The sequence below is a fragment of the Streptomyces filamentosus genome, from assembly GCF_014654895.1.
GTDB lineage: Bacteria > Actinomycetota > Actinomycetes > Streptomycetales > Streptomycetaceae > Streptomyces > Streptomyces filamentosus.
The window spans coordinates 721,261-1,171,430 of record NZ_BNBE01000003.1; the positions used below are offsets into that span (position 1 = coordinate 721,261).

Annotated in this window: 406 protein-coding genes, 9 tRNA genes, 3 rRNA genes, 4 pseudogenes and 3 riboswitches (1 of these 425 running past the window's edge); of the genes and pseudogenes, 275 read left to right on the forward strand and 147 right to left on the reverse strand. The window is 73.8% G+C overall.

What is annotated here, in order from left to right:
- Positions 1-10 precede the first annotated feature (10 nt).
- Positions 11-760, forward strand: a complete 750-nt coding sequence (locus IE326_RS30690) for a LysM peptidoglycan-binding domain-containing protein (protein WP_373310319.1) — start codon at positions 11-13, stop codon at positions 758-760.
- A 624-nt stretch (positions 761-1,384) separates the two neighbouring features.
- Positions 1,385-2,668: a glycosyltransferase gene (locus IE326_RS30695; protein WP_190043884.1), complete on the forward strand. Its 1,284-nt coding sequence runs from the start codon at positions 1,385-1,387 to the stop codon at positions 2,666-2,668.
- A 22-nt stretch (positions 2,669-2,690) separates the two neighbouring features.
- Here the strand turns inward: IE326_RS30695 and IE326_RS30700 are convergent, their stop codons facing one another.
- Positions 2,691-4,028, reverse strand: coding sequence for a cytochrome c oxidase subunit I (locus IE326_RS30700; protein ID WP_190043885.1), 1,338 nt, complete (start codon positions 4,026-4,028; stop codon positions 2,691-2,693).
- 293 nt (positions 4,029-4,321) lie between these two features.
- Between IE326_RS30700 and IE326_RS30705 the strand changes: the two genes are divergently transcribed.
- A complete protein-coding gene (locus IE326_RS30705) occupies positions 4,322-4,537 on the forward strand; it encodes an I78 family peptidase inhibitor (protein ID WP_150227469.1) in 216 nt (71 codons plus the stop codon).
- A gap of 67 nt (positions 4,538-4,604) precedes the next feature.
- Here IE326_RS30705 and IE326_RS30710 read toward each other — a convergent pair whose 3' ends face one another.
- Positions 4,605-5,504 carry a phosphatase PAP2 family protein gene (locus tag IE326_RS30710; RefSeq protein ID WP_150227468.1) on the reverse strand — a complete coding sequence of 300 codons (900 nt, stop codon included), beginning with the start codon at positions 5,502-5,504 and terminating at the stop codon, positions 4,605-4,607.
- A gap of 409 nt (positions 5,505-5,913) precedes the next feature.
- Between IE326_RS30710 and IE326_RS30715 the strand changes: the two genes are divergently transcribed.
- Positions 5,914-7,674 carry an MFS transporter gene (locus IE326_RS30715; RefSeq protein ID WP_190043886.1) on the forward strand — a complete coding sequence of 587 codons (1,761 nt, stop codon included), beginning with the start codon at positions 5,914-5,916 and terminating at the stop codon, positions 7,672-7,674.
- A gap of 215 nt (positions 7,675-7,889) precedes the next feature.
- Here IE326_RS30715 and IE326_RS30720 read toward each other — a convergent pair whose 3' ends face one another.
- Positions 7,890-8,324: a cell division protein SepF gene (locus tag IE326_RS30720; RefSeq protein ID WP_150227466.1), complete on the reverse strand. Its 435-nt coding sequence runs from the start codon at positions 8,322-8,324 to the stop codon at positions 7,890-7,892.
- Between the two features lie 359 nt (positions 8,325-8,683).
- Between IE326_RS30720 and IE326_RS30725 the strand changes: the two genes are divergently transcribed.
- Positions 8,684-9,964: a DUF5685 family protein gene (locus IE326_RS30725; protein ID WP_190043887.1), complete on the forward strand. Its 1,281-nt coding sequence runs from the start codon at positions 8,684-8,686 to the stop codon at positions 9,962-9,964.
- 67 nt (positions 9,965-10,031) lie between these two features.
- On the opposite strand, the gene IE326_RS30730 is transcribed toward IE326_RS30725, so the two are convergent.
- Both IE326_RS30730 and IE326_RS30735 read right to left on the reverse strand, forming a co-directional pair.
- Entirely contained in the window at positions 10,032-10,985 is a 954-nt protein-coding gene (locus tag IE326_RS30730; protein ID WP_150227465.1) for an ABC transporter substrate-binding protein, read from the reverse strand.
- Entirely contained in the window at positions 10,982-11,479 is a 498-nt protein-coding gene (locus IE326_RS30735) for a GNAT family N-acetyltransferase (RefSeq protein WP_190043888.1), read from the reverse strand. Before IE326_RS30735 ends, IE326_RS30730 begins: the two co-directional genes overlap by 4 nt.
- Before the next feature lie 494 nt (positions 11,480-11,973).
- Here IE326_RS30735 and IE326_RS30740 point away from each other — a divergent pair, with 494 nt between their 5' ends.
- From IE326_RS30740 to adhE, 10 genes and pseudogenes are all read left to right on the forward strand, one after another.
- On the forward strand, positions 11,974-12,852 hold the full coding sequence (locus IE326_RS30740) for an amino acid ABC transporter permease (RefSeq protein WP_150227463.1): 879 nt from the start codon (positions 11,974-11,976) through the stop codon (positions 12,850-12,852).
- A pseudogene (locus tag IE326_RS30745) lies at positions 12,849-14,682 on the forward strand (FAD/NAD(P)-binding protein). The gene IE326_RS30740 and the pseudogene IE326_RS30745 overlap by 4 nt, the downstream one beginning before the upstream one ends.
- 44 nt (positions 14,683-14,726) lie before the next feature.
- The gene (locus IE326_RS30750) at positions 14,727-15,623 is read left to right on the forward strand and encodes an amino acid ABC transporter permease (protein WP_150227461.1); all 897 of its coding nucleotides are present in this window, start codon (positions 14,727-14,729) and stop codon (positions 15,621-15,623) included.
- On the forward strand, positions 15,620-16,417 hold the full coding sequence (locus tag IE326_RS30755; protein WP_150227460.1) for an amino acid ABC transporter ATP-binding protein: 798 nt from the start codon (positions 15,620-15,622) through the stop codon (positions 16,415-16,417). Before IE326_RS30750 ends, IE326_RS30755 begins: the two co-directional genes overlap by 4 nt.
- Before the next feature lie 46 nt (positions 16,418-16,463).
- Positions 16,464-17,435 (forward strand): ABC transporter substrate-binding protein, encoded by a 972-nt coding sequence (locus IE326_RS30760; protein WP_150227459.1) that lies wholly within the window; start codon positions 16,464-16,466, stop codon positions 17,433-17,435.
- A 106-nt stretch (positions 17,436-17,541) separates the two neighbouring features.
- Positions 17,542-18,567: an LLM class flavin-dependent oxidoreductase gene (locus IE326_RS30765; protein ID WP_190043889.1), complete on the forward strand. Its 1,026-nt coding sequence runs from the start codon at positions 17,542-17,544 to the stop codon at positions 18,565-18,567.
- Positions 18,564-19,883, forward strand: coding sequence for an NtaA/DmoA family FMN-dependent monooxygenase (locus IE326_RS30770; protein WP_190043890.1), 1,320 nt, complete (start codon positions 18,564-18,566; stop codon positions 19,881-19,883). The genes IE326_RS30765 and IE326_RS30770 overlap by 4 nt, the downstream gene beginning before the upstream one ends.
- Positions 19,880-20,707 carry a DUF1684 domain-containing protein gene (locus IE326_RS30775; RefSeq protein ID WP_150227456.1) on the forward strand — a complete coding sequence of 276 codons (828 nt, stop codon included), beginning with the start codon at positions 19,880-19,882 and terminating at the stop codon, positions 20,705-20,707. Before IE326_RS30770 ends, IE326_RS30775 begins: the two co-directional genes overlap by 4 nt.
- 206 nt (positions 20,708-20,913) lie before the next feature.
- On the forward strand, positions 20,914-21,768 hold the full coding sequence (locus IE326_RS30780; RefSeq protein WP_150227455.1) for a S1 family peptidase: 855 nt from the start codon (positions 20,914-20,916) through the stop codon (positions 21,766-21,768).
- A 197-nt stretch (positions 21,769-21,965) separates the two neighbouring features.
- The gene (gene adhE, locus IE326_RS30785; RefSeq protein ID WP_190043891.1) at positions 21,966-24,560 is read left to right on the forward strand and encodes a bifunctional acetaldehyde-CoA/alcohol dehydrogenase; all 2,595 of its coding nucleotides are present in this window, start codon (positions 21,966-21,968) and stop codon (positions 24,558-24,560) included.
- 59 nt (positions 24,561-24,619) lie between these two features.
- On the opposite strand, the gene IE326_RS30790 is transcribed toward adhE, so the two are convergent.
- Positions 24,620-25,657 carry an ABC transporter permease gene (locus IE326_RS30790; RefSeq protein ID WP_150227453.1) on the reverse strand — a complete coding sequence of 346 codons (1,038 nt, stop codon included), beginning with the start codon at positions 25,655-25,657 and terminating at the stop codon, positions 24,620-24,622.
- Between the two features lie 256 nt (positions 25,658-25,913).
- Here IE326_RS30790 and IE326_RS30795 point away from each other — a divergent pair, with 256 nt between their 5' ends.
- Positions 25,914-26,771: an esterase/lipase family protein gene (locus IE326_RS30795; RefSeq protein ID WP_150227452.1), complete on the forward strand. Its 858-nt coding sequence runs from the start codon at positions 25,914-25,916 to the stop codon at positions 26,769-26,771.
- Positions 26,772-26,803: 32 nt separating this feature from the next.
- On the opposite strand, the gene IE326_RS30800 is transcribed toward IE326_RS30795, so the two are convergent.
- Together IE326_RS30800 and IE326_RS30805 are read right to left on the reverse strand one after the other, a co-directional pair.
- Complete coding sequence (locus tag IE326_RS30800) at positions 26,804-27,835, reverse strand: lytic polysaccharide monooxygenase auxiliary activity family 9 protein (protein ID WP_190043892.1); 1,032 nt, start codon at positions 27,833-27,835, stop codon at positions 26,804-26,806.
- Positions 27,836-28,006: 171 nt separating this feature from the next.
- Complete coding sequence (locus IE326_RS30805) at positions 28,007-28,675, reverse strand: response regulator (RefSeq protein ID WP_150227450.1); 669 nt, start codon at positions 28,673-28,675, stop codon at positions 28,007-28,009.
- Positions 28,676-28,847: 172 nt separating this feature from the next.
- On the opposite strand from IE326_RS30805, the gene IE326_RS30810 reads away from it, so the two are divergent.
- The 4 genes from IE326_RS30810 to IE326_RS30825 all read left to right on the forward strand — a co-directional run bounded on the left by IE326_RS30810 (position 28,848) and on the right by IE326_RS30825 (position 32,413).
- Positions 28,848-29,831: a Bug family tripartite tricarboxylate transporter substrate binding protein gene (locus IE326_RS30810; protein ID WP_150227449.1), complete on the forward strand. Its 984-nt coding sequence runs from the start codon at positions 28,848-28,850 to the stop codon at positions 29,829-29,831.
- A complete protein-coding gene (locus tag IE326_RS30815) occupies positions 29,828-30,334 on the forward strand; it encodes a tripartite tricarboxylate transporter TctB family protein (RefSeq protein ID WP_150227448.1) in 507 nt (168 codons plus the stop codon). The genes IE326_RS30810 and IE326_RS30815 overlap by 4 nt, the downstream gene beginning before the upstream one ends.
- A gap of 3 nt (positions 30,335-30,337) precedes the next feature.
- Positions 30,338-31,831: a tripartite tricarboxylate transporter permease gene (locus IE326_RS30820; RefSeq protein WP_190043893.1), complete on the forward strand. Its 1,494-nt coding sequence runs from the start codon at positions 30,338-30,340 to the stop codon at positions 31,829-31,831.
- 132 nt (positions 31,832-31,963) lie between these two features.
- Positions 31,964-32,413 carry a DUF6299 family protein gene (locus IE326_RS30825; RefSeq protein ID WP_190043894.1) on the forward strand — a complete coding sequence of 150 codons (450 nt, stop codon included), beginning with the start codon at positions 31,964-31,966 and terminating at the stop codon, positions 32,411-32,413.
- A gap of 91 nt (positions 32,414-32,504) precedes the next feature.
- Here IE326_RS30825 and IE326_RS30830 read toward each other — a convergent pair whose 3' ends face one another.
- Positions 32,505-32,987 (reverse strand): ribonuclease FAU-1 family protein, encoded by a 483-nt coding sequence (locus IE326_RS30830; RefSeq protein ID WP_190043895.1) that lies wholly within the window; start codon positions 32,985-32,987, stop codon positions 32,505-32,507.
- On the reverse strand, positions 32,968-33,891 hold the full coding sequence (locus IE326_RS30835) for a GNAT family N-acetyltransferase (protein WP_190043896.1): 924 nt from the start codon (positions 33,889-33,891) through the stop codon (positions 32,968-32,970). The genes IE326_RS30830 and IE326_RS30835 overlap by 20 nt, the downstream gene beginning before the upstream one ends.
- Before the next feature lie 73 nt (positions 33,892-33,964).
- Here IE326_RS30835 and IE326_RS30840 point away from each other — a divergent pair, with 73 nt between their 5' ends.
- Complete coding sequence (locus IE326_RS30840) at positions 33,965-34,342, forward strand: GntR family transcriptional regulator (RefSeq protein WP_030751409.1); 378 nt, start codon at positions 33,965-33,967, stop codon at positions 34,340-34,342.
- A 75-nt stretch (positions 34,343-34,417) separates the two neighbouring features.
- Here the strand turns inward: IE326_RS30840 and IE326_RS30845 are convergent, their stop codons facing one another.
- The 4 genes and pseudogenes from IE326_RS30845 to IE326_RS30860 form a co-directional block, all read right to left on the reverse strand.
- Positions 34,418-35,527 (reverse strand): DUF5925 domain-containing protein, encoded by a 1,110-nt coding sequence (locus tag IE326_RS30845; RefSeq protein WP_190043897.1) that lies wholly within the window; start codon positions 35,525-35,527, stop codon positions 34,418-34,420.
- Between the two features lie 72 nt (positions 35,528-35,599).
- Complete coding sequence (locus IE326_RS30850) at positions 35,600-36,364, reverse strand: polysaccharide deacetylase family protein (protein ID WP_190044258.1); 765 nt, start codon at positions 36,362-36,364, stop codon at positions 35,600-35,602.
- A gap of 281 nt (positions 36,365-36,645) precedes the next feature.
- Positions 36,646-37,650, reverse strand: a pseudogene (locus IE326_RS30855) (glycosyltransferase family 2 protein); the annotation flags it as partial.
- A complete protein-coding gene (locus IE326_RS30860; protein ID WP_373310322.1) occupies positions 37,647-38,507 on the reverse strand; it encodes a glycosyltransferase family 2 protein in 861 nt (286 codons plus the stop codon). The gene IE326_RS30860 and the pseudogene IE326_RS30855, both read right to left, overlap by 4 nt.
- Before the next feature lie 736 nt (positions 38,508-39,243).
- On the opposite strand from IE326_RS30860, the gene IE326_RS30865 reads away from it, so the two are divergent.
- A complete protein-coding gene (locus IE326_RS30865) occupies positions 39,244-40,050 on the forward strand; it encodes an SGNH/GDSL hydrolase family protein (RefSeq protein WP_150227441.1) in 807 nt (268 codons plus the stop codon).
- Here IE326_RS30865 and IE326_RS30870 read toward each other — a convergent pair.
- Complete coding sequence (locus IE326_RS30870; RefSeq protein WP_190043899.1) at positions 40,034-41,074, reverse strand: protein kinase domain-containing protein; 1,041 nt, start codon at positions 41,072-41,074, stop codon at positions 40,034-40,036. The genes IE326_RS30865 and IE326_RS30870 overlap by 17 nt on opposite strands.
- Positions 41,075-41,370: 296 nt before the next feature.
- On the opposite strand from IE326_RS30870, the gene IE326_RS30875 reads away from it, so the two are divergent.
- Positions 41,371-41,643, forward strand: a complete 273-nt coding sequence (locus tag IE326_RS30875) for a hypothetical protein (protein WP_030751428.1) — start codon at positions 41,371-41,373, stop codon at positions 41,641-41,643.
- A 142-nt stretch (positions 41,644-41,785) separates the two neighbouring features.
- Here the strand turns inward: IE326_RS30875 and IE326_RS30880 are convergent, their stop codons facing one another.
- The 3 genes from IE326_RS30880 to IE326_RS30890 all read right to left on the reverse strand — a co-directional run bounded on the left by IE326_RS30880 (position 41,786) and on the right by IE326_RS30890 (position 44,768).
- Positions 41,786-42,982, reverse strand: a complete 1,197-nt coding sequence (locus tag IE326_RS30880; protein WP_190043900.1) for a CaiB/BaiF CoA transferase family protein — start codon at positions 42,980-42,982, stop codon at positions 41,786-41,788.
- A 74-nt stretch (positions 42,983-43,056) separates the two neighbouring features.
- Positions 43,057-43,833 (reverse strand): ABC transporter permease, encoded by a 777-nt coding sequence (locus IE326_RS30885; RefSeq protein ID WP_150227438.1) that lies wholly within the window; start codon positions 43,831-43,833, stop codon positions 43,057-43,059.
- Positions 43,830-44,768: an ATP-binding cassette domain-containing protein gene (locus IE326_RS30890; protein ID WP_190043901.1), complete on the reverse strand. Its 939-nt coding sequence runs from the start codon at positions 44,766-44,768 to the stop codon at positions 43,830-43,832. Before IE326_RS30890 ends, IE326_RS30885 begins: the two co-directional genes overlap by 4 nt.
- 61 nt (positions 44,769-44,829) lie before the next feature.
- On the opposite strand from IE326_RS30890, the gene IE326_RS30895 reads away from it, so the two are divergent.
- Positions 44,830-45,609, forward strand: a complete 780-nt coding sequence (locus tag IE326_RS30895; RefSeq protein WP_190043902.1) for a TetR/AcrR family transcriptional regulator — start codon at positions 44,830-44,832, stop codon at positions 45,607-45,609.
- Here IE326_RS30895 and IE326_RS30900 read toward each other — a convergent pair.
- The 4 genes from IE326_RS30900 to hmgA form a co-directional block, all read right to left on the reverse strand.
- Entirely contained in the window at positions 45,596-46,825 is a 1,230-nt protein-coding gene (locus tag IE326_RS30900; RefSeq protein ID WP_190043903.1) for a type ISP restriction/modification enzyme, read from the reverse strand. The two genes, IE326_RS30895 and IE326_RS30900, sit on opposite strands and share 14 nt — an antisense overlap.
- Positions 46,826-46,890: 65 nt before the next feature.
- On the reverse strand, positions 46,891-47,493 hold the full coding sequence (locus IE326_RS30905) for a hypothetical protein (protein WP_190043904.1): 603 nt from the start codon (positions 47,491-47,493) through the stop codon (positions 46,891-46,893).
- A 494-nt stretch (positions 47,494-47,987) separates the two neighbouring features.
- The gene (locus IE326_RS30910; protein WP_190043905.1) at positions 47,988-48,737 is read right to left on the reverse strand and encodes a GntR family transcriptional regulator; all 750 of its coding nucleotides are present in this window, start codon (positions 48,735-48,737) and stop codon (positions 47,988-47,990) included.
- Positions 48,738-48,792: 55 nt separating this feature from the next.
- Entirely contained in the window at positions 48,793-50,106 is a 1,314-nt protein-coding gene (gene hmgA / locus IE326_RS30915) for a homogentisate 1,2-dioxygenase (RefSeq protein WP_150227433.1), read from the reverse strand.
- Between the two features lie 166 nt (positions 50,107-50,272).
- Here hmgA and IE326_RS30920 point away from each other — a divergent pair, with 166 nt between their 5' ends.
- The 10 genes from IE326_RS30920 (at position 50,273) to IE326_RS30965 (ending at position 63,507) form a co-directional block, all read left to right on the forward strand.
- Positions 50,273-52,330 (forward strand): right-handed parallel beta-helix repeat-containing protein, encoded by a 2,058-nt coding sequence (locus tag IE326_RS30920; RefSeq protein WP_190043906.1) that lies wholly within the window; start codon positions 50,273-50,275, stop codon positions 52,328-52,330.
- 128 nt (positions 52,331-52,458) lie between these two features.
- Positions 52,459-53,304, forward strand: coding sequence for a cupredoxin domain-containing protein (locus IE326_RS30925; RefSeq protein WP_190043907.1), 846 nt, complete (start codon positions 52,459-52,461; stop codon positions 53,302-53,304).
- Entirely contained in the window at positions 53,301-54,584 is a 1,284-nt protein-coding gene (locus IE326_RS30930) for a hypothetical protein (protein ID WP_190043908.1), read from the forward strand. The genes IE326_RS30925 and IE326_RS30930 overlap by 4 nt, the downstream gene beginning before the upstream one ends.
- Positions 54,585-54,604: 20 nt before the next feature.
- Positions 54,605-55,249: a TetR/AcrR family transcriptional regulator gene (locus IE326_RS30935; protein ID WP_190043909.1), complete on the forward strand. Its 645-nt coding sequence runs from the start codon at positions 54,605-54,607 to the stop codon at positions 55,247-55,249.
- Positions 55,250-55,348: 99 nt separating this feature from the next.
- Positions 55,349-57,580, forward strand: a complete 2,232-nt coding sequence (locus IE326_RS30940; protein ID WP_190043910.1) for a molybdopterin oxidoreductase family protein — start codon at positions 55,349-55,351, stop codon at positions 57,578-57,580.
- Positions 57,581-57,698: 118 nt separating this feature from the next.
- Positions 57,699-59,132 carry a CitMHS family transporter gene (locus IE326_RS30945; RefSeq protein WP_190043911.1) on the forward strand — a complete coding sequence of 478 codons (1,434 nt, stop codon included), beginning with the start codon at positions 57,699-57,701 and terminating at the stop codon, positions 59,130-59,132.
- Between the two features lie 205 nt (positions 59,133-59,337).
- Positions 59,338-59,958 carry a hypothetical protein gene (locus IE326_RS30950; RefSeq protein WP_150227427.1) on the forward strand — a complete coding sequence of 207 codons (621 nt, stop codon included), beginning with the start codon at positions 59,338-59,340 and terminating at the stop codon, positions 59,956-59,958.
- A complete protein-coding gene (locus tag IE326_RS30955) occupies positions 59,945-60,757 on the forward strand; it encodes a class F sortase (protein ID WP_190043912.1) in 813 nt (270 codons plus the stop codon). The genes IE326_RS30950 and IE326_RS30955 overlap by 14 nt, the downstream gene beginning before the upstream one ends.
- Before the next feature lie 247 nt (positions 60,758-61,004).
- Positions 61,005-62,396, forward strand: a complete 1,392-nt coding sequence (locus IE326_RS30960) for an aldehyde dehydrogenase family protein (protein WP_150232550.1) — start codon at positions 61,005-61,007, stop codon at positions 62,394-62,396.
- A 31-nt stretch (positions 62,397-62,427) separates the two neighbouring features.
- Positions 62,428-63,507 (forward strand): zinc-binding dehydrogenase, encoded by a 1,080-nt coding sequence (locus IE326_RS30965; RefSeq protein ID WP_190043913.1) that lies wholly within the window; start codon positions 62,428-62,430, stop codon positions 63,505-63,507.
- Positions 63,508-63,529: 22 nt separating this feature from the next.
- On the opposite strand, the gene IE326_RS30970 is transcribed toward IE326_RS30965, so the two are convergent.
- Entirely contained in the window at positions 63,530-64,249 is a 720-nt protein-coding gene (locus tag IE326_RS30970; RefSeq protein WP_190043914.1) for a DsbA family oxidoreductase, read from the reverse strand.
- 85 nt (positions 64,250-64,334) lie between these two features.
- Positions 64,335-65,273 carry a DMT family transporter gene (locus IE326_RS30975; protein WP_150227423.1) on the reverse strand — a complete coding sequence of 313 codons (939 nt, stop codon included), beginning with the start codon at positions 65,271-65,273 and terminating at the stop codon, positions 64,335-64,337.
- A 429-nt stretch (positions 65,274-65,702) separates the two neighbouring features.
- Here IE326_RS30975 and IE326_RS30980 point away from each other — a divergent pair, with 429 nt between their 5' ends.
- Positions 65,703-66,302: a TetR/AcrR family transcriptional regulator gene (locus IE326_RS30980; protein WP_150232548.1), complete on the forward strand. Its 600-nt coding sequence runs from the start codon at positions 65,703-65,705 to the stop codon at positions 66,300-66,302.
- Here the strand turns inward: IE326_RS30980 and IE326_RS30985 are convergent.
- From IE326_RS30985 to IE326_RS30995, 3 genes are all read right to left on the reverse strand, one after another.
- Entirely contained in the window at positions 66,252-67,265 is a 1,014-nt protein-coding gene (locus IE326_RS30985) for a DMT family transporter (RefSeq protein WP_190043915.1), read from the reverse strand. The two genes, IE326_RS30980 and IE326_RS30985, sit on opposite strands and share 51 nt — an antisense overlap.
- A gap of 211 nt (positions 67,266-67,476) precedes the next feature.
- Complete coding sequence (locus IE326_RS30990; RefSeq protein WP_268983047.1) at positions 67,477-68,172, reverse strand: ArsR/SmtB family transcription factor; 696 nt, start codon at positions 68,170-68,172, stop codon at positions 67,477-67,479.
- Positions 68,173-68,298: 126 nt separating this feature from the next.
- Positions 68,299-68,961, reverse strand: coding sequence for a TetR/AcrR family transcriptional regulator (locus tag IE326_RS30995; RefSeq protein WP_190043917.1), 663 nt, complete (start codon positions 68,959-68,961; stop codon positions 68,299-68,301).
- A 74-nt stretch (positions 68,962-69,035) separates the two neighbouring features.
- Between IE326_RS30995 and IE326_RS31000 the strand changes: the two genes are divergently transcribed.
- The 3 genes from IE326_RS31000 to IE326_RS31010 all read left to right on the forward strand — a co-directional run bounded on the left by IE326_RS31000 (position 69,036) and on the right by IE326_RS31010 (position 71,415).
- Positions 69,036-70,187 carry an acyl-CoA dehydrogenase family protein gene (locus IE326_RS31000; protein ID WP_150227419.1) on the forward strand — a complete coding sequence of 384 codons (1,152 nt, stop codon included), beginning with the start codon at positions 69,036-69,038 and terminating at the stop codon, positions 70,185-70,187.
- A 91-nt stretch (positions 70,188-70,278) separates the two neighbouring features.
- Positions 70,279-70,569, forward strand: a complete 291-nt coding sequence (locus tag IE326_RS31005) for a YiaA/YiaB family inner membrane protein (protein ID WP_043223876.1) — start codon at positions 70,279-70,281, stop codon at positions 70,567-70,569.
- Between the two features lie 213 nt (positions 70,570-70,782).
- A complete protein-coding gene (locus IE326_RS31010; protein WP_190043918.1) occupies positions 70,783-71,415 on the forward strand; it encodes a TetR/AcrR family transcriptional regulator in 633 nt (210 codons plus the stop codon).
- Here the strand turns inward: IE326_RS31010 and IE326_RS31015 are convergent.
- Positions 71,406-71,867: a MaoC family dehydratase gene (locus IE326_RS31015; protein WP_030758644.1), complete on the reverse strand. Its 462-nt coding sequence runs from the start codon at positions 71,865-71,867 to the stop codon at positions 71,406-71,408. The genes IE326_RS31010 and IE326_RS31015 overlap by 10 nt on opposite strands.
- Before the next feature lie 106 nt (positions 71,868-71,973).
- Here IE326_RS31015 and soxR point away from each other — a divergent pair, with 106 nt between their 5' ends.
- Positions 71,974-72,453 carry a redox-sensitive transcriptional activator SoxR gene (soxR, locus tag IE326_RS31020; RefSeq protein ID WP_150227417.1) on the forward strand — a complete coding sequence of 160 codons (480 nt, stop codon included), beginning with the start codon at positions 71,974-71,976 and terminating at the stop codon, positions 72,451-72,453.
- Positions 72,454-72,787: 334 nt separating this feature from the next.
- Here soxR and IE326_RS31025 read toward each other — a convergent pair whose 3' ends face one another.
- The 3 genes from IE326_RS31025 to IE326_RS31035 all read right to left on the reverse strand — a co-directional run bounded on the left by IE326_RS31025 (position 72,788) and on the right by IE326_RS31035 (position 76,253).
- Positions 72,788-73,399, reverse strand: coding sequence for a hypothetical protein (locus tag IE326_RS31025; RefSeq protein WP_150227416.1), 612 nt, complete (start codon positions 73,397-73,399; stop codon positions 72,788-72,790).
- Positions 73,400-73,650: 251 nt separating this feature from the next.
- On the reverse strand, positions 73,651-74,877 hold the full coding sequence (locus IE326_RS31030) for an alpha/beta hydrolase family protein (RefSeq protein ID WP_190044259.1): 1,227 nt from the start codon (positions 74,875-74,877) through the stop codon (positions 73,651-73,653).
- Positions 74,878-74,996: 119 nt separating this feature from the next.
- Positions 74,997-76,253 carry an exo-beta-N-acetylmuramidase NamZ family protein gene (locus tag IE326_RS31035; protein ID WP_190043919.1) on the reverse strand — a complete coding sequence of 419 codons (1,257 nt, stop codon included), beginning with the start codon at positions 76,251-76,253 and terminating at the stop codon, positions 74,997-74,999.
- Positions 76,254-76,434: 181 nt separating this feature from the next.
- Between IE326_RS31035 and IE326_RS31040 the strand changes: the two genes are divergently transcribed.
- Together IE326_RS31040 and IE326_RS31045 are read left to right on the forward strand one after the other, a co-directional pair.
- Positions 76,435-77,211: an SDR family oxidoreductase gene (locus tag IE326_RS31040; protein WP_150227414.1), complete on the forward strand. Its 777-nt coding sequence runs from the start codon at positions 76,435-76,437 to the stop codon at positions 77,209-77,211.
- An 84-nt stretch (positions 77,212-77,295) separates the two neighbouring features.
- Positions 77,296-77,889: a TetR/AcrR family transcriptional regulator gene (locus tag IE326_RS31045; protein WP_150227413.1), complete on the forward strand. Its 594-nt coding sequence runs from the start codon at positions 77,296-77,298 to the stop codon at positions 77,887-77,889.
- A 6-nt stretch (positions 77,890-77,895) separates the two neighbouring features.
- On the opposite strand, the gene IE326_RS31050 is transcribed toward IE326_RS31045, so the two are convergent.
- The 3 genes from IE326_RS31050 to IE326_RS31060 form a co-directional block, all read right to left on the reverse strand.
- Positions 77,896-79,110, reverse strand: a complete 1,215-nt coding sequence (locus IE326_RS31050) for an acyl-CoA dehydrogenase family protein (protein WP_190043920.1) — start codon at positions 79,108-79,110, stop codon at positions 77,896-77,898.
- A gap of 6 nt (positions 79,111-79,116) precedes the next feature.
- Positions 79,117-80,142, reverse strand: coding sequence for a phosphotransferase family protein (locus IE326_RS31055; protein ID WP_150227411.1), 1,026 nt, complete (start codon positions 80,140-80,142; stop codon positions 79,117-79,119).
- A gap of 224 nt (positions 80,143-80,366) precedes the next feature.
- Entirely contained in the window at positions 80,367-81,278 is a 912-nt protein-coding gene (locus IE326_RS31060) for an MBL fold metallo-hydrolase (RefSeq protein ID WP_190043921.1), read from the reverse strand.
- A 238-nt stretch (positions 81,279-81,516) separates the two neighbouring features.
- Between IE326_RS31060 and IE326_RS31065 the strand changes: the two genes are divergently transcribed.
- Positions 81,517-82,446, forward strand: coding sequence for an NADP-dependent oxidoreductase (locus IE326_RS31065; protein WP_150227409.1), 930 nt, complete (start codon positions 81,517-81,519; stop codon positions 82,444-82,446).
- Between the two features lie 79 nt (positions 82,447-82,525).
- Here the strand turns inward: IE326_RS31065 and IE326_RS31070 are convergent, their stop codons facing one another.
- The 5 genes from IE326_RS31070 to IE326_RS31090 all read right to left on the reverse strand — a co-directional run bounded on the left by IE326_RS31070 (position 82,526) and on the right by IE326_RS31090 (position 85,520).
- The gene (locus tag IE326_RS31070) at positions 82,526-82,855 is read right to left on the reverse strand and encodes a DUF202 domain-containing protein (RefSeq protein WP_150227408.1); all 330 of its coding nucleotides are present in this window, start codon (positions 82,853-82,855) and stop codon (positions 82,526-82,528) included.
- Between the two features lie 161 nt (positions 82,856-83,016).
- A complete protein-coding gene (locus tag IE326_RS31075) occupies positions 83,017-83,409 on the reverse strand; it encodes a YidH family protein (RefSeq protein ID WP_150227407.1) in 393 nt (130 codons plus the stop codon).
- 9 nt (positions 83,410-83,418) lie between these two features.
- Complete coding sequence (locus IE326_RS31080; RefSeq protein WP_190043922.1) at positions 83,419-83,961, reverse strand: NUDIX hydrolase; 543 nt, start codon at positions 83,959-83,961, stop codon at positions 83,419-83,421.
- A gap of 135 nt (positions 83,962-84,096) precedes the next feature.
- Positions 84,097-84,861: a glucose 1-dehydrogenase gene (locus IE326_RS31085; RefSeq protein WP_150227405.1), complete on the reverse strand. Its 765-nt coding sequence runs from the start codon at positions 84,859-84,861 to the stop codon at positions 84,097-84,099.
- Positions 84,862-84,890: 29 nt separating this feature from the next.
- A complete protein-coding gene (locus IE326_RS31090; protein ID WP_150227404.1) occupies positions 84,891-85,520 on the reverse strand; it encodes a TetR/AcrR family transcriptional regulator in 630 nt (209 codons plus the stop codon).
- 93 nt (positions 85,521-85,613) lie between these two features.
- Here IE326_RS31090 and IE326_RS31095 point away from each other — a divergent pair, with 93 nt between their 5' ends.
- On the forward strand, positions 85,614-87,269 hold the full coding sequence (locus IE326_RS31095) for an FAD-binding dehydrogenase (RefSeq protein ID WP_190043923.1): 1,656 nt from the start codon (positions 85,614-85,616) through the stop codon (positions 87,267-87,269).
- Positions 87,270-87,417: 148 nt separating this feature from the next.
- Here the strand turns inward: IE326_RS31095 and IE326_RS31100 are convergent, their stop codons facing one another.
- Positions 87,418-88,815, reverse strand: a complete 1,398-nt coding sequence (locus tag IE326_RS31100; protein ID WP_150227402.1) for a GntT/GntP/DsdX family permease — start codon at positions 88,813-88,815, stop codon at positions 87,418-87,420.
- 49 nt (positions 88,816-88,864) lie between these two features.
- Entirely contained in the window at positions 88,865-89,392 is a 528-nt protein-coding gene (locus IE326_RS31105) for a gluconokinase (RefSeq protein ID WP_190043924.1), read from the reverse strand.
- Positions 89,393-89,594: 202 nt separating this feature from the next.
- Between IE326_RS31105 and IE326_RS31110 the strand changes: the two genes are divergently transcribed.
- The 4 genes from IE326_RS31110 to IE326_RS31125 all read left to right on the forward strand — a co-directional run bounded on the left by IE326_RS31110 (position 89,595) and on the right by IE326_RS31125 (position 93,797).
- The gene (locus IE326_RS31110) at positions 89,595-90,296 is read left to right on the forward strand and encodes a FadR/GntR family transcriptional regulator (protein WP_150227400.1); all 702 of its coding nucleotides are present in this window, start codon (positions 89,595-89,597) and stop codon (positions 90,294-90,296) included.
- A gap of 191 nt (positions 90,297-90,487) precedes the next feature.
- Entirely contained in the window at positions 90,488-91,945 is a 1,458-nt protein-coding gene (locus tag IE326_RS31115) for an amino acid permease (RefSeq protein ID WP_190043925.1), read from the forward strand.
- A gap of 137 nt (positions 91,946-92,082) precedes the next feature.
- Positions 92,083-93,168: an S-(hydroxymethyl)mycothiol dehydrogenase gene (locus IE326_RS31120; RefSeq protein WP_150227398.1), complete on the forward strand. Its 1,086-nt coding sequence runs from the start codon at positions 92,083-92,085 to the stop codon at positions 93,166-93,168.
- Positions 93,168-93,797, forward strand: coding sequence for an MBL fold metallo-hydrolase (locus tag IE326_RS31125; RefSeq protein ID WP_150227397.1), 630 nt, complete (start codon positions 93,168-93,170; stop codon positions 93,795-93,797). Before IE326_RS31120 ends, IE326_RS31125 begins: the two co-directional genes overlap by 1 nt.
- Here the strand turns inward: IE326_RS31125 and IE326_RS31130 are convergent.
- Together IE326_RS31130 and IE326_RS31135 are read right to left on the reverse strand one after the other, a co-directional pair.
- The gene (locus tag IE326_RS31130) at positions 93,781-94,710 is read right to left on the reverse strand and encodes a pseudouridine synthase (protein ID WP_190043926.1); all 930 of its coding nucleotides are present in this window, start codon (positions 94,708-94,710) and stop codon (positions 93,781-93,783) included. The genes IE326_RS31125 and IE326_RS31130 overlap by 17 nt on opposite strands.
- Positions 94,711-94,776: 66 nt before the next feature.
- Positions 94,777-94,864: transfer RNA gene (locus IE326_RS31135), tRNA-Leu, on the reverse strand.
- 242 nt (positions 94,865-95,106) lie between these two features.
- Between IE326_RS31135 and IE326_RS31140 the strand changes: the two genes are divergently transcribed.
- From IE326_RS31140 to IE326_RS31150, 3 genes are all read left to right on the forward strand, one after another.
- Positions 95,107-96,432 (forward strand): M20/M25/M40 family metallo-hydrolase, encoded by a 1,326-nt coding sequence (locus IE326_RS31140; RefSeq protein WP_190043927.1) that lies wholly within the window; start codon positions 95,107-95,109, stop codon positions 96,430-96,432.
- Between the two features lie 184 nt (positions 96,433-96,616).
- The gene (chpH, locus tag IE326_RS31145) at positions 96,617-96,850 is read left to right on the forward strand and encodes a chaplin ChpH (protein WP_015032475.1); all 234 of its coding nucleotides are present in this window, start codon (positions 96,617-96,619) and stop codon (positions 96,848-96,850) included.
- 154 nt (positions 96,851-97,004) lie between these two features.
- Positions 97,005-97,895, forward strand: a complete 891-nt coding sequence (locus IE326_RS31150) for a chaplin (RefSeq protein ID WP_150227394.1) — start codon at positions 97,005-97,007, stop codon at positions 97,893-97,895.
- Between the two features lie 57 nt (positions 97,896-97,952).
- Here the strand turns inward: IE326_RS31150 and IE326_RS31155 are convergent, their stop codons facing one another.
- Positions 97,953-98,141: a DUF5703 family protein gene (locus IE326_RS31155; RefSeq protein WP_030761193.1), complete on the reverse strand. Its 189-nt coding sequence runs from the start codon at positions 98,139-98,141 to the stop codon at positions 97,953-97,955.
- Between the two features lie 47 nt (positions 98,142-98,188).
- Here IE326_RS31155 and IE326_RS31160 point away from each other — a divergent pair, with 47 nt between their 5' ends.
- Positions 98,189-98,830: a hypothetical protein gene (locus tag IE326_RS31160; RefSeq protein WP_150227393.1), complete on the forward strand. Its 642-nt coding sequence runs from the start codon at positions 98,189-98,191 to the stop codon at positions 98,828-98,830.
- 71 nt (positions 98,831-98,901) lie between these two features.
- Here IE326_RS31160 and IE326_RS31165 read toward each other — a convergent pair whose 3' ends face one another.
- Together IE326_RS31165 and IE326_RS31170 are read right to left on the reverse strand one after the other, a co-directional pair.
- Positions 98,902-101,121: a helix-hairpin-helix domain-containing protein gene (locus IE326_RS31165; RefSeq protein ID WP_190043928.1), complete on the reverse strand. Its 2,220-nt coding sequence runs from the start codon at positions 101,119-101,121 to the stop codon at positions 98,902-98,904.
- Complete coding sequence (locus IE326_RS31170; RefSeq protein WP_190043929.1) at positions 101,118-102,095, reverse strand: aldo/keto reductase; 978 nt, start codon at positions 102,093-102,095, stop codon at positions 101,118-101,120. The genes IE326_RS31165 and IE326_RS31170 overlap by 4 nt, the downstream gene beginning before the upstream one ends.
- A gap of 152 nt (positions 102,096-102,247) precedes the next feature.
- On the opposite strand from IE326_RS31170, the gene IE326_RS31175 reads away from it, so the two are divergent.
- Together IE326_RS31175 and IE326_RS31180 are read left to right on the forward strand one after the other, a co-directional pair.
- Positions 102,248-103,297, forward strand: a complete 1,050-nt coding sequence (locus IE326_RS31175) for an LLM class F420-dependent oxidoreductase (protein ID WP_190043930.1) — start codon at positions 102,248-102,250, stop codon at positions 103,295-103,297.
- A gap of 213 nt (positions 103,298-103,510) precedes the next feature.
- A complete protein-coding gene (locus tag IE326_RS31180) occupies positions 103,511-104,296 on the forward strand; it encodes a ferritin-like domain-containing protein (protein WP_150227390.1) in 786 nt (261 codons plus the stop codon).
- A 28-nt stretch (positions 104,297-104,324) separates the two neighbouring features.
- Here IE326_RS31180 and corA read toward each other — a convergent pair whose 3' ends face one another.
- On the reverse strand, positions 104,325-105,317 hold the full coding sequence (gene corA / locus IE326_RS31185) for a magnesium/cobalt transporter CorA (protein WP_150232541.1): 993 nt from the start codon (positions 105,315-105,317) through the stop codon (positions 104,325-104,327).
- Between the two features lie 120 nt (positions 105,318-105,437).
- Between corA and IE326_RS31190 the strand changes: the two genes are divergently transcribed.
- The 4 genes from IE326_RS31190 (at position 105,438) to mshC (ending at position 108,996) form a co-directional block, all read left to right on the forward strand.
- Positions 105,438-106,127, forward strand: coding sequence for a histidine phosphatase family protein (locus IE326_RS31190; protein ID WP_190043931.1), 690 nt, complete (start codon positions 105,438-105,440; stop codon positions 106,125-106,127).
- Between the two features lie 67 nt (positions 106,128-106,194).
- On the forward strand, positions 106,195-106,785 hold the full coding sequence (locus tag IE326_RS31195; RefSeq protein WP_150227388.1) for a DUF3090 domain-containing protein: 591 nt from the start codon (positions 106,195-106,197) through the stop codon (positions 106,783-106,785).
- A complete protein-coding gene (locus IE326_RS31200) occupies positions 106,782-107,588 on the forward strand; it encodes an SCO1664 family protein (protein WP_190043932.1) in 807 nt (268 codons plus the stop codon). The genes IE326_RS31195 and IE326_RS31200 overlap by 4 nt, the downstream gene beginning before the upstream one ends.
- 178 nt (positions 107,589-107,766) lie before the next feature.
- Entirely contained in the window at positions 107,767-108,996 is a 1,230-nt protein-coding gene (mshC, locus tag IE326_RS31205) for a cysteine--1-D-myo-inosityl 2-amino-2-deoxy-alpha-D-glucopyranoside ligase (protein ID WP_150227386.1), read from the forward strand.
- A gap of 114 nt (positions 108,997-109,110) precedes the next feature.
- Here the strand turns inward: mshC and IE326_RS31210 are convergent, their stop codons facing one another.
- From IE326_RS31210 to IE326_RS31235, 6 genes are all read right to left on the reverse strand, one after another.
- On the reverse strand, positions 109,111-110,169 hold the full coding sequence (locus IE326_RS31210; RefSeq protein WP_190043933.1) for a PAC2 family protein: 1,059 nt from the start codon (positions 110,167-110,169) through the stop codon (positions 109,111-109,113).
- Positions 110,170-110,312: 143 nt separating this feature from the next.
- On the reverse strand, positions 110,313-111,374 hold the full coding sequence (locus IE326_RS31215; protein WP_150227384.1) for an LLM class flavin-dependent oxidoreductase: 1,062 nt from the start codon (positions 111,372-111,374) through the stop codon (positions 110,313-110,315).
- A gap of 169 nt (positions 111,375-111,543) precedes the next feature.
- Entirely contained in the window at positions 111,544-113,151 is a 1,608-nt protein-coding gene (locus IE326_RS31220) for a glycerol-3-phosphate dehydrogenase/oxidase (protein ID WP_150227383.1), read from the reverse strand.
- Between the two features lie 16 nt (positions 113,152-113,167).
- The gene (gene glpK / locus IE326_RS31225) at positions 113,168-114,694 is read right to left on the reverse strand and encodes a glycerol kinase GlpK (protein ID WP_150227382.1); all 1,527 of its coding nucleotides are present in this window, start codon (positions 114,692-114,694) and stop codon (positions 113,168-113,170) included.
- Between the two features lie 71 nt (positions 114,695-114,765).
- Positions 114,766-115,524 (reverse strand): MIP/aquaporin family protein, encoded by a 759-nt coding sequence (locus IE326_RS31230; RefSeq protein WP_190043934.1) that lies wholly within the window; start codon positions 115,522-115,524, stop codon positions 114,766-114,768.
- Positions 115,525-116,069: 545 nt separating this feature from the next.
- On the reverse strand, positions 116,070-116,834 hold the full coding sequence (locus tag IE326_RS31235; protein WP_190043935.1) for an IclR family transcriptional regulator: 765 nt from the start codon (positions 116,832-116,834) through the stop codon (positions 116,070-116,072).
- Positions 116,835-117,079: 245 nt separating this feature from the next.
- On the opposite strand from IE326_RS31235, the gene metH reads away from it, so the two are divergent.
- The 4 genes from metH (at position 117,080) to IE326_RS31255 (ending at position 125,276) form a co-directional block, all read left to right on the forward strand.
- The gene (gene metH / locus IE326_RS31240; protein ID WP_190043936.1) at positions 117,080-120,589 is read left to right on the forward strand and encodes a methionine synthase; all 3,510 of its coding nucleotides are present in this window, start codon (positions 117,080-117,082) and stop codon (positions 120,587-120,589) included.
- 139 nt (positions 120,590-120,728) lie between these two features.
- Entirely contained in the window at positions 120,729-121,427 is a 699-nt protein-coding gene (locus IE326_RS31245) for an HAD family hydrolase (RefSeq protein ID WP_150227378.1), read from the forward strand.
- A gap of 617 nt (positions 121,428-122,044) precedes the next feature.
- Positions 122,045-123,634, forward strand: a complete 1,590-nt coding sequence (locus tag IE326_RS31250; protein ID WP_150227377.1) for an ABC transporter substrate-binding protein — start codon at positions 122,045-122,047, stop codon at positions 123,632-123,634.
- A gap of 67 nt (positions 123,635-123,701) precedes the next feature.
- The gene (locus IE326_RS31255; RefSeq protein ID WP_150227376.1) at positions 123,702-125,276 is read left to right on the forward strand and encodes an ABC transporter substrate-binding protein; all 1,575 of its coding nucleotides are present in this window, start codon (positions 123,702-123,704) and stop codon (positions 125,274-125,276) included.
- 67 nt (positions 125,277-125,343) lie between these two features.
- Here IE326_RS31255 and IE326_RS31260 read toward each other — a convergent pair whose 3' ends face one another.
- On the reverse strand, positions 125,344-126,021 hold the full coding sequence (locus IE326_RS31260) for a response regulator (protein ID WP_150227375.1): 678 nt from the start codon (positions 126,019-126,021) through the stop codon (positions 125,344-125,346).
- Between the two features lie 10 nt (positions 126,022-126,031).
- Positions 126,032-126,934 carry a RecB family exonuclease gene (locus IE326_RS31265; protein WP_229915742.1) on the reverse strand — a complete coding sequence of 301 codons (903 nt, stop codon included), beginning with the start codon at positions 126,932-126,934 and terminating at the stop codon, positions 126,032-126,034.
- Between the two features lie 177 nt (positions 126,935-127,111).
- Between IE326_RS31265 and IE326_RS31270 the strand changes: the two genes are divergently transcribed.
- From IE326_RS31270 to IE326_RS31280, 3 genes are all read left to right on the forward strand, one after another.
- Complete coding sequence (locus IE326_RS31270; protein ID WP_308440353.1) at positions 127,112-128,245, forward strand: site-2 protease family protein; 1,134 nt, start codon at positions 127,112-127,114, stop codon at positions 128,243-128,245.
- A gap of 19 nt (positions 128,246-128,264) precedes the next feature.
- Positions 128,265-129,152, forward strand: coding sequence for a tRNA (adenine-N1)-methyltransferase (locus tag IE326_RS31275; RefSeq protein WP_030759602.1), 888 nt, complete (start codon positions 128,265-128,267; stop codon positions 129,150-129,152).
- A gap of 177 nt (positions 129,153-129,329) precedes the next feature.
- Complete coding sequence (locus tag IE326_RS31280; protein ID WP_190043938.1) at positions 129,330-129,923, forward strand: hypothetical protein; 594 nt, start codon at positions 129,330-129,332, stop codon at positions 129,921-129,923.
- A gap of 4 nt (positions 129,924-129,927) precedes the next feature.
- On the opposite strand, the gene IE326_RS31285 is transcribed toward IE326_RS31280, so the two are convergent.
- The gene (locus IE326_RS31285; protein ID WP_150227371.1) at positions 129,928-130,239 is read right to left on the reverse strand and encodes a ferredoxin; all 312 of its coding nucleotides are present in this window, start codon (positions 130,237-130,239) and stop codon (positions 129,928-129,930) included.
- A 240-nt stretch (positions 130,240-130,479) separates the two neighbouring features.
- Between IE326_RS31285 and arc the strand changes: the two genes are divergently transcribed.
- The 5 genes from arc to prcA all read left to right on the forward strand — a co-directional run bounded on the left by arc (position 130,480) and on the right by prcA (position 136,120).
- Entirely contained in the window at positions 130,480-132,246 is a 1,767-nt protein-coding gene (gene arc, locus IE326_RS31290; protein ID WP_030759611.1) for a proteasome ATPase, read from the forward strand.
- A 182-nt stretch (positions 132,247-132,428) separates the two neighbouring features.
- Positions 132,429-133,940 (forward strand): depupylase/deamidase Dop, encoded by a 1,512-nt coding sequence (gene dop, locus IE326_RS31295; protein WP_190043939.1) that lies wholly within the window; start codon positions 132,429-132,431, stop codon positions 133,938-133,940.
- 167 nt (positions 133,941-134,107) lie between these two features.
- On the forward strand, positions 134,108-134,320 hold the full coding sequence (locus IE326_RS31300) for a ubiquitin-like protein Pup (protein WP_015032443.1): 213 nt from the start codon (positions 134,108-134,110) through the stop codon (positions 134,318-134,320).
- Between the two features lie 161 nt (positions 134,321-134,481).
- Positions 134,482-135,321 carry a proteasome subunit beta gene (gene prcB / locus IE326_RS31305; RefSeq protein WP_150227369.1) on the forward strand — a complete coding sequence of 280 codons (840 nt, stop codon included), beginning with the start codon at positions 134,482-134,484 and terminating at the stop codon, positions 135,319-135,321.
- 46 nt (positions 135,322-135,367) lie between these two features.
- A complete protein-coding gene (gene prcA, locus IE326_RS31310; protein WP_030759625.1) occupies positions 135,368-136,120 on the forward strand; it encodes a proteasome subunit alpha in 753 nt (250 codons plus the stop codon).
- 66 nt (positions 136,121-136,186) lie between these two features.
- Here the strand turns inward: prcA and IE326_RS31315 are convergent, their stop codons facing one another.
- The gene (locus tag IE326_RS31315; protein ID WP_190043940.1) at positions 136,187-137,206 is read right to left on the reverse strand and encodes a LacI family DNA-binding transcriptional regulator; all 1,020 of its coding nucleotides are present in this window, start codon (positions 137,204-137,206) and stop codon (positions 136,187-136,189) included.
- Positions 137,207-137,337: 131 nt separating this feature from the next.
- On the opposite strand from IE326_RS31315, the gene IE326_RS31320 reads away from it, so the two are divergent.
- From IE326_RS31320 to IE326_RS31375, 12 genes are all read left to right on the forward strand, one after another.
- Positions 137,338-138,609 carry an MFS transporter gene (locus tag IE326_RS31320; RefSeq protein ID WP_150227367.1) on the forward strand — a complete coding sequence of 424 codons (1,272 nt, stop codon included), beginning with the start codon at positions 137,338-137,340 and terminating at the stop codon, positions 138,607-138,609.
- 69 nt (positions 138,610-138,678) lie between these two features.
- Complete coding sequence (gene pafA / locus IE326_RS31325) at positions 138,679-140,040, forward strand: Pup--protein ligase (RefSeq protein WP_030759634.1); 1,362 nt, start codon at positions 138,679-138,681, stop codon at positions 140,038-140,040.
- Between the two features lie 118 nt (positions 140,041-140,158).
- Positions 140,159-141,097, forward strand: coding sequence for an FKBP-type peptidyl-prolyl cis-trans isomerase (locus IE326_RS31330; protein ID WP_150227366.1), 939 nt, complete (start codon positions 140,159-140,161; stop codon positions 141,095-141,097).
- A 96-nt stretch (positions 141,098-141,193) separates the two neighbouring features.
- A complete protein-coding gene (locus IE326_RS31335; RefSeq protein WP_030759640.1) occupies positions 141,194-141,574 on the forward strand; it encodes an FKBP-type peptidyl-prolyl cis-trans isomerase in 381 nt (126 codons plus the stop codon).
- A gap of 127 nt (positions 141,575-141,701) precedes the next feature.
- Positions 141,702-142,658 (forward strand): helix-turn-helix transcriptional regulator, encoded by a 957-nt coding sequence (locus tag IE326_RS31340; protein WP_150227365.1) that lies wholly within the window; start codon positions 141,702-141,704, stop codon positions 142,656-142,658.
- Positions 142,659-142,675: 17 nt separating this feature from the next.
- Positions 142,676-143,629 (forward strand): helix-turn-helix transcriptional regulator, encoded by a 954-nt coding sequence (locus tag IE326_RS31345; RefSeq protein WP_190043941.1) that lies wholly within the window; start codon positions 142,676-142,678, stop codon positions 143,627-143,629.
- A 96-nt stretch (positions 143,630-143,725) separates the two neighbouring features.
- Positions 143,726-143,980: a hypothetical protein gene (locus IE326_RS31350; protein ID WP_190043942.1), complete on the forward strand. Its 255-nt coding sequence runs from the start codon at positions 143,726-143,728 to the stop codon at positions 143,978-143,980.
- A gap of 35 nt (positions 143,981-144,015) precedes the next feature.
- Positions 144,016-144,213, forward strand: a complete 198-nt coding sequence (locus tag IE326_RS31355; protein ID WP_150227362.1) for a hypothetical protein — start codon at positions 144,016-144,018, stop codon at positions 144,211-144,213.
- Between the two features lie 187 nt (positions 144,214-144,400).
- Entirely contained in the window at positions 144,401-144,688 is a 288-nt protein-coding gene (gene tatA, locus IE326_RS31360) for a Sec-independent protein translocase subunit TatA (protein WP_150227361.1), read from the forward strand.
- A gap of 62 nt (positions 144,689-144,750) precedes the next feature.
- Entirely contained in the window at positions 144,751-145,698 is a 948-nt protein-coding gene (gene tatC / locus IE326_RS31365) for a twin-arginine translocase subunit TatC (protein WP_150227360.1), read from the forward strand.
- A 227-nt stretch (positions 145,699-145,925) separates the two neighbouring features.
- Positions 145,926-148,754, forward strand: coding sequence for a DEAD/DEAH box helicase (locus tag IE326_RS31370; RefSeq protein ID WP_190043943.1), 2,829 nt, complete (start codon positions 145,926-145,928; stop codon positions 148,752-148,754).
- Positions 148,755-149,133: 379 nt separating this feature from the next.
- Positions 149,134-150,498 (forward strand): cytochrome P450, encoded by a 1,365-nt coding sequence (locus IE326_RS31375; RefSeq protein ID WP_229915787.1) that lies wholly within the window; start codon positions 149,134-149,136, stop codon positions 150,496-150,498.
- A gap of 99 nt (positions 150,499-150,597) precedes the next feature.
- Here the strand turns inward: IE326_RS31375 and IE326_RS31380 are convergent, their stop codons facing one another.
- Both IE326_RS31380 and IE326_RS31385 read right to left on the reverse strand, forming a co-directional pair.
- Positions 150,598-151,524, reverse strand: a complete 927-nt coding sequence (locus IE326_RS31380) for an ADP-ribosylglycohydrolase family protein (RefSeq protein WP_190043945.1) — start codon at positions 151,522-151,524, stop codon at positions 150,598-150,600.
- A gap of 97 nt (positions 151,525-151,621) precedes the next feature.
- On the reverse strand, positions 151,622-152,512 hold the full coding sequence (locus tag IE326_RS31385) for a hypothetical protein (protein WP_190044261.1): 891 nt from the start codon (positions 152,510-152,512) through the stop codon (positions 151,622-151,624).
- Between the two features lie 228 nt (positions 152,513-152,740).
- Between IE326_RS31385 and IE326_RS31390 the strand changes: the two genes are divergently transcribed.
- Positions 152,741-153,445 (forward strand): MerR family transcriptional regulator, encoded by a 705-nt coding sequence (locus tag IE326_RS31390; RefSeq protein WP_190043946.1) that lies wholly within the window; start codon positions 152,741-152,743, stop codon positions 153,443-153,445.
- Between the two features lie 60 nt (positions 153,446-153,505).
- Here IE326_RS31390 and IE326_RS31395 read toward each other — a convergent pair whose 3' ends face one another.
- Complete coding sequence (locus IE326_RS31395) at positions 153,506-154,354, reverse strand: siderophore-interacting protein (RefSeq protein WP_190043947.1); 849 nt, start codon at positions 154,352-154,354, stop codon at positions 153,506-153,508.
- Between the two features lie 166 nt (positions 154,355-154,520).
- Positions 154,521-155,441 carry a 5'-3' exonuclease gene (locus IE326_RS31400; protein ID WP_190044262.1) on the reverse strand — a complete coding sequence of 307 codons (921 nt, stop codon included), beginning with the start codon at positions 155,439-155,441 and terminating at the stop codon, positions 154,521-154,523.
- 394 nt (positions 155,442-155,835) lie between these two features.
- On the opposite strand from IE326_RS31400, the gene IE326_RS31405 reads away from it, so the two are divergent.
- From IE326_RS31405 to IE326_RS31420, 4 genes are all read left to right on the forward strand, one after another.
- Complete coding sequence (locus tag IE326_RS31405; RefSeq protein WP_229915743.1) at positions 155,836-156,885, forward strand: quaternary amine ABC transporter ATP-binding protein; 1,050 nt, start codon at positions 155,836-155,838, stop codon at positions 156,883-156,885.
- Positions 156,878-158,686, forward strand: a complete 1,809-nt coding sequence (locus IE326_RS31410; protein WP_190043949.1) for an ABC transporter permease/substrate binding protein — start codon at positions 156,878-156,880, stop codon at positions 158,684-158,686. The genes IE326_RS31405 and IE326_RS31410 overlap by 8 nt, the downstream gene beginning before the upstream one ends.
- Before the next feature lie 263 nt (positions 158,687-158,949).
- The gene (locus IE326_RS31415; RefSeq protein ID WP_190043950.1) at positions 158,950-159,501 is read left to right on the forward strand and encodes a helix-turn-helix domain-containing protein; all 552 of its coding nucleotides are present in this window, start codon (positions 158,950-158,952) and stop codon (positions 159,499-159,501) included.
- The gene (locus IE326_RS31420) at positions 159,498-160,244 is read left to right on the forward strand and encodes a helical backbone metal receptor (RefSeq protein ID WP_190043951.1); all 747 of its coding nucleotides are present in this window, start codon (positions 159,498-159,500) and stop codon (positions 160,242-160,244) included. The genes IE326_RS31415 and IE326_RS31420 overlap by 4 nt, the downstream gene beginning before the upstream one ends.
- Here the strand turns inward: IE326_RS31420 and IE326_RS31425 are convergent.
- Positions 160,171-161,331, reverse strand: coding sequence for a TDT family transporter (locus IE326_RS31425; protein ID WP_150227349.1), 1,161 nt, complete (start codon positions 161,329-161,331; stop codon positions 160,171-160,173). The genes IE326_RS31420 and IE326_RS31425 overlap by 74 nt on opposite strands.
- Before the next feature lie 70 nt (positions 161,332-161,401).
- On the opposite strand from IE326_RS31425, the gene IE326_RS31430 reads away from it, so the two are divergent.
- A complete protein-coding gene (locus IE326_RS31430; RefSeq protein ID WP_229915744.1) occupies positions 161,402-162,508 on the forward strand; it encodes a LysR family transcriptional regulator in 1,107 nt (368 codons plus the stop codon).
- 23 nt (positions 162,509-162,531) lie between these two features.
- On the opposite strand, the gene IE326_RS31435 is transcribed toward IE326_RS31430, so the two are convergent.
- Positions 162,532-164,163, reverse strand: a complete 1,632-nt coding sequence (locus tag IE326_RS31435; protein WP_150227348.1) for an amidohydrolase — start codon at positions 164,161-164,163, stop codon at positions 162,532-162,534.
- A 266-nt stretch (positions 164,164-164,429) separates the two neighbouring features.
- Positions 164,430-165,197: a TetR/AcrR family transcriptional regulator gene (locus IE326_RS31440; RefSeq protein ID WP_150227347.1), complete on the reverse strand. Its 768-nt coding sequence runs from the start codon at positions 165,195-165,197 to the stop codon at positions 164,430-164,432.
- Positions 165,198-165,264: 67 nt separating this feature from the next.
- Between IE326_RS31440 and IE326_RS31445 the strand changes: the two genes are divergently transcribed.
- Positions 165,265-166,713, forward strand: a complete 1,449-nt coding sequence (locus IE326_RS31445; protein ID WP_190043952.1) for a purine-cytosine permease family protein — start codon at positions 165,265-165,267, stop codon at positions 166,711-166,713.
- Between the two features lie 71 nt (positions 166,714-166,784).
- Here the strand turns inward: IE326_RS31445 and IE326_RS31450 are convergent, their stop codons facing one another.
- Positions 166,785-167,468, reverse strand: coding sequence for a gamma-glutamyl-gamma-aminobutyrate hydrolase family protein (locus IE326_RS31450; protein WP_150227345.1), 684 nt, complete (start codon positions 167,466-167,468; stop codon positions 166,785-166,787).
- Positions 167,469-167,547: 79 nt separating this feature from the next.
- Positions 167,548-168,285 (reverse strand): FadR/GntR family transcriptional regulator, encoded by a 738-nt coding sequence (locus tag IE326_RS31455; RefSeq protein ID WP_373310329.1) that lies wholly within the window; start codon positions 168,283-168,285, stop codon positions 167,548-167,550.
- Between the two features lie 91 nt (positions 168,286-168,376).
- Here IE326_RS31455 and IE326_RS31460 point away from each other — a divergent pair, with 91 nt between their 5' ends.
- From IE326_RS31460 to IE326_RS31470, 3 genes are all read left to right on the forward strand, one after another.
- A complete protein-coding gene (locus IE326_RS31460) occupies positions 168,377-169,741 on the forward strand; it encodes a glutamine synthetase family protein (RefSeq protein WP_150227344.1) in 1,365 nt (454 codons plus the stop codon).
- 136 nt (positions 169,742-169,877) lie between these two features.
- Positions 169,878-171,242, forward strand: coding sequence for an aldehyde dehydrogenase family protein (locus tag IE326_RS31465; RefSeq protein ID WP_150227343.1), 1,365 nt, complete (start codon positions 169,878-169,880; stop codon positions 171,240-171,242).
- Positions 171,243-171,246: 4 nt separating this feature from the next.
- A complete protein-coding gene (locus IE326_RS31470; protein ID WP_190043953.1) occupies positions 171,247-172,041 on the forward strand; it encodes a 3-oxoacyl-ACP reductase in 795 nt (264 codons plus the stop codon).
- Between the two features lie 15 nt (positions 172,042-172,056).
- Here IE326_RS31470 and IE326_RS31475 read toward each other — a convergent pair whose 3' ends face one another.
- A complete protein-coding gene (locus IE326_RS31475) occupies positions 172,057-173,259 on the reverse strand; it encodes an alanine racemase (protein WP_150227341.1) in 1,203 nt (400 codons plus the stop codon).
- 703 nt (positions 173,260-173,962) lie between these two features.
- Between IE326_RS31475 and IE326_RS31480 the strand changes: the two genes are divergently transcribed.
- Genes IE326_RS31480 through IE326_RS31490 form a run of 3 tightly spaced genes read left to right on the forward strand, consistent with a single transcriptional unit; the run spans position 173,963 to position 176,842 of the window.
- Positions 173,963-174,820 carry a hypothetical protein gene (locus IE326_RS31480; protein WP_229915745.1) on the forward strand — a complete coding sequence of 286 codons (858 nt, stop codon included), beginning with the start codon at positions 173,963-173,965 and terminating at the stop codon, positions 174,818-174,820.
- The gene (gene mycP, locus IE326_RS31485; protein WP_190043954.1) at positions 174,817-176,061 is read left to right on the forward strand and encodes a type VII secretion-associated serine protease mycosin; all 1,245 of its coding nucleotides are present in this window, start codon (positions 174,817-174,819) and stop codon (positions 176,059-176,061) included. The genes IE326_RS31480 and mycP overlap by 4 nt, the downstream gene beginning before the upstream one ends.
- Before the next feature lie 46 nt (positions 176,062-176,107).
- On the forward strand, positions 176,108-176,842 hold the full coding sequence (locus tag IE326_RS31490) for an SseB family protein (RefSeq protein WP_190043955.1): 735 nt from the start codon (positions 176,108-176,110) through the stop codon (positions 176,840-176,842).
- A gap of 211 nt (positions 176,843-177,053) precedes the next feature.
- On the opposite strand, the gene IE326_RS31495 is transcribed toward IE326_RS31490, so the two are convergent.
- Complete coding sequence (locus IE326_RS31495; RefSeq protein ID WP_150227338.1) at positions 177,054-177,431, reverse strand: DUF1844 domain-containing protein; 378 nt, start codon at positions 177,429-177,431, stop codon at positions 177,054-177,056.
- Between the two features lie 302 nt (positions 177,432-177,733).
- On the opposite strand from IE326_RS31495, the gene infC reads away from it, so the two are divergent.
- The 10 genes from infC (at position 177,734) to IE326_RS31545 (ending at position 188,885) form a co-directional block, all read left to right on the forward strand.
- Positions 177,734-178,435 carry a translation initiation factor IF-3 gene (infC, locus tag IE326_RS31500; RefSeq protein WP_150227337.1) on the forward strand — a complete coding sequence of 234 codons (702 nt, stop codon included), beginning with the start codon at positions 177,734-177,736 and terminating at the stop codon, positions 178,433-178,435.
- Positions 178,436-178,560: 125 nt separating this feature from the next.
- On the forward strand, positions 178,561-178,755 hold the full coding sequence (rpmI, locus tag IE326_RS31505) for a 50S ribosomal protein L35 (protein WP_015032399.1): 195 nt from the start codon (positions 178,561-178,563) through the stop codon (positions 178,753-178,755).
- Positions 178,756-178,861: 106 nt separating this feature from the next.
- Positions 178,862-179,248, forward strand: a complete 387-nt coding sequence (gene rplT / locus IE326_RS31510) for a 50S ribosomal protein L20 (RefSeq protein ID WP_030493496.1) — start codon at positions 178,862-178,864, stop codon at positions 179,246-179,248.
- A gap of 108 nt (positions 179,249-179,356) precedes the next feature.
- Positions 179,357-180,196, forward strand: coding sequence for a TrmH family RNA methyltransferase (locus tag IE326_RS31515; RefSeq protein WP_190043956.1), 840 nt, complete (start codon positions 179,357-179,359; stop codon positions 180,194-180,196).
- A 138-nt stretch (positions 180,197-180,334) separates the two neighbouring features.
- The gene (locus IE326_RS31520; RefSeq protein ID WP_190043957.1) at positions 180,335-181,468 is read left to right on the forward strand and encodes a sensor histidine kinase; all 1,134 of its coding nucleotides are present in this window, start codon (positions 180,335-180,337) and stop codon (positions 181,466-181,468) included.
- 160 nt (positions 181,469-181,628) lie between these two features.
- Positions 181,629-182,756 (forward strand): phenylalanine--tRNA ligase subunit alpha, encoded by a 1,128-nt coding sequence (pheS, locus tag IE326_RS31525; RefSeq protein ID WP_150227334.1) that lies wholly within the window; start codon positions 181,629-181,631, stop codon positions 182,754-182,756.
- Complete coding sequence (pheT, locus tag IE326_RS31530) at positions 182,756-185,284, forward strand: phenylalanine--tRNA ligase subunit beta (protein WP_190043958.1); 2,529 nt, start codon at positions 182,756-182,758, stop codon at positions 185,282-185,284. The genes pheS and pheT overlap by 1 nt, the downstream gene beginning before the upstream one ends.
- A 288-nt stretch (positions 185,285-185,572) precedes the next feature.
- Positions 185,573-186,667, forward strand: a complete 1,095-nt coding sequence (locus IE326_RS31535) for a PP2C family protein-serine/threonine phosphatase (RefSeq protein ID WP_190043959.1) — start codon at positions 185,573-185,575, stop codon at positions 186,665-186,667.
- Positions 186,668-186,951: 284 nt separating this feature from the next.
- Positions 186,952-188,292, forward strand: coding sequence for an NsdA family TPR-like regulatory protein (locus IE326_RS31540; protein WP_150227331.1), 1,341 nt, complete (start codon positions 186,952-186,954; stop codon positions 188,290-188,292).
- Between the two features lie 62 nt (positions 188,293-188,354).
- A complete protein-coding gene (locus IE326_RS31545) occupies positions 188,355-188,885 on the forward strand; it encodes an NUDIX hydrolase (RefSeq protein WP_190043960.1) in 531 nt (176 codons plus the stop codon).
- 141 nt (positions 188,886-189,026) lie between these two features.
- Here the strand turns inward: IE326_RS31545 and IE326_RS31550 are convergent, their stop codons facing one another.
- Positions 189,027-189,887 carry a 3-hydroxybutyryl-CoA dehydrogenase gene (locus IE326_RS31550; protein WP_190043961.1) on the reverse strand — a complete coding sequence of 287 codons (861 nt, stop codon included), beginning with the start codon at positions 189,885-189,887 and terminating at the stop codon, positions 189,027-189,029.
- 171 nt (positions 189,888-190,058) lie between these two features.
- On the opposite strand from IE326_RS31550, the gene IE326_RS31555 reads away from it, so the two are divergent.
- Positions 190,059-191,393 carry a glycoside hydrolase family 10-like protein gene (locus tag IE326_RS31555; protein ID WP_444545379.1) on the forward strand — a complete coding sequence of 445 codons (1,335 nt, stop codon included), beginning with the start codon at positions 190,059-190,061 and terminating at the stop codon, positions 191,391-191,393.
- Between the two features lie 94 nt (positions 191,394-191,487).
- Here IE326_RS31555 and IE326_RS31560 read toward each other — a convergent pair whose 3' ends face one another.
- Both IE326_RS31560 and IE326_RS31565 read right to left on the reverse strand, forming a co-directional pair.
- Positions 191,488-191,685, reverse strand: a complete 198-nt coding sequence (locus tag IE326_RS31560) for a DUF1918 domain-containing protein (RefSeq protein ID WP_190043962.1) — start codon at positions 191,683-191,685, stop codon at positions 191,488-191,490.
- Between the two features lie 66 nt (positions 191,686-191,751).
- A complete protein-coding gene (locus IE326_RS31565) occupies positions 191,752-192,720 on the reverse strand; it encodes a DMT family transporter (RefSeq protein WP_190043963.1) in 969 nt (322 codons plus the stop codon).
- On the opposite strand from IE326_RS31565, the gene IE326_RS31570 reads away from it, so the two are divergent.
- The 4 genes from IE326_RS31570 to IE326_RS31585 all read left to right on the forward strand — a co-directional run bounded on the left by IE326_RS31570 (position 192,719) and on the right by IE326_RS31585 (position 196,637).
- Complete coding sequence (locus IE326_RS31570; RefSeq protein WP_190043964.1) at positions 192,719-194,149, forward strand: aminotransferase-like domain-containing protein; 1,431 nt, start codon at positions 192,719-192,721, stop codon at positions 194,147-194,149. The two genes, IE326_RS31565 and IE326_RS31570, sit on opposite strands and share 2 nt — an antisense overlap.
- A gap of 90 nt (positions 194,150-194,239) precedes the next feature.
- Positions 194,240-194,716: a GNAT family N-acetyltransferase gene (locus IE326_RS31575; RefSeq protein WP_150227325.1), complete on the forward strand. Its 477-nt coding sequence runs from the start codon at positions 194,240-194,242 to the stop codon at positions 194,714-194,716.
- Positions 194,717-194,784: 68 nt separating this feature from the next.
- Complete coding sequence (locus IE326_RS31580; RefSeq protein WP_190043965.1) at positions 194,785-195,396, forward strand: histidine phosphatase family protein; 612 nt, start codon at positions 194,785-194,787, stop codon at positions 195,394-195,396.
- A gap of 80 nt (positions 195,397-195,476) precedes the next feature.
- Positions 195,477-196,637 carry a methyltransferase gene (locus IE326_RS31585; protein ID WP_190043966.1) on the forward strand — a complete coding sequence of 387 codons (1,161 nt, stop codon included), beginning with the start codon at positions 195,477-195,479 and terminating at the stop codon, positions 196,635-196,637.
- Between the two features lie 210 nt (positions 196,638-196,847).
- On the opposite strand, the gene IE326_RS31590 is transcribed toward IE326_RS31585, so the two are convergent.
- From IE326_RS31590 to IE326_RS31605, 4 genes are all read right to left on the reverse strand, one after another.
- Positions 196,848-197,810, reverse strand: a complete 963-nt coding sequence (locus tag IE326_RS31590; protein WP_190043967.1) for a sigma factor-like helix-turn-helix DNA-binding protein — start codon at positions 197,808-197,810, stop codon at positions 196,848-196,850.
- 85 nt (positions 197,811-197,895) lie between these two features.
- Complete coding sequence (locus tag IE326_RS31595; protein ID WP_190043968.1) at positions 197,896-199,203, reverse strand: M48 family metalloprotease; 1,308 nt, start codon at positions 199,201-199,203, stop codon at positions 197,896-197,898.
- Positions 199,204-199,410: 207 nt separating this feature from the next.
- Entirely contained in the window at positions 199,411-199,911 is a 501-nt protein-coding gene (locus IE326_RS31600) for a winged helix DNA-binding protein (protein ID WP_190043969.1), read from the reverse strand.
- Positions 199,908-200,426 (reverse strand): MarR family winged helix-turn-helix transcriptional regulator, encoded by a 519-nt coding sequence (locus tag IE326_RS31605; RefSeq protein WP_190043970.1) that lies wholly within the window; start codon positions 200,424-200,426, stop codon positions 199,908-199,910. Before IE326_RS31605 ends, IE326_RS31600 begins: the two co-directional genes overlap by 4 nt.
- A 224-nt stretch (positions 200,427-200,650) precedes the next feature.
- On the opposite strand from IE326_RS31605, the gene argC reads away from it, so the two are divergent.
- The 5 genes from argC to IE326_RS31630 are packed head-to-tail and all read left to right on the forward strand — an operon-like array spanning position 200,651 to position 205,490.
- Positions 200,651-201,679 carry an N-acetyl-gamma-glutamyl-phosphate reductase gene (gene argC, locus IE326_RS31610; protein ID WP_190043971.1) on the forward strand — a complete coding sequence of 343 codons (1,029 nt, stop codon included), beginning with the start codon at positions 200,651-200,653 and terminating at the stop codon, positions 201,677-201,679.
- The gene (gene argJ / locus IE326_RS31615) at positions 201,676-202,842 is read left to right on the forward strand and encodes a bifunctional glutamate N-acetyltransferase/amino-acid acetyltransferase ArgJ (protein ID WP_190043972.1); all 1,167 of its coding nucleotides are present in this window, start codon (positions 201,676-201,678) and stop codon (positions 202,840-202,842) included. The genes argC and argJ overlap by 4 nt, the downstream gene beginning before the upstream one ends.
- Positions 202,839-203,744, forward strand: coding sequence for an acetylglutamate kinase (gene argB / locus IE326_RS31620; RefSeq protein WP_150227316.1), 906 nt, complete (start codon positions 202,839-202,841; stop codon positions 203,742-203,744). Before argJ ends, argB begins: the two co-directional genes overlap by 4 nt.
- A complete protein-coding gene (locus IE326_RS31625; protein WP_190043973.1) occupies positions 203,741-204,946 on the forward strand; it encodes an acetylornithine transaminase in 1,206 nt (401 codons plus the stop codon). Before argB ends, IE326_RS31625 begins: the two co-directional genes overlap by 4 nt.
- A gap of 7 nt (positions 204,947-204,953) precedes the next feature.
- Positions 204,954-205,490, forward strand: coding sequence for an arginine repressor (locus IE326_RS31630; RefSeq protein ID WP_030756161.1), 537 nt, complete (start codon positions 204,954-204,956; stop codon positions 205,488-205,490).
- Between the two features lie 7 nt (positions 205,491-205,497).
- Here IE326_RS31630 and IE326_RS31635 read toward each other — a convergent pair whose 3' ends face one another.
- Genes IE326_RS31635 through IE326_RS31645 form a run of 3 tightly spaced genes read right to left on the reverse strand, consistent with a single transcriptional unit; the run spans position 205,498 to position 208,015 of the window.
- Positions 205,498-206,199: a L,D-transpeptidase family protein gene (locus IE326_RS31635; protein WP_150227314.1), complete on the reverse strand. Its 702-nt coding sequence runs from the start codon at positions 206,197-206,199 to the stop codon at positions 205,498-205,500.
- A 46-nt stretch (positions 206,200-206,245) separates the two neighbouring features.
- Positions 206,246-206,845 carry a pyridoxamine 5'-phosphate oxidase family protein gene (locus IE326_RS31640; RefSeq protein ID WP_190043974.1) on the reverse strand — a complete coding sequence of 200 codons (600 nt, stop codon included), beginning with the start codon at positions 206,843-206,845 and terminating at the stop codon, positions 206,246-206,248.
- Between the two features lie 30 nt (positions 206,846-206,875).
- A complete protein-coding gene (locus tag IE326_RS31645) occupies positions 206,876-208,015 on the reverse strand; it encodes a hypothetical protein (RefSeq protein WP_190043975.1) in 1,140 nt (379 codons plus the stop codon).
- Between the two features lie 265 nt (positions 208,016-208,280).
- Here IE326_RS31645 and argH point away from each other — a divergent pair, with 265 nt between their 5' ends.
- The 3 genes from argH (at position 208,281) to IE326_RS31660 (ending at position 212,011) form a co-directional block, all read left to right on the forward strand.
- A complete protein-coding gene (gene argH / locus IE326_RS31650) occupies positions 208,281-209,711 on the forward strand; it encodes an argininosuccinate lyase (protein WP_190043976.1) in 1,431 nt (476 codons plus the stop codon).
- 192 nt (positions 209,712-209,903) lie between these two features.
- Positions 209,904-210,455, forward strand: a complete 552-nt coding sequence (locus IE326_RS31655) for a TetR/AcrR family transcriptional regulator (RefSeq protein WP_150227311.1) — start codon at positions 209,904-209,906, stop codon at positions 210,453-210,455.
- Positions 210,452-212,011 (forward strand): MFS transporter, encoded by a 1,560-nt coding sequence (locus tag IE326_RS31660; RefSeq protein ID WP_373310330.1) that lies wholly within the window; start codon positions 210,452-210,454, stop codon positions 212,009-212,011. Before IE326_RS31655 ends, IE326_RS31660 begins: the two co-directional genes overlap by 4 nt.
- A gap of 117 nt (positions 212,012-212,128) precedes the next feature.
- Here IE326_RS31660 and IE326_RS31665 read toward each other — a convergent pair whose 3' ends face one another.
- Complete coding sequence (locus IE326_RS31665; protein WP_373310355.1) at positions 212,129-212,752, reverse strand: lysophospholipid acyltransferase family protein; 624 nt, start codon at positions 212,750-212,752, stop codon at positions 212,129-212,131.
- Between the two features lie 274 nt (positions 212,753-213,026).
- On the opposite strand from IE326_RS31665, the gene IE326_RS31670 reads away from it, so the two are divergent.
- The 3 genes from IE326_RS31670 (at position 213,027) to IE326_RS31680 (ending at position 215,368) form a co-directional block, all read left to right on the forward strand.
- Positions 213,027-214,211, forward strand: coding sequence for a glycerophosphodiester phosphodiesterase (locus IE326_RS31670; RefSeq protein WP_150227309.1), 1,185 nt, complete (start codon positions 213,027-213,029; stop codon positions 214,209-214,211).
- Positions 214,212-214,317: 106 nt separating this feature from the next.
- A complete protein-coding gene (locus tag IE326_RS31675; RefSeq protein WP_150227308.1) occupies positions 214,318-214,863 on the forward strand; it encodes a sigma-70 RNA polymerase sigma factor region 4 domain-containing protein in 546 nt (181 codons plus the stop codon).
- A 25-nt stretch (positions 214,864-214,888) separates the two neighbouring features.
- Positions 214,889-215,368 (forward strand): GNAT family N-acetyltransferase, encoded by a 480-nt coding sequence (locus IE326_RS31680; protein ID WP_030756191.1) that lies wholly within the window; start codon positions 214,889-214,891, stop codon positions 215,366-215,368.
- A gap of 6 nt (positions 215,369-215,374) precedes the next feature.
- On the opposite strand, the gene IE326_RS31685 is transcribed toward IE326_RS31680, so the two are convergent.
- Entirely contained in the window at positions 215,375-215,809 is a 435-nt protein-coding gene (locus IE326_RS31685) for a hypothetical protein (RefSeq protein WP_190043977.1), read from the reverse strand.
- Between the two features lie 2 nt (positions 215,810-215,811).
- Positions 215,812-216,174 carry a hypothetical protein gene (locus IE326_RS31690; protein ID WP_150227306.1) on the reverse strand — a complete coding sequence of 121 codons (363 nt, stop codon included), beginning with the start codon at positions 216,172-216,174 and terminating at the stop codon, positions 215,812-215,814.
- Positions 216,175-216,875: 701 nt separating this feature from the next.
- On the opposite strand from IE326_RS31690, the gene IE326_RS31695 reads away from it, so the two are divergent.
- The 8 genes from IE326_RS31695 to IE326_RS31730 all read left to right on the forward strand — a co-directional run bounded on the left by IE326_RS31695 (position 216,876) and on the right by IE326_RS31730 (position 228,082).
- Entirely contained in the window at positions 216,876-217,946 is a 1,071-nt protein-coding gene (locus tag IE326_RS31695; RefSeq protein ID WP_190043978.1) for a methionine ABC transporter ATP-binding protein, read from the forward strand.
- A complete protein-coding gene (locus IE326_RS31700; RefSeq protein WP_190043979.1) occupies positions 217,943-218,611 on the forward strand; it encodes a methionine ABC transporter permease in 669 nt (222 codons plus the stop codon). Before IE326_RS31695 ends, IE326_RS31700 begins: the two co-directional genes overlap by 4 nt.
- A 78-nt stretch (positions 218,612-218,689) precedes the next feature.
- Positions 218,690-219,541 carry a MetQ/NlpA family ABC transporter substrate-binding protein gene (locus IE326_RS31705; protein WP_150227303.1) on the forward strand — a complete coding sequence of 284 codons (852 nt, stop codon included), beginning with the start codon at positions 218,690-218,692 and terminating at the stop codon, positions 219,539-219,541.
- A gap of 166 nt (positions 219,542-219,707) precedes the next feature.
- Positions 219,708-220,343, forward strand: coding sequence for a GNAT family N-acetyltransferase (locus IE326_RS31710; protein ID WP_190043980.1), 636 nt, complete (start codon positions 219,708-219,710; stop codon positions 220,341-220,343).
- 73 nt (positions 220,344-220,416) lie between these two features.
- Positions 220,417-221,640 carry a precorrin-6y C5,15-methyltransferase (decarboxylating) subunit CbiE gene (gene cbiE / locus IE326_RS31715; RefSeq protein WP_190043981.1) on the forward strand — a complete coding sequence of 408 codons (1,224 nt, stop codon included), beginning with the start codon at positions 220,417-220,419 and terminating at the stop codon, positions 221,638-221,640.
- Positions 221,641-221,953: 313 nt separating this feature from the next.
- Positions 221,954-225,565: a nicotinate-nucleotide--dimethylbenzimidazole phosphoribosyltransferase gene (gene cobT / locus IE326_RS31720; RefSeq protein ID WP_190043982.1), complete on the forward strand. Its 3,612-nt coding sequence runs from the start codon at positions 221,954-221,956 to the stop codon at positions 225,563-225,565.
- 365 nt (positions 225,566-225,930) lie between these two features.
- Entirely contained in the window at positions 225,931-227,172 is a 1,242-nt protein-coding gene (cobA, locus tag IE326_RS31725; RefSeq protein WP_190043983.1) for a uroporphyrinogen-III C-methyltransferase, read from the forward strand.
- 91 nt (positions 227,173-227,263) lie between these two features.
- Positions 227,264-228,082 (forward strand): TrmH family RNA methyltransferase, encoded by an 819-nt coding sequence (locus IE326_RS31730; protein ID WP_150227298.1) that lies wholly within the window; start codon positions 227,264-227,266, stop codon positions 228,080-228,082.
- Positions 228,083-228,145: 63 nt separating this feature from the next.
- On the opposite strand, the gene IE326_RS31735 is transcribed toward IE326_RS31730, so the two are convergent.
- On the reverse strand, positions 228,146-229,318 hold the full coding sequence (locus IE326_RS31735; RefSeq protein WP_150227297.1) for a serine/threonine-protein kinase: 1,173 nt from the start codon (positions 229,316-229,318) through the stop codon (positions 228,146-228,148).
- Positions 229,319-229,929: 611 nt separating this feature from the next.
- On the opposite strand from IE326_RS31735, the gene IE326_RS31740 reads away from it, so the two are divergent.
- The 3 genes from IE326_RS31740 to IE326_RS31750 all read left to right on the forward strand — a co-directional run bounded on the left by IE326_RS31740 (position 229,930) and on the right by IE326_RS31750 (position 231,566).
- A complete protein-coding gene (locus tag IE326_RS31740; protein WP_170313791.1) occupies positions 229,930-230,097 on the forward strand; it encodes a hypothetical protein in 168 nt (55 codons plus the stop codon).
- A gap of 181 nt (positions 230,098-230,278) precedes the next feature.
- On the forward strand, positions 230,279-231,247 hold the full coding sequence (locus IE326_RS31745; RefSeq protein ID WP_190043984.1) for a phosphotransferase family protein: 969 nt from the start codon (positions 230,279-230,281) through the stop codon (positions 231,245-231,247).
- A 46-nt stretch (positions 231,248-231,293) separates the two neighbouring features.
- Positions 231,294-231,566, forward strand: a complete 273-nt coding sequence (locus IE326_RS31750) for a TFIIB-type zinc ribbon-containing protein (RefSeq protein ID WP_030745356.1) — start codon at positions 231,294-231,296, stop codon at positions 231,564-231,566.
- Positions 231,567-231,725: 159 nt separating this feature from the next.
- Here the strand turns inward: IE326_RS31750 and IE326_RS31755 are convergent.
- From IE326_RS31755 to IE326_RS31780, 6 genes are all read right to left on the reverse strand, one after another.
- A tRNA-Val gene (locus IE326_RS31755) sits at positions 231,726-231,797 on the reverse strand.
- Positions 231,798-231,824: 27 nt separating this feature from the next.
- Positions 231,825-231,899: transfer RNA gene (locus tag IE326_RS31760), tRNA-Val, on the reverse strand.
- A 27-nt stretch (positions 231,900-231,926) separates the two neighbouring features.
- Positions 231,927-232,001, reverse strand: a tRNA-Val gene (locus tag IE326_RS31765).
- Between the two features lie 34 nt (positions 232,002-232,035).
- Positions 232,036-232,107: transfer RNA gene (locus IE326_RS31770), tRNA-Val, on the reverse strand.
- 1 nt (position 232,108) lies between these two features.
- A tRNA-Cys gene (locus IE326_RS31775) sits at positions 232,109-232,182 on the reverse strand.
- A gap of 39 nt (positions 232,183-232,221) precedes the next feature.
- Positions 232,222-232,294, reverse strand: a tRNA-Gly gene (locus IE326_RS31780).
- A 254-nt stretch (positions 232,295-232,548) separates the two neighbouring features.
- Here IE326_RS31780 and IE326_RS31785 point away from each other — a divergent pair.
- The 3 genes from IE326_RS31785 to IE326_RS31795 are packed head-to-tail and all read left to right on the forward strand — an operon-like array spanning position 232,549 to position 235,340.
- A complete protein-coding gene (locus tag IE326_RS31785; RefSeq protein ID WP_190043985.1) occupies positions 232,549-233,631 on the forward strand; it encodes a chorismate-binding protein in 1,083 nt (360 codons plus the stop codon).
- The gene (locus IE326_RS31790; protein ID WP_150227294.1) at positions 233,628-234,458 is read left to right on the forward strand and encodes an aminotransferase class IV; all 831 of its coding nucleotides are present in this window, start codon (positions 233,628-233,630) and stop codon (positions 234,456-234,458) included. Before IE326_RS31785 ends, IE326_RS31790 begins: the two co-directional genes overlap by 4 nt.
- Before the next feature lie 42 nt (positions 234,459-234,500).
- A complete protein-coding gene (locus IE326_RS31795; protein WP_190043986.1) occupies positions 234,501-235,340 on the forward strand; it encodes a GNAT family N-acetyltransferase in 840 nt (279 codons plus the stop codon).
- A 25-nt stretch (positions 235,341-235,365) separates the two neighbouring features.
- Here the strand turns inward: IE326_RS31795 and IE326_RS31800 are convergent, their stop codons facing one another.
- Positions 235,366-235,878, reverse strand: a complete 513-nt coding sequence (locus IE326_RS31800) for a DsbA family protein (protein WP_150227292.1) — start codon at positions 235,876-235,878, stop codon at positions 235,366-235,368.
- Between the two features lie 209 nt (positions 235,879-236,087).
- Here IE326_RS31800 and IE326_RS31805 point away from each other — a divergent pair, with 209 nt between their 5' ends.
- The gene (locus tag IE326_RS31805) at positions 236,088-236,549 is read left to right on the forward strand and encodes a hypothetical protein (protein WP_373310331.1); all 462 of its coding nucleotides are present in this window, start codon (positions 236,088-236,090) and stop codon (positions 236,547-236,549) included.
- Positions 236,550-236,681: 132 nt separating this feature from the next.
- Positions 236,682-236,864: a hypothetical protein gene (locus IE326_RS31810; protein WP_150227291.1), complete on the forward strand. Its 183-nt coding sequence runs from the start codon at positions 236,682-236,684 to the stop codon at positions 236,862-236,864.
- Between the two features lie 9 nt (positions 236,865-236,873).
- On the opposite strand, the gene IE326_RS31815 is transcribed toward IE326_RS31810, so the two are convergent.
- Both IE326_RS31815 and IE326_RS31820 read right to left on the reverse strand, forming a co-directional pair.
- Positions 236,874-237,431, reverse strand: a complete 558-nt coding sequence (locus IE326_RS31815) for a CGNR zinc finger domain-containing protein (protein WP_030745377.1) — start codon at positions 237,429-237,431, stop codon at positions 236,874-236,876.
- Between the two features lie 187 nt (positions 237,432-237,618).
- A complete protein-coding gene (locus IE326_RS31820) occupies positions 237,619-238,032 on the reverse strand; it encodes an SsgA family sporulation/cell division regulator (protein ID WP_030493555.1) in 414 nt (137 codons plus the stop codon).
- 189 nt (positions 238,033-238,221) lie between these two features.
- Between IE326_RS31820 and IE326_RS31825 the strand changes: the two genes are divergently transcribed.
- Positions 238,222-238,644, forward strand: a complete 423-nt coding sequence (locus tag IE326_RS31825) for a TIGR02611 family protein (protein ID WP_150227290.1) — start codon at positions 238,222-238,224, stop codon at positions 238,642-238,644.
- 54 nt (positions 238,645-238,698) lie between these two features.
- Positions 238,699-238,773 (forward strand) — tRNA-Val (locus tag IE326_RS31830).
- A 64-nt stretch (positions 238,774-238,837) separates the two neighbouring features.
- On the opposite strand, the gene IE326_RS31835 is transcribed toward IE326_RS31830, so the two are convergent.
- Positions 238,838-241,267 (reverse strand): SCO7613 C-terminal domain-containing membrane protein, encoded by a 2,430-nt coding sequence (locus IE326_RS31835; protein WP_190043987.1) that lies wholly within the window; start codon positions 241,265-241,267, stop codon positions 238,838-238,840.
- A gap of 80 nt (positions 241,268-241,347) precedes the next feature.
- Here IE326_RS31835 and IE326_RS31840 point away from each other — a divergent pair, with 80 nt between their 5' ends.
- Positions 241,348-241,794: an SRPBCC family protein gene (locus tag IE326_RS31840; protein WP_190043988.1), complete on the forward strand. Its 447-nt coding sequence runs from the start codon at positions 241,348-241,350 to the stop codon at positions 241,792-241,794.
- A 39-nt stretch (positions 241,795-241,833) separates the two neighbouring features.
- Positions 241,834-241,905, forward strand: a tRNA-Val gene (locus IE326_RS31845).
- 57 nt (positions 241,906-241,962) lie between these two features.
- On the opposite strand, the gene IE326_RS31850 is transcribed toward IE326_RS31845, so the two are convergent.
- A complete protein-coding gene (locus IE326_RS31850) occupies positions 241,963-242,691 on the reverse strand; it encodes a 3'-5' exonuclease (protein WP_150227287.1) in 729 nt (242 codons plus the stop codon).
- A 121-nt stretch (positions 242,692-242,812) separates the two neighbouring features.
- Between IE326_RS31850 and IE326_RS31855 the strand changes: the two genes are divergently transcribed.
- From IE326_RS31855 to thrS, 3 genes are all read left to right on the forward strand, one after another.
- Positions 242,813-243,379, forward strand: coding sequence for a DUF4365 domain-containing protein (locus IE326_RS31855; RefSeq protein ID WP_150227286.1), 567 nt, complete (start codon positions 242,813-242,815; stop codon positions 243,377-243,379).
- Positions 243,379-244,665, forward strand: coding sequence for a hypothetical protein (locus tag IE326_RS31860; RefSeq protein WP_190043989.1), 1,287 nt, complete (start codon positions 243,379-243,381; stop codon positions 244,663-244,665). The genes IE326_RS31855 and IE326_RS31860 overlap by 1 nt, the downstream gene beginning before the upstream one ends.
- A gap of 117 nt (positions 244,666-244,782) precedes the next feature.
- On the forward strand, positions 244,783-246,759 hold the full coding sequence (gene thrS / locus IE326_RS31865) for a threonine--tRNA ligase (RefSeq protein WP_150227284.1): 1,977 nt from the start codon (positions 244,783-244,785) through the stop codon (positions 246,757-246,759).
- A gap of 14 nt (positions 246,760-246,773) precedes the next feature.
- Here the strand turns inward: thrS and IE326_RS31870 are convergent, their stop codons facing one another.
- Positions 246,774-247,490 (reverse strand): potassium channel family protein, encoded by a 717-nt coding sequence (locus tag IE326_RS31870; protein WP_190043990.1) that lies wholly within the window; start codon positions 247,488-247,490, stop codon positions 246,774-246,776.
- 65 nt (positions 247,491-247,555) lie between these two features.
- Here IE326_RS31870 and IE326_RS31875 point away from each other — a divergent pair, with 65 nt between their 5' ends.
- Positions 247,556-248,119 (forward strand): HIT family protein, encoded by a 564-nt coding sequence (locus tag IE326_RS31875; protein WP_150227282.1) that lies wholly within the window; start codon positions 247,556-247,558, stop codon positions 248,117-248,119.
- A gap of 73 nt (positions 248,120-248,192) precedes the next feature.
- Here the strand turns inward: IE326_RS31875 and IE326_RS31880 are convergent, their stop codons facing one another.
- Entirely contained in the window at positions 248,193-249,851 is a 1,659-nt protein-coding gene (locus IE326_RS31880) for an AbeC-like domain-containing protein (RefSeq protein ID WP_190043991.1), read from the reverse strand.
- A gap of 198 nt (positions 249,852-250,049) precedes the next feature.
- Positions 250,050-252,257 (reverse strand): elongation factor G-like protein EF-G2, encoded by a 2,208-nt coding sequence (locus tag IE326_RS31885; RefSeq protein WP_190043992.1) that lies wholly within the window; start codon positions 252,255-252,257, stop codon positions 250,050-250,052.
- Between the two features lie 283 nt (positions 252,258-252,540).
- Between IE326_RS31885 and pgsA the strand changes: the two genes are divergently transcribed.
- The 15 genes from pgsA to IE326_RS31960 all read left to right on the forward strand — a co-directional run bounded on the left by pgsA (position 252,541) and on the right by IE326_RS31960 (position 267,907).
- Entirely contained in the window at positions 252,541-253,203 is a 663-nt protein-coding gene (pgsA, locus tag IE326_RS31890) for a phosphatidylinositol phosphate synthase (RefSeq protein ID WP_150227279.1), read from the forward strand.
- 31 nt (positions 253,204-253,234) lie between these two features.
- Complete coding sequence (locus IE326_RS31895) at positions 253,235-254,131, forward strand: phosphatidylinositol mannoside acyltransferase (protein WP_373310356.1); 897 nt, start codon at positions 253,235-253,237, stop codon at positions 254,129-254,131.
- Positions 254,128-255,282 (forward strand): glycosyltransferase family 4 protein, encoded by a 1,155-nt coding sequence (locus IE326_RS31900; protein ID WP_150227277.1) that lies wholly within the window; start codon positions 254,128-254,130, stop codon positions 255,280-255,282. The genes IE326_RS31895 and IE326_RS31900 overlap by 4 nt, the downstream gene beginning before the upstream one ends.
- 349 nt (positions 255,283-255,631) lie before the next feature.
- Positions 255,632-256,174, forward strand: coding sequence for a hypothetical protein (locus IE326_RS31905; RefSeq protein ID WP_030745424.1), 543 nt, complete (start codon positions 255,632-255,634; stop codon positions 256,172-256,174).
- A gap of 134 nt (positions 256,175-256,308) precedes the next feature.
- Positions 256,309-257,217 (forward strand): pyridoxal 5'-phosphate synthase lyase subunit PdxS, encoded by a 909-nt coding sequence (gene pdxS / locus IE326_RS31910; protein WP_030745427.1) that lies wholly within the window; start codon positions 256,309-256,311, stop codon positions 257,215-257,217.
- Positions 257,218-257,223: 6 nt separating this feature from the next.
- Entirely contained in the window at positions 257,224-257,814 is a 591-nt protein-coding gene (gene pdxT / locus IE326_RS31915) for a pyridoxal 5'-phosphate synthase glutaminase subunit PdxT (RefSeq protein WP_030745430.1), read from the forward strand.
- Between the two features lie 63 nt (positions 257,815-257,877).
- On the forward strand, positions 257,878-258,630 hold the full coding sequence (locus IE326_RS31920; protein WP_030745432.1) for a YebC/PmpR family DNA-binding transcriptional regulator: 753 nt from the start codon (positions 257,878-257,880) through the stop codon (positions 258,628-258,630).
- Between the two features lie 109 nt (positions 258,631-258,739).
- The gene (gene ruvC / locus IE326_RS31925) at positions 258,740-259,270 is read left to right on the forward strand and encodes a crossover junction endodeoxyribonuclease RuvC (protein ID WP_190043993.1); all 531 of its coding nucleotides are present in this window, start codon (positions 258,740-258,742) and stop codon (positions 259,268-259,270) included.
- Complete coding sequence (ruvA, locus tag IE326_RS31930; protein WP_030745438.1) at positions 259,267-259,899, forward strand: Holliday junction branch migration protein RuvA; 633 nt, start codon at positions 259,267-259,269, stop codon at positions 259,897-259,899. Before ruvC ends, ruvA begins: the two co-directional genes overlap by 4 nt.
- Before the next feature lie 38 nt (positions 259,900-259,937).
- Positions 259,938-261,029, forward strand: a complete 1,092-nt coding sequence (ruvB, locus tag IE326_RS31935; RefSeq protein ID WP_150227275.1) for a Holliday junction branch migration DNA helicase RuvB — start codon at positions 259,938-259,940, stop codon at positions 261,027-261,029.
- A 202-nt stretch (positions 261,030-261,231) separates the two neighbouring features.
- Positions 261,232-261,666 carry a preprotein translocase subunit YajC gene (yajC, locus tag IE326_RS31940; protein ID WP_150232525.1) on the forward strand — a complete coding sequence of 145 codons (435 nt, stop codon included), beginning with the start codon at positions 261,232-261,234 and terminating at the stop codon, positions 261,664-261,666.
- A 145-nt stretch (positions 261,667-261,811) separates the two neighbouring features.
- Positions 261,812-263,587: a protein translocase subunit SecD gene (gene secD, locus IE326_RS31945; RefSeq protein WP_190043994.1), complete on the forward strand. Its 1,776-nt coding sequence runs from the start codon at positions 261,812-261,814 to the stop codon at positions 263,585-263,587.
- A 1-nt stretch (position 263,588) separates the two neighbouring features.
- On the forward strand, positions 263,589-264,653 hold the full coding sequence (secF, locus tag IE326_RS31950; protein ID WP_150227273.1) for a protein translocase subunit SecF: 1,065 nt from the start codon (positions 263,589-263,591) through the stop codon (positions 264,651-264,653).
- The gene (locus IE326_RS31955; protein WP_190043995.1) at positions 264,650-265,201 is read left to right on the forward strand and encodes an adenine phosphoribosyltransferase; all 552 of its coding nucleotides are present in this window, start codon (positions 264,650-264,652) and stop codon (positions 265,199-265,201) included. Before secF ends, IE326_RS31955 begins: the two co-directional genes overlap by 4 nt.
- Positions 265,202-265,456: 255 nt before the next feature.
- Positions 265,457-267,907 carry a RelA/SpoT family protein gene (locus IE326_RS31960; RefSeq protein WP_150227271.1) on the forward strand — a complete coding sequence of 817 codons (2,451 nt, stop codon included), beginning with the start codon at positions 265,457-265,459 and terminating at the stop codon, positions 267,905-267,907.
- A gap of 72 nt (positions 267,908-267,979) precedes the next feature.
- On the opposite strand, the gene IE326_RS31965 is transcribed toward IE326_RS31960, so the two are convergent.
- Together IE326_RS31965 and IE326_RS31970 are read right to left on the reverse strand one after the other, a co-directional pair.
- The gene (locus IE326_RS31965) at positions 267,980-269,209 is read right to left on the reverse strand and encodes a DUF349 domain-containing protein (protein ID WP_190043996.1); all 1,230 of its coding nucleotides are present in this window, start codon (positions 269,207-269,209) and stop codon (positions 267,980-267,982) included.
- 226 nt (positions 269,210-269,435) lie between these two features.
- Entirely contained in the window at positions 269,436-270,185 is a 750-nt protein-coding gene (locus tag IE326_RS31970; RefSeq protein ID WP_150227269.1) for a peptidylprolyl isomerase, read from the reverse strand.
- Between the two features lie 153 nt (positions 270,186-270,338).
- Between IE326_RS31970 and IE326_RS31975 the strand changes: the two genes are divergently transcribed.
- The 5 genes from IE326_RS31975 to rpsD all read left to right on the forward strand — a co-directional run bounded on the left by IE326_RS31975 (position 270,339) and on the right by rpsD (position 275,506).
- Positions 270,339-271,046, forward strand: a complete 708-nt coding sequence (locus tag IE326_RS31975; protein WP_190043997.1) for an MBL fold metallo-hydrolase — start codon at positions 270,339-270,341, stop codon at positions 271,044-271,046.
- 11 nt (positions 271,047-271,057) lie between these two features.
- Positions 271,058-272,320, forward strand: a complete 1,263-nt coding sequence (gene hisS, locus IE326_RS31980) for a histidine--tRNA ligase (RefSeq protein ID WP_150227267.1) — start codon at positions 271,058-271,060, stop codon at positions 272,318-272,320.
- Between the two features lie 192 nt (positions 272,321-272,512).
- The gene (locus IE326_RS31985; protein WP_190043998.1) at positions 272,513-273,127 is read left to right on the forward strand and encodes a vitamin K epoxide reductase family protein; all 615 of its coding nucleotides are present in this window, start codon (positions 272,513-272,515) and stop codon (positions 273,125-273,127) included.
- 46 nt (positions 273,128-273,173) lie between these two features.
- Complete coding sequence (locus tag IE326_RS31990; RefSeq protein ID WP_150232523.1) at positions 273,174-274,523, forward strand: replication-associated recombination protein A; 1,350 nt, start codon at positions 273,174-273,176, stop codon at positions 274,521-274,523.
- Positions 274,524-274,891: 368 nt separating this feature from the next.
- Positions 274,892-275,506 (forward strand): 30S ribosomal protein S4, encoded by a 615-nt coding sequence (rpsD, locus tag IE326_RS31995; RefSeq protein ID WP_030745475.1) that lies wholly within the window; start codon positions 274,892-274,894, stop codon positions 275,504-275,506.
- A 34-nt stretch (positions 275,507-275,540) separates the two neighbouring features.
- On the opposite strand, the gene IE326_RS32000 is transcribed toward rpsD, so the two are convergent.
- Positions 275,541-277,676 carry an ATP-binding protein gene (locus IE326_RS32000; protein ID WP_190043999.1) on the reverse strand — a complete coding sequence of 712 codons (2,136 nt, stop codon included), beginning with the start codon at positions 277,674-277,676 and terminating at the stop codon, positions 275,541-275,543.
- Positions 277,677-277,845: 169 nt separating this feature from the next.
- On the opposite strand from IE326_RS32000, the gene IE326_RS32005 reads away from it, so the two are divergent.
- The 15 genes from IE326_RS32005 (at position 277,846) to nusB (ending at position 291,958) form a co-directional block, all read left to right on the forward strand.
- Positions 277,846-278,286: a DUF948 domain-containing protein gene (locus IE326_RS32005; protein ID WP_150227264.1), complete on the forward strand. Its 441-nt coding sequence runs from the start codon at positions 277,846-277,848 to the stop codon at positions 278,284-278,286.
- Between the two features lie 5 nt (positions 278,287-278,291).
- Positions 278,292-278,642, forward strand: coding sequence for a DUF6167 family protein (locus IE326_RS32010; protein WP_030745481.1), 351 nt, complete (start codon positions 278,292-278,294; stop codon positions 278,640-278,642).
- Entirely contained in the window at positions 278,642-281,311 is a 2,670-nt protein-coding gene (gene alaS, locus IE326_RS32015; protein WP_150227263.1) for an alanine--tRNA ligase, read from the forward strand. Before IE326_RS32010 ends, alaS begins: the two co-directional genes overlap by 1 nt.
- 2 nt (positions 281,312-281,313) lie before the next feature.
- Positions 281,314-281,778, forward strand: a complete 465-nt coding sequence (gene ruvX, locus IE326_RS32020) for a Holliday junction resolvase RuvX (protein ID WP_030745485.1) — start codon at positions 281,314-281,316, stop codon at positions 281,776-281,778.
- A gap of 101 nt (positions 281,779-281,879) precedes the next feature.
- Positions 281,880-283,718, forward strand: coding sequence for an endolytic transglycosylase MltG (gene mltG / locus IE326_RS32025; RefSeq protein ID WP_190044000.1), 1,839 nt, complete (start codon positions 281,880-281,882; stop codon positions 283,716-283,718).
- Positions 283,699-284,541, forward strand: a complete 843-nt coding sequence (locus tag IE326_RS32030; RefSeq protein WP_190044001.1) for a shikimate dehydrogenase — start codon at positions 283,699-283,701, stop codon at positions 284,539-284,541. Before mltG ends, IE326_RS32030 begins: the two co-directional genes overlap by 20 nt.
- A gap of 143 nt (positions 284,542-284,684) precedes the next feature.
- Entirely contained in the window at positions 284,685-285,128 is a 444-nt protein-coding gene (locus tag IE326_RS32035) for a serine/threonine protein kinase (protein ID WP_229915746.1), read from the forward strand.
- 181 nt (positions 285,129-285,309) lie between these two features.
- Complete coding sequence (gene aroC / locus IE326_RS32040; protein ID WP_150227259.1) at positions 285,310-286,494, forward strand: chorismate synthase; 1,185 nt, start codon at positions 285,310-285,312, stop codon at positions 286,492-286,494.
- Positions 286,491-287,009, forward strand: coding sequence for a shikimate kinase (locus tag IE326_RS32045; protein WP_150227258.1), 519 nt, complete (start codon positions 286,491-286,493; stop codon positions 287,007-287,009). Before aroC ends, IE326_RS32045 begins: the two co-directional genes overlap by 4 nt.
- Positions 287,006-288,103 (forward strand): 3-dehydroquinate synthase, encoded by a 1,098-nt coding sequence (gene aroB, locus IE326_RS32050; RefSeq protein ID WP_190044003.1) that lies wholly within the window; start codon positions 287,006-287,008, stop codon positions 288,101-288,103. The genes IE326_RS32045 and aroB overlap by 4 nt, the downstream gene beginning before the upstream one ends.
- On the forward strand, positions 288,100-288,567 hold the full coding sequence (gene aroQ, locus IE326_RS32055) for a type II 3-dehydroquinate dehydratase (protein ID WP_190044004.1): 468 nt from the start codon (positions 288,100-288,102) through the stop codon (positions 288,565-288,567). The genes aroB and aroQ overlap by 4 nt, the downstream gene beginning before the upstream one ends.
- A 268-nt stretch (positions 288,568-288,835) precedes the next feature.
- Positions 288,836-289,720 (forward strand): AAA family ATPase, encoded by an 885-nt coding sequence (locus tag IE326_RS32060; RefSeq protein ID WP_150227255.1) that lies wholly within the window; start codon positions 288,836-288,838, stop codon positions 289,718-289,720.
- Between the two features lie 69 nt (positions 289,721-289,789).
- The gene (locus IE326_RS32065) at positions 289,790-290,902 is read left to right on the forward strand and encodes a M24 family metallopeptidase (RefSeq protein ID WP_190044005.1); all 1,113 of its coding nucleotides are present in this window, start codon (positions 289,790-289,792) and stop codon (positions 290,900-290,902) included.
- Between the two features lie 49 nt (positions 290,903-290,951).
- Positions 290,952-291,518, forward strand: a complete 567-nt coding sequence (gene efp / locus IE326_RS32070) for an elongation factor P (RefSeq protein WP_030745513.1) — start codon at positions 290,952-290,954, stop codon at positions 291,516-291,518.
- Positions 291,519-291,520: 2 nt separating this feature from the next.
- Positions 291,521-291,958: a transcription antitermination factor NusB gene (nusB, locus tag IE326_RS32075; protein WP_150227253.1), complete on the forward strand. Its 438-nt coding sequence runs from the start codon at positions 291,521-291,523 to the stop codon at positions 291,956-291,958.
- Between the two features lie 190 nt (positions 291,959-292,148).
- Here nusB and bldD read toward each other — a convergent pair whose 3' ends face one another.
- On the reverse strand, positions 292,149-292,649 hold the full coding sequence (bldD, locus tag IE326_RS32080) for a transcriptional regulator BldD (RefSeq protein WP_015032294.1): 501 nt from the start codon (positions 292,647-292,649) through the stop codon (positions 292,149-292,151).
- Positions 292,650-292,906: 257 nt separating this feature from the next.
- Between bldD and pyrR the strand changes: the two genes are divergently transcribed.
- The 14 genes from pyrR (at position 292,907) to IE326_RS32150 (ending at position 309,439) form a co-directional block, all read left to right on the forward strand.
- Positions 292,907-293,470, forward strand: a complete 564-nt coding sequence (gene pyrR / locus IE326_RS32085) for a bifunctional pyr operon transcriptional regulator/uracil phosphoribosyltransferase PyrR (RefSeq protein ID WP_150227252.1) — start codon at positions 292,907-292,909, stop codon at positions 293,468-293,470.
- Between the two features lie 84 nt (positions 293,471-293,554).
- A complete protein-coding gene (locus IE326_RS32090; protein WP_190044006.1) occupies positions 293,555-294,541 on the forward strand; it encodes an aspartate carbamoyltransferase catalytic subunit in 987 nt (328 codons plus the stop codon).
- 2 nt (positions 294,542-294,543) lie between these two features.
- A complete protein-coding gene (locus IE326_RS32095; RefSeq protein ID WP_190044007.1) occupies positions 294,544-295,830 on the forward strand; it encodes a dihydroorotase in 1,287 nt (428 codons plus the stop codon).
- Positions 295,827-296,399 carry a PH-like domain-containing protein gene (locus IE326_RS32100; RefSeq protein ID WP_190044008.1) on the forward strand — a complete coding sequence of 191 codons (573 nt, stop codon included), beginning with the start codon at positions 295,827-295,829 and terminating at the stop codon, positions 296,397-296,399. The genes IE326_RS32095 and IE326_RS32100 overlap by 4 nt, the downstream gene beginning before the upstream one ends.
- Positions 296,396-297,535: a glutamine-hydrolyzing carbamoyl-phosphate synthase small subunit gene (gene carA / locus IE326_RS32105; protein WP_150227249.1), complete on the forward strand. Its 1,140-nt coding sequence runs from the start codon at positions 296,396-296,398 to the stop codon at positions 297,533-297,535. Before IE326_RS32100 ends, carA begins: the two co-directional genes overlap by 4 nt.
- A complete protein-coding gene (gene carB, locus IE326_RS32110; protein ID WP_190044009.1) occupies positions 297,528-300,836 on the forward strand; it encodes a carbamoyl-phosphate synthase large subunit in 3,309 nt (1,102 codons plus the stop codon). The genes carA and carB overlap by 8 nt, the downstream gene beginning before the upstream one ends.
- Before the next feature lie 55 nt (positions 300,837-300,891).
- Positions 300,892-302,004, forward strand: a complete 1,113-nt coding sequence (locus tag IE326_RS32115) for a quinone-dependent dihydroorotate dehydrogenase (protein WP_190044010.1) — start codon at positions 300,892-300,894, stop codon at positions 302,002-302,004.
- Positions 302,001-302,837 carry an orotidine-5'-phosphate decarboxylase gene (gene pyrF, locus IE326_RS32120; protein WP_190044011.1) on the forward strand — a complete coding sequence of 279 codons (837 nt, stop codon included), beginning with the start codon at positions 302,001-302,003 and terminating at the stop codon, positions 302,835-302,837. Before IE326_RS32115 ends, pyrF begins: the two co-directional genes overlap by 4 nt.
- A gap of 318 nt (positions 302,838-303,155) precedes the next feature.
- Positions 303,156-303,479: an integration host factor gene (locus IE326_RS32125; protein WP_014157387.1), complete on the forward strand. Its 324-nt coding sequence runs from the start codon at positions 303,156-303,158 to the stop codon at positions 303,477-303,479.
- Positions 303,480-303,551: 72 nt separating this feature from the next.
- Positions 303,552-304,115: a guanylate kinase gene (gmk, locus tag IE326_RS32130; protein WP_150227245.1), complete on the forward strand. Its 564-nt coding sequence runs from the start codon at positions 303,552-303,554 to the stop codon at positions 304,113-304,115.
- Positions 304,116-304,143: 28 nt separating this feature from the next.
- Positions 304,144-304,416, forward strand: coding sequence for a DNA-directed RNA polymerase subunit omega (rpoZ, locus tag IE326_RS32135; RefSeq protein WP_030493615.1), 273 nt, complete (start codon positions 304,144-304,146; stop codon positions 304,414-304,416).
- A gap of 58 nt (positions 304,417-304,474) precedes the next feature.
- Positions 304,475-305,740 carry a bifunctional phosphopantothenoylcysteine decarboxylase/phosphopantothenate--cysteine ligase CoaBC gene (gene coaBC / locus IE326_RS32140; protein ID WP_190044012.1) on the forward strand — a complete coding sequence of 422 codons (1,266 nt, stop codon included), beginning with the start codon at positions 304,475-304,477 and terminating at the stop codon, positions 305,738-305,740.
- 255 nt (positions 305,741-305,995) lie between these two features.
- Positions 305,996-307,204 carry a methionine adenosyltransferase gene (gene metK, locus IE326_RS32145; protein WP_150227243.1) on the forward strand — a complete coding sequence of 403 codons (1,209 nt, stop codon included), beginning with the start codon at positions 305,996-305,998 and terminating at the stop codon, positions 307,202-307,204.
- A 96-nt stretch (positions 307,205-307,300) separates the two neighbouring features.
- The gene (locus IE326_RS32150) at positions 307,301-309,439 is read left to right on the forward strand and encodes a primosomal protein N' (protein WP_190044013.1); all 2,139 of its coding nucleotides are present in this window, start codon (positions 307,301-307,303) and stop codon (positions 309,437-309,439) included.
- A 135-nt stretch (positions 309,440-309,574) separates the two neighbouring features.
- On the opposite strand, the gene IE326_RS32155 is transcribed toward IE326_RS32150, so the two are convergent.
- The gene (locus tag IE326_RS32155; RefSeq protein WP_150227241.1) at positions 309,575-310,093 is read right to left on the reverse strand and encodes a hypothetical protein; all 519 of its coding nucleotides are present in this window, start codon (positions 310,091-310,093) and stop codon (positions 309,575-309,577) included.
- 225 nt (positions 310,094-310,318) lie between these two features.
- Here IE326_RS32155 and fmt point away from each other — a divergent pair, with 225 nt between their 5' ends.
- The 7 genes from fmt to IE326_RS32190 all read left to right on the forward strand — a co-directional run bounded on the left by fmt (position 310,319) and on the right by IE326_RS32190 (position 317,110).
- Complete coding sequence (fmt, locus tag IE326_RS32160) at positions 310,319-311,251, forward strand: methionyl-tRNA formyltransferase (protein ID WP_150227240.1); 933 nt, start codon at positions 310,319-310,321, stop codon at positions 311,249-311,251.
- 83 nt (positions 311,252-311,334) lie between these two features.
- A complete protein-coding gene (locus IE326_RS32165) occupies positions 311,335-312,747 on the forward strand; it encodes an RsmB/NOP family class I SAM-dependent RNA methyltransferase (RefSeq protein WP_150227239.1) in 1,413 nt (470 codons plus the stop codon).
- A gap of 96 nt (positions 312,748-312,843) precedes the next feature.
- Positions 312,844-313,527, forward strand: coding sequence for a ribulose-phosphate 3-epimerase (rpe, locus tag IE326_RS32170; protein WP_150227238.1), 684 nt, complete (start codon positions 312,844-312,846; stop codon positions 313,525-313,527).
- Between the two features lie 121 nt (positions 313,528-313,648).
- Positions 313,649-314,707, forward strand: a complete 1,059-nt coding sequence (locus IE326_RS32175; RefSeq protein ID WP_150227237.1) for a sugar-binding transcriptional regulator — start codon at positions 313,649-313,651, stop codon at positions 314,705-314,707.
- 105 nt (positions 314,708-314,812) lie between these two features.
- On the forward strand, positions 314,813-315,247 hold the full coding sequence (locus tag IE326_RS32180; protein ID WP_150227236.1) for a guanyl-specific ribonuclease: 435 nt from the start codon (positions 314,813-314,815) through the stop codon (positions 315,245-315,247).
- Entirely contained in the window at positions 315,234-315,602 is a 369-nt protein-coding gene (locus IE326_RS32185) for a barstar family protein (RefSeq protein ID WP_150227235.1), read from the forward strand. The genes IE326_RS32180 and IE326_RS32185 overlap by 14 nt, the downstream gene beginning before the upstream one ends.
- 65 nt (positions 315,603-315,667) lie before the next feature.
- Positions 315,668-317,110: a GuaB1 family IMP dehydrogenase-related protein gene (locus IE326_RS32190; RefSeq protein WP_190044014.1), complete on the forward strand. Its 1,443-nt coding sequence runs from the start codon at positions 315,668-315,670 to the stop codon at positions 317,108-317,110.
- 52 nt (positions 317,111-317,162) lie between these two features.
- Here the strand turns inward: IE326_RS32190 and IE326_RS32195 are convergent, their stop codons facing one another.
- Positions 317,163-318,161 (reverse strand): GDSL-type esterase/lipase family protein, encoded by a 999-nt coding sequence (locus tag IE326_RS32195; protein WP_229915747.1) that lies wholly within the window; start codon positions 318,159-318,161, stop codon positions 317,163-317,165.
- Between the two features lie 334 nt (positions 318,162-318,495).
- Here IE326_RS32195 and IE326_RS32200 point away from each other — a divergent pair, with 334 nt between their 5' ends.
- The gene (locus tag IE326_RS32200; RefSeq protein WP_150227232.1) at positions 318,496-319,959 is read left to right on the forward strand and encodes an amino acid permease; all 1,464 of its coding nucleotides are present in this window, start codon (positions 318,496-318,498) and stop codon (positions 319,957-319,959) included.
- Positions 319,960-319,969: 10 nt separating this feature from the next.
- A complete protein-coding gene (locus tag IE326_RS32205) occupies positions 319,970-320,425 on the forward strand; it encodes an Lrp/AsnC family transcriptional regulator (protein WP_030745576.1) in 456 nt (151 codons plus the stop codon).
- 4 nt (positions 320,426-320,429) lie between these two features.
- On the opposite strand, the gene IE326_RS32210 is transcribed toward IE326_RS32205, so the two are convergent.
- Entirely contained in the window at positions 320,430-320,990 is a 561-nt protein-coding gene (locus IE326_RS32210) for a Repetin (RefSeq protein ID WP_190044016.1), read from the reverse strand.
- Between the two features lie 285 nt (positions 320,991-321,275).
- Between IE326_RS32210 and IE326_RS32215 the strand changes: the two genes are divergently transcribed.
- The 3 genes from IE326_RS32215 to IE326_RS32225 all read left to right on the forward strand — a co-directional run bounded on the left by IE326_RS32215 (position 321,276) and on the right by IE326_RS32225 (position 324,349).
- The gene (locus IE326_RS32215) at positions 321,276-322,082 is read left to right on the forward strand and encodes a carbon-nitrogen hydrolase family protein (protein ID WP_150227230.1); all 807 of its coding nucleotides are present in this window, start codon (positions 321,276-321,278) and stop codon (positions 322,080-322,082) included.
- A gap of 57 nt (positions 322,083-322,139) precedes the next feature.
- Positions 322,140-323,840 (forward strand): flavin monoamine oxidase family protein, encoded by a 1,701-nt coding sequence (locus IE326_RS32220; RefSeq protein ID WP_150227229.1) that lies wholly within the window; start codon positions 322,140-322,142, stop codon positions 323,838-323,840.
- A 227-nt stretch (positions 323,841-324,067) separates the two neighbouring features.
- Positions 324,068-324,349 (forward strand): alpha/beta fold hydrolase, encoded by a 282-nt coding sequence (locus IE326_RS32225; RefSeq protein ID WP_150227228.1) that lies wholly within the window; start codon positions 324,068-324,070, stop codon positions 324,347-324,349.
- A 17-nt stretch (positions 324,350-324,366) separates the two neighbouring features.
- Here IE326_RS32225 and IE326_RS32230 read toward each other — a convergent pair whose 3' ends face one another.
- The 3 genes from IE326_RS32230 to IE326_RS32240 form a co-directional block, all read right to left on the reverse strand.
- The gene (locus IE326_RS32230; RefSeq protein ID WP_190044017.1) at positions 324,367-325,074 is read right to left on the reverse strand and encodes a DUF5995 family protein; all 708 of its coding nucleotides are present in this window, start codon (positions 325,072-325,074) and stop codon (positions 324,367-324,369) included.
- 140 nt (positions 325,075-325,214) lie between these two features.
- The gene (locus IE326_RS32235; RefSeq protein ID WP_150227226.1) at positions 325,215-326,600 is read right to left on the reverse strand and encodes a uracil-xanthine permease family protein; all 1,386 of its coding nucleotides are present in this window, start codon (positions 326,598-326,600) and stop codon (positions 325,215-325,217) included.
- A 116-nt stretch (positions 326,601-326,716) separates the two neighbouring features.
- Positions 326,717-327,934 (reverse strand): MFS transporter, encoded by a 1,218-nt coding sequence (locus IE326_RS32240; protein ID WP_150227225.1) that lies wholly within the window; start codon positions 327,932-327,934, stop codon positions 326,717-326,719.
- 128 nt (positions 327,935-328,062) lie between these two features.
- Here IE326_RS32240 and IE326_RS32245 point away from each other — a divergent pair, with 128 nt between their 5' ends.
- Positions 328,063-329,187, forward strand: coding sequence for an ROK family protein (locus IE326_RS32245; RefSeq protein ID WP_190044018.1), 1,125 nt, complete (start codon positions 328,063-328,065; stop codon positions 329,185-329,187).
- A gap of 214 nt (positions 329,188-329,401) precedes the next feature.
- Here the strand turns inward: IE326_RS32245 and IE326_RS32250 are convergent, their stop codons facing one another.
- A complete protein-coding gene (locus tag IE326_RS32250; RefSeq protein ID WP_190044019.1) occupies positions 329,402-331,771 on the reverse strand; it encodes a chitinase C-terminal domain-containing protein in 2,370 nt (789 codons plus the stop codon).
- A 244-nt stretch (positions 331,772-332,015) separates the two neighbouring features.
- Positions 332,016-332,146, forward strand: a riboswitch (FMN riboswitch).
- Between the two features lie 174 nt (positions 332,147-332,320).
- Here IE326_RS32250 and IE326_RS32255 point away from each other — a divergent pair.
- From IE326_RS32255 to IE326_RS32300, 10 genes are all read left to right on the forward strand, one after another.
- Positions 332,321-332,593 carry a hypothetical protein gene (locus IE326_RS32255; RefSeq protein WP_190044020.1) on the forward strand — a complete coding sequence of 91 codons (273 nt, stop codon included), beginning with the start codon at positions 332,321-332,323 and terminating at the stop codon, positions 332,591-332,593.
- A gap of 2 nt (positions 332,594-332,595) precedes the next feature.
- Positions 332,596-333,204, forward strand: a complete 609-nt coding sequence (locus IE326_RS32260) for a riboflavin synthase (RefSeq protein WP_150227221.1) — start codon at positions 332,596-332,598, stop codon at positions 333,202-333,204.
- Positions 333,205-333,248: 44 nt separating this feature from the next.
- Positions 333,249-333,836 carry a nicotinamide mononucleotide transporter family protein gene (locus tag IE326_RS32265; protein ID WP_190044265.1) on the forward strand — a complete coding sequence of 196 codons (588 nt, stop codon included), beginning with the start codon at positions 333,249-333,251 and terminating at the stop codon, positions 333,834-333,836.
- Positions 333,833-335,113, forward strand: a complete 1,281-nt coding sequence (locus IE326_RS32270) for a bifunctional 3,4-dihydroxy-2-butanone-4-phosphate synthase/GTP cyclohydrolase II (RefSeq protein ID WP_190044021.1) — start codon at positions 333,833-333,835, stop codon at positions 335,111-335,113. Before IE326_RS32265 ends, IE326_RS32270 begins: the two co-directional genes overlap by 4 nt.
- Positions 335,114-335,144: 31 nt before the next feature.
- Complete coding sequence (gene ribH, locus IE326_RS32275) at positions 335,145-335,630, forward strand: 6,7-dimethyl-8-ribityllumazine synthase (protein ID WP_189512609.1); 486 nt, start codon at positions 335,145-335,147, stop codon at positions 335,628-335,630.
- 35 nt (positions 335,631-335,665) lie between these two features.
- Positions 335,666-335,947, forward strand: a complete 282-nt coding sequence (locus IE326_RS32280) for a phosphoribosyl-ATP diphosphatase (RefSeq protein WP_030745612.1) — start codon at positions 335,666-335,668, stop codon at positions 335,945-335,947.
- Positions 335,948-335,997: 50 nt separating this feature from the next.
- Positions 335,998-336,846 (forward strand): ATP phosphoribosyltransferase, encoded by an 849-nt coding sequence (gene hisG / locus IE326_RS32285; RefSeq protein WP_150227218.1) that lies wholly within the window; start codon positions 335,998-336,000, stop codon positions 336,844-336,846.
- A 37-nt stretch (positions 336,847-336,883) separates the two neighbouring features.
- Positions 336,884-337,336: a PH domain-containing protein gene (locus IE326_RS32290; RefSeq protein WP_190044022.1), complete on the forward strand. Its 453-nt coding sequence runs from the start codon at positions 336,884-336,886 to the stop codon at positions 337,334-337,336.
- A 244-nt stretch (positions 337,337-337,580) separates the two neighbouring features.
- Complete coding sequence (locus IE326_RS32295; RefSeq protein WP_190044023.1) at positions 337,581-338,921, forward strand: hemolysin family protein; 1,341 nt, start codon at positions 337,581-337,583, stop codon at positions 338,919-338,921.
- The gene (locus IE326_RS32300) at positions 338,918-339,973 is read left to right on the forward strand and encodes a hemolysin family protein (protein WP_150227215.1); all 1,056 of its coding nucleotides are present in this window, start codon (positions 338,918-338,920) and stop codon (positions 339,971-339,973) included. Before IE326_RS32295 ends, IE326_RS32300 begins: the two co-directional genes overlap by 4 nt.
- A 4-nt stretch (positions 339,974-339,977) precedes the next feature.
- Here IE326_RS32300 and IE326_RS32305 read toward each other — a convergent pair whose 3' ends face one another.
- Both IE326_RS32305 and IE326_RS32310 read right to left on the reverse strand, forming a co-directional pair.
- On the reverse strand, positions 339,978-341,900 hold the full coding sequence (locus IE326_RS32305; protein ID WP_190044024.1) for an AAA family ATPase: 1,923 nt from the start codon (positions 341,898-341,900) through the stop codon (positions 339,978-339,980).
- 299 nt (positions 341,901-342,199) lie between these two features.
- Positions 342,200-342,838: a uridine kinase family protein gene (locus IE326_RS32310; protein WP_150227213.1), complete on the reverse strand. Its 639-nt coding sequence runs from the start codon at positions 342,836-342,838 to the stop codon at positions 342,200-342,202.
- 255 nt (positions 342,839-343,093) lie between these two features.
- On the opposite strand from IE326_RS32310, the gene IE326_RS32315 reads away from it, so the two are divergent.
- Complete coding sequence (locus IE326_RS32315; protein ID WP_190044025.1) at positions 343,094-344,467, forward strand: C39 family peptidase; 1,374 nt, start codon at positions 343,094-343,096, stop codon at positions 344,465-344,467.
- A 74-nt stretch (positions 344,468-344,541) separates the two neighbouring features.
- Positions 344,542-344,697, forward strand: a complete 156-nt coding sequence (locus IE326_RS32320) for an SCO1431 family membrane protein (RefSeq protein WP_190044026.1) — start codon at positions 344,542-344,544, stop codon at positions 344,695-344,697.
- Between the two features lie 15 nt (positions 344,698-344,712).
- On the opposite strand, the gene IE326_RS41100 is transcribed toward IE326_RS32320, so the two are convergent.
- Positions 344,713-345,195: a hypothetical protein gene (locus IE326_RS41100; RefSeq protein WP_229915748.1), complete on the reverse strand. Its 483-nt coding sequence runs from the start codon at positions 345,193-345,195 to the stop codon at positions 344,713-344,715.
- A gap of 204 nt (positions 345,196-345,399) precedes the next feature.
- Here IE326_RS41100 and IE326_RS32330 point away from each other — a divergent pair, with 204 nt between their 5' ends.
- Both IE326_RS32330 and IE326_RS32335 read left to right on the forward strand, forming a co-directional pair.
- Entirely contained in the window at positions 345,400-346,521 is a 1,122-nt protein-coding gene (locus tag IE326_RS32330) for an Rv3169 family protein (RefSeq protein ID WP_190044027.1), read from the forward strand.
- Between the two features lie 54 nt (positions 346,522-346,575).
- On the forward strand, positions 346,576-347,679 hold the full coding sequence (locus tag IE326_RS32335) for a phosphotransferase family protein (protein WP_190044028.1): 1,104 nt from the start codon (positions 346,576-346,578) through the stop codon (positions 347,677-347,679).
- Between the two features lie 6 nt (positions 347,680-347,685).
- On the opposite strand, the gene IE326_RS32340 is transcribed toward IE326_RS32335, so the two are convergent.
- Entirely contained in the window at positions 347,686-348,054 is a 369-nt protein-coding gene (locus tag IE326_RS32340) for a hypothetical protein (protein WP_150227208.1), read from the reverse strand.
- Positions 348,055-348,278: 224 nt separating this feature from the next.
- Here IE326_RS32340 and IE326_RS32345 point away from each other — a divergent pair, with 224 nt between their 5' ends.
- From IE326_RS32345 to fxsA, 4 genes are all read left to right on the forward strand, one after another.
- A complete protein-coding gene (locus IE326_RS32345) occupies positions 348,279-348,719 on the forward strand; it encodes an Lrp/AsnC family transcriptional regulator (protein WP_150227207.1) in 441 nt (146 codons plus the stop codon).
- Positions 348,720-348,729: 10 nt separating this feature from the next.
- Entirely contained in the window at positions 348,730-350,355 is a 1,626-nt protein-coding gene (locus IE326_RS32350; RefSeq protein WP_190044029.1) for an amidohydrolase, read from the forward strand.
- A gap of 443 nt (positions 350,356-350,798) precedes the next feature.
- Complete coding sequence (locus tag IE326_RS32355; protein ID WP_150227205.1) at positions 350,799-351,575, forward strand: polyprenol monophosphomannose synthase; 777 nt, start codon at positions 350,799-350,801, stop codon at positions 351,573-351,575.
- A 94-nt stretch (positions 351,576-351,669) separates the two neighbouring features.
- Positions 351,670-352,266, forward strand: a complete 597-nt coding sequence (gene fxsA / locus IE326_RS32360; protein WP_190044030.1) for an FxsA family membrane protein — start codon at positions 351,670-351,672, stop codon at positions 352,264-352,266.
- Between the two features lie 104 nt (positions 352,267-352,370).
- On the opposite strand, the gene IE326_RS32365 is transcribed toward fxsA, so the two are convergent.
- The 4 genes and pseudogenes from IE326_RS32365 to yczE all read right to left on the reverse strand — a co-directional run.
- Entirely contained in the window at positions 352,371-352,745 is a 375-nt protein-coding gene (locus IE326_RS32365) for an RNA polymerase-binding protein RbpA (protein ID WP_026278069.1), read from the reverse strand.
- Positions 352,746-353,000: 255 nt separating this feature from the next.
- Positions 353,001-354,374: an MFS transporter gene (locus tag IE326_RS32370; protein WP_229915749.1), complete on the reverse strand. Its 1,374-nt coding sequence runs from the start codon at positions 354,372-354,374 to the stop codon at positions 353,001-353,003.
- Between the two features lie 50 nt (positions 354,375-354,424).
- Positions 354,425-355,189: a glycerophosphodiester phosphodiesterase family protein gene (locus tag IE326_RS32375; protein ID WP_150227202.1), complete on the reverse strand. Its 765-nt coding sequence runs from the start codon at positions 355,187-355,189 to the stop codon at positions 354,425-354,427.
- Between the two features lie 167 nt (positions 355,190-355,356).
- Positions 355,357-356,064 (reverse strand): annotated as a pseudogene (gene yczE / locus IE326_RS32380) (membrane protein YczE); the annotation flags it as partial.
- Between the two features lie 133 nt (positions 356,065-356,197).
- On the opposite strand from yczE, the gene IE326_RS32385 reads away from it, so the two are divergent.
- Complete coding sequence (locus IE326_RS32385) at positions 356,198-357,697, forward strand: SCO1417 family PLP biosynthesis transcription factor (RefSeq protein ID WP_150227201.1); 1,500 nt, start codon at positions 356,198-356,200, stop codon at positions 357,695-357,697.
- Between the two features lie 159 nt (positions 357,698-357,856).
- Here IE326_RS32385 and IE326_RS32390 read toward each other — a convergent pair whose 3' ends face one another.
- Complete coding sequence (locus tag IE326_RS32390) at positions 357,857-359,458, reverse strand: hypothetical protein (protein WP_150227200.1); 1,602 nt, start codon at positions 359,456-359,458, stop codon at positions 357,857-357,859.
- A 37-nt stretch (positions 359,459-359,495) separates the two neighbouring features.
- Entirely contained in the window at positions 359,496-359,690 is a 195-nt protein-coding gene (locus tag IE326_RS32395) for a hypothetical protein (RefSeq protein ID WP_030493667.1), read from the reverse strand.
- 355 nt (positions 359,691-360,045) lie between these two features.
- On the opposite strand from IE326_RS32395, the gene IE326_RS32400 reads away from it, so the two are divergent.
- From IE326_RS32400 to IE326_RS32425, 6 genes are all read left to right on the forward strand, one after another.
- Positions 360,046-360,438 carry an ankyrin repeat domain-containing protein gene (locus IE326_RS32400; protein WP_190044031.1) on the forward strand — a complete coding sequence of 131 codons (393 nt, stop codon included), beginning with the start codon at positions 360,046-360,048 and terminating at the stop codon, positions 360,436-360,438.
- Positions 360,439-360,715: 277 nt separating this feature from the next.
- Positions 360,716-362,206 (forward strand): HEAT repeat domain-containing protein, encoded by a 1,491-nt coding sequence (locus tag IE326_RS32405; RefSeq protein WP_190044032.1) that lies wholly within the window; start codon positions 360,716-360,718, stop codon positions 362,204-362,206.
- Between the two features lie 367 nt (positions 362,207-362,573).
- Complete coding sequence (locus tag IE326_RS32410) at positions 362,574-363,695, forward strand: glycosyltransferase family 4 protein (protein ID WP_190044033.1); 1,122 nt, start codon at positions 362,574-362,576, stop codon at positions 363,693-363,695.
- Between the two features lie 83 nt (positions 363,696-363,778).
- Positions 363,779-364,942: a glycosyltransferase gene (locus IE326_RS32415; RefSeq protein ID WP_229915788.1), complete on the forward strand. Its 1,164-nt coding sequence runs from the start codon at positions 363,779-363,781 to the stop codon at positions 364,940-364,942.
- Positions 364,939-365,853, forward strand: coding sequence for an SGNH/GDSL hydrolase family protein (locus IE326_RS32420; protein ID WP_190044035.1), 915 nt, complete (start codon positions 364,939-364,941; stop codon positions 365,851-365,853). Before IE326_RS32415 ends, IE326_RS32420 begins: the two co-directional genes overlap by 4 nt.
- A complete protein-coding gene (locus tag IE326_RS32425) occupies positions 365,850-369,461 on the forward strand; it encodes a hydantoinase B/oxoprolinase family protein (protein ID WP_190044036.1) in 3,612 nt (1,203 codons plus the stop codon). Before IE326_RS32420 ends, IE326_RS32425 begins: the two co-directional genes overlap by 4 nt.
- On the opposite strand, the gene IE326_RS32430 is transcribed toward IE326_RS32425, so the two are convergent.
- From IE326_RS32430 to IE326_RS32445, 4 genes are all read right to left on the reverse strand, one after another.
- Positions 369,448-370,311 (reverse strand): 5-oxoprolinase subunit C family protein, encoded by an 864-nt coding sequence (locus tag IE326_RS32430; protein ID WP_190044037.1) that lies wholly within the window; start codon positions 370,309-370,311, stop codon positions 369,448-369,450. The two genes, IE326_RS32425 and IE326_RS32430, sit on opposite strands and share 14 nt — an antisense overlap.
- Entirely contained in the window at positions 370,308-370,949 is a 642-nt protein-coding gene (locus IE326_RS32435) for a 5-oxoprolinase subunit B family protein (protein WP_190044038.1), read from the reverse strand. The genes IE326_RS32430 and IE326_RS32435 overlap by 4 nt, the downstream gene beginning before the upstream one ends.
- Positions 370,946-371,710 (reverse strand): LamB/YcsF family protein, encoded by a 765-nt coding sequence (locus IE326_RS32440; protein ID WP_150227191.1) that lies wholly within the window; start codon positions 371,708-371,710, stop codon positions 370,946-370,948. The genes IE326_RS32435 and IE326_RS32440 overlap by 4 nt, the downstream gene beginning before the upstream one ends.
- Positions 371,711-371,892: 182 nt before the next feature.
- Positions 371,893-373,173: an MFS transporter gene (locus tag IE326_RS32445; RefSeq protein WP_190044039.1), complete on the reverse strand. Its 1,281-nt coding sequence runs from the start codon at positions 373,171-373,173 to the stop codon at positions 371,893-371,895.
- Between the two features lie 257 nt (positions 373,174-373,430).
- On the opposite strand from IE326_RS32445, the gene IE326_RS32450 reads away from it, so the two are divergent.
- From IE326_RS32450 to IE326_RS32470, 5 genes are all read left to right on the forward strand, one after another.
- Complete coding sequence (locus IE326_RS32450) at positions 373,431-374,171, forward strand: GntR family transcriptional regulator (RefSeq protein ID WP_190044267.1); 741 nt, start codon at positions 373,431-373,433, stop codon at positions 374,169-374,171.
- 116 nt (positions 374,172-374,287) lie between these two features.
- The gene (locus IE326_RS32455; protein WP_150227189.1) at positions 374,288-375,817 is read left to right on the forward strand and encodes a hypothetical protein; all 1,530 of its coding nucleotides are present in this window, start codon (positions 374,288-374,290) and stop codon (positions 375,815-375,817) included.
- Positions 375,814-376,623: a hypothetical protein gene (locus tag IE326_RS32460; RefSeq protein ID WP_190044040.1), complete on the forward strand. Its 810-nt coding sequence runs from the start codon at positions 375,814-375,816 to the stop codon at positions 376,621-376,623. The genes IE326_RS32455 and IE326_RS32460 overlap by 4 nt, the downstream gene beginning before the upstream one ends.
- Positions 376,620-377,540, forward strand: coding sequence for a hypothetical protein (locus IE326_RS32465; protein WP_150227187.1), 921 nt, complete (start codon positions 376,620-376,622; stop codon positions 377,538-377,540). The genes IE326_RS32460 and IE326_RS32465 overlap by 4 nt, the downstream gene beginning before the upstream one ends.
- 82 nt (positions 377,541-377,622) lie before the next feature.
- The gene (locus IE326_RS32470) at positions 377,623-382,293 is read left to right on the forward strand and encodes a hypothetical protein (RefSeq protein ID WP_190044041.1); all 4,671 of its coding nucleotides are present in this window, start codon (positions 377,623-377,625) and stop codon (positions 382,291-382,293) included.
- Between the two features lie 108 nt (positions 382,294-382,401).
- Here the strand turns inward: IE326_RS32470 and IE326_RS32475 are convergent, their stop codons facing one another.
- Entirely contained in the window at positions 382,402-382,746 is a 345-nt protein-coding gene (locus IE326_RS32475; protein ID WP_190044042.1) for a hypothetical protein, read from the reverse strand.
- A 477-nt stretch (positions 382,747-383,223) separates the two neighbouring features.
- Between IE326_RS32475 and IE326_RS32480 the strand changes: the two genes are divergently transcribed.
- Genes IE326_RS32480 through IE326_RS32495 form a run of 4 tightly spaced genes read left to right on the forward strand, consistent with a single transcriptional unit; the run spans position 383,224 to position 387,589 of the window.
- Entirely contained in the window at positions 383,224-386,118 is a 2,895-nt protein-coding gene (locus IE326_RS32480; RefSeq protein ID WP_190044043.1) for a nitrate- and nitrite sensing domain-containing protein, read from the forward strand.
- Positions 386,115-386,558 carry a roadblock/LC7 domain-containing protein gene (locus tag IE326_RS32485; protein WP_150227184.1) on the forward strand — a complete coding sequence of 148 codons (444 nt, stop codon included), beginning with the start codon at positions 386,115-386,117 and terminating at the stop codon, positions 386,556-386,558. The genes IE326_RS32480 and IE326_RS32485 overlap by 4 nt, the downstream gene beginning before the upstream one ends.
- 10 nt (positions 386,559-386,568) lie before the next feature.
- Positions 386,569-387,003: a DUF742 domain-containing protein gene (locus IE326_RS32490; RefSeq protein ID WP_030762873.1), complete on the forward strand. Its 435-nt coding sequence runs from the start codon at positions 386,569-386,571 to the stop codon at positions 387,001-387,003.
- Positions 386,984-387,589, forward strand: coding sequence for a GTP-binding protein (locus tag IE326_RS32495; protein WP_150227183.1), 606 nt, complete (start codon positions 386,984-386,986; stop codon positions 387,587-387,589). The genes IE326_RS32490 and IE326_RS32495 overlap by 20 nt, the downstream gene beginning before the upstream one ends.
- A gap of 22 nt (positions 387,590-387,611) precedes the next feature.
- On the opposite strand, the gene IE326_RS32500 is transcribed toward IE326_RS32495, so the two are convergent.
- From IE326_RS32500 to IE326_RS32510, 3 genes are all read right to left on the reverse strand, one after another.
- A complete protein-coding gene (locus tag IE326_RS32500) occupies positions 387,612-388,799 on the reverse strand; it encodes a lipid-transfer protein (RefSeq protein WP_190044044.1) in 1,188 nt (395 codons plus the stop codon).
- Positions 388,796-389,260, reverse strand: coding sequence for a Zn-ribbon domain-containing OB-fold protein (locus IE326_RS32505; RefSeq protein ID WP_190044045.1), 465 nt, complete (start codon positions 389,258-389,260; stop codon positions 388,796-388,798). The genes IE326_RS32500 and IE326_RS32505 overlap by 4 nt, the downstream gene beginning before the upstream one ends.
- An 88-nt stretch (positions 389,261-389,348) precedes the next feature.
- Positions 389,349-390,149 carry a M15 family metallopeptidase gene (locus IE326_RS32510; RefSeq protein WP_150227180.1) on the reverse strand — a complete coding sequence of 267 codons (801 nt, stop codon included), beginning with the start codon at positions 390,147-390,149 and terminating at the stop codon, positions 389,349-389,351.
- Between the two features lie 60 nt (positions 390,150-390,209).
- Between IE326_RS32510 and IE326_RS32515 the strand changes: the two genes are divergently transcribed.
- The gene (locus tag IE326_RS32515) at positions 390,210-390,722 is read left to right on the forward strand and encodes an NUDIX domain-containing protein (protein WP_229915750.1); all 513 of its coding nucleotides are present in this window, start codon (positions 390,210-390,212) and stop codon (positions 390,720-390,722) included.
- A 3-nt stretch (positions 390,723-390,725) separates the two neighbouring features.
- On the opposite strand, the gene IE326_RS32520 is transcribed toward IE326_RS32515, so the two are convergent.
- Positions 390,726-391,532: a DUF4253 domain-containing protein gene (locus tag IE326_RS32520; protein ID WP_190044046.1), complete on the reverse strand. Its 807-nt coding sequence runs from the start codon at positions 391,530-391,532 to the stop codon at positions 390,726-390,728.
- Between the two features lie 51 nt (positions 391,533-391,583).
- Positions 391,584-393,929 (reverse strand): glycoside hydrolase family 31 protein, encoded by a 2,346-nt coding sequence (locus IE326_RS32525; RefSeq protein ID WP_150227178.1) that lies wholly within the window; start codon positions 393,927-393,929, stop codon positions 391,584-391,586.
- Between the two features lie 213 nt (positions 393,930-394,142).
- Between IE326_RS32525 and IE326_RS32530 the strand changes: the two genes are divergently transcribed.
- Positions 394,143-396,122, forward strand: a complete 1,980-nt coding sequence (locus IE326_RS32530) for an acetoacetate--CoA ligase (RefSeq protein ID WP_190044047.1) — start codon at positions 394,143-394,145, stop codon at positions 396,120-396,122.
- Positions 396,123-396,200: 78 nt separating this feature from the next.
- Here IE326_RS32530 and IE326_RS32535 read toward each other — a convergent pair whose 3' ends face one another.
- The 3 genes from IE326_RS32535 to IE326_RS32545 form a co-directional block, all read right to left on the reverse strand.
- Positions 396,201-397,226 (reverse strand): CU044_5270 family protein, encoded by a 1,026-nt coding sequence (locus IE326_RS32535; RefSeq protein WP_190044048.1) that lies wholly within the window; start codon positions 397,224-397,226, stop codon positions 396,201-396,203.
- On the reverse strand, positions 397,223-398,023 hold the full coding sequence (locus tag IE326_RS32540; protein ID WP_229915751.1) for an RNA polymerase sigma factor: 801 nt from the start codon (positions 398,021-398,023) through the stop codon (positions 397,223-397,225). Before IE326_RS32540 ends, IE326_RS32535 begins: the two co-directional genes overlap by 4 nt.
- Before the next feature lie 76 nt (positions 398,024-398,099).
- Positions 398,100-399,419 (reverse strand): GntR family transcriptional regulator, encoded by a 1,320-nt coding sequence (locus IE326_RS32545; protein ID WP_190044049.1) that lies wholly within the window; start codon positions 399,417-399,419, stop codon positions 398,100-398,102.
- A 45-nt stretch (positions 399,420-399,464) separates the two neighbouring features.
- On the opposite strand from IE326_RS32545, the gene IE326_RS32550 reads away from it, so the two are divergent.
- Complete coding sequence (locus tag IE326_RS32550) at positions 399,465-400,748, forward strand: MFS transporter (protein ID WP_308440349.1); 1,284 nt, start codon at positions 399,465-399,467, stop codon at positions 400,746-400,748.
- Between the two features lie 37 nt (positions 400,749-400,785).
- On the forward strand, positions 400,786-401,682 hold the full coding sequence (locus IE326_RS32555) for a DUF8829 domain-containing protein (protein ID WP_190044050.1): 897 nt from the start codon (positions 400,786-400,788) through the stop codon (positions 401,680-401,682).
- A 76-nt stretch (positions 401,683-401,758) separates the two neighbouring features.
- Here the strand turns inward: IE326_RS32555 and ptsP are convergent, their stop codons facing one another.
- Positions 401,759-403,429: a phosphoenolpyruvate--protein phosphotransferase gene (gene ptsP, locus IE326_RS32560; protein ID WP_150227173.1), complete on the reverse strand. Its 1,671-nt coding sequence runs from the start codon at positions 403,427-403,429 to the stop codon at positions 401,759-401,761.
- 81 nt (positions 403,430-403,510) lie between these two features.
- Positions 403,511-403,960, reverse strand: a complete 450-nt coding sequence (locus tag IE326_RS32565; RefSeq protein WP_150227172.1) for a PTS sugar transporter subunit IIA — start codon at positions 403,958-403,960, stop codon at positions 403,511-403,513.
- 668 nt (positions 403,961-404,628) lie between these two features.
- Here IE326_RS32565 and IE326_RS32570 point away from each other — a divergent pair.
- The 13 genes from IE326_RS32570 to IE326_RS32630 all read left to right on the forward strand — a co-directional run bounded on the left by IE326_RS32570 (position 404,629) and on the right by IE326_RS32630 (position 420,336).
- Positions 404,629-406,153: ribosomal RNA gene (locus IE326_RS32570) — 16S ribosomal RNA — on the forward strand.
- 283 nt (positions 406,154-406,436) lie between these two features.
- Positions 406,437-409,558: ribosomal RNA gene (locus IE326_RS32575) — 23S ribosomal RNA — on the forward strand.
- Between the two features lie 77 nt (positions 409,559-409,635).
- A 5S ribosomal RNA gene (gene rrf / locus IE326_RS32580) occupies positions 409,636-409,752 on the forward strand.
- The 16S, 23S and 5S rRNA genes sit together here, the layout of an rRNA operon.
- 170 nt (positions 409,753-409,922) lie before the next feature.
- Positions 409,923-410,531 (forward strand): cardiolipin synthase ClsA, encoded by a 609-nt coding sequence (gene clsA / locus IE326_RS32585; RefSeq protein ID WP_150227171.1) that lies wholly within the window; start codon positions 409,923-409,925, stop codon positions 410,529-410,531.
- 115 nt (positions 410,532-410,646) lie between these two features.
- Positions 410,647-413,142: a mannose-1-phosphate guanyltransferase gene (locus tag IE326_RS32590; protein WP_190044051.1), complete on the forward strand. Its 2,496-nt coding sequence runs from the start codon at positions 410,647-410,649 to the stop codon at positions 413,140-413,142.
- A gap of 101 nt (positions 413,143-413,243) precedes the next feature.
- A complete protein-coding gene (locus IE326_RS32595) occupies positions 413,244-414,173 on the forward strand; it encodes a DUF881 domain-containing protein (protein WP_190044052.1) in 930 nt (309 codons plus the stop codon).
- The gene (locus IE326_RS32600; protein WP_030492461.1) at positions 414,170-414,502 is read left to right on the forward strand and encodes a small basic family protein; all 333 of its coding nucleotides are present in this window, start codon (positions 414,170-414,172) and stop codon (positions 414,500-414,502) included. Before IE326_RS32595 ends, IE326_RS32600 begins: the two co-directional genes overlap by 4 nt.
- Positions 414,503-414,507: 5 nt before the next feature.
- A complete protein-coding gene (locus IE326_RS32605) occupies positions 414,508-415,455 on the forward strand; it encodes a DUF881 domain-containing protein (protein WP_190044053.1) in 948 nt (315 codons plus the stop codon).
- Positions 415,456-415,534: 79 nt separating this feature from the next.
- The gene (locus IE326_RS32610) at positions 415,535-416,476 is read left to right on the forward strand and encodes a double zinc ribbon and FHA domain-containing protein (RefSeq protein ID WP_190044270.1); all 942 of its coding nucleotides are present in this window, start codon (positions 415,535-415,537) and stop codon (positions 416,474-416,476) included.
- Between the two features lie 32 nt (positions 416,477-416,508).
- Complete coding sequence (gene ftsR / locus IE326_RS32615; RefSeq protein WP_190044054.1) at positions 416,509-417,267, forward strand: transcriptional regulator FtsR; 759 nt, start codon at positions 416,509-416,511, stop codon at positions 417,265-417,267.
- A gap of 90 nt (positions 417,268-417,357) precedes the next feature.
- Positions 417,358-417,825 carry a bifunctional nuclease family protein gene (locus tag IE326_RS32620; protein WP_030492457.1) on the forward strand — a complete coding sequence of 156 codons (468 nt, stop codon included), beginning with the start codon at positions 417,358-417,360 and terminating at the stop codon, positions 417,823-417,825.
- Positions 417,826-418,037: 212 nt separating this feature from the next.
- Entirely contained in the window at positions 418,038-418,655 is a 618-nt protein-coding gene (locus tag IE326_RS32625; protein WP_150227165.1) for a MerR family transcriptional regulator, read from the forward strand.
- 115 nt (positions 418,656-418,770) lie between these two features.
- The gene (locus IE326_RS32630; protein WP_190044055.1) at positions 418,771-420,336 is read left to right on the forward strand and encodes a DNA polymerase IV; all 1,566 of its coding nucleotides are present in this window, start codon (positions 418,771-418,773) and stop codon (positions 420,334-420,336) included.
- Between the two features lie 21 nt (positions 420,337-420,357).
- On the opposite strand, the gene IE326_RS32635 is transcribed toward IE326_RS32630, so the two are convergent.
- A complete protein-coding gene (locus tag IE326_RS32635) occupies positions 420,358-420,729 on the reverse strand; it encodes a PRC-barrel domain-containing protein (RefSeq protein WP_150227163.1) in 372 nt (123 codons plus the stop codon).
- Positions 420,730-420,842: 113 nt separating this feature from the next.
- Positions 420,843-420,942: riboswitch (glycine riboswitch) on the forward strand.
- A riboswitch (glycine riboswitch) is annotated at positions 420,943-421,060 on the forward strand.
- A gap of 62 nt (positions 421,061-421,122) precedes the next feature.
- Here IE326_RS32635 and gcvP point away from each other — a divergent pair.
- On the forward strand, positions 421,123-424,008 hold the full coding sequence (gene gcvP / locus IE326_RS32640; protein WP_190044056.1) for an aminomethyl-transferring glycine dehydrogenase: 2,886 nt from the start codon (positions 421,123-421,125) through the stop codon (positions 424,006-424,008).
- A 114-nt stretch (positions 424,009-424,122) separates the two neighbouring features.
- Here gcvP and IE326_RS32645 read toward each other — a convergent pair whose 3' ends face one another.
- A complete protein-coding gene (locus IE326_RS32645) occupies positions 424,123-424,329 on the reverse strand; it encodes a DUF5999 family protein (protein ID WP_030746414.1) in 207 nt (68 codons plus the stop codon).
- 328 nt (positions 424,330-424,657) lie between these two features.
- A complete protein-coding gene (locus tag IE326_RS32650; RefSeq protein ID WP_150227161.1) occupies positions 424,658-425,248 on the reverse strand; it encodes a hypothetical protein in 591 nt (196 codons plus the stop codon).
- A 536-nt stretch (positions 425,249-425,784) separates the two neighbouring features.
- On the opposite strand from IE326_RS32650, the gene IE326_RS32655 reads away from it, so the two are divergent.
- A complete protein-coding gene (locus IE326_RS32655; protein ID WP_190044057.1) occupies positions 425,785-427,350 on the forward strand; it encodes a glutamate-cysteine ligase family protein in 1,566 nt (521 codons plus the stop codon).
- 134 nt (positions 427,351-427,484) lie between these two features.
- The gene (locus IE326_RS32660) at positions 427,485-428,264 is read left to right on the forward strand and encodes a CPBP family intramembrane glutamic endopeptidase (protein ID WP_150227159.1); all 780 of its coding nucleotides are present in this window, start codon (positions 427,485-427,487) and stop codon (positions 428,262-428,264) included.
- A 168-nt stretch (positions 428,265-428,432) separates the two neighbouring features.
- Here IE326_RS32660 and IE326_RS32665 read toward each other — a convergent pair whose 3' ends face one another.
- A complete protein-coding gene (locus IE326_RS32665) occupies positions 428,433-429,248 on the reverse strand; it encodes a PhzF family phenazine biosynthesis protein (RefSeq protein ID WP_190044058.1) in 816 nt (271 codons plus the stop codon).
- Between the two features lie 191 nt (positions 429,249-429,439).
- On the opposite strand from IE326_RS32665, the gene IE326_RS32670 reads away from it, so the two are divergent.
- Positions 429,440-430,093 carry a PadR family transcriptional regulator gene (locus IE326_RS32670; protein WP_150227157.1) on the forward strand — a complete coding sequence of 218 codons (654 nt, stop codon included), beginning with the start codon at positions 429,440-429,442 and terminating at the stop codon, positions 430,091-430,093.
- An 89-nt stretch (positions 430,094-430,182) separates the two neighbouring features.
- Here the strand turns inward: IE326_RS32670 and IE326_RS32675 are convergent, their stop codons facing one another.
- Entirely contained in the window at positions 430,183-430,611 is a 429-nt protein-coding gene (locus IE326_RS32675; protein ID WP_150227156.1) for a type II toxin-antitoxin system Rv0910 family toxin, read from the reverse strand.
- Positions 430,612-430,681: 70 nt separating this feature from the next.
- The gene (locus IE326_RS32680) at positions 430,682-430,906 is read right to left on the reverse strand and encodes a hypothetical protein (RefSeq protein WP_190044059.1); all 225 of its coding nucleotides are present in this window, start codon (positions 430,904-430,906) and stop codon (positions 430,682-430,684) included.
- Between the two features lie 264 nt (positions 430,907-431,170).
- Between IE326_RS32680 and IE326_RS32685 the strand changes: the two genes are divergently transcribed.
- From IE326_RS32685 to IE326_RS32695, 3 genes are all read left to right on the forward strand, one after another.
- Positions 431,171-431,785 (forward strand): Clp protease N-terminal domain-containing protein, encoded by a 615-nt coding sequence (locus IE326_RS32685; RefSeq protein WP_190044060.1) that lies wholly within the window; start codon positions 431,171-431,173, stop codon positions 431,783-431,785.
- A gap of 121 nt (positions 431,786-431,906) precedes the next feature.
- Positions 431,907-432,962 (forward strand): EamA family transporter, encoded by a 1,056-nt coding sequence (locus tag IE326_RS32690; RefSeq protein ID WP_190044061.1) that lies wholly within the window; start codon positions 431,907-431,909, stop codon positions 432,960-432,962.
- A gap of 192 nt (positions 432,963-433,154) precedes the next feature.
- Positions 433,155-434,189, forward strand: a complete 1,035-nt coding sequence (locus tag IE326_RS32695) for a DMT family transporter (protein ID WP_229915752.1) — start codon at positions 433,155-433,157, stop codon at positions 434,187-434,189.
- Between the two features lie 50 nt (positions 434,190-434,239).
- On the opposite strand, the pseudogene IE326_RS32700 reads toward IE326_RS32695, so the two are convergent.
- Positions 434,240-434,888, reverse strand: a pseudogene (locus IE326_RS32700) (FMN-binding negative transcriptional regulator).
- A 13-nt stretch (positions 434,889-434,901) separates the two neighbouring features.
- Entirely contained in the window at positions 434,902-435,621 is a 720-nt protein-coding gene (locus tag IE326_RS32705) for a pyridoxamine 5'-phosphate oxidase family protein (protein WP_190044062.1), read from the reverse strand.
- A gap of 47 nt (positions 435,622-435,668) precedes the next feature.
- On the opposite strand from IE326_RS32705, the gene IE326_RS32710 reads away from it, so the two are divergent.
- A complete protein-coding gene (locus IE326_RS32710; protein ID WP_190044063.1) occupies positions 435,669-437,003 on the forward strand; it encodes an aminotransferase class I/II-fold pyridoxal phosphate-dependent enzyme in 1,335 nt (444 codons plus the stop codon).
- Positions 437,004-437,100: 97 nt separating this feature from the next.
- Here the strand turns inward: IE326_RS32710 and IE326_RS32715 are convergent, their stop codons facing one another.
- Positions 437,101-438,105, reverse strand: a complete 1,005-nt coding sequence (locus tag IE326_RS32715; protein ID WP_190044064.1) for a DMT family transporter — start codon at positions 438,103-438,105, stop codon at positions 437,101-437,103.
- A gap of 73 nt (positions 438,106-438,178) precedes the next feature.
- Here IE326_RS32715 and IE326_RS32720 point away from each other — a divergent pair, with 73 nt between their 5' ends.
- Positions 438,179-439,081 carry a LysR family transcriptional regulator gene (locus IE326_RS32720; protein ID WP_150227149.1) on the forward strand — a complete coding sequence of 301 codons (903 nt, stop codon included), beginning with the start codon at positions 438,179-438,181 and terminating at the stop codon, positions 439,079-439,081.
- An 18-nt stretch (positions 439,082-439,099) separates the two neighbouring features.
- On the opposite strand, the gene IE326_RS32725 is transcribed toward IE326_RS32720, so the two are convergent.
- Positions 439,100-439,567, reverse strand: a complete 468-nt coding sequence (locus IE326_RS32725) for a pyridoxamine 5'-phosphate oxidase family protein (RefSeq protein WP_150227148.1) — start codon at positions 439,565-439,567, stop codon at positions 439,100-439,102.
- Between the two features lie 89 nt (positions 439,568-439,656).
- Here IE326_RS32725 and IE326_RS32730 point away from each other — a divergent pair, with 89 nt between their 5' ends.
- Positions 439,657-440,340 (forward strand): cysteine hydrolase family protein, encoded by a 684-nt coding sequence (locus IE326_RS32730; RefSeq protein ID WP_150227147.1) that lies wholly within the window; start codon positions 439,657-439,659, stop codon positions 440,338-440,340.
- Between the two features lie 127 nt (positions 440,341-440,467).
- Here IE326_RS32730 and IE326_RS32735 read toward each other — a convergent pair whose 3' ends face one another.
- A complete protein-coding gene (locus IE326_RS32735; RefSeq protein WP_150227146.1) occupies positions 440,468-440,884 on the reverse strand; it encodes a Rieske (2Fe-2S) protein in 417 nt (138 codons plus the stop codon).
- A gap of 215 nt (positions 440,885-441,099) precedes the next feature.
- Here IE326_RS32735 and IE326_RS32740 point away from each other — a divergent pair, with 215 nt between their 5' ends.
- Together IE326_RS32740 and lepB are read left to right on the forward strand one after the other, a co-directional pair.
- A complete protein-coding gene (locus tag IE326_RS32740) occupies positions 441,100-442,242 on the forward strand; it encodes an AraC family transcriptional regulator (protein WP_190044065.1) in 1,143 nt (380 codons plus the stop codon).
- A gap of 136 nt (positions 442,243-442,378) precedes the next feature.
- Entirely contained in the window at positions 442,379-442,990 is a 612-nt protein-coding gene (gene lepB, locus IE326_RS32745) for a signal peptidase I (RefSeq protein ID WP_190044066.1), read from the forward strand.
- 22 nt (positions 442,991-443,012) lie between these two features.
- On the opposite strand, the gene IE326_RS32750 is transcribed toward lepB, so the two are convergent.
- Positions 443,013-443,630, reverse strand: coding sequence for a TetR/AcrR family transcriptional regulator (locus tag IE326_RS32750; protein ID WP_190044067.1), 618 nt, complete (start codon positions 443,628-443,630; stop codon positions 443,013-443,015).
- 189 nt (positions 443,631-443,819) lie between these two features.
- Between IE326_RS32750 and IE326_RS32755 the strand changes: the two genes are divergently transcribed.
- The 6 genes from IE326_RS32755 (at position 443,820) to IE326_RS32780 (ending at position 447,822) form a co-directional block, all read left to right on the forward strand.
- Complete coding sequence (locus IE326_RS32755; RefSeq protein WP_190044068.1) at positions 443,820-444,500, forward strand: DUF6230 family protein; 681 nt, start codon at positions 443,820-443,822, stop codon at positions 444,498-444,500.
- A gap of 212 nt (positions 444,501-444,712) precedes the next feature.
- Positions 444,713-445,267, forward strand: coding sequence for a DUF6114 domain-containing protein (locus tag IE326_RS32760; protein ID WP_229915753.1), 555 nt, complete (start codon positions 444,713-444,715; stop codon positions 445,265-445,267).
- A complete protein-coding gene (locus tag IE326_RS32765) occupies positions 445,264-446,049 on the forward strand; it encodes a DUF6230 family protein (RefSeq protein ID WP_150227141.1) in 786 nt (261 codons plus the stop codon). Before IE326_RS32760 ends, IE326_RS32765 begins: the two co-directional genes overlap by 4 nt.
- Entirely contained in the window at positions 446,043-446,504 is a 462-nt protein-coding gene (locus tag IE326_RS32770) for a DUF6114 domain-containing protein (RefSeq protein ID WP_229915754.1), read from the forward strand. The genes IE326_RS32765 and IE326_RS32770 overlap by 7 nt, the downstream gene beginning before the upstream one ends.
- The gene (locus IE326_RS32775; RefSeq protein ID WP_229915755.1) at positions 446,501-447,121 is read left to right on the forward strand and encodes a hypothetical protein; all 621 of its coding nucleotides are present in this window, start codon (positions 446,501-446,503) and stop codon (positions 447,119-447,121) included. The genes IE326_RS32770 and IE326_RS32775 overlap by 4 nt, the downstream gene beginning before the upstream one ends.
- Positions 447,118-447,822: a DUF6230 family protein gene (locus tag IE326_RS32780; RefSeq protein WP_150227140.1), complete on the forward strand. Its 705-nt coding sequence runs from the start codon at positions 447,118-447,120 to the stop codon at positions 447,820-447,822. The genes IE326_RS32775 and IE326_RS32780 overlap by 4 nt, the downstream gene beginning before the upstream one ends.
- A gap of 11 nt (positions 447,823-447,833) precedes the next feature.
- On the opposite strand, the gene IE326_RS32785 is transcribed toward IE326_RS32780, so the two are convergent.
- From IE326_RS32785 to metK (IE326_RS32795), 3 genes are all read right to left on the reverse strand, one after another.
- The gene (locus tag IE326_RS32785) at positions 447,834-448,016 is read right to left on the reverse strand and encodes a hypothetical protein (protein WP_150227139.1); all 183 of its coding nucleotides are present in this window, start codon (positions 448,014-448,016) and stop codon (positions 447,834-447,836) included.
- Between the two features lie 94 nt (positions 448,017-448,110).
- On the reverse strand, positions 448,111-449,031 hold the full coding sequence (locus IE326_RS32790) for a carbohydrate kinase family protein (protein WP_150232505.1): 921 nt from the start codon (positions 449,029-449,031) through the stop codon (positions 448,111-448,113).
- A 2-nt stretch (positions 449,032-449,033) separates the two neighbouring features.
- Positions 449,034-450,170 carry the 3' portion of a methionine adenosyltransferase gene (metK, locus tag IE326_RS32795; protein ID WP_150227138.1) on the reverse strand. The gene runs 27 nt beyond the window's last position, so 1,137 of the gene's 1,164 nt are visible here — the last part of the coding sequence; the start codon falls outside the window, past its right edge; its stop codon occupies positions 449,034-449,036.

Here is a 450,170-nt window from a genome sequence, read left to right on the forward strand (position 1 = left end):
GCCTGCGGCGATGTCGATGATCCGATTTTGGACAGCCGGCTCGCTCGCGGCGGCCTCCGCGGCGGCGCTGCTCGCCCTCCACCAGGCGCCCGTCGCCGTGGCCGCGCCCGGGGACGACGGGCCCGGTGCGACGGGAGCGCCCGGCGCCCCCGCCGTACCGGCGCTGCCGGACGTGGTGGGCGAGGCCGGGGCCGGAGCGGCCGCCGACGCGCTGGAGGCCGCCGCCGCCGCGGTGGAGGCGGCCGTGCCCGGCGCCGTGGGACGCCCCGGGTCCGGCGCGGAGACCGGGGCCGTCCCCCCGCCGCCGGCGGCGGGACCGGCGGGCGTGCCCGCGTACGCCTGCGCCAAGGACCAGTGGCCCTGGGGCTGCGTCGCCGAGTGCGAGAGCAGCGGGCGGTGGGACGTCAACACCGGCAACGGCTTCTACGGCGGGCTCCAGTTCTGGCAGCCCACCTGGATCGAGTTCGGTGGTCTGAAGTACGCCCGCCGCGCCGACCTCGCCACCCGGCAGCAGCAGATCACCGTCGCCGAGGACGTGCTGCGCGTCCAGGGCTGGGGCGCCTGGCCCGTCTGCTCCAAGCGGTACGGCCTCAGCGGCCGCGTCCACACCGTCCAGCCCGGCGACACCCTCGGCGGCATCGCCCGCCGCTTCGCCGTCAAGGGCGGCTGGGAGCGCCTGTACGAGGCGAACAAGGCCGTCATCGGCCCCGACCCGAACCGGCTGTACGTCGGCATGATGCTCAGGATCGCGCCCCTCTGAGCCCCGCGCCGCCGGCGCCCGCCCCTATTTCTAGCTGTATGTTCCGTTTTCTTGCCATCCATCCCTTATCGTCCGACCCTGGACGTATCAGGCCGGACGGCCCGCCCCGACCTCCGGGGCGAGCCCGACGGTCCCGGGCGACGAGCGGCGGGCACGGAGCGGGGGACACGGCCGGGACGGCACCCGGAAGGCCCCCGCGCGGACCCTCCGCGGCCTGGTGGAGCTCGGCGGCGCCACGGTCGACGGCCGCAGAGCGAGTCGCGCGGCTCCCGGCCCCGCCGCCCGCCCCCTCACGGGACGCGGCGGCCGGCCCCCGGAGCGCGCCTTCGGGACGCGGCCCACCGCCCACCCCTCCCGCGGTGGGCCGCTCCGCGCCGTTGCCCCCGCCGACGCCGAGGTGACGAATGTGCGGAACCGGTTCTCCTCCGCGACCCGCGGCCGGGCCCGTGCGCCCGGCCGCCGTGCTTCCCTCGGGGCGACCGGGCCGGGCGGCGGCTTCGCGGGCGCCCGGCACCCGCGTCCGCGCCCTCCGGAGCGCCGCGGGAAACCGGCCGTGACGGCGCCCGGAGGGCCGGGAAGTACAGTCGCCCCCGACCGCTCGACCGACCGGGGGGAAACCGGCTGATGCGCATCTCCTTCCTGCTCCACAACGGCTATCACTACGGCGGAACGATCCGGACCACGTTCACCCTCGCCGAGCAGCTGGCGGAACGTCACGAGGTGGAGATCGTCTCGGTCTTCCGCCACCGGGACCGCCCCCGCCTCGGCCTCCCGTCCGGAGTGACCCTCCGTCACCTCGTCGACCTGCGGAAGGACGGGCCGGGATACGACGGCGACCACCCCGACTTCCACCGCCCCGCCAGGGTCTTCCCGCGCGGCGACGGCCGCTGGACCCAGTACAGCGCGCTGACCGACGCGCGGATCGGGGCGCACCTGGCCGGGGTGGAGGCCGACGTCCTCGTCGGCACCCGGCCGGGCCTCAACGTCCACCTGGCCCGGCAGGCCGGACCCGGGCCCGTCCTCGTCGCCCAGGAACACCTGGTCCTCGACGGGCACAGCCGCCGGCTGCGCCGGGACATCGCCCACGAGTACGCGCTGCTCGACCTCGTCACCACCGTCACCGAGGCCGACGCCCGCTCCTACCGGCGGCTCGGCCTGCCGCCGGCGGTCCGCGTCGCGGCGGTGCCCAACGGGGTGCCCGCGCCCGCCGCCCCGGCCGCCGACCCGTCCTCCCGGATCGTCGTCGCGGCCGGCCGGCTCACCCGCGTCAAGCGGTACGACGTCCTCGTCGACGCCTTCGCCGAACTGGCCGGCGACCACCCGGACTGGACCCTGCGGATCTACGGCAGCGGGGACGCGGTGCAGGACCTGCGGGGCCCGCTGTCCCGGCGGATCGAGGCGCACGGGCTCGGCGGACGGGTCCGGCTCATGGGCGAGGTCCACCCGATGGAACCGGAGTGGGCGAAGGGCTCCATCGCGGCGGTGACCTCCGAGCGGGAGGCCTTCGGCATGACGATCGTGGAGGCGATGCGGTGCGGGCTGCCGGTCGTCGCCGCGGACTGCCCGCACGGGCCGCGCGAGATCGTCGAGGACGGGGTGGACGGGCGGCTCGTGCCGGTCGGCGACCCCGGCGCGGTCGCCCGCGCGCTCGGCGAGCTGATGGCCGACGAGGAGCTGCGGGCGACGGCGGGCCGGGCGGCCCGGAGGGCGGCCGAGCGCTTCGACCCGGCGCGGATCGCCCTGCGCCACGAGGAGCTGTGGCGCGAGCTGGTCGACCGGGGCGCGCCCCGCCGCGCCCACACGCCGGGCGCCGCCGCCCGGCACGCCCGGACGGGCCGCCTCGTGGACGCCGGCTACGCCCTGAAGGCCGCCGCGGGCCGCACCCTGCGCCGCCTGGGCCTGCGCTGACGGGACCCGTGCCGGCGGTGCCTCAGCGCCCGTGCGGGCGGTCCGGCGGCGGGCTGGTGATCCGCATCCGCTCGTACGCGGCGTACTCGGGGTGGTGCAGGTCGAAGGCCGGGGACTCGGAGCGGATCCGGGGCACGGCCGTGAAGTTGTGCCGGGGCGGCGGGCAGGAGGTGGCCCACTCCAGCGAACGCCCGTGGCCCCAGGGGTCGTCGACCCCGACCGGCGGCGCGTACCGCCAGGTCCGCCACACGTTGTACAGGAACGGCAGGGTGGAGATCCCCAGCAGGAACGCGCCGATCGTCGAGAGGGTGTTGAGCGTGGTGAAGCCGTCCGCGGCCAGGTAGCCGGCGTACCGCCGGGGCATCCCCTCCGCGCCCAGCCAGTGCTGCACGAGGAAGGTGAGGTGGAAGCCGGTGAAGAGGGTCCAGAAGTGGACCTTGCCGAGCCGCTCGTCGAGCATCCGGCCGGTGAACTTCGGCCACCAGAAGTGGAAGCCGGCGAAGGTCGCGAGGACGACCGTGCCGAAGACCGTGCAGTGGAAGTGGGCGACGACGAAGTACGAGTCGGTGACGTGGAGGTCCATCGGCGGCGAGGCCAGGACCACCCCGGTCAGTCCGCCGAAGAGGAAGGACACCGGGAAGCCGGTCGCCCACAGCATCGGGGTCTCGAAGGAGAGCGAGCCCCGCAGCATGGTCCCCGTCCAGTCGAAGAACTTCACCCCGGTCGGCACCGCGATGAGGAAGGAGAGGAAGGAGAAGACCGGCATCCGGAACATGGTCATGCCGGGCGCCCGCATCCCGATGATCGTGGCGAGGAAGTTCACCGAGGTGAGGATCGTGCCGAAGCCGGAGAGCGCGAGCCCCGTGATCCACAGGTCGGCGCCGGTCCCCGGGGAGCGCTCGGCGCCGTTCAGCGGGGCGTAGGCGGTCCAGCCGAAGTCGGGCGGGCCGCTCGGGGTGAGGAAGGAGCCGGCCACCATCAGCCCGCCGAGCAGGAACAGCCAGTACGAGAACATGTTGAGGCGAGGGAAGGCGACGTCGGGCGCGCCGATCTGGAGCGGCACCAGTTCGTTGGCGAAGCCGGCGAAGGCGGGCGTCGCGAAGAGCAGCAGCATGATCGTGCCGTGCTGGGTGAACGCCTGGTTGAACTGCTCGTTCGAGAGGAACTGGAGCCCCGGCCGGGCCAGCTCGGCCCGCATCGCCATGGCCAGCAGCCCGGCCGCCAGGAAGAAGACGAAGGAGGCCGCCAGATAGAGGTGACCGATCTTCTTGTGGTCGGTGGTGGTGAGCCAGTCGATCAGGATCCGGCCGTGCCGCTGCCGTCCGGATTCCACCGCGGTGGTCGCCGCCTCGGCGCTCATCGGTGACTCCGCCCCGCGTTCCGTTTCCGGCGTCCGCCAACGTAAGCGTTGTGTAAGGGAACGGTGGGGGAGTCGCGCGCGAACCTTCCGTACATTTCGCCGATCGGCCCCCTCGTCCCGAAATCGGGGACGGCGGGAGGCCCTTGCCGAACACTTCGTGCGAACCTCCGGGCGTATTTTCGAATTACCGGAGAAAAGGCCGGGAAGGAGCCGCGGGAGAAGGCTGGGCGTGCCGGGCCGGCTGTCGGGAAGTTGTGACGCAAGCGTGACCGCGGGGGGACTAACGTGAACCCATGGCACCCCTACCGAGCACCCCCGAACCGCCCCGAGACGTGCCCGACTCCTATGTGGGCCTCGACGCGGACGACGCCGGCCGGCTGGCCAGGACCCGTGGCTGGCGCGTCGTCCGAGCCCTCCCGCCGGGCACGGTCGTCACCATGGAGTACCTCGCGGGACGCCTCAACTTCGAGGTCGAGGACGGCACCGTCACCCGCTGCTGGACCGGCTGACCGGCACGCGGGAGGGCCCCGGCCGGATCCGGCCGGGGCCCTCCCGCGTACGGCGGGGGCGTCCCGCTCAGGCGGTGAGGCGGTCCGAGGACGGCCTGCTCCGGGCCGCCCGGGCGCGGCTCGCGGCCACGGTCTCCCGCGCCGGCTCCTCGGCGCCCGCGGGGCGCGCCGGGAAGAGCGGACGCGGCCCGCCGGACGCCACCGGCAGCGAGGGCACGAGACGGCGCCGGGCCCGCAGCCGCTCCGCGATCCGGTCCCGCTGGGCCAGGATCCAGCCCTCCACCACGGCGATGACCGGCTCGCACCAGGGCAGCGCCAGCAGGATCAGCAGGCCCGCGGCCCAGCCGAGCAGCACGTCGCTCAGCCAGTGCGTGCCGAGGTAGACCGTCGTGAGGCCGACGCCCAGCGCGACCACGGCGGAGAGCGCCGACAGATAGCGGCGGGCCCGCGGGGTGGTGGCGAGGTAGGCCAGGATGCCCCAGGTCACGACCGCGTTCGCGGTGTGACCGGAGGGGAATATGTCGCCGCCCGCGAACAGTTCGGCCGAGCCGATCTGCGTCGCGTAGTGGGGGCCGAGCCGGCCGAGTCCGAGCTTCACCGCGCCGACGGTGACGTTGAGGAGCAGCAGCGCCGCGCCGAGGGAGAGGAGCGGCCGCAGGGTGTGCTGGCGCCAGGAGCGCCAGCCCAGCCAGGCCGCGACCATCACCGCCGTCGGACCGCGCTGGCCGAGGACGACGTAGTAGTCCAGGAAGGCGTGCAGCTCCGGCCACTGCTGGTACGGCCGGAAGAGCATGATCTTCCAGTCGAGGGTCACCAGCCAGGTGGACAGCAGGACCGCCACCACGACGATGAGATAGAACGCCGACGTCCCGCCGAAGAGGGCGAGACGCGTCCGGGTCATCCGCGGGACCTCTATCTTCGGCGGGACCGGCTCCCGGTCCAGCCGGGCAAAGATGTCGGTACGCACCCAATCGACGTTACAGGGGGTGCGGAGACGCCCCGGGCGATCCGCACCCTTCGTGATGACGATGTGATGTGGAGTGGGTCTCGGCGGACCGCCCATTCCGGACCCCCGTCGGAAAATCCGATGACCTTCAGCCCTATTGCCGCCGAAGGTGATTCCGGAAGCCTGTTTGTATGGCACGGAATTACTTCAAACACCCGTCCGTGCGGAATTCCATGCGACGCGCGGGCCGGAGTGAGTGGCGTACGCCACACCGGTGGCCCCGGCGGGGTGAGAGGTGCGCCACCCCTTCGGGGCCCGTACTCGCGTACGCTGACGGCTCACTCGCCCCTCCTCGCCGCGCCGCCGCGCGTACATCGACCCAGGTCGGCGGCGCCCGCCAGGAGCGAGAGCTTCACTTGGAGGTACGTACATGTCGCGGACGATCACGGCCCGAGCAGGACGGCGTGCCGCCGCCGGCGGCGCCAACCGCTGGGTCGTCCTCGTCGTCCTCTGCGTCAGCCTCCTCCTGGTCGCGCTCGACGCGACCATCCTCCACGTCGCCGTCCCCTCGCTCACCGGGAGCCTGAACCCCGGCTCCACCGAGCTGCTCTGGATCGTCGACGCCTACCCGCTGGTCTGCGCCTCGCTGCTGATCCTCTTCGGCACCCTCGGCGACCGGATCGGCCGGCGGAGGGTCCTGCTCATCGGCTACGGCCTCTTCGGCGCGGCCTCCGCCCTCGCCGCCCTCGCCACCGAACCCTGGGTGCTCATCGCGGCCCGCGCCCTGCTCGGCGTCGGCGGCGCGATGATCATGCCGGCGACGCTCTCCCTCATCCGGACCGTCTTCCCCGACCGCCGCGAGCGCGCCACCGCCATCGGCATCTGGACCGCGGTCGCCGCGATCGGCGCCGCCGCGGGACCCGTGCTCGGCGGCTTCCTCGTCGAGCACTACTGGTGGGGCTCCGTCTTCCTCATCAACATCCCGCTGATGGCGCTCATCCTGCCGCTCGCCCGCCGCCTCCTGCCCGAGTCCCGGGGCGTCGCCGAAGGCCCCTGGGACGTCCTCGGCGCGCTGACGGCCGCGGCGGGCGTCCTCGGCTGCGTCCTCGGCGTGAAGCGCGCGGGCGCCGGAGAACCGCTGCTCTCCGTGCTCACGGCGGGCCCGCTGCTCGCCGGGGCGCTGCTGCTCGTCCTCTTCGTCCGGCGCCAGCGCCGCAGGCCGCACCCGCTCATCGACGTGCGGCTCTTCTCCCGCGCCGCCTTCACCACCTCCGTCGGCTGCATCGTCCTCGCCATGCTGGCCCTCGTCGGCCTGGAGCTCATCGCCGTCCAGTACCTCCAGCTGGTCCTCGGGCTCAGCCCCCTGGAGACCGGGCTGCGGCTCCTCCCGCTCACCTTCGCCGCCATGGCGGCCGGCGCCACCGGCTCGTACACCCTGCGCCGGATCGGCCCGCGCCGGATGGTCGGCTGGGGCTTCGTGCTCACCGCGGCGGCCGTGCTGCTGCTCACGTTCATGGGCCAGCACGACCGGCCGCTGCTGCTCACCGCCGGTTTCGTCCTGCTCGGCTTCGGCCTCCAGACGACCCTCTTCTCGGCGTACGAGTCGATGCTGAGCGAGGCCCCGCCGCGCAGCGCGGGCGGGGCTGCGGCGATCGGCGAGACCTCCTACCAGCTCGGCGCGGGCATGGGCATCGCCCTGCTCGGCAGCGTCATGAACGCGGCGTACGGCCCCGGCCTCGACGGCGTCCCCGGCGTCCCGGCGGCGGCGAGCGAGGCCGCCGCGAACTCGCTGGGCGAGGCGTACCAGGTCGCCGACCGGCTCGGCGGCGCGGCCGGCGAGGCCCTGCACGCGGCGGCGCGCCACGCCTTCGTCGACGGGCTGCACCTGACGCTCTTCGTGAGCGCCGGCCTGCTCCTCGCCGGGGCCGTGATGGCCCTCCGGCTGCCCCGGGTGATGGAGTGCCCGGTGGACGTCGAGGCGGCGGTCGAGGAGGCGGCGGCGGAAGCGGAGGCGGCGAAGGCCGCGCGGGGCGCCCGGGCCGTGCAGGAGGCGAAGGACGTGCGGGCCGCCGGGGCGGGCCCGGGCAGGGTGCCCGGGCAGCCGGCCGACTCCCCGGACGTGCGCGGGCCGCTGCCGGACGCCGGCCCGGCGGGGACGATGAGCGGCGCGGCCACCACCGGCGGCCACTGAGGGTCCGCGGCCACGGGGTGTCCGCGGCCACGGGGTGTCCGCGGACGGCGGACTTCTGAGGTCACCGGAGGGCGCCCGGACGCGGGACCGGCCCGGCCCGCTGGGCGGGTCCGGGCCGGGACGTCGGGGGCGGTCCGGCGGGCGTGCCGCGCGGATCGGGGTGCGCGGGTGCGTACGCGTACGGTGCGGGGTGCGGAAGTGCGTGCGGCCGGGCGTCAGCTCTGGTTGAAGAAGCCGTCCTGCTTGCGGCGGCCGGAGTCGCCGCTGAGGATCTCGGTGTCGGCGGGGGTCAGCAGGAAGACCCGGGTCGCGACGCGCTCGATCGAGCCGCGCAGTCCGAAGGCGAGTCCGGCGGTGAAGTCGACGACCCGCTTGGCGTCGTTCGGCTCCATGGCGGTCAGGTTCACGATCACCGGGACGCCGTCCCGGAAGAGCTCGCCGATGACCCGGGCGTCCCGGAAGCCGTCGGGCGAGACGGTGGCGATCCGGCGGCCCCGGTCCTCGGCGGTGTCCGTGGCGACCCGGACCCGGGGGTCCGTCACCCAGGCGTCGCCGCTCTCGGCACCGTCGGCGTACTCGTCGTCGTAGTAACGCTCGTCGTTGTCCTCGACGAGTCCCAGCCAGGCACTCGCCTTGCGCACCGATCCCATGGACGCCTCCTTTCACGCGGTCCTGCGGTCACTTGTGGTTCCGCATATCCCTATCGTCGTCCATGATGCGGATCGCGCGCCAAGTGGATAGGCGCCGCGCAGGGGATTCGTGACGGTACTGGTGCAGAACGTGAGGCCCGGTTTCTGGCATTTCGTCAGGAAACTTGGGGTATGCGGGGCCTGAGTGAGGGCCATGCAGTTGAAAATATGAAAGTCGGTCCGCAAGGGTGACTCCGGGCGCGTACGGGTGAACGGGAGCGCTCGCTACGATGCCGCGAGGCCGTCCGCCGGCCCCGGGAACACGTCCCCCCGGGAGCACCGGACGGCACCGCTCTCGCACCGCACCACGGGGGATCGAATTGTTCGGAATCGTCAGACCCTGCACCCACCGGCTCACCGACCACCTCAAGACCGAGTGGATGGCCCACCTCTGCGGTCTGTGTCTCGCGCTCCGCGCCGACCACGGCCAGTTCGCCCGGGTCGTCACCAACTACGACGGGCTCATCGTCTCGGTCCTGACGGAGGCTCAGGTCGGCGTCACCGACGGCGGGCGCCGCACCGCGGGTCCCTGCCCGCTGCGCGCCATGCGCACCGCGCCGGTCGCCCGGGGCGAGGGCGCCCGGCTCGCCGCCGCGGTCTCCCTCGTCCTCGCCTCGGCCAAGGTGCGCGACCACGTCGCCGACCGCGACGGCCTGCTGGCCCGCCGGCCGGTCGCCGCCGCGGCCCGCCGGGTCGCCCGCTCCTGGGACAAGGCCGGTGCCCGCGCGGGCCACGCGGTCGGCTTCGACACCGCCGTCCTCGTCGACGCGGTGGACCGGCAGACGGGGATCGAGTCCCTCGCCGGGATCGGCACCCCGCTCCTCGTCGTCACCGAGCCCACCGAGACCGCCACCGCCGCGGCCTTCGCGCACACCGCGGTCCTCGCCGGCCGGCCCGGGAACGCCGCGCCGCTCGCCGAGGCGGGCCGCCTCTTCGGCCGCCTCGCCCACCTCCTCGACGCCGTCGAGGACCAGCACGCCGACGCCGAGGCCGGCGCCTGGAACCCGCTCACCGCCACCGGCACCTCCCGCGAGGAGGCCCGCCGGCTCGCCGACGACGCCCTGCACGGCATCCGACTGGCGCTGCGGGAAGCCGAGTTCACCGACCGCAAGCTCGTCCACCAGCTGCTCGCCCACGAGCTGCGCGTCTCGGTGGACCGCGCCTTCGGCACGACGACCTGTTCCCACGGGGCGCCGCCGCCGGGACAGGGCCCGGTGCCCGGCAACCCGTACGCGAACGGCGCCCCGGGCCCGTACGGCGGCGGCAACCCGTACGGCGGGAACGGCGATCCCCACGGCGGCGGCCCCTACGGAGGCGGCGGTCCCCACGGCGGCGGGCCGATGGGTCCCGGCGGTCCCGGCGGCCCCGGTGGGCTGCCGCCCCAGTTCGGCGGCGGCGCGCCCCAGGCCCCCAAGCCCCGTGGCTTCCTGGCCGGCTGCGCCATGTTCACCTGGCTCTTCTGCACCTGCCAGATCTGCTGCGCCAAGGAGTACGAGGGCCCCTGGTCCCGGAAGAAGCGCGAGGGCTGCTGCCGGGACTGCGACTGCGGCAACGGAGACTGCGGCGGCTGCGACTGCTGCTGCCCCTGCGACGGCTGCTGACGGGCCGCCGGCATCGGGCCGCAGGCACCGGCTGGTCGTCCCGCCCCCGTCTCCCCGCCTCCCCGCGTCACTTCGTCGGCGCGGGGATCTCCGGCGGGGAGATCCGGGACTCCTCGATGCCCGAGTCCGCGACGCCCCACTTCTTCAGGATGCGGTCGTAGGTCCCGTCCGCCTTCAGGCCGTTCACCGCGGCCTGGAAGGCGGGCGCCAGCGGGGTGCCCTTCTTGAAGGCGAAGCCGACGTCCAGGCGCCGGTACTCGTTCAGGAACTTCGTCCCCGGCTGCTTGGCGGTGGCGTACCGGATGCCGTTGATGGTGCTCATCAGCACGTCGGCGCGGCCCTGCCGCAGCGCCAGCCAGGGCGCGCCGACGTCGTTGAAGACGCTCACCTCGTACGGCTTCTTCCCGGCCTGCGCGCAGCGCTCCTTGTTCTTCTCCAGGGTCCGCTCGAAGGTCGTCCCCGCGCCCGTCGCGACCGTCAGCCCGCAGAGCTGGGTGAGGTCGGTGACCTCTCCCAGGGAACTGTCCGCGCGGGCCGCGAAGCCCTGCCCGTCGTTGACGTACGTCACGAAGTCGATGGTCTTCCGGCGCTCCTCCGTGACGCCGAAGTTGCCCGTGCCGAGGTCGTACTTGTCGCTGCCCAGGGCCGGCAGGATCGCCTCGAACCCGGCCACCTCGCGCGTGATCTCCAGGCCGAGCGCCTTCCCGACCGCGTTCGCGAAGTCGACGTCGAGCCCCACCAGCGTCTTCCCGTCGGGCAGATAGGCCGAGCTGGGCGGGGTGCCGACGGTGGCGGCGAGGGACAGCGTGCCCCGCTTCCGGACGTCGGCGGGCAGCAGCTTCGCCGCCGCCTCGTTCGCCCGTACGCCGGAGACGACGTCCTCGGTGGGCAGGGCGTCCTTCGCCGCGCCCGCCGGGGCGGGCTCCGCCGGGTCGCCGCCCGAGCAGGCGGTCAGCGTGAGGGCGGCGGCGGTGATCAGCGCGAAGGCGGCGGCGGTGCGGATGCGGGGGCGCGTTCTCATGGTCCGGGGTTCTCCAGGTCTTTCTCGAACGGGAGCGGGCCGATCGACTCGGGATCGGCGGTGACGTCGAAGAGCGGGCGGTAGCCGGTGGCCAGGTAGAGGCCCCTGGCCTCCGGCTGGCGCGGGCCGGTGGTGAGGTACAGCCGGGAGTAGCCGCGGGCGGCGGCGTCCCGTTCGAGCGCGGTGAGGACCCGGCGGGCCAGACCCCGGCGGCGGTGCGCCGAGTGGGTCCAGATCCGCTTGAGTTCGGCCGTGTCCGGGTCGTACCGGCGGTACGCACCGCCGGCGACGGGCACGCCGCCCTCCAGGAGGAGCAGGAAGGCGCCGTGCGGCGGGGCGAACTCGCCGGCCGGGAAACGCGTCAGGTCGGAGGCGTCGCCGTACCGGGTCAGGTACTCGTGCGCCAGCTCGTCGAGGAGCGGGCGCGCCAGGGGGTCGTCGGGCGTGGTCGCGCGCAGCGAGAGCGCGGGCGCCCGGCCGGAGGTGGAGGACATGCGTCTTCCTCGGGCGGTGAGGAGGGAGGGAGCGGGAGCGAGGGGAGGGAGGCTCGGCGCGGTGGTGCCGTGGAGGTGAAGGCGTGCGGGCAAGGCGGGGTGGGGCGGGGCGGAAGAAGGCGGGAACGTCGGGGACGTTCGGGGGAGGTCAGCGGGAACGCCGCCGGGCAGGTGCGGTGACCTGGGAAGACGCAGAGGGTCGGCTCAACAGGAAGAGGACCACACACGACCGAGGTCGATGTGGGAGCGCGTGACCAGCTGCTGCGGATGCATGGCCCCAGTGGAACAGGCATCCGTTCCCCAGTCAACCGGTAGGAGACGTTCACCCCCTCAACCGCTCACATTCCGGACGGACTTGACAGCCGCGCGCCCCCGGCCCCTAGGTTTATGGGGCGGACACCGGGCTGAGGGGCCCGGCCCGCGCTCGTCGCAGCCGTGCGTGTGAAGGCGCACTCCCGTGTTCGACCCGCCTCTGGCAGTCACGGAGCCTTCGCATGTCTTCCGCATCCCTCGACACCCTCGACGCCGCCCCCGGCGCCAAACCGGCGGCCGGCCCGGCGAAGACCGACCCCACCGCGCCGGTCGTCGTCCCCGCCCGCCGCACCGGCCAGTGGACCGCCGCCGCCGTCGTCCTCGTCCTGCTCGGCCTCGGGCTCGTCTCGGTCGTCCGCAACGACGCCTTCCAATGGGACGTCGTCGCCGCCTACTTCACCTCGGCCTCCGTGCTGCGCGGCCTCGGCCTCACGCTCTGGCTGACCGCCGCCGTCATGCTCCTCGGCTTCGCCCTCGGCACCCTGCTCGCGGTCCTGCGGCTCTCCGCCAACCCCGTGCTGCGCGCGGTCTCCTGGGGATACGTCTGGTTCTTCCGCTCCACGCCGATCCTGGTCCAGCTCCTCTTCTGGTTCAACATCGGCATGCTCTACCCGAAGATCCTCGGCGTCTCCACCGTCGACCTCCTCGGCCCCGTCACCGTCGCCGTCGTCGGCCTCACCCTCCACGAGGCCGCCTACGCCGCCGAAGTGGTCCGCGGCGGCGTCCTCTCCGTCGACCGCGGCCAGATCGAGGCCGCCCAGGCGCTCGGCCTCGGCCGGCTGCGCCGCTTCACCCGGATCGTGCTCCCGCAGGCCATGCGCGCCATCGTCCCGCCCGCCGGGAACATGCTCATCGGCACCCTCAAGGGCACCTCGATCGTCTCCGTCATCGCCGTCCAGGACCTGCTCTACTCCACCCAGCTCGTCTACCACCGCACCTACGAGGTGATCCCGCTCCTCCTCGTCGCCACCCTCTGGTACGTCGCCGTCACCTCCGTCCTCGGCATCGGCCAGCACTACGTGGAGAAGCACTACGCCCGCGGCACCGGGACCGGCCGATGAGCGCCGCCTCGCTGGTGATCGTCGGCGCGGGACCGCGCGGCACCGGCTTCCTGGAGCGGCTCGCGGCCGCCCTGCCCGAGCTGTACGGCGACCGGCCCCTCGACCTCCACCTCGTCGACCCGCACCCGCCCGGCCCCGGCCGGATCTGGCGCACCGACCAGTCCCCGCTGCTCTGGATGAACTCCCGCTCCGAGGACGTCACCGTCTTCACCGACGACACCGTCCGCCTCGAAGGACCGGTGCGCCCCGGACCCACCCTCGCCGAATGGGCCGGCACCGACGGCGGCCGCTTCGCCACCCGCACCGAACAGGGCGCCTACCTGCGCTGGGCGTACGAACGGGTCCGCGCCGAGCTGCCCGCCACCGTCGCCCTCCACCGTCGCCCTCCACGAGCACCGCACCACCGCCCTGCGGGTCGAGGGACCCCGCGAGGGCCGCCAGCGGGTGTGGCTCGCGGACCGCGCCGCGCCGCTCCCCGCCGACCTCGTCGTCCTCACCCTCGGCCACCTCGACGCCGAACCCGACGACGAACAGCGCGCCCTGTCCGGCTTCGCCGCCCGCCACGGCCTCGTCCACGTGCCGCCGGGACCCACCGCCGACCTCGACCTGTCCGCCCTCCCGGCCGGCGGACCCGTCCTCGTCCGGGGCCTCGGCCTCGCCTTCGTCGACCTGATGGTGCTCCTCACCGAGGGCCGCGGCGGCCGGTACGAGGGCCCCGAGGACGCCCCCGTGTACGTCCCCTCCGGCGAGGAGCCCGTCCTCCACGCCGGCTCCCGCAGGGGCGTCCCGTACCACTCCAAGCTCGGCTACGCCCTCGACGGCGAACGGCCCCCGCTGCCCCGCTTCTTCGGCCCCGGACAGGTCGACGCCCTGCTCGGCCGGGGCGGGCCGCTCGACTTCCGGCGCGACGTGTGGCCGCACGTCTCCCGCGAGCTCGGCTGGGCCCACTACCACCGCCTCTTCGCCGCCCACCCCGAGCGCACCACCGGCACCTGGGACGACTTCGCCGCCGCCTGGACCGCCGCCGTCCCCGGCGACCAGGACCACGCCGCCGCCCTCGCCGCGCACGTCGCCGCCGCCGTCCCCGACCCGGCCGACCGCTTCGACCCCGAGGCCCTCGACCACCCCCTCGACGGGCTGCGCGTCCCCGACGCCGAGGCCCTCCAGGCCGAACTGCGGGCCTACGTCACCGCCGACCTGGAGCGCCGCCACGACCCCGCCCACAGCGCGGACGCCGCCGTCTTCGCCGCCGTCCTCTCCGTCTACGGCCAGCTCGTCCGCCTCGGCGACCGGGTCGACACCGACCGCTGGTGGCACGGCTTCTTCAGCTACCTCGCCTCCGGCCCGCCCGGCCCCCGGCTGCGCCGGCTGCGCGCCCTCTCCGAGGCCGGCGTCGTCCGCTTCCTCGGCCCCCGCGTCACCGTCGAGGCCGACGAGCGCCACGGCGTCTTCCGGGCCTCCTCGCCCGCCGTGCCCGGCGTGACGACCACCGCCCGCGCCCTCGTCGAGGCCCGGCTGCCCGCGCCCACCGTCACCCGCACCGCCAGCCCGCTGCTGCGCGGCCTGTACGAGGACGGGGCCCGGGCCACCGCCGGCGGACTGCTCGCCGTCGACCCCGCCGACGGGCGGATCGTGCAGCGCGACGGCCGCCCCCACCCGCACCGGATCGCCCTCGGCCCGCACACCACCGCCCGGGCCAACGGCGCCTTCGTGCGGCCCAGGACCGGCGGGCTCCCCTTCGCGCAGAACGACGCCGCCGCCCGCGCCGCGCTCGCCTTCCTGCGGGAGGGCAGCGGCAGCTGTCGGCAGGCCGCGCCGCTCGCCGGCTGAGCCCCCGCCCCCCGTACCACCCCTCCCAGGACCGAGGAACCGTCATGACCCTCACCAGCGATCCACCCGTCGGGAAGACCGGCGAAAGACCCGAGACGGGCGCCGGCCCCGGCGCGGACGAGCTGACCGTCGTCGCCGTGCGCCGCCCCTGGCGCTGGGCCGCCGTCGCCGCCACCGCCGTCGTCCTCGTCCAGTTCGGCCACGGCCTCGTCACCAACCCCGGCTGGGAATGGGACGTCTTCGCGCAGTACTTCGCCTCCGAGGCGATCCTGCGCGCCGTCTGGGTCACCCTCCAGCTGACCTTCCACGGCACCGTCCTCGGCTTCGCCCTGGGCGTCGTCCTCGCCTTCATGCGCCTGTCGGCCAGCCCCTTCCTGCGGGCCGTCGCCTTCGGCTACGTCTGGGCCTTCCGCTCCATCCCGCTCATCGTCCAGCTCCTCTTCTGGTTCAACCTCGCCTACCTGTACGGGGAGCTGAGCATCGGCATCCCGTTCGGGCCCGGCTTCTTCTCCTTCGACACCGTGGGCCTGGTCGGCGCCATGAGCGCGGCCGTCCTCGGCCTCGCCCTCCACCAGGCCGCCTACGCCGCCGAGATCGTCCGCGGCGGGGTCCTCTCCGTCGACGGCGGGCAGCTGGAGGCCGCCGCCGCCCTCGGCATCCCGCGCCTGCGCCGGCTCCGCAGGATCGTGCTGCCCCAGGCCATGCGCTCGATCCTGCCCAACGCCGCCAACGAGATCGTCTCCCTCTTCAAGGGCACGTCGATCGTCTCCGTCATGGCCATCGGCGAGCTCTTCTACCAGGTCCAGGTCGTCTACGGCCGCACCGGCCGGGTCGTGCCCCTGCTGATGGTCGCCACCGTCTGGTACGTCCTGCTGACCACCGCCCTCTCCGTCGTCCAGCACTACGTCGAACGCCACTACGCGAAGGGGAGCACCCGATGAGCGCCGCCCTCACCACCCCGCCCGCCGCCCCCGCCGTCCCCAAGGTCGAACTCCGGGGCGTCCGCAAGAGCTTCGGCTCCACCGAGGTGCTGCGCGGCGTCGACCTCGACGTCGCGGCCGGCGAGGTCACCGTCGTCCTCGGCCCCTCCGGCTCGGGCAAGTCCACCCTGCTGCGCACCATCAACCACCTGGAGAAGGTCGACGGCGGCTCGGTCAGCGTCGACGGCACCCTCGTCGGCTACCGCCGCTCCGGGAACAAGCTCTACGAGCTGCGCGAGCGCGAGATCCTGCGCCGCCGCACCCGGATCGGCTTCGTCTTCCAGAACTTCCACCTCTTCCCGCACCTCACCGTCCTGGAGAACATCACCGAGGCGCCCGTCTCCGCGCTCCGCCGCCCCCGCCGGGAGGCCGAGGAGGCGGCCCGGAAGCTGCTCGACCGGGTCGGCCTCGCCGACAAGGAGACGGCCTACCCCAAGCAGCTCTCCGGCGGACAGCAGCAGCGGGTCGCCATCGCCCGCGCGCTCGCCCTCGAACCCGGCCTGCTCCTCTTCGACGAGCCGACGTCGGCGCTCGACCCCGAGCTCGTCGGCGAGGTCCTCGACGTCATCCGCGACCTCGCCGACGGCGGCACGACCATGATCGTCGTCACCCACGAGATCGGCTTCGCCCGCGAGGTCGCCGACACCGTCGTCTTCATGGACGAGGGCCGGATCGTCGAGCGGGGCACCCCCGCCGAGGTCCTCGACAACCCGGTGCACGAACGCACCCGCGCCTTCCTCTCCAAGGTCCTCTGACCCACCGTCCCGCTCTTCTCCGTCCCCTTCCCGAAGGAGTTCCGCCATGAAGTCCCGCCGCACCGTCCTCGCCTCCGCCGCCGTGCTCGCTGCCCTCGGGGTCCTCACCGCCTGCGGCACGGGCGACCCCGCCGCCGAGGTCAAGCCGGAGGGGAAGGAGGGGCCGGGCCTCAACCTCGGCCCGGACCAGAAGCGGATCCGCAGCGACAAGGACGAGGCCGCGGCCGCCAAGCTGCCCGAGGCGGTCCGCAAGAGAGGCACCCTCGTCGTCGGCGTGAGCTCCGGCGAGTTCCCGCCGCTCAACTTCCACGCCACCGACGACAAGACCGTCATCGGCGTCGAGACCGACCTCGCCACCCTGGTCGCCGACGCCCTCGGCCTGGAGCTCGACCTCCAGTCGGCGTCCTGGGAGAACCTCTTCGTCGGCCTCGACAGCGGCAAGTACGACGCGGCCTTCTCCAACGTCACCGTGACCGAGGAGCGCAAGGACAAGTACGACTTCGCCACCTACCGCCTCGACGACCTGGCCTTCGAGGCGAAGAAGGGCTCCGGCTGGACCGTGAAGGGCCCCGAGGACGTGTCCGGGAAGAGGATCGCGGTCGGCTCCGGCACCAACCAGGAGAAGATCCTCGTCGACTGGTCGAAGGAGAACGAGAAGGCCGGCCGGAAGGGCGTCGACATCAAGTACTTCCAGACCCCCACCGACTACTACCTCGCCCTCCAGTCCGGCCGCATCGACGGCTACCTGGGCCCCAACCCGTCCGTCGCCTACCACGTGGCCTCCGCCGGACAGACCGAGACCGTCGGCAAGTTCTCCGGGGCGGGCGCCGGCCTCCAGGGCAAGATCGCCGCCGCCACCAAGAAGGACAGCGGCCTCGTCGAGGCGTACGCCGCCGCGCTGGACCACGTCATCGCGAACGGCAGCTACGCGAAGGTCCTGGAGCGGTGGAACCTGTCGACCGAGGCCGTCGAGAAGTCCGAGATCAACCCCCCGGGCCTGCCCCGCGTCAAGGGCTGAACCCCGGCCGCCCCGCCGGCCCCGCCTGCACCTCCAGCACCTCCAGCACCTCCAGCATTGCTCGCACCTCCCGCACCTCTCGCACCTCTCGCACCAAGGAACCCGTATGACCGGAGTACGAACGCTCCATCTGGCCGTCGAGATCGCCCCCCCGCCCTCCGCCGCGACCGGGTCCGCCCTGCGGGACGCCGCCGCCACGGTGGCGCTCGCCCGCCTCGCCGAGGACGCCGGACTCGACTTCCTCACCCACGACGACTCCTTCGCCCGCCCCGGCCTCGACGCGCTCGCCGTCCTCGCCCGCACCGCGCCCGAGACCCGCTCCATCGGCCTGGTGCCGACCGTCACCACCACCCACACCGAGCCCTTCCACGTGCAGGCCGCCGTCGCCAGCCTCGACTGGGCGAGCCGGGGCCGGGCCGGCTGGCGGGTCGCCGTCTCGCCGGGCGCGGCCGAGGCCCGGCTGTTCGGCCGCCGCCCCGCCGCGCCCGCCGCGGAGCTGTGGCAGGAGGCCGGGGAGGCCGCCGAGGTGGCCCGCCTGCTGTGGGACAGCTGGGAGGACGACGCCGAGATACGGGACGTGGCCACCGGCCGCTTCGTCGACCGCGACAAGCTGCACCACGTCGACTTCGAGGGCGCCTCCTTCTCCGTCCGGGGCCCGTCGATCGTGCCCCGGCCGCCGCAGGGCAACCCGGTCGTCGTGGTCGACGCCACCCGCCCCGCCGCGCGGGAGACCGCCGCCCGTCACGCCGACGTCGCGCTGGTCCGGGCCTCCTCGCCGGAGGAGGCGGCCGCGCTCCGCGCCGAACTGCACCGGGCCGCCCGGGCCCACGGCCGCGACCCGGGACTGCTGCGGGTGCTGCTGACCCTCGCCGCCGACCTCGACGCCCACCCGGGCGGGCCCGCCGCGCTGGCCGGGCTCGTCGCCGACTGGCACGGCGGCGGAGCCGTCGACGGCCTGCACCTCGTCCCCGCCGTCCCCGAGCGTGACCTGCCCCGCTTCGCCGCGGAGGTCGTCGGCCCGCTGCGGGACCGGGGGCTGTTCCGCACCGCCTACGAGGGCACCACCCTCCGCGACCACCTCGGGCTGCCGCGGCCCGTGAGCCGGTACGCCCCGAAGGGAGCCGACGCGTGACCGAGTCCAGGACGGGCCGGAAGCAGATCCACCTCGCCGCCCACTTCCCCGGCGTCAACGCCACCACCGTGTGGTCCGATCCGCGGTCCGGCTCGCAGATCGACTTCTCCTCCTTCGAGCACCTCGCCCGGACGGCCGAGCGCGGGCTCTTCGACTTCTTCTTCCTCGCCGAGGGGCTGCGGCTGCGCGAGCACAAGGGCCGGATCCACGACCTCGACGTCGTCGGCCGGCCCGAGTCGATCACCGTCCTCGCCGCGCTCGCCGCCGTCACCGACCGGCTCGGCCTCGCCGCCACCGTCAACACCACCTTCAACGAGCCCTACGAGCTGGCCCGCAGGCTCGCCACCCTCGACCACCTCAGCGGCGGCCGGGCCGGCTGGAACGCGGTCACCTCCTCGGACGCCTTCACCGGCGAGAACTTCCGGCGCGGCGGCTACCTCGACCGGTCCGAGCGCTACACCCGGGCCGCCGAGTTCGTCGCCACCGCCCGCGAGCTGTGGGACTCCTGGCCGCTCGGCGGCGAGCGCCGCCGCTTCGCGCACGACGGGCCGCAGTTCCGCATCGAGGGCGAGGTCACGGTGGAGCGGCCCCCGCAGGGGCATCCGGTCGTCATCCAGGCCGGGGACTCCGACGAGGGGCGGGAGTTCGCCGCCTCGGCCGCCGACGTGATCTTCACCCGGCACTCCACCCCGGAGGCCGGCCGGGCCTTCTACGCCGACGTCAAGGGCCGGCTGGCCCGGTACGGGCGGCGGCCCGAGGAGCTGAAGGTCATGCCGGGCGTCACCTACGTCCTCGGCGACACCGAGGCCGAGGCCCGGGAGCGGGCCGCCCTGATCAGCCGGCAGCAGATCTCCCCGCAGAACGCGCTCCTCGCCCTGGAGCAGGTCTGGGGCCGCGACCTGTCCGGCCACGACCCGGACGGGCCGCTCCCGGAGGCCGACCCCGACCCGGAATCGGCCCTGGTCCAGGGCCGGGTGCGGATCGGGGACCCGCTGGCCGTGGCGGCCCGCTGGCGGGCGCTGTCCGAGGCCAAGGGCCTGTCGACCCGCGACACGGTCATCGAGGCCACCGGGCGGCACTCCTTCGTCGGCACCCCCGCCTCCGTCGCCGCAGCCCTGGAGGAGCACGTGGCGACGGGCGCCGCCGACGGCTTCATCCTCGTCCCGCACCTCACCCCGGGCGGCCTGGACGACTTCGTCGACCGGGTCGTCCCGATCCTCCAGGAGCGCGGCGTCTTCCGTACGGAGTACACCGGCACGACGCTCCGCTCGCACCTCGGGCTTCCGGTGCCGGTGTGGAAAGGTGGAACACCATGAGCGACACGCACGACAAGCAGGCGGACGGCACCGGGGGCCCGGACGGCCCCGCGGCGGACTGGCGGCACTGGCACGAGCGGCGCGAGGCGGCGGTGGCCTCCTCGTACGGCCCGCTCTCCCTCACCGGCACCCACTGGCTCGCGGACTTCCCCGACGGCCGGCTGCCGGAGCTGCCGGGGGAGTGGCGGGAGGACGGCGACGAGGTGGTGCTGACGGCGGAGGCCGCGGACGGCCTCACCGTCGACGGCAAGCCCTTCGCGGGCACCGTCCGGCTCACCGCCGACCCCGCGCCGGTCCACGAGTCCCGGGTCGCCGCGGGGGACCGGCGGCTCGTGGTGCTGCGCCGCGAAGGACTGTGGGCGGTACGGGACTTCGACCCCGGATCGGCGGCGCGGACGGCCTTCCGGGGCATCGAGGCAGCGCCGTACGACCCGCGCTGGGTGGTGCCGGGGGTCTACCGCCCGTACGAGGAGGAGCGCAGCGTCCGGGTGCGGAACGCGGACGGCAGGGAGCGCGGGCTCGGCCTCTCCGGGCAGCTCGTCTTCGAGCTCGACGGACGGGTGCACACCCTCCAGGTGGCGGTGGAGGCGGACGGCACCCTGTGGGCGGTCTTCGCGGACGCCACCAGCGGGGAGTCCGCCTTCCGCTTCCGCTTCCTGCGCCCGGAGGCCCCGGCGGAGGACGGCACGGTGACGGTGGACCTCAACCGCGCGCTGCTCCCGCCGTGCGCCTTCGTCGACCACTTCATCTGCCCCTTCCCGCCGCCGGGCAACACGCTGGACGTCGCCGTGGAGGCGGGGGAGCGGCGGGTGCTGACCGCCTGAACGGCGGTTTCCGCGGAATCGGGACGGCGGGTGCCCCCGGCCGGCGCGGCCGGGGGCACCCGTGCGTGCGGCGGTCTTGTGCCGGTGCGCGGAAAGCGGCACCATCACTGGCGGTGGATGTCAGGGACACGTCACCTGATGGCGCCTCACGGGCCTCTCACCCCCCGGGCCCCCTCCGCTTTTCCCAGAAGGATGTGAGGAGCACAGTGAGGATCAAGCGCACCCGTCTGCTCGCCGTCGCCGCCGGACTCGCGGCCGTCACCGCCCTCGGGCTCCCCGGCGCCCAGGCCGCCCCGAACCCCGGCCCGGCCCCCGCCGCGCAGCTGGCCCGCGCCGGGTCGGCGGTCGACGCCGCCGGGGTCGGCGGCATCGCCTGGTACGTCGACGAGGCCGCCGGCCGGGTCGTCGTCACCGCCGACTCGACCGTCTCCGAGGCGGAGCTCGCGAAGGTCCGCTCGGCGGCGGGCGCCGACTCCGGCGCCCTGCGCGTCCAGCGCACCCCCGGAGTCTTCAAGCCCCTCCTCGGCGCGGGCGACGCCATCTACGGCAACGGCTACCGCTGCTCGCTCGGCTTCAACGTGCGCAGCGGCTCCACGTACTACTTCCTCACCGCCGGCCACTGCGGCAACGTGGTGAGCACCTGGTACGCCAACTCCGCCCAGTCCACCCTGATCGGCGCCACCGTCGGCTCCAGCTTCCCGGGCAACGACTACGCCCTGGTCCGCTACGACAACGCCTCCCTCGCCCACACCGGCGGCTTCACCGCCGCCGACGCCTACGTCGGCGAGTCCGTCAAGCGCTCCGGCTCCACCACCGGCACCCGCGGCGGCACGGTGACCGGCCTCAACGCCACCGTCCGCTACTCCGGCGGCGGCACGGTGAAGGGCATGATCCAGACGAACGTCTGCGCCGAGCCCGGCGACTCCGGCGGCGCGCTCTACGACGGCACCAAGGCGCTCGGCCTCACCTCCGGCGGCAGCGGCAACTGCTCGACCGGCGGCACCACGTTCTACCAGCCGGTGCCGGAGGCGCTCGCCAAGTACGGGGTCTCCCTGTACTGACCCCCTCGCCGCGCTCCGGGAGGCCCCCGGCCCGGGATCCGTCCCCGGCCGGGGCTTTCCCTCCCAAGATCTTGTGAATCCGTTCACAAAAGGACTTCCGGCCCCCTCCCCAGGGTCTTTCCGCGCGTCTTTTCGCAGGTCATCGGGTGTCGAATGGAGACGACGAAGAAATAAGGGACCGGTGAAGGAGGCCCGTGATGGAGGCTAAGGAGATGGTGGACGGACTCGTCGGACGGGCGCTCGGCGCGCTCGCGGAGTTCGAACGGCTCGACCAGGAGCAGGTCGACCACATCGTCAAGAAGGCGTCGCTCGCCGCCCTCGCCGCCCACGGGGAGCTGGCCCGGCTCGCCGTCGAGGAGACCGGCCGCGGCCTCTTCGAGGACAAGGCCGTCAAGAACCTCTTCGCCTGCGAGCACGTCACCCACTCGATGGCCGGGCTCAAGACCGCCGGCGTCATCTCCCGCGACGAGCTGAACGGCATCACCGAGATCGCCGAGCCCGTCGGCGTCGTCTGCGCGATGACCCCGGTCACCAACCCCACCTCGACGACCGTCTTCAAGGCGCTCATCGCCCTCAAGACCCGCAACCCGATCGTCTTCGCCTTCCACCCCTCGGCGCAGAACTGCTCCGCCGAGGCCGCCCGGACCGTCCGCGACGCCGCCGTCGCCGCCGGCGCCCCCGCCGACTGCGTCCAGTGGGTCGAGGAGCCCTCCATGGAGGCCACCGGCCTCCTCATGCACCACGACGGCGTCTCCACCATCCTCGCCACCGGCGGCAACGCCATGGTCGAGGCCGCCTACTCGTGCGGCAAGCCCGCCCTCGGCGTCGGCGCCGGCAACGTCCCCGCCTACGTCGCCAAGGACGCCGAGCTCCGGCGCGCGATCCACGACATCGTCCTCTCCAAGGCCTTCGACAACGGCATGATCTGCGCCTCCGAGCAGGCCGTCATCCTCGACGCCGAGGTGTACGAGGAGGGCATCGCCGAGTTCGAGCGGCTCGGCGCCCACGTCGTCACCGCCGCCGAGAAGACCAAGCTGGAGGAGTACCTCTTCGGCGCCACGGCCTTCGGCACCGACTGCGGCGGGGCGAAGCTCAACGCGGCCGTCGTCGGCAAGTCCCCGGTGTGGATCGCCGAGCAGGCCGGCTTCGAGGTCCCCGAGGGCACCTCGATCCTGCTCGCCGAGTGCGCCGAGGTCGGCGAGAACGAACCCCTCACCCGCGAGAAGCTCTCCCCGGTCCTCGCCGCCCTCAAGGCCGGCTCCACCGCACAGGGCCTCGACCTGGCCGCCGCCATGGTCGAGTTCCACGGCCTCGGGCACAGCGCGGCCGTCCACACCGAGGACGAGGCGCTCGCCGAGGAGTTCGGCAAGCGGGTCAAGGCCGTCCGCGTCATCGTCAACGCCCCCTCCACCTTCGGCGGCATCGGCGACGTCTACAACGCCTTCCTCCCCTCCCTCACCCTCGGCTGCGGCTCCTACGGACACAACTCCGTCTCGAACAACGTCACCGCGGTCGACCTGATCAACGTCAAGCGGATCGGACGGCGCAACACCAACATGCAGTGGTACAAGATCCCGCCGAAGATCTACTTCGAGCGCAACGCCGTCCGCTACCTCGGCGAGATGGACGACGTCCACCGCGTCACGATCGTCACCGACAGGACCATGGAGCGGATCGGCTTCGTCTCCAAGATCACCGGCATCCTGGGCGGACGCGCCGAGCCGGTCGCCATCCAGGTCATCGACGACGTCGAGCCCAACCCCGAGCTCGCCACCGTCCGGGCCGGTGCCGCCGCCATGCGGGACTTCCGGCCGGACACCATCGTCGCCCTCGGCGGCGGCTCCCCGATGGACGCGGCCAAGATCATGTGGCTGATGTACGAGCGGCCCGAGGTCGAGTTCGCGGACACCAAGGAGAAGTTCTTCGACATCCGCAAGCGGGCCTACACCTTCCCCAAGCTGGGCGAGAAGGCCAAGCTGGTCGCGATCCCGACCACCTCCGGCACCGGCAGCGAGGTCACCCCCTTCGCCGTCATCTCCGACCCCGAGGCCGCCCAGAAGTACCCGCTCGCCGACTACGCCCTCACCCCGGACGTCGCCATCGTCGACCCGGTCCTCCCGCTGCACCTCCCGCCCACCGTCACCGCCGACTCCGGCTTCGACGCCCTCACCCACGCCACCGAGGCGTACGTCTCGGCCTACGCCAACGACTTCACCGACGGCCAGTGCCTCCAGGCCATCCGGCTCGTCTTCGAGAACCTGGAGACCTGCGTGAAGGAGGGCGCCAAGGCGCCCGGGGCCCGCGAGAAGATGCACAACGCCTCCACCATCGCCGGCATGGCCTTCGCCAACGCCTTCCTCGGCCTCGTCCACGCCATGGCCCACACCCTCGGCAACACCTTCCACGTCGCCCACGGACGCACCAACGCGCTGCTCCTGCCGCACGTCATCCGCTACAACGGCACCGTCACCCACAAGGCCGTCCCGTGGCCGAAGGCCGAGGTCTACCGGGCGCCCGAGCGCTACCAGGAGATCGCCCGCACGCTCGGCCTGCCGGCCGCGACCCCCGAGGAGGGCGTGGAGTCCTACGCCCGGGCCGTCGAGGACCTGCGCGAACGCTGCGGCATCCCGGCCGGCTTCCGTGCCGAGGGCGTCGACGAGGCGGCCTTCATGGAGGCCCTGCCCCAGCAGGCGATGAACGCCTACGCCGACCAGTGCGCCCCGGCCAACCCCCGGATGCCGATGATCGACGACATGAAGGAACTGATGACCCGGGCCTACTACGGCGCGTAGCCCCCGGACCGACACGTGTGGAGGCCCCCGCCGCGGCGGGGGCCTCCACACGTACGGGTTCAGTGCTTCACGTCGTCCAGCTCGGTGGCGATCGGCTCGCCCTCCGGCTTCCGCCGCATCGAGGACAGCACCAGCGTCACCGCGCTGCCGACCACCGCCCAGGCGGCGAGCACCAGCATCGAGGCGGTCATGTCGTTGCCCTTGAAGTACGCGATCGAGCGCGCCGCCCAGGTGCCCGCGCCCGGCGGCAGGGCCGGGCCGATCGCCTTCCAGAACGGCGGCAGCATCGGCGCGGGGAAGGCGCCGCCCGCACTGGGATTGCCCAGGACCACCACGAGGAGGATCGCCAGGCCGATGCCGACGATCCCGAAGACCGACTGGAGCGCCAGCGTCGCCGCGCCGACCGCGAAGACGACCAGGGCGCCGAGCCCCCACAGGGCGGCGACCGAACCGGGCAGGGCGTCCAGGATCGGCCCGACGATGACCGCGCCGCCGAGACCGCCGAGGACGGAGTAGACCGCGAGGACGCCGAGCCGGATGATCGCCCGCTCCCGGTTGGCCGGCCGGGAACCGGCGCTGATGGCGAGGATCGCCGCGCAGATGTAGCCGCCGACGCACCAGCCCACCACCAGGTAGAAGGCCGAGAGCCCGTCGAAGTCCTGCGGCGACGCGGGCGCCACGTCGACCGTCCGCAGCTCCCGCCGCTGGGTCTCCTCCACCTTCGTGAAGATCTTCTCCAGGGCGGAGGAGAGCACGGTCCCGCCGCCGGAGGCGACGAGCAGGGTGTCGGTGCGGCCCGCCGGGTTCACGACCAGGGCGCCGTCGATCTCCCGGTTCATGATCTTGTCCCGGGCCTCGTCCGCGTCGGCGACCGTCCGCGGGTCGAGCGGATCGCCCGGCAGCGCCTCCAGCTGCTTCATCAGCCCGGCGGAGACCTGTGGGGGCGCGGCCACGCCGAAGGGCACGTCCGTCGGTTTCGGATTGTGCAGGGCCCCGACGTACGAGGTGATGAAGAGGAGCTGGAGGGCGAAGACCCCGACGACGAGCAGGGCGGCTCGGGGGGTGACGGCGCTTTTCAGTTCGTCGACGAGACTCATGCCCCCCAGGGTCCGGGGGCCGCGCCCGGCGCGCAGTCGGGGAAGGTCCGAACGGAGGACGGCGGGCGGCCGGACGGGGGACCGTGCGGCGTGTCGGCCGGGCGGGGAGGTCTCAGGGCGCCAGTTTTTACCGACGCGTAACTTCCCAGCCCGCCGGTACCCGTGCGTAACTTGGCGGAGCGCATCCCCACTTGTGGTCCGGGCCGCAGGGCACAGCACCCCCACCCATCCCCTTGAGCCGCAAGGAGATCGCCCGATGCTGCCCTGGAAGAGCCTCGTCAGAGCGCTGTCCGTTCTGCTCCTGACGATCGCCGCCGTCCTCGCCCCCACGGCTGCCGCCCAGGCCGCCGCCCCCAGCCGGGGCTGGAACGACTGGACCTGCAAGCCCTCCGCCGCCCACCCCCGCCCCGTCGTCCTCGTCCACGGCACCTTCGGGAACGCCGTCGACAACTGGCTCGCCCTCGCCCCCTACCTGGTGAACCGCGGCTACTGCGTCTACTCCCTCGACTACGGGCAGCTGCCGAACGTGCCCCTCTTCCACGGCCTCGGCCCCATCGAGAAGTCCGCCGGGCAGCTCGACGCCTTCGTCGACCGGGTCCTCGCCGCCACCGGGACTCCCGAGGCCGACCTCGTCGGACACTCGCAGGGCGGCATGATGCCCCGCTGGTACCTCAAGTTCCTCGGCGGCGCCGAGAAGGTGAACGCGCTCGTCGGCATCGCCCCCGACAACCACGGCACCACCCTGCTCGGCCTCACGAAGCTGCTGCCGTACTTCCCCGGCGCCGAGGACCTGCTCACCGCCTCCACGCCGGGCCTCGCCGACCAGATCGCCGGCTCCGCCTTCCTCACGAAGCTCAACGCGGGCGGCGACACCGTGCCCGGCGTCCGCTACCACGTCATCGCGACCCGGTACGACGAGGTCGTCACGCCGTACCGCTCCCAGTTCCTGACCGGACCCGACGTCACCAACGTCCTCATCCAGGACAAGTGCGCCCTCGACCTGTCCGAGCACGTGGCCATCGGCCTCACGGACCGGGTCGCCTTCCACGAGGTCGCCAACGCCCTCGACCCGGCCCACGCCACCCCGACCAGCTGCCTCTCGGCGGTCGGCTAGCCCCGCGACCGGCAGGAACCGAAAGACGCGCCCTAGCCGCGCCGCGTCCGCCGGTTCGCGCGGAACAGCACGGCCGCGCCGACCGCCAGCACGGCGGCACCGCCCAGCGCGAGGTACGTGGTGCGCCCGTCCCCGCCGGTCTCCGCCAGCTCCACCGCGCCCCCGGCGGGGGCGGGCGCGTTCTTCGTGGCGGGGGCCGCCGCCGGGGTCGTCGGGGCCGCCGTGCGCCGGCCCTCCCCGCGCTCGTCGTCCCGGTGGCCCCCCTGGTGGGCCTCCGCGGCACCGGCCCCCGTGGCGGGATCGGCGTCCCCGTGCCCGCCGTGCTCCACGGAGGACTCCTCCCGGCCCTCCTCGATCTGCTCCTCGGAGGGGGCGGAGGCGGTCGGCGCGGGGGCCGTCGCCGTCGCCGCAGGAGCCGCGCCGCCCCCGGCCGACGCCGCCCCGAACACCACGTCGGAGCAGGTGTAGAACGCCTCGGGGGAGTCGGACCGCTGCCACACCGAGTAGATCAGGTGGCGGCCCGACTTCGCCGGCACCGTCCCCTCGAAGACGTAGTCGCCGCCCTGCATCCCCGGATCGGTCACCGTCACGAACGGCTCCGCCTCCAGGTCCGACCACTTCAGCGGCTTCGCCGGGTCGTACCCGTCCTTCGTCACGTACAGCGCGAACGACCCCTTGTGCGGCGCCGTCCCCTTGTACCGGAAGGTGTGCTTCCCCGCCGTCATCCGCGACGCCGGCCAGTCCGCCCGCGCCAGGTCGAGGCCCTTGTACTTGTCGTTGCCCGCGCTGCACAGCTTTCCGTCCGGGATCAGCGCCCGGTGCTGACCCGCCGCGTTCGCGATGTTCACCGCGTTCCAGTCGTAGAACGCCTGCGTCCCGCTCGCCGCCACCGCCGCCCGGCACGCCGCCGACGAGGGCGCCTCGGGCCCCTCCGCGTAACAGGCCGCCACCCGGCTCACCGGATCGGTCATCGACCCGTGCGCGAAGGCGGGCGAACCGGAGAACCCGGCGAGGGCGAGGGCGGCGGACGCGCTGAGGACGGCGACCGTACGGCGAGACGTCATGGGGGCACTCCTGACACGAGGGTGGGGTGTGGGGGTGCCCCGCACGCTAGCCGCCGCGATCCCCGCAAAAGCCCCGGAAGAAGGGCGGGCGGCGATTCTTAGGACCGCTTTAAGGTCCAGTAAAGAGCCACCTCAGGAACCCCTCTCGCGCCGCCCCTCCCGTCAGGCCCCTCACCCCGCCGGCCGGTACCGCCGTTCCGGGCGGCCCGTGCCTCCGTAGCGGAGGGTGACCTCGGCGCGGCCGGTGGCGGCGAAGTGCTCCAGGTAGCGGCGGGCGCTGACGCGGGAGAGCGCGCCCGCCTCCGCGCACTCGGTGGCCGAGAGGCCCCCGGGGTGGGCGCGCAGGATGCCCTCGACCAGGTCGGCGGTGTGCGGGGCGAGGCCCTTGGGGAGCTCGCGGGAGCCCGGGGGACGGGTCCCGAAGATCTGGTCGACGTCCTCCTGCCGCGCCTCGGCCAGGCCGTCGAGCCGGCTGCGCAGGGAGGCCACGTGGCGCAACTGCTCGTGCAGGGCGGCCTGGTGGAAGGGCTTGATCAGGTAGTGCAGGGCCCCGGCCCGCAGCGCCGCCCGGACCATGCCCGCGTCCCGCGCCGCCGTGATGAAGAGCGCGTCCGCCGCGAGGCCCGCCCCGCGCAGTTCGCGCAGTACCCCGATGCCGTCCATGTCCGGCAGGAAGATGTCCAGGAGGAGCAGATCGGGGCGCAGCCGGTGGGCGGCGCGCAGCGCCTCCGCGCCGGTGTGCGCGACACCGACGACGGAGAAGCCCGGCACGGCCGACACGTAGCGGCTGTGCAGCTTGGCCACCATGAAGTCGTCGTCGACCACCAGCACCTTCGTCACGCCGGACACGGTAGGTCGCGACCACAAGGACCACAACGTCCGTTGGTTGCGGAAGGGCGACAGCTTCCTCACGCGGGGGCAACATGTGGGCACTTCCCCCCGTCATCCTTCCCCCTCACGACCCTTCCCCCTCCACCACCCCTGCCCACCCACTCACCGAGAGGCGGCCCCGTTGCGTCTTCGCACCCCCTTCGCCCTGCTCGGGGCGGCGCTGCTGGTGCTCGTCGGGCCGCCGCTGCTCACCCCCGGCAGCGGCTCCGGCACCGGCACCGACATACCCGGCCTGCGGTTCATGGTCCCCAACACCCCCGGCGGCGGTTACGACATCACCGCCCGCACCGCGGCGAAGAACGCCGAGGAGGCCGGTCTCACCGGCGACGTCGAGGTCTTCAACCTGCCCGGCGCGGGCGGCACGGTCGGCCTCACCCGGCTCGTCGGCGAGCGCGGCGACGGGACCCTCGCCATGTCGATGGGGCTCGGCGTCGTCGGCGCCGTCCACACCAACAAGACCCCCCGGACCCTCGCCGACACCACGCCGATCGCCCGGCTCACCGAGGAGCAGGACATCGTCGTCGTCTCCAAGGACTCCCCGTACCGGACCATCCACGACCTGCTCGCCGCCTGGAAGGAGGACCCCGCGAAGCTGCCCGTGGGCGGCGGTTCCTCGCCCGGCGGTCCCGACCACCTCGCGCCGATGCTGATGGCGCAGGCCGCCGGCATCCCGCCCCGGGATGTCAACTACGTCCCCTTCGACGGCGGCGGCGAGCTCCTCGCCTCCATCCTCGGCTCCAAGGTCGCCTTCGGCGTCTCCGGCGTCGGCGAGTACCTCGACCAGATCGAGGCGGGCGAGCTGCGCCTGCTCGCCGTCACCGGCGCCGAACGGGTCCCCGGCCTCGACGCCCCCACGCTCCGCGAGGCCGGTCTCGACACCGAGTTCACCAACTGGCGCGGCATCGTCGCCCCGCCCGGCCTCACCGACGCCGAACGCGACCGGCTCGTCACGCTCGTCACGAAGCTGCACGACTCGCCGCAGTGGCGCGAGTCCCTGAAGACCCACGGCTGGAACGACGCCTTCCTGCCCGGCGAGGAGTTCGGCGCCTTCCTCACCGAGCAGAACACCCGCGTCGACACGGTGCTGAAGGAGCTCGGACTGTGACCACCCCCAAGCCCTCCCGGCTGCGCGGCCGCTCCGAACTCGGCGTCAGCGCCCTGCTGCTGCTCCTCGGCGTCCTCGTCCTCACCGACGCCCTCACCCTCGACGTCGACGTCACCGCGCGCGGTCCCGTCGGCCCCGCCACCGTCCCCCTGCTCGTCGGCTGCGGCCTGCTCGCCGTCGCCGTCCTGCTGGCCGTCGACGTGCTGCACGGCGGCCGCGGCGAGGCCGAGGGCGGCGAGGACGTCGACCTCGACGCGCCCGCCGACTGGCGCACCGTCCTCCTCCTCGTCGGTGTCTTCCTCGGCTTCGCCGTCCTCATCGGCCCGCTGGGCTTCCCGGTCTCCGGCGCCCTGCTCTTCTGGGGCGCGGCCCACGCCCTCGGCAGCCGCCACCCCGCCCGCGACCCGCTGATCGCTGCCGTCCTCTCCCTCCTCACCTACGGCGTCTTCGACCGCCTGCTGGGCGTCCCGCTGCCCGGCGGCCCGCTGATGGGAGTGCTCTGACCCATGGAATCCCTGAACTCCCTGCTGGACGGCTTCGGCACCGCCCTCACCCCGGTGAACCTGCTGTGGGCCGCCGTCGGCGTGCTCCTCGGCACCGCGATCGGCGTGCTGCCCGGCATCGGCCCCGCGATGGCCGTCGCCCTGCTGCTCCCGGTGACCTACGGCCTCGAACCGACCGGCGCGTTCATCATGTTCGCCGGCATCTACTACGGCGCCATGTTCGGCGGCTCCACCACCTCGATCCTGCTGAACACCCCCGGTGAGAGCGCGGCCGTCGTCGCCGCGATGGAGGGCCATCCGATGGCCAGGGCGGGGCGGGGCGCGCAGGCGCTCGCCGCCGCCGCGATCGGCCACTTCGCCGGCGGCATGATCGGCACGATGCTGCTGGTCGTCCTCGCGCCCACCGTCGCCGCCCTCGCCGTGGACATCGGCGCCCCCGACTACTTCGCCCTGATGGTCCTCGCCTTCATCGCGGTGACCTCGGTCCTCGGCTCCTCCCGGATCCGCGGCGTCGCCTCCCTGCTCGTCGGCCTCACCATCGGCCTGGTCGGCCTCGACCAGCTCACCGGCCAGCAGCGGCTCACCTTCGGCTCGCTCCAGCTCGCGGACGGCATCGACGTGGTCATCGTCGCGGTCGGCCTCTTCGCGATCGGCGAGGCCCTGTGGGTCGCCGCCCACCTGCGCCGCACCGCCGGCCGGCCGGTCCCGGTGGGCCGCCCCTGGCTGGGCCGGGAGGACGTGCGGCGCACCTGGAAGCCGTGGCTGCGCGGCCCGTTCATCGGCTTCCCCTTCGGCGCGATCCCGGCCGGCGGCGCGGAGATCCCGACCTTCCTGTCGTACGTGACGGAGAAGCGGCTCTCGAAGCACAGGGAGCAGTTCGGCAAGGGTGCCATCGAGGGCGTCGCGGGGCCCGAGTCCGCCGCGTCCGCCTCCGCGGCCGGCACCCTCGTCTCCATGCTGACGCTCGGCCTGCCGACGACCGCCGTCGCCGCGGTGATGCTCGCCGCCTTCCAGCAGTACGGCATCCAGCCCGGCCCGCTGCTCTTCGAGCGGGAGCCCGAGCTGGTGTGGGGCCTGATCGCGTCGCTCTTCGTCGGCATGGTGCTGCTGCTGGCGCTCAACCTGCCGCTGGCGCCCGTCTGGGCGAAGCTGCTCCGCATCCCGCGCCCGTACCTCTACGCCGGCATCCTGTTCTTCGCCGCCGTCGGCGCGTACGCGGTCGGCGGGGAGGCCCTCGACCTGGTCGTCCTGCTGGTCGTCGGCCTCCTGGGGCTCGGCATGCGCCGGTACGGCCTGCCGGTGCTGCCCGCGGTCATCGGCGTGATCCTCGGCCCGGCCGCCGAGCAGCAGCTCCGCCGGGCCCTCCAGATCAGCGACGGCTCCGTCACCGGTCTGGTGAACACCCCGTTCTCGGTGACCGTGTACGCCGTCGTGCTGCTGCTCCTGCTGTGGCCGCTGCTGCGGAAGGCGCTGGGACGCGGCCGTACGGACGCCTGAGCGGTGGGATCGTACGACGATCGGAGAGGTCCAACGCGCCGATGAAGGAGTGAGTTTCGGACAATGGGCGGCCGGATCCGGTATCCCTGGCGGGCACAGTCTCTCCCCCCACCGAAGGGACGTTTCCCCACCATGCGCCTCAGACTCGCCCTCGCCGCCACCGCGCTCCTCGCCGCGGCCGCCGCTCCCCTCGCCCACGCGGGAGGGGCGGACGGCCCCGCCGCCGACCCGGCGGACCGGCGCGCGGACTTCGTCACGGTCGACCCGGCCGGACTCCTCGGCGCCGACGGCACGGTCACCCTCTCCGGCACCTACCGCTGCCTCGACGACGGCGCGGGCCCGGTCCTCGTCGGCTCCACCCTCCTCCAGCAGGACCGTTCCGCCGGCATCGGCGGCACCCGGGCCGTCTGCGACGGAGCGGTCCACACCTGGACCAACACCTCGGTGGTGAAGGACCCCGCGTACCAGCCCGGCGACGCCGTCGTCCGCGCCACCCTGACGCAGCTCGTCCCCGAAGGGCCGATGGGCCTGCCCGCCCCCGACTTCCTCGCCGCGGAGGCCGCGCCGGTCGTCCTCGGCTGACCGGCCGGCCTCGCGACCTGCCGACAGACCGACAGACCGACAGACCGACGGGCCGACCGGCAGACGCCGAATCCTTCGCTCGGCCGGCCGGCTAACCGGCGAGCAGCTCCACCAGGCCCCGGCGGCCCAGCCGTTCCAGCTCGTCGAGGGCGGTCACGGCCCGCTCGGCCGCCTCCGGGTCGGAGGCGGCCAGACCGCTCGCCGCGAACTCGTCCTCGTCGAGCCGGAGCACCTCGCTGCCGTCCGCCGACACCCACAGGTCCAGGTCCAGGTCCTCCACCGTCACCCCGGCCGGCCCGATCACGGCCGGCCGGGTGACGTCGCAGTACCAGCCCTTGAGGGTGCCCTCCGCCGCCCACACCTCCTTGACGGTGTACCAGCGGTCGCTCCAGTAGTGCTCCACGAAGACGTCGCCGGGCTCGAAGCGCACGAACCCGAAGTCCCGCACCCCCTCCGCCGCCCACGGCGCCCGCACCGTCAGCCGCGTCCCGGCACCGGCCACCACCTCGGCGGGGTAGCGGATCTTCAGCCGCCCCGCCTTCCACAGCGCCACCTCAACCGAGCGTCCGGACATACCGCACCTCCGTCGCGCCGAGCTCGTAACCGAACCAGCCGTTGACCGCGAGCATCGGCCCGTTCCCGGCGTCGTTCCCGGTGAACGCCTCCGTGCAGCCCGCCGCCCGCGCCCGGTGCAGCGAGTCGTTCTTCACCAGCTTCGCGAGGCCCCGGCCCCGGAAGCCCGGCGCGGTGCCGGTCATCCCCGAGCCGTACCGGCCGAGGCCGTCGGTCCTGGCCGCCGTGAAGGCGACCGGCACCCCCTCCGCCACCGCGACCGTCGACAGCTCCCGGTCGAGCAGCGGATGCCCCCAGGTCGTCTCCCGCCAGTGCGCGTAGTCGTCCAGCACGGCCGCCAGGTCGCCCGGCTCGTCGGCCGTCGTCACCGCGTCCAGCTCGAACAGGGGCCGCGGGTCGTCCGCGAAGTCCGCCGCCGTGCGCAGCTCCACGCCCGGCGGCGGGTCCTGGAGGGGCGGCAGCGCGGCCGCGGTCAGGTCCAGGCGCAGGAAGCACGCCGCACGGCTCGCCGCGTATCCGTGCCGCTCGGCGAAGGACCGGTTCTCCGGGGCGTCGAGGACCCAGCTGTAGAGCGTGGTCGCGCCCCGCTCCGCCAGGTGCTCCTCGGCGGACCGCAGCAGCAGCGTGCCCGCGCCCAGACCCCGGTGGGCCGGGTCCACGAAGACGTTCACCGTGCCGCCCCCCGGCTCCGGGGACTCGTGGGCGAGGGAGACCTCGGCGGTGCCGATGATCCCGCCGTCCTCCGTCACGGCGACCAGCGGCCGGTCCCGGGCGGCGGGACGGGCGTGCGCCCAGTCGAAGGCGGTCTGCTCGGCGGTGGCCAGCATGTAGGGGAGGGCCGCACGCCTGACGCGGGCGAAACCCCCGGCGTCCTCGGGCCGTACGTCACGGACGATGACTGTCATGGGCCCGCACGCTACGGGCGGGGCCGGGCGGCCGCCTCCCATTTTCCGGTGGGGTGGGGGCAGAATCGGGCGGGTGACACTGACACTCGTTGTGGACCACCAGTCCACCACCGCCCCCTACGAACAGCTGCGCGCCCAGATCTCGGAGCGGGCCCGGTCGGGCAGACTCCCGGTCGGATACAAGCTGCCGACGGTCCGGGGACTCGCGGAGCAGCTGGGGCTCGCCGCGAACACGGTCGCCAAGGCGTACAAGGCCCTGGAAGCCGACGGGGTCATCGAGACCCGGGGCCGGCACGGCACCTTCGTCGCGGCGGCCGGCGACGCCGCCAGCCGCCGGGCCGCCTCCGCCGCCGCCCAGTACGCGGAGGAGGCGTACCGTCTGGGCCTCACCCGGGACGAGGCCGAGGCCGCCGTACGGGACGCGCTGCGGGCCGCGTACGACTCCGAGTGACGCACGCGCGGCCCGCCGGGAGCCGGTGATCCGGCGGGTCGCGCCCTCACCGGCGGGAGCCCGGGGCGCATCCCCTCACAGATAGAGCCCGGGGGCGGGGGTGCGCGGCTCCGGCAGGTCGGCGGGGGAGAGCCCGCGCCGCAGCGCGAACAGCTCCGCCAGCGTGGCGCCCTCGGTCGGCACGCCCTCCTCCCGCCCCAGCCAGGCCGCCGACTCGGCCCGGGTGAGCGGTCCGACCTCGATCCGGGCCAGGCAGCGGCCGGGGCGGACGATCGCCGGGTGCAGCCGCTCCAGGTCCTCGTTGGTGGTGAGTCCCACCAGGACGTTGCGGCCCTGGCCGAGCAGACCGTCCGTCAGGTTCAGGAGCCGGGACAGCGCCTGCCCGGTGGCCTCCTTCGCCCCGCCCCGGACCAGCTCGTCGCAGTCCTCCAGGAGCAGCAGCCGCCACCGCTCCTTCTCGGTGCCGTCGTCCTCGCCGATGGCGATGTCCATCAGATAGCCGATGTCGTTGAAGAGCCGCTCGGGGTCGAGCACGCAGTCCACCTGGCACCACTCCTGCCAGGACCGGGCGAGGGTGCGCAGCGCGGAGGTCTTGCCGGTGCCGGGCGGGCCGTGCAGCAGCAGGAGCCGCCCGCTGACGTCCTCGGGGGTCAGCTTCATCAGCCGGTCCATCGACGCGGCCACCGGAGCCGTGTAGTTGGGCCGGGCCTCCTCCCAGGGGGCGGCCGCGATCCGGCGGGTCATCCGGCGCGGGCCGCGCTGCGGGGCCAGGTACCAGAAGCCCATGGTGACGTCCTCGGGCTCCGGCTCGGGCTCGTCCAGGGCGCCGTCGGTGGCCTCGGCGAGGATCCGCGCGGCGAGTTCGGGGCCGGTCGCCGTGACGGTGACGTCGGCGCGGTGCTTCCAGCGGGAGGAGAGGATCGTCCATCCCTCGCCCTCGGCCAGGACGGAGCTGCGGTCCTCGTCCTTGGCGCCCCACAGCACCCGGGCGCCGGGCGGCAGGAGGGTCGCGTCGGGCTTCGCCCGGTCCAGGGTGAGGGCGTGGGAGTGCGGCTGTTCCCCGGTGGTGAACCGGTCGAGGAAGAGCGCGTCCATGACGTCGCTCGGCGAGTCGCTGTCGTCGAGGTTGACCACGACGGGCAGCGGGGGACGCGGCCCGGACGGTGCGACGGGGGTGTCTGGCATGCCGCCATGATCCGGCAACGGCCCCGGCGGCGCACGGGTTTTTGTCCCCGTGCGGGCCGGGCCCGCACGGGCTCAGATCCAGTGCCCCCGCAGCGCGCCGCGGGCCCGCCGGACGAGCGCGTACCCCTTCGTCAGGGTCCGGTCGGCGGCGAAGTCCCGCCCGAGGGCGCGTCCTTCGAGGAGCCGGACGAAGCCGGCGGGCGTGGTGGAGCGGCGGACGGTCACCCGCTCCAGGGCGTACGGCCCCTGGCGGCGGCGGGCCGGCGCGTTGCCGACCGCGAGGGCCTGGGCGAAGCCCGCCTCCCGCACGGCGGTCCGCACCCGCCGGCTGGAGTAGCCGTACGGGTAGGCGAAGGAGTCCGGTGCGGTGCCGAGCTCCTCGCCGACGAGCTCCCGGCAGCGCAGCGCCTCGAACCGCAGCCGCCGCGCGTCGAGCTGGTCCAGCTGCGGGTGGCTGTGGCTGTGCCCGCCGATCTCGCTGCCGGCGGCGGCCAGTTCGCGCACCTGCCCCCAGGTGAGCATGGTGTCGAGGGCGCCCCCGGTGGCGTGCCGGCCGGGCAGCCAGCCGCTGGTGACGAAGACCGTGCTCACGAAGGAGTGCCGGGCGAGCACCGGCAGGGCGTACCGGTGCACGCCCTCGTACCCGTCGTCGAAGGTGACGAGCACCGGCCGGTCGGGCAGTCCGGTCCCGGTCCGCCAGGCGGCGGCGAGCCCGGCGGCGGTGACCGGCGTGAAGCCCCGCTCGGCCACCGCGTCCATCTGCGCGGCGAAGGCCCCGGGCGTCACGGAGAGCGCGAGCGTCGCGGGCGCGGGGTCGGGCGAGACCGCGTGGTACATGAGGATCGGCACGGCCGCGCCGGACGCCCCGGTCACGCGCTCGCCCCCTCGGCCGGCACGGACGGCTTCCGCGGCACGGGTACGGCCTTCGGTCCGGGTACGGCCTCCGGCTCTGGTACGGCCTTCGGCTCGGGTACGGCCTTCGGTCGGGGTACGGCCTCCGGCTCGGGGAGGCTTCCCGGTCCGGGAAGGTCCTTCGGCTCGGGCGTCTCCTCCGGTCCGGGTGTGTCCTCCGGTCCGGATACGGCCGCCGGTCCGGGTGCGTCCTCCGGCTCGGACACGGCCTCCGGTGTGATCGGGCCCCAGGAGAAGGCGGGGGAGGTGCCGCGGCGGGCGCGGAGGGTGCCGACGGCGTAGCCGCCGGCGGCGAGCGCCACGCCCGTGACGATGGCCCCGGCCCGTCCGGCGCCGCCCGGACGGCCGAGCAGCGCGTCCCGCAGCCCGCGCAGCACCCCGGCGGGCAGCACCCGGCCGGTGTACCGCCGCTCGGACTCCAGGCCCTTGCCCGCGCCGACGCTCTGGGCGACGAGGGCCTTGGACAGCCCCTCGGCGTAGACCCGGGTGCGGAAGTAGGCGAAGCGCTCGCGGACGGCGGGCACCTTGTGGTGGATGACGGCCCGGTCGTCGATGAGCAGGACGGCGTCCGGCACCGCGTTCGCGAGCCGGATGCACAGCTCGGTCTCCTCGCAGCCGAGCGGGCGGCGGTCGCCGTCCCGGCCGATGCCGGTGGCGAAGCCGCCCGCCGCGTCGAAGGCGGTGCGCCGGAAGGAGGCGTTGCCGCCGAGGACGTTGCGCACCCGCGCCCGGCCCGGGGGCAGCCCCCGGTAGGTGCAGCCGACGACCCAGTCGAACTCCTCGGGGAACCAGGGGGGCCGGCGGCCGGAGGCCCAGGAGGGCAGGGTGCGCCCGCCGACGGCGACGACCCGGGGGTCGTCGTATCCGGCGGCGAGGTGGTGGAGCCAGTCGTGCTCGGCCACGGCGTCGTCGTCGAGGAAGGCGACGAACGCGCCCCGGGCGGCGGCGATCCCGGTGTTGCGGCCGGCGGAGAGGCCGCGGGGGCCCGCGTTGGCGAGGACCCGCACCTCGCCGCGGGCGCGCTCCTCCGCGTACTCCCGGGCGAGCCGGTCCAGGAGCCGCGCGTGGTGGTCGACGACGAGCAGGACCTCCAGCGGCGGCAGCGACTGGGCCCGGACGGAGCGGACGGCGGCGAGGATGTCCCCCCACCGCTCCTCCGTGTAGACGCAGATCACCACCGAGAAGCGGGGCGGGGCGGTGCGGTCGCTCAAGACGCCTCTCCCCGGGGTGCGCCGACCGGCAGGACGGCGGGGCGGCGGGCGGCCCGGGCTGCCTTGGGGACGCGCTTCTCGCGGAGGATCACCTTGAGGACGCGGATGCCGTCGCGCACCGCGTTGAGGTTGCTGACGCCGTGGATGCGCAGGTACTCGTGGCTCGGGACCTCCTGCACCTTGAGCCCGGCCTTGACCACTCGGATGTTGATGAGGGTCTCGATCTCGAAGCCCGTGCAGTCGAGGGCGATCTTGTCGAGGCAGTGCCGCCAGAAGGCGTTGTAGCCGTAGCAGAGGTCGGTGTAGCGGGCGCCGAACTTCCGGTTGACCAGGGTGCACAGGGCCCAGTTGCCGAGCCGGCGGATGCCGGTCATGTCGTCGGTGCCGCCGCCGTTGGCGAAGCGCGATCCCTTGGCGAAGTCGGCGCCGCCGACGAGGGCGGAGACGTAGGAGACGATCTCCTGGCCGTCGGCCGAGCCGTCGGCGTCGACCATCACGATGATGTCCCCGGTGCAGGCGGCGAAGCCGCTGATCAGGGCGTCTCCCTTGCCCTTGCCGACCTGTTTGACGACCTTGACGTCCGGCCACAGTCCGCGGGCGACCTCGATGGTGTCGTCGGTCGAATTTCCGTCGACGAGGACGACTTCATGAATCCATTCCGGCAGTGTCTTGAACACGTACGGAAGATTTTCCGCCTCGTTCATCGCGGGAATGACGACACTCACCGGGGGAGTGATCGCCAGATGGGAGGTGATGGCCCGGTAGTGCGTCGCTATTCGGCTCGGCGTCCTGTTCTGCATTCGACTCGGCCCGGTGTTTTCTCGGCCCGTGGCGGCCGGGTGCAGAAACGAGCTCATGGGTCGGTCTCCCTCTCGTCCGGTGGGCCGCCATTCCTGGGCGGCCCCATCGTGTGTCCGGTGCGAAAGGGGGGTTCTCGCCGTTCCCACACGTGATCAAACTCCGTGCGAGAACGGTGAGTTGGCATGACTGGCCGCGCGGTACCCGTGACCCGGGACGCCGATCGGCGCACCGGGCACGGCACCCCCCTACCGCGCCCCGCGCCGGACCTCCGCGACGCCGGCGCTCTCCCCGGAGCGCTGTGCCGATGGACCGATGCGGGTGAGATGTACGACGGTATTGATGAATGGGACTGTATGGCAAGTCCCGCTCGTACGGCCCGGGTTCCGGCACTTTGGCGCACGATCAGCGCTTGTAGCTGGCCGTTCCCGATCGGATTTGATCAATCCGTTTCTTCCCGTCACCCCCGTGGGGGCGGTGTGACCCGGCGTTCTCCTGTGCGGAATCGAGTGCTTTCGTCGCGGTCCCGTCCGGTCGCGGATCCGGCCTCGGGTCCGGTCGCGGAGCCGGCCGTGGGGCCGGTCGCGGACGGGTCGCGGGGCCGTCCGCGGGGTCGTTCGTGGGCTGGTCCGTGAAGGAGGGCGGGGGCCTCCGGTCGCTCAGTTGTCCGTAAAGGGACGGTTCCTGAGTGATGTTCACTCACTCTCCAGGGTCAGTTTTGACATGAACACTTCCGGAGCGGCCGATCCGATGCTACTTCCTGGTAGCGCAGAGATCCTGCTACAGGGAGGTTCCATGAAACTGTCGCGATGCGCGGCCTTCGCTTCCTCGCTCCTGCTCGGTGCCGTCCTCGCCCTGACCGGGGCGGGCGCGGCCCAGGCGGCCGAAACCGCCGCCCTCGACTACGTGGCCCTCGGCGACTCGTACTCCTCCGGCGTCGGCGCCGGCAGCTACGACAGCGCCAGCGGCGACTGCAAGCGCTCCACCAAGGCGTACCCCCGCCTGTGGGCCAACGCCAACGCCCCCTCGTCCTTCTCCTTCACGGCCTGCTCCGGCGCGGTCACCACTGACGTCACCACCAAGCAGCTCGGCCCGCTCTCCTCCGCCACCGACCTGGTGTCGATCACCATCGGCGGCAACGACGCGGGCTTCGCCGACGTCATGACGACCTGTGTGCTCCAGTCGGAGAGCACGTGCGTCAACCGGGTGAACCAGGCCAAGGGGTACGTCGACTCGACGCTGCCCGCCCGGCTCGACGCGGTCTACAACGCCATCCGCGCCAAGGCCCCGTCCGCCCGGGTCGTCGTCCTCGGCTACCCGCGCTTCTACCAGCTGAACGGCACCTGCGTCGCCGGCCTCAGCGAGACCGAGCGGTCGGCCATCAACGGAGCCTCCGACCACCTCAACGCCGCCCTCGCCAAGCGCGCCGCCGACCACGGCTTCGCGTTCTCCAGCGTCGTCCCCGGCTTCACCGGACACGAGATCTGCTCCGGCTCGGCCTGGCTGCACAGCGTCAACTGGCTCAACATCGGCGAGTCCTACCACCCCACGGCCGCCGGCCAGTCGGGCGGCTACCTGCCCGCCTTCAGGAACGCGGCGTAGCGGCGGCTCCCCCGTCCGCCGCACCCGCACCACCCGCACCAGGGGCGCCGGGAACGGCCGGAGCGGTGCTCGACGCACCTCCTCCGCCCGGACCGGCGCCCGGACCCTCGTCCCTGACGGCCTGCCAGACCAGCGCCCCCACGATCACCAGGAGCCCGGCGATCCCGGCGGCGACCACCGCGCCCCGGCGCGGCCCCCGCCGCTCCCCGTCCGCGCGCTCCTCCCCGCGCGCCCCCCGATCCTCCGTACGCCCCCCGCGCACACCGCCCGGGCCGTCGTGCTCCCGGTCCTCCGTGCGCGCCGCAGGGCGCTCCGGTCCGCCCCCGGCCACAGAGCCCTCGCGGGGCCGCTCCCCGGCCCCGGCCACCCGCTCCAGCTCCCGCACCGCCCCGGCCCGCACCTCCGCGTCCGGATCGGCCAGCCCCCCGGCCGCCCGGGCCAGCGGCCCCGAGCGCGGATCGGCCACCACGGCGCCGAGCAGCGCGCCCAGCGACCGCAGGTCCTCCCGCGGCCCCGGCGGCGGCGCGTCCGGCGCGTCGCCCGGCGCGGAGGTCCCGGTGGCCACGCCCGTGACCACCACCCGTCCGTCGTTCGCCAGCAGCACCCGGTCCGGCCCGAGCCCGCGGTAGGGGACCCCGGCCTCCCGGGCCGCCCGCAGCGCCGCCAGCACCCCGAGCGCGACCCGCGCCGCCTCCCGGTCCGGCAGCGGCCCGCCGGCCTCCAGGGTCTCCGCCAGCGTCAGCCCGCGCACCAGCTCCATCACGATCCACGGCCGGCCCCGCTCCACGACCACGTCGTACACCGCGGCCACGCCCGGCCCGGAGATCGCCTCCGCCGCCCGCGCCTCGCGCTCGACCCGCGCGTACAGCAGCCGCTCCGCCTCCTCGGGGGTCCCCGGCGGGGCGTGCACCTCCTTGACGGCCACCTCGCGGCCGAGCGCCTCGTCCCGGGCGCGCCAGACGATCCCCGCCGCGCCCTCCGCGAGGGCGTCGAGCAGCCGGTAACGGCCCGCGATCAGCGTCATGGCCCCACGGTAGCCGCGCCCCCGCCGGGTGGCGACCCGCCCGGACGGCCCTCGGTGTCGTAGATCACACCGGATCGGGGGCCTCGGGCGGCGGGCCGGGTTGCAGGATGGTTCGTGACGGTTCGGCAGGTGTTCGAACCCTGTCCAAGTCGCCCTGGAATCGGCCGGATTCGTAGAGTGACCGTCAACCCCCGTACGGGTGCAGTGAATCCCGTCGGCGGGATACACGCGTGTCACTGTGGGGCGATAGGGTTAACCTGCCCGGGCCGGGTGCCCTCGTACGGGTGGGGAGTGACATGGAACAGATAACGATGCGGAGCAGGCCGCGTGTGCCTGCCATCACCTGCGGGAGCAGCGCGACCAGTTCGCGCCTCGACCGCCATCTCGCGGTGCTCGGCGGACCCGCCGTGCCCCAGCGCGAGGTGGCGGAGGCGACGCTGCTCATGCGGGAACTGACGACCCGTCGCCACGAGGCGCCGGCCCAGGAGCGGCACACCGGCCGTGCCCGGGTCTCGCTCTTCGCCCCGCTCCGCCGCCTGCGCCGCACCCTCTTCGGCGCCCACCACTAGGTCCGCACCCCGCGCGCCGGAGCGCCGGATCCGCGTACCCGACGCGACCCGCCCGCCCCGGCCCGCCACCCGTACCCACCCGCACGCCGAGAGCGCCGGACGCGTCCCCGCCCGTCCGGCGCTCCGTCGTACCCGCCCCCGCTCAGGCGATCACCCCCGCCGCCCGCAGCTCCCTCACCTCCGCCGCCGGCACGCCCAGCCCGGCGAGGACCGCGTCCGTGGACTCGCCCAGCGCCGGGATCCGCCCCATCGGGGCCTCCGGCCCGTCGGGGAAGACGACCGGCGGGAGCAGTGACGGCAGCGGGCCCGCGGGGGAGTCCACCGGGCGCCAGCGGTCCCGCGCCGCCAGCTGCGGATGCCGTACCAGCTCCGCCACCGAGTTGAGCCGCGCGCAGGCGATCCCCGCCGCGTCCAGCCGCTCCACCGCCTCGTCCGCCGGCAGCGCGGCGAGGGCCGTGCCCACCGCCGCGTCGGTCGCCGCCCGGCCCGCCACCCGCGCCGCGTTGGTCGCGAAGCCCGGGTCGTCGGCGAGCTCTGGTCGCTCCAGGACCCGCTCGGCGAGCCGGCGCCACTCCCGGTCGTTCTGCACCGAGAGCAGCACCAGCCCGCCGTCTGCCGTCGGGTAGGCGTCGTACGGCGCGATCACCGCGTGCGCGAGCCCGGTGCGCGGCGGGGCCGTGCCCCCGTGCGCCCCGTGGTGGAGGGGGTGGCCCATCCACTCCGCGAGCGCGTCGAACAGCGACACCTCCACGGGTCCGCCCCGGCCCGTGGTGCCGCGGCGGACGAGGGCGGCGAGGACGCCCGCGTACGCATACATCCCGGCCGCGATGTCTGCGGCCGGGATGCCGGACTTGACGGGTTCCTCGGGGGTGCCGGTGACCGAGACGAGTCCGGTCTCGCACTGCACGAGCATGTCGTACGCCCTCCGGTGGGCGTACGGGCCGTCCGGGCCGTAGCCGGAGACGTCCACGGCGACGAGGCGCGGATGCGCGGCGCAGAGCGTGGCCGCGTCGAGGCCGAGCCGGGCCGCCGCCCCGTGCGCGAGGTTCTGCACGAAGACGTCGGCCTCCGCCACCAGCCGCCGGGCCAGCGCGAGACCGCGCGGGTCCTTCAGGTCGAGGGCGACCGACTCCTTGCCGCGGTTGCACCAGACGAAGTGCGAGGCCAGCCCCCGGGCCGCGGTGTCGTAGCCGCGGGCGAAGTCGCCGCCGTCGGGCCGCTCGATCTTGACGACCCGGGCACCGAGGTCGGCGAGCTGGCGGGTGGCGAAGGGCGCGGCGACCGCCTGCTCGACGGAGACGACCGTGATCCCGTCCAGAGGGAGTGGCTGAGTGCTCATGACCGACTGCCTACCGCGCCCGCGCGCCCCCTGTCATCAGGACCTGGATCACGCGGCCGCCGGCGCGGGGCCGGTCAGCGGCGCGCGTACCGGCGGACGGTGAGCGGGACGAGGACCGCGAGGAGCCCGAGGGACCAGAGCAGCGAACCCGCCACCGGGTGGGCCACCGGCCAGGCGGCGTCGGCGGGCACGGGCGCGTTGCCGAAGAGCGCCCGGACGGCGGTGGCGACGGCGGAGATCGGGTTCCACTCCGCGAGCGTCCGCAGCCAGCCCGGCATGCCGTCGGTGGGGATGTAGGCGTTCGAGAGCAGCGGCAGCATGAAGGTGGCACTGCCGAGCTGACCCGCCGCCTCCTCGCTCTCGGACACCCGGCCGAGCAGGATCCCCGCCCAGGTGGTGGCGAAGCGGAAGAGCAGCAGCAGTCCGAAGGCGCCCAGGGCCTCCAGGGCGGTGCCCTCGATCCGCCAGCCCATGGCGAGCCCCACCAGCACCATCGGGACGGTGCCGACCGCGCAGACCAGGAGATCGGCGACGGCCTGTCCGAGCGGTACGGCGGCACGGCTCACCGGGAGGGTGAGGAACCGGTCCATGACGCCCCGGTGGGTGTCCTGGGCGGCCTGGAACATGCCGGTCATCAGCCCGCCGGCGGCGGTCGCCACCAGCAGGCCCGGCACCAGGAAGGAGCGGTACTCGGCGCCGGGCACGGCGAGGGCGCCGCCGAGGACGTAGCCGAAGAAGAGCAGGAAGACGATCGGCATCGTCTGGGTCATGACCGTGATGGCGGGGGCGTGCCGGATCCGCCGGAGGTTGCGGCCGACCAGGGCGGACCCTTCGAGGGCGAGGGCGTTCACGCGGCGGTCCCCTTCCGTCCGGTGAGGCGCAGGAACACCTCGTCGAGGGTGGGCGGACGCAGCGAGGCGTCGACGATGTGGATCCCGGCGGCGTCGATCTCGCGGACGAGCCGGGGCAGGGTGAGGGTGGGGTCGGCGGTGATCGCGCCGACCGTGCGGCGCTCGGCGTCCAGGTCCGGCGCCGAGCCGGTCAGCCGGTCCAGGACCGCGGCGGCGGGCCCCAGCGGCCCGGCTCCGGCGAGGACGACCTCGGCGCGGCTGCCGACGAGCGCCTTCAGCTCGGCGGGCGTGCCGCAGTGGGCGGCCCGGCCGTCCTCGACGAGCACGATGTCGTCGGCGAGCCGGTCGGCCTCCTCCAGGTACTGGGTGGTGAGGACCACGGTGGTGCCCCGCTCGGCGAGCCCGCGCACGGCGTCCCGGATCGCGTTCCGGCTGCGCGGGTCGAGGCCGGTGGTCGGCTCGTCGAGGAAGAGCACCGAGGGGCGGGCGAGCAGGCCGGCGGCGAGGTCGAGGCGGCGCAGCATCCCGCCGGAGTAGGTGCGGGCGAGCCGGTCGGCGGCCCCGGCGAGGCCGAACTCCTCCAGGAGCTCGTCGGCCCTGGAGCGCGGGAGGCGGAGCAGCCGGGCGAAGAGGCGGAGGTTCTCGGCGCCGGTGAGGTCGCCGTCGACGGAGGCGTACTGGCCGGTGACGGCGATCCGCCGACGCACCCCGGCCGGGTCGCGGACCAGGTCGTGGCCGGCGATCCGGGCGCTGCCGGCGTCGGGTGCGAGCAGGGTGGTGAGGATCCGGACGGCGGTGGTCTTGCCGGCGCCGTTGGGGCCGAGGAGGCCGCAGACGGTGCCCTCGGGGACGGCGAGGTCGAGCCCGCGCAGGGCGCGGACCTCGCCGTACCGCTTCTCCAGGCCCTCACTAAGTACAGCGTACGTAGTTGTCATGGCGGCACCGTACCGTACTCCGTACGCTGTACGTAACTACGATGGGGGGCGAGGTGATGAGATGGCGGGCCGAGCGGCCGAACCCGAAGTGATCTGGGCGCGCCCCGAGCGCGCCGGCCGGGGCCCCCGGCCGGCCTTCAGCAGGCAGGACGTGGTCGACGCCGCCGTCCGCATCGCCGACGCCGACGGCATCGACGCGGTCTCCATGCGCCGCATCGCCGCCGACCTCGGCTGCGGCACCATGTCGCTCTACAACTACGTCCCCCGCAAGGAGGACCTGTACGAACTGATGGTCGACGCCGCGAGCGCCGAGTACGTCTTCCCCGACCGGCCCAGCGGCGACTGGCGGGCCGACATGACCGACCTCGCGTACCAGACCCGCGCGATCATGTACCGGCACCCGTGGCTCTCCCGGGTCATGACCACCGCCTACGGCTTCAGCCCGAACGCCCTGCGCTACCTGGAGTGGAGCCTCGGCTGCCTCACGCCGCTCGACGTGTCGGCCGGGCTCAAGATGCAGCTCATCGCCATGGTCAACGGCACGGTCATGGCCACCGTCCGCAACGAACAGGCCATGGCCGAACGCGCCCGCGGACTGCCCTGGTCCGAGGCGGAGGAACAGGCGGTGCGCAGCGCCTACCTCATGGGCCAGGTGGCGAGCGGACGGTACCCCCACCTCGCCGCACTGCTCACCGAGGCCGCTGCCCCTGCCGACCCGGAGGAGATCTTCGCGCTCACCATCGCGCGGCTGCTCGACTCCTTCGCCCCGCCGGGACCGGCGGGGGGGCCGGAGGAACCGGGGGGTTGCGAGGGTTCCGGGGAATCCGTCACACCAGCGTGAACTGGCCCCCCGGGCCCTCCTCCCGGTGGTCGAGTACCGAGGCCGGGCGGCGCGCCCGGTCCGGCACCGGCAGCACCCCCGCCGCGCGCAGCGCCGCCCGCCCCGGACCCCCGCCGGCCGTGAACGGCGCGCGCTCCGCCTCCCGGCCGCCCAGCAGCGCCAGGACCGTGACCAGGTCGAGGAGTTCGGAGGTCCACTCCTGCGGCCAGGCCGCCGGACCGACCGCCTCCAGCGAGCCCGGCTCGGCCTGCGCGGTCCGGCGGCCGAGCCACTGTTCGAGGACCCGCACCCCGCCGACCCGGTACTCCCAGGCCGCCTCCGGCACGGGCGAGATCCGGCCCCCGCCGATCTCCAGCACCTCGCCCTCGGAGTCGTACGCCCAGACCTCCGGCCGCGCCGGGAGCGCCGCCCGCACATAGGGCCGCCGCCCGCCCGGCAGCCGGGGCCGCGTCCCCGTCAGGGCGCCCCGCAGCTGCACGTCCAGGAGCTCCCGCCCGAGCGCCGTCCCCGCCTCCCACGCCGCCGCGTCCACCGGCAGCGGCACCCGGCAGCCGGCGGGGGAGGGGACGGCGGCCGCCGCGGCCCAGGCCGCCCACTCCACCGGCCCGACCGCCCGCCCGCACCGCTCGCCGAGGAAACCGAGCAGCCCCGGCGCCAGGTTCGGCTCCGCACCGCCGAGGCGCCGGAAGAGCGGCCGGATGCGGCCCGGCCGGCCCGCCGGGGAACGCCCCTCCGGCAGCGCGCCGGTCACGAGCAGCGGCGGCCCCGCCGCCCCCGGCACGTACCCCTGCTCCACGACGAAGAGCTGCGGCGCGCCCGCCACCCGCCACAGCTCCGGGCGCGCGGCGTCGATCAGCCGGTGGTCGGGCAGCAGCCACTGCTCGTCGAAGGGCCCGGTCTGCACCCGCACGGGCTCGGGGCAGGGCCCGGCCTCCCGGGCGAACCGTCCGGTCCCGGTCCGCTGCCCCGGCAGCGCCGCCACCGCCGTCCGTGTCGTCCGCGCCCGGCTCGGCCGGAACAGCGCCTCCCGCTCCCCGCCCTCCGCCGCCATCAGCCGGTCCCACCGCCCGCGCAGCGTCCGGGGGTCCGGCGCGACGATCCACCCCCGCCCGAACCGCAGCGGCCCCACCGACCAGGGCATCAACTCGTCGAGCAGGGGCACGTCGTCACCCGGCGAAAGGCCCGGCTCCCGCGAAACCTCGATCACGCCCCGCATGCTAATCCGTCACGCCCCGCGATCGGACGGTTCCCGCAGGCCCGGGACGGAACGCACGGGGGCGGTCAGCGGCGGCGGGTCCGGGGGAGGGGCACCGGGCCGGGCGGCGTCAGCTCCTCGAACAGACGGCGGTACGCCTCGGGGTCCCGCTCGAAGTCCGCTCCGGCCGCCAGGGCGGCGCGCTCCGCGTCCTGTCCCCGCAGCAGGTCGACCGAGGTCTGGGTGAACCGTTCCCGCAGGCCGTCCCGTTCGGCGTCGGCGAGCAGCCGGCGCAGTTCGGCCACGGCCGTCCCGGCCGCGTCCCGGGCGGCGGGCCCGGCCTGGAGCCTGTTCCGCAGTCCGGCGGCGGGGGCGGCCTCCTCCAGGAGCACCGTCAGCCGGTCCGCCAGCTCCCGGGCGGCCTCCGCCGCCCCGCGCGCCCGTGGCCCGGCCTCCCGCAGCACCCACAGGGCACGGACCAGTTCGGGACCGGGCGTCGCGCCGAGGTCTCCCCCCGTTCCGGCGTCGCGCGCCGCCTCCACCGCCCGCGCGTAGTCCCCGGCCGCCCAGCCTGCGGCCTCGGCCAGGGCGGCCGCGCGGCGCACGAGCCGCGCCTCCACGCCGAGGACCCGGGGAAGTGCCCGCAGGTTCCCGCCGAGCAGCCCCACCGTCGCGACCAGGATCCCCAAGGAGCAGGACGATCCCGCCGGGGTCTCCGTGCTCGTACTTCGGCTCCCCCTCGGGATCCTCCAGGTCCCCCCGGTCCGGCCCCTCGGTGTGCATGAAGCCGGTCTCCCAGCCGTGGCCCCGGGGGTCGTAGTGGTTCGGCGCCTTCAGGGAGTCGGCGCGCCCCGGGTCGCAGTGGTACGGCGCCTCCCGCGTCTCCTTCGCGTACGGATCGCTCCACCGCACCCGGCACGTGCCGCCGGGCTCCTCCTCGACCACCGCCAGGTCGATCTGGCGCGTCGCGACCGGCTCCGGACCCGGCTGGGCGACGGAGATGCCCACCCCGCACGTGAAGAGCAGCAGACCGGCCGTCAGGACCCGGCGGAAGAAAGGCACGTGTCTCACGAGTCCACCCCCCGGCGCCAGCCTGGCCCGGGGCCGGGGCGCGGGCGAGGGGGCGGCTCCGGCAGCGTGCCGTCCCCGCCCTTTCCGGGACCCGGCAGGCGCCCCGCAGCCGTCAGTGCGCCTCGACCGTCACCGTGAAGGAGAAGCGGTCGCCGCGGTAGCGGATGCGGGCGACGTCGACGACGCGGCCGTCGTCGTCGTAGGTGACGCCGGTGTAGTGGAGGATGGGGGAGAGGAGGGGGACCCGCAGGAGGTCGGCCGTCTCCGGGTCGGCCAGCCGGGCCTCGACGGTGTCGGTGATCCGGCTGATCCGCACCCCCACGACGTCCCGCAGCACCTTCGTCATCGGCCAGCGTTCCAGGTCCGCCGGGTCGATGGCGGCGGCGAACTCGGGCCGCACCGCGTTCTCCGCCCAGTTCGTCGGCTCGTCGCTCTCGCCGTCGGCACGGAGCCGGCGGTAGGTCGCGACCTCGGCCACGCCGGGGAAGTACTCGGCGAGCTCGCCGGGCACCGGCTCCGGGCCGTGGCCGAGGACGGTGGTCCGCTCGCCGGACTGCTGGGCCACGATCGCGTCGATCGAGCCGAGCAGCCGGCGCGGGGCGGACCGCCGGGCGCCCGGCTCGATGAAGGTGCCGCGCCGCCGGTGCCGGCTGATCAGCCCCTCCTCCTCCAGCTCCTTCAGGGCCTGGCGCATGGTCAGCACGCTGACGCCGTAGTGCGCGGCGAGCTGCTCCTCGGTGGGCAGCCGCAGCGAGGCGTCGGGCGTGCGGCCCAGTATGGAGGCGCGCAGGGACTGCGAGACCTGGTACCACAGCGGCAGCTTGCGGTTCAGGACCAGCGAGTCGGGGGCGAAGGCGGTCACGGCGTTCTCCGTACGACGGCGCGGCGGGGCGTGTGAAGCGGCACTCTACGGCCGACTACGGCCGGAAATGGCGCTCCAGACCCTGCCACACGTCGTCGTACCCGCTCTGGAGGTGGTCGGCACCGGCCGCCTGCGCGGTCGCCGTCACCGGCCAGCGGGTCTCGAACATGAAGGCCAGGCCGTCGTCGATCTTCTGCGGCCTCAGCTCGGCGGCGCTCGCCCGGTCGAAGGTCTCCCGGTCGGGGCCGTGCGCGGACATCATGTTGTGCAGCGAGCCGCCGCCGGGCACGAAGCCCTCGGCCTTCGCGTCGTACGCGCCCTCGATCAGGCCCATGTACTCGCTCATCACGTTCCGGTGGAAGTACGGCGGCCGGAAGGTGTCCTCGCCGACCAGCCAGCGCGGGGCGAAGACCACGAAGTCGACGCCGGCCAGGCCGGGGGTGTCGGAGGGCGAGGTGAGGACGGTGAAGATCGACGGGTCGGGGTGGTCGTAGGAGATCGTCCCGATGACGTTGAAGCGGCGCAGGTCGTAGACGTACGGGGTGTGGTTGCCGTGCCAGGCGACGACGTCCAGCGGCGAGTGGCCGTACGTCGCCGTCCAGAGGTTGCCGCAGAACTTGTTGACGACCTCGACCGGGCCCTCGACGTCCTCGTGGGCCGCGACGGGGGCGCGGAAGTCCCGGGCGTTGGCCAGGCCGTTGGCGCCGATCGGGCCGAGGTCGGGAAGCTGGAACGGGGCGCCGTAGTTCTCGCACACGTACCCGCGCGCGGTGTCGTCGAGCAGCTCGACGCGGAAGCGGACGCCGCGCGGGATCAGCGCCACCTCGCCGGGGCGGGCGGCCAGCAGGCCCAGTTCGGTGCGCAGGAGCAGCCCGCCGCGCTCGGGGACGATCAGCAGCTCGCCGTCGGAGTCGCCGAAGACCCGCTCCATGGAGGCGTTGGCGTGGTACAGGTGCACGGCCATGCCGGTGCGCTGGGCCGCGTCGCCGTTGCCGCCGAGGGTCCACAGGCCGGCCAGCCAGTCGGTGCCGGGTGCCGGGTCCGGCAGCGGGTTCCAGCGCAGCCGGTTGGGGTCGGCGACGGTCTCGGTGAAGGGCGCGGTGCGCACGGCGCCGTTGTCGGTCCGGACGAACGGCGGGTGGGCCGCCGAGGGGCGGATGCGGTACAGCCACGAGCGGCGGTTGTGCGCCCGCGGCTCGGTGAACGCGCTGCCGCTGAGCTGCTCCGCGTAGAGCCCGAGCGGGGCGCGCTGCGGCGAGTTGCGGCCCTCCGGCAGGGCGCCGGGGAGCGCCTCCGAGCCGTGCTCGTTGCCGAAGCCGGTGCTGTAGGTGAGCGCCTCGGCCGTCTTCCTGGCCTGCTCGGTCGTCATCGCCCGCTCCTGTCCTGCGCTGTCCCGGAAGGGACCCGATGGGAATCCTATGGATGACCGTAGGATTCCTGGAAGCTCCCGTCAACGGGGGCGGACGGGCCGGTTCCCGCGATCCGGCCCCGCACGACGGGGTCAAAAAGATGAACAATGCTCTACTCTCGCGGCCATGTCGTGGACCCGTAGGCTCCTCTCCCTGCTCCCGGTCGTGCTCGCGGTGCTCGCCGCGGCCCTGCTCACCGCCCCCGGCGCCCAGGCGCACGAGGAACGGCCCGTCACCTTCCCCGACGGCTCCGGCAGCGTGCCCCGCCACCGCGCGGGCGAACCCGACCTCCTCGTCTGCAAGACGGACCGCGCCGACTTCGAACGCCGGATCGCCGCCTTCCCGGCCGGCCTCAAGGCCCGCAACCGGGAGCTCTTCGCCCGCTGCGGCCGCTCCGGCCACCGCCACCTCCAGCAGGCCGTCGACGCCGTCGACCGCCCCGGCATGAACATCGCGATCCTGCCCGGCCTGTACGAGGAGGAGCCCTCGCTCCCCGCCCCCACCGGCGCCTGCGCCTCCCTGAAGGCCCCGACCTCCTCCTTCGGCTACCAGATCCTCAGCTACGAGCAGCAGGCGCAGTGCCCGCACAACCAGAACCTGGTCGCCATCCTCGGCAAGAAGGACCTCCAGATCGAGGGCACCGGCGCCTCCCGCCTCGACGTCGTCGTCGACGCCAAGTACGCCAAGCTGAACGCGATCCGCGCCGACAGGTCCGACGGGATCTACTTCCGCAACTTCACCGCCCAGCGCACCACCTTCAACTCGCTGTACGTGCTCGCCGCCGACGGCTTCGTCATCGACGACGTCCTCACCCGCTGGAACGACGAGTACGGCTTCCTCACCTTCGCCTCCGACCACGGCCTCTACAAGAACTGCGAGTCCTACGGCAACGGCGACTCCGGCATCTACCCCGGCTCGGCCTCGGACATCAACGACGGCCACGGCTACGAGGTCCCCCGCTACTCCATCGAGATCACCGGCTGCCGCAGCCACCACAACATGGTCGGCTACTCCGGCACGGCCGGGGACTCCGTCTGGGCCCACGACAACGAGTTCGACCACAACATGGGCGGCGCCTCCATGGACTCCGCCTTCCCCGGCCATCCCGGACTCCCTCAGAACCACGCGAAGTTCGAGCGCAACCTGATCCACGACAACAACGAGGACTACTACCGGTACGTCGCCGACGGCACCTGCGCGAAGCCGCCCGCCGAGCGCGGCTACGAGAACGGCGTCGTCTGCCCCCAGATCTCCATGCCGCCCGGCTCCGGCATCATCACCGCGGGCGGCAACTGGAACCTCTACGAGGACAACTGGATCTACGGCCACGAACGGACCGGCTTCTACCTCAACGCCGTCCCCGCCTTCATCCGCGGCGAGTCCGCCTGGTCCGAGCAGACCGACACCTCCCACCACAACCGCTACGCGAACAACCGCCTCGGCACCGACAAGGCCGGCAACCCCCGCCCCAACCGCACCGACGTCTGGTGGGACGGCCAGGGCCGCGGCAACTGCTGGCAGGACGACACCGGCGCCTCCAGCCCCCGCGCCCTGCCCGCCTGCGGCGCCGCCCGCGGCGAGGTCTCCGGCGCCACCGCCCGGCTCGTCGGCGAACCCGTCAAGCTCGCCCAGCTCCTCGTCTGCGCCGACTACAGCGTCCAGGCCCGCCGCCTGCCCGCCGGCTGCGACTGGTACGGCGCCCGCGGCCTGGAGCGCGTCGAGGTCCAGATCGCCCTGGCGGCCTCCCTCCTCCTCGCCCTCGTCGGCACCGCCCTGTGGTGGCGCCGGCTGCGCGGCCGCCGCCTCGCCGCCGCGGCCCTCGTCACCGGCCTCGCCGGCCTCGCCCTCGACGTCGCCGGCGCCACCCTCGCCCTCGCCCCGACGTACGTCCCCGCCCTCGCGCTCCTCCTCACCGGCGCCTGGTGGACCGCCACCGGCCTCCTCCTGCGCCCCGCCCGGCCCGTCTTCGCCTGGACCACGGTCACCCTCGGCCTCCTCACCCTCCTCGACGCCTTCGACAAGGCCGTCCTGATGATCCCCGGCATCCCCCTGAGCCCCGCCTGGCTCCGCCTCCTCCTGGGCGTCGTCTGGGTCCTGTGGGCCGTCGTCGCCGCCGGCACCCGCCCCGCCCCCGCCACCCCCGCGCCCCCGGCCGGAACCCCCGCCGAGGAGGTCCCCGCGTGACCCGCCCCTCGCTCCGCCCCGTACCCCGCCCCCCTTCCCCCGCCGGGCCCCGCGCCCTGTTCGGTGCCGCGCCCCCCGGCGCACGCGGGCCCGCGCCCCGCCCCGCACGGGGGTCCGCACCGGGGCCCGTGCCCCGCCGGGCGCGCCGTCGCCGTACGGCCCCGCTCGCGGCGGCCGCGCTCGCCGCCGTCCTGCTCCTGGCCGCCGGGTGCGGCGGCCGGGCCACCACCCACCACAAGCCCGGAACCGGTCACGAGCAGGCCACCGGGAACGGCGGCACCCTGCTCGCGGCCCGCGACGAGTCCGGCCACCGGCTGCGCGAACTCCCCGCCGCCGACGCCCCCTCCGTCCGGGCCGAGGCCCGCCCCGACACCGAGGGCGGCTGGAACGTCCACCTCACCGTGGAGAGGTTCCGCTTCACCCCCGAGTCCACCGGCGGCGGCGCCCTCGCCGGCCGGGGCCACGCCCGCCTCCTGGTCGACGGCCGGGAGGCCGCCCGCGCCTACGGCCCCTGGTTCCACGTCCCGTCCGGCGCCCGCACCCTCACCGTCCGCCTGTACGCCGACGACCACACCGTCTGGGCCACCGCCGGCGCCCCCGTCCAGACCACCCTCACCCTCACCCCCTCCGCGCAGTCCCCCTCCGCCCGGACCCCCTCCGCCGGGGCCTCCTCCGCCCCGACCCCGTCCCCGCCCCCCGCGCCCACTCCCACCGGCCGCACCCTCGACATCCGCGTCACCGGCTCGACCGTCACCCCCGCCCCCTCCCGCGTCGAGCTGCGGAAGGGCGAGCGGATCACCCTCCGCGTCACCGCCGACCGCGCCGACACCGTCCACGTCCACGGCTACGACCGCGAGGCCGCCCTCGCCCCCGGCACCCCGGCCACCCTCACCCTCACCGCCGACCGCACCGGCCTCTTCGAGGTGGAGACCCACGAGTCCGGACTCGTGCTCACCCAACTGGTGGTCCGGTGACCGCCCTTCCGCCCCGTCCCCTCCCGCTCGCCCACGGCGTCGGTGCCCAGCACGACCTGCCCCTCTCCCCCTTCTACGCCTACGCCGGCGCCTTCACCGCCCTCCTCGTCTCCTTCCTCGGCCTCGGCCTCCTCTGGTCCTCCTCCCGCTTCCGCGGCGACCGCGCCGGCCGCCCCCTGCCCGCCCCCGTCCAGCGCCTGGCCGACGCCCCCGCCACCCGGACCGCCCTCCGGCTCCTCGGCGCCGCCCTCGCCCTGCTCTTCCTGGCCCACCTCCTCCTCGGCCCCGACGACCCCGACCGCAACCCCGCCCCCGGCGCCCTCTACGTCCTGCTCTGGGTCGGGCTCGTCCCCGCCTCCCTCCTCCTCGGCCCCGTCTGGCGCCTCCTCAACCCCCTGCGCGCCCTCCTCTCCCTCCGCCCGCCCGCGCGCCCCCGGCCGGTCCCCGCCGCCGTCGGCATCCGCCCCGCCGCCGCCGGACTCCTCCTCTTCGCCTGGCTCGAACTCGTCGCCCCCGACAACACCTCCCGTCCCGTCCTCCTCGCCGCCCTCGCCGTCCACCTCGCCGTCCAGCTCCTCGGCGCCGCCCGCCACGGCGCCGCCTGGTTCGCCCACGCCGACCCCTTCGAGGTCTACTCCTCCCTCCTCGCCCGGCTCTCCCCGCTCGGCCGCCGCGCCGACGGCCGGCTCATCCTGCGCTCCCCCTTCAACGGCCTCGACGCCACCCCCGAGACCCCCGGGCTCGTCGCCGCCGTCTGCGTCCTCCTCGGCACCACCGCCTACGACGGCCTCTCCGACAACCCCCGCTGGATCACCACCCTCCAGACCTCCTCCCTCGGCCCGACCCCCACCGCCACCCTCGGACTCCTCGCCGCCGTCGCCCTCGCGGCCGGCTGCTACGGACTCTGCGCCGGCACCCTCCGCCTCCTGAACCGGGCCCTCGCCACCCCCCTCACCTCCTTCGCCCACTCCCTCCTCCCCATCGCCCTCGGCTACCTCGTCGCCCACTACTTCTCACTCCTCGCGGTCGAAGGACCACGCACCGTCATGATGGCAGCCGGCACCGACAACGCCCCCTCGCCCGCTCCGCCACTGGGCCCCGCGGGCCTCGCCGTGCTCCAGGTCGCCGCGATCGTCACCGGCCACGTCCTCGGCGTCGTCGCCGCCCACGACCGGTCCGTCCGCCTCTTCCCGCCCGCCCGCGCCGTCGCCGGCCAACTCCCGCTCTTCGCGCTGATGATCGCCTACACCCTGGGCGGCATCGGGCTGCTCATCGCCTGAACCCCGATCGGAGCGGCATCATGGACCCCGTGCCCCAGACCCGCCCGCCCGGCCCGCCGACCGCACTCCGCCGCACCCCCGTGCAGCAGCGCAGCGCCGAACGCCTCGCCCGCATCCTCGACGCCTGCGCCGGCCTCCTCGACGAGACCGGCTACGAACAGCTGAGCACCCGGGCCGTCGCCGTCCGCGCCGGCGTCCCGATCGGGTCGGTCTACCGCTTCTTCGGCAACAAACGGGCCATGGTCGCCGCCCTCGCCCACCGCAACCTCGACCGGTACGCCGAGCTGATCTCCGCCCGCTTCGAGCGGACCCCCGTCCTCGACGCGCACAGCGCGATCGACGGCGTCCTCGACGAGTTCATCGCGATGAAGCGGACCGTGCCCGGCTTCGCCCTCGTCGACTTCGGCGTGCCCGCCGCCGAGGAGGCCGGGGGAGGCGCCGAGGACCCCAACGGCCTGGTCGCCGAACGGATCTGCGGCCTCCTCGCCACCCACCTCGGCCGCCCCGCCGACGAGACGCTGCGGCGCAAGGTCCTGGTCGGCGTCGAGACCGCCGACACCCTCGTCCGCCTCGCCTTCCGCGCGGACCCCGGGGGCGACCCCGCCCTCATCGACGAGACCCGCCAACTCCTCCACGCCTACCTCGCCCCCTCCCTCTCCGCGTGACCGCCCGAGGGGCGGGGGCGCCGCACCCCTCCCGGACGTGCCTACCGGTCGGTATGCTCAGCGCGAGCCGCCACCCCGCCGCCGCCCCCGGGAGACGCCATGCCCACCGCCCCGCGCATCTGCCCCCTCTGCGAAGCGACGTGCGGACTCGTCCTGACCCTCGACGGAGACCGGGTCACCGGCGCCCGCGGAGACCGCGACGACGTCTTCAGCAAGGGCTTCCTCTGCCCCAAGGGAGCCGCCTTCCCCCAGATCGACGCCGACCCCGACCGGCTGCGCACCCCGCTCGTCCGGGAGGACGGACGGCTGCGGGAGGCGAGCTGGGAGGAAGCCTTCGACACGATCGCGGCCCGCATCCGTCCGCTGATCGAGGAGTACGGCCCCGACACCCTGGGCATCGTCCTCGGCAACCCCAACGTCCACACGATGGCCGGAGCGCTCTACCCGCCGCTCCTCCTCCGCGCCACCGGCACGGGCAACCTCTTCACCGCCTCCACCCTCGACCAGATGCCCAAGCACGTCTCCAGCGGCCTCCTCTTCGGCGACCCCTTCGCCGTCCCCGTGCCCGACCTGGACCGCACCGACCACCTCCTGGTCCTCGGCGCCAACCCGCTGGACTCCAACGGCAGCCTCTGCACCGCCCCCGACTTCCCCGGCCGGCTCGCCGCACTGCGCCGCCGCGGCGGCACCCTCACCGTCGTCGACCCCCGCCGCACCCGCACCGCCCGCCTCGCCGACCGCCACCTCGCCCCCCGCCCCGGCACCGACGCCCTCCTCCTCGCCGCCCTCGTCCACACCGTCTTCGCCGAGGACCTCGCCGACCCCGGCCCGCTCGCCGACCGCACCGAGGGCGTCGACCAGGTCCGGGACGCGGTACGGGACTTCACCCCCGAGGCCGTCGCCCCCGTCTGCGAGCTGGACCCCGGCACGATCCGCGCCGTCGCCCGGGAGCTCGCCGCCGCGCCCACCGCCGCCGTCTACGGGCGGATGGGCAGCTCCACCGTGTCCCACGGCACCCTCGCCAACTGGCTCGTCGACGTCCTCAACGTCCTCACCGGCAACCTCGACCGGCCCGGCGGCGCCCTCTTCCCCCGCTCCGCCACCGCCCCCGCGCCCCGCCCCGCGGGACCCGGCCGCGGCTTCCTCCTCGGCCGCCGCCACAGCCGCGTCTCCGGACACCCCGAGGTCAAGGGGGAGTTCCCGCTCGCCGCCCTCGCCGAGGAGATCGACACCCCCGGGGCGGACGGCCCGGAGGAGGGCCGCATCCGGGCGCTGATCACCATCGCCGCCAACCCCGTCCTCTCCGCACCCGACGGGCTCCGCCTCGACGCCGCCCTCGCCGGCCTCGACCTGATGGTCTGCGTCGACCCCTACCTCAACGAGACCACCCGCCACGCCGACGTCCTGCTGCCCCCGCCCCCGCCCTCCCGAAGCGCCCACTTCGACTTCGCCTTCAACGGCTTCGCCGTCCGCGACCAGGTCCGCTTCACCCCCGCCGCCGTCCCCCTGGCGCCCGGGGAGCGGGACGAGTGCGAGATCCACGCCCGGCTGATCCTCGCCGCGTCCGGCATGCACGGGGCACCGCCGTCCTCCGTCGACGCCCACGCCGTCGACGCCCTCCTCGCCCGGGCCGTCACCCAGCCCCACTCGCCCGCGTACGGCGCCGATCCCAAGGAGTACGCCGCCGGCCTCACCGGGGACAGCGGAGCCGAACGGCGGCTCGACCTGATGCTGCGCCTCGGCCCGTACGGCCTCACCCTCGACGAACTGAAGGCCCACCCGCACGGCATCGACCTCGGCCCCCTCAAGCCCCGCCTGGACGAGGTGCTCAGGACCCGCAGCGGCCGGATCGAGCTGTTCCCCGACCCGATCGCCGCCGACCTGCCCCGGCTGCGGGCCGCCCTCACCGCCGTACCGGAACCGGGCACCCTCCTCCTGGTCGGCCGCCGCCACCTGCGCTCCAACAACAGCTGGCTGCACAACGCCCCCGCCCTCAACGGGGGTTCGAACCGCTGCACCCTCCAGGTGCACCCGGAGGACGCCGCCCGGCTCGGGCTCGCCGACGGCGCCCCCGCCCGGATCGCCGGCGCGGGCGGCGCGCTGACCGCCGAGGTGGAGATCACCGACGCGGTACGGGCCGGGGTCGTCAGCCTGCCGCACGGCTGGGGCCACGACCGGCCCGGCACCCGGCTCTCGGTGGCCGCCGCGCGCCCCGGCGTCAACGTCAACCAGCTCCTCGACGGCACCCTCCTCGACCCGCTCTCCGGGACCGCCGTCCTCAACGGCTTCCCCGTCGAGGTGACCCCGCTGGAATCAACGCCCCTGCTGTGACCTGGGGTTTTGCTCGTATTGCTCACGCGCTGACCCCTTGTTGAGGCCGGAAGGGGGCACCTACGGTCATCCGGACCGCCGCTCGGCGGCTGTTCAACGGTGAACGTGAGGTGCCTCCATGCTGACCGTCCTCGGCTTCGCCATGATCGCGACCTTCCTGGTCCTGATCATGATGAAGAGGATGTCGCCGATCGCGGCGCTCGTCCTGATCCCCGCCCTCTTCTGCGTCGCGGTCGGCCAGGGCGCGCAGCTCGGCGACTACGTCATCGACGGCGTTGGCAAGCTCGCCCCCACCGCGGCGATGCTGATGTTCGCGATCGTCTACTTCGGCGTCATGATCGACGTCGGCCTCTTCGACCCGATCGTCCGGGGCATCCTGCGCTTCTGCAAGGCCGACCCGGTCCGGGTGGTCGTCGGCACGGCGGTGCTCGCCGCGATCGTCTCCCTCGACGGCGACGGCTCCACCACCTTCATGATCACCGTCTCGGCGATGTACCCCCTCTACAAGCGGCTCGGCATGAGCCTCGTCGTCCTGACCGGTGTGGCCGCCACCGCCAACGGCGTGATGAACACCCTGCCCTGGGGCGGTCCCACCGCCCGCGCCGCCACCGCGCTCAAGCTCGACGCCGGCGACATCTTCGTCCCGATGATCCCGGCCCTCGCGGTCGGCCTGCTCTTCGTGATCGCCCTCGCCTACGTCCTGGGCCGCCGCGAGCGCAAGCGGATCGGCTACCTCACCCTCGACCAGGCCCTCGCCCCCGAGACCGACGGCGAGACCGTGCTGGTGGGCGCCGGCGGCGCGGCCGGGACGGCCGGGAACGGCCGGGCGAAGGACGGCCGGGCGGCGCGGGGCGGCGCCTCCGGCGCCGTCTCCGGCGACGGTCCCGAGGAGACGTCCGGGGCTCCGGGCTTCCAGGGGCTCGACCCCGACCGCGCCACCCTCCGGCCCCGGCTGTACTGGTTCAACGCGGGTCTGACCGTCGCCCTGCTCACCGCGATGATCCTCGAACTGATGCCGATCCCGGTCCTCTTCCTCCTCGGCGCCGCGCTCGCGCTCACCGTGAACTTCCCGCGCCCCGCCGAGCAGAAGGAGCGGCTGGCCGCCCACGCGGACAACGTCCTCAACGTCGCCGGCATGGTCTTCGCCGCCGCCGTCTTCACCGGCGTCCTCACCGGCACGGGCATGGTCAAGCACATGGCCGACTGGCTGGTCGGCGCGATCCCGGAGGCGATGGGCCCGCACATGGCGCTGGTGACCGGCGTGCTGAGCCTGCCGCTCACCTACTTCATGTCGAACGACGGCTTCTACTTCGGCGTCCTGCCCGTCCTCGCCGAGGCCGGCGCCGCCCACGGCGTCTCGCCGCTGGAGATCGCCCGCGCCTCGCTCGTCGGCCAGGCCCTGCACATGTCGAGCCCGCTCGTCCCGGCGGTGTACGTGCTCGTCGGCATGGCGAAGGTGGAGTTCGGCGACCACACCCGCTTCACGGTGAAGTGGGCGGCCCTCACCTCGCTGGTCGTCCTCGCGGCGGCGGTCCTCTTCGGGATCGTCTGACCGGCGGCCGGCTCCCGTCCCGGCTCGCTCCCTCCCTCCTCCCCCCTCGTCCGTCCCCCGTCCGCCCCTCCTTCCGCGCCGCCTGGGCCGGACGGGGGACGGGCGGGGGACACAAGCATGTCGCGACCCTGCGTGTCCATGATGTGACGGATAGTCGGATTATCGGTCAAACCGTCCCCGCCCCCGTCCCCAGGGAGGAACCCGCATGTCCGCTCGCACCGCCCGTCCCCTCGCCGCCGTCTCCGGCCTCGTCCTCACCGGCCTCGCCCTCGCGGGCGGCGCCCCGGCCGCGTACGCCGCCCCCGGCGACGACGGCGACGTGAAGATCCACAAGGTCGGCACCCCCTTCGACGACCAGCGCAACGAGCCGAAGGTCTGCCGCTTCTACCTCGCCGCCTTCAACTTCGACAAGGACCAGAAGGTCCAGTGGGAGATCGTGCCCCAGCCGGACAAGGCCGACGATCCCAACCTGGGCGGGCAGCTCACGCTCCCCACCGGCACCGGCCACACCGGCCCGCTCGCCCTCCCCGACGGCATGTACAAGCTCACCTGGACCTTCGAGGGTGAGAACGGCGCGGGCAAGCAGAAGGTCTTCCAGGTCGACTGCCCGAACGGCGGCGGCCCCGGTGGCCCCGGCGGCAACGGCGGGCACGGGCACCACCCGCACGGCCCGGTCGGTGCCGGCGGCGGCGGCAGCGCCGAGATCGCCGCGCAGGAGGACGCCTCCGCCTTCGGTGTCGGCGCGGCCGTCGCGGCCGGCCTCGCGGGCACCGTCGGCCTGGTGCTGATCCGCCGCTCGCGCCGCCGCAACGATGGCGCGGCGTAAGGCCCGCCTCGCCCGTCGGCGGCGACGGCTCCTCCGGCTCGCCAGGACCGTAGCGGTGACCACGGTCCTGGTGACCGGAGTCGTGTGGTGGAGCGGGGACGACGACCCCGCCGGGGCCGACGCCAAGGCCGCCGCCGGGGCGGCGGTCCTGCCCGGAGCCGCCACCGGAGGGGCAGCCGGACCCGGCGCGGGCCCCGACGCCCCGGCCGCCCCCGGCGCCGCCCGCGAGGACGCCCCTCGGAGCCGTACCTCCGTCTCCGGGGGCGGCGCCTCCGCGGCGCGGGACGGGGCGGCCGCGGGGCGTCCGGGAGCGGCGGCGGCGCCCGCCCCGCTCGGGCGCTCGCGTCCCACCGCCCTCGCCGTGCCCGCGATCACCATCGAGGCGCCCGTCCTGGACCTCGGACTCGACGCGCAGGGGCGGCTCGGGGTGCCGCCCGTCGACGATCCGCGGCGGGTCGGCTGGTACGCGCGCGGCCCGGCGCCCGGTGAACGCGGCACGGCCGTGATGGTCGGCCACCGGGACACCCGCACCGGCCCGGCGATCTTCCTCGACCTCGACTCGCTCGGTCCCGGGAACACCGTCCGGGTCGCCCGCGCCGACGGGCGGGTCGCCGTCTTCACCGTGGACCGGGTGCGCACCTACGCCAAGTCGGACTTCCCCGACAAGGAGGTGTACGGCTCCACCGGCCGGCCCGAACTGCGCCTGCTGACCTGCGGCGGCGCCTACGAGGAGGGAACCGGCTACGAGGCGAACATCGTCGTCTTCGCCCACCTCACCGGCATCGACAAGGCGATCTGAGCACCGGACACCGCACGGCCCCCGTCGGGTACCGTCGCCCCCGCGGGGTCGGACGGCACCCGGTGCGGGGCCGTTCCGCGTCCGTTCCGCGCCCGTCCGATGAGATCCGCTCCACTCCGGCAGACCCTGGCGCAGTAAAACTAACAGCGCTAGTTTGGGGCGGGCGGAGCCGATCGGACCGACCCGGAGGGGACCGGCCCGGCCCGCCGCAGGCGAGCGGTCGAGTGGTGAGGGAATGGGGAAGCTGATGAAGGCCCACGACGCGATGTACATCGGTGGGGAGTGGCGCCCCGCGGCCTCCTCCGAGACGATCCCCGTGATCGATCCGGCCACCGAGCAGGTCATCGCCCACGTCCCCGCCGGCACGGCCGAGGACGTCGACGCCGCCGTGCGCGCCGCCCGCGCCGCGCTGCCCGGCTGGGCCGCCACCCCGCCCGCCGAACGAGCCGCCCGGATAGCCGCCCTGCGCGACGTGCTCGCCGCGCGCGCCGGGGAGATCGCCGCCACCGTCACCGCCGAGCTCGGCGCCCCGCCGAAGCTCGCCGCCGCCGTCCACGCCGGACTGCCGGTCGCGGTGGCCGGCTCGTACGCCGAACTCGCCGCCACCCACCCCTTCGTGGAGAAGGTCGGCAACTCCACCGTCTACGCGGAGCCGGTCGGCGTCGTCGCCGCCATCACCCCCTGGAACTACCCGCTCCACCAGATCGTCGCCAAGGTCGCCCCGGCCCTCGCCGCCGGCTGCGCCACCGTCCTCAAGCCCGCCGAGGACACCCCGCTCACCGCCCAGCTCTTCGCCGAGGCCGTCCACGAGGCGGGCCTTCCGGCCGGCGTCTTCAACCTGGTCACCGGGGTCGGCGCCGTCGCCGGGCAGGCCCTCGCCGAGCACCCGGACGTCGACCTCGTCTCCTTCACCGGCTCCACCGCCGTCGGCCGCCGCATCGGCGCCCTCGCCGGCGGCGCCGTGAAGCGGGTCGCCCTCGAACTCGGCGGCAAGTCCGCCAACGTGATCCTGCCGAGCGCCGACCTCGCCCGGGCCGTCGCCGTCGGCGTCGGCAACGTCATGTCCAACTCCGGTCAGACGTGCAGCGCCTGGACCCGGATGCTGGTCCCCGCCGACCGGTACGAGGAGGCCGTGGCCCTCGCCGCCGAGGCCGTCGCCAAGTACGCCCCCGGCGAGCGCCTCGGCCCGCTGGTCAGCGCCCGCCAGCGCGACCGGGTCCGCGGCTACATCGAGAAGGGGATCGAGGAGGGCGCCCGGCTCGTCGCCGGCGGCCCCGACGCCCCGCTGGAGACCGGCTACTACGTCTCCCCGACGGTCTTCGCCGACGTCACCCCCGACATGACCATCGCCCGGGAGGAGATCTTCGGCCCGGTCGTCTCGATCCTCCGGTACGAGGACGAGGAGGAGGCCCTCGCCCTCGCCAACGGCACCGAGTACGGCCTCGGCGGCGCCGTCTGGGGCGAGGAGTCCGCGGCGGTCGCCTTCGCCCGCCGCATGGAGACCGGCCAGGTCGACATCAACGGCGGCCGGTTCAACCCGCTCGCCCCCTTCGGCGGCTGGAAGCGCTCCGGCGTCGGCCGCGAACTCGGCGCGCACGGCCTCGCCGAGTACCTCCAGACCCGCTCCCTCCAGTTCTGAGCCCCGGCCCGCCCGCAGTAAGGAGACACCCGTGATCCGTGCCGCCGTCCTGCCCGCCGTCGGTGCCCCGCTGGAGGTCACCGGCATCGAACTGCCCGAGCCCGGACCCGGCCGGGTCCGGATCCGCCTCGCCGCGGCCGGGGTCTGCCACTCCGACCTGTCGCTGTCCGACGGCACCATGCGCGTCCCCGTCCCGGCCGTCCTCGGCCACGAGGGCGCGGGCACCGTGGTCGCCGTCGGCGAGGGCGTGACCCACGTCGCCCCCGGCGACGGCGTGGTCCTCAACTGGGCGCCGTCCTGCGGCGCCTGCCACCCCTGCGCGCTCGGCGAGGTGTGGCTCTGCGTCAACGCCCTCAACGGCGCGGCGGACGTCCACGCCCGCGCCGCCGACGGCCGCGAGCTGCACCCGGGCCTCAACGTGGCCGCGTTCGCCGAGGAGACGGTCGTCGCCGCGAACTGCGTGCTGCCCGCCCCGGAGGGCGTACCGCTCACCGACGCCGCCCTGCTGGGCTGCGCCGTCCTCACCGGCTGGGGCGCCGTGCACCACTCCGCCCGGGTCCGGGCGGGCGAGACCGTCGCCGTCTTCGGCGTCGGCGGCGTCGGCCTCGCCACCCTCCAGGCCGCCCGGATCGCCGGGGCGGCCACGATCGTCGCCGTGGACGTCTCCCCGGAGAAGGAGGCGCTCGCGCGGGCCGCCGGGGCCACCGAGTACGTCGTGGCCTCGGAGACCACCGCCCGCGAGATCCGGAAGCTGACCGGCGGGCACGGGGTCGACGTGGCCGTGGAATGCGTGGGCCGCGCCGTCACCATCCGCACCGCCTGGGAGTCCACCCGGCGGGGCGGTCGCACCACCGTCGTCGGCATCGGCGGCAAGGACCAGCAGGTCTCCTTCAACGCGCTGGAGATCTTCCACTGGGGCCGCACCCTCGCCGGCTGCGTGTACGGCAACTCGAACCCGGCCGTCGACCTGCCCGTCATCGCCGGCCACATCCGGGACGGCAGCTTCGACCTGGGCGCGCTCGTCACCGAGCGGATCACCCTGGAGGGCATCCCCGGGGCCTTCGACGCCATGCTCGCGGGCAAGGGCGGCCGGGCCCTCGTCGTCTTCTGACGGCCGCCTCCCGGCGCACGGCTCAAGCGGCGGCCCGCAGCAGGATGTCCTCGTACACCCGCGGGTCGTCGCCGGTCACCACCGGCCAGCCCACGCCGTACGCGCCCTCCCAGGACACCTCGACGCCCGGGTTGGCGACGTCCGTGCCGTCCGGCAGGAACAGGTGCGGACTGCACCGGACCGCGTCCGTCCGCGAGAGCGCCGTCTGGTCGGCGAGCGCGCGACGGGCGCGTCCGTCGTCCAGGGCCGCCTCCAGCTCCGCCACGTCGACCCCGCCGGTCTCCTTCGCCACGTCCAGGATCACCCGCCGGTTGCTCACGCACCGAGACTCGGCCCAGAACGCCCGGCGCAGACCGAGGTCGAGGAGCTCCGAGGCGCGCAGGGACTGCTCCTTCGCCGCGAGCACCGCCTCCAGGGCCGGCAGCGTGGTGGACGGGTAGAGCCAGTCCTTCGCCTGCCACAGCTGCCAGCCCGCCGCCGGTTCCAGCGACGCCATCCGGGCCACCTCGCTGTCCGTGCCGGGGCGCGGGCTCGGTGCGTCGTTGAGCAGTTCCAGCGGGAAGGCACGCAGGTCGAAGGAGACCCGTTCCGTCAGGCCCAGCCGGGCCCTGGTGGCGTGCAGCCGGTGGACCGCGAGGTGCGCGAAGGAGCACCACAGGTCGGCGTGCACGACGACGACACCGGGCGGCGGGGTGGCGACCGTGGGGGCTGTGGCGGGGACTGCGGCGGTGTTCTCGGACATGGCTTTCCCTTCGGGACGGGGAGGGGCGGGCTTTCGGGGTGCGGGGCTCGGCCTCGGTGCTCCGGGCGGGGTTTCGGGCGCGGGATCAGGCGAGTTGGATGGCGAGGGAGCCGGCGAGCAGCAGGGCGAGGCCGAGTGTGCGGGGGCGGGTGAGGGGACGGCGGGGCAGCCGGAAGAGCCCCTTGTGGTCGATGAGGGCCGAGGTCAGCTGCTGGCCCGTGACCGTGAGCGCGATCGTCACCGCCGCGCCGATGGCGGGTATGAGCAGGAAGGTGCCGGTCACATAGGCGGCGGCGCAGGCTCCGCCCAGCCAGCCCCACCAGGGCATCTTCTTCAGCGGGGCGACGCGCGGGGCCGGGGTGTGCCGGGTGGCCCGCAGCACCAGCAGGACGACGGCGATCGTGAGGGTCGCGACGGCGAAGCTGAGCACGGCGACCGTGAGCGGGGCGTGGAGCCGCTCACGCAGGCGGGCGTTGACGGCGCCCTGCACGGGCAGGACCCCGCCCGCGACGATCCCGAGGGCGAGCCAGCCGGCGCGGGCCGCCCGGGAGAGGCCGGGGGCGCCGGCGGGGGCCGCGCCGCGCCCGCCGCGGATGATCACGACGATGCCGGCGAGGACGGCGGCGGCGCCGAGGACGATGCCCGCGCCGAACTCCTTGCGCTCCAGGCCGAGCAGGCCGAAGAGGTCGAGGGCGAGCGAGGCGAACATCTGGCCGGTGACGAAGAGCCCGACGCTCGCCAGCGCACCGAGCCGGGGGAACAACAGGATGCCGCTGGTGATGTAGAGGGGGCTGGCCAGTCCGCCGAGGAGCTGCCAGGCGGGCACGTCGGGCAGCCTCCCGAGCGCTCCGAGGGTCCCGGCGGCGAGCGCGAGGGCGGTCAGCAGGGCGGTGGCGACGCCGAGCTGGAGCGTCGAGGCGCCGTACGGGGTGCCGACGGCGGAGTTGAGCTGGAGGTTGGCCGACGCCTGGACGGCGAGGAGGCAGCCGACCAGCAGGGCGGTGGCGAGCAGTGCGGTGTGCATCGGTGGTCTCCCTCGCGGAACGTCCGAGCAGGGCGGTGCGGAGCGGTACAGGGCAGGGCGGAGCACATCAGGGACGCCACAAGCGGACGTCGTGTCCGTTTAGACTGCCATGAGCCCGCGCAAGTGGACAAGGTGTCCGTTTGGGTGAAAGGGAAGTAGGGTCGATCCATGAGCGACCACGAGCGTCACGCTCCCGGGGCCGACCCGGCGCAGACGACGAACGAGGCGGCCCGCCCTCCGGCGGACCGCCCCTCCCGCGCCGTTCCCGGCGCCCGCGACCTCTCCGGCGCCCGTGACCTGCCCGGCGTCCGTGACCTCCCTGACGCCCGAGGCCTGCCCGACGTCCCCGGGCCGCCCGGTTCCCCCGCCGAGCGCGTCCTCGCCGAGGCGCTCGGGCCGGGCGGGGACCCCCTCGCCGGGGGCGACCTCCTGCTCCCGGACGCGCGCCCGGCCGCCGCGCCGCGCCGCCGTGCCGACGCGGAACGCAACCGCGCCCAGATCCTCGCCGCCGCCGAACGGCTCTTCGCGGAGGGCGACCCCCGGACGGTCACCATGGACCGCATCGCCAAGGCGGCCGGCGTGGGCCGGGCCACGCTCTACCGCAGCTTCCCCGATCCGGCCTCCGTCGCGGTGGCGCTGCTCGACGAGCACGAGCGCCTGCTCCAGGGCCAACTCGTCTACGGGCCGCCGCCGCTGGGCCCCGGGGCGCCCGCGGGGGAGCGGCTCGCCGCGTTCTACCTCGCGATGCTCGACCTCCTGGAGAAGCACCTGCCGCTGGCGCTCGGCGCGGAGACCGGCCCCGAGCGCTTCCGCACCGGCGCGTACGGCTTCTGGCGCGTCCACGTCCGCACCCTGCTCGTCGCCCACGGGGCCGAGGACCCCGACGCCCTCGTCGACACGGTGCTCGCCCCGCTCGGGCCCGAGCTGTTCGCCTTCCAGCGGCACGAACTCGGGCTCTCCGTCGAGCGGATCGGCACCTCACTGACGACGTTCGCCCGCCGCCTCCTCCACGCCGGCGCCCCCGCCTGACGCGACCGGCGGAGCGGTGGCGGTGTCCCGCTCCCGGGCCCGGAGCCGGGACCGGGAGCGGGACACCGCCACCCCCGCCAGGCACAGCGCGCCGCCCGCCAGCGTCAGCGCTCCCGGCAGTTCGCCCAGCAGCGCCCAGGCCATCAGCACCACGAGGGCGGGCACGGCGTAGGTGGTCGCGCCCATCCGCCCGGCCGTCGTCCGCGCCAGCGCGTACGCCCAGGTCGTGCAGGCGACGGCGGTGGGGAACACCCCGAGGTAGACCATGTTCGCGGTCGCCGACAGGGGTGCCCGCGCCGCCTCCGTCACCAGCTGTCCGGCGAACGGCAGGCAGGCGACGGCGCCGATCACGCAGCCGAACGTCGTCGCCTGGAGCGCGCTCGCGTGGGCCAGCGCCGGCTTCTGCGCGACGACCCCGCCCGCGTACGCCACCGCAGCCAGCAGGCAGAGGGCGACGCCGAGCACCGAGACGTGCCCGCCCCCGCCGGACGCCGACAGGCCCACGGCCACCGCGCCCGCGAAGGACACCGCCATCCCGGCCAGCAGTCGCGGCGGCAGCGCCTCCTTCAGGAAGCGGGCGCCGAGCAGCGCGATCAGGAGCGGGCCGACGTTGACCAGCATCGCGGCCGTTCCGGCGTCCACCTCCTGCTCGCCCCAGTTCAGCACCACCAGATACAGCCCGAACCAGAGCAGCCCGGAGGCGAGGATCCCCGGCCAGGCGGCCCGGGGCGGCAGCCCCTCGCCCCGGACCAGGAGGACGGCCCCGAGGACCAGCGCCCCGGCGAGCAGCCGCCCGAGGGCCAGCGCGCCGGGGGAGTAGGCGGCCCCTGCGCTGCGGATGGAGACGAAGGCGGACGCCCACAGGACGACCGTGACCCCGGCGGCGACGAGCGCGAGCCGGTCGGCGGCGGGGGAGGGGGAAGGTGAGGAGGGGGAGAGGGAGGAGGACGAGGGTTTCGGCATGGCACGACGGTAGGCCGCCGACCTTTCGGCCCTCACCGCAATATTCCTGGCGGCAGGGCCGGGCAGGGCCTGGCCTGGCGGCCGGGCCGGTTTCGCGCCCGCGCTGGAATCCGTGCCCGCGCCCGTGCCCGCGTCCGCGGACGGACCCTCGCCCGGATCCGTACCCGCGCCCGCGTCCGAACCTCCCCCGGACCCGCGGACGTCCCGCCCGTCACCGCAAGGCGTCCGCCTCGATCCCGAGTTCCTGCCGCAGGGCCCGCTCGCCCGCCGGAGTGACCTTCACGGCCCGCGCGGAGCCGATCCGCACGCACCAGCCGGCGTCCAGCGCGTGCGCGCAGAGCGCCGCCCCCGCGCGGCCCGCGAGGTGGGGGCGGCGCTCGGTCCAGTCCAGGCACGCGCGCGTGAGCGGCCGCCGCCCCTGTGCCGGAAGGGGGACGCCGAGCGCCGCGAACCACTCCAGGCCCCGTTCCGTGAGTGCGAACCCGGTGTCCTGGCGCAGCAGTCCGCGCGCGGTCAGCGCGTCGGTGACGGCGACCCCGAGCCGTCCGGCGAGATGGTCGTAGCAGGTACGGCCCCGGGCCATCGCCCGTCCGGCGCTCGCGGCCGCCAGCGAGCGGGGCGCCTCCTGGGGGTCCGGCCCGGCGAGGCCGGCCAGTTCCTCCACGAGGTGCGCGATGCCGGGCCCGGCCAGCCGTACGTACCGGTGCCGTCCCTGCCGCTCCTCGGCGAGCACCCCGCCCGCGACGAGCTTCCCCAGGTGCTCGGTGGCGGTGGACGGCGCCACGCGCGCGTGACGGGCCAACTCCCCGGCGGTCCAGGCCCGTCCGTCGAGCAGCGCGAGCACCATCGCGGCCCGGCTCTCCTCCGCGAAGAGCGCCGCGAAAGCGGCGAGCCGCCCGGCCCCCACGAGGTGACCGCCTTCCGCCGGGCGTCCGGCCCCCGCGGGACGATCACCTCCTCCGGCACGCCCGCTGTCTCCGGTGCGGCCGGCTCCCCCGAGATCACTGGTTCCCATGGGTCCAGCATCCCGCCCTCACGTTTCGGCCCCGCCCGAAACGTGCGCCTCCTGCTCGTACCGGGCCCCCAGGCCGTCGAGGAGGGCGCGCAGGCCCGTCGCGAAGGCACCCTCGTCGACCTTCTCGCGGTGCTCGGCGAGGCGGTGCGCCTGGCCGAGGTGGGGGTAGTCGGCGGGGTCGTACGCCGTCTCGTCGTCGACGAAGCCGCGGGCGAAGGAGCCGAGGGCCGAGCCGGTGACGAAGTACCGCATCAGGGCGCCGATGTGGGTCGCCTGGGCGGGCGGCCAGCCGGCCCGGACCATGGCGCCGAAGACCGCGTCGGCGACCTTGAGGCCCGCGGGGCGGCGGCCGGGCCCCTGGGCGAGGACCGGGACGACGTGCGGGTGGTCGGCGAGGGCGGCCCGGTAGGAGAGCGCCCAGTCGTGCAGGGCGGTGCGCCAGTCGCGGGGGTCGTCCGGCGCGAACATCGACAGGTCGATCTTGGCGCTCACCGCGTCGGCGACCGCGTCCAGGATCTCGTCCTTGGTGCGGAAGTGGTTGTAGAGCGAGGGCCCGCTCACCCCGAGCTCGGCCGCGAGTCGCCTGGTCGAGAGGGCGGCCAGGCCCTCCGCGTCCACGAGCGCGCCCGCCGTCTCGACGATGCGGTCTCGGTTGAGCAGGGGCTTGCGCGGTCGGGCCATGGCGCACATAGTAGGCCGCACCAATAAAACTAGCAGTGGTAATTAAACTGCCGTGGAACGAGTGGGGTGGCACCGTGGATCTGGCGCTGAGCGAGGAGCAGCAGGACGTCCGGCGGCTCGCCGAGGACTTCGTCGCCCGCGAGGTCGCCCCGCACGTCGTCGCGTGGGACCGCGCGGAGGAGGTGGACCGGGGCATCGTCAGGAAGCTCGGCGCCGTCGGCTTCCTCGGGCTCACGATCCCGGAGGAGTACGGCGGTTCGGGCGGCGACCACCTCTCGTACTGCCTCGTCACCGAGGAACTGGGGCGCGGCGACTCCTCCGTGCGCGGGATCGTCTCCGTCTCCCTCGGCCTGGTGGCCAAGACCCTCGCCTCCTGGGGCACCGAGGAGCAGAAGCGCGCCTGGCTGCCCCGGCTCGCCTCCGGCGACGCCCTCGGCTGCTTCGGCCTCACCGAACCCGGCACCGGCTCCGACGCGGGCGCCCTGACCACCCGGGCCGTGCGCGACGGCGACGACTACGTCATCGACGGCTCCAAGATGTTCATCACCAACGGCACCTGGGCCGACCTCGTCCTGCTCTTCGCCCGCACCGGCGGCGCCCCCGGCCACAAGGGGATCTCCGCCTTCCTCGTCCCCGCCGACGCTCCCGGCCTCACCCGCCGTGCCGTCCACGGCAAGCTGGGCCTGCGCGGCCAGGCCACCGCCGAACTGACCCTGGAGGGCGTGCGCGTCCCGGCCTCCGCGATGCTCGGCCCCGAGGGCAAGGGCTTCTCCGTCGCCATGTCCGCCCTCGCCAAGGGCCGGATGTCGGTCGCCGCCGGCTGCGTCGGCATCGCCCAGGCCGCCCTCGACGCCGCCGTGCGCTACGCGGGGGAGCGCGAGCAGTTCGGCAGGCCCATCGCCTCGTACCAGCTCGTGCAGGAACTCCTCAGCGACATCGCCGTCGACGTGGACGCGGCCCGGCTGCTCACCTGGCGGGTCGCCGACCTGATCGACCGGGGCCAGGACTTCGCCACCGCCGCCTCCCAGGCCAAGCTGTACGCCTCCGAGGCCGCCGTCCGCTGTGCCAACAACGCCCTCCAGGTCTTCGGCGGCTACGGCTACATCGACGAGTACCCCGTCGGCAAGCTGCTGCGCGACGCCCGCGTGATGACCCTCTACGAGGGCACCAGCCAGATCCAGAAGCTGATCATCGGCCGGGCGCTCACCGGCGTCTCCGCCTTCTGAGTGCCGCAGCCCACCGGGGGCTGAGTACCGGGGCGGAGTCTGAGTACCGGGGCGGATGTGGCGGGCGCCACATCCGCCCGATGCTGTCGGCATGAGCGAGTCACAGGTCAAGCAGCAGAACACGAACGCGTACCACGCGCAGGCCGTCATCTCCTTCGCGGTCGCCATCGCCGCCGTCGGCATCGGGATCTACCAGCTGGAGGCGAGCGCCTGGGTGCGCGCCTTCCTCGCGGTCTCCGTCCTCTACCTCACGACCTCCGCCTTCACCCTGGCCAAGGTGGTCCGCGACCGGCAGGAGTCGGACCGGATCGTCAGCCGGGTGGACCAGGCCCGTCTGGAGAAGCTCCTCGCCGAGCACGACCCCTTCCAGCAGAAGCTGTGAGCGATCCCGGCCCCTTCCGGCGGAAGCGGTGAGCGGCCCCGGCCCTTTCCCGCGGAAGCGGTGAGCGGTCCTCGCCCTTTCCGGTGGAGACGGTGAGCGGCTCCACCCCTTCCGGCGGAAGGGGTGAGCGGCCCCCGATCCCCGGCGACTCTAAGCGCTTGCTCAGCTTCGTTGTATGGTGTTCGTCCTGACCGGTCCGAGGAGGAGTGTGGGATGAGCGCGGCGGAGCAGACGCCCGGCGGCGAGGACGTGACCTGGGGCGAGGTCGCGCCCGAGGCCGCCCGGAGGCTGCTGGTCGCGGCCGTCGAGGCGTTCGCGGAACGCGGCTACCACGCGACCACCACCCGCGACATCGCCGGCCGCGCCGGGATGAGCCCGGCCGCGCTCTACATCCACTACAAGACCAAGGAAGAGCTGCTCCACCGGATCAGCCGGATCGGCCACGACCGGGCCCTGGAGATCCTCCGGGCCGCCGAACTCCGCGACGGCGCCCCCGCCGACCGGCTCGCCGACGCCGTCCGCTCCTTCGTCCGCTGGCACGCCGAGCGGCACACCACCGCCCGGGTCGTCCAGTACGAGCTGGACGCGCTGGGCCCCGAGCACCGGGCCGAGATCGTGGAGCTGCGCCGCGAGACCGAGGCCACCGTGCGCCGGATCATCGAGGAGGGCGTGGCGGCCGGCGAGTTCGACGTGGCCGACCCGGCCGGCACCACCGTCGCCGTCCTCTCCCTCTGCATCGACGTGGCCCGCTGGTTCAACGCCCAGGGGCGCCGGACGCCCGACGAGGTCGGCGCGTTCTACGCCGACCTCGTGCTCCGCATGGTGGGGTACCGGGCTCAGAAGTAGTAGCGCGAGACCGACTCGGCGACGCACACCGGCTTGTCGCCGCCCTCGCGCTCCACGGTCACCTTTGCGGTGACCTGCACCCCGCCGCCGGCCTCCTCCACCCGGGTGAGGACGGCCGTGGCGCGCAGTCGCGAGCCGACCGGCACCGGCGCGGGGAAGCGCACCTTCTCCGTGCCGTAGTTGAGGCCCATCTTCATGCCCTCGACCCGCAGCACCTGCGGCACGAACAGCGGCAGCAGGGAGAGGGTCAGATAGCCGTGCGCGATCGTCGAGCCGAAGGGCCCGGCGGCGGCGCGCTCGGGGTCGACGTGGATCCACTGGTGGTCGCCGGTGGCCTCGGCGAAGAGGTCGATCCGCTTCTGGTCGACCTCCAGCCAGTCGCTGTGCCCCAGCTGCTCGCCGACCCCCGCGCGCAGTTCCTCGGCGGAGGTGAAGATCCTCGGCTCGGTCATGTCCCCGGTCCCTTCTGGTACGACATACCCAACGGTTTGTGTCTAAGCGCTTGCTCAGCATGTGGGGTGGGGGTCGCGCTGTCAACGGACCAGTAGGGTTCGCGGGGTGCCGCAGATTCCAGAGAAGATCCACGAGCTCACCGTCGGCCAGCTCTCCGCCCGCAGCGGCGCGGCCGTCTCCGCCCTCCATTTCTACGAGGCGAAGGGACTCATCGGCAGCCGCCGCACCGCCGGGAACCAGCGACGCTACGGGCGCGACGCGCTGCGCCGGGTCGCCTTCATCCGCGCCGCCCAGCGCGTCGGCATCCCCCTGGCGACCATCCGCGAAGCGCTGTCCGAACTCCCGGAGGAGCGCACCCCGACCCGCGAGGACTGGTCCCGGCTCTCCGCCGCCTGGCGCGCCGAACTCGACGACCGCATCAAGCAGCTCGGCCGCCTCCGCGACCACCTGTCGGACTGCATCGGCTGCGGCTGTCTCTCCCTGGAGACCTGCGTCCTGTCCAACCCGGACGACGTCTTCGGCGCGCGCATGGCCGGCTCCCGCCTCCTCCCCCTGCGCCGCCCGGACCAGGAGGAGACGCCCTGACGGACCCCGGCGCGGCCGGACGCGCGGAGCCGGGGCACGTATGGGGGCGCCGACGTGTGGGACCGGTGCCGATGCACCCGCACGGGACCGACGACGGCGTACGGGACCGAGATCGCCGTACGGATACGGGACCGAGATCGCGCCGTACGGGTACGAGACCGAGACCGCCGTACGCGTACGGCGCCAGGACCGGCGCGTCCGTACGGGTCCGGCCCAAGGCGTTCGCGCCCGGGGCGGCCGACCGTACAGGCGGCCGACCACACGGGATGCCGTCCGCCCCGGGCGTCGTCCGTACGCGACCGCCGCCCGCGCGCCTCACCGCCCCGCGCGGCCCTCAGGCCGCGCCGACCAGCGGCCGGTCGCACGTCCGGCGGGCGCGGGCGAGGGCCGGCGGGGTGAGGACCGCGCGGGGCACTTCGACGCCGCACTCCGCGCACACCGGGCCGTACCACCTCCCGTCCCCGGAGCCGCCGCCCCACTCGATGCGTGTCCCCGCGCACACCGGGCACGCCTCGCCCGGACCGCGCTCCAGCGCCGTGACCAGCCGCCGCATGACCTCCGGCAGCGGGTCCGTGGGGTGGACGGCCGGATCGCCGCACCGCACCACGCCGTTGCCGCCCCACACGTCCCGGTGCCAGTCGTCCAGCGCGCCCAGGCCGCGCAGCCCGCCGTGCTTCTCGCGCCGGCGCCGGGCGGCGAACTCCTCCTCGTACGCGAGCCAGACCGCCCGCGCCTCCTCCAGCTCCTCCAGGGCGGCCACCAGCCGCGCCGGATCGAGCTCCCGGTCGTCCGGACCGAACCCGTGCCTGTGGCACAGGTGGTCCCAGGTCGCCCGGTGCCCGTAAGGAGCGAACCTCTCCAGGCACTTGCGCAGGGAGTACCTGCGCAGTGCCGTGTCGCAGCCCTGATCACGCACCTGTCTCGCGAGACTCCGGAAACCGGCCATCGCTCGCCACCTCCGTCGCTGGTCGTTCGCGCATCCGCGGTACCAGAGGGACGAACGAAGGAGCCGCCGTGTTCCACCCGGAGACGGAACACCCCCCTCCTTGGCGAGAACTCGCCATCAGGAGACGGCGTTCGGAGACGGCGTTCGGAGACGGCGTCCGGGGGCGGCGTCGGGAAGCGGCGTCAGGAGGTGGCGTCGGGAAGCGGCGTCAGGCAGGCCCAGCCGAGGAGGACGACATCAGGGGGCGGTGGCTACCGGCGGCCGATCCGGGCCGCCGAGACCACCACCCGGGCCAGCTCCGGCCGCCGGACGTCACCGTGCGAGCGGACCGCCTCCGCCGCGTCCACGCTCACGCACCCGGAGGCCGGAACCCCGTCCCGCAGCGCCGCCGCCAGCGTCCGCCGCGCCGACCCCGGCACGCCCTGGACGCCGTCCCACCCGATCGCCCCCCAACGAGGGTCGCGCGCCGCGAGCCGCCCCAGCGGCCCCGTGAGGGAGGCCGAGTCCCGGGCCGCGCGGGAGGCCAGCGGGTACAGGACGCCGAGCGCGGCGTCGTGCTCCGAGTGGCAGGCCACCACCGGCCCCCGCACCCGCAGCTGCATGTCCCGCAGGGCGCCGGACCGCCCCGGGTCGTGCGGCAGCCGGGCGGCGAACGCGTAGTGCGAGAAGGCGCCCTGGAGCAGCGTCATCGACCGGACCGGCCGCAGCGCCCCCGGCAGCCCGCGCAGCGCGTACGCGACGAGCCGGGCGCCCATGCTGTGCCCCACCAGGTGCACCCGCAGTCCCGGTGCGGCCCGCGCCACCTCGGCGAGCAGCGGCCCGAGCCCCCGCTCGCCGACCTGTCCCGCCCGTCGCTTCATCACGTAGTACGCGGCCTGCCGCAGCGCCTCCCGGCCGCCCTTCCACAGCCGCCCGGCCCCGCCGTCGAGGACCGCCCCCGGCGCCGCCTCCTCCAGGGCGCCGGCGAACAGGGCGCAGGTCTCGACCGCATCGGCCACCAGGAAGTCCGGAACGGAGCCGGCCGAGACGGAGCCGGCCGCGGCGGCCCCCGCCGCGGCGGCCCCCTCCGTGTCCACCCCCGCCAGTTCCCGCAGCAGCGCCCCGAACTCCGTGAACGCCGACTCCTCCGGCGGCGCGAGCGCCAGCAGTTCGGTGAGCCGGACGATCGTCCGCTCCCGCTCCGGGAAGGTCGTCACCAGCGCCCGGAAGTCCGGCACGGGCTCGTCCGTGAACGTCATCGAGGGCCACACCACGCCCGCGTACCCGGCCTCCACCCCCGGCGCGAGCAGCTCGGGGAAGGGCGCGAAGAAGTCGGAGCACAACCGGGTCGCGCCGGAAGGCGAGTTGTTCCAGCCGTGCGCGAAGACCACCAGGTCCGTCACCCCGCGCCGCGCCAGCGCGACCAGCTCGGCCGCCTGGCCCGCCGGACCGTCCCCGTCCTTGTCGAGGACGATCTCCCGGTACGGATCCACACTCATCCCGGTCACGGCCCGCCCGTCCCTCCGCGTCGAGGAAGCGCCCAGGGGGCCGTGGCGTGCGCCCCGGGGCAGCATGCCCGGATCCGGCCGGTTTCAGACCTCGCCGCGGGGCCGGGCCCTCAGCGGTAGAGCAGGTGCTCCCGCCGTACGTCCCGGAAGGCCGCCAGGTCCGCGGCCCAGGCCCCCGTCACCTCGTCGGTGTCCGCGCCCGCGTCGATCAGGGTGCGGACCCGGGCGGAACCGGTCAGCTTGTCGATCCACCGGTCGGCGCGCCAGGCGAAGCCGGACCAGGAGCGGCGGGCGGTGACCAGGAGCCCGATCCCGGTCCGCACCGGGTCGAGGGCCTCCCGGTCGTGGACGTGGAGCTGGACGCCGCCGACCGTGCGGCCCTGGAACTTGGAGAAGGTCGGCGCGAAGTACGCCTCGCGGAAGCGGACCCCGGGCAGTTCCAGGGCGTTCGCCGCCTCCGCCCAGCGGCGGTCGACGCCCTCCGCGCCGAGGAGCTCGAACGGCCGGGTGGTGCCCCGCCCCTCGGAGAGGTTGGTGCCCTCGAAGAGGCAGGTGCCGGAGTAGACCAGCGCGGTCTCCGGCGTCGGCATGTTGGGGCTCGGCGGGACCCAGGGCAGCCCCGTGGCGTCGAAGAAGTCCGTGCGCCGCCACCCCGTCATCCGGACCGTCTCCAGCTCCACCGGCCGGGCCAGGAACTCGGCGTTGAAGAGCAGCGCCAGCTCCGCCACGGTCATCCCGTGCGCCTGCGCGATCGGCTCGCGGCCCACGAAGGTGGCGAAGGCCCGGTCCAGGACGGGGCCGAGGGCGGCCCGGCCGCTCACCGGGTTCGGCCGGTCCAGGACCACGAACCGCTTCCCGGCCAGCTCCGCCGCCACCATGCAGTCGTAGAGCGTCCAGATGTAGGTGTAGAAGCGGGCCCCCGCGTCCTGGATGTCGAAGACGACGGTGTCGACGCCGGACGCGGTGAAGACGTCCGCCAGCGGCTGCCCGCTCTTCAGGTACGTGTCGTAGACCGGCAGCCCGGTCGCCGGGTCGTCGTACCTGCCCTCCGAGCCGCCCGCCTGGGCGGTGCCCCGGAAGCCGTGCTCGGGGCCGAAGACGGCGACGAGGTCGACCCGTTCGTCGGCGTGCATGACGTCCACCAGGTGCCGGGCGTCCGGGGTGACCCCCGTCGGGTTGGTGACCACGCCGACCCGCTCGCCGGCCAGGAGGGCGTACCCGTCCGCCGCCAGGCGCTCGAAACCGGTCCGCACGCGCGCGCGTGCCCGTCCCGGGTCGGCCGCGGCCGGGGCGGCGGGGACGGCCGTCACGGCCAGGGCCCCTCCCGTGGCCAGCAGGCTCCGACGCGACAGCTTCCTCGGCCTCATGCGCACTCCCGCCTCATGCGTGACATGGGCACGCAGGCTAGCGCTCCTGACGGCGCGGGGGAACGAGGCGTGCGGAAGGCGTCCGCCGGAGGCGCCGGGTCTTCCACCCTTCCATACCGACCGGTTAGTCTGCCCGCTGTCAGGGGAAGCGCACGAACCGCACCGCACCACTGGAGGGCCCATGAACGCCGGCACGCACGAACTCCGGGGCTCCGGCGTCGTCGTCACCGGGGCGGGCGGCGGCATCGGCGCCGCCCTCGCCCGGCGCTTCGCCGCCGAAGGCGCCCGCGTCGTCGTCAACGACCTCGACCCGGTCCGCGCCGAGGCCGTCGCCGACGAGATCGGTGCCCTCGCCGTCCCCGGCGACGCCTCCGCGATCGTCGACGAGGCCCGCGACGCCCTCGGCGGCACCGTCGACGTCTGGTGCGCCAACGCCGGACTCGCCTCCGGCGGCGACGCCTTCGCCGACGAGGCCGTCTGGGCCGCCGCCTGGGACGTCAACGTCATGGCCCACGTCCGCGCGGCCCGCGCCCTGCTCCCCGACTGGCTGGAGCGCGGCACCGGCCGCTTCGTCTCCACCGTCTCCGCCGCCGGCCTGCTCACCATGATCGGCGCGGCCCCGTACAGCGTCTCCAAGCACGGCGCGTACGCCTTCGCCGAGTGGCTCTCGCTCACCTACCGCCACCGCGGCCTGAAGGTGCACGCCATCTGCCCGCAGGGCGTCCGCACCGACATGCTCGCCGCCACCGGCTCGGCCGGCGACCTCGTCCTCCTGCCCACCGCGATCGAGCCCGAGGCCGTCGCCGGCGCCCTCCTCGACGCTATCGCGGAGGACCGTTTCCTCGTGCTGCCGCACCCGGAGGTCGCCGACTACTACCGCCACCGCGCGGACGACCCCGAGCGCTGGATCGGCGGCATGAACAAGCTCCAGCGGCACTGGGAGGCGGGCGCGCGCTAGCGCACCCGGCGGCGGATGGGAAGATCTACCCACGGACACCCCGGCCGCCCCGGCCGGGGACGGCGAACCGGAAGGCGGAGGAGCATGGCCAGGACGACGGACGGGGAGGGCTCTCCCGTCCCCCAGAGGCTCCTCGCCGCCGCCACCCGGCTCTTCGCCGAGCAGGGCTACGACCGCACCTCGGTCCAGGAGATCGTCGAGGCCGCGGGCGTCACCAAGGGCGCGCTCTACCACTACTTCGGCTCCAAGGAGGACCTCCTCCAGGAGGTCTACGCGCGCGTGCTGCGGCTCCAGCAGGAGCGGCTCGACGACTTCGCGGACTCCGACGCGCCCGTGGAGGAGCGGCTGCGCGCCGCCGCCGCCGACGTCGTCGTCACCACCATCGAGAACCTCGACGACGCCGCGATCTTCTTCCGCTCCATGCACCACCTCAGCCCGGAGAAGAACAAGCAGGTCCGGTCCGAGCGGCGCCGCTACCACGAGCGCTTCCGCGCCCTGGTCGAGGAGGGCCAGCGGGCGGGCGTCTTCTCCTCCGCCACCCCCGCCGACCTCGTCGTGGACTACCACTTCGGCTCCGTGCACCACCTGTCCACCTGGTACCGCCCGGACGGTCCGCTGGCCCCGCAGCAGGTCGCCGACCACCTCGCCGACCTCCTGCTGCGGGCCCTGCGCCCGTAACGGCCCCTACAGGTACTTCTTCAGCTCCCGGCGGGCCAGCGACCGCTGGTGCACCTCGTCGGGGCCGTCCGCGAGCCGCAGCGTCCGCGCCGCCGCCCACAGCTCGGCGAGCGGGAAGTCCTGCGAGACGCCGCCGGCGCCGTGCGCCTGCACCGCCTTGTCGACGATGTCCACCACCGCGCGCGGGGTGGCGATCTTGATGGCCTGGATCTCGGTGTGGGCGCCCTTGTTGCCGACGGTGTCCATCAGCCAGGCCGTCTTGAGGACGAGCAGCCGCAGCTGCTCGATCGTCACCCGCGCGTCCGCGATCCAGTTCTGCACCACGCCCTGCTGGGCGAGGGACTTGCCGAAGGCGGTGCGGGAGACGGCCCGCCGGCAGGTCAGCTCCACGGCCCGCTCGGCCATGCCGATCAGCCGCATGCAGTGGTGGATGCGGCCGGGGCCGAGCCGCGCCTGGGCGATGGCGAAGCCGCCGCCCTCCTCGCCGATCAGGTTCGCGGCCGGGACCCGCACGTCCTCGAAGACGACCTCGGCGTGGCCGCCGTGGTAGTGGTCCTCGTAGCCGTACACCCGCATCGCCCGGCGCACCTCGACGCCCGGGGTGTCGCGCGGCACGAGGACCATCGACTGCTGGCGGCGGGGGTCGGCACCCTCAGGGTCGGTCTTGCCCATCACGATGAAGACCTTGCAGTCGGGGTTCATCGCCCCGGAGATGTACCACTTGCGGCCGTCGATCACGTACGAGTCCCCGTCCCGCCGGATCCGGGTCTCGATGTTGGTCGCGTCGGAGGAGGCCACCTCGGGCTCGGTCATCGCGAAGGCGGACCGGACCTCGCCCGCGAGCAGCGGCTCCAGCCACTGCTTCCGCTGCGCCTCGTCGCCGAACTGGGCGAGCAGCTCCATGTTCCCGGTGTCGGGGGCCGCGCAGTTGAGGGCGGTGGGGGCGAGCTGCGGGCTGCGGCCGGTGATCTCGGCGAGCGGGGCGTACTGGAGGTTGGTCAGCCCCGCCCCGTACTCCTCGTCCGGCAGGAAGAGGTTCCACAGGCCCTGCCGCTTGGCCTCGGCCTTCAGCTCCGCCACCACCGGCGGCTCGTCCCACGGGGAGGCGAGCGCGGCCCGCTGCTCCTCGGCGACGGCCTCGGCGGGGTACACGTGCTCGTCCATGAAGGCGAGGAGCCGGGCGCGCAGCTCCTCGGTGCGGGCGTCGTAGGAGAAGTCCATGGTGGTTCAGCCCTCCTGAAGGGTGGTCAGGCCGTGCTCGATGAAGACGGGGACGAGGTCGCCGATGCGGTCGAAGCCGGCGCCGACGGTCTGCCCGAGGGTGTAGCGGTAGTGGATGCCCTCCAGGATCACGGCGAGCTTGAACCACGCGAAGGCCGTGTACCAGGAGAGGGCGGAGACGTCCCGGCCGGACCGGGCGGCGTACCGCTCGACCAGCTCGGCGGCGGCGGGGTGGCCGGCGGCGGTCGCGGTCGTCGAGATCGGCGAGCCGGGCAGGTCCAGCGGGGTGCTGTACATGACGAGCAGGCCCAGGTCGGTCAGCGGGTCGCCGAGCGTGGACATCTCCCAGTCGAGGACGGCGGTGATCCGGTCGTCCGCGCCGACGAGGGCGTTGTCGAGCCGGTAGTCGCCGTGCACCACGGTCGGCGCGGGGGAGTCCGGGAGCGCGCGGCCGAGGGCGGCGTGCAGCTCCTCGATGCCGGGCAGGTCGCGGCCCCGGGAAGCGGCGAGCTGCTTGCCCCAGCGGCGCAGCTGCCGGTCGAGGAAGCCCTCCGGCCGGCCGAAGTCGCCGAGTCCGACGGCCTCCGGTTCCACCGCGTGCAGGTCGACCAGGGTGTCGACCAGGCCGAGGACGGCGGCGCGGGTGCGCTCGGTGCCCAGCGGGGCGAGCTGGGAGGCGGAGCGGTACGGGGTCCCCTCCACGAACTCCATCACGTAGAAGGGCGCGCCGAGCACCTCCTCGTCCTCGCACAGCAGCACCGTGCCCGGCACCGGCACCGAGGTGGGGCCGAGCGCGCTGATCACCCGGTGCTCGCGCCTCATGTCGTGCGCGGTGGCCAGCACGTGGCCGAGCGGCGGGCGGCGCACCACCCAGCGGCCGGTGCCGTCGGTGACGGCGTACGTGAGGTTGGAGCGGCCGCCCTCGATCAGCCGGGCTTCGAGCGGCCCGGCGACCAGGCCCGGCCGCTCGCGGTCCAGGTGGCGGCGCAGGCGCTCGGGGTCGAGGCCGGGCGGCGGGGCGGCGTGGCTCATCGGGCGTACCTCCGGTCGGTGGGGTCGGTCGGCGTTCATGATGACCGACCAGTCGGTATGTCGTCCAGGGGGTCTCCCCCGGAACGACCGAGGGGAGGGTCCGGGGCGGACCCCCGTACCCTCCCCTCGGCGCACGCGCGCGTGGCGGGCGGAACACCCCCACGCGCGCGTGCCCGTTCTCCTTGTCCCCGCGCCCGCCCCCTGCCCCCCGCTTCCTGCCCCGCTCAGGCGTGGCAGGCCACCGGCTTCCCGCCGTTCATCGCCGCCATGTCGCCGAAGACCGTCAGCGGGTCCAGCGGGTGCCCCTCCGGGAGCCCGTCCAGCTCCGCGTACGCCCGGTGCAGGTTGGCCACGAGCCGCTCGCTCTCCCGCCAGGCGGCGAACTCGCCCAGGTCGGTGCGGCGGGCGGTCTCCAGCGGCGGGTCGCCCTTCGCGCGGCCCTCGGCGGCCAGCTCCGCGACCCACCGCAGATAGCGCTCGGTGGCGTCGTAGGCGGTGGGGTCCGTCACCGGCCCGTGGCCCGGCACCACCCGCGCCGCGTCCAGCGACCGCAGCACGTCGAGCGCGCGCAGCGAACCGGCCAGCGACCCCATCGGCAGGAACGGCGTCCCGCCCTGGAAGACCAGGTCCCCGGTGAAGACCACGCCCTGCTCCGGCAGGTGCACGATCGAGTCGCCGGTGGTGTGCGCGGGCCCCGGGTGCAGCACCCGCACCTCGATCCCGCCCGCGTGCACCGTCAGCCGGTCGCGGTAGGTGATGTCCGGCGGGGTGATCTCCACCCGGCCGAAGTCGGTCCCCGGCCACAGCAGGTGCAGCTGGTGCCCGGCGTCCAGCTGCTCGGACCGGCAGTTCTCGTGCCCGACGACCCGGGCCTCCGGCCGGAACACTCCGTTTCCGTAGGTGTGGTCGCCGTGGTGGTGGGTGTTGACGACGGTGCGGGGCAGCGGCAGCCCCTCGGCGAGCACCGCCTCGCGCAGCAGCAGGGCGCGCCGCTCGGTGGCGGTGGTGTCGACGAGCAGCGACTCGCCCGCGTCGCCGAGGAAGCCGGCGTTGTTCAGGCACCAGCCGCCGTCCGGCTGGACGTAGGCGTGGACGTGCGGCGCGAGCGTGACCACGTACGGTTCGGTTGCAGGCACGGTGGTTCCCCCCGGGAACGAAGATCGACGTGACAGGGCGAAGCCTGCCACCCGGAGCCCCGCCCGGTGACCGGATCCCGGGGACCGGACAGCGAGGGGCGGACCGCGAGGGGGCGGACCGCGCGGAGCGGTCCCCGAAGGCGGAAGCCCGAAGCCGGAAGCCGAGAACCCCGGGGTCCTGGCCCGCCCGGTCGCGTCCGGCTTGCGGAGCGTCCCGTCCCCGCCGAGGGTCGAAGACATGAAGGCGATCAGCTACCGCCGGTACGGCGGCCCCGAGGTCCTGGAGTACGGCGAGCTGCCCGACCCGAAGGTGGGACCCGACGAGGTCCTGGTCAAGGTCCGGGCGGCGGCGGTCAACCCGGTCGACTGGAAGGCCCAGGCGGGCTATCTCGACGGCATGATCGACGCCGTCTTCCCGGTCGTCCCCGGCTGGGACGTCTCCGGGGTCGTCGTCCGCCCCGGCGTCTCCGTCACCGAGTACGCCGAGGGCGACGAGGTGATGGGGTACGTCCGGGAGGACTTCCTCTCCCACGGCACCTTCGCCGAGTACGTCTCCGCCCCCCTGCGCACCCTCGCCCGCAAGCCGCGCACCTGCTCCTTCGAGGAGGCCGCCGGACTGCCCCTGGTCGGCCTGACCGCCTACCAGGCCCTGCGCACCGCGCTCTCGGTGCGCTCCGGGGAGACGGTCCTGGTGCTCGCCGCGGCCGGCGGGGTCGGCTCGGCGGCGGTGCAGATCGCCCGGCACCTCGGCTGCCGGGTCCTCGGCGCCGTCCGCGAGTCGGGCCGTGAGCGGGTGGAGGCACTGGGCGCCGAGCCGGTCCTCTTCGACGAGCCGACCTTCGCCGCCCAGATCGGGGCGCTCGCCCCGCGGGGCGTGGACGCGGTCCTCGACACCCTCGGCGGCCCCTTCCTCCCGCACGCGGCACGGCTGCTGGCCCCCGGCGGCCGGCTCGCCTCCATCGCCGACGGCGAGGTCCTGGCACTCGGCGGCCGCTACTACTGGGTCCGCCCGGACGCCGCCGACCTGGCCGCCCTCGCCGACCTCGTCGACGAGGGAGTCCTGGGGGTGCGGGTGGCACGGACCTTCCCGCTGGAACGGGCCGCCGACGCCCAGCGCGCCGGCGCCGAGGGCGGCCTCCAGGGCAAGGTCGTCGTCACGGTCCCGTAGCCCCCGGGCGTCCTCGCCGCCCCCTGAACGCCGACCGGGCCCGTGCCGCTCGGCGGCCCCGGGCCCGGCCCGGGCGCCGTCACCAGATCAGTGCCGCCCCGCACACCGCCAGGGCCACCGTGCACCCGGCGGCGAGGACCGCGCCGCGCACCGACAGGACGCGCGGCCGGGCGGTGTCCAGGGAGCGGATCCGCCGGTGGGCGACGGCCAGGAAGCCGACCCACAGCAGCGCGGACAGGGCGAGCCCGGTCAGCCCCGCCGCCGTGGCACCGTCCATGAAGGCCAGCTTGATCGCGAGCACCGCGACGACCGTGCAGGACAGCGTGGTCCGCCGCCACGCGAGCCGGGTCCGCTCCGGCTGGAGCCCCGGGTCGCGGGCCTCGTCCCCCGGAGCCGTCGCGCCCGCCACTAGGCCGCGCCTTCCGGATCGTGCCGGGCTCGCGACGCCCGGCACCGCACCTCGCCGCGACGTCGGCGGTCGCCGATGCTCCGCACCGCTTCCCTCCTCCGCCTCGCGAGCGCACGCACCGGACGCCGCTCCCTGATCCGACCCGACCCGAACGACACGGCCTACCCGGCCCGGCCGAAGACCACGAGCACCACCATCGCGATCGCCACCACCGCGACGGTGAGGCTCAGCACCGCCGGGAAGCGGGAGACGGGCAGGTCCTCGCCCCGGCGCATGGCCCGCTCGCAGCGGATCCAGTGGTTCACCGCGCGCAGCGCGCAGAGCACGCCGGCGGCGAGCAGTGCGAGCGCGAGCCCGACCCGCACCGCCCAGCGCAGGTCCGGCAGGAACTGGTCGACGGCGAAGCCGCCGCCGATGAGGGCGAGCGCGGTGCGGATCCAGGCGAGGAAGGTCCGCTCGTTGGCGAGGGAGAAGCGGTAGTCGGGGGTCTCGCCCTCCTCCCGGATGCGCCGCGGCGCGAACCACAGGCTCAGGCCCTGCACGAATCGACTCACTCCGGCACCCTAACGGCCCGCCCCCGGCCCCCCGGCCCCCGCCTCCAGCCGTTCGTACGCCTCCAGCCCGTCCGGCACCCAGTCCCAGGCCCCGGCCGCGCCGGGGAGCCGCTCCCGCAGCTCGTCCCCGGTCAGGAAGGCGTGCCAGGCGACCTCCTCGACCTGCGGCCGCACCGGCAGGTCGCAGCGGACCTCGTACACGGACGACCACCACTTCCCGGCCACACCGCCGGAGTCGTACAGGAACTTGAAGAGGAAGCCGGGCCGAGGCAGTCCGGAGACGCCCAGCTCCTCCTCGGCCTCGCGCAGCGCGGCGTCCTCGTAGGACTCGCCGGCGCCGACGACCCCGCCGACGAACAGGTCGTACATCGAGGGGAAGACCAGCTTGTCCGGGGTCCTGCGGTGGACGAAGGTCCGGCCCTCGGCGTCCCGCACGCGGACGAACACGCAGCGGTGGATCAGGCCCCGCGCGTACACCTCGCCGCGCGGGGCCCGCCCGACCACCCGGTCCTGCTCGTCGACGACGTCCAGCACTTCTTCGGAGGAGCTCATGCGCCCATCCAACCAGCAGGCCCCGCCGGGCCCACCACCCCGCGGCGGGCTCCGGGCCCACCGCCCCGCGGCGCGCTCCGGGCTCACCACCCCGCGGCAGGCTCCGGTTTCACCGCCCCACGGCGCGCTCCGGGCTCACTGCCCCATGACGTACTTGACGGTGGGGCCGGTGGTCCAGCCGCCGTCCACGGCGAGCTCGGCGCCCGTCACGTACGAGGCGGCGTCCGAGAGCAGGAAGACGACCGCGCCGGCGATCTCGTCGGCCTCGCCGACCCGGCCCATCGGGGTGTTGGGGTACATGCCCTCGCCCCGCTGGATGCCGACCGAGGCGGTCATCGGGGTGTAGGTCATGCCCGGGTGGACCGAGTTGACCCGGATCCTGGAGGTGCCCAGCTCGACCGCGCCGATCTTGGTGAGGCCGCGCACGCCCCACTTGGAGGCGCCGTAGCCGGCGGTCAGGGCGAGGCCCATCAGGCCGGCCGCGGAGGAGATGTTGACGATGGAACCGCCGCCGGCCTCCCTCATCGCCGGGATCGCGGCCTTCATGCCGATGAAGACGCCGGTGAGGTTGATGTCGAGGACCTTGCGGAAGTGCTCGACGCTCTCGGTCTCCAGCAGGGTGCCGGTGGAGATGCCCGCGTTGTTCACCAGGCCGTGCAGGCCGCCGAACTCGGACACGGCGTACGCGACGGCCGCCGCCCACTCCTCCTCCGAGGTGACGTCGTGGTGGAGGAAGCGGGCGCGCTCGCCGAGCTCCGCCGCGGTCGCCTTCCCGTCCTCGTCGAGGACGTCGGTGATGACCACGCGGGCGCCGGCCGCGACGGCCTGGCGGGCCGCCTCGGCGCCCAGGCCGCGGGCGCCGCCGGTGATCAGGACGGTCTTGCCGGTGAGGTCGTTCATGGGGGGTCCTTTCGGGGTGGTGCCGTGCCTCAGGAGCTCCGGGGCCGTGGGGCCCGGAGGAGTGCGGTGGTGGTCTCGACGAGGTCGGCGAGGAAGAGCGGCTCGTCGGTGAGCGGCTCCGCCCCGTCGAGGTACTGCCGGGCCCGGTCGGCGAGCGCCGCGCCGACGACCGTGAGGGCCAGGTCCAGGCGCTCCAGGAGCAGCGGCCCGGGCAGTCCGTCCTCGGCCAGCCGGGCGGCGATCCGGTCGATCAGCGCCCAGTAGGCGGTGCCGGCGAGGGTGGGGTGGGGGGTGCGGGAGCGGACGCCGCTCTCGTGGCTGAGCTGCGCGGAGACGCGCAGGCAGCGGCGGCCCCGGTCGGTCCGCAGCTCGCTCGCCTCGGCGGTGACGAGGGCGGTGACCAGCCCGCGCACGTCCTCCCCGGCCCCGGGGGCCAGGGCGACGAGCACCCGCTCGGTGCGGGCCAGCCGGCCGGCCATGACCGCGTCGAGCAGTCCGGCCCGGGAGCCGAAGTGGTACTGGACGGCGGAGGGGTTGGCCTGCCCGGCGAGCCGGGTGATGTCCCTCAGCTGCGCGCCGTCGACGCCCTGGGCGGCGAAGAGCTCCTCCGCCGCGCGGATCAGCTTCTCCCGGGTCTCGGGTCCTGACGTCCTTGCCATGCATTCATATTAATGCTCGACATTAGAAAACGGGAGGGGTTCACCGGGCGCGAACGGTTGACTCGATACATCCGTGTATCCAAGATGCGGTCCATGCCCTACGACGCCGATGTGATCGTGATCGGGGCCGGCCTCGCCGGTCTCGTCGCCACCGCCGAACTGGTCGACGCCGGCCGGTCCGTGATCCTCCTGGACCAGGAGCCCGAGCAGTCCCTCGGCGGCCAGGCCCACTGGTCCTTCGGCGGGCTCTTCCTCGTCGACTCGCCCGAGCAGCGCCTGCTGCGCGTCAAGGACAGCCGCGACCTCGCGCTCCAGGACTGGATGGGCACCGCGGGCTTCGACCGCCCCGAGGACGACTGGGCCCGCCGCTGGGCGGAGGCGTACGTCGACTTCGCGGCCGGCGAGAAGCGCGCCTGGCTCCACGCGCGCGGGGTCCGCTTCTTCCCCGTCGTCGGCTGGGCCGAGCGCGGCGGCTACGACGCCACCGGCCACGGCAACTCGGTCCCCCGCTTCCACATCACCTGGGGCACGGGCCCCGGCCTCGTCGCCCCCTTCGAGCGCAAGGTCCGCGAGGGCGTCGCCCGCGGCCTCGTCACCTTCCGCTTCCGCCACCGCGTCACCGCCCTCGGCCGCACCGCGGGCGCCCTCGACACCGTCACCGGCGAGGTCCTGGAGCCCTCGGACGCCGAGCGCGGCACCGCCAGCAGCCGGACCGCCACCGGCTCCTTCGCACTGCGGGCCCAGGCGGTGATCGTCACCACCGGCGGCATCGGCGGCAACCACGACCTGGTCCGCGCCCAGTGGCCCGCCCGCCTCGGCACCCCGCCCGAGAAGCTGCTCTCCGGCGTCCCCGCCCACGTCGACGGCCTGATGCTCGGCATCGCGGAGAAGGCCGGCGCCCACCACGTCAACCGCGACCGGATGTGGCACTACACCGAGGGCATCGAGAACTGGAACCCCATCTGGGCGAAGCACGGCATCCGCATCCTGCCCGGTCCCTCCTCCCTCTGGCTCGACGCCACCGGCAAGCGGCTCCCGGTGCCGCTCTTCCCCGGCTTCGACACCCTCGGCACCCTCGAACACATCATGCGGACCGGCCACGACCACACCTGGTTCGTCCTCGACAAGCGGATCATCGGCAAGGAGTTCGCCCTCTCCGGCTCCGAGCAGAACCCCGACCTCACCGGGAAGTCCGTCCGCGGCGTCCTGGGCCGCGCCCGCGCCGACGTCCCCGGCCCCGTCCGGGCGTTCATGGACAAGGGCGCCGACTTCGTCGTCGAGGACGACCTGTCCGCCCTGGTCCGCGGCATGAACCGGATCACCGGCCAGGACCTCGTCGACGAGACCGCCCTGCGCCGCGAGCTCACCGCCCGCGACCGCGAGGTCGCCAACCCCTTCACCAAGGACCTCCAGATCACCGCGATCCGCGGCGCCCGCGGCTACCTCGGCGACCGCCTCATCCGCACCGTCGCCCCGCACCGCATCCTCGACCCCGAGGCCGGCCCGCTGATCGCCGTCCGCCTCAACATCCTCACCCGCAAGTCCCTCGGCGGGCTCCGGACCGACCTCTCCTCCCGCGTCCTCACCGAGACCGGCGAACCCCTCCCCGGCCTGTACGCGGCGGGCGAGGCGGCCGGCTTCGGCGGCGGCGGCGTCCACGGCTACCGCTCCCTCGAAGGCACCTTCCTCGGCGGCTGCGTCTTCTCGGGCCGCGCGGCCGGGCGCGCGGCCGCGAAGGCGGTCGGCTGAGGCGGCCGCCCGAGGCGGACGGGCGACCGCCTCGCCCGACCACCTCGGCCGAGGCGGACGGGCGAGGCTCCCCGGCCGCAGGGCCGGGCACGGCGAAGGGCCCCGGCCTCCGCTGCGGAGGCCGGGGCCCTTCAGGGCGCCGAGGGGGTCACAGCACCAGTGACAGCAGCAGCACGAACACGATGCCGACCACCGAGATGATCGTCTCCATCACCGACCAGGTCTTGACCGTCTGGCCGACGCTCATCCCGAAGTACTCCTTCACCAGCCAGAAACCGGCGTCGTTGACGTGGCTGAAGAAGAGCGAACCCGCGCCGATCGCCAGCACCAGCAGCGCCGTCTCGGTCGTCGACATGCCCGCCGCCAGCGGGGCCACCAGGCCCGCCGCCGAGATCGTGGCGACCGTCGCCGAACCCGTCGCCAGCCGGATCGCGACGGCGATCAGCCAGGCGAGCAGGAGGGCCGGGATCGACCAGTCCTTGGAGAAGTCGAGGATCATCTGGCCGACGCCGATGTCGATCAGCGTCTGCTTGAAGCCGCCGCCCGCGCCGACGATCAGCAGCACGCCCGCGATCGGGGCGAGGGACTTCTCGACGGTGGAGGACAGCCGCTCCTTGGTGAAGCCGGCCGCCCGGCCCAGCGTGAACAGGGCCACCATGACGGCGGCGAGCAGGGCGATCAGCGGCGAGCCGATGACGTCGGTGACCTTCTGGAGGCCGTTCGCCGGGTCGTCGACGACGATGTCGACGAGCGCCTTCACCAGCATCAGGACGACCGGCAGCAGCACCGTGGCGACCGTGACGCCGAAGCCGGGACGCTTCTCCAGGTCCTCGGAGGGACGCGTGGGGATCATGTGCTCGGGCGCCGGGATGTCCACCCAGCGGGCGGCGTACCGGGAGAAGACCGGACCCGCGATGATCACCGTCGGGATCGCGACGACCAGGCCGAGGGCCAGGGTGACGCCCAGGTTGGCGCCGACGGCGTCGATCGCGACGAGCGGACCGGGGTGCGGCGGGATGAGCCCGTGCATCACGGACAGGCCGGCCAGGGCCGGGATGCCGATCCGCATCAGGGAGTAGTTGCCGCGCTTGGCGACCATCAGCACCACCGGGATCAGCAGCACGATGCCGACCTCGAAGAAGAGCGGCAGGCCGATCACGGAGGCGATCAGGACCATCGCCCACGGCATGGACCGCTTGCCCGCCTTCGCGAGGATCGTGTCGACGATCTGGTCCGCGCCGCCCGAGTCGGCGAGGAGCTTGCCGAGGATGGCGCCGAGCGCGATGAGCACGCCCACGCCGGCCACGGTGTTGCCGAGCCCGGTGCTGAACGACTTGATGGTGTCGGCGAGCGGGGCGCCGGCGAACGCGCCGAGCGCCAGCGACCCGATGGTCAGCGCCAGGAACGCGTGCAGCTTGAACTTGGTGATGAGCAGGACGATGACGGCGATGCCGGCGAGTACGGCGATGCCCAGCTGGGCGTTGCCGGCCGAGGTGATCGGTTCGACGGCGTCCGCTGCCAGGGTCTCGACGCTGAGACTGGTCACGGTGGTGTCCTTCGTACGGGCAGGTGGGGGAGCGGAGCGGGGGAGGAGATCAGGAGGCGGACCGGCGCAGCGCGGCGACGGCGCGGGCGGCGATCTCCTCGGGGGTGCCGGACACGTCGACGGCGACGCCGGTCTCGTCGTCCTGGAGCGGCTCCAGGGTGGCGAACTGGGAGTCGAGGAGCGCGGTGGGCATGAAGTGGCCCCTGCGGGAGGCCATCCGCTCCTCGATCACCTTCCGGTCGCCGGTGAGGTGGAGGAAGACGAGCCCGGGAGCGGCCGCGCGCAGCCGGTCCCGGTAGATCCGCTTCAGCGCGGAGCTGCTGACCACCCCGCCGAGTCCGGCCCGGCCGTGCGCCCAGGCGCCGATGGCGTCGAGCCAGGGCTCCCGGTCCGTGTCGTCCAGCGGGACGCCGGCCGACATCTTGGCCACGTTGGCCGCCGGGTGGAAGTCGTCGCCCTCCGCGTAGGGGAGGCCGAGCGCGTCCGCGACCAGCGGGCCGATCGTCGTCTTGCCGGTCCCCGCGACGCCCATGACGACGACGACCGGGGGAGCGGCGGGGTGGGGGGTGGAGCTCATGGGGGGTGCCTCGCTGTCTTCTTCGACATCGGTGCTGTCTTCTCGACGTCCATCTGTCGGCTGTCATGAAACCCATTGGGTACGACGTATTCAAGAGCCTGTGACATAAAAGTCATACTTTTAATTCCCGGGAGACACCCGCCCTTCGCCCCTCCGCCCACCGGAGGTGATCGTCCGGGCCTCCCGCGCATAGGCTGGGCCCATGACGACACCGGGCCAGGGGCTCCACTCGCACGTCCTCGCCGCCCTGGGCCTGGCCATCACCGCGGGGGAGTGCCCGCCCGGCACGGTGCTGCGCACCGACGAGCTCGCCCAGCGCTTCGACGTCTCCCGCACGGTCGTCCGCGAGGTCGTCCGCGTCCTGGAGTCGATGCACCTGGTGGAGTCCCGCCGCCGGGTCGGCGTCACGGTCCTGCCCACCGAGAGCTGGAACGTCTACGACCCCCAGGTCATCCGCTGGCGCCTCGCCGGCGCCGACCGCCCCCGCCAGCTCCGCTCCCTCACCGTGCTGCGCTCCGCCGTCGAGCCCGTCGCGGCCGGCCTCGCCGCCCTGCACGCCACCCCCGCCCAGTGCCGCGAGCTCACCGAGCAGGCCCTCGGCATGGTGGCCACCTCCCGCGGCCGGCAGCTGGAGGCGTACCTGGTGCACGACATCGCCTTCCACCGGGTCGTCCTGAACTCCTCCGGGAACGAGATGTTCGCCCGCCTCGGCGACGTCGTCGCCGAGGTCCTCACCGGCCGCACCCACCACCACGTGATGTTCGAGGACCCCGACCCGGCCGCCGTCACCCTCCACGTCCAGGTCGCCGAGGCCGTCCGCGAGCGGGACGCGGCCCGGGCGGAGGCGCTGACCCGGGAGATCGCGGTCGGCGCGCTCAAGGAGCTCGACGTCCTCGCCCCGTGACGGGCCCGGAGTTCCGCAATGTCCCTGCGTAACCTCTGAACTAGCTCAAATCGGGGCTTTCAGTGAAATCGGTCACAGTCAGTGAGTGCCCCCTGCCGTGAGGATGTCGGCTGGCCGCGTCGGGCGACCCCCACGAAGGGAACCCGAGGGCGCGGCCGGGCCCCCACTCCCTCACGAAGGCGAACACCTCCATGAGTGACCGCGTCCTCGCGGCCGAGCCGCTGTCCGCCTCCCCGGCGGACCCGGCCGCCTCCCCCCACACCGACGCCGGCGACGCCGGATACCGCAAGGACCTCAAGTCCCGGCACATCAACATGATCGCGATCGGCGGCGCGATCGGCACCGGGCTGTTCCTCGGCGCGGGAGGCCGGATGGCCAGCGCCGGCCCGTCGCTCTTCATCGCGTACGCGGTCTGCGGCGTCTTCGCCTTCCTCGTGGTCCGGGCCCTGGGCGAGCTCGTCCTCTACCGGCCGTCCTCCGGCGCCTTCGTCTCCTACGCCCGCGAGTTCATGGGCGAGAAGGGCGCCTACACGGCCGGCTGGCTCTACTTCCTCAACTGGTCGACCACCGCCGTCGCCGACATCACCGCCGCGGCCACCTACGCCCACTTCTGGTCGATGTTCAGCGACGTCCCCCAGTGGATCCTCGCCCTGATCGCCCTCGCGGTCGTCCTCGCCGCCAACCTCATCTCGGTGAAGTACTTCGGCGAGATGGAGTTCTGGTTCGCGATCGTCAAGGTCGCCGCCCTCGTCGCCTTCATGCTCGTCGGCATCTTCCTCGTCGTGACCTCCCACGACGTCGGCGGCTCCACCCCGGGCCTGGCCAACATCACCGACCACGGCGGCATCTTCCCCAACGGCACGATGCCGATGCTCCTGCTCATCCAGGGCGTCGTCTTCGCCTACGCCTCCGTCGAGCTGTGCGGCGTCGCCGCCGGCGAGACCGAGAACCCCGAGAAGATCATGCCGAAGGCGATCAACTCGATCATGTGGCGCGTCGGCCTCTTCTACGTCGGCTCGGTGGTCCTGCTCGCGCTGATCCTCCCGTACACCGCCTACACCGGCGACCAGAGCCCCTTCGTCACCGTCTTCGACAGGCTCGGCGTCCCCGGCGCCGCCGGCGTGATGAACCTGGTCGTCCTCACCGCCGCCCTCTCCAGCCTCAACTCCGGCCTGTACTCCACCGGCCGCATCCTGCGCTCCATGTCGCTGGCCGGCTCCGCGCCGAAGTTCACCGGCGTCATGAACAGGGGCGGCGTGCCCTACGGCGGCATCCTGCTCACCGCGGGCTTCGGCGTCGCCGGTGTCTTCCTCAACTACCTCATGCCGGGCGAGGCGTTCGAGCTGGTGCTGAACTTCGCCTCCATCGGCATCATCGGCACCTGGGCCATGATCATGGTCTGCTCGCTGCTCTTCGTCCGCCGGGCCGGTCGGGGCGCGCTGGTCCGCCCCGCCTACCGGCTGCCCTGGGCCCCCTACACCCAGATCGTGACCCTGCTGTTCCTGGCCTCCGTCCTGGTCCTCATGTGGATGGACGGCGGCATCGGCCGCACCACCGTGAACTGTCTGCCGCTGATCGCCGCGGCCCTCGTCGGCGGCTGGTTCCTGGTCCGCCGCCGGGTCCGCGAGACCGCCGGAGACCGCGACTGAGCGACCCGCTCCCCCCGCACTCCCCCCACGGGAGCCGAGACCCCCGCAGGCACGGCCTGCGGGGGTCTCGCCTTTTATCGGGAGATAGTGGTACGCAGGAGGCTTACAAGATCCAGTCGGAGGAAGGGAAGTTCGCGATGCCGCAGCACGTCCAGGGGGTCATCGCCCCCGGCAGGAACGAACCGGTACGCGTCGAGACCATCGTGATCCCCGATCCCGGCCCCGGTGAGGCCGTCGTCAGGATCCAGGCGTGCGGCGTCTGCCACACCGACCTGCACTACAAGCAGGGCGGGATCAACGACGACTTCCCGTTCCTCCTCGGCCACGAGGCCGCCGGCACCGTGGAGTCCGTCGGCGAGGGCGTCACCGACGTCGCCCCCGGCGACTACGTGATCCTCAACTGGCGGGCCGTCTGCGGCCAGTGCCGGGCCTGCCGCCGCGGCCGCCCCTGGTACTGCTTCGACACCCACAACGCGAAGCAGCGGATGACCCTGCTCGACGGCACGGAGCTCTCCCCGGCCCTCGGCATCGGCGCCTTCGCCGAGAAGACCCTCGTCGCCGCGGGCCAGTGCACCAAGGTCGACCCCGCCGTCGCCCCCGAGATCGCCGGCCTCCTCGGCTGCGGCGTGATGGCCGGCATCGGCGCCGCCATCAACACCGGGAACGTCTCCCGCGGCGACACCGTCGCCGTCATCGGCTGCGGAGGCGTCGGCGACGCCGCGATCGTCGGAGCCCGCCTCGCCGGCGCCGCGAAGATCATCGCCGTCGACATCGACGAGCGGAAACTGGCCAAGGCGAAGGAGATGGGCGCCACCGACACCGTCGACTCCCGCGCCGGCGACCCCGTCGAGGCGATCCGCGCCCTCACCGGCGGCTTCGGCGCCGACGTCGTCATCGAGGCCGTCGGCCGCCCGGAGACGTACCGGCAGGCGTTCTACGCCCGCGACCTCGCCGGCACCGTCGTCCTCGTCGGCGTCCCCACCCCCGAGATGAAGCTCGAACTGCCCCTCCTCGACGTCTTCGGCCGCGGCGGCGCCCTGAAGTCCTCCTGGTACGGCGACTGTCTGCCCTCCCGCGACTTCCCGATGCTCATCGACCTCCACCGGCAGGGCCGCATCGACCTCGGCGCCTTCGTCACCGAGACCATCGCCCTCGACGAGATCGAGAAGGCCTTCGCCCGCATGCACGAGGGCGACGTGCTGCGCTCGGTGGTGGTGCTGTGATGGCCGCCCGCATCGACCACCTGGTCACCTCCGGCACCTTCAGCCTCGACGGCGGCACCTGGGACGTCGACAACAACGTCTGGATCGTCGGCGACGACGAGGAGGCGATCGTCATCGACGCCGCCCACGACCCCGCCGCCATCCTCGAAGCCCTCGACGGCCGCGCCCTGCGTGCCATCGTCTGCACCCACGCCCACGACGACCACGTCGGCGCCGCCCCCGCGCTCGCCGCCGCCACCGGCGCCCGCGTCCTGCTCCACCCGGCCGACCAGCCGCTGTGGAAGCTCACCCACCCCGACCACACCCCCGACGGCGAACTCGCCGACGGACAGGTCCTCACCATCGCCGGCACCGACCTGAGGGTCCTCCACACCCCCGGTCACGCCCCCGGAGCGGTCTGCCTGTACGCCCCCGACCTGGGCACCGTCTTCACCGGCGACACCCTCTTCCAGGGCGGGCCCGGCGCCACCGGCCGGTCCTTCTCGGACTTCCCCACGATCGTCGACTCGATCCGGGAGAAGCTCCTCACCCTCCCGCCCGCGACGGTCGTCCGCACCGGCCACGGCGACTCCACCACCATCGGCGCGGAAGCCCCGCACCTGGAGGAGTGGATCACCCGGGGCCACTGAGCGAGAGGCGGCTCGTGAACCGCCTCTCCTCGCCCGTGAACGGGTCGGCGAACTCCAGCGCCGCCGCGAGCAGCCGCAGCGGCCGCCGGTGGTCCTCCGGCCCGTCCTCACGCACCACCGGATACAGCGGATCGTCCAGGATCGGCAGCCCCAGCGCGTTCATGTGCACCCGCAGCTGGTGCGTCCTCCCGGTCTCCGGCAGCAGCCGGTACCGTCCGAAGGCGTCCCCGATCCGCTCCACCAGCTCGATCCGGCTCACCGCGTTCGGCTCGCCCGGCACCTCCCGGGCGGCCAGCACCCCCCGCTCCTTCTCGATCCGGCTGCGCACCGTCACCGGCAGCCCCACCCCGGGGTCGTACGGTGCCACCGCCTCGTACTCCTTGCGCACCCGCCGCTCCTTGAACAGCAGCTGGTACGCCCCCCGGTCCTCCGGCCGCACCACGAACAGCACCAGGCCCGCCGTCAGCCGGTCCAGCCGGTGCGCCGGCTGGAGCGCCGGCAGCCCCAGCCCCGCCCGCAGCCGCGCCACCGCCGTCTCGGTCACGTGCCGCCCGCGCGGGGTCGTCGCCAGGAAGTGCGGCTTGTCCGCCACCAGGATCCGCTCGTCCCGGTACACCACGCCGATCTCGAACGGCACCCGCTCCTCGGGCGCGAGGTCCCGGTGGAACCACAGCCACCGCCCCGTCTCGTACGGCTCCGAGGCCGCCGCCGCCCGCCCGTCGGCCCCCACGAACCGCCCCGCGTCCAGCATCGCCCCGATCCGCTCCGCGCCGACCGCGGCCCCGTAGCGCCCGAGCAGGTACGCCCCCACCGTCGGCCAGGCCCCCTCGGGGTCCTCCGGCAGCCGGAGCCGCACCGCGTCGATCCCGTCCCGCTGCGGCAGCGGCGCGGCCGGCACCCTCTTCCTTCGCACGGCTCCGCCTCACCTCGTCCGCATACGCGAAAGTCCCGGCCGAGAGAACTCGACCGGGACTTCTACTGGTGTCCGAGGGGGGACTTGAACCCCCACGCCCGATAAAGGGCACTAGCACCTCAAGCTAGCGCGTCTGCCATTCCGCCACCCGGACAGGGTGTGTGTCTCGCGGCCCTGGGCCGTTCCGACGAGGAAAACCATAGCAAACATTCGGGGTGGTCGATCACCACCCCCTCACCCGCCCCTCCCTTCCCCTCCTTCCCGCCCGTCCCACCGGTCTCGGTATGTGTCGGAGGCGTGTCGGCCGGTGGACGCCCTTGCGCCGACGGGGCGGGAGCGCGGGAGGATGGGGCGAGCACAAGGAAGCACGTGGGGCACGTCGTGGGAGGAAGCAGCGTGAGCGAGTCGAACACCGGCCGGACCGTCTCGGGCGAGGACGAGGTCGTCGACCTCTGCCGGGACCTCATCCGCATCGACACCAGCAACTACGGCGACCACTCCGGTCCGGGGGAGCGCGCCGCGGCCGAGTACGTCGCCGAGAAGCTCGCCGAGGTCGGCCTCGAACCGAAGATCATCGAGTCGCACAAGGGCCGGGCCTCCACCGTGGCCCGCATCGAGGGCGAGGACCCCTCCCGCCCGGCCCTGCTCATCCACGGGCACACCGACGTCGTCCCCGCCGACGCCGCCGACTGGACCCACCACCCCTTCTCCGGCGAGGTCGCGGACGGCTGCGTCTGGGGCCGCGGCGCCGTCGACATGAAGGACATGGACGCGATGACCCTCGCGGTCGTCCGCGACCGGCTGCGCAGCGGCCGCAAGCCCCCGCGGGACGTCGTCCTCGCCTTCCTCGCCGACGAGGAGGCCGGCGGCACCTACGGCGCCCGCCACCTGGTCGACAAGCACCGGGACGTCTTCGACGGCGTCACCGAGGCCATCGGCGAGGTCGGCGGCTTCTCCTTCACCGTCAACGAGAACCTGCGCCTCTACCTGGTCGAGACCGCCCAGAAGGGCATGCACTGGATGCGGCTCACGGTCGAGGGCACCGCCGGCCACGGCTCCATGACCAACGACGACAACGCCATCACCGAGCTGTGCGAGGCCGTCGGCCGGCTCGGCCGCCACCAGTGGCCGGTCCGCGTCACCAAGACCGTCCGCAGCTTCCTCGACGAGCTGTCCGACGCGCTGGGCACCCCGCTCGACCCCGAGGACATGGACGCCACCCTCGCCAAGCTGGGCGGCATCGCCAAGATGGTCGGCGCCACCCTGCGCAACTCCGCCGCCCCCACCATGCTCGGCGCCGGCTACAAGGTGAACGTCATCCCCGGCCAGGCCACCGCCCACGTCGACGGCCGCTTCCTGCCCGGCTACGAGCAGGAGTTCCTGGCCGACCTCGACCGGATCCTCGGCCCCAAGGTGAAGCGCGAGGACGTCCACGGGGACAAGGCCCTGGAGACCAGCTTCGACGGCGCCCTCGTCGACGCCATGCAGGTCGCCCTGCGCGCCGAGGACCCGATCGCCCGCGCCGTCCCGTACATGCTCTCCGGCGGCACCGACGCCAAGTCCTTCGACGACCTCGGCATCCGCTGCTTCGGCTTCGCCCCGCTCCAGCTGCCGCCCGAGCTGGACTTCGCCGGCATGTTCCACGGCGTCGACGAGCGCGTCCCCGTCGACGGCCTCAAGTTCGGCGTGCGCGTCCTGGACCGCTTCCTCGACGCCTGCTGACCGGCCTCCGGCCGCCCCTCCCGGCGGCCACGGCCGGGTCCGCCGGTGCGCGGCGGATTCGGCAGCGCGTTTGGGTGTGACCGAAAAGAGTGAATGCACCCCGGGGCTCGTAGCCCCCTCCTTTCCCCCTCGTTACAGGTGATGCGGTCCGCGGCTGGGGCCGCATTGTCAACTAGGAGGAATAATGATCAAGAAGGTCGTCGCTGCTGCGGCTGCCACGGGCGGTCTGGTTCTCGCGGGCGCGGGCATGGCCGTCGCCGACGCCGGTGCCCAGGGTGCGGCCATCGGCTCCCCCGGTGTCCTCTCGGGCAACGTCGTGCAGGTCCCGGTCCACGTGCCGGTCAACGTCTGCGGCAACACGGTCTCCGTGATCGGTCTGCTGAACCCCGCCTTCGGCAACACCTGCGTCAACGCCTGACGTTGAGCCCCGCCCCCTGAGGGGGTGAGCCGGTCCGGCCCCGGAGTGCGTGCCATGCACTCCGGGGCCGGTGGCGATTCAGCCCCGGGCACGGGCCCGGGGCCTCATCCCAAGCCGATCAGGCGAATGCCGAGAAGGCAGGTAAGCAAGAGCTATGCGACAGGTCACGCGCAAGAGCATCATCACCGTCGCGGCGGCCGGAGGCGTCTTCGCACTCGGCGGCGGCATCGCGCAGGCGGATTCCGGCGCGAGCGGTACGGCCGCGAACTCTCCCGGAGTCGGCTCCGGGAACACCGTGCAGGTCCCGGTCCACGCCCCGGTCAACGCGTGCGGCAACACCGTCAACGCCGTCGGGGTCCTCAACCCGGCGATGGGCAACTCCTGTGCCAACGTCCCCGCGCAGGCCCGCCCCGGCGCGTCCGGCGACGCGCGGGCGACCGGCTCCCCGGGCGTGGCCTCCGGCAACACCGTCGTGGTCCCGGTCGACGTCCCCGTGAACGTGTGCGGCAACAGCGTCACGGGCATCGGCCTGGGCAACGCCGCCACGGGCAACGACTGCGCGAACGGTCAGACCCCCGACTCCGGCTACGGCGAGGAGGAGCCCGGCGGCTACGGCGAGGAACCGGGCGGCTACGGCGAGGAGACGCCCCCCGGCACTCCGGGCACCCCCGGCACGCCGGGGACCCCTGGTACGCCGGGAACTCCCGGCACCCCCGGTACGCCGGGAACCCCCGGGACCCCCGGCACCCCGGGCACGCCCGGTACTCCTGGCACCCCCGGCACCCCGGGCACGCCCGGTACTCCTGGCACCCCGGGGACTCCCGGTACGCCGGGGACGCCCGGAACCCCCGGTACGCCCGGTGTGCCGCCCGGCTCGGAGGGTGGCACGCACCACCCCGGCCCGGGGATCACGCCGCCGCCGGCCTCCCCGGACGAGCTCGCCGAGACCGGCGCGTCCACGCCGCTCGCCGTGGTCGTCCCGGCCGCCGCGGGCATGCTGCTGGCGGGCTCGCTGGTCTACCGCCGCACCCGCCGCGGCGTCTGAACCGCCCGGCCGAGACGCGAAGGGGCCCCGCACGCCGCGGGGCCCCTTCCGCGTCCCTCACCAGGTCGCGCGGACCTGACGGATGATCCGCCGCTTCAGCCGCACTCTGCGGCTCCCGTCCAGACGCAGGGTGAGGCGGTCCAACTCCCAGTGGCCGTACTCGGCATGGTCGGTCAGAAGCCGCGCGGTCTCCTTGCGGGAGACGCCGCGCGGCACGTACACGTCGACAAATTCGTATTCCGGCATCGCATCTATTGTGCGGGCACCGCCCCGGTACGGATAGCGTCTGTCCCATGTCTGATGCTGCGCAGTCCACCGCTGCCGAGGTACGTGCCGCCGCAGAGGCGGTCAAGACCGCACTGGACCGTCACCTCGCGGCGGTCGAACGCCGCACGGGGGACGACGACACGGCGGTGTACGAGGCGTTCAACGCGCTCGCCGCGGCCGCCGAGACCTACGACGAACTCCTCTACGACCGCTACGACGAGGTGACCCCCTTCGAGATCCCCGGCGCCGACGACGGACTGCCCCCCTACTCCGGCCCCGACGAGCCGCACGCCCTCAGCGTGCTGATCCGCCGCGACTACGCCGTGGCGGACCGGCGCCGGCTGGTGGAGCAGGCCCGGCGCGTCTCCGACCTCGACCACGACGAGGAGGGACCGCGCCGCACCGCCGCCGCGCTCGGCGTCCTCTTCGGGGAGTACGAGCCCGACGAGATCGCCTCCCGGCACAAGGAGTTCGGCCTGGAGGAGGGCGACTCCACGCTCTGGGTCACCGCCGCCGAGGAACTCCCGGAACCGGGGGAGTGGCTCGCCGCCCCCTTCGAGCAGGCCGAGCCGGAGCGGATCGTCTGCCGCTTCGACATCAGCTCCGTCTTCGACGACGAGGACGACGAGGACGAGGGCGGGGGATCCGGCGGGACCGCCGGACGCTAGGCCGCACGGCGGAGGGCCGGGACGTCCACGCGTGACGTCCCGGCCCTCCGCCGTATCCGTGCCGCTCCCCGCTACTCCTCGTCGGGCACGGCCAGCAGCCCGGTGAGGAGCGGCCGCAGCCGGGTCGTCCGCGCCGGGGCGAGGACCTCGGCCACCGCGCGCGGCAGTGCCTGGTCCACGCCGTGCACGACCGACAGGTGGCGCTCCGCCCGGCCGAAGGCCGTGTACACCCACGGCCGGCTCAGACCGCCGGCGGCGTCGCCCGGCAGCACCGCGACCACCGCGGGCCACCGGTCGCCGGCCGCCTGGTGCGCGGTCAGCGCCCATCCGTGCCGCAGCGCCGACTCCACCCGCTCCTTCGCCACGACGACCTCGCCGTCCGCGGTGCGCAGCCGCAGGCCCTCGGCGTCGGCGCCGAGGACGGTGCCCGCCACCGTGCGGCCGGGGACCGGCGCGTACGCCACCCGGTCGCCGGGGTCGTAGCCGCCGAAGCGGCCGGGGCCCGGGTTCAGCCGCTGCTTCAGGGCCGCGTTCAGCGCGCGCGTGCCCGCCGAGCCGCCGTGGCCGACGGTGATCACCCGGGTGTCCTCGGGGGACAGGCCGAAGGCGCGCGGCACCGAGTCCGCGACCAGCTGCACCGTGCGGTGCACGGCCTCGCCGGCGTCCCGCACGGGGACGATCACGACCTCCTTGCCGGGGGCCTCCACCTGGTTCAGCTCGCCGATGCCGATGCCCGACACCAGCTCGCCCAGCGGGCCCGGGTCGGGACGGCGGGACGCCACCCGGGGGCAGACGCGGGCCGCGAGGGCGTCGGCGAACACCGCGCCGGGACCGGCCGCCCCGAGGACGTCCGGATCGCCGCTGAGGACGAGCCGGCAGCCGTCCGGAAGGGCCTCCACGAGCAGCGCGCCCGTCTCGACGTCCAGCTGCGGGGCGTCCAGCACCACCAGCAGGTCCAGCGCGAGGGCGCCCTCCTCGTCCCGGCCGGGACCGGCCGTCCCCGAGAGCAGCGCGGCGAGCGGCACCGCCGTCCCCGCCGCCCGCTCCGCGGCGTCCAGCCGCTCCGGGGCGTGCACGGTGACCAGGGTCCGCAGCCCGCGCTCCCGCGCGGCGGCGGCGAGGGCGGACGGCTCGGCACGGGCGGCCTCGCCGCCGGTGTGCAGCACCAGGCCGTGGCCGCCGACGGCCCGCTCCAGCTCGCCGCCGTCCCACTCCTCGGGGGTGACGGTGCGCACCAGCCGGGCCAGGCCCTCCGCGAGGCTCTCCTCGGCCAGCGCGTACCGGTCGAGGCCGAGCAGCGGGGGCTCCGAGGGGCCGTCGTCCCCGGCCCCGGTCTCCTCGCCGGAGCCGTCAGGGTCCTCCTCCGGGTCCTCCGGGGCCTCCCCCTCCGGGACCTCCTCCTCCTGGAAGAGCAGGACGGCGCCCTCGGAGACCGCGGTCTCGACGGCCTGCTCCGGGTCGGGGACCCCGTGCCCGGCGAGCCCGGCCCGCACCTCGTCGACGGTGAGCGCGGTGTGGCCCTGGAGGGCGGCCCGGTCCAGCAGCCACACGGTCAGGGCCACCGTCCGGCGCGGGTCGTCCGGTCCGCAGGCCCCGCCGAGCAGGGCCCGTGCGAAGCCGTCGGCCTGCTCCGGCCGGACCCCGGAGACGGCCAGCAGCCGCCACGGGTCCTCGGTCAGCGCCTCGGCGGCCCGCTCGCCCAGGGCGGCGGCGGTCCGGGAGGCCAGTGCCTCGGGCGCCCCGCCGCGCGCCAGCACCTCGCGGACCCCGGCCAGCGCACCGGCAGTGGGCGCGGGCGCGACGACGGGGGCGGGGGCGGGGGCGACGGCGGGAACGGGGACGGGGACGGCCGGGGCGGGCGGACGCACGGCCTCCCGGGGGCCCGGGGCGGCGGGCGGCTCGGGCGCGGCCTCGAAGAAGGCGCTGCCGGACGCGGACCCGCCCTCCACGGCCCGTACGGCGGCGAGCAGGTCGGCGGCGGTGCCGCTCAGCTTGGTCCCGCCCGCGACGGGGCCGGACTTCTCGGCCTTCCGGGCCTCGATCCTGGCCCGCAGCTCCCGCTGGGCCGCCAGCTCCGCCTGTGCCTCGCTCAGCTCGGGCGCCGCCTCTCCGGCGGCCTTCCCGTCCTCCCCGCCGGCGGTCTCCTCCTCCGGCCCTGAGGCGTTTCCCTCCGGCCCGGTGGTCTCCTCCGGCCCGGTGGTCTCCTCCTCCGGCCCGGCGGACGGCGCCCCGTCCTCGTGGGCCACGTCCTCGGGTGCCTCGGGTGCGGTCTCCCCGGAAGGCTCGGTCACAAGGTGCTCCAGTCGTGATCCGGATAACGGTGCACGGGCGCGGACACATCGTCCAAAGCCCGGCAGATCTCGTCAGGAAGACTAAGGCCCTCCACCGACAGAGCCGCCGTGAGCTGGCGCGCCGTGCGCGCGCCGATGATCGGGGCGGTGACGCCGGGCCGGTCGCGGACCCAGGCGAGCGCCACGTGCAGCGGGCTCGTGGCGAGCCCGTCGGCGGCCGTGCTGACCGCCTCCACGATCCGGCTCGCCGCCTCGTCGAGGTACGGCTCCACGAACGGCGCCAGCGCCTCCGACGCGCCCCGGGAGTCGGCCGGGGTGCCGCCGCGGTACTTGCCGGTGAGCACCCCTCGGCCCAGCGGGGAGGAGGGCAGCAGGCCTATGCCGAGGTCGATCGCGGCGGGCAGGACCTCCCGCTCCACGCCCCGCTGGAGCAGGGAGTACTCCAGCTGGGCACCGGCCAGCCGGGTCCGGTCGCCGGCCAGCTGCCAGGTGCCCGCCTTGGCGAGCTGCCAGCCGCAGAAGTTCGCCACGCCCGCGTACCGCGCCCGGCCGCTGCGCACCGCGATGTCGAGCGCCTGGAGCGACTCCTCCAGCGGGGTGTACGGGTCGTAGGCGTGCAGCTGCCACAGGTCCACGTGGTCCGTGCCGAGCCGGGCCAGGGAGGCGTCGAGCGCGGCGAGGAGGTGGCCGCGCGAGCCGTCGGTGCGCCGGTCCGGGTCCGGGACGCTGCCGGCCTTGGTGGACAGCACCAGGTCCCGCCGCGGCACGAGCCGCTCCATCAGTCTCCCGAGCAGATGCTCCGCCTCGCCCCCGCCGTACACGTCGGCGGTGTCCACGAGGGTGCCGCCCGCGTCCCAGAACGCCCTCAGCTGCTCGCCCGCGTCGTGCTCGTCGGTGTCCCGCCCCCAGGTGAGCGTGCCGAGCCCGATGCGCGAGACGCGCAGGCCGGTACGTCCGAGATGCCTCTGCTTCATGGGCGGGACCTTACTGGCCGGGGCCGCGCGGGCGGAGGTCCTGTGGACGGAAGCTGTGGACGACGGCGCGGCGGCCGGCTCCTGACGGATCGGGGGAGGGCGCGCTAGAGTCCGGGACCAGATACGTTACCGATGGGTAAGGGGTGCGTGAAATGCGGCTCGGCATCAACCTCGGCTACTGGGGCGCCGGCATGGACGGCGACAATCTGGCCGTCGCCCAGGAGGCCGACCGCCTCGGCTACGACGTCTGCTGGGCGGCGGAGGCGTACGGCTCGGACGCGCCCACGGTGCTGTCCTGGGTCGCCGCGAAGACCGAACGCATCGACGTCGGCTCGGCGATCATGCAGATCCCGGCCCGCCAGCCCGCGATGACGGCGATGACCGCCGCCACCCTGGACTCGCTCTCCGGCGGCCGTTTCCGCCTCGGCCTCGGCGTCTCCGGACCGCAGGTCTCCGAGGGCTGGTACGGCGTGAAGTTCGACAAGCCGCTCGCCCGCACCCGCGAGTACGTGGAGATCGTCCGCAAGGCGATGTCCCGCGAGCGCCTGACCCACGACGGCGAGCACTGGACGCTGCCGCTGCCCGGCGGCCCCGGCAAGCCGATCAAGCTGACCGTCCACCCGCAGCGCGAGCACATCCCGCTCTACATCGCCGCGATCGGCCCGAAGAACCTGGAGCAGACCGGCGAGATCGCGGACGGCGCCCTGCTGATCTTCCCCTCCGCCGAGCACCTGGAGGAGACCGCCCTGCGCCCCCTGCGGGCGGGCCGCGAGAAGGCCGGCCTGACCATGGACGGCTTCGACGTCTGCCCGACGCTGCCGCTCGCCCTCGGCGAGGACGTGGACGCCCTCGCCGACGTCTTCCGCCCCTACACCGCCCTCTACGTGGGCGGCATGGGCAGCCGCAAGCAGAACTTCTACAACCAGCTCGCCCGGCGCATGGGCTACGAGAAGGAGGCCGCCGAGATCCAGGACAAGTACCTGGCCGGCGACAAGGCGGGCGCCGCGGCCGCCGTGCCCCGCACCCTCATCGACCAGACCGCGCTGCTCGGCCCCGTCGACCGGATCGCGGACCGCATGACCGCCTACGCGGAGGCCGGCGTCACCACCCTGACCCTCGCCCCCGCCGGCTTCACCCTCGACGAGCGCCTCACCGCCCTGCGGGCCGGCGTGGACGCCCTGGAGCGGGCCGGCCTGGCGTAGGGCGGAAGCCTGCGGCCGTGGTGGGGGCTCGGGGGTCTTCCCCGCCACGGCCGTCACCCCCTTCAACGCTCCCGGGGCACCCCCGGTTACGGCCCGGGAGCATCACTCTTTCGGCCCCGTGGCGGAGCCCTCCTGTTGCCCGCCGCCCCGGACCGCACTTGACTCGGTCTCCCGGACGCGCGCGGCGCGGACGTCCGCAGGGAGGTGGCAGCGATGCTCACGGCCAAGAGTCTGTTCCAGGAGATCATCGACGACGACGGGGCCTTCCGGCTCTTCTGCTCGATCGCCGCCAGCGGCGAGTCGCAGGGGGGCTGGGAGAACGCCCGGATCGCCGCCCTCGTCGCCCCCGGCATGAGGGACCTCACCCCGAAGATCACCCGGCACGGCGCCGACGAGGACAAGCACGGCCGGATCTTCCACGCCCTCATGCGCAAGCGCGGCCTCGAACCCGTCCCCGTCCCGCCGGACACCGACTACACGATGCTCCTGGAACGGCGCGGCATCGGCCTCGCCCACGACAAGCTGCGCCGCGACGAACCCCTCACCGAGGAGGACGTCGTCGTCTACCTCGCCCACAGCCGGGTCACCGAGGAACGCGCGGCCGCCCAGATGCAGCTCCTGGTGAAGTACTTCGGCGACCACCCGGAACTCGGCAAGGCCGTCCGGATGATCTGCAACGACGAGGACAACCACCTCGCCTACTGCCACGAGGAACTGCTGCGCCTCGCCCGCGCGGGCCACGGCCGCCTCATCCAGCGCACCCTGCGCGAGTCCGCGCTCGCCGAGATCCAGGTCTACCGGGACGTCAGCCTCGCCGTCATGCGCCACATGGGCCGCATCCTGGACTGGCCGAAGGCCAAGGGCGCGGTGCTCGCCGCCGGCATCCACGGCGTGTACGCGTACGAGCGGGCGGCCGGCTGGCACAAGGCCGTCGGCCTGCGGATGCCCGAACGGCTCGACGCCCTCGGCGGCCCCGCCGCCCCCGCCCCGGCCTTCTGAGCCGGGGCGCCGGGGCCGGAGGGCCGGGTCACAGCCAGCCGCGCCGCTTGAACAGCCGGTGCAGGCCCAGCACGATCCCCGCCATCAGCGCGATCACCACCGGGTACGACCACAGCCAGTGCAGCTCCGGCATGTGGTCGAAGTTCATGCCGTAGATCCCCGCCACCATCGTCGGCACCGCCGCCATGGCCGCCCAGGCGGAGATCTTCCGCATGTCGTCGTTCTGCCGCACGCCCATCTGCGCCAGGTGCGCCGACAGCACGTCCGACAGCAGCCGGTCCAGCCCCTCCACCAGCTCGTTGGCGCGCAGCAGGTGGTCGTTGACGTCCCGGAAGAAGGGCTGCGCCTCCTGGTTCACGAACGGCACCGCGCCCGCCGTCAGCCGGGCCATCGGCGCCGCCAGCGGCCCCGTCGCCCGCCGGAACTCCAGCACCTGCCGCTTCGCCGTGTAGATCCGCTCCGCCGTGTTCGCCGTCCCCGTCCCGCCCGGCGCGAAGACGTCGGCCTCCAGCTCCTCCAGGTCCACCTGGAGCTCGCTCGCCACGTCCAGGTAGTGGTCCACCACCGCGTCGCTCACCGCGTAGAGCACCGCCGTCGGCCCGTGCCGCAGCACCTCGGGCTGGGTCTCCAGGCGCTTGCGCACGGCCGCCAGGGGCGCCCCCTCGCCGTGCCGGACCGTCACCACGAAGGAGTCGCCGAGGAACAGCATCAGCTCCCCGGAGGAGACCCGGTCGCTCTCCGGCTCGTAGAGCACCGGCTTGAGCACCACGAAGAGGGAGTCGTCGTAGACCTCCAGCTTGGGCCGCTGGTGCGCCTTCAGGGCGTCCTCGACGGCCAGCGGGTGCAGGGCGAACTCCGTGGCCACGTGGTCGAACTCGGCCTCCGTCGGCTCGTGCAGTCCCACCCACAGGAAGGCGTCCCCGCCGGTCCGTGCCTCGGCCAGCGCCCGGGAGAGGTCGCTGCCGCAGTCCGTCCGGCGTCCGTCGCGGTAGAGGGCTGAGTCGACGATCACGCGCCGTATTCTCCCCCGAACGTTCCCCCGCCGCACACCCGTCCCCCTCCTCGGGGTCCCACGCGCGCGTGGGACCGTGACTTCCGTCCCCGCCGCCCCCACGCGCGCGTGCGCCGTAGGCTGGCGGCCATGGCCACGCTGATCCTCGTCCGGCACGGACGCTCCACCGCCAACACCTCCGGGCTGCTCGCCGGCCGCACGCCGGGCGTGGCGCTCGACGAGCGCGGCGCCGCGCAGGCCGCCGCCCTGCCCGCCCGGCTCGCCGGCGTCCCGCTCGCCGCCGCCGTCTCCAGCCCGCTCCAGCGCTGCCGCGAGACCCTCCGGCCGCTCCTGGACGCCCGCCCGGACCTCCCGCTCCACGTGGAGGAGCGGGTGAACGAGTGCGACTACGGCGACTGGTCGGGCCGCAAGCTCAGCGAGCTGAACGACGAACCGCTGATGGAGGTCGTCCAGGCGCACGCCTCCGCCGCCGCCTTCCCCGGCGGCGAGTCCATGCGCGCCATGCAGAACAGGGCCGTCGAGGCGGTCCGCGACTGGAACGCCCGGATCGAGGCCGAGCACGGCGAGGACGCCGTCTACGCGCTCTGCTCCCACGGCGACATCATCAAGTCGCTCGTCGCCGACGCCCTCGGACTCCACCTGGACCTCTTCCAGCGGATCCACGTCGACCCCTGCTCGCTCACCGTGATCCGCTACACCCGGCTGCGGCCCTTCCTGGTCCGCCTCGGCGACACCGGGGACCTGGCCGCGCTGGCCCCCCGGGAGACCTCCGGCGCCGGTGGGGCGGCCGAGGTCGGGGGTGGTGCGGGCGCACCGTGATCCGCCCGCGCAGTAGGGTGGACTCGCCGTTGCAGTACGACAGTCGACAGTCAAGGGAGCCGGGAGAGTGTCCCGTCAGGTGTTCCTCTACGACCCGCCGGAGCGTTTCGTGGCCGGCACGGTCGGGCTGCCTGGCCGCCGGACCTTCTTCCTCCAGGCGTCCGCGGCCGGCCGGGTCACCAGCGTCGCCCTGGAGAAGACGCAGGTGGCGGCCCTCGCCGAGCGCATGGACGAACTCCTCGACGAGGTGCTGCGCCGCACCGGGGGCAACGCCCCGGTCCCGGCCGTGGCCCCCGTGGAGATCGCCGACACCGCGCCCCTCGACACCCCCGTCGAGGAGGAGTTCCGCGTCGGCACCATGGCGCTCGCCTGGGACGGCGAGGAACAGCGCATGATCGTCGAGGCCCAGGCGCTCGTCGAGCTCGACGCGGAGTCCGAGGAGGACCTCGCCGAGGCCGAGGAGCGGCTGCTCCAGGACGAGGAGAACGGCCCGCCGATGCTCCGCGTCCGGCTCAGCGGCGCCCAGGCCCGCGCCTTCGCCAAGCGGGCCCTGGACGTGGTCAACGCCGGCCGGCCGCCGTGCCCGCTGTGCAGCCTCCCGCTGGACCCGGAGGGCCACGTCTGCCCCCGCCAGAACGGATACCGCCGCGGAGCATGAGCAGCAGCCCCGACTCCCCGCCGGACACCGAGCTGCTCGCCCGCGGTGAGCTGACCGTCCGCGGCCAGGTCCGCGAGGCGTCCAACGCGGTGCTGTACTGCACGGTCGCGCACGAGGGCCGGGAGGCCGCCTGCGTCTACAAGCCGGTCGCTGGGGAGCGACCCCTGTGGGACTTCCCGGACGGCACCCTCGCCGAGCGGGAGGTCGCCGCGTACGAGCTCTCCGAGGCCACCGGCTGGGGCCTGGTCCCGCCGACGGTGCTGCGCGACGGCCCGTACGGCGAGGGCATGGTCCAGCTGTGGATCGAGCCCGACCCGGAGGCCCGGCTGCTCGCCCTCACCGAGGACGAGGAGGCCGGTGAGGGCTGGAAGGCGATCGGCCCCGCCGAGGTGGGGGAGGGCCGCACCGCGCTCCTCGTCCACGCCGACACGCCCGACCTGCGCCGGCTCGCCGTCCTCGACGCGGTGATGAACAACGGCGACCGCAAGGGCGGCCACCTGCTGCCCGCGCCCGGCGGCCGGCTCTACGGCATCGACCACGGCGTCTCCTTCCACGTCGAGGACAAGCTGCGCACCCTGCTGTGGGGCTGGGCGGGCCAGGAGCTGCCCGCCGAGGCCGCCGGGGTGCTCGCCGGCCTGGACCGCGCGCTGGCCCCCGGAGCGTCCCTCGCCACCCGGCTGGCGGAACTGCTCACGGACGCCGAGGTGTCCGCCGTACGGCGGCGGGTCGGGGCGATGCTGGCCTCGGGGCGGCACCCGGAGCCCTCCGGGCAGTGGCCCGCGATCCCCTGGCCGCCGGTCTGAGAGCCGTCCGTTTCCCGTCCGCCGGCCCCGGGACCGTACGTTTTCAGCCAGGGACGCGGGAGAGACGTCGCACCCCTGGGGGGTATGCACACCCCTCGCTCACCCGCAAGAGCGCATGATCGGACAAGATTCCGGATCCGGTTCGTATCTGAAACGGGTGTCCGGTTACGCTCGGGTCATGCATGCCTGGCCCGCTTCCGAGGTCCCCGCCCTTCCCGGCAAGGGCCGCGACCTCAGGATCCACGACACCGCGACCGGCGGCCGAGTGACCCTCGCCCCCGGTCCCGTCGCCCGCATCTACGTCTGCGGCATCACGCCCTACGACGCGACCCACATGGGTCACGCGGCGACCTACAACGCGTTCGACCTCGTGCAGCGCGTGTGGCTCGACACCAAGCGGCAGGTGCACTACGTCCAGAACGTGACGGACGTCGACGACCCGCTCCTGGAGCGCGCCCTCCGCGACGACCTGGACTGGACCGTCCTCGCCGAGCGCGAGACCTCGCTCTTCCGCGAGGACATGACCGCCCTGCGGATGCTCCCCCCGCGCCACTACGTCGGCGCGGTCGAGTCGATACCCTCCATCGTCCCGCTGGTCGAGCGGCTCCGAGACTCCGGCGCCGCCTACGAGCTCGACGGCGACGTCTACTTCTCGGTCGAGGCCGACCCGCACTTCGGCGAGGTGTCGCACTACGACACCGACCTGATGCGCCACCTCTCCGCCGAGCGCGGCGGCGACCCGGACCGCCCGGGCAAGAAGAACCCGCTCGACCCGATGCTGTGGATGGCCGCCCGCGAGGGCGAGCCCAGCTGGGACGGCGGCAGCCTCGGCCCCGGCCGCCCCGGCTGGCACATCGAGTGCGTCGCCATCGCCCTCGACCACCTCGGCATGGGCTTCGACGTGCAGGGCGGCGGCTCCGACCTGATCTTCCCGCACCACGAGATGGGCGCCTCGCACGCCCAGACCCTCACCGGCGAGTTCCCCATGGCCAAGGCGTACGTGCACGCCGGCATGGTCGCCCTGCACGGCGAGAAGATGTCCAAGTCCAAGGGCAACCTGGTCTTCGTCTCCGCGCTCCGCCGCGAGGGCGTCGACCCGGCCGCCATCCGGCTCGCCCTCCTCGCCCACCACTACCGCGCCGACTGGGAGTGGACCGACCAGGTCCTCGCCGACGCCGTCGCCCGTCTCGACCGCTGGCGTGCCGCCGTGTCCCGGCCCGACGGCCCGTCCGCCGACGCCCTCGTCGAGGAGGTCCGCGAGGCGCTCTCCGACGACCTCGACACCCCGGCCGCGCTCGCCGCGGTCGACCGCTGGGCCGCCGGCCAGGAGGCCGACGGCGGCACCGACGAGTCCGCCCCCGGCCTCGTCTCCCGCACGGTCGACGCCCTCCTCGGCGTCGCCCTCTAGCAGCACCGGGAAGGGGGAGGCCCGGCAGCCGCCGGGCCTCCCCCTTCTCCGTGACACCGCGGCGTCGGGACGTCGAGCCGCCATGGCGGCGGGGCGCCGTGACGTCCGGGCGCCTCAGTCCTCGTCGCCCGCCTCGGGCTCGCTCGACCTCTCGGGTTCCCCGGACCTCTCGGGTTCCCCCGGCCCCTCGGGTCCGGGCCCTCCGGCCGCCCCGGGACGCTCCGGTCCCGGCTCCGGCTTCGGCGGCCGGGCCCGGCCGCTGCCCGGATCCCGCAGGTACGAGGTGTCCCCGCTCTCCGTCGCCACCCCCGGGCCGCCCGCCGGGCCCGCGCCCGGGTCGCGCCGCCGCAGATAGCGCTCGAACTCGCGGGCGATGGCCTCGCCCGACGCCTCCGGCAGCTCCGCGGTGTCCCGGGCCTCCTCCAGCGTCTGCACGTACTCGGCGACCTCGCTGTCCTCCGCCGCCAGCTGGTCCACGCCCAGCTGCCAGGCCCGCGCGTCCTCGGGCAGCTCGCCCAGCGGGATCCGCAGCCCGATCAGGTCCTCCAGGCGGTTCAGCAGCGCCAGCGTCGCCTTCGGGTTCGGCGGCTGCGACACGTAGTGCGGCACCGCCGCCCACAGGCTCACCGCGGGCACGCCCGCGTGCGTGCACGCCTCCTGGAGGATGCCGACGATGCCCGTCGGGCCCTCGTAGCGGGTCTCCTCCAGGTCCATGGTCCGCGCCAGGTCCGGATCGGAGGTGACGCCGCTGACCGGCACCGGACGGGTGTGCGGGGTGTCACCGAGCAGCGCGCCCAGGATCACCACCATCTCCACGCCCAGTTCGTGCGCGAAGCCCAGCAGCTCGTTGCAGAAGGACCGCCAGCGCATCGACGGCTCGATGCCCCGCACCAGGACCAGGTCGCGCGGCTTCTCGCCGCCGATCCGGACCACGGAGAGCCGGGTCGTCGGCCAGGTGATCTTGCGGACGCCGTTCTCCAGGAACACCGTCGGGCGGTTGACCTGGAAGTCGTAGTAGTCCTCGGCGTCGAGCGCCGCGAAGACCTCGCCCTTCCATTCCCGGTCCAGATGGGCGACCGCGGTGGAGGCGGCGTCGCCGGCGTCGTTCCAGCCCTCGAACGCGGCCACCATGACCGGGTCGATCAGCTCGGGAACCCCCTCGAGCTCGATCACCCAGCGCCTCCTTCTTCGAAGTTCGTGTCGTACGGACCAACCTTACGGCTTTCCGGTCGTCCGTCCGCCGGGTCCCGGCCATGCCCGAAAACCCTTGCGGCCTGGATCGACTACCCATGAACGGGCCCCCGCACACGGGACACTCACTCCGCCCAGAGCGTGCTCGGCGCCTCCTTCCTGAGCACCGGCGCGATCTCCTCGGCGAACCGCGCCAGGGTCTCCGTCTGCTCGGCCGTCGACTGTCCGAAACCGTCGACCGTGATCGACTGGAGGTCGTGGCCGTAGTCGGCGTGGAAGCCGAGGATCTTCTCGGCGATCTGCTCGGGCGAGCCGATGAGCTGCGGGCCGCCCGCGATCGCCTCCTCGATGGTCCGGAACGGCGTGTTGTACCCGGCCCTGCCCTCCAGGTGCGGCCGGAAGCCCTGGGCCACCTTCGTCTCGTACAGCTCCTTGTACCGCCGCACCGCCTGCTCCGGGGTGTCCGCGACGAGCAGCCCGCCGGAACCGGCCGCCACGCGCGCGCGTGCCGGGTCGTGCCCGTACGCCTCGAACCTCTCCCGGTAGTGGGCGACGAGCCGCGCGTACGCCTCGCGCGGCTGGATCGCGTTGGCCGTGAAGAGCGGATCGCCGTGCCGGGCGGCGAGCTCGGGGGAGTGCAGGCTGGTCGCCGAACCGTGCCAGATCCTGGGCGGACCCGCGTACGGCCGCGGGATCGTCGTGACGCCCTTCAGCGGCGGCCGGGACGTGCCCTCCCAGTCGACGCCCTCCTCGCTCCACAGCCGGCGCAGCAGCTCGTACTTCTCCCGCTGGAGCTCCCACTGCCGCTCCTCGTCCAGCCCGAAGAGGTCGAAGTGACCGGCCTCCGCGCCCTTGCCGACGACGAGTTCCAGCCGGCCGCGGGAGAGCTGGTCGAGGGTCGCGTAGTCCTCGGCGACCCGGACCGGGTCGAGGACCGCGACCACGGTGACGCCGGTGAGCAGCCGGATCCGGGAGGTGCGGGCGGCGAGCGCGGCGAGGAGCACGGTCGGCGCCGAGGACAGGAACGGCCCGGCGTGCCGCTCGCCGATCGCGTACGCGTCGAAGCCGAGCCGCTCGGCCGTCTCGCCGAGCTCCAGCACCTGCGCCAACCGGTCGGCGGCGGTGGGGAGTTCACCGGTGAGCGGATGCGGCGCGTGGGGGACGATCGAGAGCACCTGAAACTTCATGCCCCCACTCTGCGCGCCGGGTGTTGCGGCGGTGTGGCCGCAGTGTGGCACGCTCGCCGACCCCGGACGCACGCCCCTCCGACGCACGCCCTTCGGACGCATCCCCCGGACGCGCGAGAGGGGCGGTCTCCTCCCTCCCCGGAGAAGACCGCCCCTCGGCTCGCGGCGGCTACTTCGCGCGCAGCATCGCGTCGACCCCGGCGCGGATCTCGTCGGTGGCGAGACCGCGGATGGTCAGGGTGGTGCGGCGGCGCAGCACGTCGTCGGCCGTCTCGGCCCACTCGTGGTCGCGGGCGTAGGCGACCTGCGCCCAGATCTCCGGGGCGTCCGGGTGGATCCGGCGGGCCAGCTCGGGGTTCTCGTTCGCCATCCGGGCGATGTCGAAGGAGAGCGAGCCGTAGTGCGTGGCCAGGTGCTTGGCGGTGTCGGCGGCCATCCGGGGACCGGGCGCCGGACCGTCGACGAGCAGCCGGTGGGCGACCGCGTTCGGGTTGGCGATGCCCGGCAGCGGCAGCCGCTTCGGCAGCGTGGAGACCGACTCGTAGTCCTCGCCCAGCGGGTGGCCGGGAAGCGCCTCCAGCTTCTTCATGATGGTGCGCCCGATGTGGCGGAAAGTGGTCCACTTGCCGCCGGCGACCGACAGCATCCCGCCGCGGCCCTCGGTGACGACCGTCTCGCGCTTGGCCTTGGAGGTGTCGCCGGGGCCGCCGGGCAGCACCCGCAGGCCGGCGAAGGCGTAGGTGATGAGGGAGCGGTCGAGCTGCTGGTCGCGGATGGAGAAGGCGGCCTCGTCCAGGATCTGGGCGGTGTCCTTCTCGGTGACCGCGACCTCGCCCGGGTCGCCCTCGTACTCCTCGTCGGTGGTGCCGAGCAGGAGCATGTCCTCCCAGGGGAGGGCGAAGGTGATCCGGTACTTGTCGATCGGGGTGGCCAGGGCGGCCTTCCACGGCGAGGTCCGCTTCAGGACCAGGTGGGCGCCCTTGGAGAGGCGGATGGAGGGGGCCGCGTTGGGGTCCTCCATGCGGCGCAGGTGGTCGACCCACGGCCCGGTGGCGTTGAGGACGAGCCGCGCGGTGACGCCGAACTCGTCGCCGGACATCCGGTCCTTCAGCTCGGCGCCGGTGACCCGGCCCCGGGTGAAGCGGAGTCCGGTGACCTCGGCGTGGTTGAGGACGACGGCGCCGGCCTCGACGGCCGCGCGGACCGTCATGAGCGCCATGCGGGAGTCGTTCATCTGGTCGTCGCCGTAGACGGCGACGGCCTTGAGGTCGTCGGTCCGCAGCTCGGGCACGTCCTGGGCCGCCTTGGCGGGGGAGAGGAGGTGGCCGACGCCGTCGCCGAAGGCGGAGAGCGCGGAGTACGCGAACACGCCGGCGCCCAGCTTGGCGGCGCCGTGCGGGCCGCCCTTGTAGACGGGCAGGTAGAAGGTGAGCGGGTTGGACAGGTGGGGGGCGACCTGGCGGGAGACGGCGCGCCGCTCGAAGTGGTTCTCGGCGACGAGCTTCACGGCACCGGTCTGCAGGTAGCGCAGGCCGCCGTGGAGGAGCTTGGAGGAGGCCGAGGAGGTGGCGCCGGCGAAGTCGCCGGCGTCCACCAGGGCCACCCGCAGACCGGACTGCGCGGCGTGCCAGGCGGTGGAGATGCCCAGGATGCCGCCGCCGATCACCAGGAGGTCGTACGTCGCCTTGGCAAGCTGCTCTCTGGTCTCGGCGCGGGTCGGAAGCGAGCCGGCGGCCGGGTGCGTTCCGAGGGCGGGAACGGTCTGCGGGGTGGTCATCTCGTGCTACTCCTCGTCACTTCTCTTCTTCGAGCCAGCCCATGGAGCGCTCCACGGCCTTGAGCCAGTTCTTGTACTCGCCGTCGCGCTTGCCGGCGTCCATGCGCGGGGTCCACTCCGCGGCACGGCGCCAGTTGGCGCGCAGCGCGTCGGTGTCCGGCCAGAAGCCGACGGCGAGGCCGGCGGCGTAGGCGGCACCGAGGCAGGTGGTCTCGGCGACCATGGGGCGCACCACGGGGGCGTCCAGGAAGTCCGAGAGGGTCTGCATCAGCAGGTTGTTGGAGGTCATGCCGCCGTCGACCTTGAGCGCGGTCAGCTCGACGCCGGAGTCCTTGGTCATGGCGTCGGTGATCTCGCGGGTCTGCCAGGCGGTGGCCTCCAGGACGGCACGGGCGATGTGCGCCTTGGTGACGTAGCGGGTGAGGCCGGCGATCACGCCGCGGGCGTCGGAGCGCCAGTACGGGGCGAAGAGGCCGGAGAAGGCGGGCACGAAGTAGGCGCCGCCGTTGTCCTCGACGGAGGAGGCCAGGGTCTCGATCTCGGCGGCGGACTTGATCAGGCCCATCTGGTCGCGCATCCACTGGACGAGCGAGCCGGTGACGGCGATGGAGCCCTCCAGGGCGTAGACCGGCTTGGCGTCGCCGATCTGGTAGCCGACGGTGGTCAGCAGGCCGCTGTAGGAGTTGATGATCTTGTCACCGGTGTTCATCAGCATGAAGGTGCCGGTGCCGTACGTGGACTTGGCCTCGCCCTCGGCGAAACAGGTCTGGCCGAAGAGGGCGGCCTGCTGGTCGCCGAGCGCGGAGGCGACCGGGACGCCGTCGAGGACGCCGCCCTTGACCGTGCCGTACACCTCGGCGGAGGAGCGGATCTCGGGGAGCACCGCGGCCGGGATGTCGATGGACTGGAGGATGCGCTCGTCCCAGGCCATCTCGTGGAGGTTCATCAGGAGGGTGCGGGAGGCGTTGGTGACGTCGGTGACGTGGACGCCGCCCTCGGTGCCGCCCGTGAGGTTCCAGATGACCCAGGAGTCCATGGTGCCGAAGAGGATGTCGCCGCGCTCGGCGCGCTCGCGCAGGCCCTCGACGTTGTCGAGGAGCCAGCGGACCTTGGGGCCGGAGAAGTAGGAGGCGAGCGGGAGGCCGGTCTCGCGGCGGAAGCGGTCCTGGCCGACGTTGCGGCCGAGCTCCTTGCAGAGGGCGTCGGTGCGGGTGTCCTGCCAGACGAGCGCGTTGTGCACGGGCTCGCCGGTGTTCCTGTCCCACATCAGCGTGGTCTCGCGCTGGTTGGTGATGCCGATGGCCTTGACGTCGGCGGCGGTGATGCCGGCCTTGACGATGGCGCCGGCGACGACCTCCTGGACGTTGGTCCAGATCTCGGTGGCGTCGTGCTCGACCCAGCCCGGCTTCGGGAAGATCTGCTCGTGCTCCTTCTGGTCGACCGAGACGATCCGGCCGTCCTTGTCGAAGACGATGCAGCGGGACGAGGTGGTGCCCTGGTCGATGGCGGCGATGAACGGGCCGGCGGTGTGGGCGTCGGTCACGGTGTGCTCCTGGGAAGTCTGGGAAGGACGGCTCGGGTACGTCTCTGGCTCTGGTGCTGCCGCGGTGCTGCTCAGGCGAACGCGAGGTTGTAGATACCCGCGGCGAGCGCTCCACCGATCAGCGGACCGGCGACCGGGATCCAGGCGTAGCTCCAGTCGGAGCCGCCCTTGTTCGGCAGGGGGAGCAGGGCGTGCACGATGCGGGGGCCGAGGTCGCGCGCCGGGTTGATGGCGTAACCGGTCGGGCCGCCGAGCGAGAGGCCGATGGAGACCACGACGAAGGCCGTGATCAGGGCGCCGAGGACGCCGAGGCCCTTGCCGCTGTCGTTGAGGCCCTGGGTGAGCACGGCGAGGACGAGCACCACGGTGCCGATGATCTCGGTGGCGAGGTTCTGCCAGGTGTTCCGGATCTCGGGGCCGGTGGAGAAGATGCCGAGCACGGGGCCGGGGCCCTCGACGGGCTTCTCGCCGACCGTCTCCGGGTCGGTGAGGTGGGCCAGGAACTGGCCGTAGTAGGCGACCCAGACCAGGGCGGCGCCGATCATCGCGCCGAGGAGCTGGCCGGCGATGTAGACCGGCACGTCGCCCCACGCGCCGTCCTTGACGGCTATGCCGACGGTGACGGCGGGGTTCAGATGGGCCCCGGAGAGGGAAGCCGTCATGTAGACGGCCGTCATCACGGCGAAGCCCCACCCGAAGGTGATCGCGAGCCAGCCCGCGCCGCGGGCCTTGGAGCTCTTGAGCGTCACGGCGGCGCAGACGCCGCCGCCGAGAAGAATGAGTACGGCGGTACCGATGGTCTCGCCGAGGAAGATGTCGGAGCTGGACACCCGCGACTCCTTTGTCCTTCGTCCAGGGAAAGGCGAACCCCGGTTCGCCCGTGGTCCGCGCCCTCGTGTGAGGGCGTTGGCGGCCCTTGGCACTGCCACACTCTAGCGCGTATTGCCGGTAGGTGTTCGGCAATGCCGACCGATGCACGGAAGTTTTGCCCTGGGGTTAACAGCGCGTCAAGGGTCTGGGAAGGGGAAAACCCGCCGATGACGCGATCGTTACCGACGGGTTCGGGAGGGCGCGGAGGGCGACGGGGCGTGCCCGCGCGCAGGGCGGGGCGCGCTCGCGCGGAACGGCGGGGCACACCCGTACGGGTGGCGGGGCCGTGCTCGTACGGGGCGGGGGACCGTGCTCGCAAGGGGCGAAGGGGTGCTCCCGTACGAGGCGGGGGATGCTCCCGTACGGGCGGTCGGGCCGCGCCCGTACGAGGCGGGGGTGCTGCCGTACGGGGCGGGAGGCCGCGTTGATGCGGGTGGCCGGACCCTCTCGTGCGGGCCGGCCGGGCCCTGCTCGTGCGGGCCGGTCGGGGCGCGTCCCCGTGGGGTCAGAAGCGGCCGGCGCCCAGGTCCCGGGAGACCGCGCGGGCGCAGTCGCGCACCGCCGCCACCAGCTCCGGGCGCAGCTCGCCGGAGGGGCAGAGGCGCTCCACCGCACCGGTGACCGCCACCGCGCCCACCGGCATCCGGCGCCGGTCGTGGATCGGCGCGGCCACCGAGGCCACGCCCTCCCAGGTCTCCTCCACGTCCGCCGCCCAGCCGCGCGCCCGCGTCATGTCGAGGAGCGCCTCGAACTCCACCGGGTCCGTGACGGTGCGGGGCGTGTGCGGCTCCCGCTCCACCTCCAGGGCCTCGCTGTGCGCCACCGGGTCGTACGCCGACAGGACCTTGCCCAGCGCCGTGGAGTGCAGCGGCTGCATCGCGCCCACCTCCAGGACCTGCCGGCTGTCGTCCGGCCGGAAGACGTGGTGCACGATCAGCACGCCCTGCTGGTGCAGCACCCCCAGGTGCACGCTCTCCCCGCTGGACCGCGCCAGGTCGTCCGTCCACACCAGCGCCCGCGCCCGCAGCTCGTGCACGTCCAGGTAGCTGTTGCCGAGCCGCAGCAGCTCGGCCCCCAGCTGGTACCGGCCCGAGGGGGCGTCCTGCTCCACGAAGCCCTCCGCCTGGAGGGTCCGCAGGATGCCGTGGGCCGTGCCCTTGGCCAGCCCCAGCGAGGACGCGATGTCGGACAGGCCGAGCCGGCGCTCGCCGCCCGCGAGCAGGCGCAGCATGGCCGCCGCGCGTTCAAGCGACTGGATGTTCTTCGCCATCGCCCGACCCTTCTCCCTCACATGCTGTTCGACAATGCTGAACACTATCGGTCGATGCCGACCTTGCGTCACACCAGACAGTGTCGGTGAAGAAGGGGCCGTACCGGGAGTCCTCGCACACAGGATGCCGTCCGGCCCGTGGGACGCCATGTCCACCCCGGCCGAAGCGCGGTTAGGCTGACTCCGTGCACCCTCCGCCGAGGGAGCAAAGCCGACAGCCGTCGCATCCCAGGGAGAACTCATCCATGGCCTCGTCGCCGACCCCTTCCGCCGACAGCAGGACCCGCGCCGCAGCGCTCCGCGAAGCACTCGCCAGCCGCGTCGTCGTCGCCGACGGAGCCATGGGCACCATGCTCCAGGCCCAGGACCCCACCCTCGAGGACTTCCAGAACCTCGAAGGGTGCAACGAGATCCTCAACGTCACCCGGCCCGACATCGTCAGCTCCGTCCACCGCGAGTACTTCGAGGTCGGCGTCGACTGCGTCGAGACCAACACCTTCGGCTCCAACCACACCGCGGCGGGCGAGTACGAGATCGCCGACCGCATCTTCGAGCTGTCCGAGGCCGGCGCCCGGATCGCCCGCGAGGTCGCCGACGAGTTCGGCGCGAAGGACGGCCGCCAGCGCTGGGTCCTCGGCTCCATCGGCCCCGGCACCAAGCTGCCGTCGCTCGGCCACATCGCGTACGACGTCCTGCGCGACGGCTACCAGCAGAACGCCGAGGGCCTGCTGGCCGGCGGCTCGGACGCCCTGATCGTCGAGACCTCCCAGGACCTCCTCCAGACCAAGGCGAGCCTCGTCGGCGCCCGCCGGGCGATGGACGCCCTCGGCATCGACGTCCCGCTGATCTGCTCGCTCGCCTTCGAGACCACCGGCGTCATGCTGCTCGGCTCCGAGATCGGCGCCGCGCTCACCGCCCTCGAACCCCTCGGCATCGACCTCATCGGCCTGAACTGCTCCACCGGCCCGGCCGAGATGAACGAGCACCTGCGCTACCTGGCCCGCCACTCCACGACCCCGCTCATGTGCATGCCGAACGCCGGCCTGCCCGTGCTGACCAAGGACGGCGCGTACTTCCCGCTGACGCCGCCCGAGATGGCCGACGCCCAGGAGCACTTCGTCCGCGACTACGGCCTCTCCCTGGTCGGCGGCTGCTGCGGCTCCACGCCCGAGCACTTGCGCCAGGTCGTCGAGCGGGTCCAGGGCATGACGCCCCCCGAGCGCGTCCCCCACCCCGAGCCGGGCGCCGCCTCCCTCTACCAGACCGTGCCGTTCCGGCAGGACACCTCGTACCTGGCGATCGGGGAGCGGACGAACGCGAACGGGTCGAAGAAGTTCCGGGAGGCCATGCTGGAGGGCCGCTGGGACGACTGCGTGGAGATGGCCCGGGACCAGATCCGCGAGGGCGCGCACATGCTCGACCTGTGCGTGGACTACGTGGGCCGCGACGGCGTCGCCGACATGCGGGAGCTGGCCGGCCGCTTCGCCACCGCCTCCACCCTGCCCATCGTCCTCGACTCCACCGAGGTCCCCGTCCTGCGCGCCGGCCTGGAGAAGCTCGGCGGCCGCGCGGTCATCAACTCGGTGAACTACGAGGACGGCGACGGCCCCGAGTCCCGCTTCGCCAAGGTCACGCAGCTCGCGCAGGAGCACGGCGCCGCCCTGATCGCCCTCACCATCGACGAGGAGGGCCAGGCCCGCACCGCCGAGAAGAAGGTCGAGATCGCGGAGCGGCTGATCGCGGACCTGACGGGCAACTGGGGGATCCGCGAGTCGGACATCCTCATCGACACCCTGACCTTCACCATCTGCACCGGCCAGGAGGAGTCGCGGAAGGACGGCATCGCGACGATCGAGGCGATCCGCGAGCTGAAGCGCCGCCACCCCGAGGTGCAGACCACCCTCGGCCTCTCCAACATCTCCTTCGGCCTCAACCCGGCCGCCCGGATCCTGCTCAACTCGGTCTTCCTGGACGAGTGCGTGAAGGCGGGCCTGGACTCCGCCATCGTCCACGCCTCGAAGATCCTCCCCATCGCCCGCTTCGACGAGGAGCAGGTCACCACCGCCCTCGACCTCGTGTACGACCGCCGCCGCGAGGGCTACGACCCGCTCCAGAAGCTCATGGAGCTGTTCGAGGGCGCCACCACCAAGTCCCTCAAGGCCGGCAAGGCCGAGGAGCTGGCCGCGCTGCCCCTGGAGGAGCGCCTCAAGCGCCGGATCATCGACGGCGAGAAGAACGGCCTTGAAGCCGACCTCGACGAGGCCCTGACCACCACCCCGGCCCTCGACATCGTCAACGACACCCTCCTCGACGGCATGAAGACGGTCGGCGAGCTCTTCGGCTCGGGGCAGATGCAGCTGCCGTTCGTGCTCCAGTCCGCCGAGGTCATGAAGACCGCGGTGGCCCACCTGGAGCCCCACATGGAGAAGTCCGACGCCGACGGCAAGGGCACCATCGTGCTCGCCACCGTCCGCGGCGACGTCCACGACATCGGCAAGAACCTCGTCGACATCATCCTCTCCAACAACGGCTACAACGTCGTCAACATCGGCATCAAGCAGCCCGTCTCCGCCATCCTCGAAGCCGCCGAGGAACACGACGCCGACGTCATCGGCATGTCCGGCCTCCTGGTCAAGTCCACCGTGATCATGAAGGAGAACCTGGAGGAGCTCAACCAGCGCGAGCTGGCCGCCAAGTACCCCGTGATCCTCGGCGGCGCCGCCCTGACCAGGGCCTACGTCGAGCAGGACCTCCACGAGATCTACCAGGGCGAGGTCCGCTACGCCCGCGACGCCTTCGAGGGCCTGCGCCTCATGGACGCCCTCGTCGCCGTCAAGCGCGGCGTCCCCGGAGCCGCGCTCCCCGAACTGAAGCAGCGCCGGGTCCCCAAGGCCACCGCCGCCCTCCAGATCGACGAGCCCGAGCCCGGCGGCCGCTCCGACGTCGCCACCGACAACCCCGTCCCCACCCCGCCCTTCTGGGGCACCCGCGTGGTCAAGGGCATCGGGCTCAAGGAGTACGCCTCCTGGCTCGACGAGGGCGCCCTCTTCAAGGGCCAGTGGGGCCTCAAGCAGAACCGGGCCGGCGACGGACCGACGTACGAGGAGCTGGTGGAGACCGAGGGCCGGCCCCGGCTGCGCGGCTGGCTCGACCGGCTGCACACCGAGAACCTGCTGGAAGCGGCCGTCGTCCACGGCTACTTCCCGTGCGTCTCCAAGGGCGACGACCTGATCATCCTCGACGAGGCCGGGAACGAACGCACCCGCTTCACCTTCCCGCGCCAGCGCCGCGGCCGCCGCCTCTGCCTCGCGGACTTCTTCCGCCCCGAGGAGTCCGGCGAGACCGACGTCGTCGGCCTCCAGGTCGTCACCGTCGGCTCCCGGATCGGCGAGGAGACCGCCCGCCTCTTCGCCGCCGACTCCTACCGCGACTACCTGGAGCTCCACGGCCTGTCCGTGCAGCTGGCCGAGGCCCTCGCCGAGTACTGGCACGCCCGCGTCCGCGCCGAGCTGGGCTTCGCCGGAGAGGACCCGGCCGACGTCCAGGACATGTTCGACCTCAAGTACCGCGGTGCCCGCTTCTCCCTCGGCTACGGCGCCTGCCCCGACCTGGAGGACCGCGCCAAGATCGCCGAGCTGCTCCGGCCGGAGCGGATCGGGGTGCACCTCTCGGAGGAGTTCCAGCTCCACCCCGAGCAGTCCACCGACGCCATCGTGATCCACCACCCCGAGGCGAAGTACTTCAACGCCCGGTGACCGCGCGCTGACGCCGGGGCGCAAATATCCGCGCCCGCGGTGATCGGGACGTACACTGGTCGGTCCAGTGCAGGCCGGTCCTCCTCCCCGTACCGGGGAAGGGGGCCGGCCTTCTCGTCCCTCCATGGAGGTGTGCCGGATGACCAGTACGGTCCCCGCGTCCCTGTTCCACGCCGGCGGGAGCTCCGCCCTGCAAGCGGTGTTCCTCGACATGGACGGGACCCTCGTCGACACCGAGGGCTTCTGGTGGGACGCCGAGGTGGAGGTCTTCGCCGACCTCGGACACCGCCTCGACGAGACGTGGCGCGACGTCGTCGTCGGCGGTCCGATGACCCGCAGCGCGGGCTACCTCATCGAGTCGACCGGGGCCGACATCACCCTCGACGAGCTGACCGTCCTGCTCAACGAGAAGTTCGAGCAGCGCATCGAGCGCGGCGTCCCCCTCATGCCGGGCGCCGAGCGCCTGCTGGCCGAACTGGCCCGGCACGCCATCCCCACCGCCCTGGTCTCCGCCTCCCACCGGCGGATCATCGACCGGGTCCTGGAGTCCGTCGGCCGCGACCGCTTCCACCTCACCGTCGCCGGCGACGAGGTCGCCCGCACCAAGCCGCACCCGGAGCCGTACCTGACCGCGGCCCGCGGCGTCGGCGCCGACCCCGCCCTGTGTGCGGTCATCGAGGACACCGCGACGGGGGTGGCCGCCGCCGAGGCCGCCGGCTGCCGGGTCGTCGCCGTGCCCTCCGTCTCCCCGATCCCCGCCCTGCCCGGCCGGGTCGTGGTCCGCTCCCTCGAAGAGGTCGACGTGCCGTTCCTGCGGACCCTCGTCTCCGGGATCTGAGCGTCCGGGCTGCCGGGCCGCCGAGCGTCCGGGCAGCCGGTCCTCCGGAGTCCGACGCCTCCGGGACCAGGCGACAGGATCAGGGCATCCGAGACCCGGGTCCCGGAAATCTGAGCTTTATCTGAGCTTTCTCCGGGCTTTCCCCGGGGATTCCCCCACGCATTCGCGGCGGACGCCTTCCCGGGCGTCCGCCGCCCATTTGGTTCAGGCCATTCCTCGAATTGCGGACGCGTGACCTTGGTCACCCAGCGTGCCCGCCGAGGGGTGGCCTGACCCCGTTCACCGCCCGGAATGCGGACGTCCGGCGTCCCCATGTGTCCCGATTAGGTAGCTCGCGTCCCCCTCGTGCACCGCATGACTATCGAAGCGGCCGCATTCATGATCACCCTGCGATTACCCCTCACCGGCCACCCCGTCAGGCCCCGGCAGCCCCGCGCACTAATCTTTCGCGAGTACTTCGCCGCCATCACCGCGTGCACCGGCGCACACCCAAGTCGCCGAGAACACAGGACCGATCGCAACTTCCCGGCCCGATCGCTCCCGCCCCGACCGGGCGGCCGCGGCGGAGTGTCGTCATGACCGCTGTACCCCAGGCCGGCTGAGGAGAACGTCCCTTGATGAACCGCAAGACCATGGTGCTGCCGGCCGTCGCCGGACTGCTCGCCCCGCTGCTCGCCGCCTGCGGCGCGGGAGAGGAGAGCAGAGCCATCGTCGTCGGAACCACCGACCAGTTCGTCGCCACCGAGGAGGCGCCCGCCCCCCTCGACCCGGCCTACGCCTACGACACCGGCACCTGGAACATCCTCCGCCAGACCGTGCAGACCCTGGTGCACGTCCCCCGCGGCGGCGGCGCCCCCGTCCCCGAGGCCGCCGAGACCTGCGGCTTCTCCGACCGGGCCAGCGAGAGCTACCGCTGCGTCCTGCGCCCCGGCCTCACCTTCGCCGACGGCACCCCCGTCACCGCCGAGGACGTCAAGTACTCCATCGACCGCGTGCGGAAGATCAAGGCCGACAACGGCGCCGCCGCGCTCCTGTCGACCGTCGACACCGTCGAGACCAAGGGCGACCGCGAGGTCGTCTTCCACCTCAACGCGCCCGACGCCACCTTCCCGTACAAGCTCTCCACCCCCGTCGCCGGCATCCTCAGCAAGGACAAGTACGCCGCCGACGAGCTCCGCGAGGGCTTCGAGGTCGACGGCTCCGGCCCGTACACCCTCAAGGCCGAGCGCGACGGCGACCGGGCCACCCGCTTCGTCTTCTCCCGCAACCCCCGCTACAAGGGCGACATCACGCCCCGCAACGAGAAGGTCGAACTCCGCGCCTACGCCGACGCCGGAGCCATGGGCACCGCCCTGGAGAGCAAGGACATCGACATGATGGCCCGCTCCCTCTCCCAGGAGCAGATCCGCGACCTCACCGAGACCCCCAAGGCCGGCATCCGCGTCTCCGAGGTCCCCGGCCTGGAGATCCGCTACCTCGGCTTCAACACCAAGGCCCCCTCCGTCGAGGAGAAGGCCGTCCGCCAGGCCATGGCCGCCGTCGTCGACCGCGGCGCCCTCGTCAACCGCGTCTACGGCCCCACCGCCGAACCGCTCTACTCGCTGATCCCCTCCAGCATCACCGGCCACAGCACCCCCTTCTACGAGGAGTACGGCGAGGGCGACGCCGACCGCGCCGCCGCCATCCTCCGCAAGGCCGGCGTGAAGACCCCGGTCCGCCTCACCCTCAACTACACCACCGACCACTACGGCGCCGAGACCGCCCAGGAGTTCGCGACGCTGAAGAACCAGCTCATCGCGAGCGAACTCTTCGACGTCCAGGTCAAGGGCACCAGCTGGTCCGAGTTCCGGCCCGCCCAGAAGCGCGGCGACTACGCCGTCTACGGCCTCGGCTGGTTCCCCGACTACCCGGACCCGGACAACTACGTCGCGCCCTTCCTGGACAGCGACAACTTCCTCGGCACCCCGTACGTCAACAAGACCGTCCGCGACCACCTCATCCCGCGGTCCCGCCGCCAGGCCGACCGCAACGCCGCGACCCCCGACTACCGGCAGATCCAGAAGATCGTCGCCCAGGACGTGCCCGTCCTGCCGCTCTGGCAGGGCAAGCAGTACGTCGCCGCCCGCGACGACATCAGCGGCGTCGAGTACGCCCTGAACACCTCCTCGGACCTGCTGCTCTGGGAACTCGGACGCGGCACCGCCTGACCCCTTCGTTGTACCGGCCGCGTGCCGACGCGCGGCCGGCCTGGCAAGAGATCAAGAGGCAAGTTCTGTGAAGACGCACCACAAGTGGCTGACCGCCCCGCTCGCCGCGGGCCTCTCCGCCGCCCTCCTCGGCGGCTGCGGCACCGAACAGGGGCAGGGCTCCGACGCCACCGACTCGGTCCGGGTCGGCATGTCCGACGAGATCCTGGCGACCGACCCGGCCGCCGGCTACGACCCCGGCTCCTGGCTGCTGTTCAACAACGTCTTCCAGTCCCTCCTCGCCTTCCCCAAGGGCGGCTCCCTGCCCGAACCCGAAGCCGCCGACACCTGCGGCTTCGACGAGGCCAGCACCGTCTACACCTGCACCCTGCGCCCGGGCCTGAAGTTCTCCAACGGCAACCCGCTCACCTCCGAGGACGTCAAGTTCTCCTTCGAGCGCGCCCTGAAGATCGCCGACCCCTCCGGCCCGGCCCCGCTGCTCTCCACCATCGACGCCATCGAGACCCCCGACGAGCGGACCGTCGTCTTCCGCCTCAAGGTCCCCGACGCCACCTTCCCCAGCAAGATAGCCTCCGGCGCCGGCTCCATCGTCGACCACCGCGAGTACCCCGCCGACGCCCTGCGCACCGACGGCAAGGCCGTCGGCTCCGGCCCCTACAAGCTGGACTCCTTCAGCGACGGCCGGGCCTCCTTCTCCGCCAACACCGGCTACCAGGGCACCGCGAAGCGCCGCAACGACAAGGTCACCCTCAAGCTGTACGGCGGCGACCGCGCCGCCCTCGCCAAGGCCTTCGCCGACGGCGACGTGGACATCGCCTACCGGGGACTCTCCGCCGCCGACATCTCCGCCCTGGAGAACTCCGCCGGCGACCACGACGCCCAGATCGTCCAGGGCAGCAGCGCCGAGGTCCAGCACCTCGTCTTCAACACGAAGGACCCCGTCGCCGGCAAGCCCGCCGTCCGCCGGGCGATCGCCCAGCTCATCGACCGCGACGCCCTCGTCGAGAACGTCTACAAGTCGACCGCCACCCCGCTCTACTCGATCGTCCCGGCCGGCATCAACGGCCACAACACCGCCTTCTTCGACACCTACGGCGCCCCCGACGCCGCCAAGGCGAAGAAGGCCCTCCGCGCCGCCGGCATCAAGGACAAGGTGACCCTGACCCTCTGGTCCACCCCCAGCCGCTACGGCCCCTCCACCGACGCCGAGCTGAAGGCCATCGCCGCCCAGCTCAACGAGAGCGGCCTCTTCGCCGCCGACGTCAGGTCCGTCCCCTTCGAGCAGTACGAGAAGGACATCGCCGCCGGGAAGTACGGCGTCTACGTCAAGGGCTGGGTCCCCGACTACCCCGACGCCGACAACTTCACCGCCCCGTTCTTCGGCGAGGGCAACGTCCTCGCCAACCACTACGAGAACGAGAAGATCACCGGCACCCTCCTGCCGAAGACCGCGGCCAACGCCGACCGCTCCGCCACCGACCGCGAGTACGGCGAGATCCAGGACCTCGTCGCCGAGGAGGTCCCCCTCCTCCCGCTCTGGCAGGGCAAGCAGTACGCCGTCGCCCGCGACGGCGTCACCGGCCTCGAATGGACCCTCGACGCGTCGACCGTCTTCCGCTTCTGGGAGATCCGCACCAGCTGACCCCGCCGCACCGCACGACGGAGGGCCCGGCACGCACCGCGCGCCGGGCCCTCCCGCACACCCCCGCCTACTGGCCGCCCGCCCCCGGACGCACCAGACCGCTCTCGTACGCGTACACCGCCGCCTGTACCCGGTCGCGCAGCCGCAGCTTCGTCAGCACGTGGCCCACGTGCGTCTTCACCGTCGTCTCGCTCACGAACAGGTCCGCCGCGATCTCCGCGTTCGACAGCCCGCGGGCCACCAGCTTCAGCACCTCGACCTCACGGTCCGTCAGCGTGGCCAGCGTGTCCGGCACCTGTTCCTCGCCCGTCGGCAGATGCGCCGAGTACTTGTCGAGCAGCCGCCGCGTGATCGACGGGGCCAGCATCGCCTCGCCCGCCGCCACCACCCGGATCGCCTGCACCAGCTCGACCGCCGGCGCGTCCTTCAGCAGGAAGCCGCTCGCCCCCGCCCGCAGCGCCTCCACCACGTACTCGTCCAGGTCGAAGGTGGTCAGCACCAGCACCTTCGCCGGACCGTCCCGGCCCGGCCCGGTGATCTGCCGGGTCGCCTCCACCCCGTCCATCCGCGGCATCCGGATGTCCATCAGCACCACGTCCGGCTGGAGCGCCCGCACCTGCTCCAGGGCCTGGAGCCCGTCACCGGCCTCGCCCACCACCGCGATGTCCTGCTCCGCCTCCAGAATCATCCGGAAGCCGGTGCGCAGCAGCGGCTGGTCGTCGACCAGAAGGACGCGAATCGTCACAGGGGCTCCTTCACGAGGCGGGCCGGTCGCCGCCCATTCTGCCCTGCCCCGATTCGTCCGACTCCGGCGGGCGCGCGGAAACGATCTCCAGCGGATACGCCGGGGGAGTCCCCCCGAACTCAGGGCACACCGCGCGGTGGTCGCACCAGCCGCACAGCTTCGTCGGCCGCGGCCGCCACTCGCCCGTCTCCGTCGCCAGCCGGATCGCGTCCCACAGCGCGAGCAGCTTCCGCTCCACCCGCCGCAGGTCCGCCTCCACCGGGTCGTACGTCAGCACGTCCCCGCTGCCCAGATAGACCAGCTGGAGCCGGCGCGGGATCACCCCCCGCAGCCGCCACACCACCAGCGCGTAGAACGTCATCTGGAACAGCGCGCCCTCGCTGTACTCCGGCCGCGGCGCCTTCCCCGTCTTGTAGTCGACGATCCGCACCTCGCCCGTCGGCGCCACGTCCACCCGGTCGATCACCCCGCGCAGCCGCAGCCCCGACTCCAGCTCCGTCTCCACGAACAGCTCGCGCTCCGCCGGCTCCAGACGCGACGGATCCTCCAGCGTGAACCAGCGCTCCACCAGCGACTCGGCCTCCGCCAGCCACTGCCCGAGCCGCTCGCCCCCCGGATCGTCCGTGAACAGCTCGCCCAGCTCCGGCCGCGACTCCAGGAGCCGCTCCCACTGCCCCGGCACCATCGCCTTCGCCCGCGGCACCGTCCGCTCGCCCGCCGGATCGTCGAAGAGCCGCTCCAGGACCGCGTGCACCAGCGTCCCCCGCGTCGCCGCCGCGCTCGGCTTCTCCGGCAGCCGGTCGATCACCCGGAACCGGTACAACAGGGGACACTGCATGAAGTCGCTCGCCCGCGACGGCGACAACGACATGGGCGCCCGGGGCCCCTCCGGGAGCCGCTCGCTCGTACTCATGACACAGACCCTACGACCCGCCACCGACAGTGAGCCGCATACCATCGACGCATGACCCGTCGCGCTGCATGATCGACCTGTGACGCACCGGCGCGGTCACCCCGGCGACGAGAGGAACCCGTGAACCAGGACGAGCCCAAGCCGCAGCGGACCGAGGAGCCCGGTGGCGGGATCCTGATGGGCCGGCCCTTCGGCGTGCCCGTCTACGTCGCCCCCAGCTGGTTCCTCGTCGCCGCCCTCATCACCTGGGTCTTCGGCGACCAGATCGAACGGGTCCTGCCCGAACTCGGCGCGGCCCGCTACCTGGTCTCCCTCTTCTTCGCCGTCGCCTTCTACGCCTCCGTCCTCGTCCACGAGCTCGCCCACACCGTCGCCGCCCTCCGCTTCAAGCTCCCCGTGCGGCGCATCCAGCTCCAGTTCTTCGGCGGCGTCTCCGAGATCGAGAAGGAGTCCGAGACCCCCGGCCGCGAATTCGTCCTCGCCTTCGTCGGCCCCCTCCTCTCCCTCGTCCTCGCGGGCGTCTTCTACGCCGCCATGCACGCCGTCGACCCCGGCACCGTCCCCGGCGTCCTCCTCGCCGGCCTGATGATCTCCAACCTCATCGTCGCGATCTTCAACCTGCTCCCCGGCCTCCCGCTCGACGGCGGCCGGATGCTCCGCGCCGTCGTCTGGAAGCTCACCGGCAGGCCCATGACCGGCACCGTCGCCGCCGCCTGGGTCGGCCGCGCCCTCGCCGTCACCGTCCTCATCGGCCTCCCCCTCCTCACCCGCACCGGCTGGCTCGGCAACTCCACCGCCGACATCGACGGCTTCACCACCGTCACCGACGCCCTCCTCGCCGCCATCCTGGCCGCCATCATCTGGACCGGAGCCGGCAACAGCCTCCGCATGGCCCGCCTGCGCGAGCACCTCCCCGAGCTCCGCGCCCGCGCCCTCACCCGCCGCGCCATCCCCGTCGAACCCGACACCCCGCTCTCCGAGGCCCTCCGCCGCGCCAACGAGGCCGGCGCCCGCGCCCTCGTCGTCGTCGACGGCTCCGGCGACCCCACCGGCATCGTCCGCGAGGCCGCCATCGCCGCCGTCCCCCAGCACCGCCGCCCCTGGGCCGCCGTCTCCACCCTCGCCCAGGACCTCACCCCCGGCATGCGCGTCCCCGCCGAACTCACCGGCCAGCCCCTCCTCGACCACCTCCGCGCCACCCCCGCCACCGAGTACCTCGTCGTCGAGGACACCGGCGCGATCTACGGCGTCCTGTCCACCACGGACGTCGAGCGCGCCTTCGTCAAAGCCATGGCACGACCCTCCTCCTGAGCCCGGTACTCTTGTTCACATGTCCGAACCGACCGGTGCCGCCCGCCGACGCGGGCCCTTCAAGGTCGGGGACCAGGTTCAGCTGACCGACCCCAAGGGCCGTCACTACACGTTCACGCTCGAAGAGGGAAAGAACTTCCACACCCACAAGGGTTCCTTCCCGCACGACGAACTGATCGGCGCCCCCGAGGGCAGCGTTGTCCGCACCACCGGAAACGTCGCCTACCTCGCGCTGCGCCCCCTGCTCCCCGACTACGTCCTGTCCATGCCCCGCGGCGCCGCCGTGGTCTACCCGAAGGACGCGGGGCAGATCCTCGCCTTCGCCGACATCTTCCCCGGCGCGCGCGTCGTGGAGGCCGGCGTGGGCTCCGGATCGCTCAGCAGCTTCCTGCTCCGCGCCATCGGCGACAGCGGCATGCTGCACTCCTACGAGCGCCGCGAGGACTTCGCCGAGATCGCGAAGGGCAACGTCGAGCGCTACTTCGGCGGCCCCCACCCCGCGTGGCAGCTGACCGTCGGCGACCTCCAGGACAACCTGTCCGACACCGACGTCGACCGCGTCATCCTCGACATGCTCGCCCCCTGGGAGTGCCTGGAGGCCGTCTCCAAGGCCCTCGTCCCCGGCGGCATCCTCTGCTGCTACGTGGCCACCACCACCCAGCTCGCCCGCACCGTGGAGTCCATCCGCGAGATCGGCTGCTACGCCGAGCCGCAGCCCTGGGAATCCATGATCCGCAACTGGCACGTCGAGGGCCTGGCCGTCCGGCCCGACCACCGCATGATCGGCCACACCGGCTTCCTCGTCACCGCCCGCCGCCTCGCGGACGGCGTCGAGCCCCCGATGCGCCGCCGCCGCCCCGCCAAGGGCGCCTACGGCGAGGACTACGACGGCCCCAACAAGGGCTGACCCTCCGACAGGATCCCGGCCGACGCCGCCGTCCCCACCCCGCGCCGCGGGGAACCGGACGGCGGCGTCGCCGCGTTCGGCACCCCTGTTCGACCACCCCCGGCTGTTCCACCGCCCTGTGACGTGTGGCACGATGCCCGCAACCCCTCGGCACGACCCTCACAGGAGACGTCTCGCGTGCAGCCCTCCGCCGCCCCGGACCCCGTGGACCTCGCACACACCCACGCCCGGCCGCTGCACTGGCTGGCCACCGCCACCGCGACCGCCGCGGTCGTCGCCCTCGCCGGCGTCCTGACCCCCCGGGCCGCCGAAGCGGACACCACCACCACGGCCGCCCCCGCCCCCGCGGCGCCCGGCCCGGCCGCCGCGCCCGACGCGGACACCGCCGTCTACCCCCTCCGGTGCGGGGGAGGGGCCCACACGGTCGCCCGGCGCGCCACGGGCGACCTGGACGGCGACAAGAACCCCGAGACCGTTGCGGTCGTACACTGCGAAGCCGGATCCGGAACCCCGCCCGCCGGTCTGTACGTCCTCACCCGCGGCCGCGGCGAAGGAGCCCCCGCGCGCGTGGTGGCCACCCTCGTCGACCCGCGCGAGCAGCGCAGCGTCACCGGCCTGGAGATCCGCGAAGGCGCCGTCCGCGCCACCCTGCTCGGCTACTCGTCCCCCGACGTCCCCCGCTGCTGCCCCGACGAGAAGGAGCAGGTCGGCTGGGAGTGGACCGGCGGCGCCTTCGTCCGTACGACGGGCGCCGGAGCCCTCGGAGCCTGACGCGTCACTCCGCGTCGGGGCCGTACACCTCGACGCGGTCCCGGACCCGGCGCACGTGGATGCAGTCGCCCGGGCACTCCTTCGCCGAGTCCACCACGTCCTGGAGCAGCGGCAGCGGCACGGGCGTCGTCGCCCCCGCCTCCTGGAGCAGCTCGTCGTCCGCGCTCTTCACATACGCGAGCCCGTCGATGTCCAGTTCGAAGACCTCGGGGGCGTACTGAGCGCAGATCCCGTCCCCGGTGCACAGGTCCTGGTCGATCCAGACCTCCAGGGCCTCCTCGGCCCCGCCGGCGGGGGCCTCGTGCTGCACGCTCATCACTTCTGCCGTTTCTGCTCCGCGGACAATTGGGGCCGCCACCGATGGGTGTTGGCCCCTCACGACGATACAACTGCCCGCTTTCAGAGCGTGAAAGGGTGGGTATTCACCTGGCGAGAGGGGAAGCGCAAGGGTGAAGATCGGACACACCCCGGAGTCTTTTTGATCTAGGGGTTTCAATCATCACCCACGCAGGTAGGGTCAGGATGCGTCCAGCTCCCCTTGGAGGAGGTGAGGACCGTGGCAGCCCACGACGACGACATCAACCGCGGCATCCGGCCGGGGCGGGGGTCTGAAGACCCCGCCGGCCAGGTTGCCTATCTCGAGCAGGAAATCGCCGTCCTGCGCCGCAAGCTCGCCGACTCTCCGCGACACACGAGGATTCTCGAAGAGCGGATCGTCGAGCTGCAGACGAACCTGGCCGGCGTGTCCGCGCAGAACGAAAGGCTGGCGAACACGCTCCGTGAGGCCCGCGACCAGATCGTGGCCCTCAAGGAGGAGGTCGACCGGCTCGCACAGCCGCCGGCCGGCTTCGGCGTCTTCTTGCAGGCGAACGAGGACGGCACGTGCGACATCATCACCGGGGGCCGCAAGCTCCGGGTGAACGTGAGTCCGAGCGTGGAGCTCGAAGAGCTCCGCCGCGGCCAGGAAGTCATGCTCAACGAGGCGCTCAACGTGGTCGAGGCCATGGAGTTCGAGCGTTCCGGCGAGATCGTCACCCTCAAGGAGATCCTGGAGGACGGCGAGCGCGCCCTGGTGGTGGGGCACACCGACGAGGAGAGGGTGGTGAGGCTCGCCGAGCCTCTGCTGGACGTCACCATCCGCTCCGGCGACGCCCTGCTCTTCGACTCCCGGTCCGGCTACGTCTACGAGGTCGTCCCCAAGAGCGAGGTCGAGGAACTCGTCCTCGAAGAGGTCCCGGACGTCGACTACGAGAAGATCGGCGGTCTGGGCAACCAGATCGAGCTGATCCGCGACGCGGTCGAGCTCCCGTACCTCTACCCCGACCTCTTCAAGGAGCACGAACTCCGGCCGCCCAAGGGCATCCTGCTCTACGGGCCGCCCGGCTGCGGCAAGACGCTCATCGCCAAGGCCGTGGCCAACTCCCTGGCCAAGAAGGTCGCCGAGGTCACCGGCCAGCCCGCGGGGAAGTCCTACTTCCTCAACATCAAGGGCCCCGAGCTCCTCAACAAGTACGTCGGCGAGACCGAGCGGCACATCCGCCTGGTCTTCCAGCGGGCCCGCGAGAAGGCCAGCGAAGGCACCCCCGTCATCGTCTTCTTCGACGAGATGGAGTCGCTCTTCCGCACCCGCGGATCCGGTGTCAGCTCGGACGTGGAGAACACCATCGTCCCCCAGCTGCTCGCCGAGATCGACGGCGTCGAGGGCCTGGAGAACGTGATCGTGATCGGCGCCTCCAACCGCGAGGACATGATCGACCCCGCGATCCTGCGGCCCGGCCGGCTCGACGTCAAGATCAAGATCGAGCGTCCGGACGCCGAGGCCGCGAAGGACATCTTCGCGAAGTACCTCACCGCCAACCTTCCGCTCCACGCGGACGACATCTCCGAGCACAGCGGCTCCAAGGCCGCCGCCGCCCACGGAATGATCCAGTCCGTCGTCGAGCAGATGTACGCCGAATCCGAGGAGAACCGCTTCCTCGAAGTCACGTACGCCAACGGTGACAAGGAAGTCCTCTACTTCAAGGACTTCAACTCCGGCGCGATGATCCAGAACATCGTCGACCGGGCCAAGAAGATGGCCATCAAGGCATTCCTCGACCACGACCAGAAGGGCATCCGGATCTCCCACCTCCTCCAGGCGTGCGTGGACGAGTTCAAGGAGAACGAGGACCTGCCCAACACCACCAACCCGGACGACTGGGCCCGCATCTCCGGAAAGAAGGGCGAGCGGATCGTCTTCATCCGCACCCTCGTCACCGGAAAGCAGGGCGCGGACACCGGACGCTCCATCGACACGGTGGCCAACACCGGTCAGTACCTGTAGAAGCGCACACCGGCTGCGGATGTCCGGAAAACGGGCATCCGCAGCCGTCGCATTCATCCAGGAAAAACTCCCGGCCACATCCGGGAAATACCGCAAGTGATCTCCCCACCAGCGCGGAGCCGCTCTAGGCTCTTCGGTACCGCCGAGTCGCGCACTGAGCGCCGCCGGGCAAGGAGGGCCGCATGACCGTACGGCGAGTAATGGGCATCGAGACGGAGTACGGGATCTCCGTCCCCGGACACCCGAACGCCAATGCCATGCTCACCTCGTCCCAGATCGTCAACGCCTACGCCGCGGCGATGCACCGGGCGCGCCGCGCCCGCTGGGACTTCGAGGAGGAGAACCCGCTGCGGGACGCCCGCGGCTTCGACCTCGCCCGCGAGGTCGCCGACTCCAGCCAGCTCACCGACGAGGACATCGGCCTCGCCAACGTGATCCTCACCAACGGCGCCCGGCTCTACGTGGACCACGCCCACCCCGAGTACAGCGCCCCCGAGGTCACCAACCCGCGCGACGCCGTCCTCTGGGACAAGGCCGGCGAGCGGATCATGGCCGAGGCCGCCGAGCGCGCCGCCCAGCTCCCCGGCGCCCAGCCCATCCACCTCTACAAGAACAACACCGACAACAAGGGCGCCTCCTACGGCACGCACGAGAACTACCTGATGAAGCGGGAGACCCCCTTCTCGGACATCGTGCGCCACCTGACGCCCTTCTTCGTCTCCCGGCAGGTCGTCACCGGCGCCGGACGGGTCGGCATCGGCCAGGACGGGCGCGAGGACGGCTTCCAGCTCAGCCAGCGCGCCGACTACTTCGAGGTCGAGGTCGGCCTGGAGACCACCCTCAAACGGCCCATCATCAACACCCGGGACGAACCGCACGCCGACGCCGAGAAGTACCGCAGGCTGCACGTGATCATCGGGGACGCCAACCTCTCCGAGATCTCCACCTACCTGAAGCTGGGCACCACCGCCCTGGTCCTCTCGATGATCGAGGACGGCTTCATCACCGTCGACCTCGCCGTCGACCAGCCGGTCCGCACCCTCCACCACGTCTCCCACGACCCCACGCTCCGGTACCTCGTCACGCTGCGCAGCGGCCGGACGCTCACCGCCGTCCAGCTCCAGATGGAGTACTTCGAGCTGGCCAGGAAGTACGTGGAGGAGCGGTACGGGGCGGACGCCGACGAACAGACCAAGGACGTCCTGGCCCGCTGGGAGGACACCCTGGGCCGGCTGGAGACCGACCCGATGAGCCTCGCCGGCGAACTGGACTGGGTCGCCAAGCGGGAGCTCATGGAGGGCTACCGCCGCAGGGACGGCCTGGACTGGGACGCGGCCCGGCTGCACCTGGTCGACCTCCAGTACGCGGACGTGCGGCCCGACAAGGGCCTCTACAACCGCCTGGTGGCCCGCGGCCGCATGAAGCGGCTCCTGGACGAGTCCGAGGTGCAGCGCGCGAAGACGGCCCCTCCGGAGGACACCAGGGCCTACTTCCGGGGCCGCTGCCTGGAGCAGTACGCCGACGACGTCGCCGCGGCCTCCTGGGACTCGGTGATCTTCGACCTGCCGGGCCGCGACTCGCTCCAGCGCGTCCCGACCCTGGAACCGCTGCGCGGCACCAAGGCCCACGTGGCGGCCCTCCTGGACCGCTGCCGCACGGCGGAGGAACTCGTCAGGGTTCTTTCCGGCAGCTGATTCGATACCTGAACAGGGGCTGAAACGGTCGGCCCCTGGGAATCATGAAAGCAGTGCGCGGACGTTGTGGAAACGCGGGGGCCGATGTCGGCCCCGGCTTGTAGGGTCTGATCTTGAAAGGCCCGGCAGCACCGGTCCGAGCGATCCGATTCGAGCGGGGTGAGGAAATGGCGACCAAGGACACCGGCGGCGGACAGCAGAAGGCGACGCGTTCCACGGAAGAGGTCGAGGAGACCACCACGGAGGCGAGCTCCGACCTCAAGGAGCGCCAGGAGAAGCTGAGCGACGACGTCGACTCGGTCCTCGACGAGATCGACGACGTCCTGGAGGAGAACGCCGAGGACTTCGTCCGGAGCTTCGTGCAGAAGGGCGGCGAGTAGCCGCCTCACCCTGTCCTTCCCGTCCCCGGAGCCCCGGGAGAAGCCGTGGGTCCGGGGACGGATGACAGGCCGCAGCACGGGTAAGGTCCGTACACAGCAATCAAGATCGGCCCGCGCGAGCCAAGGGGGCGGGCCCTTCTCACCCACCCGGAAGGAATCGCGTGGAAGCCAACCCTCGTAGCACCGGGCGTCTGCCGGCGGCCTTCCTGACGCCGGGCTCCTCCTCCTTCATGGACTTCCTCGCCGACCACTCGCCCCAGATGCTGCCGGGGAACCGGAAGCTGCCGGACGGGATCGTCGAGGCTCCGCACGGTACGACCATCGTGGCCGCCACCTTCCCCGGGGGCGTCGTGCTCGCCGGTGACCGGCGGGCCACCATGGGCAACATGATCGCCCAGCGGGACATCGAGAAGGTGTTCCCGGCGGACGAGTACTCGGCCGTCGGCATCGCCGGCACCGCCGGCCTCGCGGTCGAGATGGTCAAGCTCTTCCAGCTGGAGCTGGAGCACTTCGAGAAGGTCGAGGGGGCCACGCTCTCCCTGGAGGGCAAAGCGAACCGCCTGTCCACCATGATCCGCAGCAACCTCGGCATGGCCATGCAGGGCCTCGCCGTCGTGCCGCTCTTCGCCGGCTGGGACGAGGGCCGGGAGAAGGGCCGGATCTTCTCCTACGACGTGACCGGCGGCCGCTCCGAGGAGCACGGCTACGCCGCCACCGGCTCGGGTTCGATCTTCGCGCGCGGCTCCATGAAGAAGCTGTACCGCGAGGACCTGACCGAGCAGCAGGCGACCACACTGGTCGTGCAGGCGCTGTACGACGCGGCGGACGACGACTCGGCGACCGGCGGCCCGGACCTGGCCCGCCGGATCTTCCCGATCGTCACCGTCATCACCGACGAGGGCTTCCGCAGGCTCACCGAGGCGGAGTCCTCCGAGCTGGCCCGTTCGGTCACCGAGCGGCGTCTGGAACAGCCGGACGGACCGCGCGCCGCCCTGCTCTGACCCGTACGTCGCCCCCTCACAGCCCAGAAGAAAGGGACGAGCGCCGGTGTCCACACCGTTCTACGTCTCCCCCCAGCAGGCCATGGCCGACCGCGCGGAGTACGCCCGCAAGGGCATCGCGCGCGGACGGAGCCTGGTCGTGCTCCAGTACGCCGACGGCATCGTCTTCGTCGGCGAGAACCCGTCCCGCGCCCTGCACAAGTTCAGCGAGATCTACGACCGGATCGGCTTCGCCGCCGCCGGCAAGTACAACGAGTACGAGAACCTCCGCATCGGCGGCGTCCGCTACGCCGACCTGCGCGGCTACACCTACGACCGGGACGACGTCACCGCGCGCGGCCTGGCCAACGTGTACGCGCAGACGCTGGGCACCATCTTCTCCAGCGCCGGCGAGAAGCCGTACGAGGTGGAGCTGGTCGTCGCCGAGGTCGGCGCCGAGCCGTCCGGAGACCAGATCTACCGGCTGCCGCACGACGGCTCCATCGTGGACGAGCACGGCTCGGTCGCGGTGGGCGGCAACGCGGAGCAGATCAGCTCCTTCCTGGACCAGCGGCACCGCGACGGCATGTCGCTCGCGGAGGCCCTGAAGCTCGCGGTGCAGGCGCTCTCCCGGGACACCAACGGCACCGAGCGGGAGATCCCCGCGGAGCGCCTGGAGGTGGCCGTCCTGGACCGGACGCGCCCGCAGCAGCGGAAGTTCAAGCGGATCGTCGGCCGCCAGCTGGTCCGCCTCCTGGAGGCGGACAACGCGGCCCTGGCCAAGACGGACGAGCCCTCGGACGAGGCGTCCGAGGAGTAGCGCCGCACGGTACGCGTGGGGGCCCGGTCCTGTCAGGACCGGGCCCCCACGCGTAGCGGAAGGGGCTCAGACGGCCGGTGCCGGGCCCGTGGAGGCCCGGGGGACCAGCTCCACGGGCAGGACGGCCGGGCGGGGCCGATCACCCGCCAGGACGCCGAGGAGCGCCTCCATGCCCCGCCGCCCGAACTCCTCGGCAGGCAGCCGGACGGTGGTCAGCTCCGGCTCCACCGCCGTCGCCAGCGCCATGTCGTCGAAGCCGGTGACCGACAGGTCCTCCGGGACGCGCAGGCCGAGCCGCCGCGCCGCCTTGCAGACGCCGGCGGCGAGGATGTCGTCGTCGCAGATCACCGCCGTGGGGCGGGGCCCGGGCGCGGCGAGGGCCGCCCCGGCGGCCTCCCGCGCGTCCGCGACGGTCAGCGGCGCCCGTACGGTCCGCACCTCCGTCCCCCGCAGGGCCCCGGCGAGCACCGCGGCCCGGACGTCGAAGGTCCAGGAGGGCGCCGCCGACGCCAGGTGCAGGAAGCGGCGGTGGCCGAGGGCGAGCAGGTGCCCGGTGACCAGCCGCATGCCCTCGGCGACGTCGAGGTTGACGTGGGCCGCCGCGCCGGGCTCCGCCGGGTCGCTGTCGAGCATCACGAGCGGCAGGTCGCCGCCGCGGAAGGCGTCCAGGGCCGCGGTCGCCATCGAGGAGGCCAGCACCCCGTCCAGGGCCGCCTGGGCCGAGGCGAAGGGGTCCCGGGCCGGCCCGGTGCCGTCGGGGGAGGGGTAGAGGACGACGCCGAAGCCGTGCCGCGCCGCCGCGTCGGCCGCGCCCGTGTAGACGTGGGCGAAGAACTCGTTGGTGAGCGCGGGGACCACCAGCAGGGCCGTACGGGTGCGGCCCAGGCGCAGGTTGCGGGCGGCGAGGTTGGGGCGGTAGCCGAGCTCGCGGGCGGCGGCCCGGACGGCGTCCGCGGTGCGCTCGGAGACCCGGCCGCGCCACTTGTCGCCGAGCACCAGGGAGACGGTGGCCTGCGAGACCCCGGCGGTCCGGGCCACGTCCCGGCTGGTCGGACGGGGGCCGCCGGGGGGTTCGGGGGTCTGCACGGGGCCTCCGCGTCGGGCGCTGGTCTGGGGGGCGGAGCCGCGGGGTGGACCCGCGACACGCCGACATGGTACGTATGAGCACGGACGTTATACGTAAAACCTCGGCTCGGGCCGACGGAGGGGAGACCCACATGGCCACCGAGGCCACCGCCCACGGCGGCTACCGCGACATCCTGCGGGCGCCGCACGCGCTCCGCCTGCTCACCGGCACCCTGGTCGGCCGGCTGCCCAACGGCACCGGCCCCGTCGCCATGACCCTCTTCGTCCGCGACCAGGGCGGCAGCTACACCCTCGCGGGCGGCCTCGTCGCCGCGTACGGCCTCGCCAACGCCGTCGGGCAGCCGCTCCTCGGCCGCGCCGTCGACCTCAAGGGCCAGCCGCGCGTCCAGCTCCCCGCCGCCGTGCTCTCCGCCCTCGGCATGGCGCTCTTCGCCCTCGCCGGCCTCGGGAACCTCCCCCTCGCCTACGCCGCCGTCGTCCTCGCCGGCCTCTTCACCCCGCCCCTGGAGGGCGGCCTGAGGGCCCTCTGGCCGAGCGTCCTGGGCCGCGAGGACCGGGTGCACCGCGCGTACGCCCTCGACGCGGTCGCCCAGGAGGTCATGTTCACCGTCGGCCCGCTCCTGGTGACCCTCCTCGTCGCCCTGTGGTCGCCCGCCGCCGCCCTCCTCGTCATCAACCTCCTCGGGGTCCTCGGAGCCCTCTCCGTCGTCCTCTCCGAGCCCTCCCGGGCCTGGCGGTCCGCGCCCCGCGAGGCCCACTGGCTCGGCGCGCTGCGCTCGCCCGGGCTGCTCGCCCTGCTCGGCTCGTTCTTCTTCGTCGGCCTCGCCCTCGGCTCCATCACGGTGGCCGCCGTCGCCTACGCCGACGACCGCGGCGCCCCCGCCGTCTACGGCTGGCTGATGGCCGCCCTCGGCCTCGGCGCCCTCTGCGGCGGCGTCCTCTACGGCGCCCGGCGGTGGGCGGGCGCGCCCGAGGGCCGGCTGCGCGCCCTGGTGGCCCTCCTGGCCCTCGGCTACCTGCCCCTGACGCTCACCCCGGACCCGGTCGCCATGACCGCCCTCGCGGCCTTCTCCGGCTTCTTCCTCGCCCCCGTGCTCGCCTGCGCCTTCATCGTGGTGGACCGGCACGCCCCGGCCGGCACGGTCACCGAGGCCTTCTCCTGGCTGGTCACCACCTTCGGCGTCGGCGCGGCCCTGGGCTCCGCCGCCGCCGGCCCGGTCGTCGAACTCGCCGGGACGGCGGCCGGATTCGCCGTGGCCGGCGCCGGCGGCCTGGTCGCCCTGCTGGTGCTCCTCGCCACCGGCCGGGTGCTGCGCGCCCCGGACGCGCCCGGTGCCCGCTCGCGACACGCCGCGAGCGGGGGCGCCGACACCCCCGTGCACACGGAAAAGAACGCCCTCTGATCGGAAAATGATCGAAACGGGAACGTCCAACCCGGTTTCAGCACAGGCCGTCAGGCGTAATGTTCAGACATGGACCGCCGCATTTTCGGGCTGGAGAACGAGTACGGCGTCACATGCACGTTCAGGGGACAGCGCCGACTGTCTCCCGACGAAGTGGCGCGGTACCTCTTCCGCCGAGTCGTGTCATGGGGCCGCAGCAGCAATGTCTTCCTGCGGAACGGCGCCCGCCTGTACCTCGACGTGGGTTCGCATCCGGAATACGCCACACCGGAATGCGACGACCTGATCGAACTCGTCACCCACGACAAGGCAGGCGAGCGCATTCTCGAAGGTCTCCTCGTGGACGCCGAACGCCGCCTGCACGAGGAGGGAATCGCGGGCGACGTCTATCTCTTCAAGAACAACACCGACTCCGCGGGAAACTCCTACGGCTGCCACGAGAACTATCTCGTCGCCCGCCACGGAGAGTTCTCCCGCCTCGCCGACATCCTCATCCCCTTCCTGGTGACCCGTCAGCTGATCTGCGGCGCGGGCAAGGTCCTCCAGACCCCGCGCGGCGCCGTCTACTGCGTCTCCCAGCGCGCCGAGCACATCTGGGAGGGTGTCAGCTCCGCCACCACCCGCTCCCGGCCCATCATCAACACCCGGGACGAGCCGCACGCCGACGCCGAGCGCTACCGCAGGCTCCACGTCATCGTCGGCGACTCCAACATGTCGGAGACGACTATGCTGCTCAAGGTCGGCGCCACCGACCTCGTGCTGCGCATGATCGAGGCCGGCACGGTGATGCGCGACCTGACCCTGGAGAACCCCATCCGGGCCATCCGCGAGGTCAGCCACGACATCACCGGCCAGCGCAAGGTGCGCCTGGCCAGCGGCCGCGAGGCCTCCGCCCTGGAGGTGCAGCGCGAGTACTTCGAGAAGGCGTCCGACTTCGTCGACCGGCGCGGCATCCGCTCCGGCACGGTCGCTCAGGTGCTCGAACTGTGGGGCCGCACGCTCGACGCGATCGAGCAGGAGGAGCTGGACCGCATCCAGACGGAGATCGACTGGGTGATGAAGTACAAGCTCATCGAGCGCTACCGCGCCAAGCACAACATGACCATGTCGAACCCGCGGGTCGCCCAGATAGACCTCGCCTACCACGACATCCACCGCCGCCGCGGGCTGTACTACCTGCTCCAGAAGAACGGACAGGCGGCGCGGATCTGCAACGACGTGAAGATCTTCGAGGGCAAGTCCGTGCCCCCGCAGACCACCCGGGCCCGGCTCCGCGGCGACTTCATCCGCCGCGCCCAGGAGCAGCGCCGGGACTTCACCGTCGACTGGGTCCACCTGAAGCTCAACGACCAAGCGCAGCGGACGGTCCTGTGCAAGGACCCCTTCCGCTCGGTCGACGACCGGGTGGAGAAGCTGATCGCCGGTATGTAGGACGGTCAAAAGGCCGTACGAGGGCCCCGCGCGTGCGACGCGCGGGGCCCTGGACGTCACGGGACGGTCCCCTAGAGTGTCCGGACAACTACCGTGCCGTCTGAGATCTGAGGAACACGTGCGCCGACTTGCCGGCCTTCTCGTCGTCCCGCTGCTGCTGCTGTCGACAGCGGCGTGCGGCAACGACACCAAGGGCTCCGATAACGCCTCGATGACCAACGGGCTTCCCGCCATCACCGCAGGCGCGAAGTTCGGGGAGAAGCCGACCCTCGCGAAGGGCGAGGGCGACCCGCCCAAGGAGCTCAAGGTCAACGTCGTCAGCGAGGGCGACGGCCCCGTGACCAAGGAGGGCGACGCCCTCCAGGTCAACTACCTCGGCCAGACCTGGGACTCGACGACCCCGTTCGACAACAGCTTCGACCGCGGCGAGCCCTTCACCCTCACCCTCGGCGCCGGCCAGGTCATCAAGGGCTGGGACCAGGGCCTGAAGGGCCAGAAGGTCGGCAGCCGCGTCGAGATCGGCATCCCGCCGGAGCTCGGCTACGGCGAGCAGGGCTCCCCGCCGAGCATCAAGGGCGGCGCCACCCTGGTCTTCGTCGTCGACATCCTGAAGGCGACCACCGTCCCGAAGGCCGCCGAGGGCACCGTCGTCGCCCAGGAGAACAAGGACCTGCCCAAGGTCGGCACCAACACCGACGGCAAGGCCCCCTCGCTGACCGTGCCGAAGACGGACCCGCCGAAGGAGCTCGTCTCGAACTACGTCATCGAGGGCAAGGGCGAGGCCGTCAAGGCGAGCGACACCCTGACCGTCCAGTACCAGGGCGTGCTCTGGAAGGACGGCAAGAAGTTCGACAGCTCCTACGACCGGGGAGCCCCGGCCACCTTCCAGCTCGGGGGCGTCATCAAGGGCTGGAGCAAGGGCCTGGAGGGCAAGAAGGTCGGCAGCCGCGTGCTGCTCGTCGTCCCGCCGGCCGACGGCTACGGCGACCAGGCCCAGGGCCCCATCCCGGCGAAGTCGACGCTCGTCTTCACCGTGGACATCCTGGCCAAGCAGTAGAGGGTTCCCGCGCGTCCCGGGCCGCCTCGCGATAGGTTGGGCGGGTCGCGCGGGCCATCGTCCGCGCGGTTTCATCCGTATGAGGAGCACACTGCAGTGAGCATCGAGAAGCCCGAGGTCGACTTCCCGGGCGGCGAGCCGCCGGCCGACCTGGAGATCAAGGACATCTGGGAGGGCGACGGCGAGGTCGCCGCCGCCGGTGACACCGTCAACGTCCACTACGTCGGTGTCTCCTTCGACTCCGGCGAGGAGTTCGACGCCTCCTGGAACCGCGGCACCCCGCTGGAGTTCCCGCTCGGTGCCGGCATGGTCATCCAGGGCTGGGACCGCGGCGTCCAGGGCATGAAGGTCGGCGGCCGCCGCCAGCTGATCATCCCCGCCCACCTCGCCTACGGCGACCGCGGCGCGGGCGGCAAGATCGGCCCCGGCGAGACCCTGATCTTCGTCTGCGACCTGGTGGGCGTGAAGAAGGGCTGATCCGGCCCCGCGTCCCCACCGAGGGCCCCCGCCTGCACGGCGGGGGCCCTCGGCTTTTGTCCGGACACCCCGGGGCGGTACGGTCGGACGTCCGAGAACGGAACCGGGAAGAGGGTGCAGGGCGTCCATGGCGATTGCCAAGGCCGAGCGGCTCATGAATCTCGCGCTGTGCCTGCTCGGGACGCGCCGCGCCCTCAGCAAGCGCGAGCTGCGCGGCTCCATCGAGGCGTACATGGAGGCCAGCGGGGACGAGGCCTTCAACCGCATGTTCGAGCGCGACAAGGACGACCTGCGCGAGCTCGGACTGGTGATCGAGACCGTCGAGAACCTCGACGGAGAGACCGGCTACCTCGCGCGCCGCGACTCCAACCGCCTCCCGCCCATCACCCTGGACGCCGAGGAGGCCGCCGCGCTCGGCCTCGCCGCCAAGGTCTGGCAGCAGGCCCGCCTCGCCGGCGCCGCCAGCGGCGCCCTCCAGAAGCTGCGCGCCGCCGGCATGCCCGAGGCCGAGGACGCGTACGAGCACCACCCCAGCGCCCTCGAACCCCGCATCCCGGTCCACGAGGCCGCCTTCGAGCCGCTGATGCTCGCCTGCCGCGACCGGCGCCCCGTCGTCTTCGAGTACCGCAAGGCCAACGCCGCCCGCCCCGAGCCCCGCCAGGTCGAGCCCTGGACGCTGGAGTGCTGGCGCGGCCACTGGTACCTGGCCGGCTGGGACCGCGACCGCGGCGCCGAGCGCGTCTTCCGCCTCTCCCGCATCACCGGGAAGGTCCGCTCCCGGGCCGGCGCCTTCACCGCGCCCGTGCCCGACGCCGTCACCGTCCGCGAGACCGTGGAGAGCTGGGCGGGGGAGACCGCCACCCGCTCCGCCCGGATCCGGCTGCGCGCCGGCTGCGGCTACCCGCTGCGGGCCCGCGCCACCGAGACGAGCGAGGGCGCCGACGGCTGGGACGAGCTGGAGATCCCGTACGGGCACGGCCTCGACGCCTGGCTCGTCGAGTTCGGTCCCGACGTCGTCGTACTGGAACCGGCCGACCTGCGGGCCGACGTGGTGGAGCGGCTGCGCGCCGTCGCCAAGGGCTGAGGGGGAGAACGAACCGCATGGCTGCCAACGCGATCGACCAGACGAGGCGGATGCTCTCCCTCGTCACCTACCTCCGCGAGCGCCCCGGCGCCCACGTCGCCGACGTGGCCCGCGCCTTCGGCATCACCGAGGACGAGCTGATCTCCGACCTCGACGTGCTGCCCATGTGCGGCACCAGCTTCCGGGGCGGCGACCTCCTCGACATCGACACCGACGGCGACCGGATCTGGTGGCACAACCCGGACGACGTCGCCGAGCCGCTGCGGCTCGCCGCCGACGAGGCCACCGCGCTGCTCGTCGCCGCCCGCGCCGTCGCCACCCTGCCGGGGCTCCGCGAGGGCGACCGGGACGCGCTGGTCCGCGCCACCGCCAAGCTGGAGGCCGCCGCCGGCGAGGTGGCCGGCGCCAGCTCCCGCCTGTCGGTCACCTTCGAGTCCGAGGGCGGCGTCTTCGCCGAGGTCGACCGGGCCATCTCCGAGCGCCGCCGCCTCTGGGTGCGCTACTACTCCCCGGCCCGCGACGAGCTCACCGAGCGCGAGGTCGACCCCATCCGCCTCTTCGCCGTCGGCCACACCTACATGGAGGCGTGGTGCCGGCTCTCCGAGGCGCGCCGCACCTTCCGGCTGGACCGGGTCGCCGAGATCCGGATCCTGGAGGAGGCCGCCGCGCCGCCGGAGCTGGAGCTGCGGGACCTGTCCGAGGGACTCGTCCAGCCCTCGGCCGACGACCCCGAGGTGGTGGTCGAGGTCGGCCCCGGCGGCCGCTGGGTCGCCGAGTACTACCCGCACGACCGGGCCGAGGAGCTGCCCGACGGCGGACTGCGGATCACCCTGCGCACCCCCGACCCGGCCTCCCTGAAGCGGCTCGCGCTGCGACTGGGCAGCGACGGACGGATCGTCTCGCCGTCCGGCCTCGCGGACAGCGCCCGGGAGGCGGCGACCGCCGCGCTCGCCGCGTACGAGGGTGTGTGAGCCGTTCTCGAACGCCCCTCGCACCTCGGGGGCGGGTGTCATGAAGGTGTGGGGAGTCCGGGCCGGGATGGCCCGGACCGGGGAAAGTTGGGGGAAATGTCCGTGATGTCCACCGTGACGGCTTCGGTGACCCCGGTCCTCTTCAAGGCCGCCTGCCCCGACTGCCGCTGCCGCTTCGAACTCGCCGCCGGCGCCCTGCGCCTGGCCATCGGAGCCAGCCGCCGCACCACCTTCTACTCCTTCACCTGCCCGGAGTGCGGCAGCTCCGTCCGCAAGCCCGCGGGCGAGCGCATCGTCGAACTCCTCACCGTCGGCGGCGTCCGCACCCTCCGCCTCCACACCACCGCCTGACCGGCCCGCCGCCCGCCAGGGACTAGGCTCGGCACATGCTCTGGCCCATGCTCGCGATCGCCCTCGGTTTCCTCGGCCTCGCCGTCCTCGGCGTCCTCGCCGTCAAGGTCTTCCTGGAGGTCCGGCGCCTCGGCCGTCAAGTGGAAGTCACCACACAGCGGATCCAGCGCGCCGCCGAGGACCTGGAGAGCGCCGCGACCGGACTGGCCCGAACCGGTCGCTCCCTGCCCTGAGTCGGTGCCGTACGGTGCCCGTATCGAGGCTGATCAGGGCCTCTCGGACGCAATCGCGAGTATGCAAGGGCATTGCCCGGCGTTTACTCCTGCGGGTTACGATCGCAGACAGCGCGGATGGCCGGACGCATGTCCGACCGGCCGGGCACGCACTCCAATGTCGCCTCGGTGAAGAAGGTAAACAGCTATGGGTAGGCTCGGCCCCACCGAGATCATTCTCATCCTCGTCGTCATCATCCTGCTGTTCGGCGCCAAGAAGCTCCCGGACATGGCGCGCTCGCTGGGCAAGTCCGCCCGCATCCTCAAGAGCGAGGCCAAGGCGATGAAGAACGACGACCAGCAGAGCGCCCCCGCCGACCCGCCGCAGCCCGCCGCCCAGGACCAGCAGGCGGCCCCGCGGACCATCCAGGCCGCCCCCGGCGACGTCACCAGCTCGCGTCCCGTCGCCGAGTCCACGGACACCACCAAGCGCTGACCCGCCCCGTCGCGGCCGCCGCAACCGGGCGGCGGCCAGCCGCATCGAGATGAGGACGTGGGTTGCTCAAGTCTGCCCGCAAGCAGGAGAAGGATCCCGAGGGCCGGATGCCCCTCGTGGAGCACCTGCGCGAACTCCGCAACCGCCTGGCGAAGGCTCTCCTCGCCATCGCGGCGGTGACCATCGTCGCCCTCGTGTACAGCGAGAAACTGCTGCAATTCCTGTCGCAGCCCGTGCCTCGATGCCCCGAGGGCGTCACCAGTGACGGCGGCAACTGCGCGACCGTCACCTTCCAGACGCTGATGGCCCCCTTCAGCACCACGATCCAGGTGTCGCTGACGGCGGGCCTCGTGCTCGCCAGTCCCGTCTGGCTCTACCAGCTGTGGGCCTTCATCGCCCCCGGGCTGCACAAGAACGAGAAGAAGTACACGTACGCCTTCGTCGGCGCGGCCGTGCCGCTCTTCGGCGCCGGCGCCTACCTCGCGTACCTCATCCTCCCCATCAGCGTGAAGGTCCTCATCAGCCTCACGCCCAGCGGCTCCGCGAACCTCCTGGCGCTGAACGACGTCCTCGACTTCACCCTGCGCATGGTGCTCGTCTTCGGCCTCGCCTTCGAGCTCCCGCTCATCCTGGTGATGCTCAACCTGACCGGGGTGCTCTCCGGCCGCCGCATGGCCGGCTGGTGGCGCGGCGTGATCATGGGCGTCTTCGTCTTCGGCGCCGTCATCACCCCCACCACCGACCCCGTCGGCATGATCGCCCTCGCCGGACCGATCACCCTCCTCTACTTCCTCGCCGTCGGCTTCTCGCTGCTCAACGACCGGCGACGGGCCCGCGCGAACCCCGACGCGGAGCTCTCCGACGACGAGGCGTCGGTGCTCGACCTCACCCCCGAGCCCATCGGCGCCCTCGACTCCGTCCCCGCTGCCCGGGCCCTGCCCGAGCAGGCGTCCGGCGACACGGACGGCGCCCGCGCCCACCGCGCCGGCGGGTACGACGACATCACCTGACGCCACCCGGCCCGGCCGCCCGCCCGCGGCCCGGGTCTCCGCGAAGCCCCCGGACACCGTCCGGGGGCTTCGCCGTGCCAAGGGGCCCGCCGTCACGCGGCGCGCCCGCCGGGTCACCCGGGACGCCCGGCCCGCGCCGCCCCGCGCCCGCCCGCTGAACGCGCCGCCGAAGCCCGTCGATAAAGATCGCGTCACTGTCGGAGGTGGCGGGTAGGCTCGAAGACAAGATGACAGAGGACCTCACCCCAGCCGAGGCGTACGCGGCCGCACGCGCGCGCAACGCAGAGCAGGCCACCGCGCTGGCCCCGTTCCGAGAGATGTACGAGTTCGGACTGGACCCCTTCCAGATCGAGGCGTGCCGGGCCCTCGAAGCGGGCAAGGGCGTGCTCGTCGCCGCCCCCACGGGCTCCGGCAAGACCATCGTCGGCGAGTTCGCCGTCCACCTCGCCCTCACCCAGGGCCGCAAGTGCTTCTACACGACACCCATCAAGGCGCTGTCGAACCAGAAGTTCGCCGACCTCGTCAAGCGGTACGGCCCCGACAAGGTCGGCCTCCTGACCGGCGACAACAGCGTCAACGGCGACGCGCCGATCGTCGTCATGACCACCGAGGTCCTCCGCAACATGCTGTACGCGGGGTCCCAGGCCCTCTCCGGCCTCGGCTACGTCGTGATGGACGAGGTGCACTACCTCTCCGACCGCTTCCGCGGCGCCGTCTGGGAGGAAGTGATCATCCACCTCCCCGAGTCGGTCACCCTCGTCTCCCTCTCCGCCACGGTGTCCAACGCCGAGGAGTTCGGCGACTGGCTCGACACCGTCCGCGGCGACACCGAGGTCATCGTCTCCGAGAGCCGCCCCGTACCCCTCTGGCAGCACGTCCTCGCCGGCCGCCGGATGTACGACCTCTTCGAGGAGGAGACCGACCACGGCGGCCGCGGCGCCTCCCGCCGCGAGGTCAACCCCGACCTTCTCCGCCTCGCCCGCACCGAGAACCAGCGGACGTACAACCCCCGCGACCGGCGCCGGGGCAAGATGGTCCGCGAGGCCGACCGCGAGCGCGAGCGCCGCCAGCGCTCCCGCATCTGGACCCCCGGCCGCCCCGAGGTCATCGAGCGGCTCGACAACGAGGGCCTCCTCCCCGCCATCACCTTCATCTTCAGCCGCGCCGGCTGCGAGGCCGCCGTCCAGCAGTGCCTCTACGCCGGCCTCCGGCTCAACGACGACGAGGGCCGCCGCCGGGTCCGCGAGATCGTCGAGGCCCGCACCGCCTCCATCCCCGACGAGGACCTGCACGTCCTCGGCTACTACGAGTGGCTGGAGGCGCTGGAGCGCGGCATCGCCGCCCACCACGCCGGCATGCTCCCCACCTTCAAGGAGGTCGTCGAGGAGCTCTTCGTCCGCGGCCTCGTCAAGGCCGTCTTCGCCACCGAGACGCTCGCCCTGGGCATCAACATGCCCGCCCGGTCGGTCGTCCTGGAGAAGCTGGTCAAGTGGAACGGCGAGCAGCACGCCGACATCACCCCCGGCGAGTACACCCAGCTCACCGGCCGGGCCGGCCGCCGCGGCATCGACGTCGAGGGCCACGCCGTCGTCCTCTGGCAGCGCGGCCTCGACCCGGACCACCTCGCCGGCCTCGCCGGCACCCGCACCTACCCGCTGCGCTCCAGCTTCCGCCCCTCGTACAACATGGCGGTCAACCTGGTCGAGCAGTTCGGCCGGCACCGCTCCAGGGAACTCCTGGAGACCTCCTTCGCCCAGTTCCAGGCGGACCGTTCCGTCGTCGGCATCTCCCGCCAGGTCCAGCGCAACGAGGAGGGGCTGGAGGGCTACCGCGAGGGCATGACCTGCCACCTCGGCGACTTCGAGGAGTACGCGCGGCTCCGCCGCGACCTCAAGGACCGCGAGACGGACCTGGCCAAGCAGGGCGCCGCCCAGCGGCGCGCCCAGGCCGCCGCGTCCCTGGAGAAGCTGAAGCCCGGCGACGTCATCCACGTGCCGACGGGGAAGTTCGCCGGCCTGGCGCTCGTCCTCGACCCCGGCATCCCGGCCGGCCGCACCAACGGCCACCGGGGCTTCGAACACCACGACGGGCCCCGGCCCCTCGTCCTCACGGCCGAACGGCAGGTCAAGCGGCTCGCCTCCATCGACTTCCCCGTCCCGGTGGAGGCCCTGGAGCGGATGCGGATCCCCAAGACCTTCAACCCCCGCTCCCCGCAGTCCCGCCGCGACCTCGCCTCCGCGCTCCGCTCCAAGGCCGGCCACCTCAACCCCGACCGGCACCGCAAGCAGCGCTCCGCCGCCGCCGACGACCGCGAGATCAGCAGACTGCGCACGGCCATCCGCGCGCACCCCTGCCACGGCTGCGACGAGCGCGAGGACCACGCCCGCTGGGCCGAGCGCTATCACCGCCTCCAGCGCGACACCCAGCAGCTGGAGCGACGCATCGAGGGCCGGACGAACACCATCGCCCGCACCTTCGACCGGATCGTCGCGCTCCTCACCGAGCTCGACTACCTGCGCGGCGACGAGGTCACCGAGAACGGCAAGCGGCTCGCCCGGCTCTACGGCGAGCTCGACCTGCTCGCCAGCGAATGCCTCCGCGAAGGCGTCTGGGAGGGGCTCGCCCCCGCCGAACTCGCCGCCTGCGTCTCCGCCCTCGTCTTCGAGGCCCGGCAGGCCGACGACGCCGTGGCGCCCAAGGTGCCCGGTGGCCAGGCCAAGGCGGCCCTCGGCGAGATGGTCCGCATCTGGGGCCGCCTCGACGCCCTGGAGGAGGAGTTCAAGATCAACCAGGCGGAGGGCGTCGGCCAGCGCGAGCCCGACCTCGGCTTCGCCTGGGCCGCCTACCAGTGGGCCTCCGACAAGAGCCTCGACGAGGTGCTGCGCGAGGCCGAGATGCCCGCCGGCGACTTCGTCCGCTGGTGCAAGCAGGTCATCGACGTCCTCGGTCAGATCGCGGCCGCCGCGCCGAAGGAGAACAGCACGGTCGCGAAGAACGCGCGCAAGGCCGTGGAGTCGCTGCTGCGCGGAGTGGTGGCGTACAGCTCGGTCGGCTGACGTGCCGTCAAGCTGGTGGTGAGGGGCCCGTGGCGGGGAACGCCACGGGCCCTTCCGGTCGGTCCGGAGGTGGCCCCGAAGCGGCCCTGGGCCGGTCCCGGGTCGGCCCCCAGGGCGGTCCAGAGCCTGTCCTGAGCCGGTCCCGAATCGGCCCTGAGCCGGTCCCGAATCGGCCCTGAAGCGGTTCCGAATCGATTCCGGACCATTTCCCGGCGGTTTTCCACAGGTGGTCGTCCACAGGGCTGGCGCGGTGCCGGAGCCTTCCGCTTGCATGGACTCGCACACAGGGAAAGCGAGTTGGGGAGGGGACACGCACGTGACCACACAGGCCGACGCCGGATTCACGGGCTCTGCGGACTCCACGGGCTCCACGGGCTCCGTGGGTTTCGCGGACTTCGTGGAAGGGCCGCGTGGGGTGCCGCTGCTCGGCAACCTCCCGGCCTTCGGCAAGGACCCCCTCGCCTTCTTCGAACTGCTCCGGGACCGGGGCGACTTCGTCCGCTGGCGCTTCGGCCCCCGCCCCGCCCTCTTCGTCGCCCACCCGGACAACATCGGGGAACTGCTCACCGAGGTCGAGAGCACCTTCGACCAGCCCGACCTGGGCATCGCCATCCGCACCCTCCTCGGCAACGGCGTCGTCGTCGCCAAGGGCCGCGACTGGCGCCGCAAGCGCTCCCTGGTCCAGCCGTCCGTCCGCCCCAAGCAGGTCCGCTCCTACGCGGCCACCATGGCGGAGTGCGCCGTCGCCCTGGCCGACAGCTGGAGCGACGGACAGCGGATCGACATCAAGAAGGAGATGGCCGCCCTCACCCAGCTCATCGCCGTCCGCACCATCTTCGGCGCGGACACCGCCGCCGACGCCGAGGCGATCGGCCGGGCCATGGACGTCGCCCAGCAGGAGATCGGGGCGGAGCTCAGCGGCATCGGGGCCCTCCTGCCCGACTGGGTCCCCACCCCCGGGCGCGCCCGCATCAAGCGGGCCACCGCCGTCATCGACGCGGAGGTCGCCCGGGTCGTCTCCCGCCACCGCGACGGCGAGGAGGACCGCCCCGACCTCCTCAGCCGGCTCCTCACCGCCCGGGACGAGACCGGCGCCCACCTCTCCGACCGCGAGATCCGCGACGAGACGGTCACCCTCTACGTCGGCGGCCACGAGACCACCAGCTCCACCCTCGTCTGGGCCTGGTACCTGCTCTCCCGCAACGAGGCGGTCCGCCGGACGCTGACCGAGGAGTTGGACCGGGTCCTCCCCGACCACGAGCCCGGCTACGACGACTACGCCTCCCTCGTCTACACCCAGGCCGTCGTCAAGGAGACCCTCCGCCTCTACCCGACGATCTGGCTCCTCACCGGCATCGCCAAGGAGGGCGCCACCCTGGGCGGCACTCCGATCCCGGCCGGCACCCGCGTCTGGTCCAGCCAGTGGTCCACCCACCGCGACCCCCGCTGGTACGCCGACCCCGAGACCTTCCGCCCCGAGCGCTGGCTCACCGACGAGGAGGGCCGTCCGGCCGAGGAGATACCCGAGTACGCCTGGTACCCCTTCGGCGGCGGCCCCCGCGTCTGCCTCGGCACCCGCTTCGCCCTCGTGGAGGCCGTCCTCGTCCTCGCGGCCCTCGCCCGTCGCTACGACCTCGACGTCACCGCCCCCGAGATCCGCCCCGTCCCGAGCCTGACCCTCCAACCGGACCGCGAGGTCCTGGCCACGATCAGGACCCGGAGCCGGGGCCGGGAGCGGGAGTAGGGCCAGGATCAGGACCAGGGTGGGGGCCAGGGGTCGGAGCGGGGGAGGGGGTGAGCCGGGTGCGGCAGCCGCCGATCGGCGCGCGGCCCGTCGGCGGAGTCACGCCGCGGCGAGGGCGAGAGCGAGGGTCCGCAGGTCGTCCGCGCGCAGGACGCGGTCGCCGAAGCCGGGGAGGGGGACGTGCAAGGCGGTCGTCCAGCGGGCCGGGATCGCCCCGGCGCCGTGGACGGCACCGGCCAGCATGCCGGTGACGGCGGCCACCGTGTCCGTGTCACCGCCGAGGTCGACGGCGGCCGCGAGGGCCTCCTCGAAGGTGGCGGTGGTGCGCAGGGCCCAGACGGCGGATGCGAGACAGGGCCAGACGGCGCCGTTGAACTCCGTCGCGTCCTCCGGCCGCCAGCCGGGGGCCAGAGCGGCGGCCCAGCGGTCCCGGTGACGGGGGACGACCTCGGCCAGGGTCTCGGGAAGCGCGGTCAGGGGGTCCTCGCCGAGGAGGGCGACGCGGACCAGTTCGTGCAGGAGGGCGGTGCCCTCCCAGGCGGCTTCGTCCCCGTGGGTGAGGGCGGCGAGCCGACGGCCGGCCTCCATGGTGGCGGCCCGTCCCCGGGAGGCGAACCGGACGGCGGACGTGGAGGCCCGCATCAGACAGCCGTTGCCCGCGCCCCGGCCCTCCACCCGGAAGTCCAGGGCAGCCGCCAGGTCCCACGGCTCGCCGCCCAGCAGCACCCGCTCCGTCAGCAGGCCGATGTCCTTGGGGTCGGCCGCCGCCCAGCGGCGGAAGCGGTCGAACACGTCGGGCAGGTCGAGTTCGCCCCGCTCCAGCAGCGACTCCCCGACGAGCACGGCCATCTGCGTGTCGTCGGTGGCCTCGCCGGGGTCCCAGCCGCCGCCTCCGCACAACTCCCCGGCGCCGTCCGGGAAACGGGCGCGGAACATGCCGGGGAGACCGAACTCGAAGGGCGCGCCCAGGGCGTCGCCGACGGCGGAGCCGAGGACGGCGCCCACGGCGCGATCGGGGGAAACCATGGCGTCAGGGTAGGCGCCTTGGGCCGAGACGCCTTGCGGTGGGAGAGGTGGAGCGGGGCGGGATGGGGTGAGGAGGGGGTGGGGTCAGGGGCAGGGGCTAGGGGTGGGTGGGGGTGGGGGAGGGGGAGGGGGAGGGGGGCCGGAGGGAGAGGAGGGCGGCTGTGGTGGTGAGGGCGGCCAGGGCGGCGGTGGCGGTGAGGGTGGTGGGGTCGGGGTGGAGGAGGGGCTGGCCCCGGAGGGCCTGCCAGGTGAGGAGGGCGAAGAGGGCGGCGTAGGCGGCGGAGGCGGTGAGGGTGAGGCGGAGGCGGACGCGGGGGTCGGCGAGGCGGGGGAAGCGGGGGGCCAGGGCGGTCAGGAGCAGGAGGAGGAGGGGGAGGAGCTGGAGGGCGTGCATGCCGAAGAAGTGGGCGATGCGCAGGTCTCCTCCGGTGGCGGCCCAGCCGGTGACGGGGAGGGCGGGGCCGCCGTCGGGGACGCCGACGCTGTGGGCGCCGACGATCGGCGGGTCGGTGGCGGCGAGTTGGCCGGGGGTGGGCCGGACCATCAGGAAGCCGACGGCGGCGCCCGCGAGGGCGATCAGGGAGGAGAGGCGGACCGCCCAGGCGGTGGCGCGGTCGAGGAAGCGGGCGCGCAGCAGCAGGACGGCGATGGCCAGTGCGCCGAGCCAGAGGACCACGACGGTGAGGCCCATGGCCTGGAAGACGGCGGCGTCGAAGGGGGTCGCCTGGTTGAAGTGGCTCTGCTTGCCGCGGATCACCTGGAGGGTGATCAGCATCATCTCCAGGGCGCTGGCGGCCGTGACGACGGTCCCGGCCCACCAGCCGATCCGCCGGCCGCGCGGCAGGAGGCTGAGCATCCAGGAGAGCGACAGGCCGTAGGCGACGAACGAGACCGCGAACTTGAAGGGCTTCGACCAGATCGGGGCCCCGGCGAGCGTCCGGTCGTCGAGCAGGATCCCGCCTGCGGAGAGCAGGGCGAAGGCGGCCATCGAGGCGGCGAACCAGAGGAGGGGCCGGTGCGGGCGGCCGCCTGTCGGGAAGGCCGGGGCCGGGGGCGGTGAAGGGGCGGTGGGCGCGGGCGTGGATATGTGCGTGGACATACGGATCCCCCCGTAGTCGATATGGATAGTGACGCTTGCCGCTATCTGATAGTCACACTATCTATGATGGAGGGGAGTCCGGCAAGGCCGGGAGTGCAGCGGAAAGGTGAACGCGCGGTGCGCATCGGTGAGTTGAGCCGCAGGACCGGGGTCTCGGTGCCCACGATCAAGTTCTACGTACGGGAGGGCCTGTTGCCGGCCGGTCGGCTGACGAGCCCGAACCAGGCCGCGTACGAAGAGACGCATGTGCGGCGGCTGCGCCTGATCCGCGCCCTGATCGACGTGGGCGGCATGTCCGTGGCGGCCGTGGGCGAGGTGATCGCGGCCATAGACGATCCCGGCCGGCCCGTCCACGAGCTGCTCGGCGAGGCCGCCCACCGCATGGTGCCCCGCTATGGCGACGGTTCCGCCGGGGGCGACGACGAGGGGGAGGACGCGGGGCCCGGGTCGGCCGAGGCGCGCAAGCGGGTCGGGACGCTGCTCGACGAGCGGGGCTGGCACGGCTATGCCGAGAGCCCGGCGGGGCAGGCCCTGGCGGTTGCCCTCACGGCGCTCGAATCGGTCGGCCACGGACGGTTCGCCGAGGTGCTCGACGTCTACGCGGACGCGGCCGAGCGGGTCGCCCGGGTCGACCTGGAGTACGTCGCGCACCACGTGGCCCGCGAGGAACTCGTCGAGAGCGTCGCCGTGGGCACCGCGCTCGGCGACGCGGTCTTCGCCGCGCTCCGCCGCCTCGCCCACACCGACGCCTCGTACCGCCTCTTCGGCCGCGAGGGAGAGGGAGAGGACGAGGGGGAGACGGAGAGGGCGGAAGGCGTATGAGGGAGAGGGGTGGAGGACCGCTTCGGCGGTCCTCCACCCCTCTCCCTCATACGGGTCGGGTCAGGCGGCCTGCTGTGACTCCTGCTCCCGCTCCACCTGCTCGTTCCACTCGCGCTTGATCGCGCGCCAGCCCTCGTCCGTCTTGCCCAGGCGCCAGTAGCCCGAGATGGACAGGCGCTCGCGCTCCACCCGGCGCTCCATGCGCAGGTGACGGCGGAGCTCCTTCACGAAGCCGGCCTCGCCGTGGACGAAGGCGTGCACGTCGCCGGCCGGGAAGTCCAGGGCCCGCACGGCCTCGACCAGCGCCTCGCCGGCCGGGCGGCCCTCGCGGTGCAGCCAGGTCACCTCGATGCCCGCCTCGGTCGCGAACTTCTGCTCGTCGGCCGCGTCCTCGACCTCGACGAAGGCGTGCACCTTCGCCCCGGCGGGCAGCCGCTCCAGGGCGACCGCGATGGCCGGCAGCGCGCTCTCGTCGCCGACGAGGAGGTGCCAGTCGGCCGCCGGGTCCGGGGCGTAGCCGCCGCCGGGTCCGAGGAAGCGCACCGTCTCGCCGACCTGGGCGCGGGCCGCCCAGGGGCCGGCCAGGCCCTCGTCGCCGTGCACCACGAAGTCCAGGGTCAGCTCGTGGCGGACCGGGTCCCAGGCGCGCACCGTGTAGGTGCGGGTGGTCGGCCACTCCTCGCGGGGGTGCTCCGCCCGGATCCGCTCCATGTCGAAGGGCTCCGGGTAGGTGACGCCCTCGGGGGCGAAGAGCAGCTTCACGTAGTGGTCGGTGAAGGCTCCGGCGTCGAAGCCGTCGAGCCCCGGGCCGCCGAGGACGATCCGCACCATGTGCGGGGTGATCCGCTCGGTGCGCACCACGTGCGCTTCGGTGGCCCTGGGGGCCTTGCGGGCCGGCTGCTCTGCCACGGCGGACTCTCCTGACTGCCTGCGGACTGCCTGGGGTGGTGCGGCGAGGCGCACCACCGTTCCGGATGCGCTTCGAGCTTAGGTATGCCTAAGTTAACATCCCGCGGGCCGTCGCGCTCCGCCGGACGCCGTCACGTCCGCGCGCCGCCCGTCGCCGGCCGTGCCGTCACGCCCCGGCGCGCGGGCCCGCCAGGGTGGGCAGCAGTCTGCCGAGCGCCCCGCCGAGGTTCCAGCGGGCCGCCAGGGCCTCCAGGGCCGCCGGGTCGCGGGGGGCGGTCGGGAGGGCCGGGTCGAAGTCCGGCAGCGGGACGTCCCGCGCGACCCGGACCACCGTCGGCGCCACGTCCAGGTAGGAGGCCGCCTCGACGATCCCGCGCCGCTTGGCGGGGGTGAGCTTCGACGCGGGGTCCGCCGCGGCCGCCCGGACGCCCGCCAGGTCGCCGTACTCGGTGATCAGCTGGGCGGCCGTCTTCTCGCCGATGCCCTTCACGCCGGGCAGGCCGTCGCTGGCGTCGCCGCGCAGGGCTGCGAAGTCGGCGTACCGGTCGGGGCGGACCCCGTACTTCGCGCGGATCAGCTCGTCGTCCACCAGGTCGCAGTCGCCGACGCCCTTGCGGGGGTACAGCACCCGGACCGCCCGCTCGTCGTCGACGAGCTGGAAGAGGTCCCGGTCGCCGGTGACGATGTCCACCGGTCCCTCCGCCCGCTCCGTCAGGGTGCCGATGACGTCGTCCGCCTCGAAGCCCGCCGCCCCGATCCGGGCGATGCCGAGCGCCGCGAGGACCTCCTCGATCACCGGCACCTGCGGGGAGAGGGTGTCGGGGACCTCCTCCACGTCCGGGCCGGCCGCGGTCTCGGTGACCACCCGGTGGGCCTTGTACGAGGGGATCAGGTCGACCCGCCACTGCGGACGCCAGTCGTCGTCCCAGCAGGCCACCAGGTCGTCCGGCCGGTGGTCCTGCACCAGTCGGCCGATGAAGTCGAGCAGTCCCCGCACGGCGTTCACCGGGGTCCCGTCCGGGGCCCGGACCGATTCCGGCACGCCGAAGTACGCGCGGAAGTAGAGGCTGGCGGTGTCCAGGAGCATCAGGCGTCGCGTCACCCCCCGATCATGCCGCACCCCACCGACAGCGGACCGGACTCACTGCCATCGCCCCCGGCCCCCGCCGCCGGGCCGAAGCCACCCCCGCCACCGTCCCCCGGCACCCCCGCCGCCCTCCGCCGCCCCCGGCACCCCCGTCGCCGGACCGAACCCCGCCCCCCCCACCAGGCCGAACCCCGCCCATTCCCCCTCCGTGACCCCCGTCACCTTCGCGTTTGCCCTCCGGGGGCCGGGGCAGGGGCGTGCCCGGAGCGGACCCGGTAAGGGGCCCTGAGCAATGGGCCCCGTACGCGACGGGTGTCGCGGGCCGATCCCGCGCCGCTCCACGGTCCGGCCGCGGGGGTGTCGGGCCGTGCTCCCTGCTACCCGTGAGGTGAATGTGTCCAGGCTCCAGGCCGACCACCTGTTCAAGGTGTTCGGCAGACGGCCCGCCGACGAATCCGACGCCGTCCGTGCCCTCGCGGCCGGCGCCGACCGCGAGGAACTGCGCGAGGACGGCGTCACCGCCGCCGTCGTCGACGCCTCGTTCGTGGTCGAGCCGGGCCAGATCTTCGTGGTCATGGGCCTCTCCGGATCCGGGAAGTCGACCCTCCTGCGCATGCTCAACGGCCTGCTCGAACCGACCGCGGGCCGCGTCCTCTTCGACGGCGACGACCTCACCGCGCTCTCCCCCCGCGCGCTGCGCGAGGTGCGTTCCCGCCGCGTCAGCATGGTCTTCCAGCACTTCGCGCTCTTCCCGCACCGCACCGTCCTGGAGAACGCCGGCTACGGCCTGGAGGTCCAGGGCGTCCCGCGCGCCGAGCGCGAGAAGCGCGCCGCCGAGGCCCTCGAACTGTGCGGCCTCGCCGGCTGGGAGAAGTCCTGGCCGGACGAGCTCTCCGGCGGCATGCAGCAGCGCGTGGGCCTGGCCCGGGCGCTCGCCACCGATGCCGACCTGCTCCTCATGGACGAGTCCTTCAGCGCCCTCGACCCGCTGATCCGCCGCGACATGCAGGACCAGCTCCTGGTGCTCCAGAAGCAGCTGAAGAAGACGATCGTCTTCATCACCCACGACCTCAACGAGGCCATGCGCATCGGCGACCGCGTCGCCGTCATGCGCGGCGGCCGGATCGTGCAGCTCGGCACCGCCGAGGACATCCTCGTCCGGCCCGCCGACGACTACGTGGCCTCCTTCATCCAGGACGTCGACCGCTCCCGGGTGCTCACCGCCTCCGCCGTGATGACCGCCGCCGAGGGGCCCGTCGACCCGGACGCCCCGGTCGTCGGCCCCGACACGCTCCTCGCCGACCTGTGCGCGCTCGCCGCCGCGGGCCCGCACCCGGTGACCGTCCGGGACCCCGGCGGCTCCGCCCTCGGAGTCGTACACAAGGAAAAGCTTCTCGCCGTGATGGGCGGGCTGACGCCCGAGGAGGTGACCCTGCGTGCCTAGGCTTCCGCTCGGCTCCTGGGTCGACAGTTCCGTCGACTGGCTCCAGGCGCAGTTCTCCTGGCTGTTCGACGCCGTCAGCTCCGGCATCACCGGTCTGTACGACGGCATCGACGCCGTCCTGTCCGCGCCGCAGCCGCTGCTGCTCGCGGGCATCCTCGCCGTCGCCGCCTGGTGGCTGCGCGGCCTCGCCGCCGGGCTGCTGGCCTTCGCGGGCCTGGTGCTCGTCGACTCCGTCCAGCTGTGGGACGAGGCGATGGCGACGCTCTCGCTCGTCCTCGTCGCCACCCTGGTCACGCTGGTGATCGCCGTGCCGCTCGGCATCTGGGCGGCCCGGTCGAAGACGGTCAGCGCCGTGCTGCGGCCGGTCCTCGACTTCATGCAGACCATGCCGGCGATGGTCTACCTCATCCCCGGCATCATCTTCTTCGGCGTCGGCGTCGTCCCCGGCATCATCGCCACCATCGTCTTCGCGCTGCCGCCCGGCGTCCGCATGACCGAGCTGGGCATCCGCCAGGTCGACGCCGAACTCGTCGAGGCGGCCGAGGCGTTCGGCACCACCCCGCGCGACACCCTGCTGCGCGTGCAGCTGCCGCTCGCCGTCCCGACGATCATGGCGGGCGTCAACCAGGTCATCATGCTGGGCCTGTCCATGGTCGTCATCGCCGGCATGGTCGGCGGCGGCGGACTCGGCGGCGCGGTCTACCGGGCCATCGGCAACGTCGACATCGGCCTCGGCTTCGAGGCGGGCGTCTCCATCGTCGTCCTCGCCATGTACCTCGACCGGATGACGGGCGCCCTGGGCCGCCAGGTCTCCCCGCTGGGCCGCCGCGCCCTCGCCAAGGCCCGCGCCGCCACCGCCCGCCGCCGCACCGCGCAGCTGTGGGCGCACCGCCCGCAGCCCGTCACCGCCCTCGTCGGCATCGTCGTCCTCGCGCTCGTCGCGGGCGGCGCCGGCTTCCTCGGCGGCTCCGGCACCACCTCGACGACCGCGGCGGGACCCGGCGGCGGGCACGGCAAGAAGGTCAGCATCGGCTACATCCCGTGGGACGAGGGCATCGCCTCCACCTACCTGTGGAAGGAGCTCCTGGAGCGCCGCGGCTACGAGGTGGAGACCAAGCAGCTGGAGGCCGGTGCGCTGTACACCGGCCTGGCCGGCGGGCAGATCGACTTCCAGACCGACGCCTGGCTGCCCGTCACCCACGCCCAGTACCTGGAGAAGTACGGGAACAAGCTGGAGGACCTCGGTTCCTGGTACGGCCCGACCTCCCTGGAGCTGTCCGTCCCCTCGTACGTGAAGGACGTGAAGTCCCTCGCCGACCTCAAGGGCAAGGGCGACCGCTTCAAGGGCCGCATCGTCGGCATCGAGCCCAGCGCCGGGATGATGGGCATCCTCAAGGACAAGGTGCTCAAGGAGTACGGCCTGGAGGGCGAGTACGAGGTCGTGGACGGGTCCACGCCCGGCATGCTCGCCGAGCTGAAGCGCGCGTACGAGCGGAAGGAGCCGGTCGTCGTCACCCTCTGGTCGCCGCACTGGGCCTACTCCGCCCACGAGCTGACGAAGCTCGCCGACCCGAAGGGCGTGTGGGGCGAGGGCGACGGCGTCCACACCCTCGCCCGCAAGGGCTTCGGTGCGGACAACCCCGAGGTCAGCGCCTGGCTGAAGGACTTCGAGCTCACCGAGAAGCAGCTCACCGGCCTGGAGGCGGAGATCCAGGAGACCGGCAAGGGCAAGGAGCAGCAGGCCGTCCGCACCTGGCTGGACGCCCAGCCGGGCCTCGCGGAGCGGCTCGCTCCGCAGTGATCCCGGCCCCCACGGGCGCGTGAGGGGACGAAAGGGGGGCGGCTGTCGGCCGCCCCCCTTTCTCGTCTCTTCTCGTCGCCGGCCCCTTCCTTTCCGTAGGCGTCCGGCTCCGCTCCGTACCCGCCCGGTCCCTTTCCGGTCGCCGTCCCGGCCCCTTTCCCGCCGCCTTTCCGCCACGACGCGAAACCCCGGCCCAAAGCTGCGTAAGGTTCAGGTAACCGGCCGGTACGCGACGAGGCAGCCAGCAGAGGGAGGGAGCCGCCATGGACGAGAAGGAAGCACCCCGCGTGGGCGCGGCCGTCAAGAGGCGCCGCCGGGCCCTCCAGCTCACCCTGGCCGTCGTCGCCTCCCGCAGCGGCCTCTCCGTGCCGTTCCTCAGCCAGATCGAGAACGAGCGGGCCCGCCCCAGCCGCCGCTCCCTCGAACTGGTCGCGGAGGCCCTCCAGACCACCGCCGCCGAACTCCTCGCCGTCGCCGAGGCGGCCCGCACCGTCGACGTGGTCCGCGCGGGCGAGGGAACCGAGGAGCTGCCGGCGGGCGTCCGGCGCCTGGTCCGCGGCCGGCAGCAGCTGCACGCCCTGGAGTTCACCGGCGAGCAGGACGCGGGCCGCGAGTTCCAGCACCGCAACGCCGAGCTGCTGTACGTGGCCGACGGCGCCGCCGAGGTCGAGGCCGAGGGCCGCGCCCACCGGCTCGGCCGCGGCGACTCCCTCTACCTCTCCGGCGGCGTCCCGCACCGCTGGCGCGCCACCGAACCCGGCACCCGGCTCGTCGTCGTGGCCGTCGCCGACCACGTCGAGGTCGAGGAGGAGTGACCCGCGTCAGGGGCGCGGTCCCCCGGGTCGTCTCGCTCGTCCCGTCGCTCACCGAGGCGGTCGCCGTCACCGCCCCGGGGCTGCTCGTCGGTGCCACCGACTGGTGCTCCCACCCCGCCGGGCTCGACGTCGCCCGGATCGGCGGCACCAAGAACCCCGACGTGCCCGCCGTCCTCGCCCTCCGCCCCGACCTCGTCCTCGCCAACGAGGAGGAGAACCGCGCTCCCGACCTCGACGCCCTGCGGGCCGGCGGCGCCGAGGTGCTCGTCACCGAGGTCCGCACCCTCGACCAGGGCCTGGCCGCCCTCGGCGACGTCCTCGCCGCCTGCGGCGCGCCCCGCCGGCCGTCCTGGCTGGCGGAGGCGGAGGAGGCGTGGGCCGCCGCGGAGCCGGTGGCGGAGGAGGAGGTGACCGCCGTCGTGCCGATCTGGCGGCGGCCCTGGATGGTCCTCGGCCGGGACACCTTCGCCGGCGACCTCCTCGCCCGCCTCGGCGTCCGCAACCTGTACGCGGACCACCCCGAGCGCTATCCGAAGGTGCCGGCCGGCGAGCTGGCGGCGGCCCGCCCCCGGCTGGTGGTCCTCCCGGACGAGCCGTACCGCTTCACCGCCGACGACGGCCCCGAGGCGTTCCCCGGGGCCGCGGCCGCGCTCGTCGACGGACGGATGCTCACCTGGTACGGGCCGTCGCTCGCGCGGGCTCCGAGGCTGCTCGCGCGGGACCTTCGAGCAGCGCTCCGCTGAGCAGACCGCGCGCGGTGCGGACCCCGGCCACCAGCCAGGCCGCGGCGAGGAGCGCGTAGAGGGCGATCGCCAGCCAGCGGAAGGCGTCCAGGCCGGTGTGGCGGGCGAGCCCCTCGGCGCCGGTGACGCAGGTGCCCACGGGGAAGGTGAAGGCCCACCAGGTCATCGCGAAGCCCATGCCCGCGCGCCGGGCCCGCACCACCATCGCCCCGGCGAGCGCCAGCCACAGCAGCGCGAAGCCCATCACCGGGACGCCGTAGAGGACGGCGAAGGCGGCGAAGCCGTGCGCGTAGGTGTCGGGGACCACCCCGCCCGCGACGTCCGCGAAAGCGTTGGCAGCGGTGGTCGACTGTCCCAGCGGGCCGAGGACCAGGAAGAGCGTGGGGGTCAGTGCGAGGGGCAGCGGCCCGTCGAGGACCAGCCGGCCGAAGACGAGCGGCAGCATCACCAGGGTGGCGAGCAGGCTGATGCCGAACATCGCGTAGCAGGCGATCAGCAGTGTCTCCCGGGCCTGTCCCGCGGGCAGGTGGGGGAGGAGCAGCGGGCCGAGCGCGGCGGAGACCATGGGCGCGACGACCGGCAGCAGCCAGACGGGGGAGGCCTGTTCGATCCGGTGCCGGACCACCATCAGGTACGGCACGGCCACGGCGGCCACCAGCCCCACCGCCGTGCCGGCGGTGAACAGGACCGTGTCGAGGGCGAGGGCGGCGGGCAGCCCGATCCAGTCCCGGCCGAGCGTCAGCGTGCCGCCGCCGACGGCCAGCAGCGCCATCGACAGACAGCCGTAGAAGGGGGCCGTCGCCGGGTCGAGGAGGTGGGCGCGGGCCTGGTCGCCGTGGCGGCGCCAGTGCGCGGCCCGGGCCGTGAGCAGGGTGACCAGCATCGCGAGGGAGAGCGCCCAGACGGCGGTGCAGGCGGTACGGAGACCGGGCACGTCCACCGGGAGCGCGGCGCCCGCCGTGCCGACGACGGAGGTGCCCATGACGGAGGCGTACCAGTTGGGCCCGAGGTGACGGACCGAGCGGGACGCCCGGGCGCCGGGGGTGGTGGCGCCGAGGAGGGAGCGGGTGGGTGCGAGGCTTGCCATGTCCCCACCGTCCCGTCCGCCGCCCGCCCCCACCAGGGATCATGCGGCTATGACGTCATAAGCTGGCTTTATGAGCAGGGAGCGGGACGGTGGTACGGGTACGGGCGGGGGCTCGGGGACGGGCGCGCGTACGGGTGAGGGCTCGGGCACGGGCGGGGGCACGGCCGCGGCCGCGATCCTGGCCGCCTCGGCGGGTACGGGCACGGGCACGGGCACCGCTCTCGGTACGGGCACGGGTGGGGGCGCGGCTTTCGGGCCCGTGGCCGCACACCTCTCGCACCGGGTCCCCGACCTCGGCGCGCTCGAACTGCTCCTCGCCGTCGCCCGGCTCGGCAGCCTCGGCGCGGCCGCCCGCGAGGTCGGCATCACCCAGCCCGCCGCCAGCAGCCGGATCCGTTCCATGGAGCGGCAGCTCGGCGTCGCCCTCGTCGACCGCTCGCCGCGCGGCTCCCGGCTCACCGACGCGGGCGCGCTGGTGACGGACTGGGCGCGGCGGATCGTGGAGGCGGCGGAGTCCTTCGACGCCGGGGTGCAGGCGCTGCGCGGGCGCCGGGACTCGCGGCTGCGGGTCGTCGCGTCCATGACGATCGCCGAGTACCTGCTGCCGGGCTGGCTCATCGCGCTGCGCGCCGAGCGCCCGGACACCGCGGTGTCGCTCCAGGCGGGCAACTCGGCGGTGGTCGCGCAGCGGCTGCTCGCGGGCGAGGCGGACCTCGGCTTCGTCGAGGGCCTGGCCGTGCCGGACGGGCTCGACGGCACCGTCGTCGCCCACGACCGGCTCGCCGTCGTCGTCGCGCCCTCCCACCCGTGGGCCCGCCGCCGGGCCCCCATCACGCCGTCCGAACTGGCCGCGACCCCGCTGGTGCTGCGGGAGCACGGTTCGGGCACCCGGCAGGTCCTCGACGCGGCGCTCGCCGGGCACGGCGGGCTGGCCCGCCCGCTCCTCGAACTGGCCTCGACCACCGCCGTGAAGGCGGCGGCGGTCAGCGGCGCGGGCCCCGCCGTCCTCAGCGAGCTGGCGATCGCCGAGGAGCTGTCCTCCCGGCGCCTGGTCGCGGTCCCGGTCGAGGGGGCGCGGCTCAGCCGCGACCTGCGGGCCGTCTGGCCGACGGGCCACCGCCCCACGGGCCCGGCCCGCGACCTGCTCTCCCTGACCAGGGCCCGCCCGGCGGGCTGAGGCGGGTCCTGCCGCCGCGGGTCCTACAGCTGCGGGGCCCGGTGGGTGACGCGGCCGTCGACGGCGGTCAGGAGCACCGGGACGTCCGGGAGCTCCGCGGCCGGCGTGGTGAGGGGGTCGGCGGCCAGGACCGTCAGGTCGGCGCGGTGCCCCGGGGCGAGCCGGCCGGAGACGTGCTCCTCGCCCGCCGCGTAGGCCGCGCCCGTGGTCAGGCCGCGCAGCGCCTGCAGGGCGGTCAGCGCCTGCCCGGGGCCGTGCGGCGGCTGGGTCAGGTCGCGGGTCGGACGCCGGTGCACGGCGCCGGCCAGCACGCCCAGCGGCGGGAACGGCGCGATCGGCCAGTCCGAGCCGAGCACCACCGTCGCCCCGGAGTCGACCAGGTCCCGGCAGCGCCAGGCGCGCCCGGCGCGCTCCTCGCCGAGCCGCCGCGACCAGTTGTCGGTGTGGTCGGCGCGGGTGAAGTCGCAGCAGTGCGTGGGCTGCATGGAGGCGACCACGCCGAGCTCCGCGAAGCGGCGCAGGGTGTCGTCCGGCACCGTCTCGATGTGCTCGACCCGGTGGCGCACCGCCGGGTCGCCGCCGGTCGCCCGCGCCTTCTCGACCGAGTCGAGGACGTGCCGGACGGCCGCGTCCCCGATGGCGTGGGTCGCCGTCGGCACCCCGGCCCGGTGCAGCGCGCCGATGACCTCGCTGTACGTCCCCGGCTCCGGCCAGAACGCGTGGGTGGACTCGCCGTGGCGGTCGGGCCGCTCCAGCCACGCCGTGCCGTTGTCGATGGTGCCGTCCATGAAGAGCTTCACGCCCGCGACCCGCCACAGCGCGCCGCCCCGGCCCTGGAGCGCGATCAGCTCCCGCACCCCCTCCGCGTCCGTGCCGGGCTGGCACCACGGGGCCACGCGCAGCCGCAGCGGCAGCCGCCCGGCGGCGTCCAGCTCGGCGAAGAGGTCGAGGCTGTCGCCGTTGGCGTCCATCACGTGCCCGCCGGTCAGACCGGCCGCCGCCATGGAGTCCAGCGCCGAGGCGAGCCGCTCCAGCCGTTCCTCGCGGGTCGGCCGCGGGGCGACCCGCTCGACCAGCTCGCAGGCGGCGTCCTCCTGGAGGAGTCCGGTGGGGCGTCCTCCGGCGTCGCAGACGACCTCGGCGGACGCCTGGGCGAAGGTGCGCGGGCCGTCGACCCCGGCGAGTTCGAGGGCGCGGCGGGAGGCGAGCGCGGAGTGCGCGTCGAAGAGCAGCAGGAAGGCGGGCACCCCGTCGAGGACGGCGTCGAAGGGCGCGACGCCGACCGGCTCGTCGCCGAAGACGTTCGGGTCGAGCCCCCAGCCGAACAGCCACGCGCCGCGCTCCAGGCCGCGGACCTCGCGGGCCAGTGCCTCCCGCACGTCCGCGAGGTCGGCGCAGCCGGAGAGGTCCAGGCCGCCGGTCAGCTCGGCGCCGGTCACGGGGTGGACGTGCCCGTCCACGAGACCGGGGGTGACGACGGCGCCCTTCAGGTCGACGACGGTCGTCCCGGCCCCGGCGAGCCCCCGCACCTCCCGCTCGTCGCCGAGCGCGGCGATCCGCCCGTCCCCGCCCACGGCGAGCGCGCTCGCCGCGAGGAAGTCCCCGGTCACGGGATCGAGCAGTCGGGCGGAGTGGAGGACGAGTCGAGCGGACACGGGGGTGCTCCTTGCGGTGGGGTGGTACGGGGGAGGGGGCGGGCCCGGCGGTGGTCGGGCTCAGGGCCCGCCGGTCAGGGGGGCGGCGGGGCCGGGGCGGGTGCCGCCGTCGTCAGACGCGGGCTGGGGCGCAAGCGCGGGTGCGGGTGCCCGGGTCCGGCCCCGGGCACCCGTCGTGGCTGTGGCTGTGGCTGTGGCTGTGGCTCCGGAGCCGGCTCCGGCCGTGACCGTGGCCGCCGTCCGGCCGCCGGGCGCGCCACCCGCCGTCAGGCATCGCCGACCGCCTCCCCGGCGCCCGTGCCCTCCGCGGCCCCCGGCGTCCCCGCGGCCCCCGCCATCTCCGACGCCACCGCCGCCTCGGCGGCCTCCGTGGGGGAGAAGGCGAGCGGCAGGGTGCCCGTCGCGCCGGGGGCGTCGAGGGTGCCGTGGGGGAGGTCGAGGGCGCGTTCCGCCGTGCTGAGGGCGAGGCGGGTGACGGCCGGGGGGCGGTCGGTGCGGTCCGAGTTGGCGTGGGCGCCGAGGCCGTCGAGGACCACCAGGATCTGGATGGCCGCCGACCGCGCGTCGTCCGTGCGGAACTCGCCGCGGGCGACGCCGTCGAGGATCAGGGTCTCCAGCCGGTCGTCGGAGGCCAGCTCCATCCGGGTGACCACGTCCCGCAGGACGGGCCGGTAGCGGCTCAGGTGCCGGGCGTTGATCCAGAGGCGGCTGATGTCGTCGTAGGCCGCGCCGGACGACAGCGCGAAGTACCGGGCGAGGTACTGCGCGGGGGTGCCGTCCGGGCGCTCGGCGGGGAGCAGCGCGTCGAGCTCGCCGAGGGCCGCGACGGCGAACGCCGCGGCGACGAGGTCCTCGGCGGAGGGGAAGTAGTGGCTGATCAGACCGGGCCGGACGGCGAGTTCCTCGGCGACGCGCCGCAGGGTGACGCACTCCAGTCCTTCGGTGAGGGCGACCCGGGCGGCGGTCGCCACGATCTCCGCCCGTCTGGCCTCGGGCGATTTCCGGATTCGCTTGCGCTGGACGCTTGACGACATACCGGGGATGCTATTGAGTGTGCGACCAATAAGCAACCAGGTGGGCATTCACGCACCGGAGGGCCGCATGGCTTCCACGATCCCCGACCCGCGCCCCGGGACAGAGCGCGCGTCGGCACCCCTGCCGGCCGCCGACCGGCCAGGCCGCGTCGAGGCCCACGGCATCGACCACATCCCCGACGCCGAACGCCACGGGCACCCCCGCGAGCTGTTCTCCGTCTGGGCCGCGGCGAACGTGAACTACCTCAGCCTCGTCATCGGCGGCGCACTGGTCCTCATGGGCCTCACCCTGGGACAGGCGGTCGGCGTGATCGTCGTCGGCAACCTCTTCTGGGTCCTCACCGGCGTGCTCGCCACCTCCGGCCCGGCCGCGGGTTCGCCCAGCGAGGTCATCACCCGCACCCTCTACGGCGTCCTCGGCAACCGCGTGAACAACGCCGTCGGCGGCTGGCTCGTCTCCGTCTGCTACTTCGCCCTCAACCTGGCCGCCGCCGCGACCGCCGCCTTCGCGCTCGTCGAGAAGACCGGCCTGCCGGTGAACGACCCGGTCAAGGCCGCGGTCGTCGTGGTCATCGCCGCCCTCACGCTGGCGATCAGCGTCTACGGCCACGCCCTGATCATCAAGCTCTACCTGCCGATCACGCTGATCCTCGGCGGGGCGTTCACCGTCGTCGCCCTCGCCGTCCTGCGGCACGCCGACTTCTCGTACGCCCCCGCCGAGCACCTCTCCGGCGCCTCCCTGTGGGCCGTGCTCCTCGCCGGCACCACGATGATCGCCTCGGGCCCGCTCTCGTACACGACGAGCGCCGACTTCTCCCGCTACCTGCCCCGCAGCAGCTCCCCGCGCGCCATCACGCTGTGGACCGCGCTCGGCGCCTTCGTGCCGAGCGTCGTGGTCTGCTCGCTCGGCGCCTTCGCCGCCACCGCCGTCGACATGACGGACCCCCAGACCGCGCTCCAGGCCATCCTGCCGGGCTGGTTCGTGCCGTTCTTCCTGCTGGCCCTGGTCCTCGGCACCATCGCCATCAACGCCCTGACCGCCTACAGCGCCGGCCTCGCCCTCCAGGCCGTCGGCCTGCGCGTCCGCCGCACGGTCAGCGTCCTCTTCGACGGGACCGTCGCCGTCGCCCTCACCCTCTACGGCCTGCTGGTCTCCAACTTCCTGGACACCGTCAGCAACGCCCTCCAGGTGATCACGGTCCTCACCGGGCCGATGATGTGCCTCTACGCCACGGACATCCTGCTGCGCCGCAACCGCTACGACGTGGCCGCCCTCTCCGACGAGACCCCCGGCAGCCCCTTCTGGTACACCGGCGGCGTCAACCCGGCCGGCGTGACCGCCCTCCTCGGCGGCCTCGCCGCCGGCGCCCTGTGCGTGGACAGCGTCTACACGGGACCGGTCGCCGCCGTCGTCGGCATGGACCTCTCGCTGCCCGTCGGCATGGCCGTCACCACCGGCCTGTACGTGCTCCTCGGCCGCCGCCCGGTCGCGGCCACCCTCCCCGCCGCCGCCTGAGCGCGGCCCCCGAACCGCGGGGCGGCCGGACCGCCCACCCCGGCCGCCCCGTGCCCCGTCCCGCCCCCGCCTCACCCCCGTACGGCCGCCGTCACCAGTCCCCGGACGACCCGGAAGTCCTCGCCCATCTCCGGATGCCACTGCACCCCGAGGGCCCAGGAAGGACCGGCCAGCTCCACCGCCTCCACCGTGCCGTCCTCCGCGTGCGCCGAGGCCACCAGGCCCGCGCCGAGCCGGTCCACGGCCTGGTGGTGGTAGGCCGGCACCTCGGTCGCCTCCGGCGCCAGCGTCCCGTAACGGGTCCCCGGCACCGGCTTCACCGTGTGCCGCCCCATCACCCCGACCTCGCCCATGTGCCCGTCCAGGTGCTGCGTCAGCGTCCCGCCCAGCGCCACGTTGAGCAGCTGCATCCCCCGGCAGACGCCGAGCAGCGGCGTCCCGGAGGCGAGGGCCGCCTCGATCAGCGCCAGCTCCCACGCGTCCCGCTCCCGCGCGGGCGGACCGGTCCGCGGACCGGGCTCGGCGCCGTACCGCACGGGTTCCACGTCGGCCCCGCCCGCCACCACGAGACCGTCCAGCCGGGCCAGCACCGCGGCCGCCGCCGAGGGCGCGTCCGGCGGCAGCATCACGGCCAGCCCGCCGCCCTCCCGCACGTACCGCGGATAGCGCGCGGGCAGCAGCGCCGCCGGCATGTCCCACACCCCCCAGCGGGCCCGGTCGAGATAGGTCGTCACACCGATGAGCGGCTGGGACACGGGGCTGCCTCCTGGCGGTCGCGGGACGTGCGCCGACTCTAGGGCCTGCCGCGGGCCAATGGACCGCGGACATACCTTTTCAGGCCAGGAAGCCGCGCAGCAGCGCCGCCGTCCCCGCGCAGTGCTCCCGCATCACCTCGCGGGCCGCGTCCGCGTCCCCGTCCAGGACCGCCTCCACCAGGGCGGTGTGCTGGTGCTGCGAGTGCTCCAGGTTCCGCACCAGCAGCGGGATGCAGTCCAGCAGGTCGTTGACGGTCGCCCGGACCGCCGCGTACCGGCCCGCCAGGCTGGGGGAGCCGGAGAGTTCGGCCAGCGTCAGGTGGAGCAGGGTGTCCTGGCGGCGGTAGTCGGCCAGCGGCGCGTCCCGGGTGGCCGCCAGCGCCGCCCGCAGCCGCCGCGCCCCCGCGGGCTCCAGGCCGTGCGCGGCGCACAGTCCCGCCGCGCCCACCTCCAGGACCTCCCGGAAGCGCAGCGCGTCCTCCATGTCGACGGCGGCGATCCGGCGGCGCAGCTCCGCCTCGTCGGGGCCCTGGACGCGGGGCAGCACGAACGTGCCGCCGTACCGGCCGCGCCGGCTCTCCACCAGGCCCTGCTCCTGGAGCACCTTCAGGACCTCGCGCAGCGTCACCCGGCTGATCCCCATCCGCTCGGCCAGTTCCCGTTCGGCGGGCAGCCGTTCGCCGCCCGGCACCAGGCCCAGCCGGACCACCTGGAGGACCTGCTCCAGGGCCTCCTCGAAGCCGTTGCCCGCCCGGACCGGACGCAGCACGGACGCCAACCGGTCGACCGGACCCGGCGGTTCACTCGTACGGATCACCTTCACGCCACCCCTTCCCCCGACCCTTCCCAAGCAATGGTCTCCACCCATACCTTATGTCTCCCGGCAGCCGAACGAGGAGAGTCGTCCCGTGGCAGACCGCACGCCCCCGCTCACCGTCGAGGAGCTTCGCTCCCTCGTGGCGGGCGGCGAGATCGACACCGTCGCCCTCGCCTTCCCCGACATGCAGGGCCGCCTCCAGGGCAAGCGCTTCGCCGCCCCCTTCTTCCTCCGCGAGGTCCTCGCCCACGGCACCGAGGGCTGCAACTACCTCCTCGCCGTCGACACCGAGATGAACACCGTCGACGGCTACGCCATGTCCTCCTGGGACCGCGGCTACGGCGACTTCGCCATGCGCCCCGACCTCGCCACCCTCCGCCGCACCCCCTGGAACGAGGCCACCGCCCTGGTCACCGCCGACCTGACCTGGGCCGACGGCAGCCCCGTCACCGCCGCCCCCCGCCAGATCCTGCGCCACCAGCTCGACCGCCTCGCCGCCCACGGCCTCACCGCCCACGTCGGCACCGAGCTGGAGTTCATCGTCTTCCAGGACACCTACGAGCAGGCGTGGGACACCGGCTACCGCGACCTCACCCCCGCCAACCGGTACAACGTCGACTACTCGATCCTCGGCGGCGGCCGCGTCGAACCCCTCCTGCGCCGCATCCGCAACGAGATGGCCGCCGCCGGACTCACCGTCGAGTCCGCCAAGGGCGAGTGCAACCCCGGCCAGCACGAGATCGCCTTCCGCTACGCCGACGCCCTCACCACCTGCGACCAGCACGCCGTCTACAAGACCGGCGCCAAGGAGATCGCCGCACAGGAGGGCCGCTCCCTCACCTTCATGGCCAAGTACGACGCCCGCGAGGGCAACTCCTGCCACGTCCACCTCTCCCTCCAGGACGAGGCCGGCACCAACGTCATGGCCGGGGACGACCCGCACGGCATGTCCGGCCTCATGCGGCACTTCCTCGCCGGACAGCTGGCCGCGATGCGGGACTTCTCCCTCCTCTACGCCCCCAACATCAACTCCTACAAGCGGTTCCAGCCCGGCTCCTTCGCCCCCACCGCCGTCGCCTGGGGCCCCGACAACCGCACCTGCGCGCTGCGGACCGTCGGCCACGGCCCCTCCACCCGCTTCGAGAACCGCCTCCCCGGCGGCGACGTCAACCCCTACCTCGCCGTCGCCGCGATGGTCGCCGCCGGCCTCCACGGCATCGAGCAGGGCCTCGAACTCCCGCCCCCCTGCACCGGGAACGCCTACGCCGCCGACCACGCCCACGTCCCCACCACCCTGCGCGAGGCCGCCGAACTCTGGGAGACCAGCGAGATCGCCGAGGATGCCTTCGGCGCCGAGACCGTCGCCCACTACCGCAACATGGCGCGCGTCGAACTCGCCGCCTTCGACGCGGCGGTCACCGACTGGGAACTGCGCCGCTCCTTCGAACGCCTCTGACGCGCGCACGCCCCTGAGGGGTGAACGCCCCTGAGGGGTGAACGCCTCCGACGCGCGCATGTCTCCGACGCGTGCCCCCCTCCGACGCACGCCGCCGACGAACCCCTCCGACGCACGCCCCGAGAGGACCGAGCCCTTGCCCACCGCACTCCGGGTACTGAACCCGGCGACCGAGGAACTCGTCGCCACCGTCCCCGCCGCCACCGCCGCCGACGTGGACGCCGCCGTCACCCGGGCCGCCGCCGCCCAGCGCGCCTGGGCCGCCGCCGCCCCCGCCGACCGCGCCCGGCTGCTCCGCCGCTTCGCCTCCGCCGTCGACGCCCACACCGAGGAACTCGCCCTCCTGGAGGTCACCCAGGCCGGGCACACCCTCGGCAACGCCCGCTGGGAGGCCGGCAACGTCCGCGACCTCCTCGACTACGCCGCCGGGGGAGCGGAACGCCTGACCGGACGGCAGATCCCGGTGTCCGGCGGCCTCGACGTCACGATCCTCGAACCGCTCGGCGTCGTCGGCGTCATCGCTCCCTGGAACTTCCCCATGCCGATCGCCGCCTGGGCCACCGCCCCCGCCCTGGCCGCCGGCAACGCCGTCCTCCTCAAGCCCGCCGAGACGACCCCGCTCACCGCGCTCCGCCTCGCCGGGATCGCCCTGGAGGCCGGCCTGCCCGAGGGCCTCTTCCAGGTCCTCCCCGGCACCGGCCCCGTCGCGGGCGACGCCCTCGTCACCCACCCCGGCGTCGCCAAGATCGTCTTCACCGGCTCCACCCGGGTCGGCAAGGCGATCATGGCGAAGTGCGCCGACCAGGTGAAGCGGGTCACCCTCGAACTCGGCGGCAAGAGCCCCAACATCGTCTTCGCCGACGCCGACCTCGAAGCCGCCGCCGCGGCCGCCCCGATGTCCTTCCTCGACAACAGCGGCCAGGACTGCTGCGCCCGCACCCGGATCCTCGTCCAGCGGAGCGCCTACGACCGCTTCCTGGAACTGCTCGTGCCCGCCGTCGAGGAGGTCGTCGTCGGCGACCCGCTCGACGAGCGCACCCAGATGGGGCCGCTGATCTCCCGCGCCCAGCTCGACCGGGTCCGCTCCTACGTCCCCGAGGGCGCGGAGGCCGTCGTCGGCAAGGCGCCCGAGGGGCCCGGCTTCTGGTACCCGCCGACCGTCCTCACCGGCGTCGCCGAGGACGCGCCCTGCGCCGTCGAGGAGGTCTTCGGCCCCGTCGCCGTCCTCCTCCCCTTCGAGGACGAGGCCGACGCGATCCGGCTCGCCAACGCCACCGAGTACGGCCTGTCCGGCTCCCTCTGGACCCGGGACGTCGGCCGCGCCCTGCGCGCCTCCCGCGCCGTCCGGGCCGGGAACCTCTCCGTCAACTCCCACTCCAGCGTCCGCTACTGGACCCCCTTCGGGGGCTTCGGCCGGTCCGGCCTCGGCCGCGAACTCGGACCCGACGCCCTCACCGCCTTCACCGAGACCAAGAACGTCTTCATCAGCACGGAAGGCTGACCGCATGACCACCGAAGAGACCGCAGGGACCGTCTGCCGCCGCCTCGTCGGCCGCACCGCCGTCATCACCGGCGCCGGCAGCGGCATCGGACTCGCCACCGCCCACCGCCTCGCCTCCGAAGGAGCGAACGTCGTCTGCGGCGACATCGACGAGGAGGCCGGGAAGGCCGCCGCCGAAGCCGTCGGCGGCACCTTCGCCAAGGTCGACGTCACCGACCCCGAGGAGGTCGAGGCGCTCTTCCGCACCGCCTTCGAGACCTACGGCTCCGTCGACGTCGCCTTCAACAACGCCGGCATCTCCCCGCCCGACGACGACTCCATCCTGGAGACCGGACTGGAGGCGTGGCGGCGCGTCCAGGACGTCAACCTCACCTCCGTCTACCTCTGCTGCAAGGCCGCCCTGCCGTACATGCGGCGCCAGGGCCGGGGCTCCATCATCAACACCGCCTCCTTCGTGGCGATCATGGGCGCGGCGACCAGCCAGATCTCGTACACCGCCTCCAAGGGCGGCGTCCTCGCCATGTCCCGCGAGCTCGGCGTCCAGTTCGCCCGCGAGGGCATCCGCGTCAACGCCCTCTGCCCCGGCCCGGTCGACACCCCGCTCCTGCGGGAGCTCTTCGCCGCGGACCCGGAGCGGGCCGCCCGCAGGCTCGTCCACATCCCCGTCGGCCGCTTCGCCCGCGCCGACGAGATCGCGGCGGCCGTCGCCTTCCTCGCCAGCGACGACTCTTCCTTCGTCAACGCCACCGACTTCCTCGTCGACGGCGGCATCTCCGGCGCCTACGTCACCCCGCTGTAGGGGGACCGGGGAGGCTCAGAGGAAGGTCCGCCCCTCGCCCCGGTAGGTGGGGACCGCGTCCACCACGCGGTCCCCCTCCACCAGGTGCAGCGTCTCGAACCGCTCGCACAGCTCACCGGCCTTCGCGTGCCGGAACCACACCTTGTCGCCGATCCGCAGGTCGTCCGCGGGCGAGCCGAGCAGCGGCGTCTGCACCTCTCCGGGCCCCTCCCGGGGGTCGTAGCGCAGCCCCTCCGGGAGGTACGGGACGGGCAGCCGGTCCCGCCCGGCCGCGCCGGACGCCGGATAGCCGCCGCCGAGCACCGTGACGACCCCGACGCCGGGGCGCCGCACCACCGGCAGCGCGAAGAGCGCCGCGGGGCGCCCGCTGAAGGACGAGTAGTCGTCGAAGAGCCGCGGCACGTACAGCCCCGACCCGGCCGCGACCTCGGTGACCGCCGCCTCCGCGACCGTGTGCTGCACGCTGCCGGTGCCGCCGCCGTTGACGAACTCCAGGTCCGGCGCCACCGCCCGTACGGCTCCGGCCACCGCCGCCCGCCGTTCGGCCAGCTCCCGGCGGGCCACCGCCTGCATCGCCCGTACCGCCCGCGACCGCAGCGGCCGGCCGGCCACCGCGTCCCCGACCCCCGCCACGTGCCCCTCGTACGCCATCAGCCCCACCAGCCGGAACCCCGGCCGCCGGACCACCGACCGGGCCAGCTCCGCCAGCTGCGCGGGAGTCCGCAGCGGTGACCGCAGCGCCCCGATCCGCACCCGGCCGCCCAGCAGGCGCAGCGCCGTGTCCATCTCCAGGCAGACCCGCACCTCCTCGGTGCCGCCGGCCCGCGCCGCGTCGATCAGGTCCAGCTGCGCCACGTCGTCGACCGTCACCGTCACGGCGGCGGCGAGCTTCGGGTCCCGCGCCAGCTCCGCGTAGCCGCCCCGGTCGGCCGACGGATAGGCCAGCAGGACGTCCTCGAACCCGGCCCGCGCCAGCCACAGCGACTCGGCGAGCGTGAAGGACATGACCCCGGCGAAACCGTCCCGGGCCAGCACCCGCTCCAGGAGCGCCCGGCACCGCACCGACTTGCTCGCCACCCGCACCGGCTTCCCGCCGGCCCGCCGCACCAGATCGTCCGCGTTGGCGTCGAACGCCTCCAGGTCGACGATCGCCACGGGAGCGTCGAGGGCGGCGGTGGCCCGGTCGTACCGGGCCCGGTCGGCGGCACGGGGAGTCATGGCCCGAGCTTGCCAGACCGTCAGGGGGGCGGGTACCCCTGGGTTCCCGCACGGCGGGGAACAGCCCGTAGAGTGGCGGGCATTGTCGGCGGGAGCAGGGGGCGGGATGACCAGCGAGCAGAACCCCCGCACGCCCCGGGTCACCGAGACCCTCCCCCCTCCCGAGCCCCCCAGGTCCCCCGAGGACCCGGCCCCCCGGAACCCGCCCAGAAGCGCCCTCTCCACCCTCACCACCTCCCTCACCCCGCCCCCGGCCACCCCTCAGCCGTCCAAGCCCCCGGCCCCCCGCCGGGAGACGGCCCCCGCGCCCCTCCCGAAGACCCCGGCCCCGGCCCGGCCCGCGCCTCCGGCGTCGAAGCCGCAGGCCGCACCTGCCCCGCCGCGCCCGCAGGGCACCCCGGAGGCGACGGCTCCGGCGCCCCCGACTTCGCCGCCCCCGGCCGCCCCGGCGCCGCAGCGCCCCCCGGGCGCCCCGGCCGCGCAGACCCCGGCGGCCCCGCCGCGCCCGCGGACGGCCCCGCCCGCGTCTCCCGCCGCGCAGGCACCCGCCGCCCCGGCTCCGGCCGTCCCGGCCCGGCCTCAGCCGACCTCGGCCCCGCTCCCGGCCCCGGCCCCGCCGCGCCCGCGGACGGCACTGCCCCGGGGCTGGGCGGCGGATGCCGGGCCGGGACGAAAGAAGCCGTCAGGGCCCTCCGGGCCGGCCGTGGAGACGACCGCGCGACTGCGGCCCGTGCGGGTCCCGGCGTACGGGACGGCGGAGGAGACGCCGGTCGAGACGACGACGCGACTGCGGCCGATACGGGAGCGGCGCCGTGGGAGGGCGCTGGCCGTGGGAGCGTGCCTCGTGCTCGGGACCGGACTCGTCGGGGGCGCTCTGGCCGGGATGTGGCTCGCCGCGTCCGGCGGCGGACGGCCCGCCGAACCCGCCGGGTACACCGTCGCCAAGGAGCTCTGGCACAACGCCCCGGTCGACACCCTCCTCCCGCGCACCCTCACCGCCCCCGAGGCCGGGCCCGGTCCCTCCGCCCGCACCTGGACCAGGGTCGTCGTCGCGCCCGACGCGCCCTGCACCACCGCGTCCCTCGCACCCCGGCTGCTCGCCGCCGTGGACCCCCTCGGCTGCGAACGCGTCCTGCGCGCCACCTACACCGACGCCACCGCCACCAGCGTCCTCACGGTCGGGCTCGTCTTCACCCGCGCCGACGTCACCGCGCAGCGCGCCCTCGGCGGCCGCGCACTGGCCGCCCGCCTCGGCCAGGACGTGCCGCCCGCGCTGGCCGGGCCCGGGACCGTCGCCGCCGGGTTCGGCCCCGCCCAGCGCACCGGCTGGTGGGCGACCGCCTCCACCGACCTCCCCGTCGTCGTCACGGCCGTCTCCGGCTTCGCCGACGGCCGGGCCGCCGACCGCGCGGTCCCCGCCGACCAGGCCATGAAGAAGGGCCGCGCCGACGCCGTCGCCCAGTCCGGCCTCGGCCACGAGGCCCTCGGCATCGCCGAGCGCCTGGAGAAGCAGCTCCGCACCACCGCCCGGACCGCGGCGAAGGAGCAGGAAGCCCGATGACCCGCCCCCGTACCCCGGACACGACGGAGGGAACGGCCCCGGCCCGCTTCCGCACCCGCACCCGCTTCCGCCCCCGCCTCCGCGCCGCGGGCACCGCGCCCGCCGCCGTCCTCCTCGCCGCCGCCTTCGCCGTGCTGCCCGCCGCGCCCGCCCACGCCGACGCCATCCGCGACCGCCAGTGGGGCCTCGAAGCCCTCCGCACGGAGGAGGCGTGGCGGACCACCAAGGGCGAGGGCGTCACCGTCGCCGTCCTCGACACCGGCGTGGACGCCGGCCACCCCGACCTCACCGGCTCCGTCCTGCCGGGCAAGGACCTCATCGGCTTCGGCGCCGCCGAGGGCGACCCCGCCTGGGCCCGGCACGGCACGGCGATGGCCGGCATCATCGCCGGGCACGGCCACGGCTGGGCCGACGACAGCGGCGTCCTCGGCATCGCCCCCGGCGCCCGCATCCTGCCCGTGCGGGTCATCCTCGAAGGCAAGGACAAGGCCCGCGACAAGGCCCGCAAGACCCGTGGCACCGCCCTCGCCCAGGGCATCCGCTGGGCCGCCGACCACGGCGCAGACGTCATCAACCTCTCCCTCGGCGACGACTCGAAGTCCGCCCACCCCGACCCCGGCGAGGACGCCGCCGTCCAGTACGCCCTCGGCAAGGGCGTCGCCGTCGTCGCCTCCGCCGGCAACGGCGGCGAGAAGGGCGACCACATCTCCTACCCGGCCGCCTACCCCGGCGTCATCGCCGTCACCGCCGTCGACCGCTACGGCACCCGCGCCTCCTTCTCCACCCGCCGCTGGTACGCCACGGTCAGCGCCCCCGGCGTCGACATCGTCATCGCCGACCCCGACCGCAAGTACTACGAGGGCTGGGGCACGAGCGCCGCCGCCGCCTTCGTCTCCGGCGCCGTCGCCCTCATCCGCTCCGCCCACCCCGACCTGACCCCCGCGCAGATCAAGCGGCTCCTCGTCGACACCGCCCGGGACCGGCCCGAGGGCGGCCGGAGCGACGCCAAGGGGTACGGCACGGTCGACCCGGCCGCGGCCATCGAGGCGGGCGCCGCGCTGAAGGGCGGCGACCCGAAGGACGCCACCGCCGGCTACCGCGGCCAGTACTTCGGCCCCGGCCCCCTCCCCGCCGCCGAGGAGAGCGGTGCGTCCGGGCTGCTCGCCCCCCTCGCCGGCGGCCTCGGCGCGCTCCTGCTGCTGGCCGCCGTGGCCCTGCACCGGGCGGGCCGCGCCCGCTGACGCCCCGGCGGCGGGGACCGGACGCCCGGCCCGTTAGGCTCGGGGCGTGGAGCTCAAGAACATCCCGGACCCCGGTTTCTCCGACGACGACGGCACCGCGGACCCGGCGCTCGCCGCGGCCCTCGCGGCCTGGGCGGAGGACAGAACCGCCCACGGCCCCGTCCTGGAGGCGCTGCGCGGAGCCCGGCTCCTCGTCCCCGTCGTCGCCGTCCTCGGCGAGGTGGAGATCGACCCGGAGACGGGACTGAAGCAGGAGAAGACCAGCGACATGGCGGTGCCGACGCTCACCGCCGGCGACCGCCGCGGGCTGCCCGCCTTCACCTCGACCGCCTCGCTCGCCCGGTGGGACCCGGCCGCCCGGCCCGTCGCCGTCCCGCTCCACCAGGCGCTCGCCGCCCTCGTCCACGAGAAGGCCGACACCCTGGTCCTCGACATGGCCGGACCGGTGCCCTACCAGGTGAGCGGGTCCGCCCTGCTCGCCCTCGCCGAGGGCCGCACCAGCACCGACCCGCTCGACGACCCGGCCGTCCGGGACGCGGTCCGCGCCGCGGTCGCCGCCGAGCCCGCCGTGCTCCGCGCCCACCTGGGCCCCGGCACCGCCGACGGCACCCTCGCCCTGGTCCTCGCCGGGGACGCCGACCCGGCGGACGCCGCCCGGCGGGTGGCCTCCGCGCTGGCCTCCGACGAAACGCTGAGGGCCCGCCTGGTGCGGGGCCTCGACCTGGCGCTCCTGCCGGCCGCGGCCACCCCTCCGGGCGAGCCCTTCTACGTACGGGACTGACCTGCGGGCCCTCCGGCCTCGGGGTCCCGGCTCCCGGGCCCAGCCGTGGACGGCGCCTGTGGCCGTGGTCTTCCGGGGGCGACCCCCGTACCCCCGCGGCCCTCCGGGCCCTTCGCGGTCGGCCGTCAGCCGTGGACGGCGCCCGTGGCCGTGGTCTTCCGGGGGCGACCCCCGTACCCCCGCGGCCCTCCGGGCCCTTCGCGGCCGGCCGTCAGCCGTAGACGGCGCCCGTGTACTTCTCGCCCGGGCCCTTGCCCGGCTCGTCGGGGACGACCGACGCCTCGCGGAAGGCGAGCTGGAGGGACTTCAGGCCGTCCCGCAGGGGGGCGGCGTGGAAGGACGAGATCTCCGTGGTGCTCGCGTCGAGCAGGCCGGCGAGGGCGTGGATCAGCTTGCGCGCCTCGTCGAGGTCCTTGTGGGCGTCGCCCTCCTCGGTGAGGCCGAGCTTGACCGCGGCGGCGCTCATCAGGTTGACGGCGACGGTCACGATGACCTCGACCGCCGGCACCTCGGCGATGTCGCGGGTCATGGCCTCGAAGTCGGGGTTCTCGGAGTCGGTGGGGGACGCGTTCTGGGGGGTCTCGCTCATGCCCCACACGATAAGCGGGCGGACGGTTCGCGCCGACCGCCGGGTCCTGCTAACCTTGTGTAACGACCGGCCGGACACCTGTGTGCCCGGCCCGCAAGTGGAGGCTCCGATCTCCCACCTGACCGCTCTCACGGGCGGCGGGTCACCGGTCAGGCGGCGACCATCGTTCCGTACGGACGATGGAGTCGCCCTGTGCGCCCCGCGGTTGACCGCGACGGTGCTCCGGTTTTCTTTGGAGCCCCGCTTGTGTCCCGTCCGGGGCATTTTTCATGCTCCCGCTCGGTTGGTCTCAGTGATTTGACGTGACGTGTCCGTCCGCCAAGGCGGTCGCGTGGTGCTACCGAGGAGGATCCATCAGCGCCGAGCCCCGCATCAACGAGCGGATTCGCGTTCCTGAGGTGCGTCTTGTCGGCCCCAGCGGCGAGCAGGTGGGCATCGTCCCCCTTGCCAAGGCCCTGGAGCTCGCGCAGGAGTACGACCTCGATCTTGTCGAGGTCGCGGCGAACGCCCGTCCGCCCGTGTGCAAGCTCATGGACTACGGGAAGTTCAAGTACGAGTCGGCCATGAAGGCCCGTGAGGCGCGCAAGAACCAGGCGCACACGGTCATCAAGGAGATGAAGCTCCGGCCGAAGATCGACCCGCACGACTACGACACCAAGAAGGGCCACGTCGTCCGCTTCCTGAAGCAGGGCGACAAGGTCAAGATCACGATCATGTTCCGTGGTCGTGAGCAGTCCCGGCCCGAGCTCGGTTACCGCCTTCTTCAGCGCCTCGCCGAGGACGTCCAGGACCTGGGCTTCATCGAGTCGAACCCGAAGCAGGACGGCCGGAACATGATCATGGTTCTGGGTCCGCACAAGAAGAAGACCGAGGCCATGGCCGAGGCGCGCGAGGCTCAGGCCGCGCGCAAGGCGGAGCGCCAGGGCCTCGCGCCCGAGGCGGCCGCCGAGGCCGGTGCCGAGGAGGCTTCGGCCGACACGTCGGCCGAGAACGCCGAGGCGTGATCCGACGGGGCCGCCCCAGCGGCGGCCCCCGGGTTCCGCCCGGCACCACCACACGAAGAATTGACGTTCCCGGTTGTCCGGTGCCAGCACCGGGGGAGCGCCACTGACGAGGAGATAACGGCGCTATGCCGAAGAACAAGACGCACTCCGGTGCCAAGAAGCGCTTCAAGGTCACCGGCTCCGGCAAGATCCTGCGCGAGCGCGCCGGCAAGCGCCACCTGCTCGAGCACAAGTCGTCCAAGCTGACGCGTCGCCTCACCGGCAACGCCGAGATGGCCCCGGGTGACGCCGCCAAGATCAAGAAGATGCTGGGCATCTGAGCTTGATCTCCCGCCCTCGGTCCCCGAGGGCATCCGGCCAAGACCGGGACCCATCCGTTTTCCGGGTCGTGTGAACACACCACGGCCCCGCTACAAGGAGTAAGAAGTGGCACGCGTCAAGCGGGCAGTCAACGCCCACAAGAAGCGCCGGGCGATCCTCGAGCAGGCCTCCGGCTACCGCGGTCAGCGTTCGCGCCTGTACCGCAAGGCCAAGGAGCAGGTCACCCACTCGCTGGTCTACAACTACAACGACCGGAAGAAGCGCAAGGGCGACTTCCGTCAGCTGTGGATCCAGCGCATCAACGCCGCTGCCCGCCAGAACGGCATGACGTACAACCGCCTCATCCAGGGTCTGAAGGCCGCCAACATCGAGGTGGACCGCAAGATCCTCGCCGAGCTGGCCGTCAACGACATCAACGCGTTCGCCGCGCTGGTCGAGGTCGCGCAGAAGGCCCTCCCGGCCGACGTCAACGCCCCGAAGGCCGCCGCCTGATCTTCCAGGCCGCAGTGCTTCAGCCCGGACCCGCAGGCCCCGCGCCTGCGGGTCCGGCGCGTTGACCGCCCCGTACGGAAACCCGACGAGACAGAGAGCCCCAGGCACATGTCCACCCCCGAGCCGATCTCCCCGCGTTCCCCGCGCGTCGCCGCCGCCCGGCGGCTCGCCAAGCGCAACTTCCGGGGCAAGGACCGCCTCTTCCTCGCCGAGGGCCCCCAGGCCGTCCGCGAGGCCGTCGCGCACCGGGGCCCGGACGGTGCCCCCACCCTCGTCGAGCTCTTCACCACCGTCGATGCCGCCGAGCGCTACGCGCCCATCGTCGAGGCCGCCCGCGCCGCCGGCGCCCGCGTCCACCACGCCTCCGACGCCGTTCTCGCCGAGGTCTCCCAGACCGTCACCCCGCAGGGCCTCGTCGGCGTCTGCCGCTTCCTCGACTCGCCCTTCGAGGAGATCCTCGCCGCGAAGCCCAAGCTGGTCGCCGTCCTCGCGCACGTCCGCGACCCCGGGAACGCCGGCACCGTGCTCCGCTGTGCCGACGCCGCCGGAGCCGACGCGGTGATCCTCACCGACGCCTCCGTCGACCTGTACAACCCCAAGTCGGTCCGGGCCTCCGTCGGCTCGCTCTTCCACCTCCCCGTCGCCGTGGGCGTCCCCGTCGAGCAGGCCGTCGCCGGCCTCAAGGACGCCGGCGTCCGCATCCTCGCCGCCGACGGCGCGGGCCTGGACGACCTCGACGACGAACTCGACGCCGGCACCATGGGCGGCCCCACCGCCTGGATCTTCGGCAACGAGGCCTGGGGCCTCCCCGAGGAGACCCGCGCCCTCGCCGACGCCGTCGTCCGCGTCCCCATCCACGGCAAGGCCGAGAGCCTCAATCTCGCCACCGCCGCGGCCGTCTGCCTGTACGCCTCCGCCCGCGCCCAGCGCCCCCGCCGCTCGGTCTGACCACCCCCCGCCCCCGTACCCGACCGTCGTGATCCGGCCACCCCGTGTGGCCTTCCGACTCCCGTTGGTCACCCTCGCCCAGTAGAGTGACGCACTCGGGAACCCACTGCGGTACACGGAGGGGTGGGAGACGGGGATATGACGGCCGGCACGGACAGTCCCGCGCGGACCGCACAGCCACGCGGGGCCGAGGCGCCCGCACCCGAGCCGTGGCCCGGGATCGACCCCGACGACCTGCCCGACGGGCTCGTCGTCGCCGACGAGCGGGGTCTCGTCGTCTGCTTCAACGCCGCCGCCAGCCGCCTCACCGCCGTCCCCGTCGCCGAGGCCCTCGGCCGCCCGCTCGACCGGGCCCTGCCGCTGGAGGACCTCAAGGGCCACCGCTGGTGGGCCCTCACCGACCCCTACGGCGGCCTCGCCACCCGGCGCGGCCAGCCCGAACGGAACCTGCTGCTGCCCGGCGGCCGCGAGGTCCTCGTCTCCGCCCGGTACGTCCGCGAGCACCCCACCGGACCCGTCCGCCGGGTCGTCGTCTCGCTCCGCGGCACCGAGGCCCGCCGCCGCACCGAGCGCAGCCACGCCGAACTGATCGCCACCGTCGCCCACGAACTCCGCTCCCCGCTCACCTCCGTCAAGGGCTTCACCGCCACCCTCCTCAGCAAGTGGGAGCGGTTCACCGACGAGCAGAAGCGGCTCATGCTGGAGACCGTCGACGCCGACGCCGGCCGGATCAAACGGCTCATCGCCGAACTCCTCGACATCTCCCGGATCGACTCCGGCCGCCTGGAGGTCCGCCGCCAGCCCGTCGACATCGCCGCCGCCATCGGCCGCCACATCCAGGTGCACACCACCGCCGGCCAGCCGCCCGACCGCTTCTTCGTCCGCACCCGTCCCGGACTCCCCGCGCTCTGGGCCGACCCCGACAAGATCGACCAGATCCTCGGCAACCTCCTGGAAAACGCGGTGCGCCACGGCGCCGGAACCGTCACCATCGAGGTGGCGCCCCGCACCGCGGGCGACGACGGCACCGGCGAGGAGGGGACGGAGGTCACCGTGCGCGACGAAGGACCGGGCATCCCCGAGGAGTCCATGAACCGCGTCTTCACCCGCTTCTGGCGCGGCAGCAAGCGCGGCGGCACCGGCCTCGGCCTCTACATCGTCAAGGGCCTCGTCGAGGCCCACGGCGGCACCATCACCGTCGGCCCCGGCCCGCGCGGCGGCGCCGAATTCCGATTTATCCTGCCCGTCGGAGCCCCGGCCCACCTCGTCTGAGGTCTCTCACCCACCGAGACCCCACGGGATCCAGAGCCGCCGGGGCCCCCACGGGCTCATCCGCGTGTCCCCACCCCGTTAGACTCGACCTTTGGCACGTTTGCGCCCTTGTCGTCGAACCGGGGTCGCCCCAGCCAGCCCAACGGAAGCACGGGAAGAGATGTCGGCACCCAATAAGTCGTACGACCCGGTCGAGGTCGAAGCCTTGAAACCGGAAGAGATCGAGCGCATGCGGGACGAGGCGCTCGCCGCCTTCGCCGCCGCCGGCGACCTCGACGCGCTCGCGCACGCCAAGACGGCGCACACCGGCGGCACCTCGCCGCTCGCCCTCGCCAACCGCGAGATCGGCGCGCTGCCCCCGCAGGCCAAGGCCGCGGCCGGCAAGCTCGTCGGCCAGGCCCGCGGCGTCGTCTCCAAGGCGCTCGCCGCCCGCCAGGCCGAGCTGGAGGACGAGCGCGACGCGCGCGTCCTCGTCGAGGAGGCCGTCGACGTCACCCTGCCGTACGACCGGATCCCGGCCGGCGCCCGCCACCCGCTCACCACCCTCATGGAGCGCGTCGCCGACGTCTTCGTCTCCATGGGCTACGAGGTCGCCGAAGGCCCCGAGGTCGAGGCCGAGTGGTTCAACTTCGACGCCCTGAACTTCGTGCCGGACCACCCGGCGCGGCAGATGCAGGACACCTTCTTCGTCCAGGGCCCCGAGGGCACCACGGGCGACGAGTCCGGTGTCGTGCTCCGCACCCACACCTCGCCGGTCCAGGCCCGCACCCTCATCGACCGGGAGCCCCCGGTCTACGTGGTGTGCCCCGGCCGCGTCTACCGCACCGACGAGCTCGACGCCACGCACACCCCGGTCTTCCACCAGATCGAGCTGCTCGCCGTCGACGAGGGCCTCACCATGGCCGACCTCAAGGGCACCCTCGACCACATGGTCCAGGCGCTCTTCGGCGCGGACATGAAGACCCGGCTCCGCCCGAACTTCTTCCCCTTCACCGAGCCGTCCGCCGAGATGGACATGCTCTGTTACGTCTGCCGCGGCGAGTCCGTCGGCAACCCCGACCGTCCCTGCCGCACCTGCGGCAGCGAGGGCTGGATCGAGCTCGGCGGCTGCGGCATGGTCAACCCGAAGGTGCTCGTCGCCTGCGGCGTGGACCCGGAGAAGTACAGCGGCTTCGCCTTCGGCTTCGGCATCGAGCGGATGCTGATGTTCCGGCACAACGTGGAAGACATGCGAGACATGGTCGAGGGTGACGTCCGGTTCACCCGGCCGTTCGGGATGGAGATCTGATGCGGGTCCCGCTTTCTTGGCTGCGGGAGTACGTCGACCTGCCGGCGACGGAGACCGGCCGCGACGTCCAGGCCAAGCTCATCACCGCCGGCCTCGAGGTCGAGACCGTCGAGCGGCTCGGCGCCGGCCTCACCGGCCCCCTCGTGGTCGGCAAGGTCCTCACCATCGAGGAGCTGACGGAGTTCAAGAAGCCCATCCGCTTCTGCACCGTCGACGTCGGCCGGGCCAACGGCACCGGCGAGCCCCAGGAGATCATCTGCGGCGCCCGGAACTTCGCCGTCGGCGACAAGGTCGTCGTGGCCCTCCCCGGCGCCGTGCTGCCCGGCGACTTCCGGATCGCCGAGCGCAAGACGTACGGCAAGGTCTCGCGCGGCATGATCTGCTCCAGCGAGGAGCTGGGCATGGGCGAGGACCCGAACCACGGGATCATCGTCCTGCCGCCCGAGCACGAGGTCGGCATCGACGCCACCGTCCTCCTGGAGCTGTACGACGAGGTCCTCGACATCGCCGTCACCCCGGACCGCGGCTACTGCCTCTCGATGCGCGGCGTCGCCCGCGAGGCCGCCATCGCGTACGGGCTGCCGCTGCGCGACCCGGCGCTCCTCGACGTGCCCGCCCCGAACTCGTACGGCTACCCGGTCCAGATCGCCGACCCGATCGGCTGCGACCGCTTCACCGCGCGCACGGTCGTCGGCCTCGACCCCGAGGCGCGGTCGCCGATCTGGCTCCAGCGCCGCCTCCAGAAGGCGGGCATGCGCCCGATCTCGCTCGCCGTCGACGTCACCAACTACGTGATGCTGGAGCTCGGCCAGCCGCTGCACGCCTACGACCGCACCCGGATCGACGGCCCCATCGGGGTCCGCCGCGCCGAGGCCGGCGAGAAGATCACCACCCTCGACGGCACCGTCCGCGTCCTCGACGCGGCCGACCTCGTCATCACCGACAACAGCGGCCCCATCGGCATCGCCGGTGTCATGGGCGGCGCGAACACCGAGATCGCCGACCCGGTGACCGACCCCGAGACCGGCGCCGTCACCGGCTCCACCGAGGTCGTCGTCGAGGCCGCGCACTTCGACGCGATCTCCGTCGCCCGCACCGCCCGCCGCCACAAGCTGTCCTCCGAGGCGTCCAAGCGCTTCGAGCGCGGCGTCGACCCGCAGGCCGCCGCCGCGGCCGCGCAGCGCACGGTCGACCTGCTCGTGCTCCTCGCGGGCGGCACCGCGGAGGCCGGCGTCACCGAGATCGCCGCCCCCTCCGCGCCCCGCACGATCACCCTGCCGGCGAACCACCCCGACAAGGTCGCGGGGGTGGACTACGGCCGCGAGACCGTCGTCCGCCGCCTCCAGGAGATCGGCTGCGACGTCTACGGCCAGGACGAGCTCGTCGTCACGGTGCCCTCGTGGCGCCCCGACCTGAACGAGCCGAACGACCTCGCCGAGGAGGTCATCCGGCTGGAGGGCTACGAGAACCTGCCCTCCACCCTGCCGAAGCCCCCGGCCGGCCGCGGCCTCACCGAGCGCCAGCGCGTCCACCGCCGGGTCGGCCGCGTGCTCGCCGGCGCCGGCTACGTCGAGGCGCTGAACTACCCCTTCATGGGGCAGCAGGTCCTCGACCAGCTCGGCCTCGACGCGGACGACGCCCGCCGCAAGGTCGTCACCCTCGTCAACCCGCTCTCCGACGAGGAGCCCGCGCTCCGCACCACGCTGCTCCCCGGCCTGCTGGCCGCGCTGCGCCGGAACGACAGCCGTGGCAGCCACGACCTCGCGCTCTTCGAGACGGGTCTGGTCTTCCGTCCCGAGGGCGAGCCGAAGGTCGCGGTCCGCCTCCCGGTGGACCGCCGCCCCACCGACGAGGAGATCGCCGGCGTCAACGCCGCGCTGCCCGCGCAGCCGCGCCGCGCCGCCGTCGTCCTGGCCGGCGCCCGCGAGCAGTCCGGCTGGTGGGGCAAGGGCCGCCCGGCCGACTGGGCCGACGCGATCCAGGCCGCCCGCGCCATCGCCGTCGAGGCCGGTGCGGAGCTGCTGATCGACGCCGACCAGCACGCGCCGTTCCACCCGGGCCGCTGCGCCGCCTTCCACGTGGTGATCGACGGGGTCAGGACCCTGGCCGGCCACGGCGGCGAGCTCCACCCGCGCGTCGTCAAGGCGCTGGGCCTCCCGGCCCGCACCTGCGCGATGGAGCTGGACCTGGACGTCCTGGAGAAGGCGAGCGAGGGACCGGTCAAGGCCCCGCGCATCTCCGCCTTCCCGGTCGCCACCCAGGACGTCGCCCTGGTCGTGGACCAGGACGTGCCGTCCGCCGCGGTCGAGTACTACCTGGCCGGCGGCGCGGGTGAACTCCTGGAGTCCATCCGCCTGTTCGACGTCTACACCGGCGACCAGGTCGGCGAGGGCAAGAAGTCCCTGGCGTACGCGCTGAAGTTCCGCGCCGCGGACCGCACCCTCACCGTCGAGGAGGCCACCGCCGCCCGCGACGCGGCGATCGCCCTGGCCGCCGAGCACACCGGCGCCGTCCTGCGCGGCGCCTGACGGCACGGCAGCACCCACGGAGGGCCGCCCCGGGAGCGGATCCCGGGGCGGCCCTCCGCCGTTCCTCCCGCCCCCCGCGCTCGCACACGGCGGCGACGCCCGGCGGTGTGTGCGCGTGGCGCGGGCCTGGCGAAAGGCGGCGTGGGCGGGGTGCTCACTCCTTCGGGTGAGATCGCCGGGGGGCGTTCCCCCGTGGTCCGGACGGTCGGCAGAATCGACGCGGCCACAGGGGCGGACCTGTGTGCCGCAGGGCCTTCGGGCGCTGGCGGGGCTCGGGAAGGGCCGTACATGATCCGTACCAGCCGAGGCAGTCGCACCCGCAGGGACCGGGCGGCGGCCGCCGTCGTCCCGCGGCTCCGCCGGGCGGCCCCGCTCGCCCTTCCCGTCGGCTGGGGCGCCGTGGCCGTGGCGTGGAAGTTCGGCTGTCCGCTGGCCCGGCAGCCGGGGCTGCCGATGCGGATCGCGACCTCTCTCGTCTTCCTGGCCGTCGGTACGGGGCTGGTCCTCGGCGTGCGGCGGGGGCTGCGGCGCGAGCTGGCGCGGGTGCGGGCCGTCGCGGAGGCGACGCAGCGGGTGCTGCTGCGCCCGCCGCCCGCCCGGCTCGACGGACTCGCCCTGGCCGCACGGCAGTTGTCGGCCGCGCGCGGTGCGTCGGTCGGCGGCGACCTGTACGAGGCGGTGGCGACGCCGTACGGGGTGCGGATCGTGATCGGGGACGTGCGGGGCCACGGGCTCGCCGCCCTGGGGGCCGTCGTCGCCGTGCTCGGCAGCTTCCGGGAGGCCGCGCACGACGAGGCCGAACTCGGCGGCGTGCTCAGGCGGTTGGAGCGGGCGCTCCAGCGGCACCTGCGGGAGCGGGTGCGCGACGAGCACCCGGCGGCGGGCGGGGCGGCGCCCGAGCACCCGGTGGCCGAGGAGTTCGTGACGCTGCTGCTCCTGGAGGTCCGCGCCGACGGCCGGCTCGCCGTCCTCGACTGCGGCCACCCCGCCCCGTACCGGCTCGGCCCCCGGCCGGAGCGGCTGCCGGTGGGCGAGCCGCTGCCGCCGCTCGGCGTCCTGCCGCTGCCCGCCGTGCTCGTCCCGTACACCGGGGCCCGGCTGCTGCCGGGCGAGACGCTGGTGCTGCACACGGACGGGGCGGAGGAGGCCCGGGACCGCCGTGGCCGGTTCTTCGCCCTCGACGCGGTGCTCGCCCGCAGCGCCGGACGGCCGCCCGAGGGCGTCGTCCGGCAGGTGCACGAGGCGCTGCTGCGGCACACCGGCGGCCGGCTCGACGACGACGTGGCCCTGCTCGTCGTCCGCAACGACCGCGTCCGCGTGCCGGCGCAGCCCGCCGAACCCGGGCTGCGCCGTCCCCGGCCCGCTCCCTCCACCCACTGCTGAGCGGAAGGTCCGGGGATAACGGGCGCCGCCCGCCCCGCCACGGAGTGTCGGGCAGATCGGCGGGGCGGGCGACGCGGACCGGGCGGCCGCACTGTACGAGGGGGAGCCGGCGGCCCGGTCGTTCCTCGCCTTGCCGGCGAGGAAGCCCAGTCAAGCGGTACGGCCCCGGCGGCGGCAGCGCGCACGGACCGGAAGAACGGGTACTTCGTTCACACCCCGTGCGAAATCGCCCCGGACGAATTCGGCCACCGCTACGCTGAGTTCACCGAGCGACCGGAGGGGCCATGCAGCCCAACACCCTGCTCGACGCCCTCCTGGACGAGGCGGGCGTCTCGAACGCCGGGCTCGCCGACCGCGTGAACCGGGCCGGACGGGCCAGGGGACTTTCCCTGCGTTACGAACACACCGCCGTGGCGCGGTGGTTGAAGGGCCAGCGGCCGCGCGGCCAGGTGCCCGACCTGATCTGCGAGGTGCTGGCCGCCCGGCTGCGGCGGACCGTCACCCTCGACGACATCGGGCTCGGCGTGCCCGGCGGCGGGCCGTCCGCCCCCGGCACCCCGCTGGCCGGCTTCGTCGACCGGGCCACCGCCCTGTGGCGCTCGGACGAGCAGCAGCGCCCGTACCTGGTGGACGCGCCCGCGGTGACCGGCACGCCCGCGGTCGTGCCGGTGTGGGAGTGGGAGAACCCGCCGGAGGACACCGACGTCTCCCGGACCGGCGCGGCCCGGGTGGAGCCCGCCGACATCGCCCTGCTCACCGAGGCCCGCGCGCACTACGAGCAGATGTACCGCAAGGCCGGCGGCATCGCGACCCGCGCCCGGATCGTCGGCTTCCTCACCGCCGAGGCCGCGCCCCGGCTGCGCGGCTCCTACAGCGACGCCCTGGGGCGCTCCCTGCACCGGGCCACCGGGGGACTGGTGGCGGTGGCCGGGATCTGCGCCTACGACGCCGACGCGCACGGGCTCGCGCAGCGCTACTTCCACCAGGCGCTGCGGCTCGCCAAGGCCAGCGGGGACCGGGCCTTCGGCGCCTACGTCATCGCGCTGATGGTCAACCAGTCGCTGCTGCTCGGGGAGTTCCGGCAGGCGGTGGCCTTCGCGGAGGCGGCGCTGCGGGCGGCGGACGGGACCATCACCCCGGCGCTCGCGGCCGACCTGACGGCGATGCAGGCGAAGGCGTACGCCCGGCTGGGCGACGGCACGGCGGCGCGGGACCGGATCCGGCGGGCCGAGGCGGCGGCGGAACGGATCGCCCCGGCGGCGGAGCCGGCCGAGACGGGGTACGTACAGCCCGGCCTCGTCAACGTACAGGTCGCGGAGGCCCTCCTCAGTCTGGGTGATCTCGCGGGGGCGTACGAGCACGCGGCGCGGGCGGTGGGGGCTCCCTCGCACGACCGGGGCCGGGTGCACCGGCTCGCGCTGCTCTGCCAGGTCGAACTGTGCCAGGGCGAGGCGGACTCGGCGGCCCGCACGGCGGTCGAGATGACCGAGCGGGCCCGCGGGATGGAGTCGCGGCGGCTGCGGGACCGGCTGCGGGAGGCCCGGGAGCACCTCCTCGCCTGTGACGCGGGGGACGCGCGGGAGGCGGCGGAGCTGATCGACGGGGCCCTGCGCGTTCCGCTCTGACCGTCGAACTGCTGCGATATTGCCACCGAACAAGCGCCGACCAGTCGGAAGGTGGCAAAACCGTGCAGTGGACGAAACTGAGTGAACGATCCGTCTATGAGAACCGCTGGTTCCGGGTGCACCTCGCGGACGTCGAGCTCCCGGACGGCCGTCACCTCGACCACTATCTGATCCGGCTCCGCCCCGTCGCCGTCGCGACCGTCGTCAACGACGCCGACGAGGTCCTCATGCTCTGGCGCCACCGCTTCATCACCGACAGCTGGGGCTGGGAGCTGGCCGCCGGCGTCGTCGAGGACGGCGAGAGCCCCGAGGCCGCCGCCGCCCGCGAGATGGAGGAGGAGACCGGCTGGCGGCCGGGGCCGCTGCGCCACCTCCTCACCGTCGAGCCCTCCAACGGACTCAGCGACGCCCGGCACCACCTCTACTGGACCGACCGGGCCACCTGGACCGGCCCGCCGGTCGACGGCTTCGAGTCCTCGCGCCGGGCCTGGGTGCCGCTGAAGGAGGTCCCGGAGCTGATCGCCCGGGGCGAGGTCCCCGCCGCGAACATGGCGGCCGGCCTGCTGATGCTCCACCACCTGCGGCTCGGCTGACCCGCGGGAAGAGGGGGACGGCCGGAAGACGGGGGGCGGCCGGAAAGGGTGAACGGCCCGTACCTGTGCGGGGGTACGGGCCGTTCGGGTCGCGGAGAGCGACATCTGGGGGCGCCGGGAGGCGCGGGGGACGCCGGGGCGTCAGGGGTACACGTAGAAGCCGGAGCCCGTCTTGCGGCCCAGCCGGCCCGCGTCGACCATCCGCTGGAGCAGCGGGGGAGCGGCGTACAGGGGCTCCTTGAACTCCGAGTACATCGAGTCGGCGATCGAGGCGATGGTGTCGAGGCCGATGAGGTCCGACAGCTTCAGCGGACCCATCGGGTGGGCGCAGCCGTACTCCATGCCGTTGTCGATGTCCTCGCGGCTCGCGATGCCCGACTCGAACATCCGGATCGCGGAGAGCAGGTACGGCACGAGCAGGGCGTTCACCACGAAGCCCGAGCGGTCCTGGGCGCGGATCGCGTGCTTGCCCAGCAGCTTCTCGGCGAAGGCCTGCGCCCGGCTGATCGTGCCCTCGGAGGTGGTGAGGGCGGGGATCAGCTCGACGAGCTTCTGCACCGGGGCCGGGTTGAAGAAGTGGATGCCGATGACGTGGTCGGGGCGGGAGGTCGCCACGGCCAGCTTCACCAGCGGGATGGAGGAGGTGTTCGAGGCCAGGATGGCGTCGGTCCGGGTCAGGACCTGGTCGAGCACCTGGAAGATCTGGGTCTTGACCTGCTCGTTCTCGACAACGGCCTCGATGACGAGGTCGCGGTCGGCGAACTCGCCCAGGTCGGTCGTGAAGGTCAGGTTGGCCAGGGCCGCGTCCCGCTCCTCCTCGCTGATCTTGCCGCGTTCGGCGGCCTTGGTCAGCGAGTTCAGCAGCCGGGTGCGGCCGATCTCCAGCGCCTCGCCGGTGGTCTCGGCGACCTTCACCTGGAGACCGCTCCGGGCACACACCTCTGCGATGCCCGCGCCCATCTGGCCGCAGCCCACCACTCCGACGCGCTCAATGTCGGCCATGGAGTCCGTCACCTCGTGCCTTTCGCTCTTCTCTGGCGGCGGGCCCCCGTGTGATTCCGGTGCGCACGCCTCGACCCCATGACGTTACTCCGATTCGCGCGATGATCGATCGGTCGGAGGCGGGCATGCTGTCCCCGGGGGTGTGACGTGTCCGACAACTGAGGGGTACAAGTGCGGCCTATCGGGAGAAGAGGGTTTGTGACGACCGCCACGGGAGCGGCATTCGCCGTCGTGGGTCCGGGCGGCTCCGGCGTCGTCGCCACCGCCGCGGAGCGCGCCGGGAGACGGGAGCGCGAGCCGGAACCGCCGCCCGCGCCGGAGACGGAGACGGACATGGAGACGGAGAAGGAGCCGGGGCCGGAGTCCTCGGCGGCGGACTTCCGCTTCCGGGGCATGTGGGTGGCCACCGTCGCCAACCGCGACTGGCCGTCCCGCCCCGGCCTCACCGCCGGCACGCAACGGGCCGAGCTCCTCGCCCACCTCGACCGGGCGGTGGAGCGGCGGCTCAACGCCGTCGTCCTCCAGGTGCGCCCCACCGCCGACGCCCTGTGGCCCTCGCCGTACGAGCCCTGGGCGCAGTGCCTCACCGGCACCCAGGGCCGCGACCCGGGCTGGGACCCGCTCGGCACGGCCGTGGCCGAGGCCCACGCGCGGGGACTGGAGCTGCACGCCTGGTTCAACCCGTACCGGGTGGCCAACCACACCGACCCCACCCGGCTCGCCGCCTCCCACCCGGCCCGGCTCCACCCCGAGTGGACCGTGTCCTACGGCGGGAAGCTCTACTACGACCCCGGGCTCCCCGAGGTCCGGCGCTTCGTCCAGGACGCCATGCTCGACGCGGTGCGGCGCTACCCGGTCGACGCCGTCCACTGGGACGACTACTTCTACCCGTACCCGGTGGCGGGGGAGGGCTTCGCGGACGACGCCAGCCACGCCCGGTACGGCGCGGACTTCCCCGACCGGGGGGACTGGCGGCGGCACAACACCGACCTGCTGGTCTCGGAGACGGCCGCCCGGATCAAGGAGGTCAGGCCCGGGGTCTCCTTCGGCGTCAGCCCCTTCGGGGTGTGGCGGAACGCCGCGGACGACCCGGAGGGCTCGGACACGCGCGCCGGGGTCGCCACGTACGACGACCTCTACGCGGACACCCGCAAGTGGATCCGGGAGGGCTGGATCGACCACGTGGTGCCGCAGCTGTACTGGCACATCGGCCATCCCGCCACCGACTACGCCACGCTCCTCGACTGGTGGAGCGCGGCGGTACGCGGGACCGGCGTCGCGCTCCGCGTCGGCGAGGCCCTGTACAAGGCGGGCGACCCCGCCCAGCCGGCGCCGTGGCAGGACCCGCGGGAACTGTCCCGGCACCTGGCGCTGGCCGCCGGGCGGCCGGACGTCGACGGGCACTGCTTCTTCGCGGCGCGGGAGGTCGCGGAGGACCGCGCGGGGGCGCTCGCCGCCGCCGTGGCGGACCACTACGGGGCACGGGCCCGGCCGCCGCGTCACTGAATCCGCCGCCGAGCGCGCCGCCGGGCCGGGACGACGGATCGCGCCGCCGGGCCGGGTCGTCCCGCCGCGGCCCGGCGGCGCGGTTCCCGTCCCGTCAGCCGCGCTGTTCGCGGTGGCGGACGACGGTGTCGGGGCCGGGCGACATCAGGGCCTCGTGACCGTCGTCCTCGAACTTCACCCGGTACGGGGGAGTGCCGTTCTCCCCCAGCACCTGGAGGACCCGGGCCGTGCGGTCGTGGTGACCCACGGTCCGGCCGTGCACCAGCAGTTCGTCGCCCACACTCGCCTGCATGGGACCTCCTCGCGCGCGTAGGGCCCCTGCCTGCCATTGTGACGCAGGTCATGCCAGGCCGTCGCGTCAGCTCTTCGCGCGCTGGGTCACCGCGATGCAGACCAGGACGCCCGCCGCGGCGAGCGGCGCGGCCAGCGGCAGGTCCTCGCCGAGCAGGAAGACCGACCAGAAGAGCGTGAGGAGCGGCTGGGCGAGCTGGAGCTGGCTGGCGCGCGGGATGCCGATCGCGGCCATCCCGCGGTACCAGACGTACAGGCCGAAGAAGGTGGAGCCGGCGGCCACCCAGAGCAGGCCGATCACGCCGTGCGCGGTGAGGTGCGCCGGTTCGAGGGCGAGCGTCACCGCCGAGGCCGGGACCGTCAGCGGCAGGCAGAACACCAGCGCCCAGCCGATGACCTGCCAGCCGGGCATCAGCCGGGCCAGCCGGCCGCCCTCGGTGTAGCCGGCGGCGCAGACCAGCAGCGCGCCGAAGAGGTAGAGGTCGCCGGCGGAGAGCGCGCCGCCGCTCTGCTGGACGGTGAAGGCGATCACGACGGCGGCGCCGGCGAGGGCCGCGCCCCAGAAGGTCCGGGACGGGCGGCGGCCGGTCCGCGCGGCGGCGAGGACGGCCGTGGTGAGCGGCAGCAGGCCCACGACGACGGCGGCGTGCGAGGTCGTCGAGGTCTGGAGGGCGAGCGTGGTCAGCAGCGGGAAGCCGATCACCACGCCGCCCGCGACCACCGCGAGTCCGGCCCAGTGGCGCCGCTCCGGCGGCGGCACCCGGCCCGCGAGCAGGAAGGCCCCGGCGATCAGGGCGGCGAGCGTGGAGCGGACGGCCACCAGCGACCAGGGCCCGAAGCTCTCCAGGCCCCACACCGTGGAGGGGAAGGTGAGCGAGAAGGCGACCACGCCGGCGAGGGCGAGCAGGGTGCCCTGCGTACGGGGGGAGGCGGTGGCACCCGTCGGCGAGGCGGTGCCGCCACCGGCCGGAGCGCTTCCGGCCCTCGTGTCGACCGCTATCGTCATCGGAGTAGTAGCGCTATTCTGTGCTCTCATGCAGGAGCGTAGCAGTGTGGCAGAACTCGCGAAAACCCTGAGAGCGGAGCTCGACCGCTACTCTCCAGGTGGAAAGCTGCCGTCGAGTCGGACCCTGGTCGAACGCCACCGCGTCTCCCCGGTCACCGTCTCCCGTGCCCTCGCCCAGCTCGCCGCCGAGGGCCTCGTCGTCACCCGCCCCGGCGCCGGCGCCTTCAAGGCCGAGACCCGCGCCGCCCCCGCCTCCGGCGACGCCTCCTGGCAGGAACTCGCCCTCAGCGCCGACGCCGCCGAACTGGTCCCCCGCGCGGTCGACGCCTCCGGCGTCCTCGTCACCCTCGCCGCGCCCCCGCCCGGCGTCGTCGAGTTCAACGGCGGCTACCTCCACCCCTCCCTCCAGCCCGAGCGGGCCCTGGCCGCCGCCCTCGCCCGGGCCGGCCGCCGCCCCGGCGCCTGGGGCCGCCCGCCCACCGACGGCCTCACCGACCTGCGCGAATGGTTCGCCCGGGAGATCGGCGGCGGGGTCACCGGCGCCGAGGTCCTCATCACCGCGGGCGGCCAGTCCGCCCTCACCACCGCCCTGCGCGCGCTCACCGCCCCCGGCACCCCCGTGCTCGTCGAATCGCCCACCTACCCCGGCATGCTCGCCGTCGCCCGCGCCGCCGGACTGCGCCCGGTGCCCGTCCCCACCGACACCGACGGCATCCGCCCCGACCTCCTCGAAGCCGCCTTCCGCGCCACCGGCGCCCGCGTCCTCGTCTCCCAGCCCCTCTTCCAGAACCCCACCGGCGCCCTCCTCCCTCCCTCCCGCCGCCGCGAGGTCGTCCGCATCGCCCGCGCCGCGGGCGCCTTCGTCGTCGAGGACGACTTCGCCCGCCGGCTCGTCCACGAGGACGCGGGACCGCTCCCGCCGCCGCTCGCCGCCGACGACCCCGACGGCGTCGTCGTCCACGTGTGCTCGCTCACCAAGATCACCTCGGCGAGCCTCCGCGTCGGCGCCCTCGCCGCCCGGGGCCCCGTCCTCGAACGCCTCCGCGCCATCCAGGTCGTCGACAGCTTCTTCGTCCCCCGCCCCCTCCAGGAGGCCGCCCTCGAACTCGTCGGCTCCCCCTCCTGGCCCCGCCACCTGCGGACCGTCTCCCAGGAGCTCAAGGCCCGCCGGGACGTCCTCACCGCCGCCGTCGCCCTCCGCCTCCCCGAACTCGCCCTGCCCCACGTCCCCTCCGGCGGCTACCACCTCTGGCTCCGGCTCCCCGACGCCCTCCCCGAGGCCGCCCTCCTCACCGCCGCCCTGCGCGCCGGCGTCGCCGCCGCCCCCGGCCGCCCCTACTTCTGCGCCGAACCCCCGGCCGGCCACATCCGGCTGAGTTTCGCGGGTGTCGCCGGTCCCACGGAGATCCACGAGGGCGTCCGCAGGCTGCGGACCGCCCTGGACGAACTCCTTCCGTGACCGGGCCGGGACGCCGACCGCGCGCGGAAGGCGTCCCGACAGCCGGGAAACCCACCTGACACGCGCCGGAGCCGCTGGCATCCTGCGCCCATGAGCGAGACCACCACCCCCGCACCCCCCGCCGTACCCGCCCCCGCGCCCGTCGTCCTCCACGAGGCGTACGAGATCTCGGCCGACCCGGACCGCCTGGACGCCGCCCGCGTCCACCACTGGCTCTCCACCGACTCCTACTGGGCGGGCGGCCGACCTCGGGAGAAGCAGGACCGGGCCATCGCCGGCTCGCTCAACTTCGGGGCCTACCACCGCGACACCGGAGAGATCGCCGCCTACGCGCGCGTGGTCACCGACTACGCCACCTTCGCCTGGCTCTGCGACGTCTACGTCGACCGCCCGGCCCGCGGCACCGGACTCGGCACCGCCCTCGTCACCGCCGTCCGCGACCACCTGGAGCCGTACGGGCTCCGCCGGATCATGCTCGCCACCGCCGACGCCCACGGCGTCTACGAGAAGGTCGGGTTCACGCCACTGCAGAATCCGGACAAGTGGATGGCTCTCGGACAGCACTGAACCGGGGCCTCCCGGTCCCCCCGCACCGCCCCTTGACCCGGGGCCCCACCGGCCTCACGATCGCGGCCATGGGTCTTCGGGTCACGCTGGTCGCGGCGGCGCGCAGCACCTCCCTGCTCGCCGAACGCTTCGACGACGACCGGCCGCTCGACGAGGCCGGCTGGTACGAGGTGCAGCAGGCCGCGCCCGCGCTCCTCCCGCTCGGCGCGGCCGAACTCCGCTACTGCTCCCCGACCCTGCGCAGCCGCGCCACCGGCACCGCCCTCGGCTACGCCCCGCTCGCCCAGCCCGCGCTGCGCGACTGCGACATGGGCCGCTGGCGCGGCCTCACCCTCGCCGAGGTCGCCGCCCTCGAACCGGCCGCCGTCGACGCCTGGCTCGCCGACGCCCGCTCCGCCCCGCACGGCGGCGAACCCCTCCTCGCCTTCATCTCCCGGATAGGGAACTGGCTCGACACCCGCCCCGCCGACGACACCACCGCCACCGACGACACCACCGCCACCGACGTCACCGTCGTCGCCGTCGCCGAACCCTCCGTCGTCCGCGCCGCCCTCGTCTACGCCCTCCGGGCCGCCCCCGCCACCTACTGGAGCGTCGACGTCCGCCCCCTGTCGACCGTCACCCTCACCGGCCGCCCCGGCGCCTGGCACCTCCACCTGGACGCGCCGGCGCTGCGCTGACGGGCGGGACGGGAGCCGGGCCCCGGGCGGGGCGGGAGCGGGAACGGGCGCCGGGGCGGAGCGGCTAGCCTGGGGGCACGATGAACCGTTTGACCACGCCATGGGGCGACGTCACCCTCACCCGCCACCCCGAGGACCCGCGCGATCCGCTGCGCGCCTGGGACGCGGCCGACGAATACCTCCTGAACCACCTCGCCGAGACCGGCACCGACCTCTCCGGCACCGTCGCCGTCCTCGGCGACCGCTGGGGCGCCCTCGTCACCGCGCTGCGGGCCGCAGGGCCCGGCGGACTCGTCCAGATCTCCGACTCGTACCTCGGGCGCGAGGCCACCCGGACCAACCTCGCGCGGGCCGGAGCCGGCCCCGGCGCCGTCCGGCTGCTCACCACCCAGGACCCGCCGCCCGCGCGGATCGACGTCCTCCTCGTCCGCGTCCCCAAGAGCCTCGCGCTCCTGGAGGACCAGCTGCACCGGCTCGCCCCCGCCGTCCACGAGGGCACCGTGATCGTCGGCACCGGCATGGTCAAGGAGATCCACACCTCCACCCTCACCCTCTTCGAGCGGATCCTCGGCCCCACCCGCACCTCCCTCGCGGTGAAGAAGGCCCGGCTGATCCACACCACCCCCGACCCGGCCGCCGCGCCCGGCCCGAACCCGTGGCCGTACCGCTACGACCTCCCGGCCGACACCCCCGCGCCCGGCCTCGCCGGCCGCACGGTCACCAACCAGGCGGGCGTCTTCTGCGCCGACCGCCTCGACATCGGCACCCGCTTCCTCCTCGGCCACCTGCCCCGCGGCCTCGGCCGCGCCCGCGTCGCCGACCTCGGCTGCGGCAACGGCGTCGTCGGCCTCGCCGTCGCCCTCGCCGAACCCGACGCCGAACTCCTCTTCACCGACGAGTCCTACCAGGCCGTCGCCTCCGCCGAGGAGAACTTCCGCACTCACGCGGGAGAGGACCGCAAGGCCGAGTTCACCGTCGGCGACGGCCTCGCCGACGTCCCCGCCGGCTCGCTCGACCTCGTCCTCAACAACCCGCCCTTCCACAGCCACCAGGCCACCACCGACCGCACCGCCCGCCGGATGTTCTCCGACGCGCGCCACGCACTGCGGCCCGGCGGCGAACTCCTGGTCGTGGGCAACCGCCACCTCGGCTACCACGTCACCCTCCGCCGCATCTTCGGCAATGCGGAACTGGTCGCGAGCGACCCGAAGTTCGTGGTGCTGCGGGCGGTCAGGCGCTGAGGGGTCGGGGGCGTGCTCCGGGCCGTCCCCGGTCGTCGCCCGCCGGATCGACGCCCTGGACGAGGAGATCGACCGCCTGACGCGGCTGCGGGCCTCCCTCGCCGCCGCCTCCGGCGCGGTCCCGCGCCCGCCCGCAGGCGACCGGATGACCGGATGACCGGGTGACCACGGGCGGGCGGGTGGTCGGCGGGAACCGGCCCCGGGGGGCCCTCACTCCTCCGGCAGCACCACGTCCAGGGCGCGCAGACGTTCCGCCCCCGTCGTGATGTCGACGGCGGAGATCCGGTCGCGGCGGAAGCCGAACGCCACCGCCGCGACGGGCCTCCCGGCCGCGAACGCCACCACCCCGACCGCGCCGTCGACCAGGGCGGGCCGCAGCGCGTCCCCGGACCGCGCCGCCAGGGCGACCGCGGCCGCCACCGCCGCGATCCCGTGCACCGGACCCCGTTCCGCGTACACGACCGCCTCCGGGTCGAGCAGCGCGGCGATCGCCACGGCGTCACGCGCGCGTGCGGCGGCCAGAAAGGCGTCCACGACCACCCGCCGCCGCCCCGGATCGCCCCCGCCCGGCACCGTCTCCCGGCCCCAGGCGGCCCCTCCGCCCCAGGCCGTCCCCCCGCCCCAGGCCGTCCCCCCGCCCCGGACCGCCTCCCCGCCCCGCAGTCGTTCCCGGGCCCTCCGTGCCCGCCGGGCGGCTTCGGCGGGGGTGCCGCCCATGACCCGGGCGGTCTCCCCGGGCGGCAGCCCGAAGACGTCGTGGAGGAGGTACGCGAGCCGCCGAGGGGCCCCGAGCCGGTCCAGTACGGCGAGGAAGCCGAGGAGCACGGTCTCGTCCAACCCCTCCGGCAGCCCCTCCAGCAGCCCTTCCCGCGCTCCTTCCTGTACTCCCTCCCACAGCCCTTCCGGCAGTCCCTCCGGCGAGGCCCCCGCCTTCCCGTCCGTCTCCTCCTCCCGCCCGGCGCCCTCCAGGCACGCCCGGACGACCAGGGCCGCCAGCCAGAGCCGCGCCACGGCCGGCGCGTCCGCCTCCAGGCCGGCCCGGACCCGGCCGAGGACGTCCGCGGCCTCCGCCTCCGCCCCGGGGCCCAGGACGCGCAGGGCCACGCCCCGCAGCCGTTCCTCCTCGGCGTCGAACCGCGCGCCCAGCGCGGTCACCACAGCGTCGTCGTCCATGGGGTCCCACTTTCCGTCAGGTGTCTTCACCTGCCTGACGGGACGCCCACGCCCGTTGTGACGGTGCCGGGCGGCGGGTCCCGCCTCAGCCGCGCAGCAGCTCGCGGGCGATCACGCGGCGGGCCTCGGCGAGCTCCGCGTCGACGCGTGCGGCCCGGTCGGCGTCCAGCGCGATCCGGGGCTCGTACTCCTCGCCCGAGGTGAGGAGCCGGTGCCGCAGGTGCGTCGGCGGGTGGGTGCTGTCGACGCTGTGCCCGCGCAGTTCGCCGGCCCGGCGCAGCCGCTCGTACTCGGTGGCGGGGACGCCGGCGGCCTGGACGGCGAGCCGCTGCCACAGTCCCTCGGCGGGGTTCTCGGCGCGGCTGCCGCTGCGCCGGGTGCGGGCCCCGACGATCTCCCGGCGCAGCGCGCCCGCCAGGATCTCGGCGCAGAGGAGCCGGTCCATCACCCCGGCCGCGGCCTTCGAGCCGCCGACCCGGGCGGCGGCCTCGTCGGCCAGGTACTCGGCGCGCTGCGACCCCCGCAGGGTGAGGTGGTCCAGGAGGGTCGTGACGCCTTCGACGGCCAGCCGGGGGAGGACCGTCGTCAGGTTGACGAAGTGGTCGACGAGGGACTGGGGCGGCTGCGGTGCCAGCGTGTACGCCCAGGTGTCCAGGGACTGGAAGGCGCCCGAGACGAGGAGGAGGTGGCGGGTGTCGCCGTGCGCGTAGTGCCCGAACTCGTGGCCGAGGAGGGCGATCCGTTCCTGCGGCGTGAGCACCTCCCAGAGGCCGAGGCCCACGGTGAGGACGCGCCGCTGCCGCAGGCCGTAGGTGCGGACGGAGGCGTTGACGTCGGGATCGACGACGACGGCCGTCACGCCCGTGGTGCCGACCGCGCCGGCGACCTCGTCGAGGAGCGCGAAGAGCTCCGGGGCGTCCGGGCGGCGCAGGACGGGCAGGTCGGGGGCCTCCTTGCGGAGGCCGCGGAGGCTGCCGAAGCGGGGCCGGAGCACCAGGGCGAGGCCGATCGGTATCGCGCTGAGGAAGGGGACGAGGCCCTCGCCCGCGAGGATCATCGCGATGCCGCCGGCGAGGAGGGCGAGGGTGACGCCGTGCACGGCCAGGGCGAGGGCGGTGGCGAGCAGGGCGGAGTTGCCGCGCCCGGCCCGGTCGGCGCCGTCGCCCCTGCCGCCGGCGGCGGTGAGGTCGGCGAAGAGCTGTTCGCCGTAGCGGCGGGCGAGGTTCCGCCGGGCCCGCTCGATCCGGCCGTCCGGTTCCCCGGCGGCGCCGGGGTCGGTGTTCCAGCCGCAGTCGGCGCACCAGGCGACGTACGCCCCGCCGCCGGTCAGGCCGGTCCCGCAGTCGGGGCAGACGGTGTCGGCCGTCCGCCGTTCGCCGATCGTCTCGGTCATGGTGGTACCCCCCACCGGGGCGGGCCGTGACGACGGTCCGCCCCCTTGTGCTCCTGAGTGTTCTCGCCCGGCGTGTTCCTGTCGTACGCGGAGGCGAGGACGCACTTTAGGCCATGGGGGAGCGACGGCCGGACCGGCGGAGGACCAGCCTCCCAGTGCGGAGGACCAGCCCTCCAGTACGGAGGACCAGCCCTCTTGTACGAGGGCTCAGCCTTCCAGCGCGAAGGTTCGGCCCTCCAGCGCGGCGAGCTCCTTGCCCGCGCGTTCGGCGACGAGGGCGAGGACGCGGCCGGCGGCGGCCAGGTCCTCGGTGGGGATCCCGCCCCAGACACGGGCGGCGTGGGGTGCGACCTCGGCGCCGACGGCGGCGAGCAGGGCGCGGCCCGCGTCCGTGGGGAGCAGGTGCGGACCGTCCGCGGCGAGCAGCCCCTTCGCGCGCAGGGCGTCGAGGTCGGCGCGGATGCCCGCCGGGTCGGCCTTGAGTGAGGCGCGGACCTCGGCGACCAGTTCGTCCGGGGTCCGCGGGGCGTCGGCGGTGACGGCGGCGCGCAGCGCGATCTGCTGCGGGAAGGTGGCGCCGTGCCGGGCCAGGACGTGCTCCAGGACGCCCCGGGCCGCGTAGTGGGCCAGTCCGAGCAGCCGGGCGTCGGCGAGGGGCGCGGTGGCGGAGGTGGTGCCGACAGCGGAAGAGGTGCCGGTGGTGGTCATGGTGTTGCCCCCTGAGTGGTCGTGTCGTCATGTGCGGAACCGCGTACGGAGCCGGGCGCGGAGGGGAGGAGCGGTACGTCGAGCAGGGCCGTCAGCTCGTCGGTGAACGCGCGCGTCCGGTCCGCGTCCAGTCCGCCCAGCGGTTCCAGGAGCTGCTGGAGCAGGTCCTGCACCACGTCGACGGCCCGCCGGGTGACCGCCTGCCCCTCCTCGGTGAGGGAGAGCTGGACGGCGCGCGGGTCGCGCGGGTCGCGGGTGCGCTCGACGAGCCCGGCGGCCTCCAGGGCGCGGGCCAGCTTCGAGACGTACAGCGCCTCCATGCCGGTGTGGTCGGCGAGCCGCCGCTGGCTGGGCCGCTCGCCGCCGCGCTGCATGCCGTGCAGCGACGCGACCAGCGAGTACTGCGCGTGCGTGAGGCCCAGGGGAGCCACCGCCCGGTCGACCGCGACCCGCCACTTGTTGGCGAGCCGCCACACCAGAAAGCCGGGAGTGGGACCCGGGGAACCCTTGCTCATGACGAATACAGTACATGGCTACTATGTACATGGCTACTAAATTCCGGGAGGGGCGGGCCGCGGCGTCGGAGCGGTCGGGCACGGGTCGGGGGCGGGGCGGGCGAGGCGGCCCCGGATGCGCCCTGCACCCCCTCCCTCCACCCTGGGAGTGAAGCCCTCCCCACCTCGTTGCATAAAACTACGGCTCCACGTATAGTCATGCCATCCATGAGGAGGGTTCTTCGATGACGGTACGAGCAGCAGTCGCGGGCGCGAGCGGATACGCGGGCGGGGAACTCCTGCGCCTCCTCCTCGCCCACCCCCAGGTCGAGATCGGCACGCTCACCGGCCACTCCAACGCCGGCCAGAAGCTCGGCGGCCTCCAGCCGCACCTGCTGCCGCTCGCCGACCGGGTCCTCGCGCCCACCACCGCCGAGGAGCTCGCCGGCCACGACGTCGTCTTCCTCGCCCTCCCGCACGGCCAGTCCGCCGCCGTCGCCGAACAGCTCGGCGACGACGTCCTCGTCGTCGACATGGGCGCCGACTTCCGCCTGAAGGACCCGGCCGACTGGGAGACGTACTACGGCTCCCCGCACGCCGGCACCTGGCCCTACGGCCTCCCCGAACTGCCGGGCGCCCGCGCCGCGCTGGAGGGGTCCAAGCGCATCGCGGTGCCCGGTTGCTACCCCACCGCCGTCTCGCTCGCCCTCTTCCCGGCGTACGGCGCCTCCCTCGCCGAGCCCGAGGCCGTGATCGTCGCCGCCTCCGGCACCTCCGGCGCGGGCAAGGCCCTCAAGCCGCACCTGCTCGGCAGCGAGGTGATGGGCAACATGACCCCGTACGGCGTCGGCGGCGGCCACCGGCACACCCCCGAGATGATCCAGAACCTCTCCGGCCCGGCGGGCGAGCGGGTCACCGTCTCCTTCACCCCCACCCTGGCCCCGATGCCCCGCGGCATCCTCGCCACCTGCACCGCCGCCGCGAAGCCGGGCGTCACCGCCGAGGCCGTGCGCGCCGCGTACGAGAAGGCGTACGCGGACGAGCCCTTCGTGCACCTCCTCCCCGAGGGGCGGTGGCCCGCCACGGCGTCCGTCCACGGTTCCAACGCCGTTCACGTCCAGGTCGCGTACGACGCGAACGCGCACCGGATCATCGCGATCAGCGCCATCGACAACCTCACCAAGGGCACCGCCGGCGGCGCGGTGCAGAGCATGAACATCGCCCTCGGCCTTCCCGAGGACACCGGACTCTCCACGATTGGAGTCGCTCCATGAGCGTCACCGCAGCGCAGGGATTCACGGCGGCGGGCATCGCCGCCGGGATCAAGTCGAACGGCAACCCGGACCTGGCCCTCGTGGTCAACACCGGGCCGCGCCGCGCCGCCGCGGGAGTCTTCACGTCCAACCGCGTCAAGGCCGCCCCGGTCGTCTGGTCCCAGCAGGTCCTGGCCGACGGCGAGCTGACCGCCGTCGTCCTCAACTCCGGCGGGGCCAACGCCTGCACCGGCCCCCAGGGCTTCCAGGACACCCACGCCACCGCCGAGAAGGTCGCCGAGGTCCTCAGCGCCCGGGGCACCGAGGTCGGCGCCGGCGAGGTCGCCGTCGCCTCCACCGGCCTCATCGGCGTCCTCCTCCCCATGGACAAGCTCCTCCCCGGCGTCGAGACGGCCGCCGCCGAACTCTCCGCGCACGGCGGAGAGAAGGCCGCCATCGCCATCAAGACCACCGACACCGTCCACAAGACGGCCGTGGCCACGCGCGACGGCTGGACGGTCGGCGGCATGGCCAAGGGCGCGGGCATGCTCGCCCCCGGCCTCGCCACCATGCTCGTCGTCCTCACCACCGACGCCGACGTCGACGCCGGGGGCCTGGACGCCGCCCTGCGGACCGCCACCCGGCTCACCTTCGACCGGGTCGACTCCGACGGCTGCATGTCCACCAACGACACCGTCCTCCTCCTCGCCTCCGGCGCCTCCGGAGCCACCCCCGCCCAGGAGGACTTCGCCGAGGCCGTCCGGGAGGTCTGCGCCGACCTCGCCCGCCAGCTCATCGGCGACGCCGAGGGCGCCAGCAAGGACATCCGCATCGAGGTGGTCAACGCGGCCACCGAGGACGACGCCGTCGAGGTCGGGCGCTCCATCGCCCGCAACAACCTCCTCAAGTGCGCCATCCACGGCGAGGACCCCAACTGGGGCCGGGTGCTCTCCGCCATCGGCACCACCTCCGCCGCCTTCGAGCCGGACGCGCTCAACGTCGCCATCAACGGCGTCTGGGTCTGCAAGAACGGCTCCGTCGGCGAGGACCGCGACCTCGTCGACATGCGCTACCGGGAGGTCGTCATCACCGCCGACCTCGCCGCCGGCTCCGAGTCCGCCGTGATCTGGGCCAACGACCTGACCGCCGACTACGTCCACGAGAACAGCGCCTACTCCTCATGAGCAACGCCACGCGGAAGCACACCGCCCTCCCGAAGGCCCAGACGTTGATCGAGGCGCTGCCCTGGCTCACCCGCCACCACGGCAAGACCGTCGTCATCAAGTTCGGCGGCAACGCCATGATCGACGAGGAGCTGAAGGCCGCCTTCGCCCAGGACGTCGTCTTCCTGCGCCACGCCGGCCTCAAGCCGGTCGTCGTGCACGGCGGCGGCCCCCAGATCAGCGCCGCCCTCGACCGCCACGGCATCGTCAGCGAGTTCAAGGCGGGCCTGCGGGTCACCACCGAGGACGCCATGGACGTCGTACGGATGGTGCTCGCCGGCCAGGTCCAGCGCGAGCTCGTCGGGCTGCTCAACCAGCACGGCCCGCTCGCCGTCGGCCTCACCGGCGAGGACGCCCACACCATCACCGCCACCAAGCACCTGCCCGAGATCGGCGGCGAACGCGTCGACATCGGCCGGGTCGGCGAGATCACCGCCATCGACACCGGCGCCATCCAGGCGCTCCTGGAGGACGGCCGCATCCCGGTGGTCTCCTCCATCGCCCGCTCCCAGGACGACGGACATGTCTACAACGTCAATGCTGATACGGCGGCTGCGGCACTCGCTGCGGCGCTGGGCGCCGAGACCCTGATGGTCCTGACCGACGTCGAGGGCCTCTACGAGGACTGGCCGAACAGCGACGAGGTCATCAGCCGGCTCACCGCGAGCCAGCTGGAGAAGCTGCTGCCCGAGCTCTCCAGCGGCATGGTCCCCAAGATGGAGGGCTGCCTGCACGCCGTCCGCAACGGCGTCACCACCGCCCGCGTGATCGACGGGCGCGTCCAGCACTCCATCCTGCTGGAGATCTTCACCGACGAGGGCATCGGCACGATGGTCGTGCCGGACGGACAGGGGGAAGCGTGAGCAACCAGCAGCTGACCGAGCGGTGGCAGGGCTCGCTCATGAACAACTACGGCATCCCGCGCCTGCCCCTCGTCCGCGGCGAGGGCGCCAGGGTCTGGGACGCCGACGGCACCGAGTACCTGGACTTCGTCGGCGGCATCGCCGTCAACGCCCTCGGCCACGCCCACCCGGCCGTCGTCGAGGCCGTCACCCACCAGATCCAGAGCCTCGGCCACGTCTCCAACCTCTTCGTCGCCGAACCGCCCGTCGCCCTCGCCGAGCGCCTCCTCGCGCTCTTCGGCCGCCCCGGCAAGGTCTTCTTCTGCAACTCGGGAGCCGAGGCCAACGAGGCCGCGTTCAAGATCGGCCGGCTCACCGGCCGGACCCATATGGTCGCCACCGAGGGCGGCTTCCACGGCCGCACCATGGGCTCCCTCGCCCTCACCGGCCAGCCCGGCAAGCAGACCCCGTTCCTGCCGCTCCCCGGCGACGTCACCCACGTCCCCTACGGCGACGCCGAGGCGCTGCGCGCCGCCGTCACCGAGGAGACGGCCCTCGTGATCATCGAGCCGATCCAGGGCGAGAACGGCGTCGTCGTCCCGCCGCCCGGCTACCTGAAGGCCGCCCGCGAGATCACCCGCGCCACCGGCACCCTCCTCGTCCTCGACGAGGTCCAGACCGGCGTCGGCCGCTGCGGCCACTGGTTCGAGCACCAGGCCCACGAGGGCGTCGACCCCGACGTCGTCACCCTCGCCAAGGGCCTCGGCGGCGGCCTGCCGCTCGGTGCCACCGTCGCCTTCGGCGAAGCGGCCGAGCTCCTCGCCCCCGGCCACCACGGCACCACCTTCGGCGGCAACCCGGTCGCCTGCGCCGCCGGCCTCGCCGTCCTCGACACCCTCGGCGCCGACGCGGCCCTCGACCACGTCAAGTCCGTCGGCGAGCGGCTGCGCTCCGGAATCGAGGGCCTCGGCCACCCGCTGGTCTCCCATGTCCGTGGTGCGGGCCTCCTGCTGGGTATCGTGCTCACCGAGCCCCTCGCGCCCCAGGTGCAGCAGGCGGCTCAGGACGCCGGCCTCTTGGTGAACGCGCCCGCCCCCGACGTCGTACGGATCATGCCTCCGCTGGTCCTCACCGACGCCGAGGCGGACGCCTTCCTGCGGGCCCTGCCGGCCGTCCTGGAGAAGGCGCACGAGGCGAACGGGCAAGGACGAACCGGAGAATGAGGCGACGATGACCGACGCGCAGGGGAACGAGCACGGAGGGCCGTCGGTCCCGCAGACCCGCACCGCACGCCACCGCAGGATCGTCGACATCCTCAACCGGCAGCCGGTGCGGTCGCAGAGCCAGCTCGCCAAGCTCCTCGCGGACGACGGGCTGAGCGTCACCCAGGCGACGCTCTCCCGCGACCTCGACGAGCTCGGCGCGGTGAAGATCCGCAACACCGGCGGCGAGCTGATCTACGCGGTCCCCAGCGAGGGCGGCTTCCGCACCCCGCAGGCCCCCCTCGGGGAGTCCGCCAAGGAGGAGCGCATGCGCCGCCTCTCCGGCGAACTCCTCATCTCCGCCGAGGCGTCCGCCAACCTGGTGGTCCTGCGGACCCCGCCCGGCGCCGCCCAGTTCCTCGCGTCCGCCATCGACCAGGCCGAACTCCACGCCATCCTCGGCACCATCGCCGGCGACGACACCCTCCTCCTCATCTCCCGCGACCCCACCGGCGGCCAGGCCCTCGCCGACCACCTGCTGCGCCTCGCGCAGAAGGGGAACTGAACCCCGGTCAGTAGCGCAGGATCGCCGTCGGCCCCCGCCGGGTGCCGACGGCGATGTGCGGGCGGCGGGCGGGATCGGCCCAGGCGAGGACCGCCCGCATCGCGCCGGCGGCCACGGACACGCACCCCGCGGTCGCCCCGCGCCCGTTCACGTGCAGGAAGATCCCGGCGCCCCGCATGCGTACGGGGCGTGCATAGTTGAAGCCGATGACGAGCGCGTGGGCGTACTGGGTGCCGTACGCGACGAGGTGCTCGGCCTCGGTGGCCCGGCAGTCCGCGGGCAGTTTCTCCACCCAGCGGTTGTAGGCGCGCGAGTCGTTGTCCTGGCACCACCAGGAGTCCCCGGTCGCGCGGACGTAGCGGTAGCGGGTGCCGGCGGGGGCGGGCCGGACGCCGAAGGCGTACGGCAGGTCGTAGAGGCCGGTCGGCGTGGTGTTCGTGCCCTGGCGGCGGGTGGTGCCCTCGGCCAGTCCGTTCGCGCCGAACCGGGCGGGCGCCGATCCCGCCCGCACCCACCGGCCGCCCCGCCGGTCCCACCAGGTCAGGGTCCCGGTGGTGGCGGAGGCGTCGGCGGCGACGGCGGTGATCAGCTGGGACCCGCCGCCGGTGTCCGCCATCCGCGCGGGCAGCGGCACGGGTACGGGCGCGGGCGCGGGCACGGCTGCCGGGAGGCAGAGCAGGGCGGCGCCGAGGGCGAGGAGGATGCGCATGCCGCGACGCTAGGTCGGCGTCCGGCCCCCCGCCCGTCGTGCGGGGCTATTCGGCGGGCAGCGGCGGCAGCGGAAGCGGCAGCGCGGGCAGTCCGTCGAGGCTGGTGGCGATGTGGTCCTTGCCCTCGCAGTACGCGTTGAACTCCTCGTCCGTCTTCCGGTTGAAGTAGTCCGCGTGCAGCGACCGCTCCTCCCGGTACTCCATCACCGGCACCGCGAAGCCGCAGGAGTCGCTGACCCGCTGGGCGTGCACCAGCACGATCGCCCGGGCGCTGATCTGGTCCTTGACCGCCTCCTCGGGGAAGCGGGCGAAGAGCTCGGGCCAGCGCGGGTCGTCGCGCAGCACCGCCTCGCCGGTGCCGTGCACGCGCACCACGGTCGGCGGGCCGGAGAAGGAGGTCCACATGAGGGTGATCCGCCCGTTGCCCGGCTCGCGGAGGTGGGCGATGGTCTCGGCGCTGCTGCCGCCGAAGTCGACGTAGGCCAGGGTCAGTTCGTCGAGGACGACGAGGGTGCCCTTCCGGCCCTTGGGGGAGAGGTTGACGTGACCGTCGCCGGACAGGGGCGCGGTGGCGGTGAAGTAGACGGGCTGGGCCTCGATGAAGGCCCGCAGCCGCCCTTCGATGCGCTCGTATGTTTTTCCCATGGGGGTATTCTCCGCCCCCGGGAATCCGGCTTACCCGTACAGGGCCCGCTTCGCCTCCCGTACGACGGCGGGCTCGGGGTCGTCGAGCAATGCCCTCATCCGTGCCGGCTCCACGGCGTCGAGCAGCCGCAGCCCCGCGACCGCCGCGGCCCGCACCCGCCCGCCGCCGTGCGCCGTCAACTCCCGGAGCAGCGGCGCGTCCACGCTCCGCGTGCCGCACTCGCCGAGCCCGAGCGGCGCCCGGTCCGGGACGTCCGGTCCGGTGCAGGCGGCCCGGTACGCGGCGACCGGGTCGCGCCCGCCCTGCCGCAGCACCCAGCGCGCGCACGCGCGCGTGCGTCCCGACCGGTCGTAGAGGTACGGCTCCGCCTCCGCGTGCCGGCCGGCCCCGCGCAGCGCGGTCACCCCGGCGGCCCGCACCCGCCCGGAGCGGGAGCCCAGGAGGACGGGCACGGTCGCGTCCGGCTCGTCCGCGGCCACCGCGGCGGAGGCGGCCCGCTCCTGCACCACGGGGTCGTGATCGCCGGCGGCCACCAGGGCCAGCCCCAGCCCGCTGTACAGCCCGCGGTCGAGGACGGCGGAGAGCGCGGCCCGCCGGGTCGGCCCGTCAGGACAGCCGAGCAGCAGCGTATTCACCCGCGCCACGTCCCCGTGCCGCAGCAGCCCGTCGAGCAGCTCCGCCGCCGCGCCGCCCCGCAGCCGCCGGCCGAGCCGCAGGATCACGGGCGCGGTGACGGCGAGGCTCTCGTGCGAGGCGGCGGGCAGTTGCTCCCGCAGCACGGCCAGCGCCCGCGCGCGGACGGGCTGCGCCCAGTCCGCCGCCCGCACCGCGACCAGCGGCAGCACCTCGGGCCGCCCCGCCGCGTGCGCCAGCGCGGCCTGCCGGATCCGTCCGTCCGGGTCGCACAGGGCGAGCGCGAGCCGCGCCTCGTCGGGCGTCTCCCGCACCCGGTCGGCGGCCCGGTCCCAGAGTCCCCGCCATCCCGGCCCGTGAACTCCGGTGAGCCAGCCGTGCGAGGGCGCGAGGGCCCCGTGCCGGACGGCGTGCCGCACGTCCCCGTCCAGCCGGATCCACGCCTTCGGACGCGTCACGTCCAAGGACCGGTGCAGGGGCGCCCCCCGCTCCAGCCGCCGGACCGCCGCCTTCCGGGACTCCGCCTCGTGTGTCATGGAGGGGAGGTTAGGTGCCGGGATCCGCACCCGCCCGCGATTTTCCGCCCGGCGGCCCGGGCCGCCGGGCGGTCGCACCGCGTCCGGCCTTCCGTGCCCCGCGCCCGAGGCCGTGTCCTCGCGGTGCGGAGGCCGTTCTCCCCCGGGAGGGCGGTCGTGGGCCCCGGCGGTCGCGCCCGCCGACCCTTGATTGACGAATCATGCAGAGTTCTGCATACTCATGCATCAAGGGTTCCGGTTTCATCAAGGCGAGGAGCAACCAGAAGTGAGCAGCAACAACGGTGACGTCCGGCTCTGGGGCGGACGCTTCGCCGACGGTCCGGCCGAGGCCCTCGCGAAGCTCTCCGCCTCGGTCCACTTCGACTGGCGCCTCGCCCCGTACGACATCGCCGGATCCCGCGCCCACGCGCGCGTGCTGCACACGGCCGGACTGCTCACCGAGGACGAGCTGACCCGCATGCTGGCCGGACTCGACCGGCTGGAGGCGGACGTCGCCGACGGCTCCTTCGTCGGCACCGTCGCCGACGAGGACGTCCACACCGCCCTGGAGCGGGGCCTCCTGGAGCGCCTCGGCGCCGAGCTCGGCGGCAAGCTGCGCGCCGGCCGGTCCCGCAACGACCAGGTCGCCACCCTCTTCCGGATGTACCTGCGCGACCACGCCCGGATCATCGGCGGCCTCGTCGCCGACCTCCAGGACGCGCTCGTCGGCCTCGCCGAGGCGCACCCGGACGTCGCCATGCCGGGCCGGACCCACCTCCAGCACGCCCAGCCGGTGCTCTTCGCCCACCACGTGCTCGCCCACGCCCAGGCCCTCTCCCGGGACGCCGAGCGGCTGCGCCAGTGGGACACCCGGACGGCGGTCTCCCCGTACGGCTCCGGCGCCCTCGCCGGCTCCTCGCTCGGTCTCGACCCGGAGGCGGTCGCCAAGGACCTCGGCTTCGAGCGCGGCTCGGCGGGCAACTCGATCGACGGCACGGCCTCCCGCGACTTCGTCGCCGAGTTCGCCTTCATCACGGCGATGATCGGGGTGAACCTCTCCCGGATCGCCGAGGAGATCATCATCTGGAACACGAAGGAGTTCTCCTTCGTGACCCTCCACGACGCCTTCTCCACCGGCTCGTCGATCATGCCGCAGAAGAAGAACCCGGACATCGCCGAGCTCGCCCGGGGCAAGTCCGGCCGCCTCATCGGCAACCTGTCCGGCCTGATGGCCACCCTCAAGGCCCTGCCGCTCGCCTACAACCGCGACCTCCAGGAGGACAAGGAGCCGGTCTTCGACTCCTGCGACCAGCTGGAGGTCCTGCTCCCCGCCTTCACCGGCATGATGGCCACCCTCACCGTCAACCGGGAGCGCATGGAGGAGCTGGCCCCCGCCGGCTTCTCGCTCGCCACCGACATCGCCGAGTGGCTGGTCAAGCAGGGCGTGCCGTTCCGCGTCGCCCACGAGGTCGCCGGCGAGTGCGTCAAGGTCGCCGAGTCCGAGGGCAAGGAACTGGACGAGCTGACGGACGAGCAGTTCGCCAAGATCTCCGAGCACTTCACCCCCGAGGTCCGCGCGGTCCTCGACGTCCCCGGCGCCCTCGCCTCCCGCGACGGCCGCGGCGGCACCGCCCCCTCGGCGGTCGCCGTCCAGCTGGTCGAGGTCAAGGCGGACCTGGTCATCCAGCACGCCTGGGCGACCGCCAAGAACAAGTAGCGCGGCCCCGTCCCGCTCCACCGGAAGGCCCCCTCGCGGGGCCTTCCGGCATTTCCGCGTCCGGCGTTTCCGCATCCGCTGTTTCCGTGTCCGGCGTTTCCGCGTCCGGCGGCGCCGGTCCGTCCACGTCCCGCGTGAGGCGTCGGGGTTTGAAATGAGACACAGATGTATCACCCAGTGTATGGTTGTCTCATGTCAGTCGACCGCACCCAGGTGCTCCGCACCGCCGCCGCCCTGCTCTCGCGCAAGGCGACCGCCACCATGGACGAGGTCGCCCGGGCCGCGGGCATCGGGCGGGCCACGCTGCACCGGCACTTCGCCGGGCGCGACGCGCTCGTGCGGGCGCTGGAGCAGATGTGCATCGAGGAGGCGGAGGCCGCGCTCGACACGGCCCGGATCGAGGAGGGACCGGCCGACGAGGCCGTCCGGCGGCTCGTCGCCGCCTCCGAGCCCGCCGCCCCGCTGCTCGCCTTCCTCGTCACCGAGAACCAGCTGTTCGAGGGCGAGGGGCAGAACGAGGGCTGGGCCCGGCTCGACGCCCGCCTCGTCGCCCTCTTCCGGCGCGGCCAGGAGGAGGGCACCTTCCGGATCGACCTCAGCCCCGCCTGGCTGTGCGAGGCGTTCTACGGGCTGATCGGCTCGGGAGCCTGGGCCGTCGCCGACGGGCGGGTCGCCGCCAACGACTTTTCTTACATGATCGCCGAGCTGCTGCTCGGCGGAGCGCGCAGGAGCGTGGAGAAGTGATCACCGAAACCGTCCACCCCGGCAAGGGCAGCGGAGAGAGCCATACCGAGGGCGTGCGCCGTCCCGGCCGGTGGCTCGCCCTCGCCGCACTCGTCCTGGCCGTGCTGCTCGTGGCCGTGGACGCCACCGTGCTCGGCCTGGCGACCCCCTTCCTCTCCGAGGACCTGAAGCCGTCCGGCACCCAGCTGCTCTGGATCGGCGACGTCTACTCCTTCGTCATCGCCGGTCTGCTGGTCTCCATGGGCAGCCTCGGCGACCGCATCGGCCGCAAGAAGCTGCTGCTCGTCGGCGCCGCCGCGTTCGGCGCCGTCTCGGTCCTGAACGCCTACGCGACCAGCCCCGAGATGATGATCGCCGCGCGCGCCCTGCTCGGCGTCGCCGGCGCGACCCTGATGCCGTCCACCCTGGCCCTCATCCGGAACCTCTTCCACGACCCGCGCGAGCGCAGCCTCGCCATCGGCATCTGGGGCGCCATGGCCTCGGCCGGCGCCGCCGTCGGCCCGGTCGTCGGCGGTTTCCTCCTGGAGCACTTCTGGTGGGGCTCGGTCTTCCTCATCAACCTGCCCGTCATGGCCGTCCTGGTCGTCATCGGCGTCAAGCTGATCCCCGAGTCGAAGAACCCGAACCCGGGCCCCTGGGACCTGCCCAGCGTCGCCCTCTCCCTCGTCGGCATGATCGGCGTCGTCTACGCCGTCAAGGAACTGGCCTCGCACGGCCTCACCCTCGACGTCGCCGCCGCCACCCTCGTCGGCGCCGGCGGCCTCGCCTGGTTCGTCCGCCGCCAGCTGACCCTGCCGGCCCCGCTCCTGGACATGCGCCTGTTCCGCAACCGCGGCTTCTCCGGCGCCGTCCTCGCCGACCTGCTGACCATCCTCGGCCTCGCCGGCCTGGTGTTCTTCCTGTCCCAGTTCTTCCAGCTGGTCCAGGGCCGCTCGCCGCTGGAGGCCGGCCTCGCCGAACTGCCCGCCGCCGTCGGATCGGTGACCGCCGGTCTGCTCGCCGGCCGGGCCGCCCGCCGCTTCTCGGTCCGCTCGGTCGTCGCCGGCGGCCTCGCCGCCATCGGCCTCGCCCTCGCCGTCCTGACCGCCATCGGGCAGACCACCGGCTACCCCCTGCTCGGCGCGAGCCTGCTCGTCGTCGGCGTCGGCGCGGGCCTCGCCTTCACCGTCACCGCCGACGTCATCCTCTCCAGCGTCCCCAAGGACCAGGCCGGATCCGCGTCCGCCGTCTCCGAGACCGCGTACGAGCTCGGCGCCGCCCTCGGCATCGCCGTCCTCGGCTCCATCGTGACCGGCGTCTACCGGGGCTTCAACACCCCGGCCGGAGTCCCCTCCGACGTCGCCGCGGCCGCCCACGACTCGCTCGGCGGCGCCGTCGAGGCATCCGCGGCCCTCGACCCGGCCCGCGCGGACGCGCTGGTCTCGGCCGCCCAGGAGGCATTCGTCGACGGCCTGCGGATCGCCGCCGGCGTCGGCGCGGCCGTCCTCCTCGCCACCGCCGTGGCCGCCTGGTTCCTCCTCGGGGACCAGAAGCTCGCGGACGGCGCCGAACACTGACGGACCCCCGTCCCCACGGGAAGAGGGCGCCCCCGGAATCGTTCCGGGGGCGCCCTCACGCGTACGCGGCGACCGCCGGGCCGCCGCCTTCACGCGGCGACCCCTGGGCCACCGTCCCTACGCGGCCTCCTTCGCCTTCGTGGCGTACATGTCCACGTACTCCTGGCCCGACAGCCGCATGACCTCCGCCATCACCGAGTCCGTCACCGCCCGCAGGACGTACCGGTCGCGGTCCATGCCCTCGTAGCGGGAGAACTCCATCGGCTCGCCGAAGCGGACCGTCACCTGCACCGGACGCGGGAAGCCCGCGCCGCCCGGCTGCGCCTTGTCCGTGCCGATCATCGCGAAGGGGACGACCGGCGCGCCGGTCATCAGGGTCAGCCGGGCCACGCCCGTACGGCCCCGGTAGAGCCGGCCGTCGGGGGAGCGGGTGCCCTCCGGGTAGATCGAGAAGATCCTGCCCTCCTCCAGCACCCGGCGGCCCGTCATCAGCGCCGCGACACCGCCCCGGCCGCCGTCCCGGTCCACCGGGATCATGCCGACGCTGGTGAAGAACCAGGCCATCAGCCGGCCCTTGATCCCGGTGCCCTTCACGTACTCGTCCTTGCCGATGAAGAAGACCTGGCGGTCCAGGCAGATCGGCATGATCATCGAGTCGATGAAGGTGAGGTGGTTGCCCGCGAGGATCACCGGACCGGTCCCGGGGACGTTCTCGGCGCCCTCGACACGGGGGCGGAACATCAGACGCAGGATCGGACCGAGGGTGGCCTTGACGATCGCGTGACGGGACAACGGTTCCTCCGGTGTCGGGCGGGCGGCTTCGGGGAGCCGAAGGTGCAGCACGGGACGATACTCGCGGGTCGCCACCGTCCGCACATCGGGTTCACCGAACGGATACGCGGTGTTGACGCGTGTTTCCGCCATGTTCCGCCCAGGTCTGCCGCCCGTAGGGGATCACTGCCTAGCGTCGGGGCCACCCCATGACAGGTGCGGGACATCACACAGGAGGACCTCCATGACCCAGGGCGCACCCCGGACCCCGGACCGCCGCACGGTGCTCGGAGCGGCCGGCGCCGCCGCGCTCGCCGTCCCCGCCGGACTCGCCGCCGGCACCGGCACCGCGCAGGCCGCCGAGACCGGCCGCACCCACGGACAGGGCGGCGGGCGCGGCTACCGCTCGCTCCCCGTCCCCACCGTCATCGCCCACCGCGGCGCCAGCGGCTACCGCCCCGAGCACACCCTCGGCTCCTACCGGCACGCCCTGGACCTCGGCGCCCATGTCATCGAGCAGGACCTCGTCCCCACCAAGGACGGACACCTGGTCTGCCGCCACGAGAACGACATCACCGGCACCACCGACGTCGCCGACCACCCCGAGTTCGCCTCCCGGAAGACCACGAAGTCCGTCGACGGCGTCTCGTACACCGGCTGGTTCACCGAGGACTTCACCCTCGCCGAGCTGAAGACCCTGCGCGCGAAGGAGCGCATCCCCGGCACCCGGCAGGAGAACACCCTGTACGACGGCCGCTGGACCGTCCCCACCTTCGAGGAGGTCCTGCGCTGGGCCGACGAGGAGGGCCGCCGCCGGGGCCGCGAGATCTGGCTCCACGTCGAGACCAAGCACCCCTCGTACTTCCGCTCCGTCGGCCTCCCCCTGGAGGAGCGCCTCGCCCGGCTGCTCCGCCGCTACGGCCGCCACCGCGCGAACTCCCCGGTCTTCCTCCAGTCCTTCGAGCCGGGCAGCATCCAGCGCCTGGCGAAGCTGGTCGACTCCCCGCGCGTGGTCCTGCTCTCCGGCGCGGCCACCCGCCCCTGGGACTTCACCGAGGCAGGCGACCCGCGCACCGTCGCCGACCTCGTCACCCCCGCCGGGCTGCGCTGGATCGCCTCGTACGCCCAGGGCATCGGCCCCACCCTGGACCTGGTGATCCCCCGCGACGCCACCGGCCGCCTGGGCACCCCCACCACGCTGGTGCGGGACGCCCACGCCGAGGGCCTGATCCTCCACCCGTACACCCACCGCAACGAGAACACCTTCCTGCCGGCCGAGTTCCGCCGGGGCACCGACCCGGCCGCCTACGGCGACTCCTTCGGCGCGCTCGCCCGGTACCTGGAGACGGGCATCGACGGGATCTTCTCCGACAACACGGACACGGCCCTGCTCGCCGCGGCCGACTTCGCGGAGCGGACCGCCCGCTGACGCGGGCCCCCGCCGACGCGTGCCACCCGGCCGGCGCCGTACGCCGACCGGGTGGTTCCCCGCCCGCCCCGCAACCGCGCCCCGGCGCCCCCGCATCGTGCCGGGCATGACCTCCCCGGAAACCCTCCTCGCCACCCTCACCCCGCTGCTGGCCGCCGAGTCGCGGGCCGAGGCCGCGGCCGCCGGGATCGAGCCCGACGACCTCGAACAGGCCGTCTGGCTCCGCCTCCTGGAACGGCTCCGCGCCGACCGCGCCCCCGAACGGCCCGCCGACTGGCTCCGCCGGGCGGTCCGCGCCGAGGCCCGCAGGGCCCGCCGCACCAGCGGCCGGGAGCGCCCGTACCACGAGGAGAACCCGCCGGACGCGGACCCGGAGGCGCACGGCTCCCCGGAGGGCTCCGCCCTCACCGCCGAACGCCGCCGCACCCTCCGCGCCGCCGTCACCCGGACGCCCGGCCGCTGCCCCCGGCTCCTCGACGCGATGCTCGACCCCGCGGACCCCACCTACCGGGAAATCGCAGGGACGTTGGGTATCTCACAAGGAAGTCTGGGGCCGATGCGTTCCCGTTGCCTGGGATGCCTGCGCAGAATGCTCGCGGCAGAGGTTCCCGCCCCCGGCCGACGGGGAAGGGTGCGGGGGACCGATCGGTGACCAGATGAGCGGGAGGCATGCGCACATGGGCCTGAGTGTGACCATCTCGGCTGCGGACGCGCGCGACGCGGAGCAGATCCTGAAGCTGCAGTACCTCTGCTACCAGAGCGAGGCCGAGCTGTACGGGGACTGGTCCATCGAACCGCTCACCCAGTCGCTCGACGCCGTCCGCGCCGAGCTGGCGGCCGGACACGGGCTGGTGGCCCGGCTCGGCGACGAGGTGATCGCCTCCGTGCGCGCCCGGACCGACGAGGACGGCACCGTCCACATCGCCAAGCTCATCGTCCACCCGCGCATGCGCCGCCACGGCATCGGCGGCCGGCTCCTCGACGCCATCGAGCACCACTTCGCGGCGGCCGGGACCGCCCCCAAGCGCTTCCAGCTCTTCACCGGCCACCGCAGCGAGGGCAACCTCCGCCTCTACCGCGCCAAGGGATACGCCCGGACCGGCGCCCGCGAGATCGGCCCCAGGCTCACCCTGGTCACCCTGGAGAAGGCCGCCTGACGCCGCTCAGGCGGTGGCGGCGCGCGACCGCCTGAGCCACCAGATGCCGGTGAGCGGCAGCAGCACCGGGATGAAGACGTAGCCGTAGCCGAAGTCCGACCAGACCGTCGCGTCCGGGAAGGCGGACGGCTCGACCAGCGTCCACGTCCCCACGATCAGCACGCCCGCCAGCTCGGCGGCGCAGCACACCAGCGCCGCCCTGCGGGCCGCCTCGCCGCCGCGCACCAGCGTGTAGGTGATGAAGACGTACACGACCGCGGCCACCGCCGAGAGCGCGTAGGCCAGCGGCGCCCGGTCGAACTCGGTCGACACCTGGTAGACCGAGCGCGAGACCGCGCCCACCGACATCACGCCGTACAGCCACACCAGCAGCATGCCGGGGCCCTTGACCAGCCGGGTCCGCCCGCCGTCCGCCGCGGCCCGCTCCCGCGTCTCCGCCATGATCAGCCCACCGTCCAGATGTCGAAGAGACGCACTTCCAGGACGGCGAGCACGACCGCGCCCGCCGCCACCGTCGCCGAACCCCAGCGGCTCCGCTCGGCCAGCGACATGAAGCCGGCGATCGGCACCGCGCACAGCGCGCCGAGCAGATAGGAGACGAAGATGACCGTCCCCTCCTCGGCCTGCTCGCCGCGGGCCAGCTGCACGATGCCGACGATCAGCTGCGCCAGGACCAGGAAGGTCACCACGGCCATGCCGATGAAGTGCCAGTCCTTGGTCGGCTGGTCCCGGTAGGCGGCGAAGCCGCACCAGGCGGCGAGGGCGAGCGCGGCCACCGATACCGCGACCGTGAGGGCGTCAAGCATGCGCCCGAGGGTATTACGGACCGAATGGCCCGATGCGCTCGCCCCCGCCCCGGACGCTCGGCCCGGCGCGCCCACCCCCTCGCCCCGGACGCACGGCCCGGCGCGCCCACCTTCTTGGCCCGGACGCACGAGCCAGGCGCGCCCGCCCGCCGCCCCGGACGCACGGCCCGCCCGGCCGGCCCCGCCGGGGCCCGTCCGGGACCCCGCGCGGCCGTGGCCTTGGCCACACCGGCCGGGTCCGCGCCGCCCCCGCCGCGCCTCCCGGAGAACCCGCTCCCGCGCAGGCCGCGCACGGCGGAGCCCGTACGGGACCCCGCCGGACACCGTCCACGGGACGTCTCAGCGCTGTCCGATATACGGACACCGGACTTCCGTTCGCACCTGCGCATGCTTTACTTGCAGACATGACCACGACGAGCAGCCGCATCCTTGCGACCGAGGCGATCCAGACGCCCGGTGCTCTTCGCATGTGTCGAATGTGCGCCATCTGAGGGCCCCCGCCTGAGCCTCGCGCCCCGAAGCGAGACCCCGACGGCCGAGCCGATCCGACCGCCCCACCGGCGCCGGACCGTGCCCGCCCCGCGCACACCGCCTCCCGGCCCCGCCGGAACGGCCTCCCCGTGCGCCTGACTGTCCGATTGACGAATGCCCCGTGCACGGCGGACCCACGCGTCGCGCACTCGACAGTGACGGAAACCCCTGTGATCACCACTTCGGGCCTGACCAAGGTCTACGAGTCGCGCGGCCGCCAGGTCACCGCCCTGGACGGCGTCGACCTCCACGTCCGCGAGGGCGAGGTCTTCGGCGTGATCGGCCAGAGCGGCGCCGGCAAGTCCTCCCTCATCCGCTGCGTCAACCTCCTGGAGCGCCCCACCTCCGGCACCGTGACCGTCGACGGCGTCGACCTCACCGCCCTCGCCGGCAAGGGCCGCCGCGCCGGCAAGGACCTCCGCCGGGCCCGCAGCCGCATCGGCATGGTCTTCCAGCACTTCAACCTGCTGTCCTCCCGCACCGTCCAGGACAACATCGAGCTCCCCCTGGAGATCCTCGGCGTGTCCGGTGCCGAGCGCGCCCGCCGCGCCCTCGAACTCCTCGACCTCGTCGGCCTCGCCGACAAGGCCAAGAGCTACCCCGGCCAGCTCTCCGGCGGCCAGAAGCAGCGCGTCGGCATCGCCCGCGCCCTCGCCGGCGAACCCAAGGTCCTCCTCTCCGACGAGGCCACCAGCGCCCTCGACCCGGAGACCACCCGCTCGATCCTCCAGCTGCTGCGCGACCTCAACCGGCAGCTCGGCCTCACCGTCCTGCTCATCACGCACGAGATGGACGTCGTCAAGACCATCTGCGACTCCGCCGCCCTCATGCAGAAGGGCCGGATCGTCGAGTCCGGCACGGTCGCCGAACTCCTCGCCACCCCCGGCTCCCAGCTGGCCGCCGAACTGTTCCCGGTGAGCGGCCACGCCACCGGCGCCGACCGCACCGTCGTCGACGTCACCTTCCACGGCGAGGCCGCCACCCAGCCGGTGATCTCGCAGCTCTCCCGCACGTACAACATCGACATCTCCATCCTCGGAGCCGCGATGGACACCGTCGGCGGGAAGCAGATCGGCCGCATGCGGATCGAACTGCCCGGACGGTACGAGGAGAACGTCGTCCCGATCGGCTTCCTGCGCGAGCAGGGCCTCCAGGTCGAATCCGTCGAAGACCCGCACGGCGAGGGCGCGCCCGCGCTGCCCCTCCAGCAGCACGTGCTCGTGAAGGAGAGTGCCAAGTGACCTGGGAAGAGATGCGCCCCCTGCTCGAACAGGGCACGGTCGACACCCTCTACATGGTCCTGTGGGCCACCGTCGTCACCATCGTCGGCGGCCTCCCGCTCGGCATCCTCCTCGTCCTCACCGACAAGGGCGGACTGCTCCAGAACCGGCCCGTGAACAAGGTCGTCGGTGCGATCGTGAACATCGGCCGCTCGCTGCCGTTCATCATCCTGCTGATCGCCCTGATCCCCTTCACGACCTTCGTCGTCGGCACCTTCATCGGCCCGACCGCGATGATCGTGCCGCTCGCCATCGGCGCCATCCCCTTCTTCGCGCGCCTGGTCGAGACCGCCATCCGCGAGGTCGACCACGGCCTGGTCGAAGCCGTCCAGTCCATGGGCGGCTCCATCCCCACCATCGTCCGCAAGGTGCTGCTCCCGCAGTCCCTGCCCTCGCTGGTCTCCGCCGTCACCACCACCGTCATCGTGCTCATCGGCTACTCGGCGATGGCCGGCGCGGTCGGCGGCGAGGGCCTCGGCTCCAAGGCCGTCACCTACGGGTACCAGCGCTTCGACACCACCTTCATGCTCGTCACCGTCGTCGTCCTGGTCGCGATCGTCACGATCGTCCAGCTCGTCGGCGACGCCGCCGTACGGCTCCTCGCCCGCCGAGGCCGCACCGCCTGACGGCCCCCCAGACCTCATCCCACGAGCCCGGACTTGTTGTCCAGGCGTCCACCGCACCACCAGAAAGAGGCACTCTTCGTGCGTAAGAACACCAAGCTCGCCGCCGGCTTCGCTTCCGTCACCGCCCTCGCCCTCGGCCTCACCGCCTGCGGCACCTCCTCGGACCCGGCCTCCAAGGACGAGGCCGGCTCCGCCGACAAGGCGCTCGTCGTCGCCGCGTCCCCGACGCCGCACGCCGACATCCTGAAGTTCGTCAAGGACAACCTGGCCGAGAAGGCCGGCCTCAAGCTGGAGGTGAAGGAGTTCACGGACTACGTCCTGCCGAACACCGCCACCGAGAACGGCCAGGTCGACGCCAACTTCTTCCAGCACAAGCCGTACCTCGACGACTTCAACAAGAAGAACGGCACCCACATCGTCCCGGTGGTCGACGTCCACCTGGAGCCGCTCGGCCTCTACTCCAAGGGCCTGAAGTCGGTGAAGGACGTCAAGGCCGGCCAGACCGTCGCCGTCCCCAACGACACCACCAACGAGGGCCGCGCGCTCCACCTCCTCGCGGACAACGGCCTCATCACCCTCAAGGACGGCGTCGGCACCGACGCCAAGCTCTCCGACATCACCGACAAGAAGGGCCTGGAGTTCAAGGAGCTGGAGGCCGCCACCGTCCCCCGCGCCCTGAACGACGTCGACGCCGCCGTCATCAACGGCAACTACGCGATCGAGGCCGACCTGTCCCCGGCGAAGGACGCCCTGGTCCTGGAGAAGGCCGAGGGCAACCCGTACGCCAACTTCCTGGCCGTCAAGGAGGGCAACGAGAAGGACGCCCGCGTGCAGAAGCTCGCGAAGCTCCTCAACTCGCCCGAGGTGAAGAAGTACCTCGAGGACACCTACAAGGGCTCCGTCGTCCCCGCCTTCGGTGCCGTCAAGTAAGCACACCCGCACCGCCCTTGAGCGCAAGGCCCCGCCCGCCCCGTCCGGCGCGCGGGGCCTCGCGCGCGTCACCCCCGCGTCCGACCCGGCCATGCGCGCGCCGCGCCCCATGCTGCATGCTGTGCGTTCACGGTCTCAACGGACGGTCTTCGGTACGGAGCTGCGCATGACTACCACCTTTCCGGACATCTCCATCAACACGGACCGGCTGGTGCTGCGCCCGTACGAAGAGGCCGACATCCCCGCCTTCGTCGAGATGATGAACGACGAACTCGTCACCGCCTGGACCTCGGTGCCGCACCCGTACACCCGCGCCCACGCCGAGGACTGGGTCCGCAGGATCGCTCCTGCGGAACGGACCGAGGGCCGCGGCATCGTCTTCGCCGTCACCGAGTTCCTGACCCAGCGTCTGGTCGGCACCGTCCACCTCCACGACACCGACTGGCACGTCCGCGCCACCGAGGTCGCCTACGTCACCGCCCCCTGGGCCCGCGGCGAGGGCTACGCCACCGAGTCCGTCCTCGCCACCGCCCGATGGCTCTTCGGCGACCGCGGCTTCGAACGCCTCCAGCTGCGCACCGCCGCCGACAACACCGCCTCCCAGCAGGTCGCCCAGAAGATCGGCTGCATCAGCGAGGGCGTCCTGCGCAACGCCTGGATAGCGCGCAGCCTCACCGAGAGCGGCGAGTGGACCGACATCCGCACCGACCTCATCGTCTGGGGCCTCCTCCCCGAGGACCTCGACGGCCTCGCCGACCAGATGGCCGAGGCCGGATACTCCTCGTACACCGACTGGAGCTGAGCGTTCCGGGGGCCGAACCGGGGTACGCTCGGCACGCCCCCGACCTGCGACGACACCACAGGAGACAGACGCGATGGCCGACCGGGTCACGGTGATCGGCTGGGACGGCTCGCCCCTCACCGCGGCGGCCAGGTCCGCGCTCTCGGCCGCCACCCTGGTGGCCGGCGCCGCCCACCACCTGGCGCTCCCCGAAGTACCCCCCGGCGCCGAACGCGTCCGGCTCGGCAGCGTCGGCCTCGCCGCCCGCCGGATCGCCGGACACCGCGGCACCGCCGTCGTCCTCGCCGACGGCGACCCCGGCTTCTTCGGCGTCGTCCGCGCCCTGCGCGCCCCCGAGCACGGCCTGGAGGTCGAGGTCGTCCCCGCCGTCTCCTCGGTCGCCGCCGCCTTCGCCCGGGCCGGCATGCCCTGGGACGACGCCCGCGTCGTCGTCGCCCACGAGAAGACCCTGCGCCGTGCCGTCAACGTCTGCCGCGCCCACCCCAAGGTCGCCGTCCTCACCTCCCCGGGCGCCGGCCCGGCCGAACTCGCCCTCCTCCTCGACGGCGTGCACCGCACCTTCGTCGTCTGCGAGGAGCTCGGCACCTCCCGCGAACAGGTCTCCGTCCTCACCTCCGACAAGGCCGCCGACCACACCTGGCGCGACCCCAACGTCGTCCTCGTCATCGGCGGCGCGGGCGGCACCGGCGCCTCGGCCGCCCCCTGGCTCCTCGGCCCCGACCCCGCCGCCGGAGCCGCCCGGGGCTGGGCGGAGCCGGACGCGCGGCCCCAACCCGAAGGGCGCCCCGGCATCGGCCAGGACCCCACCCTGCGCGCCGTCCAGCTCGCCCGCCTCGGCCCCCGCACCGGCGACCTCGTCTGGGACGTCGGCAGCGGCGGCGGGAGCTTCGCCGTCGACGCCGCCCGCTTCGGCGCCGCCGTCATCGCCGTCGACGCCGACCCGGCCGCCCGCGCCCGCACCGAGGCCGCCGCCCGCCGCCACGGCGTCCTCCTCCAGACCGTCACCGGCCGTGCCCCGCACGTCCTGGAGAGCCTTCCCGAACCCGACGTCGTACGGGTCGGGGCGGGCGGCGTCCCCGTCGTCACCGCCTGCGCCGACCGCCGTCCCGAACGGATCGCCGCCCACGCCACCACCCGCGACGAGGCCGAGGCGATCGGCTCCGCCCTCACCGCCGGCGGCTACGCCGTCGAGAGCCTGCTCCTCCAGACCGTCGGCCTCGATCCCGCGGAGTGGACCGAGCGCGGGCGCTCCGTCGTCTTCCTGCTCACGGGCCGCAGGACCACCGGCGCCCCGTGACCCGTCCGTCCGTCCGGGCAGGTAGGCTGGCCGATTGTTGTACCGCACGGGGACGTTCGGCATGTTGTTCGTCAATGTCCCGAATCGACGACCGTCTTGACCCGTTCTCGACGGTCACCGGCGTGCGGGACACCGGGGGGACCGCGCGACGTGGCGCAGTCCACAGCGCACCGTGGCGGAACCTCCTGCCACGATGGCCGCGGGCCGCGACAATGCTTGGGTGTCGGCGCGCCTCCGTGCCGCGCGGCGCACGCGCTCGTTCTCGTTGACGGGCGCAGCTCTGAACGAACACAACGATGGGCGAGGGGTACGCATGACGGACACCGGCCAGGTCCCTGGCGAGGGGCTGCCGGAGAACGCAGGCATGGTCGAGCAGCCGGGCATCCCCGCACCGGGCGCGTACACCTTCCTGGACCCCTCCGGCCCCCCTCCCGGGCAGCTCCCCGAGGACGACGACATGCTGCTGATGCCGGGCGCCCAGGGCGCCTGGAGCGAGCACCCCCCGGGCACCGCGCCCGCCCCGCCGATCGCCGTCCCCGCCCCGCAGGCCGCCGCGGCCCCGCTGGGCGACCCGCTGACCGGCCCCCTGCCGGACCCCCTCACCGGCCCGCTCCCGGAGGGCCCGGTCCTCGCCGACCAGCTCACCGCCCCGGCCGGCGCCACCCCGCCGCAGGGCGTGCCCGCGGCCCCCTTCGGCACTCCGGCGCACGGCGTCCCCGCCGCCCCGCAGGAGCCCGCCACCGCCCACGGCTACGAGCCCGGCATCCTCGACACCGGCGCCCACGAGGCCGCGGGCCGCGACACCGGCTCCGTCGACCTCGGAGGCGTCCGCGTCGGCCCGCAGGGCTCGCCCGCCGGCCCCTCGCGCCGCCCGCTCCACATGGGGCCGCCCGTCCCCGAGACCGCCACCGGCGGCGTCGTGCGCTCGCTCGCCGACCGGGGCCCGGCCGCGCCCGCGCCCGTCGCGCAGCCGGTCCAGGCGCCCGCCCCCGAGCCCCTGGTGGCCACGGCCCCCGCGCCCGTGCCCGTACGGAACCCGGGACCGCCCACCACCGGGCCCGAGTACTTCGACATCGCCCAGGACCAGCAGACGGCCCCGCAGGGCGCCGAGCCGTGGGCCGCGCAGCCCCAGGAGCCCCTGGCGCCCGCCGAGGCCCCCGCAGAAACGGTCGTCCCGCAGAGCGGGCAGTTCGTGCAGGTCGAGGGCTCCCTCCCGACCGCCGCGCAGCCGGCCCCGACCCCGCCCGCGGGCACCGAGATCGTCGTTCCCGAGGACCCCGGGGCCGTCGCCCCCGCGGAGACCGCGGACGCCGTCGCGCCCGCCGCCCCGGCCCCGGTCCCCGGCGCCGTCGTCCCCGCACCGCGCGAGGGCGAGCCCGCCGGACAGCCGCAGGCCGAGCCGGTCGAGCCGGTCGAGCCGGTGGCCCCCGAGGCCGTCGTGCCGCTGGAGACCCCGCCCGCCGGGACCCCCGTGCCCGTGGCCGGGCAGCCCGCCGAAGCCCCGGAGCCGGAGACCCCGGCCACCGAGGCCCCGGCCGCCGAGGTCCCGGAGCAGCCGGCCGAGGAGCCGGTGGCCGAGGCGCCGGTGGCGGAGGCCGAGGAGCCCGTCGCGCCCGCCGACGTCCCGGCGGAGCCCGTACCGGCCGAGCCCGTGGCCGAGGCCCCGGTGGCCGAGCCCGCGACGGAGACCCCCGCCCCCGTCGCCGAGCAGGCCGCGCAGATCGCGGAGCAGGCCGACCAGGCCGTCGAGCAGGCCCCGGAACAGTCCGCCGGGCAGTCCGCCGAGCCCGTCCCGGCCGAGGAGCCCGTCGCCGAGGCGCCCGCGCCCGCCGTGACGGAAGCTCTCACCGTGACGGAAGCCCCCGCCGAGGCGGCGGCCGAAGCCGTGGTCGAGACCGAGCCCCAGGCCGAGCCCGTGGCCGAACCCGTGGCCGTCGTCGAGCCCGCCGCGGAGCCCGCCGTCACCCCCGAACCCACCGCCGACTCCGCTCCCGAGCCCGTCCCCGCCGAAGCCTTCGCCGACGCCGCCTCCGAGGTGCCCGCGGAGGCCCCCGTCGTGGCGGTGGCCGAGGAGATCCCGGTCGTCGCGGAGGACGCCCCCGAGGAGGCCCCCGCGGCCGCCCCCGCGCCGGAGGCGGCGGAGGCGCCGGCCGCCGAGGAGGGCGACGCCGCCGAGGAGCGGGCCGAGCCCCGCCCCGCCGCCCCCGGCTACGACGACGCCGAGCGCGAGGCCGTGCTCCGCGTGATGCGCGAGCGCCGCGACATCCGCAACGGCTTCCGCTCCGACCCGATCCCGCACGAGGTGCTGCTCCGCGTCCTGGAGGCCGCCCACACGGCCCCCAGCGTCGGCCACTCGCAGCCCTGGGACTTCGTGGTCATCCGCTCCGCCGAGACCCGGCAGGCCATGCACGAGCTGGCCCAGCGGCAGCGCGAGGCGTACGCCCAGTCGCTGCCGAAGGCCCGCGCGAAGCAGTTCAAGGAACTGAAGATCGAGGCCATCCTCGACACCCCGGTCAACATCGTGGTGACCGCCGACCCCACCCGGGGCGGCCGGCACACCCTGGGCCGCTACACGCAGCCGCAGATGGCCCCGTACTCCTCGGCCCTCGCCGTCGAGAACCTGTGGCTCGCCGCCCGCGCCGAGGGCCTCGGCGTCGGCTGGGTCAGCTTCTTCGACGAGCGCGAGATGGTCCGCGAGCTCGGCCTCCCCGAGCACCTGGAGGTCGTCGCGTACCTCTGCGTCGGCTACGTCGACGAGTTCCCGGACGAGCCCGAGCTGATGCAGGCCGGGTGGTCCAAGCGCCGCCCGCTCGCCTGGGTCGTCCACGAGGAGACGTACGGCCGCCGCGCCCTGCCCGGCGAGGAGCCGCACGACCTGCTCCAGGAGACCGTCGCCGCCATCCGCCCCCTCGACGCCAAGGCGCTCGGTGAGGCGTGGGAGCGGCAGAAGCGGATGACCAAGCCGGCCGGCGCGCTCGGCATGCTGGAGATCATCTCCGCGCAGCTCTGCGGCCTCTCCCGGGCCTGCCCGCCGCCGATCCCGGAGCCCGCCGCCGTCGCGATCTTCGCCGGCGACCACGGCGTGCACGCCCAGGGCGTCACCCCCTGGCCGCAGGAGGTCACCGGCCAGATGGTGGCCAACTTCCTCGGCGGGGGAGCGGTCTGCAACGCCTTCGCCAACCAGGTCGGCGCCGAGGTTTGCGTCGTCGACGTGGGCGTCGCCACCGAGCTGCCCGCCACCCCGGGGCTGCTGCCCCGCAAGGTGCGCGCCGGTTCCGGCGACTTCACCACCGGCCTCGCCATGACCCGCGAGGAGACCGCCGCCGCGATCGAGGTCGGCATCGAGACCGCCCGCGACCTGGTCGCGGCCGGGAACAAGGCGCTCCTGACCGGCGAGATGGGCATCGCGAACACCACCGCGTCCGCCGCCCTCATCTCCGTCTTCACCGGCGTCGACCCGGCCGAGGTCACCGGCCGCGGCACCGGCATCAACGACGAGACCCACGCCCGCAAGGTCGACGTGGTCCGCCGCGCCCTCGACCTGCACAAGCCGGACCCGCAGGACCCGATCGGCGTCCTGTCGCAGATCGGCGGTCTGGAGCACGCCGCCCTCGTCGGCTTCATCCTGGGCGCCGCCTCGCTGCGCACCCCGGTGATCCTCGACGGCGTCTCCACCGGCGCGGCCGCCCTGGTCGCCCGCGCCATCGCCCCCGAGTCGCTGGCCGCCTGCATCGCGGGCCACCGCAGCGCCGAGCCCGGCCACGTGGCCGCGCTCAACAAGCTGGGCCTGCGCCCCCTGGTCGACCTGGACCTCCGCCTCGGCGAGGGCACCGGCGCCCTGCTGGCCCTCCCGCTGGTGCAGAGCGCGGCCCGCGCGATGCACGAGGTCGCGACCTTCGACTCGGCGGGCGTCACCGAGAAGTAGTCCGTACGGCCCCGGTGCCGCCGGCTCCCCGCGACGGGGGCGGCGGGCCCGGGGCCGCCGCATGCCCCGTCCCGAGGGACGAGGGTCACAAGGTGCCCCCGCCACGTCACCGATATCGTGGGCACCGGGCGGAAACCCCGCCCACCAGCCGCTTCACCGCCGCAGCGGCCCCCCGGGGCCCGCCCGACCGTTCCCGTCGGGTCCGGCCCGCCCGGCCCGCGCGCTCGCCGCACGGCAGGACCGCCCGAGTAGCCCCGCTACGCGGGCGCCTCCGCCGCGCGCCGATCGCACGCGCCGAACGCCCCGGCCTGATCCGACGCGCATGGTCGGACAGGCCCCAGCCCCGTCCGAGGAGCCGCCCGCACATGGCCCAGCACGTCGAGCCCGCCGAGCACCCCGCCTACCCCGTCGGCCTCCGCCTCGCCGGCCGGCGCGTCGTCGTCCTCGGCGGCGGCACGGTCGCCCAGCGCCGGCTGCCCGCCCTCATCGCCGCCGGTGCCGACCTCACCCTGATCTCCCCCTCGGCGACCCCCTCCGTGGAGGCGATGGCCGAGGCCGGCGAGATCACGTGGATCCGCCGCCGCTACGAGGACGGGGACCTGGCCGACGCCTGGTACGCGCTCGTCGCCACCACCGACCCGGCCGCCAACGCCGCCGCCTCCGCCGAGGCCGAGCGCTCCCGCGTCTGGTGCGTCCGCTCCGACGACGCCGAGGCCGCCACCGCCTGGACCCCGGCCACCGGCCGCGGCGACGGCGTCACCGTCGCCGTCCTCACCGGCCACGACCCGCGCCGCTCGGCGGCCGTCCGGGACGCGATCCTGGAGGGCCTGCGCGACGGCTCCCTCGCCGCGCCCGCCCAGCGCGCCCGCACCCCCTTCGTCGCCCTCGTCGGCGGCGGCCCCGGCGACCCCGACCTCATCACGGTCCGCGGCCGCCGGCTGCTCGCCGAGGCCGACGTCGTCATCGCCGACCGGCTAGGCCCCCGCGACCTCCTGGACGAGCTGCCCCCGCACGTCGAGGTGATCGACGCGGCGAAGATCCCGTACGGCCGCTTCATGGCCCAGGAGGCCATCAACAACGCGCTGATCGAGCACGCCAAGGCGGGGAAGTCCGTCGTCCGCCTCAAGGGCGGCGACCCCTTCGTCTTCGGCCGGGGCATGGAGGAGGCGCAGGCGCTCGCCACCGAGGGCATCGCCTGCACCGTCGTGCCCGGCATCTCCAGCTCCATCTCGGTCCCCGGCGCCGCCGGCATCCCGGTCACCCACCGGGGCGTCGCCCACGAGTTCACCGTGGTCAGCGGCCACGTCGGCCCCGACGACCCGCGCTCGCTCGTCGACTGGGCCTCGCTCGCCAAGCTCACCGGCACCCTGGTGATCCTCATGGGCGTCGACAAGATAGGGAAGATCGCCGAGGCGCTCGTCGCCCACGGCAAGGCCCCCGACACCCCGCTCGCCCTGGTCCAGGAGGGCACCACCGCGGCCCAGCGCCGGGTGGACGCCACCCTCGCCACCGTCGCCGACGTGGTGAAGGCCGAGGAGGTCCGCCCGCCGGCCGTCATCGTCATCGGCCCGGTCGTCGGGGAGGGCCCCGACAAGCTCACCCGCTGACGCCCCGCATCCCCCCGCGCGCCGGGACGGGAGGCCGTCGCCGACCGTCCCGCGCATTGGCACCACACCCCGGACAAGGCAGTATCACCCCGTGGCCGAAATCATCACGATCACCGACGCCGACGACCCCCGCCTCCACGACTACACCGGTCTGACCGACGTCGAGCTGCGTCGCCGGCGCGAGCCCGCCGAGGGCCTGTTCATCGCGGAGGGCGAGAAGGTCATCCGCCGCGCCAAGCAGGCCGGTTACGAGATGCGGTCGATGCTGCTCTCCGCCAAGTGGGTCGACGTCATGCGCGACGTCATCGACGAGGTCCCCGCCCCGGTGTACGCGATCCAGCCCGACCTCGCCGAGCGCGTCACGGGCTACCACGTGCACCGCGGCGCCCTCGCCTCCATGCAGCGCAAGCCGCTGCCGGAGCCCGCCGAACTCCTCGCGGGCGCCCGCCGGGTGGCCGTCATGGAGGCGGTCAACGACCACACCAACATCGGCGCCATCTTCCGCAGCGCCGCCGCCCTCGGCATGGACGCCGTCCTGCTCTCCCCGGACTGCGCCGACCCGCTCTACCGCCGCTCGGTGAAGGTCTCCATGGGCGCCGTCTTCTCCGTCCCGTACGCCCGCCTGGACACCTGGCCGCGCGGCCTGGAGGCGGTGCGGGAGGCGGGCTTCAAGCTCCTCGCCCTCACCCCCGCCGAGAAGGCGACCACCATGGACGAGGCCGCCCCGCACCGGCTCGACCGGGTGGCCCTGATGCTCGGCGCGGAGGGCGACGGCCTCTCCACCCAGGCGCTGCGCGCCGCCGACGAGTGGGTCCGCATCCCGATGGCCCACGGCGTCGACTCGCTCAACGTGGGCGCGGCGGCGGCCGTCGCCTTCTACGCCGTGACGGCGGGCCGCCCCGAGGCGTGACCCCGCCCGACCCGTGCGGGAGGGCCCCCGGTACGTGCGTACCGGGGGCCCTCCCGCACGGGCTCAGCCCTGGAGGGCCTGGGCGGCGGCGATGCCCAGCGCGACCACCAGCGTCACCACCACGAAGACGATGAGCCGCTGGCGCAGCAGCCGGGGGTTGGCCGGGCGCCGGCCGGTGGAGGTGGTCCGCACCCCCGGGCGGGTCCCGGGCCGCGACTGCGGGTTGCGGGAGCCGCCGCCGGTACGGGCGGGCGCCGAGGGCCGCGAGGACGGTCCGGGCCCGCGCCGCTGGGCGCCCGCGCGCTCCGGCTCCCGGCCCGGGGCGTCCCGCTCCGTGTACCGCTCGGTCGGCCGCAGCGTGCCGCGCTCCTCCGTCCGCTCGCGCGGGGCCGGCGGCCGGGCGGACGGCAGCCCCTGCGCCTCGCGGGCCGCGATCTCCTTGAGCCGCATCGACAGCTGGAGGGTGCTGGGCCGGTCCTCCGGGTCCTTCGCCAGACAGGCCCGGACCAGCGGCGCCAGCGCGTCCGGCACTCCCTGGAGCTGTGCTTCCTCGTGCACCACGCGGTACAGCATGACCTCGGAACTGCCGTGCCCGAAGGGGGAGTCGCCCATCGAGGCGTACGCGAGGGTGGCGCCGAGCGAGAAGACGTCGGTCGCGGGGGTGACGGCCGCGCCCCGCACCTGCTCGGGCGCGAGGAAGCCGGGGGAGCCGACCGCCGTGCCGACGTGGGTCAGGGTGCTGGCGCCGGTGGCCCAGGCGATCCCGAAGTCGATGATGCGGGGGCCCTTGGGGGAGAGCAGGATGTTCGACGGCTTCAGGTCGCGGTGCACGACCCCGGCCTCGTGGACGGCGACCAGGCCCTCCGACAGGGCGGCGCCGATCGAGGCCACGTCGGCGGCCCGCAGCGGCCCCTCCTCGGCGACCCGGTCGTGCAGCGAGGGGCCGGGCACGTACTGGGTGGCGAACCAGGGGCGCTCGGCGTCCAGATCGGCCGCGACGAGCCGGGCGGTGCAGCCGCCCCGGATCCGCCGGGCCGCCGACACCTCGCGGGCGAAGCGGGAGCGGAACTCCTGGTCCTCGGCCAGGTCCGGCCGGATCACCTTCAGCGCCACCCGCTGGCCGCGCCGGTCGGAGCCGAGGTACACGACTCCCATCCCGCCGGCGCCCAGCCTGCGGTGGAGCCGGAACGCCCCGACGATCCGCGGGTCCTCGCGCCGGAGCCGCATCATCGCCATGGTCCGTCCCCTCGTCCGTTCGACGTGGCACAGCTTACGTAGTACCGCCCCCGCGCGCTCATAGGCCGCGCCCTCCCCCCGGCATCGATTGTGAGTGCTGAGGGGGACGAAACCCCCGCACCCTCCCGGAACCCCCCGTCAACACCCCTTGTCGATCACCCCACTTGACGCCCCCGCGCGACAACTCCCGTGACCCCGCGCCCGCCCCGGTCCGCCCCCGCCACCGGCTCCCGCCCGGAAGTGACCCATGTCACCCTTTCCGTCGCCCCTTTTCGCCCCTTTCCGCCGTCCTTCTCCCCGCCTTCCCCTCCCTCTTGCGCCCTCCCTCCCCGACTCCTCCCCGAACCCCCGTCCGCACCCGGTCCGAACCCCTGCCCGAACCCCTCGGGGAAGACCCCCATCCCCGCGCCCCCGTCTCCACCCAGGGGAGTACGCCGGGGGGACCGGCGTCATCCTCCCGTAGGCCCGAAAGCCGGTACGCGGGCATGACGCCCCGGCCCTCCGGGATCCCTAGTGTTGAGGTCATGCGGTGGGCGCGACTCTCGTCCCCCGAGGAACACGCGCCCACCGCACCGAGAACCGGCAAGACACAGCAACGACAGGAGAGGACCATGGCCCACACGGCGCACCGGTCGATCCCCCGCCCCGCGGGGCGCCGCCACCCCCTGGTGGCCACCGCCATGGTCCTTCCTCTCGCGGCCCTGCTCGTGGTCGTCTTCGGCGGCTGGGAAGCGGTGGTCACACAGGCGTCGTCCGTGGGCGTGATGCTGGGGCGCTGAGCGGCGCCCCGGACCCGGGAGAGCGGCCCGGGTCGGGACATCGGCCGACAGCCCCGTGGGGACGGGGGTGCGGCGGACGACAGCGCAGGGGCCGGTCGGCCGGGGAGCCGACCGGCCCCTCCGCGCGTCCGCCCCCGCCTCCCCGCGGGAACCGGCCGCGCCCGCCGCGTACGCTCGCCGGATGGAGCTCAAGGGGACCGGGGCCCGGGACGGGGCCCCTCAGGAGCCGGCGGACGGCGTGCTCGGGGCGCTCGCGGAGACCGCCCGGCGGGCCGTGCACGGCGGGGAGGCCTGCCGGTGCGGGCCCGGCGCGGTCGGGGTGCTGGCGGACCGGGAGGACGGGGCGGTGGTGCGCCACGGCGGGCTCGTCGCCAAGGCGCACGCCGCCGGGACCGAGGCGGGGGCGCACGCGGCCCGGGTCGGGCTCGCCGCCCGCCCGGAGCTGGCCGGCGTCCTGCTGCCGCCCGTGCCGGGACCCCGCCCGGCGGACGCCGGGGACCGCCCGGTGACGCTCTGGCCGTACGGGACGCCGGTCGACCCGGACGACCCGGACGCCGCCCCGTGGGAGGCGGCGGCCCGCCTCCTCGCCCTGCTGCACCGCACGCCGCCGCCGGCCGGCCCGCTGCCCGCGATGCGCGCCCCGGAGAAGGCGGCCCTGGCCGTCGGACGGATGCTGCGCGCCGCGCCGGACCATCCGGCGGCGGCCACCGTCCTCGCGGCCTGGCGGACCGTGGAGGGGGCCGGGAGCGGCCGTGCGGAGCTGTGCCACGGCGACTTCCACCTCGGCCAGCTCGTCCGGGACTTCCGCGGCGACTGGCGGCTCATCGACGTCGACGACGCCGGTCTCGGCGACCCCGCCTGGGACCTGGCCCGCCCCGCCGCCTGGTTCGCCGCCGGGCTGCTGCCCGGGGACGTGTGGGCGCGGTTCCTCGGCGCGTACGAGGAGGCGGGCGGCCCGGCGGCCGGTGCGGACCCCTGGGCGCGGCTCGATCTGCCGGCCCGGGCGCTGACCGTGCAGACGGCGGCCCTGGCGGTGGCCAAGTCCACGGCGGAGCGGCGCGGGCTCGACGAGGTCGAGGACGTGATGATCGACACCTGCGCCCGGATCGCGTCCGCCCGAACCGCTCCGGCCCCCGCCGCGTCCCCATAGGGTGAGGCCATCATTCGAACGGCAAGCGCAGGGAGTTGAGCCGAGCATGCAGTGTCCCAAGTGTCATGCGGCGATGCACACGTACAACCGCAACGGCGTCCAGATCGAGCAGTGCAGCGGCTGCCGCGGCATCTTCCTGGACTACGGGGAGCTGGAGGCCCTGACCCGCCTGGAGTCCCAGTGGCAGGCCCCGCCGGCCCCGCCGGCCGCCTACCCGGCGCAGCCCGCCCCGGCCGCTCCCGCCTGGGGCGCCCCGCACGGCGGTCACCACGGCCACCACCGTTCGCGCGGCTTCGGCCGGATGCTCTTCTCCTCCTGAGCCTCCGCGGTCCCGCTCCGGCCCGGCTCCGCGACGGCGGCGCCGGGCCGTCGGCGTCCCCCTCCCGCGAGCGGATCCGGCCGCACCCGGTCCGGCCCGGCGCGCCTGAGCACGACGAAGCCCCCGGCGCGAGCTGCGGCCGGGGGCTTCGTCCTTCTGTGCGCGATACTGGGATTGAACCAGTGACCTCTTCCGTGTCAGGGAAGCGCTCTCCCGCTGAGCTAATCGCGCGGGACGCACCCGAAGGTGCGGGAGATGTGGTGCGCGATACTGGGATTGAACCAGTGACCTCTTCCGTGTCAGGGAAGCGCTCTCCCGCTGAGCTAATCGCGCGGGACGCACCCGAAGGTGCGGGGGACGTGGTGCGCGATACTGGGATTGAACCAGTGACCTCTTCCGTGTCAGGGAAGCGCTCTCCCGCTGAGCTAATCGCGCGGGGGATCCGGGGATCCAGGACCCGAAGGCCCAGTGGACGATACTGGGATTGAACCAGTGACCTCTTCCGTGTCAGGGAAGCGCTCTCCCGCTGAGCTAATCGTCCTTGGAGGTGGAGACGGGATTTGAACCCGTGTAGACGGCTTTGCAGGCCGTTGCCTCGCCTCTCGGCCACTCCACCAGGAGTGAATACGGGGGTTCGGGAAGATCCCCCACATCGAGCGGACGACGAGATTCGAACTCGCGACCCTCACCTTGGCAAGGTGATGCTCTACCAACTGAGCCACGTCCGCTTGTCGGTTCCGTTCCGCTTGCGCGTCCCGGCGACGTGTTGAACTCTAGCGGATTCCCGGGCCAGTACAAAAACGCGTTTCCGCAGCGTGCTGACCTGCACGCCCTTCGTGGCGCCCGGCCGCGCCCACGGAGGGTTCGAACGCCGTTCACCCACCGTGTCCCCCGGGGAGGGGGACGGAGGGAGGGGAGGGGCGGCGGGGGTCCCGCCCCCGGGCGCCCGGTGCCCGCGCCCGGGCCGACCTAGACTCGATCCGTGTACGACCTTGCTCCCCTGGCCCGCTTCGGCGGCCTCGTCGCGACCGACCTCCGGGACGTCACCCACGATCCCGAGGCGCTGGACTCCGCAGGCTTCTGGGCCGTCTGCGCCGACTTCGAGGGCCGGCTGACCTGTGCCCGCTTCGGAGACGTCCGCAGGGCGCCGGTGCCCCCCGCCGTCCCCGGCGCCTGGACCGGTCCCGGCCCCGGCGACTGGACCTCCTCGCTCGACCGCGCCGCGTACACCGCGGGCGTGCGGGCGGTGCGCGCCCACATCGCGCGCGGCGAGGTCTACCAGGCGAACCTCTGCCGGGTGATGAGCGCGCCGCTGCCCGACCCGGACGGTGCCGACGTCGACGCGCTGACCGCGCTGCTCGCGGCCGGCAACCCCGCCCCGTACGCCGGAACGATCCGGCTGCCCGCCCACGGCGTCGAGATCGCCACCGCCTCGCCCGAGCTCTACCTCCGGCGCGAGGGCGCCCGGGTCTCCTCCGGTCCCATCAAGGGCACCGGCCGGACCGCCGGCGACCTGCTGCCCAAGGACCACGCCGAGAACGTGATGATCGTGGACCTGGTCCGCAACGACCTCGGCCGCGTCTGCGAGACCGGTTCCGTCGCCGTCCCCGCCCTCTGCGAGCTGGAGGAGCACCCGGGCCTCGTCCACCTCGTCTCCACCGTCAGCGGGGTGCTGCGCGAGGACGCCGGCTGGCCCGAGCTGCTCGCCGCCACCTTCCCGCCCGGCTCCGTCACCGGCGCCCCCAAGTCCAGCGCCCTGCGGATCATCGAGGCGCTGGAGACCGCGCCCCGGGGCCCGTACTGCGGGGGCGTCGGCTGGGTGGACGCCGACAGCGGCCACGGCGAGCTGGCCGTCGGCATCCGCACCTTCTGGATCGACCGCCCCCACGGCCTGCTCCGCTTCGGCACCGGCGCCGGGATCACCTGGGGTTCCGACCCCGAGCGGGAGTGGGAGGAGACCGAGCTGAAGGCGGCCCGGCTGGTCGCGATAGCGTCGGGCGTCTACGAGTCGGGCGCCCCGGACACGGACGTTCCTGGGGCGAGCGGAAAGGCCATCTCTCGATGAAACTGTGGGTCAACGGCGGGCTGTACGACGAGGAGGCCGCCCGGGTCTCGGTCCTGGACCACGGACTGACCGTCGGCGACGGCATCTTCGAGACGGTCAAGGCCGAACGCGGAGAAACGTTTGCTCTCACCCTCCACCTGGAGCGGCTGACCCGGTCCGCCCGCGGCCTCGGCCTGCCCGACCCGGACCTCGACGAGGTCCGCAGGGCCTGCGCCGCCGTCCTGGAGGCCAACCCGGTGGAGCTCGGCCGGCTCCGCATCACCTACACCGGCGGCCTCGCCCCGCTCGGCTCGGAGCGCGGCGACGCGGGCCCCGGCCTCGTCGTCGCCGTCGGCGCGACCTCCCGCCGCCCCGACACCACCGCCGTGGTCACCGTCCCCTGGACCCGCAACGAACGCGGCGCCCTCACGGGCCTGAAGACCACCTCGTACGCGGAGAACGTCGTCGCCCTCGCCCGGGCGAAGGCGGACGGCGCCACCGAGGCCCTCTTCGGCAACACCGTCGGCCGGCTCTGCGAGGGCACCGGCTCCAACGTCTTCGTCGTGCTCGACGGCAGGATCCACACCCCGCCCGTCTCCTCCGGCTGCCTCGCCGGCATCACGCGCGCGCTGGCCGCCGAGTGGACCGGCGCCGTCGAGACCGACCTGCCCCTGGAGGTGCTGGAGACCGCCGAGGAGGTCTTCCTCACCTCCACCCTGCGGGACGTCCAGGCCGTCCACAGGGTGGACGGCCGCCGGCTCTCCGCCGAGCCCGGTCCGGTCACCGCCAAGGCCATGCGGATCTTCGAGGAGCGGGCCGCCGCCGACCGGGACCCGAAGCTCGGATAAAACCGGATGACGGGGACCGCCCCGGTGGGTAGAACACCCGTGATGACCACCACCCTGCGGCCGACCGAGCCGCTCCAGCACTCCGCCGACGGCGGCCGTTCGCGCGCCTACGACATCTGCGTGAACAGCCGCCGGGTCGGCTCCGTCCGCGTCGCCACCGATCCCCACTTCGGGGCCGCCTCGGGACTGATCGAGGACCTCCGGGTCGACGAACCGGACCGGGGCAGGGGCCGGGGCACGGTCGCGGCGCTCGCCGCCGAGGAGGTGCTGCGCGGCTGGGGCTGCACGGACGTGAAGATATCGGTCCCCGAGGGGGCGGCCGCCGCCCTCGCGCTGGCCCGCGCGCTCGGCTACACCGAGCGCAGCCGCAACATGCTGAAGGAACTCGCGGACGAGCCGTCCGCGCCGGAGCCCGGCGTGGAGGTGCGGCCGATGACCGACGAGGAGTTCGCGGCCTGGGAGACCCGCGCCAGGGACGCCTTCGCGCAGAGCTGGATCGACCGGGGCGTCCCCGAGGACCAGGCCCGCGCCAAGGCCGAGGCCAGCCACCGCGAACTGCTGCCCCTGGGACTCGCCAGCCCCGGCGCGGCCCTCCACGTCGCCGTCGTCGGCGGCGAGGTCGTCGGCCACGTCTGGACCGGCGTGCGGACCCTGGAGCCGGGCGTGAGCGCGGGATACGTGTACGACGTCGAGGTCGTTGCGGCGCAGCGCGGCAAGGGGTACGGCCGGACGCTGATGCGGCTCGCCGAGCGCGTGACGCGGGAGGCCGGGGAGACCCTGCTCGGACTGCACGTCTTCGCGGGCAACACCCCGGCGATCCGGCTGTACGAGTCGCTGGGCTACCGGACCACCCACGTCAACAGCTCCAAGCCGCTGCTCTGAACCCCGCGGGGCCCGGGGCGGAGGGTCAGCCGGCCAGCAGGCGGTCGGCGATCTCCTCGATCCGGGCGCGCAGGCCCTCCTGGCTCTGGCCGCCGTCGAGGCGCTCCCCGCCGATCACGTAGGTCGGGGTGCCGGTGACCTTGAGGGCCTGGCCCTCGGCCTGGTCGGCGTCGACCGTGAGCAGGTGCCGGCCGTCGATCAGGGCCGTGTCGAACTCCTCGGCGTCCAGGCCGAGTCCGGCCGCCACCTCCATGAGCACCGGCTCGCCCCGGTCCGCCAGGTCGGCGGTCCGGGCCAGCAGCGCCTCCGCGTAGGCCCACCCCCGCCCCTGGTCGGCCGCCTCCTCGGCCGCCTGGGCGGCGGCGTAGGCGTGCTTGTTCTTGGCCAGGGGGAAGTGGCGCAGCTGTACGTCGATCCGGTCGCCGTACTTCTCGCGCAGCGCGTGGACGTCGTCGAGGGCCTGGAAGCAGTCCGGGCACTGGAGGTCGAACCAGGCCTCCAGGACGACGGGGGAGGAGGGTGCGGTGGTGTCGGTCATGACGGGCAGTCTTCCAGCCGGTCCGCCCCGGGCCCCAATCGGCACCGGGTCGGGGCCGGGCCGGGGCGCGTCGCCGCCGGACCGGGGGCGGACCGGTGCCGATCGGCGCCCGGGGCGGGACCTGAGGAGGAGATCCCGTGGGGGCCGACCCGGAGATCTCCCTGAGACCGGGCCGTGGGCGTGGCCCCCGGCGGGCGGCGCGGTGCAGGATGGAAGGGACGCATCACCCGGACCTGGAGGACCGCATGCTCGCCGAGACCATCTTCTCCGCGGTGTCCGCGGCGGGCCTGGGCATCGCCGCGATCACGGCGTACCGGAAGAAGTACCTGTCCGCGGCCCGGATCGCCGGCTGGTCGCTCGTCCCGCTGGGTCTGGTGATGACCGGTGCCGTCGAGTGGGCCTTCGACACCGTCTTCAGCCCGGTCGCCTGGGCGGGCTTCGGCGTGCTCGGCGCGGCCTGGCTGCTCCTGCTGACGACCCGGGGGGTCGAGCGGCGGCGCGGCGGCCGGAAGGCGGCCGGCGGCGGGGCGGAGCCCGCGGCGGTCGCGCCCGGGGCGTCCACGCCGTCCCGGCAGGCCCTGGGCCGGCCCGCCGCGGCCCCGGCGTCCAGAGGCGCGGACGCCGAGGACTTCAGCGACATCGAGGCGATTCTGAAGAAGCACGGAATCTGACCGCTTCTGGCCGATGCCTGCCGGGCCTCGACCGGGCGGTGATCCGGAGATCCACGGGAAGGGATGAACCCTCCCCGGGAGGGGCGCTTTCGGGGCTTCCGGGGGCGCGCGGTGCGCGATCATCCCCCCGAGATGCTGGATACCTCGCGGGAACCCGTCCCCGCCTCCGCCGAGCCCGCCCCCGCCGCCGATCCTCCGGGCGAGGAACCGAGGGGCTGTCTCTTCGCGCTGTCGCAGCCGCCGCTGATGATCTTCCTGACGGTGATCGGCGCCCTGCTCCTGGCGGCGGCCCTGCACGACCTCTACGTGCTGTGAGGCGCGGGCTCAGCCCGCGGCCTCCTTGCGGCGGGCCCGGTAGGCGGCCACGTGCAGGCGGTTGCCGCAGGTGCGGCTGTCGCAGTAGCGGCGGGAGCGGTTGCGGGAGAGGTCGACGAAGGCCCGGCCGCAGTCCGGCGCCTCGCAGCGGCGCAGCCGTTCGCGCTCGCCCGAGACGACGATGAAGGCGAGCGCCATCCCGCAGTCGGCGGCCAGGTGGTCGGCGACCGAGGCGCCCGGCGCGAAGTAGTGGACGTGCCAGTCGTAGCCGTCGTGGTCGGTGAGCTGCGGGGTGGTGCCCGCGGCGGCCACCAGCTGGTTGATCAGCGGCGCCGCGATCCGCGCGTCGGGGGCGGAGAAGACCGCGGCGAAGCGGTCGCGCACCTCGCGGACCGCCCGCAGGTCCTCGGCATCCAGGTCGCCCACGCCGCTGATCCGGTGCTCGCGCACGAAGACGCCCAGCGCGTCGAGGTCCGTGAGGGTGTCCTCGCGGTCGCCCTGCGCGGCCGTGTTCATCAGATCGACGACGGTGTCGAGGGCGATCCGGGTGTCGTGGGGGATGAGCACGCTTCGCTCCCTGGCCGGCCGCGGGCGGCGCCCGCGGATTGCCGACGACTCTAGCGCGCCCCGGAAAAGCGCGACGGCGCCCCGCACCGCGCCGGCTGCGCGGTGGGGGCGCCGGAGGTCGTGCCGTGCGTGCCCGCGCGGCGCCGTCTCCCCGAGTCGGACGGCGCCGTGCGGCCCATGGCCTGGCTCAGCTGTCGGCCAGGATGTGGGAGAGCTCGGTATCGAGGTCGAAGTGCCGGTGCTCGGTGCCCGGTGGCACCGCGGCGTCGGTCCTCTTCAGGAACGACTCCAGGGCCCGCGCGGGGGCCTCGAGCAGGGCCTCGCCCTCGGGCGAGCTCAACGCGATGCAGACGACGCCCTGGCCATGACTACGAGACGGCCAGACCCGGACGTCGCCCGTGCCGGTGGGCCGGTGCAGCCCCTCGGCGAGAAGGTCGCGGGCGAAGACCCACTCGACCGTCTCCTCGGCTCCGGTGTGGAAGGTGGCGTGCACGGCGTACGGATCCGCCGTGTCATACCGCAGGCCCGCGGGTACAGGCAGTGAGGACTCGCTCGACACAACGAGGCGCAGGTGCAGCTCGCAGCTCACCACGGTGTTCATAAGCGCCAGGGCCTTTCGCTCAGTGTGCGCTCGGGGATTCGCACGTCGGCGAAATCGACATGCCACCTCCGGTGCCGTTGTAAACCCCTCTGTCGGTTTTGTGATCGTTCAGGTAGCTCGGACGGCGGTATGTAACTTTGGGTAATACCGCCATACCGGTGGGGCTGGTGAGTCGGGTAAATTGACCCCATGAATGCGGAGAGTGACGAGCGCGCCCCCGGGTCCCAGCCCGCGGAGCAGGCCGAACTGGGATCCCGAGCACCTGAGTTCATCAAGTCCCGCCGGGGCCTCCACCTGAGCTGGCAGGTCGGCGTCTTCATCGTGGGGCTCGCCGTGATCGTGGCGGGCATCCTCATGCTGGTCTTCCCCGGACCCGGCTGGCTCGTCATCTTCGGCGGCATGGCGATCTGGGCGACCGAGTTCGTCTGGGCGCAGATCGTGCTCCGCTGGACCAAGCGCAAGGTCACCGAGGCGGCCCAGCGCGCCCTCGATCCCAAGGTCCGCCGCCGCAACATCACCCTCACCGTCATCGGCCTGGTGATCATCGCGGCCCTGCTGGGCTGGTACCTGTGGAAGTTCGGCCTCGTCATGCCCTGGAAGATCGAGGAGTGATCGCCGGGTGGTTCGAAGGCCCCGCTGACATGCGGTAATGTTTGCGGTGCGCCGGGGCGATTAGCTCAGCGGGAGAGCACTTCGTTCACACCGAAGGGGTCACTGGTTCGATCCCAGTATCGCCCACCACCCGGCCCGAGGGCCCGGAGACGACCACCGTCTCCGGGCCCTCGGCACGTCCCGGCCCTCCGGCTCATCCCATCCGGGCCAGCCGCTCCCGCAGCGCCCGCGCCTCCCGCAGCCGCCGCTCGTACGTGGCCCCCACGGCGAGCAGCAGCAGCCCCGCGGCCGCCGGCGGCAGCCAGCGCGGCAGCGCGCCGACCAGCTGCACCACGTACGGCGCCAGCTCGTGCACCCCCACCAGGACGAGCGCCACCCCGCCCAGGACCAGCGGCGCCTGGAGCCGGAACCGCGCCCCGAGCAGCGTCACCGCCAGCGCCCCCGCCCCCAGGAGCAGCGGACGCACCCAGGCCGGGTCCGACCAGACCGCCACCAGCCCCGGCAGCAGCGTGATCCCCAGCCCCGGCCCGTACGCGGCCCAGGACGAGACCGCCGGGTCCCGGCGCCGCCGCAGCACCCCCACCACCAGCGCGGGCACCGTCACCGGCAGCGTGTACGCCTCCGGCACCGCCACCCCCCAGACCGCGAGCCGCACCCAGGCCGCCCCCAGGAACAGCGCCGCCGCGAGCCAGGACGCCGCCCGCCGCTCCGGCCGCAGCGCCGTCGCCGCCGCGACCACCCCGGCCAGCGCCAGCGCCAGGGCGAGCACCGCGGGCCTCGGTACCGTCAGGACCAGTGCCACGAGTCCCACCGCGCCCCCCGTCGCCTCGGCCGCCGCCGACCGCACCCGGGTCGCCAGGGCGGCCGTCCCCGCGGGCACCAGGAGCAGCAGCAGCCCGGCCGTCGACGGGGCGAGCCCCGCCGCCGCGCCCCCCGCGCCCACCAGCCCCGCCGCCACGAGCACCGCCGCCCCGGCCGCCGCCCCGCGCACCGCTCCGGCCCCCAGCACGGCCGCCGCCGCGAACAGCCCGAACGACACGCCCGACACCGCGAAGGTCGCTCCCCGCGCGTCCAGCGCGAGCAGCGCCGCCGAAGCCGCCGCGGCCGCCCCGGCCGCGAACCCCGTCCACGCCGTCAGGACGCCCGGGGCCGGGGGAGCCGCCGCGACCCCGGCCGTCCAGGACGCCCCCCACGCGCCCTCCGGCCGGGCCGGGACCTCCGCCGGGGCCTCCGGTGCGGACTCCGGCAGGCCGCGGGCCGGTGCGCCGGACCGCACCGCGACCGCGAGCGCCCCGGCCGCGGCCACCAGCCGGACCGCGAGCCCCGCCGCGTACGACAGCTCCAGGACCACCGGCAGCGCCATCAGGAACGCCCACCCGAGGACCAGTGCGCCCCACCGGCCCCACGGCCGGCCCGTCGCCCCGGCCGCCACGGCGCCGAGCAGCAGCACCAGGGCCGCCGTCGCGGGATACCCGCCGAGCGGCGGCGCCGCGTGCGCCCCGGACCAGACGCCCGTGCTCCGGTCCGCGGGACCCAGCAGCCCGCCGAGCACCGGCGGCAGCGCCCACAGGACCCCGAGCGCCGCGACCGAGCCCCCGGCGAGCCCGAGACCGGCCCGTACCGGAGCGGGGATCCACGCCGCGCGGACCGGCCGCCACAGCGCCGCGAGCGCCAGACCGCAGACCGTGTACACCGGCACCGCCCACTCCCCGGGCAGCGCGGCCCGCGCCGGACCGGCCACCGCCCCCACCGCCGCCAGACCGGCCACCACCGCGAGCACCGGCGCCGCCGGACGGGCCGCCCGCGCCGCGTACAGGCCCAGCGCGGCGCAGCCGAGCAGCAGCGGGGCACCCGACCACGGCTCCGTCAGCGAGAGCCGGCCACCGGTCAGCAGCGCCCAGGACCCCAGGACGCCCGCCGACGCCCCCGCCGTGATCCGGACGGGGAGCCCCGCCGGACGCCCGAGCAGCAGCAGGTCGCCCGCCACCGTCACCAGCACCGCCCACGCCACGGCCGCCGGACCGCCCCCGGCGGCCGCCGCGCCCAGCGGCAGCGGGAGCTGCGCCGCCGCCACCGCCGCCGGGAGGGGCACCCGCAGCCGGGGCAGCAGCCCGCCGTACCCGGCCCACGCCCCCGCCAGGACCGCCGAGGCCCCCGCCGCGTACCCCGCCCCGTCCGTCCCCGGCAGCGCCACCCGGTGCAGGGCGTACGCGTCCAGGACCGTCAGGACGAGCCCCAGCGCCCCCAGTGCCTCCGCCGTCGACGCCAGCCCCCGGCGCAGCAGCACCGCCGGCGCGGCCAGCGCCGCCGACGTCACCGCCAGCAGCACCGCCGAACGCCCCGCGATCCCCATCGAGCCCCAGCTCACCAGCGTGAAGGCGAGCGCCGCGATCGCCAGCAGCGTCCCGCCCAGCGTCAGCAGCACGTTCTGCGCACCGCGCGGAGAGGTCTCCGGCGGGGCCGCGACGCCCCCGAACGGCGCCGCGGGACGCGCCGCGGGCGCGTACAGCACGCCCAGCAGCCACACCCGCCGGGCCAGCAACTCGGCCCGGCGCGCGTCGAGTCGGGTCAGCTCGGCGTCGATGCGCCGCAACTCCTCGACCGGGGGCAGGTTCGTGTCCATGACCGGAGTGTCGCGCCGCGCCCCGGCACGCGGAATGCGCGCTGCTACTCAGATCCGGGCCGAGTACCCACACTGGTCCCATGGACTGGTGCCGGTACCGCTTCCGCAGCGTCTGGCGGCTCGCCGCCCCGCCCGACCAGGTCTACGCCGTCCTGGCCCGCGCCGAGGACTACCCCCTCTGGTGGCCCCAGGTCCGCGCCGTCGTCCCCCGCACCCCCACCGCGGGCACCGCCCGCTTCCGCTCCGTCCTCCCGTACGACATCGAGGTCACCGCCCGCGCCCTGCGCGGCGACCCGGCCGCCCGCGTCCTGGAGGTCCGGCTCGACGGCGACCTGGAGGGCTGGGCCCGCTGGACCCTCGCCGCCGACGGCCCCGGCACCCGCGTCCTGTACGAGCAGGAGGTCGAGGTCCGGGCCCGGCTGCTGCGGCTCCTCGCCGTCCCCGGCCGGCCCTTCTTCCGCGCCAACCACGCCCTGATGATGCGCGGCGGCCGACGGGGGCTCGCGGCCCACCTGCGACGAGTTTGAACCCGGGGCCCGGAGCCCTGTATGGTTCAACCCGTTCCCGGGCGATTAGCTCAGCGGGAGAGCACTTCGTTCACACCGAAGGGGTCACTGGTTCGATCCCAGTATCGCCCACCGGGAGAGGCCGGTCCGTCACCACGACGGACCGGCCTCAGCCGTTTCACCCGGCCTTCACGCCGCCTTCCGCAGCTCCGGCCGGAGCGGCCACGCCGGATCCACCAGCTCCGGGGTCCCCTGCCGCGTGAACCACGCCTGGAGCCCCCGCGCCTGCGCCGCGTGCCACACCGCCTGGAGGGTGTGCAGCTCGGCCGGCGTCAGCCGTTCGAGCCGGGACGCGAACCGCCGCCCCACGGCCCGCACCACCTCCAGCGCCGCCGTGGCGTCCGCCGCCGCGTCGTGCGCCCCCGCCAGCTCCACCTCGTAGTGCGCGCACAGGTCCGTCAGCGTCCGGCGGCCCTTGCGGTACCGGTCCAGATGCTTGTCCAGGACCCGCGGATCGAGCACGCACAGCGCCGTGTGCTCCAGGTACCGGCCCAGCGTCGAGGCCCGGTGCCGCCGCAACTCCCGGTCCAGGATGGTGAGGTCGAACGGCGCGTTCATCACCACCAGCGGCCGGCCGGCCGCGTTCTGCTCCGCCAGGGCGCGCCCCAGCTCCTCCATCACGGGCGACGGCCACCGCCCGTTCCGCTGGAGGTGGTCGTCCGTCAGCCCGTGGACCGCCGTGGCCCCTTCCGGCACCGGTATCCCCGGATTGACCAGCCACCGGCTCACCCGGGGACGCGCCCCGGCCGCGTCCTGGACGACGAGCGCGGCGGACACGATCCGGTCCTCCTCGACGTCCACTCCGGTGGTCTCCGTGTCGAAAGCGGCCAGGGGCCCTTCGTACCAGTTCGTCGTCATACCCGAACTCCTCGCACGCGCGCGGCAGATGGCCAACCCCCTGCCCCGAAGCGGTGATACCCGCACTGTTTGCGCCGTACGCGGACCGGTGACAACAGGAAGGACGGGGAAGGACGTTCACATGGCGCTCGCCACGCCCGAGTCGGGAGGGCTGCCGCCCCAGCGGGCGGCCCCGACGCGCGGCTCACTCGCCACCACCGCCTGCATGGAGACCCTCCAGGTGGGATACCTGCACGCCGTCGCCGCGGCGGCCGGCTGCTCGCTCGGGCAGCCCTTCCCGGACAACGGCGTCGACTGGCACGTGAGCCACGGCTCGCCCGGACACACCGTCGACGACGAGGTCACCATCAAGGTGCAGCTCAAGTGCACCTACCAACTGCCCGCCCACCCGCAGGGGAGCACCTTCCCCTTCACCCTCGACAACGACCACCTGGTGAAACTGGCCCGGACCCCCGTGGCCGTGCACAAGATCCTGGTCGTGATGATCGTCCCCAGGGAACCGGAGGACTGGCTGAGGGCGAGCCACGACCGGCTCGACCTCCGGCACTGCTGCTACTGGATGAACCTGGCCGGGCACCCGGTCACCGGACGCCGCCGGACCACCGTCCGCGTCCCCACGACACGGATCTTCGACGACCGGGCGCTCTGCGAGATCATGACCCGGGTCGGCCGGGGAGGGAGACCCTGATGCACCGACCGATCGACGAGTCCGGACACGGTACGGGGGAGGGGCGCGGCCCCGCCCCCGTACCGCCCCACCGGCCCCACCCGACGGGCCCCGGCGACCTCACCGACGCCCGGCACGCCCCGGGCGACGGCGTGCCCGACCCCGGACGGGTGGACCCGCGCGTCCTCGGCGCCCTCCTCGCCCGCCACGGCTGGCGGCGCAGGGGCGGCGCGGCGGGCCGGTACGGGCGGTGGACGCCGCCCGGCGGCGGGCCGGGGAGCGGCGGCACCAGCCTCCTCGTCCCCGACAGCCTCGCCTTCCCGGACAGCGAGGAACTGATCGGCGAGGCGCTCACCGCCCTCGCCCGCAGCGCCACCCCCGCCGCCCGCGAGGTCCTCACCGGCCTCGCCGTCCCCAGCGACGAGATCCGCTGGTGGCGCGAGGTGCCCCCCGGCCCGGCCGGCACCGTCCCCTGGCCCGTGCAGGAACAACTCCGCTCCGCCGCCCGCAGGATCCTCCTCGCCGGCGCCCTCGCCGTGCGCGGCCGGGCCGGCTACCACGGCTCCCGGCACCGCGCCGCCGCCCTGGCCGCCCTCGAACCCGTCGTGGTCGCCACCGACCCCGGGGGCCGCGCCCTCACCGCCTTCCTGCCGCTCCCGCCCGGCCGCCCCGTCGCCGTCCGCCTCCACCACGCCCTGCACGCCGCCCGCGAGGCCGTCGACTACCAGCGCGCCACCGGCGGCATGGACGCCTTCGACTCCGCCGTCGGGGCCGGCGTCAGCCGCGAACTCACCGAGGCCCTCGTCGCCCTCGTCCGCGGCACGGAGGGCGTCCGGATCGCCCTCGCCTGGGCCCCGGCCGCCGGGACCCCCGAGGGCTGCGCCGCCCGGCCCGAGCCCGTCGAGTTCTCGCCCGGCGACCTGCCCGCCCTGCGCGAGGCGAGCGCCCGCTACCTCACCGGCGAGCCCTCCCTCCCGGTCCGGATCACCGGCGCCGTCGTCCGGCTGCGCCGCTCCGGGCCGCGCGGCGAGGGCACGGTCAAGCTCCGCGTGCTCGGCGGCGCGGAGGTCGGCCACGTCCGGGTCGTCCTCGACGAGGAGGCGTACCGCACGGCCGGCCACGCCCACCTCGTCGGCCTCCCCATCCGGGTCGCCGGCCGGCTGGAGAGCCGCGGCGGCTTCCGGCGCCTCACCGACCCCTCCGGAGTGGTTCCGGTGCAGGTCGACGAGGCGGAGCGGGACCGGCTGATGAAATCCATGCACGAGAACCTCGATTTCTTCGAGGAGGCGTGCGGGCCGGGAGAATAACGGCGGGCGGGGCGCGGCGGGGCCCGTAAGATCGAAGGGACGCGGCACCTCGTCTCTGCCGCGCACCACCGGCGCCGGCACCTCGTGTCTGCCCGCGCCCCGATGCATGGAGTACCCGTGTCCGAAGTCCGTGTGACCGTCCAGACCGCCTCAGGACCCGAGGAGAGGGCGGTGAGCGCGGGCACCACGGCCGGCGCCCTGTTCGCCGACGACCGCACCGTCATCGCCGCCCGCGTCGCGGGCGAGCTCAAGGACCTCTCGTACGAGCTCGCCGACGGCGACGCCGTCGAGGGCGTCGAGATCTCCTCCGAGGACGGCCTCGACATCCTGCGCCACTCGACCGCGCACGTCATGGCGCAGGCCGTGCAGGAGCTCTTCCCCGAGGCCAAGCTGGGCATCGGCCCGCCGGTCCGGGACGGCTTCTACTACGACTTCGACGTCGAGAAGCCGTTCACGCCCGAGGACCTCAAGGCCATCGAGAAGAAGATGCAGGAGATCCAGAAGCGGGGGCAGAAGTTCGCCCGCCGCGTCGTCTCCGACGAGGCCGCCCGCGAGGAGCTCGCCGACGAGCCGTACAAGCTGGAGCTCATCGGCATCAAGGGCTCGGCGTCGACCGACGACGGCGCGAACGTCGAGGTGGGCGGCGGCGAGCTGACCATCTACGACAACCTCGACGCCAAGACCGGCGAGCTGTGCTGGAAGGACCTCTGCCGCGGTCCCCACCTGCCGACCACCCGGAACATCCCGGCGTTCAAGCTGATGCGCAACGCGGCCGCCTACTGGCGCGGCAGCGAGAAGAACCCGATGCTCCAGCGCATCTACGGCACCGCGTGGCCGTCGAAGGAGGAGCTCAAGGCCCACCTCGACTTCCTCGCCGAGGCCGAGAAGCGCGACCACCGCAAGCTGGGCAACGAGCTCGACCTCTTCTCCATCCCGGACGAGATCGGCTCCGGCCTCGCCGTCTTCCACCCCAAGGGCGGCATCATCCGCCGGGTCATGGAGGACTACTCGCGCAAGCGCCACGAGGAGGAGGGCTACGAGTTCGTCTACTCGCCGCACGCCACCAAGGGCAAGCTGTTCGAGAAGTCGGGCCACCTCGACTGGTACGCCGAGGGCATGTACCCCCCCATGCAGCTCGACGAGGGCGTGGACTACTACCTCAAGCCCATGAACTGCCCGATGCACAACCTGATCTTCGACGCGCGAGGACGCTCCTACCGCGAGCTGCCGCTGCGCCTGTTCGAGTTCGGCACCGTGTACCGGTACGAGAAGTCGGGCGTCGTCCACGGCCTGACCCGGGCCCGCGGCTTCACCCAGGACGACGCGCACATCTACTGCACCCGCGAGCAGATGGCGGAGGAGCTGGACAAGACCCTCACCTTCGTCCTCAACCTGCTCCGCGATTACGGTCTGACCGACTTCTACCTGGAGCTGTCCACCAAGGACCCGGAGAAGTTCGTCGGCTCCGACGAGGTGTGGGAGGAGGCCACCGCGGTCCTCCAGCAGGTCGCCGAGAAGCAGGGCCTGCCGCTCACCCCGGACCCGGGCGGCGCCGCCTTCTACGGCCCGAAGATCTCGGTGCAGGCGCGGGACGCCATCGGCCGCACCTGGCAGATGTCGACCGTGCAGCTCGACTTCAACCTGCCGGAGCGCTTCGACCTGGAGTACACCTCCCCGGACGGCACCAAGCAGCGCCCGGTCATGATCCACCGTGCGCTCTTCGGCTCGATCGAGCGCTTCTTCGCCGTGCTCCTGGAGCACTACGCGGGCGCCATGCCGCCGTGGCTGGCCCCGGTCCAGGCGACCGGCATCCCGATCGGCGACGCGCACGTCGAGTACCTCCAGGAGTTCGCCGCCAAGGCGAAGAAGCAGGGCCTGCGCGTGGAGGTCGACTCCTCCTCGGACCGGATGCAGAAGAAGATCCGCAACGCGCAGAAGCAGAAGGTCCCCTTCATGGTCATCGCGGGCGACGAGGACATGGCCGCCGGCGCCGTCTCCTTCCGCTACCGTGACGGCTCGCAGGAGAACGGCATCCCCGTCGACGAGGCGATCGCCAAGCTCGCCAAGGTCGTCGAGGACCGCGTCCAGGTCTGACGGCCGCAGCGCCCTCAGGAGGCCCCCGGGGAATCCCCCCGGGGGCCTTCCCCGTCCCGGTGGCCGCCCGCCGGCTTCTCGTCCTCCCGGGTGAACGCCTGGATCAGCCACGAGGAGAAGGAACCCGTCACCGCGCCGAGCAGGGCCAGGCCGCAGGCCATCAGGCCGACGGCGACGACCCGGCCGACGGGGGTCACCGGGGCCACGTCGCCGTAGCCGACCGTCGCCAGGGTGGCGCAGGCCCACCAGACCGAGTCGCCGAAGGTGACGATCGTGGCGCCGGGGGCGTCGGCCTCGTGGTGGTAGACGGTGAGGGCGGCGGCGAAGCCGAGCAGGGAGACGGAGAGCCCGGAGTAGACCATGACCCGGGCGTAGAGGCTGAGCCGCGGCTGGTCGCGGCGCCGCTGGACCCGGTCGTAGAGGGTCACCATCCGGACCGGGCGCAGCAGCGGCAGGACCAGGACGACCGTGTCCATGAGGTGGGTGCGGACGAAGCGGAGCGGGCGCAGGCCGCTGAGCCGGAGGCGTACCGCGTAGTCGGTGACGAAGACCGCCCAGGAGCCGAGGACGACGCCGACGCAGAGGTCCACCCCGAGCCGCGGGAGGTGGTCGCGGGCGAGGACCCGGACCGCGTACCCGGCGAGGTAGGCGACGGAGGCCACGGCGAGCGGCAGCTCCATGCGTCGGTCCCAGCGTTCCTGGCGGGGCGGTTTCGGGGGCCTTTCGCTCATCGGATCAGGATCACCCGGGGCGGCTTCCCGCGCCCCGCCGACACGTTCCGAACGGGCGACGCAATATGCTGCACAGCATGACGACTGAGCCGGAGCAGCAGATCGGAGTGGGGGCGCCGGACGCGTTCCAGCGCCTGTGGACACCCCACCGGATGGCGTACATCCAGGGGGAGAACAAGCCGACCGGACCGGGGGCCGACGACGGCTGTCCGTTCTGCTCGATCCCGGCGAAATCGGACGAGGACGGGCTGGTGATCGCCCGCGGCGAGAGCGTGTACGCGGTCCTCAACCTCTACCCGTACAACGGTGGCCACCTGATGGTCGTCCCGTACCGGCACGTCGCCGACTACACGGACCTGGACGCGGCGGAGACCGCCGAGCTGGGTGACTTCACCAAGCGGGCGATGATCGCCCTGCGGGCGGCGTCGGGCGCGCACGGCTTCAACATCGGCATGAACCAGGGCGCCGTCGCGGGCGCCGGGATCGCCGCCCACCTGCACCAGCACGTGGTGCCGCGCTGGGGCGGGGACACCAACTTCATGCCGGTCGTCGGCCACACCAAGGTGCTGCCGCAGCTCCTGGCAGACACCCGGAAGATGCTGGCCGACGCCTGGCCGGCCACCCTCTGACCGCTGCTCCCGTCCCCCCTCCGTCTCTTCCCGCCGTACGGCCCCGGGGCGCCCGCCCCGGGGCCGTACGGCGTCACGCGTCGTAGACGTCGGCCTTCTTCGGGCCGGGCTCCTGCACGTTCCCCCCGAGGACGAGGGAGCGGTTGGTGAAGCGCTCGGTGTCGACGTTGTGCTCGTCGAGGAAGCGGATGGTCGCCGTGTGGACGGCGCGCAGCACGGGCGTGGCCATGCGGATGGCGTCGTCGGCCATGAAGCGGTTCTTCCACAGCGGGCCCGCCCACACGTGCCGGAGGCCGAAGGGCTCGGGCAGGCTCATCTTGCCGCCGAGGAACTCCAGGACCGGCGGGTACCAGGTGAGCGGGGCGCGGACGGCGAGCCGGACGATGTCGTCGGTGCCGAGCAGCGGCTGCGGGATCTCCTTCGTCTCCCAGAAGCGGACGGTCTTGGAGACCTCCTTGGTCTTCGCCTTGGGCTTGGTGGTGAAGAGGCCGTGCACGGGGCCGAGGGCGTGGCCGGTGACCTCGATGCGCAGGGTGTGGTGGAGGGAGGTGACGGTCACCATCATGGTGAGGACCACGTTGCCGTCCCAGAGCGTGAACTGGACGCCCAGGTAGTGGCGGTTGCCGGCGTCGAACTGCTGCTCGTTGCAGATCCGCTGTATCTCGTGCGGCTTGACCTGGTAGTGCACGATGTTGTCGCCCTCGGGGCGGCTGACCTCGTCCGCGCCCTCGCCGACCGGGGAGACGATCCAGTGCTTGACGGTCGGCTTGGGGAAGCCGGTCTTCAGCGCGCCGCGCTCCAGCAGGGTGAGCTGGTCGTGGATCTTGCGGACCAGGTCCCAGGCGCGGAAGTCGTGGATCTCGCGGCCGGCCGCGGGGACCAGCTCCTCGGCGAGGGTCCAGCTGCCCCAGCGGGGGCCGAGGCCGAGGATGCCCTTGGGGCCGGCGTAGAAGACCACGTTGGACTGCTGCTCGGCGGAGAGCTTCTCCAGGTTGAGCCGCAGCTCCTCCGCGGACTTCTGGCCCGGGTCGCTGGGGACCGACTTGGGGACGTGGGCGCTGACCCCGCCGCCGCTGAGCAGTCCGGTCCAGCGCTCGCGGAGGTCCACGGCGGCCTTGAGGCAGACCCGGCTCGCGAGCATCCAGCCGGCGACCGGGGCGACGATCATCGCCCGCAGGTAGTTGGGCAGCAGGCCGTCGAAGGGGAGCTTGAGCAGGACGAGGAGGGCGAACAGGCCCGCCGCGAACAGCAGGGCGGTGCCGATGGCGCTGGTCCGCTTGTTCTGGGAGCCGGCGGCCGTGCGGCGCAGGTGGATCACGCCGAGCCAGAGCAGCAGGCCGGGCAGGAAGAGCACCCCGCAGAAGAAGGTGATCAGGGTGAGCTTGATGTCGCGCTGCCGCCGGATGTGGGTGGCGGCCAGGCAGTGCTCCACGATCGGCTGCGGCTCGGCGCCGAAGGACTGGATGAGGGCCTTGCGGCCGCCGCCGAGCATGCGGACCTGCACGGCCCGGGAGAACGCCTCGCCGAGGTCGGGGCGGAAGAGCTTCTCCCACTTCCCCTTCTTCACCCCGGTCTTGTAGTACTCGTTGTCGGCTTCCTGGATGGTCTCCAGGGGGCTGTCCCGGTACGCGGCCGAGGCCAGCGCGTTCGTCGCCCCGGTCATCCCGCTGCCGCCCTGGAGCGGGATCTGTGCCCCCGGTCCGAAACCGTCGATCGCCACTTCCGCCCCCATCACCGCGATTACCTGTGCGGGCTGTTCCCGACTGCCGCGCCCCGCACACCTTCCGAGCTGGGCACCACAGCGTAACCGGGCGGCGTGGTATGCGTCACCGGCTGTGGACAACCCCGGCCGGAAGCTGTGGACAAGGCTGACCGGAACCCGTCCGCCCGGTGCGGCCCGGACGGGCGGGAAGAGCCGGCGCCGCGTCAACTAGGAAGCCCTCGGGTCCTGTTCGCGCAGCCGCTCGGCGATCTGAGGGGGCATCGGCTCGTGCCGGGCGTAGCTGCGGTCGAAGCGGCCCGTACCGTGCGAGACGGACCGCAGGTCGACCGCGTACCGCCCGATCTCGACCTCCGGGACCTCGGCCCGCACGACCGTGCGGCCCGGCCCGGCCCCGTCGGTGCCGACGACCCGTCCGCGCCGGCCGGAGAGGTCGCTCATCACCGCGCCGACGTACTCGTCGGGCACCAGCACCCGCACCTCGGCGACCGGCTCCAGGAGGTGCACCGGGGCCTCCGCGGCCGCCTCCCGCAGGGCGAGCGCCCCGGCCGTCTGGAAGGCGGCGTCCGAGGAGTCGACCGAGTGGGCCTTGCCGTCCCTGAGAGTGACCCGGACGTCCACCAGCGGGTGCCCGGCGGCCACCCCGCGGGCCGCCTGGGCCCGTACGCCCTTCTCCACGGAGGCGATGAACGGCCGGGGGACCGCGCCGCCCACCACCTTGTCCACGAACTCGATGCCGCTGCCCGGCGGCAGCGGCTCGACGTCGATCTCGCAGATCGCGAACTGGCCGTGCCCGCCGGACTGTTTGACGTGCCGTCCGCGGCCCGAGGCGGGCGCCCCGAAGGTCTCGCGCAGCGGCACCCGGTACGGCACGGAGTCCACCCGCACCCCGTGGCGGCCGCGCAGCCGCTCCAGGACGACGTCCTGGTGGGCCTCGCCCAGGCACCACAGCACCACCTGCCCGGTGTCCTGGTTCTGTTCGAGGCGGAGGGTCGGGTCCTCGGCGACCAGCTTGGCCAGCCCCTGCGAGAGCCGGTCCTCGTCGGCCTTGGAGTGCGCCTCGACGGCGAGCGGCAGCAGCGGCTCGGGCATGGTCCACGCCTCGATGAGCAGCGGGTCGTCCGGGGCGGAGAGGGTGTCGCCGGTCTCCGCGCGGGCGAGCCGGGCCACGCACGCCAGGTCCCCGGCGACGCAGTGCGCCATCGGCCGCTGCTGCTTGCCGAAGGGCGAGGTGAGGGCGCCGACCCGCTCGTCGGCGTCGTGGTCCTCGTGCCCCCGGTCGGCCAGGCCGTGTCCCGAGACGTGCACGGTCAGGTCGGGGCGCAGGGTGCCGGAGAAGACCCGCACCAGGGAGATCCGGCCCTGGTAGGGATCGGCGGTGGTCTTCACGACCTCGGCGGCCAGCGGCCCGTCCGGGTCGCAGACGAGCGGGGGCCGGGGCTCGCCGGAGGGGGTGGTGACGGCGCGCGGCGCGTGTTCCGACGGGTCGGGGAAGCCGCGGGTGATCAGCTCCAGGAGCTCGACGGTCCCGAGGCCCTGGCTCCCGCCGTCGGCGGCGGGGGCGGCGGCCAGCACCGGGTGGAAACCGCCCCGGGCGACCGCCTTCTCCAGGTCGCCGGTCAGGGTCTCGGCGTCGATCTCCTCGCCGCCGAGATAGCGGTCCATCAGGGTCTCGTCCTCGCTCTCGGCGATGATCCCCTCGATGAGCCGGGCCCGCGCCGCGGCGAGGCGCTCCCGGTCGGCCCCGTCGGGCGGCAGCTCGCGCCGTACGCCCGTGGAGTAGTCGAGCACCCGCCCCGTCAGGAGGCCGGTGAGACCGGTCGCGGGGGCGTGTCCGTCGGACCCCTCGGGGCCGAGCACGGGCAGATAGAGGGGGAGGACGGCGTCGGGGTCGTCCCCGCCGAAGAGCCCCGCGCAGACCTCGGTCAGCTCGGCGAAGCCGGTACGGGCCGTGTCGAGGTGCGTGACGACGAGCGCGCGGGGCATCCCGACGGCCGCGCACTCCTCCCAGACCGCCCGGGTGGAGGCGGCGACCGCGTCCGCCTCCTGGGCCGCCGAGACGACGAAGAGGGCCGCGTCCGCCGCGCGCAGACCGGCCCTCAGCTCCCCGACGAAGTCGGCGTACCCGGGGGTGTCGAGCAGATTGATCTTGAAGCCCCGCCACTCGACCGGCACGAGGGAGAGCTGGACGGAGCGGTGCCGGCGGTGCTCGATCTCGTCGTGGTCCGAGACGGTCGCGCCGTCCTCGACCCGCCCCGGCCGGACCAGTGCCCCCGCCGTCTGGGCCAGTGCCTCCACGAGGGTCGTCTTGCCCGAACCGCTGTGGCCGACCAGCACCACGTTCCGTATCTCCGAGGGCCGGTCGGCCGTCGGTGCCCTGCCGGCGGCTCCGGCGGGGGTGTGCGCCTTGTCGCCCATGGTGGTCCTCCCGGCGATGGGACGGTGAGGGTGCGCGGGCGCGGGGGAGCGGCTTCGCGGTGCGGCTCCGGCGGAGCCCGCGGTGCTCCTTCGAGCTTTGCACCGCCACGGGGACCCGTCCAACCGCCACCGGGACGCGTCCATACGTCGTACTCCGGGGCGCCCCCAGGGGGACGCCGACGCGACGGGGCGGGTGCGCTCCCGTGCGCCGCCACGCGCGTGGCTACGATGGGTGAGCCGGTGGTCATGGGACCGCGCGGCCCGCCGAAACCTCGGGAAGGCCATGCTGAACAAGTACGCGCGTGCGTTTTTTACGCGTGTCCTCACACCGTTCGCCGCGTTTCTGCTCCGCCGGGGGGTCAGCCCCGACGCCGTGACGCTGATCGGCACGGCGGGAGTGGTCGCCGGGGCGCTGGTCTTCTTCCCCCGGGGCGAGTTCTTCTGGGGCACGATCGTCATCACCCTCTTCGTCTTCTCCGACCTCGTCGACGGCAACATGGCCCGGCAGGCCGGGATCTCCAGCCGCTGGGGCGCCTTCCTCGACTCGACCCTCGACCGGGTCGCCGACGGGGCGATCTTCGGAGGCTTCGCCCTCTGGTACGCGGGCAAGGGCGACGACAACGTCCTGTGCGCGGTGGCGATCTTCTGTCTGGCGAGCGGCCAGGTCGTCTCGTACACCAAGGCGCGTGGCGAATCGATTGGCCTGCCCGTCGCGGTGAACGGCCTGATCGAGCGGGCCGAGCGCCTGGTGATCTCGCTGGTCGCCGCCGGCCTCGCCGGACTGCACGCCTTCGGCGTGCCCGGGGTCGACGTGCTGCTGCCCGTCGCGCTGTGGATCGTGGCCGTCGGATCGGCCGTGACCCTGGGCCAGCGGGTCGTGACGGTACGCAGGGAATCCGCGGAGGCGGACGCCGCCGCGGCCGGGGGAAGCGGAGCGGCGACGTGAGCTGCATCGGGGAGAAGACGACGTGAGCGGCATCGGGGAGAAGCTGTCGGGCGGGCTGTACGGGCTCGGCTGGGCGACGGTCAAGAAGCTGCCGGAACCGGTGGCGAAGGCCCTCGGCCGGAAGATCGCCGACATCGCGTGGAAGAAGCGCGGCAAGGGCGTGCTGCGCCTGGAGTCCAACCTCGCGCGCGTGGTGCCCGACGCCACGCCCGAGCGGCTCGCCGAACTGTCGAAGGCCGGCATGCGCTCGTACATGCGCTACTGGATGGAGTCCTTCCGGCTCCCCGCCTGGAGCCGCGAACGGGCCGCCGGCAGCTTCCAGATCAAGGGCGAGGACGTCCTGAAGGACGCCATAGCGTCCGACCGGGGCGTGATCCTCGCCCTGCCCCACATGGCCAACTGGGACCTGGCGGGGGTGTGGGTCACCCGCGCCCTCGGCACGCCCTTCACCACCGTCGCCGAGCGGCTCAAGCCCGAGTCGCTGTACGACCGCTTCGTCGCCTACCGCGAGTCCCTCGGCATGGAGGTGCTGCCGCACACCGGCGGCGCCGCCTTCGGCACCCTCGCGCGCCGGCTGCGCGCCGGCGGCCTGGTCTGCCTCGTCGCCGACCGGGACCTGTCCGCCTCGGGCGTCGAGGTCTCCTTCTTCGGGGAGGCCGCCCGGATGCCCGCGGGACCGGCCATGCTCGCCCTCCAGACCGGCGCGCTCCTGCTGCCGGTGACCCTCTGGTACGACGACACCGACGTCATGAAGGGGGAGGTGCACGCGCCCGTGGAGGTGCCCGGGTCAGGCACCCGGGCCGAGAGGACGTCCCTCATGACACAAGCCCTCGCCGACGCCTTCGCCGGGGGCATCGCGGACCACCCGGAGGACTGGCACATGCTCCAGCGCCTGTGGCTGGCCGACCTGGAGGAGCGCACACCGTGAAGATCGGGATCGTCTGCCCGTACTCCTGGGACGTACCGGGCGGCGTCCAGTTCCACATCCGCGACCTCGCCGAGCACCTGATCCGGCTCGGCCACGAGGTCTCCGTCCTGGCCCCCGCCGACGACGAGACCCCGCTGCCGCCGTACGTGGTCTCCGCCGGCCGCGCCGTCCCCGTGTCGTACAACGGCTCCGTGGCCCGGCTCAGCTTCGGCTTCCTGTCCGCCGCGCGCGTGCGGCGCTGGCTGCACGACGGCACCTTCGACGTCGTCCACATCCACGAGCCGACCTCGCCCTCGCTGGGGCTGCTCACCTGCTGGGCGGCGCAGGGGCCGATCGTGGCCACCTTCCACACCTCGAACCCGCGCTCGCGGGCGATGATCGCCGCGTACCCGATCCTCCAGCCGGCCCTGGAGAAGATCAGCGCCCGCATCGCGGTGAGCGAGTACGCGCGCCGGACGCTGGTGGAGCACCTCGGCGGCGACGCCGTCCTCATCCCCAACGGGGTCGACGTCGACTTCTTCGCCGGCGCCGAACCGAAGGCGGAGTGGCAGGGCGGGACGCTGGGCTTCATCGGCCGCATCGACGAGCCCCGCAAGGGCCTGCCGGTCCTGATGAGGGCCCTGCCCCGGATCCTCGCCGAACGGCCGGACACCCGGCTCCTCGTCGCCGGGCGCGGCGACGAGGAGGAGGCGGTGGCCTCCCTGCCGCCCGAGATGCGCTCCCGGGTGGAGTTCCTCGGCATGGTCAGCGACGAGGACAAGGCGCGGCTGCTGCGCAGCGTCGACGTGTACGTGGCGCCCAACACCGGCGGCGAGTCCTTCGGCATCATCCTCGTCGAGGCGCTGTCGGCCGGCGCGCCGGTCCTCGCCTCCGACCTGGACGCCTTCGCCCAGGTCCTCGACCAGGGCGCGGCGGGCGAACTCTTCGCCAACGAGGACGCGGACGCCCTGGCCGACGCGGCGATCCGCCTGCTCGGCGACGAGGCCCGCCGCGCCGAGCTGAGCGCCCGCGGCTCCGCCCACGTCCGCCGCTTCGACTGGTCCACGGTCGGCGCCGACATCCTGGCGGTCTACGAGACGGTCACGGACGGGGCCGCCGCCGTCGACACGGACGAGAAGACGGGCGGCCTCCGGGCCCGCCTGGGGCTGTAGGACCCGTCGTCCCTGTGCCCGGGCTTTCCGGGCCCGGGCCCGCACCCGGTGCGCGAGGCACTTGGGGTGCGGGCCCAGGCCCGGAAGCGGAGGCACCCGCGAAGGGTGCCGTTCCGTCGTGCCCACCCGTTCCGACCCGGCGGAGCGCCCGCCCGCGACGGGACGGCGGCGGCACCGCCCAGCACCGGCGGAGCGCCCGCCCGCGACGGGACGGCGGCGGCACCGCCCAGCACCGGCGGAGCGCCCGCCCGCGACGGGACGGCGGCGGCAGCGCCGCGCCCCGTCCCGTTCGCCCGCGACCGCGCCCTTCGGGAGGGCGCCTCCCCCCGCCCGGGTAGCCTGTGCGCCCGTGACCGAAACCCTGATCTGGACCGTCGTCGCGCTGATCCTCATCGGCGTCTACCTCAGCTGGACTGCCGGACGGCTCGACCGGCTGCACACCCGCATCGACGCCGCCCGCGCCGCGCTCGACGCCCAGCTGCTGCGGCGGGCCTCGGTCACCCAGGAGCTGGCCACCTCCGGCGTCCTCGACCCGGCCGCCTCGATCGTCCTGTACGAGGCCGCCCACGCGGCCCGGCAGGCCGAGGAGGACCACCGGGAGGTCGCGGAGAGCGAGCTGAGCCAGGCCCTGCGCGCGGTCTTCGGCGAACCGGAGCAGGTGGAGCTCGTACGGGAGGCGCCCGGCGGCGAGGAGGCCGCGGGGGAGCTCGCCGCCGCCGTCCGCCGCGTACCGATGGCCCGCCGCTTCCACAACGACGCCGTCCGCGCGGCACGCGCCCTGCGCCGGCACCGCAAGGTCCGCTGGTTCCGGCTCGCGGGCCACGCGCCCTTCCCGATGGCCTTCGAAATGGACGACGAACCCCCGGTGGCCCTGGCGGATCGCCCGTCCTGACGGACTGTGGCCTCGGATTCCGTCGAAAAGGATCCACGTCCTGCGCATTGGCCCTTGATGTGGACCGCTCGCGGATTGTTTCCTCGCTCTAGTCGTCAACGTCCCGTTGAACCCGTGTCACGAGTGAGGTTCCCGTGTCCAGCTCCACCACCCCCCAGTCCCCCGAGACCGGCACCGCCCGCGTGAAGCGCGGCATGGCCGAGCAGCTCAAGGGCGGCGTGATCATGGACGTGGTCAACGCCGAGCAGGCGAAGATCGCCGAGGACGCCGGCGCCGTCGCCGTCATGGCCCTGGAGCGGGTCCCCGCGGACATCCGCAAGGACGGCGGCGTGGCCCGGATGTCCGACCCGAACATGATCGAGGAGATCATCGGCGCGGTCTCCATCCCCGTGATGGCCAAGTCCCGCATCGGCCACTTCGTCGAGGCCCAGGTCCTCCAGTCCCTCGGCGTCGACTACATCGACGAGTCCGAGGTCCTCACCCCGGCCGACGAGGTCAACCACTCCGACAAGTGGGCCTTCACCACCCCCTTCGTCTGTGGCGCCACCAACCTGGGCGAGGCCCTGCGCCGCATCGCCGAGGGCGCGGCCATGATCCGCTCCAAGGGCGAGGCCGGCACCGGCAACGTCGTCGAGGCCGTCCGCCACCTGCGCCAGATCAAGAACGAGATCGCCAAGCTGCGCGGCTTCGACAACAACGAGCTCTTCGCCGCCGCCAAGGAGCTGCGCGCCCCGTACGAGCTCGTCAAGGAGGTCGCCGAGCTCGGGAAGCTCCCCGTCGTCCTCTTCTCCGCCGGTGGCGTCGCCACCCCCGCCGACGCCGCGCTGATGCGCCAGCTCGGTGCCGAGGGCGTCTTCGTCGGCTCCGGCATCTTCAAGTCCGGCGACCCGGCCAAGCGCGCCGCCGCCATCGTGAAGGCCACCACCTTCTACGACGACCCGAAGGTCATCGCGGACGCCTCCCGCAACCTCGGCGAGGCCATGGTCGGCATCAACTGCGACACCCTCCCCGAGTCCGAGCGCTACGCCAACCGGGGCTGGTAAGCACCGATGAGCAGCACCCCCGTGATCGGTGTCCTGGCCCTCCAGGGCGACGTCCGGGAGCACCTGATCGCCCTGGCCGCGGCGGACGCCGTGGCCAGGCCGGTCCGGCGCCCCGAAGAGCTCGCCGAGGTCGACGGCCTGGTCCTCCCCGGCGGCGAGTCCACCACCATCTCCAAGCTGGCCGTCCTCTTCGGCCTCATGGAGCCGGTCCGCGAGCGGATCGCCGCGGGCATGCCGGTGTACGGCACCTGCGCCGGCCTGATCATGCTCGCCGACAAGATCCTCGACCCGCGCTCGGGCCAGGAGACCTTCGGCGGCATCGACATGATCGTCCGCCGCAACGCCTTCGGACGGCAGAACGAGTCCTTCGAGGCCGGAGTCACCGTCGAGGGAATAGCCACCCCCGTCGAGGGCGTCTTCATCCGCGCCCCCTGGGTGGAGTCCGTCGGCGCCGGGGTCGAGGTGCTCGCCGAGCACGAGGGCCACATCGTCGCCGTGCGCCAGGGCAAGGTCCTCGCGACCTCCTTCCACCCCGAGCTCACCGGCGACCACCGCATCCACGAGCTCTTCGTGGACATGGTGCGCGCGGAACGGTGACGTGATCCCGGTAGGATCTCTGGGGTTCGTTCAAGAAGTGGGTTACGCGAAGGAGACAGGCAGATGTCCGGCCACTCTAAATGGGCTACGACGAAGCACAAGAAGGCCGTGATCGATGCCAAGCGCGGCAAGCTCTTCGCGAAGCTGATCAAGAACATCGAGGTCGCGGCCCGCACCGGCGGCGCCGACCTCGACGGCAACCCGACCCTCTTCGACGCCGTCCAGAAGGCGAAGAAGCAGTCGGTCCCGAACAAGAACATCGACTCCGCGCTCAAGCGCGGTGCGGGTCTCGAGGCCGGCGGCGCCGACTACGAGACGATCATGTACGAGGGCTACGGCCCGAACGGCGTCGCCGTGCTCATCGAGTGCCTCACCGACAACCGCAACCGCGCGGCCTCGGACGTGCGCGTCGCCATGACCCGCAACGGCGGCTCGATGGCCGACCCGGGCTCCGTCTCGTACCTGTTCAACCGCAAGGGCGTCGTCGTGCTCCCCAAGGGCGAGCGGACCGAGGACGACGTCCTGGAGGTCGTGCTCGACGCGGGCGCCGAGGAGGTCAACGACCTCGGCGAGTCCTTCGAGGTCATCAGCGAGGCCACCGACCTGGTCGCGGTCCGCACCGCCCTCCAGGAGGCCGGCTTCGACTACGACTCGGCCGAGTCCAGCTTCGTCCCGACCATGCAGGTCGAGCTCGACGAAGAGGGCGCGCGCAAGATCTTCAAGCTGATCGACGCGCTGGAGGACAGCGACGACGTGCAGAACGTCTTCGCCAACTTCGACGTCAGCGACGAGGTCATGGCGAAGGTCGACGCCTGAGCGGCACCTTCTCGGCAGCGGGCCGGCGGGGACACACCCCCGCCGGCCCGCTGCGTTGTCAGTGGCAGCCGATAGCCTGCACGAATAGCTGATCGAAGGGAGGGGCGGCGTGCGCGTCCTGGGGGTGGACCCGGGTCTCACCCGGTGCGGTGTCGGTGTCGTCGAGGGCGTCGCCGGCCGGCCGCTGACCATGCTCGGCGTCGGCGTGGTGCGCACCCCGGCGGACGCCGACATCGGCGTCCGGCTGGTCGGCATCGAGCGCGGCATCGAGGAGTGGATCGAGCGCTTCCAGCCCGAACTGGTCGCCGTGGAGCGGGTGTTCAGCCAGCACAACGTCCGGACGGTGATGGGCACCGCCCAGGCCAGTGCCGTCGCCATGCTCTGCGCCTCCCGGCGCGGCATCCCCGTCGCCCTGCACACCCCCAGCGAGGTCAAGGCCGCCGTCACCGGCTCCGGCCGCGCCGACAAGGCCCAGGTCGGCGCCATGGTCACCCGGCTGCTGCGGCTCTCCGCCCCGCCCAAGCCCGCCGACGCCGCCGACGCGCTCGCCCTGGCCATCTGCCACATCTGGCGGGCCCCCGCCCAGACCCGCCTCCAGCAGGCCGTCGCCCTGCACACCTCGAAAGGCCGCACGCCATGATCGCCTTCGTCAGCGGCCCGGTCGCCGCCCTCGCCCCCACCACCGCCGTCGTCGAGGTCGGCGGCGTCGGCATGGCCGTCCACTGCACCCCGAACACCATCGCCGGCCTCCGCGTCGGCGAGCACGCCCGGCTCGCCACCTCCCTCGTCGTCCGGGAGGACTCGCTCACCCTGTACGGCTTCGCCGACGACGACGAGCGCCAGGTCTTCGAGCTGCTCCAGACCGCCAGCGGCGTCGGCCCCCGGCTGGCCCAGGCCATGCTCGGCGTCCACAGCCCCGACGCGCTGCGCCTCGCGGTCTCCACCGGCGACGAGAAGGCGCTCACCGCCGTGCCCGGCATCGGCAAGAAGGGCGCCCAGAAGCTGCTCCTGGAGCTGAAGGACAAGCTCGGCAGCCCGCTCGGCAGCAGCGGTCTCGTCGGCCAGCAGCGCGCCGTCGCCGCGGGCCCCGCTCCCTGGACCGAGCAGCTCGCCGCCGCCCTCGTCGGCCTCGGCTACGCGAGCCGCGAGGCCGAGGAGGCCGTCGCCGCCGTCACCCCGCAGGCCGAGGCCGCGCTCGCCGAGACCGGCTCCGCCCCCGTGCCCCAGCTGCTGCGCGCCGCCCTCCAGACGCTCAACCGAGCCCGCTGACCGCCCGCAGCCCCTCCCGTACGAAGGAAGACACCACCGTGAACTGGGACGACGAGACGGCATCCGCCCCCGAGGAGCGGATCGTCGGCGCCGCCGCCGAGGGCGACGACCAGGCCGTCGAGGCGGCCCTGCGCCCCAAGGACCTCGGCGAGTTCATCGGCCAGGAGAAGGTCCGCCAGCAGCTCGACCTCGTCCTCAAGGCCGCCCGCCAGCGCGGCGCCACCGCCGACCACGTGCTGCTCTCCGGCGCCCCCGGCCTCGGCAAGACCACCCTGTCGATGATCATCGCCGCGGAGATGAACGCACCGATCAGGATCACCTCGGGCCCCGCCATCCAGCACGCCGGAGACCTCGCCGCGATCCTCTCCTCCCTCCAGGAGGGCGAGATCCTCTTCCTCGACGAGATCCACCGCATGTCCCGGCCCGCCGAGGAGATGCTCTACATGGCGATGGAGGACTTCCGCGTCGACGTCATCGTCGGCAAGGGCCCCGGTGCCACCGCCATCCCCCTCGACCTGCCGCCCTTCACCCTGGTCGGCGCCACCACCCGGGCCGGTCTGCTGCCGCCCCCGCTGCGCGACCGCTTCGGCTTCACCGCCCACATGGAGTTCTACGAGCCGCACGAGCTGGAGCGGGTCGTGGTCCGCTCGGCCGGCCTCCTCGACGTGGCCATCGACCCGGCCGGCGCCGCCGAGATCGCCGGCCGCTCCCGGGGCACCCCCCGCATCGCCAACCGCCTGCTGCGCCGCGTCCGCGACTACGCCCAGGTGAAGGCCGACGGAGTGATCACCCGCGAGATCGCCGGCGCCGCCCTCGGCGTGTACGAGGTGGACAGCCGCGGCCTCGACCGCCTCGACCGGGCCGTCCTGGAGGCCCTGCTGAAGCTCTTCGGCGGCGGCCCCGTCGGCCTGTCCACCCTCGCCGTCGCCGTGGGGGAGGAGCGCGAGACCGTCGAGGAGGTCGCCGAGCCCTTCCTCGTACGGGAGGGACTGCTGGCCCGCACCCCGCGCGGCCGGGTCGCCACGCCGGCGGCCTGGACCCACCTCGGACTGGTTCCGCCGCAGGCAGCGGGCCCGGCGGGCGGCTCCGGAGGGGCGGGATCCGGACAACAGGGGCTCTTCGGCTCCTGAGGCCCCTGTGACGGGTGGGTGACGGCGCGGAGTCTCGCCCGACGAGGAACCACGGTGCCATGCTGGGCGTTGTTCCATCGATGCGGACTCGCCTAGACTCCGCCGATGCCGCCCTTTCTGGTCGGCGTGCCCACCCCCGAAGATCAGGCCGCGGGTTCTCCGTGACCGTGCGAAGGATTTCCGTCCCGTGAATAACATCGGCATGCTCCTCCCCTTCATCGTGCTCATCGGGGCGATGTTCCTGATGACCCGCTCTGCCAAGAAGAAGCAGGCACAGGCGGCGGAGATGCGCAACCAGATGCAGCCCGGCACCGGCGTACGCACGATCGGGGGAATGTACGCCACCGTCAAGGAGATCCAGGACGAGACCGTCCTGCTGGAGGTCGCGCCCGGCGTCCACGCCGTCTACGCGAAGAACGCCATCGGCGCGGTCCTGGACGACGCCGAGTACAACCGGATCGTCCACGGCGACACCGACGAGGACGCCGGCGCCGACTCCGAGACCGTCGTCCCGGACGACGCCTCCTCGCTGACCGACACCGCCGACGAGGCCCCCAAGGCCGACCTGACGAAGAAGTCGGACGCGGCCGAGGGCGAGAAGGACGGCAAGACCGACGGCGAGACCGAGGCGAAGTAGTCGCACCCGGCACCGCGGCCCCGCCCACCGGCGCGGCCGCGGCCGGGAACGGTCCGGCGTCTGCGGGGGATGGTCCCCACACATACTTCGTGGCCTCCGTGCGCCCACCCGGCGCCCGGACGGTTTGGACAGGGAGAAACGACAGGTGGCAGCACCGAAGAAGGGCCGAGGGCCGGCGGGGGGACAGAGCCGCCCCGGGCGCGCCCTGGCTTTCATTCTGATCGCCATGGTCGCGCTCACCGGCGGCATGTTCTGGTCGGGGCACACCACCCCGCGCCTCGGCATCGACCTCGCCGGCGGCACGTCGATCACGCTCAAGGCCAAGGCGGAGCCCGGCCAGGAGTCCGCGGTCAACGAGACCAACATGAACACGGCGGTCGGCATCATCGAGCGCCGTGTCAACGGTCTCGGCGTCTCCGAGGCCGAGGTCCAGACGCAGGGCCGCGAGAACATCATCGTCAACATCCCCAAGGGGACGAACGAGAAGCAGGCCCGCGAGCAGGTCGGCACCACCGCCCAGCTCTACTTCCGGCCCGTGCTGACCGTCGCCTCCGCGGCCCCCGAGCCGGCGCCCACCGCCGACTCCTCCGGCACCGGCACGCCGAAGCCCTCCGCGTCCGCCTCCACGGGTGACAAGAAGTCGGCCACGCCGACCGCCACCGCCTCCACCCAGGGCCGCGCGCTCTCCGAGGCCCTCAGGGCCCCGAACGCCACCGGGACGCCCACGCCGACCGGCAGCGCCTCGGCCACGCCGAAGTCGAGCGCCACCCCGAAGGCCGGCGACACCCCGCAGGCGACCCCCAGCGCGGACCCCGCCACCGCCGCCCTCCAGCAGAAGTTCACCACCCTGAACTGCCTCGACCCGAAGGCGCGCGCCGCCGTCGGCCAGGGCGTCAAGCCGACCGAGCCCGTCGTGGCCTGCGGCGAGGACGCGCCCGGCGTCTGGTCGAAGTACCTGCTCGGCCCGGCCGAGGTCGAGGGCCGCGACGTCGACGACGCCAAGGGCGTCCTCGACCAGCAGCGCGGCATGTGGATCGTGACCATGGAGTTCACGGACGCCGGCTCGAAGAAGTTCCAGGCGATCACCAGCAAGCTCTCCCAGCAGGCCGACCCGCAGAACCGCTTCGCGATCGTCCTCGACGGGAACGTCGTCTCGGCCCCCTCGGTCCGCCAGACGCTGAGCGCCAGCGCGGAGATCTCCGGCAACTTCAACCAGCAGTCCGCCCAGGACCTCGGCAACATCCTGTCCTACGGCGCGCTCCCGCTCACCTTCGACACCCAGAGCGTCGACACCGTCACCGCCGCCCTCGGCGGCGAGCAGCTGGAGGCCGGCCTCATCGCCGGCGCCATCGGCCTCGCGCTCGTCGTCCTCTACCTGGTGGTCTACTACCGGGGCCTGTCGTTCATCGCGATCCTCAGCCTCGGCGTCTCCGCCCTGCTCACCTACGTGATCATGGCCCTGCTCGGCCCGGCCATCGGCTTCGCGCTGAACCTGCCGGCCGTCTGCGGCGCCATCGTCGCCATCGGCATCACCGCCGACTCCTTCATCGTCTACTTCGAGCGCATCCGCGACGAGCTCCGCGAGGGCCGCACCCTGCGCCCCGCCGTGGAGCGCGCCTGGCCGCGGGCCCGCCGCACCATCCTGGTCTCCGACTTCGTGTCCTTCCTCGCCGCCGCGGTGCTCTTCATCGTCACCGTCGGCAAGGTCCAGGGCTTCGCGTTCACGCTCGGTCTGACCACCCTGCTCGACGTCGTCGTGGTGTTCCTCTTCACCAAGCCGGTGATGACGCTGCTCGCCCGCACGAAGTTCTTCGGCAACGGCCACCCGTGGTCCGGCCTGGACCCGAAGCGCCTCGGCGCCAAGCCGCCGCTGCGCCGCACCCGTCGTGCCACCGCCCCCGTCGACCCGAAGGAGGCGTGAGATGTCGAAGCTCGGAGATCTCGGCGCCCGGCTCCACCGCGGTGAGGTCGGTTACGACTTCATCGGCAACCGCAAGATCTGGTACGGCCTGTCCATCCTGATCACCATCACGGCGATCGTCGCCCTGGCCGTCCGCGGCCTCAACATGGGCATCGAGTTCCAGGGCGGCGCCGTCTTCACCACCCCGAAGACGGACGTCTCCGTCAGCCAGGCCACGGAGTACGCGGAAGAGGCATCCGGCCACGACGCGATCGTCCAGCAGCTCGGCAACGGCTCCCTGCGCATCCAGGTCGGCGGCCTCGACACCGAGCAGTCCGACAAGGTCCGCACCCAGCTGGCCGAGGACCTGAACGTCTCCGAGGACAAGATCGCCGCCGAGCTGGTCGGCCCCAGCTGGGGCGAGCAGATCGCCAACAAGGCGTGGACCGGCCTCGGCGTCTTCATGATCCTCGTCGTGATCTACCTGGCCATCGCCTTCGAGTGGAGAATGGCCGTCGCGGCGCTGATCGCGCTGATCCACGACCTCACGATCACGGTCGGCATCTACTCGCTGGTCGGCTTCGAGGTCACCGTCGGCACGGTCATCGGTCTGCTGACCATCCTCGGTTACTCGCTGTACGACACCGTCGTCGTCTTCGACTCCCTCAAGGAGCAGACGAAGGACATCACGAAGCAGACCCGCTTCACCTACAGCGAGCTGGCCAACCGCTCGATCAACGGCACCCTGGTCCGCTCCATCAACACCACCGTGGTGGCGCTGCTGCCCGTCGCCGGCCTGCTCTTCATCGGCGGCGGCGTCCTCGGCGCCGGCATGCTGAACGACATCTCGCTGTCGCTCTTCGTGGGTCTGGCCGCCGGTGCCTACTCCTCGATCTTCATCGCCACCCCGCTCGTCGCCGACCTCAAGGAACGCGAGCCGGCGATCAAGGCCCTGAAGAAGCGGGTGCTCGCCAAGCGCGCCTCCGCCGCCGCGGGCGAGGACGAGGCGGACGACGCGGCCGAGGCCGCCGTCGTCGGCCCGCGCGCCGCCGCCCGCCGGGGCCGTGCCGAGGGGCGCCGCGGATGACCGCCGAGGCCCAGGACGTGACCGGCCTGCTGCTCAGCCGGATCCGCGACGTCCCCGACTACCCGAAGTCGGGCGTGCTGTTCAAGGACATCACCCCGCTGCTCGCGGACCCGGAGGCGTTCACGGCCCTCACCGACGCCCTCGCCGCCCTGTGCTCCGCGCACGGTGCGACGAAGATCGTCGGCCTGGAGGCCCGCGGCTTCATCCTCGCGGCGCCGGTCGCCGTCCGCGCGGGCCTGGGCTTCATCCCGGTCCGCAAGGCCGGCAAGCTTCCCGGCGCCACGCTCCGGCAGGCGTACGAGCTGGAGTACGGCACCGCCGAGATCGAGGTGCACGCCGAGGACCTGGCCGCGGGCGACCGCGTCATGGTCATCGACGACGTCCTCGCGACCGGCGGCACCGCCGAGGCGTCCCTCGAACTGATCCGCCGCGCCGGCGCCGAGGTCGCGGGCGTCGCGGTCCTCATGGAGCTCGGCTTCCTCCCGGGCCGCGCCCGGCTGGAGCCCGCCCTCAAGGGCGCCCCGCTCACCGCGCTCATCACCGTCTGAGACGCGATCGAAGCACCGTCTGCGGCACGTCCGAAAAGGAGTCCATCGGATTCCGGCCAGGGGCGTCCCGGGAATTCCCGGGACGCCCCTGGCGTTTGTCCCGGTACGTCCCCCGGTGAGGACGGGTACGCGCCGCAGGGAAGGCCCCACGGGCCCCGTCCGTCCTCCGGGCGCGTGAGCACGGGGCGTCATGGCTCGATACGATGGCCTTTCCGGGCCTGACCGGGGGCCCCGGAACCGCACGAGGAGCGCTCTTTGCCAGACGAGGCCCAGTCACTCTCCGCCGCGCAGCCCGACCCGAAGGCCGACCGGGCCGCGCAGGGAACCGGCACGCCCCAGGACAAGCCCGCGGAGACCAGGCCGAAGCCTGCTGCGCCCGCTCCGGCACCCGCCCCCGCGCCGGGCCGCTCCGGCGGCTCCTCCAACCGGGTGCGCGCCCGCCTCGCCCGCCTCGGCGTGCAGCGCTCGTCGCCGTACAACCCGGTCCTCGAACCCCTGCTGCGGATCGTCCGCTCCAACGACCCCAAGATCGAAACGGCGACTTTGCGCCAGATCGAGCGGGCCTACCAGGTCGCGGAGCGCTGGCACCGCGGCCAGAAGCGCAAGAGCGGCGACCCGTACATCACCCACCCGCTCGCCGTCACCACCATCCTCGCCGAGCTCGGCATGGACCCGGCGACGCTGATGGCCGGCCTCCTGCACGACACCGTCGAGGACACCGAGTACGGCCTGGAGGACCTGCGCCGCGACTTCGGCGACCAGGTGACGCTCCTCGTCGACGGCGTCACCAAGCTCGACAAGGTCCGCTTCGGCGAGGCCGCCCAGGCCGAGACCGTCCGCAAGATGGTCGTTGCCATGGCCAAGGACCCCCGGGTCCTCGTCATCAAGCTCGCCGACCGCCTGCACAACATGCGCACCATGCGCTACCTCAAGCGGGAGAAGCAGGAGAAGAAGGCCCGCGAGACCCTGGAGATCTACGCCCCGCTGGCCCACCGGCTGGGCATGAACACCATCAAGTGGGAACTGGAGGACCTCGCCTTCGCGATCCTCTACCCCAAGATGTACGACGAGATCGTCCGCCTCGTCGCCGAGCGCGCCCCCAAGCGGGACGAGTACCTCGCCATAGTGACCGACGAGGTCCAGACCGACCTGCGCGCCGCCCGCATCAAGGCGACCGTCACCGGCCGCCCCAAGCACTACTACAGCGTCTACCAGAAGATGATCGTCCGCGGCCGTGACTTCGCGGAGATCTACGACCTGGTGGGCATCCGCGTCCTCGTGGACACCGTCCGCGACTGCTACGCGGCCCTCGGCACCGTCCACGCGCGATGGAACCCGGTCCCCGGCCGGTTCAAGGACTACATCGCGATGCCGAAGTTCAACATGTACCAGTCGCTCCACACCACCGTCATCGGCCCCAACGGCAAGCCCGTCGAGCTCCAGATCCGGACCTTCGACATGCACCGCCGCGCCGAGTACGGCATCGCCGCGCACTGGAAGTACAAGCAGGAGGCCGTCGCCGGCGCCTCCAAGGTCCGCACCGACGTGCCCAAGGGCGGCGGCAAGGACGACCACCTCAACGACATGGCGTGGCTGCGCCAGCTGCTCGACTGGCAGAAGGAGACCGAGGACCCCGGCGAGTTCCTGGAGTCCCTCCGCTTCGACCTCTCCCGCAACGAGGTCTTCGTCTTCACCCCCAAGGGCGACGTCATCGCGCTGCCCGCCGGCGCCACCCCCGTCGACTTCTCCTACGCCGTCCACACCGAGGTCGGCCACCGCACCATAGGGGCGCGGGTCAACGGGCGGCTCGTGCCGCTCGAATCCACCCTCGACAACGGCGACCTGGTGGAGGTCTTCACCTCCAAGGCCGCCGGCGCCGGACCCTCCCGCGACTGGCTGGGCTTCGTCAAGTCCCCGCGCGCCCGCAACAAGATCCGCGCCTGGTTCTCCAAGGAGCGCCGCGACGAGGCCATCGAGCAGGGCAAGGACGCCATCGCGCGGGCCATGCGCAAGCAGAACCTGCCGATCCAGCGGATCCTCACCGGCGACTCCCTCGTCACCCTCGCCCACGAGCTGCGCTACACCGACATCTCCTCGCTGTACGCGGCGATCGGCGAGGGCCACGTCACCGCCCAGTCCATCGTGCAGAAACTGGTGCAGGCGCTCGGCGGCGAGGAGGCCGCCACCGAGGACATCGAGGAGGTCGCCCCGCCGGCCCGCGGCCGCTCCAAGCGCCGCTCCAACGCCGACCCCGGCGTGGTCGTCAAGGGCGTCGACGACGTGTGGGTCAAGCTGGCCCGCTGCTGCACCCCGGTCCCCGGCGACCCGATCATCGGCTTCGTCACCCGAGGCAGCGGCGTCTCCGTCCACCGCAGCGACTGCGTCAACGTGGACTCCCTCTCCCGCGAACCGGAGCGGATCCTGGAGGTCGAGTGGGCCCCGACCCAGTCCTCGGTCTTCCTGGTCGCCATCCAGGTCGAGGCGCTGGACCGCTCCCGGCTCCTCTCCGACGTCACCCGGGTCCTCTCGGACCAGCACGTCAACATCCTCTCGGCGGCCGTCCAGACCTCCCGCGACCGGGTGGCCACCTCCCGCTTCACCTTCGAGATGGGCGACCCCAAGCACCTGGGCCACGTCCTCAAGGCGGTCCGGGGCGTGGAGGGCGTGTACGACGTCTACCGCGTGACCAGCGCACGGCGCCCGTAGCGGGGCGAGGAGCACGCGAAAGGGCCCCCGGCATCCGCCGGGGGCCCTTCCCGCGTCCCTACGCGGCCGAGGTCAGCCGCCGAACTCCTCCAGGCCCTTCAGGGCCTGGTCGAGAAGGGCCTGACGGCCCTCAAGCTCCTTGGAGAGCTTGTCGGCCTTCGCGTCGTTCCCGGCGGCGCGGGCGGCCTCGATCTGCCCGCGCAGCTTGTCGACGGCATCCTGGAGCTGACCGGTCAGACCCGCGGCACGCGCGCGTGCCTCCGGGTTGGTCCGGCGCCACTCGGCCTCCTCGGCCTCCTGGATCGCCCGCTCCACCGCGTGCATCCGGCCCTCGACCTTCGGACGGGCGTCGCGCGGCACGTGGCCGATGGCCTCCCAGCGCTCGTTGACGGCGCGGAAGGCGGCACGGGCGGCCTTCAGGTCCGTCACCGGGAGCAGCTTCTCGGCCTCGCCGGCCAGCTCCTCCTTCAGCTTGAGGTTCTCGGTCTGCTCCGCGTCCCGCTCGGCGAAGACGCCGGAACGGGCCGCGAAGAAGACGTCCTGGGCGCCGCGGAAGCGGTTCCACAGGTCGTCCTCGTGCTCGCGCTGCGCCCGGCCGGCGGCCTTCCAGTCGGCCATCAGCTCGCGGTAGCGGGCCGCCGTCGCGCCCCAGTCGGTCGAGTTCTGCAGCGCCTCGGCCTCGGCGACCAGGCGCTCCTTCGCCTTGCGGGCGTCCTCGCGCTGGGCGTCGAGCTGGGCGAAGTGGGCCTTGCGGCGCTTGGAGAAGGCCGAGCGGGCGTGCGAGAAGCGGTGCCACAGCTCGTCGTCGGACTTGCGGTCGAGCCGGGGCAGGCCCTTCCACGTGTCCACGAGCGCCCGCAGGCGCTCGCCGGCGGACCGCCACTGCTCGCTCCGGGCCAGCTCCTCGGCCTCGGTGACCAGCGCCTCCTTGGCGGCGCGCGCCTCGTCGGTCTGCTTCGCCTTCTGCGCCTTGCGCTCCTCGCGGCGCGAGTCCACCGACTCCACCAGCTTGTCCAGGCGGGCGGAGAGCGCGGCCAGGTCGCCGACGGCGTGGTGCTCGTCGATCTGGGTCCGGATGTGCTCGATCGCCGTCTGGGCGTCCTTCGCCGAGAGGTCGGTGGTCTTCACCCGCTTCTCGAGGAGGCCGATCTCGACAACCAGGCCCTCGTACTTGCGCTCGAAGTAGGCCAGCGCCTCCTCGGGGGTGCCCGCCTGCCAGGATCCGACGACCTTCTCACCCTCGGCCGTCCGCACGTACACGGTGCCCGTCTCGTCGACACGGCCCCACGGGTCGCTGCTCACAGCGCCTCCTCACCATGATGCCCTCGTCGGGTGGTGACCCCCGGGCATCGTCCACAGTTCCTGGGCGGGCCTCGCCCGCCTTCCGCCGCGCGGCCGACGGGTCGGCCACGCTGCACAACGCCAATCTAGGCGAACGGCGGCCCGGCTGTCCGCACTCAGCGCGACCGAAATTCCACGGTCACGCGCGTGCGGGCCGCCGGGCCGCCGCCTCGCGGAGCGCCGCGCCTCACTTCGCGGAGACGGCCGCCTTCTCGATGGTGACCGGCTTCTTGGGGGCGCCGTCGCCCTGGCCGCCCTCGGCCCCGGCCGCGCCGACCTTCTGCACCGCCGCCAGGCCGGCCGCGTCCATCGTGCCGAAGGGGGTGTACTGCGGCGGCAGCTTGGAGTCCTTGTAGACGAGGAAGAACTGCGAGCCGCCGGTGCCCGGCTGCCCGGTGTTCGCCATGGCGACCGTGCCCGCCTTGTACGTGACCTTGCCGTCGGCCCCGGGCTTGCCCAGGCCGTCGAGGTTCTCGTCCGGGATGGTGTAGCCGGGGCCGCCCATGCCGGTGCCCTCCGGGTCGCCGCACTGGAGGACGAAGATCCCCCCGGTGGTGAGCCGGTGGCACTTGGTGCCGTCGAAGTACTTCTTGTCGGCGAGGTGCTTGAACGAGTTCACCGTCCGCGGGGTCTTCGCCGCGTCCATGGTGATCGTGATGTCGCCCTCGTTGGTCTTCAGGGCCAGGTCGTACGACCCCTTGGCCTCGATGGACATCTTCGGTTCGCCGCCGGCCTCCGCCCCGGTGTTCTTGGCGTCGTCCCCGAACAGCTGCACCGAGCCGTACACCGCCCCGCCGCCCGCGAGCAGCACCGCGAGGGAGGCCGCGATCACGGTGTTGCGCCGCTTGGCCTTGCGCCGGGTCTCGGCCCGTCGCTGCTGCTGGCGTGCGTACTTGTCCCTGGCGAGCTGCCGCCGCCGCTGATCGCTGGTGACCACCGGGTCCGCTCCTGTCGGTCGTGTGTTCCTGTCCTGGCCGGATGTGCCCGTACCGTATACGGGTTGGCTGTGGAATACGCAGCGCCGGTAGGCTCTGATCTGCTGCATTCCGCAAAGCCGCAGCCATCTGCCGGACGACACAGAAGGACGATCGTGCTGATTGCCGGGTTCCCCGCCGGGGCCTGGGGCACCAACTGCTACGTGGTCGCCCCCGCCGCAGGCGAGGAGTGCGTCATCGTCGACCCGGGCCACCAGGCCGCCCAGGGAGTCGAGGAGACGCTGAAGAAGCATCGGCTCAAGCCCGTCGCGGTGGTCCTCACCCATGGCCACATCGACCACGTCGCCTCCGTCGTCCCGGTCTGCGGCGCCCATGACGTACCCGCGTGGATCCACCCCGCCGACCGGTACATGATGAGCGACCCGGAGAAGGCCCTCGGCCGCTCCATCGGGATGCCCCTCATGGGCGAGCTGACCGTGGGCGAGCCGGACGACGTGCACGAGCTCACCGACGGCGCCGAGCTGAAGCTCGCCGGCATGGGGTTCTCCGTCGCGCACGCGCCCGGCCATACCAAGGGGTCGGTGACCTTCCGGACGCCGGAGACCACGGAGATCCCCTCCGTCCTCTTCTCCGGCGACCTGCTGTTCGCCGGCTCCATCGGACGCACCGACCTGCCCGGCGGTGACATGGCCGAGATGCTCGAATCGCTGACCCGCGTGGTCCTGCCGCTCGACAACTCGACCGTCGTCCTGTCCGGCCACGGTCCCCAGACGACCATCGGCCAGGAGCGCGCCACCAACCCGTACCTGCGGCAGGTGGCCTCCGGCCTCGGGAGCACGGACGCTCCCCGACGAGGAATGTGACGAGAACCTCCGTGAGCACCTTTCAGGCCCCCAAGGGCACGTACGACCTGATCCCCCCGCGCTCCGCCGTCTTCCTGGCGGTCCGCGACACCATCGCCACCCAGGTGAGGAACGCCGGCTACGGCTACGTCGAGACCCCCGGCTTCGAGGACGTGAACCTCTTCGCCCGCGGCGTCGGCGAGTCCACCGACATCGTCACCAAGGAGATGTACACCCTCACCACGAAGGGCGGCGACCAGCTCGCCCTGCGCCCCGAGGGCACCGCCTCCGTGCTGCGTGCGGCCCTCCAGGCCAACCTGCACAAGCAGGGCAACCTGCCGGTCAAGCTCTGGTACTCCGGCTCGTACTACCGCTACGAGCGGGCCCAGGCCGGCCGCTACCGCCACTTCTCGCAGGTCGGCGCCGAGGCGATCGGCGCCGAGGACCCGGCGCTCGACGCCGAGCTGATCATCCTGGCCGACCAGGCGTACCGCGCCCTCGGCCTGCGCCAGTACCGCATCCTGCTGAACTCGCTCGGCGACAAGGAGTGCCGCCCCGTCTACCGCGAGGCCCTCCAGACCTTCCTGCGCGGCCTCGACCTCGACGAGGAGACCCTGCGCCGCGCCGAGATCAACCCGCTGCGGGTCCTCGACGACAAGCGCGCCGACGTGCAGAAGCAGCTCGTCGACGCGCCGCTGCTCCGCGACTACCTGTGCGACGCCTGCAAGGCGTACCACGAGCAGGTCCGCGAGCTGATCACCGCCGCCGGCGTGGTCTTCGAGGACGACCCCAAGCTGGTCCGCGGCCTCGACTACTACACCCGGACCACCTTCGAGTTCGTCCACGACGGCCTCGGCTCGCAGTCCGCGGTGGGCGGCGGCGGCCGCTACGACGGCCTCTCCGAGATGATCGGCGGCCCCGCGCTTCCGTCCGTCGGCTGGGCCCTCGGCGTCGACCGGACCGTCCTCGCCCTGGAGGCGGAGGGCGTCGAGCTGGACCTCCCGGCCGCCACCAGCGTCTTCGCCGTGGCGCTCGGCGAGGAGGCCCGCCGGATCCTCTTCGGCAAGGTCACCGAGCTGCGCCGGGCCGGGATCGCGGCCGACTTCTCCTTCGGCGGCAAGGGCCTCAAGGGCTCCATGAAGGACGCCAACCGCTCCGGCGCCCGGCTCGCCCTCGTCGCCGGCGAGCGCGACCTCGCCGAGGGCGTCGTCCAGCTCAAGGACATGGAGTCCGGCGAGCAGCGCGCGGTCGCCCTGGACGGCGTCCTGGACGCCGTCCGCGAGCTGCTCGGCTGAGCCTCCGCACCAGGGGAGGGGCCCGGTCCGCCACGCGCGGCCGGGCCCCTCTCCGTCGAGGCGCCCGGCGGGACCTCCGGCCCCCGCCCCGGGCCCTGCGGCCCTTATCCCGTACGAATGCTCTCCCGTATACCCCTTGTTGCAGAATGTCCATGGCCACAAGGCCGGCGAGCGAGGGAAAAGGCGACAGGCATGACGAAAGCCGACGCGGAGACGACGGGCACGGCGGGCACGACCGGCGCGGGCAAGGGCCTCGCCTGGCTCCTGGTGGTCACCGGCGCGGCGGGACTGCTCGCCGCCTGGGTCATCACCCTCGACAAGTTCAAGCTCCTGGAGGACCCGAACTTCGTCCCCGGGTGCAGCATCAACCCCGTCGTGTCCTGCGGGAACATCATGAAGAGCGAGCAGGCCTCGGTCTTCGGCTTCCCCAACCCCATGCTCGGCCTGGTCGCCTACGGCATGGTGATCGCCATCGGCGTCGGCCTCCTGGCAGGCGCCCGCTACCGCCGCTGGTACTGGCTCGGCCTCAACGCCGGCACCCTCTTCGGCGTCGGGTTCTGCACCTGGCTCATGCAGCAGTCCCTGTACGAGATCAACTCGCTCTGCCTGTGGTGCTGCCTCGCCTGGGCCGCCACCATCGTCATGTTCTGGTACGTGACCTCGCACAACGTCCGCGCCGGAGCGATCCCCGCCCCGGCCGGCCTGAGGACCTTCTTCGCCGAGTTCACCTGGATCCTGCCGGCCTTGCACCTCGGGATCATCGGCATGCTGATCCTCACCCGCTGGTGGGACTTCTGGACGAGCTGACCGCTCCCGCCCGGCTTGTCGGTGGCGTGACCTAGGCTTCATGGACGTGGAGCCCGACCTCTTTACCGCAGCCGCCGAAGAACGCCAGGAGAAGGACCCGTCCAGCAGCCCGCTGGCGGTCCGGATGCGCCCCCGCACCCTCGACGAGGTGGTGGGCCAGCGGCACCTGCTCAAGCCCGGCTCACCGCTGCGGCGGCTGGTCGGGCAGGGCGGCGGCCCCGCGGGCGCCTCCTCGGTGATCCTCTGGGGCCCGCCCGGCATCGGCAAGACCACCCTCGCGTACGTGGTCTCCAAGGCCACCGACAAGCGCTTCGTCGAACTCTCCGCGATCACCGCGGGCGTCAAGGAGGTCCGGGCCGTCATCGACGGCGCCCGCCGCGCCTCCGGCGGCTACGGCAAGGAGACCGTCCTCTTCCTCGACGAGATCCACCGCTTCTCCAAGGCCCAGCAGGACTCCCTGCTCCCCGCCGTGGAGAACCGCTGGGTCACCCTCATCGCCGCCACCACCGAGAACCCCTACTTCTCGGTGATCTCCCCGCTCCTCTCCCGCTCCCTGCTCCTCACCCTGGAACCGCTCACCGACGAGGACCTCAGCGGCCTCATGGACCGCGCGGTGGCCGAGGAGCGCGGCCTCGGCGGCGCCGTCGAACTCGCCGCCGACGCCCGCGCCCACCTGCTGCGGATCGCCGGCGGCGACGCCCGCCGCGCCCTGACCGCCCTGGAGGCCGCCGCCGGCGGCGCCCTCGCCAAGGGCGAGCGGGAGATCACCCTCCAGACCGTGGAGGAGGCCGTCGACCGGGCCGCCGTGACGTACGACCGGGACGGCGACCAGCACTACGACGTCGCCAGCGCCCTCATCAAGTCCATCCGCGGCTCCGACGTCGACGCGGCCCTGCACTACCTGGCCCGCATGATCGAGGCGGGCGAGGACCCCCGCTTCATCGCCCGCCGCCTGATGATCTCCGCCAGCGAGGACATCGGCCTCGCCGACCCCCAGGCGCTGCCGCTCGCCGTCGCCGCCGCCCAGGCCGTCGCCATGATCGGCTTCCCCGAGGCGGCCCTCACCCTCAGCCACGCCACCATCGCCCTGGCCCTCGCCCCCAAGTCCAACGCGGCGACGAACGCCATCTTCGCCGCCCGCGAGGACGTCAGGAACGGCCTGGCCGGCCCCGTCCCCTCCCACCTGCGCGACGGCCACTACAAGGGCGCCGCCAAGCTCGGCCACGCCCAGGGGTACGTCTACCCGCACGACGTGCCCGGCGCGATCGCCGCCCAGCAGTACGCCCCCGACGCCCTGCACGGCCGGCGCTACTACGAGCCCACCCGCTACGGTGCCGAGGCCCGCTACGCGGACGTGGTGGAGAAGGTCCGCGAGCGGCTGAAGGGCGACGGCTGAGCGGTCCGGAGTCCCCGGACCCGCCCCCGGGCGGCCGCGCTCCGCGGAGCCGGTACACTGGTCGGGATCGCTGCGTCCCGTGTCCGGCCCCAGGCCGGCGCCACCAGAGCGGGACGGCCAGCAGGAGACCCGGCCTCCGGGCAGGATCTCCAGGAGCGTCGCGCACCTTCGAAGGTGTCGCGTGCCACCCACCACCCCCCGGGTTCCCGGGACCGGCGGTGGGTCGTTCGCGTGCTGCACGTACGTGCCCAGACCGGGAAGCGGCTGCCTGACGGGTCCCTCGCGGACCCGACGGGTTTTCCCGGCTGCGGATGCGACCTCCCTAACCACTGGTGAAGCCGTATTCGTTCAGACAGAGAGGTTGGTTCATGGCGAACCAGGCCCGCCCCAAGGTCAAGAAGTCGCGTGCCCTCGGCATCGCGCTGACGCCGAAGGCCGTCAAGTACTTCGAGGCCCGTCCCTACCCGCCGGGCGAGCACGGCCGCGGCCGCAAGCAGAACTCGGACTACAAGGTCCGTCTGCTCGAGAAGCAGCGTCTGCGTGCCCAGTACGACATCAGCGAGCGCCAGATGGCGCGCGCCTACGACCGCGCCAAGAAGGCCGAGGGCAAGACGGGCGAGGCGCTGGTCGTCGAGCTCGAGCGCCGTCTCGACGCCCTGGTCCTGCGTTCGGGCATCGCCCGCACCATCTACCAGGCCCGTCAGATGGTCGTCCACGGCCACATCCAGGTCAACGGTGGCAAGGTCGACAAGCCGTCCTTCCGCGTCCGTCCCGACGACGTCGTGATGGTCCGCGAGAAGTCCCGCGCGAAGACCCTCTTCCAGGTCGCCCGCGAGGGTGGCTTCGCCCCCGACGGCGAGACCCCGCGCTACCTCCAGGTCAACCTGAAGGCCCTGGCCTTCCGCCTGGACCGCGAGCCGAACCGCAAGGAGATCCCGGTCATCTGCGACGAGCAGCTGGTCGTCGAGTACTACGCCCGCTGATCCTGGCGGAGCACGGTACTCACCCCCGCGGTGTTCAGCCCGCCGCTTCCCCGCCCTTTCCGGTGGGGGAGTCGGCGGGCTTCCGCGTTCCCGGCACCAGCGGCGGCCGCGAGGAGCGGAAGGGCCGCGGCGCGGGCCCGGCCGGCCGGTCGGCCAGCGCCCGCTCCACCGCCTCGTCCAGGGACAGCCCCTGCCCGAGCCGGAACGCCTCCGCGTACCCCGCGGCCCCCAGCCGCTCCACCGCCCGCCCCGTGCACAGCGCCCGCGGCCCGTCCAGCGAGACCGAGCCGAAGCACCGCACCCCCACCGCGTCCCAGACCGGCAGCGCCGCGCCCTGGAGCACCGCCGCCTCCACCGCGTCGCCCTCGTCGACGGTCACCAGCGCCAGCAGCTCCACCGCCAGCACCACGCCCACCAGGTCGTGGAAGAGGTGGTTGATCGTCACGCACTCCACCAGCAGCTCCCGCGCCTCGGCCGCCGCGCCCCGGGTCCACGCCGCGTACGCCAGCACGTAGAGCGCGTACGCCCGCGTCCAGCGCTCGCCGCGCTCCTCGCAGACCTCCCGCACCTCCCGGCACATCGCCGTCGCGCCCTCCAGGTCGCCCGCGAACGCCCGCGCCATCGCCAGCTCCACCCGGCCCATCAGCACGTTGCTGTTCAGCTCGCCCAGCTCCCGGTAGGCGTCCAGCGCCCGCCCCAGCAGCTCCTCGGCGCGCGGGACGTCGTCCGAGAGCAGCGCCATGCACCCCATCCGGTGGGTCGCGTACGCCTCCGCCAGCCGGTTGTGCGAGGCCCGCGCCCGCTCCCGGCAGGCGTGCAGCGCCGCCACCGCCGCCGTCGGGTCGCCCTGGAGCACCGCCACGTACCCCAGCACCCACAGCGCCTTCAGCCGCGCCTCCTCCTGGCCCGACTCCAGCGCCAGCGCCCGGTCGAGCCAGTGCCGCCCCTCCGACAGCCGCCCGCACCCCACCCACGCGAACCACAGCGTCCCCGCCAGGTGCTGGGCGAGGTGCGCGTCCTCCGGCAGCTCCAGGCACAGGTCGAGCGCCGCCCGCAGGTTCGGCAGCGCCGCGGCCGTCCGCGCCGCCACCTCCGCCTGCCGGGGACTGAACCACTCCAGCTCGCACCAGGTCGCCAGGCCCATGTACCAGTCCCGGTGCCGCCGCCGCAGCCGCTCGGTGTCGCCGAGCGCGGCCAGCCAGTCCGCCCCGTACGCCGCCACCGTGTCCAGCATCCGGTAGCCCGGCCCCGCCGGGGTGTCCTCGCGGACCACCAGCGACTGCGCCAGCAGCCCGCCCAGCAGGTCGAGGACCTCCTCCGGAGGCAGGCCGGGGCCCCCGCACACGTACTCCACGGCCTCCAGGTCGAACGGCCCGGCGAAGACCGAGAGGCGCGCCCACAGCAGCCGCTCCCCGGGGGTGCACAGCTCGTGGCTCCAGCCGATCGCGGTGCGCAGCGTCCGGTGGCGGGGGAGGGTCCCGCGCCCTCCGTCGCCGAGCAGCCGGAAGCGGTCGTCCAGCCGGGCCAGCAGCTGCTCCACGGAGAGCAGCGGCAGCCGTCCGGCGGCCAGTTCGAGGGCGAGCGGGATGCCGTCGAGCCGCCGGCACAGCTCCAGGGCCGCGCCGCTGTCGGGGAGGACGGGCGCGCCGGCCCGGGCGGCCCGGTCGGCGAGCAGCGCGAGCGCGTCCTGCTCGGCCATCGGTTCCAGCGCCAGCACGGTCTCGCCGGGCACCCGCAGCGGCCGCCGGCCGGCCGCGAGGACGGTCAGCCCGGGGGCCGCGGCGAGCAGCTCGCGGACGAGCGGCGCGCAGGCCTCCACCAGGTGCTCGAAGCCGTCGAGGACGAGCAGCAGCCGGCGCTCGGCCAGGTGCTCCACCAGCACCTCGCGCGGCGGGCGGACCGTGTGGTCGGTCAGGCCCAGCGCCTCCACGAGGGCGTGCTCGACCAGCTCCGGATCGCGCAGCGGTGCCAGCTCCGCGAGCCGCACCTCCTCGCCGGAGCGTTTCTGCGCGGTGGCGGCGGCCTTCAGGGCCAGCCGGGTCTTGCCCACCCCGCCCACGCCGAGGACCGTGACGAGACGTGACCCGGCCAGGAGCGCGGCGAGTTCGGCCCGCTCGGCGGCCCGGCCGACGAACCGGTCGAGCTCCGCGGGGAGATTGCTGCGTCGCATGGGACACGGAGCGTACTCATCCGCGCGCGCTCCGTACAATCTGATCGCGCAACTCCCGCCCGCGCGGGCGGTAATGCGGTACGGCCTCCCAGCCCCGGCGCGATAGGCTCGGGGGACGACTTTTCGCAGGACCCCAACGACCGATGACGACAGCAGAGAGCGGTGCGCAGTGACCGGTGGAGAGGTTGCCGGGATCCTGGTGGCCGTGTTCTGGGCGATCCTCGTCTCCTTCCTCGCCGTGGTGCTGGCGAGGCTGGCGCAGACGCTCAGGGCGACCACCAGGCTGGTGGCGGACGTGACCGAACAGGCCGTCCCCCTGCTCGCCGACGCGTCGGCGACCGTCCGCTCGGCGCAGACCCAGCTCGACCGGGTCGACGCCATCGCCTCCGACGTCCAGGAGGTCACCGCCAACGCCTCCGCGCTCTCGACGACCGTCGCCTCCACCTTCGGCGGCCCGCTCGTCAAGGTCGCCGCGTTCGGCTACGGGGTCCGCCGGGCGCTCGGCCGCGGTCGCGACCGCGAGGAGGTGCCGCCCGCCACCGCGCGGCGTACCGTGATCGTCGGCCGTACCGTGCCGGTCGCACGGCGCCGGAAACAGAAGGGCCGATAGCCGCGATGTTCCGCCGCACGTTCTGGTTCACGGCCGGCGCAGCCGCCGGCGTCTGGGCCACCACCAAGGTCAACCGCAAGATCCAGCAGCTGACCCCCGAGAGCCTCGCGGCGCAGGCCGCGAACAGGGCGGTCGAGGCGGGCCACCGGCTCAAGGACTTCGCCCTCGACGTGAGGGCGGGCATGGCCCAGCGGGAGAGCGAGCTGGGCGAGGCCCTCGGCCTCGACGCACCGCCCCCCGCGGACCGGGAACTGCCCGAGCCCCGTCGCCGGGCCGCCCTCGGCCCCACCCCGCACAAGACCACGACCACGTTTTCGTCGCGCACGATCTCGTACAACCGGAATGAGGACCACTGATGGAGTCGGCTGAAATCCGCCGCCGCTGGCTGAGCTTCTTCGAGGAGCGCGGGCACACCGTCGTCCCTTCGGCGTCGCTCATCGCGGACGACCCGACTCTGCTGCTCGTCCCCGCCGGCATGGTGCCCTTCAAGCCCTACTTCCTGGGTGAGGTCAAGCCGCCCTTCACGCGCGCCTCCAGCGTGCAGAAGTGCGTGCGCACGCCCGACATCGAAGAGGTCGGCAAGACCACCCGCCACGGCACGTTCTTCCAGATGTGCGGCAACTTCTCCTTCGGCGACTACTTCAAGGAAGGCGCCATCAAGCTCGCCTGGGAGCTGCTGACCAGCTCCGTCGAGCACGGCGGCTACGGCCTGGAGCCGGAGAAGCTCTGGATCACCGTCTACCAGGACGACGACGAGGCCGAGCAGATCTGGCGCGACGTCGTCGGCGTCCCCGCCGAGCGCATCCAGCGCCTCGGCAAGGCCGACAACTTCTGGTCCATGGGCGTCCCCGGCCCCTGCGGCCCCTGCTCCGAGATCAACTACGACCGCGGCCCCGAGTTCGGTGTCGAGGGCGGCCCGGCCGTCAACGACGAGCGGTACGTCGAGATCTGGAACCTCGTCTTCATGCAGTACGAGCGCGGCGAGGGCTCCGGCAAGGACGACTTCCCGATCCTCGGCGACCTGCCCGCCAAGAACATCGACACGGGCCTCGGCCTGGAGCGCCTGGCGATGATCCTCCAGGGCGTCCAGAACATGTACGAGACGGACACCCTCAAGGTCGTCATCGACAAGGCCACCGAGCTCACCGGCGTCTCCTACGGCAAGGCCAAGGACAGCGACGTCTCGCTGCGCGTGGTCGCCGACCACATGCGCACCTCGGTCATGCTCATCGGCGACGGCGTCACCCCGGGCAACGAGGGCCGCGGCTACGTGCTCCGCCGCATCATGCGCCGCGCCGTCCGCAACATGCGCCTGCTCGGCGCCACCGGCCCGGTCGTGCAGCAGCTCGTCGACACCGTGATCGACACGATGGGCGAGCAGTACCCGGAGCTGATCACCGACCGCAAGCGCATCGAGACGGTCGCCCTCGCCGAGGAGGCCGCGTTCCTCAAGGCCCTCAAGGGCGGCACCAACATCCTCGACACCGCCGTCACCGAGACCAAGGCCGCCGGCGGCACGGTCCTCGCCGGCGAGAAGGCCTTCCTGCTCCACGACACCTGGGGCTTCCCGATCGACCTCACCCTGGAGATGGCCGCCGAGCAGGGCCTCTCCGTGGACGAGGACGGCTTCCGCCGCCTGATGAAGGAGCAGCGGGACCGCGCCAAGGCCGACGCCAAGGCCAAGAAGACCGGCCACGCCGACGTCTCCGCCTACCGCGAGATCGCCGACAGCTCCGGCGCCACCCAGTTCACCGGTTACACCAACACCGAGGGCGAGTCCACGGTCGTCGGCCTGCTGGTGAACGGCGTCCCGTCGCCGGCCGCCTCCGAGGGCGACGAGGTCGAGGTCGTCCTCGACCGCACCCCCTTCTACGCCGAGGGCGGCGGCCAGATCGCCGACCAGGGCCGCATCCGGCTGCACTCCGGCGCCGTCATCGAGGTCCGCGACGTGCAGCAGCCCGTGCCGGGCGTCTCGGTGCACAAGGGCTCGGTGCAGGTCGGCGAGGTGACCGTGGGCTCCACCGCCTACGCCACCATCGACGTCCGCCGCCGCCGGGCCATCGCCCGCGCCCACTCGGCCACCCACCTCACCCACCAGGCGCTGCGCGACGCCCTCGGCCCGACCGCCGCCCAGGCCGGTTCGGAGAACCAGCCCGGCCGCTTCCGCTTCGACTTCGGTTCGCCGAACGCGGTCCCCGGCACCGTCCTCATGGACGTCGAGCAGAAGATCAACGAGGTCCTCGCGCGCGAGCTGGAGGTCCACGCCGAGGTCATGCCGATCGCCGAGGCCAAGCGCCAGGGCGCCATCGCCGAGTTCGGCGAGAAGTACGGCGAGCAGGTCCGCGTCGTCACCATCGGCGACTTCTCCAAGGAGCTGTGCGGCGGCACGCACGTCGGCAACACCGCCCAGCTGGGTCTGGTGAAGCTGCTCGGCGAGTCCTCCATCGGCTCCGGCGTGCGCCGCATCGAGGCCCTGGTCGGCGTCGACGCGTACAACTTCCTCGCCAAGGAGCACACGGTCGTCGCCCAGCTCCAGGAGCTGGTCAAGGGCCGTCCGGAGGAGCTGCCGGAGAAGATCGCCTCCATGCTCGGCAAGCTGAAGGACGCCGAGAAGGAGATCGAGAAGTTCCGCGCGGAGAAGGTCCTCCAGGCCGCCGCCGGCCTGGTCGACTCCGCCAAGGACATCCGCGGCCTCGCCCTCGTCACCGGCCAGGTCCCGGACGGCACCGGCGCCGACGACCTGCGCAAGCTGGTCCTCGACGTGCGCGGCCGCATCCCGGCCGACCGCCCGGCCGTCGTGGCCCTCTTCACCACGGCCAACGGCAAGCCGCTGACGGTCATCGCCACCAACGAGGCCGCCCGCGAGCGCGGCCTCAAGGCCGGCGAGCTGGTCCGCACGGCCGCCAAGACCCTCGGCGGCGGTGGCGGCGGCAAGCCGGACGTCGCCCAGGGCGGCGGCCAGAACCCGGAGGCCGTCGGCGAGGCCATCGCCGCCGTCGAGCGCCTCGTGGTGGAGACCGCGTGACGATGCGCCGGGGACGACGCATCGCCGTCGACGTCGGGGACGCCCGGATCGGGGTCGCCTCGTGCGACCCCGACGGGGTCCTCGCCACGCCGGTGGAGACCGTGCCGGGACGCGACGTCCCGGCCGCCCACCGGCGGCTCCGCCAGATCGTGGCGGAGTACGAGCCGATCGAGGTCGTCGTGGGCCTGCCCCGCTCGCTCAGCGGGCGGGAGGGTCCGGCCGCGACCAAGGTCCGCGCCTTCGCGAAGGAGATGGCGCGCGGGATCGCCCCCGTGCCCGTCCGGCTGGTCGACGAGCGAATGACCACGGTCACCGCGACCCAGGGGCTGCGGGCCTCCGGGGTGAAGGCCAAGAAGGGCCGGTCGGTCATCGACCAGGCCGCCGCTGTGATCATCCTTCAGAACGCTCTTGAGGCCGAACGGGTATCAGGTAATCCGCCCGGCGAGGGCGTCGAAGCGATCATCTGATCGCGATACGGTAACGTTCCGCGCGATGTGGCGGCGTTCGAACAGCTGCCGCACTACGTAGAGGCGGATCGTCCGGAAGCCTCGCGGCTGTTTGGGGATCGATGACTGAGTATGGCCGGGGCCAGGGCTCCGAACCGTGGCACCCCACGGACCCGCTCTACGGGGACCAGGGGTGGGAAGGTCAGCAGCAGTACCAGCAGCAGCCGCAGCAGCAGGCGCCGTACGCGCAGGGCAGCCAGGGCTACCAGGACCCGTACGCCCAGCAGGGCTACGGGACCGACCCCTACCAGCAGCAGGCCGCGTACCAGCAGCAGGGGTACGCGGACCCGCACGCACAGGCGTACGGCGACCAGGGCCAAGGCCAGGCGCAGCCGTACGACCAGACCGGCTGGAACCAGGGGTACGACCCCGCGGGCCAGTCCGGCCACGGCCACCCCGCTCAGCCCGGCCATTCCGCTCAGCCCGGACAGATGTACGGCGGCCAGCAGGTGTACGACGGCCAGCCGTACGACGGCAACTGGGAGACCGGCCAGGCCGCCATGGCCTACAACGCGCCGCCCGCCGACCCGTACGGCGGGCAGCAGCCCGACCTCTACGGCACGCCCGAGGCGTACCCGCCGCCCCAGCCGCCCGGCCGCCGTCAGCAGCCGCCGGAGCCGGTCGTCGACTGGGCGCCGGAGCCCGAACCCGAGCCCGAACCGGAACCCGCCCGGCGGGACCGGGAGGAGGCGCACCCCTTCTTCACCGGGGACGACGACGAGGACGGCCTCGCGGACGAGGCGCCGGCCGGACGCCGGAGCGGTCGCGGCGGCGGTCGCGGCGACGACCGGGACCGGGAGCGCCGCGGCAAGGAGCGGAAGCGCAAGGGCAAGAACGGCATGGCCTGCCTCGTCGTCGCCGCGGTCTTCGCCGGCGGCCTCGGCGGCATCGGCTACTTCGGCTACCAGTTCTGGAAGGGCCAGTTCGGCGAGGCCCCCGACTACGCCGGCACCGGCAGCGGCGAGGTCCAGGTCGAGATCCCCAAGGGCGCCTTCGGCAACGAGATCGGCAACATCCTGAAACGGGCGGGCGTCGTGAAGAGCGTCGACGCCTTCACCGCGGCCCAGAACAAGAACGCCAAGGGCAACTCGATCCAGGCCGGCGCCTACACCCTCCGCAAGGAGATGTCGGCGGAGAGCGCGGTGGCGCTCATGCTGGACCCGGCGAGCCAGGCCAACCTCATCATCCCCGAGGGCAAGCGCAACGCCTGGGTGTACGAGCAGATCGACACCCGCCTCGACCTCCCGGCCGGCACCACCAAGAACATCGCCTTCAAGCAGGCGGACTCCCTGGGCCTGCCCGACTGGGCCAAGAACCACGAGAACGTCAAGGACCCCCTCGAAGGCTTCCTCTTCCCGGCCAGCTACCCGGTCGCGAAGGGCACCCAGCCCGAAGCCGCGCTCAAGAAGATGGTCAGCCGCGCGAGCCAGGAGTACGCGAAGCTGGACCTGCCGGAGAAGGCGAAGGCGCACGGCCTGGAGAACGCCTGGGAACTTGTGACGGTCGCGAGCCTGGTGCAGGCGGAGGGCAAGACGCACGACGACTTCCGCAAGATGGCGGAGGTCATCTACAACCGCCTCCAGCCGGACAACATCCAGACGAACCAGAAGCTCCAGTTCGACTCCTCGCTGAATTACCTCAAGGGCCAATCCGAGATCAAGATCTCGGAGGAGGAGGCCCACAACACCAAGGACCCGTACAACACGTACACCAACCGGGGGCTCACCCCGGGCCCGATCAGCAACCCCGGCAATGAGGCACTGGCCGCCATGCTCGATCCCACGAAGGACGGCTGGCTCTACTTCGTCGCCACCGACGGCCTGCACAAGACCGAGTTCGCCAAGACCTACCCCGAGTTCCTGAAACTGAAGGAAAAGTTCGATGCAGCATCGGGCCAGTGAGACGGGCCACCACGCCGCCGTCCTCGGTTCGCCGATCGCCCACTCGCTCTCCCCGGTCCTGCACCGGGCCGCGTACGCGGAGCTCGGCCTGGACGACTGGTCCTACGAGCGCTTCGAGGTCGACGAGGAGGCCCTGCCGGGCTTCGTCGCGGAGCTCGACGGCTCGTGGGCCGGCCTCTCGCTGACCATGCCGCTCAAGCGGGCGATCATCCCGCTGCTCGACGAGGTCAGCGAGACGGCCGCCGCCGTGGAGGCGGTCAACACGGTGGTCTTCCGCGAGGACGGCCGCCGGGTCGGCGACAACACCGACATCCCCGGCATGATCGCCGCCCTGCGCGAGCGGGACGTCGAGGAGGTGGAGTCCGCGGCGATCCTCGGCGCGGGTGCCACCGCCTCCTCCGCGCTCGCCGCGCTGGCCCGCGTCTGCACGGGGCGGGTCACGGTGTACGTGCGCAGCGAGGCACGGGCCGCGGAGATGCGCGGCTGGGGCGACCGGCTCGGCGTGGACGTCCGCGTCGCCGCCTGGGACGACGCGGCGGAGGCGCTCACCGAGCCGCTGGTGATCGCCACGACCCCGGCGGGCACCACGGACGCGCTGGCCGACGCGGTCCCCGAACGCCCCGGCACCCTCTTCGACGTCCTCTACGACCCCTGGCCCACCGCCCTCGCGGCCGCCTGGTCCGACCACGGCGGCAGGATCATCGGCGGCCTGGACCTCCTGGTCCACCAGGCGGTCCTCCAGGTGGAACAGATGACGGGCGTCCGGAAGGCCCCTCTGGTGGCGATGCGCGCGGCCGGCGAGACGGCCCTCGCCGTGCGGTGAGACGACCGCACGACAACTCCTGATTGTTTCTGGCCAGGAGCCGTCTGATTTTCCGATCGATGATGAGCGAACTCGATCGCCAGGTTCCTCCCTGACGCGCGGCCGCCAGAGCCGCGCCCAGGGGAGGAACAGTGCGCAGATCCATGGCCCGGGGCCTTGCCGCTCTCGCGATCGCCTTCGGCACGGTGCCGGCCGACAGCGGGACGGCCAACGCGGCGATCTCCGACAGCGCGGCCGTCTCGGCGTGCGGGTCCAGCTACTACGTGCAGCGCAAGCAGGACCTCGGCCGGGGACAGACCGCCACGGTGTTCCTGCTGTACAGCGCGTCCACGAAGAAGAACTGCGTGGTCACGATGAAGCACCCGGATATGGGGAGCATCTACGGTTTTCCGACGGAGCTGGGCGCCAGTGTCCAGGCCGAGGGCGGCAGCTGGATCACCGACCGCGACGACTACAAGTACTACGCGGGCCCGGTGTACCTCTACGCCCCCGGCAAGTGCGTCCGCTTCTCCGCCTCCTACGAGGAGTGGGGAGCGAGCCTGCCCCACGACATCAACTGCACCAGCCCGTCGGGCAACTGCGGCTGATCGGCCCCGGAGGGCCCGCCCGCCCCCGACACGCCCCCCTCAGGGGCGTGGACCCGGGCGTCCGCAGACCGGACAGGTGCCGGGTCCGGGCCGCGGACATGGGAGGATCGGGGGTGGCGGGCCAGGGCCGCGCACCCGGCCGTGCCGTCGCAGTGCCCAGGCGCGAGCATGAGGAGCATCGTTGAGCAGGTTGCGTTGGCTGACCGCTGGGGAATCCCACGGACCCGCGCTGGTCGCGACGCTGGAGGGTCTTCCCGCCGGCGTCCCGGTCACCACGGAGCTGGTGGCGGACCACCTCGCGCGGCGGCGCCTCGGCTATGGGCGCGGCGCCCGGATGAAGTTCGAGCGGGACGAGGTCACCTTCCTCGGCGGCGTCCGGCACGGGCTCTCGCTCGGCTCGCCGATCGCCGTGATGGTCGGCAACACCGAGTGGCCCAAGTGGGAGAAGGTCATGTCGGCCGACCCGGTCGACCCCTCGGAGCTGAAGGAGACCGGCCGCAACGCGCCGCTCACCCGCCCCCGCCCCGGCCACGCCGACCTCGCCGGCATGCAGAAGTACGGCTTCGACGAGGCCCGGCCGATCCTGGAGCGCGCCAGCGCCCGGGAGACCGCCGCCCGCGTCGCACTCGGCGCCGTCGCCCGGTCCTTCCTCAAGGAGGCCGCGGGCATCGAGATCGTCAGCCACGTGGTCGAGCTGGCCTCCGCCAAGGCCCCGTACGGCGTCTACCCGGTGCCCGGTGACGTCGAGCGGCTCGACGCCGACCCGGTCCGCTGCCTGGACGCCGACGCGTCGAAGGCGATGGTCGCCGAGATCGACCAGGCCCACAAGGACGGCGACACCCTCGGCGGCGTCGTCGAGGTGCTCGCGTACGGCGTGCCCGTCGGCCTCGGCTCGCACGTCCACTGGGACCGCCGCCTCGACGCCCGGCTCGCCGCCGCGCTCATGGGCATCCAGGCCATCAAGGGCGTCGAGGTCGGCGACGGCTTCGACCTCGCCCGGGTGCCCGGCTCCCAGGCCCACGACGAGATCGTGCGGACCGAGGACGGCATCAAGCGCACCTCCGGCCGCTCCGGCGGCACCGAGGGCGGTCTGACCACCGGCGAGCTGCTGCGCGTCCGCGCCGCGATGAAGCCGATCGCGACCGTCCCGCGCGCCCTCGCCACCGTCGACGTCGCCACCGGCGAGGCCGCCGCGGCCCACCACCAGCGCTCCGACGTCTGCGCCGTCCCGGCCGCCGGCATCGTCGCCGAGGCGATGGTCGCCCTCGTCCTCGCCGACGCCGTCGTCGAGAAGTTCGGCGGCGACTCGGTCCCCGAGACCCGTCGCAACGTCCGCTCGTACCTCGACAACCTGCACATCCGGTGACCGGCGGCCCGCTGGTCGTCCTCGTCGGCCCGATGGGCTCCGGCAAGTCCACGGTGGGCACGCTCCTGGCCGAACGGCTCGGCGTGCCCTACCGGGACACCGACGCCGACATCGTCGCCGCCGAGGGCCGCGAGATCTCCGACATCTTCGTCGAGGACGGCGAGGAGCACTTCCGCGCCCTGGAGCGGGCCGCCGTCGCGACGGCCGTCGCCGAGCACGGGGGCGTCCTCGCCCTCGGCGGCGGCGCGGTCCTCGACGCCGGCACCCGCGCCCTGCTGGCCGGGCGGCCCGTCGCGTACCTCTCGATGGACGTCGAGGAGGCCGTGCGGCGGGTCGGGCTCGGCGCGGCCCGCCCGCTGCTCGCCGTCAACCCGCGCCGGCAGTGGCGCGAGCTGATGGACGCCCGGCGCCACCTGTACGAAGAAGTCGCCCGCGTCGTGGTCGCCACCGACGCGCGCACCCCGGAAGAGGTCGCCGAGGCGGTCCTCGACGCACTGGAGTTGAAGGACGCATGAGCACGGACCAGGAAGTGACCCGGATCCAGGTCGGCGGCAGCGCGGGTACGGAGCCGTACGAGGTGCTGGTCGGCCGGCAGTTGCTCGGCGAGCTGCCCGCCCTCATCGGCGACAAGGCCAAGCGGGTCGCCGTCATCCACCCCGAGGCGCTCGCCGACACCGGTGAGGCGCTGCGCGAGGACCTCGCGGCGCAGGGCTACGAGGCCGTCGCCATCCAGGTGCCGAACGCCGAGGAGGCGAAGACCGCCGAGGTCGCCGCGTACTGCTGGAAGGCGCTCGGCCAGACCGGCTTCACCCGCACCGACGTCATCGTCGGCGTCGGCGGCGGCGCCACCACCGACCTGGCCGGCTTCGTCGCCGCGACCTGGCTGCGGGGCGTCCGCTGGGTCGCCGTGCCGACCACCGTCCTCGGCATGGTCGACGCGGCCGTCGGCGGCAAGACCGGCATCAACACCGCCGAGGGCAAGAACCTCGTCGGCGCCTTCCACCCGCCGGCCGGGGTCCTGTGCGACCTCGCCGCGCTGGAGTCGCTGCCGGTGCACGACTTCGTCAGCGGCCTCGCCGAGATCATCAAGACGGGCTTCATCGCCGACCCGGTGATCCTCGACCTGATCGAGGAGGACCCGCAGGCGGCCCGTACGCCCGCGGGCCCGCACACCGCCGAGCTGATCATCCGCTCCATCCAGGTCAAGGCGGACGTGGTCTCCGGCGACCTCAAGGAGTCCGGCCGCCGCGAGATCCTCAACTACGGGCACACCCTCGCCCACGCCATCGAGAAGAACGAGCGGTACAAGTGGCGCCACGGCGCCGCCGTCTCCGTCGGCATGGTCTTCGCCGCCGAACTGGGCCGCCTCGCGGGCCGGCTCGACGACGCCACCGCCGACCGGCACCGCGCGGTCCTGGAGTCCGTCGGCCTGCCGCTCACCTACCGCGGCGACCAGTGGCCCAAGCTCCTGGAGACGATGAAGGTGGACAAGAAGTCCCGCGGCGACCTGCTGCGCTTCATCGTCCTCGACGGGCTCGCCAAGCCGTCCGTCCTGGAGGGCCCGGACCCGGCCGTCCTCGTCGCCGCCTACGGGGAGCTCTCCGCGTGAGCGGGACGGGCGGGCCGCGCCGCGTCCTGGTGCTGAACGGGCCGAACCTCGGCCGGCTGGGCTCGCGCGAGCCCGACATCTACGGCGCCACCTCCTACCAGGGGCTCGTCACCTCCTGCCGGGAGCTGGGCGCCGAGCTCGGCTTCGACGTCGAGGTCCGCGAGACCAACGACGAGGGCGAGATGATCCGCTGGCTGCACGAGGCGGCCGACGGACGGGTGCCGGTCGTGCTCAACCCGGGCGCGTTCACGCACTACTCGTACGGGATGCGGGACGCGGCGGCGCAGCGCACCGCCCCGCTGATCGAGGTGCACATCTCGAACCCGTACACCCGCGAGGAGTTCCGGCACACCTCGGTGGTGGCCGCGGTGGCGACGGGCACGATCGCCGGCTTCGGCATCGGCTCGTACCGGCTCGCCCTGCGCGCCCTCGCCGAGGAACTCGACCTCGACCCGCAGGTCTGAGAGGGACCCGGGCCGCCGGAGGGCCGGGGCGGTCTCGCGCCGCCGGAGGGCCGGACCGGGGCCCCGGCCCCCCGGTCCGCCGCTTCCCCGGGGTCCGGGACGGACCGGGGGAGGGGCCGGGCACTTCGGCGGGGCCCCGCCCGTTCCCCGAGCGGGGGGATGGGGCGGTAACGTTTTGGCATCCCCGGGCGGAGCGGGGCGGGCCCACGGCGGCGCCGCACCGGACGCCCGCACCGACGCACAGCCCGACGAGACGGAGTGGGACCGGATGCAGCACGCAGTGGGAGGACCGCTGCCCCCGTCCGAACAGCCGGGCCCGGTGCCCGGCCCGATCCCGGCCGGAGGACCCGGCCCGGTGCCCCCGCTCCCGCAGGCCGCGCCCTATCCGGCACCGCCGTCCGGCACGCCCGGCGGCCGGCTCGGGGTGCACCCGGCCGTCCAGCCCGGCCCGCCCCCCGGACCCGCCGGCGCGCCCTGGGGCGCCGCCCCCGGCGCCGTGCCCCCGCCGCCCCCGGGCGCGATACCCCCGCACGCCACCGGAGCCGTGCCCCTGGCGCCGCCCGTCCCGGTCGCCCCGCACGGGCCCGGCACCGGGGCCGCGACCCTCGCCGTCCTGCTCATCGGACCCGCCGGCGCGGGCAAGACGACCGTCGCCCGGCACTGGGCGCGCCGCCGGCCCGTCCCCACCGCCCACATCAGCCTCGACGACGTCCGCGAATGGGTGTGCTCCGGCTTCGCCGACCCCCAGTCGGGCTGGAACGAGAACTCCGAGGCCCAGTACCGGCTGGCCCGCCGCACCTGCGGCTTCGCCGCCCGCAACTTCCTCGCCAACGGCATCTCCTGCATCCTCGACGACGCCGTCTTCCCCGACCGGCCCGTCGTCGGCCTCGGCGGCTGGAAGCGCCACGTCGGCCCCGGTCTGCTGCCCGTCGTCCTGCTCCCCGGCCTGGAGGTCGTCCTGGAGCGCAACGCCCAGCGCTCCGGCAACCGCCGGCTGACCGACGAGGAGGTCGCCGCGATCCACGGCAGGATGGCCGGCTGGTACGGCTCCGGGCTGCCGATCATCGACAACTCCTCGCTCGACGTGGAGACCACCGCCCGGCTCCTCGACGAGGCCCTGGCCCGCGCGATGGCCGCCCCGCCCGGCGCCTGACGGCCCGGCGTTCCCCGGTCGGCCGCCGCCGACGGGCCGGGCCGCCGCCCGGCTCGTAGGCTCGGAGGCATGTCACAGGTGTATGCGGACCGCCGGGTACGGCTGCGCGACCGGTGCGCGGCAGCGGGCAGTGCGGCGGCCCTGGTCTCCCGCCCCGCCAACGTCCGCTATCTCGCGGGCGGAGCCCCGCCCGGGGCCGTCCTGCTCGTCGGCCCCGATCCCGGCACCGACCTCCTGCTCCGGCCCGCCGCCGAAGAGGGCGAGCCGCTCGACGGACGGCTGGACGAACTCCTCCGGCAGCAGCAGCTCCCGCTCGGCGCGGGCGACCCGGCCGTCGCCGCCGCCGAACTCGCCCGCCGCGCCGGGGCCGACGGGCTGGCCGTGGAGGAGCACGACCTGACGGTGGCCCGGTACCGCAGCCTCGGCGCCGCCGCCCCCCAGCTCCGCCTCGCCGACCTCGCCTGCTCCGTCGAGCAGCTCCGGGTGGTCAAGGACGAGGACGAGATCGCCTGCCTGCGGATCGCCGCCGAGATCGCCGACCAGGCCCTCGGCGAGCTCCTGGAGTCCATCCTCGTCGGCCGGACCGAACGCCACCTCGCCCTGGAGCTGGAGCGGCGGCTCGTCGACCACGGCGCCGACGGCGCCGCCTTCCCCACCTCCGTCGCCACCGGCCCGCACTCCGGCCGGCGCGGCCACCGCCCCACCGACCGCCGGGTCGAGGAGGGCGACTTCCTCTCCGTCTGCCTCGGCGCCGACTACCGCGGCTACCGCTGCGAGATCGGCCGGACCTTCGTCATCGGGACCGCGCCCGCCGACTGGCAGATCGAGCTGTACGAGCTGGTCTTCGCCGCCCAGCGGGCCGGACGGGAGTCCCTCGTGCCCGGCGCCGGATACCGTGACGTGGACCGCGCGGCCCGTCAGATCCTGGACTCCGCGGGCCACGCGGAGACCGCCGCACCCCTCACCGGGCACGGGGTCGGGCTCGAAATCGACGAGGACCCGCAGTTGTCCCCCTCGGCCATGGGTAAACTGGACGCTTGTGTGCCGGTCACCGTCGAACCGGGGGTCCACCTCCCGGGCCGGGGCGGGGTCCGGATCGATGACACGCTCGTCGTGCGCCAGGAGGCGGACGGCGGACCCGAGCTACTCACCATCACGACCAAGGAACTGCTCGCGCTGTGAGGCGCGCAGGCCCCCTCGGTCCCACGTCAGTCCAGGAGATTCCGCAACCGTGGCTTCCACGAACGACCTCAAGAACGGCATGGTGCTCAAGCTCGAAGGCGGCCAGCTCTGGTCCGTCGTCGAGTTCCAGCACGTCAAGCCCGGCAAGGGCCCGGCCTTCGTGCGCACCAAGCTCAAGAACGTGCTGTCCGGCAAGGTCGTCGACAAGACCTTCAACGCCGGCGTGAAGGTGGAGACCGCGAACGTCGACAAGCGCGACATGCAGTTCTCCTACATGGACGGCGACTACTTCGTCTTCATGGACCTGGACACCTACGACCAGCTCCACATCGACCGCAAGGTCGTCGGCGACGCCGCCAACTTCCTCATCGAGGGCTTCACCGCGCTCGTCGCGCAGAACGAGGGCTCCGTGCTCTACGTCGAGCTGCCGGCCGCCGTCGAGCTCGTGATCGCCGAGACCGAGCCGGGCGTCCAGGGCGACCGCTCCACCGGCGGCACCAAGCCCGCCAAGCTGGAGACCGGCCACGAGATCCAGGTCCCGCTCTTCATCACCACCGGTGAGAAGGTCAAGGTCGACACCCGCACCAGCGACTACCTCGGCCGGGTGAACAGCTAACCGTGGCTGCCCGGAGCAAGGCCCGCAGGCGGGCCTTCCAGATCCTGTTCGAGGCCGACCAGCGCGGCACTTCGGTCCAGGAGGTCCTCGCGGACCAGATCCGGCTCCACCGCGCCGACGCGCAGCAGCCGCCGGTCGGTGACTTCACGATGCAGCTGGTCGAGGGGTACGCCGAGCACGTGGCCCGCATCGACGAGCTCATCGCCACCTACGCGGTGGACTGGGAGCTCGACCGGATGCCCGCCGCCGACCGGAACATCGTGCGCCTCGCCGCGTACGAGCTGATCTGGGAGGACGGCACCCCGGACGCCGTGGCGATCGACGAGGCCGTGCAGCTGGCCAAGGAGTTCTCCACGGACGACTCCCCGGCCTTCGTCAACGGCCTCCTGGGACGCTTCAAGGACCTGAAGCCCCGACTGCGCCGGGACGCGGACGCCTAGCAGTCCCCGTCACCCGTACGGCTCACGCCGAAGGGGCCCGCAGCACCTCGGTGCGGCGGGCCCCTTCGCGTACCGCCATCCGGGTGGGAGGGGGGCGGTGTGCGGCAGGAAAAGCGCCGGGCCCGTGGCGTCGGATGACGTCCACGGGCCCGGCGGCACGTTTCTGCAGTGAGAGCTGCTGCGGAGGAGGTCAGTTCTCCTCGTGGGCGACCGCGCGGCGCGCGTCCGCGTCGAGCACGCCCCAGCTGATCAGCTGCTCGGTCAGGACCGAGGGGGACTGGTCGTAGATGACGGCCAGGGTGCGCAGGTCGTCCTGGCGGATCGACAGCACCTTGCCGTTGTAGTCGCCGCGCTGCGACTGGATCGTCGCCGCGTAGCGCTGGAGGGGGCCGGCCTTCTCCTGCGGGACGTGGGCCAGGCGCTCCAGGTCCAGGACCAGCTTCGGCGGGGGCTCGGCGGCACCGCCCGGGGTCGTGCCGGGCAGCAGCTCCTGCACCGGAACCCCGTAGAAGTCCGCCAGCTCGGCCAGACGCTGCACGGTCACGGCACGGTCGCCGCGCTCGTACGAGCCGACCACGACGGCCTTCCAGCGGCCCTGGGACTTCTCCTCCACCCCGTGGAGGGACAGGCCCTGCTGGGTGCGGATGGCGCGGAGTTTGGCCCCGAGCTGCTTTGCGTATTCGCTGGACATAACGCTCCCGGACGCTGTGACGACATGCGGCTGCGCCGCGCGGCTGGTAACTCACTGTGAGGTTACGCAGCGTTACTCTTTCCCGTCAAGCCGAAAGGGGCTCGCCACCCCCTCCCGGGGGACGGTTCTGCGCAGGTCGGAGCGGGGGAGGGGTGCCTCGGGGAAAGCCCGTGCGAGCCACCCTGCTAAAGTGGACGCCGTACATCCGACGTCCTTTAAGAACCGTCCCGTGAGGCGGAGAAGGAGGTCCTTTCTTCATGGACACGCAAGAGCACACCGATGAGGCGCGGCCCGTTCTCGAGGCCCCCGACATCGCCCGGGTCCTGACCCGGATCGCCCACGAGATCGTCGAGCGCGCCAAGGGCGCCGACGACGTGATCCTCCTCGGCATCCCCACCCGCGGCGTCTACCTCGCCCGCCGGCTCGCCGAGAAGCTCGAATCGATCACCGGCGCGAAGATCCCGGTCGGATCCCTCGACATCACCATGTACCGCGACGACCTCCGGATGAAGCCGGCGCGCGCCATCGGCCGCACCGAGATCCCCGCGGAGGGCATCGACGGCCGCCTCGTCGTCCTCGTCGACGACGTCCTCTTCTCGGGCCGCACCATCCGCGCCGCCCTCGACGCCCTCGGCGACATCGGCCGCCCCCGCGCGGTCCAGCTCGCCGTCCTCGTCGACCGCGGCCACCGCGAGCTCCCGATCCGCGCCGACTACGTCGGCAAGAACCTCCCCACGTCGCTGCGGGAGACCGTCAAGGTCCAGCTCGCCGAGGAGGACGGCCGCGACACCGTCCTGCTCGGCGGCAAGTCCGCCGGCTAGCCGGACCGGCCGCCCCCGCGGAGCCCAGGGCACCCCCTGCGCTCCCGCATGCCCGCACGCCTCCCACCCCGGAGAGAAACCCCGATGATGCGTCACCTCATCTCGGCCGCCGACCTCACCCGCGACGACGCCGTCCTGATCCTCGACACCGCCGAGGAGATGGCCCGGGTGGCCGACCGGCCGATCAAGAAGCTGCCGACCCTCCGCGGCCGGACCATCTGCAACCTCTTCTTCGAGGACTCCACCCGCACCCGGATCTCCTTCGAGGCCGCGGAGAAGCGCCTCTCCGCCGACGTCATCAACTTCGCGGCCAAGGGCTCCAGCGTCTCCAAGGGCGAGTCGCTGAAGGACACCGCGCAGACCCTGGAGGCGATGGGCGTCGACGCCGTCGTCATCCGGCACAGCGCCTCCGGCGCCCCCTTCCGCCTCGCCACCTCCGGCTGGATCGACGCCCCCGTCATCAACGCGGGCGACGGCACCCACCAGCACCCCACCCAGGCCCTCCTGGACGCCTTCACCATGCGCCGCCGCCTCGTCGGCCGTGACGCCGGCCTCGGCAGGGACCTGGCCGGCAAGCGCGTCACCCTCGTCGGCGACGTCCTGCACAGCCGGGTCGCCCGCTCCAACGTCGACCTGCTGCACACCCTCGGCGCCGAGGTCACCCTGGTGGCCCCGCCGACCCTCGTCCCCGTCGGCGTCGAGACCTGGCCCTGCGAGGTCTCCTACGACCTCGACGGCGTGCTGCCGAAGTCCGACGCGGTCATGATGCTGCGTGTGCAGCGCGAGCGGATGAACGCCGCCTTCTTCCCGACCGAGCGCGAGTACTCGCGCCGCTACGGCCTGGACGGCGAGCGGATGGCGAAGATGCCCGAGCACGCCATCGTCATGCACCCCGGCCCCATGGTCCGCGGCATGGAGATCACCGCCGAGGTCGCCGACTCCGACCGCTGCACGGTCGTCGAGCAGGTCGCCAACGGCGTCTCCGTCCGGATGGCCGTCCTCTACCTGCTGCTCGGCGGCTCCGAGCCCGCCGTCGCCCCCGCCACCACCCGTACCGAGGAGAGCAAGTAAAGATGAGCAAGATCCTTATCCGCGGTGCGCAGGTGCTGGGCGGCGAGCCGCAGGACGTCCTGATCGACGGCGAGACCATCGAGGCGGTCGGCACCGGCCTGAGCGCCGAGGGCGCGACCGTGATCGAGGCCGAGGGGCAGATCCTCCTCCCCGGCCTCGTCGACCTCCACACCCACCTGCGCGAGCCCGGCCGCGAGGACTCCGAGACCGTCCTCACCGGCACCCGCGCCGCGGCCTCCGGCGGCTACACCGCCGTCTTCGCCATGGCCAACACCCACCCCGTCGCCGACACCGCCGGCGTCGTCGAGCAGGTCTACCGGCTCGGCAAGGAGGCCGGCTACTGCGACGTGCAGCCCATCGGCGCCGTCACCGTCGGCCTGGAGGGCAAGAAGCTCGCCGAGCTCGGCGCCATGCACGACTCCGCCGCCGGCGTCACCGTCTTCTCCGACGACGGCAAGTGCGTCGACGACGCCGTGATCATGCGCCGCGCCCTGGAGTACGTGAAGGCCTTCGGCGGCGTCGTCGCCCAGCACGCCCAGGAGCCCCGCCTCACCGAGGGCGCCCAGATGAACGAGGGCGTCGTCTCCGCCGAGCTCGGCCTCGGCGGCTGGCCGGCCGTCGCCGAGGAGTCGATCATCGCCCGCGACGTCCTCCTCGCCGAGCACGTCGGCTCCCGCGTCCACATCTGCCACCTCTCCACCGCCGGCTCCGTCGAGATCGTCCGCTGGGCCAAGTCCCGCGGCATCGACGTCACCGCCGAGGTCACCCCGCACCACCTCCTCCTCACGGACGAGCTGGTCCGCACCTACAACCCGGTCTACAAGGTCAACCCGCCGCTGCGCACCGAGCGCGACGTGCTGGCCCTGCGCGAGGCCCTGGCCGACGGCACCATCGACATCGTCGCCACCGACCACGCCCCGCACCCGCACGAGGACAAGGACTGCGAGTGGGCCGCCGCCGCCATGGGCATGGTCGGCCTGGAGACCGCGCTCTCCGTCGTCCAGCAGACGATGGTGGAGACCGGCCTCCTCGACTGGGCCGGCGTCGCCGACCGGATGTCCGCCGCCCCGGCCCGCATCGGCCGCGCCACCGGCCATGGACGACCCGTCTCGGCTGGTGAGCCCGCGAACCTGGTCCTGGTCGATCCGGCTTACCGTGGGACCGTGGACCCCGCGGACTTCGCCTCCCGCAGCCGCAACACCCCCTACGAGGGTCGTGAGCTGCCGGGTCGCGTCACCCACACCTTCCTGCGGGGCCGGGCAACGGTCATGGACGGGAAGTTGGCGTGACACACACCCTCGCAAGCGCGGCCCTCGCCGCGGAGCAGAAGTCGGCAGAGGTGACCGACTGGGCCGGCCGCATCGGCTGGGTCGTCGGACTCCTGCTCTTCGTCGCCTTCGTCTACTGGCTGATGCGCCAGGGATGGAAGTGGCGCGGCAGCCTCCAGTCCGACCTCCCCGAACTCCCCGAGGTGCCGCAGGCGCCCGGTGAGGCCAAGCTGACGATGGACGGGCGCTACCACGGCTCCACCACCGCCGGACAGTGGCTCGACCGGATCGTCGCCCACGGCCTCGGCACCCGCAGCCGCGCCGGGCTCACGCTCACCGACGCCGGGATCTCCGTCGTCCGCCCCGGGGCGAACGACTTCCTGATCCCCGCCGCCGCCCTGCGCGAGGCCCGTCTCGACAAGGGCATCGCCGGCAAGGTCCTCGCCGAGGGCGGGCTCCTGATCGTCACCTGGGAGCACGGCTCCACCCTCCTCGACTCCGGCTTCCGCTCCGACCGGGCGGCCGAGCACACGGCCTGGGTCGACACCCTCAACTCCATGATCAACACGACGGAAGGCATCGCACGATGACGACCTCCACAAGGGGAGCCCAGGCTCCCGCCGTACTCGTCCTGGAGGACGGCCGCACCTTCCGCGGCCGCGCCTACGGGGCCGTGGGGGAGACCTTCGGCGAGGCCGTGTTCTCCACCGGCATGACCGGCTACCAGGAGACCCTGACCGACCCCTCGTACGACCGCCAGATCGTGGTCGCCACCGCGCCCCAGATCGGCAACACCGGCTGGAACGACGAGGACGACGAGTCGAGCCGCATCTGGGTCTCCGGCTACGTGGTCCGCGACCCCGCCCGCATCCCGTCGAACTGGCGCGCCACGCGCAGCCTCGACGACGAGCTGGTCGCCCAGGGCGTCGTCGGCATCTCCGGCATCGACACCCGCGCCCTCACCCGCCACCTGCGCGAGCGCGGCTCCATGCGCGCCGGCGTCTTCTCCGGCGAGGCCCTCGCCCCCGAGGCCGAGCTGCTCGCCCGCGTGCAGGCCCAGCCGCACATGAAGGGCGCCAGCCTCTACGAGGAGGTCGCCACCAAGGAGACGTACGTCGTCCCCGCGATCGGCGACAAGAAGTTCACCGTCGCCGCGATCGACCTCGGCATCAAGGGCATGACCCCGCACCGGATGGCCGAGCGCGGCATCGAGGTCCACGTGCTGCCCGCCACCGCGACCGTCGAGGACGTCTACGCGGTGAACCCGGACGGCGTCTTCTTCTCCAACGGCCCGGGCGACCCGGCCACCGCCGACGGCCCGGTCGCGCTCATGACCGCCGTCCTGGAGCGCAGGACCCCGCTCTTCGGCATCTGCTTCGGCAACCAGATCCTCGGCCGCGCGCTCGGCTTCGGCACCTACAAGCTGAAGTACGGCCACCGAGGCATCAACCAGCCCGTCCAGGACCGCACCACCGGCAAGGTCGAGGTCACCGCGCACAACCACGGCTTCGCCGTCGACGCGCCCCTCGACAAGGTCTCCGAGACCCCCTTCGGCCGCGCCGAGGTCTCCCACGTCTGCCTCAACGACGACGTGGTGGAGGGCCTGCACCTGCTCGACCAGCCGGGCTTCTCCGTCCAGTACCACCCCGAGGCGGCCGCGGGCCCGCACGACGCCGCGTACCTCTTCGACCGCTTCGTGACCCTCATGGAGGCCGAGCGTGCCTAAGCGCACCGACATCCAGTCCGTCCTGGTCATCGGCTCCGGCCCGATCGTCATCGGCCAGGCCGCCGAGTTCGACTACTCCGGCACCCAGGCCTGCCGCATCCTCAAGGCCGAGGGCCTGCGGGTCATCCTGGTCAACTCCAACCCGGCCACGATCATGACCGACCCGGAGATCGCCGACGCCACCTACGTCGAGCCGATCACCCCCGAGTTCGTCGAGAAGATCATCGCCAAGGAGCGCCCCGACGCCCTCCTGCCCACCCTCGGCGGCCAGACCGCGCTCAACACCGCGATCTCCATGCACGAGCAGGGCGTCCTGGAGAAGTACGGCGTCGAGCTCATCGGCGCCAACGTCGAGGCCATCCACAAGGGCGAGGACCGCGACCTCTTCAAGGGCGTCGTCGAGGCCGTCAAGGCCAAGATCGGCTACGGCGAGTCCGCCCGCTCGGTCATCTGCCACTCCATGGACGACGTCCTCAAGGGCGTCGAGACGCTCGGCGGCTACCCCGTCGTCGTCCGCCCCTCCTTCACCATGGGCGGCGCCGGCTCCGGCTTCGCCCACGACGAGGAGGAGCTGCGCCGCATCGCCGGCCAGGGCCTCACGCTCTCCCCGACCACCGAGGTGCTCCTGGAGGAGTCCATCCTCGGCTGGAAGGAGTACGAGCTGGAGCTGATGCGCGACAAGAACGACAACGTCGTGGTCGTCTGCTCCATCGAGAACTTCGACCCGATGGGCGTCCACACCGGCGACTCCATCACCGTCGCCCCGGCGATGACCCTCACCGACCGCGAGTACCAGCGGCTGCGCGACATCGGCATCGCGATCATCCGCGAGGTCGGCGTCGACACCGGCGGCTGCAACATCCAGTTCGCGGTCGACCCGGTCGACGGCCGGATCATCGTCATCGAGATGAACCCGCGCGTCTCCCGCTCCTCGGCGCTCGCCTCCAAGGCCACCGGCTTCCCGATCGCCAAGATCGCCGCCCGGCTCGCCGTCGGCTACACGCTCGACGAGATCCCGAACGACATCACGGAGAAGACCCCGGCGTCCTTCGAGCCCACGCTCGACTACGTCGTCGTCAAGGCCCCGCGCTTCGCCTTCGAGAAGTTCCCCTCCGCCGACTCCACGCTGACCACGACCATGAAGTCGGTCGGCGAGGCCATGGCCATCGGCCGGAACTTCCCCGAGGCCCTCCAGAAGGCCCTGCGCTCCCTGGAGAAGAAGGGCTCGCAGTTCGCCTTCACCGGCGAGCCCGGCGACAAGGCCGAGCTGCTGCGCGAGGCGGTCCGCCCCACCGACGGCCGCATCAACACCGTCATGCAGGCGATCCGCGCCGGTGCCACCCCCCAGGAGGTCTTCGACGCCACGAGGATCGACCCCTGGTTCGTCGACCAGCTCTTCCTGATCAAGGAGCTCGCCGACGAGCTCGCCGGCGCCGAGAAGCTGGAGCCCGCGCTCCTCGCCGAGGCCAAGCGCCACGGCTTCTCCGACGCCCAGATCGCCGAGATCCGCGGCCTGCGCGAGGACGTCGTCCGCGAGGTCCGGCACGCCCTCGGCGTCCGCCCGGTCTACAAGACGGTCGACACCTGCGCCGCCGAGTTCGCCGCCAGGACGCCGTACTTCTACTCCTCCTACGACGAGGAGTCCGAGGTCGCGCCGCGCGAGAAGCCCGCCGTGATCATCCTCGGCTCCGGCCCGAACCGCATCGGCCAGGGCATCGAGTTCGACTACTCCTGCGTCCACGCCTCCTTCGCCCTGAGCGACGCCGGCTACGAGACCGTGATGGTCAACTGCAACCCCGAGACCGTCTCCACCGACTACGACACCTCCGACCGGCTCTACTTCGAGCCGCTCACCCTGGAGGACGTCCTGGAGATCGTCCACGCCGAGTCCCTCGCGGGCCCGATCGCCGGCGTGGTCGTCCAGCTCGGCGGCCAGACCCCGCTCGGCCTCTCGCAGGCCCTCAAGGACAACGGCGTGCCGGTCGTCGGCACCTCCCCGGAGGCCATCCACGCCGCCGAGGACCGCGGCGCCTTCGGCCGCGTCCTGGAGGAGGCCGGCCTGCCGGCCCCCAAGCACGGCACCGCCACCACCTTCGCCGGCGCCAAGAAGATCGCCGACGAGATCGGCTACCCGGTCCTGGTCCGCCCCTCGTACGTGCTCGGCGGCCGCGGCATGGAGATCGTCTACGACGAGGCGCGCCTGGAGTCGTACATCGCCGAGTCCACGGAGATCTCCCCGACCCGCCCCGTGCTGGTCGACCGCTTCCTCGACGACGCCATCGAGATCGACGTCGACGCCCTCTACGACGGCACCGAGCTCTACCTCGGCGGCGTCATGGAGCACATCGAGGAGGCCGGCATCCACTCCGGCGACTCGGCCTGCGCCCTGCCACCGATCACGCTCGGCGGCTTCGACATCAAGCGGCTGCGCGCCTCCACCGAGGCCATCGCCAAGGGCGTCGGCGTCCGCGGCCTGATCAACATCCAGTTCGCCATGGCCGGCGACATCCTCTACGTCCTGGAGGCCAACCCGCGCGCCTCCCGGACCGTGCCCTTCACCTCCAAGGCCACCGCCGTCCCGCTCGCCAAGGCCGCCGCCCGCATCTCGCTGGGCGCGACCATCGCCGAGCTGCGCGCCGAGGGCCTGCTGCCGAAGACCGGCGACGGCGGCACCCTGCCGCTCGACGCGCCGATCTCCGTCAAGGAGGCCGTGATGCCGTGGTCGCGCTTCCGCGACGTGCACGGCCGCGGCGTGGACACCGTCCTCGGCCCGGAGATGCGCTCCACCGGCGAGGTCATGGGCATCGACGCCGTCTTCGGCACCGCCTACGCCAAGTCGCAGGCCGGTGCCTACGGACCGCTGCCCACCAAGGGCCGCGCCTTCATCTCGGTCGCCAACCGCGACAAGCGCTCGATGATCTTCCCGGCGCGCGAGCTGGTCGCCCACGGCTTCGAGCTGCTCGCCACCTCCGGCACCGCCGAGGTCCTCAAGCGCAACGGCATCAACGCCACCGTCGTGCGCAAGCTCAGCGAGGGCGAGGGGCCGAACGGCGAGAAGACGATCGTCCAGCTGATCCACGACGGCCAGGTCGACCTGATCGTCAACACCCCGTACGGCACCGGCGGCCGCCTCGACGGCTACGAGATCCGTACGGCGGCGGTGTCCCGCGGCGTCCCGTGCCTCACCACGGTGCAGGCGCTCGCCGCGGCGGTCCAGGGCATCGAGGCCCTGGGCCACGGCGACGTCGGGGTCCGTTCCCTCCAGGAACACGCAGAACACCTGACCGCGGCCCGCGACTAGCAGCCATCGAGGGGGACACCGGAAACGGTGTCCCCCTCTCCATGAGGACACCACCATGTACAAGATCTTCTTCCAGCTCGTCTTCAAGCGCATGGACCCCGAGAAGGCCCACCACCTCGCCTTCCGCTGGATCCGGCTCGCGGCCCGCGTCCCCGTCCTGCGCACCTTCGTCGCCGCCGTCCTCGCGCCCCGGTACGAGGAGCTGCGCACCGAGGCCCTGGGCCTCCGCATGCACGGCCCCTTCGGCCTCGCCGCCGGCTTCGACAAGAACGCCGTCGCCATCGACGGCATGGCCATGCTCGGCTTCGACCACGTCGAGATCGGCACGGTCACCGGCGAGGCCCAGCCCGGCAACCCCAAGAAGCGGCTCTTCCGCCTCGTTCCGGACCGGGCCCTGATCAACCGCATGGGCTTCAACAACGAGGGCTCCGCCGCCGTCGCCGCCCGCCTCCACGCGCGCACGGCCGTCTTCAGGACCGTCGTCGGCGTCAACATCGGCAAGACGAAGGTCGTCGAGGAGGCCGACGCCGCCGCCGACTACGTGAAGTCCACCGAGCGCCTCGCCGCCCACGCCGACTACCTCGTCGTGAACGTCTCCTCGCCGAACACCCCCGGCCTGCGCAACCTCCAGGCCACCGAGTCGCTGCGCCCGCTGCTCACCGCCGTCCGCGAGGCCGCCGACCGCACGGTCACCGACCGCCGCGTCCCGCTCCTGGTGAAGATCGCCCCCGACCTCGCCGACGAGGACGTGGACGCCGTCGCCGACCTCGCCGTCGAGCTCGGCCTGGACGGCATCATCGCCACCAACACCACCATCGCCCGCGAGGGCCTCGGCCTGGCCTCCGCCCCGGCCCTCGTCCAGGAGACCGGCGGCCTCTCCGGCGCCCCCCTCAAGGAGCGCTCCCTGGAGGTCCTGCGCCGCCTCTACGCGCGCGTGGGCGACCGGATCGTCCTCGTGGGCGTCGGCGGCATCGAGAACGCCGAGGACGCCTGGCAGCGGATCCTCGCCGGCGCCACCCTGATCCAGGGCTACAGCGCCTTCATCTACGAGGGCCCGTTCTACGCCCGCGCGATCCACAAGGGCCTCGCCGCGCGCCTCGCGGCCTCCCCGTACGCCACGATCGCCGAGGCCGTCGGCGCCGACCACCGAAAGGCCACCGTCCGATGACCCCCTCCTTCGGCACCCGCCTGCGCTCCGCCATGGACGAGCGCGGCCCGCTCTGCGTCGGCATCGACCCGCACGCCTCCCTGCTCGGCTCCTGGGGCCTCGCCGACGACATCGCGGGCCTGGAGCGCTTCACGTACACCGTCGTCGAGGCGCTGGCCGGCACCGTCGCCGTCTTCAAGCCGCAGGCCGCCTTCTTCGAGCGCTTCGGCTCGCGCGGCATCGCCGTCCTGGAGCGCGCCACGGCCGATCTGCGGGCGGCCGGCGGCCTGGTCGTCATGGACGCCAAGCGCGGCGACATCGGCTCCACCATGGCCGCCTACGCGGAGACGTTCCTGCGCAAGGACTCCCCGCTCTTCTCCGACGCGCTCACGGTCTCCCCGTACCTCGGCTACGGCTCCCTGAAGCCGGCCGTCGACCTGGCCCGGGAGTCCGGCGCCGGCCTCTTCGTCCTCGCGCTGACCTCCAACCCGGAGGGCGCCGAGGTCCAGCGGGCCGTCCGCGAGGACGGCCGGACGATCGGCGCGACCATGCTCGCCCACCTGGCCGAGGAGAACGCGGGGGAGGTGCCCATGGGCTCCTTCGGCGCGGTCGTCGGCGCCACCCTCGGCGACCTCTCCTCCTTCGACCTCGACATCAACGGCCCGCTGCTCGCCCCGGGCATCGGCGCCCAGGGCGCGACCCCGGCCGACCTCCCGGCCGTCTTCGGGGACGCGGTCCGCAACGTCGTCCCGAACGTCAGCCGCGGCGTGCTGCGCGCCGGACCGGACGCGTCCGCCCTGCGGGACGCGGCGACGCGCTACGCGGACGAGGTCCGGGCGGCCGTCGCCGGCTGACCGCCGCCCGCCGCCGTCCGGTCATCCCCGCAGGTGGGAGCGGACGGCGGCGCCGGGCCGGGTGTCACCGCCCCCTTCCCGTCCCACTTGACGAAATCTTGGCAGAAAACCGGGTCGTTATGCCGGAAAAGTCCTGGTCGGCAGAGGCTGACCAGGACTTTTCCGCTGTTCTCGCTGACTGGAGCGGCCTTGGCCGCTAGTCTCCGGGGCAGGGCAGACGTCCAACGGCCACGCCGTTGGAGGTTGCTCCACTGGTGTGGGTCTACCAGGTCCTCACCGGTCCGTATCCGACAGATCGACATCCGAGGTGACGTAGGCGTGGCTCTTCCGCCCCTTACCCCTGAACAGCGCGCAGCCGCGCTCGAAAAGGCCGCCGCGGCTCGCCGGGAGCGGGCCGAGGTCAAGAATCGACTCAAGCACTCCGGCGCCTCCCTGCACGAGGTCATCAAGCAGGGCCAGGAGAACGACGTCATCGGCAAGATGAAGGTCTCCGCCCTGCTCGAGTCCCTCCCCGGCGTCGGCAAGGTCCGCGCCAAGCAGATCATGGAGCGGCTCGGCATCTCCGAGAGCCGGCGTGTCCGAGGTCTCGGCTCCAACCAGATCGCCTCCCTGGAGCGCGAGTTCGGCGGCTCCGCCGCCTGACCCGCCGTCCGGCCGGTGCCCGATCGGGGGCACACGTCCCGGGCACCCCGGCGGTACTGGAATAATCGCTGCATGGCAGCAGAGGCACGTCCGCGGCTGACCGTGCTCTCCGGCCCCTCAGGGGTCGGCAAGAGCACGGTCGTCGCTCATATGCGCAAGGTCCACCCCGAGGTCTGGCTCTCGGTGTCGGCCACGACACGAAAGCCCCGCCCCGGCGAGAAGCACGGCGTCCAGTACTTCTTCGTCACGGACGAGGAGTTCGACAAGCTGATCGCCAACGGCGAGCTCCTCGAATGGGCCGAGTTCGCGGGCAACCGCTACGGCACCCCCCGCGGCGCGGTCGTCGAGCGCCTGGACGCCGGCGAGCCCGTGCTCCTGGAGATCGAGCTCCAGGGCGCCCGCCAGGTCAAGGAGTCCATGCCCGACTCCCGCCTGGTCTTCCTGGCCCCGCCGAGCTGGGAGGAGCTGGTCCGCCGGCTCACCGGCCGCGGCACCGAGTCGCCCGAGGTCATCGAGCGCCGCCTGGAGGCCGCCAAGGTCGAGCTCGCCGCCGAGTCGGAGTTCGACACCACGCTCGTCAACACCTCCGTCGAGGACGTCGCGCGCGAGCTGCTAACGTTGATGCACGTAGTCTGATCTTTTATCCATCTTCGGAAGGTAGAGCGTGTCCTCTTCCATCACCGCGCCCGAGGGCATCATCAACCCGCCGATCGACGAGCTGCTCGAGGCCACTGACTCGAAGTACAGCCTCGTGATCTACGCGGCCAAGCGCGCGCGTCAGATCAACGCGTACTACTCGCAGCTCGGTGAGGGCCTGCTGGAGTACGTGGGTCCCCTCGTTGACACCCACGTCCACGAGAAGCCGCTCTCGATCGCCCTGCGCGAGATCAACGCGGGTCTGCTGACCTCCGAGGCCGTCGAGGGCCCCGTTCAGTAAGAGCGTTGCGTTCGTCACCACAGGCCCGGCGGTCCGTCCGCCGGGCCTGTGGTGTCTCATGGAGTCGTACGTCATCCGAGAGCGCGCACCCGCGTGGGGAGAGGCAGCCGTGACCAAGCCGAAGGTCGTCCTGGGCGTGAGCGGCGGCATCGCCGCCTACAAGGCGTGCGAGCTGCTGCGCCGGCTCACCGAGTCGGGCCACGACGTCCGGGTCGTCCCCACCGACTCCGCGCTCCACTTCGTCGGCGCCGCCACCTGGTCCGCGCTGTCCGGCAACCCCGTCTCCACCGAGGTCTGGGACTCCGTCCACGAGGTGCCGCACGTCCGCATCGGCCAGGGCGCCGACCTCGTCGTCGTCGCCCCCGCCACCGCCGACATGCTGGCCAAGGCCGCCCACGGCCTCGCCGACGACCTCCTCACCAACACGCTGCTCACCGCGCGCTGTCCGGTCGTCTTTGCCCCCGCCATGCACACCGAGATGTGGGAGCACCCGGCCACCCAGGAGAACGTGGCCACCCTGCGCCGCCGCGGCGCCGTCGTCGTCGAGCCCGCCGTGGGCCGCCTCACCGGCGTCGACACCGGCAAGGGCCGGCTCCCCGACCCCGGCGAGATCTTCGAGGTCTGCCGGAGGGTCCTCGCCCGCGGCGTCACCGCCCCCGACCTCGCCGGACGGCACGTCGTGATCAGCGCCGGCGGCACCCGCGAGCCCCTCGACCCGGTCCGCTACCTGGGCAACCGCTCCAGCGGCAAGCAGGGCTACGCCCTCGCCAGGGCCGCGGCCGCCCGCGGCGCCCGGGTCACCCTCGTCGAGGCCAACACCGGCCTGCCCGACCCGGCCGGCGTCGACGTCGTCCACATCGGCACCGCCGTCCAGCTCCGCGAGGCCGTCCTCAAGGCCGCCGCCGACGCCGACGCGGTCGTCATGGCCGCCGCCGTCGCCGACTTCCGGCCCGCCGTCTACGCCACCGGCAAGATCAAGAAGACGGACGACGGGGGCGCCCCGACGATCGAACTGGTCCGCAACCCCGACGTCCTCGCCGAGCTCTCCGCCGACCGCGCCCTGCCCGGCCAGGTCGTCGTCGGCTTCGCCGCCGAGACCGACGACGTGCTGCCCAACGGCCGCGCCAAGCTCGCCCGCAAGGGCTGCGACCTCCTCGTCGTCAACGAGGTCGGCGAGCACAGGACCTTCGGCTCGGAGGAGAACGAGGCCGTGGTCCTCGCCGCCGACGGCGCCGAGACCCCGGTCCCGTACGGTCCGAAGGAGGCCCTCGCCGAGACCGTCTGGGACCTCGTCCTGCCGCGCCTGCGCCCGCTGCCCGCCTGACGCGCCCTCCGGGCGGCCGGACGGCCGCCCGGAACGTACGAAACGCCGGTGCGGCGGTGATCCGTCACTCCGCCGGAAGGGGCCGTTCCGGCCGCGGTGTGGCCGGTTCGACACGCCCGAGGGCATTCGTCAGGCGAGACACCTGGTCCAAGGTCCGACCTGGCCCGATAGACTGTCCGTGGAACGTCGCGGGGCGCAGCCCCCTGCCGGTCCGCGAAGAGATAGCCAGCAGCCGCTGCAACCCCAGGGAGCGTTGTGTCCCGTCGTCTGTTCACCTCGGAGTCCGTCACCGAGGGACACCCCGACAAGATCGCTGACCAGATCAGCGACACCATCCTCGACGCGCTGCTCCGGGAGGACCCCACCTCCCGCGTCGCCGTCGAGACGCTGATCACCACCGGCCTCGTGCACGTCGCCGGCGAGGTGACCACCAAGGCGTGGGCGGACATCCCCACCCTCGTCCGCAACAAGATCCTCGAGATCGGGTACGACTCCTCGAAGAAGGGCTTCGACGGCGCCTCCTGCGGCGTGTCGGTGTCCATCGGGTCGCAGTCCCCGGACATCGCGCAGGGCGTGGACACCGCGTACGAGAAGCGCGTCGAGGGCGACGAGGACGAGCTGGACAAGCAGGGCGCCGGCGACCAGGGCCTGATGTTCGGCTACGCCTCGGACGAGACCCCCGAGCTGATGCCGCTGCCGATCCACATCGCGCACCGCCTCTCCCGCCGCCTCACCGAGGTCCGCAAGAACGGGACCATCCCGTACCTGCGTCCCGACGGCAAGACCCAGGTCACCATCGAGTACGACGGCGACAAGGCCGTCCGCCTCGACACCGTCGTCGTCTCCTCGCAGCACGCCTCGGACATCGACCTGGAGTCGCTGCTCGCGCCCGACATCCGCGAGTTCGTCGTCGAGCACGTCCTGGCCCAGCTCGTCGAGGACGGCATCAAGCTCGACACCGAGGGCTACCGCCTCCTGGTGAACCCGACCGGCCGCTTCGAGATCGGCGGCCCGATGGGCGACGCCGGCCTCACCGGCCGCAAGATCATCATCGACACGTACGGCGGCATGGCCCGCCACGGCGGCGGCGCCTTCTCCGGCAAGGACCCGTCGAAGGTCGACCGCTCTGCCGCCTACGCCATGCGCTGGGTCGCGAAGAACGTCGTCGCCGCGGGCCTCGCCTCCCGCTGCGAGGTCCAGGTCGCCTACGCCATCGGCAAGGCCGAGCCCGTCGGTCTCTTCGTGGAGACCTTCGGCACGAACACCATCGAGACCGAGAAGATCGAGAACGCCATCGGCGAGGTCTTCGACCTCCGCCCGGCCGCGATCATCCGCGACCTCGACCTGCTCCGCCCGATCTACTCCCAGACCGCCGCCTACGGCCACTTCGGCCGCGAGCTGCCGGACTTCACCTGGGAGCGCACCGACCGCGTCGACGCCCTGAAGAAGGCCGCCGGCCTCTAAGGCGCCCCGCACCACCACCGGAGCCCGGCACCCCACCACGGGGTGCCGGGCTCCGGCGTGCGCCCGCTGTCCGAGCGGTCTGGTAGGTATGGGGCTGTGAGCAGCGAAAAGGGGAACGGGGAGAGCGGCGAGGAGCCCGAGCAGCTCGCGCTCATCCGGGAGACGGTACGCAAGGCGAAGGTGCCGAAGGCCAAGCCGCGGACCTGGCGGGGCGCCGCGCTCGCCAAGGAGCTGCCGGTCGCCCGGGTGGTGGTGAACAAGGGCGTGCTCCACCTCGACCAGTTCTTCGACTACGCCGTGCCCGAGGAACTCGACGCCGTGGCCCGGCCCGGGGTGCGGGTGCGGGTGCGCTTCGGTGCCGGGGCCGGGCAGGTGCGCGGCGGGCGGCGGGAGGGCGGGCGGCTCATCGACGGGTTCCTCGTCGAACGGCGGGCCTCCTCCGACTACTCGGGGCCGCTGGCCGCGCTCGCCGACGTCGTGTCGCCCGAGCCCGTGCTCGGGCCCGAACTGCTCGCGCTCGCCCGGGCCGTCGCCGACCGGTACGCGGGGAGCCTCGCCGACGTCCTCCAGCTCGCCGTGCCGCCGCGCAGCGCCGCCGCCGAGCGCCGCCCCTCGCCCGCGCCGCTGCCGCCCCCCGCGCCGCCCGTCCCGGGCACCTGGGAGCGGTACGAGCAGGGGCCGGCGTTCCTGGAGTCGCTGGCGCGCGGCGGGGCGCCCCGGGCGGTCTGGACGGCGCTGCCGGGGCCGCACTGGGCGGAGGAGATCGCCCGGACGGTCGCCGCCACGCTCTCCTCGGGGCGCGGGGCCCTCGTCGTCGTGCCCGACGGGCGGGCCGTCGGACGGGTCGACGCGGCGCTGACCGCCCTCCTCGGGGAGGGACGGCACGCGGTGCTGACCGCCGAGGCGGGACCGGAGAAGCGCTACGAGCAGTGGCTCGCCGTCCGGCGGGGCTCCGTGCGGGCCGTCGTCGGCACCCGCGCCGCCATGTTCGCCCCGGTGCGGGACCTGGGTCTCGCCGTCCTCTGGGACGACGGCGACGGCAGCCACAGCGACCCGCACGCCCCCCAGCCGCACGCGCGCGAGGTGCTGCTGCTGCGCGCCGCCCACGACCGGTGCGCCTTCCTCCTCGGCTCCACCGCCTGCACGGTGGAGGCCGCCCAGCTCGTCGAGTCCGGCTGGGCCCGGCCGCTCGCCGCGGGCCGTGAGCAGGTCCGCCGGGCGGCGCCCCTCGTGCGTACCGTCGGCGACGACCAGCTGGCCCGGGACGGGGCCGCCCGGGCCGCCCGGCTGCCCTCGCTCGCCTGGGAGACCCTGCGCGACGGGCTGCGGACCGGCCCCGTCCTCGTCCAGGTGCCCCGCCGGGGGTACGTGCCGAGGCTGGCGTGCGAGCGCTGCCGGACGCCCGCCCGCTGCCGGCACTGCGCCGGGCCGCTGGAGGCCCCCGACCAGCGCGAGCTGCACTGCGGCTGGTGCGGGCGCGAGGCCCCCGGCTGGCACTGCGAGGCGTGCGGCTCCACCCGGCTGCGCGCCCAGGTCGTCGGTGCCCGGCGCACCGCGGAGGAGCTGGGCCGGGCCTTCCCCGCCGTGCCGGTGCGGACCTCCGGCCGCGACCACGTCCTGGACCGGGTGCCGGACCGTCCCGCGCTCGTCGTCTCGACGCCGGGCGCCGAGCCGGTCGCCGACGGCGGCTACGCGGCGGCCCTGCTGCTCGACGGCTGGGCCCTGCTCGGCCGCCCCGACCTGCGGGCAGGGGAGGAGGCGCTGCGCCGCTGGATCGACGCGGCCTCGCTGGTCCGCGGCCAGGCCGAGGGCGGCACGGTGGTGGTGGTCGCCGAGCCGACGCTCCGGCCGGTGCAGGCGCTGGTCCGCTGGGACCCGGTGGGCCACGCCCAGCGGGAGCTGGCCGAGCGCGCCGAGCTGGGCTTCCCGCCGGTCTCCCGGATGGCCGCGGTGAGCGGTGCGCCGGAGGCGGTGGAGACCTTCCTCGCGGGGGCCGCGCTGCCCATGGACGCGGAGGTCCTGGGGCCGGTGCCGCTGCCGGTCGTCCGGCCCGGGGCCGCCCGCAGACCCGGCGACCCGCCGCCCGGCGAGCAGTGGGAGCGGGCCCTGGTGCGGGTCCCGCCGGGCAGCGGTGCGGCCCTCGCGCAGGCCCTCAAGCACGCCCGCGCGAGCCGCCAGGCCCGGGGTGCGGGGGAGCCCGTCCGGATCCGGGTGGATCCGCCGGACATCGGCTGAGGCGCCGGAGCCGGAGTCGGTGCCTCGGCCGATGTCGGCGCCGATGCCGATGCCGGCGCCTGTGGGCTCCGCGCGTGACGACGGCCGCCGCCCCCTGCGGTCAGGGGGTGGCGGCCGGTCGTCGGAGTCGCCCCGTCAGCCGTTGCGCGGGACGGGGAAGGCGGGCGGGCGGGGCTCCTCGCGGAGGGTGGCGCTGCCCGAGGTGGGCTGCGGCGGCATCGAGCGGGCGGCCGGCACGGAGGGCACCGGGCGGGGTGCCACGGCCGGCTCGGCGGTGCGCTCCGGCTCCACCGGGGACGGCTGGGGCGCCCGGCGGGCACCGTAACGGCGGTGGACGGCCTGCTTGGTGACGCCGAGCGCGGAGCCCACCGCGTCCCAGGAGAACCCGAGGGAGCGGTCGAACTCGACGGCCGCGGTCACCAGGGTCTCGACGCTGTCGCGGAGCTCCTGGGCGAGCCGTACGGTGGGGGCGGGCGCGCGGCCGTAGACGACGAAGCCCGTGGACGGGCCGGAGCGGCGGGGGCGGTAGACATTGCCCAGCTGGGCCGTGAGCGTGCGCAGTGCGTCCACCTGCCGTCGGACCCGCTCGATGTCCCGCACGAGCAGGTGCAGACTTGCCCGGGCCTGGGCGTCGTGGGTTGCGTGGTCGGCCATAAAAGAGCCTCTCGAACCGGCAATGTTAAGGACGGGCCGCTGGGGGGCGGCGGCCCGATTCGGTCAATCTCTCTTGACCAACGCGCCACCGGGAGTTGGGTCACGCTGCGGGGGCGTACACGCATATGCGCGGGGCGCTCGCCGTCGCGCACGCCCCCTCCGCCACTCCGGCCTAGACTGGTGCGTCGCCCGCAACGCCCCCGTACAGACAGGCAGTCTCCCTTCATGAAGCTGGTCTTCGCAGGCACCCCCGAGGTCGCCGTCCCCGCGCTGGACGCCCTGCTCGCCTCCGGCCGTCACGAGGTGGCAGCCGTGGTCACCCGGCCGGACGCGCCCGCGGGCCGCGGCCGGCGGCTGGTCGCCAGCCCGGTGGCCCAGCGGGCCGAGGAGGAGGGCATCGAGATCCTGCGGCCCGTCCACCCGCGCGACGAGGACTTCCTCGCCCGGCTGCGCGAGATCGCCCCGGACTGCTGCCCCGTCGTCGCCTACGGGGCGCTGCTGCCGCAGAAGGCCCTCGACGTCCCGGCCCGCGGCTGGGTCAACCTGCACTTCTCGCTCCTTCCCGCGTGGCGCGGCGCGGCGCCGGTGCAGCACGCGGTGATGGCGGGCGACGAGGTGACCGGCGCCTCCACCTTCCAGATCGAGAAGGGACTGGACTCCGGTCCGGTCTACGGCGTGGTCACCGAGGAGGTCCGTCCCACCGACACCAGCGGCGACCTGCTCACCCGGCTCGCCTTCGCGGGCGCGGGGCTGCTCGTGGCGACCATGGACGGCATCGAGGACGGCTCGCTCAAGGCCGTCCCGCAGCCCGCCGAGGGCGTCAGCCTGGCCCCGAAGATCGAGGTCGAGGACGCCCACGTCGACTTCGCCGCGCCCGCCCTGCGCGTGGACCGCGTGGTCCGCGGCTGCACCCCGGCCCCCGGCGCCTGGACCCTCTTCCGCGGCGAGCGCCTCAAGCTCGTCCAGCTCGCCCCGGTCCCGGACCGCACCGACCTCGCCCCGGGCGAGCTGGCGGTCGGCAAGAACAACGTCTTCGCGGGCACCGGCTCCCACGCCGTCGAGCTCCTGTGGGTCCAGCCCCAGGGCAAGAAGCCCATGAAGGCCGCCGACTGGGCGCGCGGCGTCCGCATCGCGGCGGGGGAGCGGCTGGGGGCGTGACCGGCGGCCCGCGGGCGCGGGGTGCTCCGCCGCCGACGTAGGCTGGGGAGGTTCGACCCCTCATTTCGTCACGCGGAGCACCTTTGAGCGAGCAGGCACGTCGCCGTCCCCCCAAGCCCCACCGCCGGCCCAAGAAGGATCCCGTGCGGATGCTCGCCTTCGAGGTGCTGCGGGCCGTCGACGAGCGGGACGCGTACGCCAACCTGGTGCTGCCGCCGCTGCTGCGCAAGGCGCGGGAGAAGGAGGGCTTCGAGGCGCGGGACGCGGCGCTCGCGACGGAGCTGGTGTACGGGACGCTGCGGCGCCAGGGGACGTACGACGCGATCATCGCGGCCTGCGTCGACCGGCCGCTGCGCGAGGTCGACCCGCCGGTGCTCGACGTGCTGTCGCTCGGCGCGCACCAGCTGCTGGGGACCCGGATCCCGCCGCACGCCGCGGTCTCCGCCACCGTCGAGCTGGCCCGCGCGGTGCTGGGCGAGGGCCGCGCCAAGTTCGTCAACGCCGTGCTGCGGAAGATCACGCGGCAGGACCTCGACGCCTGGCTGGCCGAGGTCGCCCCGCCGTACGAGAAGGACGCCGAGGACCACCTCGCCGTCATGCACTCCCACCCCCGCTGGGTGGTCTCCGCGCTCTGGGACGCGCTGGGCGGCGGCCGGGCCGGCATCGAGGCGCTCCTGGCGGCCGACAACGAGCGGCCCGAGGTCACCCTCGTCGCCCGGCCCGGCCGGGCCACGGTGGCGGAGCTGGCGGACGCCGCGGAGACCGAGCCGGGGCGCTGGTCCCCGTACGCCCTGCGGCTCAGCGAGGGCGGCGAGCCCGGCGCGATCGAGGCGGTGCGGGACGGGCGGGCCGGCGTCCAGGACGAGGGCAGCCAGCTGGTCGCGATCGCCCTGGCGAACGCGCCGCTGGAGGGCCCCGACACCCGCTGGCTCGACGGCTGCGCCGGTCCCGGCGGCAAGGCCGCCCTGCTGGGCGCGCTGGCCGCCGAGCGCGGCGCCGCCCTGCTCGCCTCGGAGAAGCAGCCGCACCGCGCCCGGCTCGTCGAGCGCGCGCTGGCCGGCAACCCCGGCCCGTACCAGGTCATCGCCGCCGACGGCACCCGTCCGCCGTGGCGCGAGGGCTCCTTCGACCGGGTCCTGGTCGACGTGCCCTGCTCCGGCCTCGGCGCCCTGCGCCGCCGCCCGGAGGCCCGCTGGCGCCGCCGGCCCGAGGACCTCGACGGCTTCGGCCCGCTCCAGCGCGGCCTGCTCACCGAGGCGCTGAAGGCGGTCCGGGTCGGCGGGATCGTCGGTTACGCGACCTGCTCGCCGCACCTCGCCGAGACCCGGGTCGTCGTGGACGACGTCCTGAAGCGGCTGGGCGGCGCGGAGCTGGTCGACGCCCGGCCGTTCTTCCCCGGCGTCGACCACCTCGGGGACGGTCCGGACGTCCAGCTGTGGCCGCATCTGCACGGTACGGACGCCATGTACCTGGCGCTCGTCCGCCGGACGGCCTGACGCTTTCCGCTGGTCTGTACCAGTACGTCCGGCACCGGGACGATCCCGGGCCGGTTCGCGGCAAAGAAGTCCCCAAGAACGTGGCAGGCTTGGCACATGGCGCAGATCAATCCCAGCATCCTCTCAGCGGACTTCGCCCGCCTCGCGGACGAGGCCGAGGCCGTCGGCGGCGCCGACTGGCTGCACGTCGACGTCATGGACAACCACTTCGTGCCCAACCTGACGCTGGGCGTGCCGATCGTCGAGTCGCTCAGCCGGGCGACCGACACCCCCCTCGACTGCCACCTGATGATCGAGGACCCGGACCGCTGGGCCCCGCAGTACGTGGAGGCCGGGGCGGGCTCGGTCACCTTCCACGTCGAGGCGGCCGCGGCGCCGGTCCGGCTCGCCCGGGAGATCCGCGCCAAGGGCGCGCGGGCCTCCATGGCGCTCAAGCCGGCCACCCCCGTCGAGCCCTTCGAGGACCTGCTCCCCGAGCTCGACATGCTGCTCATCATGACCGTGGAGCCCGGCTTCGGCGGCCAGGCCTTCCTCGACATCATGCTGCCCAAGATCCGCCGCACCCGTGAGCTGATCTCCAAGCACGGCCTGGACCTGTGGCTCCAGGTCGACGGCGGCGTCTCCGAGGCCACCATCGAGCGCTGCGCCGAGGCCGGCGCCGACGTCTTCGTGGCCGGCTCCGCGGTCTACGGGGCGGCCGATCCGGCCGCCGCGGTGGCCGCGCTGCGGGCCAGGGCCGACGCGGCGACGGCCGGGGCCGCCTGGGCATGTGGCCACTGAGCCTCCGGCCGGTGAACGCGGTCCGACGGGCCGCCGACAGGACTGATCAAGGCTCGTTGTTTCTGACAGGATGAACAACGGGTCCGGAGTGTGAACGCACACGGGCCGTGGACAGCGGTGCGTGAACAGCAGTGAGGAGAGCGCGGTGGCGGGAATGTCGGCGGGACGGTCAGCCCTGCGGATGGGCCCCGCGGAGCTGGTGCAGGCGGCGGCGATGGCCCGCCGCTTCTACCTGGAGGGGAAGTCCAAGATCCAGATCGCCGAGGAGTTCGGCGTCAGCCGCTTCAAGGTGGCCCGGGTCCTGGAGACCGCTCTGGAACGGGATCTCGTGCGCATCGAGATCCGGGTACCGGCCGAGCTGGACGCCGAACGCTCCGACGCGCTGCGCGCCCGCTACGGGCTCCGCCACGCCGTCGTGGTCGAGTCCCCGGCGGAGGACGACGAGTCGCCCGATCCGGAGAACCTCGGCGAGGTCGCGGCCGACCTGCTCGGCGAGCTGGTCAACGAGGGCGACGTCCTCGGCCTGGCCTGGGGCCGCTCCACCATCCACATGGCGGCCGCCCTCGACCGGCTGCCGCCGTGCACGGTCGTCCAGCTCACCGGCGTGTACGACGCCGGGACCGCCGAGCGCGGCTCGGTCGAGGCGGTCCGGCGCGCCGCCCAGGTCTCCGGCGGCGAGGCCCACCCCATCTACGCGCCCATGCTGCTGCCCGACCCGGCCACCGCCGCGGCGCTGCGCAGCCAGACCGGCATCGCGCGGGCCTTCGAGTACTTCGACAAGGTCACCGTCGCCTGCGTCTCCATCGGCTCCTGGGAGCCGGGCATCTCCACCGTCCACGACATGCTGTCCGAGGAGGAGCGCGCCCACTACGCCTCCCTGGGCGTGGCCGCCGAGATGTCCGCGCACCTGTTCGACGCCGAGGGCCGCCGGGTCGGCCGCGACCTGGGCGAGCGGTGCATCACCGTCGAGGCGGACCGGCTGCGCCGGATCCCCGAGGTCGTCGCCATCGCGGGCGGCCAGCGCAAGGCGGCGGCGATCGGCGCGGTGCTCCGCTCCGGCCTCGTCACCAGCCTGGTCACCGACCGCTCGGCGGCCGACTACCTGCTCACCGCGTCCAGCCCGGGCCCGCGCCCGGCCCTGGAGCGCGCCGACCCGGACACCACCGCCGGCGGCCGCTGACCGCACGACCACCCGGAGGGCACCGGCCGCACCCGCGGCCGGTGCCCTCCGGCCGTCCGGGCGCGTCCCCGGGCGGACCCGGACGGCCGGTGACAGCATCGGGGCATGACCGCTCGCTGCCTCCGGCTGGGGCTCGCCGTCCTGGCCGGACTGTCCCTGCTCCTCACCGGCTGCTCCGCGGGCACGGCCACGCCGACCGCCACCGCGGCCCCGTCCCGTACCGCCTCCGCCACCGCCCCGCGGGCCTCCTCGCTCCCCGTCGTCCGGGAGGCGGAGCTGCCGCCCGAGGCCCGGACGACCCTCGCCCGCATCCGGGCCGGCGGGCCCTTCCCGTACGCCAAGGACGGCACCGTCTTCTCGAACTTCGAGCGGATCCTGCCGCCGAGGAAGCGCGGCTACTACCACGAGTACACCGTCCGCACCCCCGGCGAGCGCGACCGGGGGGCCCGCCGGATCGTCACCGGCGGGGAGGGGGAGCGGTACTACACCGACGACCACTACGAGAGCTTCCGGGAGGTGGTCGCCGATGAGGCTCGATGACGCCGTCGTCCTCGACCTGCACGGGGTCACCGACAAGACCGCCTTCATGAACCGCTGCGTGCGGGCCCTGCCGCTCCCCGTCTGGTTCGGGCGGAACTGGGACGCCCTCGCCGACTGCCTCGCGGATCTGCGCGCGCCCATGGCGATCGTGGTGACCGGCTGGCACGCTTATGCCGAGGCCGCTCCGGACGACTGGGGCACCGCGCAGGAGGTCTTCTCCGCGGCGTCCCGGGCCAGCCGGAACGGGCTCGCGGTCCTCCTCGCGCTCGGCGGTTGGGAGGATCGTACGAACGCTCCCGCGCCAGGCTCGGACGATCCGCCCGGGGCGTCCGGCGCGCCCGGCGTGGGAGAATGAACTACGTGCTTTTTCCCCTGGCTGAAATGCCTAGGGGCCGATCCGAACGACTGGGATGTCAGCACGTGCGTTTCCTCAATGACGTCAAGCCGCCGTACGACCTCACGTACGACGATGTGTTCATGGTGCCGAGCCGATCGGCCGTCGGCTCCCGCCAGGCCGTGGACCTCTCCGCGCCGGACGGCACCGGCACGACGATCCCGCTGGTCGTCGCCAACATGACCGCGATCGCCGGCCGCCGCATGGCCGAGACGGTCGCCCGCCGGGGCGGCCTCGTCGTCATCCCCCAGGACATCCCGATCGAGGTCGTCACCGAGGTCATCTCCTGGGTGAAGGGCCGCCACCTGGTCCTCGACACCCCGATCGTGCTGGAGCCGCACCAGACGGTCGCCGACGCCCTCGCCCTCCTCCCCAAGCGGGCGCACGAGGCCGGCGTCGTCGTCGACGAGCACCGCCGCCCCGTCGGCGTCGTCACCGACGCCGACCTCACCGGCGTCGACCGCTTCACCCAGCTCTCCGAGGTCATGTCCAAGGACCTCCTGCTGCTCGACGCGGACATCGACCCCCGCGAGGCATTCAACGTCCTCGACGGCGCCAACCGCCGCTACGCCCCCGCCGTGGACGCCGACGGCAAGCTGGCCGGCATCCTCACCCGCAAGGGCGCCCTGCGCGCCACCCTGTACACCCCGGCCGTCGACGAGTCCGGCCGGCTGCGGATCGCCGCCGCCGTCGGCATCAACGGCGATGTGGCGGGCAAGGCCAAGCAGCTGCTCGACGCGGGCGTCGACACGCTCGTCATCGACACCGCCCACGGCCACCAGGAGTCGATGATCTCCGCGATCAGGACCGTCCGGGCGCTCGACCCGCGGGTCCCGATCGTCGCGGGCAACATCGTCGCCGCCGAGGGCGTCAAGGACCTCATCGAGGCCGGCGCCGACATCATCAAGGTCGGCGTGGGCCCCGGCGCCATGTGCACCACCCGCATGATGACCGGCGTCGGCCGGCCGCAGTTCTCCGCCGTCCTGGAGTGCGCCGCCGAGGCGAAGAAGTACGGCAAGCACGTCTGGGCCGACGGCGGCGTCCGGCACCCGCGCGACGTCGCCATGGCGCTCGCCGCCGGCGCGTCCAACGTGATGATCGGCTCCTGGTTCGCCGGCACGTACGAGTCCCCGGGCGACCTCCAGACGGACGCCCAGGGCCGCGCGTACAAGGAGTCCTTCGGCATGGCCTCCGCCCGCGCCGTGAAGAACCGCACCTCCGACGAGTCCTCCTACGACCGGGCCCGCAAGGCGCTGTTCGAGGAGGGCATCTCCACCTCGCGGATGTTCCTCGACCCGCAGCGTCCGGGCGTCGAGGACCTGATCGACTCGATCATCGCGGGCGTCCGCTCCTCCTGCACCTACGCGGGCGCGAGCACCCTGGCCGAGTTCGAGGAGAAGGCCGTCGTCGGCATCCAGTCCGCCGCGGGCTACGCCGAGGGCAAGCCGCTGCACGCCAGCTGGAGCTGATCGCCCTCCTCCGGGCCGAGGCCCCCCGGGATTCCTCTCCCGGGGGGCCTCGTCACGCCCGGAGCGCCCCGCGCCAGGGCCGCAGCGCCCCCGCCACCGCCTCGGCGATCCGGGCGTGCCCCCGGTCGTCGGGGTGCAGGCCGTCCGCCAGGTCCTCCGGGCCCAGGAGCTCCCCTCCGGGCAGCAGAACCAGCCGGGCGTCCCCGGCCGCCGCCAGGTCCCGTACGGCCTCCTCCATGGCCGTGCGCAGCTCCGCGAGGGTGGCGCCCAGGGCGTTGCGGGTGTGCTCGGCGGCCGGGCGCAGCACGGGGGAGAGCAGCAGCAGCGGGACGGCAGGGTGGCCGCGCCGGACGAGCCCGACGAAGGCCCGGGTGGTCTCGTACAGCCACGGCGCCGAAGCGGGCACGGACGCCCAGCAGTTGGTGCCGAACGCCAGGGTGACCAGCTCGCCCGGCAGCCGGGCCAGGTGCTCGGCGAGGGGGAGCTCGCCGCGCGCCCCGCCCGCGTAGCCGAGGTTCACCGGGTCCAGGTCCAGCGCGCGGCCGGCCACGGCGGGCCAGGCGTGCGCGGGGCGGGTGGACCACCAGCCCTCGGTGATCGAGTCGCCGTGCACCAGCCAGCGGGGCCGCGCGGGCGCGGGCGCCAGGGCCCCGCCGACGCCCCGCAGCCCGCACACCACGGGCGCCTGGGCCTCCGGCAGGTGGACGGTGAACTCGCCGCCGTCCGGCGGGAGTCGGAGTCGTACGGTGGTCTCCTCGGCCGGCTCCGCGAAGACCTCCGCGAGGCACCGGCCGCCCCGCCACAGCGCGAACGCGTGCCGCAGCTCCCGCAGCGCGTCGCCGGCCGCCGGAACGGCCGCGCGGTAGCGCAGCTCCACCGCCGAGGTGCCCGGCTCCGCCCGGAACTCCACCCGCACCCCGATCGGCAGCGCGGCCCGCGCCGCCACGTCCCAGGGCAGGCGCCCCAGGTCGTCCGGGTCGGCCCGGACCGGCCGGCCGCCGTCCCGCCAGGCCGTGCCGCGCAGAAAGGGTTCGGGCTCCAGCCAGCTCACGCGCCACCTCCGGTCGGCCGGGTGCAGGGTGGTCCACGGGGACCGAGGAGTCAAGGCCCGCGCCCCCCACCCGTCCTGTACCCGGATGTGTCGATTCATGCAGGGGCGCGCAATGTTTCCCCGTCCGGGCCGGAAGCGCGCAATGATCATCCGCCACTGCGCAACAACACTGCATTACAACTGTGAAGTCGTGGCCTTAGGCTCATCCCTCGTACCAGGAGTGGCGGGGACCGCCTGCTCGGCGGACTTCCTGCCCCCGTGGGCGTGCCTCGGCACGCCCGCACGTCCGCCGCGGGCCCCGCCGACCGACAGGCAGCGATAAGGAGCCTCCGCAGTGCTGGACCACGGCGCAGCCCCACCGGTCGAGGACACGACCGCCCGCAAGACCACCGTCCTGACCGCCCTCACCCGCCGCAAGCCGGTGGAACGCCTGGTCGCGGAGGGTGGACAGGGCGAGGGCGGCACTCTCCGCCGCTCGCTCTCCATGTGGCAGCTGACCATGATCAGCATCGGCGCCACCCTCGGCACCGGCATCTTCGTCGTCCTCGGCGACGCCGTCCCCAAGGCCGGCCCGGCCGTCACCCTGGCCTTCGTGATCGCCGGCCTCACGGCGCTCTTCTCGGCCCTCTCGTACGCCGAGCTGGCCGGCTCCATCCCGGTGGCCGGCTCCTCCTACTCGTACGCGTACGCAACGATGGGCGAACTCGTCGCCTGGGTCTGCGGCTGGTGCCTGGTCCTGGAGTACGGCGTCTCGGTCGCCGCCGTGGCCGTCGGCTGGGGCGAGTACCTCAACGAGCTGCTCGACGGCACGATCGGCGTCACCATCCCCGCGCTGCTCTCCTCGGCCCCCGGCGAGGGCGGCGTGATCAACCTGCCCGGTCTGATCGTCGTGCTCCTCGCGATGGTGTTCCTGCTCGGCGGCGCCCGCGAGTCCGCCCTGGTCAACACGATCATGGTCTTCGTGAAGATCGCCGCCCTGGTGCTCTTCTGCGCCATCGGCTTCGTCGGCTTCAAGTCCGGCAACTACGCGGACTTCATGCCGCTCGGCATGGCGGGCGTCAGCGCCGCCGGCGCCAGCCTCTTCTTCTCGTACATCGGCTTCGACGCCGCCTCCACCGCCGGCGAGGAGGCCAAGGACCCCAAGCGCGACCTGCCCCGCGCGATCATGCTCTCCCTGCTGATCGTCACGGTGCTGTACGTCCTCGTCGCGGCCGTCGCCGTCGGCGCCTGGAACTGGAAGGAGTTCGAGGGCTCCGAGGCCACCCTGGCGGCGATCATGAACGACGTCAGCGGCCAGACCTTCTGGGGCACCCTGCTCGCCCTCGGCGCCGTCATCTCCATCGCCAGCGTCGTCCTGACCGTGCTCTACGGCCAGACCCGCGTGCTCTTCGCGATGTCCCGCGACGGCCTGGTGCCGCGCGTCTTCTCCAAGGTCAGCGGCAAGACCGGCACCCCGCGCGTGAACACGGTCATCGTCTCGCTGTTCTGCGCCGCCCTCGCCTCGGTCATCCCGCTCGGCAAGCTCGTCGACGCCACCAGCATCGGCACCCTCTTCGCCTTCGCGCTGGTCAACATCGCCGTCATCGTGCTCCGCTGCACCCGCCCCGACATGCCCCGCACCTTCAAGGTGGCGCTCGGGCCGGTCTTCCCGGTGCTCGGCTTCGGCTTCTGCGTCTACAACATGTTCAGCCTGGACACCGTGACCTGGGTGGTCTTCGGTTGCTGGATGGCGGCCGGGCTCGTGTTCTACTTCCTGTACGGCATGCGCCGCTCCCGACTGGCATCCGAACAGAAGTGATCCACCCGTAGTGCGACTCAACGACCTCGACGAACGCATCGTCCACGCCCTCGCGGAGGACGCCCGCCGCAGCTACGCCGACATCGGCACGCTCGTCGGTCTCTCCGCCCCCGCCGTGAAGCGGCGCGTGGACCGGCTCCGGGCCGAGGGCGCCATCACCGGCTTCACCGTCCGGGTGGACCCGGCGGCCCTCGGCTGGGAGACGGAGGGCTTCGTCGAGATCTTCTGCCGCCACAACACCTCGCCGGACGACATCCGGCGGGGCCTGGAGCGGTACCCCGAGGTGGTGTCCGCGTCGACCGTCACCGGTGACGCGGACGCCGTCGTCCAGGTCTTCGCCTCCGACATGCGCCACTTCGAGCGCGTCCTGGAGCGGATCGCGGGCGAGCCCTTCGTGGAGCGCACCAAGTCCGTCCTGGTGCTCTCCCCGCTGCTGCGGCGCTTCTCCTCGGGCTCGCCCGCCTGACGCGCTACCGGGCCGCGTCCTCGTAGACCCACGGCAGCACCCGGAAGTCCCCGCCGCCCCGCCGGGTCCGCTCGAACGGGGCGGCCGCGTTGCACGGCGGCACCTCGTCCTCCAGCGGCGAGGAGGCCAACCAGCTGTAGCCCAGCCGGTCGCGCTTCCCGTCGTCGAACACCGACACCCCCACCCGCTTCCTCTCCAGCCCCGGCAGGTTCGTCTCCGTGACGATCCCGGTGACGGTGGCCGACGGGCCGCCGGTGGCGAGGCAGTCGACCTCCACCACGGCGGTGTAGGTCTCGTCCCCCACGGTGTGGGCGTACCGGAAGGTCCCGGTCGCGGCGAGCGGATCCCGGCGGTCCGCCCAGGCCAGGTGCGCGTCGAAGGAGAAGTGCACCGACTGCCGGGTGGCCGGGTCGCGGTCCAGCCACGCCGCCCCGGTCAGCGCCGCCGCCTCGCGCGGCGCGCCGCCCCGGTCCTCCCCGGGGGCGGAGGCGGTCGCGGCCCCCGCCGCCCCCGCGGTGAGCAGCAGGGCGACGGCGACGGCGGCGATCTTCGTACGACGGTTCATGGCGGTCCTTCCGGCAGGTCGATCGGACGCGTCCCACTCTTCCGCCCGGGCTCCGGCGGGTCGTCGCGCCGGCGGACGATCCGGCGGTACGCCGCGGGTCGCGGAGCGCGTACGCCTCCGGTCCCACCCGCGCGCAACGAATCGCCGCTCAGGTCGCACATCGCGCAACGGTTCGACGGTCGGTCCGCAACGGTCCCGTCTTGTCCGGACCGAGCCCGGAACCGTACCGTTTTGGACGTCTCCCGCAGACACCCCTCCCTCCCCTCCGCCCCCACGAGGACCAGCATGCCCACGGTGCGCACCGCCCTGCTCCAGAGCTCCGGACGGCTCGGCGACGTGCCCGCCAACCTGCGGATCCTCGATGAGGCCGCGGCCCGCGCGGCGGCCGCCGGGGCGGACGTGCTGCTCGCCCCCGAGCTCTTCCTCACCGGGTACGCCATCGGCGCCGACCTCGCGCGCCTGGCCGAGCCCGCCGACGGCCCCTCCGCCCGCGCGGTCGGGGAGATCGCCGCCCGCCACGGCCTGGCGATCGCCTACGGCTACCCGGAGCGGGACACCGAGCGGCACGGCGTGCTCTACAACGCCGCCCAGCTCCTCGGCGCCGACGGCGCCCCGCTCGCGCACTACCGCAAGACGCACCTCTTCGGCGACTTCGAGCTGAAGTGGTTCACCCCCGGCGACGAGCCCCTCGTCCAGGCCCGCCTCGGCGGCCTCACCGTCGGGCTGATGATCTGCTACGACGTCGAGTTCCCCGAGAACGTCCGCGCGCAGGCGCTGGCCGGCACGGACCTCCTCCTCGTGCCGACCGCCCTCATGCACCCCGCCGAGATCGTGCCGCTGTCCGTGGTCCCGGTGCGCGCCTTCGAGAGCCAGATGTACATCGCGTACGCCAACCGCGCCGGCGCCGAGGGCGACTTCGAGTTCGTCGGCCTCTCCGTGCTCGCCGGCCCCGACGGCACCGCCCGGGCCCGCGCTGGCCGGGGCGAGGACCTGGTCCTCGGCGACGTCGACCCCGGCGCCCTGGCGGCCTCCCGCGCGGAGAACCCGTACCTCCGCGACCGCAGGCCGGGCCTGTACGGCTCTCTCGTCTGAGCCCCGCCCCGCCCCCTCAACTTCCCGCCCCACCCCCGTGCAAGGAGTCCGTACCCCATGACGTCCACCGTGCCCAACGCCGTCGAGCACGCCGACGAGCAGCAGCCGCCGATCACCATGTTCGGCCCGGACTTCCCGTACGCCTACGACGACTTCCTGGCGCACCCGGCCGGCCTCGGCCAGATCCCCGCCACCGAGCACGGCGCCGAGGTCGCGGTCGTCGGCGGCGGCCTGTCCGGCATCATCGCCGCGTACGAGCTGATGAAGATGGGCCTCAAGCCCGTCGTCTACGAGGCCGACCAGATAGGCGGCCGGCTGCGCACGGTGGGCTTCGAGGGCCCGGAGACCGAGGGGCTGACGGCGGAGATGGGCGCGATGCGCTTCCCGCCCTCCTCCACCGCCCTCCAGCACTACATCGACCTGGTCGGCCTGGAGACCACGCCGTTCCCGAACCCGCTGGCCGAGGCCACCCCCTCGACCGTCGTCGACCTCAAGGGCGAGTCGCACTACGCCGAGACCGTCGACGACCTGCCGCAGGTCTACCGCGACGTCGCCGCCGCGTGGAACAAGTGCCTGGACGAGGGCGCCGACTTCTCCGACATGAACCGCGCCATGCGCGAGCGCGACGTCCCGCGCATCCGCGAGATCTGGGCGAAGCTCGTCGAGAAGCTCGACAACCAGACCTTCTACGGCTTCCTCTGCGAGTCCGAGGCCTTCAAGTCCTTCCGGCACCGCGAGATCTTCGGCCAGGTCGGCTTCGGCACCGGCGGCTGGGACACCGACTTCCCCAACTCCATCCTGGAGATCCTCCGGGTCGTCTACACCGAGGCCGACGATCACCACCGCGGCATCGTCGGCGGCTCGCAGCAGCTGCCGCTGCGCCTGTGGGAGCGGGAGCCCGAGAAGATCGTCCACTGGGCGCAGGGCACCTCGCTGGCCTCGCTGCACGAGGGCGGGCAGCCCAAGCCGGCCGTGACCCGGCTGAACCGCACGGCGGGCAACCGGATCACCGTCACCGACGCCTCCGGCGACATCCGCACCTACCAGGCGGCGATCTTCACCGCCCAGTCCTGGATGCTGCTGTCCAAGATCGCCTGCGACGACTCGCTCTTCCCGATCGACCACTGGACGGCGATCGAGCGCACCCACTACATGGAGTCGTCCAAGCTCTTCGTCCCCGTCGACCGGCCGTTCTGGCTGGACAAGGACGAGGAGACCGGGCGTGACGTCATGTCGATGACGCTGACCGACCGGATGACCCGCGGCACGTACCTCCTGGACGACGGCCCGGACAAGCCGGCCGTCATCTGCCTCTCGTACACGTGGTGCGACGACAGCCTGAAGTGGCTGCCGCTCTCCGCGAACGAGCGGATGGAGGTCATGCTGAAGTCGCTCGGCGAGATCTACCCGAAGGTCGACATCCGGAAGCACATCATCGGCAACCCGGTGACGGTCTCCTGGGAGAACGAGCCCTACTTCATGGGTGCCTTCAAGGCCAACCTGCCGGGCCACTACCGCTACCAGCGGCGCCTGTTCACCCACTTCATGCAGGACCGCCTGCCCGAGGACAAGCGCGGCATCTTCCTCGCCGGCGACGACATCTCGTGGACGGCCGGCTGGGCCGAGGGCGCGGTGCAGACGGCGCTCAACGCGGTGTGGGGCGTCATGCACCACTTCGGCGGCGCGACCGACGGCACCAACCCGGGCCCGGGCGACGTCTACGACGAGATCGCCCCGGTCGAGCTGCCGGAGGACTGAGCCCTTCCGCGCGTGAGCCGCCCTCCGGCGGGGGATCCGACCCCGGCGGGGGGCGGTTCACACGGGCGTGCGGCGCACCGGGCGGCCGCGGTGCGACGAGGCGGGGCGGGAACGGCGGGGCGTGCTGCGCGGGCCGATCAGCACCACCGGGATCACGGTCCGGGACATCCTCTGCCCCCGAGGACCGCACGGGCTTCGCCGGCCCCGGGGCCGCCGACGGACGCACCGTGGTCCTCACCCGGGCCGGGGGCCGCCTCCGCCGGATCGCGGGCGAGGAGTTCTTCGTCGGCCCCGGCGGCGGCCACCTCACCCGGCCCGGCGACGAACTGCGGGTCGCCCACCCGATCGGCCCCGGCGACCGGGACCTGTCGACGCCGCTGCGCTGGGCACGCGACCTCGCCGCCGCGACCCCGCGGGCCGAACTCGTCGTCCTCCCCGGGGCGGACCACTCCACCCAGAGCCGCAGCGAGGGCGGGGCCCGCGCGGCCGAGGAGTTCCTGCTGCGCTGACGCCCCGGCGGGCGGCCCTACGGGCGGGCGAGCGGGGTCAGCAGCATCCGTCCCACCAGGCCCACCGAGCGGTCGAGCCGCTCGGTGAACTCGCCCGCGAGTCCGGGCAGCGCCCGCAGCTGCCACAGCGAGCGGGCGGCCAGCCAGGCCCCGTCGCGGGCCCGGTCCAGGCTCCAGCAGCCGAGCAGGTGCGTCAGCGGGTCCGCGATCTCCAGGAGGTCCGGGCCCGGCAGCAGTTCCTCGCGGATCCGCTCCTCCAGGAGGACGAGGACGTCGCCGACCCGGTCGAACTCGTCCTCCAGGTCGGCGGGCGCGCACTCCAGGGTGCGGCAGGTGTCGACCACGGCGAGCGCCAGGTCGTGCCCGATGTGCGCGTTGATCCCGGCGAGCGCGAACTGGAGCGGGGTGACGCCGGGGTGGCGGCGGTAGTGGAAGAGGGGCCGCCAGCAGGCGGGACCCGGGCGGCCCGCTCCGTGGGCGTCGACGGCGGCGAGGTACCGCTCCGCGAAGCGCACGTCCAGGGTGGCCGCCGCCCGCCGGTCCCCGAAGGCGCCCGCCGCGAGGGCGTGACCGATCTCCTCGGTGACCGTGAGGTACACCCGGTTGAAGACGGCGACCCCGTCGGCCGGGTGCCAGGCCGCCCGCAGCGACCGCATCCGGTCCACCACGGGGTCGACCGCCACGAACTGCCCGATCCGATCGTCCGTCCACTGGGTCTGCGCCATGGGGGCAGACTTCCAGCCGCCGGGCCCGGGAGGGAGCTCCCCGGGCCCGGCTTCGCCGGAACGGGCGAATACCTCGGTTCTTCGCCGTGTCGCCGGAGCCGTTCTCGTAGGGCTCCTTCCCCCTGCGGTTCCTTCCCGTCCTACTCCTTCTCGTACGAGCTGGTGCCGGAGTCCAGCAGCGGCTCCTGCTCCGTGGGGGCGGCCTTCAGGTGCGCCGGGGCGAAGGCGCGCAGCACGTGGTAGCCGGTGATGACGACGATGGTGCCGAGCGCGATGCCGCCGAGCTCGAAGGTGTCGGTGAAGGTCAGCTTCACGCCGCCGACGCCGATGATGATGCCGGCGGCGGCCGGGACCAGGTTGAGCGGGTTGCGCAGGTCGACCTTGGCGTTGATCCAGATCTGGGCGCCGAGCAGGCCGATCATGCCGTAGAGGATGACGGTGATGCCGCCGAGGACGCCGCCGGGGATGGCGGCGACGACCGCGCCGAACTTGGGGCAGAGGCCGAAGAGCAGCGCGAAGCCGGCGGCGGCCCAGTAGGCGGCCGTGGAGTAGACGCGGGTGGCGGCCATGACGCCGATGTTCTCGGAGTACGTGGTGTTCGGCGGGCCGCCCAGGGCGGTGGAGAGCATGGACGCGGCGCCGTCGGCGGCGATCGCGGTGCCGAGCTTGTCGTCGAGGTTGTCGCCGGTCATCTCGCCGACCGCCTTGACGTGGCCGGCGTTCTCGGCGATCAGCGCGATGACGACGGGGAGCGCGACGAGGATCGCGGACCACTCGAAGCTCGGGCCGTGGAAGGAGGGCAGGCCGATCCAGTCGGCCTTGCCCACGCCGGAGAGGTCGAGCCGCCAGTGGTCGGCGACCTGGCCGCTCGGCGCCATCGAGTGGATCTTGCCGAAGACCAGGTCGAAGACCCAGGAGATCGCGTAGCCGAAGACCAGGCCGAGGAAGATCGCGATCCGGGACCAGAAGCCGCGCAGGCAGACCACGGCCAGACCGGTGAAGAGCATCACCAGGAGGGCCGTCCACTGGTCCTGCGGCCAGTACGTGGAGGCCGTCACCGGCGCCAGGTTGAAGCCGATCAGCATGACGACGGCGCCGGTCACCACGGGCGGCATCGCCGCGTGGATGATCCGCGCGCCGAACCTCCGCACCGCGAGTCCGGCGAGGAAGAGCACCGCGCCGACGACGAGGACGGCGCCGGTGACGGTGGCGCTGCTGCCGCCGGAGGCCCGGATCGCGGCGGCCACGCCGACGAAGGAGAGCGAGCAGCCGAGGTACGAGGGGACCGTGCCGCGGGTCGCGAGCAGGAAGATGACCGTGGCGACGCCCGACATCATGATCGCGAGGTTGGGGTCGAGCCCCATCAGCACCGGGGCGACGAAGCTCGCCCCGAACATGGCCACCACGTGCTGTGCGCCGAGTCCGGCCGTACGGGGCCAGGAGAGCCGCTCGTCGGGGCGGACGACGGCCCCGGGGGCGGGCGTTCTCCCGTCCCCGTGCAGGGTCCAGCGCACGCCGAGGTTCATGAGGTCGCTCCCGTTCTCCGGTTCCGGCGGCCAGGAAGCGGCCGCAAAAGATCAGCCATATGGTATGCGCCGGAACCGGCCGGGGGAGGGGGGCGGAAGGCCCCCGCGCGAAGGGGTCAGCCGACCGGGCCCGGGCTCTTCGCCGCGTCCGTTCCGGCGGGGGCCGTCGCCGCGCGCGGCGCGGTCCGCAGCACGCCCGCTCCCAGGATCAGGCCGAAGGCGAGCACGGTGACCAGGCCGAAGGAGAAGACCAGCGAGGTCGCGTCGGCGATGCCGCCGATCGCGGAGGGCGCGATCAGACCGGAGGTGTACGTGATGGTGGCGACGCCCGCGATGGCCTGGCTCGGGTTCGGGCCGCTGCGCGCGGCGGCGGCGAAGGCCAGCGGGACGACGACCGCCACCCCGAGGCCGATCAGCCCGAATCCGGCCATCGCCACGGCGGCGTGCGGGGCGAGGACGACCAGCACCCCGCCGAGGGTGGCGGCCGCGCCCCCGACCCGTACCGTGCGGACCGCGCCGAAGCGGTCCACGACCCGGTCGCCGATCAGCCGGGCCACGGCCATGGTGAGCGCGAAGGCGGTGGTGGAGGCGGCGGCGAGACCGGCCGAACCGCCCAGTTCGTCGCGCAGGTAGACGGCCGACCAGTCGAGGCTGGCGCCCTCGGCGAAGACCGCGCAGAACCCGATCGCGCCGATGACCAGGGCGGACTTCGGCGGCAGCGCGAAGCGCGGCGGGGCTTCCTCCTCCTCGGCGGGGGCCGGGTCCAGCACGCCCTGGCAGCAGGCGAGGCCGAGGACGGTGAGGACGAGCGCGGCGACCAGGTGGTGGATCCGGGCGTCCCCGCCGAGGTGGGCGGCGACGGTGCCGGCCGCCGAGCCGATCAGGGCGCCCACGCTCCACATGCCGTGCAGGCTCGACATGATCGAGCGGCCGAGCCGGTTCTCGGTCTCGACGCCGAGCGCGTTCATCGCCACGTCGGACATGCCGGCCGTGGCGCCGTACACGAAGAGCGCCGCGCACAGGCCCCAGATGTTCGGCGCGAGCGAGGGCAGGGTGAGCGAGAGCGTCCACAGCGCGAGCAGGCCGCGCAGCGCGGTGCGGGCGCCGAAGCGGTGGCTGATCCGGCCGGCCAGCGGCATCGCGAGCGAGGCGCCGAGGGCGGGGAAGGCGAGGGCGAGGCCCAGCTGGCCCGCGCTCACGCCCGCGTGCTCCTGGATCCAGGGGATCCGGGTGGCGAAGCTGCCGGTCACGGCGCCGTGGACGCAGAAGACGGCGGCGACGGCGAAGCGGGCCCGCCGGAGCCGTTCGGAGCTGAGGACGGTCTCCGCCGCCATGGGTCCTCCCCGGGATTCTGAGACTGTGTTCTGCATCGGAATGACGGCCCGTAAACTATCAGGAACCCTGCCTGATAAATAGTGGTCCGGAGAGAAGACGGCGGGGAGACGTCTGAGAGGATCACCGCATGGCCGCATCCCCGAGCACCGCCCGGGCCCTCAACGACCGGCTCGCCCTGCGTCTGCTCCTGGACCGGGGCCCGTTGACGGCAGCCCAGCTCAAGACCCTCACCGGGCTCTCCCGGCCCACCGTCGCCGACCTCGTCGAGCGGCTCAGCGGCTCCGGGCTCGTGCACGTCGTCGGCGAGGCCGGCGCCGAGCGCCGCGGACCCAACGCCAAGCTGTACGGACTCGTCGCCGACCGCGCCCACCTCGCCGCGCTCGACGTCCGCACCCGCTCCGTCACGGTCGCCGTCACCGACCTGCTCGGCACCCCGCTGGCCCGGGCCTCCCTCCCCGTCGACGGGGACACCGGCACCGGCCCCGCCGTGGACGCGGCCGTCGCCCTCCTGGAGCGCACCGCCGCCGACGCGGGCGTCGAGCGGCTGCACTCCGTGGCGGTCGGCGCCCCCGGCCTCATCGACCCGGCCACCGGCGAGCTCCGCGACTCCACCGGCCTGCCCGCCTGGCACCGCCGGCTCGCGAGCGTCCTCCAGGAACGGCTCCCGGCCCACGTGCTGCTGGAGAACGAGACCAACCTCGCGGCCGTCGCCGAGCTGCGCGAGGGCGCGGCCCGGGGCCGCGAGGACTTCGTCCTGCTCTGGCTCGGCCAGGGCGTGGGCGCCGCCGTCGTCCTCGGCGGGCGGCTGCGCCGGGGGGCCTCCGGCGGCGCCGGAGAGATCGGCTTCCTGCCCGTGCCCGGCACCTCCGGACTGCCCTCGGCCACCGGCTGCGAGGGCGGCTTCCACGAGCTGGCCTGCCTCGCCGCCGTCGAGGCCCTCGCCGCCGTACACGGCCTCGACCCGGCAGGCGCCCTCGCCTCCGGACACGGCCCCTTCCTCGACGCCCTCGCCCGCCGGCTCGCGGTCGGCGCGGCGGCCGTCGCCGCCGTCCTGGACCCGGGCTGCGTGGTCCTCGCCGGCGAGACCGGCCACCAGGGCGGCCCGGAGCTCGCCGCCCGCGTCGAGGCCGAGCTGGCGGCGCTCTCCCCGCTGCGCACCGAGGTCCGCGCCACCACCCTGGGCGACGCGGCCGTGCTGCGCGGCGCGCTGCTGCGGGCCCGCGACGACGCCCAGGACGCGCTCTTCCCGTGAGCGGGGCCGGGCGTCGCCCGGGACGCGCTCTTCCCTTGACCCGGTCTTCCCGCAGGGCGTCCGGCCCCGGGAGCAAGGGCGTCCGGCCCCGGGAAACGCGACCGCGCCGCGCCCCGGACAGGGGGGCACGGCGCGGAGCGGGAGCCCGGCGGCGGCCAAGGGCCGTGAGACCGCCGCCGGGAGTTCTTTCAGGGGTGGTGCGTCGGGCGCCGCGTCAGCAGGCGCCGAGGTCCTTCCAGACCCCCCACTCGCCGGTCGTGCCCGGCTCCTGGTTCTGGGTCCACCACTGGGCCTTCCACTTGCGGCCCTTGTGGGAGACCTCGTTGCCCGCGTTGTAGATCGTGCCGGCCACGTACGCCGGGGCGGTGCAGCCGGTGGGCGGCGTCGTCGGCGGGGTGGTCGGGGGAGTCGTCGGCGGGGTCGTCGGCGGCGTGGTGGGCGGGGTGGTCGGCGGGGTGGTGCCCGTGCCGGGCTCCACGACCGTCGTGCCGCGCGCCAGGTCGCCGGCGAGGGCGTACGAGGTGCCGTTGATGTTCACCGTCCAGTTGGAGGGGGTGGACACCGGCAGGTAGTAGTTGAACGCCAGGTCGATCGTGGCGCCCGGGGCGAGGGACTGCCAGGCCGGGAGCTTCAGGGAGACCCGGTGGAAGTCGCCCTTCAGGCCGCCCACGTTGGAGCCCGTGTGGTCGCTGCTGATGACCTTGGTGCCGAAGCCGGACTGGTCGGAGGCGTTGGCCGGGGCCGAGGTGCCGTAGTCGAACTGGAACTCCGTGCCGCCGGGCAGCGTGGTGTTCGTCCGGTTGGTGATCTTCACCTTGGGGGTGATCGGGTAGTTCGAGTCGCCCAGCTTGAACTCGGTGAAGGCGGTCTCGATGTTCACGGCCTGCGTCGGGAGCGCCTTGTTGGACTTCTTGGCGCCGTACGGGGTCGCGGCCTTGAACTTGTCGTACATCAGCGAGGTGAGCGTGGAGCCCATCTCGTACTGGCCCTTGGCGGCGTTCCAGGCGTAGTCGCCGGCCATCTCCCAGACCATGGTGCCGCCGATGCCGCGGTCGACCACGTAGTCGGCCTTGGCGGCCACGGACTGCTCGTCCTCGGTGGAGAGGAAGACCTTCTTCTCGGCGTTCCACAGCCACGGCGCGACCAGGGTCGAGTCGTACTTGCGGGCGTAGGTGCCGGTCAGGGTGGTGTTCGCGGGGAAGCCGTACTGGGTGACGTAGTCGCCGACGATCCCCTTCTCCAGGTTCTTGGCGTGCCACATCGGGTTGGAGCCGGCGGGCGACTCCTTGCCCGCGGTGTCCTTGTCGTGCCACAGGTTGTCGATGCCGACGGCGCCGTCACCGCACTTGGTCAGACCGGCGCCGGCCGGGCAGGTGGCCGCGCTGGCCTTGCCCCAGAGGCCGTCGGTGCCGCCCTGCACGTTCTTGTGGCCGCGGGTGTAGTACGGCAGGCCGATGTTGATGCGGCCGGCCGGCATGGAGCCGCGGAAGTAGTGGTAGGCCCAGTCGGTGTTGAGGTAGCCGAGGGAGCCGTACTGCGAGGAGCCGTAGACGTTGGCCGCGGCGAGCTCGCCGTCCTTGCCGTCGTCGAAGAGCGAGGCGTTCGGGCCGACGTACTCGTTCCAGGCGCCGTGCAGGTCGTACGACATGATGTTGACGTAGTCCAGGTACTTCTGCATCTGGAACGTCTCCATGCCGCGCAGCAGGTAGCCGGAGGACGGGGCGGCGACGGTCAGCAGGTAGTGCTTGCCGTCGGCGGCGCCGGCCGTGTCCAGCTTCTCGCGCAGGGACTTCATGAGGGCCGCGTAGCCCTGGACCAGGCCCGCGCGGCGCGCGTTGGCGAGGCTCCAGTCGAGCGGGTTGCCCGCGTCCTTCATGGTGGTCGGGTACTCGTAGTCGATGTCGACGCCGTTGAACCCGTACTTGCGGATGAAGTCGACCGCCGAGGTGGCGAAGGTGTCGATGCCGGCCTGGTTGACCGAGCCGTCGGCGTTGGTGGCCATCGAGTAGAAGCCGCCGGAGTTCACCCGGTCGCCGTTGTCGGCGAAGTAGCCGCCGGTCTCCGCCCAGCCGCCGACCGAGATCAGCGTCTTGACGTCCGGGTACTGCTTCTTGAACTTGTTCAGCAGGTTGAAGTGGCCCTTGTAGGGGAGGGCCGGGTCCATCTCGGCGCCGGCCACGCCGGGCCAGGTCATGCCGGTGGCGGCGTTGTTCGGGCCGTCCGTGCCGACCGAGAGCTTGTTGTCGCTGCCGACGTGCCCGAAGGCGTAGTTGATGTGGGTGATCTTGTTCCACGGGATGTTGTTGGCGAGGTAGGCGGGCTCGCCGTTCTTGCCGGTGCGCCAGCCCGTGAAGTAGCCGATGACGCGGCGCTGGTGGTCGGCGCCCATCTTCTCGCGGCCCTCGGCGTCGTAGACCGAGCAGTAGGGGACGTCGACGCCGGGCGTCTTGTACAGGCCGTCGGGGCGACAGGACTCGTTGTCGGCCGCGTACGAGACGCCGCCGGCGAGCGAGCTGAGCAGCAGACCGGTGACGGCGACACCGGAAGCGAGCAGCGACGCTCTCTTGGTCGTGGGGGACAGCACGATCTGGTCCTCCTCGGGGAGGTGGGAAAACACGCAACGAACAAGGGGGTGGTACGTGTTGGGCCCGTGGCGTGCGCACACCGCCGGGCCGTTCCTCGGAGGTGACACGGACATTAAGAGGACTAGACCAGTGCGTCAATAGGTCTGGACCAACGGAAGATTCCGTGGGACCGTGTGAGTCATCGCACAGGGAGCGTGCGCATGACCGTTGACACGGCGTGGCACACTGGCCCTGTATCAGCAGCAGCGCACTCCGGGGTCGGTGTAATTCCGAACCGGCGGTATAGTCCGCGACCCGTCCGCAAGCCAGCGGCCGGTTGACCAGGTGAGATTCCTGGACCGACGGTGAAAGTCCGGATGGGAGGCAGTGCGCGGCGGGCGACCCCCGACAGGGGTGTGCCGGCCGTACGTCCGCTGGTCGCCGCGATCCGTCGCCGGCGCACCCGTGGATCTCCGGCCGTACCGGCATACCCCCTGCGCGGCGGCGTACCCGCTCTCTGTCGTCCAGACAGGCCCCGGAGTCCGTGCCCGAAGAGGCAGGAGGACCCGGTGGGCCGGCACGACAGCACCACCCTCACCGCCGCCACGCGGCGCCCCGCGGAGCCCGTGGCCCGCGCGGCCGGTTCCCCCCGCGCCGAGGCCCGTGCCCCGCGCCCCGGGACCGGCACCCTCCCCTCCCCCGACGGCACGCCGCGCCCGGACGCCCCCGCGGGCGCCGGAATCACCAGCCCCACGCGCGTGTTGCGGCTCGACGTCATCGAGACCGCACGCATCGGATCCGATATCCGCTTCCCCGCCGTCCCGACCGTCAAGGGAGCCTGACCGTGTTCACCGGAATCGTCGAAGAACTGGGCGAGGTCGTCGCCGTCGAGCAGCTGGAGGACGCCTCCCGCTTCCGGCTGCGCGGCCCCCTGGTCACGGAAGGCGCCCGGCACGGCGACTCCATCGCCGTCAACGGTGTCTGTCTCACGGTCGTCGAGTCCGGCGACGGCGAGTTCACCGCCGACGTCATGGCCGAGACCCTCAGGCGGTCCAGCCTCGGCGCCCTCGAACCCGGCTCCCGGGTCAACCTGGAGCGCCCCATGGCCGTCGGCGGCCGGCTCGGCGGACACATCGTCCAGGGCCACGTGGACGGCACCGGCACCGTCCTGGAGCGCACCCCCTCCGAGCACTGGGAGCTGGTCAGGGTCGGCCTCCCCGCCGCGCTCGCCCGCTACGTCGTCGAGAAGGGCTCGATCACGGTCGACGGCGTCAGCCTCACCGTCGTCGAGGTCGGCGACGACTGGTTCACCATCAGCCTCATCCCCACCACCCTCGCCCTGACCACGCTGGGCCACAAGGGCCCCGGCGCCCCGGTCAACCTCGAAGTGGACGTCATCGCCAAGTACGTCGAGCGGCTGCTCGGCCCGAACGCACAGGAGACCGGCAAGTGAACTGGCTCAACTCCGAGGCGTTCGCCGTCTTCGGCCAGCACATCATGTGGTCCGACATGCTCGGCAACGTCATCGGCCTCATAGCCCTGGCCCTCGGCTGGCGCCGCTCCATCCTCACCTGGCCCGCCCAGCTCCTCTCCGGCCTGATCCTGGTCGGCGCCTACGCCTCCGCCCACCTCGCCGGCGGCGTCGGCAAGCAGCTCCTCGTCATCGGCGTCGCCGCCTGGGGCTGGTGGCAGTGGAACCGGGGCCGGCAGCAGGCCCAGGACGGCTCCATCGCCGTCCGCTTCGCCACCTGGAGGGAGCGCGGCGCCCTCGCCGGCGGCGCCCTCCTCGGCACCCTCGCCGTCGGCGGGCTCTTCACCCTCTTCCCGTCGCTCTCCTGGAGCCCGTGGGCCGACGCGTACATCTTCGTCGGCACCCTCGTCGCGATGGTCGCCCAGGCCCGCGGGCTGGTCGAGTTCTGGTTCGCCTGGCTCCTCGTCGACCTCGTCGGCGTCCCGCTCGCCTTCAGCAGCGGCCTCGCCTTCTCCGGCCTCGTCTACGTCGTCTACTTCGCCCTCGTCCTGTGGGGCATGCGCGACTGGTGGCTCCGGTCCCGCACCCCCGTCCTGGAAGGAGCCCCCGCATGAACAGCGCCCCGTCCGTCTGGGACACCGAGGACCTCGCCCTCGACCCCGTCGAGCAGGCGATCCGCGACATCGCCGCCGGCCGCCCCGTCGTCGTCGTCGACGACGAGGACCGCGAGAACGAGGGCGACCTCGTCATCGCCGCCGAGAAGGCCACCCCCGAGGTCGTCGCCTTCATGATGAGCGAGTGCCGCGGCCTGATCTGCGCCCCCATGGAGGACGCGGAGCTGGAGCGGCTCCGCCTCCCGCAGATGGTCGAGCACAACACCGAGTCGATGCGGACCGCCTTCACCGTCTCCGTCGACGCGGGCCCCGAGCACGGCGTCACCACCGGCATCTCCGCCGCCGACCGCGCCACCACCCTCCGGATGCTCGCGAGCGGCCGCCACGAGCCCTCCGACTTCGTCCGCCCCGGCCACGTCTTCCCGCTGCGCGCCCGCGAGGGCGGGGTCCTCGCCCGCCCCGGGCACACCGAGGCCGCCGTCGACCTCGCCCGTCTCGCGGGCCTGCGCCCGGCCGGCGCGATCGTCGAGATCGCCGGCGAGGACGGCGTGATGCTCCGCCTGCCGGAGCTGATCCCCTTCGCCCGCAAGCACGGCCTGACGATCATCTCCATCGAGGACCTGATCGCCTACCGCCGCTCCGCCGAGCCCACCGTCCGCCGCGAGGCCGAGGTCCACCTCCCCACCGCCCACGGCGACTTCACCGCCTACGGCTACCGCTCCACCGTCGACGGCGTCGAGCACGTCGCCCTCGTCCACGGCGAGCTCGGCGACGGCACCGGCGTCCTCGTCCGCGTCCACTCCGAATGCCTCACCGGCGACGTCTTCCACTCGCTGCGCTGCGACTGCGGCCCCCAGCTCCAGGCGTCCATGGACCGCATCCAGGAGGCCGGCCGCGGCGTCGTCGTCTACCTCCGCGGCCACGAGGGACGCGGCATCGGCCTGCTCTCCAAGCTGCGCGCGTACGAGCTCCAGGAACGCGGCCGCGACACCCTCGACGCCAACCTGGAGCTCGGGCTCCCCGCCGACGCCCGCGACTACGCGGCCGGCGCGCAGATCCTCGGTGACCTCGGCGTCCGCAGCCTCCGGCTGATGACCAACAACCCCGACAAGGTCGACGCCCTCACCCGGCACGGCCTCGTCGTCGAGGGCCGGGAGCCCATGCCGGTCCAGGCCGGCGAGCACAACCTCCGCTACCTGCGCACCAAGCGGGACCGGATGGGCCACGACCTGCCCTGGCTGGACGGCTCCCCGGCCTCCACCTGCGGCAACCAGTAACCACGTACGTACGAAACCGGCTAGGAGAGACATGAGCGGCAAGGGCGCACCCGTCCTCAGCGTGAAGAACTGCGGCGACCTCCGGGTCGCGGTCATCGCGGCGCAGTGGCACGAGAAGATCATGGACGGCCTCGTCGACGGCGCCCTGCGCGCCCTCGCCGAGCTCGGCATCGACGAGCCGACGCTGCTGCGCGTCCCCGGCAGCTTCGAACTCCCGGTCGTGGCGAAGGTCCTCGCGGGCCGCGGCTACGATGCCATCGTGGCGCTCGGCGTCGTCATCCGCGGCGGAACGCCGCACTTCGAGTACGTGTGCCAGGGCGTCACCCACGGCCTCACCCAGGTCTCGATCGACACCGGCGTACCCGTCGGATTCGGCGTCCTCACCGTCGACAACGAGGAACAGGCGCTCGACCGCGCGGGCCTCGAAGGATCCTCCGAGGACAAGGGTCACGAAGCGGTCACCGCCGCCGTCGCCACCGCCACCACCCTGCGGACGGTCAGCGAACCCTGGCGCTAGTGACGCGACCCTCACCCCGTACCCTTAGGACCATCATGGCGAACGAAACCCGAAAGAGCTTCGAAGAGCTCTTCTCCGAGCTCAAGCTCAAGGCAGAGACCGGCGACCCGGCCACCTCCCGCACCGCGGAACTGGTGGGCAAGGGCGTCCACGCCATCGGCAAGAAGGTCGTCGAGGAGGCCGCCGAGGTCTGGATGGCCGCCGAGTACGAGGGCAAGGAAGCCGCCGCCGAGGAGATCTCGCAGCTGCTGTACCACGTCCAGGTGATGATGGTCGCCCGCGGGATCTCGCTCGACGACGTCTACGCCCACCTCTGAGCACACGCACATCCCCCTCCCCAGAACTCCAGACAAAGGAAGCTGACCCCATGCTGCGCATCGCCGTCCCGAACAAGGGTTCCCTCTCCGGACCTGCGTCGGCCATGCTCCATGAGGCCGGCTACCGCCAGCGCAAGGAGTCCAAGGAGCTGGTGGTCATCGACCCCGACAACGAGGTCGAGTTCTTCTACCTGCGGCCGAAGGACATCGCCATCTACGTGGCCTCCGGCAAGCTGGACATCGGCATCACCGGCCGTGACCTGCTGCTGGACTCCGGCGCCAGCGCCGAGGAGATCCTCCCGCTGAACTTCGGCCGCTCCACCTTCCGCTACGCCACCCGCCCGGGCACCGCCAAGGGCCCGGAGGACTTCGGCGGCATGACGATCGCCACCTCCTACGAGGGCATCGTCGCCAAGCACCTCGCCGACCTGGGTCTGGACGCCTCCGTCGTCCACCTGGACGGCGCCGTCGAGACCGCGATCCAGCTGGGCGTCGCCCAGATCATCGCGGACGTCGTCGAGACCGGCACCAGCCTGCGCAACGCCGGCCTGGAGGTCATTGGCGAGCCGATCCTGAAGTCCGAGGCGGTCGTGATCCGCCGCCACGGCGCCGAGGCCGACCACCCGCAGGTCCAGCAGTTCCTGCGCCGCCTCCAGGGCGTCCTCGTCGCCCGCAGCTACGTGATGATGGACTACGACTGCCGCGCCGAGCACCTGGAGCAGGCCGTCGCCCTCACCCCGGGCCTGGAGTCGCCGACCGTCTCCCCGCTGCACAACGAGGGCTGGGTCGCCGTCCGCGCGATGGTCCCCGCCAAGGACGCGCAGCGGATCATGGACGACCTGTACGAACTGGGCGCCCGCGCGATCCTCACCACCGCGATCCACGCCTGCCGCCTCTGATCCCCCTCCGCACCGCACCTGGCACCGAGGTACCCCGATGTCCGAGTCGTCCACGCCCTCCCTCCCGGTCACCTTCCGGCCGGGCCGCACCCGCGCCGTCCTGCTGACCGTGGGCCTCGCCATGTTCGCGGCGATCACCGCCGTGGCGCTGATGCTGGAACGGCTCGGACCGGGGGAGCGGGTCAGCTTCGTCTTCACCGCCGCCCTCTTCCTCGGCGTGCTGGTGCTGCTGAGCCGCCCCAAGGTCGTCGCCGACGACGAGGGCGTCACGGTCGTCAACATCACCCGCACCCGGCGCCTCGCCTGGGCGGAGATCCTCCGCGTCAATCTCCGCCCGGGCGACCCGTGGGTCTTCCTCGACCTCAGCGACGGCACCAGCCTGCCGGCCCTCGGCATCCAGCCGGGCGTCGCCAAGGAGTCCGCGATCAGGGACGCCCGCGCCCTGCGGGCCCTCGCGGACAGCCGCGGCACCGGGGTCGAGACGGCCTGAACCCCGGGGCGGACGTCAGGGCCGACCCCGGTCCGTCCCCCATCCGGGGCGTCCCCCCTGCCGTACGGGGCACGTGCGTGACTAATCTGGAGGCGGTGGTGCCGAGCGCACCACCGCCTCGCGCACGTACGGAGCCGCCGCCGGCGGCCGGCGAGGCCCCCCTTCGACCCGAGGAGTGACTCCCTCCGGCAATGGACGGATCGTCCGGTAGTACCCGCGCCGCCCCCTCTTCGGAGGCGGCGGCATGATCGTCTCCCTCCTGCCGCTTCTCGCGGCCTTCCTGCTCATCCTGGCCAACGGCTTCTTCGTCGCCGCCGAGTTCGGTCTCGTGACCGTCGAGCGCGCCGAGGCCGAGCGCGCCGCGGCCGCCGGCGACCGGCGCGCCCGCACCGTCGTGACGGCGCTGCGCGAGCTGTCCTTCCAGCTCTCCGGCACCCAGCTGGGCATCACCCTCACCTCGCTCGTCGTCGGCATGCTCGCCGAGCCCGCGCTCGCCTCGCTGCTGCGCCCCCCGCTCACCGCCACCGGGCTCCCCCCGGGCGCGGTCTCCGGGGTCGCCGTGGTGGTCGGCATGCTGCTCGCCTCGGCCGTCCAGATGGTCGTCGGCGAGCTGGTCCCCAAGAACTGGGCGGTCTCCCGGCCGCTCCAGGTCGCCCGCTTCGTCGCTGCCCCGCAGCGCCGCTTCTCCGCCGCCTTCCGGCCGGTGATCGCCCTGCTCAACCGGGTGGCGAACGGACTCGTCCGCTCCCTGGGCGTGGAGCCCACCGAGGAGCTGGACTCGGTCCGCACCCCCGGCGAGCTGGAATCCCTCGCCCGGCACTCGGCCCGGGCCGGCGCCCTCGAACAGGACACCGCCGACCTCTTCGTACGGACCCTGTCCCTCGCCGGCCTCACCGCCGAGCAGGTCATGACCCCGCGCGTGAAGGTCAGCGCCCTCCAGTGGGACGCCACCGCCGCCGACGTCCTCAACCTCACCCGGGCCACCGGCCTCTCGCGCTTCCCGGTCTACCGGGACCGCATCGACGAGGTCGTCGGCATGGTCCACCTCAAGGACGCGCTCGCCGTTGCCCCCGAGGCCCGGCCGCGCACCCCCGTGGGACGGATCGCGCTCCCGCCGCTCCTCGTCCCCGAGACCCTGCCCGTCCAGGCCCTCCTGGAGCGGCTGCGCCGCGAGCAGCCGATCGCCGTCGTCGTCGACGAGTACGGCGGCACGGCCGGCGTGGTCACCCTGGAGGACATCGTCGAGGAACTCGTCGGCGAGGTCCGCGACGAGCACGACACCGCCGCCGACGCCCGCCCCGAGCTGGCCGCCGCGCCCGCCGAGGACGGCCGTCCCGCCTGGGAGGCCGACGGCTCCTGCCGGGTCCACACCCTGCGCCGGATAGGACTCGACGTGCCGGACGGCCCGTACGAGACCGTCGCCGGGCTCGTCGCCGACCTGCTCGGCCGGATCCCGGCCCCGGGCGACCGGGCCGAACTCCCCGGCTGGCGGCTCTCGGTGCGCCGCGTCGACCGCTTCCGGGCCGAACGGGTCCGGATCGTGCGCACCGCCCCGGTGCCGATGGCGGCGGAGGCGGTCCGATGAGCACCCTCCAGCTCCTCCTGGCCCTCCTCCTCGTCCTGGCCAACGGCTTCTTCGTCGGCGCCGAGTTCGCGCTCGTCTCCGTCCGCCGCAGCCAGATCGAGCCGCTGGGCGGCGCCCGCGCCGCACAGGTGCTGTACGGCCTGGAGAACCTGCCGCGGATGATGGCGGCGGCCCAGTTCGGCATCACCGTCTGCTCGCTCACGCTCGGCGCGGTCGCCGAACCGACCGTCGCCCACCTCCTCGAACCGGCCTTCCACGCCGTCGGCGTCCCGGCCGGGCTCATCCACCCGCTCGGCTACGTGATCGCCCTCGCCGCGGTCGTCTTCCTCCACCTCGTCATCGGCGAGATGGTGCCGAAGAACCTGGCGATGGCGGCGCCCGAGCGGACCGCGCTCCTGCTCGCCCCCGGCCTGGTCGGCTTCGCCCGGCTCTGCCGGCCGGTGACGGCCGCCCTGGGGGCCTGCTCCCGGCTGGTCCTGCGGGTCTTCGGCGTCGAGCCGAAGGACGAGGTCGAGGCCGTCTTCACCTCCGCCCAGCTCGGGCGGCTCGTCGAGGACGCCGGCCAGGCCGGGCTCCTCGACCCGGCCGAGCAGGAGCGCCTGGAGGACGCCCTGGAGCTGGGCAGCCGCCCCGTCGCCGACGTCCTCATCCCGGCCTCCGCGCTCGTCACCGTCCCGCCGTCGGCGACCCCGAGGCAGATCGAGGAACTGACCGTGCGGACCGGCTACTCGCGCTTCCCGGTCCGCGCCGAAGGCCACGGGCAGGACGTCTTCCTGGGCTTCGTGCACGTGAAGGACGTCCTGGACGCGGAGGAGCGGGAGCGGGCGGTGCCGCAGCAGCTGTGGCGCCCGATGGCGACGCTCCGCGCCGAACTGCCGCTCGACGACGCCCTCACCGTGATGCGCCGGGCCGCGACCCACCTCGCGCAGGTCTCCGACGCCTCCGGCCGGGTCCTCGGCCTGGTCGCCCTGGAGGACGTCCTGGAGATGCTGGTGGGCGAGGTCCGCGACCCCGCCCACCGCCTGGGGCCCGCCCCGGCGCCCGTCGCCTGACGGGTCAGAAGGGCGGTTCCTGCTGGGGGCCGCGGTCCGCCGGACCGCGGCCCGACAGCACCTCCCCGTACGCCTGCATGAGGTCCGCGAGCCGCAGCGTGGCCAGGTCCTCGCGGCTGAGCGGGCCGCTGTAGCCGGAGAGCCGCAGGTCCCGGTAGGCGCAGGACTTCTCGTACAGGGTGCGCAGGAAGCGGCCGTTGCCCAGCTCGTCGATCCAGCCCTGCTCGACGACGTGCGCGCTGATCGAGCGCAGTTCCTCCAGCGACTCCTCGTCCCAGCCGTCGCCGTTGGCCGAGGCCAGCACCTCGCCGATCGCGGTCAGTTCGAGCGGCCGGTACGAGGGGAAGTCGACCCGGGTGGTGAAGCGGGAGGAGAGTCCGGGGTTGGCGGCGAGCAGCCGGTCCATGCCCTCGGGGTACCCCGCCAGGATGACCACCAGGTGGTCCCGGTTGTCCTCGGCCCGCTTCAGCAGCACCTGGAGGGCCTCGTCGCCGTAGGCGTCGCCCTTGCTGTAGCCGGAGTTGGAGAGCGCGTACGCCTCGTCCACGAAGAGCACCCCGCCGACCGCCGAGTCGATCAGCTCGTTCGCCTTCACCGCGGTCTGGCCGAGGAACTCGCCGACCAGGTCGGCCCGTTGGGCCTCCACCAGATGGTCCCCGCCGAGCAGGCCGAGGGCGTAGAAGACCCGGCCCAGGATCCGCGCCACCGTCGTCTTGCCGGTGCCGGAGGGCCCGGAGAAGACGAAGTGCCGCTTCGGCGGCTGGACCGGAAGCCCCTGGCCGGCCCGCAGCCGGGCCATCTCCAGCTGTGCCGACAGCGCCTTGACCTGACGCTTCACCGGTTCCATCCCGACCATGCCCTCCAGCTCGGCGAGGGCCTCGGCGAGCAGCGCGGGATCGGTCGGGCCGGCCGGGAAGCGCGGCGGGCCCGGCTGGGCGGGCACCGGGGAGCTGTGGCGCACGACCTCCCGGGGCGCGGCCGGCGCGCCGGGAGGCACCGGGTCGGGGGAGAGGCGCAGCCCGTCGCCGCCGAGGCCGCCGGTCTCCGGCTCGGGCCCGGGGGCGGTCTCCGTGCCGTCCTGGCCGGAGCCGCCGCCCGCGTGCGGGCCGAGGGCGACGGTGGCGAGACCGGCCTGCTCGTCCATGCCGTCGAGCCCGTCGAAGCCGTCGTACTCGGCGATGGCGGCGAGCCGGGCGGCGGTGTCCATGAACGCCGGGTCGACGCGGTGCACCGCCCGGTAGAGGGGGAGGGCGGCGGCGCTGCGGCCGGTGCCCTCGTGGGCCCGGGCGAGCCAGTAGCGCAGCTCCTTGCGCTGCGGCTGCTCGCTGCGGCAGCGCATCAGCGCCGCCGAGAGCAGCGGCTCGGCCTGCCCGTACATCTCCAGGCGCACCCGGGCCATGCCGCCGAAGAGACCGGCCTCGATGCCGAGCAGCGGGTCGTCCACGAGCGTCTCGGTGTGCCGGACCAGCTGCTCCCAGTCCTTGACCAGATAGGCGCGGCAGGCGTGCAGGAAGCGGACCTGGGGGTCGGTGTCGACCGGCGGCAGCTCGGCGAGCGCCCGGTCGAGCTCCGGCACGTGCCGCCCGTCGAGCCAGTGCGAGGCGTGCGCGAGCAGCAGGTCGCGCGGGCTCTCCAGGACGGGTTGCACCCACCAGCCGAGCCAGTACCAGGAGTTGAGGGTGCGGCGGTGCCGGGCGCGCTGTTCGCCGAAGCGCTCGCGGTTGCGGTACATGCGCAGCAGCGCGGTCGTCGTGTCCACCCGGAGCGCGTGCAGCCCCAGCCAGGCGTCCGCCATGCCGGGGTCGACCCGCACCGCGGCCCGGAACTCCTCCTCGGCCTGCGGATAGGCGCCCATGGTGTAGGCGTCCACTCCGCGCAGCCAGGCGAGCTCCGCGGGGGCCTGCGGGCCCTGCGTGCCGATGTCCATCGGGTCCCCCACAACCGTCGGCGTATGGACGGGATTTGACCGCACCTGCGGGCATCGTACCTGCGCAGGGGCGGTGCGCTTAAGGAGAAGCGCAAGATCCGGAATCGGTGACCCTGGGTGAGCGCGCGGGGCCAGGAAGGGGCCGGCGGGGGCGCGGAGGGCAGAACGAAGCCCCCGATCACGGGGGAACAACCGGGGGCTTCGTGTCCGCGGCGGCTGTCGAAAAGCCGCACATTCAGAACGTAAGACCTGTACGCCCCCCGGGTCAAGCAGAGTTGAGGCACTTGCGGAGGCGGAATTCAGGGGACTCGGTCCACCGCCAACACGCCGTCACGGTGGGTGATGATCTGGTCCGCGCCCGCTGTCACACCGGGCCCGGGGAGCCAGTCGTAACCCTTCTCCCGCTCCCGTACCAGGGTGTCGGCGAAGGGACGCGACGGATCTTCGGCGAAATGGCGAGTCTCCGCCACCTCCCAGCCGTCCCAGAACTCCGCCTGCTCCGGTCCGTCGCGGTGCCGGCCCCGGGCCCAGGACGCCCCGGCCGGCCGCTCCATCCACAGCAGCCACGCCAGGTGCGGGCGCAGCGCCCGCCGCCCCGCCCCCACGCCCTCCACCAGCACCACCGGCGCCGGGGGCAGCTCCCGCCCGGGGCCGAAGCCCCGCAGGGTCCAGTCGTACGGGCGGTAGCGCGCGGCCCGGCCGCGCTCCAGCGGTTCGAGGACCTGCTCGCGCAGCCGCCCGGTCCACGCGAAGAGCTCCTCGTGGGTGGCGAGGTCGTCGAGCCGCAGCACGGGGGCGCCGCCGAGCGCGGCGGCGAGCCGGCGGGCGAGGGTGGACTTGCCGGAGCCGGCGTGACCGTCGACGGCGACGAGCCGCACCGGCCCCAGCGAGGGCGGCAGCCGGAGCAGCGCGCGGGCCGCGCGGTCGAGGTCGTCCATGCGCCTCACCCTAGGGGGTGAACGGCAAGGGGCGCCGGGCCGGGCCGGGCGGCGGCGGACCGGACACCGGGGCCGGGCGGGCCGGGGGCCGTGCGTACCGCCGCAGGTCAGCGTGGTGCCGCCGTCAGTGGTCCACACCCATGTCGGTGGCGGCGACGCGGGCCGAAGTGCTGGCGAAGGCCCCGCCGAGCCGGGATAGTGGGCCCGCGCAGCCCCGCCCGATCGCCGTCCCGTCCTCGACTGGGGGTCCTCGCCATGCCCGGATCAGCCTCACGCCGGACCGTCCTCGCCGCGGCGCTCGCGGCCGCCGCGGGCACCTCCGCGACAGCGCCCGCCGCCGCCTCGGAACGGGGCGCCGCGCCAGGACCCGTACCGGAACCCGCACCCGCCCCCACCCCCGAGACCGTCGCCAACCGCTTCTGGTCCACCTACACCGACTGGCGCTCCGGGGACGCCGAGGGCACCCGGGCCGTCGCCGGGCCCCGCCCCGGCCTGGTCCTGGACACCCCCCTGGGCCGTACCGACCACACCGACCCGCACACCGGGACGACCTCCGCCTGGGAGTACGCCCGCTGGACCTCGCCCGTGCACGTCCCGGCCGTGCCCGCGACCGAGGCGATCGCCTCCTGGAACGCCCGGACCCCGGCCGGCACCTGGATCCAGGTCGAGCTGTCCGGCACGTACTCCGACGGCACGGACACCCCGTGGTTCGTGATGGGCCGGTGGGCCTCCGGCGACACCGACATCCGGCGGACCTCGGTGGACGACCAGACCGACGGCCGGAGCAGCGTCTGGACGGACACCTTCGCCGTCGACGACCCGGCGAGCGGCCTCCGCCTCGCCGCGTACCGGCTGCGGCTCACCCTCCACCGCCGCCCCGGCACCACCCTCACGCCCACGGTGTGGCGGGTCGGCGCGATGGCCTCGGACGTGCCCGACCGGTTCACCGTCCCGGCCTCCGCGCCCGGCCTCGCCCGCGAGCTGACCGTCCCCCGTTATTCGCAGAACACCCACGTCGGCCAGTACCCCGAGTACGACAACGGCGGCGAGGCGTGGTGCAGCCCGACCTCCTCCCAGATGATCGTCGAGTACTGGGGCCGCCGCCCCTCCGCCGGGGACCTGGCCTGGGTGAACCCCGACTATGCCGATCCCCAGGTCTGTCACGCCGCCCGGCACACCTACGACCACCAGTACCAGGGCTGCGGAAACTGGCCCTTCAACGCCGCCTACGCCGCCTCCTACCCCGGCCTGAACGCCGTGGTGACCCGGCTCCGCTCCCTCACCGACCTGGAGACCCTGATCCGGGCCGGCATCCCGGCCATCACCTCCCAGTCCTTCCGGAAGGAGGAGCTGACCGGCGCCGGCTACGGCACCTCCGGCCACCTGATGACGGTCATCGGCTTCACCGCCGACGGCGACGTGATCGCCAACGACCCCGCCTCCCCGGACAACGAGGCGGTCCGCCGGGTCTACCTCCGGCGCGAGTGGGAGAACATCTGGCTGCGGACCAAGCGGTACAACGCGAGCGGGAAAGTGGTGTCCGGCACAGGAGGGGTCTGCTACCTGTACTTCCCCGACCGGCCGACTCCCGCGCAGCGCAAGGCGCTTCGGGCCGTCGGCGTGCTCTGAGCGGACGGGGGGCGGGCCGGGGGTGTGAGGAACGTCTCTGGTCCGGGGGCGCCGGGTGGCTCATGGTGGTGGGCATGAGCGCCACCACCACCCTCGCGGCCCGTCTGTCCTCACGCACGCGCACCGGCGGGCCCCGGGACGACCGGGGTCCCGAGATCCTGGAGCACGTCCTCGGCTGGACCCTCGTCGTCCTCCTCGCCGTCCTGGTCACCCGCGCGGGCCTCATGTGACCCGGAAGGCGCTGCCTACCCCCTCGGGACCAGGACCCCGCTGACCCGGACCGTCCGGTCGGCCCAGACGGGCCCCGCGGCCAGCCGCGTCCACTCGGCGTCCCGGCGCCCCGGCAGGGTGCGCCCCTGGTCGGCCCAGAGCGCGTACAGCGCCCGGTAGATCGGCGGGTCGGGATGCACCTGCACGGGGACCGGCGCGGGCAGCGGTGCCGGTGCCGGTACGGACGGGGGTGCGGCCACGGGGGCGGGCGCCGGTACGGGGCCCTGGGCGGCGGCCGGGGGCGGCACCGGCGCGACGACCGTGGGGGTGGGCGCGGCGGGTGCGGGAGCCTGGGCCTGCGCCGGGGCAGGGGCCTGCGCGGGGACCGGGGGCTGCGCGGGGGCGTCGCCGGGCGGGGCCGAAGCCTCCGGGATCCGATGAAGAACCGATTCTTCATCGCGCGAGTCGGCCTGCCGATGCCGACCGACTCCGCTGGGTGTGGAGTACAGCGTGGTCATGACCGGACCAACGCGCTCCGGCCCGCCCGGGTCACCGCCGGACGGATTCGAGCGACAGTTCGTCCTTTACCCGGTCCTTATGTGGGCCCCGCGCGCCTCTCCCGCGGTCCCGTCCGCGCCCCCGTCCGCCCGGCGCACGCCTCTGGCCCTCGCGCAGATGGCTGACGTACCGTCAGATCTTCTTCGACGACCAGGAGGTCAGCCGTGGACGACGACCGGCCCGTCGCGCTCGACGAATACCCCGTGCACCAGGCCCCGCTGTCGATGAAGCACCACGTCAGCGGCGACCGGAACGCCTACGACCGCTGCATCTTCCACGTCTTCGACCACGCGGGCCGCGCCCTGCTCATCGCCGGGCTCGGCGTCTACCCCAACACCGGCGTCATCGACGCGTACGCCACCCTGCGCACCGGCGACCGGCTGCACGCCGTCCGCGCCTCCGACGCACTCGGCGACGACCGGATGCGCCTGGAGGTCGGACCGCTGCGGATCACCGTCGACGAGCCGCTGAAGCGCTTCACCCTGAGCTGCGCCGCCGATCCGGCCGACCCCGACGGGCTCTCCTTCGACCTCGCCTGGACCGGCGACTTCCCGGCCGTCTGGGAGCCCCACCACCTCCAGCGCACCGGCGGCCGGCTCACCCTCGAAGGACGCCGCTTCGTCCAGGCCGGGCGGTGCGCCGGCACCGTCCGGGCGGGCGGCGAGCGCTTCGAGGTGACGGCGGGGGAGTGGACCGGGACCCGCGACCGCAGCTGGGGCGTCCGCCCGATCCCCGGCGAGGAGCCGGGCCGGGCCGCCGAGTCCCGCCCCGAGGGCTTCCACTGGCTCTGGATCCCCATGCGCTTCGAGGACCGCTTCCTGATGGTCGTCGCCCAGGAGGACGCCGACGGCCACCGCACCCTCAACCAGGCCCTGCTGGTCCGCGACGGCCACCGGGACGTCCAGCTCGGCTGGCCCCGCACGGAGATCGCGTACCGCCCCGGCACCCGCCACCCCGAGAGCGCCGTGATCCACCTCGCCGAACCCACCGGCAAGCCCCTGGAGATCGGCGTCGAGGTCCTCGCCTCCTCCCCGCTCGCGATCGGCGCCGGCTACCCGCCGGCCGGCGACTGGCAGCACGGCACCTGGCAGGGCCGCGGCTGGACCGACCGCCGCGTCTACGACCTGTCCGACCCGGCCGCCCACCCGCTCGCCGCCCACGGCGTCACCGACCACTCCGCCCGCTTCACCCTCGACGGCCGCACCGGCCACGGCATCTTCGAGCACGGCTCCTTCGGCCGCCACGACCCCAGCGGCTTCACCGGCTTCGGCTCCACGGCCCCCTGAGACCGGCGCGCCCCGTCCCGGAGGAGAACCGAGCCCAGGAAACAGGAGGCACCCATGGCCACCGCGCCCCGCCCCCGCACCACCACCCGCGACCCCGGGGAACTGGCCGCCCGGCTCACCGCCTGGCTGGACGGCCGGCTGCCCGGCGCCACGGTCTCCGGCCTCGCCGTCCCCGGCTCCAACGGCATGTCCAGCGAGACCCTGCTCTTCGACCTGGAGCACCCGGACGCCCCCGTGCGCGGCTGCGCCCTGCGGCTGGCCGCCGACCCCGCCGCGTACACCGTCTTCCCGGTCTACGACATGGCCCGCCAGCACCGCGTGATGGGGCTCGTCGCCGAGCACACCGACGTGCCCGTCCCCCGCGTGCTGTGGCTGGAGGAGGACCCCGGGCCGCTCGGCGCGCCCTTCTTCGTGATGGCCCGCGCCGAGGGCCGCGTCCCGCCGGACGTCATGCCCTACACGTACGAGGGGAACTGGCTGCACGCCGCCACCGACGCCCAACGGGACTTCCTGGAGGCGGAGTCGGTGGGGATCCTGGCGCGGCTCCACGACGGCTTCCCGGCGAAGGAGGCCGAGTTCCTGCTGCCCGGGGGCGCGGGCAGCCCGCTGCGCCGGCACGTCGACGCCCAACGCGCCTACTACGTTTGGGTGGTGGAGGGGCTCGCGCCCTCGCCGCTCATCGAGGCGGCCTTCGCCCGGCTGGAGGAGCTCTGGCCGGACGACGAGGGTCCCGCGGTGCTCTGCTGGGGCGACGCCCGGATCGGGAACATCGTCTACGACGGCTTCGCCCCCGCCGCCGTCCTCGACTGGGAGATGGCGGCCTGCGCGCCCCGCGAGGTCGACCTCGGCTGGACCGTCTACCTGCACCGCTTCTTCCAGGACCTGACCGTGGGCTTCGGCCAGCCGGGGCTGCCCGGGTTCCTGCGCCGGGAGGCGGTCGAGCGGCGGTACGCCGAACTGACCGGGCACGTCCCGCGCGCGATGGACTTCCACACCCTGTACGCGGCGCTGCGGCACGCGATCGTCATGCTGAGGATCGCGTACCGCCAGGCGTACTTCGGCGAGGTCGAGGTCCCCGCGGACCCCGACCGGCTCATCCTGCACCACGCCGCCCTCGCGGCGATGGTGCGCGGGGACTACTGGACCGGCGAGGAATAGCCCGGCTCAGGCCGCGCGGCGCAGCTGCGCCGCGCGGATCGGGCGCGAGCCCGGACCGCCGATGTGTGAGAAGGGCTGCGTCCGCCAGTCGAGGCCCTGGGGGAGCGTCAGCAGGAGCGCGGTGTCCTGCTCCTGCACCTCCGCGCCCTCGTCGGCGGAGCCCGCCTCACCGGCGGACCGGCCGGTGCCGGCACAGACCGTCAGGGTGAAGGGGTTCCACGGAGACGGGCACAGCGCGTGCTCCGGCAGCTCCTCCTCGTCCGCGAGGAGCGCGATCGGCTGCTCGCACTCCGGGCAGACCACCCGGTACATCTCGAAGGTGTCGTACGCGTCGAACTCCTCGGACGGTTCGACGGAATCAACGGGCTCCTGCATGGAGAACTCCCCCTAGGACAGGTCGGCCGATGCGGTGCGGCCGGAACCACAGCAAGCCCTTCCCATGCGGGACTCCGCATAATCGTGAGCCGCCCCCCGATGCCCGACGCAAACCTGTGGCGTTCGTCACATGCCTGTCGCAGGTGCCTCGTGACCGCCCATAGCGGCCCATACGGCACGCACCCGGCTGGGCCCGGGACCCTTCGGCGCAATAGGGTCTGCGCATGGAGGAGCTGGATCGTCAGATCGTCGAATTGCTCGTCAAGGACGGGCGCATGAGCTACACCGACCTGGGCAAGGCCACCGGCCTGTCCACGTCGGCCGTGCATCAGCGCGTCCGCCGGCTGGAGCAGCGCGGTGTCATCCGCGGCTATGCCGCCGTCGTCGACCCGGAGGCGGTGGGCCTCCCGCTGACCGCCTTCATCTCGGTCAAACCCTTCGACCCCAGTGCCCCCGACGACACGCCGGACCGGCTCGCCGACATCCCCGAGATCGAGGCCTGCCACAGCGTCGCGGGCGAGGAGAACTACATCCTCAAGGTCCGCGTCGCCACCCCCCTGGAGCTGGAGCACCTGCTCGGCCGCATCCGCTCCCAGGCCCACGTCGCCAGCCGCACCACCGTCGTCCTGTCCACCCCGTACGAAGCCAGGCCGCCGCGCATTTAGCCTGGTGGGCATGAGTGAAAGCCTGAACCCCGGCGAACACCGCACCGTGCTCCTGCGGGGCGGAGAAGTCCACAGTCCCGCCGACCCCTTCGCCACCGCCATGGTGGTGGAGCGCGGTCACATCGCCTGGGTCGGCGAGGAGGGGGCGGCCGACGCCTTCGCCGCGGGCGTGGACGAGGTGATCGACCTGGAGGGCGCGCTCGTCACCCCGGCCTTCGTGGACGCCCACGTCCACACCACGGCCACCGGCTTCGCGCTCACCGGCCTCGACCTCTCCGCCGCCGCCTCGCTCGCCGAGGCGGCGGAGCTGATCCGCGCCCACGCCGCCGCCCGCCCCGGGGACCGCATCCTCATCGGGCACGGCTGGGACGCCTCCCGCTGGCCCGAGCGCCGCGCCCCGCGCCGCGACGAGCTCGACGGCCTGACGGGCGGCCGCCCGCTCTACCTCACCCGGATCGACGTCCACTCCGCCGTCGTCACCACCGCCCTGCTCGACCTCGTCCCGGGCGTCCGGGACCTCGACGGCTTCCGCGACGGCGAGCCGCTCACCGGCGACGCCCACCACGCGGTCCGCGCCGCCGCCTTCGCCGCCGTCTCCCCGGAGCAGCGCACCGGCGCCCAGCGCGCCGCCCGCGCGCACGCCGCCTCCCTCGGCATCGGCACCCTGCACGAGTGCGGCGGCCCGCAGATCTCCTCCGAGGACGACTTCACCGGCCTGCTGGACCTCGCCCGCAGCGAGCCCGGCCCCCGGATCGTCGGCTACTGGGCCGACCTGGACGTCGAGCGGGCCCGCGCGCTCGGCGCCCTCGGCGCGGCCGGCGACCTCTTCGCCGACGGCTCGCTGGGCTCGCACACCGCCTGCCTCCACGAGCCGTACGCGGACTCCGCGGGCCTCACGGGCTCCGCCCACCTGGACGCGGACACCGTCGCCGCCCACGTCGTGGCCTGCACCGAGGCGGGCCTCCAGGCCGGCTTCCACGCCATCGGCGACGCCGCCGTCACCGCCGTCACGGACGGCGTGCGGGCCGCCGCCGAGAAGCTCGGCCTCGCCCGGATCCGGGCCGCCCGGCACCGCGTGGAGCACGCCGAGATGCTCACCCCCGAGACGATCGCCGCCTTCGCCGAGTTCGGCCTCACCGCCTCCGTCCAGCCCGCCTTCGACGCCCTGTGGGGTGGCGAGGAGGGCATGTACGCCGAACGCCTCGGCGCGGAGCGGGCCAGGACCCTCAACCCCTACGCGGCCCTGCTGCGGGCCGGCGTGCCGCTCGCCTTCGGCTCCGACAGCCCGGTCACCCCGCTCGACCCGTGGGGGACCGTCCGGGCCGCCGCCTTCCACCGCACCCCCGAGCACCGCGTCTCGGTCCGGGCCGCCTTCACCGCCCACACCCGCGGCGGCTGGCGCGCGACCGGCCGGGACGACGCCGGCACGCTCGTGCCCGGCGCCCCCGCCGACTACGCGGTCTGGCGCACCGGCGACCTGGTGGTCCAGGCGCCCGACGACCGGGTGGCCCGTTGGTCCACCGACCCGCGCTCCGGAACGCCCGGCCTGCCCGATCTGTCCCCCGGCGCCGACCTTCCCGTCTGCCTGCGGACCGTGGTGCACGGACAGACGGTTTTCGTACGTCCGAACGAGTGATGTCGGGTTGACGGCCACCCGGACGTACGCACCGGAGGGTTCTCCCCGACCTGCGGATCCTCCGGCCCGGCCTGCGGTTTCTCCCGAACCCCGCAGGTCAAGCGGGTATTGACAGGCGACCGCCATGGGCGGGTAGGTTCTCCGCGTCCACCACAGGACGTCCGACCGGACCACGCCCCCTCGCCCGCGCCGACCGCCGCCCGCGCCTCGGCCGCGAGGGAAGGTTTCGCCGGCGGAAGGTGCGACCCGGGTGGGGCCCGGACGTTCAGTAGACAACGGCCTTCGGCCGATCCGCAGCCAGCGGGTCCCGGGTCGGACCGAAGGACGTCGGGCCCCGCACCGCACCCGCCCCCGCGTCGCGCGTCTCACACCACCCGCAGGACCGGACCACACCGGAGACCTCGCTAAGGTGGGGGCCTGTGTCTGTATCCGAAGGGGCAGTAGTGAACGACGGTGGCGTGAGGCGTTACGGCCCGCTCGGCAAGGCTTTGGTGATCATTCCGACCTACAACGAGGCGGACAACATCAGGCCGATCGTCTCGCGCGTGCGGGAGGCCGTGCCGGAGGCGCACGTGCTCGTCGCCGACGACAACAGCCCCGACGGCACGGGCAAGTTCGCCGACGAGCTCGCGGCCGACGACGACCACGTCCACGTCCTGCACCGCAAGGGCAAGGAAGGACTGGGCGCCGCCTACCTCGCCGGCTTCCGCTGGGGCATCGACCACGGCTTCGACGTCCTCGTCGAGATGGACGCCGACGGCTCCCACCAGCCCGAGGAGCTGCCCCGGCTGCTCACCGCGCTGAAGGGCGCCGACCTGGTCCTCGGCTCCCGCTGGGTGCCGGGCGGCCGGATCGTGAACTGGCCGAAGTCCCGCGAGTTCATCTCCCGCGGCGGCAGCCTGTACTCCCGCGTCATGCTCGACGTCCCCATCCGCGACGTCACCGGCGGCTACCGGGCCTTCCGCAAGGAGACCCTGGAGGGCCTGGGCCTGGAGAACGTCGCCTCCGCGGGCTACTGCTTCCAGGTCGACCTGGCCCGCCGGGCCGTCGCCGCCGGCTTCCACGTCGTGGAGGTCCCCATCACCTTCGTCGAGCGCGAGATCGGCGACTCCAAGATGAGCCGCAACATCGTGGTCGAGGCCCTGTGGCGGGTCACCGGCTGGGGCCTCACCGCCCGGGCCGAGAAGGTCTCGAAGCTCCTCGGCCGCAAGAACGGCTGACCCCCGGCACCCAGGGCCCGGACCGCTCCGCGCGTTCCGGGCCCTGATCTTCTCCTTACGGCGTTCCCACGGCGCGCCAGGCACACTGGACGGCATGACCACCGGCGCACCGCCCCCTCACGCACCCAAGCGCTCCCGTGCGCGCACCTTCCTCCCGCTGGGCGTCGCCGCCTGGCTGGTCCTGGAGATCTGGCTGCTCACCGTCGTGGCGAACGCGGCGGGCGGCCTGACCGTGCTGCTGCTCCTCGTCGGCGGCGCCGTCCTCGGCGCGACCGTCGTCAAGCGGGCCGGCCGGCGGGCCTTCGCCAACCTGACCGACACCTTCCAGCAGGCCCAGGCCGCCGCGCGGAGCGGTACGGCTCCGGACCCGGCCGACCGGAAGGGCGCCGGCGACCGCAACGGCTTCCTGATGCTCGGAGGCCTGCTCCTGATGATCCCCGGTCTGATCTCCGACGCCGCCGGCCTGCTGCTCCTGGTGCCCCAGGTCCGCGCCGCCCTCGGGCGCGCCGCGGAGCGGGCCGTCGAGCGCCGGATGGCCGCCGCGCCCCCCGGAAGCCTCCAGGACGCCTTCCAGCAGGCCCGCATCCACCGCCCGGACGGGAAGGTGGTCCAGGGCGAGGTCGTCCGCGACGACGCCCCCCAGGGCCCGTACGGCCCCGCCGGCGGGCAGCACCCGCCCCTGATGCCCTGACCCGGCCGCGCCCGGGACCCGGAAAGGGTCCCGGGAACACGCCGAGGGGCCCGGTACACGGATCGTGTACCGGGCCCCTCGGCGTCGCTGCGCCGCGCGGTCCGTCAGGCGGACTTGCGGCTGTCGCGCGGATGCACCGCGATGTTCATGGCGCCGGAACGCAGGACGGCCAGCCTCTCGGCGAGGACCTCCTCCAGCTCCTCACGGGTGCGCCGCTCCATGAGCATGTCCCAGTGCGTACGCGCAGGCTTGCCCTTCTTCTCCTCGGGTCCGTCGCCGTCCACCAGAAGCGCCTGGCTTCCGCAGACCTTGCATTCCCACTCCGGCGGAATCTCCGCCTCCACCGAGAAGGGCATCTCAAAACGATGGCCCTTCTCGCATGCGTACTCCACGGCCTGGCGCGGGGCCAGATCGATGCCGCGGTCGGTCTCGTAGCTGGTCACCACGAGGCGCGTGCCGCGAAGAGCTCGCTCACTCATGAATCGTGCCTCCCGGGCTTGTCGCCCACAGGACAGGTGTCGCTGTCGTCGTCATCCGGTCAACGTCCGGTCGGCGATAAAGATTCCCGTTCCCGGTCATGCGTCGCCCGTCGTGCCGCCCCTTGTTGTACCCACCGGTGCCCGTTTTGTCACATCTGGAGAGAGATATGACGTAACGTCTTCACCAAAGCAGCACGCAGTAACGGTCCGCCTGGCAGGCCAAACGCGTACACTACCGGCCTTTCACTTCCGCGTCTAAATTCGGTCCGGCACGGCGTTCCCCGCCTCCCTCGCCGCCTCCCGTACGGGTACCCGCGCGAGCAGGACGAAACCGGCCACGAAGAAGATCACCAGGGAGATGATGGCAGCTCGGTAGCTTCCGGTCAGCTGGTTCACGAGTCCGAACACGAGGGGGCCGAGCCAGCTCAGTCCCCGGTCGCTCAGTTCGTACGCCGAGAAGTACTCCGCCTCCTTGCCCTCCGGCACCGTGTGGGAGAACAGCGAGCGGGACAGGGCCTGCGTGCCGCCCATCACCAGGCCGATGGCCGCCGCCAGGAAGTAGAAGAAGACCGGCGCCCCGGCGGGCAGGAGGTAGCCCGCCAGCAGGATGAACGTCCACACGACCAGGGCGCCCAGGATCGTCCGCTTGGCCCCGTGCGTCCGGGCGAGCCGGCCCATCGCGAGCGCCCCGGCCACCGCGAGCACCTGCACCAGCAGCACCGCCGTGATGAGGGTGGTCTTCCCCAGCCCCAGCTCGTTCTCGCCGAAGACGGCCGCCTGGGAGATCACCGTCTGGACCCCGTCGTTGTAGACCAGGTAGGCGAGCAGGAAGGCGAGCGTCTTCGGGTGGTTGCGCATGTCCGTGAGCGTCGCCCGCAGCTGGCGCCAGCCACCGCCCACCGCCCCCCGCGGTGCCTCCCCGCCGCCGGCCGGGGGCGGCAGCCGCCGGTCGCGCAGCCGCCGCAGCGGGATCAGGGCGAAGGCGCCCCACCACAGGCCCGCGGAGGCCAGGCAGATGCGGACGGCCTCGCCCTCGCCGAGGCCGAAGGAGTCGTGGGCCGAGTACAGGACGAGGTTGAGCACCAGCACCAGGGCGCCCGAGGTGTAGCCGAAGGCCCAGCCCCGCGAGGAGACGGCGTCCCGCTCCTCCGGCTCCGAGATCTGGGGCAGGTAGGAGTTGTAGAGCATCATCGAGACGGCCAGCGCCGCGTTCGCCACGACCAGCAGGAGGGCGCCCAGCAGATAGCGGTCGTCCTTCAGGAAGAACATGCAGGTCGTCGCGCCGGCCCCGACGTAGGCGGACGCCGCGAGCAGCGGCTTCTTCCGGCCCTGGCGGTCGGCCGCCGCGCTGACCAGCGGCATCGCCACGATCGCCACCACGAGCGAGGCCGACACCGCGTAGGCGAAGAGCGAGTCGACGTGGATCGGGATGCCGAGGGGGCGGACGTGGTCCCCGCCGTGGGCCGCCGTCTTCGCCAGGGAGTTCAGGTACGGCCCCAGGAAGACGGTCACGACGCTGGTCGAGTAGACCGAGCAGGCGAAGTCGTAGAAGTACCAGCCGCGCTGTTCCCGCAGGCGCCCGGCAGGATCGGTGATGGGCCCCTCGGGCCCGGTCGTCTCGGCGGTCAAGGCCGTACGCCCCCCTCGTTCGTCCCCGTTCCCGGGACGCCCGCCCGGCCTCAGACCCATGCCCCGCGGGCGGTGAGGACCTCGCGCAGCGTCTCCAGATGATCGGTCATGATGCCATCGACCCCCAGGTCGAGGAGAGAGTCCATGCGCTCCGGATCGTTCACGGTCCACACGTGGACCTGGAGCCCGCGCGCGTGGGCCGCCCGGACGAAGCGGCGGTCCACCACGCGGACCCCGCCCTGCGTCTCGGGGACCTGCGCGGCCACCGCGCCGGAGCGCAGCGGGGCCGGGAGGCCGAGCGAGCGCATCCGGAGGGCGGCGACGCCGGTCACGCCGTACGAGGTGGCCAGCCGGGGCCCGGCGAGCCGCTGGGCCCGCGCGATGCGGGCCTCGGTGAAGGAGCTGACCAGGACCCGGTCCCAGGCGCCGGTCCGGGAGATCAGGTCCACCAGCGGGGCGAGCGCCGACTCGGCCTTGAGGTCCACGTTCCAGCGGGCCTCGGGGAACTCCTGGAGCAGGTCCTCGAAGAGCGGCAGCGGCTCCTGGCCGGCCACCCGGGCCTCCCGGACCGCCGCCCACGGCAGGTCGCGGATCCGGCCCGAGCCGTCCGTCACCCGGTCCAGGGTCGCGTCGTGGAAGGCGACGAGCACCCCGTCGGCCGTCGTGTGCACGTCGGTCTCGAAGTAGCGGTAGCCGGCCGCCGCGGCCCGGCGGAAGGCGGCCGCGGTGTTCTCCAGGCCGTCCGCCGTACCGCCCCGGTGGGCGAAGGGCAGCGGCAGCGGGTGGTCGAGGTAGGGATGGCGTACGCGAGTCACCGCCGCAGTATGGCGCCTTCCGGTGTCCCCGCGGCGTCGGCGGCGTCGACGGCGGCCGGCTCGGGGGTGGACACGGGGGCGGGTCCGGATGCGGGGACGGGCGCGGGTCCGGCGGCGGACAGCGGGCCGGTGGGGGACGCGGAACTGGCGGCGGGCGTGGCATCGATGCCGGGCGTGGGGGCGGTGTCGGACCTCGGCCCGGTGGTGGGCGTGGGGCCGGTGCCGGACGCGGGCCCGGTGTCGGACGCGGGCCCGGTGGCGGGCGTCGGCTCCGGGACGGCGAAGAAGCGGAGGAAGAACTGGGCCAGCGGGCCGATCGCCAGCGCGTAGAGGACCGTGCCGACGCCCACCGAGCCGCCGAGCAGGAAGCCGGTGGCCACCACCGCGACCTCGATCAGGGTCCGCACCAGCCGGATCGACCGGCCGGTCGCCCGGTGCAGTCCGGTCATCAGGCCGTCGCGCGGGCCCGGGCCGAAGCGGGCCGCGATGTACAGGCCGGTCGCCAGGCCGTTCAGCACGATGCCCAGGGCCATGAGGGCGACCCGGGCCGGCAGCCCGTGGGCCTCCGGGAGCAGTGCCAGGGTGCCGTCCATCGCCAGGCCGACCACGAACACGTTGGAGACCGTGCCCAGGCCGGGCCGCTGCCGGATCGGGATCCACAGCAGCAGCACGATCGCCCCGACGACGATCGACACCACGCCGATCGTCAGCCCGGTCAGCTCGGACAGGCCCTGGTGGAGCACGTTCCACGGCTCCATGCCGAGCCCCGCGCGGACCAGGAGGGCCGAGCTGACGCCGTAGAGGGTCAGGCCGGCGTAGAGCTGGACGAGCCGGCGGGTCAGGTGCCGGCCGCGGGCGCCGGAGGCGATGGACATGGGAGTGCCCCCCTGGGGTGGTGACGGGTGTGGAACGCGGCCCGGTGTGGTGACGGTGGACCGACCCATGACACTCTGTGGCGGGAGAACGGATGCCAACCATGGCCAATTCGACGAAGGTGGACTGATTTCCATGGCTCAGTGGACCTCGGCCGTCGGGGCCGCCCAGCTCGCGCGGCAGCTCCAGGCGCAGCAGCCCCGGCCGGCGGGCCCCGGCACCCGGAAGCCGCCCGCCTACCGCGCCCTCGCCGACGGCATCCGGCTGCTCGTCCTGGAGGGCCGGGTGCCGGTCGCCGCCCGGCTGCCCGCCGAGCGCGAACTCGCCCTCGCCCTCACCGTCAGCCGCACCACCGTGGCCGCCGCCTACGAGGCGCTGCGCACCGAGGGCTTCCTGGAGTCCCGGCGCGGCGCCGGCAGCTGGACCGCCGTCCCGGCCGGGAACCCGCTTCCCGCGCGGGGGCTCGAACCGCTGCCCCCGGAGGCCCTCGGCTCCCTCATCGACCTCGGCTGCGCCGCCCTGCCCGCGCCCGAGCCCTGGCTGACCCGCAGCGTCCAGGGAGCCCTGGAGGAGCTGCCGCCGTACGCGCACACCCACGGCGACTACCCGGCCGGACTGCCCGCGCTGCGCGCCACGCTCGCCGAGCGCTACACCGCCCGCGGCATCCCGACCATGCCCGAACAGATCATGGTCACCACCGGCGCCATGGGCGCCATCGACGCGATCTGCCACCTCTTCGCCGGGCGCGGCGAGCGGATCGCCGTCGAGTCCCCCTCGTACGCCAACATCCTCCAGCTGATGCGGGAGGCCGGCGCCCGGCTGGTCCCCGTCGCCATGTCCGAGGGGCTCGGCAGCTGGGACCTGGGCCGCTGGCGCCAGGTGCTGCGCGACGCCGCGCCCCGCCTCGCGTACGTCGTCGCCGACTTCCACAACCCGACCGGCGCCCTCGCCGACGAGGACCAGCGGCGGCGGCTCGTGGAGGCCGCCCGCGCGGCCGGCACGGTCCTCGTCGTCGACGAGACCATGACCGAGCTCCACCTCGACGACGACGTGGAGATGCCCCGGCCGGTCTGCGCCTTCGACCCGGCCGGTTCCACCGTCCTCACCGTCGGCTCGGCCAGCAAGGCGTTCTGGGCGGGCATGCGGATCGGCTGGGTCCGCGCCGCGCCCGACGTCATCCGCTCCCTGGTCGCCGCCCGCGCCTACGCCGACCTGGGCACCCCCGTCCTGGAGCAGCTCGGCGTCAACTGGCTGATGCGCACCGGCGGATGGGAGGAGGCGGTCGGCCTGCGCCGGGCGCAGGCCCGGGAGAACCGGGACGCGCTCGTCGCCGCCGTCCGCAGGGAGCTGCCGGAGTGGGAGTTCGAGGTGCCGAAGGGCGGCCTGACGCTCTGGGTGCGCACCGGCGGGCTGTCCGGCTCCCGGCTCGCCGAGGCGGGCGAGCGGGTCGGCGTCCGCGTGCCCTCCGGCCCCCGCTTCGGCGTCGACGGCGCCTTCGAGGGGTACGTGCGGCTGCCCTTCACCGTCGGCGGCCCGGTCGCCGACGAGGCCGCGGCCCGGCTCGCCGCCGCCGCCCGGCTGGTGGAGTCGGGACTCGGCGGGGGAGCGGAACCCCTGAGGACCTTCGTGGCCTGAGGACGGGCGCCCGCCCCCCACGCGCGCGTGGACACGGCGGAGGGCCGGATCCGCCCGCACGCGCGCGTGGCCGCGCAGGGGGGCGGGGGCCGGTACGAACGCGGCGAAGGCCGGTACGGACCCCGGGTCCGTACCGGCCTTCGCCGTGCGTGGGGTGCGTCAGCCCTCGGCCGGGACCGGGGCGTGGCGGGGGAGCGGGCCGGGCGTCGGTTCGGCCGCCGCCTCCGGGACCTTCTCCAGGGCCACCGTCGCCGCCGCCCGCCGCTCCGGGAGCAGGTCGAGGACGGCCTGCCGGTCGGCGTCGCCGGTCGCGTCGTCGTACGGGTCGGGGGTGGCCGGCACCTGGAGCCGGAGGACCGGGCCCGCGCCGAGGCGGGCGTAGCCGCGGCCCGGCGGGACCTGCGGGGTCGGGGTGGTGTGCGGCGCGGTGCCCAGCACCGCGGCGATCTGCTCGGGGGAGGCGGGGCCCAGCGCCACGCGGGCGCGGGTGTGCGCGCGCACCCCCTCGTGGAGGGCGTCGGCGGTGTCGAACTGCTCGGCCACGACCACCGTCACCTGGGCCGCCCTGCCGTGCCGCAGCGGCACCTGGAGCAGCTCCTGGGGGTCGGGGCGGCCCTGGGCGGCGGCCAGGTGGCCCAGGACGCCGGGCCGGTCGAGGAGGATCCACAGCGGCCGGCGGGTGTCGGCGGGGGCCGGCTGTCCGGCCTGCCGGGCGCGGTTGGCGGAGATCAGCCGCCGCTCGGTCTCGTGGGCGGCCCACTCCAGGCTCTCCAGGGCGCCGGACAGCTCGCTCTCCACGCCGAGGACGCCGTCGCGGCCGACCAGGCAGGCGTACTCGCCGGTGCCCGCGCCCTCCACGATCAGGACGTCGCCGTGTTCGAGGGCCTGGAGGGCCAGCGAGCGCAGCAGCGAGGTGGTGCCGCTGCCGGGCTGGCCGACGGCGAGCAGGTGCGGCTCGGTGGAGCGGGGGCCGGTGCGCCAGACGACGGCGGGCGCGTCCTCGGAGCCGTCCGCCGAGACGACCGGCACGGTCCGCTGCACGGCGTCGGCGTCGGTGAAGCCGAGCACGGTCTCGCCCGGGGCGGTGACGAACCGCTGGGCGGAGATGGTGGTCGGGAGGGCGGGCAGCACGTGCATGACGAGCCGGTTGCCCTCCTCGTCCCAGTCGAAGAGGTACTCGCGGCCGCGCCCCGACTTGGCGTGGAGCAGCTGCTCGATCCGGGCGCGGGAGGCCGCCTCGCCGTCGGTGAAGTAGGGCGGGTAGGAGATCCGCAGCCGGGTCAGCCGGCCGTCCTCGTCGAAGGCGTGGTCGCCGAAGGCCGCGCTCCAGTCGCCCCCGTGGGCGAAGAGCGGGGCGGGGTCCTCGGGGACGGAGAAGTACGGCACCAGGGCCTCGTACAGGCCCTTCAGGCGGGCCGTTTCCGCCTCGTCGGGTCCGGTCTTCACGACCGGTTTCTCACGCCCCTTCCACGCGGCGGCGCCCATGAGCGCGACGAGCGCGAGCAGCGGCCCGTACGGCATCAGGGCGACGACCAGGACGCAGGCCGCGACCAGGAACAGCGTGGGACCGCGCCGTTCCTTGGGGGTCGCGGCCCACTTGGCGCGCGCGGTCGCGGCCAGTTTCCGCAGACCTCGGGAGACCGTGATCAGCGGGTGGAGCACGTCGGTGGCGCTGTCGGCGGCCGACCGCGCGATCTCTCGGCTGCGCGCGAGCTGCGCGCTGCCGCTGCTCAGAATGCGGGGGAGTGGTCGCGGGGCCACGTCGTACTCCTGGAGGGGTGGAAGGGGGTGAGAGGCGTCAGAACTTGATTCCGCCCAGCAGGCCGGCCAGGCTCTGGCCGCCCGCCGTGATGCTCGGCGCGATGGCGGTGCCCGCCAGGTAGAAGCCGAAGAGCGCGCAGACGAGGGCGTGCGAGGCCTTGAGGCCGTCCTTCTTGAAGAACAGGAAGCAGATGATGCCGAGCAGGACGACGCCTGAGATGGACAGGATCATGGGGTGTTCTCCTGGTTGAGGGGACAGTCACGAGGAGTCCTTCCAGGTTCACGGCAAGTATCTATGTGACTAATCGTGCAATCGGGTGAATAGCGGGTGTTTTCACTTGACCGGCGGACGCCGACCCCCGTCCCGGGTGGCGAAAGCGCCGAAGTGGGGTAAGGGGAGTTCGAAGGCGCCGGTCACGGGCGTGGACGCCGTGATCCTTGCCTCGGCCGGACGCGGTCATGTCACCGCCCGGGCAGTACCCTGTCGATTCACTCGTACGGCCGCGCTTGCCGTGCGCAGGTCAAGGGCAGGCGGTACCCGGCGACGCGCACGGGCCGCCGGCGGAGCACGGAAGGCGGTTGTGAAGATGAGCGAGACCCCGGACCCCGAGGTCGTCGAGCTGGCGTCGAAGGTCTTCGACCTGGCGCGCACCGGCGACGCCGCGGCCCTCGCCGCCTACCTCGACGCGGGCGTCCCCGCGAACCTCACCAACGACCGGGGCGACACCCTCGTCATGCTCGCCGCCTACCACGGCCACGCCGCCGCGGTCGCCGCCCTCCTGGAGCGCGGCGCCGACGCCGACCGCGCCAACGACCGCGGCCAGACCCCGCTCGCCGGAGCCGTCTTCAAGGGCGAGGAGGACGTGATCCGCGCCCTCCTCGCCGGCGGCGCGAATCCGGAGTCCGGCATTCCGTCCGCCGTGGACACCGCGCGCATGTTCGGCAAGGCGGAACTCCTGGAGCTCTTCACCACCCGGTGAACGCGGCCTGAACCCCAGGCGGGAACGGTGTCGTAAATGTGGTCGCGGCGGTGGAAACGGTCGGTCATCATGACGACAAGCCCGGCCGTCCGACCGGGCCACGGACGAGAGGCAGAGGAAGATGAGCAGCTCAGGCGAGCGACGACGCACGACGGACGGCCCGGCATGTTGTCCCACGGCCTACTAGGGCGGGCACCGCGCGCCCGGGCTCCGCGCCCGGCCCGGCCCCTCCGGTCCACCCCCGTCGTGTCGACAGCTTGATGTGAGGCGTCTTCCCATGTTCGAACCAGCCATAGCGCCGAGCGGCACCCTGCTCGGTCTGCTCCAGCGGGGCCGCGGCGACGGCACCCTGCACGCCCTCGCCGCCCCACGCGCCGAGGCCCTCGCCGCCCTCGACCACTGCGTGCTCGCCGACCCCCGCCACGACTGGCGGATCGAGAACCGCTCCCTCTACTACGCCCGGCTCTACCTCGACCTCCACGGAGGCCTGGAGGCCGTCGAGGCGCACCTCTTCGCACCCGAGGACCACCTCGACGCCGAGGAGCACCGCACCGGGCTCGCCCTCGCCGTCCTCGGCCACCTGGCCTCCTACGGCCGCCACGACGCCCTGCTCCTGCTCCGGCGCTACGCGGCCACCGGGAGCAACTGGGCCTGGGCCCTCGACGAGCTCGCGCTCCGCGACGACGACGCCGGACTGCGCGCCCTCGCCGAGCCGGTCCTCGCCCGCTTCCCCCGCGACCCGGCCGGCGACGCCGCACTCGCGACCGCCGTCCGCGACGCCTTCGAACCCCGGCCCTGGCGGCTGTGGGCCGAGGACCGGCGCGACGCCGTCGGCGCCCGGGTCCGCGCCGCCCAGGAAGACGGCTCCTTCGACCGCTGGCAGCGGCAGCTGCGCCCCACCGGGCCCCGCCCCGGCTGGAGCGTGCGCGCCGTCCTCGACTGGGCCCAGGAGGGCCACGAGCGCGGCGCCGACCTCTCCGGGCCCGCCGCCCGCTGCCTGGCCGCCGTGGCCGGCCCCGAGGACCGCCCCGAGCTGCTGGCCGCCGGCCGCTCCGGCGCCCCCGGCGCGCGCGGCGCCGTCCTGCACCACCTGGCCGCCGCCGGGGACCCGGCCGTCCTCGACCTCGTCGAGGCCGCCGCCGACGCCGTCCACCCCCTCGACGCGGCCGCCACGGCCACGGACCAGGGCCCGTACGCCGACGTCGCCGGCGCCGTCGACCGGGACGCCCTCGCCGTCGCCCGCGCCGCCGTCACCGCCTACCTCCGCATGCGCGGCGAGGACGCGGTCGCCCGCGCCCGCGCCTGGATCCACCGCACCGACCCCCTCGGCACCGCCGCCGGCGAACTCCTCGCCGCGCGCGGCGAGGACCGCGACGCCGGGCTCGTCCTCGGCGCGCTGCGCACCGCCATCCGCACCACCGGGCCCGACGCGCCCGCCCTCGGCGTCCTCGTCGACGGCGCCGGACGCCTCGGCATCGCCTGCGCCGCCCCCGTGCTGCGCCACGTCTACCGGGAGACGGCCTCCTCCCAGCTGCGGGGCCGCACGGCCCGCGCGCTCGCGGCCACCGACCCCTCCTTCGCGAGCGGCTTCGCCGTCGAGTGCCTGTGGGACTGCGAGGAGACCACCCGCGAGATCGCGGCCCAGCACGCCGAGACGGCCGACGTCCGCGTGGCCGAGCGATTGCGCCGCCTCGCCGCCGACCCGGCCGAGGAGGTCGAGGTCCAGACGGCGGTCCGCAACCGCATCGGCCCCGACCTCCAGGTCTGACCCGGCCGGCGCCCTCCACCGCCCCCGCCCGGGGCGGCGCGGCCCGCGGCGACACCCGCCGAGCGAGGCCCCGCCCCGGGACCGGGGGCCGTACGGCAGCCCGCGGCGCACGGCCCCGGGGACCGTGCGCACCACGGCCCCCGGCCGTCGCCGGGCACGGCCCTGCCTCCCTTGGCCCCCGCCCCGGCCCCCCACCGCGCCCCGTTCCGGGCTCCCGGGCGGTGCCCCCTCCCGTACGGCCCCGGGCTTCCCGGTCCGGGTATCGGAACCGGACCGCGCGGGCGGGACGGGAAAAGCTCACGGGACGTTCCCCCGGCGTCCAGATCCACGTCGGCGGGGCCACGTCGGGCGCGGCGAGAACACCCGTATGCGTGTCGTCATCGTCACCGAATCCTTTCCCCCCGACATCAACGGTGTGGCGCACTGCGCCCTCCAGACCGCGCGCCACCTCGTCCGCCGGGGCCACTCGCCCCTCGTGATCGCCCCGGCCGTCCCCGACCCCGCCGCCGACGCCGACGCGCCGTGCCCCGTGGTCCGCGTCCCCTCCCTGCCGCTCCCGGGCTACGCCCAGGTCCGCGTGGCGCTGCCCAGCCGCCGGGTGGCCGCCGCCCTCGCCGCCCACCGCGCCGACCTCGTCCACCTGGCGGGCCCCTTCGTCCTCGGCGTCCGGGCGATGGCCGCCGCCACCCGCCTGGGGATGCCCACCGTCGCCGTCTACCAGACCGACCTCGCCGGCTACGCCCGCACCTACGTCGGCGCGGGCGAGGGCACCGCCTGGCGCCGGCTCCGCGTCGTCCACGCCGCCGCCGACCGCACCCTCGCCCCCTCCACGGCCGCCCGCCGCGACCTGGAGGCCCACGGCATCGAGCGGGTACGGCTCTGGGGCCGGGGCGTGGACACCACCCGCTTCCACCCCGCGCGCCGCGACCCCGCCCTGCGCCGCGCACTCGCCCCCGGCGGCGAACTCCTCGTCGGCTACGTCGGCCGCCTCGCCCCCGAGAAGCGCGTGGACCTCCTCGCCGCCGCCGACGCCCTCCCCGGCGTCCGGCTCGTGGTCGTCGGCGACGGCCCCAGCGAGACCGCCCTCCGCGCCCGCCTCCCGCACGCGCGCTTCCTCGGCCGCCGCACCGGCGCCGACCTCGCCCGGATCTTCGCCTCGCTCGACGTCTTCGCCCACACCGGCCCCCACGAGACCTTCGGCCAGACCGTCCAGGAGGCCATGGCCAGCGGCCTCCCGGTGATCGCCCCGGCCGCCGGCGGCCCCCTCGACCTCGTCGCCCACCGGCGCACCGGGATCCTCGTGCCCCCGGGCGACCCGCACGCCCTCCGGGAGGCCGTCGCCACCCTCGCCGCCGCCCCCGGCCTGCGCGCCGCCTACGGCCGCGCGGGACGCGCCGAGGTGGAGGGGCGCACCTGGGAGGCCCTCGGGGACGAACTCGTCGGCCACTACCTGGAGGTCCTGCGCGAGCGGACGGCGGTGGCGGCGTGAACGCCCCCGGCGGAAGAACCGCCGCCCCCGCGCGGGCGCGCGCGTACGGGCCGGCGCACCACGCCTCGTACGGCCGCGAAGGACTGCGCATCGTGCGGCTCGCGAACTTCGTCACCCCCACCTCGGGCGGACTGCGCACCGCCCTCGACCGGCTCGGCCGCGGCTACCGCGCGGCGGGGCACGACCCCGTCCTGATCGTCCCCGGCGCCGAGGCCCGCGACGAGACGGCCGACCAGGGCCGCGTCATCACCCTCCCCGGGCCCGAACTCCCCGCCACCGGCGGCTACCGGGTCCTCGCCGACCGCCGCCGCCTCGCCGCCCTCCTCGACGCCCTCGCCCCCGACCGGATCGAGGTCTCCGACCGCACCACCCTGCGCTGGACGGGGGAGTGGGCGCGGCGCGCCCGCGTCCCCTCCGTGATGGTCTCCCACGAGACCGCCGACGGCGTCCTGCGCACCTGGGGCCTGCCCGCCCCGCTCGCCGTCCGCGCGGCCGACCGGCTCAACCGCCGCACCGCCTGGGCCTACGGCCGGATCGTGTGCACCACGGCCTGGGCCCAGGACGAGTTCACCCGCGTCGGCGCCCGCAACGTCGTACGGGCCCCGCTCGGCGTCGACCTGGAGCGCTGCCGGCCCGGCCGGCGCGACCCCGCCGTCCGGGCCGGGTACGCGGCCGGGGCCGGGGTCCTGCTGGTCCTCTGCTCCCGCCTGTCCGTGGAGAAGCGGCCCGGCACCGCCCTGGACGCCCTCGCCGGGCTGCTGGACGCGGGCGTCCCGGCCCGGCTGGTCGTCGCGGGCGACGGACCGCTCCGCCCCGCCCTGGAGCGGCGGGCCCGGACGCGGGGCCTCCCGGCGCTCTTCCTCGGCCACGTCGCCGACCGGGAGGAGCTCGCCGACCTCCAGGCCGCCGCCGACCTCTGCCTGGCGCCCGGCCCCGCCGAGACCTTCGGGCTCTCCGCCCTGGAGGCCCTGGCCTGCGGGACCCCCGCCGTCGTCAGCGCCTCCTCCGCCCTCCCGGAGGTCGTCGGCACCGCCGGCGCGGCGGCCGCCGACACCCCGGCGGCCTTCACCGCCGCCGCGCGGGGCCTGCTCGCCCTGCCGGAGGCCCCCCGCAGGGCCGCCGCACGCGCGCGTGCGGAGCGCTTCTCCTGGGACCGCTCCGTGGCGGCCTTCCTCGGCGCCCACGAGGCGGCCGCCGCCGGGCCCGCCGCCGCCCTGCCGCCCCTGCCGCAGGAGGTCGGCGGATGACCCCCGCGCACGGGCCCGCCCCGGCCCCGGCGGACCTCGGCGGACCCGCGGGGAAGGCCGCGCCTGCCGCCCCCGCGCCCCTGCGGTTCGCCGTGCTCGGGGACTCGTTCAGCGAAGGGGTCGGGGACCGGGCCGGGGGAACGTGGCGGGGCTGGGCCGCGCTGCTCGCCGACGGCCTCGCCGGGCCGGACCAGCGCCTGGACTTCGTCAACCTCGCCGTCAGCGGCGCCCTCGGCCGGGACGTCGCCGAGGACCAGGCGCCCCGCGCGGCCGCCCTCCGGCCGCACCTCGCCTCGGTCGTCGTGGGGGTCAACGACACCCTGCGGCACACCTTCGACGTCGGGCTGTTCGCCCGCCGCCTGGACCACGCCCTCGCCACGCTCGGCGCGACCGGAGCCGTACTCCTCACCGCCTGCCTGCCCGACCCGGGACGGCTGCTCGGCCTCCCGGGGCCGCTGGCCCGGCCGCTCGCCCGCCGGGGCGGGAGCGTGAACGCCGTGGTGCACGCCCTGTCCGCCCGCCACGGCGCCGTCCACCTCCACCTGGCCGACCCGGCCTGGACCGCCGACCGCGGGCTGTGGAGCGCCGACCGGCTCCACCCCGGCGAGCGGGGCCACCGGGCCGTCGCCGGGGCCTTCCACCGGCTCCTCGCCGCGCGGGGGCTCGCCCGGGGGCCCGCCCCCTCCCCGGAGGCGTCCGAGCCGCCGCCCGGCCGCGCCGCGACCGCCCGGTGGCTCGCCACCGCCGGCACCGGATGGGTGCTGCGCCGCAGCCACGACCTGCTGCCGCAACTGCTGCTGCTCGCCGGGGAGGAGCTGCTCCACCGGACCGGCGGCAGCGGCCCCGGGCCGCTCGACGCGCGCGCCGAGACCGCCCTCGCCGAGGCCCTCGCGGCGACAATGGGGGGATGAGCGGGCGCTGGGAGTTCTGGATCGACCGGGGCGGCACCTTCACCGACGTCGTGGGGCGGCGCCCCGACGGCCGCCTCGTGACCCGCAAGGTCCTCTCCCACGACCCGGGCCGCCGGCAGGACGCCGCCGTGGCCGGGATCCGGCTCCTCATGGGCCTCGCCCCCGGCGAGCCCGTCCCCGCCGACCGGGTCGCCGTCGTCAAGATGGGCACCACCGTCGCCACCAACGCCCTCCTGGAACGGCGCGGCGAACCCACCCTGCTGCTCGTCACCGAGGGCTTCCGCGACGCCCTGCGGATCGCCTACCAGAACCGGCCCCGCCTCTTCGACCGGCACATCGTGCTGCCGGAGGCCGTGTACGCGCGCGTGGCCGAGGTCCCCGAGCGGGTGGACGCCCGGGGGACGGTCGTCCGTCCCCTCGACGAGGCCGCCGTCGCCGCCGCCCTCGCCGCCGCCCACCGGGACGGCCTCCGCTCCGCCGCCGTCGTGCTCCTGCACGGCCACCGCAACCCCGGGCACGAGCGGCGGGTCGCGGAAGCCGCCCGCGCCACCGGCTTCTCCCAGGTCAGCTGCTCCCACGAGGTCAGCCCGCTGATCAAGCTGGTGCCGCGCGGCGACACCACCGTCGTCGACGCCTACCTCTCGCCCGTGCTGCGCCGCTACGTCGACGAGGTCGCCGCCGAACTCCCCGGGATCCGCCTGATGTTCCTCCAGTCCAACGGCGGACTGCGCGAGGCCGCCCACTTCCGGGGCAAGGACGCCGTCCTCTCCGGACCCGCGGGCGGCGTCGTCGGCATGGCCCGGACCTCCGCCCTGGCCGGACACGACCGCGTCATCGGCTTCGACATGGGCGGCACGTCCACGGACGTGTCGCACTACGCCGGCGCTTTCGAGCGTGAACTCGGTTCACAGGTGGCCGGGGTGCGGATGCGGGCCCCCATGATGAGCATCCACACCGTCGCCGCCGGCGGCGGCTCCGTCCTCCACTACGACGGCCGCCGCTACCGCGTGGGACCCGACTCCGCCGGAGCCGTCCCCGGCCCCGCCTGCTACCGGCGCGGCGGACCGCTCACCGTCACCGACGCCCAGGTGATGCTCGGCCGGATCCAGCCGGACCACTTCCCGGCCGTCTTCGGTCCGGACGGCGACGAACCCCTCGACGCCGGGACCGTCCGCGCACGCTTCACGGCCCTCGCCGAGGAGATCGGCGGCGGCCGCACCCCCGAGGCGGTCGCGGCCGGCTTCCTGCGGATCGCGGTCCTCGACATGGCCAACGCCGTCAAGAAGATCTCCGTCCAGCGCGGCCACGACATCACCCGCTACGCCCTCACCTGCTTCGGCGGCGCGGGAGGCCAGCACGCCTGCGCCGTCGCCGACGCCCTCGGCGTCGACACCGTCCTCGTCCCCCCGCTCGCCGGAGTCCTCTCCGCGTACGGCATCGGCCTCGCCGACGCCACCGCCCTGCGCGAACGGTCCGTCGAGGCCCCGCTCGACGCACCCGGCACCCCCGCGCGCGTGGCGGCCGTCGCCGCCGAACTCGCCGACCGCACCCGGGCCGAACTCCGCGCGGACGGCCTCCCCGACCACGCGATCACCACCCGCGCGCGCGTGCTGCTCCGCTACGCCGGGACCGACGCGCCCCTCCCCGTCGAGCTCGGCCCCGCCCGGGAGATGGCCGCCGCCTTCGCCGCCGACCACCGGGCCCGCTACGCCTTCACCATGGACAGGCCGCTCGTCGCGGAGGCCGTCACCGTCGAGGCCGCCGGCGCCGCGGGACCCCACGGCCCCGTCCACGTCCCCACCGGCACCCGCACGGGCCCCCTCGCCCCCCGCGCCACCGTCCGCACCCACGACGGCGCCACCGCCTCCGACACCCCGCTCCACCGCCGCGAGGACCTGCGCCCCGGCGACACCGTCGACGGGCCCGCGATCCTCGCCGAGGACGACGCCACCACCGTCGTCGACCCCGGCTGGCGCGCCACCGCCGCCCCCACCGGCCACCTGCTGCTGCGCCGCGCCGTCCCGCGCCCCGCCCGCACCGCCGCCGGCACCGACGTGGACCCCGTCCTCCTGGAGGTCTTCCACAACCTCTTCATGTCCATCGCCGAGCAGATGGGCGTCCGCCTGGAGAACACGTCCCACTCCGTCAACATCAAGGAACGCCTCGACTTCTCCTGCGCCCTCTTCGACGCCGACGGCAACCTCGTCGCCAACGCCCCCCACATCCCCGTCCACCTCGGCTCCATGGGCGAGACCGTCAAGGAGGTCCTGCGCCGCCGCGCGGGCGACCTGCGCCCCGGCGACGTCTACGCCGTCAACGACCCGTACCACGGCGGCACCCACCTGCCCGACGTCACCGTCGTCACCCCGGTCCTCGACGACGACGGGCACACGCTCCGCTTCCTCGTCGCCTCCCGCGGCCACCACGCCGAGATCGGCGGCATCACCCCCGGCTCCATGCCCGCCTTCAGCCGCACGATCGACGAGGAGGGCGTCCGCTTCGACAACTGGCTCCTGGTCCGCGACGGAAGGTTCCGCGAGGCCGAGACCCGGGCCCTCCTCACCGGCGCCCCCCACCCCTCCCGCGACCCCGACGCCAACCTCGCCGACCTGCGCGCCCAGACCGCCGCCAACGAGAAGGGCGTCGAGGAACTCCGCAAGGCGGTCGCCGAGTTCGGCCTCGACGCCGTCCAGGCGTACATGCGCCACGTGCGGGCCAACGCCGAGGAGTCCGTCCGCCGGATCGTCGCCCGCCTGAGCGACGGCACGTGCCGCTACGAGACCGACTCCGGCGCCGTCATCCGGGTCGCCGTCCGCGTCGACCGCGAACGCCGCTCCGCCGTCCTCGACTTCACCGGCACCTCCGCCCAGCTCCCCGGCAACGCCAACGCCCCCACCGCCGTCGTCACGGCCGCCGTCCTGTACGTCTTCCGCACCCTCGTCGACGAGGACATCCCCCTCAACAGCGGCTGCCTGGTGCCCCTGGAGATCCGCGTCCCGCCCGGCTCCATGCTCGCCCCCGAACCCCCGGCCGCCACCGTCGCCGGGAACGTCGAGACCTCCCAGGCCGTCACCGGCGCCCTCTACGCGGCCCTCGGCGTCCAGGCGGAGGGCTCCGGCACCATGAACAACGTCACCTTCGGCGACGACCGCGTCCAGTACTACGAGACCGTCGCCAGCGGCTCCGGCGCGGGCGACGGCTTCCACGGCACCGACGCCGTCCAGACCCACATGACCAACTCCCGCCTCACCGACCCCGAGGTCCTGGAGTGGCGCCACCCCGTCCGCGTCGACTCCTTCGCCGTCCGCGAGGGCAGCGGCGGCCGGGGCCGCTGGCACGGCGGCGACGGCGTGGAGCGCCGGCTCCGCTTCCTGGCGCCGATGACGGTCGCCCTCCTCACCGGACACCGGCGGGTGCCCCCGTACGGGATGGCGGGCGGCGAGCCGGGCGCGCTCGGCGAGAACCTCGTCGAACGCGCCGACGGCACCGTGGAGCGCCTCGCCGGGGCCGCGACCACCGAGGTCGGCCCCGGCGACGTCCTTGTCCTGCGCACCCCCGGCGGCGGGGGCTACGGCACCCCGCCGCCGGACGGTCCTACCGGGCCGTGACGAACCGGACCGGGGTCCCCGGCGCCGCCTGCGCCGCCGCCCCCAGGTCCGCCGCCCGCACCACCGCCACCACCGGATAGCCCCCGGTCGTGGGATGGTCCGCCAGGAAGACCACGGGCCGCCCGTCCGGCGGCACCTGCACCGCGCCCAGGACCATGCCCTCGCTGGGCAGTTCCCCGGGCCGGACGCGTTCGAGGGAGGGCCCGTCGAGGCGCAGTCCGATCCGGTTGCTCGCCGAGGAGACCAGGTACGCGCGCGTGGTGAGGGTCCGGAGCGCGCCGGCGGTGAACCAGTCGTCGCGCGGCCCGAGCCGGACCCGCAGGACGAGTTCGTCCGGCGGGCCCGGCCAGGGGGGAGCGTCGACCGACCCCCGTACGGCCGTGGCCGCTCCCAGCGGCAGCACCGCCCCGTCCGCCAGCGGCGCCGGGCCGAGCCCGGACAGCAGGTCGGTGGAGCGGCTGCCGAGCACCGGGTCGACGGCGAACCCGCCGCCGACCGCCACGTACGAGCGCAGCCCGCGCACCGCCTGGCCGACCTCCAGGAGCGCGCCGGCCGGGACCCGCACCGCCGTGCCCCAGGGCAGCGGGCGGCCGTCCGCCCGGACCGGGCAGGGCGCGCCGCCCACCGCCACGGTCACCGTCCGCCGGGGCCGCAGCGCACAGCCGTTCACGGTGGTCTCCAGGACGGCGGCCCCCTCCTCGTTGCCGACCAGCCGGTTCGCCAGCCGGGCGGCGGCCGGGTCGAGGGCGCCCGACCGGGGCACCCCCAGGTGCGCGTACCCGGGCCTGCCCAGGTCCTGCACGGTGGTCAGGGCACCGGCCCGGACCACGACGACGGCACGGTCGTTCACCGGCCCGCCCCCGTCCCCGGCCGGACGTCCACGGCGGTGAACCGCACGCGCGTGCCGGGGGAGAGCAGCGCGGCGGGCTCCCGGCCGGTGTCCCACAGGACCGCGTCCGTCGTCCCGATCAGCTGCCAGCCGCCCGGCGAGGAGCGCGGGTACACGCCCGTGTACGGCCCCGCCAGCGCCACCGCCCCGGCCGGCACCGCCGTCCGGGGCGTCGCCCGGCGCGGGACCTCGTACCGCGCGCCGAGCCCGGTCAGATAGCCGAAGCCCGGGGCGAAGCCGCAGAACGCGACCCGGAACTCGGCCGCGGAGTGGATCCGCGCCGCCTCGGCGGGCGTCACCCCCCACCGGGCGGCCACCTCCGGCAGGTCCGGCCCGTCGTACCGGACCGGCACCTCCACCACGCCGCCCGCGCGCGGGCGTTCCGCCCGGGGCTCCCAGCCGGGCAGTTCGGCCGCGAGCCGCCCCGGCTCGGCCACCCCGTCGAGCAGCACCGTCCGCGCCGCCGGCACGATCTCCCGCACCCCGGGCAGCGCGCCCGCCGCCCGGCGCCGCAGCAGCTCCGCGTGGAACGCCTCCGCGGCCGCCCCGTCGGCCAGTTCGACCAGGAGGGCCGACTCGCCCGCCCGCAGCACCCTCACGCGAAGGCCCCCACCGTGACCCCGGCGGCCTCCAGGCCGGCCCGGACGCGCCGGGCCAGTTCCACCGCGCCCGGGGTGTCCCCGTGCAGGCAGAGCGACCGCGCCCGCACGGACACCGCCGTCCCGCAGTGCGCGGTCACCGTGCCCGCGCGGACCAGCGCCACCGACCGCTCGACCACGGCGTCCGGGTCGTGCACGACGGCCCCCTCCCGCCCCCGTGGCAGCAGGGAGCCGTCGGCCCGGTAGGCGCGGTCGCCGAAGGCCTCGGCGACGACCGGGAGCCCCGCCCGCTCCGCCGCCTCGTGCAGCCGGGAACCCGGCAGTCCCAGCACCGGCAGCCCGCCGCCCGCGAGGAGCACCCCGTCGACGACCGCCGCCGCCTGCTCGGCGTCCCCCACCACCCGGTTGTAGAGCGCCCCGTGAGGCTTCACGTACGCCACCCGGGAGCCCGCCGCCCGCGCGAAGACCTCCAGGGCCCCGATCTGGTACGCCACCTCGGCGGCCAGCTCCGCCGCCGGCACGTCCATGGCGCGCCGCCCGAAGCCGGCCAGGTCCCGGTAGGACACCTGGGCCCCGATCCGCACCCCCCGCGCGGCGGCGAGCTCGCACACCCGCCGCATCGTCACCGCGTCCCCCGCGTGGAAGCCGCAGGCCACGTTGGCGCTGGTGACGACGGAGAGCAGCCGCTCGTCGTCGGTCAGCGTCCAGCGGCCGAAGCCCTCGCCGAGATCGGCGTTCAGGTCGATCGAGACCCCGCTCATGATGGTGCTGTTCCCTTCGCTGGTGCCGTGGTGCCGTGGTGCCGTGGTGCCGTGGTGCCGTGGTGCCGTGGTGCCGTGGTGCCGTGGTGCGTGGTGCGTGGTGCGTGTGCTGTGCCGGTACGCGCGCGTGCCGGGTGCTCAGGGGGTGGTCCGGCACTCCTCGCCGCGGTGGCCGGCGCCGCTCATCCCAGTTCCTTCCCGCGCGTCTCCGGCAGGCCGAGCAGCGCCAGTACCGCGATCCCGTACCCCACCGCCCCGAAGACCAGCGCCCCGCCCACGCCCCAGCTCTCGGAGAGGAAGCCGACCAGGGTGGGGAAGACCGCGCCGACCGCGCGCCCGGTGTTGTACGTGAGCCCCTGGCCGGTGCCGCGCACGGGCGTCGGGTACAACTCGGCGAGGAAGGAGCCGAAGCCGCTGAAGATGGCCGACATGCAGAAGCCGAGCGGGAAGCCGAGCAGCAGGAGGAGGGTGTTCGCGCCCGCCGGGATCTGGGTGTACGCGAGCACCGACACCGCCGACAGGACGGCGAAGAGCGCGATGTTCCGCTTGCGGCCGATCCGGTCCGTCAGGTGGCCGCCCGTCAGGTAGCCGGCGAAGGCGCCCGAGATCAGCAGCGTCAGATAGCCGCCGGTGCCGACCACGGTCAGCCCGCGCTCGGTCTTCAGGAAGGTCGGCACCCAGGTCGCCAGCGTGTAGTAGCCGCCCTGCACGCCCGTGGACAGCAGGGTCGCGAAGAGGGTGACGCGCAGCAGCCCGGGCCGGAACACCGCCCGCGGCGAACCCCGTTCGGGGCTCGCCTCGCGCGCGGCGGCCGCCTGGGGGGCGTCCTCCACGTGCCGCCGGACCCAGAAGACGAGCAGCGCGGGCAGGGCGCCCGTCCAGAACAGGATCCGCCAGGCCAGGTCCGCGTCGAAGAACTGGAAGACCAGGGTGTAGACGATCACCGCGAGCGCCCAGCCGGCCGCCCACGCGGACTGCACGGCACCGAGCGTGCGGCCCCGGTGCCGGGCGGAGGCGTACTCGGCGACCAGGATCGCCCCGACCGCCCACTCGCCGCCGAAACCGAGGCCCTGGAGCGCCCGGAAGACCAGCAGGGTCTCGTAGTTCGGCGCGAAGCCGCAGAGCACGGTGAAGAGCGCGTACGTGATCACCGTGATCATCAGCGCCCGGACGCGGCCGACCCGGTCGGCGAGGACCCCGGCGAGCGCGCCGCCCACCGCCGAGACCACCAGGGTCACCGTGGTGAGCAGTCCGGTCTGGCCCTTGTCGAGGCCGAAGTAGGCGGCGATCGCCACCATCGACAGCGGCAGGGTGAAGAAGTCGTAGGAGTCCAGGGCGTATCCGCCGAAGGCGCCGCCGAAGGCGCGCCGGCCGGGCGGACCGAGGGCGCGCAGCCAGCCGAACGCGCCCGACGCGTCGGGCGCTCCGTCCTGGGGGTGCCGCCGGGTCTGTGTCGTGCTCATCTGCACCTCGCAGAGGGGGAGGCGTGCCGGAGAGACGTACGAGAGGACCGTGCGGGATGCGCCCTGCGCGCGGTACGTCCCGTTCCGTTCCGGTGCGTACCCCGGAGGTGACCGTGCGCAGTGGCGCCAAGGTAGAGGATTGTTCAACGATCCGACAAGGGGGGTGTTGTCCGTGACCGGTTTCTGCGGTTGACTCGGCGCCGGACGACGGGGCCGACCGCCCCCGGCAGGGAAGAAGGGGGACCGTGGAGGTGACCGTGGACGCGGGCGACGCCAAGGCGACCGGCCCGACCGGAACGACCGGCCCGACCGGAGGGCTGGCGGACGACCGCGCGCTGCTCGGGCGCACCAGCACGGCGGAACGGGTCGCGGACATCCTGCGCACCCGGATCGCCGAGGGCTTCTTCCCGCCCGGCACCCGCCTCTCCGAGGAGAGCATCGGCGGAGCCCTCGGCGTCTCCCGCAACACCCTGCGCGAGGCGTTCCGGCTCCTCACCCACGAACGGCTCCTCGTCCACGAGCTCAACCGCGGGGTCTTCGTCCGGGTCCTCGCCGTGGACGACGTCGAGGACATCTACCGCACCCGGCGGCTCGTCGAGGGTGCCGTCGTCCGCGGCCTCGGCCGGCCGCCCTTCCCCGTGGACGCCCTCGCCGCCGCCGTCGCCGAGGGCGAGGCCGCCGCCCTGGCCGCGGACTGGCGGGCGGTCTCCACCGCCAACATCCACTTCCACCGCGAACTCGTCGCCCTCGCCGGCAGCGCCCGCACCGACGAGCTGATGCGGAGCGTCCTCGCCGAACTCCGGCTCGCCTTCCACGTCGTGGACGACCCCCGCGCCCTCCACGAGCCCTACCTCGCCCGCAACAAGGAGATCCTCGAAGCCCTGCGCGCGGGGGAGCGGGCCGCCGCCGAACGCCTCCTCGCCCGCTACCTCGACGACTCCCGCAGCCGCGTGACCGCCGCCTGCGCCCGGGCCGTGGACGAACCCGCGGCGGAGTAGCGGCCCCCGCCGCGGCGGGCGGGGCGCCGGCGGAGGGTACCGGCCCGGACGGGTCCGGGGCGGTGGTTTCTGCGCCGTTTCGACCCGTGTCAGTGCGAGGACCTACTCTGTGCACCGTGACTTCGCCTGCCTCGACGGACCTCGCTCCGCCCCAGCTCAGCGCGGGGCCGCGCCCCGCACAGGGGCCGGCCGCCGACGAAGGGCTCGCGCGGCGCCTGCGCGCGCTCGCCTGCACCGCGCCGCTGCACGACCTCGACGCGCGCAAGGCCAACCTCGCCGGCGAGTACACGGTCTACGCGATGGCCGAGGTCGCCCTCGCCGCGATCGACCTCGTCACCCTCCACATGGACTTCGACACCGGCGCCGACCACGACCAGGTCGTCGCCCGGCTGCTGCCCCGCGTCGCTGCCCAGGCCCCCGGCCGCCCCGCCGCCGAGCACGAGCGCGTGGCCCGCTGGGTCCTGGAGAACCTGATCAACGTCGGCAGCGTCGACCGGGGCTTCCGCGCGGTCTACGGCACCTTCGGCACGGACGGCGTGTACGTCCGCCGGGACTACGACTTCAAGCTCGTCGAGGAGGTCCCGGGGTACGGCGGCGCGGTCTGCCTCCGCACCACCGACGAGGCGGTCAACGTGCTGGTCGGAGCCCTGGACACCGACGTCACCAGCGCCCAGATCGCCGCCGAGGTGAAACTGGAGGTCCTCGTCAGCCGGGGCCGCCTCGCCGACGCCCAGCTCGCCGCCGAACAGGCCCGCTACCGGACCGTCCAGTACGCCGAGACCCTCCGCAGGACCCTGGAGGCCACCCGGCGCAACGTCCGCGCGGTGGACTGGCTCAACAGCGTCCCCGACATGATCGCCGAGGCGCTCGACCACGTCGCCGACCGCTACCGCCACGAGAACGCGATCCTCACCAACATCCGCAGGGCCCGCGACGAGGCCGAGGAGCCCGAGAACAAGCGCCGCGCCGCCGAACTCGTCGACATCGTCAAGGACTGCATCCGCCGGCACACCCAGCTCCAGTCCCGGCTCCTGGAGGCCGGACCGCTGTTCCGCGCCGAGCAGGACCGGCAGGCCTTCGCCGCACCCACCCGGTACACCGGCCTCGACCTGTACGGGCAGCTGGTCGCCCCCCTGCTGCCGCTCCCCGTCGAGCGCGCCACCCGCGTCACCGACGCCTTCTTCGCGCACGGCACCGGCCTGCGCACCCCCGCCTCGGTCCGCCTCGGCGACCTCGTGGACCTGCTGCTCACCCCGCCCGTCGAGCGCGAGCACCTCGGCGCGGAGATGCCCGAGCCGGACCTGATCGCCACCCCCGACGACTCCCGCTTCAGCGAGCGCCAGCTCGCGGACGCGCTCGGCCTGCTCGACCTGGAGCACGACGCCCCGCGCCGCCTCTCCGGCCTGCTCGCCGAGGCCCGCGCCACCGGCGGCGAGGACCTCGCCTACCTGGTGGCCCTGCTCGCCGTCCACGCGGCGAGCCCGCCGGTCGGCACCGCCTACCGCCAGGGCGAGGAGCGCCTGCTCTTCGCCGTCGACGACGGCACCCCCCTCGACGACCCCGGCTTCGGAGGCGCCGACCTCATCGTCGGCACGGCGCTCCTCGACGCCGCCGGCATGGCCGCCGACCGCACGGAGGCGACGTGACCTACGTCTCCGGCACCACCCCGTCCGCCTCCGCCGCCGACCGGCCCGCCGGACCGCCCCGCCCCACACGCGCGTGGCTCTTCCGGCCGGTTCCCCCGACCACCGGACCGGGAGAACCGGCGGAAGCCGCCGCGCCCGTGGAATCCGTGGAATCCGTGGAACTGACGGAACCCGCTGAGCTCACGGCATCCGCCGAGCCCGCCGAGCCCGCCGAGCCCGCCGAGCCCGCCGAGCCCGTCGAGCCCGCCGAGCCCGCCGAGCCCGTCGAGCCCGCCGAGCCCGCCGAGCCCGTCGAGCCCGTCGATCTCACGGAGCCCGCTGAGCGCACCGAGCCCGTCGACCTCACGGAGCCCGTGGAGCCCGTCGAGCGCGCCGAGCCCCTCGCGCCGCCCGAGCCCGCCCCCGCGACCCCGGCCCGCCCGGCCGCCCCGCTCCCGTCCCCATCCCCCGGCCCCCGCCTCCTGGCCCCCTTCGTGGACTCGCCCGCCGGCCCGCCGGGGGCGGACCCGAGGTCCGGCGGGGGGACCGGCGCGGGACCGCGCGACGGCTCCGGGCCCCGGCCCGACGCCCGGCCCCGGCTCGGGTCCGTGCCGCTGCCGGAGACCCCCCGGGCCGCCGCGCGGCGCCGGGAGCTGCCCGTGGTCCGCGCCGTACGCCTCGGGTCCGCGCGCGGGGAGCCGTCGCCCGCGCCGGGCGGGGCCCCCGCGCCGCCCGCCGCCGTCACCCCCGTGCCGCTGCCCCTGCCCCGGGCCGCCGGCACCACCGCCGTACCGCACGAGAGCAGCACCGAGGAGCCCCCGCAGTGAGCGACCACGCCGTCCAGTACCCCGAGTACCCCGAGTACGCGGACGCGTCGAGCGAGCAGGACTCCCCCCGGCCCCCGGCGCCCGCCCAGGCCGCCGCGGTCACCCCCGCCGACGCCGCCGACGCCGCCCGGCTCGTCTCCTTCGGGCTCCAGCCCAAGCTGCTGCCCGCGCGGGACGCCGAGTACGCCGAGCTGCTGCGTCGCTACCAGGAGGACCCCGGCTTCGCGCGGCTCGCCGACGCCGTCGCGACCGGCCTCGGGCTGATCGTCCTGGAGGTCTCCCCGCGCGCGGGCATGGCCGTGACCGCCGGAGAGGACTCGGTCTTCGCCGTCCGCATGGGCGACTACGCCCGCCGCGCCCACACCGACTCCGCCGACCGCTTCCTGCACGGCCTCGCCCACCTGGCCGTCGCCGCCATGGCCTTCCCGCGCCCCGAGGACCTCGCCGACGACGCCTACATCGGCCGCCTCACCGTCAACGGCGTGGACTCCTTCGTCCGCCAGGCGTGCCTGCGCCTGGAGCAGCGCGCCGAGGAGGACGGCGAGAACACCGACCCGGCCTCCGACGCCCCCGGCCTGGAGGCCGCCTGGCGCGTCTACTCCCGCCGGTCCACCACCGGCGCCACCAAGGACGCCCGCCGGCTCGCCGGTTCCACCACCGGCATCGTCGCCAAGGCCGTCGCCTTCCTCACCGACTCCGGCTTCCTCCAGCGCACCGGCGACGAGGGCGGCGGCTCCTACCGCACCACCGCCCGCTACCAGCTCCAGGTCCGCGACATGGCGGGTTCCGCCGCCCTGACCGAGCTGCTCGACCTCGGCATCGTCCCCGTCAGCGACGGCACCGCCACCCTCGTCCCGCCCCCCGAGGGCGACGACCTGGAGCTCGCGGCCGACGCCGGCCTGCCCTTCCACTCCTGACCGGCCCGGCCGGTCCGCCCCGACCGGCCCCCGGCACCACCCGCACCCCGCAACCACCGTCCTCAGCACGAGAGTCCGCCGCATGTACGAGCTGTCCCGGGTCCGCCTCTACTCCATCGGCCCCGCCGGCGCCCGCTACGCCGACACCGTCCTGGACCTGCGCGGCGTCGGCGCGCCCGTGCCGAACCCCGCCCCCACCCAGGCGGAGTTCTTCGAGGAGGAGCCCGTCGGCCCGCCGCGCCGCCCCGCCCCCGCGGGCGTGCTCTTCCTGGAGAACGGCGGCGGCAAGTCCGTCCTCCTCAAGCTGATCTTCTCGGTGATGCTCCCGGGCCACCGCAACACCCTCGGCGGCGCCAGCTCCGGCGTGCTCCGCAAGTTCCTGCTCGCCGACGACTGCGGGCACGTCGCCCTGGAGTGGCAGCACACCCTCACCGGCGAACTCGTCGTCGTCGGCAAGGTCAGCGAGTGGCGCGGCCGCCAGGTCTCCAACGACCCGCGGAAGTTCGCCGAGGCGTGGTACTCCTTCCGCCCCGGCCCCGGCCTCAGCCTGGACAACCTGCCGGTCGCCGAGGCGACCTCCGTCCGCCCCGCCGCCGAGGGCGCCTCCGGAGCCTCCGGCCGCCGCCGCACCATGAAGGGCTTCCGCGACGCCCTCACCGAGGCCGGGAAGGCGTACCCGCACCTCGACGTGGTCTGGGAGGAGATCCACGACCGCTGGAACGAGCACCTCGGCGAGCTCGGCCTCGACCCCGAACTCTTCCGCTACCAGCGCGAGATGAACGCCGACGAGGGCGAGGCCGCCGGCCTCTTCGCGGTCAAGAAGGACTCCGACTTCACCGACCTCCTCCTCCGCGCGGTCACCGACACCCGCGACACCGACGGCCTCGCCGACCTCGTCGGCGGCTTCGGCAACAAGCTCGGCCGCCGCGCCGAACTCACCGCCGAACGCGACTTCACCGCCGGGTCCGTCGACCTCCTGAACCGCATCGTGGACGCGGCCGGCACCCGGTCCCGCGCCCGCGAGGTCCACGCGGCGGCCGAGCGCCGCACCCGCACCCTCGCCCGCCGGCTCTCCGGCCGGGCCGCGGGGGAGCGCGCGCGGGCCGCCGAACTCGCCCAGCGGGTCACCGCGGCCGCCGACGCCGTCTCCGAGGCCGGGGCGGCCCGCGAGCGCAGCGCCCTCATCGCCGCCGAACTCGCCTACCGGCACGCCTCCCTGGCGCTCGCCGCCGCCGAGAAGGGCGCCGCCTCCCAGCGCCGCGAGCTGATCGAGGCCCGCACCCTGCACTCCGCCTGGCAGGCCACCGAGTCGGTGCTCCGTCACCGCGCCGCGGGCGACCGCTCCGCGCGCGTGGCCGCCGCCATCCGCGAGGCCGAGCGCGACGCCGCCCCGGCCCTCGCCGCCCGCGCCGAGGCCGCCGCCGACCTCGTACGGGCCCTGGCCTCCGCCGCCGAGGAGGGCGAGCGCCACGCGGCCGAGGAGGAGGAACGGTCCACCGCCCTCCAGGAGGTCGGCGAGGCCGCCCACCGGGACGCCACCGCCGCCGCCACCGAAGCCCAGCGCGCCCGCAGCGAGGCCGGCCACCTGCGCCAGCGCCTCGCCGAGGTCGAGCAGGAGACCGCCGAGGCCGTCCGGGCCGGCTGGCTCGACGACTCCGCCCCCGACGCCGACCCGGCCCGGGCCGCCCTCGCCGCCGCCGACGCCGAGAAGACCGCCGTCGCCGCCTGGGACGCCGCCCGCGAGACGGCCCGCACCGCGAGCGAGCGGGCCCGGGAGACGGCCGCCGCCGAGTCCCGCGCCGAACTCGCCGCCGCCCGCGCGGCCCACGCCGCCGAGGCCGCGGTCCGCGCCCACGACGCCGAGCACCGTGCCGCCGAGGCGCTGGCCGGCGAGGAACGCCTCGCCGAACTCCTCGGTCTCCCCGGCGCCGGTGCCTCCCGCCCGGACGCCCCCCGCGCCGAAGCCCCGCACCCCCCCGCCCCCCACCCCGACGAGGACGGCCCCGGCCCGCACGCCCCGCACGGCCCGCTCTCCGTCCCCGACTTCGACCGCTACGCCGAGGAGCTGCGCCGGCTGCTCGACGGGGCCGTCTCCTCCGCCGAACGCCAGCTCTTCGACCTGCGGACCGCCGCCGCCGACGACTCCCGCATCCTCGGCGCCCTCGGCGACGGCGGCCTGCTGCCGCCCGGCCCCGACGTCCTCGCCACCGTCGAGTTCCTCGGCGAGCACGGCATCCCCGCCCTGCCCGGCTGGCGCTACCTCGCCCAGTCCGTCGACCCCGCCGACCACGCGCGCGTGCTGGCCGCCCGCCCCGAGCTCGTCGACGGCGTCGTCATCACCGACCCCGTCTCGTACGGCCGCGCCCGCGAGGCCCTCGGCGCGGCCGCCCTGCTGCCCCGCTCCGCCGTCGCCGTCGGCACCGCCGCCGCCCTCCTCGCCCCCGTACCGGCGCAGGAGGCCGGCGAGGACACCGGCGTCTTCCTCGTGCCGCCGAACCCGGCCATGCACGACGAGCACGCCGCCGACGAGGAGCGGCAGGCGCTGCGCGCGCGGGCCGCCGCCCGCGACGAGGAGATCCGCGCCCTCGCCGCCCGGCTCGCCGGAGACCGGGCCCTCGCCGCCCGGATCGGCGCCTGGCGCGCCGACTGCCCGCCCGGCATGCTCGCCGAGCTCGCCGCCGCCGCCACCGCGGCCCGCGAGGCCGCCGAGACCGCCCGCGCCGTCCTGGACGAGGCCCGCGCCGCGCGCGCGGAGGCCGAGGAGACCGCCGCCGAGGCCCTCGCCGTCCGCGACGAGCGCCAGGAGGCGGCCCAGCGGGCCCGCCGGGCCGCCGACGCCCTCGCCGGCCTCGCCTTCCGGCTCCGCGAGCGCTCCGCCTGGCAGGCCAAGCTCCGCGAGCTCGCCGACGACGCGGCCGAGGCCGAGGCCCGCGCCCAGACCTGCCTGGAGCGCGCGCGGGCCGCCGACGAGGACCGCCGGGCCGCCCAGCGCGCCGCCGACGACGCCCACCGCACCGCCCGCGCGCTGCGCGCCGAGCGCGCGGAGATCGCCGGTGCCCCCGAGCAGCTCCCGGAAGGGGACGCCGGGGCGCCCCGCGCCGCGCTCCCCACCCTCCGCGAGGCGTACCGCGCCGCCTCCCAGGTGTACGAGAAGGTCGGCGTCGGCGCCGACCTGCGCGCCGAGCAGGCCCGTGCCGAGAGCGACGAGTCCGCCGCCCTCGCCGAACTGGACCGGCTCACCAACAAGGTCCGCACCCGCGCCGAGCAGCTCCTGGAGTCCACCGACGGCGCCGACGGCCCGTCCCGGCAGGCCGCCGCGGCCCGCGCCGAGTCCCTGGTGCAGATGCTGGAGACCCGCGCCTCCGAGGCGAGCGAGAAGCTCGGCCGGCTGCGCGGCGAGTCCGAGCGGCTGGCCCCCGAGGACGGCGGGGCCCACACCGAGCTGCCCGAGGAGCTGGTCCCGGACGACGCCGACCGGGCGCAGGCCCTGCTGCGCACCGCGAGCGCCGAACTCGCCGCCCGCAGCGACGCCCTGGAGGCGGCGCGGGCCGCCCACGCCGGGCTGCTGCGCGACCACCGGGCCGCCGAGGACGGGGCGGGCGGCTTCGACGAGACGGCCGCGCTCCTGCGCGACCTGCTGCGCGACCACGCGGAGGAGGAGCCCAAGGAGCAGGAGCCGTACCCCGGCTCCCTGGAGGAGGCCAGGACCGCCGCCGGCGAGGCCCGGCGGGCGCTGCGCTCCTGCGCCGCCGAGCTGTCGGCCGCCGACGCCGCCGTCCGCGAGGCGAGCGACATCCTCGTCCGGCACGCCAACTCCACCCGCTACGAGCAGGTCCGCACCCCGGCCCGCCAGCAGATCCGCGAGCTGCCCGCCTCCGCGCTGCCCGAGCACGCCGCCCGGTGGGCCGAGGCGTTCGCCCCCCGCCTGCGCGTGCTCACCGACGAGCTGGCGCAGCTGGAGCGCAACCGCGACTCGATCGTGGACCGGCTGCGCGGCCTCGTGGAGAGCTCGCTCGCCACGCTCCGCTCCGCCCAGCGGCTCTCCCGCCTCCCCGAGGGGCTGGGGGAGTGGTCCGGCCAGGAGTTCCTGCGGATCCGCTTCGAGGAGCCCGACCAGGCCACCCTCGCCGAGCGGCTCGGCGAGGTCGTCGACGAGGCGACCCGCGCGGCCGTGCGGAAGAACTCCGACCTGCGCCGCGACGGCATGTCCCTGCTGCTGCGCGGGGTGCAGGCGGCGCTCGAACCGAAGGGCGTCGCCGTCGAGATCCTCAAGCCGGACGCGGTGCTGCGCGCCGAGCGGGTGCCCGTCGGGCAGATGGGCGACGTCTTCTCCGGCGGCCAGCTGCTCACCGCGGCCATTGCCCTGTACTGCACGATGGCGGCGCTCCGCTCCAACGACCGGGGCCGGGACAAGCACCGGCACGCGGGCACGCTGTTCCTCGACAACCCGATCGGCCGCGCCAACGCCACGTACCTGCTGGAGCTCCAGCGGGCCGTGTCGGACGCGCTGGGCGTCCAGCTCCTGTACACCACCGGCCTGTTCGACACGACGGCGCTCGCCGAGTTCCCCCTCGTGATCCGGCTGCGCAACGACGCGGACCTGCGGGCCGGCCTGAAGTACATCAGCGTCGAGGAGCACCTGCGGCCGGGCCTGCCGCAGCCGGCCTCCGAGGGCGAGACGATCCACGGCGAGATCACGGCGACCCGCATGTTCCGCCGCCACCAGGACGTGGAGCCCCGCCCCGCCGAGTGACCGGAGGCACGCGGCGCCCCGGGACACGCCGACGGCCCGCCCCCGGGACACGCCGAGGGCCCGCCCCCCAGGGGGCGGGCCCTCGTACGCCTCACTGCGGCGGCAGCCCTAAGCGGCCTGCTCCTCCGCGATCCGCTCCCGGCGCGCCGCGTAGGCGGTGCTGCTCGGTTCGGAGACCACGCCGTTGCGCTGGCGCCACACCTGGCGGGTGATCCAGATGTCCAGCACGCTCCAGGTGGCGACGACCGTCGCGACCACGGCCGCTATCGTCATCGGATAGGCCAGCCAGGAGCCGGCGACCGAGGTGAGGAAGGCGACCACGGCCAGGATGAGCGTCACCGACGTGATCATCACCGCCCGCACCGCCGCGTTCCGCACCGGATCCGGCAGCCTCCGTCGGCCCCGGTCGTCCTCCACCCACAGCTGACGCGGGATCCGCGCCTCGTCTTCCATGTCCTGTCACTCCCCACCGCACGACGCTCCCAGGGGGTGGCTGCCCGCTTCCGGCGGTTCTACACGGCGCGCGCGGTCATCGCGCTCCCCCGGCCGCGCCGGACGGAGCACCCCCCGCACTTCATGACGCTTCGGACAGGGAAAAGGTTTCCCCACTTCACTCTCCTTCGCGAATTCTGTCGCGATCGGAGCGAACGGAACGAACGATTCCAGCCATTGACCCTCCGGCGGGAAAGAGTGCAACGCTCCGTGTCCTGCGCCACAGTGGTCGACCCGAACTCCCGCAATACCAGGACATCTCATGATCAACGCTCACTCGACAGGCTGAAAATCGCCCAGACATACCTTCGAGATGGCTCTGATGCAGTAGTAGGCTCACGCTGATTTTTGTTGAAACCGAAGGTTGACGTGCCGTGTTGACGCGGCGACGCCGTTCGAGGGACCTCCGTGGCCGCGGAGGCCGTACTGGGGGAGGCCATGCGCTTTCGCGGGAAGTCCATCCGCAGGAAGATCGTGGCGCTGCTCCTCGTACCGCTCGTCTCCCTCACCGGCCTCTGGGGCTTCGCCACCGTCCTCACCGGACGCGAGGCGGACCAGCTCCTCGACGTCGGCTACATCGTCGACAAGGTCGGCTACCCCATCGAGGACACGGCCCGGGTCATCCAGCTCGAACGCCGCCAGTCCCTCGTCTACCTCGCCGACCCGCGCGGCTCGGAAGCCCTGGCCCAGCTCCGCGAGGCCCGCCTCGCCACCGACCGCCAGATCGACCGGATCCGGGCCAACGCCGAGGACCCCGGCGTCCGCGAGGAGATGCGCCCGGTCACCACCCAGAAGCTCAACTCGCTCCTCACCGCCTTCGGGGAGCTGGAATCCCTGCGCCGCTCCGTCGAGCGGCGCAACATAGGCCGGCTCCAGGCCCTGGAGTTCTACAACCGGCTCGTGGACCCCTGCTACAGCTTCCTCGTCACCCTCCACGCGCTGGAGAACGTCGAGATGGACAAGCAGGGCCGCGCCCTCGTCGGCATCACCCGGGCCCGCGAACTCCTCTCCCGCGAGGACGCCCTGGTCCTCTCCGCGCTCGTCGCCGACCGCGTCACCGCCCAGGAGATCCGCGCCGTCTCCGACCTCGTCGCCGTCCGCAAGCAGTTCTACGAGGTCAACCTCGAACTCCTCCCCGCCTCCGAGCGGCAGCGCTTCGAGCAGTACTGGCGCAGCCCCGAGACGACGGCCCTGCGCACCGCGGAGGAGGCGTTCATCGCGGAGGGCCCGACCGAGCGGCCCAAGAGCGCCACCGCCGCCTACTGGCAGGACGAGGCCAGCCCCGTCCTCGACGAGCTCGCCCGCGCGAACACCGCCGCGGGCGACCGCTACCAGGAGCGCGTCCAGCCCGCCGCCTACAGCGTCCTGCTCAAGGCGGGCTTCGCCGGCGTCCTCGGCTTCCTCGCCCTCCTCGCCTCCGTCGGCATCTCGGTCCGCGTCGGCCGCTCCCTCGTCCGCGACCTGCGGCGCCTCCAGAAGGAGTCCCAGGAGGTCTCCGGCGTCCGGCTGCCCAGCGTCATGCGCCGCCTCGCCGCCGGCGAGCACGTCGACGTCGAGACCGAGGTCCCCCACCTGCGGTACGGCCAGGACGAGGTCGGCCAGGTCGGCCAGGCCCTCAACACCCTCCAGCGCGCCGCCGTCGAGGCCGCCGTCAAGCAGGCCGAGATGCGGCGCGGCGTCTCCGAGGTCTTCGTCAACCTGGCCCGCCGCAACCAGGTGCTGCTCCACCGCCAGCTCACCCTGCTCGACACCATGGAGCGGCGCACCGAGGACACCGAGGAGCTCGCGGACCTCTTCCGCCTCGACCACCTCACCACCCGCATGCGCCGCCACGCCGAGGGCCTGGTGATCCTCTCCGGCGCCGCCCCCTCCCGGCAGTGGCGCAAGCCCGTCCAGCTGATGGACGTGGTCCGCGCCGCCGTCGCCGAGGTCGAGGACTACGAGCGCGTCGAGGTCCGCCGGCTGCCCCGGCTCGGCGTCGGCGGCCCCGCCGTCGCCGACCTCACCCACCTCATCGCCGAACTCCTCGAGAACGCCACCGTGTTCTCGCCCCCGCACACCGCCGTCCAGGTCCTCGGCGAGCGCGTCGCCAACGGCTTCACCCTGGAGATCCACGACCGCGGCCTCGGCATGAGCCCCGAGGTCCTCCTCGACGCCAACCTGCGGCTCGCGGAGACCCCCGAGTTCGAGCTCTCCGACACCGACCGCCTCGGCCTCTTCGTGGTAAGCCGGCTCGCCCAGCGACAGAACGTCCGCGTCTCCCTCCAGACCTCCCCGTACGGCGGCACCACCGCGGTCGTCTTCATCCCGGCCGCGCTGCTCACCGACGCCCCCGAGACGCAGGGCGCTGGCTTCCGCCTCGACCGCAAGGGCCTGGACCCGCGCGCCCAGGAGGGCGACCCCCGCCCCACCCGGGAATCCCCCGTCACGGCCTCCGGGGCGCCCGCGTCCGTGCTCGGCGACGCCCCCCTGCCGCAGCGCCGGCCCGCTCTCGCCCGCGTCCCCGACCTCGCCGACGAGACGGGCGCGGCGGACGACGCCTTCGCCCGCCCCCTGGACGGCCCGGTCGAGCTGGAGCCGCCGCTCGGCCCCGAGGACCTCGGCACGCTCCTTGACCGCTCCGCCGACCTCCTCGACAGCGACAGCGAGCGCGGCGGGCTCTTCCGCCCCCAGCGCCGCCGCACCGGCCCGCTGCCGGCGGGCGAGCAGCACCAGCAGGTCCCCGACCAGGGCACGGCCCCCGACGGGGAGGACCGCCCGCCCGCCGACGCCCGCACCGCCCCGGTGCCGCTGCCCCGCCGCCGCCAGCCGACCCTGGTCGTCGACCGCGGCCGCCGGCTGGACGAGCCCGGCCGCGCCCACCCCGCCCCCGGCCCGGCGCGCCCCACCGGCCCCACCCTCGTCCCCGTCCGCCCGGAAGGCACCGGCGTCCGCCCGGAAGGCACCGGCGTCCGCCCGGAAGGCACCGGCATCCGCCCGGAAGGCACCGGCACGCGCCCGGAGCCTGCCGGGACGCGCCCGGAGGCGTCCGGCCCGCGGCCCGGGGGCGACGGCGCCCCCGCGGGGCTCGACGGGCTCCCGCGCCGGGTCCGTCAGGCGAGCCTCGCGCCGCAGCTGCGCGAGCCCGGCCGGCCCGCCGCCGCGGGCGACGGCCGGACCGGGCAGGAGACCGCGGGCCGGGACTCCGCGGGGGACGACTTCGAGCGCGACGCCGAGGAGGTGCGGGCCCGCATGGCCGCCATGCAGCGCGGCTGGCAGCGCGGACGCCTGCACGGCTCGGACCCGGACGACAGCACAGCACACGGAACGACACCCGAGGGGGACGGTCGATGACCGCACCGAACGCCGCAGCAAGCACCAGCAGCCCCGTGCAGGGCGACGGCGAACTGAACTGGCTCCTCGACGAGCTGGTCCAGCGCGTCGCCGCGATCCGCAAGGCCCTGGTGCTGTCCAGCGACGGCCTGCCCACCGGCGCGTCGAAGGACCTCAGCCGGGAGGACGGCGAGCACCTCGCCGCCGTCGCCTCCGGCTTCCACAGCCTCGCCAAGGGCGTCGGCCGCCACTTCGAGGCGGGCAAGGTCCGCCAGACCGTGGTCGAGCTGGAGGACGCGTTCCTCTTCGTCACCGCCGCGGGCGACGGCAGCTGCCTCGCCGTCCTCGCCGACGCCGACTCCGACGTCGGCCAGGTCGCCTACGAGATGACCCTCATGGTGAAGCGGGTCGGCACCCATCTCGGCACGGCCCCCCGGACCGGTCTGTCCACGGGAGGGTGAGCCGTCCCGCATGAGCGACGAAGCCGAGCGGAACCAGCCCGGCCGGGAAGCCCCCGGCCGGCGTACGGGCGTCCATCACTGGTACGACGACGAGGCGGGACCGGTCGTCCGCCCGTACGCGATGACCCGGGGCCGGACGAGCGCCGCCGGACGCCACCGGCTCGACCTCATCGCGGTGGTGGTCCCCGAACCGGCCGCCGACGACCCCGGTCGCGACCAGACGCTCTCCCCGGAGCACGTGGAGATCGTCGAACGCTGCTTCGAGCAGCCCCAGTCGATCGCCGAGCTCGCCGCCGGACTCGACCTCCCCGTCGGGGTGGTCCGCGTCCTGGTCGGCGACCTCGTCGACGAGGAACTCGTGCACGTGACCCGCCCCGTTCCGCCGGCCCAGCTGCCGGACGTGAGCATCCTCCGCGAGGTGATCAATGGCCTTCGGGCGCTCTAGCCGCAAGAAGACCCCCGTCGAGCCGGTGACCCTGAAGATCCTGGTCGCCGGCGGGTTCGGGGTCGGCAAGACGACGCTGGTCGGCGCGGTCAGCGAGATCCGTCCGCTGCGGACCGAGGAGGTCCTCACCGAGGCCGGCCGGCCCGTGGACGACCTGCACGGCGTCGAGGCCAAGACGACCACGACGGTCGCCATGGACTTCGGCCGGATCACGCTCCGCGAGGACCTCGTCCTGTACCTGTTCGGCACCCCCGGCCAGGACCGCTTCTGGTTCCTGTGGGACGAGCTGGCGCAGGGCGCGCTCGGCGCGATCGTGCTCGCCGACACCCGCCGCCTGGAGGACAGCTTCGCCGCCATCGACTACTTCGAGCGGCGCGGCATCCCCTTCACGGTGGCCGTCAACTGCTTCGAGGGCGCCCGGCGCTACCCGACGGAGACCGTGCGGGCGGCGCTCGACCTCGACCCCGAGGTCGAGCTGCTGATGTGCGACGCCCGCGACCGCGAGTCGGTCAAGGACGTCCTGGTGGCCGTGGTCGAGCACGCCCTCGTCCTCACCGGTCGCGAGCACGCCTCCGCGGCCACCTGAGCGGTACGGCCCCGGCCGGGCCTCAGCGCACCGCGACCACCGCCGAACCGTGCCCGAAGAGGCCCTGGTTGGCGGTGATCCCGGCCCGCGCCCCCGGCACCTGCCGGTCGCCCGCCGTGCCCCGCAGCTGCCAGGTCAGCTCGCAGACCTGCGCGATGGCCTGCGCGGGCACGGCCTCCCCGAAGGAGGCGAGGCCGCCGCTGGTGTTCACCGGCAGCGCGCCGCCGAGCCGGGTCACCCCGTCCCTCAGCAGCCCGGCGCCCTCCGCGGGCCCGCACAGCCCGATGTCCTCGTACCACTCCAGCTCCAGGGCGGTGGACAGGTCGTACACCTCCGCCAGCGACAGGTCCTCCGGACCGAGCCCCGCCTCCTCGTACGCCGCCCGCGCGATCGAGGCGCGGAAGGAGTGCGGCCCGGGGGCGAGCGCGGTGGTCGAGTCGGTCGCGATGTCGGGCAGGTCGAGCACCGTCCGGGGATAGGTGGGGGAGACCGTCGACACCGCCCGGATCCGCACCGGATCGGGGTGCCCGTGCCGGCGCGCGAAGTCCATGCCGGACAGCACCAGCGCCGCCCCGCCGTCCGAGGTGGCGCAGATGTCGAGCAGCCGCAGCGGATCGGCGACCACCGCCGATCCCGCGACCTCCTCCGCCGTCACCGTCTTCCGGTAGCGGGCCAGCGGGTTGAGCGCCCCCGCCGCCGCGTTCTTCACCTTCACCCGGGCGAAGTCCTCCGGCGTGTCCCCGTACAGGGCCATCCGGCGCCGCGCGGCGAGCGCGAAGTACGCGGGGTTGGTGGCGCCGAGGACCCGGAAGCGCAGCCAGTCCGGGTCGCCGGGCCGCTCCCCGCCGGCCGGGGCGAGGAAGCCCTTGGGGGTGGAGTCGGCGCCGACGACGAGGACCGCGTCGGCGAGCCCGGCGAGGATCTGCGCCCGGGCCGCGCCGATGGCCTGGGCGCCCGAGGCGCAGGCCGCGTACACGCTGGTCACCCGCGCCCCCTGCCAGCCCAGCGCCTGCGCGAAGGTCGCCCCGGCCACGTATCCCGGATAGCCGCACCGCATGGTGTCGGCGCCGACGACGGCGCCGATGTCCCGCCACTCCACGCCCGCGTCGGCGAGCGCGGCGCGGGCGGCGGCGGCCCCGTACGAGACGAAGCTCCGCCCCCACTTGCCCCAGGGGTGCATGCCGGCCCCGATGACGGCGATGTCGTTCACGCGCTCTCCTCCGCCGCCACGGGCCGCCAGTGCCAGGTGGTCCACACGTGCGCCCCGTCCTCGTTCAGGACCCCGGGCACCACCTCGACCTCCGCTCCCACGGCGAGGTCAGCGGGCCGCACGCCCGGCGCGGCCTGCCCGAGCACCACCATCCCCTCCGCCGCCAGCTCGACCGCGACGAGCGTGTACGGCTCCCAGGGCGCGTCCGGGTCGGAGACGTACGGGGCGGGCGGCCGGTAGCGCCCGTCGGTGTACGACCACACCCGCCCGCGCGGCGACAGCGGCGTCTCGTCGAGCGTCCCGCCGCCCGCGCAGGCCGGGTTGCGGCAGGCGTCGTCCTCGCGCGGGAAGAACACCGCCGCGCAGGCCGAGCAGCGGGTGCCGAGGAGCCGGAACTCCCCTTCGGGGACGGTGTCGTCGGTGAACCAGCCGGCCACCACCGGTCTGCGCGTCCGTGTCATCTCCCGGCCCTCCCGCACTTATCTGACGGTACGTCAGAATCCTGGGGCGAGTCTGGCACGGCCCGCCCGGACGGGGAAGGGGAGGACGTCAGTGCCCGGCCACCGACCTGCGCGCCACCGGGAAGTCGAAGAACGTCGACGGGAACGGCTCCGGCTTGAACGTGAAGTGCCACCACTCCTCCGGCAGGTTCACGAACCCCTCCGCCTCCAGCGCCCCCTTCAGCAGCCGCCGGTTCTCCCGCTGCGCCCCCGTGATCCGCGGGTCCTCGGTGTGCGACAGGGTGTCGAAGCAGTCGTACCCGGTCCCCATGTCCACCGAGCTGTCCGGGAACCGCTCCGCGTACGGCGCGGAGCACGACGTCAACGGCTCGCCCGGCACGTACGCGCGCGTGGGCGCCGCCGGCAGCCGCACGACCGTCAGGTCCACCGTCGAACCCCGGCTGTGCCCGGACTTCTCCGCGATGTATCCGTCCGCGAACAGCCGCTCCTTGGCCACCAGCGGATAGAACTCCGCCTTCATCCGCTCGTCCGCCAGGTCCTCCGCCCACCGCACGAAGTGGTCCACCGCCCGCTGCGGCCGGTAGCAGTCGTACACCTTCAGCGAGTACCCCCGGGCCAGCAGCCGCGTCTGCGCGCGGTGCAGCGCCTCCGCCGCCGGCCGGGTCAGCACGCACAGCGGCTGCCGGTAGCCGTCGACCGGCTCGCCCACGAAGTTGTGCGCGGTCGTGTACCGCATCTCCTGGAGGATCGTCCGGTCCACCGCGTCCAGCGCCACGAACTCCCGCGGCGCCTTCGGCTCGGGCCGGGCGACGGCGGGGGAGCCGGCGGCCCCCGCGACGAGCAGGACGGCGGCGCCGAGGGCGCGCATCACCACACCAAGTCGAGTCATGCGCACCGGGTCTACCAGTTCGGCCCCCGCCGGGAAACCCCCTCGCGTACGGTCGACGCCGTGACCACCCCCGTGCCCCACTCCCACTGCTCGGCCTGCGGAGCCCCGTACCCGCCCGGCACCACGGCCTGGCCCCGCACCTGCCCCGCCTGCGGCACCACCGCCTACCGCAACCCCCTCCCGGTCGCCGTGGCCCTCCTCCCCGTCACGGGCCCGGCGGGCACCGGCCTCCTCGCCGTCACCCGCGCCATCCACCCCGGCCACGGCGGCACCGCCCTCCCCGGCGGCTTCGTCGACCACGGCGAGGACTGGCGCACCGCCGTCGTCCGCGAACTCCACGAGGAGACCGGCCTCGTGGCCCCCGCCGGGGGCGTCCGCCTCGCCGACGCCCTCAGCTCCCCCGAGCACCTCCTCCTCTTCGGCCTCCTCCCGCCGGTCGACGCGGACGCGCTCCCCGCCTTCGCCCCGACCCCGGAGACCTCCGCCCGCCTGGTCCTGCCGGAACCCCGCGAGCTGGTCTTCCCCCTCCACACCGAGGCCGTACGGAAGTGGTTCGCGGGCGCGTACGGCTGACCCTCAGTCCCACCAGAAGGTCCACTCGTCCGCTCCCACCAGGTGCCCGGCGTACGCGGCGAGGTCCGCGACCGACTCCTGCCACACGTTGTCGGGACAGAAGGCGAAGTGCTCGGCGGCGACGCGCAGCGCCTCCTCGGGCGTGGCCGGGGGAGCGGCGACGGAGAGCCGCAGGGTGTCGAAGCCGACCGCGAACACCCGCGCGCCGAAGCGCCGCTCCCAGTCGGCGACGACCGCGGCGATCCGCGCCGTGTCACCCTCGTGGTTGGCCGGACCCGACCAGCCCACGGCGGCCAGCGCCTCCGCCCCGGAGGCGGCCTCCACCAGCCCGAGCCGTGCGTCGGTCCCGAAGGACAGGAGCACGTCCGCGTGCTCCGCCGCGAGCGCGTCGGGGTCCTCCGCGGGCGCCCGCCCGGGCGCGCGCCCCGGCCAGGCCGCGCCGTAGGGCGCGGTGACCGCGAGCCGTTCCTCGGCGGAGAGCGGGTCGTCCTCCTCGCCGACCGAGACGCACCCCTCCCACCAGTGCGCGAGGACGGCCTCCGGATCGTGGTCGCCCGGCCGGGAACCGCCCCCGGAGAACAGCTCCCCCGACGCCCACGGCCGGAAGCCGCCGTCCCCGCCGAGCGGTTCGAGCAGCAGCGGCCACAGCCCGGTCCGCGCGTGCGCGGCCCTTATCCGCCCCCACAGCCCGAAGGGCGCGGGCCCGTCGCTCAGCCACAGCGGCCGCGCCGCGCTGCCCTCCCCGTCCGCCGTCACCATGCCGCCGGCGGGAAGCCGGACGTCCTCGCCCCGCAGGGATTCCAGGTCCATGTCCCCGATGCTAGGCGGGGGGTCCGACAACGCCCCTCGCCCCGGGCCGCCTCACATCCCCCGCACCCGCACCGGCAGTCCGGGCTCCGCCGGCCCGTCCTCCGTCACCCGCTCCACCACGACCCGCCCGTCCACGAGCCGCGACTGGTAGCGCTCGATCTCCGCCGGCTCCCAGCCGTCCCCGGTGTCCCGGACGACGAGGCCGCCGCCCGTCCGGCCCGCCGCCGGCGCCCACACCTCCAGCGCGAGCCCCCCGTCCTCGCCCCGCACCGGCAGGACCGCGCCCGCGCGGGCCAGCACCGCCGCGCGCGCGAGGGGCGCGTCGAGCAGCACCTGCCCCGGACCCTCGTACGCCTCGCCGGTCGCCGTGTCGTACCACCGGCCGCGCGGCAGCCGCACCGCCCGCCGGTCCGCGCCCCGGTGCAGCACCGGCGCCACCAGGAGCGCGTCGCCCAGCAGGAAGGCGTCGTCGCACTCCCGCAGCGCCCGGTCCTCCGGCGCCCCCCACCACACGGGCCGTACGTAGGGCGCGCCCGTCATCCGCGCCAGCCGGGACAGCGTCACGAAGTACGGCTGGAGGCGCTCGCGTTCGGCCAGCGCCGCGCGCGCGTGCTCCAGCACCTCCGGGCCGAACTCCCACGGCTCCCGCCGCCCCGCGTCCAGCGCCGCGTGCGTCCGGAACAACGGCAGCCACGCCCCCAGCTGGTACCACCGCAGGAACAGCTCCGGCGACGGACTCCCGTCGAAGCCGCCGACGTCCGGCCCCGAGTACGGCACCCCGCACAGCCCCAGACCGAGCACCAGCGCGAGCGAGGCCCGCAGCCCCGGCCACCCGGTGGCCACGTCGCCCGACCAGGTGCCCCCGTACCGCTGCATCCCCGCCCACCCCGCGCGCGTGAAGAGGAACGGCCGCTCCTCCGGCCGCAGCCGCCGCAGCCCCTCGTAACCCGCCCGGGCCATCAGCAGCCCGTACGCGTTGTGCGCCTCCCGGTGGTCGCCGCCCCGTCCCTCCAGGGCGTGCCGGGCCGACCGGGGGAGCGTCGGGTCACCGAAGGGCACGAAGGACACCGGCTCGTTCATGTCGTGCCACACCCCGGAGAAGCCCTGCCGCAGCCGCTCCTCGTACAGCCCTCCCCACCACTCCCGCACCGCCGGATCGGTGAAGTCGGGGAAGGCGCACTCCCCGGGCCACACCATCCCCCGCACCTCCCCGCCCCGCGCGTCCCGCACGAACGCCCCGGCCGCCCGCCCCTCCTCGTACAGCACGTTCCCCGGTTCCGCCGCGACCGCCGGGTCGACGATCGACACCAGCCGCACCCCCTGCTCCCGCAGCTCCGCCGCCAGCCCCGGCAGGTCGGGGAACCGCTCCCGGTCCACCGTGAACACCCGGTGCCCGTCGTGGTGGTCGATGTCCAGGTGGACCGCGGCCAGCGGCAGCCCCCGCTCCCGGTACCCGGCCACCACCCGCCGCACCTCCGCCGCGCTGCCGAACCCCCAGCGCGCGTGCTGCGGCCCCAGCGCCCACGCCGGCGGCAGCGCCGGGGCCCCGGTCAGCGCCGCCCAGTTGTGCAGCACGCGCGCGGGCGTGCCGACCACCACCCAGCAGCGCAGCGGACCGCCCTCCATCCGCACCTCGCTGGTCCCCGGCCGGTCGTGACCGGACCCGGCCCCCTCCTCGCCCTCCGCCAGGGTGACCCGCCCGTCCCAGGTGTTGTCGTGGAAGGCCAGGTGCGTCCCCGCGTCCGAGACCACGAACTGCACCGGCATCGTGATGTACAGCGGATCGTCCTCCGGCCCGAACCGCCCCTTCGGGTCCGTGTTCCACAGCCGGTACGAGCCGTCCCGCAGCCGCGGCCCCGACGCCCGCCCGCCGAGCCCGAAGAACCGCGCGTCCGCCGGCACCTCGGCCCGCTGCGCCCACCGCGCCGGCCCCCCGCCCACCGGCTCCCACCAGCGCGGCGGCAGGTCCCGCCGCAGCATCACCCCGCCCGGCGTCCGGATCTCCACCGCCCCGTGCCGGGAGACCGCCACCGTCACCCGCTCCGACACCACCCGCCAGCCGCCGTCCGTGTCCGGCTCCAGGACCGCCCGCGGATCCGCCTCGGGCGCCGCGCCCGCGAGCGCGTACGAGGGCTCCGGCCCGGCGCCGTCCCACCCCCAGAAGACCGTGCCGCCCGCCGACACGCACACCCGCAGCGAGGACCGGGCGAACCGCACGATCCCCCCGCCCGGCAGCGCCTCGGCGCCCTCCACGGGCCCCGGCACCCGCGCCCGCTCCGCCCCCCGCGACGGCAGCGCCGCGTCCGCGCGCAGCCGCCGCCACGCCACCCGTACCGTCCTGAGCCCCCGCACCGAGCCGAACACCTTCACCGAACGCACCAGTCCACGACCGTCCATGGAGGTCACCCTGCCACCCACCAGCGGCGATACGGACCTCGTTCAGCTGCCGTTCACCCGTGGTGGGAGCACATGTTCAACTCGCCGTCCATGTGCGGGCGACCCTGGTGCGAACGCCGCTCCCATGGCATCGTCCTGTCAGCCGCGTCACGCGCACACCCCCGCACGTGCGCGTGACACACGCCGACCCGCGTACAGCCAGGGAGCCACCCGATGACAACTGCGCCCACCGAGCCGACCGAGCCGCTCTGGCAGCCGGACGAGGAGCGCGTCGCCCGTGCCGCCGTCACCCGTTTCCAGGCATGGGCCGCCGAACACCACGGCGCCCCCGCCGACGGCGGCTACCCGACCCTGCACCGCTGGTCCGTCGACGAGCCGGAGGCCTTCTGGAAGGCCGTCGCCGAGTGGTTCGACGTCCGTTTCTCCACGCCCTGCGCGCGCGTGCTGGGCGACCGGTCGATGCCGGGCGCCGAGTGGTTCCCCGGAGCCACCCTCAACTACGCCGAGCACGCCCTGCGTGCCGCCGCCGACCGCCCCGGGGACACGGCCCTCCTCCACGTGGACGAGACCCACGACCCGGTCCCGGTCACCTGGGCCGAACTCCGCCGCCAGGTCGGCTCGCTCGCCGCCGAGCTCCGCGCCCTCGGCGTCCGCCCCGGCGACCGCGTCAGCGGCTACCTGCCGAACGTGCCCCAGGCCGTCGTCGCCCTCCTCGCCACCGCCGCCGTCGGCGGCGTCTGGACCTCCTGCGCCCCCGACTTCGGCGCCCGCTCCGTCCTCGACCGCTTCCAGCAGGTCGAGCCGGTCGTCCTCTTCGCCGTCGACGGCTACCGCTACGGCGGCAAGGAGCACGACCGCCGCGACACCGTCGCCGAGCTGCGCGCCGAACTCCCCACCCTCCGCGCCGTCGTCCACATCCCGCTCCTCGGCACCCCGGCCCCCGAGGGCGCCCTCGACTGGGACGGCCTCGTCGCCGCCGACACGGAACCCGTCTTCGAGCAGGTGCCGTTCGCCCACCCCCTGTGGGTGCTGTACTCCTCCGGAACCACCGGCCTGCCGAAGGCGATCGTCCAGTCCCAGGGCGGCATCCTCGTCGAACACCTCAAGCAGCTCGGCCTCCACTGCGACCTGGGCCCCGAGGACGTCTTCTTCTGGTACACGTCCACCGGCTGGATGATGTGGAACTTCCTCGTCTCCGGCCTCCTCACCGGCACCACCGTCGTCCTGTACGACGGCAGCCCCGGCTATCCGGACACCGGCGCCCAGTGGCGCGTCGCCGAACGCACCGGCGCCACCCTGTACGGCACCTCCGCCGCCTACGTCATGGCCTGCGCCAAGGCCGGCGTCCACCCCGGCCGAGACTTCGACCTGTCCGCCGTGCAGTGCGTCGCCACCACCGGCTCCCCGCTGCCCCCGGACGGCTTCCGCTGGCTCCACGACGAGGTCCGCGAGGACCTGTGGATCGCCAGCGTCAGCGGCGGCACCGACGTCTGCTCCTGCTTCGCGGGCGCCGTCCCCACCCTCCCCGTGCACATCGGCGAGCTCCAGGCCGCCGGCCTCGGCACCGACCTCCAGGCATGGGACCCGTCCGGCAAGCCCGTCATCGGCGAGGTCGGCGAACTCGTCGTCACCAACCCCATGCCGTCCATGCCGATCCACTTCTGGAACGACCCCGACGGCAGCCGCTACCGCGACAGCTACTTCGAGATGTTCCCCGGCGTGTGGCGGCACGGCGACTGGATCACGATCACCGACCACGGCTCGGTCGTCATCCACGGCCGCTCCGACTCCACCCTCAACCGCCAGGGCGTCCGCATGGGCAGCGCCGACATCTACGAGGCCGTGGAACGGCTCCCGGAGATCCGCGAGTCCCTCGTCATCGGCCTGGAGGAGCCGGACGGCGGCTACTGGATGCCGCTCTTCGTGCACCTCGTCGAGGGCGCCGCCCTCGACGACGACCTGATCGCCCGGATCAGGACCACCATCCGCACCGAACTCTCGCCGCGCCACGTCCCCGACGAGATCATCGAGGTCCCCGGCGTCCCGCACACCCTCACCGGCAAGCGCATCGAGGTCCCCGTCAAGCGCCTCCTCCAGGGCACCCCCCTGGAGAAGGCCGTCAACGCGGGCTCGGTCGACGACCTCGGCCTGCTGCGCTTCTACGAGTCCCTGGCGGCCGCCCGCCGGGGCTGAGCCGGACGGGCCCCGAAGACGGCGAGGGGGCGTCCCCGCGCGGGGACGCCCCCTCGCCGTGCCCCGTACGCCCGCGGGTCAGCCCGGCAGCTGGCCCGCCCGCGCCACCGCCGCCTTGGCGAGCACCGCCGTCTGGCTCAGCACCGTCCCGGCGGGTCCGGCGTCCGAGGCCGCGACCAGCACGGTCCGCTCCCCGAGGAAGGCCGACGTCGACCGGTCGAAGACCCACTGGGTCCGCTCCCCGCCGGAGGTACGGGCCACGGCCACGCCCTCCCGGCCCGCCGCGTCCCGCGCCGACGGCACCACCACGACCCCCGGGATCCGGGCGGCCGCCTCGTAGAGCGCGGCCGTCACCCCCGGCGGCGCCCAGGTCTCGGCCAGCAGCGTCCCGATCGCCGCGAACGCCCGCTGGTCCGCGTCCCCGCCGCCGGCCCGGGTCTGCTCCCGGACCAGCCCCAGCAGCTCTTCCGGATCGGTCGGCAGCCCCGCCACGTACGCGTGCGACGGCTCGGTGACGGACGGCGCGGCGGGCTCCATGGTCGTCGCGCGCGGCGTGGCGCCCCGGTGGTCCAGCTCGTACACGGGCAGTCGCGGTGCCAGCTCCGTGTCGGCGGCCCCCTCCTCCCGCAGCAGCCCGGCCCGGCTCCCGTCGGCCGACAGCCACACCTGCCGCCGGTGCACGGGTTCCACGACGGCCGCCCCGCCGTCCGCCGGCCGCCCGGCCCGCGAGACGAGGCTCTCCACGTACACGAACTCGCCGGGGCGGGCGTCCGGAGCGGGCGCGGCGGCCGCCGCGAGCGCCGCCCGCGACAGCACGGAGGAAGCGCCCTCCGCCCGCACCGCCGGACGCTGCTCGCGCGGGTCCGGGGGAGCGGCGACCAGCACCGCCCCGGCCGCGACCCCGCACACCACCGCGGGCACGGCGAACCGCACGGCCCGCCGGGTCCACCACGCCGCCGTCCGCCCCGGCCGCACCGAGGCCATCAGGGCCCGCCGCACCTCCCGCTCCCGCTCCGGCCCGAACTCCGGCGCGGGCGGCGGGGGCAGCAGCTCCGTCAGCTCGGCGCGCAGCGTGTCCTGGGGACGGGGATCGATGTCGTTCATGCCTGCTTCTCCGGGGCGATGCGGGGGACGAGGACGGTACGGCCCGTGCTCACGGGCGGGGAGGACGGCGTTTCCGGCGGCGTTTCCGGCGGCCACGCGCGCGTGGCGGACGCCTCGGAGGCCCCGGCGGCGGGGGAACCGGCCACGGAGGCTCCGGCAACCGGGGCTCTGGCACCGGGGGATCCGGCACCGGCAGAGCCACCGGCACCGGCACCGGCACGGGGGTCGGCGCCCGTGCCCCGCCGGCCCCGCCCGCGCCGCCCGGCGCGCAGCTCCGCCTCGGCCAGCGCCCGCAGCCGTTCCCTGGCCCGGGACAGCCGGGACCGCACGGTGCCTACGGGGACGCCCAGCACCTCACCGGCGGCCGCGTAGTCGAGGCCGCCCCACACGACGAGGGTGAACACCTCCCGCTCCCGGCGCCGGAGCCTGCCGAGGGCGATCCGCGCGGCCCGCAGCCGCTCCTCGTCGGCGAGCCGGGCGGCCACCGCCTCGCTGAAGTCCGGCAGCACCCCGGGGTCGGGCATCCTGGCCAGCGCCGCGTCCCGGCGGCGCGCCTCCCGGGCGGCCCCGCGCAGCACGTTGGTCGCGATGCCGAGCAGCCAGGGCCGCAGGCTCCCGCCCTCGGCGAGCAGCTTGCCCCGGCAGCGCCACGCCTCCAGGAAGGTCGCGGACACGGCGTCCTCGGCCGCGGCCCGGTCGCCGCACATCCGGTACGCGTACTGGAACAGCACCCGCGCGTGCGCGTCGTACGCCTCGCCGAGCGCGGAGGGATCCCCGGCCCGGAAACGCTCTCTCATCTCTGCTTCCACACCTGGTACTGACCGCCGGACCGCCCGGGTTCCCGTGACCCGCGCCACACCCCCGGGCGCCGCCTCACCCCCCGTACGTCGCCTGCGCGTCCCCGAGGACCCCCGCGAAGTCCGCCGCGAGCCGCTCCGCCGCCTCCGGCAGGAGCGTGGCCGCGGTGATCCGCACGGCGGGCGGGGCGGCGATCCGGAACCGGGCGCCCGCGGCGACCCACCAGCCGTGCGTCCGCAGCCCGTTGACCACCGCCGACTCGTCCCGCACCGGCACCCACACGTTCAGCCCCTCGGCGCCGGCCGCGCGCACGCCCCGCGCGCCGAGGGCGCCGATCAGCGCCCCGCGCCGCTCGGCGTACGCGGCCTCCCCGCGCGCCACCAGCCGGATCACCTCCGGATCGGAGAGCAGCCCGACGACGGTCTCCTGGAGCAGGTGGCTGATCCAGCCGGAGGTCATCAGCATCCGGCCGTCGTGCCGGGCGAGCGTCACCTCGTCCCCGGCCAGCCCGGCCCACCGCAGGTCCACGCCCAGCCGCTTGGACACCGTCCGCACCTGCGCCCAGCGGGCGGGCCCGAGCGCGCCGAGGGTGGGCACCGGGGGCCCGTCGAAGCCGGCGAAGTAGTGGTCCTCGACGACGAGGACGTCGGGGAAGCCGCCGAGCAGCGCCCCCAGTTCGTCCCGGCGCGCGGCCGAGAAGGAGGCCCCGGTGGGGGTCTGGGCGCGCGGGCTGAGGACGACCGCCCGCACCCCGGCCCGCAGTGCCGCCCGGAGGGCGTCCGGCGTGACGCCCTCGCCGTCGACGGCGACCGGCACCGTCCGCAGCCCCAGCGCGGGCACCAGGTCGAGCAGGTGGTGGAAGCCCGGGTCCTCGACGGCGACCGCGTCCCCGGGCCGCAGCTCCACCGAGAGGATCCGGGCCACGCAGTCGAGCGCCCCGTGGGCGAAGGTCACCCGCTCCGCGGGCACCCCGTCCCGCCGGAACCACGCGCGGGTCAGCTCCTCCAGGGCCGCGAGCCGGGGCGCGGCCCGGTGCGAGCCGTAGACCGGCCGCACCTCGGCGGGCGGACGCAGCACCGGCAGGAACGCCGGATCGGGCAGGCCGCTCGCCAGGTCGACCAGCCCCTCCGGCACGCGCGGAGGGCGCCGGGACGCCACGGAGGGGGCCTCCGCGACCACGGTGCCGCCCCGGCCGCGGGTCACCACGAGCCCCCGTCCGCGCAGCTCCTTGTAGGCGGTCGCCACGGTGCCGGGACTGACGCCGAGCTCGTCCGCGAGCCTGCGCACGGGAGGCAGCGCGTCGCCGGGCGCGAGCTCGCCTTCGGTCACGCCCCGTTCGACGGACGCGGCGATGCCCTTGGCCGTCGTCCCCTGAATCGCATATTGTGTTGCCACGTTCAACATTATGTATCAGTACATAAATCCCGTCAAGGGGGAACCGTGAGCCGTCCGGCCTCGTGGCACCGCACCGCGCTCGACCGCATCCCCGGGGGCCGCGACGGCCGCCGCATGCTCGTCGTCAGCATCGTCGACAAGACGGGCACCGGCCTCTGGGCCGGCTGCACCGCCCTCTACTTCACCTACGTCTCCGGCCTGGGCCTCGGCCAGGTCGGCCTCCTCATGACGGTCTCCGGCGGCATCGGCATAGCCGGCGCCCCCCTCGCGGGGTTCTTCGCCGACCGCTTCCCCCTCGTCCGCGTCATCGCCGCCACCCAACTCCTGCGCGGCGCCACCCTCCTCGCCCTCCTCACCACCGACCACTTCCTCCTCCTCACCCTCTACTCCGCCCTCGGCGCCCTCCCCGACCGCGCCGGCAGCGTCCTCGTCAAGCTGTACGCCGCCCGCCAGGCGGGCCCCGAACGCGTCCGCTACCAGGCCATCCAGCGCACCACCGTCAACATCGGCTGGTCCATCGGCGGCCTCGGGGCCGCGGCGGCCCTCGCCACCGGCTCCACCCAGGCGTACACCTGGCTCCTCGCCGGCAACGTCCTCTCCTACCTGGCCATCGCCGTCCTCACCCTGCGCTGCGCGGAGCCGCCCGCCCCCTCCCGCGTCGCCGCCACCGCCGCCGACGCCCCCCGGGGCAGGCCCGCCGGCCCCTGGCGCGACCGCACCTTCCTCGGCTACACCGCCACCGACGCGGCCCTCTTCCTCGACGACACCATCCTCCAGGTGGCCGTCCCCCTCTGGATCGTCCACGCCACCGCCGCCCCCGCCGGCCTCGCCCCGCTGCTCCTGGTCCTCAACACCGTCCTCGTCGTCCTCTTCCAGGTCCCCCTCGCCCGCTTCGGCGCCACCACCCCGGCCGCCCGCCGCCTCCTCGTCCCCCTCTCCGCCCTCTTCGTCGCCGGCACCCTCGCCCTCGCCGCCTCCGCCACCGGCGGCCGCACCCTCGCCGTCACCGCCCTCGTCGTCGCGGTCGTCGCCCTCACCTTCGCCGAGATCATCCACGCCACCTCCTCCTGGGAACTCTCCGTGGCCCTCGCCCCCGCCGACGCCCAGGGCGCCTACCTCGGGGTCCACGGCCTCGCCCAGTCCACCCAGCGCTTCGCCGGCCCCCTCCTCGTCACCGGCGTCATGACCGCCGGCCCGCTCGCCTGGCCCCTCCTCGGCCTCGCCCTCGCCGGAGCCGGAGCGGCCCAGCACCGCCTCCTCCGCGACCGCGTCGCACCCCGCACCAAGACATCACTGTCAGTAGCGGAAGTTACGGTGAGTGAGCACTGATCGACCGTGACCGGTCCACCGCACCCGAGGGGGAAGCATGACGACCACCACCACGACCCGCCTCCGCCGCGCCCTGCGCCGCGAGATCCCCAGCACCATCGGCCTCCTCGCCGACGAGCGGGACTTCGCCGCCATGCGCCGCTACCGCACCTTCGCCTTCGACGACCACCCCACCTACCTCAAGGAGGTCGAGGCCCTCCTCAAAACCCTCGCCCGCCAGGGCACCCACACCACCGTGACCCTCTTCGACCCCGACGAGTACGCCTCCTACTGCGCCGAGACCGGCCTCGATCCCGACCACCCCTCCAGCCGCAGCCGCTTCACCGACCACCTGGCCACCACCGGCGCCCGCGTCACCTACACCGGACAGCCCCTCGCCTCCCTCCTCCCCGAACTCGTCGACGCCGCCGTCCGCCGGGCCACCTGGGAGTACGCCACCACCGTCCTCGCCACCGCGGGGGACTGCGCCGACTGCGGCCTGGACCTCGGCCGCGACGCCTTCGACCGCGCGACCCGCCTGCTCCTGCGCCTCCTCGACGGCGCGGGAGCGGGCACCCACCACCTCGTCTGCAGCGTCCCCGCCGCCGACGACCACCTCCTCGCCGTCCTCCACACCGTCCGCGACGACCACGGCACCGACCACCACGACCCCACCGCGGCCGCCGAGTTCGCCGCCGTCCTCGCCGCCGGGATCGTCCTCGCCGCACCGGGCGGACTCGTCCTGCGGGCCATGACCCCCGGCCGGCCCGACCGGCTCCACGGCTGGCGCCTCGCCGACGGCACCCTCGCCCCCCTCACCGAGGCCGAGGTCTTCGCCGCCTACTGCACCGACGCCCGCACCGGCGAACCCCTGCCCCCCGAGCACGGCGTCGACCACCGCGCCGGCTTCCCCCTCGCCCCCGACCCCGACGGGCACCATCCCGGCCACCACTGACCCCGGACACGCCGGAGGGGCTCCCCGCCACCAGGTGACGGGAAGCCCCTCCGGACCACGCGCTGAGCCTCCGGGATCACTCCCCGGACAGCACCGCCTGCGCGGCGACCCGAGCCTCGTGCGCCGTGTCCGCGGCACGCGCCGCGGCCGCCGCGCGCTCGCACTGCGCGAGCGTGTACTTCGCCAGCGTCGCCCGCACGTACGGGATCGACGCCGCGCCCATCGACAGGGAGGTGACGCCCAGACCCGTCAGCACGCACGCGAGCAGCGGATCCGAGGCGGCCTCGCCGCAGACGCCGCAGCTCTTGCCCTCGGCCTTGGCCGCCTCGGCGGACAGCGCCACCAGGTCGAGCAGCGCCGGCTGCCACGGGTCCTGGAGCCGCGACACCGCACCGACCTGACGGTCGGCCGCGAAGGTGTACTGCGCCAGGTCGTTGGTACCGAGCGACAGGAACTCGACCTCCTGGAGGATCGAGCGCGCCCGCAGCGCGGCCGAGGGGATCTCGACCATCGCACCGAACTTCGCCCGCAGCCCCGCCTCGCGGCACGCGTCGGCGAACGCCTTCGCGTCCGTCCGGTCGGCCACCATCGGCGCCATGACCTCCAGGTACACGGGCAGACCCTCGGCGGCCTTCGCCAGCGCGGTCAGCTGCGTCCGCAGCACCTCCGGGTGGTCGAGCAGCGACCGCAGGCCCCGCACGCCCAGCGCCGGGTTCGGCTCGTCCGCCGGCGTCAGGAAGTCGAGTGGCTTGTCGGCGCCGGCGTCGAGCACCCGCACGACGACCCGGCCCTCGGGGAACGCCTCCAGGACCTTCCGGTACGCCTCGACCTGCTTCTCCTCGGACGGAGCCTTCTTGCTGTCGTCCAGGAAGAGGAACTCGGTACGGAACAGACCGACGCCCTCGGCACCCGCCTCCACCGCGGCCGGCACGTCCGCCGGACCGCCCACGTTGGCGAGCAGCGGCACCTTGTGCCCGTCCGAGGTGGCGCCGGGACCGCTGGACGACGACAGAGCGGCCTTGCGCTCCTCCGCGGCCCTGGACAGCTCCGCCTTCTTCTCCTCGCTCGGGTCCACGAAGATCTCGCCGGTGGAACCGTCCACCGCGATCTCCGTGCCCTCGACCAGGTCACCGGCGCCGGGCAGCGCCACCACGGCCGGCACGCCCAGCGCACGCGCCAGGATGGCGCTGTGGCTGGTCGGCCCGCCCTCCTCGGTCACGAAGCCGAGCACCAGAGCCGGGTCGAGCAGCGCGGTGTCGGCCGGAGCGAGGTCCCGCGCGATCAGCACGTACGGCTCGTCGCTGTCCGGCACGCCGGGCATGGGCACCCCGAGCAGCCGCGCGACGATCCGGTTCCGCACGTCGTCCAGGTCGGCGACCCGGCCCGCCATGTACTCACCGGCACCCGCCAGCAGCTCGCGGTAGTGCGAGAAGGCGTCGTAGATGCCGCGCTCGGCCGTGCTGCCGACCGCGATCCTGCGGTCGACGTCGGCGATCAGCTCCGGGTCCTGGGCGATCATCGCCTGGGCCTCCAGCACCGCCTGCGCCTCGCCGCCGGCCAGGTTGCCGCGCGCGATCAGGTCCGCGGCCACGGCCTCCACCGCCTGACGGGCGCGCCCCTGTTCGCGCTCCGCCTCCTCGGCGGGAATCTGCTTGGCCGGCGGTTCGAGGACCGCCGTGCCCATGTGCCGCACCTGGCCGATCGCCACACCGTGGCTGACGCCCACGCCTCGCAGCGTTGTCTCCATCTCACCCGTCTCCGATAGAAGCGGCGGCCGGTGCCGCCGCGTTGGATGTCCTACTCGCGGCCGTCATGACGACGGACGGGCTCAGCTCCAGCCGAAGAGCTGGTCGCCGGCCTTCACGTCGCCGTCCTCGCGGACGTCGGAGAGGGAGTCGGCCGTCGCCTCCAGGGCGACGATGGGACAGATGGGGGACTTGCCGGCCTTCTCGACCTCGGCGGGGTTCCACCGCACGACGGCCTGTCCGCGCGCCACGGTGTCGCCCTTGTTGACGAGCAGCTCGAAGCCCTGCCCGTTGAGCTGGACGGTGTCGATGCCGAGGTGCGTCAGCACCCCGTGCCCCTCGCCGTCCACGACGACGAAGGCGTGCGGGTGCATGGAGACGACGACCCCGTCGATGGGGGAGACCGCCTCGGAGGGCTCACGTACGGGATCGATGGCGGTGCCGGGTCCGACCATGGCACCGGAGAAGACCGGGTCGGGAACATTGGCGAGACCGATGGCGCGTCCAGCAAGCGGCGACGTCACGGTTGTCATGGGAAGCCTCCCAGGGGCGGAGATCGTGTGGCGCCGCCACACCTGTCCTGGGCGGCGCGTACTGTTCAGAAGCGTAAGTCATAGGAAGTCCCGGTTCCGCACGAGACGTACCAGTTGGGCGGACCTAGGGACTACCGGAAACGATTTGCCTCTACTGACGGTGGGATGTACTGTCGTACTCCTGCCTGACCCCAACGCGGCTTTGAGTCGCGGTCGGCAGCACCGATCAAGCCAGATCCTAACCCCAGTGGTCTACACCTCTGCCTGTCCCGGTTCACCCGGAGCGAGCGGGGAGTGGTCAGGGGGCCGGAGAAAGCCTGGTAATGTTTCACCCCGCCGGAAGGCCCCGAAGAAATGAAATTCGGGACCGGAAAGCACCGAGGAAATCGGGTCGGAAAGATCTGATAGAGTCGGAAACGAAGGAAGCGCCCGGAGGGCCCGGAAACGGGATCGAAGGAAGCGTCCGCACCTTGAGAACTCAACAGCGTGCCAAAAATCAACGCCAGATTAGTTGATACCCCGTCCATCTTCGGATGGTCGAGGTTCCTTTGAAAAGTCCATCCTCTTCGGGGGGTGGCGATGACACAGCGAGGACGCTGTGGACAGCGGGCCTTATTCCGGCTCGTCTGTCCCGCTCAACGCGAGTGTGACCGGATATCCGGTAAACATTCACGGAGAGTTTGATCCTGGCTCAGGACGAACGCTGGCGGCGTGCTTAACACATGCAAGTCGAACGATGAAGCCCTTCGGGGTGGATTAGTGGCGAACGGGTGAGTAACACGTGGGCAATCTGCCCTTCACTCTGGGACAAGCCCTGGAAACGGGGTCTAATACCGGATACGAGTTCAGGAGGCATCTTCTGGACTGGAAAGCTCCGGCGGTGAAGGATGAGCCCGCGGCCTATCAGCTTGTTGGTGGGGTAACGGCCCACCAAGGCGACGACGGGTAGCCGGCCTGAGAGGGCGACCGGCCACACTGGGACTGAGACACGGCCCAGACTCCTACGGGAGGCAGCAGTGGGGAATATTGCACAATGGGCGAAAGCCTGATGCAGCGACGCCGCGTGAGGGATGACGGCCTTCGGGTTGTAAACCTCTTTCAGCAGGGAAGAAGCGAAAGTGACGGTACCTGCAGAAGAAGCGCCGGCTAACTACGTGCCAGCAGCCGCGGTAATACGTAGGGCGCAAGCGTTGTCCGGAATTATTGGGCGTAAAGAGCTCGTAGGCGGCTTGTCACGTCGGGTGTGAAAGCCCGGGGCTTAACCCCGGGTCTGCATCCGATACGGGCAGGCTAGAGTGTGGTAGGGGAGATCGGAATTCCTGGTGTAGCGGTGAAATGCGCAGATATCAGGAGGAACACCGGTGGCGAAGGCGGATCTCTGGGCCATTACTGACGCTGAGGAGCGAAAGCGTGGGGAGCGAACAGGATTAGATACCCTGGTAGTCCACGCCGTAAACGTTGGGAACTAGGTGTTGGCGACATTCCACGTCGTCGGTGCCGCAGCTAACGCATTAAGTTCCCCGCCTGGGGAGTACGGCCGCAAGGCTAAAACTCAAAGGAATTGACGGGGGCCCGCACAAGCAGCGGAGCATGTGGCTTAATTCGACGCAACGCGAAGAACCTTACCAAGGCTTGACATATACCGGAAAGCGCCAGAGATGGTGCCCCCCTTGTGGTCGGTATACAGGTGGTGCATGGCTGTCGTCAGCTCGTGTCGTGAGATGTTGGGTTAAGTCCCGCAACGAGCGCAACCCTTGTCCTGTGTTGCCAGCATGCCCTTCGGGGTGATGGGGACTCACAGGAGACCGCCGGGGTCAACTCGGAGGAAGGTGGGGACGACGTCAAGTCATCATGCCCCTTATGTCTTGGGCTGCACACGTGCTACAATGGCCGGTACAAAGAGCTGCGATGCCGCGAGGCGGAGCGAATCTCAAAAAGCCGGTCTCAGTTCGGATTGGGGTCTGCAACTCGACCCCATGAAGTCGGAGTTGCTAGTAATCGCAGATCAGCATTGCTGCGGTGAATACGTTCCCGGGCCTTGTACACACCGCCCGTCACGTCACGAAAGTCGGTAACACCCGAAGCCGGTGGCCCAACCCCTCGGGGAGGGAGCTGTCGAAGGTGGGACCAGCGATTGGGACGAAGTCGTAACAAGGTAGCCGTACCGGAAGGTGCGGCTGGATCACCTCCTTTCTAAGGAGCACAGTACCGATTGCAGGCAAACGTTCTGCACGGTCAGCTCATGGGTGGAACGTTGATTAGTTGGCGTGATTCTTCAGAGTCTCCGGTAAGTACTGCTTCGGCGTGGAACACCGGACGAACCGAGAAGGTCACGCCTGGCACGTTGTTGGGTATCTGAGGGTACGGCCGCAAGGTTGTATCTTCGCGATGCCGGCCCCAGTGAAGCACCGAGTTTCGGTGTGTGATGGGTGGCTGGTCGTTGCTTGAGAACTGCACAGTGGACGCGAGCATCTGTGGCCAAGTTTTTAAGGGCGCACGGTGGATGCCTTGGCACCAGGAACCGATGAAGGACGTGGGAGGCCGCGATAGTCCCCGGGGAGCCGTCAACCAGGCTTTGATCCGGGGGTTTCCGAATGGGGAAACCCGGCAGTCGTCATGGGCTGTCACCCACTGCTGAACACATAGGCAGTGTGGAGGGAACGAGGGGAAGTGAAACATCTCAGTACCCTCAGGAAGAGAAAACAACCGTGATTCCGGGAGTAGTGGCGAGCGAAACCGGATGAGGCCAAACCGTATGCGTGTGATACCCGGCAGGGGTTGCGCATGCGGGGTTGTGGGAGTTCTCTTGATCAGTCTGCCGGCTGGTCGGCGAGTCAGAAACCGTATGGATAGTCGAAGGACATGCGAAAGGTCCGGCGTAGAGGGTAAGACCCCCGTAGACGAAATCTGTACGGCTCGCTTGAGTATTTCCCAAGTAGCACGGGGCCCGAGAAATCCCGTGTGAATCTGGCGGGACCACCCGCTAAGCCTAAATATTCCCTGGTGACCGATAGCGGATAGTACCGTGAGGGAATGGTGAAAAGTACCGCGGGAGCGGAGTGAAATAGTACCTGAAACCGTGTGCCTACAAGCCGTGGGAGCGTCGGACACAAGCTTGCTTGTGTCTCGTGACTGCGTGCCTTTTGAAGAATGAGCCTGCGAGTTTGCGGTGTGTTGCGAGGTTAACCCGTGTGGGGAAGCCGTAGCGAAAGCGAGTCCGAACAGGGCGGTTCAGTAGCACGCTCAAGACCCGAAGCGGAGTGATCTAGCCATGGGCAGGTTGAAGCGGAGGTAAGACTTCGTGGAGGACCGAACCCACCAGGGTTGAAAACCTGGGGGATGACCTGTGGTTAGGGGTGAAAGGCCAATCAAACTCCGTGATAGCTGGTTCTCCCCGAAATGCATTTAGGTGCAGCGTCGTGTGTTTCTTGCCGGAGGTAGAGCACTGGATAGGCGATGGGCCCTACCGGGTTACTGACCTTAGCCAAACTCCGAATGCCGGTAAGTGAGAGCACGGCAGTGAGACTGTGGGGGATAAGCTCCATGGTCGAGAGGGAAACAGCCCAGAGCATCGACTAAGGCCCCTAAGCGTACGCTAAGTGGGAAAGGATGTGGAGTCGCAGAGACAACCAGGAGGTTGGCTTAGAAGCAGCCACCCTTGAAAGAGTGCGTAATAGCTCACTGGTCAAGTGATTCCGCGCCGACAATGTAGCGGGGCTCAAGCGTACCGCCGAAGTCGTGTCATTGCAGTACATACCCCCAACGGGGACTGTGATGGGTAGGGGAGCGTCGTGTGCCGGGTGAAGCAGCCGCGGAAGCGAGTTGTGGACGGTTCACGAGTGAGAATGCAGGCATGAGTAGCGATACACACGTGAGAAACGTGTGCGCCGATTGACTAAGGGTTCCTGGGTCAAGCTGATCTGCCCAGGGTAAGTCGGGACCTAAGGCGAGGCCGACAGGCGTAGTCGATGGACAACCGGTTGATATTCCGGTACCCGCTTTGAAACGCCCAATATCGAGCCCATTAATGCTAAGCCCGTGAAGCCGTTCCGGACCCTTCGGGGAATGGAAAGTGGTGGAGCCGGCGAACCAAGGTGGTAGTAGGTAAGCGATGGGGTGACGCAGGAAGGTAGTCCAGCCCGGGCGGTGGTTGTCCCGGGGTAAGGGTGTAGGACGCACGGTAGGCAAATCCGTCGTGCACATAGTCTGAGACCTGATGCCGAGCCGATTGTGGTGAAGTGGATGATCCTATGCTGTCGAGAAAAGCCTCTAGCGAGTTTCATGGCGGCCCGTACCCTAAACCGACTCAGGTGGTCAGGTAGAGAATACCGAGGCGTTCGGGTGAACTATGGTTAAGGAACTCGGCAAAATGCCCCCGTAACTTCGGGAGAAGGGGGGCCATCACCGGTGATGACACTTGCTGTCTGAGCTGGGGGTGGCCGCAGAGACCAGCGAGAAGCGACTGTTTACTAAAAACACAGGTCCGTGCGAAGCCGTAAGGCGATGTATACGGACTGACGCCTGCCCGGTGCTGGAACGTTAAGGGGACCGGTTAGTGACCTTTCGGGGTTGCGAAGCTGAGAACTTAAGCGCCAGTAAACGGCGGTGGTAACTATAACCATCCTAAGGTAGCGAAATTCCTTGTCGGGTAAGTTCCGACCTGCACGAATGGCGTAACGACTTCTCGACTGTCTCAACCATAGGCCCGGTGAAATTGCACTACGAGTAAAGATGCTCGTTTCGCGCAGAAGGACGGAAAGACCCCGGGACCTTTACTACAGTTTGATATTGGTGTTCGGTTCGGCTTGTGTAGGATAGGTGGGAGACTGTGAAGCGGCCACGCCAGTGGTTGTGGAGTCGTCGTTGAAATACCACTCTGGTCGTGCTGGATGTCTAACCTCGGTCCGTGATCCGGATCAGGGACAGTGTCTGATGGGTAGTTTAACTGGGGCGGTTGCCTCCCAAAGGGTAACGGAGGCGCCCAAAGGTTCCCTCAGCCTGGTTGGCAATCAGGTGTTGAGTGTAAGTGCACAAGGGAGCTTGACTGTGAGACCGACGGGTCGAGCAGGGACGAAAGTCGGGACTAGTGATCCGGCGGTGGCTTGTGGAAGCGCCGTCGCTCAACGGATAAAAGGTACCCCGGGGATAACAGGCTGATCTTCCCCAAGAGTCCATATCGACGGGATGGTTTGGCACCTCGATGTCGGCTCGTCGCATCCTGGGGCTGGAGTCGGTCCCAAGGGTTGGGCTGTTCGCCCATTAAAGCGGTACGCGAGCTGGGTTTAGAACGTCGTGAGACAGTTCGGTCCCTATCCTCTGTGCGCGTAGGAATATTGAGAAGGGCTGTCCCTAGTACGAGAGGACCGGGACGGACGAACCTCTGGTGTGCCAGTTGTCCTGCCAAGGGCATGGCTGGTTGGCTACGTTCGGGAGGGATAACCGCTGAAAGCATCTAAGCGGGAAGCCTGCTTCGAGATGAGTATTCCCACCTCCTTGAGAGGGTAAGGCTCCCAGTAGACGACTGGGTTGATAGGCCGGATGTGGAAGCCCAGTAATGGGTGGAGCTGACCGGTACTAATAGGCCGAGGGCTTGTCCTCAGTTGCTCGCGTCCACTGTGTTTGTTCTGAAGTAACGAACTCGCCAAGTATCTGGCTGGAGTTCAACTTCATAGTGTTTCGGTGGTCATAGCGTTAGGGAAACGCCCGGTTACATTCCGAACCCGGAAGCTAAGCCTTTCAGCGCCGATGGTACTGCAGGGGGGACCCTGTGGGAGAGTAGGACACCGCCGAACAATCATTGTGGGAAAGCCCCGCACCAGATGGTGCGGGGCTTTCCTGCGTTCCGGGGCCTTTTGTCGGTCTTCGGTGAGTGCGGTCGGCGGACCCGGTGCCCCGTGGGGGTGGGAACGGACGGTAAGGTCAGGGGTCAACGTCAGTACCGTTCCCAGCAGGAGGCTCCCGGGTGGAGGTCCAGGAGACCGAGGTCCAGACGGACCGGGTCCTCACCATCCCCAACATTCTCAGCATGGCGCGTCTTCTCGGCGTGCCGCTGTTCCTGTGGCTCATCCTCCGGCCGGAGTTCGGCGGGCCCAACAGTGACGTCTGGGCGCTTCTCGTGCTGATGCTCAGCGGCGTCAGCGATTATCTCGACGGCAAGCTCGCGCGGCGGTGGAACCAGATCAGCCGCCTCGGCCGGCTGCTCGATCCGGCCGCCGACCGCCTCTACATCCTCTCCACCCTGGTGGGCCTCACCTGGCGGGAGATCCTGCCACTGTGGCTGACCGCCGTCCTTTTGGCGCGCGAAGTCATGCTGCTGGTCATGGTGGGAATCCTCCGCCGGCACGGCTACCCGCCGCCGCAGGTGAACTTCCTGGGGAAAGCTGCCACTTTCAACTTGATGTACGCCTTCCCGCTGCTGCTTCTCAGTGACGGAACCGGCTGGTTGGCGTCACTCGCTGAAGTTTTCGGATGGGCTTTCGCCGGATGGGGTACAACTCTGTATTGGTGGGCAGGGATCCTCTACGTGGTCCAGGTCCGCCGACTCGTGAAGGCGGATACCGCGGCCGATTGAGCCCGTCCGTCCCGTGCCGTGCAGCGTCGCCGGCAGGAACGAGGACGTCCGAGGGCAGTGACCGGACAGGGTCGGTCGGCAGGACCGTCGTCTCTTCAAGGAGGACGCTTCCGACATGAAGGCCGTCGTGATGGCCGGTGGCGAAGGAACACGCCTTCGCCCCATGACCTCGAGCATGCCCAAGCCTCTGTTGCCGGTGGTGAACCGGCCGATCATGGAGCACGTCCTACGACTGCTCAAGAGGCACGGTCTCAACGAGACCGTCGTAACCGTCCAGTTTCTCGCATCGCTCGTCAGGAACTACTTCGGCGACGGCGAGGAGCTCGGGATGGAGCTCACCTACGCCAATGAGGAGAAACCTCTCGGCACAGCGGGCAGTGTGAAGAACGCCGAGGAAGCGTTGAAGGACGACGCCTTCCTCGTGATCTCGGGGGACGCCCTCACCGATTTCGACCTCACCGACCTGATCCGTTTCCACAAGGAGAAGGGCGCGCTCGTCACGGTCTGTCTGACGCGCGTGCCGAATCCACTGGAATTCGGCATCACGATCGTCGACGAAGAAGGAAAGGTCGAACGGTTCCTGGAGAAACCGACCTGGGGCCAGGTCTTCTCCGACACCGTGAACACGGGCATCTACGTCATGGAGCCCGAGGTCTTCGACTACGTCAAGGCCGATGTGCCCGTCGACTGGTCCGGCGACGTCTTCCCGCAGCTCATGAAGGAGGGCAAGCCGGTCTACGGCTATGTCGCCGAGGGCTACTGGGAGGACGTCGGCACCCACGAGAGCTACGTCAAGGCGCAGGCCGACGTGCTGGAGGGCAAGGTCCAGGTCGACATCGACGGCTTCGAGATCTCGCCCGGCGTGTGGGTCGCCGAAGGAGCGGAGGTGCACCCCGACGCGGTGCTGCGCGGACCGCTCTACATCGGCGACTACGCCAAGGTCGAAGCCGGCGCAGAGGTCCGCGAGCACACCGTCATCGGATCCAACGTGGTGGTGAAGACCGGGGCCTTCCTGCACAAGGCCGTCGTCCACGACAACGTCTACATCGGACAGCAGAGCAACCTCCGCGGCTGCGTCATCGGCAAGAACACCGACGTCATGCGGGCGGCCCGGATCGAGGACGGCGCCGTCATCGGCGACGAGTGCATGATCGGCGAGGAGTCGATCGTGCAGGGCAACGTGCGGGTCTACCCCTTCAAGACCATCGAGGCCGGCGCCTTCGTCAACACCTCGGTCATCTGGGAGTCCCGGGGCCAGGCCCACCTCTTCGGCGCGCGCGGAGTGTCCGGCATCCTCAACGTCGAGATCACGCCCGAACTGGCCGTCCGGCTCGCCGGGGCGTACGCGACGACGCTGAAGAAGGGCGCCACCGTCACCACCGCGCGTGACCACTCGCGCGGCGCGCGGGCGCTCAAACGGGCCGTGATCTCCGCGCTCCAGGCCAGCGCCATCGACGTGCGGGACCTGGAGAACGTGCCGCTTCCGGTGGCCCGGCAGCAGACCGCGCGGGGCAGCGCCGGCGGGATCATGGTGCGGACCTCGCCCGGCGTGCCGGACTCCGTCGACATCATGTTCTTCGACGAGCGGGGCGCCGACCTGTCGCAGGCCGGGCAGCGGAAGCTGGACCGGGTGTACGCGCGGCAGGAGTACCGGCGGGCCTTCCCCGGCGAGATCGGCGATCTCTCCTTCCCCGCGAGCGTCTTCGACTCGTACACCGGCTCCCTGCTGCGGAACGTGGACACCTCGGGGATCGCCGAGGCCGGACTGAAGGTGGTCGTGGACGCCTCCAACGGCAGCGCGGGACTCGTCCTGCCCAGCCTGCTCGGACGCCTCCAGGTGGACTCGCTGACCATCAACCCCGGACTCGACGAGTCCCGGCCGACCGAGTCCGTGGAGCGCAGACGCGCCGGTCTGGTGCGGCTCGGGGAGATCGTGGCCTCGGCACGGGCGGCGTTCGGCGTGCGGTTCGACCCGGTGGGCGAGCGGCTGTCGCTCGTCGACGAACGGGGCCGGATCATCGAGGACGACCGGGCGCTCCTCGTGATGCTCGACCTGGTGGCGGCCGAGCGGCGGTCGGGGCGGGTCGCGCTGCCGGTCACCACGACCCGTATCGCCGAGCAGGTGGCCGCGTACCACGGCACGCAGGTCGAGTGGACGACCACCTCGCCCGACGACCTCACCCGGGTCGGCCGGCAGGAGTCGACGATCTTCGGCGGGGACGGGCGCGGCGGGTTCATCGTCCCCGAGTTCAGCAGCGTCTTCGACGGGGCTGCGGCCTTCGTGCGGCTCATCGGCCTGGTGGCGCGGACCCAGCTCACCCTCAGCCAGATCGACGCCCGGATCCCGAGGGCCCACGTGCTCAAGCGGGACCTCGCCACCCCGTGGGCCGTGAAGGGCCTCGTCATGCGGCGGGTGGTCGAGGCGGCCGGCAGCCGGTCCGTGGACACCACCGACGGCGTGCGGGTCGTGGAGGCCGACGGACGCTGGGTGATGGTGCTGCCGGACCCGGCCGAGGCCGTCACCCACCTGTGGGCCGAGGGTCCCGACGACACCTCCGCGCAGGCGCTGCTCGACGAGTGGGCGCGGGTGGTCGAGAGCGCGGGCCGCTGACCGCACCGGACCAGGAGCCGGGCGGCGCCCCGCAGGGGGCCGCCCGGCCTTTCACCGGGGCCATTCGGCGGTAGGGCGTGCGACGTGCGACGATGTGCGGCATGTCGCAGCAGCCCCCCGTTCGGAGCACAGGATCTCCGCCCCCGCGCCCGGACGCGTCGATGTCGCTGCTGAACAACGTCATCGACCACGCGCTGGACGACGGATACGCGGAGGCGACCGCCCGGCGGGCCGCCGAGGGCGGTCCGGTGCCCAAGCCGCTGCGGGCCAGGCTCGGCCTCGCGGCCGGGCTGGTGCTGGCCGCCGCCGTGGTGACGGTGGGCGCGGCCGAGGCCCGGGTCTCGGCCCCCGTCGTCGCCAAGGAGCGGCAGGAACTCATCGACCGCATCGAAAGCGCGAACGGGAACGCCGACGACCTCGAACGGGACGTCGACCGGATCCGCGCCGAGGTCGGCGAGCGGCAGCGCGTGGCGCTCGAACAGCACGGCGGCGACCAGGGAGAACTGGTCGCGCTGTTGTCCGGGGCCACCCCCGTGCAGGGACCCGGGGTGAAGCTCGTCGTCGACGACGCCAAGGGCTCCGACAGCGGAGGCGGCGGCCCGCGGGAGAGCGCCGGCTTCTCCGACACCGGACGGGTCCGCGACCGGGACATGCAGCGGGTGGTCAACGGGCTGTGGGAGTCCGGCGCCGAGGCCGTCGCCATCAACGGCCAGCGGCTGACCTCGCTCTCCGCGATCCGGGCCGCCGGCGACGCGATACTCGTCGACAACCGGCCCCTCGTGCCGCCGTACACGGTCCTCGCCCTCGGGGACGGCCAGCGGCTGAGCACCGCCTTCCAGGACAGCGCGGACGGACAGTACCTCCACGTCCTGGTGGAGAACTTCGGGATCCGCAGCAGCATTTCGGCCGAGGGCGCGCTGAGCCTGCCGGCCGCGCCGAGCCTGATCGTACGTACAGCCGAGCCGAGGGGGACCGGGGCGGCGACGCCGGCCGGACGCGCCACGGCCGACAAGGGGAAGGGCACATCGTGATCGCCGTACTGGGTCTGATCGTCGGAGTCGTGGCCGGGCTGCTGGTCCGGCCCGAGATCCCGGCGGTCGTCGAGCCCTATCTCCCGATCGCCGTGGTCGCCGCTCTCGACGCGGTCTTCGGAGGTCTGCGGGCCATGCTCGACGGGATCTTCGTCGACAAGGTCTTCGTCGTCTCCTTCCTCTCGAACGTGGTCGTGGCCGCGCTGATCGTCTTCCTCGGCGACAAGCTCGGCGTCGGCGCGCAGCTCTCCACCGGTGTCGTCGTCGTCCTCGGCATCCGGATCTTCTCCAACGCGGCCGCGATCCGCCGCCATGTCTTCCGGGCGTGAGGCCGATGAGTGTGAACCCGAACGAGAATCCGGAGCCGGACGAGACCCCGGAGGCCGGGGACCGGCCGGAACCGGAGAAGCGGCCGGAACCCGACGCCAGGCCGGGAGCCGAGGAGAAGCCCGCCGCGGAGCCGGAGCCGGAGCCGGAGGAGGCGTGGGCCGTGGAGGGCGCCGAGAGCGCTCCCACCGCCGTCGTGCCCGCCCCGGAGACCGCGCCCGGCGCCGGAGGGGCGCCGAGCGGGCGCCGGCGCCTCGCGGACGCCCTGTGGCCGCCGAGGGTGACGCGGGCCCAGCTCGTCGTGGCCCTGCTGCTCGCCTGCCTGGGCTTCGGCCTCGCCATCCAGGTCTCCTCCACCAGCGAGGGCAGCGCCCTGCGCGGGGCCCGGCAGGAGGACCTCGTACGGATCCTCGACGAGCTCGACGACCGCACCCAGCGCCTGGAGGACGAGAAGGCCCGCCTGGAGAAGCAGCGGTCGGAGCTGGAGTCCAGCTCCGACCAGGCCGAGGAGGCCCGCCGGCAGACCCAGGAGAAGGAGCGGCAGCTCGGCATCCTGGCCGGTACGGTGGCCGCAGAGGGACCCGGCATCACGCTGACCGTGACCGACCCGGTCGGCGCGGTCGAGTCCGACATGCTCCTCGACACCATCCAGGAGCTGCGCGCGGCCGGTGCGGAGGCGATCCAGGTCGACGGCGTGCGGGTGGTCGCCGACAGTTATTTCACCGGTGGCGGCGATGACATGCGGATCGATGGAACGCCGGTGACCGCTCCGTACGTCTTCAAGGTCATCGGCAAGCCCGAGGATCTCGAGCCCGCGCTCAACATCCCCGGTGGAGTCGTCCAGACCCTCGAGAAGGAGCAGGCCACGGCCACGGTGGAGCGGTCGGCGAAGATCGTCGTCGACGCCTTGCGACCCGCGAAGCGGCCTGACTACGCTCGGTCGTCCTCCCCGTGAGAGGGGGCGAGGGGTCCCGCGACATGGGCTGGAGCGTTGCGGGGGGTCGGCGCACCACAACGGTGGTGCGTGGTGGAAACTGTCCGGAGGATACGGACGTTGTGAAGGTGTCCGGGTCGGCAGGTGTGATGGATCTCGGTTCGTCCTGCCCCACGGGCGGGTCTGTTTCGGTCAAGGGGAATCGCCCGTGAAGTTGTTTGCGAAGTTGTTCGGCAAGAGCGCACGCGAGGACGGCGGCAACGCCAGGCACCGCGCGACGCGCCATGCCCAGAACGAGGAGCAGGGCGGCGAGCGCCCGCTCTTCCGTGACGAGGTCGGTGGCCAGGGCGGTGACATTCCGGGCGGACAGGGCGCGTCGTCTGTTGACCCCGCCGGTGCCGCGCGCATAGGTTTCGGTGAACCATCAACCTCAAGTACGGGTGGAGGGTTTACCCCCGATCCGTACGCGACCCAGACCTCCGCGGGGCAGCCGCGGCGGGAGGACGCGTCCATGCCGGTGTGTACGAGGTGCGGTCACCGCAACACGGCGGACAGCCGGTTCTGCTCCCACTGCGGCACGCCGCTGCGGGGCGGGATCGCCGCCGAGCGCCCCTCCGAGACGACGTCGACGATCTCGATCTCCGGTCTCGAGGCGTACGACGCCGAGACCACCGGTCAGATCGCGATGCCGGCGCTGTCCGCCGAGGCCCTCGCGGCCGTCGAGGCGCTGCCGCCCGGTTCCGCCCTCCTCGTGGTGCGCCGCGGCCCGAACTCGGGCAGCCGCTTCCTCCTGGACGGCGAGCTGACGACGGCGGGCCGGCACCCGCAGAGCGACATCTTCCTGGACGACTTCACGGTCTCCCGGAGGCACGTCGAGTTCCGCAGGGGCCACGACGGCAGCTTCACCGTGTCCGACGTCGGCAGCCTCAACGGCACCTACGTCAACCGGGAGCCGATCGACTCCGTCGTGCTCAACAACGGCGACGAGGTGCAGATCGGCAAGTACCGGCTGGTCTTCTACGCGAGCCAGCGAGGCGTCTGACACGCCTGGCGGAGATCCTTCAGGAAAGGCCCATGGTGCGAACAGCGACGGGCGGTGCCGGATCCGGCACCGCCACCGCGGGTGACCGGCTGGTGAGTATCGGCACCGTGCTGAGCCAGCTGCGGGACGAGTTTCCCGAAGTGACGATCTCCAAGATCCGCTTCCTGGAGGCCGAGGGGCTCGTCGAGCCCCGCCGTACGGCCTCCGGGTACCGGAAGTTCAGCCCGGAGGACGTGGAGCGGCTCGCCGCCGTCCTGCGGATGCAGCGGGACCACTACCTTCCGCTGAAGGTCATCCGGGAGCACCTCGACGCGCTCGCCCGCGGCGAGCAGGTGAAGCTCCCGGCGCCCGGCCGCCGGCGGGACCTGCTGGACGGCCTGCTCGACAGTCCCTCGGACGAGGGGGACGGCGAGCGGCCGACCGCCGCGCGGCTCGGCCGGGCCGAGCTGGTCGCCGCGGCCGGGGTCACCGAGGCCGAGCTGGTGGAGTGGGAGTCGTACGGCCTGATCGGCGAGAGCGAGGGCGGCGGCTACGACGCGGAGAGCGTGAACGTGGCCCGGATCGTGGCCGATCTCGGGCGGTTCGGGCTCGAACCCCGGCACCTGCGGGCCGTGAAGGCGTCGGCGGACCGGGAGGCCGGGCTCATCGAGCAGGTCGTCGCACCGCTGCGCCGCCACCGCAACCCGCAGACCAGGGTCCACGCCGAGGACACCGCCGCCGAGCTCGCCCAGCTGTCCGTGCGGCTGCACGCCGCACTGGTGCAGACGGCGCTCGGTATCCGTCTGCCGTGACCCCCGCGGGGGGCCTTCGCACGGGGTCCGGGCGGCACTGAGCGGGGGCCCGACTATCCAAACCGGTCGGGCACGTCCTAGGGTTGCTGTGTGAACGAGCTCGACGTTGTGGGTGTCCGGGTGGAAATGCCCTCCAACCAGCCGATCGTGCTCCTGCGCGAAGTGGGGGGCGACCGGTACCTTCCCATCTGGATCGGACCCGGCGAGGCGACCGCGATCGCCTTCGCCCAGCAGGGCATGGCCCCGCCGCGGCCGCTGACGCACGACCTGTTCAAGGACGTGCTGGAGGCCGTGGGCCAGGAGCTGACCCAGGTCCGCATCACCGATCTGAGGGACGGGGTCTTCTACGCCGAGCTGGTCTTCGCCAGCGGCGTGGAGGTGAGCGCGCGGCCGTCCGACGCGATAGCCCTGGCGCTGCGGACCGGTTCGCCGATCTTCGGCAGCGACGGCGTCCTCGACGACGCCGGCATCGCGATCCCCGACGAGCAGGAGGACGAGGTGGAGAAGTTCCGCGAGTTCCTCGACCAGATCTCGCCGGAGGACTTCGGGAGCCAGTGACCGGGCCGTCCCGGCCGCCGGTCCGCCGGGGGCGCGAGAGGGGCGTCCGGGGAGCGCTGTCGGCGCATTCGAGTAGCCTTTCCCCGGAGTGGGACACGTAAAACCACTCTCTGGGTGATTATCACTCGGCGTGCCGAGTGTGGCGATCGTTGACGCACCCCTAGTGACTGCCTACCTTCGAGTGGGCAGGTCAAGGACGGAGGGTCGGCGTGATGAGCAGCGCGGACGGTACGGCAGGGAGCTCGCCCGGACGCGTGTCCGGGGAGAGCGCGCCGTATCCGCTTCACGGCAGTGTGGGCGACTTCGGGCGGGACACGGGCGCCGGGGTCGCGGACGAGACGATCGGATACCGGGGTCCCACGGCCTGCGCGGCCGCCGGCATCACCTACCGCCAACTGGACTACTGGGCGCGCACCGGGCTGGTCGAGCCGAGCGTGCGGCCCGCGTACGGCTCCGGGACGCAGCGGCTCTACAGCTTCCGCGACGTCGTCGTCCTGAAGATCGTCAAGCGGTTCCTCGACACGGGCGTCGCCCTCCAGAACATCCGGGCCGCCGTGCAGCACCTGCGCGCCCGCGGCTTCCGGGACCTGGAGCGGATGACGCTGATGAGCGACGGGGCGACCGTCCACGAGTGCTCCTCGCCGGACGAGGTCGTCTCCCTGCTCCAGGGCGGGCAGGGCGTCTTCGGCATCGCGGTGGGGGTCGTCTGGCGGGACGTCGAGGCGGCGCTGTCGCAGCTGCACGGCGAGCGCGTCGACACCGGCGAGACGCTCGTCGGGCACAACCCGCAGGACGAACTGGCGCGGCGGCGCCGCGACCGGGCCGTCTGACGCCCCTCGGGGCGTCCCCCTCTCCGCGGCCGGGGGCCCGGCCGGATTCCCGGGGCCGGCGCGGGCGCGGAGCCCGTACCGGTGATTGTCAGTGGCGTGAGGCAGCATCGGAGACGTGAGAGCCGCCCCCACGATCCTTCACCTCGACATGGACGCCTTCTTCGCCGCGGCCGAGCAGGCGTCCAAGCCGAGCCTGCGCGGCAAGCCCGTGGTGGTGGGCGGGCTCGGGCCGCGCGGCGTCGTCGCCACCGCCTCCTACGAGGCGCGGCGCTTCGGGGTGCACTCGGCGATGCCGATGGGGCAGGCCCGGCGGCTCGCCCCCCACGCCGCGTACCTGGTGCCGCGCTTCGCCTTCTACCGGGCGATCAGCGGACAGGTGATGGAGCTGCTGGGGCGGCTGTCGCCGCTCGTCGAGCCGCTCAGCCTCGACGAGGCGTTCGTGGACCTGGAGGCCGGGGGGCTGGCCGACGACAGCGCGAGCGCCCGGAGGGTGGGGGAGCGGCTGCGGGCCGAGATCCTGGCGACCACCGGACTGACCGGGTCGGTGGGGCTCGCCGGGTCCAAGATGCTGGCGAAGATCGCCTCGGAGCAGGCCAAGCCGGACGGCCTGGTGCTCTTCGAGCCGGGCACCGAGCGGGAGCTGCTCGCGCCCCGGTCGGTGCGGATCGTGCCCGGGGTGGGACCGGCCACCGGGGACCATCTGCGGCGGGCCGGGATCAGCACGGTCGCCGACGTGGTGGAGGCCGGGGAGGACGAGCTCGTACGGATCCTGGGGCGGGCGCACGGCGCCTCGCTGTACCGGATGGCGCTCGGGCACGACGACCGGCCCGTGGTCGCGGAGCGGGACGCCAAGTCGGTCTCCGTGGAGGACACCTTCGACGTCGACCTGCACGACCGGCTGCGGATCCGGCTGGAGGTCGAACGGCTCGCGGAGCGGTGCGTGGCGCGGCTGCGGGCCTCGGGGCACTCCGGGCGGACGATCGTGCTGAAGGTGCGGCGGTACGACTTCTCGACGCTGACCCGGTCCGAGACGCTGCGCGGGCCGACGGACGATCCGCTGGTGGTGCGGGAGGCCGCCGAGCGGCTGCTGGAGCTCGTCGACACCACGGGCGGGGTGCGGCTGCTGGGGGTCGGGGTGAGCGGACTCGCCGACTACACGCAGGAGGACCTCTTCGCCCAGGCGGAGGCGGAGGCCGGGGCGGCTGCGTCGACGGCAGGGGCGTCGACGGTGGGAGCGGGGAGTGCGGCCAAGGCGGCGGAAGACGCGGCGGACGCGGTGACCGGGTCCGGGGCGGACGCCGGAGCCGGGAGCGGGGGCGGCGCGGCCGGGGCGGGGGACGGTACGGGGCCGGAGGCGGGCGCGGAGGGCGCGGGGGGCCTCCTGGCCGCCGTCGCCGCCGTCGTGCCGCGGACGGCCACCGAGGCCGCCGCGCGGCTGTGGTCGCCCGGGAACGACGTGCGGCACGCGGTCCTCGGGGCCGGATGGGTGCAGGGCAGCGGGCTCGGCCGGGTCACCGTCCGTTTCGAGGAGCCCACGAGCACGGTGCCCGGACGGGTGCGGACCTTCGCCGTGGACGATCCCGAGCTGGAGCCGGCGGACCCGCTGCCGCTGGTGGCCGGAGGGGCGACGGGCGCGGAACCCGCCGCCCCCGCCGCCCTGGTCGTCCGCGCGGGCGGGTGAGGGGCCGCCGCCCGGCGGGCCCTACGCCGCGTCGTCCTGGCCGGCCAGGCGGCCGAAGTCGGGGATCCGGTCGGGCGGGGGCGGCAGCGTCAGCTCGTAATGGCGGTAGAGCTGGAGTTCCTGCTCGGGGGAGAGGTGACGGCCCACGCCGAAGTCCGGGGCGTCCTTGATGAGGGAGCGTTCGAAGGGCACGTGGAGGCCGTCGTCGGCCAGCTCGCTGGGCTCCAGGGGGACGAACGCGTCCCGGCTGAACAGGCCGGTGCGGACGGCGGCCCATTCGGGGACGCCGGTCGCGTCGTCCAGGTACACCTCGTCCACGGTTCCGATCTTGTGTCCGTTCCGGTCGAACGCCTTGCGGCCGATCAGGCTGCGCGGATCGATGTCGGTCTGCACGGTCCCTCCAACTGGTCGCAACTGCTCTACACCCCTACGAAAGTGCACATCTGGGATGTCGGCCACTTGAGCGATGAGGGGCACAACCTCGCTGGTAGGCTGGCTGTGGCTGTCGACACCGTGCGGGAGAGTCCTCCGGAGAAAGCTTCCGGTGGCGCCGAAGGAGCAAATCCTCCCCGGAATCTCTCAGGCACCCGGTACCGCGCGGGCGAGGTCACTCTGGAAAGCAGGGCGGGAGCCTCGACGGCGTCCACCCTCACCGACGGTGAAAGCCGGCGTGCCCCCGGGCGTGCCGGTGAAGCTCTCAGGTTGAGATGACAGAGGGGGAGGCCGTCCGGGCACCCGCGCCGTGGTGCCCCTCGCAGGTCGTGACGACCAGGAGGCCCCCGCATCATGACCGCCAACCGCACCCCGCTCTCCGAGCTCGAGCAGGGCATCCCCTTCGAGCAGCGGCACATCGGACCCGACGCCGAGGCGCGGGCCAAGATGCTCGCCCAGGTCGGTTACGGCTCGCTCGACGAGCTGACGGCCGCCGCGGTGCCGGACGTCATCAAGAACGCCGAGGCGCTGGCCCTGCCGGGCGCCCGCACCGAGGCCGAGGTCCTCGCCGAGCTGCGCGACCTCGCCGACCGCAACGAGGTCCTCGCCCCGATGATCGGCCTCGGCTACTACGGCACCTTCACCCCGCCGGTCATCCTCCGCAACGTCATGGAGAACCCGGCCTGGTACACGGCGTACACGCCCTACCAGCCGGAGATCTCGCAGGGCCGCCTGGAGGCGCTGCTCAACTTCCAGACGATGGTCGCCGACCTCACCGGCCTGCCGACCTCCGGCGCCTCCCTCCTCGACGAGGGCACCGCCGCCGCCGAGGCCATGTCGCTCTCCCGCCGCGTGGGCAAGGTGAAGAACGGCGTCTTCCTCGTCGACGCCGACGCCCTCCCGCAGACCATCGCCGTCATCGAGACCCGCGCCGAGCCGACCGGCGTCGAGGTCGTCGTCGCCGACCTCTCCGAGGGCATCCCGGCCGAGATCGCCGAGCGCGGCGTCTTCGGCGTGCTGATCCAGTACCCCGGCGCCTCCGGCGGCGTCCGCGACATCAAGCCGCTGATCGACGCCGCCCACGAACTCGGCGCGATCGTCACCGTAGCCGCCGACCTGCTCGCCCTCACCCTCCTCGTCTCGCCCGGCTCGCTCGGCGCGGACATCGCCGTCGGCACCACGCAGCGCTTCGGCGTCCCGATGGGCTTCGGCGGCCCGCACGCCGGCTACATGGCCGTCCAGGACAAGCACGCCCGCTCGCTCCCCGGCCGCCTCGTCGGCGTCTCCGTCGACGCCGACGGCAACAAGGCGTACCGCCTCGCGCTCCAGACCCGCGAGCAGCACATCCGCCGCGAGAAGGCCACCAGCAACATCTGCACCGCCCAGGTGCTCCTCGCCGTCATGGCCGGCATGTACGCCGTCTACCACGGCCCGGACGGCCTCAAGCAGATCGCGCAGCGCACCCACCGGTACGCGGCGATCCTGGCCGCCGGTCTGACCGCCGGGGGCGTCGAGCTCACCCAGGGCGCCTTCTTCGACACGCTCACCGCCCGCGTGCCCGGCCGCGCCGACGCCGTCGCCGCCGCCGCCCGCGAGGCCGGCGTCAACCTGTACCGCGTGGACGCCGACCGGGTCTCGATCTCCTGCGACGAGACCACCGGCCGCGAGCAGCTCGCCGCCGTCTGGGCCGCCTTCGGCGTGACCGGCGACGTCGAGGCCCTGGACGCCGCCACCGAGGACGCCCTCCCGGCCGCGCTGCTGCGCTCCGACGCGTACCTCACCCACCCGGTCTTCCACGCGCACCGCTCCGAGACCTCGATGCTGCGCTACCTGCGCCGCCTCTCGGACCGCGACTACGCGCTCGACCGCGGCATGATCCCGCTCGGCTCCTGCACCATGAAGCTGAACGCGACCACCGAGATGGAGCCGGTGACCTGGCCCGAGTTCGGCCAGATCCACCCCTTCGCGCCGATCGACCAGGCCCAGGGCTACGTCACGCTCATCACCGAGCTGGAGGAGCGCCTGGCCGAGGTCACCGGCTACGACAAGGTCTCGATCCAGCCGAACGCCGGTTCGCAGGGCGAGCTGGCCGGTCTGCTCGCGGTCCGCGCCTACCACCGCGCCAACGGCGACGAGCAGCGCACCGTCTGCCTCATCCCGTCCTCCGCGCACGGCACCAACGCCGCCTCCGCCGTGATGGCCGGCATGAAGGTCGTCGTCGTGAAGACCGCCGAGGACGGCGAGGTCGACGTCGAGGACCTGCGGGCCAAGATCGCGCAGCACCGCGACGAGCTCGCCGTGCTGATGATCACCTACCCGTCGACGCACGGCGTCTTCGAGGAGCACGTCGCCGACATCTGCGCCGAGGTCCACGAGGCCGGCGGCCAGGTGTACGTCGACGGCGCCAACCTCAACGCGCTGGTCGGCCTCGCCAAGCCGGGCCACTTCGGCGGCGACGTCTCGCACCTCAACCTGCACAAGACCTTCTGCATCCCGCACGGCGGCGGCGGCCCCGGCGTCGGCCCGGTCGGCGTCCGCGCCCACCTCGCCCCGTACCTGCCGAACCACCCGCTCCAGCCCACCGCGGGCCCGGAGACCGGCGTCGGCCCGATCTCGGCCGCCCCGTGGGGCTCCGCCGGCATCCTGCCGATCTCCTGGTCGTACGTCCGCCTGATGGGCGGCGAGGGCCTCAAGCGCGCCACCCAGGTCGCCGTCCTCGCGGCGAACTACATCGCCAAGCGCCTGGAGCCGCACTACCCGGTGCTGTACACCGGCCCGGCCGGGCTCGTCGCCCACGAGTGCATCGTCGACCTGCGGCCGCTGACCAAGGCGACCGGCGTCACCGTCGACGACATCGCCAAGCGTCTGATCGACTACGGCTTCCACGCGCCGACCATGTCCTTCCCGGTCGCCGGCACGCTGATGATCGAGCCGACCGAGTCCGAGGACCTGGCCGAGCTGGACCGCTTCTGCGACACGATGATCGCGATCCGCGCCGAGATCGAGAAGGTCGGCTCCGGCGAGTGGTCCGCCGAGGACAACCCGCTGCGCAACGCCCCGCACACCGCGGCCGCGCTGGGCGGCGAATGGAACCACGCCTACGGGCGCGACGAGGCCGTCTTCCCGGCCGGCGTCTCGAAGGCCGACAAGTACTGGCCGCCGGTCCGCCGCATCGACGGCGCCTTCGGCGACCGGAACCTGGTCTGCTCCTGCCCGCCGCTGGACGAGTACGACCACTGACGGCGGCGGACGTGAGCGAGGGCCGGCCCGGAGGAGACTCCGGGCCGGCCCTCGGCCGTTTCCGGGCGGTGTGCCCGGGCGGGGCGTCCGGGTGCGGTGCCCGGGCGGTGTGCCTCAGGCCGCGGTGGTGATCCGGCTCGCCGTCAGCGGCCGGTGCGGCGCGATGATCTGCCCGTCCGGCAGCAGTTCGCCGGTGTCCTCGAAGAGCAGGACACCGTTGCACAGCAGGCTCCAGCCCTGTTCCGGGTGGCAGGCCACCGGATGGGCGGCCTCACGGTCGGCGGAGTCGGCGGTGGGACAGGCAGGCTGGTGCTGGCACATGGGTGGGTTCTTTCGCTGCGTCGTGGTGGATGTCCTGCGGCTTTTCGCGCTCATGGCCGCCCCCGTCGGTCGGTTCGGTTCCGGTCCCAGTCTTGCCGCACGGACGGCCTTCCGCAGGGATTTCGCGTCAGCTCGTCCTCTCCTGGGAAGACGCATCACCCGCAGGGGCGGTTCAGGTCAACACCCCCGCCTTTTCGGGTGGTTCGGGGTGGTCCCAGCGGGCTAGTCCGTCCGGGAGGGGTGTTCGGCGACGGCGTTCGGACGGGGATCCGGACAGCAGTGCGCCCCGTGACCCGGCCGGGTCACGGGGCGGTGCGCGCGGGACGGATCAGGCGGGCGCCGCGGACCCGAGCAGGGGCGGCGGCGCGAGACGGGTGCTGAGCACGGGCAGCAGATCGGCCACCCGGTAGGGACGGTGGGGGGCGATGCCGGGCGGGGCCGGGGCGAGCGGCACGAGCACGTCGGCGGACTCGGCGCCCGGTTCGGCCCCGTCCGGGTCCTCTTCGGCGTGCAGCCACAGCGTCAGCATGTACAGCTCCGGCACCGAGAGCAGCCGTGGCTGGTACGTGCCCGGCAGCGCCTCGGCCTGGGCCAGGGCCCGTTCCGTGGCGGCGACGTACGGCCCCTCGAAGAAGTGCGAGAAGGACCAGCCGTCCGGGGTGAGCATGGTGTCCGCGGCGGCGATCGCCCGGTCCCCGCTCCGGATGAGGAAACGCCAGCCGACGAGCCGGCTGCCGGGCGCCTGTCCCGGTGCCGCGGAGATCCTCAGCACGTGGACGGGCAGCGGGAGTTCGGGGCTCAGCGGTCCTGGTGCGGCCCGCAGGGCCGGGGTGCGGGCCTCGTCCACTGCCGTGGGCGAGCCGAGTGCCGCGAGGACACTGCGGAGGGCCGGCGCGGGGGCCGGGGTGGGTCGGAGCATCGTGGGTCGCCTCTCGCTCAGGAGACACGGTGGTGCGGGGATACGGGTACGGCGGTGCGGGGTGCGGCGGTACGCGGACGGTGCGACGGCGCTGTCGGCGGCGGGGGCGGAGCGGGGGGCCACGGGGTCGTGGCCGGTCGCCGGCGCTCTGCCTCGTCCGCGGAGTTTATACGACACGTGTTCACAGAGTGTTTCCGCTAGCCGCCACAGGTATTCCTGACAAGACGTCATCAGGCCGTCCGGGAAGGGGCGCGGAGCGGAATCGGAGCGAAGACAGGATCTCCGTCCTCGCATTCTCCGGCAAGCCGGACGTATGAATTCCGAAAGTCGGGCAGGCCGCGCCGGGGAGGCAATATGACATTGGTATATGTCGACGGCCCGGTCCGGGGTGCGGAGGGTCCTGCGCACGGCGACAGGTTCGGACCAGACTATCCGCGGAGCGGCCGGAAAAGCAGGCGTTGTCGATCAGTGGCGTGGGCATCATCGTCCGTACGCGCGGCCCCGTCCGGTGGCCGCCCACGCGGAGGGACGCCTCGATGGGGGAGAAGGTCGCGACGGACGGCTTCGGCCCGGCCGACCGGCAGCGGTACCGGCGCAAGCTCCAGCAGTGTCTGGCGGGGCTCGCCCGGCTCCTCGCGGAGCAGCGCTTCGACCGCCCGCGGAACCTCATGGGCGTGGAGATCGAACTCAATCTCGCGGGCCCCGACGGACTGCCGAGGATGCTGAACGAGGCCGTCCTCGAAAAGATCGCGAGCTCCGATTTCCAGACCGAACTCGGAATGTTCAACCTGGAAGTCAACATCGCTCCGCGTCGGCTCGGCGGCCACGTTTTCGACCGGCTCGCGGAAGAGCTGAGAACCGGGCTGGGATATGCCGACCGCAAGGCGGCCGAGGTCGACGCCGGAGTCGTCATGATCGGCATACTGCCGACCCTCTCCCAGGAGGATCTCGTCTTCGAGAACCTTTCCTCCGCCGACCGCTACGCCCTGCTCAACGACCAGATCCTCACCGCCCGCGGCGAGCAGATCACCCTCGACATCCAGGGCGTCGAACGGCTGCTGCACACCTCGGAGTCGATCATCGCCGAGGCCGCCTGCACCTCCGTCCAGCTCCACCTCCAGGTCACCCCGGCCCGCTTCCCCGCCGTCTGGAACGCCGCGCAGATCGTCGCCGGCGTGCAGATAGCCCTCGGCGCCAACTCGCCCTTCGTCTTCGGCCGCGAGGTGTGGCGCGAGTCCCGCCCGCCGCTCTTCCAGCAGGCGACCGACACCCGCCCGCCCGAGCTCCAGTCGCAGGGCGTCCGGCCGCGCACCTGGTTCGGCGAGCGGTGGGTGGACTCGGTGTACGACCTCTTCGAGGAGAACGTGCGGTACTTCCCCTCGCTGCTGCCGCTGTGCGACGAGGAGGACCCGCTGCGCGTCCTCGACGAGGGCGGGGTGCCGCAGCTCAAGGAGCTCGTCCTGCACAACGGCACCGTCTACCGCTGGAACCGGCCGGTCTACGGCTGGGTCGACGGCGTCCCGCACCTGAGGGTGGAGAACCGCGTCCTGCCCGCCGGGCCCACCGTCACCGACGTCCTCGCCAACGCCGCCTTCTACTACGGGCTCGTCCGCTCGCTCGCCGACGACCCGCGCCCGCTGTGGAAGCGGATGCCCTTCGAGGACGCCGAGGCCAACTTCGACGCCGCCTGCCGGTACGGCATCGAGGCGGAGCTGCGCTGGCCCCGGCCCGGCCGCGCGGGCGGCACCGCGACCCGGCCCGCCGTGCGCCTCGTCCTCGACGAGCTGCTGCCGCTGGCCGCCGCGGGCCTCGACGCCTGGCACGTCGCCCCGGCGGACCGCGACTTCTACCTCGGCGTCATCGAGCAGCGGTGCCGCCGCCGGGTCAACGGCGCGTCCTGGCAGGCCGACGCCTTCCACCGGGCCCTGGAGTCCGGGCTCGACCGGGAGGCGGCCCTGGCGGCGACCACCCGGCGCTACCGCGAGCTGATGCTGACGGGGGAGCCGGTGCACACCTGGCCGGAGGGGGTCGCGGCCGGGGTCGGGGACGGGGTCGGGGACGGGGCCACGGCAGGGCTCGTGGCGGGACTCGCGGAGGAGTGAGGGAGTTGTTCCCGGACCCCGGGATGGCGTTCCGGCCGGGCCGTCGCGCATGATCGTCGTACGGGGGCCGAGGCCGGTCCCCGTACCGGTCGCGACGGGAACGGGAGACGGGCGTGGTGTCGGAACAACGGGTCGTGGACGCATCCCCGCCCCCGGGCGGCCTGCCGCGCCGGGTGCTGCGCTCCGAGACCCTCATCGTGCTCGCGCTGTCCCTCGGCGCGAGCGGGGTCTCCTCCCTCATCAGCTTCGTCGGCTCGCTGACCCGCCCCGGCGCGCTCAAGGAACAGGCGGCCACCCTCAACGGCTCGTACGCCCCCGGGCGTCCCTGGCTCGACCTCACCTGGCAGCTCTTCGGCATCGCCACGGCGCTGGTCCCGGTCGTGCTCGTCGCCCACCTGCTCATGCGGGAGGGCTCCGGGCTGCGGGCGATCGGCTTCGACCGCACCCGGCCGTGGCCCGACCTGGGGCGCGGGGCGCTGGTCGCGGCCGGCATCGGCAGCGCGGGCCTCGCCTTCTACCTCGCCGCGCGGGCCTCCGGCTTCAACCTCACGGTGGTCCCCGAGTCGCTGCCCGACGTGTGGTGGAAGTACCCCGTCCTGATCCTCTCGGCGATCCAGAACTCCGTCCTGGAGGAGGTCATCGTCGTCGGCTACCTGCTGCGGCGGCTGGACCAGCTGGGCTGGTCGCCGACGGCCTCGCTGGCGGCGAGCTCGGTGCTGCGCGGCTCGTACCACCTCTACCAGGGCATCGGCGGCTTCGTCGGCAACATGGTGATGGGCGTCGTCTTCGCCCTGCTCTACCGCCGCTGGGGGCGGGTGGGGCCGCTGGTCGTCGCCCACGCGCTGCTCGACATCGTGGCCTTCGTCGGCTACGGCCTGCTGGCGGGGAAGGTGGGCTGGCTGCCCACGGTCTGAGGCGGGGGCGGCCGGAGGACCGGGGGAGAGCAGAAGAGCGGGGGAGAGCAGAAGACGGGGCGACCGGAAGAGCGGGGTGACCTGAGGGGCGGGACGCGCCGGAAGAGCGGGGTGACCTGAGGGGCGTACGGCAGGAGCCGTACGCCCCTCAGGCGCGTCCGGGCGGTGTCAGGCGTGCAGCTCGCCCTCGATGACCGTGACGGCGTGGCCGGTCAGGAGGGTGCGGTCGCCGCGCAGCCGGGTGCGGACCAGGCCCGTGCGGGCGCCGCCCTGGAAGCCGGTGAGCTCGTCGCGGCCGAGGCGGGCCGACCAGTACGGCGCGAGCGCGGTGTGGGCGCTGCCGGTGACCGGGTCCTCGGGGATGCCGACCGCGGGGAAGAAGCCGCGCGAGACGAAGTCGTAGCCGCCCGAGGGATCGGCGGCGAGGGCGGTCGCGATCACGCCGCGCGAGGAGTGGGCGGTCAGGGCGGCGAGGTCCGGGACGAGGCCGCGGACGGTCGCCTCGTCGCGGAGCTCGACGACGAGGTCGCCGACGTGTGCGGCCGTGTCGTGGACGGCGACGACCTCGGCGCCGAGCGCCTCCGCCAGGCCGTCCGGGACCGGGACCGGGGTGAGCGAGGAGGTCGGGAAGTCCAGGGTGACGCCGCCGTCGGCCCCGGTGACGGCGCCCAGCACGCCCGAGCGGGTGGCGAAGCGGACCGGCCCGGACGCGGCGCCGGTGGTGTGCAGGACGTGGGCGGTGGCGAGGGTGGCGTGGCCGCACATGTCGACCTCGGTGGCCGGGGTGAACCAGCGCAGCGCCCAGTCGGCCTCGCCGCCGGCGGGCAGCGGGTGGGCGAAGGCGGTCTCGGAGAGGTTGACCTCGGCCGCCACCCGCTGGAGCCAGGAGTCGTCGGGGAATCCGGGGGAGTCGAGGAGGAGGACGCCCGCGGGGTTGCCGGAGAAGGGCCGGTCGGTGAAGGCGTCGACGATTCGGATGCGCATGCTCCGGACCGTACCGGCGGGCGAGGGCGGCGGGCGAAGGCCAATCGGGGACGTCTGGACCGGCAGGGGAGGGGCTCCGGGCGTGGCCGGGAGGGGAGTCGTCAGTCGGTGGGTTGCTCGACGAACAGTTCCGATATATCGTTGAAGCATCGCGACAGTTCGTCGATGAATCTCACGGAAGGAGCGTTGCGATGCGTACACACGGACATGGACACGGAGACGGCTGCGAAGGCGGACCGGGCCGCGGCTTCGGCGGTGGGCGCGGTTTCGGCGGGCCCGGACCGCGGGGCGAATTCGAGGGGCGGCGCGCCGCCTTCGGGCCCTTCGGCCCCGGCTTCGGCGGCGGACCCGGGCCCGGCTTCGGCGGCGGCCCCTTCGGGCGCGGCCGCGGCGGCGGCCGGGGGAGGGCGCGGCGCGGCGACGTGCGCGCCTCGATCCTGGCGCTGCTCAAGGACCGCCCGATGCACGGCTACGAGATGATCCAGGAGATCGGCGAGCGCAGCGGCGGGGCCTGGAAGCCCAGCCCCGGCTCGGTCTACCCGACCCTCCAGATGCTGGAGGACGAGGGCCTGATCGTCAGCGAGAGCGAGGGCGGCAAGAAGCTCTTCTCGCTCACCGACGCCGGGCGCGAGGAGGCCGCGACCACCCCGGACGCCCCCTGGGAGGAGGCCGGCCGCAGTGTCGATTGGGAGGCCCTCAACGAGGTCCGGCAGGCCGGCTTCGGCCTGATGGAGGCCTTCGGGCAGGTCTGGAAGACGGGCAGTGCCGAGCAGCGGCAGAAGGCCGTCGAGGTCATCAACGAGACCAGGAAGAAGCTGTACCTCATCCTCGCCGACGAGCACTGAGCCGGCGGCGCGGAGGGGACGGGGAGGCCCCCGGCGGCACCGGCCGCCGGGGGCCTCCCCTTCGTGCGTCCCGCACGTCCGGGCCCGCGTCAGGCGACCAGGCCGGAGAGCTTGCGCAGCGACTCGGTCAGTGCCGCCGTCGCCGAGTCCTTGAGCTTCCCCGCCATCAGCGACACCGCCGCACCGGTGAACTCGCCGTCGATGCGGACCTTCGTCGCCCCGCCGTCCTCGGCCAGCGAGTACCGGGTGCCGACGATCACGCCCATCGGGCCCTTGCCCCGGATGGCGAGGACCCGGCCGTCCTCCAGCTCCTCGATCGTCCACAGCACCTCGGCCGGGAAACCCATCAGCTTCATGTTCTCGGTGAACGTGGAGCCCGCCGCCAGGGTCTCGGGGCCGCCGTCCGGGAAGTTGGTGTGGGTGGCGTTCCACTCCCCGTACGAGCCGAAGTCGGTGAGGCGTTCCCACACCTTCCCGGTCGGTGCCTCGATCCGTGCCTCCGCGGTGACTTCGGCCATGACGACCACCCCTTCACGCGTGCCCGCTGGGTTCTGGTGTCGCGGAACGTAGCCGGAGGGGCGTGAACATTCAATACTGATGAACCGTCAGTTCTGCGGCGGCCGGGCCCGTTCCGTTGCCGATCCACCAGATCTCGGCCGTGTCGAAGGAGTCCGACGCCCGCGGGCCGCCGTCCTCCTCGTGGCGGTGGAACGCGGCCCAGAACAGATCGCCCGGCAGCGCCTCCCGGGGGGCGTACACCCGGTACACGAACTGCCGGCCGTCGCCCACACGCAGACCCACCATCCAGAACACGTGGGAAGGACGCTCCGCGCGGCCTGTCCGGTTGCGTCCGGGGCCGCGTACGGCCTGCGCCCGGTCCGCATCCGATCCGCGCCCGGTCCGCATCCAGGCCGCGTCCGGGGCTGAGAAGCAAGGCGGCGCGCCCGGCCGGGGGGAAGGCGGCCGGATCTCCTCCCGGAGGATGAGGACTCGCGCGCGCGTGCACGACTCCGGTGGGACGCGGACATGGTCCCCCCGTGGGATGACCCGCGCGGGCGCGGCTGATGAGGTGGGAGGGTGCACCCTCCCGTCCCGTCGCGCCCCACCCCGCCCCCGGTCCCGGCCGGGCCCGCGCCGCTCCCGGACCCCTCCGGACCCGCGCCCCTCCTCGCCGCCGTGCTCGGCGCCGCCCGCCGCCGGGCCCTGCGGGACGGCGACCGCCAGGTCGACACCGCCCACCTCCTGCACGCCCTCCTGGAGTCCGACCCGGAGACCCGCGCCGCCTTCGACGGCGAGCAGCGGGTCGCGCGGGTCCTCGGCTACCTCGTCCAGCGCTCGATCGGATACGGGCTCCGCTGGCAGCGGTCCGGCGAGGGCGGCGGGCCCGCGCGCCCGCTGCCCGCCGTACGGGCCGGGGAGGGGACGCCGCGCCGCGCCTCCCGCTGGTCCCCGGCCGCCACCGCCGCCCTGGAGGAGGCCCTGCGGCGCGCCGCCGCCCGCGGCGAGGAGCACCCCCACGGGCTCGACCTGCTGGCCGGGCTCGCCGCCGACCCCGGCAGCCGGGCGGGGGAGGTGCTGCGGCACGCCGGGATCGACCCGCCGGTGCTCGGCGCCCGCGCCACCGCGCTCGCCGCCGTCCTCGCCCCGCGCGGGGACACCGGGGTCCTCGACGGGCCGGGCGTCCAGCAGTAGGAGGGGCCGAGGGAAGGGGGGCCCCGGGTTTCCCCGGCCCGGAGGAAGGGTTTCCTCCGGCGGCGTCTCAACAGGTGCGACGGGGGTTACACGCCTGACCGGGTCCTGTCATGATGGCCCGATGCACGCGTCTCAGGGGAGAAGCGCCGGCCTGGGACTCGCCCTGGCCTCGGCCTTCGCATTCGGTGGTTCGGGAGTGGCGGCCAAGCCGCTGATCGAGGCGGGTCTCGATCCGCTCCACGTCGTCTGGCTCCGGGTCGCCGGCGCCGCGCTCGTCATGCTGCCCGTGGCCTGGCGCCACCGGGACCTGCTGCGCCGCAAGCCCGGCCTGCTCGTCGGCTTCGGCCTCCTCGCCGTCGCGGGAGTCCAGGCCTTCTACTTCGCCTCGCTCTCCCGGATCCCCGTCGGCGTCGCCCTCCTCATCGAGTACCTCGCCCCGGCGCTCGTCCTCGGCTGGGTCCGCTTCGTCCAGCGGCGGCCGGTCACCCGCGCCGCGGCGCTGGGCGTGGTGCTCGCCGTCGGCGGTCTCGCCTGCGTCGTCCAGGTCTGGTCCGGCCTGAGCTTCGACCTCCTCGGACTGCTCCTCGCGCTCGCCGCCGCCTGCTGCCAGGTCGGCTACTTCGTCCTCTCCGACCAGGGCACCGACGAGGCCGAACCGGCCGACCCGCTCGGCGTGATCGCGTACGGACTGCTGATCGGCGCCCTCGTCCTCACCGTGGTCGCCCGCCCGTGGGGCATGGACACGAGCATCCTGGCCGGCCGGGCCGACCTCGGCGGGAGCTCCGTGCCGGCCTGGCTGCTGCTCGGCTGGATCGTCCTGATCGCCACCGTCCTCGCGTACGTCACCGGCGTCGTGTCGGTGCGCAGGCTCTCGCCGCAGGTCGCGGGCGTGGTGGCCTGTCTGGAGGCGGTCATCGCGACCGTCCTCGCCTGGGTGCTGCTCGGCGAGCACCTGGACGCCCCGCAGCTGCTCGGCGGCGCGCTCGTCCTCGTCGGCGCCTTCATCGCCCAGTCGACCGCCCCCAAGGCCGCGTCCGGAGGGCCCGTCGCCGGGTCGGACGGGGCGAACGCTCCGGAGGGGGCGGACGGGACGGCCGCGTCGACCGGGCCGGACGGGGCCGTGGGGGCGGGGACCGAGGGCGGAGAGCGGTTGTCGGCCGGGCGGACCACCCCGTAGGGTGCCGCCCATGCACTCGACCGTTCTTCCGCCGCCCGTCGCCTAGCGCGCGCGGCACCTTCTCCCGAAGACGACCGGCAGCCCGGGCGGGGCGATCACGCCCCCGGGCGGCCCGTCGCCGTCCGCGCGCGGAACCGGCGACCACCTTTCACCCCGGTCCGTCCGCACGGACCGTCTTCACGGAGAAACCACGTGTCGAACCCGCAGTCCCCCGCCGTCCTGCCCGCCGCGGCCCCCGCCGTGCCCGTCGGGCGGAGCCTGCTCCACCTCGTCGTCGCGGGAATCGCCTGGGGCACGGCCGGCGCCGCCGGCTCCCTCGTCTTCCGCAACAGCGACATGGGCCCCCTCGCTCTCTCCTTCTGGCGCTGCGCCGGCGGCCTCCTGCTCCTCCTCGCGGTCCCGGCGCTCCGGCTGCTGCGGCCCGGCCGCGGGGGGCCGGCCACCGCGCCCGTCGCCACGCCCGTCCCCCGGTCCGCCGTCGAGCCGCGCCGGACCCGGCTGATCCGGATCGTCGGCACCGGGGTCGGGCTCGCGGTCTTCCAGACCGCCTACTTCGCCGCCGTCGAGTCCACCGGGCTCGCCGTCGGCACCGTCGTCACCCTCGGCGCGGGCCCCGTCCTCATCGCGATCGGCGCCCGCGTCACCATGGGCGAACGCCTCGGCCTCGGTGGCCTCGCGGCCGTCACCGGCGCCCTCGCCGGGCTCGCCGTCCTCGTCCTGGGCGGCGGGGGAGCCGAGGTCCGGCTCGCCGGCGTCGGCCACGCGGTGCTGTCCGCCGCCGGCTTCGCCGCGCTCACCCTGCTCACCCGCCGGCTCGGCCGCACCGGCGCCACCGGGGCCGGCTCGCTCGCGGGCACCGCGTGGACCTTCGGCGTCTCGGCGCTCGTCGTGCTGCCCCTCGCGGTAGCCGAGGGACTGCTGCCGCACACCGAGGACGCCGTCCGGCTGCTCCTCCTGCTGCTGTACGTGGCGGCGATCCCGACCGCGCTCGCCTACGCCCTGTACTTCGCCGGGGCCGCGGTCGTCCGGGCCGCCACCGTCTCCGTGATCATGCTCCTGGAGCCGGTCAGCGCCGCGCTGCTCGCCGTCACCCTCCTCGGCGAGGAGCTGACGGCCACGACCGTGCTCGGCACCGTGCTGCTCCTCGCCGCCGTCACCGGACTCGCCCTCGCGGAGGCCCGGACGGCGGCGGAGCGGCGCCGGGGAGAGGAACCCGCGGCGGCGTAGCGACGCGTCTTCCGGGCCGTGGCGGACTCGCGGCGCGACGGCGCCGCGGGTCAGCCGGCGGGCTCCGGCCGGCGGAGCTGGTGGACCCGGGCGGCGAGGTCGCCCGGGCCGGCCCGTTCGGCGAGCCGGTCCGCGACCCGGCGGCGCACGCCGGCCGGCTTGTTGCCCGCGTACGTGAACTTCGCCCGCACCTCCGTCACGTCCAGGACCAGCCCCCGGATGCCGGGGAGCAGCCGGCCGAACGGGGCCTCGCCGGGCGCGACCGGTGCGGTCCCGCCGTCCGGCTGGAAGTGGGCGACCTGCCGGTTCAGCAGGTCGGCCTTCTCCGCCGGGTCGTCCACCACGCGGGCGACGCAGTGCAGTTGCACAGCCGCGTAGTACGAGGTCGGGGTGCCGTGCTCGGCGGGCGCGCCCTCGGGGGCCGCCCAGGGGCCGGGCACGTACACGTGGTCGTCGACGACGCTGAGCAGCACCTGTGCGTCCGCCTCGATGGCGCGCCACAGCGGGTTGGGCCGGGCGAGGTGGGTGAGGACCCTGCCGTACGGGCCGGGCTCCGGCTCGTGACGGAAGTGCGTCGGCTGCACCAGGGGCGGGGTCGCCGGGCAGGCCGTTGACGGCGAGCTGCCCGAAGTCGTGGCGGGCGAGCCACTCCCGCCACTCGGTCTCGTCCGCGGCGGCGTCCCAGGGGTGGATGAGCACGGGGCCGGTCCTCTCAGGGCGCGGTCAGGTAGGAGGGCAGGGCGACGGACGGGTCCAGGTCCGCCGAGGCGACCGGGACGCCGGTGCGCGGGGCGACCGGGACCACGCCGGCCCAGTGCGGCAGGGCCAGGTCCTCGGTGTCGTCGTTCGGGCCGCCGGTGCGGACCTTCGCCGAGACCTCCTCCAGGTCGAGCCGGATCACGGCGGTGGCGGCGAGCTCCTTGGCGTTCGCCGGGCGCGAGTCGGCCGAACGGCCCGGGACGACCTGGTCGACGAGCGCGTCGAGGGCGGTGCGCAGCTCCTCGGGGTCGGTGACCTGGTGCGCGGTGCCGTGGACGACGACCGAGCGGTAGTTGAGGGAGTGGTGGAAGGCGGAGCGGGCGAGGACCAGGCCGTCGACGTGGGTGACCGTGAGGCAGACCGGCAGGCCGGGGGCGGTCTCCTCGCCCCCGGGGCGGGCGCCGGCCATGCGGAGCGGGCGGGAGCCGGTGGAGCCGTGCACGTACAGCCGCTCCCCGATCCGGCCGTAGAGGGTGGGGAGCACGACGGGCGCCCCGTCGCGTATGAACCCGAGGTGGCAGACGTACCCCTCGTCGAGGATCGCGTGCACGAGCGCGCGGTCGTACGAGGCGCGCTGCCGGGAGCGGGTCGGCACGGTCCGGTCGGTGGGGGCGTACCCCTCGGGGGGCTCGGCGGCGGTGGTCGTGGTGGCCGTGGTCGTGGCGGCGGTCATGGCGGGTCCCCTTGCTCCTCGTATTGCACTAGTGCATAATCTGCTTTGTGCTAGGAGAGTATCGGATCGAAGGACGTCGCGCATCGGAGATCGCCGCCAGCGTGGAGCGGGGGGTGGGCGCCGGCGCGCTGGAGCCCGGCCAAGCCCTGCCGCCCATGCGGGAGTTGGCCGCCGACCTGGGCGTGAACCCGAACACCGTCGCCGCCGCCTACCGCACCCTGCGCGAGCGCGGGGTCATCGAGACGGACGGGCGCCGCGGCAGCCGGGTGCGGCCGCGGCCCGCCACCACCGCGCGCGGCTCGCTGCGCGTCGAGGCGCCGCCCGGCGTCCGGGACGTCAGCGGCGGCAACCCCGACCCCGCGCTGCTGCCGCCGCTGGGCGAGGCCCTCGCGGAGGCGGCCCGGCGCTACGCCGAGCGGCCCGGACTCTACGGGGAGGCGCCCCTCGACCCGGACTTCGCCCGGCTCGCCCGCGCCGCCTTCGACGCCGACGGCGTCCCCGACGGGCCGGTCGGGGTGGCCTCCGGCTCCCTCGACGCCATCGAGCGGGTCCTCGCCGTCCACCTCCGGCCCGGCGACGCCGTCGCCGTCGAGGACCCCGGCTGGGGCAGCCTCCTCGACCTCGTGCCCGCGCTCGGGCTGCGCCCCGTGCCGGTCGCCGTCGACGACGACGGCCCGCTCGCCGCCGACGTCGAACGGGCGATCCGGAGCGAGGGCGCCCGCGCGGTGATCGTCACCGACCGCGCCCAGAACCCCACCGGCGCCTGCGTCGGCCCCGCCCGCGCGGCACAGCTGCGCCGCGTCCTCGCCGCCCACCCCGGGGTGCTGCTCGTCGAGGACGACCACGGGCACGGCATCGTCTCCCGGCGCCTGAGGCCGCTCGCCGGGGTCACCGACCGCTGGGCGCTCGTCCGCTCGGTCGCCAAGGCGTACGGCCCCGACCTGCGGATCGCCGCCTTCACCGGCGACCCGGAGACCGTCGACCGCGTCCTCGGCCGGCAGCGCCTCGGCCCCGGCTGGGTGAGCCGGCTCCTCCAGCAGGCCGTCGTCCACCTGTGGACCACGGGCGCGGTCGACCCGGAGCAGGTCTCCGACGCGTACGGGGAACGGCGCGACGCCCTCGTCCGGGCCCTGGCCCGGCGGGGCGTCGAGGCGCACGGCCGCAGCGGCATGAACGTCTGGGTCCCGGTCGCCGACGAGACCGGGGCCGTCGCCCGGCTGCTCGCCGCGGGCTGGGCCGTCGCCCCCGGCGCCCGCTTCCGCATCGCCGCGCCCCCCGCGGTCCGCATCACCGTCTCCCCCCTGGCGGCCCACGACATCGCCCCCCTGGCCGACGCCGTGGCCGCGGCGGCGGGCCCGGCCCCCGCCCGGAGCTACGGCTGACGCGGACGCCTCCGGCCGGAGGCGGAGTTCGCCGGGGAAGCCACCGCGGGGCCCGGCGGGGTGCCGTGCGGCCCGAGTGAGGCCGCGCGCGCCGGTGTCACGCGCGGCTCGGGGTTTTCCGGGGGGTCTTGGCGAGGGGCTCGGCCGCGCGGGCGGGTGCGGGGGTGCGGGAGGAGGCGCGGGTCTGGGTGAGGGCGGCGCCGAGGAGGACCACGGCGGCGCCGACGGGGGTGTTCCAGGCGAGGTGTTCGCCGAGGAAGGCGACGCCGGCGGCCGTCGCGATGACCGGGATGAAGTACGTGACCATCGAGGCCGTCGTCGGGCCGACCTCCGCGACCACGCCGTACTGGAGGAGCATCGCGTAGCCCGTGCCGAGGGCGCCGAGGGCGATCACCGAGAGCAGCGGCAGGAGCTCGACCGACTGCGGGAGCGTGGTGAAGAGCGGGGTGACGAAGGCCAGTTGCAGGGTGGCCAGGCCGACCTGGCCGGTCGCCAGGGAGAGGTGCGAGGCGCCGGTGCTGCTCAGGGTGCGGCGGACGTGGATCCAGCCGACGGCGTAGCTGAAGGAGGCCAGCAGGGCCAGCGCGGTGCCCGTGACGTCGAGGCCGGAGAAGCCCTGCCAGGCGCCGAGGACCGTCAGGACGCCGACGAAGCCGATGCCGAGGCCCGCCGCCCGGACCCGGGTGGGCCGGTCCTCGGAGAGCGCCACCAGCGAGAGGACCATGCCCCACAGGGGCGTCGTCGCGTTGCAGATCCCCGCCAGCGTCGACGGGATCGTCAGCTCCGCGTACGCGAAGAGCGAGAACGGCAGAGCGTTCAGGAGGAACGCCGCCACCGCCAGGTGGCCCCACGTGCGCGCCCCGCGCGGCAGCCGGTCCCGCTTCATCAGCAGCGCCGCGACCAGCACCGCCGTACCGAACAGCAGCCGGCCGAAGGTCACCTGGAAGGGGGCGAAGCCCTCCGTGCCGACCTTGATGAAGAGGAAGCTGAAGCCCCAGATCAGGGCGAGCACGCCGAAGCGGACCCGCCAGTCCAGGAGGCGGGAGCGGAAGGACGGGCGGAGGGGCGAGGGGGAGGGGGCGGAGGCGGCTGCGAGGCTCATGCACTCAGGGTGATCGCCCCGACCTCGTAGGACAAGCGAGATTTCTTCGACCCCTTCCCTTAGCATTGCTTACATGTTGAACCTGGAGCGCCTGCGCACCCTCGACGCCGTCGCCCGGCACGGCTCCGTCAGCGGCGCCGCGGACGGCCTGCACGTGACGACCTCCGCCGTCTCCCAGCAGCTGTCCAAGCTGGAGCGGGAGGTGGGCCAGCAGCTCCTCGCCAAGAACGGGCGCGGGGTGCGGCTCACCGACGCCGGCCTGCTGCTCGCCGAGCACGCCGCCCGGATCCTCTCCCACGTCCAGCTCGCCCAGGCCGACATCGAGGCCCAGCGCGGCCAGGTCGTCGGAGAGGTCCGGCTCGTCGGCTTCCCGACCGCCGCCCGCGGCCTCTTCCCCGCCGCGCTCGCCGCCCTGCGCGCCCGCCACCCCGACCTGAGGGTCCGCACCGCCGAGTTCGAGCCCGAGCAGGGGGTGCGGGCGGTGCTGCGCGGTGACGCCGACCTCGCCATCGTCCTGGACTGGAGCAACCGGAGGTCGCCGGTCCCCGGCGAGCTGGAGCGGGCCCACCTGCTCGACGACTCCGCCGACGTCGCCCTCCCGGCCGGCCATCCGCTCGCCGGGAGGGAGTCGGTGGACCTGGCGGAGTTCGCCGACGAGGAGTGGGTGTCCTGGCCGGAGGGCGAGTTCTGCCACGACTGGCTGATGTTCACCCTGCGCGCCCAGGGCATCGAGCCGCGCATCGCCCACTTCGCGGGGGAGCACCACACCCAGCTCGCCCTCGTCGCCGCCGGACTCGGCGTGTGCGTGACGCCCCGCCTCGGCCGGCCGCACCCCGAAGGCGTCGTCTGCGTGCCGGTGCGGCAGCGGGTGCGCCGGCACATCCACGCCACCTGGCGTACCGACGCGGGCCGCCGGCCCTCCCTGCGCGCGGTCGTCGAGGCGCTGCGGGAGGCGGGCCGGCCGCACGTGGACTGACCGGGGCCGGGAGGGGGCCTACACCCCGCCGAGTTTGCGGAAGTCCCAGGAGGCGACGGCGTCCGGGGTCAGCCGGAGCCAGGCGTGCCGGCCGTCGTGCGGCATGGCGTCCAGGCCGAAGTTCTTCGCGGCGAAGAGGCGTTCCACCGCGTCGAGCTCCGGGCAGGGCTCGCCCGTACGCGGTGCTTCGCCCACGGGCACGGCCCGTCCCGACAGCTCGGCCCCGCGCAGCTCGCCGTACTCCTCGCCGTCGTCCACCAGGACGGAGATCCGCGGATCGGCCGACAGCTCGGCCCAGCGGCGGCTCCGGGTCAGCGAGTAGAGCCAGAGCGAGGTGCCGTCCCACGCGTACCAGAGCGCGCTCACGTGGGGGCGGCCGTCCGCGGAGACGGTCGCCACCCGACAGGTGCGCTGTTCGGCGAGGAAGGAGTCGAGCTCCTCCGGGGTCATCATGATCCGGCGTCCACGGCGCTGTGCGACGGTCATCGTCCGCACCCTTCTAGATTTCTGATGAGACGTCAGAAATCATGGGTGCGCGACCACGCCGGTGCAAGGGGTACGTGCGAGGGGGAGAGATGGGCCGACGGGAAGAACTCGACGAGCGACTGCGTCCGGACGGGACGGTCCTGCTCACCGTCGAGTGCCAGCAGGGCGTCGTCGGCAAGGACAGCGCCCTGCCCGAACTCGCCGCCGTCGCCCGGCGGTCGGGGGCCCTCGCCAACGTGGCGCGCCTCGTCGACGCCGCGCACGGCGCCGGCGTCCAGGTGATCCACGCCGTCGCCGAACGGCGCCCCGACGGGCGCGGCTCCAACGACAACGCGCGCCTCTTCCGGGCCGCCGCACGGCTTCCTGTGCAACAGCACAGCGGCTCCACGGCGGTACGGATCGCCGAGCCGATCCAGGTCGCGGACGAGGACCTGGTGGTGCGGCGGCTGCACGGCCTGTCCCCGCTGGCCGGTACGGGCGTGGACGCGCTGCTGCGCAACCTCGGCTGCCGGACCCTCGTCGTCACCGGCGTCTCCGCCAATGTGGCCGTGCCCAACGCCGTCTTCGACGCGGTGAACCTCGGTTACACGGTCGTCGTCCCCCGGGACGCCATCGCGGGCGTTCCGGCCGACTACACCCCGGCGATGATCCGCCACACCCTCGCCCTCGTCGCCACCGTCGCCACCACCGACGACCTGCTCGCCGCCTGGAAGGCGCCGCGCTTCCCGGCGGGCCGGGGACAGGACCCTTCCGCGCGGCGGGTGGCCAGGTGATCGCCCGGTCACCCGCCGGGCGGGCGTCCGGTCACTCGCTGGGCGGGCGTCCGGTCACCCGCCGTGCGGACGTCCGGTCGCCCGCCGGGTGACCGCCCGGCCACCCGCCGCGCGGGCGCCCGGCCGGTCAGCCGAAGGAGATCTCCTCGCCCTTCACCTCGATCGGCTCCGGCGGCAGGGGTGACGTCGCCGGACCCGAGGTGACGCTGCCGTCCGAGATGTCGAACCTGCTCTGGTGGCAGGGGCAGACGATGACGCCGTCCTTCACCTCGCTCACCGCGCACCCCACGTGGGTGCACTTCGAGGAGAACGCCTTGTACTCCCCGGCCTTCGGCTGGGTGATGACGACCCCCCGGCCGGCGATGACCTTGCCGCCGCCCACCGGGATCTCCCCGGTCTTCGCGAGCGGGGCCTCGGCGGCGCCGTCCGCCGCGCCCGTGCCGCCGTCCTCCTCCGCGCCCGTGCCGCCGCAGGCGGCCAGCGCCGCCGACGCGAGCCCCGCCCCGCCGGCCGCCACCACGGTCCGTCGTGCCATTCCGCTCATGTCTGCCCTCTCCCGTCCGTCCCGTTCCGGCGCCGCCGCACCGCCGGCGCGCTCCTGGGGCGACGGTAGACGCAGATGCTGTGACGTACGCCCGGTTCGCCGCAGACTCCCCCCGACCGGTTTACAGTCCGCACTAGAGTGTCTGAACCTGGACACTCGCGAGGTGAAGTGTCCATCGGCGGGGGGCCGGAGGGGCCGGGACGGAGGCGACGGGCATGCGGACGGCGTCGGGATCGGTCAACGCCCATCACGTGCGGGCCGTGCTGCTGGGGGCCCGGCGGCGCGGGGTGGCCGCCGGGCCGCTGCTCGCCCGCGCCGGTCTGCCGCCCGAGCTGCTCGACGGGCCGGGCGGAGGCGGGCCGGAGCGGGTGCCGTCCGAGCGGTTCGGGCGGCTCGTCCGGATGCTCTGGGCGATCCTCGACGACGAGCTGATCGGCTTTGGCGGCGCGCCCACCCGGATCGGCACCTTCGCGATGATGGGGCACGTCGTCGTCCACGGCAGCCGTGACCTGCGCGAGGCCCTGGGGCGCGCCCGGACCTTCTACTCCCTCTTCCCCGGCGGCCCGGAGTTCCGGCTGGTCGAACCCGCCGCGCCCCCGGAGGGGAGCGAGGGCGGCGGGGGACTCGACGAGGCGCGGCTGGAGTTCGACGTCTCCCGGTACGACGACCCCCTCCACTTCGGCGCCGAGGCCACCGTCCTCGTCGCCCACCGCTTCGCCGGCTGGCTGGTCCGCCGCCGGATCGGGCTGCGCCGCGTCGAGTTCACCCACCCCGAGCCCCCGCACGCCGCCGAGTACGCCCTCCTGTTCGGCGCGCCCTGCGTCTTCGGGGCCGCCCGCACCGCCGCCGTCTTCGACCGCGCCGACCTCGACGAACCCGTGCTGCGGGACGCGGACGCCCTCCGGGACTTCCTCCGCCGCGCCCCCGACGGCGTGCTGGTCTGTTCGGAGTGGGGGAGCACGGCCACCGGCCGGGTGCGCCACCTCATCGGCCGGGCGCTGCCGGCCGGCCCCGTCCCCACCCCGGAGGAGCTCGCCGAACGGCTCTCGGTCAGTCCGCAGACCCTCCGTCGCCAGCTGGCCGCCGAGGGCACCACGTACCAGCGGCTGCGCGATCAGGTGAGGCGAGATCACGCCATCGCGGAACTCACCGCGGGCCGGGTCTCCATCGAGCGGCTCTCCCGGCGCCTCGGCTTCTCCGAACCCAGCGCCTTCCACCGGGCGTTCCGCCGCTGGACCGGCGAGACCCCCCGCGCCTACCAGGTCCGCGACCGGGGCCCGGGCCCCGTATCCGTACCCGTGCCGGAAGGCGGGCCCGTGCCGGAGGGCGAGCCCGCGTCCTCGCGCCCGGCTTGGTAGACGATTGGTCAACAAGGGTGAGCGGTACGGTCACAGTCGCCGTCCGCCCTCCGGCCTACCGTCCCGCCATGACCGAATTCCACCGGTCCGGGGCCGTACCGGACCCCGGCCGACCCGGCGGCCGAAGGGGCCGTCCATGAGGGCGGGCCGCGCCCTCGGCGCCGTCCTCGGGGCCGGTGTCCTGCTCTGCCTGCTCGCGGGAGTGGCGGTGACCGCCCTCGGCGTCCGGGTCGACGGGACCAGCATGGACCCGACCCTGCGCCCGGGCGACCGGATCCTCGTCTCGCCGGGCTCGGAGGGGCGGGTGCACCGCTTCGACGTGGTCCTGCTGCGCGGCGGCCGGCAGGACTCCCTCATGGTGAAGCGGGTGATAGGACTGCCCGGCGACCGGGTGGCGATCGTCTCCACCGGCGAGGAGCCCTTCCAGGTGCTGCTCCAGGAGGGCGGCACGGGACCGGTCCGCCGGGTGGCCGCGTCCCAGTGGACCGACCGCGCCCACCGTGCGGGCGCGTGCTGCTCCACGGAGGGCACCCGGTCCGCGCGGGCCGCGCTGCGGACCGTCCCCGAGGGCTCCTTCTTCTACCTGGGCGACAACCCCGACCTGTCCGACGACTCCCGGCAGTACGGCTGGGGGGCGATCGAGCGGGTCGAGGGGCGGGTCGGGCTGCGCGCCTACCCCGTCTCCACGGCGCCCGGCCTCGGCAACCGGCCCGTCCTGGAGGAGTACGCGGGACCCCTGCCGCCCTAGAGGGGGGACGGGCCGGCGTTCCTCAGGCGCGGGCGCCGGGCGTCGGCAGGCGTTCCGTGCCGGTGCCGAGGGCCACCCGCACCACCGTGTCCGCGATCCGGCGGGCCGACTCCCCGGGCGGGGCGGCGGCCTGGACGACGTGGCTCGCCGTCAGGCGGACCGCCGTGTCCACCGCCAGGTCGCGCGCGACCGGGTCGACCGAGGGCCAGGTCTCCGCCGCGTACGCCCCGACCGCCGCCGTCGCCAGGTCGAAGGCGGCGGCCGACCGGGCCGTCAGGTGGGGGAGGGGGCCGTCCTGGCCCGCGCCGGTGAGCATCGCCCTGATCAGCGGATTGCGGCCGGCCAGCGTCAGGGTGAAGGAGACGGCCGCCTCCACGGCCGCGCGGAGGTCGTCCGGACGCGCGTCCAGTGCCTGCTGGACGCCGACCAGGCAGCGCTCCAGTTCGCGCCGGAACAGGGCCTCGCCAAGCGCCTCCTTGGAGGGGAACTCGGTGTACAGGGTCTGCCGGCTGACGCCCACCGCGTCGGCCACGTGCGCCATCCGCAGCCGCTCGAAGCCGCGTTCCGCCACGCCCTCGTAGGCGGCGTCCAGCAGGCGTTCGCGCAGCAGTGTCCGGACCGTCTCCCTGAAGCGTGCCATCGCGCCAGCCTAGGGCAGCGTCAGAAATCCGAAGCCTGTCCGCACTATTGACACAACTTCTCATAGTGTCCAATTCTCGAACGGGCAGCCACAGAGTGTCCGTCGTCCCCGGCCTCCGGCCCCGGACGCACGGCTGTCCCTCATCCCCACCCCGCGCCACCCGCGCGGACCTACGGTTGGAGAACCCTCATGCGGAACGAGCCCAGAGGCGTCACCCGCTGGCGCAGATCGGCCTTCCTCGCCGTCCCGGCCTGCACGGCGGTCGCGGCCATGGCCACCGCGATGGTCCAGGGCGCCCTCGCGGCGAACCTCTCCCTGACCAGCGTGCCGTTCACCCTCAGCTCCAAGACGGTGGCGGCCCCGCAGGGCATCGGCGCGGTCCTGCACACCATCGACGCCGGCGGCCCCAAGGGCGCGGCCCAGGTCGGCATCGCCAAGGCCGGCCTCGACGGGATCTGCGTCCACGCCACGCAGTCGGTCAACCTCCCGGTGATCGGCAGCCTCGGCACCTGGTCGCTCAACATCTCCTCGCCGGCCGCCCAGACCCCGCTCACCAGCGACCAGCTGGTGGCCGGCGCCGGGCTCCAGGCCAACAAGCTCATCCTCGACGCGCAGGCGCTCAAGGCGGCCACGGCCACCCTGAACGCCAGCGACGCCACCCCGAACGTCATCGGCGCCGCGGCCGACGGCGACGGCATCAAGGCCACCGGCATCAAGGACGGCGCCGCCGGCCAGTTCGGCCTCGACGCCACCGGTGGCCGCACCGACATCAGCAACCTGAACGCCGACGCCAACGGCGCCACGATCGCCGGAGCCATCACGCTGCCGGACCTCGCGATCGCCATCAAGCACGGCAACACGGGCTGCTGACCTCCCCTCCGCACCGCACGAGCAGGACCGCACCGCCGCACCGCCGCACCGCCGTACGACCGCACCGCCGCACGAGCACGACCGCACGACACGAGCACGGCCGCACCACCGCACGACCCGGACCGGGACGGCGCGCCACCGCGGGGCGCGCCGCCCCGGGACCGGCCGCCCACACCCCCTCCCCACCTTCCGAGCGCCCCTGCGAGGCCCCCGTGACGACCCCCGACCCGCCCGCCCCCGCCCCCGAGGCGACTGCCCCCGAGGCGACCGTCCCCGACCCCGGGGCGACCGGTGAGCCCGACGCCGACGCGCCGACGCTCTCCGGCCCCGCCCGAGCCCGCCGCGCCTTCCGCGTCTGGCGCCGCACCCGGCCGTTCTGGGCCGCGCTGTGGATCGCCCTCGGCGGCTTCGTGATCTTCTTCCTGCCGATGGCCCCGCTGGGCAAGATCCTCCAGGTCGGCGTCGGCGGCATCGCCGGCATGGCGGGCGGCGTCGTCATCATGGCGATGGCCCTGCTCGTCCTCTTCCTGCCCGGCCAGCGCCACACCGCCGGGACCATCGCCGTCATCGCCGGCGTGGCCTCCTTCCCCCTCTCGAACCTCGGCGGCCTCTTCGTCGGCATGGCCCTGTCGGTCCTGGGCGGCGCCATGGCCTTCGGCTGGCTGCCCGAGAAGCCCGCCCGGCGCCGCGGCCTCCTCCGCCGCGGCCGCGCCACCACCGACGGGACCCCCGGGTCCCCCGTGTCCGTTGGGAGCGGATCCGCATGAGCCCCCTCCTCACAGGCCCCCGCACGGCGCCCGGCCCGCTCGCCCGGCTCGGCACGCGGGGCGTCCGCGCCACCGCCGACTGGAACGCCCGGATGCTCGCCGAGGCCGCCGACGGCACCCGCCGCGGCACCCGCTGGGGACGCGGCGCCCTCGCCCTCGTCCCCTCCTGCCTCGCGGTCGGCGCGCTCGGCGCCGCGCTCGCGCAGGGCGCCCTCGCCGCCAACTTCAGCGTCACGGGACAGCCGTTCACCCTCACCTCCAACGGCGTCTCCGGCACCGGCTTCGGAGCCATCGTCAACACCCCCGCCGTGGGCCGCCCGGACGGCACCACGACCACCAACACCGCCATGGCGCGGGTCGGGTTCGCCAGCGCGGGCCTCGCCGGACTGTGCGGGATCGTCCACCAGTCGATCGCGGGCGTGCCGTACTCGCTGCTCCTCACCGGAGGCCAGAAGGTGGCCGCGACCCCGCCCGCGGCCTTCACCACCGACATCGACGCCTCGAACCTCTACATCCAGGCCACCGAACTCCAGGCGTACGGTCCCACCACCCTCCAGAACGCCGTCCTCGGCCAGTCCGCCGACCAGGTCACCGTCGCCGGCAAACCGCTCACCGGCGCGCTGCCCGGCGGCTTCGGCCTCGGCTCGGCCGGCGGCGAGGGCGGCAGCTCCATCCGGCTGCACGGCCTCAACGCCACCGCGTACGACGCCGAGATGGCGGGTGCGCTCGTGCTGCCCGACCTGAAGCTGAGGGTCGTCGCGGGAACGGCCACCACGTGCTGAGCCGGGCGCGCGGCGCGTACGTCTGGTTCCGGGCCTTCCGCAGGACCCGCCCCTTCTGGGGCGGGGTGTGGCTGGTGGCCGGCGGCTGGACCGTGCTCAAGTTCTCGCTCAGCTCGGTGCAGCTCATCGTCAGCACCGGCTTCGGCGGCGTCGCCGGCTACCTGGTCGGCGGCGGGATGATCCTGTGCGGCCTCATCCCGCTCGCCGCCCCCCGCCAGCGCTACACCTTCGGGCTCATCGGCTGCGTCCTCGCGGTGGTCTCGCTCGTCGTCTCCAACCTCGGCGGCTTCCTCCTCGGCATGGTCCTGGGGGTCCTCGGCGGCTCGATGACGGTCGGCTGGGGCGCCAGGCGGCCCCGTGCCGCAGGAGGGGACGGCGGGGACGGGGCCGCGCCCGGGAGCGCCACCGGGGCCGCCGCCGGAGCCGGAGCCGTACCCGAGGCGGTGGAGGCGTGAGCGGGGTGCGGGGGCGGCGCAAGGCCGTCGCGGTCGTGGCGGCGCTGCTGCTCGCCGTCGCCACCGCGCTCGTCTCCGGGCAGCCGAGCAGCGCCGCCGGACGGCCGCCCGCGGCCGTGACCCCGCTCGGCGTCCCGTTCCTGCCGAGCCCGTACCCGCTGGAGGTGAGCATCGACAGCCTGGTCGCGGTCTCCCTGACCGTCGAGAAGGACGTCACCATCCGGCTCTCCGACGGGACCCCGAAGAACGTCACCAAGTACACCTTCACCAAGCTGAAGATCCGCTCCCACATGAACGTCACCCAGCGGGCCGACGGCCACACCGTCGTCATCGACGTGCCGGACGAGGGCTCGCTCGGCGGCTACGACAGCGCCGGCAAGCCCGAGACGACGGTGATGTGGGGGAACATCAGCAACGTCTGCGTACGCGTGGTGTTCCAGATCTGCCAGGTCCAGGGACTCCTCGAGTTCTTCGGCTCGTTCATCCCGCTCACCGCGGGCGCGGAGGACTTCCGGGGCACCATCTACGCCATCCGGACCACCGACGACCACGCCGCCCTGAACTCCACCGACAACCCCGTCCACCTCCCCGGAACGATCACGGTGACCACGCCATGAGCAGCCCCGCACCGCTCCGGCCCGAGGGCCGCACCCACTGGCGGCGCACCCTGGCCGTCGCCGTCCCCGCGCTCCTCGCCGCCGGCGGGCTCGGCTCGGCGATGGCCACCGGGGCGCTCGCCGTCGGCCTGCGCGTCCAGGACCGGCCCGTCGACTTCACCACCAGCAGCCTGTACGGGACGCAGTACGGCGCCGCCGTCGTCGACCAGGAGGTCGTACGGCCCGACGGCACGGCCGGCAGCGTGCGGGTGCTGCGGATGGGCTTCGCGGACGGGGTCCTCAACGGCCTCTGCCTCAGCCAGCGCCAGCAGATCGCGGGAGCCACGTACACCCTGCTGCTCACCCTCGGCGACGACGACCCCGGCTCCTGGGAGATCCGCACGCAGAACACCGTCCTCGACCTCCGGAACGCCACCGGCGAACTCGACATGGACGGCATCGTCGACCTCAACGTCAACGGCGCCGACGTCCGCACCGTCAAGGACGCGGCCGGCGCCTACGTGCCCAACCCGCTGGGCGCGCCGCAGCACCGCTTCGGCATCCAGGCCCGCTACGCCAAGTTCGACCGGATCACCGGCACCGCGCAGGACTTCCAGATCCCGGGACTGCTCACCACGCCCCGGCTCAAGCTCTCCGTGCGGCCCGGCTCCGTCGCCTGCCCCGCGCCCGCCGCCCCCACCGGGACGCCGGGCACGCCGTGAGCCGGGCGGGGTCAGCCGAAGAGGCCGAGGAACCAGCGGAGGAGGTCGCCCACGGCGCCGAACGCCCACTGGACGGCGACGGCCAGCAGGACGCAGAAGCCGAGGAAGAGGACCGTCCCCCAGCCGCAGCCGTGACCGCCCGGGTCCGGCACGTCGCCGCCCCGGCCGCCGGCCTCGAAGTCGAACAGGTCCATGGGCCCTCCCCCGAACGCGCAGCGGAGCCCCCCGGCTCCGTCCTCCTGTGATCCCAGGACTCACCGGGGGGCCCGCCGGTTCCCGTGCCGTGCCTCAGGCGTGCGGCACGGCGCGGAGCGTCTCCGGCCCGGCGTCGTACGACTGGGGCCCGACGGCCGCCAGGGCGAGCGAGGCCACGGCCGACCCGGCCCGCGCGCACCCCGCCGGGCCCAGGCCCGCCGCCAGGGAGGCCAGATAGCCCGCGCGGAACGCGTCGCCGACACCGGTCGGGTCCACGACCGCCGCCGCAGGGGCGGCGGCCACCTCCACCGGGGGCTCCCCGGCCCGGTCGACGCGGCTGCCCTTCTCGCCGAGCGTGGTCACCCAGGTGCCGACCCGCTCCAGGACCTCGGACCGCGACCAGCCGGTCTTCTCCAGGAGCAGGGCGTGCTCGTACTCGTTGGTGAACAAGTGGTCCGCTCCCTCGACGAGTTCGCGGATCACGGTGCCCCCGAGCCGGGCCAGCTGCTGGGAGGGATCGGCCATGAAGCGGATCCCGGCGCCCCGGCAGGCGCGGGTGTGCCGGAGCATCGCCGAGGGGTCGTCCGCGCCGACGAGCACGAGGTCCGCGTCGCCGGCGACCTCGGCGAGGTCGATGGTGGCGGCCTCGGTCATCGCGCCGGGATAGAACGACGCCAGCTGGTTGCCGTCCGGGTCCGTGGTGCACAGGAACCGCGCGGTGTGCCGGGTGCGGGAGACGAGGACGCCCCCGGTGTCCACGCCCAGGGCGGCCAGCCGGGCCCCGTACGCGGCGAAGTCGGCCCCCACCGCCCCCACGAGCAGCGGGCGGTGGCCCAGCCGGGCCAGTCCGTAGGCGATGTTGGCGGCCACCCCGCCCTCGTGGACCTCCAGGGTGTCCACCAGGAACGACAGGGACACCCGGTCCAGCCGGTCGGCCAGCAGCTGGTCGGTGATCCGGGCCGGGAAGGTCATGAGGTGGTCGGTGGCGATCGACCCGGTGACGGCGATCCTCATCGTCACGCCCCGGCCGCGGACCGCAGGGCGTCCGCCCGGTCCGTGCGTTCCCAGGTGAAGTCGGGCAGTTCCCGGCCGAAGTGGCCGTACGCCGCGGTCTGCGCGTAGATCGGCCGCAGCAGGTCCAGGTCGCGGATGATCGCGGCCGGCCGCAGGTCGAAGACCTCCTCGACGGCGGCCTGGACGCGCTCCGTCGGAACGGTCCCGGTGCCGAAGGTCTCCACGAAGAGGCCGACCGGCTCGGCCCGGCCGATCGCGTACGCCACCTGCACCTCGCAGCGGGACGCGAGGCCCGCCGCGACGACGTTCTTCGCCACCCAGCGCATCGCGTACGCCGCCGAACGGTCCACCTTGGAGGGGTCCTTGCCGGAGAACGCCCCGCCGCCGTGCCGGGCCGTGCCGCCGTACGTGTCGATGATGATCTTCCGGCCGGTCAGGCCCGCGTCGCCCATCGGGCCGCCGACCTCGAACCGTCCCGTCGGGTTGACCAGCAGCCGGTAGTCCCCGGTGTCGAGCTTGACGTCCGCCTCCAGGAGCTCCCGGAGCTCCGGCTCCACGACGAGCTCGCGGACCGCGGGGGCCAGCAGCCCGTCGAGGTCGACGTCGGAGGCGTGCTGGGCGGAGACCACGACCGTGTCCAGGCGGACCGCGCGGTCGCCGTCGTACTCGACGGTCACCTGGGTCTTGCCGTCCGGGCGCAGGTACGGCATCGCGCCGGTCCTGCGGACGGCGGTCAGGCGCTGCGAGAGGCGGTGGGCGAGCCGGATCGGCAGCGGCATGAACTCCGGCGTCTCGTCGGTGGCGTAGCCGAACATCAGGCCCTGGTCGCCGGCACCGCCGGTGTCCACGCCCCTCGCGATGTCCGGGGACTGCGCGCCGATCGACACCGACACGCCGCAGGAGGCGCCGTCGAAGCCCTTCAGCGAGGAGTCGTAGCCGATCTCCAGGACCTTCTCGCGCACCAGCTGCGGGATCGGCACGTACGCCGAGGTGGCGACCTCGCCGGCCACGTGCACCAGGCCGGTCGTGATCAGGGTCTCCACGGCGACCCGGGAGGACGGGTCCTCGCGCAGCAGCGCGTCGAGGATCGTGTCGCTGATCTGGTCGGCGATCTTGTCGGGGTGGCCCTCGGTGACGGA

What these genes read in the sequence shown, in the direction of transcription:
- IE326_RS30690 (WP_373310319.1), top strand. Translation starts at nt 11, where the DNA reads ATGTCGATGATCCGATTTTGGACAGCCGGCTCGCTCGCGGCGGCCTCC.
- IE326_RS30695 (WP_190043884.1), top strand. Translation starts at nt 1,385, where the DNA reads ATGCGCATCTCCTTCCTGCTCCACAACGGCTATCACTACGGCGGAACG.
- IE326_RS30700 (WP_190043885.1), bottom strand. Translation starts at nt 4,028, where the DNA reads ATGAGCGCCGAGGCGGCGACCACCGCGGTGGAATCCGGACGGCAGCGG.
- IE326_RS30705 (WP_150227469.1), top strand. Translation starts at nt 4,322, where the DNA reads ATGGCACCCCTACCGAGCACCCCCGAACCGCCCCGAGACGTGCCCGAC.
- IE326_RS30715 (WP_190043886.1), top strand. Translation starts at nt 5,914, where the DNA reads ATGTCGCGGACGATCACGGCCCGAGCAGGACGGCGTGCCGCCGCCGGC.
- IE326_RS30720 (WP_150227466.1), bottom strand. Translation starts at nt 8,324, where the DNA reads ATGGGATCGGTGCGCAAGGCGAGTGCCTGGCTGGGACTCGTCGAGGAC.
- IE326_RS30730 (WP_150227465.1), bottom strand. Translation starts at nt 10,985, where the DNA reads ATGAGAACGCGCCCCCGCATCCGCACCGCCGCCGCCTTCGCGCTGATC.
- IE326_RS30735 (WP_190043888.1), bottom strand. Translation starts at nt 11,479, where the DNA reads ATGTCCTCCACCTCCGGCCGGGCGCCCGCGCTCTCGCTGCGCGCGACC.
- IE326_RS30740 (WP_150227463.1), top strand. Translation starts at nt 11,974, where the DNA reads ATGTCTTCCGCATCCCTCGACACCCTCGACGCCGCCCCCGGCGCCAAA.
- IE326_RS30750 (WP_150227461.1), top strand. Translation starts at nt 14,727, where the DNA reads ATGACCCTCACCAGCGATCCACCCGTCGGGAAGACCGGCGAAAGACCC.
- IE326_RS30755 (WP_150227460.1), top strand. Translation starts at nt 15,620, where the DNA reads ATGAGCGCCGCCCTCACCACCCCGCCCGCCGCCCCCGCCGTCCCCAAG.
- IE326_RS30760 (WP_150227459.1), top strand. Translation starts at nt 16,464, where the DNA reads ATGAAGTCCCGCCGCACCGTCCTCGCCTCCGCCGCCGTGCTCGCTGCC.
- IE326_RS30765 (WP_190043889.1), top strand. Translation starts at nt 17,542, where the DNA reads ATGACCGGAGTACGAACGCTCCATCTGGCCGTCGAGATCGCCCCCCCG.
- IE326_RS30775 (WP_150227456.1), top strand. Translation starts at nt 19,880, where the DNA reads ATGAGCGACACGCACGACAAGCAGGCGGACGGCACCGGGGGCCCGGAC.
- adhE (WP_190043891.1), top strand. Translation starts at nt 21,966, where the DNA reads ATGGAGGCTAAGGAGATGGTGGACGGACTCGTCGGACGGGCGCTCGGC.
- IE326_RS30790 (WP_150227453.1), bottom strand. Translation starts at nt 25,657, where the DNA reads ATGAGTCTCGTCGACGAACTGAAAAGCGCCGTCACCCCCCGAGCCGCC.
- IE326_RS30795 (WP_150227452.1), top strand. Translation starts at nt 25,914, where the DNA reads ATGCTGCCCTGGAAGAGCCTCGTCAGAGCGCTGTCCGTTCTGCTCCTG.
- IE326_RS30800 (WP_190043892.1), bottom strand. Translation starts at nt 27,835, where the DNA reads ATGACGTCTCGCCGTACGGTCGCCGTCCTCAGCGCGTCCGCCGCCCTC.
- IE326_RS30820 (WP_190043893.1), top strand. Translation starts at nt 30,338, where the DNA reads ATGGAATCCCTGAACTCCCTGCTGGACGGCTTCGGCACCGCCCTCACC.
- IE326_RS30825 (WP_190043894.1), top strand. Translation starts at nt 31,964, where the DNA reads ATGCGCCTCAGACTCGCCCTCGCCGCCACCGCGCTCCTCGCCGCGGCC.
- IE326_RS30830 (WP_190043895.1), bottom strand. Translation starts at nt 32,987, where the DNA reads ATGTCCGGACGCTCGGTTGAGGTGGCGCTGTGGAAGGCGGGGCGGCTG.
- IE326_RS30835 (WP_190043896.1), bottom strand. Translation starts at nt 33,891, where the DNA reads ATGACAGTCATCGTCCGTGACGTACGGCCCGAGGACGCCGGGGGTTTC.
- IE326_RS30845 (WP_190043897.1), bottom strand. Translation starts at nt 35,527, where the DNA reads ATGCCAGACACCCCCGTCGCACCGTCCGGGCCGCGTCCCCCGCTGCCC.
- IE326_RS30850 (WP_190044258.1), bottom strand. Translation starts at nt 36,364, where the DNA reads ATGTACCACGCGGTCTCGCCCGACCCCGCGCCCGCGACGCTCGCGCTC.
- IE326_RS30860 (WP_373310322.1), bottom strand. Translation starts at nt 38,507, where the DNA reads ATGAGCTCGTTTCTGCACCCGGCCGCCACGGGCCGAGAAAACACCGGG.
- IE326_RS30865 (WP_150227441.1), top strand. Translation starts at nt 39,244, where the DNA reads ATGAAACTGTCGCGATGCGCGGCCTTCGCTTCCTCGCTCCTGCTCGGT.
- IE326_RS30870 (WP_190043899.1), bottom strand. Translation starts at nt 41,074, where the DNA reads ATGACGCTGATCGCGGGCCGTTACCGGCTGCTCGACGCCCTCGCGGAG.
- IE326_RS30875 (WP_030751428.1), top strand. Translation starts at nt 41,371, where the DNA reads ATGGAACAGATAACGATGCGGAGCAGGCCGCGTGTGCCTGCCATCACC.
- IE326_RS30880 (WP_190043900.1), bottom strand. Translation starts at nt 42,982, where the DNA reads ATGAGCACTCAGCCACTCCCTCTGGACGGGATCACGGTCGTCTCCGTC.
- IE326_RS30890 (WP_190043901.1), bottom strand. Translation starts at nt 44,768, where the DNA reads ATGACAACTACGTACGCTGTACTTAGTGAGGGCCTGGAGAAGCGGTAC.
- IE326_RS30895 (WP_190043902.1), top strand. Translation starts at nt 44,830, where the DNA reads ATGGCGGGCCGAGCGGCCGAACCCGAAGTGATCTGGGCGCGCCCCGAG.
- IE326_RS30900 (WP_190043903.1), bottom strand. Translation starts at nt 46,825, where the DNA reads ATGCGGGGCGTGATCGAGGTTTCGCGGGAGCCGGGCCTTTCGCCGGGT.
- hmgA (WP_150227433.1), bottom strand. Translation starts at nt 50,106, where the DNA reads ATGACGACCGAGCAGGCCAGGAAGACGGCCGAGGCGCTCACCTACAGC.
- IE326_RS30920 (WP_190043906.1), top strand. Translation starts at nt 50,273, where the DNA reads ATGTCGTGGACCCGTAGGCTCCTCTCCCTGCTCCCGGTCGTGCTCGCG.
- IE326_RS30935 (WP_190043909.1), top strand. Translation starts at nt 54,605, where the DNA reads ATGGACCCCGTGCCCCAGACCCGCCCGCCCGGCCCGCCGACCGCACTC.
- IE326_RS30940 (WP_190043910.1), top strand. Translation starts at nt 55,349, where the DNA reads ATGCCCACCGCCCCGCGCATCTGCCCCCTCTGCGAAGCGACGTGCGGA.
- IE326_RS30945 (WP_190043911.1), top strand. Translation starts at nt 57,699, where the DNA reads ATGCTGACCGTCCTCGGCTTCGCCATGATCGCGACCTTCCTGGTCCTG.
- IE326_RS30950 (WP_150227427.1), top strand. Translation starts at nt 59,338, where the DNA reads ATGTCCGCTCGCACCGCCCGTCCCCTCGCCGCCGTCTCCGGCCTCGTC.
- IE326_RS30955 (WP_190043912.1), top strand. Translation starts at nt 59,945, where the DNA reads ATGGCGCGGCGTAAGGCCCGCCTCGCCCGTCGGCGGCGACGGCTCCTC.
- IE326_RS30960 (WP_150232550.1), top strand. Translation starts at nt 61,005, where the DNA reads ATGAAGGCCCACGACGCGATGTACATCGGTGGGGAGTGGCGCCCCGCG.
- IE326_RS30970 (WP_190043914.1), bottom strand. Translation starts at nt 64,249, where the DNA reads ATGTCCGAGAACACCGCCGCAGTCCCCGCCACAGCCCCCACGGTCGCC.
- IE326_RS30975 (WP_150227423.1), bottom strand. Translation starts at nt 65,273, where the DNA reads ATGCACACCGCACTGCTCGCCACCGCCCTGCTGGTCGGCTGCCTCCTC.
- IE326_RS30985 (WP_190043915.1), bottom strand. Translation starts at nt 67,265, where the DNA reads ATGCCGAAACCCTCGTCCTCCTCCCTCTCCCCCTCCTCACCTTCCCCC.
- IE326_RS30995 (WP_190043917.1), bottom strand. Translation starts at nt 68,961, where the DNA reads ATGGCCCGACCGCGCAAGCCCCTGCTCAACCGAGACCGCATCGTCGAG.
- IE326_RS31005 (WP_043223876.1), top strand. Translation starts at nt 70,279, where the DNA reads ATGAGCGAGTCACAGGTCAAGCAGCAGAACACGAACGCGTACCACGCG.
- IE326_RS31010 (WP_190043918.1), top strand. Translation starts at nt 70,783, where the DNA reads ATGAGCGCGGCGGAGCAGACGCCCGGCGGCGAGGACGTGACCTGGGGC.
- IE326_RS31015 (WP_030758644.1), bottom strand. Translation starts at nt 71,867, where the DNA reads ATGACCGAGCCGAGGATCTTCACCTCCGCCGAGGAACTGCGCGCGGGG.
- IE326_RS31025 (WP_150227416.1), bottom strand. Translation starts at nt 73,399, where the DNA reads ATGGCCGGTTTCCGGAGTCTCGCGAGACAGGTGCGTGATCAGGGCTGC.
- IE326_RS31030 (WP_190044259.1), bottom strand. Translation starts at nt 74,877, where the DNA reads ATGAGTGTGGATCCGTACCGGGAGATCGTCCTCGACAAGGACGGGGAC.
- IE326_RS31035 (WP_190043919.1), bottom strand. Translation starts at nt 76,253, where the DNA reads ATGAGGCCGAGGAAGCTGTCGCGTCGGAGCCTGCTGGCCACGGGAGGG.
- IE326_RS31040 (WP_150227414.1), top strand. Translation starts at nt 76,435, where the DNA reads ATGAACGCCGGCACGCACGAACTCCGGGGCTCCGGCGTCGTCGTCACC.
- IE326_RS31045 (WP_150227413.1), top strand. Translation starts at nt 77,296, where the DNA reads ATGGCCAGGACGACGGACGGGGAGGGCTCTCCCGTCCCCCAGAGGCTC.
- IE326_RS31050 (WP_190043920.1), bottom strand. Translation starts at nt 79,110, where the DNA reads ATGGACTTCTCCTACGACGCCCGCACCGAGGAGCTGCGCGCCCGGCTC.
- IE326_RS31055 (WP_150227411.1), bottom strand. Translation starts at nt 80,142, where the DNA reads ATGAGCCACGCCGCCCCGCCGCCCGGCCTCGACCCCGAGCGCCTGCGC.
- IE326_RS31065 (WP_150227409.1), top strand. Translation starts at nt 81,517, where the DNA reads ATGAAGGCGATCAGCTACCGCCGGTACGGCGGCCCCGAGGTCCTGGAG.
- IE326_RS31080 (WP_190043922.1), bottom strand. Translation starts at nt 83,961, where the DNA reads ATGAGCTCCTCCGAAGAAGTGCTGGACGTCGTCGACGAGCAGGACCGG.
- IE326_RS31085 (WP_150227405.1), bottom strand. Translation starts at nt 84,861, where the DNA reads ATGAACGACCTCACCGGCAAGACCGTCCTGATCACCGGCGGCGCCCGC.
- IE326_RS31090 (WP_150227404.1), bottom strand. Translation starts at nt 85,520, where the DNA reads ATGGCAAGGACGTCAGGACCCGAGACCCGGGAGAAGCTGATCCGCGCG.
- IE326_RS31095 (WP_190043923.1), top strand. Translation starts at nt 85,614, where the DNA reads ATGCCCTACGACGCCGATGTGATCGTGATCGGGGCCGGCCTCGCCGGT.
- IE326_RS31105 (WP_190043924.1), bottom strand. Translation starts at nt 89,392, where the DNA reads ATGAGCTCCACCCCCCACCCCGCCGCTCCCCCGGTCGTCGTCGTCATG.
- IE326_RS31110 (WP_150227400.1), top strand. Translation starts at nt 89,595, where the DNA reads ATGACGACACCGGGCCAGGGGCTCCACTCGCACGTCCTCGCCGCCCTG.
- IE326_RS31115 (WP_190043925.1), top strand. Translation starts at nt 90,488, where the DNA reads ATGAGTGACCGCGTCCTCGCGGCCGAGCCGCTGTCCGCCTCCCCGGCG.
- IE326_RS31120 (WP_150227398.1), top strand. Translation starts at nt 92,083, where the DNA reads ATGCCGCAGCACGTCCAGGGGGTCATCGCCCCCGGCAGGAACGAACCG.
- IE326_RS31125 (WP_150227397.1), top strand. Translation starts at nt 93,168, where the DNA reads ATGGCCGCCCGCATCGACCACCTGGTCACCTCCGGCACCTTCAGCCTC.
- chpH (WP_015032475.1), top strand. Translation starts at nt 96,617, where the DNA reads ATGATCAAGAAGGTCGTCGCTGCTGCGGCTGCCACGGGCGGTCTGGTT.
- IE326_RS31150 (WP_150227394.1), top strand. Translation starts at nt 97,005, where the DNA reads ATGCGACAGGTCACGCGCAAGAGCATCATCACCGTCGCGGCGGCCGGA.
- IE326_RS31155 (WP_030761193.1), bottom strand. Translation starts at nt 98,141, where the DNA reads ATGCCGGAATACGAATTTGTCGACGTGTACGTGCCGCGCGGCGTCTCC.
- IE326_RS31160 (WP_150227393.1), top strand. Translation starts at nt 98,189, where the DNA reads ATGTCTGATGCTGCGCAGTCCACCGCTGCCGAGGTACGTGCCGCCGCA.
- IE326_RS31170 (WP_190043929.1), bottom strand. Translation starts at nt 102,095, where the DNA reads ATGAAGCAGAGGCATCTCGGACGTACCGGCCTGCGCGTCTCGCGCATC.
- IE326_RS31175 (WP_190043930.1), top strand. Translation starts at nt 102,248, where the DNA reads ATGCGGCTCGGCATCAACCTCGGCTACTGGGGCGCCGGCATGGACGGC.
- IE326_RS31180 (WP_150227390.1), top strand. Translation starts at nt 103,511, where the DNA reads ATGCTCACGGCCAAGAGTCTGTTCCAGGAGATCATCGACGACGACGGG.
- IE326_RS31190 (WP_190043931.1), top strand. Translation starts at nt 105,438, where the DNA reads ATGGCCACGCTGATCCTCGTCCGGCACGGACGCTCCACCGCCAACACC.
- IE326_RS31200 (WP_190043932.1), top strand. Translation starts at nt 106,782, where the DNA reads ATGAGCAGCAGCCCCGACTCCCCGCCGGACACCGAGCTGCTCGCCCGC.
- mshC (WP_150227386.1), top strand. Translation starts at nt 107,767, where the DNA reads ATGCATGCCTGGCCCGCTTCCGAGGTCCCCGCCCTTCCCGGCAAGGGC.
- IE326_RS31215 (WP_150227384.1), bottom strand. Translation starts at nt 111,374, where the DNA reads ATGAAGTTTCAGGTGCTCTCGATCGTCCCCCACGCGCCGCATCCGCTC.
- IE326_RS31220 (WP_150227383.1), bottom strand. Translation starts at nt 113,151, where the DNA reads ATGACCACCCCGCAGACCGTTCCCGCCCTCGGAACGCACCCGGCCGCC.
- IE326_RS31235 (WP_190043935.1), bottom strand. Translation starts at nt 116,834, where the DNA reads ATGGCGAAGAACATCCAGTCGCTTGAACGCGCGGCGGCCATGCTGCGC.
- metH (WP_190043936.1), top strand. Translation starts at nt 117,080, where the DNA reads ATGGCCTCGTCGCCGACCCCTTCCGCCGACAGCAGGACCCGCGCCGCA.
- IE326_RS31245 (WP_150227378.1), top strand. Translation starts at nt 120,729, where the DNA reads ATGACCAGTACGGTCCCCGCGTCCCTGTTCCACGCCGGCGGGAGCTCC.
- IE326_RS31250 (WP_150227377.1), top strand. Translation starts at nt 122,045, where the DNA reads ATGAACCGCAAGACCATGGTGCTGCCGGCCGTCGCCGGACTGCTCGCC.
- IE326_RS31265 (WP_229915742.1), bottom strand. Translation starts at nt 126,934, where the DNA reads ATGAGTACGAGCGAGCGGCTCCCGGAGGGGCCCCGGGCGCCCATGTCG.
- IE326_RS31270 (WP_308440353.1), top strand. Translation starts at nt 127,112, where the DNA reads ATGGGCCGGCCCTTCGGCGTGCCCGTCTACGTCGCCCCCAGCTGGTTC.
- IE326_RS31275 (WP_030759602.1), top strand. Translation starts at nt 128,265, where the DNA reads ATGTCCGAACCGACCGGTGCCGCCCGCCGACGCGGGCCCTTCAAGGTC.
- IE326_RS31285 (WP_150227371.1), bottom strand. Translation starts at nt 130,239, where the DNA reads ATGAGCGTGCAGCACGAGGCCCCCGCCGGCGGGGCCGAGGAGGCCCTG.
- dop (WP_190043939.1), top strand. Translation starts at nt 132,429, where the DNA reads ATGACCGTACGGCGAGTAATGGGCATCGAGACGGAGTACGGGATCTCC.
- IE326_RS31300 (WP_015032443.1), top strand. Translation starts at nt 134,108, where the DNA reads ATGGCGACCAAGGACACCGGCGGCGGACAGCAGAAGGCGACGCGTTCC.
- IE326_RS31320 (WP_150227367.1), top strand. Translation starts at nt 137,338, where the DNA reads ATGGCCACCGAGGCCACCGCCCACGGCGGCTACCGCGACATCCTGCGG.
- pafA (WP_030759634.1), top strand. Translation starts at nt 138,679, where the DNA reads ATGGACCGCCGCATTTTCGGGCTGGAGAACGAGTACGGCGTCACATGC.
- IE326_RS31340 (WP_150227365.1), top strand. Translation starts at nt 141,702, where the DNA reads ATGGCGATTGCCAAGGCCGAGCGGCTCATGAATCTCGCGCTGTGCCTG.
- IE326_RS31345 (WP_190043941.1), top strand. Translation starts at nt 142,676, where the DNA reads ATGGCTGCCAACGCGATCGACCAGACGAGGCGGATGCTCTCCCTCGTC.
- IE326_RS31350 (WP_190043942.1), top strand. Translation starts at nt 143,726, where the DNA reads ATGTCCGTGATGTCCACCGTGACGGCTTCGGTGACCCCGGTCCTCTTC.
- IE326_RS31355 (WP_150227362.1), top strand. Translation starts at nt 144,016, where the DNA reads ATGCTCTGGCCCATGCTCGCGATCGCCCTCGGTTTCCTCGGCCTCGCC.
- tatA (WP_150227361.1), top strand. Translation starts at nt 144,401, where the DNA reads ATGGGTAGGCTCGGCCCCACCGAGATCATTCTCATCCTCGTCGTCATC.
- IE326_RS31370 (WP_190043943.1), top strand. Translation starts at nt 145,926, where the DNA reads ATGACAGAGGACCTCACCCCAGCCGAGGCGTACGCGGCCGCACGCGCG.
- IE326_RS31380 (WP_190043945.1), bottom strand. Translation starts at nt 151,524, where the DNA reads ATGGTTTCCCCCGATCGCGCCGTGGGCGCCGTCCTCGGCTCCGCCGTC.
- IE326_RS31385 (WP_190044261.1), bottom strand. Translation starts at nt 152,512, where the DNA reads ATGGCCGCCTTCGCCCTGCTCTCCGCAGGCGGGATCCTGCTCGACGAC.
- IE326_RS31400 (WP_190044262.1), bottom strand. Translation starts at nt 155,441, where the DNA reads ATGCTCCTGGACACCGCCAGCCTCTACTTCCGCGCGTACTTCGGCGTG.
- IE326_RS31415 (WP_190043950.1), top strand. Translation starts at nt 158,950, where the DNA reads ATGGACGAGAAGGAAGCACCCCGCGTGGGCGCGGCCGTCAAGAGGCGC.
- IE326_RS31425 (WP_150227349.1), bottom strand. Translation starts at nt 161,331, where the DNA reads ATGGCAAGCCTCGCACCCACCCGCTCCCTCCTCGGCGCCACCACCCCC.
- IE326_RS31430 (WP_229915744.1), top strand. Translation starts at nt 161,402, where the DNA reads ATGAGCAGGGAGCGGGACGGTGGTACGGGTACGGGCGGGGGCTCGGGG.
- IE326_RS31440 (WP_150227347.1), bottom strand. Translation starts at nt 165,197, where the DNA reads ATGTCGTCAAGCGTCCAGCGCAAGCGAATCCGGAAATCGCCCGAGGCC.
- IE326_RS31445 (WP_190043952.1), top strand. Translation starts at nt 165,265, where the DNA reads ATGGCTTCCACGATCCCCGACCCGCGCCCCGGGACAGAGCGCGCGTCG.
- IE326_RS31470 (WP_190043953.1), top strand. Translation starts at nt 171,247, where the DNA reads ATGACCACCGAAGAGACCGCAGGGACCGTCTGCCGCCGCCTCGTCGGC.
- IE326_RS31475 (WP_150227341.1), bottom strand. Translation starts at nt 173,259, where the DNA reads ATGACTCCCCGTGCCGCCGACCGGGCCCGGTACGACCGGGCCACCGCC.
- mycP (WP_190043954.1), top strand. Translation starts at nt 174,817, where the DNA reads ATGACCCGCCCCCGTACCCCGGACACGACGGAGGGAACGGCCCCGGCC.
- IE326_RS31495 (WP_150227338.1), bottom strand. Translation starts at nt 177,431, where the DNA reads ATGAGCGAGACCCCCCAGAACGCGTCCCCCACCGACTCCGAGAACCCC.
- rpmI (WP_015032399.1), top strand. Translation starts at nt 178,561, where the DNA reads ATGCCGAAGAACAAGACGCACTCCGGTGCCAAGAAGCGCTTCAAGGTC.
- IE326_RS31515 (WP_190043956.1), top strand. Translation starts at nt 179,357, where the DNA reads ATGTCCACCCCCGAGCCGATCTCCCCGCGTTCCCCGCGCGTCGCCGCC.
- IE326_RS31520 (WP_190043957.1), top strand. Translation starts at nt 180,335, where the DNA reads ATGACGGCCGGCACGGACAGTCCCGCGCGGACCGCACAGCCACGCGGG.
- pheS (WP_150227334.1), top strand. Translation starts at nt 181,629, where the DNA reads ATGTCGGCACCCAATAAGTCGTACGACCCGGTCGAGGTCGAAGCCTTG.
- pheT (WP_190043958.1), top strand. Translation starts at nt 182,756, where the DNA reads ATGCGGGTCCCGCTTTCTTGGCTGCGGGAGTACGTCGACCTGCCGGCG.
- IE326_RS31535 (WP_190043959.1), top strand. Translation starts at nt 185,573, where the DNA reads ATGATCCGTACCAGCCGAGGCAGTCGCACCCGCAGGGACCGGGCGGCG.
- IE326_RS31540 (WP_150227331.1), top strand. Translation starts at nt 186,952, where the DNA reads ATGCAGCCCAACACCCTGCTCGACGCCCTCCTGGACGAGGCGGGCGTC.
- IE326_RS31550 (WP_190043961.1), bottom strand. Translation starts at nt 189,887, where the DNA reads ATGGCCGACATTGAGCGCGTCGGAGTGGTGGGCTGCGGCCAGATGGGC.
- IE326_RS31560 (WP_190043962.1), bottom strand. Translation starts at nt 191,685, where the DNA reads ATGCAGGCGAGTGTGGGCGACGAACTGCTGGTGCACGGCCGGACCGTG.
- IE326_RS31570 (WP_190043964.1), top strand. Translation starts at nt 192,719, where the DNA reads ATGCAGGAGCGTAGCAGTGTGGCAGAACTCGCGAAAACCCTGAGAGCG.
- IE326_RS31565 (WP_190043963.1), bottom strand. Translation starts at nt 192,720, where the DNA reads ATGAGAGCACAGAATAGCGCTACTACTCCGATGACGATAGCGGTCGAC.
- IE326_RS31575 (WP_150227325.1), top strand. Translation starts at nt 194,240, where the DNA reads ATGAGCGAGACCACCACCCCCGCACCCCCCGCCGTACCCGCCCCCGCG.
- IE326_RS31580 (WP_190043965.1), top strand. Translation starts at nt 194,785, where the DNA reads ATGGGTCTTCGGGTCACGCTGGTCGCGGCGGCGCGCAGCACCTCCCTG.
- IE326_RS31585 (WP_190043966.1), top strand. Translation starts at nt 195,477, where the DNA reads ATGAACCGTTTGACCACGCCATGGGGCGACGTCACCCTCACCCGCCAC.
- IE326_RS31590 (WP_190043967.1), bottom strand. Translation starts at nt 197,810, where the DNA reads ATGGACGACGACGCTGTGGTGACCGCGCTGGGCGCGCGGTTCGACGCC.
- IE326_RS31595 (WP_190043968.1), bottom strand. Translation starts at nt 199,203, where the DNA reads ATGACCGAGACGATCGGCGAACGGCGGACGGCCGACACCGTCTGCCCC.
- IE326_RS31600 (WP_190043969.1), bottom strand. Translation starts at nt 199,911, where the DNA reads ATGACCACCACCGGCACCTCTTCCGCTGTCGGCACCACCTCCGCCACC.
- IE326_RS31605 (WP_190043970.1), bottom strand. Translation starts at nt 200,426, where the DNA reads ATGAGCAAGGGTTCCCCGGGTCCCACTCCCGGCTTTCTGGTGTGGCGG.
- argC (WP_190043971.1), top strand. Translation starts at nt 200,651, where the DNA reads ATGACGGTACGAGCAGCAGTCGCGGGCGCGAGCGGATACGCGGGCGGG.
- argJ (WP_190043972.1), top strand. Translation starts at nt 201,676, where the DNA reads ATGAGCGTCACCGCAGCGCAGGGATTCACGGCGGCGGGCATCGCCGCC.
- argB (WP_150227316.1), top strand. Translation starts at nt 202,839, where the DNA reads ATGAGCAACGCCACGCGGAAGCACACCGCCCTCCCGAAGGCCCAGACG.
- IE326_RS31630 (WP_030756161.1), top strand. Translation starts at nt 204,954, where the DNA reads ATGACCGACGCGCAGGGGAACGAGCACGGAGGGCCGTCGGTCCCGCAG.
- IE326_RS31635 (WP_150227314.1), bottom strand. Translation starts at nt 206,199, where the DNA reads ATGCGCATCCTCCTCGCCCTCGGCGCCGCCCTGCTCTGCCTCCCGGCA.
- IE326_RS31640 (WP_190043974.1), bottom strand. Translation starts at nt 206,845, where the DNA reads ATGGGAAAAACATACGAGCGCATCGAAGGGCGGCTGCGGGCCTTCATC.
- IE326_RS31645 (WP_190043975.1), bottom strand. Translation starts at nt 208,015, where the DNA reads ATGACACACGAGGCGGAGTCCCGGAAGGCGGCGGTCCGGCGGCTGGAG.
- IE326_RS31655 (WP_150227311.1), top strand. Translation starts at nt 209,904, where the DNA reads ATGTCAGTCGACCGCACCCAGGTGCTCCGCACCGCCGCCGCCCTGCTC.
- IE326_RS31665 (WP_373310355.1), bottom strand. Translation starts at nt 212,752, where the DNA reads ATGTTCCGCCCCCGTGTCGAGGGCGCCGAGAACGTCCCCGGGACCGGT.
- IE326_RS31670 (WP_150227309.1), top strand. Translation starts at nt 213,027, where the DNA reads ATGACCCAGGGCGCACCCCGGACCCCGGACCGCCGCACGGTGCTCGGA.
- IE326_RS31675 (WP_150227308.1), top strand. Translation starts at nt 214,318, where the DNA reads ATGACCTCCCCGGAAACCCTCCTCGCCACCCTCACCCCGCTGCTGGCC.
- IE326_RS31680 (WP_030756191.1), top strand. Translation starts at nt 214,889, where the DNA reads ATGGGCCTGAGTGTGACCATCTCGGCTGCGGACGCGCGCGACGCGGAG.
- IE326_RS31685 (WP_190043977.1), bottom strand. Translation starts at nt 215,809, where the DNA reads ATGGCGGAGACGCGGGAGCGGGCCGCGGCGGACGGCGGGCGGACCCGG.
- IE326_RS31690 (WP_150227306.1), bottom strand. Translation starts at nt 216,174, where the DNA reads ATGCTTGACGCCCTCACGGTCGCGGTATCGGTGGCCGCGCTCGCCCTC.
- IE326_RS31710 (WP_190043980.1), top strand. Translation starts at nt 219,708, where the DNA reads ATGACTACCACCTTTCCGGACATCTCCATCAACACGGACCGGCTGGTG.
- cbiE (WP_190043981.1), top strand. Translation starts at nt 220,417, where the DNA reads ATGGCCGACCGGGTCACGGTGATCGGCTGGGACGGCTCGCCCCTCACC.
- cobT (WP_190043982.1), top strand. Translation starts at nt 221,954, where the DNA reads ATGACGGACACCGGCCAGGTCCCTGGCGAGGGGCTGCCGGAGAACGCA.
- cobA (WP_190043983.1), top strand. Translation starts at nt 225,931, where the DNA reads ATGGCCCAGCACGTCGAGCCCGCCGAGCACCCCGCCTACCCCGTCGGC.
- IE326_RS31735 (WP_150227297.1), bottom strand. Translation starts at nt 229,318, where the DNA reads ATGGCGATGATGCGGCTCCGGCGCGAGGACCCGCGGATCGTCGGGGCG.
- IE326_RS31740 (WP_170313791.1), top strand. Translation starts at nt 229,930, where the DNA reads ATGGCCCACACGGCGCACCGGTCGATCCCCCGCCCCGCGGGGCGCCGC.
- IE326_RS31745 (WP_190043984.1), top strand. Translation starts at nt 230,279, where the DNA reads ATGGAGCTCAAGGGGACCGGGGCCCGGGACGGGGCCCCTCAGGAGCCG.
- IE326_RS31750 (WP_030745356.1), top strand. Translation starts at nt 231,294, where the DNA reads ATGCAGTGTCCCAAGTGTCATGCGGCGATGCACACGTACAACCGCAAC.
- IE326_RS31790 (WP_150227294.1), top strand. Translation starts at nt 233,628, where the DNA reads ATGAAACTGTGGGTCAACGGCGGGCTGTACGACGAGGAGGCCGCCCGG.
- IE326_RS31795 (WP_190043986.1), top strand. Translation starts at nt 234,501, where the DNA reads ATGACCACCACCCTGCGGCCGACCGAGCCGCTCCAGCACTCCGCCGAC.
- IE326_RS31800 (WP_150227292.1), bottom strand. Translation starts at nt 235,878, where the DNA reads ATGACCGACACCACCGCACCCTCCTCCCCCGTCGTCCTGGAGGCCTGG.
- IE326_RS31805 (WP_373310331.1), top strand. Translation starts at nt 236,088, where the DNA reads ATGGAAGGGACGCATCACCCGGACCTGGAGGACCGCATGCTCGCCGAG.
- IE326_RS31810 (WP_150227291.1), top strand. Translation starts at nt 236,682, where the DNA reads ATGCTGGATACCTCGCGGGAACCCGTCCCCGCCTCCGCCGAGCCCGCC.
- IE326_RS31820 (WP_030493555.1), bottom strand. Translation starts at nt 238,032, where the DNA reads ATGAACACCGTGGTGAGCTGCGAGCTGCACCTGCGCCTCGTTGTGTCG.
- IE326_RS31825 (WP_150227290.1), top strand. Translation starts at nt 238,222, where the DNA reads ATGAATGCGGAGAGTGACGAGCGCGCCCCCGGGTCCCAGCCCGCGGAG.
- IE326_RS31835 (WP_190043987.1), bottom strand. Translation starts at nt 241,267, where the DNA reads ATGGACACGAACCTGCCCCCGGTCGAGGAGTTGCGGCGCATCGACGCC.
- IE326_RS31840 (WP_190043988.1), top strand. Translation starts at nt 241,348, where the DNA reads ATGGACTGGTGCCGGTACCGCTTCCGCAGCGTCTGGCGGCTCGCCGCC.
- IE326_RS31850 (WP_150227287.1), bottom strand. Translation starts at nt 242,691, where the DNA reads ATGACGACGAACTGGTACGAAGGGCCCCTGGCCGCTTTCGACACGGAG.
- IE326_RS31855 (WP_150227286.1), top strand. Translation starts at nt 242,813, where the DNA reads ATGGCGCTCGCCACGCCCGAGTCGGGAGGGCTGCCGCCCCAGCGGGCG.
- IE326_RS31860 (WP_190043989.1), top strand. Translation starts at nt 243,379, where the DNA reads ATGCACCGACCGATCGACGAGTCCGGACACGGTACGGGGGAGGGGCGC.
- IE326_RS31870 (WP_190043990.1), bottom strand. Translation starts at nt 247,490, where the DNA reads ATGAGCGAAAGGCCCCCGAAACCGCCCCGCCAGGAACGCTGGGACCGA.
- IE326_RS31875 (WP_150227282.1), top strand. Translation starts at nt 247,556, where the DNA reads ATGCTGCACAGCATGACGACTGAGCCGGAGCAGCAGATCGGAGTGGGG.
- IE326_RS31880 (WP_190043991.1), bottom strand. Translation starts at nt 249,851, where the DNA reads ATGGGGGCGGAAGTGGCGATCGACGGTTTCGGACCGGGGGCACAGATC.
- IE326_RS31885 (WP_190043992.1), bottom strand. Translation starts at nt 252,257, where the DNA reads ATGGGCGACAAGGCGCACACCCCCGCCGGAGCCGCCGGCAGGGCACCG.
- pgsA (WP_150227279.1), top strand. Translation starts at nt 252,541, where the DNA reads ATGCTGAACAAGTACGCGCGTGCGTTTTTTACGCGTGTCCTCACACCG.
- pdxT (WP_030745430.1), top strand. Translation starts at nt 257,224, where the DNA reads ATGAGCAGCACCCCCGTGATCGGTGTCCTGGCCCTCCAGGGCGACGTC.
- IE326_RS31920 (WP_030745432.1), top strand. Translation starts at nt 257,878, where the DNA reads ATGTCCGGCCACTCTAAATGGGCTACGACGAAGCACAAGAAGGCCGTG.
- ruvA (WP_030745438.1), top strand. Translation starts at nt 259,267, where the DNA reads ATGATCGCCTTCGTCAGCGGCCCGGTCGCCGCCCTCGCCCCCACCACC.
- yajC (WP_150232525.1), top strand. Translation starts at nt 261,232, where the DNA reads ATGCTCCTCCCCTTCATCGTGCTCATCGGGGCGATGTTCCTGATGACC.
- secF (WP_150227273.1), top strand. Translation starts at nt 263,589, where the DNA reads ATGTCGAAGCTCGGAGATCTCGGCGCCCGGCTCCACCGCGGTGAGGTC.
- IE326_RS31955 (WP_190043995.1), top strand. Translation starts at nt 264,650, where the DNA reads ATGACCGCCGAGGCCCAGGACGTGACCGGCCTGCTGCTCAGCCGGATC.
- IE326_RS31985 (WP_190043998.1), top strand. Translation starts at nt 272,513, where the DNA reads ATGACGAAAGCCGACGCGGAGACGACGGGCACGGCGGGCACGACCGGC.
- rpsD (WP_030745475.1), top strand. Translation starts at nt 274,892, where the DNA reads ATGGCGAACCAGGCCCGCCCCAAGGTCAAGAAGTCGCGTGCCCTCGGC.
- IE326_RS32000 (WP_190043999.1), bottom strand. Translation starts at nt 277,676, where the DNA reads ATGCGACGCAGCAATCTCCCCGCGGAGCTCGACCGGTTCGTCGGCCGG.
- IE326_RS32010 (WP_030745481.1), top strand. Translation starts at nt 278,292, where the DNA reads ATGTTCCGCCGCACGTTCTGGTTCACGGCCGGCGCAGCCGCCGGCGTC.
- alaS (WP_150227263.1), top strand. Translation starts at nt 278,642, where the DNA reads ATGGAGTCGGCTGAAATCCGCCGCCGCTGGCTGAGCTTCTTCGAGGAG.
- ruvX (WP_030745485.1), top strand. Translation starts at nt 281,314, where the DNA reads ATGCGCCGGGGACGACGCATCGCCGTCGACGTCGGGGACGCCCGGATC.
- mltG (WP_190044000.1), top strand. Translation starts at nt 281,880, where the DNA reads ATGACTGAGTATGGCCGGGGCCAGGGCTCCGAACCGTGGCACCCCACG.
- IE326_RS32030 (WP_190044001.1), top strand. Translation starts at nt 283,699, where the DNA reads ATGCAGCATCGGGCCAGTGAGACGGGCCACCACGCCGCCGTCCTCGGT.
- IE326_RS32035 (WP_229915746.1), top strand. Translation starts at nt 284,685, where the DNA reads ATGGCCCGGGGCCTTGCCGCTCTCGCGATCGCCTTCGGCACGGTGCCG.
- aroB (WP_190044003.1), top strand. Translation starts at nt 287,006, where the DNA reads ATGAGCACGGACCAGGAAGTGACCCGGATCCAGGTCGGCGGCAGCGCG.
- IE326_RS32060 (WP_150227255.1), top strand. Translation starts at nt 288,836, where the DNA reads ATGCAGCACGCAGTGGGAGGACCGCTGCCCCCGTCCGAACAGCCGGGC.
- IE326_RS32065 (WP_190044005.1), top strand. Translation starts at nt 289,790, where the DNA reads ATGTCACAGGTGTATGCGGACCGCCGGGTACGGCTGCGCGACCGGTGC.
- bldD (WP_015032294.1), bottom strand. Translation starts at nt 292,649, where the DNA reads ATGTCCAGCGAATACGCAAAGCAGCTCGGGGCCAAACTCCGCGCCATC.
- pyrR (WP_150227252.1), top strand. Translation starts at nt 292,907, where the DNA reads ATGGACACGCAAGAGCACACCGATGAGGCGCGGCCCGTTCTCGAGGCC.
- IE326_RS32090 (WP_190044006.1), top strand. Translation starts at nt 293,555, where the DNA reads ATGATGCGTCACCTCATCTCGGCCGCCGACCTCACCCGCGACGACGCC.
- IE326_RS32095 (WP_190044007.1), top strand. Translation starts at nt 294,544, where the DNA reads ATGAGCAAGATCCTTATCCGCGGTGCGCAGGTGCTGGGCGGCGAGCCG.
- carA (WP_150227249.1), top strand. Translation starts at nt 296,396, where the DNA reads ATGACGACCTCCACAAGGGGAGCCCAGGCTCCCGCCGTACTCGTCCTG.
- IE326_RS32115 (WP_190044010.1), top strand. Translation starts at nt 300,892, where the DNA reads ATGTACAAGATCTTCTTCCAGCTCGTCTTCAAGCGCATGGACCCCGAG.
- pyrF (WP_190044011.1), top strand. Translation starts at nt 302,001, where the DNA reads ATGACCCCCTCCTTCGGCACCCGCCTGCGCTCCGCCATGGACGAGCGC.
- gmk (WP_150227245.1), top strand. Translation starts at nt 303,552, where the DNA reads ATGGCAGCAGAGGCACGTCCGCGGCTGACCGTGCTCTCCGGCCCCTCA.
- coaBC (WP_190044012.1), top strand. Translation starts at nt 304,475, where the DNA reads ATGGAGTCGTACGTCATCCGAGAGCGCGCACCCGCGTGGGGAGAGGCA.
- IE326_RS32155 (WP_150227241.1), bottom strand. Translation starts at nt 310,093, where the DNA reads ATGGCCGACCACGCAACCCACGACGCCCAGGCCCGGGCAAGTCTGCAC.
- fmt (WP_150227240.1), top strand. Translation starts at nt 310,319, where the DNA reads ATGAAGCTGGTCTTCGCAGGCACCCCCGAGGTCGCCGTCCCCGCGCTG.
- rpe (WP_150227238.1), top strand. Translation starts at nt 312,844, where the DNA reads ATGGCGCAGATCAATCCCAGCATCCTCTCAGCGGACTTCGCCCGCCTC.
- IE326_RS32180 (WP_150227236.1), top strand. Translation starts at nt 314,813, where the DNA reads ATGACCGCTCGCTGCCTCCGGCTGGGGCTCGCCGTCCTGGCCGGACTG.
- IE326_RS32185 (WP_150227235.1), top strand. Translation starts at nt 315,234, where the DNA reads ATGAGGCTCGATGACGCCGTCGTCCTCGACCTGCACGGGGTCACCGAC.
- IE326_RS32210 (WP_190044016.1), bottom strand. Translation starts at nt 320,990, where the DNA reads ATGAACCGTCGTACGAAGATCGCCGCCGTCGCCGTCGCCCTGCTGCTC.
- IE326_RS32215 (WP_150227230.1), top strand. Translation starts at nt 321,276, where the DNA reads ATGCCCACGGTGCGCACCGCCCTGCTCCAGAGCTCCGGACGGCTCGGC.
- IE326_RS32220 (WP_150227229.1), top strand. Translation starts at nt 322,140, where the DNA reads ATGACGTCCACCGTGCCCAACGCCGTCGAGCACGCCGACGAGCAGCAG.
- IE326_RS32230 (WP_190044017.1), bottom strand. Translation starts at nt 325,074, where the DNA reads ATGGCGCAGACCCAGTGGACGGACGATCGGATCGGGCAGTTCGTGGCG.
- IE326_RS32235 (WP_150227226.1), bottom strand. Translation starts at nt 326,600, where the DNA reads ATGAACCTCGGCGTGCGCTGGACCCTGCACGGGGACGGGAGAACGCCC.
- IE326_RS32240 (WP_150227225.1), bottom strand. Translation starts at nt 327,934, where the DNA reads ATGGCGGCGGAGACCGTCCTCAGCTCCGAACGGCTCCGGCGGGCCCGC.
- IE326_RS32245 (WP_190044018.1), top strand. Translation starts at nt 328,063, where the DNA reads ATGGCCGCATCCCCGAGCACCGCCCGGGCCCTCAACGACCGGCTCGCC.
- IE326_RS32265 (WP_190044265.1), top strand. Translation starts at nt 333,249, where the DNA reads ATGTGGTCCGACATGCTCGGCAACGTCATCGGCCTCATAGCCCTGGCC.
- IE326_RS32270 (WP_190044021.1), top strand. Translation starts at nt 333,833, where the DNA reads ATGAACAGCGCCCCGTCCGTCTGGGACACCGAGGACCTCGCCCTCGAC.
- ribH (WP_189512609.1), top strand. Translation starts at nt 335,145, where the DNA reads ATGAGCGGCAAGGGCGCACCCGTCCTCAGCGTGAAGAACTGCGGCGAC.
- IE326_RS32280 (WP_030745612.1), top strand. Translation starts at nt 335,666, where the DNA reads ATGGCGAACGAAACCCGAAAGAGCTTCGAAGAGCTCTTCTCCGAGCTC.
- hisG (WP_150227218.1), top strand. Translation starts at nt 335,998, where the DNA reads ATGCTGCGCATCGCCGTCCCGAACAAGGGTTCCCTCTCCGGACCTGCG.
- IE326_RS32290 (WP_190044022.1), top strand. Translation starts at nt 336,884, where the DNA reads ATGTCCGAGTCGTCCACGCCCTCCCTCCCGGTCACCTTCCGGCCGGGC.
- IE326_RS32295 (WP_190044023.1), top strand. Translation starts at nt 337,581, where the DNA reads ATGATCGTCTCCCTCCTGCCGCTTCTCGCGGCCTTCCTGCTCATCCTG.
- IE326_RS32300 (WP_150227215.1), top strand. Translation starts at nt 338,918, where the DNA reads ATGAGCACCCTCCAGCTCCTCCTGGCCCTCCTCCTCGTCCTGGCCAAC.
- IE326_RS32305 (WP_190044024.1), bottom strand. Translation starts at nt 341,900, where the DNA reads ATGGACATCGGCACGCAGGGCCCGCAGGCCCCCGCGGAGCTCGCCTGG.
- IE326_RS32310 (WP_150227213.1), bottom strand. Translation starts at nt 342,838, where the DNA reads ATGGACGACCTCGACCGCGCGGCCCGCGCGCTGCTCCGGCTGCCGCCC.
- IE326_RS32315 (WP_190044025.1), top strand. Translation starts at nt 343,094, where the DNA reads ATGCCCGGATCAGCCTCACGCCGGACCGTCCTCGCCGCGGCGCTCGCG.
- IE326_RS32320 (WP_190044026.1), top strand. Translation starts at nt 344,542, where the DNA reads ATGAGCGCCACCACCACCCTCGCGGCCCGTCTGTCCTCACGCACGCGC.
- IE326_RS41100 (WP_229915748.1), bottom strand. Translation starts at nt 345,195, where the DNA reads ATGACCACGCTGTACTCCACACCCAGCGGAGTCGGTCGGCATCGGCAG.
- IE326_RS32335 (WP_190044028.1), top strand. Translation starts at nt 346,576, where the DNA reads ATGGCCACCGCGCCCCGCCCCCGCACCACCACCCGCGACCCCGGGGAA.
- IE326_RS32340 (WP_150227208.1), bottom strand. Translation starts at nt 348,054, where the DNA reads ATGCAGGAGCCCGTTGATTCCGTCGAACCGTCCGAGGAGTTCGACGCG.
- IE326_RS32345 (WP_150227207.1), top strand. Translation starts at nt 348,279, where the DNA reads ATGGAGGAGCTGGATCGTCAGATCGTCGAATTGCTCGTCAAGGACGGG.
- IE326_RS32350 (WP_190044029.1), top strand. Translation starts at nt 348,730, where the DNA reads ATGAGTGAAAGCCTGAACCCCGGCGAACACCGCACCGTGCTCCTGCGG.
- fxsA (WP_190044030.1), top strand. Translation starts at nt 351,670, where the DNA reads ATGACCACCGGCGCACCGCCCCCTCACGCACCCAAGCGCTCCCGTGCG.
- IE326_RS32365 (WP_026278069.1), bottom strand. Translation starts at nt 352,745, where the DNA reads ATGAGTGAGCGAGCTCTTCGCGGCACGCGCCTCGTGGTGACCAGCTAC.
- IE326_RS32385 (WP_150227201.1), top strand. Translation starts at nt 356,198, where the DNA reads ATGGCTCAGTGGACCTCGGCCGTCGGGGCCGCCCAGCTCGCGCGGCAG.
- IE326_RS32395 (WP_030493667.1), bottom strand. Translation starts at nt 359,690, where the DNA reads ATGATCCTGTCCATCTCAGGCGTCGTCCTGCTCGGCATCATCTGCTTC.
- IE326_RS32400 (WP_190044031.1), top strand. Translation starts at nt 360,046, where the DNA reads ATGAGCGAGACCCCGGACCCCGAGGTCGTCGAGCTGGCGTCGAAGGTC.
- IE326_RS32405 (WP_190044032.1), top strand. Translation starts at nt 360,716, where the DNA reads ATGTTCGAACCAGCCATAGCGCCGAGCGGCACCCTGCTCGGTCTGCTC.
- IE326_RS32410 (WP_190044033.1), top strand. Translation starts at nt 362,574, where the DNA reads ATGCGTGTCGTCATCGTCACCGAATCCTTTCCCCCCGACATCAACGGT.
- IE326_RS32420 (WP_190044035.1), top strand. Translation starts at nt 364,939, where the DNA reads ATGACCCCCGCGCACGGGCCCGCCCCGGCCCCGGCGGACCTCGGCGGA.
- IE326_RS32425 (WP_190044036.1), top strand. Translation starts at nt 365,850, where the DNA reads ATGAGCGGGCGCTGGGAGTTCTGGATCGACCGGGGCGGCACCTTCACC.
- IE326_RS32440 (WP_150227191.1), bottom strand. Translation starts at nt 371,710, where the DNA reads ATGAGCGGGGTCTCGATCGACCTGAACGCCGATCTCGGCGAGGGCTTC.
- IE326_RS32445 (WP_190044039.1), bottom strand. Translation starts at nt 373,173, where the DNA reads ATGAGCACGACACAGACCCGGCGGCACCCCCAGGACGGAGCGCCCGAC.
- IE326_RS32470 (WP_190044041.1), top strand. Translation starts at nt 377,623, where the DNA reads ATGTACGAGCTGTCCCGGGTCCGCCTCTACTCCATCGGCCCCGCCGGC.
- IE326_RS32475 (WP_190044042.1), bottom strand. Translation starts at nt 382,746, where the DNA reads ATGGAAGACGAGGCGCGGATCCCGCGTCAGCTGTGGGTGGAGGACGAC.
- IE326_RS32480 (WP_190044043.1), top strand. Translation starts at nt 383,224, where the DNA reads ATGCGCTTTCGCGGGAAGTCCATCCGCAGGAAGATCGTGGCGCTGCTC.
- IE326_RS32485 (WP_150227184.1), top strand. Translation starts at nt 386,115, where the DNA reads ATGACCGCACCGAACGCCGCAGCAAGCACCAGCAGCCCCGTGCAGGGC.
- IE326_RS32490 (WP_030762873.1), top strand. Translation starts at nt 386,569, where the DNA reads ATGAGCGACGAAGCCGAGCGGAACCAGCCCGGCCGGGAAGCCCCCGGC.
- IE326_RS32495 (WP_150227183.1), top strand. Translation starts at nt 386,984, where the DNA reads ATGGCCTTCGGGCGCTCTAGCCGCAAGAAGACCCCCGTCGAGCCGGTG.
- IE326_RS32505 (WP_190044045.1), bottom strand. Translation starts at nt 389,260, where the DNA reads ATGACACGGACGCGCAGACCGGTGGTGGCCGGCTGGTTCACCGACGAC.
- IE326_RS32510 (WP_150227180.1), bottom strand. Translation starts at nt 390,149, where the DNA reads ATGACTCGACTTGGTGTGGTGATGCGCGCCCTCGGCGCCGCCGTCCTG.
- IE326_RS32520 (WP_190044046.1), bottom strand. Translation starts at nt 391,532, where the DNA reads ATGGACCTGGAATCCCTGCGGGGCGAGGACGTCCGGCTTCCCGCCGGC.
- IE326_RS32525 (WP_150227178.1), bottom strand. Translation starts at nt 393,929, where the DNA reads ATGGACGGTCGTGGACTGGTGCGTTCGGTGAAGGTGTTCGGCTCGGTG.
- IE326_RS32530 (WP_190044047.1), top strand. Translation starts at nt 394,143, where the DNA reads ATGACAACTGCGCCCACCGAGCCGACCGAGCCGCTCTGGCAGCCGGAC.
- IE326_RS32535 (WP_190044048.1), bottom strand. Translation starts at nt 397,226, where the DNA reads ATGAACGACATCGATCCCCGTCCCCAGGACACGCTGCGCGCCGAGCTG.
- IE326_RS32540 (WP_229915751.1), bottom strand. Translation starts at nt 398,023, where the DNA reads ATGAGAGAGCGTTTCCGGGCCGGGGATCCCTCCGCGCTCGGCGAGGCG.
- IE326_RS32555 (WP_190044050.1), top strand. Translation starts at nt 400,786, where the DNA reads ATGACGACCACCACCACGACCCGCCTCCGCCGCGCCCTGCGCCGCGAG.
- ptsP (WP_150227173.1), bottom strand. Translation starts at nt 403,429, where the DNA reads ATGGAGACAACGCTGCGAGGCGTGGGCGTCAGCCACGGTGTGGCGATC.
- IE326_RS32565 (WP_150227172.1), bottom strand. Translation starts at nt 403,960, where the DNA reads ATGACAACCGTGACGTCGCCGCTTGCTGGACGCGCCATCGGTCTCGCC.
- IE326_RS32590 (WP_190044051.1), top strand. Translation starts at nt 410,647, where the DNA reads ATGAAGGCCGTCGTGATGGCCGGTGGCGAAGGAACACGCCTTCGCCCC.
- IE326_RS32595 (WP_190044052.1), top strand. Translation starts at nt 413,244, where the DNA reads ATGTCGCAGCAGCCCCCCGTTCGGAGCACAGGATCTCCGCCCCCGCGC.
- IE326_RS32605 (WP_190044053.1), top strand. Translation starts at nt 414,508, where the DNA reads ATGAGTGTGAACCCGAACGAGAATCCGGAGCCGGACGAGACCCCGGAG.
- ftsR (WP_190044054.1), top strand. Translation starts at nt 416,509, where the DNA reads ATGGTGCGAACAGCGACGGGCGGTGCCGGATCCGGCACCGCCACCGCG.
- IE326_RS32625 (WP_150227165.1), top strand. Translation starts at nt 418,038, where the DNA reads ATGAGCAGCGCGGACGGTACGGCAGGGAGCTCGCCCGGACGCGTGTCC.
- gcvP (WP_190044056.1), top strand. Translation starts at nt 421,123, where the DNA reads ATGACCGCCAACCGCACCCCGCTCTCCGAGCTCGAGCAGGGCATCCCC.
- IE326_RS32645 (WP_030746414.1), bottom strand. Translation starts at nt 424,329, where the DNA reads ATGTGCCAGCACCAGCCTGCCTGTCCCACCGCCGACTCCGCCGACCGT.
- IE326_RS32650 (WP_150227161.1), bottom strand. Translation starts at nt 425,248, where the DNA reads ATGCTCCGACCCACCCCGGCCCCCGCGCCGGCCCTCCGCAGTGTCCTC.
- IE326_RS32655 (WP_190044057.1), top strand. Translation starts at nt 425,785, where the DNA reads ATGGGGGAGAAGGTCGCGACGGACGGCTTCGGCCCGGCCGACCGGCAG.
- IE326_RS32665 (WP_190044058.1), bottom strand. Translation starts at nt 429,248, where the DNA reads ATGCGCATCCGAATCGTCGACGCCTTCACCGACCGGCCCTTCTCCGGC.
- IE326_RS32670 (WP_150227157.1), top strand. Translation starts at nt 429,440, where the DNA reads ATGCGTACACACGGACATGGACACGGAGACGGCTGCGAAGGCGGACCG.
- IE326_RS32675 (WP_150227156.1), bottom strand. Translation starts at nt 430,611, where the DNA reads ATGGCCGAAGTCACCGCGGAGGCACGGATCGAGGCACCGACCGGGAAG.
- IE326_RS32690 (WP_190044061.1), top strand. Translation starts at nt 431,907, where the DNA reads ATGCACGCGTCTCAGGGGAGAAGCGCCGGCCTGGGACTCGCCCTGGCC.
- IE326_RS32705 (WP_190044062.1), bottom strand. Translation starts at nt 435,621, where the DNA reads ATGACCGCCGCCACGACCACGGCCACCACGACCACCGCCGCCGAGCCC.
- IE326_RS32715 (WP_190044064.1), bottom strand. Translation starts at nt 438,105, where the DNA reads ATGAGCCTCGCAGCCGCCTCCGCCCCCTCCCCCTCGCCCCTCCGCCCG.
- IE326_RS32720 (WP_150227149.1), top strand. Translation starts at nt 438,179, where the DNA reads ATGTTGAACCTGGAGCGCCTGCGCACCCTCGACGCCGTCGCCCGGCAC.
- IE326_RS32725 (WP_150227148.1), bottom strand. Translation starts at nt 439,567, where the DNA reads ATGACCGTCGCACAGCGCCGTGGACGCCGGATCATGATGACCCCGGAG.
- IE326_RS32730 (WP_150227147.1), top strand. Translation starts at nt 439,657, where the DNA reads ATGGGCCGACGGGAAGAACTCGACGAGCGACTGCGTCCGGACGGGACG.
- IE326_RS32735 (WP_150227146.1), bottom strand. Translation starts at nt 440,884, where the DNA reads ATGAGCGGAATGGCACGACGGACCGTGGTGGCGGCCGGCGGGGCGGGG.
- IE326_RS32740 (WP_190044065.1), top strand. Translation starts at nt 441,100, where the DNA reads ATGCGGACGGCGTCGGGATCGGTCAACGCCCATCACGTGCGGGCCGTG.
- lepB (WP_190044066.1), top strand. Translation starts at nt 442,379, where the DNA reads ATGAGGGCGGGCCGCGCCCTCGGCGCCGTCCTCGGGGCCGGTGTCCTG.
- IE326_RS32750 (WP_190044067.1), bottom strand. Translation starts at nt 443,630, where the DNA reads ATGGCACGCTTCAGGGAGACGGTCCGGACACTGCTGCGCGAACGCCTG.
- IE326_RS32755 (WP_190044068.1), top strand. Translation starts at nt 443,820, where the DNA reads ATGCGGAACGAGCCCAGAGGCGTCACCCGCTGGCGCAGATCGGCCTTC.
- IE326_RS32765 (WP_150227141.1), top strand. Translation starts at nt 445,264, where the DNA reads ATGAGCCCCCTCCTCACAGGCCCCCGCACGGCGCCCGGCCCGCTCGCC.
- IE326_RS32780 (WP_150227140.1), top strand. Translation starts at nt 447,118, where the DNA reads ATGAGCAGCCCCGCACCGCTCCGGCCCGAGGGCCGCACCCACTGGCGG.
- IE326_RS32785 (WP_150227139.1), bottom strand. Translation starts at nt 448,016, where the DNA reads ATGGACCTGTTCGACTTCGAGGCCGGCGGCCGGGGCGGCGACGTGCCG.
- IE326_RS32790 (WP_150232505.1), bottom strand. Translation starts at nt 449,031, where the DNA reads ATGAGGATCGCCGTCACCGGGTCGATCGCCACCGACCACCTCATGACC.